The 450,776-nt window shown below is 65.8% G+C and carries 410 protein-coding genes, 1 tRNA gene and 6 pseudogenes (2 of these 417 only partly in view); 177 read left to right on the plus strand and 240 right to left on the minus strand.

Annotation, left to right across the window (positions count from 1 at the left end):
* On the plus strand, nt 1-182 hold the final stretch of the coding sequence (locus ACYKG1_RS10380; protein ID WP_478472623.1) for a Rossmann-fold NAD(P)-binding domain-containing protein. It extends 520 nt beyond the left edge of the window; only the last 182 of its 702 coding nucleotides appear in the window; its start codon lies off the left edge, out of view; it ends in the stop codon at nt 180-182.
* Nucleotides 183-184: 2 nt separating this feature from the next.
* Here ACYKG1_RS10380 and ACYKG1_RS10385 read toward each other — a convergent pair whose 3' ends face one another.
* The 3 genes from ACYKG1_RS10385 to ACYKG1_RS10395 are packed head-to-tail and all read right to left on the minus strand — an operon-like array spanning nt 185 to nt 5,278.
* Nucleotides 185-2,584 (minus strand): response regulator, encoded by a 2,400-nt coding sequence (locus ACYKG1_RS10385; protein WP_478472625.1) that lies wholly within the window; start codon nt 2,582-2,584, stop codon nt 185-187.
* On the minus strand, nt 2,577-3,044 hold the full coding sequence (locus tag ACYKG1_RS10390) for a response regulator (RefSeq protein ID WP_049422003.1): 468 nt from the start codon (nt 3,042-3,044) through the stop codon (nt 2,577-2,579). The genes ACYKG1_RS10385 and ACYKG1_RS10390 overlap by 8 nt, the downstream gene beginning before the upstream one ends.
* Complete coding sequence (locus ACYKG1_RS10395; RefSeq protein WP_478472626.1) at nt 3,041-5,278, minus strand: ATP-binding protein; 2,238 nt, start codon at nt 5,276-5,278, stop codon at nt 3,041-3,043. The genes ACYKG1_RS10390 and ACYKG1_RS10395 overlap by 4 nt, the downstream gene beginning before the upstream one ends.
* A 250-nt stretch (nt 5,279-5,528) precedes the next feature.
* On the opposite strand from ACYKG1_RS10395, the gene ACYKG1_RS10400 reads away from it, so the two are divergent.
* Nucleotides 5,529-5,822 carry a hypothetical protein gene (locus ACYKG1_RS10400; RefSeq protein ID WP_478472628.1) on the plus strand — a complete coding sequence of 98 codons (294 nt, stop codon included), beginning with the start codon at nt 5,529-5,531 and terminating at the stop codon, nt 5,820-5,822.
* Between the two features lie 16 nt (nt 5,823-5,838).
* Here ACYKG1_RS10400 and ACYKG1_RS10405 read toward each other — a convergent pair whose 3' ends face one another.
* The gene (locus ACYKG1_RS10405) at nt 5,839-6,324 is read right to left on the minus strand and encodes a TspO/MBR family protein (protein ID WP_100472279.1); all 486 of its coding nucleotides are present in this window, start codon (nt 6,322-6,324) and stop codon (nt 5,839-5,841) included.
* Nucleotides 6,325-6,396: 72 nt separating this feature from the next.
* On the minus strand, nt 6,397-8,592 hold the full coding sequence (locus ACYKG1_RS10410) for an AsmA family protein (protein ID WP_478472629.1): 2,196 nt from the start codon (nt 8,590-8,592) through the stop codon (nt 6,397-6,399).
* 133 nt (nt 8,593-8,725) lie between these two features.
* Here ACYKG1_RS10410 and ACYKG1_RS10415 point away from each other — a divergent pair, with 133 nt between their 5' ends.
* Nucleotides 8,726-9,205 carry an N-acetyltransferase family protein gene (locus ACYKG1_RS10415; RefSeq protein ID WP_478472630.1) on the plus strand — a complete coding sequence of 160 codons (480 nt, stop codon included), beginning with the start codon at nt 8,726-8,728 and terminating at the stop codon, nt 9,203-9,205.
* Between the two features lie 19 nt (nt 9,206-9,224).
* On the opposite strand, the gene ACYKG1_RS10420 is transcribed toward ACYKG1_RS10415, so the two are convergent.
* Nucleotides 9,225-10,073, minus strand: coding sequence for a helix-turn-helix domain-containing protein (locus ACYKG1_RS10420; RefSeq protein WP_478472631.1), 849 nt, complete (start codon nt 10,071-10,073; stop codon nt 9,225-9,227).
* A 90-nt stretch (nt 10,074-10,163) separates the two neighbouring features.
* On the opposite strand from ACYKG1_RS10420, the gene ACYKG1_RS10425 reads away from it, so the two are divergent.
* From ACYKG1_RS10425 to ACYKG1_RS10435, 3 genes are all read left to right on the plus strand, one after another.
* On the plus strand, nt 10,164-10,625 hold the full coding sequence (locus ACYKG1_RS10425) for a DUF6265 family protein (protein WP_478472633.1): 462 nt from the start codon (nt 10,164-10,166) through the stop codon (nt 10,623-10,625).
* Nucleotides 10,626-11,060: 435 nt separating this feature from the next.
* Nucleotides 11,061-11,210, plus strand: coding sequence for a hypothetical protein (locus ACYKG1_RS10430; protein ID WP_324615445.1), 150 nt, complete (start codon nt 11,061-11,063; stop codon nt 11,208-11,210).
* Nucleotides 11,211-11,463: 253 nt separating this feature from the next.
* Complete coding sequence (locus ACYKG1_RS10435; RefSeq protein ID WP_323162603.1) at nt 11,464-11,790, plus strand: HNH endonuclease; 327 nt, start codon at nt 11,464-11,466, stop codon at nt 11,788-11,790.
* On the opposite strand, the gene ACYKG1_RS10440 is transcribed toward ACYKG1_RS10435, so the two are convergent.
* Nucleotides 11,787-12,563, minus strand: a complete 777-nt coding sequence (locus ACYKG1_RS10440; protein ID WP_032966761.1) for a hypothetical protein — start codon at nt 12,561-12,563, stop codon at nt 11,787-11,789. The two genes, ACYKG1_RS10435 and ACYKG1_RS10440, sit on opposite strands and share 4 nt — an antisense overlap.
* A 2,453-nt stretch (nt 12,564-15,016) precedes the next feature.
* Nucleotides 15,017-15,451: an Hg(II)-responsive transcriptional regulator gene (gene merR, locus ACYKG1_RS10445; RefSeq protein WP_005413387.1), complete on the minus strand. Its 435-nt coding sequence runs from the start codon at nt 15,449-15,451 to the stop codon at nt 15,017-15,019.
* A gap of 71 nt (nt 15,452-15,522) precedes the next feature.
* Here merR and merT point away from each other — a divergent pair, with 71 nt between their 5' ends.
* The 8 genes from merT (at nt 15,523) to ACYKG1_RS10485 (ending at nt 23,226) form a co-directional block, all read left to right on the plus strand.
* The gene (merT, locus tag ACYKG1_RS10450) at nt 15,523-15,873 is read left to right on the plus strand and encodes a mercuric ion transporter MerT (protein ID WP_478472635.1); all 351 of its coding nucleotides are present in this window, start codon (nt 15,523-15,525) and stop codon (nt 15,871-15,873) included.
* A gap of 12 nt (nt 15,874-15,885) precedes the next feature.
* Nucleotides 15,886-16,161, plus strand: a complete 276-nt coding sequence (merP, locus tag ACYKG1_RS10455; protein WP_003131987.1) for a mercury resistance system periplasmic binding protein MerP — start codon at nt 15,886-15,888, stop codon at nt 16,159-16,161.
* A 71-nt stretch (nt 16,162-16,232) separates the two neighbouring features.
* Nucleotides 16,233-17,918, plus strand: a complete 1,686-nt coding sequence (gene merA, locus ACYKG1_RS10460) for a mercury(II) reductase (RefSeq protein ID WP_003156770.1) — start codon at nt 16,233-16,235, stop codon at nt 17,916-17,918.
* Nucleotides 17,919-17,935: 17 nt separating this feature from the next.
* Nucleotides 17,936-18,301, plus strand: coding sequence for a mercury resistance co-regulator MerD (gene merD / locus ACYKG1_RS10465; RefSeq protein ID WP_000995360.1), 366 nt, complete (start codon nt 17,936-17,938; stop codon nt 18,299-18,301).
* Nucleotides 18,298-18,534: a broad-spectrum mercury transporter MerE gene (gene merE, locus ACYKG1_RS10470; protein ID WP_003132004.1), complete on the plus strand. Its 237-nt coding sequence runs from the start codon at nt 18,298-18,300 to the stop codon at nt 18,532-18,534. The genes merD and merE overlap by 4 nt, the downstream gene beginning before the upstream one ends.
* Nucleotides 18,531-19,520 (plus strand): DUF3330 domain-containing protein, encoded by a 990-nt coding sequence (locus ACYKG1_RS10475; protein WP_003132006.1) that lies wholly within the window; start codon nt 18,531-18,533, stop codon nt 19,518-19,520. Before merE ends, ACYKG1_RS10475 begins: the two co-directional genes overlap by 4 nt.
* Before the next feature lie 175 nt (nt 19,521-19,695).
* Nucleotides 19,696-20,256, plus strand: coding sequence for a recombinase family protein (locus ACYKG1_RS10480; RefSeq protein ID WP_010921730.1), 561 nt, complete (start codon nt 19,696-19,698; stop codon nt 20,254-20,256).
* A 3-nt stretch (nt 20,257-20,259) separates the two neighbouring features.
* Complete coding sequence (locus ACYKG1_RS10485) at nt 20,260-23,226, plus strand: Tn3-like element TnAs1 family transposase (protein WP_005413400.1); 2,967 nt, start codon at nt 20,260-20,262, stop codon at nt 23,224-23,226.
* Here the strand turns inward: ACYKG1_RS10485 and ACYKG1_RS10490 are convergent.
* Nucleotides 23,223-23,423 (minus strand): hypothetical protein, encoded by a 201-nt coding sequence (locus tag ACYKG1_RS10490; RefSeq protein WP_032966765.1) that lies wholly within the window; start codon nt 23,421-23,423, stop codon nt 23,223-23,225. The genes ACYKG1_RS10485 and ACYKG1_RS10490 overlap by 4 nt on opposite strands.
* A gap of 61 nt (nt 23,424-23,484) precedes the next feature.
* Between ACYKG1_RS10490 and ACYKG1_RS10495 the strand changes: the two genes are divergently transcribed.
* The 3 genes from ACYKG1_RS10495 (at nt 23,485) to ACYKG1_RS10505 (ending at nt 25,386) form a co-directional block, all read left to right on the plus strand.
* On the plus strand, nt 23,485-23,745 hold the full coding sequence (locus ACYKG1_RS10495; RefSeq protein WP_049401600.1) for a hypothetical protein: 261 nt from the start codon (nt 23,485-23,487) through the stop codon (nt 23,743-23,745).
* A 436-nt stretch (nt 23,746-24,181) separates the two neighbouring features.
* Nucleotides 24,182-24,709: a DUF6988 family protein gene (locus ACYKG1_RS10500; RefSeq protein ID WP_395760189.1), complete on the plus strand. Its 528-nt coding sequence runs from the start codon at nt 24,182-24,184 to the stop codon at nt 24,707-24,709.
* Between the two features lie 242 nt (nt 24,710-24,951).
* A complete protein-coding gene (locus ACYKG1_RS10505) occupies nt 24,952-25,386 on the plus strand; it encodes a helix-turn-helix domain-containing protein (RefSeq protein WP_021201829.1) in 435 nt (144 codons plus the stop codon).
* 421 nt (nt 25,387-25,807) lie between these two features.
* Here ACYKG1_RS10505 and ACYKG1_RS10510 read toward each other — a convergent pair whose 3' ends face one another.
* Together ACYKG1_RS10510 and ACYKG1_RS10515 are read right to left on the minus strand one after the other, a co-directional pair.
* Entirely contained in the window at nt 25,808-28,801 is a 2,994-nt protein-coding gene (locus ACYKG1_RS10510) for a Tn3 family transposase (RefSeq protein ID WP_478472637.1), read from the minus strand.
* 24 nt (nt 28,802-28,825) lie between these two features.
* The gene (locus ACYKG1_RS10515; RefSeq protein ID WP_478472639.1) at nt 28,826-30,097 is read right to left on the minus strand and encodes a site-specific integrase; all 1,272 of its coding nucleotides are present in this window, start codon (nt 30,095-30,097) and stop codon (nt 28,826-28,828) included.
* 257 nt (nt 30,098-30,354) lie between these two features.
* Between ACYKG1_RS10515 and ACYKG1_RS10520 the strand changes: the two genes are divergently transcribed.
* The 7 genes from ACYKG1_RS10520 (at nt 30,355) to nudE (ending at nt 39,031) form a co-directional block, all read left to right on the plus strand.
* Nucleotides 30,355-31,839 carry a SulP family inorganic anion transporter gene (locus ACYKG1_RS10520; protein ID WP_478472641.1) on the plus strand — a complete coding sequence of 495 codons (1,485 nt, stop codon included), beginning with the start codon at nt 30,355-30,357 and terminating at the stop codon, nt 31,837-31,839.
* A gap of 10 nt (nt 31,840-31,849) precedes the next feature.
* Nucleotides 31,850-32,740, plus strand: coding sequence for a universal stress protein (locus tag ACYKG1_RS10525; protein WP_046272807.1), 891 nt, complete (start codon nt 31,850-31,852; stop codon nt 32,738-32,740).
* Nucleotides 32,741-32,764: 24 nt separating this feature from the next.
* Nucleotides 32,765-33,931 (plus strand): cyclopropane fatty acyl phospholipid synthase, encoded by a 1,167-nt coding sequence (cfa, locus tag ACYKG1_RS10530; RefSeq protein WP_005413430.1) that lies wholly within the window; start codon nt 32,765-32,767, stop codon nt 33,929-33,931.
* A gap of 266 nt (nt 33,932-34,197) precedes the next feature.
* A complete protein-coding gene (locus ACYKG1_RS10535; protein ID WP_046272806.1) occupies nt 34,198-34,587 on the plus strand; it encodes a TraR/DksA family transcriptional regulator in 390 nt (129 codons plus the stop codon).
* Nucleotides 34,588-34,656: 69 nt separating this feature from the next.
* On the plus strand, nt 34,657-36,861 hold the full coding sequence (gene pnp / locus ACYKG1_RS10540) for a polyribonucleotide nucleotidyltransferase (RefSeq protein ID WP_478472642.1): 2,205 nt from the start codon (nt 34,657-34,659) through the stop codon (nt 36,859-36,861).
* On the plus strand, nt 36,858-38,465 hold the full coding sequence (gene groL, locus ACYKG1_RS10545) for a chaperonin GroEL (RefSeq protein WP_478472644.1): 1,608 nt from the start codon (nt 36,858-36,860) through the stop codon (nt 38,463-38,465). The genes pnp and groL overlap by 4 nt, the downstream gene beginning before the upstream one ends.
* Nucleotides 38,465-39,031, plus strand: coding sequence for an ADP compounds hydrolase NudE (nudE, locus tag ACYKG1_RS10550; protein ID WP_032966771.1), 567 nt, complete (start codon nt 38,465-38,467; stop codon nt 39,029-39,031). The genes groL and nudE overlap by 1 nt, the downstream gene beginning before the upstream one ends.
* Before the next feature lie 134 nt (nt 39,032-39,165).
* Here the strand turns inward: nudE and ACYKG1_RS10555 are convergent.
* Both ACYKG1_RS10555 and ACYKG1_RS10560 read right to left on the minus strand, forming a co-directional pair.
* Nucleotides 39,166-39,306, minus strand: a pseudogene (locus tag ACYKG1_RS10555) (ISL3 family transposase); the annotation flags it as partial.
* A 100-nt stretch (nt 39,307-39,406) separates the two neighbouring features.
* Nucleotides 39,407-40,270, minus strand: a pseudogene (locus ACYKG1_RS10560) (peptide chain release factor 3); the annotation flags it as partial.
* On the opposite strand from ACYKG1_RS10560, the pseudogene ACYKG1_RS10565 reads away from it, so the two are divergent.
* Nucleotides 40,267-40,908 (plus strand): annotated as a pseudogene (locus ACYKG1_RS10565) (DNA-binding protein); the annotation flags it as partial. The pseudogenes ACYKG1_RS10560 and ACYKG1_RS10565 overlap by 4 nt on opposite strands.
* Before the next feature lie 44 nt (nt 40,909-40,952).
* Nucleotides 40,953-41,579, plus strand: coding sequence for an SEC-C domain-containing protein (locus ACYKG1_RS10570; protein WP_180844807.1), 627 nt, complete (start codon nt 40,953-40,955; stop codon nt 41,577-41,579).
* 3 nt (nt 41,580-41,582) lie between these two features.
* Here the strand turns inward: ACYKG1_RS10570 and ACYKG1_RS10575 are convergent.
* The 12 genes from ACYKG1_RS10575 to ACYKG1_RS10630 form a co-directional block, all read right to left on the minus strand.
* Nucleotides 41,583-41,685 (minus strand) — tRNA-Ile (locus ACYKG1_RS10575).
* A gap of 204 nt (nt 41,686-41,889) precedes the next feature.
* The gene (gene phoU, locus ACYKG1_RS10580; RefSeq protein ID WP_019184709.1) at nt 41,890-42,615 is read right to left on the minus strand and encodes a phosphate signaling complex protein PhoU; all 726 of its coding nucleotides are present in this window, start codon (nt 42,613-42,615) and stop codon (nt 41,890-41,892) included.
* A 12-nt stretch (nt 42,616-42,627) separates the two neighbouring features.
* The gene (gene pstB / locus ACYKG1_RS10585; RefSeq protein WP_074038423.1) at nt 42,628-43,455 is read right to left on the minus strand and encodes a phosphate ABC transporter ATP-binding protein PstB; all 828 of its coding nucleotides are present in this window, start codon (nt 43,453-43,455) and stop codon (nt 42,628-42,630) included.
* 14 nt (nt 43,456-43,469) lie between these two features.
* Complete coding sequence (gene pstA / locus ACYKG1_RS10590; protein ID WP_082332067.1) at nt 43,470-44,399, minus strand: phosphate ABC transporter permease PstA; 930 nt, start codon at nt 44,397-44,399, stop codon at nt 43,470-43,472.
* Entirely contained in the window at nt 44,399-45,343 is a 945-nt protein-coding gene (gene pstC / locus ACYKG1_RS10595; protein ID WP_478472647.1) for a phosphate ABC transporter permease subunit PstC, read from the minus strand. The genes pstA and pstC overlap by 1 nt, the downstream gene beginning before the upstream one ends.
* Nucleotides 45,344-45,393: 50 nt before the next feature.
* Entirely contained in the window at nt 45,394-46,446 is a 1,053-nt protein-coding gene (locus tag ACYKG1_RS10600) for a PstS family phosphate ABC transporter substrate-binding protein (RefSeq protein ID WP_478472649.1), read from the minus strand.
* A gap of 78 nt (nt 46,447-46,524) precedes the next feature.
* Entirely contained in the window at nt 46,525-46,959 is a 435-nt protein-coding gene (locus tag ACYKG1_RS10605) for an ArsR/SmtB family transcription factor (RefSeq protein WP_089153137.1), read from the minus strand.
* Between the two features lie 188 nt (nt 46,960-47,147).
* The gene (locus tag ACYKG1_RS10610) at nt 47,148-48,218 is read right to left on the minus strand and encodes an ArsO family NAD(P)H-dependent flavin-containing monooxygenase (RefSeq protein ID WP_478472651.1); all 1,071 of its coding nucleotides are present in this window, start codon (nt 48,216-48,218) and stop codon (nt 47,148-47,150) included.
* 24 nt (nt 48,219-48,242) lie between these two features.
* Entirely contained in the window at nt 48,243-49,226 is a 984-nt protein-coding gene (gene trxB / locus ACYKG1_RS10615) for a thioredoxin-disulfide reductase (protein ID WP_054658158.1), read from the minus strand.
* A gap of 3 nt (nt 49,227-49,229) precedes the next feature.
* Complete coding sequence (arsB, locus tag ACYKG1_RS10620) at nt 49,230-50,288, minus strand: ACR3 family arsenite efflux transporter (RefSeq protein WP_054658160.1); 1,059 nt, start codon at nt 50,286-50,288, stop codon at nt 49,230-49,232.
* Between the two features lie 20 nt (nt 50,289-50,308).
* On the minus strand, nt 50,309-50,800 hold the full coding sequence (locus ACYKG1_RS10625; RefSeq protein ID WP_057506594.1) for an arsenate reductase ArsC: 492 nt from the start codon (nt 50,798-50,800) through the stop codon (nt 50,309-50,311).
* A 26-nt stretch (nt 50,801-50,826) separates the two neighbouring features.
* On the minus strand, nt 50,827-51,141 hold the full coding sequence (locus ACYKG1_RS10630; protein WP_054658162.1) for an ArsR/SmtB family transcription factor: 315 nt from the start codon (nt 51,139-51,141) through the stop codon (nt 50,827-50,829).
* A gap of 40 nt (nt 51,142-51,181) precedes the next feature.
* On the opposite strand from ACYKG1_RS10630, the gene arsH reads away from it, so the two are divergent.
* The 3 genes from arsH (at nt 51,182) to ACYKG1_RS10645 (ending at nt 54,084) form a co-directional block, all read left to right on the plus strand.
* Nucleotides 51,182-51,922 carry an arsenical resistance protein ArsH gene (gene arsH / locus ACYKG1_RS10635; RefSeq protein ID WP_057506595.1) on the plus strand — a complete coding sequence of 247 codons (741 nt, stop codon included), beginning with the start codon at nt 51,182-51,184 and terminating at the stop codon, nt 51,920-51,922.
* On the plus strand, nt 51,919-52,338 hold the full coding sequence (gene arsC, locus ACYKG1_RS10640; protein WP_054658164.1) for an arsenate reductase (glutaredoxin): 420 nt from the start codon (nt 51,919-51,921) through the stop codon (nt 52,336-52,338). The genes arsH and arsC overlap by 4 nt, the downstream gene beginning before the upstream one ends.
* Before the next feature lie 267 nt (nt 52,339-52,605).
* Nucleotides 52,606-54,084 carry a SulP family inorganic anion transporter gene (locus ACYKG1_RS10645; protein ID WP_062167456.1) on the plus strand — a complete coding sequence of 493 codons (1,479 nt, stop codon included), beginning with the start codon at nt 52,606-52,608 and terminating at the stop codon, nt 54,082-54,084.
* Nucleotides 54,085-54,477: 393 nt separating this feature from the next.
* Here ACYKG1_RS10645 and ACYKG1_RS10650 read toward each other — a convergent pair whose 3' ends face one another.
* The 5 genes from ACYKG1_RS10650 to ACYKG1_RS10670 form a co-directional block, all read right to left on the minus strand.
* A complete protein-coding gene (locus ACYKG1_RS10650; RefSeq protein ID WP_306341171.1) occupies nt 54,478-55,107 on the minus strand; it encodes a cyclin-dependent kinase inhibitor 3 family protein in 630 nt (209 codons plus the stop codon).
* A 1,098-nt stretch (nt 55,108-56,205) separates the two neighbouring features.
* Complete coding sequence (locus ACYKG1_RS10655; protein ID WP_031269101.1) at nt 56,206-56,637, minus strand: NIF family HAD-type phosphatase; 432 nt, start codon at nt 56,635-56,637, stop codon at nt 56,206-56,208.
* A gap of 88 nt (nt 56,638-56,725) precedes the next feature.
* Entirely contained in the window at nt 56,726-57,358 is a 633-nt protein-coding gene (locus tag ACYKG1_RS10660) for a hypothetical protein (protein ID WP_021201832.1), read from the minus strand.
* A 172-nt stretch (nt 57,359-57,530) separates the two neighbouring features.
* Nucleotides 57,531-58,472, minus strand: a complete 942-nt coding sequence (locus tag ACYKG1_RS10665; RefSeq protein ID WP_049401588.1) for an SseB family protein — start codon at nt 58,470-58,472, stop codon at nt 57,531-57,533.
* A gap of 2 nt (nt 58,473-58,474) precedes the next feature.
* Nucleotides 58,475-58,747, minus strand: a complete 273-nt coding sequence (locus ACYKG1_RS10670) for a BPSL0761 family protein (protein ID WP_019184714.1) — start codon at nt 58,745-58,747, stop codon at nt 58,475-58,477.
* Between the two features lie 336 nt (nt 58,748-59,083).
* Between ACYKG1_RS10670 and ACYKG1_RS10675 the strand changes: the two genes are divergently transcribed.
* The 5 genes from ACYKG1_RS10675 to ACYKG1_RS10695 all read left to right on the plus strand — a co-directional run bounded on the left by ACYKG1_RS10675 (nt 59,084) and on the right by ACYKG1_RS10695 (nt 65,885).
* On the plus strand, nt 59,084-59,326 hold the full coding sequence (locus tag ACYKG1_RS10675) for a heavy-metal-associated domain-containing protein (RefSeq protein WP_224482004.1): 243 nt from the start codon (nt 59,084-59,086) through the stop codon (nt 59,324-59,326).
* Between the two features lie 137 nt (nt 59,327-59,463).
* On the plus strand, nt 59,464-59,859 hold the full coding sequence (locus tag ACYKG1_RS10680) for a hypothetical protein (RefSeq protein WP_005413404.1): 396 nt from the start codon (nt 59,464-59,466) through the stop codon (nt 59,857-59,859).
* 73 nt (nt 59,860-59,932) lie between these two features.
* Nucleotides 59,933-61,237, plus strand: a complete 1,305-nt coding sequence (locus ACYKG1_RS10685) for a TolC family protein (protein WP_170935783.1) — start codon at nt 59,933-59,935, stop codon at nt 61,235-61,237.
* Nucleotides 61,234-62,748, plus strand: coding sequence for an efflux RND transporter periplasmic adaptor subunit (locus tag ACYKG1_RS10690; RefSeq protein ID WP_005413406.1), 1,515 nt, complete (start codon nt 61,234-61,236; stop codon nt 62,746-62,748). The genes ACYKG1_RS10685 and ACYKG1_RS10690 overlap by 4 nt, the downstream gene beginning before the upstream one ends.
* Nucleotides 62,745-65,885: an efflux RND transporter permease subunit gene (locus ACYKG1_RS10695; RefSeq protein WP_021201836.1), complete on the plus strand. Its 3,141-nt coding sequence runs from the start codon at nt 62,745-62,747 to the stop codon at nt 65,883-65,885. Before ACYKG1_RS10690 ends, ACYKG1_RS10695 begins: the two co-directional genes overlap by 4 nt.
* A 104-nt stretch (nt 65,886-65,989) precedes the next feature.
* Here ACYKG1_RS10695 and ACYKG1_RS10700 read toward each other — a convergent pair whose 3' ends face one another.
* Nucleotides 65,990-66,820 carry a DUF4198 domain-containing protein gene (locus tag ACYKG1_RS10700; RefSeq protein WP_005413408.1) on the minus strand — a complete coding sequence of 277 codons (831 nt, stop codon included), beginning with the start codon at nt 66,818-66,820 and terminating at the stop codon, nt 65,990-65,992.
* Nucleotides 66,821-66,846: 26 nt separating this feature from the next.
* Nucleotides 66,847-67,149 (minus strand): TonB-dependent receptor, encoded by a 303-nt coding sequence (locus ACYKG1_RS10705; protein ID WP_223224793.1) that lies wholly within the window; start codon nt 67,147-67,149, stop codon nt 66,847-66,849.
* Between the two features lie 73 nt (nt 67,150-67,222).
* Between ACYKG1_RS10705 and ACYKG1_RS10710 the strand changes: the two genes are divergently transcribed.
* Entirely contained in the window at nt 67,223-67,411 is a 189-nt protein-coding gene (locus ACYKG1_RS10710; RefSeq protein ID WP_187756563.1) for an arginase family protein, read from the plus strand.
* A 29-nt stretch (nt 67,412-67,440) separates the two neighbouring features.
* Here the strand turns inward: ACYKG1_RS10710 and ACYKG1_RS10715 are convergent, their stop codons facing one another.
* The 13 genes from ACYKG1_RS10715 to ACYKG1_RS10775 all read right to left on the minus strand — a co-directional run bounded on the left by ACYKG1_RS10715 (nt 67,441) and on the right by ACYKG1_RS10775 (nt 78,719).
* Complete coding sequence (locus tag ACYKG1_RS10715; RefSeq protein WP_031269107.1) at nt 67,441-67,992, minus strand: DUF305 domain-containing protein; 552 nt, start codon at nt 67,990-67,992, stop codon at nt 67,441-67,443.
* 74 nt (nt 67,993-68,066) lie between these two features.
* Nucleotides 68,067-68,342 (minus strand): hypothetical protein, encoded by a 276-nt coding sequence (locus ACYKG1_RS10720; protein ID WP_005413412.1) that lies wholly within the window; start codon nt 68,340-68,342, stop codon nt 68,067-68,069.
* 28 nt (nt 68,343-68,370) lie between these two features.
* Nucleotides 68,371-70,506 carry a copper-transporting P-type ATPase gene (locus ACYKG1_RS10725; protein ID WP_478472732.1) on the minus strand — a complete coding sequence of 712 codons (2,136 nt, stop codon included), beginning with the start codon at nt 70,504-70,506 and terminating at the stop codon, nt 68,371-68,373.
* 247 nt (nt 70,507-70,753) lie between these two features.
* Entirely contained in the window at nt 70,754-71,683 is a 930-nt protein-coding gene (gene copD / locus ACYKG1_RS10730; RefSeq protein WP_017354978.1) for a copper homeostasis membrane protein CopD, read from the minus strand.
* A 10-nt stretch (nt 71,684-71,693) separates the two neighbouring features.
* Nucleotides 71,694-72,077 carry a copper homeostasis periplasmic binding protein CopC gene (copC, locus tag ACYKG1_RS10735; RefSeq protein WP_005413416.1) on the minus strand — a complete coding sequence of 128 codons (384 nt, stop codon included), beginning with the start codon at nt 72,075-72,077 and terminating at the stop codon, nt 71,694-71,696.
* Between the two features lie 178 nt (nt 72,078-72,255).
* Nucleotides 72,256-72,606: a four-helix bundle copper-binding protein gene (locus tag ACYKG1_RS10740; protein WP_012480213.1), complete on the minus strand. Its 351-nt coding sequence runs from the start codon at nt 72,604-72,606 to the stop codon at nt 72,256-72,258.
* A 70-nt stretch (nt 72,607-72,676) separates the two neighbouring features.
* Nucleotides 72,677-73,201 (minus strand): DUF411 domain-containing protein, encoded by a 525-nt coding sequence (locus tag ACYKG1_RS10745; RefSeq protein WP_012480214.1) that lies wholly within the window; start codon nt 73,199-73,201, stop codon nt 72,677-72,679.
* Nucleotides 73,202-73,215: 14 nt separating this feature from the next.
* Nucleotides 73,216-73,761, minus strand: a complete 546-nt coding sequence (locus ACYKG1_RS10750; protein WP_478472655.1) for a nuclear transport factor 2 family protein — start codon at nt 73,759-73,761, stop codon at nt 73,216-73,218.
* Nucleotides 73,745-74,515, minus strand: a complete 771-nt coding sequence (locus ACYKG1_RS10755) for a c-type cytochrome (protein WP_005413420.1) — start codon at nt 74,513-74,515, stop codon at nt 73,745-73,747. The genes ACYKG1_RS10750 and ACYKG1_RS10755 overlap by 17 nt, the downstream gene beginning before the upstream one ends.
* Nucleotides 74,516-74,527: 12 nt before the next feature.
* Nucleotides 74,528-75,796 (minus strand): copper-binding protein CopB, encoded by a 1,269-nt coding sequence (locus ACYKG1_RS10760; protein WP_005413421.1) that lies wholly within the window; start codon nt 75,794-75,796, stop codon nt 74,528-74,530.
* Nucleotides 75,793-77,661, minus strand: a complete 1,869-nt coding sequence (locus tag ACYKG1_RS10765; protein WP_012480217.1) for a copper resistance system multicopper oxidase — start codon at nt 77,659-77,661, stop codon at nt 75,793-75,795. The genes ACYKG1_RS10760 and ACYKG1_RS10765 overlap by 4 nt, the downstream gene beginning before the upstream one ends.
* Before the next feature lie 113 nt (nt 77,662-77,774).
* The gene (gene copL, locus ACYKG1_RS10770) at nt 77,775-78,194 is read right to left on the minus strand and encodes a transcriptional regulator CopL (RefSeq protein ID WP_012480218.1); all 420 of its coding nucleotides are present in this window, start codon (nt 78,192-78,194) and stop codon (nt 77,775-77,777) included.
* A gap of 174 nt (nt 78,195-78,368) precedes the next feature.
* Complete coding sequence (locus ACYKG1_RS10775; protein ID WP_043033515.1) at nt 78,369-78,719, minus strand: helix-turn-helix domain-containing protein; 351 nt, start codon at nt 78,717-78,719, stop codon at nt 78,369-78,371.
* A gap of 123 nt (nt 78,720-78,842) precedes the next feature.
* Here ACYKG1_RS10775 and ACYKG1_RS10780 point away from each other — a divergent pair, with 123 nt between their 5' ends.
* Nucleotides 78,843-79,601 (plus strand): hypothetical protein, encoded by a 759-nt coding sequence (locus tag ACYKG1_RS10780; protein WP_223224790.1) that lies wholly within the window; start codon nt 78,843-78,845, stop codon nt 79,599-79,601.
* A gap of 20 nt (nt 79,602-79,621) precedes the next feature.
* On the opposite strand, the gene ACYKG1_RS10785 is transcribed toward ACYKG1_RS10780, so the two are convergent.
* Nucleotides 79,622-80,674: a DNA-binding protein gene (locus ACYKG1_RS10785; RefSeq protein ID WP_021201903.1), complete on the minus strand. Its 1,053-nt coding sequence runs from the start codon at nt 80,672-80,674 to the stop codon at nt 79,622-79,624.
* Nucleotides 80,675-80,948: 274 nt separating this feature from the next.
* Between ACYKG1_RS10785 and ACYKG1_RS10790 the strand changes: the two genes are divergently transcribed.
* Together ACYKG1_RS10790 and ACYKG1_RS10795 are read left to right on the plus strand one after the other, a co-directional pair.
* The gene (locus tag ACYKG1_RS10790; protein WP_026070029.1) at nt 80,949-82,529 is read left to right on the plus strand and encodes an ATP-dependent nuclease; all 1,581 of its coding nucleotides are present in this window, start codon (nt 80,949-80,951) and stop codon (nt 82,527-82,529) included.
* Nucleotides 82,507-83,604: a UvrD-helicase domain-containing protein gene (locus ACYKG1_RS10795; protein ID WP_043033512.1), complete on the plus strand. Its 1,098-nt coding sequence runs from the start codon at nt 82,507-82,509 to the stop codon at nt 83,602-83,604. The genes ACYKG1_RS10790 and ACYKG1_RS10795 overlap by 23 nt, the downstream gene beginning before the upstream one ends.
* Nucleotides 83,605-83,619: 15 nt before the next feature.
* Here ACYKG1_RS10795 and ACYKG1_RS10800 read toward each other — a convergent pair whose 3' ends face one another.
* Genes ACYKG1_RS10800 through ACYKG1_RS10830 form a run of 7 tightly spaced genes read right to left on the minus strand, consistent with a single transcriptional unit; the run spans nt 83,620 to nt 92,325 of the window.
* On the minus strand, nt 83,620-83,895 hold the full coding sequence (locus ACYKG1_RS10800; RefSeq protein ID WP_019184735.1) for a hypothetical protein: 276 nt from the start codon (nt 83,893-83,895) through the stop codon (nt 83,620-83,622).
* Complete coding sequence (locus ACYKG1_RS10805) at nt 83,892-87,083, minus strand: efflux RND transporter permease subunit (protein ID WP_049402758.1); 3,192 nt, start codon at nt 87,081-87,083, stop codon at nt 83,892-83,894. Before ACYKG1_RS10805 ends, ACYKG1_RS10800 begins: the two co-directional genes overlap by 4 nt.
* 8 nt (nt 87,084-87,091) lie before the next feature.
* Nucleotides 87,092-88,042 (minus strand): efflux RND transporter periplasmic adaptor subunit, encoded by a 951-nt coding sequence (locus tag ACYKG1_RS10810; protein ID WP_021201906.1) that lies wholly within the window; start codon nt 88,040-88,042, stop codon nt 87,092-87,094.
* Nucleotides 88,039-89,316 carry a TolC family protein gene (locus ACYKG1_RS10815; protein ID WP_043033510.1) on the minus strand — a complete coding sequence of 426 codons (1,278 nt, stop codon included), beginning with the start codon at nt 89,314-89,316 and terminating at the stop codon, nt 88,039-88,041. Before ACYKG1_RS10815 ends, ACYKG1_RS10810 begins: the two co-directional genes overlap by 4 nt.
* A 55-nt stretch (nt 89,317-89,371) precedes the next feature.
* Entirely contained in the window at nt 89,372-89,728 is a 357-nt protein-coding gene (locus tag ACYKG1_RS10820) for a hypothetical protein (protein ID WP_012480228.1), read from the minus strand.
* The gene (locus tag ACYKG1_RS10825) at nt 89,725-90,342 is read right to left on the minus strand and encodes a cation efflux transmembrane domain-containing protein (protein ID WP_005413376.1); all 618 of its coding nucleotides are present in this window, start codon (nt 90,340-90,342) and stop codon (nt 89,725-89,727) included. Before ACYKG1_RS10825 ends, ACYKG1_RS10820 begins: the two co-directional genes overlap by 4 nt.
* Nucleotides 90,343-90,366: 24 nt before the next feature.
* Nucleotides 90,367-92,325, minus strand: a complete 1,959-nt coding sequence (locus ACYKG1_RS10830; protein WP_043033508.1) for a cytochrome c/FTR1 family iron permease — start codon at nt 92,323-92,325, stop codon at nt 90,367-90,369.
* A 90-nt stretch (nt 92,326-92,415) separates the two neighbouring features.
* Between ACYKG1_RS10830 and ACYKG1_RS10835 the strand changes: the two genes are divergently transcribed.
* The 5 genes from ACYKG1_RS10835 (at nt 92,416) to ACYKG1_RS10855 (ending at nt 100,054) form a co-directional block, all read left to right on the plus strand.
* Nucleotides 92,416-92,829, plus strand: a complete 414-nt coding sequence (locus tag ACYKG1_RS10835; protein WP_012480230.1) for a MerR family transcriptional regulator — start codon at nt 92,416-92,418, stop codon at nt 92,827-92,829.
* Complete coding sequence (locus ACYKG1_RS10840) at nt 92,826-94,097, plus strand: site-specific integrase (protein WP_005413373.1); 1,272 nt, start codon at nt 92,826-92,828, stop codon at nt 94,095-94,097. The genes ACYKG1_RS10835 and ACYKG1_RS10840 overlap by 4 nt, the downstream gene beginning before the upstream one ends.
* A 24-nt stretch (nt 94,098-94,121) precedes the next feature.
* Nucleotides 94,122-97,115 (plus strand): Tn3 family transposase, encoded by a 2,994-nt coding sequence (locus ACYKG1_RS10845; protein WP_043033507.1) that lies wholly within the window; start codon nt 94,122-94,124, stop codon nt 97,113-97,115.
* A gap of 166 nt (nt 97,116-97,281) precedes the next feature.
* Entirely contained in the window at nt 97,282-98,742 is a 1,461-nt protein-coding gene (locus ACYKG1_RS10850) for a UvrD-helicase domain-containing protein (protein ID WP_478472734.1), read from the plus strand.
* A 220-nt stretch (nt 98,743-98,962) separates the two neighbouring features.
* The gene (locus ACYKG1_RS10855) at nt 98,963-100,054 is read left to right on the plus strand and encodes a hypothetical protein (RefSeq protein WP_478472657.1); all 1,092 of its coding nucleotides are present in this window, start codon (nt 98,963-98,965) and stop codon (nt 100,052-100,054) included.
* Between the two features lie 674 nt (nt 100,055-100,728).
* Here ACYKG1_RS10855 and ACYKG1_RS10860 read toward each other — a convergent pair.
* Complete coding sequence (locus tag ACYKG1_RS10860; RefSeq protein WP_478472658.1) at nt 100,729-101,850, minus strand: PIN domain-containing protein; 1,122 nt, start codon at nt 101,848-101,850, stop codon at nt 100,729-100,731.
* A 191-nt stretch (nt 101,851-102,041) separates the two neighbouring features.
* Between ACYKG1_RS10860 and ACYKG1_RS10865 the strand changes: the two genes are divergently transcribed.
* Nucleotides 102,042-102,872 (plus strand): hypothetical protein, encoded by an 831-nt coding sequence (locus tag ACYKG1_RS10865; RefSeq protein WP_478472660.1) that lies wholly within the window; start codon nt 102,042-102,044, stop codon nt 102,870-102,872.
* Nucleotides 102,873-103,171: 299 nt separating this feature from the next.
* On the opposite strand, the gene ACYKG1_RS10870 is transcribed toward ACYKG1_RS10865, so the two are convergent.
* Nucleotides 103,172-103,609, minus strand: a complete 438-nt coding sequence (locus tag ACYKG1_RS10870) for a hypothetical protein (RefSeq protein WP_478472662.1) — start codon at nt 103,607-103,609, stop codon at nt 103,172-103,174.
* Nucleotides 103,610-103,736: 127 nt separating this feature from the next.
* Nucleotides 103,737-104,018: a hypothetical protein gene (locus tag ACYKG1_RS10875; protein WP_478472664.1), complete on the minus strand. Its 282-nt coding sequence runs from the start codon at nt 104,016-104,018 to the stop codon at nt 103,737-103,739.
* 36 nt (nt 104,019-104,054) lie between these two features.
* On the opposite strand from ACYKG1_RS10875, the pseudogene ACYKG1_RS10880 reads away from it, so the two are divergent.
* Nucleotides 104,055-104,381: pseudogene (locus ACYKG1_RS10880) on the plus strand (transposase); the annotation flags it as partial.
* A gap of 34 nt (nt 104,382-104,415) precedes the next feature.
* Here the strand turns inward: ACYKG1_RS10880 and ACYKG1_RS10885 are convergent.
* Complete coding sequence (locus ACYKG1_RS10885) at nt 104,416-104,466, minus strand: SEC-C metal-binding domain-containing protein (RefSeq protein WP_088100322.1); 51 nt, start codon at nt 104,464-104,466, stop codon at nt 104,416-104,418.
* Nucleotides 104,467-104,557: 91 nt separating this feature from the next.
* Nucleotides 104,558-105,268, minus strand: coding sequence for a hypothetical protein (locus ACYKG1_RS10890; RefSeq protein WP_478472666.1), 711 nt, complete (start codon nt 105,266-105,268; stop codon nt 104,558-104,560).
* 165 nt (nt 105,269-105,433) lie between these two features.
* On the opposite strand from ACYKG1_RS10890, the gene ACYKG1_RS10895 reads away from it, so the two are divergent.
* The 3 genes from ACYKG1_RS10895 (at nt 105,434) to ACYKG1_RS10905 (ending at nt 107,472) form a co-directional block, all read left to right on the plus strand.
* Nucleotides 105,434-106,189: a tetratricopeptide repeat protein gene (locus tag ACYKG1_RS10895; protein WP_478472667.1), complete on the plus strand. Its 756-nt coding sequence runs from the start codon at nt 105,434-105,436 to the stop codon at nt 106,187-106,189.
* A 455-nt stretch (nt 106,190-106,644) separates the two neighbouring features.
* Nucleotides 106,645-107,001, plus strand: a complete 357-nt coding sequence (locus ACYKG1_RS10900) for a hypothetical protein (RefSeq protein ID WP_478472668.1) — start codon at nt 106,645-106,647, stop codon at nt 106,999-107,001.
* Nucleotides 107,002-107,472 (plus strand): hypothetical protein, encoded by a 471-nt coding sequence (locus tag ACYKG1_RS10905; RefSeq protein WP_478472670.1) that lies wholly within the window; start codon nt 107,002-107,004, stop codon nt 107,470-107,472.
* A 90-nt stretch (nt 107,473-107,562) separates the two neighbouring features.
* Here ACYKG1_RS10905 and ACYKG1_RS10910 read toward each other — a convergent pair whose 3' ends face one another.
* The 13 genes from ACYKG1_RS10910 to ACYKG1_RS10970 all read right to left on the minus strand — a co-directional run bounded on the left by ACYKG1_RS10910 (nt 107,563) and on the right by ACYKG1_RS10970 (nt 122,737).
* Entirely contained in the window at nt 107,563-108,189 is a 627-nt protein-coding gene (locus ACYKG1_RS10910) for a nucleotidyltransferase family protein (RefSeq protein WP_478472672.1), read from the minus strand.
* Entirely contained in the window at nt 108,165-109,226 is a 1,062-nt protein-coding gene (locus tag ACYKG1_RS10915) for an XdhC family protein (RefSeq protein ID WP_478472674.1), read from the minus strand. Before ACYKG1_RS10915 ends, ACYKG1_RS10910 begins: the two co-directional genes overlap by 25 nt.
* Before the next feature lie 9 nt (nt 109,227-109,235).
* Nucleotides 109,236-111,440: an aldehyde oxidoreductase molybdenum-binding subunit PaoC gene (gene paoC / locus ACYKG1_RS10920; RefSeq protein WP_478472675.1), complete on the minus strand. Its 2,205-nt coding sequence runs from the start codon at nt 111,438-111,440 to the stop codon at nt 109,236-109,238.
* On the minus strand, nt 111,440-112,390 hold the full coding sequence (locus ACYKG1_RS10925; protein ID WP_478472677.1) for an FAD binding domain-containing protein: 951 nt from the start codon (nt 112,388-112,390) through the stop codon (nt 111,440-111,442). The genes paoC and ACYKG1_RS10925 overlap by 1 nt, the downstream gene beginning before the upstream one ends.
* Nucleotides 112,387-113,034, minus strand: a complete 648-nt coding sequence (gene paoA, locus ACYKG1_RS10930) for an aldehyde dehydrogenase iron-sulfur subunit PaoA (protein WP_106468041.1) — start codon at nt 113,032-113,034, stop codon at nt 112,387-112,389. Before paoA ends, ACYKG1_RS10925 begins: the two co-directional genes overlap by 4 nt.
* A gap of 654 nt (nt 113,035-113,688) precedes the next feature.
* Nucleotides 113,689-115,086 (minus strand): CehA/McbA family metallohydrolase domain-containing protein, encoded by a 1,398-nt coding sequence (locus tag ACYKG1_RS10935; protein WP_478472679.1) that lies wholly within the window; start codon nt 115,084-115,086, stop codon nt 113,689-113,691.
* 78 nt (nt 115,087-115,164) lie between these two features.
* Entirely contained in the window at nt 115,165-118,233 is a 3,069-nt protein-coding gene (locus ACYKG1_RS10940; RefSeq protein WP_478472680.1) for a TonB-dependent receptor, read from the minus strand.
* A 113-nt stretch (nt 118,234-118,346) separates the two neighbouring features.
* Nucleotides 118,347-119,396, minus strand: a complete 1,050-nt coding sequence (locus tag ACYKG1_RS10945) for a FecR family protein (protein WP_478472681.1) — start codon at nt 119,394-119,396, stop codon at nt 118,347-118,349.
* On the minus strand, nt 119,393-119,884 hold the full coding sequence (locus ACYKG1_RS10950) for an RNA polymerase sigma factor (protein ID WP_100472341.1): 492 nt from the start codon (nt 119,882-119,884) through the stop codon (nt 119,393-119,395). The genes ACYKG1_RS10945 and ACYKG1_RS10950 overlap by 4 nt, the downstream gene beginning before the upstream one ends.
* 110 nt (nt 119,885-119,994) lie before the next feature.
* Nucleotides 119,995-120,975, minus strand: coding sequence for a CHAD domain-containing protein (locus tag ACYKG1_RS10955; RefSeq protein ID WP_478472682.1), 981 nt, complete (start codon nt 120,973-120,975; stop codon nt 119,995-119,997).
* A 96-nt stretch (nt 120,976-121,071) separates the two neighbouring features.
* Entirely contained in the window at nt 121,072-121,512 is a 441-nt protein-coding gene (locus ACYKG1_RS10960) for a hypothetical protein (protein WP_478470417.1), read from the minus strand.
* 117 nt (nt 121,513-121,629) lie between these two features.
* On the minus strand, nt 121,630-122,106 hold the full coding sequence (locus ACYKG1_RS10965) for a nuclear transport factor 2 family protein (RefSeq protein ID WP_478470419.1): 477 nt from the start codon (nt 122,104-122,106) through the stop codon (nt 121,630-121,632).
* A 61-nt stretch (nt 122,107-122,167) separates the two neighbouring features.
* Nucleotides 122,168-122,737: a TetR/AcrR family transcriptional regulator gene (locus tag ACYKG1_RS10970; RefSeq protein WP_478470420.1), complete on the minus strand. Its 570-nt coding sequence runs from the start codon at nt 122,735-122,737 to the stop codon at nt 122,168-122,170.
* Between the two features lie 169 nt (nt 122,738-122,906).
* Between ACYKG1_RS10970 and ACYKG1_RS10975 the strand changes: the two genes are divergently transcribed.
* Nucleotides 122,907-123,860 (plus strand): alpha/beta fold hydrolase, encoded by a 954-nt coding sequence (locus ACYKG1_RS10975; protein WP_478470421.1) that lies wholly within the window; start codon nt 122,907-122,909, stop codon nt 123,858-123,860.
* Between the two features lie 99 nt (nt 123,861-123,959).
* Here the strand turns inward: ACYKG1_RS10975 and ACYKG1_RS10980 are convergent, their stop codons facing one another.
* Genes ACYKG1_RS10980 through ACYKG1_RS10990 form a run of 3 tightly spaced genes read right to left on the minus strand, consistent with a single transcriptional unit; the run spans nt 123,960 to nt 126,660 of the window.
* The gene (locus ACYKG1_RS10980) at nt 123,960-124,490 is read right to left on the minus strand and encodes a cyclophilin-like fold protein (RefSeq protein ID WP_478470423.1); all 531 of its coding nucleotides are present in this window, start codon (nt 124,488-124,490) and stop codon (nt 123,960-123,962) included.
* Entirely contained in the window at nt 124,487-125,695 is a 1,209-nt protein-coding gene (locus ACYKG1_RS10985; protein WP_478472735.1) for an MFS transporter, read from the minus strand. The genes ACYKG1_RS10980 and ACYKG1_RS10985 overlap by 4 nt, the downstream gene beginning before the upstream one ends.
* Nucleotides 125,696-125,697: 2 nt before the next feature.
* The gene (locus tag ACYKG1_RS10990) at nt 125,698-126,660 is read right to left on the minus strand and encodes an alpha/beta hydrolase (protein ID WP_478470424.1); all 963 of its coding nucleotides are present in this window, start codon (nt 126,658-126,660) and stop codon (nt 125,698-125,700) included.
* Between the two features lie 225 nt (nt 126,661-126,885).
* Between ACYKG1_RS10990 and ACYKG1_RS10995 the strand changes: the two genes are divergently transcribed.
* Nucleotides 126,886-127,773, plus strand: a complete 888-nt coding sequence (locus ACYKG1_RS10995) for a LysR family transcriptional regulator (RefSeq protein WP_100472358.1) — start codon at nt 126,886-126,888, stop codon at nt 127,771-127,773.
* Nucleotides 127,774-127,993: 220 nt separating this feature from the next.
* Here the strand turns inward: ACYKG1_RS10995 and ACYKG1_RS11000 are convergent, their stop codons facing one another.
* Entirely contained in the window at nt 127,994-130,642 is a 2,649-nt protein-coding gene (locus tag ACYKG1_RS11000; RefSeq protein ID WP_478470425.1) for an excinuclease ABC subunit UvrA, read from the minus strand.
* Between the two features lie 178 nt (nt 130,643-130,820).
* Between ACYKG1_RS11000 and ACYKG1_RS11005 the strand changes: the two genes are divergently transcribed.
* Entirely contained in the window at nt 130,821-131,099 is a 279-nt protein-coding gene (locus tag ACYKG1_RS11005; protein WP_154263546.1) for a hypothetical protein, read from the plus strand.
* Nucleotides 131,100-131,425: 326 nt separating this feature from the next.
* Nucleotides 131,426-131,923: a YciE/YciF ferroxidase family protein gene (locus ACYKG1_RS11010; RefSeq protein ID WP_180834663.1), complete on the plus strand. Its 498-nt coding sequence runs from the start codon at nt 131,426-131,428 to the stop codon at nt 131,921-131,923.
* 39 nt (nt 131,924-131,962) lie between these two features.
* On the opposite strand, the gene ACYKG1_RS11015 is transcribed toward ACYKG1_RS11010, so the two are convergent.
* The 4 genes from ACYKG1_RS11015 to ACYKG1_RS11030 all read right to left on the minus strand — a co-directional run bounded on the left by ACYKG1_RS11015 (nt 131,963) and on the right by ACYKG1_RS11030 (nt 134,240).
* Entirely contained in the window at nt 131,963-132,697 is a 735-nt protein-coding gene (locus ACYKG1_RS11015) for a DNA-formamidopyrimidine glycosylase family protein (RefSeq protein ID WP_478472737.1), read from the minus strand.
* Nucleotides 132,690-133,457 (minus strand): DUF72 domain-containing protein, encoded by a 768-nt coding sequence (locus tag ACYKG1_RS11020; RefSeq protein ID WP_478470427.1) that lies wholly within the window; start codon nt 133,455-133,457, stop codon nt 132,690-132,692. The genes ACYKG1_RS11015 and ACYKG1_RS11020 overlap by 8 nt, the downstream gene beginning before the upstream one ends.
* Nucleotides 133,454-133,921, minus strand: a complete 468-nt coding sequence (locus ACYKG1_RS11025) for a BLUF domain-containing protein (RefSeq protein WP_478470428.1) — start codon at nt 133,919-133,921, stop codon at nt 133,454-133,456. The genes ACYKG1_RS11020 and ACYKG1_RS11025 overlap by 4 nt, the downstream gene beginning before the upstream one ends.
* Before the next feature lie 100 nt (nt 133,922-134,021).
* A complete protein-coding gene (locus ACYKG1_RS11030; RefSeq protein WP_262082675.1) occupies nt 134,022-134,240 on the minus strand; it encodes a hypothetical protein in 219 nt (72 codons plus the stop codon).
* Between the two features lie 319 nt (nt 134,241-134,559).
* Here ACYKG1_RS11030 and ACYKG1_RS11035 point away from each other — a divergent pair, with 319 nt between their 5' ends.
* Nucleotides 134,560-134,952 carry a response regulator gene (locus ACYKG1_RS11035; RefSeq protein ID WP_100472367.1) on the plus strand — a complete coding sequence of 131 codons (393 nt, stop codon included), beginning with the start codon at nt 134,560-134,562 and terminating at the stop codon, nt 134,950-134,952.
* Between the two features lie 231 nt (nt 134,953-135,183).
* On the opposite strand, the gene ACYKG1_RS11040 is transcribed toward ACYKG1_RS11035, so the two are convergent.
* The 6 genes from ACYKG1_RS11040 to ACYKG1_RS11065 all read right to left on the minus strand — a co-directional run bounded on the left by ACYKG1_RS11040 (nt 135,184) and on the right by ACYKG1_RS11065 (nt 139,927).
* Nucleotides 135,184-135,876, minus strand: coding sequence for a glycosyltransferase family 2 protein (locus ACYKG1_RS11040; protein WP_478470429.1), 693 nt, complete (start codon nt 135,874-135,876; stop codon nt 135,184-135,186).
* Nucleotides 135,873-136,460, minus strand: coding sequence for a class I SAM-dependent DNA methyltransferase (locus ACYKG1_RS11045; protein ID WP_100472372.1), 588 nt, complete (start codon nt 136,458-136,460; stop codon nt 135,873-135,875). The genes ACYKG1_RS11040 and ACYKG1_RS11045 overlap by 4 nt, the downstream gene beginning before the upstream one ends.
* Complete coding sequence (locus ACYKG1_RS11050) at nt 136,457-137,215, minus strand: PIG-L deacetylase family protein (RefSeq protein ID WP_478470431.1); 759 nt, start codon at nt 137,213-137,215, stop codon at nt 136,457-136,459. Before ACYKG1_RS11050 ends, ACYKG1_RS11045 begins: the two co-directional genes overlap by 4 nt.
* On the minus strand, nt 137,203-138,144 hold the full coding sequence (locus ACYKG1_RS11055; protein WP_478470433.1) for an acyl-CoA dehydrogenase: 942 nt from the start codon (nt 138,142-138,144) through the stop codon (nt 137,203-137,205). The genes ACYKG1_RS11050 and ACYKG1_RS11055 overlap by 13 nt, the downstream gene beginning before the upstream one ends.
* A gap of 102 nt (nt 138,145-138,246) precedes the next feature.
* Complete coding sequence (locus ACYKG1_RS11060; RefSeq protein ID WP_100472378.1) at nt 138,247-138,753, minus strand: hypothetical protein; 507 nt, start codon at nt 138,751-138,753, stop codon at nt 138,247-138,249.
* Nucleotides 138,754-138,763: 10 nt separating this feature from the next.
* Complete coding sequence (locus ACYKG1_RS11065) at nt 138,764-139,927, minus strand: zinc-dependent alcohol dehydrogenase (protein WP_478472739.1); 1,164 nt, start codon at nt 139,925-139,927, stop codon at nt 138,764-138,766.
* Nucleotides 139,928-140,075: 148 nt separating this feature from the next.
* Here ACYKG1_RS11065 and ACYKG1_RS11070 point away from each other — a divergent pair, with 148 nt between their 5' ends.
* The 3 genes from ACYKG1_RS11070 to ACYKG1_RS11080 all read left to right on the plus strand — a co-directional run bounded on the left by ACYKG1_RS11070 (nt 140,076) and on the right by ACYKG1_RS11080 (nt 141,575).
* Nucleotides 140,076-140,264: a hypothetical protein gene (locus ACYKG1_RS11070; RefSeq protein WP_005409707.1), complete on the plus strand. Its 189-nt coding sequence runs from the start codon at nt 140,076-140,078 to the stop codon at nt 140,262-140,264.
* A gap of 99 nt (nt 140,265-140,363) precedes the next feature.
* Entirely contained in the window at nt 140,364-141,002 is a 639-nt protein-coding gene (locus ACYKG1_RS11075) for a DUF6766 family protein (RefSeq protein ID WP_478470435.1), read from the plus strand.
* Between the two features lie 3 nt (nt 141,003-141,005).
* Nucleotides 141,006-141,575: a cysteine hydrolase family protein gene (locus ACYKG1_RS11080; RefSeq protein ID WP_478470437.1), complete on the plus strand. Its 570-nt coding sequence runs from the start codon at nt 141,006-141,008 to the stop codon at nt 141,573-141,575.
* Between the two features lie 6 nt (nt 141,576-141,581).
* Here the strand turns inward: ACYKG1_RS11080 and ACYKG1_RS11085 are convergent, their stop codons facing one another.
* From ACYKG1_RS11085 to ACYKG1_RS11135, 11 genes are all read right to left on the minus strand, one after another.
* Nucleotides 141,582-141,815 (minus strand): hypothetical protein, encoded by a 234-nt coding sequence (locus ACYKG1_RS11085; protein ID WP_049422290.1) that lies wholly within the window; start codon nt 141,813-141,815, stop codon nt 141,582-141,584.
* A 244-nt stretch (nt 141,816-142,059) separates the two neighbouring features.
* Entirely contained in the window at nt 142,060-143,670 is a 1,611-nt protein-coding gene (locus ACYKG1_RS11090; RefSeq protein WP_478470438.1) for a PepSY-associated TM helix domain-containing protein, read from the minus strand.
* 11 nt (nt 143,671-143,681) lie between these two features.
* Entirely contained in the window at nt 143,682-143,981 is a 300-nt protein-coding gene (locus tag ACYKG1_RS11095; protein WP_071227836.1) for a hypothetical protein, read from the minus strand.
* On the minus strand, nt 143,968-144,261 hold the full coding sequence (locus ACYKG1_RS11100; RefSeq protein WP_478470439.1) for a hypothetical protein: 294 nt from the start codon (nt 144,259-144,261) through the stop codon (nt 143,968-143,970). Before ACYKG1_RS11100 ends, ACYKG1_RS11095 begins: the two co-directional genes overlap by 14 nt.
* Before the next feature lie 58 nt (nt 144,262-144,319).
* Nucleotides 144,320-146,515: a TonB-dependent siderophore receptor gene (locus ACYKG1_RS11105; RefSeq protein ID WP_478470441.1), complete on the minus strand. Its 2,196-nt coding sequence runs from the start codon at nt 146,513-146,515 to the stop codon at nt 144,320-144,322.
* Between the two features lie 169 nt (nt 146,516-146,684).
* Entirely contained in the window at nt 146,685-148,568 is a 1,884-nt protein-coding gene (locus ACYKG1_RS11110) for a PepSY-associated TM helix domain-containing protein (RefSeq protein ID WP_478470443.1), read from the minus strand.
* Nucleotides 148,569-148,614: 46 nt separating this feature from the next.
* Entirely contained in the window at nt 148,615-151,071 is a 2,457-nt protein-coding gene (locus ACYKG1_RS11115) for a TonB-dependent siderophore receptor (RefSeq protein ID WP_478470445.1), read from the minus strand.
* Between the two features lie 108 nt (nt 151,072-151,179).
* Entirely contained in the window at nt 151,180-152,223 is a 1,044-nt protein-coding gene (locus ACYKG1_RS11120) for a FecR family protein (RefSeq protein WP_478470446.1), read from the minus strand.
* Nucleotides 152,220-152,939, minus strand: coding sequence for an RNA polymerase sigma factor (locus ACYKG1_RS11125; RefSeq protein WP_478472740.1), 720 nt, complete (start codon nt 152,937-152,939; stop codon nt 152,220-152,222). Before ACYKG1_RS11125 ends, ACYKG1_RS11120 begins: the two co-directional genes overlap by 4 nt.
* Before the next feature lie 526 nt (nt 152,940-153,465).
* Nucleotides 153,466-153,954 carry a hypothetical protein gene (locus tag ACYKG1_RS11130; protein ID WP_478470448.1) on the minus strand — a complete coding sequence of 163 codons (489 nt, stop codon included), beginning with the start codon at nt 153,952-153,954 and terminating at the stop codon, nt 153,466-153,468.
* 130 nt (nt 153,955-154,084) lie between these two features.
* Entirely contained in the window at nt 154,085-154,612 is a 528-nt protein-coding gene (locus ACYKG1_RS11135; RefSeq protein ID WP_100472407.1) for a DUF6622 family protein, read from the minus strand.
* Between the two features lie 238 nt (nt 154,613-154,850).
* Between ACYKG1_RS11135 and ACYKG1_RS11140 the strand changes: the two genes are divergently transcribed.
* Nucleotides 154,851-155,957, plus strand: a complete 1,107-nt coding sequence (locus tag ACYKG1_RS11140; RefSeq protein ID WP_478470450.1) for a serine hydrolase domain-containing protein — start codon at nt 154,851-154,853, stop codon at nt 155,955-155,957.
* On the opposite strand, the gene ACYKG1_RS11145 is transcribed toward ACYKG1_RS11140, so the two are convergent.
* Both ACYKG1_RS11145 and ACYKG1_RS11150 read right to left on the minus strand, forming a co-directional pair.
* Nucleotides 155,939-156,808, minus strand: coding sequence for a methylenetetrahydrofolate reductase (locus ACYKG1_RS11145; protein WP_478470451.1), 870 nt, complete (start codon nt 156,806-156,808; stop codon nt 155,939-155,941). The genes ACYKG1_RS11140 and ACYKG1_RS11145 overlap by 19 nt on opposite strands.
* Nucleotides 156,808-157,722 carry a LysR family transcriptional regulator gene (locus ACYKG1_RS11150; RefSeq protein WP_262082540.1) on the minus strand — a complete coding sequence of 305 codons (915 nt, stop codon included), beginning with the start codon at nt 157,720-157,722 and terminating at the stop codon, nt 156,808-156,810. Before ACYKG1_RS11150 ends, ACYKG1_RS11145 begins: the two co-directional genes overlap by 1 nt.
* Nucleotides 157,723-157,897: 175 nt before the next feature.
* On the opposite strand from ACYKG1_RS11150, the gene msuE reads away from it, so the two are divergent.
* From msuE to ACYKG1_RS11165, 3 genes are read left to right on the plus strand one after another with little or no spacing between them, the layout of a single operon-like run.
* A complete protein-coding gene (gene msuE, locus ACYKG1_RS11155) occupies nt 157,898-158,479 on the plus strand; it encodes an FMN reductase (RefSeq protein ID WP_100472419.1) in 582 nt (193 codons plus the stop codon).
* 56 nt (nt 158,480-158,535) lie between these two features.
* Nucleotides 158,536-159,513 (plus strand): DUF1852 domain-containing protein, encoded by a 978-nt coding sequence (locus ACYKG1_RS11160; RefSeq protein ID WP_100472422.1) that lies wholly within the window; start codon nt 158,536-158,538, stop codon nt 159,511-159,513.
* Nucleotides 159,514-159,552: 39 nt separating this feature from the next.
* Nucleotides 159,553-160,587 (plus strand): methionine synthase, encoded by a 1,035-nt coding sequence (locus tag ACYKG1_RS11165; protein ID WP_478470452.1) that lies wholly within the window; start codon nt 159,553-159,555, stop codon nt 160,585-160,587.
* Here ACYKG1_RS11165 and ACYKG1_RS11170 read toward each other — a convergent pair.
* Nucleotides 160,544-161,113, minus strand: a complete 570-nt coding sequence (locus ACYKG1_RS11170) for a hypothetical protein (protein ID WP_262082537.1) — start codon at nt 161,111-161,113, stop codon at nt 160,544-160,546. The two genes, ACYKG1_RS11165 and ACYKG1_RS11170, sit on opposite strands and share 44 nt — an antisense overlap.
* A 125-nt stretch (nt 161,114-161,238) precedes the next feature.
* Complete coding sequence (locus tag ACYKG1_RS11175) at nt 161,239-162,054, minus strand: S1 family peptidase (protein WP_262226603.1); 816 nt, start codon at nt 162,052-162,054, stop codon at nt 161,239-161,241.
* 274 nt (nt 162,055-162,328) lie between these two features.
* Here ACYKG1_RS11175 and ACYKG1_RS11180 point away from each other — a divergent pair, with 274 nt between their 5' ends.
* Nucleotides 162,329-162,883 carry a hypothetical protein gene (locus tag ACYKG1_RS11180; RefSeq protein WP_478470453.1) on the plus strand — a complete coding sequence of 185 codons (555 nt, stop codon included), beginning with the start codon at nt 162,329-162,331 and terminating at the stop codon, nt 162,881-162,883.
* A 46-nt stretch (nt 162,884-162,929) separates the two neighbouring features.
* Here the strand turns inward: ACYKG1_RS11180 and ACYKG1_RS11185 are convergent, their stop codons facing one another.
* Together ACYKG1_RS11185 and ACYKG1_RS11190 are read right to left on the minus strand one after the other, a co-directional pair.
* A complete protein-coding gene (locus tag ACYKG1_RS11185; protein ID WP_262226605.1) occupies nt 162,930-163,286 on the minus strand; it encodes an excalibur calcium-binding domain-containing protein in 357 nt (118 codons plus the stop codon).
* 89 nt (nt 163,287-163,375) lie between these two features.
* Nucleotides 163,376-164,380: an extracellular catalytic domain type 1 short-chain-length polyhydroxyalkanoate depolymerase gene (locus tag ACYKG1_RS11190; protein ID WP_478470455.1), complete on the minus strand. Its 1,005-nt coding sequence runs from the start codon at nt 164,378-164,380 to the stop codon at nt 163,376-163,378.
* 197 nt (nt 164,381-164,577) lie between these two features.
* Here ACYKG1_RS11190 and ACYKG1_RS11195 point away from each other — a divergent pair, with 197 nt between their 5' ends.
* Genes ACYKG1_RS11195 through ACYKG1_RS11210 form a run of 4 tightly spaced genes read left to right on the plus strand, consistent with a single transcriptional unit; the run spans nt 164,578 to nt 171,540 of the window.
* Complete coding sequence (locus ACYKG1_RS11195; RefSeq protein WP_478470456.1) at nt 164,578-166,776, plus strand: TonB-dependent receptor; 2,199 nt, start codon at nt 164,578-164,580, stop codon at nt 166,774-166,776.
* A gap of 32 nt (nt 166,777-166,808) precedes the next feature.
* Entirely contained in the window at nt 166,809-167,687 is an 879-nt protein-coding gene (locus ACYKG1_RS11200; RefSeq protein WP_262226609.1) for an alpha/beta fold hydrolase, read from the plus strand.
* Nucleotides 167,684-168,169: a MaoC family dehydratase gene (locus tag ACYKG1_RS11205; protein ID WP_478470458.1), complete on the plus strand. Its 486-nt coding sequence runs from the start codon at nt 167,684-167,686 to the stop codon at nt 168,167-168,169. Before ACYKG1_RS11200 ends, ACYKG1_RS11205 begins: the two co-directional genes overlap by 4 nt.
* Before the next feature lie 35 nt (nt 168,170-168,204).
* On the plus strand, nt 168,205-171,540 hold the full coding sequence (locus tag ACYKG1_RS11210; protein ID WP_478470459.1) for a hybrid sensor histidine kinase/response regulator: 3,336 nt from the start codon (nt 168,205-168,207) through the stop codon (nt 171,538-171,540).
* Between the two features lie 4 nt (nt 171,541-171,544).
* Here ACYKG1_RS11210 and ACYKG1_RS11215 read toward each other — a convergent pair whose 3' ends face one another.
* Entirely contained in the window at nt 171,545-172,219 is a 675-nt protein-coding gene (locus tag ACYKG1_RS11215; protein ID WP_478470461.1) for a response regulator transcription factor, read from the minus strand.
* Nucleotides 172,220-172,346: 127 nt separating this feature from the next.
* Between ACYKG1_RS11215 and ACYKG1_RS11220 the strand changes: the two genes are divergently transcribed.
* The 3 genes from ACYKG1_RS11220 (at nt 172,347) to ACYKG1_RS11230 (ending at nt 177,176) form a co-directional block, all read left to right on the plus strand.
* A complete protein-coding gene (locus ACYKG1_RS11220) occupies nt 172,347-173,987 on the plus strand; it encodes a fatty acid--CoA ligase (RefSeq protein ID WP_478470463.1) in 1,641 nt (546 codons plus the stop codon).
* A 290-nt stretch (nt 173,988-174,277) separates the two neighbouring features.
* A complete protein-coding gene (locus tag ACYKG1_RS11225; protein WP_478470464.1) occupies nt 174,278-175,279 on the plus strand; it encodes an NUDIX domain-containing protein in 1,002 nt (333 codons plus the stop codon).
* A 49-nt stretch (nt 175,280-175,328) separates the two neighbouring features.
* Nucleotides 175,329-177,176, plus strand: coding sequence for a hypothetical protein (locus tag ACYKG1_RS11230; RefSeq protein WP_478470465.1), 1,848 nt, complete (start codon nt 175,329-175,331; stop codon nt 177,174-177,176).
* Between the two features lie 208 nt (nt 177,177-177,384).
* Here ACYKG1_RS11230 and ACYKG1_RS11235 read toward each other — a convergent pair whose 3' ends face one another.
* Nucleotides 177,385-178,959: a S15 peptidase family protein gene (locus ACYKG1_RS11235; RefSeq protein ID WP_478470466.1), complete on the minus strand. Its 1,575-nt coding sequence runs from the start codon at nt 178,957-178,959 to the stop codon at nt 177,385-177,387.
* 160 nt (nt 178,960-179,119) lie between these two features.
* Here ACYKG1_RS11235 and ACYKG1_RS11240 point away from each other — a divergent pair, with 160 nt between their 5' ends.
* Both ACYKG1_RS11240 and ACYKG1_RS11245 read left to right on the plus strand, forming a co-directional pair.
* Nucleotides 179,120-180,133 (plus strand): hypothetical protein, encoded by a 1,014-nt coding sequence (locus ACYKG1_RS11240; RefSeq protein WP_478470468.1) that lies wholly within the window; start codon nt 179,120-179,122, stop codon nt 180,131-180,133.
* A 309-nt stretch (nt 180,134-180,442) separates the two neighbouring features.
* Entirely contained in the window at nt 180,443-181,183 is a 741-nt protein-coding gene (locus ACYKG1_RS11245; RefSeq protein ID WP_478470469.1) for a DNA/RNA non-specific endonuclease, read from the plus strand.
* An 18-nt stretch (nt 181,184-181,201) separates the two neighbouring features.
* Here ACYKG1_RS11245 and ACYKG1_RS11250 read toward each other — a convergent pair whose 3' ends face one another.
* Complete coding sequence (locus ACYKG1_RS11250) at nt 181,202-181,891, minus strand: hypothetical protein (protein WP_478472742.1); 690 nt, start codon at nt 181,889-181,891, stop codon at nt 181,202-181,204.
* Between the two features lie 357 nt (nt 181,892-182,248).
* Here ACYKG1_RS11250 and ACYKG1_RS11255 point away from each other — a divergent pair, with 357 nt between their 5' ends.
* The gene (locus ACYKG1_RS11255) at nt 182,249-182,944 is read left to right on the plus strand and encodes an HAD family hydrolase (RefSeq protein ID WP_262082522.1); all 696 of its coding nucleotides are present in this window, start codon (nt 182,249-182,251) and stop codon (nt 182,942-182,944) included.
* Nucleotides 182,945-182,951: 7 nt separating this feature from the next.
* On the opposite strand, the gene ACYKG1_RS11260 is transcribed toward ACYKG1_RS11255, so the two are convergent.
* Nucleotides 182,952-183,182, minus strand: coding sequence for a hypothetical protein (locus ACYKG1_RS11260; protein WP_100472457.1), 231 nt, complete (start codon nt 183,180-183,182; stop codon nt 182,952-182,954).
* Nucleotides 183,179-183,604 carry a VOC family protein gene (locus tag ACYKG1_RS11265; protein ID WP_478470471.1) on the minus strand — a complete coding sequence of 142 codons (426 nt, stop codon included), beginning with the start codon at nt 183,602-183,604 and terminating at the stop codon, nt 183,179-183,181. The genes ACYKG1_RS11260 and ACYKG1_RS11265 overlap by 4 nt, the downstream gene beginning before the upstream one ends.
* Before the next feature lie 244 nt (nt 183,605-183,848).
* Here ACYKG1_RS11265 and ACYKG1_RS11270 point away from each other — a divergent pair, with 244 nt between their 5' ends.
* A complete protein-coding gene (locus ACYKG1_RS11270) occupies nt 183,849-186,326 on the plus strand; it encodes an aminotransferase class V-fold PLP-dependent enzyme (RefSeq protein WP_478470473.1) in 2,478 nt (825 codons plus the stop codon).
* Nucleotides 186,327-186,368: 42 nt separating this feature from the next.
* Here ACYKG1_RS11270 and ACYKG1_RS11275 read toward each other — a convergent pair whose 3' ends face one another.
* Nucleotides 186,369-186,830 (minus strand): helix-turn-helix domain-containing protein, encoded by a 462-nt coding sequence (locus tag ACYKG1_RS11275; protein WP_478470474.1) that lies wholly within the window; start codon nt 186,828-186,830, stop codon nt 186,369-186,371.
* Nucleotides 186,827-187,753 carry a LysR substrate-binding domain-containing protein gene (locus tag ACYKG1_RS11280; protein ID WP_478470475.1) on the minus strand — a complete coding sequence of 309 codons (927 nt, stop codon included), beginning with the start codon at nt 187,751-187,753 and terminating at the stop codon, nt 186,827-186,829. The genes ACYKG1_RS11275 and ACYKG1_RS11280 overlap by 4 nt, the downstream gene beginning before the upstream one ends.
* A gap of 91 nt (nt 187,754-187,844) precedes the next feature.
* On the opposite strand from ACYKG1_RS11280, the gene ACYKG1_RS11285 reads away from it, so the two are divergent.
* The 3 genes from ACYKG1_RS11285 to ACYKG1_RS11295 all read left to right on the plus strand — a co-directional run bounded on the left by ACYKG1_RS11285 (nt 187,845) and on the right by ACYKG1_RS11295 (nt 190,368).
* Nucleotides 187,845-188,885, plus strand: coding sequence for a hypothetical protein (locus ACYKG1_RS11285; RefSeq protein ID WP_478470477.1), 1,041 nt, complete (start codon nt 187,845-187,847; stop codon nt 188,883-188,885).
* Nucleotides 188,882-189,763 (plus strand): TolB family protein, encoded by an 882-nt coding sequence (locus ACYKG1_RS11290; protein WP_478470478.1) that lies wholly within the window; start codon nt 188,882-188,884, stop codon nt 189,761-189,763. Before ACYKG1_RS11285 ends, ACYKG1_RS11290 begins: the two co-directional genes overlap by 4 nt.
* Nucleotides 189,764-189,825: 62 nt before the next feature.
* Nucleotides 189,826-190,368 carry a GFA family protein gene (locus ACYKG1_RS11295; protein ID WP_478470480.1) on the plus strand — a complete coding sequence of 181 codons (543 nt, stop codon included), beginning with the start codon at nt 189,826-189,828 and terminating at the stop codon, nt 190,366-190,368.
* Between the two features lie 19 nt (nt 190,369-190,387).
* Here ACYKG1_RS11295 and ACYKG1_RS11300 read toward each other — a convergent pair whose 3' ends face one another.
* On the minus strand, nt 190,388-191,743 hold the full coding sequence (locus ACYKG1_RS11300) for a sigma-54 interaction domain-containing protein (RefSeq protein ID WP_478470482.1): 1,356 nt from the start codon (nt 191,741-191,743) through the stop codon (nt 190,388-190,390).
* A 396-nt stretch (nt 191,744-192,139) separates the two neighbouring features.
* Here ACYKG1_RS11300 and ACYKG1_RS11305 point away from each other — a divergent pair, with 396 nt between their 5' ends.
* From ACYKG1_RS11305 to ACYKG1_RS11375, 15 genes are all read left to right on the plus strand, one after another.
* Nucleotides 192,140-192,670, plus strand: coding sequence for a hypothetical protein (locus ACYKG1_RS11305; protein WP_100472477.1), 531 nt, complete (start codon nt 192,140-192,142; stop codon nt 192,668-192,670).
* A gap of 41 nt (nt 192,671-192,711) precedes the next feature.
* Nucleotides 192,712-193,281, plus strand: a complete 570-nt coding sequence (locus tag ACYKG1_RS11310) for a hypothetical protein (RefSeq protein WP_478472743.1) — start codon at nt 192,712-192,714, stop codon at nt 193,279-193,281.
* Between the two features lie 43 nt (nt 193,282-193,324).
* Nucleotides 193,325-194,641, plus strand: coding sequence for an adhesin (locus ACYKG1_RS11315; RefSeq protein WP_478470484.1), 1,317 nt, complete (start codon nt 193,325-193,327; stop codon nt 194,639-194,641).
* A 99-nt stretch (nt 194,642-194,740) separates the two neighbouring features.
* Nucleotides 194,741-195,445, plus strand: coding sequence for a C39 family peptidase (locus ACYKG1_RS11320; RefSeq protein ID WP_100472481.1), 705 nt, complete (start codon nt 194,741-194,743; stop codon nt 195,443-195,445).
* A gap of 13 nt (nt 195,446-195,458) precedes the next feature.
* Nucleotides 195,459-196,208, plus strand: coding sequence for a hypothetical protein (locus ACYKG1_RS11325; RefSeq protein ID WP_100472484.1), 750 nt, complete (start codon nt 195,459-195,461; stop codon nt 196,206-196,208).
* A 49-nt stretch (nt 196,209-196,257) separates the two neighbouring features.
* Nucleotides 196,258-197,550 carry a transporter gene (locus ACYKG1_RS11330; protein ID WP_478470486.1) on the plus strand — a complete coding sequence of 431 codons (1,293 nt, stop codon included), beginning with the start codon at nt 196,258-196,260 and terminating at the stop codon, nt 197,548-197,550.
* A gap of 299 nt (nt 197,551-197,849) precedes the next feature.
* Nucleotides 197,850-198,140 carry a RebB family R body protein gene (locus ACYKG1_RS11335; protein ID WP_005416648.1) on the plus strand — a complete coding sequence of 97 codons (291 nt, stop codon included), beginning with the start codon at nt 197,850-197,852 and terminating at the stop codon, nt 198,138-198,140.
* Between the two features lie 43 nt (nt 198,141-198,183).
* The gene (locus ACYKG1_RS11340; RefSeq protein WP_005416649.1) at nt 198,184-198,453 is read left to right on the plus strand and encodes a RebB family R body protein; all 270 of its coding nucleotides are present in this window, start codon (nt 198,184-198,186) and stop codon (nt 198,451-198,453) included.
* Between the two features lie 26 nt (nt 198,454-198,479).
* Nucleotides 198,480-198,746: a RebB family R body protein gene (locus tag ACYKG1_RS11345; protein ID WP_100472488.1), complete on the plus strand. Its 267-nt coding sequence runs from the start codon at nt 198,480-198,482 to the stop codon at nt 198,744-198,746.
* 60 nt (nt 198,747-198,806) lie between these two features.
* Entirely contained in the window at nt 198,807-199,079 is a 273-nt protein-coding gene (locus ACYKG1_RS11350) for a RebB family R body protein (protein WP_005416651.1), read from the plus strand.
* Between the two features lie 70 nt (nt 199,080-199,149).
* A complete protein-coding gene (locus ACYKG1_RS11355; protein ID WP_100472490.1) occupies nt 199,150-199,386 on the plus strand; it encodes a RebB family R body protein in 237 nt (78 codons plus the stop codon).
* Nucleotides 199,383-199,970, plus strand: a complete 588-nt coding sequence (locus ACYKG1_RS11360; protein ID WP_100472493.1) for a RebB family R body protein — start codon at nt 199,383-199,385, stop codon at nt 199,968-199,970. The genes ACYKG1_RS11355 and ACYKG1_RS11360 overlap by 4 nt, the downstream gene beginning before the upstream one ends.
* A gap of 47 nt (nt 199,971-200,017) precedes the next feature.
* The gene (locus ACYKG1_RS11365) at nt 200,018-200,365 is read left to right on the plus strand and encodes a hypothetical protein (RefSeq protein WP_100472496.1); all 348 of its coding nucleotides are present in this window, start codon (nt 200,018-200,020) and stop codon (nt 200,363-200,365) included.
* A gap of 20 nt (nt 200,366-200,385) precedes the next feature.
* Nucleotides 200,386-201,465 carry a hypothetical protein gene (locus ACYKG1_RS11370; protein ID WP_478470488.1) on the plus strand — a complete coding sequence of 360 codons (1,080 nt, stop codon included), beginning with the start codon at nt 200,386-200,388 and terminating at the stop codon, nt 201,463-201,465.
* A 29-nt stretch (nt 201,466-201,494) separates the two neighbouring features.
* Nucleotides 201,495-201,908 carry a hypothetical protein gene (locus ACYKG1_RS11375; protein ID WP_238381571.1) on the plus strand — a complete coding sequence of 138 codons (414 nt, stop codon included), beginning with the start codon at nt 201,495-201,497 and terminating at the stop codon, nt 201,906-201,908.
* Nucleotides 201,909-201,969: 61 nt separating this feature from the next.
* Here ACYKG1_RS11375 and ACYKG1_RS11380 read toward each other — a convergent pair whose 3' ends face one another.
* Nucleotides 201,970-203,463 carry a helix-turn-helix domain-containing protein gene (locus ACYKG1_RS11380; protein ID WP_478470489.1) on the minus strand — a complete coding sequence of 498 codons (1,494 nt, stop codon included), beginning with the start codon at nt 203,461-203,463 and terminating at the stop codon, nt 201,970-201,972.
* Between the two features lie 747 nt (nt 203,464-204,210).
* Here ACYKG1_RS11380 and ACYKG1_RS11385 point away from each other — a divergent pair.
* Genes ACYKG1_RS11385 through ACYKG1_RS11395 form a run of 3 tightly spaced genes read left to right on the plus strand, consistent with a single transcriptional unit; the run spans nt 204,211 to nt 206,977 of the window.
* Nucleotides 204,211-205,350 (plus strand): SPFH domain-containing protein, encoded by a 1,140-nt coding sequence (locus ACYKG1_RS11385; protein ID WP_100472506.1) that lies wholly within the window; start codon nt 204,211-204,213, stop codon nt 205,348-205,350.
* 20 nt (nt 205,351-205,370) lie between these two features.
* The gene (locus tag ACYKG1_RS11390; RefSeq protein WP_478470490.1) at nt 205,371-206,723 is read left to right on the plus strand and encodes a TFIIB-type zinc ribbon-containing protein; all 1,353 of its coding nucleotides are present in this window, start codon (nt 205,371-205,373) and stop codon (nt 206,721-206,723) included.
* On the plus strand, nt 206,720-206,977 hold the full coding sequence (locus ACYKG1_RS11395) for a hypothetical protein (protein WP_046983345.1): 258 nt from the start codon (nt 206,720-206,722) through the stop codon (nt 206,975-206,977). The genes ACYKG1_RS11390 and ACYKG1_RS11395 overlap by 4 nt, the downstream gene beginning before the upstream one ends.
* A 100-nt stretch (nt 206,978-207,077) precedes the next feature.
* Here ACYKG1_RS11395 and ACYKG1_RS11400 read toward each other — a convergent pair whose 3' ends face one another.
* On the minus strand, nt 207,078-207,986 hold the full coding sequence (locus ACYKG1_RS11400) for a tyrosine-protein phosphatase (RefSeq protein WP_478470492.1): 909 nt from the start codon (nt 207,984-207,986) through the stop codon (nt 207,078-207,080).
* A gap of 17 nt (nt 207,987-208,003) precedes the next feature.
* Complete coding sequence (locus ACYKG1_RS11405; RefSeq protein ID WP_478470493.1) at nt 208,004-210,292, minus strand: TonB-dependent receptor; 2,289 nt, start codon at nt 210,290-210,292, stop codon at nt 208,004-208,006.
* Between the two features lie 123 nt (nt 210,293-210,415).
* Here ACYKG1_RS11405 and ACYKG1_RS11410 point away from each other — a divergent pair, with 123 nt between their 5' ends.
* Both ACYKG1_RS11410 and ACYKG1_RS11415 read left to right on the plus strand, forming a co-directional pair.
* Nucleotides 210,416-211,060, plus strand: coding sequence for a TetR/AcrR family transcriptional regulator (locus ACYKG1_RS11410; RefSeq protein ID WP_478470494.1), 645 nt, complete (start codon nt 210,416-210,418; stop codon nt 211,058-211,060).
* A 132-nt stretch (nt 211,061-211,192) separates the two neighbouring features.
* Nucleotides 211,193-213,847 (plus strand): hypothetical protein, encoded by a 2,655-nt coding sequence (locus tag ACYKG1_RS11415; protein ID WP_478470495.1) that lies wholly within the window; start codon nt 211,193-211,195, stop codon nt 213,845-213,847.
* 49 nt (nt 213,848-213,896) lie between these two features.
* Here ACYKG1_RS11415 and ACYKG1_RS11420 read toward each other — a convergent pair whose 3' ends face one another.
* The gene (locus ACYKG1_RS11420) at nt 213,897-214,265 is read right to left on the minus strand and encodes a hypothetical protein (protein ID WP_478470496.1); all 369 of its coding nucleotides are present in this window, start codon (nt 214,263-214,265) and stop codon (nt 213,897-213,899) included.
* Nucleotides 214,266-214,535: 270 nt separating this feature from the next.
* On the opposite strand from ACYKG1_RS11420, the gene ACYKG1_RS11425 reads away from it, so the two are divergent.
* Together ACYKG1_RS11425 and ACYKG1_RS11430 are read left to right on the plus strand one after the other, a co-directional pair.
* Nucleotides 214,536-216,245 carry a sensor domain-containing diguanylate cyclase gene (locus ACYKG1_RS11425; protein ID WP_262082504.1) on the plus strand — a complete coding sequence of 570 codons (1,710 nt, stop codon included), beginning with the start codon at nt 214,536-214,538 and terminating at the stop codon, nt 216,243-216,245.
* A gap of 486 nt (nt 216,246-216,731) precedes the next feature.
* Nucleotides 216,732-217,133 (plus strand): hypothetical protein, encoded by a 402-nt coding sequence (locus ACYKG1_RS11430; RefSeq protein WP_087922672.1) that lies wholly within the window; start codon nt 216,732-216,734, stop codon nt 217,131-217,133.
* 49 nt (nt 217,134-217,182) lie between these two features.
* On the opposite strand, the gene ACYKG1_RS11435 is transcribed toward ACYKG1_RS11430, so the two are convergent.
* Together ACYKG1_RS11435 and ACYKG1_RS11440 are read right to left on the minus strand one after the other, a co-directional pair.
* Nucleotides 217,183-219,126, minus strand: a complete 1,944-nt coding sequence (locus ACYKG1_RS11435) for a MacB family efflux pump subunit (RefSeq protein WP_478470499.1) — start codon at nt 219,124-219,126, stop codon at nt 217,183-217,185.
* Nucleotides 219,127-219,128: 2 nt separating this feature from the next.
* Nucleotides 219,129-220,310, minus strand: coding sequence for an efflux RND transporter periplasmic adaptor subunit (locus ACYKG1_RS11440; protein ID WP_262082502.1), 1,182 nt, complete (start codon nt 220,308-220,310; stop codon nt 219,129-219,131).
* A 276-nt stretch (nt 220,311-220,586) separates the two neighbouring features.
* Between ACYKG1_RS11440 and ACYKG1_RS11445 the strand changes: the two genes are divergently transcribed.
* The 3 genes from ACYKG1_RS11445 (at nt 220,587) to ACYKG1_RS11455 (ending at nt 223,510) form a co-directional block, all read left to right on the plus strand.
* Nucleotides 220,587-221,303 (plus strand): response regulator, encoded by a 717-nt coding sequence (locus ACYKG1_RS11445; protein ID WP_262082501.1) that lies wholly within the window; start codon nt 220,587-220,589, stop codon nt 221,301-221,303.
* A 3-nt stretch (nt 221,304-221,306) separates the two neighbouring features.
* The gene (locus ACYKG1_RS11450; protein WP_478470501.1) at nt 221,307-222,383 is read left to right on the plus strand and encodes an ATP-binding protein; all 1,077 of its coding nucleotides are present in this window, start codon (nt 221,307-221,309) and stop codon (nt 222,381-222,383) included.
* Nucleotides 222,384-222,583: 200 nt separating this feature from the next.
* A complete protein-coding gene (locus ACYKG1_RS11455) occupies nt 222,584-223,510 on the plus strand; it encodes an ABC transporter six-transmembrane domain-containing protein (protein ID WP_100472544.1) in 927 nt (308 codons plus the stop codon).
* Nucleotides 223,511-223,569: 59 nt separating this feature from the next.
* Here ACYKG1_RS11455 and ACYKG1_RS11460 read toward each other — a convergent pair whose 3' ends face one another.
* Nucleotides 223,570-224,178: a TetR/AcrR family transcriptional regulator gene (locus tag ACYKG1_RS11460; protein WP_478470503.1), complete on the minus strand. Its 609-nt coding sequence runs from the start codon at nt 224,176-224,178 to the stop codon at nt 223,570-223,572.
* Nucleotides 224,179-224,346: 168 nt separating this feature from the next.
* Here ACYKG1_RS11460 and ACYKG1_RS11465 point away from each other — a divergent pair, with 168 nt between their 5' ends.
* The 5 genes from ACYKG1_RS11465 (at nt 224,347) to ACYKG1_RS11485 (ending at nt 229,790) form a co-directional block, all read left to right on the plus strand.
* Entirely contained in the window at nt 224,347-225,183 is an 837-nt protein-coding gene (locus ACYKG1_RS11465; protein WP_478470504.1) for a siderophore-interacting protein, read from the plus strand.
* Nucleotides 225,184-225,378: 195 nt separating this feature from the next.
* Nucleotides 225,379-227,556: a TonB-dependent receptor gene (locus tag ACYKG1_RS11470; protein ID WP_478470505.1), complete on the plus strand. Its 2,178-nt coding sequence runs from the start codon at nt 225,379-225,381 to the stop codon at nt 227,554-227,556.
* Nucleotides 227,557-227,608: 52 nt separating this feature from the next.
* Nucleotides 227,609-227,908, plus strand: coding sequence for a DUF3649 domain-containing protein (locus tag ACYKG1_RS11475; RefSeq protein WP_478470507.1), 300 nt, complete (start codon nt 227,609-227,611; stop codon nt 227,906-227,908).
* Nucleotides 227,905-229,515: a PepSY-associated TM helix domain-containing protein gene (locus ACYKG1_RS11480; RefSeq protein ID WP_478470509.1), complete on the plus strand. Its 1,611-nt coding sequence runs from the start codon at nt 227,905-227,907 to the stop codon at nt 229,513-229,515. The genes ACYKG1_RS11475 and ACYKG1_RS11480 overlap by 4 nt, the downstream gene beginning before the upstream one ends.
* Nucleotides 229,512-229,790, plus strand: a complete 279-nt coding sequence (locus ACYKG1_RS11485; protein WP_100472556.1) for a DUF3325 domain-containing protein — start codon at nt 229,512-229,514, stop codon at nt 229,788-229,790. The genes ACYKG1_RS11480 and ACYKG1_RS11485 overlap by 4 nt, the downstream gene beginning before the upstream one ends.
* Nucleotides 229,791-229,962: 172 nt before the next feature.
* On the opposite strand, the gene ACYKG1_RS11490 is transcribed toward ACYKG1_RS11485, so the two are convergent.
* Together ACYKG1_RS11490 and ACYKG1_RS11495 are read right to left on the minus strand one after the other, a co-directional pair.
* Nucleotides 229,963-231,051 (minus strand): DNA glycosylase AlkZ-like family protein, encoded by a 1,089-nt coding sequence (locus ACYKG1_RS11490; protein WP_478470510.1) that lies wholly within the window; start codon nt 231,049-231,051, stop codon nt 229,963-229,965.
* A 77-nt stretch (nt 231,052-231,128) separates the two neighbouring features.
* A complete protein-coding gene (locus tag ACYKG1_RS11495; RefSeq protein WP_262082494.1) occupies nt 231,129-231,728 on the minus strand; it encodes a TetR/AcrR family transcriptional regulator in 600 nt (199 codons plus the stop codon).
* Between the two features lie 239 nt (nt 231,729-231,967).
* On the opposite strand from ACYKG1_RS11495, the gene ACYKG1_RS11500 reads away from it, so the two are divergent.
* Nucleotides 231,968-234,166 carry a TonB-dependent receptor gene (locus tag ACYKG1_RS11500; RefSeq protein WP_478470512.1) on the plus strand — a complete coding sequence of 733 codons (2,199 nt, stop codon included), beginning with the start codon at nt 231,968-231,970 and terminating at the stop codon, nt 234,164-234,166.
* A 121-nt stretch (nt 234,167-234,287) separates the two neighbouring features.
* Here ACYKG1_RS11500 and ACYKG1_RS11505 read toward each other — a convergent pair whose 3' ends face one another.
* The 13 genes from ACYKG1_RS11505 to ACYKG1_RS11565 form a co-directional block, all read right to left on the minus strand.
* On the minus strand, nt 234,288-235,913 hold the full coding sequence (locus ACYKG1_RS11505) for a hypothetical protein (protein WP_478470513.1): 1,626 nt from the start codon (nt 235,911-235,913) through the stop codon (nt 234,288-234,290).
* Between the two features lie 371 nt (nt 235,914-236,284).
* Nucleotides 236,285-236,650 (minus strand): hypothetical protein, encoded by a 366-nt coding sequence (locus ACYKG1_RS11510; protein ID WP_478470514.1) that lies wholly within the window; start codon nt 236,648-236,650, stop codon nt 236,285-236,287.
* 547 nt (nt 236,651-237,197) lie between these two features.
* Nucleotides 237,198-238,178, minus strand: coding sequence for a fimbrial protein (locus ACYKG1_RS11515; RefSeq protein ID WP_478470515.1), 981 nt, complete (start codon nt 238,176-238,178; stop codon nt 237,198-237,200).
* Nucleotides 238,179-238,331: 153 nt separating this feature from the next.
* Complete coding sequence (locus ACYKG1_RS11520) at nt 238,332-239,108, minus strand: fimbrial biogenesis chaperone (RefSeq protein ID WP_478470517.1); 777 nt, start codon at nt 239,106-239,108, stop codon at nt 238,332-238,334.
* Between the two features lie 178 nt (nt 239,109-239,286).
* Complete coding sequence (locus ACYKG1_RS11525; protein ID WP_478470518.1) at nt 239,287-240,309, minus strand: fimbrial protein; 1,023 nt, start codon at nt 240,307-240,309, stop codon at nt 239,287-239,289.
* A gap of 63 nt (nt 240,310-240,372) precedes the next feature.
* Nucleotides 240,373-242,928: a fimbria/pilus outer membrane usher protein gene (locus tag ACYKG1_RS11530; protein WP_478470519.1), complete on the minus strand. Its 2,556-nt coding sequence runs from the start codon at nt 242,926-242,928 to the stop codon at nt 240,373-240,375.
* Nucleotides 242,929-243,009: 81 nt separating this feature from the next.
* Nucleotides 243,010-243,762 carry a fimbrial biogenesis chaperone gene (locus ACYKG1_RS11535; protein ID WP_478470520.1) on the minus strand — a complete coding sequence of 251 codons (753 nt, stop codon included), beginning with the start codon at nt 243,760-243,762 and terminating at the stop codon, nt 243,010-243,012.
* A 64-nt stretch (nt 243,763-243,826) separates the two neighbouring features.
* Nucleotides 243,827-244,375, minus strand: coding sequence for a fimbrial protein (locus ACYKG1_RS11540; RefSeq protein ID WP_478470521.1), 549 nt, complete (start codon nt 244,373-244,375; stop codon nt 243,827-243,829).
* Between the two features lie 165 nt (nt 244,376-244,540).
* Complete coding sequence (locus ACYKG1_RS11545) at nt 244,541-245,224, minus strand: outer membrane protein (protein ID WP_478470523.1); 684 nt, start codon at nt 245,222-245,224, stop codon at nt 244,541-244,543.
* A gap of 76 nt (nt 245,225-245,300) precedes the next feature.
* Entirely contained in the window at nt 245,301-246,203 is a 903-nt protein-coding gene (locus tag ACYKG1_RS11550) for a hypothetical protein (protein ID WP_478470525.1), read from the minus strand.
* A 249-nt stretch (nt 246,204-246,452) separates the two neighbouring features.
* Nucleotides 246,453-246,680 (minus strand): hypothetical protein, encoded by a 228-nt coding sequence (locus ACYKG1_RS11555; RefSeq protein ID WP_478470526.1) that lies wholly within the window; start codon nt 246,678-246,680, stop codon nt 246,453-246,455.
* A gap of 308 nt (nt 246,681-246,988) precedes the next feature.
* Nucleotides 246,989-247,309 (minus strand): hypothetical protein, encoded by a 321-nt coding sequence (locus tag ACYKG1_RS11560; protein ID WP_478470527.1) that lies wholly within the window; start codon nt 247,307-247,309, stop codon nt 246,989-246,991.
* Complete coding sequence (locus tag ACYKG1_RS11565) at nt 247,302-247,967, minus strand: response regulator (RefSeq protein ID WP_100472590.1); 666 nt, start codon at nt 247,965-247,967, stop codon at nt 247,302-247,304. Before ACYKG1_RS11565 ends, ACYKG1_RS11560 begins: the two co-directional genes overlap by 8 nt.
* An 89-nt stretch (nt 247,968-248,056) precedes the next feature.
* Between ACYKG1_RS11565 and ACYKG1_RS11570 the strand changes: the two genes are divergently transcribed.
* Entirely contained in the window at nt 248,057-248,710 is a 654-nt protein-coding gene (locus ACYKG1_RS11570; protein ID WP_100472594.1) for a response regulator, read from the plus strand.
* A 23-nt stretch (nt 248,711-248,733) separates the two neighbouring features.
* On the opposite strand, the gene ACYKG1_RS11575 is transcribed toward ACYKG1_RS11570, so the two are convergent.
* Together ACYKG1_RS11575 and ACYKG1_RS11580 are read right to left on the minus strand one after the other, a co-directional pair.
* Entirely contained in the window at nt 248,734-252,117 is a 3,384-nt protein-coding gene (locus ACYKG1_RS11575; RefSeq protein ID WP_478470529.1) for a response regulator, read from the minus strand.
* A gap of 32 nt (nt 252,118-252,149) precedes the next feature.
* Entirely contained in the window at nt 252,150-254,819 is a 2,670-nt protein-coding gene (locus tag ACYKG1_RS11580) for a sensor histidine kinase (RefSeq protein WP_478470530.1), read from the minus strand.
* A gap of 378 nt (nt 254,820-255,197) precedes the next feature.
* Here ACYKG1_RS11580 and ACYKG1_RS11585 point away from each other — a divergent pair, with 378 nt between their 5' ends.
* On the plus strand, nt 255,198-255,890 hold the full coding sequence (locus ACYKG1_RS11585) for a hypothetical protein (RefSeq protein ID WP_478470531.1): 693 nt from the start codon (nt 255,198-255,200) through the stop codon (nt 255,888-255,890).
* 46 nt (nt 255,891-255,936) lie between these two features.
* Here the strand turns inward: ACYKG1_RS11585 and ACYKG1_RS11590 are convergent, their stop codons facing one another.
* The gene (locus tag ACYKG1_RS11590) at nt 255,937-256,362 is read right to left on the minus strand and encodes an organic hydroperoxide resistance protein (protein WP_262082479.1); all 426 of its coding nucleotides are present in this window, start codon (nt 256,360-256,362) and stop codon (nt 255,937-255,939) included.
* 123 nt (nt 256,363-256,485) lie between these two features.
* A complete protein-coding gene (locus tag ACYKG1_RS11595; RefSeq protein WP_478470532.1) occupies nt 256,486-257,151 on the minus strand; it encodes a TraX family protein in 666 nt (221 codons plus the stop codon).
* A 114-nt stretch (nt 257,152-257,265) separates the two neighbouring features.
* On the opposite strand from ACYKG1_RS11595, the gene pip reads away from it, so the two are divergent.
* Complete coding sequence (gene pip, locus ACYKG1_RS11600) at nt 257,266-258,213, plus strand: prolyl aminopeptidase (RefSeq protein ID WP_478470534.1); 948 nt, start codon at nt 257,266-257,268, stop codon at nt 258,211-258,213.
* Nucleotides 258,214-258,371: 158 nt separating this feature from the next.
* On the opposite strand, the pseudogene ACYKG1_RS11605 reads toward pip, so the two are convergent.
* A pseudogene (locus ACYKG1_RS11605) lies at nt 258,372-258,731 on the minus strand (autotransporter outer membrane beta-barrel domain-containing protein); the annotation flags it as partial.
* Between the two features lie 402 nt (nt 258,732-259,133).
* Here ACYKG1_RS11605 and ACYKG1_RS11610 point away from each other — a divergent pair.
* The 8 genes from ACYKG1_RS11610 to ACYKG1_RS11645 all read left to right on the plus strand — a co-directional run bounded on the left by ACYKG1_RS11610 (nt 259,134) and on the right by ACYKG1_RS11645 (nt 269,311).
* Nucleotides 259,134-259,433 carry a hypothetical protein gene (locus ACYKG1_RS11610; RefSeq protein WP_006447714.1) on the plus strand — a complete coding sequence of 100 codons (300 nt, stop codon included), beginning with the start codon at nt 259,134-259,136 and terminating at the stop codon, nt 259,431-259,433.
* Between the two features lie 63 nt (nt 259,434-259,496).
* Nucleotides 259,497-262,256 (plus strand): magnesium-translocating P-type ATPase, encoded by a 2,760-nt coding sequence (gene mgtA / locus ACYKG1_RS11615; protein ID WP_478470536.1) that lies wholly within the window; start codon nt 259,497-259,499, stop codon nt 262,254-262,256.
* Nucleotides 262,257-262,286: 30 nt separating this feature from the next.
* On the plus strand, nt 262,287-263,027 hold the full coding sequence (locus ACYKG1_RS11620) for an MgtC/SapB family protein (protein WP_100472614.1): 741 nt from the start codon (nt 262,287-262,289) through the stop codon (nt 263,025-263,027).
* 111 nt (nt 263,028-263,138) lie between these two features.
* Entirely contained in the window at nt 263,139-264,194 is a 1,056-nt protein-coding gene (locus tag ACYKG1_RS11625; RefSeq protein ID WP_262082473.1) for a sensor histidine kinase, read from the plus strand.
* Nucleotides 264,187-264,828 (plus strand): response regulator transcription factor, encoded by a 642-nt coding sequence (locus ACYKG1_RS11630; protein WP_478470538.1) that lies wholly within the window; start codon nt 264,187-264,189, stop codon nt 264,826-264,828. Before ACYKG1_RS11625 ends, ACYKG1_RS11630 begins: the two co-directional genes overlap by 8 nt.
* A 323-nt stretch (nt 264,829-265,151) precedes the next feature.
* A complete protein-coding gene (locus tag ACYKG1_RS11635; RefSeq protein ID WP_478470540.1) occupies nt 265,152-266,348 on the plus strand; it encodes a cell surface protein in 1,197 nt (398 codons plus the stop codon).
* 13 nt (nt 266,349-266,361) lie between these two features.
* Complete coding sequence (locus tag ACYKG1_RS11640; protein WP_478470542.1) at nt 266,362-267,849, plus strand: DUF6384 family protein; 1,488 nt, start codon at nt 266,362-266,364, stop codon at nt 267,847-267,849.
* Between the two features lie 16 nt (nt 267,850-267,865).
* Nucleotides 267,866-269,311, plus strand: a complete 1,446-nt coding sequence (locus ACYKG1_RS11645) for a hypothetical protein (RefSeq protein WP_478470543.1) — start codon at nt 267,866-267,868, stop codon at nt 269,309-269,311.
* On the opposite strand, the gene ACYKG1_RS11650 is transcribed toward ACYKG1_RS11645, so the two are convergent.
* Both ACYKG1_RS11650 and ACYKG1_RS11655 read right to left on the minus strand, forming a co-directional pair.
* Entirely contained in the window at nt 269,308-270,486 is a 1,179-nt protein-coding gene (locus ACYKG1_RS11650; protein WP_262082468.1) for a low temperature requirement protein A, read from the minus strand. The two genes, ACYKG1_RS11645 and ACYKG1_RS11650, sit on opposite strands and share 4 nt — an antisense overlap.
* Nucleotides 270,487-270,494: 8 nt before the next feature.
* Nucleotides 270,495-270,761 carry a hypothetical protein gene (locus ACYKG1_RS11655; protein WP_100472636.1) on the minus strand — a complete coding sequence of 89 codons (267 nt, stop codon included), beginning with the start codon at nt 270,759-270,761 and terminating at the stop codon, nt 270,495-270,497.
* A gap of 205 nt (nt 270,762-270,966) precedes the next feature.
* Between ACYKG1_RS11655 and ACYKG1_RS11660 the strand changes: the two genes are divergently transcribed.
* The 4 genes from ACYKG1_RS11660 to blaL1 all read left to right on the plus strand — a co-directional run bounded on the left by ACYKG1_RS11660 (nt 270,967) and on the right by blaL1 (nt 275,799).
* Nucleotides 270,967-271,491, plus strand: a complete 525-nt coding sequence (locus ACYKG1_RS11660) for an RNA polymerase sigma factor (protein WP_262082466.1) — start codon at nt 270,967-270,969, stop codon at nt 271,489-271,491.
* The gene (locus ACYKG1_RS11665) at nt 271,488-272,333 is read left to right on the plus strand and encodes a FecR family protein (protein ID WP_478470546.1); all 846 of its coding nucleotides are present in this window, start codon (nt 271,488-271,490) and stop codon (nt 272,331-272,333) included. The genes ACYKG1_RS11660 and ACYKG1_RS11665 overlap by 4 nt, the downstream gene beginning before the upstream one ends.
* Before the next feature lie 71 nt (nt 272,334-272,404).
* The gene (locus ACYKG1_RS11670; protein WP_478470548.1) at nt 272,405-274,831 is read left to right on the plus strand and encodes a TonB-dependent receptor; all 2,427 of its coding nucleotides are present in this window, start codon (nt 272,405-272,407) and stop codon (nt 274,829-274,831) included.
* 95 nt (nt 274,832-274,926) lie between these two features.
* Complete coding sequence (blaL1, locus tag ACYKG1_RS11675; protein ID WP_478470550.1) at nt 274,927-275,799, plus strand: L1 family subclass B3 metallo-beta-lactamase; 873 nt, start codon at nt 274,927-274,929, stop codon at nt 275,797-275,799.
* A gap of 50 nt (nt 275,800-275,849) precedes the next feature.
* On the opposite strand, the gene ACYKG1_RS11680 is transcribed toward blaL1, so the two are convergent.
* The 3 genes from ACYKG1_RS11680 to ACYKG1_RS11690 all read right to left on the minus strand — a co-directional run bounded on the left by ACYKG1_RS11680 (nt 275,850) and on the right by ACYKG1_RS11690 (nt 279,152).
* Nucleotides 275,850-276,389, minus strand: coding sequence for a DUF411 domain-containing protein (locus ACYKG1_RS11680; RefSeq protein ID WP_478470552.1), 540 nt, complete (start codon nt 276,387-276,389; stop codon nt 275,850-275,852).
* Between the two features lie 116 nt (nt 276,390-276,505).
* A complete protein-coding gene (locus ACYKG1_RS11685) occupies nt 276,506-276,874 on the minus strand; it encodes a hypothetical protein (RefSeq protein WP_238381575.1) in 369 nt (122 codons plus the stop codon).
* On the minus strand, nt 276,867-279,152 hold the full coding sequence (locus ACYKG1_RS11690) for an FdhF/YdeP family oxidoreductase (RefSeq protein WP_262226708.1): 2,286 nt from the start codon (nt 279,150-279,152) through the stop codon (nt 276,867-276,869). Before ACYKG1_RS11690 ends, ACYKG1_RS11685 begins: the two co-directional genes overlap by 8 nt.
* 243 nt (nt 279,153-279,395) lie before the next feature.
* On the opposite strand from ACYKG1_RS11690, the gene fdhD reads away from it, so the two are divergent.
* Nucleotides 279,396-280,244 (plus strand): formate dehydrogenase accessory sulfurtransferase FdhD, encoded by an 849-nt coding sequence (gene fdhD / locus ACYKG1_RS11695; RefSeq protein WP_478470554.1) that lies wholly within the window; start codon nt 279,396-279,398, stop codon nt 280,242-280,244.
* Between the two features lie 38 nt (nt 280,245-280,282).
* Here the strand turns inward: fdhD and ACYKG1_RS11700 are convergent, their stop codons facing one another.
* Nucleotides 280,283-280,819 (minus strand): carboxymuconolactone decarboxylase family protein, encoded by a 537-nt coding sequence (locus tag ACYKG1_RS11700; RefSeq protein WP_478470556.1) that lies wholly within the window; start codon nt 280,817-280,819, stop codon nt 280,283-280,285.
* A 106-nt stretch (nt 280,820-280,925) separates the two neighbouring features.
* On the opposite strand from ACYKG1_RS11700, the gene ACYKG1_RS11705 reads away from it, so the two are divergent.
* Nucleotides 280,926-281,807, plus strand: coding sequence for an AraC family transcriptional regulator (locus tag ACYKG1_RS11705; protein WP_100472659.1), 882 nt, complete (start codon nt 280,926-280,928; stop codon nt 281,805-281,807).
* A 102-nt stretch (nt 281,808-281,909) separates the two neighbouring features.
* Here the strand turns inward: ACYKG1_RS11705 and ACYKG1_RS11710 are convergent, their stop codons facing one another.
* The 8 genes from ACYKG1_RS11710 to ACYKG1_RS11745 all read right to left on the minus strand — a co-directional run bounded on the left by ACYKG1_RS11710 (nt 281,910) and on the right by ACYKG1_RS11745 (nt 288,542).
* Nucleotides 281,910-282,467, minus strand: coding sequence for a TetR/AcrR family transcriptional regulator (locus tag ACYKG1_RS11710; RefSeq protein ID WP_478470558.1), 558 nt, complete (start codon nt 282,465-282,467; stop codon nt 281,910-281,912).
* 4 nt (nt 282,468-282,471) lie between these two features.
* Nucleotides 282,472-284,004 carry an MFS transporter gene (locus tag ACYKG1_RS11715; RefSeq protein WP_478470560.1) on the minus strand — a complete coding sequence of 511 codons (1,533 nt, stop codon included), beginning with the start codon at nt 284,002-284,004 and terminating at the stop codon, nt 282,472-282,474.
* A gap of 150 nt (nt 284,005-284,154) precedes the next feature.
* Complete coding sequence (locus ACYKG1_RS11720) at nt 284,155-284,901, minus strand: hypothetical protein (protein WP_262226710.1); 747 nt, start codon at nt 284,899-284,901, stop codon at nt 284,155-284,157.
* Complete coding sequence (locus ACYKG1_RS11725) at nt 284,901-285,527, minus strand: DUF3299 domain-containing protein (RefSeq protein WP_262226711.1); 627 nt, start codon at nt 285,525-285,527, stop codon at nt 284,901-284,903. Before ACYKG1_RS11725 ends, ACYKG1_RS11720 begins: the two co-directional genes overlap by 1 nt.
* Nucleotides 285,517-286,068 (minus strand): DUF3299 domain-containing protein, encoded by a 552-nt coding sequence (locus ACYKG1_RS11730; protein WP_262226713.1) that lies wholly within the window; start codon nt 286,066-286,068, stop codon nt 285,517-285,519. Before ACYKG1_RS11730 ends, ACYKG1_RS11725 begins: the two co-directional genes overlap by 11 nt.
* A 2-nt stretch (nt 286,069-286,070) precedes the next feature.
* On the minus strand, nt 286,071-287,324 hold the full coding sequence (locus ACYKG1_RS11735; RefSeq protein WP_478470563.1) for an ABC transporter permease: 1,254 nt from the start codon (nt 287,322-287,324) through the stop codon (nt 286,071-286,073).
* The gene (locus ACYKG1_RS11740) at nt 287,317-288,012 is read right to left on the minus strand and encodes an ATP-binding cassette domain-containing protein (RefSeq protein WP_478470564.1); all 696 of its coding nucleotides are present in this window, start codon (nt 288,010-288,012) and stop codon (nt 287,317-287,319) included. The genes ACYKG1_RS11735 and ACYKG1_RS11740 overlap by 8 nt, the downstream gene beginning before the upstream one ends.
* Nucleotides 288,009-288,542: a ZrgA family zinc uptake protein gene (locus ACYKG1_RS11745; protein ID WP_100472669.1), complete on the minus strand. Its 534-nt coding sequence runs from the start codon at nt 288,540-288,542 to the stop codon at nt 288,009-288,011. The genes ACYKG1_RS11740 and ACYKG1_RS11745 overlap by 4 nt, the downstream gene beginning before the upstream one ends.
* Before the next feature lie 32 nt (nt 288,543-288,574).
* On the opposite strand from ACYKG1_RS11745, the gene ACYKG1_RS11750 reads away from it, so the two are divergent.
* Complete coding sequence (locus ACYKG1_RS11750; protein ID WP_478470566.1) at nt 288,575-289,093, plus strand: MerC domain-containing protein; 519 nt, start codon at nt 288,575-288,577, stop codon at nt 289,091-289,093.
* On the opposite strand, the gene ACYKG1_RS11755 is transcribed toward ACYKG1_RS11750, so the two are convergent.
* Entirely contained in the window at nt 289,081-291,213 is a 2,133-nt protein-coding gene (locus ACYKG1_RS11755; protein ID WP_478470567.1) for a TonB-dependent receptor, read from the minus strand. The genes ACYKG1_RS11750 and ACYKG1_RS11755 overlap by 13 nt on opposite strands.
* A gap of 187 nt (nt 291,214-291,400) precedes the next feature.
* On the opposite strand from ACYKG1_RS11755, the gene ACYKG1_RS11760 reads away from it, so the two are divergent.
* Complete coding sequence (locus ACYKG1_RS11760; RefSeq protein ID WP_262082447.1) at nt 291,401-292,273, plus strand: helix-turn-helix domain-containing protein; 873 nt, start codon at nt 291,401-291,403, stop codon at nt 292,271-292,273.
* 30 nt (nt 292,274-292,303) lie between these two features.
* Here ACYKG1_RS11760 and ACYKG1_RS11765 read toward each other — a convergent pair whose 3' ends face one another.
* Nucleotides 292,304-293,206 (minus strand): LysR family transcriptional regulator, encoded by a 903-nt coding sequence (locus ACYKG1_RS11765; protein ID WP_100472672.1) that lies wholly within the window; start codon nt 293,204-293,206, stop codon nt 292,304-292,306.
* A 118-nt stretch (nt 293,207-293,324) separates the two neighbouring features.
* On the opposite strand from ACYKG1_RS11765, the gene dkgB reads away from it, so the two are divergent.
* From dkgB to ACYKG1_RS11785, 4 genes are read left to right on the plus strand one after another with little or no spacing between them, the layout of a single operon-like run.
* A complete protein-coding gene (gene dkgB / locus ACYKG1_RS11770; protein WP_262226724.1) occupies nt 293,325-294,128 on the plus strand; it encodes a 2,5-didehydrogluconate reductase DkgB in 804 nt (267 codons plus the stop codon).
* Between the two features lie 11 nt (nt 294,129-294,139).
* Nucleotides 294,140-295,114, plus strand: a complete 975-nt coding sequence (locus tag ACYKG1_RS11775) for a TIGR03571 family LLM class oxidoreductase (RefSeq protein WP_478470568.1) — start codon at nt 294,140-294,142, stop codon at nt 295,112-295,114.
* Between the two features lie 19 nt (nt 295,115-295,133).
* Nucleotides 295,134-296,072 (plus strand): cyclase family protein, encoded by a 939-nt coding sequence (locus ACYKG1_RS11780; RefSeq protein ID WP_478470570.1) that lies wholly within the window; start codon nt 295,134-295,136, stop codon nt 296,070-296,072.
* On the plus strand, nt 296,069-296,392 hold the full coding sequence (locus tag ACYKG1_RS11785) for a MoaF-related domain-containing protein (RefSeq protein WP_262226728.1): 324 nt from the start codon (nt 296,069-296,071) through the stop codon (nt 296,390-296,392). Before ACYKG1_RS11780 ends, ACYKG1_RS11785 begins: the two co-directional genes overlap by 4 nt.
* Nucleotides 296,393-296,424: 32 nt before the next feature.
* On the opposite strand, the gene ACYKG1_RS11790 is transcribed toward ACYKG1_RS11785, so the two are convergent.
* Entirely contained in the window at nt 296,425-297,324 is a 900-nt protein-coding gene (locus ACYKG1_RS11790) for a LysR family transcriptional regulator (RefSeq protein ID WP_478470572.1), read from the minus strand.
* A 106-nt stretch (nt 297,325-297,430) separates the two neighbouring features.
* Between ACYKG1_RS11790 and ACYKG1_RS11795 the strand changes: the two genes are divergently transcribed.
* Nucleotides 297,431-298,174, plus strand: a complete 744-nt coding sequence (locus ACYKG1_RS11795; RefSeq protein ID WP_478470574.1) for an SDR family oxidoreductase — start codon at nt 297,431-297,433, stop codon at nt 298,172-298,174.
* A 38-nt stretch (nt 298,175-298,212) separates the two neighbouring features.
* Here ACYKG1_RS11795 and ACYKG1_RS11800 read toward each other — a convergent pair whose 3' ends face one another.
* Genes ACYKG1_RS11800 through ACYKG1_RS11810 form a run of 3 tightly spaced genes read right to left on the minus strand, consistent with a single transcriptional unit; the run spans nt 298,213 to nt 303,703 of the window.
* On the minus strand, nt 298,213-301,290 hold the full coding sequence (locus ACYKG1_RS11800; RefSeq protein ID WP_478470575.1) for an efflux RND transporter permease subunit: 3,078 nt from the start codon (nt 301,288-301,290) through the stop codon (nt 298,213-298,215).
* Nucleotides 301,287-302,459: an efflux RND transporter periplasmic adaptor subunit gene (locus ACYKG1_RS11805; protein WP_478470577.1), complete on the minus strand. Its 1,173-nt coding sequence runs from the start codon at nt 302,457-302,459 to the stop codon at nt 301,287-301,289. The genes ACYKG1_RS11800 and ACYKG1_RS11805 overlap by 4 nt, the downstream gene beginning before the upstream one ends.
* Nucleotides 302,456-303,703: a TolC family protein gene (locus tag ACYKG1_RS11810; protein ID WP_478470579.1), complete on the minus strand. Its 1,248-nt coding sequence runs from the start codon at nt 303,701-303,703 to the stop codon at nt 302,456-302,458. The genes ACYKG1_RS11805 and ACYKG1_RS11810 overlap by 4 nt, the downstream gene beginning before the upstream one ends.
* Nucleotides 303,704-303,765: 62 nt before the next feature.
* Here ACYKG1_RS11810 and ACYKG1_RS11815 point away from each other — a divergent pair, with 62 nt between their 5' ends.
* Nucleotides 303,766-304,440, plus strand: a complete 675-nt coding sequence (locus ACYKG1_RS11815) for a response regulator (protein ID WP_100472690.1) — start codon at nt 303,766-303,768, stop codon at nt 304,438-304,440.
* Nucleotides 304,433-305,815, plus strand: coding sequence for a sensor histidine kinase (locus tag ACYKG1_RS11820; RefSeq protein ID WP_478470581.1), 1,383 nt, complete (start codon nt 304,433-304,435; stop codon nt 305,813-305,815). The genes ACYKG1_RS11815 and ACYKG1_RS11820 overlap by 8 nt, the downstream gene beginning before the upstream one ends.
* A gap of 75 nt (nt 305,816-305,890) precedes the next feature.
* On the opposite strand, the gene ACYKG1_RS11825 is transcribed toward ACYKG1_RS11820, so the two are convergent.
* Nucleotides 305,891-308,242 carry a GH92 family glycosyl hydrolase gene (locus tag ACYKG1_RS11825; RefSeq protein WP_478470583.1) on the minus strand — a complete coding sequence of 784 codons (2,352 nt, stop codon included), beginning with the start codon at nt 308,240-308,242 and terminating at the stop codon, nt 305,891-305,893.
* Between ACYKG1_RS11825 and ACYKG1_RS11830 the strand changes: the two genes are divergently transcribed.
* Nucleotides 308,243-310,915: an autotransporter family protein gene (locus ACYKG1_RS11830; RefSeq protein WP_478470584.1), complete on the plus strand. Its 2,673-nt coding sequence runs from the start codon at nt 308,243-308,245 to the stop codon at nt 310,913-310,915.
* Between the two features lie 205 nt (nt 310,916-311,120).
* Here the strand turns inward: ACYKG1_RS11830 and ACYKG1_RS11835 are convergent, their stop codons facing one another.
* Both ACYKG1_RS11835 and ACYKG1_RS11840 read right to left on the minus strand, forming a co-directional pair.
* Nucleotides 311,121-311,444, minus strand: coding sequence for a thioredoxin family protein (locus tag ACYKG1_RS11835; RefSeq protein ID WP_100472701.1), 324 nt, complete (start codon nt 311,442-311,444; stop codon nt 311,121-311,123).
* 5 nt (nt 311,445-311,449) lie between these two features.
* Entirely contained in the window at nt 311,450-311,866 is a 417-nt protein-coding gene (locus ACYKG1_RS11840; RefSeq protein WP_100472704.1) for a host attachment family protein, read from the minus strand.
* Between the two features lie 182 nt (nt 311,867-312,048).
* Between ACYKG1_RS11840 and ACYKG1_RS11845 the strand changes: the two genes are divergently transcribed.
* Entirely contained in the window at nt 312,049-312,177 is a 129-nt protein-coding gene (locus tag ACYKG1_RS11845) for a hypothetical protein (RefSeq protein WP_256202341.1), read from the plus strand.
* A gap of 260 nt (nt 312,178-312,437) precedes the next feature.
* Nucleotides 312,438-313,925, plus strand: coding sequence for a glycine betaine/L-proline transporter ProP (gene proP / locus ACYKG1_RS11850; protein ID WP_478470587.1), 1,488 nt, complete (start codon nt 312,438-312,440; stop codon nt 313,923-313,925).
* Nucleotides 313,926-314,010: 85 nt separating this feature from the next.
* Here the strand turns inward: proP and ACYKG1_RS11855 are convergent, their stop codons facing one another.
* The 10 genes from ACYKG1_RS11855 to ACYKG1_RS11900 all read right to left on the minus strand — a co-directional run bounded on the left by ACYKG1_RS11855 (nt 314,011) and on the right by ACYKG1_RS11900 (nt 324,627).
* Entirely contained in the window at nt 314,011-314,226 is a 216-nt protein-coding gene (locus ACYKG1_RS11855) for a hypothetical protein (RefSeq protein WP_478470589.1), read from the minus strand.
* Between the two features lie 9 nt (nt 314,227-314,235).
* Nucleotides 314,236-314,862, minus strand: a complete 627-nt coding sequence (locus tag ACYKG1_RS11860; protein WP_478470590.1) for an ATPase — start codon at nt 314,860-314,862, stop codon at nt 314,236-314,238.
* A 3-nt stretch (nt 314,863-314,865) separates the two neighbouring features.
* The gene (locus ACYKG1_RS11865; protein ID WP_043033329.1) at nt 314,866-315,207 is read right to left on the minus strand and encodes a type II toxin-antitoxin system prevent-host-death family antitoxin; all 342 of its coding nucleotides are present in this window, start codon (nt 315,205-315,207) and stop codon (nt 314,866-314,868) included.
* Nucleotides 315,208-315,277: 70 nt separating this feature from the next.
* Nucleotides 315,278-316,864 (minus strand): sensor histidine kinase, encoded by a 1,587-nt coding sequence (locus ACYKG1_RS11870; protein WP_100472715.1) that lies wholly within the window; start codon nt 316,862-316,864, stop codon nt 315,278-315,280.
* Nucleotides 316,865-316,873: 9 nt separating this feature from the next.
* Entirely contained in the window at nt 316,874-317,278 is a 405-nt protein-coding gene (locus tag ACYKG1_RS11875) for a response regulator (protein WP_100472717.1), read from the minus strand.
* Between the two features lie 136 nt (nt 317,279-317,414).
* A complete protein-coding gene (locus ACYKG1_RS11880) occupies nt 317,415-318,869 on the minus strand; it encodes a surface lipoprotein assembly modifier (RefSeq protein WP_478470592.1) in 1,455 nt (484 codons plus the stop codon).
* A 90-nt stretch (nt 318,870-318,959) separates the two neighbouring features.
* Complete coding sequence (locus ACYKG1_RS11885) at nt 318,960-319,724, minus strand: Slam-dependent surface lipoprotein (protein ID WP_049422975.1); 765 nt, start codon at nt 319,722-319,724, stop codon at nt 318,960-318,962.
* 54 nt (nt 319,725-319,778) lie between these two features.
* Nucleotides 319,779-322,901: a TonB-dependent receptor gene (locus ACYKG1_RS11890; protein WP_478470594.1), complete on the minus strand. Its 3,123-nt coding sequence runs from the start codon at nt 322,899-322,901 to the stop codon at nt 319,779-319,781.
* 183 nt (nt 322,902-323,084) lie between these two features.
* Entirely contained in the window at nt 323,085-324,041 is a 957-nt protein-coding gene (locus ACYKG1_RS11895) for a FecR family protein (RefSeq protein ID WP_478470596.1), read from the minus strand.
* Nucleotides 324,042-324,123: 82 nt separating this feature from the next.
* Entirely contained in the window at nt 324,124-324,627 is a 504-nt protein-coding gene (locus ACYKG1_RS11900; protein WP_478470598.1) for an RNA polymerase sigma factor, read from the minus strand.
* 185 nt (nt 324,628-324,812) lie between these two features.
* On the opposite strand from ACYKG1_RS11900, the gene ACYKG1_RS11905 reads away from it, so the two are divergent.
* From ACYKG1_RS11905 to ACYKG1_RS11920, 4 genes are read left to right on the plus strand one after another with little or no spacing between them, the layout of a single operon-like run.
* Nucleotides 324,813-326,756 (plus strand): TonB-dependent receptor domain-containing protein, encoded by a 1,944-nt coding sequence (locus ACYKG1_RS11905; RefSeq protein ID WP_478470600.1) that lies wholly within the window; start codon nt 324,813-324,815, stop codon nt 326,754-326,756.
* A 41-nt stretch (nt 326,757-326,797) separates the two neighbouring features.
* Nucleotides 326,798-330,664 (plus strand): cobaltochelatase subunit CobN, encoded by a 3,867-nt coding sequence (gene cobN, locus ACYKG1_RS11910; RefSeq protein ID WP_478470602.1) that lies wholly within the window; start codon nt 326,798-326,800, stop codon nt 330,662-330,664.
* Nucleotides 330,661-331,137: a MotA/TolQ/ExbB proton channel family protein gene (locus tag ACYKG1_RS11915; protein ID WP_100472736.1), complete on the plus strand. Its 477-nt coding sequence runs from the start codon at nt 330,661-330,663 to the stop codon at nt 331,135-331,137. Before cobN ends, ACYKG1_RS11915 begins: the two co-directional genes overlap by 4 nt.
* On the plus strand, nt 331,137-331,460 hold the full coding sequence (locus ACYKG1_RS11920) for a DUF2149 domain-containing protein (protein ID WP_100472739.1): 324 nt from the start codon (nt 331,137-331,139) through the stop codon (nt 331,458-331,460). The genes ACYKG1_RS11915 and ACYKG1_RS11920 overlap by 1 nt, the downstream gene beginning before the upstream one ends.
* Nucleotides 331,461-331,513: 53 nt before the next feature.
* On the opposite strand, the gene ACYKG1_RS11925 is transcribed toward ACYKG1_RS11920, so the two are convergent.
* Nucleotides 331,514-332,440, minus strand: a complete 927-nt coding sequence (locus ACYKG1_RS11925) for a LysR family transcriptional regulator (RefSeq protein ID WP_478470603.1) — start codon at nt 332,438-332,440, stop codon at nt 331,514-331,516.
* 151 nt (nt 332,441-332,591) lie between these two features.
* On the opposite strand from ACYKG1_RS11925, the gene ACYKG1_RS11930 reads away from it, so the two are divergent.
* The 4 genes from ACYKG1_RS11930 to ACYKG1_RS11945 all read left to right on the plus strand — a co-directional run bounded on the left by ACYKG1_RS11930 (nt 332,592) and on the right by ACYKG1_RS11945 (nt 335,390).
* Nucleotides 332,592-333,458: a pirin family protein gene (locus ACYKG1_RS11930; protein ID WP_478470604.1), complete on the plus strand. Its 867-nt coding sequence runs from the start codon at nt 332,592-332,594 to the stop codon at nt 333,456-333,458.
* A 71-nt stretch (nt 333,459-333,529) separates the two neighbouring features.
* Entirely contained in the window at nt 333,530-334,210 is a 681-nt protein-coding gene (locus ACYKG1_RS11935; protein ID WP_478470605.1) for a hydrolase, read from the plus strand.
* A gap of 55 nt (nt 334,211-334,265) precedes the next feature.
* Nucleotides 334,266-334,907: a hydrolase gene (locus ACYKG1_RS11940; protein WP_005409869.1), complete on the plus strand. Its 642-nt coding sequence runs from the start codon at nt 334,266-334,268 to the stop codon at nt 334,905-334,907.
* Nucleotides 334,908-334,991: 84 nt separating this feature from the next.
* Nucleotides 334,992-335,390, plus strand: a complete 399-nt coding sequence (locus ACYKG1_RS11945; RefSeq protein ID WP_100472751.1) for an OsmC family protein — start codon at nt 334,992-334,994, stop codon at nt 335,388-335,390.
* Nucleotides 335,391-335,418: 28 nt separating this feature from the next.
* Here ACYKG1_RS11945 and ACYKG1_RS11950 read toward each other — a convergent pair whose 3' ends face one another.
* The 6 genes from ACYKG1_RS11950 to ACYKG1_RS11975 all read right to left on the minus strand — a co-directional run bounded on the left by ACYKG1_RS11950 (nt 335,419) and on the right by ACYKG1_RS11975 (nt 342,203).
* The gene (locus ACYKG1_RS11950; RefSeq protein WP_049409507.1) at nt 335,419-335,748 is read right to left on the minus strand and encodes a hypothetical protein; all 330 of its coding nucleotides are present in this window, start codon (nt 335,746-335,748) and stop codon (nt 335,419-335,421) included.
* Between the two features lie 98 nt (nt 335,749-335,846).
* Nucleotides 335,847-337,592, minus strand: coding sequence for a putative porin (locus ACYKG1_RS11955; protein ID WP_478470606.1), 1,746 nt, complete (start codon nt 337,590-337,592; stop codon nt 335,847-335,849).
* A gap of 42 nt (nt 337,593-337,634) precedes the next feature.
* Nucleotides 337,635-338,300 carry a cell envelope integrity protein TolA gene (gene tolA / locus ACYKG1_RS11960; protein ID WP_478470607.1) on the minus strand — a complete coding sequence of 222 codons (666 nt, stop codon included), beginning with the start codon at nt 338,298-338,300 and terminating at the stop codon, nt 337,635-337,637.
* A 39-nt stretch (nt 338,301-338,339) separates the two neighbouring features.
* Nucleotides 338,340-338,753 carry an ExbD/TolR family protein gene (locus ACYKG1_RS11965; protein ID WP_005409874.1) on the minus strand — a complete coding sequence of 138 codons (414 nt, stop codon included), beginning with the start codon at nt 338,751-338,753 and terminating at the stop codon, nt 338,340-338,342.
* A gap of 10 nt (nt 338,754-338,763) precedes the next feature.
* Complete coding sequence (locus ACYKG1_RS11970) at nt 338,764-340,548, minus strand: DUF2341 domain-containing protein (protein ID WP_478470608.1); 1,785 nt, start codon at nt 340,546-340,548, stop codon at nt 338,764-338,766.
* A gap of 38 nt (nt 340,549-340,586) precedes the next feature.
* The gene (locus tag ACYKG1_RS11975) at nt 340,587-342,203 is read right to left on the minus strand and encodes a ShlB/FhaC/HecB family hemolysin secretion/activation protein (protein ID WP_478470609.1); all 1,617 of its coding nucleotides are present in this window, start codon (nt 342,201-342,203) and stop codon (nt 340,587-340,589) included.
* 201 nt (nt 342,204-342,404) lie between these two features.
* Here ACYKG1_RS11975 and ACYKG1_RS11980 point away from each other — a divergent pair, with 201 nt between their 5' ends.
* Nucleotides 342,405-342,740, plus strand: a complete 336-nt coding sequence (locus ACYKG1_RS11980) for a hypothetical protein (protein ID WP_478470610.1) — start codon at nt 342,405-342,407, stop codon at nt 342,738-342,740.
* Nucleotides 342,741-342,830: 90 nt separating this feature from the next.
* Here the strand turns inward: ACYKG1_RS11980 and ACYKG1_RS11985 are convergent, their stop codons facing one another.
* A complete protein-coding gene (locus ACYKG1_RS11985; RefSeq protein ID WP_049423092.1) occupies nt 342,831-343,295 on the minus strand; it encodes a general secretion pathway protein in 465 nt (154 codons plus the stop codon).
* Nucleotides 343,296-343,410: 115 nt separating this feature from the next.
* On the opposite strand from ACYKG1_RS11985, the gene gspH reads away from it, so the two are divergent.
* The 3 genes from gspH to ACYKG1_RS12000 are packed head-to-tail and all read left to right on the plus strand — an operon-like array spanning nt 343,411 to nt 344,827.
* Nucleotides 343,411-343,857 carry a type II secretion system minor pseudopilin GspH gene (gene gspH / locus ACYKG1_RS11990; RefSeq protein ID WP_329891186.1) on the plus strand — a complete coding sequence of 149 codons (447 nt, stop codon included), beginning with the start codon at nt 343,411-343,413 and terminating at the stop codon, nt 343,855-343,857.
* An 8-nt stretch (nt 343,858-343,865) separates the two neighbouring features.
* A complete protein-coding gene (gspI, locus tag ACYKG1_RS11995) occupies nt 343,866-344,216 on the plus strand; it encodes a type II secretion system minor pseudopilin GspI (RefSeq protein WP_193391262.1) in 351 nt (116 codons plus the stop codon).
* Nucleotides 344,213-344,827 carry a prepilin-type N-terminal cleavage/methylation domain-containing protein gene (locus tag ACYKG1_RS12000; RefSeq protein ID WP_478472745.1) on the plus strand — a complete coding sequence of 205 codons (615 nt, stop codon included), beginning with the start codon at nt 344,213-344,215 and terminating at the stop codon, nt 344,825-344,827. The genes gspI and ACYKG1_RS12000 overlap by 4 nt, the downstream gene beginning before the upstream one ends.
* 359 nt (nt 344,828-345,186) lie before the next feature.
* On the opposite strand, the gene ACYKG1_RS12005 is transcribed toward ACYKG1_RS12000, so the two are convergent.
* From ACYKG1_RS12005 to ACYKG1_RS12075, 15 genes are all read right to left on the minus strand, one after another.
* Entirely contained in the window at nt 345,187-357,570 is a 12,384-nt protein-coding gene (locus ACYKG1_RS12005) for a filamentous haemagglutinin family protein (protein ID WP_478470611.1), read from the minus strand.
* 200 nt (nt 357,571-357,770) lie between these two features.
* Nucleotides 357,771-358,946 (minus strand): substrate-binding domain-containing protein, encoded by a 1,176-nt coding sequence (locus ACYKG1_RS12010; protein ID WP_478470612.1) that lies wholly within the window; start codon nt 358,944-358,946, stop codon nt 357,771-357,773.
* A gap of 311 nt (nt 358,947-359,257) precedes the next feature.
* The gene (gene gspF / locus ACYKG1_RS12015) at nt 359,258-360,457 is read right to left on the minus strand and encodes a type II secretion system inner membrane protein GspF (protein WP_262082411.1); all 1,200 of its coding nucleotides are present in this window, start codon (nt 360,455-360,457) and stop codon (nt 359,258-359,260) included.
* Between the two features lie 7 nt (nt 360,458-360,464).
* Entirely contained in the window at nt 360,465-361,847 is a 1,383-nt protein-coding gene (gspE, locus tag ACYKG1_RS12020; RefSeq protein WP_478472746.1) for a type II secretion system ATPase GspE, read from the minus strand.
* Nucleotides 361,848-361,891: 44 nt separating this feature from the next.
* Complete coding sequence (gspD, locus tag ACYKG1_RS12025) at nt 361,892-364,273, minus strand: type II secretion system secretin GspD (protein WP_478470613.1); 2,382 nt, start codon at nt 364,271-364,273, stop codon at nt 361,892-361,894.
* The gene (gene gspM, locus ACYKG1_RS12030; protein ID WP_478470614.1) at nt 364,270-364,797 is read right to left on the minus strand and encodes a type II secretion system protein GspM; all 528 of its coding nucleotides are present in this window, start codon (nt 364,795-364,797) and stop codon (nt 364,270-364,272) included. Before gspM ends, gspD begins: the two co-directional genes overlap by 4 nt.
* Nucleotides 364,794-365,957, minus strand: a complete 1,164-nt coding sequence (gspL, locus tag ACYKG1_RS12035) for a type II secretion system protein GspL (protein ID WP_478470615.1) — start codon at nt 365,955-365,957, stop codon at nt 364,794-364,796. The genes gspM and gspL overlap by 4 nt, the downstream gene beginning before the upstream one ends.
* Nucleotides 365,954-366,859, minus strand: a complete 906-nt coding sequence (gene gspK / locus ACYKG1_RS12040; protein ID WP_478470616.1) for a type II secretion system minor pseudopilin GspK — start codon at nt 366,857-366,859, stop codon at nt 365,954-365,956. The genes gspL and gspK overlap by 4 nt, the downstream gene beginning before the upstream one ends.
* 9 nt (nt 366,860-366,868) lie before the next feature.
* Nucleotides 366,869-367,306, minus strand: a complete 438-nt coding sequence (gspG, locus tag ACYKG1_RS12045) for a type II secretion system major pseudopilin GspG (RefSeq protein ID WP_262226763.1) — start codon at nt 367,304-367,306, stop codon at nt 366,869-366,871.
* Between the two features lie 57 nt (nt 367,307-367,363).
* Nucleotides 367,364-367,921 (minus strand): hypothetical protein, encoded by a 558-nt coding sequence (locus ACYKG1_RS12050; RefSeq protein WP_238381579.1) that lies wholly within the window; start codon nt 367,919-367,921, stop codon nt 367,364-367,366.
* A gap of 144 nt (nt 367,922-368,065) precedes the next feature.
* Entirely contained in the window at nt 368,066-368,617 is a 552-nt protein-coding gene (locus ACYKG1_RS12055) for a hypothetical protein (protein ID WP_100472796.1), read from the minus strand.
* Between the two features lie 58 nt (nt 368,618-368,675).
* Complete coding sequence (locus ACYKG1_RS12060; protein ID WP_478470617.1) at nt 368,676-369,656, minus strand: FecR family protein; 981 nt, start codon at nt 369,654-369,656, stop codon at nt 368,676-368,678.
* Nucleotides 369,657-369,725: 69 nt separating this feature from the next.
* Complete coding sequence (locus ACYKG1_RS12065; RefSeq protein ID WP_094001013.1) at nt 369,726-370,256, minus strand: RNA polymerase sigma factor; 531 nt, start codon at nt 370,254-370,256, stop codon at nt 369,726-369,728.
* A gap of 16 nt (nt 370,257-370,272) precedes the next feature.
* Nucleotides 370,273-370,953, minus strand: a complete 681-nt coding sequence (locus ACYKG1_RS12070; protein ID WP_100472802.1) for a TonB C-terminal domain-containing protein — start codon at nt 370,951-370,953, stop codon at nt 370,273-370,275.
* 397 nt (nt 370,954-371,350) lie between these two features.
* Nucleotides 371,351-371,815 (minus strand): Lrp/AsnC family transcriptional regulator, encoded by a 465-nt coding sequence (locus ACYKG1_RS12075; protein WP_005409896.1) that lies wholly within the window; start codon nt 371,813-371,815, stop codon nt 371,351-371,353.
* Nucleotides 371,816-371,942: 127 nt separating this feature from the next.
* On the opposite strand from ACYKG1_RS12075, the gene ACYKG1_RS12080 reads away from it, so the two are divergent.
* From ACYKG1_RS12080 to ACYKG1_RS12095, 4 genes are all read left to right on the plus strand, one after another.
* Nucleotides 371,943-372,674: an AzlC family ABC transporter permease gene (locus ACYKG1_RS12080; protein ID WP_262226766.1), complete on the plus strand. Its 732-nt coding sequence runs from the start codon at nt 371,943-371,945 to the stop codon at nt 372,672-372,674.
* The gene (locus tag ACYKG1_RS12085) at nt 372,671-372,985 is read left to right on the plus strand and encodes an AzlD family protein (RefSeq protein ID WP_005409898.1); all 315 of its coding nucleotides are present in this window, start codon (nt 372,671-372,673) and stop codon (nt 372,983-372,985) included. Before ACYKG1_RS12080 ends, ACYKG1_RS12085 begins: the two co-directional genes overlap by 4 nt.
* Before the next feature lie 206 nt (nt 372,986-373,191).
* Entirely contained in the window at nt 373,192-373,620 is a 429-nt protein-coding gene (locus ACYKG1_RS12090; RefSeq protein WP_005409905.1) for a PAS domain-containing protein, read from the plus strand.
* A complete protein-coding gene (locus tag ACYKG1_RS12095) occupies nt 373,617-375,146 on the plus strand; it encodes a diflavin oxidoreductase (protein WP_262226767.1) in 1,530 nt (509 codons plus the stop codon). The genes ACYKG1_RS12090 and ACYKG1_RS12095 overlap by 4 nt, the downstream gene beginning before the upstream one ends.
* A 106-nt stretch (nt 375,147-375,252) precedes the next feature.
* On the opposite strand, the gene ACYKG1_RS12100 is transcribed toward ACYKG1_RS12095, so the two are convergent.
* The 19 genes from ACYKG1_RS12100 to moaA all read right to left on the minus strand — a co-directional run bounded on the left by ACYKG1_RS12100 (nt 375,253) and on the right by moaA (nt 394,969).
* On the minus strand, nt 375,253-375,921 hold the full coding sequence (locus tag ACYKG1_RS12100; RefSeq protein WP_100472814.1) for a sulfate/molybdate ABC transporter ATP-binding protein: 669 nt from the start codon (nt 375,919-375,921) through the stop codon (nt 375,253-375,255).
* Complete coding sequence (modB, locus tag ACYKG1_RS12105) at nt 375,911-376,594, minus strand: molybdate ABC transporter permease subunit (protein ID WP_201116384.1); 684 nt, start codon at nt 376,592-376,594, stop codon at nt 375,911-375,913. Before modB ends, ACYKG1_RS12100 begins: the two co-directional genes overlap by 11 nt.
* Nucleotides 376,595-376,597: 3 nt before the next feature.
* On the minus strand, nt 376,598-377,341 hold the full coding sequence (modA, locus tag ACYKG1_RS12110) for a molybdate ABC transporter substrate-binding protein (protein ID WP_100475207.1): 744 nt from the start codon (nt 377,339-377,341) through the stop codon (nt 376,598-376,600).
* A 19-nt stretch (nt 377,342-377,360) separates the two neighbouring features.
* Nucleotides 377,361-378,137 (minus strand): helix-turn-helix domain-containing protein, encoded by a 777-nt coding sequence (locus tag ACYKG1_RS12115; RefSeq protein WP_100472820.1) that lies wholly within the window; start codon nt 378,135-378,137, stop codon nt 377,361-377,363.
* Nucleotides 378,138-378,148: 11 nt separating this feature from the next.
* Nucleotides 378,149-379,363, minus strand: coding sequence for an oxygen-independent coproporphyrinogen III oxidase (locus ACYKG1_RS12120; protein WP_100472822.1), 1,215 nt, complete (start codon nt 379,361-379,363; stop codon nt 378,149-378,151).
* A 97-nt stretch (nt 379,364-379,460) separates the two neighbouring features.
* Nucleotides 379,461-380,792: an MFS transporter gene (locus ACYKG1_RS12125; protein WP_100472825.1), complete on the minus strand. Its 1,332-nt coding sequence runs from the start codon at nt 380,790-380,792 to the stop codon at nt 379,461-379,463.
* A 23-nt stretch (nt 380,793-380,815) separates the two neighbouring features.
* Nucleotides 380,816-381,715: a peptidylprolyl isomerase gene (locus ACYKG1_RS12130; RefSeq protein WP_262226768.1), complete on the minus strand. Its 900-nt coding sequence runs from the start codon at nt 381,713-381,715 to the stop codon at nt 380,816-380,818.
* A 3-nt stretch (nt 381,716-381,718) separates the two neighbouring features.
* Nucleotides 381,719-382,426 (minus strand): respiratory nitrate reductase subunit gamma, encoded by a 708-nt coding sequence (gene narI, locus ACYKG1_RS12135; protein ID WP_100472831.1) that lies wholly within the window; start codon nt 382,424-382,426, stop codon nt 381,719-381,721.
* Nucleotides 382,423-383,103 (minus strand): nitrate reductase molybdenum cofactor assembly chaperone, encoded by a 681-nt coding sequence (narJ, locus tag ACYKG1_RS12140; RefSeq protein WP_065723459.1) that lies wholly within the window; start codon nt 383,101-383,103, stop codon nt 382,423-382,425. The genes narI and narJ overlap by 4 nt, the downstream gene beginning before the upstream one ends.
* The gene (gene narH / locus ACYKG1_RS12145; RefSeq protein WP_012511273.1) at nt 383,103-384,647 is read right to left on the minus strand and encodes a nitrate reductase subunit beta; all 1,545 of its coding nucleotides are present in this window, start codon (nt 384,645-384,647) and stop codon (nt 383,103-383,105) included. Before narH ends, narJ begins: the two co-directional genes overlap by 1 nt.
* On the minus strand, nt 384,647-388,390 hold the full coding sequence (locus ACYKG1_RS12150) for a nitrate reductase subunit alpha (RefSeq protein ID WP_478470618.1): 3,744 nt from the start codon (nt 388,388-388,390) through the stop codon (nt 384,647-384,649). The genes narH and ACYKG1_RS12150 overlap by 1 nt, the downstream gene beginning before the upstream one ends.
* Nucleotides 388,391-388,462: 72 nt before the next feature.
* Entirely contained in the window at nt 388,463-389,881 is a 1,419-nt protein-coding gene (locus tag ACYKG1_RS12155; protein ID WP_100472837.1) for a NarK family nitrate/nitrite MFS transporter, read from the minus strand.
* Between the two features lie 145 nt (nt 389,882-390,026).
* Nucleotides 390,027-390,392: a DUF7009 family protein gene (locus tag ACYKG1_RS12160; RefSeq protein WP_049439036.1), complete on the minus strand. Its 366-nt coding sequence runs from the start codon at nt 390,390-390,392 to the stop codon at nt 390,027-390,029.
* On the minus strand, nt 390,389-390,931 hold the full coding sequence (gene mobA / locus ACYKG1_RS12165) for a molybdenum cofactor guanylyltransferase (RefSeq protein WP_049439037.1): 543 nt from the start codon (nt 390,929-390,931) through the stop codon (nt 390,389-390,391). The genes ACYKG1_RS12160 and mobA overlap by 4 nt, the downstream gene beginning before the upstream one ends.
* A 36-nt stretch (nt 390,932-390,967) precedes the next feature.
* Nucleotides 390,968-391,468 (minus strand): molybdenum cofactor biosynthesis protein MoaE, encoded by a 501-nt coding sequence (locus ACYKG1_RS12170; RefSeq protein ID WP_049439038.1) that lies wholly within the window; start codon nt 391,466-391,468, stop codon nt 390,968-390,970.
* 3 nt (nt 391,469-391,471) lie between these two features.
* A complete protein-coding gene (locus ACYKG1_RS12175) occupies nt 391,472-391,732 on the minus strand; it encodes a MoaD/ThiS family protein (RefSeq protein WP_049423015.1) in 261 nt (86 codons plus the stop codon).
* On the minus strand, nt 391,732-392,985 hold the full coding sequence (locus ACYKG1_RS12180; RefSeq protein ID WP_478470619.1) for a molybdopterin molybdotransferase MoeA: 1,254 nt from the start codon (nt 392,983-392,985) through the stop codon (nt 391,732-391,734). Before ACYKG1_RS12180 ends, ACYKG1_RS12175 begins: the two co-directional genes overlap by 1 nt.
* Nucleotides 392,985-393,980: a bifunctional molybdenum cofactor biosynthesis protein MoaC/MoaB gene (gene moaCB, locus ACYKG1_RS12185; RefSeq protein ID WP_100472846.1), complete on the minus strand. Its 996-nt coding sequence runs from the start codon at nt 393,978-393,980 to the stop codon at nt 392,985-392,987. The genes ACYKG1_RS12180 and moaCB overlap by 1 nt, the downstream gene beginning before the upstream one ends.
* Before the next feature lie 8 nt (nt 393,981-393,988).
* Nucleotides 393,989-394,969 carry a GTP 3',8-cyclase MoaA gene (moaA, locus tag ACYKG1_RS12190; RefSeq protein WP_329890911.1) on the minus strand — a complete coding sequence of 327 codons (981 nt, stop codon included), beginning with the start codon at nt 394,967-394,969 and terminating at the stop codon, nt 393,989-393,991.
* Between the two features lie 194 nt (nt 394,970-395,163).
* Here moaA and ACYKG1_RS12195 point away from each other — a divergent pair, with 194 nt between their 5' ends.
* Nucleotides 395,164-395,568, plus strand: coding sequence for a ribonucleotide reductase subunit alpha (locus tag ACYKG1_RS12195; protein WP_075677990.1), 405 nt, complete (start codon nt 395,164-395,166; stop codon nt 395,566-395,568).
* Here ACYKG1_RS12195 and ACYKG1_RS12200 read toward each other — a convergent pair.
* Entirely contained in the window at nt 395,562-395,891 is a 330-nt protein-coding gene (locus tag ACYKG1_RS12200) for a hypothetical protein (RefSeq protein WP_005416862.1), read from the minus strand. The two genes, ACYKG1_RS12195 and ACYKG1_RS12200, sit on opposite strands and share 7 nt — an antisense overlap.
* Nucleotides 395,892-396,460: 569 nt before the next feature.
* Here ACYKG1_RS12200 and ACYKG1_RS12205 point away from each other — a divergent pair.
* Nucleotides 396,461-396,835 (plus strand): hypothetical protein, encoded by a 375-nt coding sequence (locus ACYKG1_RS12205; RefSeq protein ID WP_262082397.1) that lies wholly within the window; start codon nt 396,461-396,463, stop codon nt 396,833-396,835.
* Between the two features lie 45 nt (nt 396,836-396,880).
* On the opposite strand, the gene ACYKG1_RS12210 is transcribed toward ACYKG1_RS12205, so the two are convergent.
* The 3 genes and pseudogenes from ACYKG1_RS12210 to ACYKG1_RS12220 form a co-directional block, all read right to left on the minus strand.
* Complete coding sequence (locus ACYKG1_RS12210; RefSeq protein WP_478470620.1) at nt 396,881-397,216, minus strand: DUF6984 family protein; 336 nt, start codon at nt 397,214-397,216, stop codon at nt 396,881-396,883.
* Nucleotides 397,217-397,424: 208 nt separating this feature from the next.
* Nucleotides 397,425-397,802, minus strand: a complete 378-nt coding sequence (locus ACYKG1_RS12215) for a hypothetical protein (protein ID WP_157804622.1) — start codon at nt 397,800-397,802, stop codon at nt 397,425-397,427.
* A 440-nt stretch (nt 397,803-398,242) separates the two neighbouring features.
* Nucleotides 398,243-399,520 (minus strand): annotated as a pseudogene (locus ACYKG1_RS12220) (RHS repeat-associated core domain-containing protein); the annotation flags it as partial.
* Between ACYKG1_RS12220 and ACYKG1_RS12225 the strand changes: the two are divergent.
* Together ACYKG1_RS12225 and ACYKG1_RS12230 are read left to right on the plus strand one after the other, a co-directional pair.
* A complete protein-coding gene (locus ACYKG1_RS12225) occupies nt 399,496-399,954 on the plus strand; it encodes a hypothetical protein (protein WP_478472784.1) in 459 nt (152 codons plus the stop codon). The pseudogene ACYKG1_RS12220 and the gene ACYKG1_RS12225 overlap by 25 nt on opposite strands.
* An 82-nt stretch (nt 399,955-400,036) precedes the next feature.
* Nucleotides 400,037-400,429 (plus strand): diacylglycerol kinase, encoded by a 393-nt coding sequence (locus ACYKG1_RS12230; protein WP_088026224.1) that lies wholly within the window; start codon nt 400,037-400,039, stop codon nt 400,427-400,429.
* 50 nt (nt 400,430-400,479) lie between these two features.
* On the opposite strand, the gene ACYKG1_RS12235 is transcribed toward ACYKG1_RS12230, so the two are convergent.
* Complete coding sequence (locus ACYKG1_RS12235; RefSeq protein ID WP_478470621.1) at nt 400,480-401,400, minus strand: M14 family metallopeptidase; 921 nt, start codon at nt 401,398-401,400, stop codon at nt 400,480-400,482.
* Nucleotides 401,401-401,545: 145 nt separating this feature from the next.
* Between ACYKG1_RS12235 and ACYKG1_RS12240 the strand changes: the two genes are divergently transcribed.
* Genes ACYKG1_RS12240 through ACYKG1_RS12255 form a run of 4 tightly spaced genes read left to right on the plus strand, consistent with a single transcriptional unit; the run spans nt 401,546 to nt 405,467 of the window.
* The gene (locus ACYKG1_RS12240; protein ID WP_478470622.1) at nt 401,546-402,199 is read left to right on the plus strand and encodes a DUF3348 family protein; all 654 of its coding nucleotides are present in this window, start codon (nt 401,546-401,548) and stop codon (nt 402,197-402,199) included.
* 10 nt (nt 402,200-402,209) lie between these two features.
* Entirely contained in the window at nt 402,210-404,474 is a 2,265-nt protein-coding gene (locus tag ACYKG1_RS12245) for a DUF802 domain-containing protein (RefSeq protein WP_478470623.1), read from the plus strand.
* Complete coding sequence (locus ACYKG1_RS12250) at nt 404,471-405,109, plus strand: OmpA family protein (protein ID WP_032129979.1); 639 nt, start codon at nt 404,471-404,473, stop codon at nt 405,107-405,109. The genes ACYKG1_RS12245 and ACYKG1_RS12250 overlap by 4 nt, the downstream gene beginning before the upstream one ends.
* Entirely contained in the window at nt 405,027-405,467 is a 441-nt protein-coding gene (locus ACYKG1_RS12255) for a DUF2894 domain-containing protein (protein WP_329809544.1), read from the plus strand. The genes ACYKG1_RS12250 and ACYKG1_RS12255 overlap by 83 nt, the downstream gene beginning before the upstream one ends.
* Nucleotides 405,468-405,762: 295 nt before the next feature.
* Here the strand turns inward: ACYKG1_RS12255 and ACYKG1_RS12260 are convergent, their stop codons facing one another.
* The 9 genes from ACYKG1_RS12260 to ACYKG1_RS12300 all read right to left on the minus strand — a co-directional run bounded on the left by ACYKG1_RS12260 (nt 405,763) and on the right by ACYKG1_RS12300 (nt 416,835).
* Entirely contained in the window at nt 405,763-406,521 is a 759-nt protein-coding gene (locus ACYKG1_RS12260) for a 2,3-dihydro-2,3-dihydroxybenzoate dehydrogenase (protein ID WP_478470624.1), read from the minus strand.
* On the minus strand, nt 406,512-410,402 hold the full coding sequence (locus tag ACYKG1_RS12265; protein WP_478470625.1) for an amino acid adenylation domain-containing protein: 3,891 nt from the start codon (nt 410,400-410,402) through the stop codon (nt 406,512-406,514). The genes ACYKG1_RS12260 and ACYKG1_RS12265 overlap by 10 nt, the downstream gene beginning before the upstream one ends.
* Nucleotides 410,399-410,656: a phosphopantetheine-binding protein gene (locus ACYKG1_RS12270; RefSeq protein WP_100472890.1), complete on the minus strand. Its 258-nt coding sequence runs from the start codon at nt 410,654-410,656 to the stop codon at nt 410,399-410,401. Before ACYKG1_RS12270 ends, ACYKG1_RS12265 begins: the two co-directional genes overlap by 4 nt.
* Complete coding sequence (locus ACYKG1_RS12275) at nt 410,656-411,288, minus strand: isochorismatase family protein (protein ID WP_262082385.1); 633 nt, start codon at nt 411,286-411,288, stop codon at nt 410,656-410,658. Before ACYKG1_RS12275 ends, ACYKG1_RS12270 begins: the two co-directional genes overlap by 1 nt.
* Nucleotides 411,288-412,940, minus strand: a complete 1,653-nt coding sequence (locus tag ACYKG1_RS12280) for a (2,3-dihydroxybenzoyl)adenylate synthase (protein ID WP_478470626.1) — start codon at nt 412,938-412,940, stop codon at nt 411,288-411,290. The genes ACYKG1_RS12275 and ACYKG1_RS12280 overlap by 1 nt, the downstream gene beginning before the upstream one ends.
* On the minus strand, nt 412,937-414,130 hold the full coding sequence (locus ACYKG1_RS12285; protein ID WP_478470627.1) for an isochorismate synthase: 1,194 nt from the start codon (nt 414,128-414,130) through the stop codon (nt 412,937-412,939). The genes ACYKG1_RS12280 and ACYKG1_RS12285 overlap by 4 nt, the downstream gene beginning before the upstream one ends.
* Entirely contained in the window at nt 414,127-415,323 is a 1,197-nt protein-coding gene (locus ACYKG1_RS12290) for an MFS transporter (RefSeq protein WP_100472902.1), read from the minus strand. The genes ACYKG1_RS12285 and ACYKG1_RS12290 overlap by 4 nt, the downstream gene beginning before the upstream one ends.
* A 151-nt stretch (nt 415,324-415,474) precedes the next feature.
* Nucleotides 415,475-415,786, minus strand: coding sequence for a DUF3817 domain-containing protein (locus ACYKG1_RS12295; RefSeq protein ID WP_032129991.1), 312 nt, complete (start codon nt 415,784-415,786; stop codon nt 415,475-415,477).
* Between the two features lie 113 nt (nt 415,787-415,899).
* Nucleotides 415,900-416,835: a TIGR03571 family LLM class oxidoreductase gene (locus tag ACYKG1_RS12300; protein ID WP_478470628.1), complete on the minus strand. Its 936-nt coding sequence runs from the start codon at nt 416,833-416,835 to the stop codon at nt 415,900-415,902.
* Nucleotides 416,836-416,901: 66 nt separating this feature from the next.
* Between ACYKG1_RS12300 and ACYKG1_RS12305 the strand changes: the two genes are divergently transcribed.
* From ACYKG1_RS12305 to ACYKG1_RS12325, 5 genes are all read left to right on the plus strand, one after another.
* Entirely contained in the window at nt 416,902-417,351 is a 450-nt protein-coding gene (locus ACYKG1_RS12305; protein WP_478470629.1) for a GNAT family N-acetyltransferase, read from the plus strand.
* A 119-nt stretch (nt 417,352-417,470) separates the two neighbouring features.
* Nucleotides 417,471-418,991, plus strand: a complete 1,521-nt coding sequence (locus tag ACYKG1_RS12310) for a thioredoxin family protein (protein ID WP_478470630.1) — start codon at nt 417,471-417,473, stop codon at nt 418,989-418,991.
* 172 nt (nt 418,992-419,163) lie between these two features.
* Nucleotides 419,164-419,793, plus strand: coding sequence for a superoxide dismutase (locus ACYKG1_RS12315; protein ID WP_478470631.1), 630 nt, complete (start codon nt 419,164-419,166; stop codon nt 419,791-419,793).
* The gene (locus ACYKG1_RS12320) at nt 419,790-420,368 is read left to right on the plus strand and encodes a flavin reductase family protein (protein WP_100472917.1); all 579 of its coding nucleotides are present in this window, start codon (nt 419,790-419,792) and stop codon (nt 420,366-420,368) included. Before ACYKG1_RS12315 ends, ACYKG1_RS12320 begins: the two co-directional genes overlap by 4 nt.
* Nucleotides 420,365-420,700: a tetratricopeptide repeat protein gene (locus ACYKG1_RS12325; protein ID WP_478470632.1), complete on the plus strand. Its 336-nt coding sequence runs from the start codon at nt 420,365-420,367 to the stop codon at nt 420,698-420,700. Before ACYKG1_RS12320 ends, ACYKG1_RS12325 begins: the two co-directional genes overlap by 4 nt.
* A gap of 5 nt (nt 420,701-420,705) precedes the next feature.
* On the opposite strand, the gene ACYKG1_RS12330 is transcribed toward ACYKG1_RS12325, so the two are convergent.
* Nucleotides 420,706-421,854 (minus strand): fatty acid desaturase family protein, encoded by a 1,149-nt coding sequence (locus tag ACYKG1_RS12330; protein ID WP_075677930.1) that lies wholly within the window; start codon nt 421,852-421,854, stop codon nt 420,706-420,708.
* A gap of 11 nt (nt 421,855-421,865) precedes the next feature.
* On the minus strand, nt 421,866-422,936 hold the full coding sequence (locus tag ACYKG1_RS12335; protein WP_262083261.1) for a ferredoxin reductase: 1,071 nt from the start codon (nt 422,934-422,936) through the stop codon (nt 421,866-421,868).
* Between the two features lie 92 nt (nt 422,937-423,028).
* On the opposite strand from ACYKG1_RS12335, the gene fabR reads away from it, so the two are divergent.
* The 3 genes from fabR (at nt 423,029) to ACYKG1_RS12350 (ending at nt 426,665) form a co-directional block, all read left to right on the plus strand.
* Nucleotides 423,029-423,685, plus strand: coding sequence for an HTH-type transcriptional repressor FabR (gene fabR, locus ACYKG1_RS12340; RefSeq protein WP_100472925.1), 657 nt, complete (start codon nt 423,029-423,031; stop codon nt 423,683-423,685).
* 276 nt (nt 423,686-423,961) lie between these two features.
* Complete coding sequence (locus tag ACYKG1_RS12345) at nt 423,962-426,115, plus strand: TonB-dependent receptor plug domain-containing protein (protein ID WP_478470633.1); 2,154 nt, start codon at nt 423,962-423,964, stop codon at nt 426,113-426,115.
* Nucleotides 426,105-426,665: a thioredoxin-like domain-containing protein gene (locus ACYKG1_RS12350; protein ID WP_100472931.1), complete on the plus strand. Its 561-nt coding sequence runs from the start codon at nt 426,105-426,107 to the stop codon at nt 426,663-426,665. The genes ACYKG1_RS12345 and ACYKG1_RS12350 overlap by 11 nt, the downstream gene beginning before the upstream one ends.
* Nucleotides 426,666-426,733: 68 nt before the next feature.
* Here ACYKG1_RS12350 and mntR read toward each other — a convergent pair whose 3' ends face one another.
* Nucleotides 426,734-427,204, minus strand: coding sequence for a manganese-binding transcriptional regulator MntR (gene mntR / locus ACYKG1_RS12355; protein ID WP_014037494.1), 471 nt, complete (start codon nt 427,202-427,204; stop codon nt 426,734-426,736).
* 117 nt (nt 427,205-427,321) lie between these two features.
* On the opposite strand from mntR, the gene ACYKG1_RS12360 reads away from it, so the two are divergent.
* Nucleotides 427,322-428,653 carry an Nramp family divalent metal transporter gene (locus ACYKG1_RS12360; protein ID WP_478470634.1) on the plus strand — a complete coding sequence of 444 codons (1,332 nt, stop codon included), beginning with the start codon at nt 427,322-427,324 and terminating at the stop codon, nt 428,651-428,653.
* A 117-nt stretch (nt 428,654-428,770) separates the two neighbouring features.
* Here the strand turns inward: ACYKG1_RS12360 and ACYKG1_RS12365 are convergent, their stop codons facing one another.
* From ACYKG1_RS12365 to ACYKG1_RS12380, 4 genes are all read right to left on the minus strand, one after another.
* Entirely contained in the window at nt 428,771-429,097 is a 327-nt protein-coding gene (locus tag ACYKG1_RS12365) for a thioredoxin family protein (protein ID WP_005409967.1), read from the minus strand.
* Nucleotides 429,069-429,536, minus strand: coding sequence for a flavodoxin (locus ACYKG1_RS12370; RefSeq protein ID WP_083797426.1), 468 nt, complete (start codon nt 429,534-429,536; stop codon nt 429,069-429,071). Before ACYKG1_RS12370 ends, ACYKG1_RS12365 begins: the two co-directional genes overlap by 29 nt.
* A gap of 25 nt (nt 429,537-429,561) precedes the next feature.
* The gene (locus ACYKG1_RS12375; RefSeq protein ID WP_100472937.1) at nt 429,562-430,602 is read right to left on the minus strand and encodes a ribonucleotide-diphosphate reductase subunit beta; all 1,041 of its coding nucleotides are present in this window, start codon (nt 430,600-430,602) and stop codon (nt 429,562-429,564) included.
* Between the two features lie 71 nt (nt 430,603-430,673).
* Nucleotides 430,674-433,037 carry a ribonucleoside-diphosphate reductase subunit alpha gene (locus tag ACYKG1_RS12380; protein WP_478470635.1) on the minus strand — a complete coding sequence of 788 codons (2,364 nt, stop codon included), beginning with the start codon at nt 433,035-433,037 and terminating at the stop codon, nt 430,674-430,676.
* Between the two features lie 431 nt (nt 433,038-433,468).
* Between ACYKG1_RS12380 and ACYKG1_RS12385 the strand changes: the two genes are divergently transcribed.
* Nucleotides 433,469-434,446, plus strand: coding sequence for a zinc-binding dehydrogenase (locus tag ACYKG1_RS12385; RefSeq protein ID WP_478470636.1), 978 nt, complete (start codon nt 433,469-433,471; stop codon nt 434,444-434,446).
* Nucleotides 434,447-434,534: 88 nt separating this feature from the next.
* Here the strand turns inward: ACYKG1_RS12385 and betT are convergent, their stop codons facing one another.
* Both betT and ACYKG1_RS12395 read right to left on the minus strand, forming a co-directional pair.
* Nucleotides 434,535-436,514, minus strand: a complete 1,980-nt coding sequence (gene betT, locus ACYKG1_RS12390) for a choline BCCT transporter BetT (protein WP_100472946.1) — start codon at nt 436,512-436,514, stop codon at nt 434,535-434,537.
* Nucleotides 436,515-436,707: 193 nt separating this feature from the next.
* Nucleotides 436,708-437,088 (minus strand): VOC family protein, encoded by a 381-nt coding sequence (locus tag ACYKG1_RS12395; RefSeq protein ID WP_478470637.1) that lies wholly within the window; start codon nt 437,086-437,088, stop codon nt 436,708-436,710.
* Between the two features lie 150 nt (nt 437,089-437,238).
* Here ACYKG1_RS12395 and ACYKG1_RS12400 point away from each other — a divergent pair, with 150 nt between their 5' ends.
* The 3 genes from ACYKG1_RS12400 (at nt 437,239) to ACYKG1_RS12410 (ending at nt 441,716) form a co-directional block, all read left to right on the plus strand.
* Nucleotides 437,239-437,757, plus strand: coding sequence for a sigma-70 family RNA polymerase sigma factor (locus ACYKG1_RS12400; RefSeq protein WP_478470638.1), 519 nt, complete (start codon nt 437,239-437,241; stop codon nt 437,755-437,757).
* The gene (locus ACYKG1_RS12405) at nt 437,754-438,698 is read left to right on the plus strand and encodes a FecR family protein (protein ID WP_478470639.1); all 945 of its coding nucleotides are present in this window, start codon (nt 437,754-437,756) and stop codon (nt 438,696-438,698) included. The genes ACYKG1_RS12400 and ACYKG1_RS12405 overlap by 4 nt, the downstream gene beginning before the upstream one ends.
* A 69-nt stretch (nt 438,699-438,767) precedes the next feature.
* Nucleotides 438,768-441,716, plus strand: a complete 2,949-nt coding sequence (locus ACYKG1_RS12410) for a TonB-dependent receptor (RefSeq protein ID WP_478470640.1) — start codon at nt 438,768-438,770, stop codon at nt 441,714-441,716.
* A 103-nt stretch (nt 441,717-441,819) separates the two neighbouring features.
* Here the strand turns inward: ACYKG1_RS12410 and ACYKG1_RS12415 are convergent, their stop codons facing one another.
* Both ACYKG1_RS12415 and ACYKG1_RS12420 read right to left on the minus strand, forming a co-directional pair.
* Complete coding sequence (locus ACYKG1_RS12415) at nt 441,820-442,143, minus strand: DMT family transporter (protein ID WP_049423063.1); 324 nt, start codon at nt 442,141-442,143, stop codon at nt 441,820-441,822.
* On the minus strand, nt 442,143-442,496 hold the full coding sequence (locus tag ACYKG1_RS12420) for an SMR family transporter (RefSeq protein ID WP_010485170.1): 354 nt from the start codon (nt 442,494-442,496) through the stop codon (nt 442,143-442,145). Before ACYKG1_RS12420 ends, ACYKG1_RS12415 begins: the two co-directional genes overlap by 1 nt.
* Nucleotides 442,497-442,655: 159 nt before the next feature.
* On the opposite strand from ACYKG1_RS12420, the gene ACYKG1_RS12425 reads away from it, so the two are divergent.
* Nucleotides 442,656-443,507: a LysR family transcriptional regulator gene (locus tag ACYKG1_RS12425; protein ID WP_478470641.1), complete on the plus strand. Its 852-nt coding sequence runs from the start codon at nt 442,656-442,658 to the stop codon at nt 443,505-443,507.
* 85 nt (nt 443,508-443,592) lie between these two features.
* Here the strand turns inward: ACYKG1_RS12425 and ACYKG1_RS12430 are convergent, their stop codons facing one another.
* Nucleotides 443,593-444,513, minus strand: a complete 921-nt coding sequence (locus tag ACYKG1_RS12430; protein WP_100472965.1) for a M14 family metallopeptidase — start codon at nt 444,511-444,513, stop codon at nt 443,593-443,595.
* A gap of 131 nt (nt 444,514-444,644) precedes the next feature.
* Here ACYKG1_RS12430 and ACYKG1_RS12435 point away from each other — a divergent pair, with 131 nt between their 5' ends.
* The 3 genes from ACYKG1_RS12435 to ACYKG1_RS12445 all read left to right on the plus strand — a co-directional run bounded on the left by ACYKG1_RS12435 (nt 444,645) and on the right by ACYKG1_RS12445 (nt 449,380).
* Nucleotides 444,645-446,726, plus strand: coding sequence for a TonB-dependent receptor family protein (locus ACYKG1_RS12435; protein WP_478470642.1), 2,082 nt, complete (start codon nt 444,645-444,647; stop codon nt 446,724-446,726).
* Between the two features lie 62 nt (nt 446,727-446,788).
* Nucleotides 446,789-448,561, plus strand: coding sequence for a chloride channel protein (locus tag ACYKG1_RS12440; RefSeq protein ID WP_478470643.1), 1,773 nt, complete (start codon nt 446,789-446,791; stop codon nt 448,559-448,561).
* 102 nt (nt 448,562-448,663) lie between these two features.
* Nucleotides 448,664-449,380: an MgtC/SapB family protein gene (locus tag ACYKG1_RS12445; protein WP_100472975.1), complete on the plus strand. Its 717-nt coding sequence runs from the start codon at nt 448,664-448,666 to the stop codon at nt 449,378-449,380.
* A gap of 15 nt (nt 449,381-449,395) precedes the next feature.
* On the opposite strand, the gene ACYKG1_RS12450 is transcribed toward ACYKG1_RS12445, so the two are convergent.
* A complete protein-coding gene (locus tag ACYKG1_RS12450) occupies nt 449,396-449,803 on the minus strand; it encodes a MerR family transcriptional regulator (protein WP_100472981.1) in 408 nt (135 codons plus the stop codon).
* 63 nt (nt 449,804-449,866) lie between these two features.
* Between ACYKG1_RS12450 and ACYKG1_RS12455 the strand changes: the two genes are divergently transcribed.
* Entirely contained in the window at nt 449,867-450,694 is an 828-nt protein-coding gene (locus ACYKG1_RS12455; RefSeq protein WP_478470644.1) for a class I SAM-dependent methyltransferase, read from the plus strand.
* Between the two features lie 81 nt (nt 450,695-450,775).
* On the opposite strand, the gene ACYKG1_RS12460 is transcribed toward ACYKG1_RS12455, so the two are convergent.
* A protein-coding gene (locus ACYKG1_RS12460; RefSeq protein WP_014037513.1) for a DUF6959 family protein crosses the window boundary here: on the minus strand, nt 450,776 shows a 1-nt sliver of it. The gene runs 290 nt beyond the window's last position; a 1-nt sliver of its 291-nt coding sequence is all that appears in the window; its start codon lies off the right edge, out of view — the gene reads right to left on this strand; the stop codon is cut by the window's right edge — 1 of its three bases falls inside, at nt 450,776.

Below are 450,776 nucleotides of genomic sequence, written 5' to 3' on the forward strand. Positions count from 1 at the left end.
TGTACTGGGGTGGCGCGCCCTTGATGAAACTGGCGGGCGCGATTGCGCCGTCGCTGGTGACCAGCAACCTGGCGCTGGGCCAGGCGATGATTGCGCTGGCCGGCAGGGAGCACCCGCCGGCCACGGTGGAGTGCGCGGACATCAACCGGGTCGCAGCGGACCAGCGCGACCCGGTTGCCTGACCTCAGTGCGTGGCACCCTCCAGCGCGGCACGTACCGCCTGGGCCAGGTCGCTGCGGGTGAACGGCTTGGGCAGCAGGGCGGCTGCCCGGCCTTGGCTGCCGACTGCGTCGTGGTCGCGTGGATAGCCCGAAGTGAACAGCACGGCGACTTCCGGCCAGCGTTCCCGCACTTCGCGCACCAGCTCCCAGCCCGACATGCCGGGCATCACCACGTCCGAAAACAGCAGGTCCACCTTGGTGTCGGGGCGTTCCAGCAGGCGCAGCGCGGAGGGGCCGTCGTGTGCTTCCAGCACGCGATAGCCCAGCAGGCGCAGGGCATCGACGGTGTGCGCACGCACATCATCATTGTCCTCGGCCACCAGGATGGTTTCCTCGCGTGGCGAGTAACCCGCCAGGCCGGTCTGCGGTGCGCTTGCCTCGCAGGGCAGGGCCAGCGTCGAACGCGGGAACATCATGGTGATGCTGGTGCCGCCGCCTTCCACCGAGTCAATCAGCACATGGCCGCCGGACTGCTTGACGAAGCCATGCACCATCGACAGGCCCAGGCCGGTGCCGCGGCCAACCTGCTTGGTGGTGAAGAACGGCTCGAACACGCGCGCGAGGGTGGCCGCATCCATGCCGTGGCCGTTGTCGCGGACCCGCAGCATCACGTATTCGCCAGGGGCTGCATCGGGGAACAGGGCGGCGTAGTCGTGGTCGAGATGGCTGTTGTCGACCTCGATCACCAGCCGGCCGCCATGGGGCATGGCATCGCGGGCATTGACCGCCAGGTTCAGTACGGAGGCCTCCAGCTGGCTGACGTCGATCTCGACGCACCAGACGTCCTCGGCGGCGCGGATTTCCAGCTGCACCAGCTCGCCCAGTGCACGCTGCAGCATGTCATGCATGTCCAGCAGCCGGTCGTTGAGATTGGCGGCCTGGCTGTGCAACGGTTGGCGCCGGGCAAATGCCAGCAGGCGCTGGGTCAGGCTGGCGGCACGGCCCACACCCTTGAGGGCGTTGTCCAGCGCACGGCTGACCATGGCGCCCGGCTCGCCGGCGCGCTCGCTGAGCAGCATGGCGTGTTCAACGTTGCCGGAAATCACGGTCAGGATGTTGTTGAAATCGTGGGCGATGCCGCCGGTGAGCTGGCCCACCGCTTCGATCTTCTGTGACTGGCGCAGTGCATGTTCGGCCTGCAGCCGGGCCGTGGTTTCCACTGCCTCCGACACCACCGCCGTCACTGCGCCTTCGGCATCCAGTAGCGGACGGAACGAAAAATCGTAGCTGCGGAGGCCGGTGGGCAGCTCCAACTCCAGTGCATGCAGCGAGCTTTGCCCCTTCGCGGCAGCGGCAACGGCCTGATCCACCAGGGTGCCGGCGTCGCCGCTGGTGGCGAACCACAACGATTGCCCATAGCGTTGGCCCACAACGTCGGGCTTGTCGGCCAGTACGGCAGCCAACGACGCGACATTGGCGTCGACCACGCGGCCCTCCAGGTCCAGCAGCACCTGATGCTGGAAGCTGGATTCGAAGATGGCCTGCAACCGCCGTTTGCTCGCCCGCAGTTCGGCGGTGCGCGCCTGGACCTGCCGTTCGAGCAGCTGGTTGTCTTCGCGCAGGGCGAGCTCGGCCTGCTTCAGCCCGGAGACGTCGCTGCCCAGGCAGATGTAGCCGACCACGGCGCCGTCGGCGCCTCGCTCCGGCACGCAGTCCATCTGCACGAAGCGTGACTCGCCGCTGCGGTGGACCAGTTCCACCTGGAAGCGGGTGCGCTCACCCTGCAGCACCCGTTCGATGCTGGGCAGTGCATGTTCGAAGGCGGAAATGCCGCTGACATCGCGCGCCGAACGGCCCAGCAGTTCGGCCAGGCTGACGCCGTGCCAGTCCAGGAAGGCCTTGTTGGCGAAGCGGTAGCGATGCTCCTTGTCGAGCTGGGCGATCAATGCCGGTACAGCGTCGGTCACCTGCTGCAGCTGGGCCTGGCTGTCATTCAGTGCGGCCTGCGCGTGGGCCAGCTGGGTGCGCTCGTGCGCTTCCTGGCGGGCGCGGCGGATCGCATCCGGCAGGCGCTGCAGGCGCTGCTTGACCACGTAATCGCGTGCGCCGCGGGTCAGCGCCTGTACCGCCAGCTCCTCGGTGAGCGTACCGGAGACGAAGATGAAGGGCGTCTGCGGGATCCGCTCGCGCGCCAACGCAAGGGCAGCGTCGCCGTCGAATCCGGGCAGCACGTGATCGGCCAGGATGACATCGAAGGCGCGATTCTCGATCGCCTCGATGAAGGCATTGCGGGTCCACAGGCGCTCGGCCTCGAAGTCGAGGCCAGCCCGCCGCAGTTGTGCGCTGATCAACTCCGCATCAAGCGCACTGTCCTCAAGCATGAGGATGCGCAGGCGCTCGCTGCGGCGCGATCCATCACGCATTGTGCTGCCCCGAGCCGTTGGGGCGATGCGGCGGTGGCTGGTTGGTGATGCCCCAGAACATGCCCAGGCCCTGGATGGCGTCGAAGAACTCCTTGAAGTCCACCGGCTTGACCACGAATGCGTTGACGCCCAGTTCGTAACTGCGCACCAGATCCTGCTCTTCGCGGGAGGAGGTCAGCATCACCACCGGCGTGCTGCTCAGGTTCGAATCGCCACGGACCTGCTCCAGCACCTCCAGGCCGTTCACCTTGGGCAGCTTCAGGTCAAGCAGCACCACCACCGGGCCGCCGTGGTTGGTGCCGGCGAATTTGCCTTCGCAGCGCAGGTAATCCAGCGCTTCGGCGCCGTCACGTACATGGATGACATCGTTCAGCAACTGGCAACGCGACAGCGCCGCCAGCGTCAGCTCTGCATCCTTGGGGCTGTCCTCTACCAAGAGGATCGGCCGCAGGTCCCTCATGGGTGATCTCCTGTGGAACGGGGTAGGGTGAAATGGATCGTGGCGCCCTTGCCTGGCTCGCCCTCGGCCCAGGTGCGGCCGCCATGGCGGCCGATGATGCGGCGCACGTTGGCCAGGCCGATGCCGGTGCCTTCGAATTCCTCGACGTGATGCAGGCGCTGGAATACGCCGAACAGCTTGTCGACATAGCGCATGTCGAAGCCGCAGCCGTTGTCGCGTACGAAGAAATGGTCTTCGTCGACGTTGCGCTCGTGACCGATCTCTATCACTGACTGCTCGCGCTCGCGGGTGAACTTGATCGCGTTGGCCAGCAGGTTCTGCCAGACCAGGCGCAGCATCGTCGGGTCGGCCTCGACCTCCGGCAGCGGTGCCAGACTCCACTGTACGTCGCGGCCGCTGTAGTCCAAGGCCAGGCTCCTGCGGACATCTTCGGCCAGTGCGGCCATGTCCAGTCGCACCCGGCCGAGCGTGGAACGGCCCATCTGCGAGAAGCTGAGCAGGTCATCCACCAGCGTTCCGGCAGATTTGGCCGACTCCACGATCGTATCCAGGAAGCGGCGCTCGGTGTCGTTGAGGCGTTCGCCGGCCGAGCTGCCCAGCAGCTCCGAGTAACCGACAATGTGGCGGAAGGGCGCGCGCAGGTCGTGGCTGACCGAATAGGAAAACGCTTCGAGTTCCTTGTTGCTGCGGACCAGCTGCTCGTTGAGTTCGGCCATTTCCTCGGCCTTGCGCAGCACGATGTCGACGATGGCGGTGCGCATCTCGAGGGCGGCATCGCGGTCGGCGTCGTTCCACGGAAGGCTGCGCTGCTGGACGATTTCCTTCCAGGCCTCGAAGGAGCTGCGCGGCGAAAGTGCCACGTCCGGTGCTTCGGTCTTGCGTGGATCGCCGCCCCAGCGCACGGTACGCACCACCTCCGGTCGGAACCACATCAGGTAGCTGTCGTGCAGCTGCGAGATGGACACCGCCAGTACGCCGCTGGCCACGTCGGACAGGCGCGCACCGGGCGCCCAGTCGGCTGCCAGATGGTCACTGCAGTACGTTTCCTGCCCGGCCTGCTGTGCGGCCAGCCAATCGGCCAGGGCCAACACGTCGGTTGCGGGCGGGCACTGGCCCACACGCATGCAGTCGCCCTTGTGCACGATGGCGGCGCCTGCCGCGCCGGTCAGCGACAGCAGGCTGGCTTCATCGTGGCGCAGCGCAGCCATGAAATCCTCGTCGCCGGCCATGCGTGCAAGCAGCTTGACCAGCACCGAGCGGCGCGCCACGCGCTCTTCGATGGCGCGTGCACGCTCCTTCAGCGCGATCTGCAGCGACAGGATCTGGCCCATGAACTCACAGGCGGTGCGCACGTGGTAGGGCAGGCGGCGCGGCTGCACCGTGTGGCAGGACACCAGGCCCCACAGCTGGCCCTCATGCACCAGCGAGACCGACATCGACGCGCCGGTGCCCATGTTGCGCATGTACTGCAGGTGCACCGGCGAAACGCTGCGCAGCACGGCCAGGCTCAGGTCGGTGGCCGGTGCATCGCGATACTCCTCGCTGCGCATCAGTGGGGCAGGGGTGTAGTTGTTGTCCGCGATCAGGCGTACCCGGTTGCGCCGGTACAGCTCGCGGGCCTGGGCCGGGATGTCCGACTCGGGAAAGCGCAGGTCCAGGTAGGACGGCAACAGGCCGTTGCCATCCTCGGCGACCACGATACCGTTCCAGCCGGCATCGAACTGGTAGACCAGGGTGCGATCGAAGCCGGTCAGCCGGCGCATGTGCGCGGCCGCCAGCTGGCACAGATCTTCCACGGTGCTGGCCGATTCGATGCCGGTCATCAGTTCGCGGATCGACGGATACAGTTCTTCAAGCGAACCCGGCTGGCCGGGAACCGGTGCCTCCAACTCGACCAGCAGATCCGTGGCAGAGCGGTGCAGCAGCAATTGATGGCGGCCGTGGCCATCCAGGTGCACGGCGCCGACATGGGCGCTGCTGCCGACCGTGGCCTGCTGGAACAGCGCCTGGAAGGGCGCCAGTACGCCGCCCAGCACCTCGCTGACATGCTGCGACAAGGGTTCGCCGAACTGCCGCAGCAGACCCGGCTGGCTGATCGCGCGCTCGCGCACCCGCAGTGACTGTGGCTCCACTACCAGAAGCACGCCGTATGGCTGGATGGCACCGGGCGTGTGGATCGGTTCGCGCGCACAACGGGACTGGGCGGTGTCGTGCGTGGGCTCGGCAGAAGGCATCAAGGGCTGGACTCATGATTCGTGGATGGCTGGAATGGCCCAGCTGCACCCGGTATCCGTGGATGGTGACGCAAAATCCTGCATTCGCATACCAGTACGCGTGCGTGAAGAGCGCTTCATTCGAAGCTGAATTCTTCATCCAGAGCATCCGGGAGCACCTGCGTGCTTCGCGAAAGGTACATGCGCGCTGCACGCGCGCTCGACACCGACGTGCCTAGGGTGAACGCACATTCCTGAGTGACCACCTCCCGTGAACCTGCAGACCTTGCCTTCAACGCCGTACCGCATGCTTGCCGACAGCTGCCAGTTTGAGCTGCTGGATGTGGATGCCCTGCAGGATCCGGCCAATGGGCGCCTGCTCCACCTGTACTCGCTGGTTGCGCGCTGCCTGTGCTGCGAAACGGTATTCAAGGCAGAGGAAGGGCAGGGCCTGGTCAGCCACACCGCCGCGCGGGTGGTGCGGTGCCCCACAGGCTGTGGCCAGCAGGCGTTCAAACCCGCGTTGCTGCGTACCTGGCAGCCACATCACGTCGCCCAGGCCTGAAAGTGCCGACACCGGGTCACAGTACCCCGGGATTGCCGCGCCAGACCGCGAAGTTCAGCGCAGAGGCGAACGATATCCAGGCCAGGTAAGGCAGCAGCATCACCGCCGCGCCGCGGTGGATGCGTGCGAAGGCAACGATCGTTGCGCACACCAGCGTAATCAGGACCAGGATGTCGACGAAGGCCAGCGCGCCCAGCTTCCAGCCGAAGAACAGCCAGCTCCAGAGCGCATTGACGGCCAACTGCAGCAGATAGAGCATCAGGGCCGGTTGCGCGTTGCGCCAGCCGCGTTCGCGCCAGACCAACCACGCCGCAAGGGCCATCATCGTGTAGAGCAGGGTCCATACCGGGCCAAACACGCTGGCAGGCGGTGCCCAGGCGGGCAGGGCGAGGGCAGCGTAGAAGTTGGCGGCGGATGTGGATGCCCACGCGCCGACTCCCGCCGCCGCAAAAGTGACCACGCCCCATCCCAGAAGACCCAAAGCCTGTGAACGCCGCTTCATTCCGTACCGCTCCGTCATGCCTATACCCGTGCATACGAACAGAAGCGGCACATGGATGCAGGCCGGGTGCAATCAGTCTGAAGTGCCCCCAACGCTGCCACCCTGGCTGGCAGGCAGCAGCGATGGCTGCTGATCGAACCATTCGCGCGCCTTGGCCAGATGCCACTGGCGCTGGTCGCCATTGAGTTCGATGCCGGCGCCCAGCAGCCCCCAGCGCAGGTAGAGATCGCCACGCTTGCGCTGCTCCAGAAGATCCAGCCGCGCACGTACCGTCAGGCGATCATTCTCGGCCTCCAGTCCGTCGATCAGCAGATGGCCCGGGCGCCAGCGCAGCGTGGCCTGTGCATCGACCTGGCCAGAGTCGAGCAGTGACAGCGTCCAGCGCGGATAGTCGGTGCGCTTGGCGAACACGGCCAGCAAGGGACGTGCATCGCTCAGGGTCAGATCGGTGGTAGCGTCCACCTGGAACGGGGACTGCGCGTCGATGCGGCCCCGCTTGAACACGGCACGGCCTTTCCACGCGCTGTTGGAATCGGTGCCCGCCACCTGCACATTGCGCAGCTCCACGGTGGTGCCGGACAGATCGAAATGGCGCTGGTTGAAGTCGCCGCGGCGAAGCGTCGCATTCACGTCGACGTCGCCGCCCAAGTCCAGTCCCGCAACGTTCGCGCTGGCATTGCGGCCCAGCAGCCGCGCGGTGCCGTGGCCGACGCGGCCATCGGTGTCGAGCGTGGCGTCGCCGCTGAGGCTGCCGGTGCCACGCAGCAGGCGCACCTGTTGGGAGCCAAGGTAGCGATTGTAAGCGGCCAGGTCCGGAATGGTCGCTTGGCTGAAGCGCAGCCGCGCACGAACGCCCTTGCGCAGTTCCTGCAGGCGGCCATCGCCGGTGAGGTCCACGGCCAGGTCGCGCCCGTCGAACAGCCGCACGTCCTGGGCATCGCTGGGCCGCGCGGTGAAGCGGGGCAGCCGGATGGCCAGCTGTGCCTGGTTGGGGCTGCCTGCCTTCAGCTCGCCATGCGCGCTGGCGGTACCGGCCAGGCGCACGCCGGCCACTTCGGCCACTGCTGCGGCCGAGGGAATGTCCACGGTGCTGCCTTCGATCAGTTCGCCATTGCGCAGGCGCAGATCCGCCTTCAGCGTGCCACCGCCATCGAGCTGCAGCCATGGCTTGCGCACGAACAGGGCAGGGATCCAGTTGAGCGAGGTGAAGGCCCATTCGCCTCGAACGGTACCGGAGCTGCGCTCCAGCAGCTGGGCAGGGTGCTGGAACGGGATCTCGCGCCCGGTGATGTGCAGGTCGGCATCGATGCCGGCGGCCGAATCCGGGCGTGGCGGCAGGCGGGCCTGCAAGCGCAGGTCGTTGGCCACACTGAGCTGCAGGGCCAGCACGCCGCGATCGGGCGCGCCATCGCCAAGGAAGAGCGGTACCTGCCAGAGTGCGTGGTCACCGGGTTGCAGCTGGCCGTCGATCAAGTGGAGCGCCAGCTGCAGGTGTCCGGCCACGGGCGCGCTGGAGATCTTCGGCGATGTCGCATCCGTATCCATGCGCAGGCCCTGGCTGCGCGCATTCACCTCAAGTTGCGCATGCAGCAGCTTCAGCTTGGCCAGGCCGGGCGCCTGGTCGCGATAGTGGCGCGGATAGCTGAAGCGCGCGGTCAGATCCATGTCGCCCAGCAGCTGCACGCCGTCATAACTGGTGTCTGCTGCGCTGAACGAGACCTCGGAATCGAACAGCTCGGACGGCCCGCCACGCAGTTGCTTGAGGAACCCCACCGTGCCCTGGCCCTTGCCGATGATCAGCAGCTTGCCGAGCCGGGTACTGCGAATACTGTCGCTGTGGATGGCGTCGAAACGCAGGGTCCAGCCCTGGTCGCTGCGCGGGGGCGACGGAATGGCCTCCTCGACGCGGCTGATCTCGGCAGACACGCCAGTGGCCTGCAATCGGGGAACCCGCACTTCGCGGCGGAACAGGGGCAGCACGGCCAATCGGGCGCTGGCACGCTCGGCATGCAGCACGTAGACGGTGTGGTTGACGTGGCCGCGCATGTGCACGTTCCAGGCAATCACATGGCCCGGCAGCAGCGTGATGGCCGGGCCGGTCGTCATCACGAACTTGTGCGGCTTGCGGTTGGTGACCTGGTCGAACAGCGGGGTATTGAGGAAGATGTTGCCGGCCAGCAGGTAGAGAACGTACACGCCCAGCAGGAGGTAACCAGCGACGCGCCATCGGCGGAACCGGTGTGGAGTGCGCGCGGGAGTGGGGGACATGTACTGCTCTAGAGGCCGGAATTTGCTCAACTATTGCGGAACTGATGGCGGTGGCGCGTGAAGCGGGTGCGGGGCACGTGCTGGATTCTGCTAGTGTCCGCCTTGCCCACTATGCCGAACCGCGGGGAATCGCATGGAGATCCGAGCTGCCACCGCCGGTGACTTCGACGCCATGTGGGCGATTTTCAAGGCGGCCATTGCGACGGAGGATTCGCTTCCGTTCGCCGGCACCTTCGAGGCCGGAACCTTTCGGAGCCACTGGTTCGGGGTGCAGCCGGCCTTTGTGGCCGTTCTGGAGGGGCGCGTGGCCGGAATGTACAAGATGGGTGCCAACTTCCCGGACCTGGGCGCGCACGTCGCCAGTGCCACCTACGTGGTCGATCCGCTGGCGCAAGGGCGTGGCATTGGGCGAGCGCTGGTGGCACACAGCCTGGATCGGGCCAGATCGGAGGGGTTCCTGGCCATGCAGTTCAACTACGTGGTCAGCACCAATGCGCCAGCGGTTGAGCTGTACCGGAAGCTTGGCTTCGCCGTGGTCGGGACGCTACCGGCGGCGTTCCGGCATCGGGCGCTGGGGTTGGTTGACGTATATGTGATGCACCGGTTCCTGTAGGTCGACGCAGGGCAGGGGCTCACGGTGAGCGGGCGACACTGCTTCCACGCACGAAGGCCGCTGCCAGCCGCAGTGCATCGTTACTGCCACGATCGCCGCGCAGCGCGTCGGCCAGTCGGCCGGGCGTGACGCCGGTCCAGCGCACCAGGTCATGCGTGGCATGGGCCTGGTCGCTGTAACCGTGGCGCGCCGCAGCGGAGGCGATGCTGGTGGCTTCTCCATCCAGCGTGTGCAACAGAGCCTGCAGCCTGCAAACCCGGGCATATTCTTTCGGGGTCATGCCCACGGCCGCCAGAAAACGCGACTGCAAGCCACGCAGGGACATGCCAAGCCGCCGTGCCAGTTCGGCGATGCGCAGAGCGCCTTCCGCTGCATCCAGTTCCGCAACGGCTAGTTCGATGCGCTCGTCCAGGGCGAAGCCGGCACAACGATCCCGCAGCACCTGCCAGAGGGGCTCGGGCGTACCGCTGGCGGCGCTTGCCCGCGCGGCGGCGCTGAAGGTCTCGGCAAAGATGGCATCCAGCGTGTACAGGTCCGGCGCCTGGTCGCGAAGCCCGGGCAGGCGGACGCCGGCAATCAAGGCGCTCGCGGCCGGCTGCAGGCGCACGCCAATGCAGGAAACTGGGCCGACAGCCTGCAGACGAATCGGGCCGCATTGCTGTGCAGCGAAGCAGAACGGCAGATCGGAGCGGATCCGGCCATCTGCCCCATGAAGATGCAGCGGCACGCCCAGTTCCGCCAGCAACTCGCAGCGGCCATCGGGATAGATGACCTGCACGTCATGGCCGGGGGCTTCGTCCCGCAGCCACCAGAGGCACTGGACATGACGGCGCAGGTCGTCGGGGGCAGGGTGCTCGCGGTAGTCCATGCGGCATCGGACGCCATCCTGCGCATTTTTACAAGCGCCCTTGGCGGCCCTGCCGCTAGCCTGCAGCCAATCCATCCAGGAGGTCTGTACATGTTGAAGTCGAAGGTGGCGGTGCTGGGCGCAGGCCTGGCGTTGGGAAGCGGCGCGGCCATGGCTGCACCGGCCGAGTTCGATTGGCTGGCCGGGCATTGGTGTGGCGGCACCGAGGAGCGCAGGCTTGATGAGGTCTGGCTGCCCGAGGCCGGCGGCGCTTTGCTTGGGATGTCGCGCACGCTGAGCCACGGCGATATGGAGTCATTCGAGTACATGCGCCTGGTGCCTGCAGGCAAAGCGGCTGGCCTGCATGTGCAGCCCAATGGCGTGGCGCCAACCACGTTCGTCATTGCCGAACATGGCGCGAACTGGGTGGTGTTCGAGAACCCGCAGCATGACTTCCCGAAGCGCATCGAGTACCGGCGTGATGGCACTGCGCTGAAGGCGAGCATCTCCGGTCCGGCAGATGATGGGAAGATCCTGCGGATTCCGTTTGACTATCGTCGTTGTGGGGATTGAGTGGGCAAGATGGCCCAGGGTGAGGCTTTGGGATCTGAGGGCTGGGAAGGCTCCGGTCGTTTGGGTGGCGATCCTGCTGTGAACATAATATACATTATGCGAAATGAAACGTAGCCGGCGCAGGCTACGTCGCTGGGCCGCATTCGTCGGTTCTGCTTGGCAATGGCTGCGGCTGTATGACTGACTGCCACAACGGAAACGCCCCAGATCCCACAGCTGTCCGCCCGTATTTCCCCACAAGGACGCCCGCGATTTCCAGATCTCCCCCAAAGATGCCCTTGATTCCTGGATCCGCACCTAAGACGCCCTCGATTTCTGGCTCCACATCCAGCTCGCCCTTGAGTTCCCAACTGCGCACCTGATCGGTCAGAGCTTGTCGCCTGCACTTCCCAGTTCCGCCAGTCGCGACATTGGTCGCAAGAACAATTAGACGAGATCTCGGGCCTGAACGTGCGAACAGTTCAGCGGGTTGAGCAGGACTACAACACCGCGACTTCCCTGGGTGACGCGCCACGCCCCGCTCCACCTGCTCAAGCGCGTCGCTCGCCCCCTGACCAAGCTTTGACCTTAACTGGGCGTCGGTGACTCCCTCCCGTTCTGGTCGGCATCTGGGCCTTGTAGCGGCTCAAGCGCTGAGCTATAACGCCTTAGCCAGTCGCTATAAAGCGCCGGTGTTGTGCCCGCATAGCCAATAGGCTCCGGGTGCCCGAGGTCCACCCAATGGGGGCACGGGAATCCTTCGATTCCGGAGCCATCCATGACCGCCAAACGCCGCAGATCCCTTCGCACTTCTGCCTTCTACGCCCAATCGGGCCGTTGCTTCTATTGCGGCCTGCCGATGTGGCTCACTGCACCCTCAGAGCTCGGGCTGAAGGCCAGTAAGGCCCGAGCCTTTCAATGCACCGCCGAGCACCTGGTGGCCCAACAGGACGGGGGCAGAGACGTGTCCGGGAACGTGGTGGCCGCGCATAGCCGGTGCAACCAGGGCAGGCACCAGCGGAAGGGACCAGCCCCTTCCGCTGAAGCGTTCCGGGCGCTGGTTCAGACGCGGCTGGCAATGGGGAGATGGTGGTCCCGACTGCCATCAGGGATTGCACGTGCTTCCGTATGGCCAATTGAATTGAATCTTTGCAAGGAATCGGCAGCTGCTTGCCTGATTCGCTAGTCCACACTAGTGGCGCCCGGTTGCGGTGCTAGAACGGCGAGTCTGCTGCGAAATGGTCGCGCATTGGGCCTAACAAGGTCTGCGACCCTGTCAACACGTCCGAGAATTCCACCTGTCGCCACCTTCTCGTTCCAATATCGTTCCATCCACTCGGCTTTATCCAGGATCTTACCCGGAGCGCCTAGCAGCCTCTTGGCGATGAAATGCCGGATGAGAGCGGCCTGGCTATCGAGAATCACGACGCCCGCCCTTGGATTAGAGTCATAAGCGCTGTACGAGATCAGATAGTGGACATAGTGGCGGTCTGGCTCTTCGTCATCCCACGTCAACAGGTTGCTTAACCCCGCAGCGCGAGCATCCGATCGCACCTCTTCGCTCACGAGCACCATGGGATTGCGTGCTTCCTTACATTCCATGCGATAGGCGTCCAGCATCGCCGGTCCGAAGATCATCTGAGAATCATGATGAATGCTTCCAACTGTGAGCCCTCCACGTATCAATATATCAACAACTAGCAGGTTCTCGGCCAACATTCTGATGCAGCTCAGGATGTCGGCAAGGCCAGCAGGAGAGCGGCTGCTTGATATGACGATGCAGTCGCTGAAGTAAGTGAACAAAAGTCCTGTTGCTGGGTTGCAGCACGCTGTGTTCTTTAGTCTGTCGATGGCCTCTGCTATTTCATCAAGCTTGCTCATGTCGGCTGCCGACTCTTGGACAAGTGCGGAGAACCCGAGCATGTCGATGAAGGCGACGTACTTATCTTGGTAGAGCATGAAGAACTCCTTAGATGGTCGTGCCCATGGTGCCGAGGGCGGTTCCATTTGACCAGCGGGTGCGGGGCACGTCATAGGCCATGGAGCAATGTCAGCGACCTGGCTCGCGCACTAGTCTCGCAGAGGCTTGTTACGGCGCATCTTCGCATCGGATAGAAGCGAGCGAACGAGAGAGTTGAAGTCCATCCTGGCCCTAAAAGTTTCCTTCACCCTTGGTTAAACGAATGTCCGCTTTCGGTCAGAAGCGGACCAAAGTAGCCGGTGCTCTTCGCAGCCCGTACGCGACTTGGAGTCATATCATCAATCTGTATCAGGGCTCAGACCTAAGTGCCTGATGGTCCAATTCAGCGACACTATCCAGCTTCGGCGTCATCGCACACTTCGGGATACAGCCAGCGCGATCCGCTTATGGAACCAAACCGCACTGTGCCTTACTCTTAAGGAACATTGCCAACGGCAACCTTCGGCAATTGAATTTAGAGAATCCGGGCGGTTCATCCCGCGCGGCCCGTTAATGTCTACAGCTGTGGAGTTGTGAATGGCAGAAGATCAAGGTGGTGAAGAGGTAATTAGGGAGATAGGGAAGGCGCTAGCCCTTGCGTCTGAGCTTGATCCACAAATTGTTAGATCGCTTCGCTCCGCGATTGTTCAGGCGATGTCTGATTACGAGGACGACACGAATGCACAAGCTGCAGCCGCACTTGCGGCGGTTCTCGATTTTAGACCTGTGACGACCCAAGACGCCCTCTCGCAAACCTTGGGTGAGATCGGGAAGCTGGTCCAAGGTCTCACCGGACTGGAGGACGTTCATTACACTGTTGAGACACCAGAAGGTCGCCGAGTTCGCTCAATCCGGTCACATCTACCAACTGTATCACCCCAGCGTTTGACGGATCACGAGCAGGCAGATCTTGAGGCCTATATCGCTCGATATCTGCCACCGGACGACCCTCGCGAGGAACACGCGCCACGAGGACCGCGACTGTGACGATCAGTAAGTTAGCAATCCTCAACGCTGTGAAAGCAGCCATTTCGCGTGCTAAGGCGAGCGGGTCTCCCTACGCGCAAGGAAAGGCTTACGAACTTCGGGTGCTGCTTAGGCTTCTGCGAATCATCGATAGTGCGGGCTACAAGCTCACGTGTACCCCCAAGATGGCAGGCGTCCTGACGTTTGGAGGATCTCCATGCAAAGCAAACCATCCGGATCACGATTACATCAGTGGATCTACGTCTACTGAGAAGCTCGAGATTAGGATTTCAGTGCAGGTCACCACACTAACCCATAGCTGGAAAGGCACGACGGTGGTCAAAGCGGCTGACCGTCACGAGATTGACGTCGGTGTATATCGTCCGATTAAGACCCGTCGCTATCCCGCATTTACGGAGTTACTTCTTGGGGTCTCGTGCAAGACTGGCGGCTGGAACAAGGCGTACGTCCGCGAGGCGCTAGGTATGCGTAGGGAGCTAGGATTCCTCACATCACCTAGGACGAGCTTGACGAGCTCAGCTCCGTGGTTCATCGCAACAGTTCCCTGCGATCCTCCGGTTCCCTTTGCCTTGTACGCGACCAACGCTGGGTCCGCCGTGTATGCGTCGTTGGCAGCTTTGGGGCTCTACGTCGAGCACTACAAGGGGTAGCGGAAACAGGCTTTGGAGTACGGATCAACTCAGGTGTGTCGAGAACGATGCCCGCTTTGGGTCGAAGGCGGATGCCATCACCGGGCCGGTCGCCGCCCAATGTCCGCTTCCGGCCAGAAGCGGACATCCACCCTGCCCTCGATAAACATCCCAAATCCACGGACGACCTTGGTCTGCTTTGGCCTTCTGCCTTAGGGCCAGACCTGAACTTCGATTTCAGCCCCTAGCGTATTTGACTCCCGCGACCTAGATCTCTCCTAGATCCTTGAGCAGGGCTTGCCCCTTCTGCAGAAACCCAACTAGCAGTCGACCTCCTGCTACTTTCCGGCCCAATTGCCCATTGAGGTAGCTGACCTGGAGACGCGCATGGGCCAGCAGATCCACCTGGGCCATGCTAGGGGTCGCGGCCTGGAGCGGTTCGCCCGGCGACGCCATCTGCCCCCCGATCGGCTGGACAACGCAAGGGCGCCGGCTGTCACTCTTCGCATACGCCGTGGCCATCATCCGGCCGTTCTTCAACGACCATCCACCAAGCACCAACTCGGTCCCGAGTTGCTCGATCGGCAATCCCGCTTCGCTAACCGCTTTCTCAAAGTTCGGCCAGAGTTGGTCCACCACCAGCCCTAGCTCGGCAGATAGCTGTTCTATTGTGAAATCTGCGCGGAAGCTGGCCTGCAGTGCAAGCTCGTAGATGCGGAGGAAGGGGGAACCGCAGAATTCGGAAAAAATCGTACGCTAAGCTAACGGTGTTCTCGTGACAGCTCTTTGACTAGGCTTTCTAAGGGGTCGTCTCAGAAAACGGAAAATAAAGCACGCTAAGGCATAGCCGAACCTGCCAAGCTTGCTCCACCCTGTAGTGACGCGATCAGCGGGCAGGAAACGTTCCCCCTTCGCGCATGGCAGGCGCGCACCAACTCAGACAGCACGGCCTCCATGCGCGCCAGGTCAGCCATTTTCTCGCGCACGTCCTTGAGCTTGTGCTCGGCCAGACTGCTGGCTTCCTCGCAATGGGTGCCATCCTCCAGCCGCAGCAGCTCGGCGATCTCATCCAGGCTGAAGCCCAGCCGCTGGGCTGATTTCACGAAGCGCACCCGCGTTACATTCGCCTCGCCATAGCGGCGGATGCTGCCATAGGGCTTGTCAGGCTCCAGCAACAAGCCCTTGCGCTGATAGAAACGGATGGTCTCCACATTGACCCCGGCCGCCTTGGCGAAAACGCCAATGGTCAGGTTCTCCAAATTGTTTTCCATATCGCTTGACTCCGTACATGAGTACGGAAGTAAGGTTACGCTATCCAATTTCAATTCGAAAGGACAAGCGCATGTCTGAACCAAAAACCGGGCGCGGCGCGCTCTTCATTGGAGGGCTTGCCGCCATCCTCGCCTCGGCTTGCTGCCTCGGGCCGTTGGTTCTGATCGCCTTGGGGTTCAGCGGCGCTTGGATCGGCAACTTGGCGGTGTTGGAACCCTATCGCCCCATCTTTATCGGCGTGGCGCTGGTGGCGTTGTTCTTCGCCTGGCGGCGCATCTACCGGCAGGCAGCGGCCTGCAAACCGGGTGAGGTCTGCGCGATTCCCCAAGTGCGAGCTACTTACAAGCTCATTTTCTGGATCGTGGCCGCGCTGGTTCTGGTCGCGCTCGGATTTCCCTACGTCATGCCATTTTTCTACTGATCGGAGTTCACCATGAAGAAACTGTTTGCCTCCCTCGCCCTCGCCGCCGTTGTTGCCCCCGTCTGGGCCGCCACCCAGACCGTCACGCTGTCCGTACCGGGCATGACCTGCTCCGCCTGCCCGATCACTGTCAAGAAGGCGATTTCCAAGGTCGAAGGCGTCAGCAAAGTTGACGTGACTTTCGAGACACGCCAAGCGGTCGTCACCTTCGACGATGCCAAGACCAGCGTGCAGAAGCTGACCAAGGCAACCGCAGACGCGGGCTATCCGTCCAGCGTCAAGCAGTGAGTCACTGAAAACGGCACCGCAGCACAACGGACGTCATTGTCTGGCGCCACAAACGATAAAGGATCTGTTGCATGACCCATCTAAAAATCACCGGCATGACTTGCGACTCGTGCGCGGCGCACGTCAAGGAAGCGCTGGAAAAAGTGCCAGGCGTGCAGTCGGCGCTGGTGTCCTATCCGAAGGGCACAGCGCAACTCGCCATCGTGCCGGGCACATCGCCGGACGCGCTGACTGCCGCCGTGGCCGGACTGGGCTACAAGGCAACGCTAGCCGATGCGCCACTGGCGGACAACCGCGTCGGACTGCTCGACAAGGTGCGGGGATGGATGGCCGCCGCCGAAAAGCACAGTGGCAACGAGCCCCCGGTGCAGGTAGCGGTCATTGGCAGCGGTGGAGCCGCGATGGCGGCGGCGCTGAAGGCCGTCGAGCAAGGCGCGCAGGTCACGCTGATCGAGCGCGGCACCATCGGCGGCACCTGCGTCAATGTCGGCTGTGTGCCGTCCAAGATCATGATCCGCGCCGCCCACATCGCCCATCTGCGCCGGGAAAGCCCGTTCGATGGCGGTATTGCGGCAACTGTGCCTACGATTGACCGCAGTAAGCTGCTGGCCCAGCAGCAGGCCCGCGTCGACGAACTGCGGCACGCCAAGTACGAAGGCATCCTGGGCGGTAATCCGGCCATCACCGTTGTGCACGGTGAGGCGCGCTTCAAGGACGACCAGAGCCTTACCGTCCGTTTGAACGAGGGTGGCGAGCGCGTCGTGATGTTCGACCGCTGCCTGGTCGCCACGGGTGCCAGCCCGGCGGTCCCGCCGATTCCGGGCTTGAAAGAGTCACCCTACTGGACTTCCACCGAGGCCCTGGCGAGCGACACCATTCCCGAACGCCTTGCCGTAATCGGCTCGTCGGTGGTGGCGCTGGAGCTGGCGCAAGCCTTTGCCCGGCTGGGCAGCAAGGTCACGGTCCTGGCGCGCAATACCTTGTTCTTCCGTGAAGACCCGGCCATCGGCGAGGCGGTGACAGCCGCTTTCCGTGCCGAGGGCATCGAGGTGCTGGAGCACACGCAAGCCAGCCAGGTCGCCCATATGGACGGTGAATTCGTGCTGACCACCACGCACGGTGAATTGCGCGCCGACAAACTGCTGGTTGCCACCGGTCGGACACCGAACACGCGCAGCCTCGCGCTGGACGCAGCGGGGGTCACTGTCAATGCGCAAGGTGCCATCGTCATCGACCAAGGCATGCGCACGAGCAACCCGAACATCTACGCGGCCGGCGACTGCACCGACCAGCCGCAGTTCGTCTATGTGGCGGCAGCGGCCGGCACCCGTGCCGCGATCAACATGACCGGCGGCGATGCGGCGCTCGACCTGACCGCAATGCCGGCCGTGGTGTTCACCGATCCGCAAGTGGCGACCGTGGGCTACAGCGAGGCGGAAGCCCACCACGACGGGATCGAGACCGACAGCCGCACCTTGACCTTGGACAACGTGCCGCGTGCGCTCGCCAACTTCGACACACGCGGCTTCATCAAGTTGGTTATCGAGGAAGGCAGCCATCGGCTGATCGGCGTACAGGCGGTCGCGCCGGAAGCGGGTGAACTGATCCAGACGGCGGCTCTGGCCATTCGCAACCGCATGACGGTGCAGGAACTGGCCGACCAGTTGTTCCCCTACCTGACGATGGTCGAGGGGTTGAAGCTCGCGGCGCAGACCTTCAACAAGGATGTGAAGCAGCTTTCCTGCTGCGCCGGGTGAGAAAAAGGAGGTGTTCAATGAACGCCTACACGGTGTCCCGGCTGGCTCTTGATGCCGGGGTGAGCGTGCATATCGTGCGCGACTACCTGCTGCGCGGATTGCTGCGCCCGGTGGCGTGCACACCAGGCGGCTACGGCTTGTTCGATGACGCCGCCTTGCAACGGCTGTGCTTCGTGCGGGCGGCCTTCGAGGCGGGCATCGGCCTCGACGCGCTGGCGCGGCTGTGCCGGGCGCTGGATGCGGCGGACGGCGACGAAGCGGCCGCGCAGCTTGCCCTGCTGCGTCAGTTCGTCGAGCGTCGGCGCGAAGCGTTGGCCGATCTGGAAGTGCAGTTGGCCACCCTGCCGACCGAGCCGGCACAGCACGCGGAGAGTCTGCCATGAACAACCCCGAGCGCTTGCCGTCCGAGACGCACAAACCGATCACCGGCTACCTGTGGGGCGGACTGGCTGTGCTGACTTGCCCCTGCCACCTGCCCATCCTCGCTGTCGTGCTGGCCGGCACAACCGCCGGTGCTTTCCTCGGCGAGCATTGGGTCATCGCGGCGCTCGGTTTGACCGGCCTGTTCCTTCTGTCCCTGTCGCGGGCGTTGCGGGCATTCAGGGAAAGAGAATGAGCGCTTTCCGGCCGGATGGATGGACGACGCCGGAACTGGCCCAAGCGGTCGAGCGCGGGCAGCTTGAACTGCACTACCAGCCCGTCGTCGATCTGCGCAGTGGTGGGATTGTCGGCGCGGAAGCCCTGTTGCGCTGGCGTCATCCGACGCTTGGACTATTGCCACCGGGCCAGTTCCTGCCCGTGGTCGAATCGTCCGGCCTGATGCCTGAAATCGGCGCTTGGGTGCTGGGCGAAGCCTGCCGCCAGATGCGTGACTGGCGAATGCTGGCATGGCGACCGTTCCGGCTGGCCGTCAATGTTTCGGCGAGCCAAGTGGGACCGGACTTCGACGGGTGGGTAAAGGGCGTGCTGGCTGATGCCGAGTTGCCCGCCGAGTATCTCGAAATCGAGCTGACCGAATCGGTCGCGTTTGGTGATCCGGCGATCTTCCCCGCCCTGGACGCCTTGCGGCAGATCGGTGTGCGCTTCGCCGCCGATGACTTCGGGACGGGGTATTCCTGTCTGCAACATCTGAAGTGCTGCCCAATCAGCACGCTCAAGATCGACCAATCGTTTGTCGCCGGGCTCGCCAACGACCGCCGCGACCAAACCATCGTGCACACCGTGATTCAGCTTGCGCACGGGCTGGGCATGGATGTGGTGGCTGAAGGCGTGGAAACATCGGCGAGTCTTGATCTATTGCGACAAGCGGACTGCGACACAGGACAAGGCTTCCTGTTCGCGAAGCCAATGCCGGCGGCGGCATTCGCCGTCTTCGTCAGTCAATGGAGGGGTGCCACCATGAATGCAAGTGACTCGACCACCACCAGTTGCTGCGTGTGCTGCAAGGAAATCCCGCTCGATGCCGCCTTCACCCCGGAAGGCGCGGAATACGTCGAGCACTTCTGCGGGTTGGAGTGTTATCAACGCTTCGAAGCGCGTGCCAAGACAGGGAACGAAACCGATGCCGATCCGAACGCCTGCGACTCGCTACCGTCAGATTGAGGCATACCCTAACTGGATGTCAGGCAGGGCCGCGCCGCTTAGTCAGAATAGAGTCATCTTTCGCATTTTTTGACACATGCCTGCGAAGGTCATAGATTTCAGCCTGACAGAAACGGGGTTTGAGGCACAACGGAACAGAAGGAGCACTTAAGCCGCCTTCAACCAAGGAGACATCGTGCAGGGGCACCGCATCGGCTACGTCCGGGTCAGCAGCTTCGACCAGAACCCGGAACGCCAGCTGGAACAGACACAGGTGAGCAAGGTGTTCACCGACAAGGCATCGGGCAAGGACACCCAGCGCCCCCAGCTCGAAGCGCTGCTGAGCTTCGTCCGCGAAGGCGATACAGTGGTGGTGCACAGCATGGACCGGCTGGCCCGCAACCTCGATGACCTGCGTCGCTTGGTACAGAAGCTGACTCAACGCGGCGTGCGCATCGAGTTCCTGAAGGAGGGCCTGGTGTTCACTGGCGAGGACTCGCCGATGGCCAACCTGATGCTGTCGGTGATGGGGGCCTTCGCTGAGTTCGAGCGCGCCCTGATCCGCGAGCGGCAGCGTGAGGGCATCACCTTGGCCAAGCAGCGTGGCGCGTACCGGGGCCGCAAGAAAGCCCTGTCCGATGAGCAGGCTGCTACCCTGCGGCAGCGAGCGACGGCCGGCGAGCCCAAGGCGCAGCTTGCCCGCGAGTTCAACATCAGCCGGGAAACCCTCTACCAGTACCTCCGCACGGACGACTGACACATGCCGCGTCGCTTGATCCTCTCGGCCACGGAGCGGGGCACCCTGCTCGCGTTGCCAGAAAGCCAGGATGACCTGATCCGCTACTACACCTTCAACGACTCCGACCTGTCGCTGATCCGTCAGCGGCGCGGCGACGCCAACCGCCTCGGCTTCGCCGTGCAACTCTGCCTGCTGCGCTACCCCGGCTATGCGTTGGGCACTGACAGCGAGCTGCCCGAACCGGTCATCCTGTGGGTGGCCAAGCAAGTCCAGACCGATCCGGCGAGTTGGACGAAGTACGGCGAGCGCGATGTGACCCGTCGCGAGCACGCCCAGGAACTGCGCACCTACCTTCAACTGGCCCCGTTCGGCCTGTCCGACTTCCGCGCCCTGGTGCGCGAGCTGACCGAACTGGCCCAGCAGACCGACAAGGGCTTGCTGCTGGCCGGCCAGGCGCTGGAGAGCCTGCGGCAGAAGCGACGCATCCTGCCGGCGTTGAGCGTGATCGACCGGGCTTGCTCGGAGGCCATTGCACGGGCCAATCGGCGGGTCTACCGCGCCCTGGTTGAACCGCTCACGGACTCGCATCGGGCCAAGCTGGACGAGCTGTTGAAGCTCAAGGCCGGCAGCAGCATCACCTGGTTGACCTGGCTGCGCCAGGCACCGCTGAAACCCAACTCTCGGCACATGCTTGAGCACATCGAGCGGCTGAAGACATTTCAGCTGGTGGACTTGCCCGAAGTCCTGGGCCGGCACATCCACCAGAACCGCCTGCTCAAGCTGGCCCGCGAGGGTGGGCAGATGACGCCCAAAGACCTCGGCAAGTTCGAGCCGCAGCGGCGCTATGCGACCCTGGCCGCCGTGGTGCTGGAGAGCACTGCAACCGTGATTGATGAGCTGGTGGATCTGCACGACCGCATCCTAGTCAAGCTGTTCAGCGGCGCGAAGCACAAGCATCAGCAGCAGTTCCAGAAGCAGGGCAAGGCGATCAACGACAAGGTGCGCCTGTACTCCAAGATCGGCCAGGCGCTGCTGGAGGCCAAGGAAGCCGGCAGCGACCCCTATGCCGCCATCGAGGCGGTGATCCCCTGGGACGAGTTCACCGAGAGCGTCAGCGAAGCCGAGCTGCTGGCCCGGCCGGAGGGCTTCGACCACCTGCACCTGGTCGGCGAGAACTTCGCCACCCTGCGCCGCTACACGCCGGCTCTGCTGGAGGTATTGGAGCTGCGCGCCGCCCCGGCCGCGCAGGGCGTGCTGGCAGCCGTGCAGACGCTGCGCGAGATGAACGCCGACAACCTGCGCAAGGTGCCGGCCGATGCTCCCACCGCCTTCATCAAGCCGCGCTGGAAGCCACTGGTGATCACCCCGGAAGGCCTCGACCGGCGCTTCTACGAAATCTGCGCCCTGTCCGAGCTGAAGAACGCCCTGCGCTCCGGCGACATCTGGGTCAAGGGCTCGCGGCAGTTCCGCGACTTCGACGACTACCTGCTGCCGGCCGAGAAGTTCGCCGCGCTCAAGCGGGAACAGGCCCTGCCGCTGGCGATCAACCCGAACAGCGACCAGTATCTGGAAGAGCGCTTGCAGCTGCTGGACGAGCAGTTGGCCACTGTCGCCCGCCTGGCCAAGGACAACGAGCTGCCCGATGCCATCCTCACCGAGTCCGGGTTGAAGATCACCCCGCTGGATGCGGCGGTGCCGGATCGGGCGCAGGCGCTGATCGACCAGACCAGTCAGTTACTGCCGCGCATCAAGATCACCGAACTGCTGATGGACGTGGACGACTGGACGGGCTTCAGCCGCCACTTCACCCACCTGAAGGACGGGGCCGAGGCCAAAGACCGGACGTTGCTGCTGTCCGCGATCCTCGGTGATGCGATCAACCTCGGGCTGACCAAGATGGCCGAGTCGAGCCCCGGTCTGACCTACGCCAAGCTGTCCTGGCTGCAAGCCTGGCACATCCGCGACGAGACCTATTCGGCGGCCCTGGCCGAGCTGGTCAACCACCAGTACCAGCATGCCTTCGCCGCCCACTGGGGCGACGGCACCACCTCATCCTCCGATGGCCAGCGTTTCCGGGCTGGCGGCCGGGGCGAGAGCACCAGACACGTCAACCCGAAGTACGGCAGTGAGCCGGGACGGCTGTTCTACACCCATATCTCCGACCAGTACGCGCCGTTCAGCACCCGCGTGGTGAATGTCGGCGTGCGCGATTCCACCTATGTGCTCGACGGCCTGCTGTACCACGAGTCCGACCTGCGGATCGAGGAGCACTACACCGACACGGCCGGCTTCACCGATCACGTCTTCGCCCTGATGCACCTGCTGGGCTTCCGTTTCGCGCCGCGCATCCGCGACCTCGGCGAAACCAAGCTGTACGTGCCGCAGGGCGTGCAGACCTACCCGACGCTGCGGCCGCTGATCGGCGGCACCCTGAACATCAAGCACGTCCGCGCCCATTGGGACGACATCCTGCGCCTGGCCAGCTCGATCAAACAGGGCACCGTCACTGCCTCGCTGATGCTGCGCAAGCTCGGCAGCTATCCGCGCCAGAACGGCCTGGCCGTGGCCCTGCGCGAGCTGGGCCGGATCGAACGCACGCTGTTCATCCTAGACTGGCTGCAAAGTGTTGAGCTGCGCCGCCGCGTGCATGCCGGCCTGAACAAAGGTGAGGCGCGCAACTCGCTGGCCAGGGCGGTGTTCTTCAACCGCCTTGGGGAAATCAGGGATCGGAGCTTCGAGCAGCAGCGCTACCGGGCCAGCGGCCTCAACCTGGTGACGGCGGCTATCGTGCTGTGGAACACGGTGTACCTGGAGCGCGCCACCCAGGGGTTGGTCGAGGCCGGCAAGCCGGTGGACGGCGAGCTGCTGCAATTCCTGTCGCCGCTGGGCTGGGAGCACATCAACCTCACCGGCGATTACGTCTGGCGGCAGAGCCGCAGACTGGAAGACGGGAAGTTTCGGCCCCTACGGATGCCCGGAAAACCTTAGCGTACGATTTTTTCCGAATTCTGCGAGCCCCCCAGGAAGAATTGCGTAGACCCGCGCGCAGCAAGCACTACGTTGTGCTGAGGGATCAGCAGCAGCTTTGCCCCCGCGGAATACGCCCCTGTGAGAGCATCCTCTGCCAGGGTATCCGCTGCGACGACGAGGTGGTCACGAGTGAGGAGAACGTTGAGGATGCTCATTGCGGGATCGTCTAGACGTTTGCAGACTATCGCCTTCCCCTCCCCTCCTGTCCAGACTGCTATGGCCTCCGCGATCACACAAATTCTTGGTCGCCCCAATGCTTGCGAGAACGCACTTGAGATACGCCGCGGCTACCTCAAGGCGATGGAAGATGCGCTGCGGGTTTCGCTTCTGATCCACCAAGATCCAAGGCTTCTGTTCGACACGTGGGCCAGACTGCTCCCCTTGATCGCTCAAAGCCACGAGAGTGACGGCAGCCAGCCATTTGCGACCGGGATCGTCCGCTCGCGCGATCATGGATCCCGGCGGTTGGCTGGCTGAGCGTATGGTTGCAATATAGGAAGCAATCGCGCGCGGACCAGAACGCTGTTCATCGCAGACATTCTTAGGGTGCCATTGCAGAGATTTCAGCTTTTGAGGAATAAAATTTCAGTGCAAGACGGTCCATTGCAGAAAAATTTGACTTGCGACTGACGCAACGCAGAAATTGCTGATGCACGGATGATGCAATGCAGAGATTACCGGCTAACAGATGCTGCAGCCCAGCCGGCCAACTGAGGGCTTTGCCCGATGGACGAGCCGTTACTCTTGCCTGCAGATCACGATTCTAGGATGACTTGTGCCTCAATCGGCTGACCAGGATCGGGCGTCTGTGCTGGAGGGCTCCTTAGAGCTCTTGGGTGAAATTCGAGCCGCTTGGATGGAGATAGAGCATGGACGTGACCGAAGATCGACGGCGGTGGCGGCACTTTGCCAGATGTCCCTTGATCACGCCGTGGCAGTACAGTCCCTGATCGCTACTCTGCCCCAGTCAGCAATCTCGCTGGTCCGGCCCCAGTATGAGGCCCTCGTGCGTGCAACCTGGGCATGTTATGCAGCTACCGACACCGACATCGAGAAGCTTCTTGCGCCCCTGACTCTGGAGAGTCAGCAAGCGGCAAAGAGGCTCCCTGGCGTTCAGGACATGCTCGTAAAGCTTGAGTCCTCTGGGCCCCGAGGAGCATCACAGTTGTTGGGCAGAGCCAGACAATGCCTTTATGTCGGCTTGAACTCCTATCTCCATGCCGGGATTCACCCCTTGGCAAGGCAGTTAAATGGCTACCCGGGCGCGCTTCTGGCGGGGGTGGCCATGAACAGCAATGCGCTTGCCATGCTAACCCTTCTGAATCTGGCGCACCTGTGGCCAGGCGAACCAGTTCTGGCATGGATGAATGCACTGCATCATCAATTTGGGGGTGTTTTGCCAGAGTTGGAGCCATTGACCCCCCATCAGCCCTCGCCATAGAGCTGTCCCGGATCGCCTGCGCGTCTAGGGTGGGGTCTGTGGTGAGTGACTAGGCAGTTGGGCCTCGCCCCCCTCTGGGGGCACGGGGAGAACATCACGGGCGCATAAGCAGTTGCCCCGGATTTCTCGTTGGGGCAAGTCCTGGCAGTTGATCTGTGTCGGGGGCCTGTCGGGCGACTGTCATGTTTCCAAGTTCGGCACCCTCCTAATCTGGGCTCCCTACCCCTCCGGAGTTATCTTCTATGACCACCAAGACCCCGCCTCGCCTGCTTACCGCTGCTGAGGTTGGCGCCTGCATTCGCCAGTTCCGCCAGTTGCGTCATTGGTCGCAAGAACAATTGGCCGAGATCTCGGGCCTGAACGTGCGAACAGTTCAGCGGGTTGAGCAGGGTGACTCGGCCAGTTTCGACACCCGTCGCGCACTGGCGCGCGCCTTCGATTTCAATGACATCGATGCACTCAACAAGCCTTTCTCGCTGCCGACAGACGAGGAACTGCAGGCGGCGCAAGCGCAGTTTGAGCGCGACTACATCACCCTGGCGGTGTCCCCGCTTGCTGCTGGGCGCGAGCTGGCCAGCCTGATCGTTTCGTGCGACATGGATCTGTCCGAACCGGCTTTCGAGCTGTCGCGCGAGGCGGCGAGCGAGTTTGCTGCACTGGTCGACTACTACCGTTAGTATCGCGACTGCCAAGACCTGTATTCAGAAGTCGACAAGCTAGACATCTACGACGGGCTGCAGCAGCGCATTGAGGTCCTGCGGGAACTGGGAGTATCACTGTCGCACGGTCAGCGTAAGGTCGTCATTCGGATGGGCTCAGGTATGCCGATGGATGCCACGGTCCTGTACGTCGTGGCGTTTCGCCTCGGCCACGAGTGCAGTCAGATCGTAACTCCTAAGGCAGCACGCATCGGCTGAGTCAGCATTCATTAGATCGATAGTGGTGGCGATACATCTGACAGATGTCTATTGATCGCGCCGTCGCAGTACAGTCCCTGGAGGTTGAGGGTCGGCAGGGAATCATTACGTACAGGGCCAGAACTGACCTAAGCGGCTGACGTATAAGGCTGTTTTCTCGTCGCGGGGGTGATCTCCCCATCTATGGGGCCTGTTCGAGGACCTTGGCCGTGTAGCTCAAGGGCGCCACTGCCCTTTCAAGATCCAGGTGGTAATCGCCAAAGCGATTGATGTGACTGGTCCGATAAGGCGACAAACCGGCCAGGATCTCGGGCGTCAGTTCGATCCCCTCCTTCCGCATCTCAGCCAACGTCCGGCTCATGCCCTCCACGTTGTGGAGGATGATCATGTTCGCCACCAACTGGCTGTACTTGATGATCTTGCGCTGTTCGTGTTGGACGTTCTCAGCAATGATCCCTTGGCTGCCAAAGAACACCCACTTCACGAAGCCGTTGTATTCCTCGCTCTTGTTGGTCGCGGCATTGATCGTTTTGCGGATCTCGTTGTCATCAATGTAGCGCAGCAAGAACAGCGTTCTAACGGCCTTGCCTAGCTCCCGGAATGCGAAGTACAGCTTGTTCTTCCGGCTGTAGGTGCCCAGCCGACGCAGGATCGAGGACGCGGTGATCTTGCCCAGTCGGATTGAGATGACCACCCGCAGCATGTCGTGAAGATGGGTGGCGATCAGTTGCCAGTCAATGCTGTCTCCGAACAGTGCCTGGATGTTCTTGTAGGCCCTTCCCGGCTCCGGCCGGAAGAATGTCAGGTCCTTGATGTTTCGGATCCTGGGCATCAGTTGGATCCCCAGCATGTGGGCCAAGCCGAAGACCGGATAGCTTTGGGCCTGCGTGTCGCCATGGACAATCTCAGGCTGGATGTCGGAAGTGTTGGCCAACAGGCCGTCCAGGATGTAGATGCCCTCGTGCACGCCACAAGGAATGAAGTGGCTGAACAGCGCCACGTATTTGTCGGACACGTGGTAGTAGCCGATGCCGCCATAGCCACCGTAGCGGATGTGGTACTCCGACAGGAGGTTGTCTTCGTAGACGCTCCACTTGGTGCCATCTGCTGACGCGCTCTTACCGCTGCCCCAATAGCCAGGCAGGTCAAATTTGTTGTAGGTATTGATGACCTCTACGATGGCCTTCTCAAGCACATCCTCGGTCACGTATTTCAGGTTGAGCCAAGCGACCTGGCGCCGGCTGAAGCCCTTGATCGACCGCGCCGTCTGCGTCGGCCCCAGGTTGCAGCCATAGCAAAATAGCGTGGTGATCACGCGTCGGGGCAGATCTTCGACTTGGCTCTCGGTCCCGGCGATCGGGCGGAAAAAACGGTGCAGGTCCAGCCATTGGCTGGCATCGATCAGGACATCTACGATGCTGGACTCTGGGAGTCGTTCGGCGATGAGGCGATCCACGGTGGTAATCGCGCTGGAGACTTCGGCCCGTTGCCCCTTCCGCAGCACCAGGCGCCCATCCAGGATGTCCGCATGAACGTTCTCCGGGAAACGCGCGTCGACCTCATCGGCCAAAGCCGTCAATTGTGCGCGCAACCCCGCCACGAAAGACTCGGCGTCGGTGGGCAGGCCTGACACCTGGCCATAGGCTTCCAGTTCCTGGGCCAAGGTGGCCTCATCGACCAGCTGCTCGCGGTAATCGTCAAAGCGCTCGCTGCTGGGAATGAAGAGATCGCCGGACTTCAGTTCGTCCTTGACCTGCACCAGCACGGCCAGCTCGAAGTACTTACGGTGCATCCAGCCAGCTCCTGCCGCGCTGGCCCGTTTGCCGAACACGTGCTGACGCCAGAGCTTGGACATCCAGTCGAAGTCCTTTTCCGGGTCCAAACCGAGGAAAGCGACCTCGATCAGCTCACGGCGTTGGTTACGCAGCGAGAGCACGGCTGCGATCAAGGGCTCCATGCCGGCATCGTGGCTGGTCGCCCGCAAGTTCATGAGCTCCAGCCCATTGAACAGCAGCGGCCTGACCGCGCCGTAAGGTTGCAGCATGAAAGGCAGGTAGTTTTTCCCTGCGTAGGCCATATGTTCTTCGCATTCGGCCAGCAAGGTGGACACTTCCGCTTCCAGACTATTGTCGATCGCGTCCACGCGCTGGCTATCGCTGCCGTCGAGCTGGTAGGCCTGCAGGATCTCCTTGAGCTGGCCGATGAGGAAGTCGGCGCGTTTGGCATGTTCGAGCTGATAGGCCAGCAGCTTCTGCTGCGCGGTGTTCTCCAGCCCGCGCACCTGCTTGATGAACAACTCTGCCGCATCGTCTAATGTCTTGGCATGCTGGGCGCGGATGAAGATGGTGGCCAGCGCATAGCGCTTGTCCTCACCCAATTCGGCCAACTCGCTGGCGTCATACGCCCGGGCCATTGCACGGAATTGCTTGAGCTTGGGGACCGGTACATCGATTGGAGGCAGTTGCTCCGCCAACTGCTGCAGCATACGGATGTGCTGCAGATAGAACCGGACCTCTTTGTTGGTCGGCCGGCCAGGCTCGCGCTTGAGCGAATGCCAGCCGGTAAATCTGGATCCTTCCGGTGCGCGCAGTAGCTCATCAATCAGCGTGCGCGTGGCAGGCGTCAGTGCGTGGCTGATACTGCGGTAGTAGCCCAGGTTGACCCGTTCGCGCGCCCCGATAGCGGCCATCTCAAGGGTCCGGAAGCCTGGTAGCTCGTAGCGATGGTGCACCAGCTCTTCGAGCAGGACGTTCACGATGTCCGGGATGGTGTGCTTGGTCTGGGCTGCGGCGGTGGCCACTGTGTCCAGCCAAGACAACCCAGATTTGTCCAACGGGCGTACCCCAATGAACTGCCGAAGCTGCGGCATGTGCCGGCGTTTGCTGCCAGAGCTGTCATAGCGATCGAGCTGGTCAGAGGCCAGCACACGCCCGAGACGGGCGGCCTTGGCGATGTGCTGCCGGATCCGCTCAGGTACCTCCGCCAACAGCGTGAAGTAGCCTAAGCGTTGGAAGAGCTTTAGATGGATCAGTACCGCCAGCTGCGGACCCGGCTGGGTGGTCAGCTGCTTGGCAAATGCAATCTCAGCGGCGCTCGGGGTGTAGATCTCCTCCAGTTCCTTGGCGGTAGGATCAGGCTTCAGTCGCGGGTAGGCGGTCTCGTGAAGGGTAGCCATTGGATCCGGAGGTTATGAGGGGGGTCAATCCCAGTGCCGGCCGTCGTCTGTACTGAGCGACGCTTCCAGGAAGCACTGGTGCGTATCGGCCATGCGGTGCATGTCATCGAGCAACGTGGCCAGGATTTCATCCAGATCCCGGTCGGGATCGGTGGGAACAGTCAACCGGTACTCGCTGCTGGCGGTGTTCAGCCGCACCGCTTGGAACGGGGCCAAGCAGATCTCTTCGATTCTGCCCCGGGCCTTGGCCGCGCCGCGGCCGGCGCGGGCAAACGGGGTCAGCACCATGCGTAGGAGCAGCTGCAGGGCAGATTTGACCTCGGGCGCCGGCAGCGCGATCGCCGGAGCTGGCGCGGTTGGGCTGGGCAGGCTCGCTTCAATGCGATCCCGGGCGAACGGGTCACGCCCGTCCAGGTAACGCATGGCCGACTGAACATCGCGCCAGCCCACGTACTCCATCAACGCCTTCATGTCCCAGCCCTGATCGTTGGCCCAACTAGCAAAGCCGCGGCGCAGCGAATGGCTGCTGTGGAGCCCCGCATCGGCAAAGCCGGCACTGGCCAGCAACTCGCGCAGCAGGCGCACCAAACTGTTGGGATGGAGCCCTTCGGCACTTACGTGGCCCCACTGGTTGATTGCCCGAAACACCGGCCCGTCTTGCACGTTTGCCGCCTGCAGCCACACTTGGGTCGCCTCTACCGGACACAGCCGCGACAACGCCGGCACCTTATGGGTAACGCCGGCCGCTTGGCGATCGCCCTTGCTGCGCGGCAGGAAGCAGGTCATCCCCTGTCCCGGCACCAGCGTGAGATGGGCCACTTCCAGACGCAGCAGTTCATCGCCACGGAAGCCACGCCAGAATCCGAGCAGCACCAACGCGCGATCCCGCTGATGGCGAAGCGCCGCCGCCCCGTCGCCCCGGGCATGGGCCGCAGCAATCGCTGCGGCCAGCCAGTCATCGAGCTCGACCAGCCGCCGGATCTGCAGTGGCGCAGCCTGCTTGACCCGGGTCGGGTGGAGGGTCTGAATCCCTTTAAGTACCTTGCGCACCAGTGGCGAGCGGGTGGGATCCACAAATCCGTGATCCCGATGCCAAAAAGCGATCGCCGCCAGGCGATGCCGCAGCGTGCTGGTGGCCAGGGTCTGCGCGTAGGTGGCCAAGTACCGCGCCACACTGTCTGGGGTGGCCGGAAGGTGTCCTTGCCACTCGACCTCAAAGTGCCGTAACGCCGAAGCGTAGCTGCGCACAGTGTTCTCGCGGGTGGCGGCATCAATGTACTGATCGAGGATAGTCACCTGGCCCAGAACACGCACGTTTCAAAGGTGGCCGGCCAATCGTCCATCATTCGACGCAACTATGCAAATTGTGCTAGGCTCTCCAGCCAGCGGCCGCAAACAACAGCGGACCCAACTCTACTCCCGAGCCAGTGCCCATAGTGATTACGCCGCCCTAAATCCTGTCATCGGATCAAGCCCGCAAGCGGGCTTAGGGTTGTTATTTCGTAAATCACACTGTTGGCCCGACGACCAGTCGGGACTAGGGATATTCTGTTTTGACTACGCTTACTCGACTGCGCCAGGACTGGCTCGGCAATATTCGTGGCGACTTGCTTGCCGGCATAGTTGTTGCGCTCGCTCTAATTCCTGAGGCCATTGCGTTCTCAATTATTGCCGGGCTTGATCCCCAGGTGGGCCTCTACGCCTCATTCTGCATTGCAGTGGTTATCGCCTTTACCGGCGGTCGTCCGGGAATGATCTCGGCAGCTACCGGGGCCATGGCGCTGCTGATGGTTGGCTTGGTGAAGGAGCACGGACTGCAGTATTTGTTGGCAGCGACGCTCCTAACCGGGATGCTGCAGATCTTGGCTGGCACGTTTAGGCTCGGGGCGTTGATGCGTTTCGTCTCGCGCTCGGTCATCACCGGTTTTGTCAATGCGCTGGCGATCCTGATTTTCCTGGCGCAGCTCCCCGAGCTAACCAACGTCCCTTGGACCGTTTATGCGATGGTCGCCGCAGGGTTGGCCATCATCTATCTGTTGCCACGCGTGACCAAGGTCATTCCCTCGCCGCTGGTGGCCATCGTGGTCCTGACGATAGTCGCGCTCCTGCTCAAGCTTGATATCCGCACCGTGGGGGACATGGGCCAACTACCCGACAGCTTGCCGGTGTTCTTGTTGCCTGATGTTCCCTTGAATCTAGAGACACTGAAGATCATTTTCCCGGTTTCCGCCACATTGGCGGTCGTGGGCCTGCTGGAATCGATGATGACTGCAAAGATCGTCGATGATCTGACCGATACGCCGAGCAACAAAAACCGCGAAGCGGTCGGTCAGGGCATAGCCAACATCGCATCCGGCTTTGTTGGCGGCATGGCCGGTTGCGCCATGATTGGCCAGTCTGTCATCAACGTTAAGTCCGGCGGTCGTGGTCGCCTCTCATCACTGGCCGCGGGCGTATTCCTATTGTTGATGGTGGTATTTGCAGGCCCTTGGGTAAAGCTGATTCCCATGGCGGCGCTGGTCGCTGTAATGATCATGGTCTCCATTGGCACTTTCAACTGGGGTTCACTGGCGGCACTTAAGGCAAATCCCAAGACTTCTAGTGTGGTGATGATCGCCACAGTTATCGTGACGGTGTCCACCCATGATCTGGCAAAGGGCGTTTTGATCGGCGTACTGCTCTCGGGGCTGTTCTTTGCTCGCAAGGTAGGCCAGGTGCTTCATATCGGCTCCACTTCTGAAGAAGGTGGGCGTCTGCGGTGCTACACCGTGACCGGGCAGGTTTTCTTTGCCTCGGCTGACCAGTTCATTGCTAGCTTCGATTTCCGCGAGGCTTTGGAGCGCGTTCAAATTGACGTGGGCCGTGCCCACTTCTGGGATCTCAGCGCGGTGGGCGCACTGGACACGGTTGTGGTGAAGTTCAGGCGTGAAGGTACTGAGGTCGAAATCCTAGGAATGAACGAAGCCAGTGCGACGCTGGTGGATCGCTTGGGCGTCCACGACAAGCCCGACGCCGTCGAGCGGCTGATGGGCCACTGAGGAAGCAACCATGACAGACAAGATTGGACACTCCCATATAGATCACAGCGGCAGTGTATTGGCCGCCACCGACGCATCCGCTTACAGCGAGAGCGTGGCGCATTACGCCGCTTGGGCAGCGCACAGACTGGAAGCCCCGCTGGAATACCTTCATGTGCTTGACCGCCATCCGGAAGCGGCCAGTACCGCGGACTTCAGTGGGAACCTCGGAGCGGATGCCCAGCCCAGGTTGCTGGAAGGGCTCGCCTTGCTGGACGAGACCCGCAGCAAGCTGGGCCAAGAACGAGGCCGCCTAGTGCTGCAACAGGCCAAGGGGATTGCGGCCGCTTTCCATGGCATCGAGGCGGAGACGCGGATGCGGCATGGGTCCTTGGTGGACACCCTCATCGAGTTGGAAGGCGATGCACGCCTGTTTGTCCTTGGCAAGCGTGGCGAGCATGCGGATTTCGCCAAGGGACACCTGGGCAGCCAACTGGAACGCGTGGTACGTGCAGTCCATCGCCCATTGCTGGTGGCGTCGCGCAGCTACACGGAAATCGAACGCGTGCTGATCGCGTTCGATGGGAGCGCCACGACCCGCAAGGGCGTGGAAATGGTGGCGGCCAGCCCGTTGTTCAGTGGACTCGATATCCGTGTGCTCACCGTCGGAGCGACCAATGCCACAAACGAAGCCGCATTGCGCTGGGCGCTGGACACGCTGGCCGCGGCCGGATTGTCTGCGGCCGGCGCGGTGCGACCGGGCGAAGCGGAAGAGGTGATCGGCCATTACATCCGTGACGAGCATGTGGATCTGCTGGTCATGGGGGCCTATGGCCACTCGCGTATCCGCCAGCTGATTGTCGGCAGCACCACCACCACGATGCTGCGCACCTGCCGCGTCCCGGTGCTCCTTCTCCGTTGACGCCAACCACCGGCAGTAAGTCAAATGACCGAAGCATCAACCAAGCATAAATCCACTGAAACAATCAATCGAAACCACCTCCATCGAATGATGGACGAACTGCTGGAGATCGCTGATGTTCGACTGGGCGGTGATCGCCCATGGGATATCCGGTTGCTGGTCGATGGCGTCCCGGAGCGCGTATTTGCACAGGGCAATCTCGGCCTTGGGGAAAGTTACATGAACGGCGCATGGGAGTGCGATCGGCTGGACGAACTGTTCGATCGCATCCTGCGTGCGCGGCTCGATCGCCACGTCAAACCGTTGCGGCTCATGTTTCATTCGCTACGGGCCAAGCTGCTGAATCGGCAGACATCGCGACAGGCCTGGGAAGTCGGCGAGGCCCATTACGACCTCGGGAATGATTTCTACACGGCAATGCTGGACCCGCGCATGACCTACACCTGCGGCTACTGGGCCGATGCGAAGAACCTGGCGGAGGCGCAGGAAGCCAAGCTCGACATGATCTGCCACAAGTTGCGCCTGGAGCCCGGCATGCGGGTGCTCGACATCGGTTGTGGCTGGGGCAGCTTCATGGCGTACGCCGCCGAGCACTACGGCGTTGAGTGCGTGGGGGTGACGGTTTCGAAGGAGCAGACCGCATGGGCGACGGAGCGTTATGCCGACCTGCCACTGGAGTTCCGGCTGCAGGACTACCGCTCCATCAACGAGCGCTTCGATCGCATCGCCAGCGTCGGCATGTTCGAGCATGTGGGTCGCAAGAACCATCGCAGCTACATGGAAGTAGCTCATCGCTGCCTGGCCGATGACGGCCTGTTCCTGCTTCACACCATCGGCAAGAACCGGCGCAAGTCCACTACCGACCCGTGGATCGATCGCTACATTTTCCCGAACGGCGAGTTGCCGTCGATTGGCCAGATCGGTGATGCTTGCGACGAGCTCTTCGTCGTCGAGGATCTGCACAACTTCGGCGCCGACTACGACAACACATTGATGGCGTGGCATGCCAACTTCGAGCAGGCATGGCCTCATTTCGAGGACGAACTGGGGCAACGGTTCCATCGGATGTGGCGCTACTACCTGTTGTCCTGCGCCGGTGCATTCCGCGCCCGCGACCTGCAACTGTGGCAGTGGGTACTGTCCAAGGATGGGGTTCGTGGCGGCTATCAGCGCCCAGAAGGCCCGAGGTAATCCCCCGTCGTTTGACGGGGGACTTGACATGCTATGATTTAGTGAAATTCACGATACAACACCCCTCCGCCTGTCTCGTCGATCTTGAGGATGGCCTCAAGCTCTACTAGGTGATGTGGTTTCCGCACAATGGGGTGCGGTTCAGAGGGTCAAGACGAGGCTCTCTCATGACCACTCCAATCTAACGCTCACTTCTTGGCCGCGGGCGCAATGCCCGCTTCCGGATGCCGCTCCCGGCATACCGCCTACCAAGATGAGGAGTCACCATGTCCGTACACGTTCAAAGTCTGGACGAATTCTTCAGCATGCTCGTAGAGGAGCAGCGGGACATTCGCATCACCCTCGCCGGTTTGGAAGACGCGGGCCAACCCGTCGCCCTCGATCAGACCACGCAAGGCCGCGTCAGCAGGATCGACGCCATCTCCCAGCAGCACATGGCCAAGGCGGGCAGCAGTCGCCTGATGATCCAGTTGGATCGGATCAAGGCGGCGCTGGATCGCTACGAATCGGGGCGCTACGGCATTTGCTGCCGATGTGAACTCGAAATCGGGCATGGCCGTTTGATGGCCGATCCCGCCGCGCCTTTTTGCCTGGAGTGCACCGAGGAACTGGCCGAGGCGAAACAGCACAACATGCGCCGAAACGCCGGTCGCTGAGTCCGCGCGGCACCCATTGGGCCGCCTCTGCGGTGGTCGGCATATCCTTGTTGATGAAAGGAAAACATAATGAATCTGATGACGAATGCACCGGCTAAATTACCGGTCGTGAAGCGCTGCGCCTTCGGGGCGCATGAACTCACCCTCGAAACCGGCGAGATCGCCAAGCAGGCGTCCGGCGCGGTCATAGTCCGCATGGGCGATACGGTGGTGCTGGTAACCGCGGTCGGCAGCAAGCGCGCGAAAGATGGACTCGACTTCTTCCCGCTCACCGTCGAGTACCGGGAGCGCTTCTACGCAGGCGGTCGTATCCCCGGTGGTTTCTTCAAGCGCGAGGGTCGCCCGACCGAAAAGGAAATCCTGACCTCGCGCCTGATCGACCGGCCGGTAAGACCACTGTTTCCCGATCAGTTCCGCCACGAGGTCCAGGTCATTGCGACCGTGCTGTCCGTCGATCCGTTGATCGATCCCGATATTCCAGCCATGGTCGGCGCCTCCGCCGCGCTGCGCTTGTCGGGGTTGCCGTTCAAGGGGCCGATTGGAGCGGTCCGCATCGGCCGCCACGGCGACAGTTTTCTGGTCAACCCGACCACCGAAGAGCTCAAGGCCTCCGACCTCAATCTGGTCGTCGCCGGCACCCGGCACGGCGTGTTGATGGTCGAGTCCGAAGCCAACGTGCTCTCGGAGGAGATCATGCTGGCGGCGGTGTCGCTTGGCCACCACGCCATGCAGCCCGTGATCGAAGCGATCGAGGAACTCGCCCAAGAAGCGAAGGTGACCAAGTGGGAGTGGAGCCATCCACCACGCGACCTGGCCCTGGCCGATACGGTGCGCACACAGATTGGAAACAACCTCAACAGCGCCTTGCTGATCACCGACCGGATCGCACGCAAGAAACGAGTGCAGGCGATCAGAAATGAAGTGTTGATTGCGCTAGCTGCACCGACGACCTCGGCAACGGGTTGGGAGGTCGCCCAAGTCCGCGCGGAGCTGGACGACCTCGAGTACACCGCTGTGCGCCGCATGGTGCTGCAGGATCGGCGTCGGCTGGACGGTCGCGGTCTCGAAGACGTACGTCCGATCTCGATCCAACTCGGCGTGCTGCCGCGCACTCATGGCTCGGCGGTGTTCACACGCGGCGAAACCCAAGCCATCGCGACCACCACGCTCGGCACTACGCGTGACGGCCAGGTCATCGATGCCGTCACCGGCGAGTACAAGGAACACTTCCTTTTCCACTACAACTTCCCGCCTTACTGCGTCGGCGAGACGGGTCCGATGATCGGCCCAAAGCGACGCGAAATCGGCCACGGCCGTCTGGCCAAGCGTGGCGTCGCCGCGATCATGCCGTCGATGGAAGCATTCCCTTACACCATTCGAATAGTGTCGGAGATCACCGAGTCCAATGGTTCTTCCTCGATGGCTTCAGTGTGCGGCAGCTCGCTGGCCCTGATGGCTGCGGGCGTTCCGGTCAAGGGGCCTGTGACAGGCATCGCCATGGGCCTGGTCAAGGAAGGCGATCGGTTCGCGGTGCTGTCCGACATCCTGGGTGACGAGGACCACCTGGGCGATATGGATTTCAAGGTCGCCGGCACTATCGACGGTATCTCGGCCCTGCAGATGGACATCAAGATCGACGGCGTGACCGCCGAGATCATGGAGGTGGCATTGGCGCAGGCGCGAGAAGGGCGACTGCACATCCTTCGGGAGATGGCCAAGGCCATCCAGGCCCCGCGCGAGCAGATGTCGGAGTTCGCACCGCGCCTGCTGACGATCAAGATCCATCCGGACAAGATCCGCGAGGTGATCGGCAAGGGCGGGGCCACCATCCAGGCGCTCACCAAGGAAACTGGCACGCAGATCGATATCCGGGACGACGGCACGATCGTGATCGCTTCGACCAGCGGCGGAGCCGCCGACACGGCGCGCAGGCGTATCGAACAGATCACGGCCGAAATCGAACCGGGTCGGGTCTACGAAGGTAAGGTGGCAAAGGTGCTTGACTTCGGCGCGTTCGTCACCATCGCGCCGGGCAAGGACGGACTGGTGCACGTCTCGCAGATTTCTGACGAGCGAGTGGAAAACCCGAATTCCGTTCTGTCGGAAGGGGATGTGGTGAAGGTCAAGGTCCTGGAAGTGGACATGCAGGGTCGGGTTCGGCTTTCGATGAAGGCGGTGGACGGAACGAAAGTGTTGCTGCCGGAGTCGGCGTATGCCGGGGGTTCTGGCGGCTCCCCTCCGGCATGCGTTTTTATTGCGGAGGAACGGTCATGACGCACAGAGAGATCCTTTTCGATAATGATGCGCGGCTGCGCCTGCTGCGCGGCGTCAACATTCTCGCCAATGCCGTCAAGGCCACCCTGGGCCCGAAGGGCCGCAACGTCGTGCTCGAAAAGAGCTTCGGCGCCCCGACCATCACCAAGGACGGCGTGTCTGTCGCCAAGGAAATCGAACTGGCTGACAAGTTCGAGAACATGGGCGCGCAGATGGTGAAGGAAGTTGCTTCCCGCACCAACGATGACGCCGGCGACGGCACCACCACCGCCACCGTGCTGGCCCAGGCCCTGATCCGCGAAGGCGCCAAGGCCGTTGCTGCCGGCATGAACCCGATGGACCTCAAGCGCGGTATCGACAAGGCCGTGATCGCCGCCGTCGCCGAGCTGAAGAACATCTCCAAGCCGACCACCGACGACAACGCGATCGCCCAGGTCGGTACGATCTCGGCCAACTCCGACGAATCGATCGGCAACATCATCGCCGAAGCGATGCGCCGCGTGACCAAGGAAGGCGTGATCACCGTTGAAGAAGGCTCGGGCCTGGAAAACGAGCTGGACGTCGTCGAAGGCATGCAGTTCGACCGCGGCTACCTGTCCCCGTACTTCATCAACAACCAGCAGTCGCAGACCGCTGACCTGGACGATCCGTACGTGCTGCTGCACGACAAGAAGATCTCCAACGTGCGCGACCTGCTGCCCGTGCTGGAAGGCGTGGCCAAGTCCGGCAAGCCGCTGCTGATCATCGCCGAAGACATCGAAGGCGAAGCGCTGGCGACTCTGGTGGTCAACACCATCCGTGGCATCGTCAAGGTCGTGGCCGTCAAGGCACCGGGCTTCGGCGACCGTCGCAAGGCGATGCTGGAAGACATGGCCGTGCTGACCGGCGGCACCGTGATCTCCGAGGAAATCGGTCTGTCGCTCGAAAAGGCGACGATCAAGGACCTGGGCCGCGCCAAGAAGGTGCAGGTCTCCAAGGAAAACACCACGATCATCGATGGCGCCGGCGAGAAGGCCAACATCGAATCGCGTGTCACCCAGATCAAGACCCAGATCGAAGACACCTCGTCGGATTACGACCGCGAGAAGCTGCAGGAGCGCGTTGCCAAGCTGGCCGGCGGCGTGGCGGTGATCAAGGTCGGTGCGTCGACCGAGATCGAGATGAAGGCAAAGAAGGCCCGCGTCGAAGACGCCCTGCACGCCACGCGTGCGGCGGTGGAAGAAGGCATCGTCCCGGGCGGCGGCGTCGCGCTGCTGCGCGCCAAGGCCGCGATTGCAGGCCTGAAGGGCGCCAACGAAGACCAGAACCACGGCATCCAGATCGCCCTGCGCGCGATGGAAGCACCGCTGCGCGAGATCGTCGCCAACGCCGGTGAAGAGCCATCGGTCGTGGTCAACAAAGTCAAGGAAGGCAGCGGCAATTTCGGCTACAACGCCCAGACCGGCGAATACGGCGACATGGTCGCGTTCGGCATCCTCGATCCGACCAAGGTCACCCGCTTGGCCTTGGAGAATGCGGCCGCTGCTGCCCGCATGTTCCTCAGCAGCGGCGTCGCGATTGCCGAAGCAGAACCGCCGGGCGCGGTGCAATCGGAAGACGGCTGATGTCCCGCCTCAACACGATCCTGCGCCTACCGGTCATCCATCGGGCTGATGCGACCGAGCTCGGCCCGTATTGCCTGGAACAGGTGCATCTCGAATTCGCGAACGGGGAGCGACGGCTCTACGAGCGGCTCCACACCCGCTCACCTGGAAGCGTCATCATCGCCGCGATGCCCGATCCGCACACGGTACTTTTGATTCGCGAGTACGCGGTGGGCACCCATCGATACGAACTTGGCCTGCCCAAGGGACGTATGGACCCCGGCGAGTCGATTCTCGAGGCCGCCAATCGCGAGCTGAAGGAAGAGGTCGGAATGGGCGCCAAGGTTATGCGCTATCTGCGGCCACTGACCTTGGCCCCCACCTACATGAGCAACGCCATCCATCTGGTACTGGCGGAGGACCTGTACCCGGAGCGCTTGCCGGGGGACGAACCCGAAGAGCTCGAGGTGGTCCCTTGGCAGCTCGATCGCCTCCACGAATTGGCCCTGCGCGAGGACTGCTCTGAAGCGTGCTCGATCGCGTCGCTGTTCATCGTGCGCGAGGTGATGCGGGAGCGTGGGGGTTAGACGTCCGGCATCAATGCCTATCGAGCACGCGGTCGACGTCCGCGCCGATCAATTGCCGATTCGACCGGAGGTGAGGGGTTCATGAACGTGATGGTTTCCCCTGCGCTGCACGCGACCCACGGCTTGGGAGTGTCGCAGTGCTCGCAGTACATCGTCCGCGCCGATGGCTTGAGGTAGATCGTGACGGTCCGGCTGTCATCCTCAGGCCACGCCACGCGCTCTACCCGATAGCCTTCCCGGCCATCCAGCTTTTCGATCGTCTTCCGGTCCAGCATGGCTGCATCCTCGAATCTAGGAAATCAGGCCTCAAGGGCACCGTTGGTCAGCCGAGGCTCCACGGTAATCCGCAAAGAACCATTTTTACACGGACAACCCCTAGTCCGCGCGACCCACGGCTTGGGAGTGCTCGCGTGTGGCTGTGAAGCAAATCTTCGGTGCACGTTCCTGCGCCATCTGCAGGTTGACGCGACTGGGTGCCAGGTAGACCAGGGCTCCGGAAGCATCGAGCGCAAGATGGGTTGCCGCCTTCTCACGGAACTCTTCGAGATCGGAATCGCTCTCAGCCTGGATCCAGCGCGCAGTGTGGATCTGGACCGGTTCGAAACTCGCTTCCACGCCGTACTCGTCCTTTAACCGATAGGCCACCACCTCGAACTGCAGGGTTCCGATTGCCCCGAGGATCAGGTCGTTGGACAACAGTGGCCGGAAAAACTGCGTGGCTCCCTCTTCAGACAACTGGGTCAGACCCTTTTGCAAATGCTTGAGACGCAACGGGTCCCGCAGGCGGATGCGCCGGAACAGCTCGGGGGCAAAGCTCGGTATGCCGGTGAACTGCAACGGATCGCCGACGGTGAACGTGTCGGCGATGGCGATCGTGCCGTGGTTATGAATGCCAATGACGTCGCCCGGGTAGGCGTGCTCGGCCAACTCACGCTCGGACGCCATGAACGTCAAGGCATCGCCAAGCCGCATCTCCTTGCCCGTGCGGACATGGAGTGCCTTGATGCCGTGCTGATAGCTGCCGGAGCACACGCGCAGGAAGGCGACGCGGTCGCGATGCAATGGATCCATATTGGCCTGGATCTTGAACACGAAGCCACTGAAAGCCGGCTCCTCTGGCGAAACCTTCCTCAGGGATGCGTCGCGTGGCTTGGGTGCCGGCGCATGCGTGACGAAGAAGTCGAGCAGCAACTGGACACCAAAGTTGTTCACCGCCGAGCCGAAGAATACCGGAGTCTGCAGTGGCCAGCCGTGCCACTGACCTGGCCCAACTGGAGGAGCGCATTGCGGGCCTCACGGCGCGGCTGGCGGAGCACGAAAGCCACGCGCGCTCCTTGGAGCAGAAGCATGAGCATGCCAGGGAATCCCTTGAGCACTACCGCACCTCGGTCAAGGATCAGCGCGAGCAGGAGCAACGCCGGCACGAGCACCAGGTCCAGGAACTGCAGGTCGCCCTGCGCCAGGCCAACGAAGCGTTGACCGCCAAAAACCACGACTTGGTACAGCTCAACCGGGAAAACGGCCAGTGGCTGGAGCGTCACACCCGACTGGAAAAGGAGGTGGCGCAGCTGCGCCAGACCATCCAGACGCAACAGGGCGAGCTCGATACGCTGCGCCTGACTGCGGCCGAACACCAAGCGTTGCAGGTGCGCTGGGGTCAAGATACGCAGAGTTTGGACGCCCTTCGACAAGAGCTTGTGCAAGCCCGGACCGCGTTGGCCCAGGAGCGTGAACGACGCGAGCACGCCGAGGCGGAGACGCTGCGCGCCACAGTGCGCCTGGGCACCTTGGAGCCACTTTTGGCCCAGCTGCAGCCGGCAAGTAACAGCGGTAAAGGCTCCAAGCGGATCTCATCGGAAGAGACGCCGTCGCCATAGCCTAGATAAAGACACTAGGCACAACGATCGCAAGGAGCTTTGGCATGAGCGTAGTAACCACCACACCCCCGGAGATCACCCGCGCCGTGCGGCGCCTGACCGATTCCGTCGTGCGCGGCGCAGAGCCCGTCTATCTGCCTGTGCAGCCGGAAGCCGATGCGATCGTGCATGAGTGCTTTCCCAACGTGCAAGCGAAGATCACGCGGGACGGCGGCCAGATGCGGTGCGGTTGGCAGCTGTGGGAATGGCCGCACGTGCTGGTGGAGGCAGAATTCCATGCCGTGTGGGTCAGCCCCGAGGGTGAAATGGTCGACATCACGCCAAAGCCTGAAGGTGAGACACGCATTCTCTTTGTGCCGGATCCGCGCAGACGCTACGAGGGCCTGGCCATCGACAACGTCCGCATGCCGTTACGCGATGACCTGCTGATCAAGCACTTCATCCAGATGTCTGAAGCGATAGTCCGGGTGATGAACCGCGGCGAGCGAGCATCCCAATATGGAGAGGTGAGCGTTCCCGCCCATGAAATCCAGCCCCTTCTGCACGCTAGGGATTTTTTGGGCCAATCACTCGGTGCGGGACTGCGCGAGCATACGCCGTGCCTGTGTGGCAGCGGCAGCAAGTACAAGCGCTGCCATGGCGCGCAAGTAGAAGCGTTCTTCTGCCGTTGACGGTGGTGCCCCCGGTCGGAATCGAACCGACGTGTACGCGCTTATCTGGCGCGTGCTCTCACCGGAGTATAAGGCCGGCGCTCTGACCAACATGAGCAACAGGGGCGTGATCGATCAATGCGATCACGCCGGTATTCGGTGGTCGAGCTGGCAGATGTGGCTCATGGCGCAAGCATACCCAATCCGCCCAAAGCATCAAAGCACGCAGAGCCTCTATACCCTGAAAGGAAGTAGTCCCGTCGTTACAAAACGCCCCTCCGACCTCGTCGCCATTGGGCGCAGCGGCCACTATGCGGGGATAGTGGGTTTATTAGCTGTTGCCTAGGTTGTCACTTCCCGCCCTAGGCAGGGTGCTCTCATCCATCTTCGGGCGCTTGCCGATAGGTAACGCCCCGCTGACCATGTATACGACGTCCTCGGCTATGTTGGTTGCGTGGTCACCAACCCGCTCGATGTTCTTCACTACGAACAGCAGGTGAGCCAAGTCAAATGCGGAGGCGCGGTCGTCGGCCATGCACTGCACGATATCCTTGAACAAGATCGTGTGCATCGCGTCAATTACTGCATCTTCCTCCCAAACGCGGTAAGCCGAATGAATGTCCATCGTGGCAAAGGACTCCCGCGCTGATTTCAGCTGCAATAGCGTGAGCTCGGCCATACGCTGCATAGGCTCCGCAAGCTCTGCTGGTATCGGAGCCTCGCTCATTGCCATCGAGCGTTTGGCAATGTTGTAAGCAAGATCGCCCACGCGCTCCAGGTTTGAACTAATTCGGATTGCTGCCATCACATGGCGAAGGTCGATCGCTAGCGGCTGTCTACGCGCGATCATGCTCACAGCGTCGCTATCAATCTGCGCCGCAAGCCGGTTCAGTCGCTCCTCACGCTCTGCCACTTCCTTGGCCATTTGCTCGTTGCCACGCCGTAGCGACCAGACGGCATCCGTAAGCTGCTGTTCGGCAAGGATGCCGAGCTCAAGGATGTGTGAAGTAAGCCCCCGCAGCTCGACATCGAAAGACTGGACAATATGGTCGGTCATGACCTTTGCTCCTCAGCCGAAACGGCCGGTGATGTACTCGTGGGTCTTCTGCTCTTTCGGATTAGTAAAAAACTCCGCCGTAGGGCCACTCTCAATGAGCTGTCCCATGTGCATGAATGCCGTCCTGTCCGAGATCCGCGCAGCCTGCTGCATGTTGTGGGTAACAATGACGATGGTGTACTGCGCACGCAACTCGTCGATCAGCTCTTCAATCCGCGCAGTTGCAATGGGATCGAGTGCAGATGTGGGTTCATCAAAGAGAATGATCTCGGGGTTGGGCGCCAGCGCCCTGGCTATGCACAGACGCTGCTGCTGACCGCCGGACAACTCGAATGCTGACTTACCCAGCCTGTCCTTCACCTCATCCCAGAGGGCCGCTCCGCGCAATGCGCGTTCGACATGCTCAGTGACAACTGATTTGTTGCGCACACCGCGAATCATGATCCCTGAGGCCACGTTGTCAAAGATCGATTTCGGGAACGGATTTGGCTTCTGAAAAACCATGCCAATGCGCAGCCTCACGCGCATCGGGTCCACATCCGGCCCTACGATATTCAGGTTCTCCGGCATGAGGGTGATCGCGCCGGAGTACCGGTTGTTCGGATACAGGTCATGCATCCGGTTGAAGCAGCGCAGTAGCGTACTTTTGCCGCAGCCCGAGGGGCCGATCAGCGCAGTGACCTGATTGCTGCCGATCGACAGGTTGATGTCCTTCAGCGCGTGGAACTTGTCGTAATGGAAGTCAAGCCCACGAACCTCAGCACGCACCGTCGCATCGTGCGCGGGGGTTGAGGTGCGTTCGGCCACGGGAACCGGAATTGAGATGGTCGAGTGATTCATGTTGTCTCCGTGGATCACCGCAGGCGGCGGCGAAGGCGGTAACGCAGCCAGATTGCAAAGCCGTTCATCAGCAGGGTCATACCCAGCAGCACCAGCCCGGCGGCAGCTGCATTCACGTGAAAGCCAGCCTGCGGTCGCGACACCCAGTTGAACATCTGGATGGGCATCACGGTGAAGGGGGAGCTGAGCCATTCAAAACTGATGAAGGGAGCAGATGCCTGGATTGGTGATGGCGGCAGGAAGGCAATGAAGGTCAGTGCGCCGATGGTGATGATCGGCGCGGTTTCGCCAATGGCCCGCGACATGCCCACGATGGCGCCAGTCAGGATTCCCGGACGCGCGGCGGGAAGTAGAAAGATGCTGACGGTCTGCCACTGATCTGCCCCCAGCCCGAAAGCAGCTTCGCGGATGTCTTGAGGAATGGCGCGCAGTGACTCGCGGGTCGCGACAATGATGATGGGCAGGATCAGCAGAGCAAGCGTCATGCCCGCGACCAGGATCGTTTGGCCGAGCCCGAACATTTGGACGAAGAGGCCCAGTGCCAGCAGTCCGAAAATGATCGAAGGAACGCCAGCAAGGTTGGTGACATTGACCTCAATAAAGTCGGTGACCCAGTGCTTCGGGGCGTATTCCTCAAGATAGACGCCTGCGGCGACCCCCACCGGCACGGCAAGGACCCCGGTCACCAGCATGACAAGGCAAGTACCGATCCAAGCCGAGAGAATACCGGCAGACTCAGGTCGGCGAGAGGGGAAGTTGGTGAAAAAGTCTGGAGTGAGTCTGGCCGCGCCGTCGACTACGAAGTCGGCTACAAGCGCCATCAGAATGGTCAGGGTCAGGAACAGTACCAGCAGCCCGAGCACGGTGAAGCACAAGTCTGAAACTCGTGCGCGCCGTGTAATTGCAGCATCGTCAAGGCCCATGGGCTCGATGTGGTCGCGCATCAGTAGGCCTCCCGGTAGCGCTTGCGGAGCCAGAAGGCGAAGAGGTTGAAACTGAACGTAAGTGCGAAAAGCGTCAGTCCGGCGGCGAAGATGGTCTGATAGGCAATCGACTCATGTGGAAGATCGCCCATGCTCAACTGCACGATGTATGAGGTGATAGTTGCTGCACCCTCGAGCGGATTGGTCGCTATCCTGGCCTGCTGGCCGGCAGCGATAGCCACTACCATAGTCTCGCCGACCGCGCGCGACATTCCGAGCAGGTAAGCGGCGGTGACGCCCGAGAGCGCAGCTGGCGTCACCACCTTCAATCCGGTCTGAAGGCGGGTGAATCCGAGTGCGTATGCCCCCTCACGCAGCGAATCAGGCACGGCGCGCATAGCGTCTTCGCTCATGGATACGATGTAGGGCAAGATCATGATGCCGATGACCACCCCAGACACGAGCAGGTTGAAGCGTGCCAGACCCGGGATGAAGGATTGAAAGATGGGCGTCAAGAACAGCAGAGCGAAGTACCCGAAAGCGACCGTTGGTACGCCTGCAATGAGCTCAAGGAACGGCTTTACCGCTTCACGGAGCCTGGGCTTGGCGAACTCGCTGAGATACAACGCGAGAATCGTGCCGGCAGGCACGGCAACAACCAGGGCAATGGCCGTGGTCATCAGCGTACCCGACAGTAGTGTCATGATCCCGAAGTGCTTCTCTTCGAAGACGGGCGTCCACTGCGTATCGGTCAGGAAGTCCACGACGGACACCTGGGTGAAGAACTTCAAGCTCTCACTGAGTAGGACGTAGAGGATGCCGAAGGTGACCAGAACTGATAGCGCCGCTGCGACGAACAGTACCAGGCGAATGCCTGTGTCGATGGCATGGCGGCGGCGCAGAAATGCGTCGCTTGGCTGAAGCGGGACAGGACCCACATCGAGGAAGGAACTACTACTTTTCATCAGACGGCCTCAGCCGGCGCGCACATCGCTGTGCGCGCCGACCATGATTGTCAGTAAACCAGCTTCTCTTTCAGCAGCTCGTCGATGGAAACGCCAATCTTCGAGCCAGTGAAGCCGGTGCCAATCTCCCGTTTTGCAAAGCGCTCGCGCATTGCGGCCAACGCGTTCTCCGGTAGCGGTACATAGCCCACCTCCTGCACCAATCCTTCGGAGTGCTTGGAGTCCAGATAGAACTCGACAAAGCGCGCGACTTCGGGCTTGGTTTCGGCGGCCTTCTTGCTTACGTAGATGAAGATCGGGCGCGACAGAGGCTGATACTGGCCAGAGCGTGCGGTTTCCACGCTGGGCGCGACCGCTTGGGCTGCGGCGTTGGTCTTGATGCCTACTGCCTTGAGCTTGCCGGCGTTTTCCTCGTAGTAGGCCAGACCGAAGAACCCCAGTGCATTGGCATCACCCGAGACTCCCTGCACCAGCACGTTGTCGTCCTCGGAGGCCGTGTAATCGCCGCGACTGGAGTGCTCCTTGCCAACGATGGCGGCGGTGAAATAGTCGTAGGTTCCCGAATCGGTACCTGCACCGTAGAGGACCAGCGGCTTGTCCGGGAAGCTCGGACGAATCTGGTTCCAGTTGGTGATCTTGCCCTGTGCTTCAGGCACCCACATGGCCTTCAGTTCGTCGACGGTGAGGTCATTGGCCCAGGTGTTCTGTGGGTTGACCACGACTGTCAAAGCGTCTATCGCGACTGGAAGCTCGATGTACTCCACGCCAGCGGCCTTGCAGGCTTCCTTCTCCTCACCCTTGATCGGGCGCGACGCATTGGAGATGTCGGTTTCACCGCGACAGAACTTCTTGAAGCCGCCACCGGTTCCTGACATGCCGACCGTTACGTTGATGCCGGCATTTTCTTTCTGGAACTCTTCGGCCATCGCTTCGGTGACGGGAAACACGGTCGACGAACCGTCCGTGCTCACCATGCCGCTGATCTCGGCTGTTTTGCCCGCCGCGGAATTGCCGTTCTGCTCCGAAGCGGCCGGCGTATTGGAGGGCGAGCACGCGACGATGGAGAGCGTGGCTGCCGCAAGAAGAGTGAGACGTAGATACATTGAGAATCTCCTATGTTCGGATGTTCTTGGGTGCTATTGGTATTTGCCCACCGAGCTCCCCAGCTGGATGGGGCAGGACTATTTGAAAAGTCTGGGCGGAGCCGGCACCTCCGCCACACAGTCGCAGGCAGGATCGGTCGGGTGCGGCTGAAGGCACAGCTCAGACCGTCCGCCGCAGCAGTCGTCGAGCAGGAATCCCAACAGCCCATGCATTCCGTCCAGGCAGGCGCGGTAGCGCACGAACCGCCCTTCGCGGGTTCCGCAGATCAACCCGCCGCGACTAAGCACTGCTAAGTGGTTGGAAAGCGTGTTGTGGCGCATCCCCATCATGTCGGTCAGGACTCCGGCCGTGAGGCCTTCCGGCTCGTGGTTCACCAGCGTGCGGAAAATCACCAGGCGCGCCCCATTGCTGAGTGCCGAAAGGGCATCCAATGCGTGGTCGATGGACATCGACGCGCTCAAGGAGCGTCGCTCGAAGTAATCGAAGTCCAGAACACGTTGGGGTTGGGCCATGGAGATTCTCCCGTTGCATATGTCGATATGTCGAGATATGTCGACAGATTGAGATGCTCCCCCTTCTGTATGACAACCTGATGACAGGTGGCTATTCAGATGACGATTCAAGAGGCCTCCAAAGCAAAAGTCCCGCCAGAGCGGGACTTTGTTGGGATACTGGCACCCCAGCGGATGTTCTTTGCCGACTAGCCACACGCAGCTGCGCAACAGGCTGTAACTTGTCTCACTACCTCCCGCGCATAACGGGTCACGCCGATCAGCGTGGCTGACGCGGCACCATTCCAGTCGCCATAGCCCAGCAGCCAGACCGATGCCTCTGCGATCGAACGAACCTTGGTGTCATCCACGTCGATCCGACCTTGGGCGTTGACCAGACCCAGTCCTTCCAGGTGCGACAAGGCCGGCCGGAAGCCGGTGCACCAGATCACCGCGTCGAAGTTGCGTTCGCTGCCATCTGCCCACTGCATGCCGGTGGCGGTGAAACGGACGGGTGGCGTCATGGAAACCAGTACACCGCGGCGCCGTGCGTCCACCACCGGCGGCACCATGACGATGTCGCCAAAACCACCCTCTGGAACATCCGGCTCGCGTCCTTCCTGCTGAGCCCTCCACTTCTCGGTTGCGCGTGCGAATAGAACGCGCCCGTCCACATCGTCGGCGAGAAAGGCTGGCTCCCGCTGGGTGATCCAGGTGGTCTCGGCCACCTTGGATACCTCGGCCAGAATCTGTGCGCCTGAGTTGCCGCCACCGATGATGGCCACGCGCGTTCCGACGAAGGGTTCGGGATGGCTGTAGTGGGCCGAGTGCAGCTGCACACCGCCGAATGCGTCCAAACCTTCATAGCCGGGCGTGTAGGGACGCCGCCAGGTACCTGTGGCGCTAATCACTGCGCGTGTGTGCCACTGTCGGCCGTCATCTGCTTCCACCAGCAGCCGTTTCCCCGAACGGCTGATGCGTTCCACCTGCACGGGACGGATGACCGGCAGCGCATATTTGTGCTCGTAGCACGCGAGGTAGTCCAGTACTTCCGCCTGCGACGGGTACGGTTCCCGAGTGGCAGGCATCGGCCAACCGGGAATCGAGCTCCAGCCCGCCGGCGAGAACAGATGCAAGGATTCCCACGCATGCTGCCACGCCCCGCCAGGAGACGTTTCGGCATCAAGAATCACATAGGACAGCCCGCTGCGACGCAGGAAGTAACCGGCCGCCAGCCCGGCCTGACCGCCTCCAATTACCACCACATCGATGCTGTCCATCTGGACTTCCTCGCGCTGCAGCACTCAGGCGGCGTTCTTGTGCTGCTGGTCGGAGATATTGAGTGCATCCAAGTAACGCTCGGCGTCCAGCGCGGCCATGCAGCCGAAGCCGGCCGAGGTGATCGCTTGGCGGTAGTGCTGGTCGGCCACATCGCCGGCGGCGAACACGCCTTCCACCGAGGTCTGGGTCGCATTGCCGCCAAGGCCCGAGCGGATGTCCAGGTAGCCGTTGTTCATCGCCAACTGGCCGTCGAACAGCTGGGTGTTCGGGTGGTGGCCGATGGCCACGAAGAACCCGTGTGCATCGAGGTCGCGGGTACTGCCGTCTAGGGTCGACTTCACGCGCACGCCGGTCACGCCGGCCTCGTTGCCCAGCACTTCCTCCACCTGGTGGTGCCAGACGGTTTCGATCTTGCCGGCTTCAACCTTGGCGAATAGCTTGTCCTGCATGATCTTTTCCGCCTTCAGGGTGTCGCGGCGATGGATCAGGTAGACCTTGCGGGCGATGTTGGACAGGTACAGCGCTTCTTCCACGGCGGTGTTGCCGCCGCCCACCACTACCACGTCCTGGTCACGGTAGAAGAAGCCGTCGCAGGTGGCGCAGGCGGAAACGCCGCGGCCCTTGAATTGATCTTCGGTCGGGATGCCCAGGTACTTGGCGGTGGCGCCAGTGGCGATGATCAGCGCGTCGCAGGTGTACTCGGCGCTGTCGCCGATCAGCCTGAACGGGCGCTGGGACAGGTCGGCAGTGTGGATGTGGTCGAAGATGACCTCGGTCTTGAAGCGCTCGGCATGCGCCTGCATGCGAGTCATCAGGTCCGGGCCCATCAGCCCATGGGCATCACCCGGCCAGTTGTCCACTTCCGTGGTGGTCATCAGCTGCCCCCCCTGTTGCAGGCCGGTGATCACCACCGGCTTGAGGTTGGCGCGGGCGGCGTAGACGGCGGCGGTCCAGCCGGCCGGGCCGGAACCAAGGATCAGCAATGGAATGTGTCGGGTGGTGCTCATGGCTCAGCGGCTCCGTGCATCGGCAGGAAAGTAGCGTTTGCCCAGCCGCAAGGCGACGTGGACCAGCAGGATCAGCACCGGCACTTCCACGAGTGGGCCGATGACAGCGGCGAATGCGACCGGCGAGGCCAGGCCGAAAGCCGCGATGGCCACGGCGATCGCCAGTTCGAAGTTGTTGCCTGCTGCAGTGAACGCGATCGCGGTGGTGCGGGGGTAGTCTTTGGCGATCAGCTTGCCCATGAAGAAGCTGATGACGAACTGGATGATGAAGTACAGCGTCAGCGGAATCGCGATGCGTACTGCGTCCATCGGAATTCGCAGCACGTCGCCGCCCTTCAGACTGAACATCGCCACGATAGTAAACAGCAATGCGGCAAGGGTTATCGGACTGATTGCAGGCAGGAATTTCTCTTCATACCAGCGCACACCCTTACGCGCCTTCAGCCATCGACTGGTGAGGAAACCGGCCAGGAACGGGATGCCAAGGTAGATCAGAACAGCCTCGGCGATGGTCCAGAAACTAACATCGATGACGCTGCCCTGCAGACCGAACACCGGCGGCAACCAAGACAGGAAGAACCACGCGTAGAGGCTGAACAGCGCGATCTGGAAGATCGAGTTGAATGCCACCAGTCCAGCAACATACTGGGCGTCGCCACGGGCGAGTTGGTTCCACACCAGCACCATCGCGATGCAGCGGGCCAGCCCGATCAGGATCAGGCCGGTCATGTATTCGGGGTAGTCGCGCAGGAACAGCACGGCCAGGCCGAACATCAGGAACGGGCCGATGATCCAGTTCTGCAGCAGCGAGAGCATCAACACGCGCTTGTCAGCGAAAACCCGCGGCAGTTCTTCGTACTTCACCTTGGCCAGCGGCGGATACATCATCAGGATCAGGCCGATTGCGATCGGGATGTTGGTCGACCCTATGGAGAGGCTGTTCAACGCGCTGGGCGCGCCCTCGAACAACGCCCCCAGGCCGACGCCCAGCGCCATGGCGGCGAAGATCCAGAGCGTGAGGTACCGGTCCAGGAAGGACAGGCGGGAGGTATCAGTGGTCATGGCATTTTCCGGAAAGACGGTCAGTTGATCTGCGCGATCGGCTCGAGCTGGGCCTTGAGCGCGTCGCGGTCGTCCCATGCGTTGTCGGGGATGTCGAGGAAAGCCTTCAGGCGCGCCTTGATGATCTGATGCGCGCGATCGAAGGCTTCGGCCTTCTGTTCGTCCGAGCCTTCAACACCGGCCGGATCGAACAGGCCCCAATGCACCCGCACAAAGTCGCCAAACACCACCGGGCAAGCCTCGGCCGCCGCGCTGTCGCAGACGGTGACGATCAGATCCATCGGGGCGGCATCAGCTTCGGCGAACTCGTCCCACGACTTGCTGCGCAGGCCGTCCACCGGGAAGCCCTCGCGCTGCAGCTGGGCGATCGCGAACGGGTTGACACGACCGGCTGGTTGGCTGCCCGCGCTGAAGGACTCGTAGCGGCCTTCGCCCCATTTTTTCAGGGTCGATTCGGCCAACACGCTCCGAGCGGAATTACCGGTACACAAGAACAAGACGCGACGGGTCATTTGAGCGATCTCTAAGGTAGGGTTGGTCAGCAGCCAGCGGGGCGTTCGCAGGACTGTTCGTCGGCACAGCAGTTTTCGGTGAGGTAGGCCAGCAGCTCGTTCATCGCCACAAACTCGGCCCGGTAGCAGATGGTCCGGCCACGTTGCTCGGCGCTGATCAGGCCGGCAGCCAGCAGTTCCTTCAGATGGAAGGAAAGTGTGGCGCCAGGCAAGGCGAGCGCTTGGGCGATGTCGCCGGCCAGCTTGCCGCCGCTGCCGGCCTGCACCAGCAGGCGGAAGATCGACAGGCGGGTGGCATGGCCCAGGGCAGCAAGAGCGTGGGTTGCGTTTTTATGTTCCATGATTCTAGAATATTCGAATCGAATTGGCAGGACAACCCCCATGCAGCAGATTCCCAACGTGGTTCCGGGCGCCTTGGACATTCCTACGGCCGCCAAGCTCAGTGATCCGGGCGAGCAGCAGCATCGCCCGCGCATCCTGATCTTGTACGGGTCGCTGCGCCCGCAGTCGTTCAGCCGCAAGCTGGCGCTGGAGGCGCAGCGGCTACTGGAACAGCTCGGAGCGGAAACCCGCTTGTTCGACCCGCATGAGCTGCCGATGCTGGACTCGGTGCCAGCTACCCACCCCAAGGTTCAGGAGCTGCGCCAGGCCTCACTGTGGTCCGAAGGCCACGTGTGGGTCAGCCCCGAACGCCACGGCACCCTTACCGCTGTATTCAAGAACCAGATCGACTGGCTGCCGCTGGAAGAAGGCAGCGTTCGACCCACCCAAGGCCGCACGCTGGCAGTGATGCAGGTCTGCGGCGGCTCGCAGTCCTTCAACGTGGTCAACACGCTGCGCGTGCTCGGCCGCTGGATGCGGATGGTGACGATCCCCAACCAATCGTCGGTCGCCAAAGCCTGGCAGGAGTTCGATGACGACGGGCGTATGAAGCCATCGGCGTACTACGATCGGGTGGTGGACGTGATGGAGGAACTGGTCAAGTTCACTCTGCTGGTGCGCGGGCGCAGCGACTACCTGGTGGATCGCTACAGCGAGCGCAAGGGCGCTGTTGAAGCGGCGGCGCTGGCAGCCGCCGCAGGCGTGCTGGAAGCCGCGTTGAACCAAGAGGAAAGCGCATGAACGCTGTCATTTACCACAATCCGAAGTGCGGCACCTCGCGGAACACTCTCGCCTTGATTCGACACGCCGGGATTGAGCCCGAGGTGATTGATTACCTGACCAACCCGCCTAGCCGAGTGCGTCTTATCGAGCTGATTTCCGGAGCTGGCTTGAAGGTGCGTGATGCGATCCGGCAGAAGGGCACGCCGCATGACGAGCTGGGGCTGGGCGATGCCGCACTCAGCGACGATGCCTTGCTCGATGCCATGCTAGCGCACCCGATACTGATCAATCGCCCATTCGTGCAAACGGAGGCGGGTATCCGTCTTTGCCGGCCATCAGAAGTCGTACTCGACATCCTTCCAGCGGTGGACAGGCCGTTTACCAAGGAAGATGGTGAGGTGGTGATCGATCAGGAGGGAAGGCGCGTGGTCTGACAGTTCACTCGGCGTAACACCTTGGGATCATATGCCGTGCCTGGCGCTAGCGGTAGCAAATATGAGCGAGACGCACACCTTCCTATGCTCTGCTCCGCTCGCCAACACTTCGCTCTAGACTTACAATATCGATTCTCTAACCTGATGATCCACCAGCGATGACTCCACCCTGACGCCTGATTGAAGAGCGATCCAGACAGTAACGTCTGGAAAGGGTGCCTGTTTCCTTCGTTTGGCGCGTACTGCCGTGCGCGGAGATCATTTTCTATGTCTGCAATCTATCCCCTGCGCCAGCAATGGCTCGGCAATATCCGTGGCGACTTACTGTCCGGCATCGTCGTTGCACTGGCCCTGATTCCCGAGGCCATCGCGTTTTCCATCATCGCCGGCGTCGACCCCAAAGTGGGCTTGTATGCCTCGTTCTGCATCGCAGTCATCACCGCCATCGCCGGTGGTCGCCCTGGCATGATCTCGGCCGCGACCGGCGCCATGGCCTTGTTGATGGTCACCCTGGTCAAGGATCATGGCATCCAGTACTTGTTCGCGGCGACGATCTTGGCAGGCGTGCTGCAAATGATTGCCGGTGCTATGCGACTGGGCTCGCTGATGCGCTTTGTATCACGCTCGGTGGTCACCGGCTTTGTCAACGCACTGGCTATCTTGATCTTCCTTGCACAGCTACCCGAGCTGATCGGAATGCCTTGGCCGGTCTACGCGATCTGTGCTGTGGGTTTGGCAATCATCTATCTATTGCCGCTGCTGACCAAGGCGATTCCTTCGCCCTTGGTGGCCATCGTCGTCTTGACAGCTGCCTCCATGTACTTCGGGTTTGAGGTGCGCACCGTCGGCGACATGGGCGAACTGCCGGACAGCCTTCCGGTATTTCTGATCCCCAACGTGCCGCTGACCTGGGAAACGCTGCAGATTCTGCTGCCGGTGTCGGCGACGTTGGCGGTGGTAGGCCTGCTGGAGTCGCTGATGACGGCGCAGATCGTGGAAGACATGACCGAGACGCCGAGCCAGAAGAATCGCGAATGTGCAGGCCAAGGGTTAGCCAACACCGTCACCGGGTTCTTCGGGGGCATGGCTGGCTGCGCCATGATCGGCCAGTCGGTGATCAATATCACATCGGGTGGCCGGGGCCGGCTTTCCTGCCTGGTCGCCGGCGTGGTCCTGCTTTTGCTGGTGGTGTACGGCTCGGGCCTGGTGAGTCAGATTCCGATGGCAGCATTGGTGGCGGTGATGATCATGGTCAGCATCGGTACCTTTAGCTGGCGCTCGCTGCGTGAGTTGGCCATCCATCCGAAGAGCTCGTCAGTGGTGATGATTGGCACCGTGATAGTCACCGTGGCTACACACGACCTGGCCAAGGGCGTCCTGACAGGCGTCGTCCTGTCAGCAGTGTTCTTCACCCGGAAGGTTGGCAAAATGCTCACCATCGAGATGACCCAGGTAGACGCAGAGTCAAGCGTCTATGTGGTCAAGGGACAGGTGTTCTTCGCCTCCGCTGGCCAGTTCGTGAGCAGCTTCAACTATCTAGATGTTCCCAAGGACGTCATCATCGATCTGAAAGATGCGCACTTCTGGGATCTGACCGCCGTGGACGCTCTGGACCGGGTGGTAATGAAGCTGCGTGAGCATGGCGCGATTGTCGAGGTCTATGGTCTCAACGACGCGAGTGAGACGCTGGTCGATCGCTTAGGCAAGCATCGAACGCCGGGCGCCACGCTATCGTCTGGCCATTGACCGGCAAATAGGTGGGTGCCGCTAGGCACCCACCTAGAACCTTGTGAGGCGCGGCGTCAACTTTTAGCAGCGACGACTAAGTCTCCACCTACGTGCCTGCGTAATATCAATGGCTTAGCGCAAATCTGGCCTTGTTCGTAATGATTCCCTGCCGAACCTCAGGTTGCCCTGCCTTAGTCAGCGATAGCGCTGGTCCGGCCCCAGCACAAGACCCTGATTCGTGCGACAGCAAGGTTCTTAGCTTTCGAGGCAGCGAATTTTTGATGTGCCCTGAACCCTCGCGAAGATCCACTATGGAGACGCCGTCGATTTCTGGATCCAGACCTAAGAAGCCCTCGAGTTCTGGATCCACAGGCAACTCGTCCTTGAGTTCCTGACTGCGCACCTGAGTGGTCAAGCTCCGCCCGGGTGAAGGCTCTGCGCCCAGTACTCTAGGAACTCCTCTTGAGCAATCGTTTCGATTGCGCCTGGCCTGGCATGCCGCACCATGTGGATGGCATCCGATGCCCGCTTGGCCTCGCCAGACTGCAGCAAAAGCATGGCAGCGACCGTTCCCGCGCGTCCCAACCCCCCCTTGCAGTGGACCACGATCCTTTGACCGCTCAGCATGTCAGCGACGAGCTCAGCACTTAGCTGTAGCCAATCTTTGAGGAGTCTGTCGTCTGGTGCGGCTCCATCAGTGATTGGCAGTCCATGCCAAGAGATGCCCTTCCCCGCCACTATCGCCGGTAAGCTCTCGATTCGAAGGTCCTTGAGCTCCCAAGGCTCAAGCAAGGTGACTAGGTGAGTGGCACCCCAGTCCTGAATAGCCGAGACGTCCACATCTAGGTCTCTCGCCCATGCTCCAGTCATGGCGACTTCCTGGTACTTGCCTGGCGCAAATGTCACCCCTATGCCGCCTCCATGGGCTCCAACAGGCAACTCTGCAATCAGTAACGGGTGGCTAGCGCTGGTGCGCATCATTTCGGCTCTCCCAACATGCGGTAACGTTCTGCGTCGTGCGCCGGGGCGCTCCCCGCTCATTCGCTGCACGGCTAGGATATCGGATGTTCAGATATCGTTGAACTGGAGAGAACACCTAAGGGTCAATATCGGAAAGTCAGATAGACAGTCTGTGGGCAGGTTGATATCCTGACAACTGGTATCGCGATTTGAGGGCTGTGTGGCCTATGTCGTTAGCCAACCGACCCTCATCGCGCCCTGGCCAGAACTGGACAATTTCGTTCGTTCAATAGGTCCCTTTCTTGCGTGCGCGTGGTGCGCGCTAGAGCGCTCAAGAACGGCTAGTTCGCCGGTAGCTGCTGAGGGGTTGGCCTCGCAGGCACTTGACACGCTTGCGACGCTGCGCGTCCTCCATCGCGAACCAGTCGAATGTTCTCGGCTTGCCGCAAGATCTCTGTATGAGCCCCTGGCTTGGTCCTACAAATCTCCGTGGTCTCGCAGTGACTTGAACCTTGAGTCGGCATTGACCCGGTCGCTCACCCAGTGGGCGGCTGAGTGCACGCCCAGTGCGAGGCGGAATCTCGGAATTTCACTGGCATCCACCGAAGCTCGAGCGTACTTGGCAAACCTTCTGCGGAAGCATCGGTTGGACCCGAAGCTAGGCGACGGGCTTCAGTCGATTGGATCGCCTGAATGGAATGCGCTCAGCTTGGGGCGTAAGCGCTACGTGCTGTGGGCGAGCATGCGAAATTCTGCCTCGGAGTTCATACAAAGCGGTTTGGATGAGCATGCCGCGAGGCGAGCACTTGATCGCGAGATAAAACGCAGATGCATCTGGTTAGCTGGACGCGAGCAAGCTGGAACCCTCGCCCGGAAGGATTTTTGCTTCTTGCCTGGTCAGGGTTGGCGTCAGCCGTTGATCCTGGACGTTGCAATGGAGACTTTCCTGCCGCTGGGCATGGCGTACTGGCTGGAACCTAGCGGCAGTTGGCAGCTTTAGCTTCTAGTCTGAGTAGACCGACCAGCTGCCACGGGTCCATGAGATGGTTTGAGGGGGCTCAGGACTCTATCGCGGTAAACGCCCCCCCAGGTCTATATCGACGGTTCTCCAACGAAGCGCTGGACCTTGGTTGACCGGCGAGCCTGTGGCCCATTGGACGCTGGCCAAGAGATGGCCCTCTAGTACTCGTTCAGTCGCTTACGGATTGCCTCGATGGCATCGTCCAGTCCCGCGTCGTCCTCGGGGTAAGGAGAACAAAACAGTTGAACCGGGACCCAGCAATGTTCCTGTCCCGGTTGTACATAGGGGGCGTAATCATCTAGTAGCCATGCAGAGCCGATGGGCTGGGAAACGTTGGCAAGATCCTTCGTCGGCCCAGTCCAGTCTATGTATGGCAAGCGGGCAAACCAACCCGGGGCCGCTCCTTCGCAAGCCAATAGGTCGGCAATCTCGCGAAATCTAGGCTCCGGAACTGTGGTGAAGATGACTAGACCCTCAAAGAGCGACTTTGCCGACTCCAGAAATTCGTAGAGGCCCGGGCGCGGGATCTGGCTTACAGCGTTGGAAATCAGCGTTCCTTCTAAGTCCAAGGCGAGGATGGACGGGCGCATTGTGTAATGGTCCTCTTTGGCGGGGGTGAACGTCGGTACCGCTACCAAGCCCCGCCGGAGGGTGATCCGCCGGCGGGGCTTGGTAGCATCAGACATCTTCGAACTCGCTCGCTTGCTTGAGTTGGTTCTCAAGGAAATCAATGCGCTTCTGAAGATCGGCACTTAGATAGGCTTTGTCCGTAAAGTCCATTGCTGTCTCAGGGATCATCTCCAGCTCGACGCGTGTGGATGTAGCTTGACGAATTGCCAAGGTGGTCCAGGCCTTATCGCCCTTGACGAATCCGACAGTGAATCGAGCCGTAACATGGTGTTCGGGCTTGAGGCCTTCGATGGAACGGAAATCGCTGCGCACCTTCGACGTGGCTACAGGCTGTACATCGCCATTGATGTACAGCGCCGCATTCCAGCTCGCTTCGCTCAATGGCAGTGTTGAGCGGTTGATGATGCGGGCGGTGATGACTGGCTTGGGCCCAAAGAAGCTGTTTTCCATCCGGAACTCTGGATCAACCGCACTGACCCTCTTTAGCTCGGCGATAGTAGGAAGTTGATCGTTGGCCTCCTGTCGTAGCGCTTCTATCTCCTTGGGATTGCTATCCCTGATGTGCTTAACCTGCCCTCTCACCACCTGCCTTACGGAAGCGTTTGGGTAGGTCTGGTTCAGTTTTTCAAGAAGGTCGGCAGGGATTCGTGAGAAAAACAGCCGAATCGTCTCTAACACCATGATTCAACGAGGAAACACCCCTCGACGTCAGGCAGTTCGTGGATTACAGACCTAGGCTTGATTGAACCAGAAGCCGCGTGACACAGGCATTCCTGGAGTACTGCTCAGGCACGCGTGCCCTTCTTGAATATTGGATTCAAGAGTTTCCACGCTCCTGACCCAACGGAAACCTTCAAGAAGGCTCTGACCGTCGCCTGATCCATTGCAGTAGTTCCTCGTGCGGGATCGTACGTCCAGCGTCGACGTCGGCCATACCCTCGCGGGTCCGCCGTTCCTTCTCTTCCTCGGTCAATCCCGGAAGGAGTGCTAGTAGCTTATCTTCAGGGCTCATAGGCCGATGAGCTGTGCTCAAGTTGGCTTGATTCTCGTGAAAAAATATGGGCAGGATCTGGGGATCATCCAAGCCCGCCGGCAAAGGCAGCGATACGTCGTGGACCGCCAAGTCGATGATGACGTCCAAATCTGAGCATAAGGGCTGTATGGCGGTGGTCACCAGACGAGCCGCCCGCTCGGCGAAAGCCAGGTCCACCACCAGCCAGATCAACAGACCGGGAGGCTGTTCGACGCCCCCTGACGAGTGAGTTTCCAGGAGATAGGCCGACGAGACGAAGTCGGCGTGCTCAAGGCTGCCGCTGATGGCCGGAGCGAGCCAAGCCGGCGCGGCCTGGGCAGGTCTCACCGCGAACTCCGCCGGCGCCAGACGTTCCACCCTGGCCAGAAAGCCCGTATCCAACAATGTCGCAACCTCTTCCGGGTACAGGACAACGCCGCCGTAGTTGGGATTGAGCATCAACGTCGCGCCGCGAGTACCGGTTAGCAGCTCACGGCCTGAAACTCCCAGAATTCTGACAGCAGACGAGCTGGCCGCCTGCGCCTTGTCGAGCGAGGTAAAGAAAGGGATCGCATCGAAACCGTCAGGATGGCGGAACTGGACCAGCCGCAGTGTCTGCGCGTCGTCCGAGATGGGCGCATGCACGTACACGATCGCATCCATCAGTCGCTTGAAGAATGCGCGTTCCTCGGCCGCACTGTCGCGGGCCCGTTCAAAGGAAGCCTCCAGCGCTGTCTCCGCAGACGTAGTCCCTCTTCCACGCGGCCTGCTCGGTTGCTTCATGGTCAGATGCGATGAGGGCCGAGCGGGTACCCGGAGAACCAATCCGCCTCGATCTCGCTGCTCAGGTAGGGTCGTACGAAGGCCGACTGGGTCAGCGCTCGCAGCCGCTCTTCGTGCTCAGCAATCGCCTCGATGTCGCTGACGGTTGGATAGTGCCGCAGCAGTCGATATGCCTCTTGCCGCACCTCTTTAGGCACGGCTTGGCTGGCCGCTAGCTGCCTGAGGAACGCGCCCGCCTGCAGCACATTGCGGGTGCGCTCAGATGGCATCGTCATGACATCAAGAATGACTAGCACTAAGGAATGCTTAGCTTATCGCGTTTGTGGCCGGCCAGGGCACGGTGCAACTACAGACCTTGCGATTCCTGTATTAATGTAATATAATCAATAACTTAATTCGCATAAGTGAGCGTTATGTCCATGGAGTGAGGGCCAATAGGAACGAGCAGGTAGCCTGAGCCTTCCCATGATGGGAAGGTCAACAACGCGGGACGGATTACCACTCAACTTGCCTGTCGTTTGACCTTCCCACCGTGGGAAGGCTCATCGTCACGCCGTCGGCAAACCGCCGATGCTTTTGGAGGGTTGTCCATGAATCTCGTTGTTGAAGGTATGACCTGTGGTCACTGTGTCCGAACGGTCACCCAAGCCATTCAGGCCCTTGACCCCCACGCCCAGGTGGACGTCGATCTGGGCAGTGGCGTGGTCAAGATCGAGGGCCTGCTTGCCGTAGAACAGGCGGTTGAGGCTATCCAGCGGCAAGGCTATGTGATCGCTGCGGTGCTCCCTTCTGAGGCTGGTACGCCGGCCGCCCCGGCCGTCGCATCCTCCTGCTGCGGCGGATGCCACCGCTGAGTCCGCGCGAGGGCTTGATCCTGATCAATGACAGTCGGCCCCAAGAGGGCTAGACTGGCCATCATGAGAGCTCGCACGTCCCCTGCCCTGATCTGCCCAGCGTCCGCAGGCGCTGCTTCGGGCGTGCGGGAGCTGTCATGGTGAGGCTGCTGAGGCGATGGCGGCGACCCCGTTCTCGTGCCCGACTGGCATGGCTGGGACTGTGGGCGCTGCTGCTGCAGCAACTCGCGCTGGTGGCTTACGCCTGTCCGCTGGAATCGGTGGAAGCTGGACAAGCGACCCTGATGGTCGGTTGCGAAGAGATGTCCACGCCGGATCCCGATGCTCCGGCGTTGTGCGACCAGCATTGCCAGCGCGATCACATCGCCACGGCCGATGCGAAGGCCCCTCAAGTGCCTTACCAGCCCGCGCTGGCCGCCTTCGCGCTGGTGCAGGCTCTGTTGCCACCGGTACACGCGCAGTTGTATCGGGATGTTCCGGTGTGCGTGTCCGATCCGCCTCCCCTGCAGCGCTTCTGTAGCCTGCTGATTTAAGCCCCCTCCTGGATTGACCCGTGCTCGTGCTGCATGCGTTGCAGCGCGCTCGTTGTCGTTTCCCGGAGGTCTTATGGAGATGTCTTTCTTCTTGCGTGCAAGGCGCAAGATGGCGTGTGGGTTCGTGTTTGCCCTGGCGCTCAGTGGTCCTGTGCTGGCGGCATCGCCCGCTATCCCGATCAGCTACACAGAAGCCCTACAACGGGCGCTTGCTAACGCCCCAACCCTGCAGGTGCGCCGATCGCAGATCGATGCCAGTACCGAAGAAGCCGCGCGTGCTGGCGCGCTTCCCGACCCACGTTTGATCGTGGGGCTGGCGAACTGGCCCGTCAGCGGACCCGATGCCTTCAGCTTGCGGGCCGATGAGATGACCACCCAGCAAATCGGTCTGATGCAGGAGTTTCCTGCGCGTGCGAAACGACGTGCCGAGCACGCGTTGGCGCAAGCGACGCTGGCGCAAGCGCGCTCACTGTCGATGGCCGAACAGCAGATGGTGGCCCAAGCGGCCGCGCTGGCCTGGATCGAGCTGTGGAGTACGCAGCAAGCCGTAGATGCGTTGGAAGGTCTGCGCGAGCCGGCCCGTATAGCCGAGCGTGCGGCGCGTGCTCGCTTGGCAGGCGGCACGGCCGGGGCCAGTGATGTGCTTGCCGCCCAGGCCGCCCTACTGCAGTTGGACAATCGCCTGGAGCAGGTACATGCGGAGCACGCCGCCGCGCAGGCCGGCCTGGCGCGGTGGTTGGGTATTGCACCAGAGGCGATCTTGGCCAGTGGTGCGGCACCGGATTTTTCGCAGTTGCCATTGGAGCCCACCCAACTGCTGGCCAAACTGGACCAACACACGCCACTACTGGGCTGGGAGGCACGCGAGAGCTTAGCCCAGGCCCAGGTGGATGCGGCCGTGGCCGAAACCCGCCCGGATTGGAGTGTGGAGCTCACCTACGGACGTCGCGAGCGCGCACCCGACGGCATGGCGCGCAGCGACATGCTCATGGTGGAAGTGGGTGTGGGCCTGCCGCTGTTCCAGAAGAACCGCCAAGCACGAGGCATCGCGGCACGGCGGGCCGAGCTGGAGGCGGTGTCCGCAGAGCGCGATGAGGCCCGGCGCATCCAAGCCGAGTCGGTGCAACGCGCGATAGCGCGATGGCGCGGGTTAACCGGCCAGTTGGAGCGCCAGAACACGCAGAGCCTGCCTTTGGCGCGCGATCGTGCACGCACGGCGTTGGCCGCCTACGGCGCCGGTGCCGACCTGCAGCCGTGGCTGGAAGCGCGGCGCGATGAGATCGAATTGCACCTGGAGAACGCCCGTCTGCTGGGCGAACAGGGCCGTGCCTGGGCGGCACTGGCCTATCTGCTACCCCATGAGGAGAACACGCCATGAGCCCGACCAAGACGCGTCTCACACAGCTCGCCGTGGCCCTCGGGTTGCTGGCGCTCGGCTTTGCCGGCGGCTACGCCTGGATGACTCGAACCTCTGATACCACCCCGCCCCCCGGCACGAGCGTCGCAGATCAAGCACGCAAGGTGCTGTACTGGTACGACCCCATGGCGCCGGAGCAGCGATTCGACAAGCCGGGCAAATCTCCGTTCATGGATATGGAGTTGCTGCCCAAATACGCAGATGAGGCCATAGGGGGCGGAACGCAGATCGATCCGCGCCTGCAGCAGAACGTGGGCATACGCACTCAGGAAGTGACGGTAGAGTTACTAGGGACTGCCGTACGCGTGCCGGGCACACTGACGTGGGATCTGACCCAGGAAAGCGTGATCAGTGCGCGCATGGAAGGCTTGATCACCCACGTGCAGGTAAAGGCGCCGTTTACCGAGGTTCGTCGTGGTCAAACGCTGGCCACCGTGCAGGCCCCGGCATGGAACGCGGCCATCGCCGAAGCACATGCCCTGAGCCAAGCTCAGTCCGCGGGCGCGCGTGAGCTGCAGGGTGCGGCGCAACAACGGTTGCGTTCGTTGGGTGTTCCTTCTGGCGCCTCGGCCAGAAGTGGCGTCGTGCTTAGCGCAGACCACAGTGGTGTCGTGACCGAGATCCTGGCACGCGAGGGACAGACGGTGATGCCCGGTACGCCACTGTTCAAGATCAATGGGCTGGACACGTTGTGGCTGGAGGCCTCGGTACCCCAGGCAGCGCTGGGCACCTTGCGGCCGGGGACCTCAGTGCAGGCCACGGTCAGTGCCTGGCCGGCAGAGCGCTTTGCCGGACAGATCCAGGCGTTGCTTCCCCAGGTCGACATGGCTAGTCGCACGCAGCGGGCGCGAATTGTGCTGCGCAACCCGCAGCGTCGGCTGGTGCCGGGCATGTTCGCCGAGGTTCTGGTGCAGCCCGACGCCGAGCAGGCCCTGCCAGTCGTTCCCACGGAGGCGCTGATCGCCACCGGGCGGGACAGCCGGGTCATCGTGCAGGATCCGGACGGGAGCTTCCGGCCAGTGCGGGTGAGTGTGGGACGTAGCGTGCAAGGGCGCACGCAGATCGTGGCAGGCTTGGCCGGTGGTGAACGCGTGGTCGTCTCGGGTCAGTTCTTGCTCGACTCCGAAGCCAGTCTCTCCGGTGCGTTGGAGCGCCTGGGTGCTGCACAACCGACACGCCCTGCCAGCGCATCAGGTGTGCACGAGCGCCATGACGCCGGGCACGAACCACGCACTGTCGTGCCGTCACCGTCCAGACAGCCGGCGCCTGTCGCGCCAGACACCTCCACCTCTACGCCGCCGCGCTGCCCGGTGCAGTACTGGTATGACCCGATGGTGCCGGAGAAGCATTTCGACAAGCCGGGCAAGTCACCGTTCATGGATATGCAGTTGGTACCCAAGTTCGGCCCCGCCGCAGCCGCTGATTGCCAGGCAAGCGAGGTCATGTCCGAAGCGATGGAGGGCACACCATGATCGCGCGCCTGATCCATGCTTGCATCGCCAATCGCGTGCTGGTGCTGGTTGCCGCCGCGCTGCTGGCGGTGGTCGGTATCTGGTCGGTAAAGAACACGCCGCTGGATGCGCTGCCGGACCTGTCCGATACCCAGGTCATCATCCGCACGCAATGGGCGGGGCAAACCCCGCGCATCATCGAAGACCAGGTCACCTACCCGTTGGCCACCACGATGTTGTCCGTGCCGGGCGTGAAGGCGGTACGCGGCTTCTCCTTCTTCGGTGATTCATTCGTCTACATCCTGTTTGACGATGCCACTGATCTTTACTGGGCGCGCTCTCGAGTGCTCGAGTACTTGAGCCAGGTACGCGATCGACTTCCGCCGAATGTGAATCCGGCGCTGGGTCCTGATGCGACAGGACTGGGCTGGATCTACCAGTACGCCTTGGTGGATCGGACAGGTCAACGTGATGTGGGGCAGCTGCGTGCGTTGCAGGACTGGTTTCTTCGTTATGAGCTAAAAACCGTGCCGGACGTGGCTGAAGTAGCCAGTGTGGGCGGTGCGGTGCGCGCTTGGCAGATCCAGCCCGATCCGCAGGCGTTGGCGGCCCGTGGACTGACGGTGGCCGAGCTCATCGAGGCGGTGGATGCGGCCAACGGCGCTACCGGGGGCTCGGTGATCGAACAAGGCGAAGCCGAACTGATGGTGCGCAGCGAAGGCTACCTGCGCACACAGGAGGCGTTCGAACAGGTGCCGGTAACCGGCAACGACGGCATCCCCGTCCTGCTCGGCGAGGTGGCCACGATCAGTCGCGGGCCGGTCTTCCGTCGTGGTATCGCAGAGTTGGATGGTCAAGGTGAGGTGGCCGGCGGCGTGATCGTCCTGCGGACCGGCAAGGATGCCTTGGGGGCCATTTGGAACGTCAAAGCGCGACTGCAGGCGTTGCAATCCAGCTTGCCCGAGGGCGTGGAAGTGGTGCCGGTGTACGACCGCTCCGAGCTGATCCAGGATGCGGTACGCAACCTCACCCACAAGCTTGGCGAAGAGTTTCTGGTCGTAGCGCTGGTATGCCTGCTGTTCCTGTGGCACCTACGCTCGGCGTTGGTGGCCGTCATCACCCTGCCTTTGGGTATCCTGGCGGCCTTCATCGTGATGCACGCCCAGGGGATCTCCGCCAACTTGCTGTCATTAGGCGGCATCGCCATCGCCATTGGTGCGATGGTCGATGCAGCGGTGGTGATGATCGAAAATGCACACAAGCATCTGGAGCACTGGCGGGAGGCGCACGGCCGGGAACCTCAGGGTGAGGAGCGCTGGCAGCTGATGGCCCGCTCGGCGGCCGAGGTCGGACCGGCCCTGTTCGCCAGCTTGCTGGTCATCACCCTGTCTTTCGTGCCGGTTTTTGCCCTGCAGGCGCAGGAAGGGCGATTGTTCTCGCCTCTGGCCTACACCAAGACCTACGCGATGGCCGCCGCAGCAGGGTTGTCGGTGACCTTGATCCCCGTCTTGATGGGCTACCTGATCCGCGGCCGCATCCGCCCGGAACAGCAGAACCCCATCAATCGCATCCTGATCGCTGGCTATCGGCCCATCCTGCTGTGGGTCCTCAAACATCCCGGTGTCACCTTGCTGCTCAGCGGCCTGCTGCTAGTGCTCACCTTGATCCCCTTTAGCCGGTTGGGCAGTGAGTTCATGCCGCCCTTGGAAGAAGGCAGCCTGTTGTACATGCCCACGGCCCTGCCCGGCCTGTCCGCCGACAAGGCCCGTCAGTTGCTCCAGCTCTCGGGCCGGATGATCAAGACCGTACCGGAGGTTGAGCACGTGTTCGGCAAGGCGGGCCGTGCCGAAAGTGCGACCGATCCGGCACCGATCGAAATGTTTGAGACCACCGTGACCTTCAAGCCGCGGGATCAATGGCGCCCGGGCATGACCCCCCAGAAGCTACGCCAGGAGTTGGACGCAGCGGTCAAGATTCCCGGTCTGACCAACCTATGGGTCCCGCCCATTCGCAATCGCATCGATATGTTGGCCACCGGCATCAAGAGCCCGATTGGGATCAAGGTCTCCGGACCCGATGTGGAGCAGATCGAGCGCCTGAGCCAGCAGATCGAGCAGGTGGCCAAGACTGTGCCCGGCGTGAGTTCGGCACTGGCCGAACGCGTCACGGGTGGGCGCTATGTCGATGTACAGGTGCGCCCGGAAATCGCTGCACGTTACGGATTCACTCAAGGCCAACTCCAGCAACTGATTGCCACGGTCGTTGGCGGTGATCCAATCGGGGAAACGATCGAGGGGCGCGAACGCTATCCCATCGTCTTGCGCTACCCCCGTGGCCAGCGTGACTCGTTGCAGGCCTTGCAGGATCTGCCGCTGATCGCGCCAGGCGGTGTGCAACTGACCTTGAGCCAGGTGGCGGAGCTGTCAATCAGCCCAGGCCCGCCGATGCTCAAGAGCGATAACGGCCGGTTGGTGGGCTACATCTACGTGGATGTGGCCGATCGCGACTTGGGATCGGTGGTCCAGGACCTGCAAGCCGCGGTGCAGACCCAGGTGAGTTTGCCTGCCGGCTATGGTCTGGCGTGGTCGGGGCAGTACGAGTATCTGCAACGGGCTTTGGCACGCCTGCAATGGGTGGTGCCCGCGGCGTTGGCGATCATCTTCCTGGTCATCTGGATGGTGTTTCGCCGGCTTAGCGATGTATCCATCATCCTGCTCAGCTTGCCCTTGGCGTTGGTGGGCGGTTTCTGGTTGATCTGGGGGCTGGGCCATGCGATTTCGGTGGCCAGCATGATCGGATTCATCGCCCTGGGCGGCGTTGCGGCTGAGTTCGGCGTCATCATGCTGCTGTACCTGCGTCATGCCTGGGAGCAGCGCTTGGCCAGCGGTGCGCCGGAAGATGTGTCTACCCTGCAAGAGGCTATCTACGAAGGCGCCGTGCAACGGGTGCGCCCGAAGGCGATGACGGTAGCCGTCATCCTGGCCGGGTTGTTTCCGCTTTTCGTCGGTGCCGGTGCCGGCTCGGAGGTCATGCAACGTATCGCCGCGCCGATGCTGGGTGGCATGCTCACCGCACCGGTGCTCTCTATGGTGGTGATTCCCGCAGCGTTCTATCTAGTGCGGCGACGTGGATTGCGCGCGGCGCGGGGCGACCAATGAGAGACAGACTGAGCACTTGAGGTAAGTCCCCACAAAAAGACGCCAGTCATGGAAGAAGTCATGACTGGCGTCAAAGGGGAGAGTACCGCCTACATGCTTACTTATCAGTGCCCGGCGTGCGGGGAAATCTCAAAGCTCAGCGACGCCCGATCCGACACAAAATCCAAACCCTTTTGTGTAGAGGGCACAATGTGATTGGTGTGGATGTACCAGGTCTTGGCGGTGGTCACCTGGAAACTGGCTTGGCCTTGGGCATCGGTGCGCAGGAGCGTAGCGCTACCGTGCCCACCCTTGACCGGTGCGTCAGCACGATGACCGACGTACACGCGTAGGTTGGGCACTGGCGTGCCCTGCTGCAGCACCTGGAACGACAGCTGTTCGCCGACCTTCACGCTTCCAGGATTGCGGGCCAAGCGGATCTCCAGCGGATAGCCCAGCGAGGCAGCGAAATCGTCGGTCAGTTTTGTGCCCACCTGTCCAATGGTACGAGCATGCTTGGTATAGCTATAGGTGACCCCTTTGGGAAACTTGCTCGCATCATAGGTGGCCAGGGTATCGGGCAAGTCTTCCAACTCCAGGTACTTGCCGAACTCGCTGGCCGTACGCGTGCTGGTGGAGGCCATCGTCGAGACCCCCAGCAGATAGGTGCCCTCGCCCGCCGGATGCACGGTGAGCTGGCTCTGCTTGCCGACCTCTTTCCAACTGGCCAAGTCCGGTGCAGCCTTAGCGCCGCCCTGACTCAGCGAAACGTCCTGTAGACGCGCTCGGGTGACTGCACCTGCACTTTCATCGAAGGTGCCATTGTTCACCAACGCTGTGTTCGCCTCGCCCGCTGCGGTGCCAGGCTTGGAGAAAGCGACAAACAGGTCGTGCGCACCGGCACTGCCGGCCACAGCGAACAGCAGTAGTGTGGCGGATAGTTGCGTGTTTCTCATGATGTGTAGCTCCTCGTGATCGTGGCTTACCAGTGGTAACCAAAGCGGACATTCCAGCGACGACCCAGCAAGTCGTACGTCATGGTGTCGGTGTCGGTGTTGGGGTTGTTCTTCACGAACGGCGCCTTCTTATCGAGCACTTTTTCAACGCCGGCGGAGATATCCCACTTCTTCTTGATGCCGTAGCTCAGTTGCAGGCTGTGGTACACCACGCTGGACACATGCGAGCCGATCGTGTCGGGCACGGCGATGATGTCGTCCGCGCTGCCGATGTACTGCGCCGAATAGACGCCGGTCCAACGGTTCTTGCCCATACGCAGTGAGCCCAAGCCACGCCACTGGGTGTAGCTACCCAAGCCGCTGGTGATCTTGCCGGCGTACTCAATGGTGGTGGCCCCGGGCGTGAGCGCCCCCAACCCACGCGGGGTGAGTCTGGAGGTCCTGGAAGCCCTGCTGGATCTGGTCATGGCCTCGGGCAAGGTACGTGTGGTCGACGTGGCGGAACTGTGTCCGCCCCTGGATCCGGATCAAGCCACCGCACGTGTGGCCGCGCGTTTGATCCACCGAATGGTCAGTGCGCAGGCTCAGTGAAGTGATATCGGCTGGCAAAAGGCAGTGAGCTAATGGGAACGCTCAGCCAGCAACTGCTTCATTTGCGCGATCTCCTGTGTCTGCGAGGTAATAATGTCCTGGCAGAGCTTCACCAACTCAGGATCCTTCAGACGATTCTCCTCACACATCAGGATGGCGCCAGCGTGGTGGGGAATCATCGAACGGATGAACTGTTTGTCAGTGACCGCTGCTTGAGTGCGAATGCCCCACCAGCAGAACAGCATGAACGCCACCGTCAGACCAGCCAGAATCAGATTGCGTCGGCGATCGGGGTACATGCTGGACATTAGCCACAGCTCGATCAGCAGCATGGGAGCGGCCATCAGGCCCGCCATGTAGAACTGGTTCACGTTGTTATAGACGTTAGCCCACTGATCGACCATTGCGTACATCAATGCGTACATGGCCACGAAAGACAGGCCCATCATCAACAACAGGCGGCCGTAATGGCCTTGATGCCCTTGTTGTGCCTGGTGGGCAGGTTGGTGTGAGGCGTGCGGTTTTGCGTGCTGGGACTGCGGGTCTTGCGCGTTTTCGTGCGTACCGTGCGAAGAGGACATAACAATCTCCGTGGGAATGGCAGAACGGCGGAAGAACCCGCGAACTGTTGGAACAGCTCCCGGGCTGAGAACACTTACATACCCTTGCCGGCAGCGAATTCCTGCGGGCTCAGCTTGCCATCTTTGTTGCTATCGAGCATGCCAAAGTGCGGCGCCAGCTTGTGCTTGGCCAGTTCTTCCTTGGACAGCGAGCCGTCCTTGTTGGCATCGAGCTTGGTGAAATCGGCATCGGCCGCCGCCGGCTTGTGCTGACCGTGGTCGGTGGTGGGCGTGGTGGTCTGGCCGCCGGCGAAGGCCGCGCCCGCCATCAGGAACAAGGCCATCATCGAGAGGGAGGCATAACGCTTCATTGCAGTACTCCTTGTGGGATATGAGCCATCAGTGACAGGAATGGCCGCGCGCAGGCTCATCGGCGCGGTCAGGGTGGGGGGTGGCAACAACGGTGGAGCCGGACAAACGCAGGGCATTGGTGACCACCGAAACCGAGCTCAGGCTCATGGCCAGGGCCGCCATCATCGGACTGAGCAAAAGGCCGAAGCTGGGATACAGCAAGCCGGCGGCGATAGGCACGCCGATGGCGTTGTAGACGAAGGCGAAGCCCAGGTTCTGCTTCATATTGGCCACCGTCAAAGACGAGATGGCACGGGCTTGCACGATGCGCCTCAAATCACCCTTGACCAGGGTGAGCTGGGCGCTGGACATGGCCACATCCGTGCCCGTCCCCATCGCGATGCCCACATCGGCTGCCGCCAGGGCCGGCGCATCGTTGATGCCATCGCCAGCCATGGCCACGCGACGACCCTGGGCTTTGAGTTGCTGGACCAGGTCGGCCTTGTCCTGCGGCTTGACGCCACCACGCACATCCTCGATGCCCAGCGTGCGCCCCACGGCCTCGGCCGTCGCCTGTGCGTCACCGGAGGCCATCACCACGTGCAGGCCATCGGCACGTAGCAGGTTCAAGGCAGGCAAGGTCGTGGCTTTGATGGGATCAGCCACCGCAATGGCGCCGGCCAACCGACCATTGACCGCCAGGAACATCACGCTAGCGCCTTCTTTCCGAAGACGCTCGGCGCTGCTTTGCAAAGGTGCTACATCGGCGCCAACCGACGCCATCAGGCTTTGGTTGCCGAGCACGACATCCTGATCGGACACGCGCCCGCGGACGCCTTCGCCGGTGAGCGAATCAAAATCTTGGGCGGCCACCAGGTTCAAGCCACGTCGCTGGGCTTCAGCCACGATGGCCTCGGCCAAGGGGTGCTCACTGCCCTGCTCCAAGCTGCCGGCCAAACAAAGGATCTGATCGGCGTCGAAGCCGGCGTTGGAGAGCGTGTCGCGAAAGGCTGGACGCCCCTCGGTCAACGTACCGGTCTTGTCCACGATCAACGTGTCGATCAGACGTAGCTGCTCGATCGCCTGAGCATCGCGGAACAGGACCCCGACCTGCGCAGCGCGGCCAGTGGCGACCATGATCGACATGGGGGTAGCCAAACCCAAGGCACACGGGCAAGCAATGATCAGAACCGATACGGCATTGAGGACGGCAAAGGTCCAGGACGGTTCGGGTCCAAACAGACCCCATCCGAAGAACGTGAGCACCGCCGTGACCAGCACGGCCAGGACAAACCAGTACGCCACCTTGTCCGCCATACGCTGCATCGGCGCGCGGGAGCGCTGGGCTTGGGCTACCAACTGCACAATCTGCGCCAGTACCGTCCCGGATCCGACTTTGTCCGCCCGGATGACTAAGGCGCCCGTCCCGTTGAGCGTGGCGCCTATAACGTGATCACCGACAGCCTTCTCCACCGGAATGGGTTCACCGGTCAGCATCGACTCATCGACACTGGCGCGGCCTTCGATGACTTCCCCATCGACCGGCACCTTCTCGCCCGGTCGTACGCGAAGCAGATCACCCACGTGCACGTGATCCAGCGCAACGTCCTCTTCGCCCCCATCGGGTTTGACGCGGCGAGCCGTCTTGGGCGCCAATCCCAGCAGGGACTTGATGGCCGCCGAGGTTTTGGAACGCGCCCGCAGTTCCAGCAGCTGTCCGAGCAGGGTGAGCGAGACGATGACCGCTGCCGCCTCGAAGTAGACCCCTACCCGTCCATGCTCGCGGAAAGAGTCCGGAAACAGGTCCGGTGCCACGGTGGCCACCACGCTGTAGCCAAACGCGGCGGCCACGCCGATGCCGATCAGCGTCCACATGTTGGGGCTGCGATTGCCGATGGACTGTAGGCAGCGCTCAAAGAAAGGCCACCCCGCCCAGAGCACCACCGGGGCGCTCAGCACGAGCTCAATCCAGGTGCGCGCCTGCGTGGACAAGCCGGGCAGACGGTGTCCCAGCATGGCCAAGACCAGGACGATCAACGTCAAAGGCAACGTCCACCAGAACCTTCGGGTGAAATCGCGTAACTCTGGATTGTCGTCCTCCTCCAGCGAGGGCATCTCCGGCTCCAGCGCCATGCCGCAGATCGGACAGGTGCCGGGACCTGGCTGACGAATCTGCGGATGCATCGGGCAGGTGTAGACCGTGGCGTGGGTACCGCTGGGTTGGGCCACCGCTGCTGGGGCGGTCACTTCAACTTGCTGGGGAGCATCGTCCGTATAGCGGACGGGATTGGTGATGACCCGTCCATCCGCAGCCTCGACAGGGGCTGCGCCTGCAGAATGGTGATGGTCATGGGACGACGGTGAGTTCATGCCGATGCTCGCTTTAGTGGGGATGGACTGCCAAGGCAGTGTGCCATTGCGGGTTACACAGCTATTCGGGGCTGAGCGTCCCGAGCACTGAAACAACAATCAGGATCAAGATGGCCAGCGCGGCCTCAGCCGTAACACTCTGCCGCAAAGCCCGCACCTCCTGCGCGGGATCTCCGCTGGTCAGCGCTCGTTCCAAGCGCGGCACCAGCGTCCATCGGTGCAGCGCTCCCAAACCCAGCATTCCAGCGAACAGGGCCAGTTTGAAAAGCAGCAACTTCCCGTAGGTGCTCTGGAACAGGGCCGAAAACGACCACGCGGTGAGATCCCCGTAGTGCGCGATGCCGGACACGATGAGCGCACCAACGAAGATCGTTCCCAGCGTCGAAAAACCATGCAGAAAGTCATGCGTTGATCGCAGACGCCCGCTGCCGTTCGTCTCTTTGCCGCGCAGCAGCATGGCAAGGAACATCAGGACCGCTGCGATCCAGCCGCCTGCCGCGAGAAGATGGACGATGCCTGCAGCAAGCCGGACCGCGCCTGCCAAGCCCTCGCCAGCGGCGGCGTGGCCGTTCCATGCCAGCGAAGCGAGTGCGCCGCCCGCCAGCATCGCCCCCAGCGGGAAGGCGGTCTCCACCTTCCCGCGGCGACGATGCCATCCGAGCACGAACATCAGGGCGACCAGCAGCGCGCCTCTCGCCATGGCTGCCCGGCCCGCGGACGTCTCGAGCAGATACCAGCCAAGCGATGCGCGATCAACCTCGGCAAGCGGCATTCCCATGATGCCCGCGGTCTTGAAGACGACATCGAGCCCGGTGAGCACGAGACCGGCTACGGCACCCGCCAATAGAACGCCCATGAGTGACCACCCGGCCAAGGCGTCGGCGAGTGCCGATCGACGCGACCCGTACCAACCGAAGAGTGGAACCCCGAAAAGAACCATGATGACAAGGTATTCCAAGAATCTCAGTGCATAAGCCGACAGGTCGAACATTCGCGACTCCTCAGCGCACCGTGAAGCTGAAGCTGCCCGGCATGGGGTGGTTGTCACCACCGACGGCGCGGTATTCCACGGTATAGACGCCCGGAGCCAGCGGTCCAGGCAACTTGGCACGCAGGGTCTTGCCGTTGTTGACGATCTCGGTCGTGAAATTCTCGATCGGCATGGTGGAACTGCCGTGCTTCATGAGCAACTTGAGACGCGACGCCCGCGGAATCAATGTCTCGTTGAACACGAGATCGATCTGGCCTGGCGAGGCCACCACCGCATTTGCCGCCGGTGTGGACTGCTGCAGCGCGGCGTGGGCGTGCGCGACCTGCAGCGAAAACTGCCCGGCCGCGATTGCGAGGACGAGCGCGAAGGAGCGAATGACGTTGGACGACTTCATATGGATAAATCCTCATTGGAATGTGATGCAAAGCCCGTTCGGGAGGGGCCGCGCTGTGTTCGATGCGACAAGCGTTAGATGTCGGACTGTCACTGAAACCACGATTTGTCGGATTTTCTTGATACTTCCGCTTTCGCGAGACGAGGATCCCACCGGCTCAGGCGGGATCCTCGACGCATTACGCTGCCATGGCGCTGCAGCTTTCCGCGCAGCGGCGACAAACTTCGGCGCAGCGCGTCATCTCAGGGTCGTTCATGGCGTCGCATGCATCGGCGCACTGGCGGCAGATCTCCGCGCAGGCACCGCAAACCACGTCGTGAACGCTGGCACCGCGCAGCATCGCGTCGGCACTGGTTGCGCAGGTATCGGCACACGTCGCCAACAGGGCGATGTGCTCCGGGGCCGCGTGAACACCTCCTTTGGTCAGGCAGTAGTTGATGGTCTCCAGGCAGATCGCATGGCATTGCGTGCAGTTGTCGATGCACTCGTTCATGGCCTGGGGCCGGTGTGCTGCGGAATGGTGAGTCATGTAGTTCTCCTTCTTCCTCGCGGGCGAGAATCGGCGCGCCCGCAACACCGTCCCCTGTTGCTGCGACGGATCAGTGCTGTGCGAACGGTTCGGTGGTTCCGTCGCGATGTATCAGCTCGACCGTGAACGGCTGCTGGCGTCCCTCCGGGACCTCCATGCCCGGAGAACCAAGCGGCATCCCTGGGAGGACCAGGCCGCGTGCGTTCGGCTTTTCTTCGAGGAGACGCTTGATGTCCGCGGCCGGAACGTGGCCTTCGATGACGTATCCGCCGATCTCGGCCGTGTGGCAGGAGCCCTTTGCATAGGGGACACCCAACCGCTCCTTGACCAGACCCAGGTCATCCATGTCGTGCACATCCACGGTGAATCCCGCCTTCTGCACGTGGTCGATCCAGACACCGCAGCACCCGCAGGTCGGGGTCTTGTGGACGGTCATGCGTGGCAGGGCTGCTGGAGTCGCGTCGGCTGATTGGACGACAACCTGTGCGGAGGGCGAGGTTGTGGGTTGCGCGGATGAAGCATCCTGGGTGCAAGCACCCAGACCAGCCACGGCAAGGACCACAAAAGTCAGACGGTGCAATGTGAGCGTAGTCATTTCAATCTCTCGACTCAGCGCTTGGTCCGCGAGGACCAGTGGATGTGGACGATCCGCCAGCCGTCCGCGGTCTCCTTCAGCACCATCGTCTCGTCGCTCTGGACGGTCAGTGGCTGGCCGTCCTTCTGGGCATGCAACTCGCTTTCGGTTCCGACCCACGCGAACTCGCCAGCGGCTCGTGCGCGCTGACGGAGCAGCTGGCGATGGGCGCCCTTGAGGAACGCCGCATCGCTGACTGCGTGATGGCCCATGTATTCCTCGCGGCTGCGTTCGGCGCCCCCGGACTCGAGGATGAGAACGTCGGCAGCGAGCAGGGCTTCGACCGTGGCCAGATCGCCGCTAGACAGGGCCCTGTTGAAACGCTCCGCTACGGCGACCGCGGCCTCTGCAGTGACTGGGACGTCGACGTCCGCAGATGCCGCGGCAGTGGGGTGATGTGCGTGCGGCTGTGTCGCCTGCGCCATTGCGGGGGACACGACGGCCAGTGCCAGTGCGAGGGTGAACGAGATTGCTGTTGCGTTCATTGCGTGGGCTCCAAGAAGATCAATGGGGGTGCGCATGGCCGTCATCGGCCACGGGCGTGTGTGGTGCAGGGTGCGACTCCACCTTGCCGTCGGGATGGCCGTGGCTCACCAACCCGACTTCCGTGTCGCTGGGTGTCGGGCCGTGGTGATCGTCGTCCACGCCCGGCGGGTGCGCATGCGGCATGGAGTTGTTGCCCGGCTCGAATAAGGCAGGGTGATCCTCGGCCTTTTCGTCGTCATGGTGGCCTTGCGTCTCGCCGCCGCCATGCGAATGGCCCTCGCTGCTGTCGACAAGTTCCTTGTACGCAGTCGCGTCCAGCGTGGGCAACTTCTGCAGGAAGGCCGACATGTTCCATATGAACTCATCGTCCATGCTGCCGCCCCAAGCGGGCATGCCGCTGGCCTTGATGCCGTGCTTGATCACCCAGAACGCCTCAGCTGGAGCGACCGGCTGTTTGCTTAGGTTCGGTGGCGCGGGGTACAGGCCCTTGCTCATCTCGGTGGCCGCCGCGTCTGGTGAAAGATGGCAGGTCACGCACATGGCGTTGTAGTTGCCCGCACCCTGGCGGATACGCTCAGGATCATCAAGGTTCGTGGGTAGCTGAAGCTTGGCGGCGCGCACCTCAATGGAACGCTCGCGCGCCGTTTCAAGTAGCGCATACACCGGGCGACTATGCGGATCGTCGGCGGCCACGTTGTACACGCCCAGAGAGAGCGTGGCGGTTGCGACCACCGCAACCAATGCCACGCCGGCACCGAGCCATACCCACATCTTTTTGTTGGATTTCATTGTCAGTTCCCCTTAGAACCAGGTACGAAGGCCGATGACCAAGCGCGTGTCTTCAAAGGACTCGCCATGCTCGCGTCGCATGTCTGCGGTATTGCCAAACGCGCGCTCGTACACCACGCCGATGTAGGGAGCGAACTTTCGGGTGAACTCATAGCGAAGTCGTAGCCCCGCCTCAGCGGCACTCAGACCCGAACCTATCCCGCGCAATGGATCGTTCTTGCCATAGGCGGTGACTTCCACCAGCGGCTGCAAGATCAGCCGGTTGGTTAGCAGCAATTCGTACTCGGCCTCGACATTGGCGGCAGTCTGGCCCCCTTCGCCGAGATAGGCTGTGGCGGACACTTCGAACTTCATCGGCGCCAAGCCCTGTACACCGATAGCGGCGAAGTTCTGCGATGCCCCAGGCTTGAAGTCATGACGCACACCGGCCACCACATCCCACCACGTGGAGATACTGCGGCCGTAAAGCACTTCCAGATCAGCCGACTCGGTCTGACCATCCGTGCGTTCGCCTTCACTGCGGAGCCAGACGCGATTGAGGTCCGTACCGATCCAGCCCTGGCCCTCCCAGCCCAGCCCGGTGCCCGGATCGGCATCCCAGGTTTCCAGGCGATTGAGCAGCACGTAGCTCTTGATCGAGTTGTCATGCACCGGATGCGCGTGTTCCGGCGCGATGGCCGCCTTGCGATCCGCGTCCGTCACCGCGGGAATCGGGGTGCGCGGCTGCGTTGGCGCTGCAGGCCCGTGTCCCATCTGACTGTGGTCCATGCCCTCCATCGATTGCATTCCCGCTTCTGGTGTAGCGGGCGCGGGCGAATCATGGCCCATCTGCGAATGGTCCATCCCCTGCATCGCAGGCGTGGCCGTGCCGGAGGTGTCGGCTGCAGCGGGCTGTGCCATCTGACTGTGATCCATGCCCTGCATCGACTGCGCCTGCGCTGTGGGCGCCGCAGGTGTGCTCGCGGGCGAGCCGTGCCCCATCTGCGAATGGTCCATGCCCTGCATGGCAGGCTCGGCTGCGTTAGCCTGCGGCTCGGCGTGGCCCATCGCCGCATGATCGATCGTCGCTTCGCTCGTCTTGGCCGGTGTTGCAGGCTTTTGGGCTGGCGCAGGTTTTGATGTCGGTGCCTGATGTGCAGAGTGATCCTGAGTCTGGGTCTGCGCGCCCTGCTCCATCTGCATGGAGCCGTGCTGCATAGATTGGGCGCTGGCCGCATTGGCCAGGGCCAGCGAGATAGCCGTCAGCGCAGTCAGGGTGGTATCGCGTCTATTGATGTTCATTCGTCGACCCTCACCGTGCGCATCATTCCGGCTTCCATGTGATAAAGCAGGTGGCAATGGAACGCCCAGCTGCCCAACGCATCGGCACGCACGCGATACGTGCGTCGGCTACCTGGCGGCATATCCACCGTGTGCTTGCGCACCATGAAGTTGCCGTTGTCGTCCTCCACGTCACTCCACATGCCGTGCAAATGGATGGGATGGGTCATCATCGTGTCGTTAACCAATACGATGCGCATACGCTCGCCGTAGTTCAGCCGCAGCGGCTCGACATCGGAAAACTTCTGACCGTTGAAGCCCCAGGAGAATTTCTCCATGTGTCCGGTCAGATGCAGCTCGATCTCGCGACCGGGGTCGCGTCCGTCAGGGTCTTCAAAGGTGCTCTTGAGCATGGAATACGTCAGCACATGACGGCCGTTATCGCGCAGGCCATTGCCCGGATCATCCAAGCGCGAACTCACGCTCATGGCTTGGTTGTCCAACAGGGGATTGTTGGTCTCGCTAGCAGGGTGTGATTGCATGCCCCCGTGCTGCATGCCTGCCATGGCACCATCGCCGGCGGCGGGCATCGCATGGCCTGCATGGGCCGAGGTCGCGTTACCGCTGACAGGTGGGGTCATGCCAGGCATGCCCATGGCCGCACCACAGCCGCCTTCCATGCCCTTGCTGCCGCCAGACATATCCATCGACCCATGATCCATGCCCATGTCTGCCATCGTCAGCAGCGGCCGGGGATCCACAGACGGAACGGGCGCGCGTAATCCTTCGCGCACAGCGAGCGTGCCGCTGATGTAGCCGGTGCGACCGGAGTCTTGGGCAAAGATGGTGAATGCGTCCTGCCCGGAGGGCTCCACGATCACATCGAAGGTTTCTGCTACCGCGATGCGGAACTCGTCGACGGAAACCGGATGGACATACAAGCCATCTGCCGCCACCACGGTCATCTTCAGCCCCGGAATACGCACATCGAAGTACGTCATGGCAGAGCCATTGATGAAACGCAGGCGCACCTTCTCGCCACTGCGGAACAAACCGGTCCAGTTGCCCAGTGAGGTCGTGCCGTTCATCAGGTAGGTGTAGGTGTTGGCGTTGACGTCGGACAGGTCCGTGGGCGTCATCCGCATCACGCCCCACATCTTGCGATCTTCCAACGTGGCCGACAGGCCGTTGCGCTTCACATCGCGCGCAAAATCGCCGACCGTGCGCTTGTAGTAATTGTCATGGCCCGGCATCTTCTTCAAACGATCGAACAGGGCCGTCGGGTCCAGGTCTGTCCAATCGCTCAGCATCACGACGTAGTCGCGATCGAAACTGAATGGCTCCGGCTCCAATGGGTCGATGACGATCGGGCCATAGAGCCCGGCTTGTTCCTGGAACCCTGAGTGGCTGTGGTACCAGTAGGTTCCGCCCTGATGCAGGGTGAACCGGTAGTGGTAGGTCTCACCACGTCCGATACCGTCAAAGCTCAGACCCGGCACGCCGTCCATGTTGGCCGGCAAAATGATGCCGTGCCAATGGATGGAGGTGTCCGCGCCATGGATGGAGTTAGCGGGCAATGCATTAGAGACGCGCAAGTTGACCGTGGTGCCTTCCCGCCACCGCAGCAACGGCGCCGGAACGGACCCGTTGACCGTGATCGCGGTGCGGGTCTTGCCGGTGAAGTTCATCGGCGTCTCGCCAATGGTCAGGTCAAACTCAGTGCCCGATAGTACGTTGGGTTGTCCCGGCCCCTTGAGCGCCCAACTGGCTTTGGGCCAGAAACCTAATCCTGCGACTGCGCCTCCCAAGGCCAAGCCTTGGACAAATCGCCGCCGCGAAGGCAGCAGCGGTCCACCGCGTGGACCACGAAAATCATCATGCGACATGAAAATGCTCCAAGCGTCGTGTTGCCACCGGCGGGCGGTGGTACAGAGCGGGCGGCTGGCCTAAACAGGCATGCAAGCCACACCAACGGCGCCATTGCGGCGCCTAGGGACGCTTAGCCGATCGGTGGTCGGATCAGATGAGGCAAGGCAGGTGCCGCATGCCCTAGGGGCAGCGGCATGACATCCAGGCCCAAGGCCAGTTGCACCGAAACATGCAGGCGCGCAGGAAGTGCGCTCGCGCAAGCGTGTACGCAGGCGCACCGGCACGCAGAAGACTTGCAACAGTCGGGACCGGCATGGTCGCCATGCCCAGTGCCAGCCTTTTCAATCGATGTGGCATCGGGATGATGCTCAGCACTGTGATGGGCGAAGCAGTCTTCGTCGACTTGCACCGCGGCAGCCACTTCGCTGGCCTGCTCTTCCATGACCGGGTTCATACTGACGGACGCAAACGCCGACCACGCGCCGTTAAGCACGAGCATGGCGATCAGGAACAGTCGCAGTAGAAGTGAGGAGGCTGACACGGGCGACATGGTATATCACTTTAGACAAGGCGCGTGTGTATCGGTCGTGAACAAAATCTCAAGTAAGCCTGAGATGTCGCGACTTGTCAGTCGCACTAGCCGCGGACACTGCAGCTCCCTCCAGAAGCGCCCAAAGGGCGGGTTGAGGCGAAGAGTTGCCCATAGGGCGAGCGCTTGTTCGGTTTACTTCTCGGGCGTGGCCTCGATCAGCTTCACCAACTCGCGCTTCTGCTGCTTGCTTAGCGAGCCCCAGCGCAGGAGCAACTTGGCCAGCAGATCATCGTCGGTGTAAAGGAAGGCGGCGGGGATCCCCAACGCTTGGGCCAACCGCTCAGCAATCTCCAGCATGGGCTCGTGCTTGCCACGCTCGTACTGGTTGATTCGGGGGCTGGCCACGTGAGGATCCAGACCGGCCCGGATGCCCAACTCCTTCTGCGACAAACCCGTGTGCAGGCGGGCTTGTTTGAGGCGTCGAGCGAAGGTCGGTGTTGAGTCGACGGACAAAGTCACGCGCGCACCCCATGGAGACCCCATAAGGATGGCGGATGTACCCAGCCTTGCATACTAAGATATTCTTAGCTTTGAGGCAACCGGCGACACCGGTAGCGCCGCCCCCCCCCCCAGGAGCCACGCCGCTCCCTCATCCCCGGAAACCGCATGCCCGGAACCTCGTCAATGACGCCATCTGGGGTCGCCAGCATCGAGGAGTTGGGCCTTCGTGGCACCCTTTTCCTAGCCGCACTGTTAGCCGCGCAGCTACGACGCCTACCGGTGGCGCCCACACGCCGCTCCACCTTGCTGGTGCTGGACACGCTGCGAGACTTGGCCTTGATCCAAGTTCCCTGGCCAGCGGATCGATGGCAGATCCGCCCCGATGCCGAGGTCACGCCCATCGAAGATCTGCAATGGGCTTTCGCCTGGTCTACCCACGAGCGCAGGCACCTGCTCCCGGTGCTGGAAGACCAACTCGGCGATATGGCACACGATGTAGACTTGGCGGACGCGAAACTGGAGCTGTGGGATGAACTTGCACTCTGGGAGACCGAGCAGTTTCTGGAGCAGCAATTGCTCAAACATCACTTCGACCCAGGCTGGGCACGTGATGTGGGGTTCGTCTTTCAATCCGGACCGCGGGGCTTGCCGATCGCGCGGTGGCGTTACTGCTGCTGGGCGGCGGTACGCCAAGGTGCCTCGGTGGCGATGCGTCTTGGCGTGCACGACAGCGCCCATGTGCGGGAAGCCATCTTTCAGGAGGTCCAGAAGCGCCTGCGCTACCTGATGACCAGTTCGCCCGAGCAAGGCATGTTCAAGCCCTATCATTTGGCACCGGAGTCCTCAGTAGCCAAACTGTTTGTAGATTGGGTCGTCCCTATGGAATGGGCGTACTGGACAGGTGAGCGCCACCCCAGCCGCTAGCAGACAAACGAGCAGCCTCGTCAGTCGGCTCCCCCATCTTGCGCATGGCCGCGCCGAGTTTTCTTCACCGCATTTTGTGCTGGCGTCAGTTGATTCAGTAGAGGCTCTAGCGCTTCAAGACGTGCATTGGCACGCAACGCATCGGCTTCAGCGCTCTCGCGGCGCTCACGCTCCCGCGCAAGGGTGTCTTGAACTTGAGCTAGCTCGTTGCGCATGGTATCCAAGGTCTTGGCGTCAGTCTTCCAGCGCTCCTGCAGTGCCAAATAGTCCGTCGCGGTCTGGCGCAACGCCACGACCTCGCTGTGTTGGCCTTCGTGGGCCTGTCGTAGCTGGGCAAGCTCACGCTCAATCCGCCCGTGGCGCTCCAGCCATTGACCATTGTCGCGGTTCAGCACCAACAGCTCCTGATTCTTCGCGCCCAAGGCTTCATTGGCCTGACGTAAGGCTACTTGCAGCTCTTGGACCTGATGCTCGTGACGGCGAAGCTCTTGCTCACGCTGCTCTTTGGTTGAAGTGCGGTAGTGCTCAAGCGCTTCCCGGGCATGGGCATGCTTGTCCTCCAGAGAACGCGTATGCGCCTCATGATCAGCCAGCCGCACCGTCATGCCAGCGATGCGCTCGTTCAACTGGGCGATTTCCGCGATCCTGTCACCTAGATTCTGTTGAAGGAGGGCGTGAGCAGCTTGCTCTTGGTGCAGGCTTGCTTCGGTGCGCTGCAGCCGACTGCTCAAGGCGGCAGCCTCCTCTTGGGCACCGGAAAGCGCCTGTTGCCGACTGTGGAGCTCAGCCTGATGGCGCTCACGCTCCTGGGTGAGGATGGCCTCTGCTTCCTCCTGGAGCCGCGAGGCCAAGCGCGCAACCAAGTCCTGCAAAGCATCACTAACGGCTACCGTCCTCGCCGGACCGCCGCCTTCCTCTCCTTCCAGTTCACGCAAGTAGCGGTGGATCGTGGTCTTGGAGCCCGTGTTGCCCAAGGCCACTCGCACCGCGTCGACTGACGGCTTCTTGCGTTGGGCCAGCAGCGCGTCGCGCGCCTTCTGGACGTCACTCTTATAGAGTCCTGCGCGCGCCATCGTGCCACCTCACTTTATTTCGTAATGTATTACATACCATGTAATTACATACTATTAAAGCAGGTAGACGACCGCTCGTCGGCGAAAATAGTTATACGGGATAATATTGAATTATCCCGCGTAAGGCGGATTCTGACCCTTCCCGGCGTCCCAAGCAGTACGAAACCGCCCAGGGCCGGCGATCGCTGGGTAGTATGGCCCAGAGCGGAAAGGAGGCCAGCCAGGGTGCAGGCAGGCTCCGCCACCGAGCCCGTTGGCCATCATAGGACTGTGCATGCCGATCGAACGTATCGTCATCGACAACTTCAAGTCGTTTCGCCATCTGGACCTGCCCCTCAATGCCCACATGAACCTGGTGGTGGGCGACAACGAGGTCGGTAAATCCACCCTGCTGGAGGCCATCCACGCGGTGGTCACCGGCCAGCTGCATGGGCGCAATCTTGCCTACGAGCTCACGCCCTACCTGTTCCACCAGCCCACGGTGCAGGAGTACTTGGGAGCGCTTGCCACGGGCACGCCGGCCTCGCCGCCACGGATCTCCATCGAAGCCTATCTGGGCGCCGACGCCGCGCTGGCGTCGTTACGCGGCACCAACAACTCCCTGCGTCTGGATACCGCCGGCATCCGGCTGCTGGTCGAGCTCAACGACGACTACCGCGAGGAGTTCAACGCCTACCTGCAGCAGCACCAGGGCGCGGTCAGCCTGCCGGTGGAGTACTACACGGTGCGCTGGTACTCCTTCGCCAACAATGGCGTCACCGCCCGTAGTATTCCGTTCGACTCGACCATCATCGACACGCACGGCATCAAGACCTTGTCCGGTGCCGATCGCTATATCGCCGGCATCATCGAGCAGGCACTGACGCCTGCGCAGCGCGTCTCGCTGTCGCTGAGCTTCCGCCGCATGCGGCAGAGCTTTTCCGAAGAAGCGGATGTGGCAGCGATCAATGCCTACTTGACCGAGCACACCGGGGACATCAGCCACAGGGCATTGACGGTAGGCGTGGACACATCGCCGCGCTCAACGTGGGAAACCAGCCTGTCACCCTACCTGGATGAGCTCCCGTTCACCCAGGCCGGCAAGGGCGAGCAAAGCGCGGTGAAGATGAAGCTGGCGATGCACGCGGCCGGCGCGGCTCACGTGCTGCTGATCGAGGAGCCGGAGAACCATCTGTCCTATTCCAGCATGACCCAGCTGATCGACAAGATTGCGGCCCTCTCCACCGCCCAGCAGGTGATCATCGCCACCCACAGCAGCTTCGTGTTGAACAAGCTGGGCGTGGACAACGTGATCCTGTTCAGCGCGCAAGGCCAGATGAAGCTGGACCAGCTGCCCAGCGATACCCACGACTATTTCATGAAGCTGCCGGGCCACGACACGCTGCGGTTGATCCTGGCCAAGCAGGCGATCCTGGTGGAAGGCCCTTCCGACGAACTGATCGTGCAGCGTGCCTACAGTGACCATCACGGCGTGGCGCCGATGGCTCACGGCGTAGACATCATTTCGGTCAAGTCGTTGGCATTCAAACGCTTCTTGCAGATTGCCGATCGACTGAGGATTCAGGCCAAGGTGATCACCGACAACGACGGTGATATCGCAGTTGTGCAAGAGCGCTATGCCGAGCACATCAACGCGATCTATTACGATTCCGACGAGAGCGCCCCTTCGCTGGAAGAGCAGCTGATCAAAGCCAACTCGCTGGCCGAACTCAATACCGTGCTGGGCAAGGCCTTTGCCGATGAGGTGGCGCTGCTCAAGTACATGAAGGGCCATAAGACCGATACGGCCTTGGCGATTTTCAATAGCCCGCACTCGATCAGGTTCCCGGACTATGTCCAGCGTGCCATCACCTAACCGGGTCCTGCTCTCGGCAGCCGGCTCGGGCAAGACCACGTTGCTGGTCCGGCAGGCCTTGGAGCGACCTGAGCGCCGCATCGCGATTGTCACCTACACGCTGGAAAACCTGGAAGAGATCCGGCGCTCGTTTGAGGCCCACGCAGGCGCGGTCCCCGCGCATGTCACCTTGCACAGCTGGTATGGCTTTCTGCTGCGCCAGTGCATTCGCCCGTACCAGGCTGCGCTTTGCCCTGAGCCTCGCATCGAGACCATCCTGTTCGTAGAAGGTGTCACCAACAACCGCGCCCCACGCACCCAGGTGGCGCGCCACTACCTGGCGGGCAACCGGATGTATTCGGACCGAGCGGCCGATTTCGCTGTGCGCTGCGATGAGCTGACCCAAGGCCAGGTCGTGGCGCGATTGGCGGCGATGTACGACGAGCTCTACATCGACGAAGTCCAGGATCTGGCCGGCTTTGATCTGGATCTGGTCGAACGGCTGTTGAAGAGCGAGATTGCCATCACGTTGGTAGGCGATACGCGCCAAGCCACGTATGCGACCAACTATGCGCAAAGGTACAGCCAATACCGTGGTCCGAATCTGGCAGCGCTGTTTCAGATTTGGGAGGCCGACGGCTTATGCCGGCTGGATCACCGCCTCACCAGTCTGCGCTGCGTCCAGGCCCTGTGCGATATGGCTGACACGCTCTATCCGCAGATGCCGCGGACCCAATCAGGCAATGGCGAGGTCACCGGACACGATGGCATCTACCTCGTCGCTCCAGGGGATGTGGCCGCGTACATGCAGGAGTTCGCCCCCACCGTGCTCCGGCATGACCGGCGGCAGGCGTGCGACGGACTGCCGGCGGTGAACTTTGGGCAGTGCAAGGGCCGCACCTACAGTCGGGTCCTCATCTTTCCGAACGGGCCGTTGACGCAGTACCTGCGCACGGCCGATGCAGCGCGTATCACCGCGCCGCCGAAATACTACGTGGCCTTCACCCGGGCGCGGCAAAGCGTGGCCTTTGTGTATGCCGGCGCGTGCGCGTTGCCGGGTCATCAGCTCTATGCGCCTGCCAGCGCAGACGCATAGAGCCAGGGGCTGCGATCACATCTTCTTTAACGGCGCCGCGGTGGGCGGCGGCGGTACCGGGCCCGGGTCGTTGAAACACAGCATGATCTGATCGATGCCGAATTGATCGGCCAGGACCTGGGCAATCACAGCATGCACCAGGTCCAGGTCGACCGAGGGCGCCGCGACCGTGATGGTGGCCGCGATCGCACGGCCATGCTCACCGGCGACCAGGCGCAGGTCGTCCACCGCTTTCACGCCCGGGTCGGTAAACATCGCCGCACGGACCTGTTCCAGGTTGAGCTCGTTCATGGGGACTCCAAAGCAGTGCTACCGGCGCGGGGAGCTCGGTCGCGATGCAGCCAACGATAGAGCACCGGCAGCACCAACAAGGTCAATGCGGTGGATGAGACGATGCCGCCGATGACGACAGTGGCCAGCGGCCGCTGCACTTCCGAGCCAGCACCGACATTCAAGGCCATGGGTAGGAAGCCCAGCGAGGCTACCAGGGCGGTCATCAACACCGGTCGCAGGCGTCCAAGGGCGCCGTCGCGCACAGCGTCGTCTAGCGGATCGCCCTGTTCGCGCAGACGGCGGATGAAGGCGATCATGACCAGCCCGTTGAGTACGGCCACGCCCGACAGCGCGATGAAGCCCACGCCGGCAGAGATCGACAACGGAATCCCGCGCAGAGCCAGTGCCAGCACACCGCCGGTCAGCGCCAGCGGCACGCCACTGAACACAATGGCCGCATCCTTGGCCGAGCCGAAGGCCATGAATAGCAGAGCGAAGATCAACGCCAGTGTCACCGGAACGACCACGCCCAGGCGTTGGGTGGCCGAGATCAGCTGCTCGAAGGTGCCGCCGTAATCGATCCAGTAGCCCTCTGGAAGCGCGACATCCTGGCCGATGCGTGTGCGCAACTCGCCGACGAACCCGCCCAGATCGCGCTCGCGCACGTTGGCGGTGATCACCACGCGGCGCTTGCCGTTCTCGCGGTTGATCTGATTGGGCCCGCGCTCTACCTGGATCTTCGCCACTTCCCGCAGCGGCACCGTGCGAGGCCCCCCATTGGCGCCGGCGGCCAGACGGCTGGACTCATCGACACTGGTGCTTGCCGGCAGCGGAATGGGCAGATCTGCCAGCACAGCGGGGTCTTGGCGCTGCGCTTCGGGCAGGCGCACGACCAGGTCGAAGCGGCGGTCGCCCTCGATCAACTGGCCGGCAACACTGCCCCCAATGGCGGTGGCCACCGTTTCCTGCACATCGCCCGGGTTCAGGCCATACCGTGCCAATGCCGCCGGATCTGGCGTGATGGTCAGCAGCGGCAGGCCGGAGACCTGCTCGGCCTTGACGTCTTCGGCGCCGGGGACGCTACGCATGACCCGCTCGACCCGGCTGGCCAGGCGCGTCAACTGGTCAAGGTTGTCGCCGTAGACCTTGACCGCCACGTCCGAACGGACGCCGGAGATCAACTCGTTGGTGCGCATCTGGATGGGCTGGGTGAACTCGTAGTTGCTGCCCGGGATTTCCTTGGCCGCCGCCTCCAGCTCTTCCACCAGCTCGGCCTTGGGCTTGCGCGGGTCGGGCCACTGGTCGCGGGGCTTGAGCATCAGGAAGGTGTCGGCCATCGACGGCGGCATAGGATCGGTGGCCACCTCGGCGGTGCCGATCTTTGAGAAGATGTTGGCCACCTCCGGGAACTGGGCCAGGCGCTTCTCCAGCGTTTCCTGCATGGCCACCGACTGCTCCAAGCTGGTGCCGGGAATACGCATGGGCTGCAAGGTGATGTCGCCCTCATCCAGGCTCGGCACGAACTCCGAACCCAAGCGGGTGGCCAGCACGCCACAGCCCACCACCAGCACGGCCGCGCCGGCCAGCACCACCACGCGCCGACGCAGGGCCCAATCCAGCAGCGGCGTATAACGGGCACGCGACCAGCGCATCAGGCGGTTGTCGTGCTCAGCCACACGGCCGCGCAGGAAGCTGGCGATCGCCGCCGGCACGAAGGTCAGCGACAACACCATGGCGCCGGTCAGGGCCAGCACCACCGTGATCGCCATCGGGTGGAACATTTTTCCTTCTACCCCGGACAGCGAGAAGATCGGCAGGTAGACCGCGGCGATGATGCCCAGGCCAAACAGGCTGGGACGGATCACCTCGGCGGTGGCCGAGGCGGTCAGGTCATAGCGCTCTTCATCGTTGAGCTGGCGGCCTAGCGCGTGCTGCGCCTCGCCGAACCGGCGCAGACAGTTCTCGATGATGATCACCGCCCCGTCCACGATCAGGCCGAAGTCCAGCGCGCCCAGGCTCATCAGGTTGCCCGACACGCCGCCACGCACCATGCCGATGATGGTGAACAGCATCGCCAACGGGATCACCGCCGCGGTGATCAACGAGGCGCGCACATTGCCCAGCAGCAGGAACAGCACCACCACCACCAGCAGCGCGCCCTCGATCAGGTTCTTGGACACCGTGCCGATGGTGCGATCCACCAGCGCGGTGCGGTCATAGACGGCCTTGGCATGGACGCCGGCAGGCAGGCTGGCGTTGGCGGCATCCAGCTTGGCCGCGGCCGCCTGGGAGACTTCCCGGCTGTTGGCGCCGAACAACATGAAGGCGGTACCGACCACGACCTCGTGGCCATTCTGGGTGGCCGCGCCCGTGCGCAGCTCCTTGCCTTCGCCCACGCTAGCGACGTCGCGCACCCGAATGGGCACGCCATCGCGCCGGTCCAGCACGATGTTGCCGATTGCCTCCAGATTGGCTAGCTGGCCCGGCACGCGCACCAGGAACTGCTGTCCGTTGCGCTCGATGTAGCCGGCGCCGATGTTCTGGTTGTTGCGCATGACCGCGGCGACCACGTCGTTCAACGTGAAGCCCAGCGCCACCAACTGAGCTGGATCGGGAGTGATGTGGATCTGCCGCTCGAAGCCGCCGATGGTGTTGACCTCGGTGACGCCGGGCGTGGTGCGCAGCTGCGGCCGGATCACCCAGTCCTGCAGGGTGCGCAGGTCCGTGGCCGTGTACGGGGTGCCGTCGGGCTTGCGAGCGTTGGGCTCGGCCTCCACGGTGTACATGAAGATCTCGCCCAACCCGGTGGAGATCGGCCCCATTTCCGGGTCCAACCCTTCGGGAAGCTGGGAGGCGATCTGCTGCAGGCGCTCGGCGACCTGCTGGCGGGCAAAGTACAGGTCGGTGCCGTCCTTGAAGACGACGGTGACCTGCGAAAGCCCGTAGCGCGACAGCGAGCGGCTGTAGTCCAGCTTGGGCAGACCGGCCATGGCCGTTTCGATGGCAAAGGTGACCCGTTGTTCGGCCTCCAGCGGCGAGTAACCCGGGGCCTGGGTGTTGATCTGGACCTGGACGTTGGTGATGTCGGGTGTGGCGTCAATGGAAAGGTGACGGTAGCTCCACACGCCCAGCGCAACCAGCGCAGCGGTGAGCACTAGCGTCAGCCAGCGATGGCGGATGGACAGCCCAATGAGGCGTTCGAGCATGGCGGGCCTCATTCTTCTTCCACGGTGGACTTTTCGATGTCGGCCTTGATCAGGAAGCTTTGGGCCACCACCACCTGTTCACCGGCCTTGAGGCCTTCCAGCACTTCGGCGCGTTCGGCGTCGCGGCGCCCCAGCTTCACCGGCCGGGTGTGGTAGGTTTCGCCCTGCTGCACGTAGACCACGTCCTGGTCTTCTGCGGTCTGCAGCGCCGTGATCGGCACCACCAACGCTGCCGATTGGCGATCCACGGTGACCCGCGCCTTGACCGCCGACCCCGGCCGCCACAGGCCATCGGTGTTGGCCACCGTGCCGCGCGCAATGGTGCTTTGGCTGGCGGTGGCGGTGCCGGGCAGGACGCGCTCCAAGGTGGTCTGTGCGGTGACGCCATCGCTCAAGCGGGTAACCGTCACCGGCACGCCAGCACCGATGTGCTGGGCGTCGGCGCCGAAGATGTGCAGGTCCACCCACAGCGTGGACAGGTCGGCGACCTCAAACAGCGGCGCGCCCTCAGCGGCGGCCATGCCTACGGCGGCCGTGCGCGCCATGACCACGCCACTGATCGGCGCGGTGACGGTATAGGTGGTCAGGCTCAGGTTGCTCTCTACCGTGGCCAGTGCCTGGCCGGCCCGTACCTGATCACCCACGCCCGCACGCACGGAGCGGACCGGTCCGGGGAAGCGTGCCGTGACCTGCGCGATGCGACCGTCAATCGGGGTCAACAGCCCTTGCACCTCATGCTCGTCAGCAATCTCACCGGGGCCTGCCGGTGCGACCTGGATACCCGCTGCCTGCGCAGCTTTGGCGGCAATCTTGGTTTCCAGCGGCGCTTCCTCGTGCTCGCCGTGCTCTTCGCCCTCAGCGGCGGCGCCGCCTTCGGACGCTTCGTTGGGGGCCGACGCGTTGCAGGCGGCCAGCATCATCAGGGCCATGCCCAGTGCGGTCCAAGAAAAGCGATTCATGGGGTCTCTCCGGTGGAAGCAGCCGCCGGCGGCGCGACAAGCGCTTGGCCGGTCAGGCGTTGAATTTCGATCAGGGCGCGCTGCGCATCGAGCGCCACGTCCAGCTGCTGCTGGGCCATGGCCGTGCGTTCGGACTGCAGCTGTGCCCATTCCAGGTAGCTGATCGCGCCGGCGCGATAGGCGCGCTCGGCGGCCTTCTCAGCCCGGGCCAACTTCGGCAGCACCTCGCCTTGCAGCCGTGCCACCTCGGCCTGCGCCACGGTGTAGCGACCATGGGCTTCGACCAGCGTGGAATACAGCGACAGGCCCTTGGCCTCGCGCTCGATCGTCAGAACCTCCAGCTCGGCTTCGCCGGCGCGGATCTCCGGCTGCGCGCGGCTGCGGCTGCCCAGTGGCATGGACAGGCTGGCCACCAGCGCGGTGTCGTCAGTCTCCTGCAGGCGGCGCACGCCCAGCTGCCACGACAAGTCCGGCGAGGCCGCCGAACGCGCCAGCTGCAGTCGTGCCTGCGCGATCCGGCGGGCATCGGCAAACTGCGCCAACTCGGGAGTGCGCTCCAATTCCTCGGCCAGCGACTGCATGGACGCGATCGCCGGCAGGGTCATGGGATCCGCCGCGGCCACCTCGAAGCTCGGAGCACGTTCGCCCCAGAGGGCAGCAAGGTGCTGCCGGGCGGCAATGCGCTGCTGCTCGGCCCGATCACGGGTCAACTCTGCTCTCGCCAGTGCTGCTTGTGCGGTGAGCATCACCGATTCGGGAGACGCGCCAGCCTGCAGGCGCTGCCGGGCAGCGGCGACGGTCCGCTGGCGCTGGCCGACATCCATGTTCGTCAGGCTGCGTTGCCGGTCGGCACCGACAACGGCCAAATAGCGCTGCGCCGTCTCGGCGAGCAGGTCCAGCCGCCTGGTCTCGCGCTGCACGGCCAGTGCATCAATCCGGCTTTGGGCCAAGGTGCGGCGGGCGTCGAGCTTGCCGCCGCGCTCCAGGACCGAGCTCAGGCTCAAGGTCAACTCCGCGCTGTCCAGGCCACGGGCCGCGCCCGTGCCCAGCGCATTTTCAACCTCCGCCCCCAACGTCCACGGTGGCCGCTGCACGGCCTGGTCGCGCTCGGCAGCGAGCACCGTGGCTCGCGCATCGACCAGGCGCAGCTCGGGGTGGGTTTGGGCCACGCGTGCAAACGCGTCGTCCAAGGTCATCAGCTCTTCTGCTGTCGCCGGCGTTGCCGCCGCGCTCAACAGTAGCCACGCGGCCAGGGCCGCCAATCGCACATGCATGAAGTACTCCAGAATTTTCGATAGCCAACAGGGATCCGGCGCACGCCGGCGCGCATCACCCTGCGATCGGCGGCCGGAACGGCGCGAGCAGGTGCTCATGCCGATATCTGTCCGCATGGGCTGTCGCCGACGGCCAATGCCGGCCGATATGAGCAATGGCCAACACTATTTCTGGAGCCGGCGCGGCCTGGCTACAGCACAGCACCAGCTGCTGTAGCCGGTGCAGCGCGGCGTCTACGCCACGCTCGGAAGCTGGTGATGCCACTGCCGGGTCATGGTCGGCCGCGGCCAGATGGGTTTGAGCATGGAGCTCGCCAACCACTGCCAGCACCGGCTGCGTCACAAGGCCCACGGCCAAGTGCGCCAGCAGCAGCCAGCGCAGGCCACAGCTCAGCCGGCCAAGCGCTGTCATGCAGGCGTTTTGCGCGCGTCGGCACGCGCCCGGCGAGCATCACCCAAGATCTCGAAAGCCTCCTTGATCACATACAGGCCGATCAGGGCGCCGATCACGAAATCCGGGTAGGGGCTGGCCAGCCACCACACCAACAGGCCGGCCAGAATCACCCCAACGTTGGCCACCACATCGGCGCGGGTAAACAGCCAGGTCGCTCGCAGATGCACTTCGCCAGACTTCAAGGGGGCGAGCATACGGAGCACCTTCAGGTTCACGGCCAGCGAGACCAGAGCGGTACCGATCATCCAACCGCTGACCGGCTCGGCGCCGTACATCACCCGGCGGCCGACTTCGACCAGCACGCCTACGCCCAGCACCAGCAGCACGCTGCCACTGACCCACGCGGCGTTGGCCTTGAAGCGCGCCGTGCGCCCGATAGCGACCAGGCCAATGGCATAGGCGGTGGCGTCAGACAGCATGTCCAGCGCGTCAGCCAGCAGCCCGGTGGAATGGGCAATCCAGCCGGCAATGCCGCCGATCACGGCCATCGCTGCATTCAGGACCAAGGCGATCCAGAGGATGCGTCGCTCCTCCTTGTTCTTGGCTTCGTGGTGGCACCCGCAATCACTCATGTCTTGGTCCTCTGCTGTGTTGTTTCATTGCTTGTTTGCGCCTGGCTGTCTACGCACACCGGAACGGGCATTGGCGAGGAACCCCACGATGGCGGCGGTGCCTACCAATACCTGCGCCAGCAGCGACTGCCAGGTGGGATACAGGCCGATCCACTCGATGCGCGGCAACGCGAGCGGTGTTTGAGAGATCCAGCCCGCTTCCTGCAACGCGGCCACGCCTTTACCGATCAGGATGACCGCCATCACCGCGATGAGAATCGAGCTGATCGAAAAGAACCGGCCAATCGGCAGCCGCCTGCTCATGCGCAGCATCCAGTACGCCACCGCAGCCAACACCGCGATTCCCGCCGCCAGGCCTGCGAGGATGGCGGTGGACGCCTGATCGCTCCACATCGCGATGTAGAACAAGATCGTCTCAAACACCTCGCGGTACACCGCGACAAAGGCCAGCATGAACAGGAAAACAGCCGAGCGCCGTGTCAGCGCAGTCGTCAGCTTGGCGTGCAGGTACTCCTGCCACCGCCCTGCAAGGCTCTTTTGGTGCATCCAGATGCCTACGCTGAGCAGGACAGCGGCAGCGAACAAGGCCGAGACGCCCTCAGTGACTTCCCGGTTCGCACCGCTGATATCAACAAAGTAAGTGGCCACCGCCCAGGTAGCTGCGCCTGCCAACAACGCGCAGATCCAACCCGCATGCACATACGGCAACACATCAGACCGCTCGGCTTTACGCAAGAACGCCACGATACCAATCACGATCAGCAGCGCTTCCAGTCCTTCGCGTACCAAGATGGTAAAGCTGCCTAGAAACGCGGTGCTGGCGCCTATTCGGGTGTCCTGCAGCGCCACGTCCGCGCGATCAAACAGCTGGGCAATTTGCGCTGCCTGCCCGGCAACGTCAGCCGCGGGCGCATGCTGATCCAGCTGCGCGCGGTAGCCTGCCATGGCCGTCTCGATCTCTCGCAGCAATGACGGATTGCGCGTGGCCAGCGTGGGTTCAAGCGGCTCTACACCATCCAGATAGGACGAGAGCGCAAGCTTTTTGGCTTGAGCCAGGTCCTCATCAGCGTAAGCGCGCTGGCTGGCGGCCAGTCGCTGCCGCGCCACCGCAAAGCGATCGGCTCCTGGTACCGCTTCGTTTACTACCTGTGGCTGCGAACGCAGGTAGGCGATGATCGCGTTTGCCTGATCGGCGGGCATCGTGGTGGCAAGATCGGCCTCTCGCGTGCGTGTCAGCGCTTCGAGCGAGGGAATGTGCGTATGGGCCTCGGCACTGGTGCGCCATAACGCCTCACCTTGAGCCTTGGCTTGCGAGGAGTACCCCAAGCTGCCCACATAGAATGCCAACGCCCAGCGATCACTTTCTGACAGCCCAGAGAAGCTGACCATGCCGGTACCCGGCACACCCTGGGAAATGACCTCGTACAACGACAGCGGCGTTCGCTGCGCGGCGCGAGTGGCATCGGTGAACGCGATCGGCGGCGGACTTAACGCTTGCGCGGCGGGGCCATCACCGTGACCTGTGGGGCCGTGACAGGCCGCGCACTGCTGGCTGTAGATGGACGCGGCCTGGGAGGTCTTCGGCGCGCTCGCCGGAACAGCGCCGATCGGGTAGCGGGCCAACAGCGTCGTGCCGAGCCCGCGCGCCAACGTTGCCACTTGCGCCGGGTCGGCCTTCTCTGCCACCGCCTGGACCAGGCGGTCGGCCTGGGCCGTCAGCTCCTGCTGGTTCTGGCCACTGGGCAATGCTGCCAGCTGACTGCGCACGGCGCCGGCAAACTCGCTCATTTCGGCGTATTCGTTGGGGGCAATTACGCGACCGGCCTGGACCGCGCCGGGGTAGTCGACCGCGATGTAATCGAGCATCTGCCAGGTTTGGCGCAGGTCTGCTGCGGCAGGCTCCGCCTGAGCAGAAGCGGGCAGAACCCAGCCGATCAGCAAGGCAATCAGGCAGTAGCGAATCAAGGCGATGGGCAGTGGCATGGTCGTCACATGCAGCGCCGCGGCCGGAGTGGCGGCGGATACGGGTTCAGCGTAAAGTCCGTAGCTACTACGGAGTCAAGCGTACTACGAATGAAAATCAGTGAGGCTGCCGACGCCAGCGGATGCCACTTGGAGACGATTCGCTATTACGAGCGGATCGGGTTGCTGCCGCGCCCGGGGCGCACGGGCAACGGCTACCGGGTCTATGGCCCGGCCGACATCGAGCGGCTGCGCTTCATTGCGCGTGGCCGGGACCTGGGCTTCAGCCTGGAGGAGGTCCGCAGCCTGCTGCAGCTGGCCGGCGATGAGGAGCTTTCGTGCGGGGACGTGGACCGGTTGGCCCGCAGCCATCTGGCCGACGTGCGCGCCCGCATGGCCGACCTGCAGCGCATGGCCAGCGAGCTGGAACGGGTGATTGCCAGTTGCCATGGCGGGCAGCGGGCGGAATGCACCATCCTGTCGACGCTGCGCCAGACGACCTCGGTGGAGGCCACGCGCCAGTGACCGAACTGGACCGCTACCTCGATGCGGCCACGCGCCAGAACACGGTGCGCAGCTATGCGTCGGCGCTGCGGCACTTCGAGGTTGAATGGCAAGGCCACCTCCCAGCGACACCTGACAGCGTGGCCCGGTACCTGGCCGCTTATGCGCAGACCTTGGCGACCAGTACCCTCCGCCAACGTCTGGCGGCCATCGCCTCTTGGCACCGCGACCACGGCTTTGTCGACCCGACCCGATCGCCGCTGGTGCGCAAGGTGCTCAAAGGCATCCAGACCCTGCACCCGGGCCAGGTCAAGCAAGCCGCGCCGCTCCAGATTCGGCGGCTGGTCGAGCTCGATGACTGGCTGGCCGCGGCGATCGCTGCGGCACATGCCCGGGGCGATGGGCCGGCGGCGCTGCGCCATCAACGAGACCGAGCGCTGGTGCTGCTCGGGTTCTGGCGGGGATTCCGTGGCGATGAACTGCTGCGTCTGGACGTGGCCCATCTCACGCTGGTGCCGGGACAGGGGATGACCTGCTTCTTGCCACGCAGCAAGGGTGATCGCCAAGCAGCCGGCGTCACCTACAAGGTGCCGGCGCTGTCGCGGTTATGTCCGGTGGAGGCGACCCAGGCGTGGCTGCAGGCGGCCGACCTGCAAGAAGGGCCGGTGTTTCGGGCAGTCAACCAATGGGGCCAGGTGAGCGCCGAAGGCCTGCATCCCAACAGCTTGGTGCGCCTGCTGCGCGAGTTGCTGACCAGTGCAGGCTTTGCCGATGCGGGGCTCCACAGCAGCCATTCGTTGCGCCGCGGCTTTGCCAGCTGGGCCAACGACCAAGGCTGGGACATGAAGGCCTTGATGGAGTACGTGGGCTGGCGCGATGTGCAGTCGGCCATGCGTTACCTGGACGGGCGTGACCCGTTTGCCCGGGACCGCATTGAAGCAAGCCTGCCCAGTCCAACCGTGCCGGTACCGGCGATGGCACTGCCGGCGCCGGAGGGCAAATCGGCCCTGCAGCTGCGCCTGCGCATGGTGCTGACCCCGTTTGCCCGCACGGGCCGCGGCGCGGCCAAGGCCCGAGGCCGAATTGAAGAGATCTGCTTGGCCCCGTTCCAGGCTGTGCGCCTGAACACCGCCAGCAGCGAGTACCAGTTGACTGCTCCCACCGATCCCGAAAGGGATCTGGATGAAATCCTGGCCACGTTGCTCGATGACATGCACCGCATGGCCGATACGCACCAGTGCTTCCTGGAAGCGTCGCTCAGTACAGACGACGGCCGGCACTGGGACTGATCCCCCTCACACCCTCCGGATCCAATGGCTACCCTTCACGAGACCGCCTACCCGCGACTGAAGCCTGATCCCACCGCCAAGGAACTGGAGGAGATCTATACCCCGACCGCCGCTGAGATTGCATTCGCCAAGCAGCTGACCACCCAGCCGGGTCCGCAGCTGGCGGTACTGATTCATCTCAAGCTCTTCCAACGCTTGGGCTACTTCACGCTGTTGGCCGACGTACCCGAGCGGATCCGGAAGCACATCGCCAAGGCCGCCCGACTCGGGCGCGTATTGGACACCGACCAGCTCGAACGCTACGACGCTTCCGGCAGCCAGCGCCGGCATATGCCGCAGCTTCGGCAATTCATCGGGGTACGTCCCCTGGATAAATCGGGCTTGGCTTGGCTGGACACAGTGGCCACCGGAGCAGCCCAGACCAAGCACACCATCCCGGACATCGTGAACGTCCTGCTCGAAGAGCTGGTGCACCATCGCTACGAACTGCCCGGTTTCCGCACTCTGGAGCTGGCCGCCATCGGCGCCCGTGAGCGGGTCAATCTGGGCTACTACCGCAGCATCAGCCACGCGCTGACGCCTGCCACGCGCACGCTCATCGACGAACTGCTGCGCGCACCGGAAGGGTCCAGGTTCACCGGCTGGCAATCACTCAAGCGCGAGCCCGGCCGGCCCACCAACAAGGAAGTTCGGTTCTACCTGCAGCACATCCGCATGCTGCAGCAGTTGGCCGACCAGCTGCCTCCCATCGATGTGCCGGTGCCCAAGCTCAAGCAGTTCCGTGCAATGGCTCGGGCCTATGACGCCAGCGAGCTGGCCGAACTGGCTCCGGACAAGCGCTATGCGCTGGCCACCATCTTCATTCGCGCCCAGCATGCCAAGACACTGGATGATGCAGCCGAGTTGTTCATCAAGCAGGTGCGCGGGCTGGAGAACACGGCCCAGCAGAAATTGCTGGCCTACCAGCTCGAACATGCCAAACGGGCCGACTTCCTCATCGGCCAGCTCAAGGAAATCCTGCAGGCCTATCAGCTAGACGGCAGCGATAGTCAGCGCGTGGATGCCATCGACAACAGCCTGGAAGCGGAAGTGTCGACCTTGCTGGCCGAATGCGAAGAACATATGGCCTACGCCGGGAAGAACTACCTGCCTTTCATGCTGCAGCCCTATGGCGCGGTCAGGCCGCTGCTGTTCAATGGGCTGGAGCTGATGAAACTTCGGGCGACCAGCCACGACGCCGGCATGGAGCCGCTGATCGCAGCGGTGCTCTCGCTGCGCAACCAGCGCCGTGAGCTGATCGAGGTCGCCTCCCTCGGTTTGGACCCGGAAAAGGACTTTGACTGGATGTCCAAGCTCTGGTGTCAGCACGTGTTCGGCAAGCGGGCCAGTGCAGCCGGCGCCGGCTGGATGCACCGTAAGTACTTCGAGCTGGCCGTGCTGGTGCAGGTCAAGGACGAACTGAAGTCCGGAGATCTCTTCATTCCCAGCAGCGAACGGTTTGATGACTACCGTGAGCAGCTGGTCGATGAAGCCACCTTGGCCCAGGAACTGGAAGCCTACGGCCAGGTGTCAGGCCTGCCCACCGACGCCGAGTCTTTCGTGGCGGGATTACGTGCACAACTGACCTCCCTGGCCGATGAGGTCGACGCGCGTTTCCCGGAGAACGTACATGCGGACATCCTGGATGGGCGCCTGGTGCTGCGGAAGGGGCAACGCGCCGAAGTCTCCAGCGCGATTACCACGGTGGATCGCCTCATCGCCGAACGGCTTCCAGAATCCAGCATCGTCGATGTCCTGATCGATGCCAGCCAATGGCTGGATCTGCACCGTTTCTTCCGCCCGATCGCCGGCACCGAGAGCCAGGTCGAAGATCTGCCCCGACGTGTGATCACCACGCTATTCTGCTATGGCTGCAACCTGGGGCCGACGCAGACGGCGCGGTCGATCAAGGGCTTCAGCCGGCGCCAAGTCGCTTGGCTCAACCTGAAATACGTGACCGAGGATGTGCTTGAGAAGGCCATCGTGGAGGTCATCAATACCTACAACAGATTCGACCTGCCTGGCTATTGGGGCAGCGGCAAGAGCGCATCAGCTGATGGCACGAAGTGGAGCGTCTACGAGGACAACCTGCTGTCGGAGTATCACATCCGCTACGGCGGCTACGGTGGCATCGGCTACTGCCACGTGTCCGACAAATACGTAGCGCCGTTCAGCCACTTCATTCCCTGTGGCGTGCACGAGGGCATCTACATCCTCGACGGTCTGTTGGCCAACACTTCCGACATCCAGCCTGAGATCGTCCATGGCGACACGCAGGCCCAAAGCTATCCGGTCTTCGGCCTGGCCCACATGCTGGGCATCCAGCTGATGCCCCGGATCCGGAACATCAAGGACCTGACATTCTTTCGGCCCGAACCGGGTAGGGCTTATAAGAACATCCAGGCACTGTTCGGGGACAGCATCGACTGGCAACTGATCGCCACCCATCTCCACGACATGCTGCGGGTGGTGATCTCAATCCGATTGGGCAAGATCACCGCGTCCTCGATCCTGCGCCGGCTGGGCACCTACAGCCGGAAGAACAAGCTGTACTTCGCCTTCCGGGAACTTGGCAAGGCCGTTCGAACGCTGTTCTTGCTGCGCTACATTGATGACAATGAGATCCGCAAAACGATCCATGCTGCCACCAACAAGAGCGAGGAATACAATGGCTTCGTGAAATGGGTGTTCTTTGGCAGCCAGGGGATCATTGCTGAGAACGTCCAACACGAGCAGCGCAAGATCATCAAGTACAGCCAGCTGGTGGCCAACATGATCATCCTCCACAACGTGGAAGGCATGAGCCGGACCTTGGCCGAGATGAGGAAGGAGGGGATTGAACTGACGCCCGAGATCCTGGCCGGCCTGTCGCCTTATCGGACCAGCCACATCAATCGCTTCGGCGACTACCACCTGGATCTTGAAAGGGAAGTGGCGCCGCTGAGCTACACAGCCAAGGTGCTTGAACAGACCCCATAGATGGGGAGAACCTGATCGAGAGACGAGCAATCAACTTTGAAATTCAGTCGCTTAGGCAGCTTTTGGCCCTGTACGTAATGATTCCCTGCCGACCCTCTTCCTCACCAACTTCATCTTGCGCCCTCACGGGTCTCGCGTTATGAATTGCCATCGGACCCCGTACTTGGTGCTCGGCACCGAGCCCTTTCTCTCCAACTACCGCTTCGGTGACCCGAAGAACCCAATCGGACTTGATGAGCTTGCGTTCGACCTGGATAACGAAGATGTCGTAGTCCACCGTAAATTCAAGAATGGCGGCGCCCAGCGCCTCGACGGCGCCCTTGCCAAGGCCGCTAAGCAAAAGGTCGCGGCGCTAGCGATGAAAGGTGCCTACACGTACGGATCTGGGCGCGTCTGGGCTCTGGTCCTCCTTAAGAAAGAGCCTCAGATCACCAAGGCGCTCGCCCGAAGGTTTCCTCACATCCTGGTGGATGAGGCTCAAGACATCGGACCGTTTGAAGGTGCATTGCTCGAGAGACTGAGTAGTGCGGGAAGCGTCGTCTCTCTCGTTGGCGATTTTCATCAGAGCATCTACGGATTTAACTTCGCATCAGGTGAGTATCTCCGCGAGTTTACTGGCAGGACGGATGTCCTCAGGCTACCGATCACGCAGAACCGTCGTTCGGTGGAATCCATAGTAAAGGCTGCAGATTTGCTCGCTGGGACGCGTTCGAGCCATTTTCGGACACCACCCGCGCGACTGAGCGGGGCGTACTTCTGGCGTTACGACCTGAAGACTCTCCCGGAGTTTATGTCGTCGTGCGTGTCGGCCATGAATGCTGCTGGCTACGGCATCGGCGACGCTGCCATCCTATGCCGCGGCAGTAGCATGCTTACAAAACTTTCGACTGAAACAGCCAAGATTGGCCGGTCGGCGGTCAAGCACTTTGCGGCCGCAGCCATTGAGCGTGAGCAAGCCACTGACATCTCGACGGTTTTTGACCACTGCGCAAAAGGCGTGCATGCCATTGTGGCAGGCCTCCCAGATAGCTTCATTTCCGATCTCAAGAACATGCGCGGCGGCGCCGATGTGAAGGCGATGCGTCGTCTCATATGGTCTCTCATTAGGACGCCCGCAACTGGCATTCCCCTTGCAACGCTCGCAGCCAGAACGTCCTGGCTGACCAGCCTGAAGGCAAACCTAAATGAGTGGCTGACGCTGGTTGAGCTGAAGACCGCATTCAAGCGTGAACTGACTTGGAACAGTCGGGTGACTGCCGCGGAACTTCCCAAGTCGGGGCCGCTCATCGGCGTTGACATTGACCAACACGATTGGCTGGCCCTCCGACGTGGGACGGTTCACTCTGCGAAGGGTGAAGGCATCCCAGCAGTCATATACCTGACCAACAAGGGTGACTTGGACGCACTTGTGGGGGGCACTGGCGATGAGGAGGGCCGCATCGGCTTCGTGGCAGTTACACGAGGTCGTGATTTGCTCGTGGTTGCCATTCCCTCGGGAACGTCCGATGAGACCGTCGAGAAGCTGAAAGCGTGCGGTTTTACGGAGTCAGAGCCAGCGCAACTAGCAGCTGCAGCCACTGCATTGGCCGAGTCGGCGGTCCTCGACGCTGCTATGGCCGTTGCCTGATCAGAGCTGCGCTCCTGCTCGGTATGAAACCAAGCGCGCGAGAGACGGGGTGCTCAGCGGCCAACGAAAGTCTGCTCTGGGTCGGAGCTCAATCGCCCTACCCCCGATAAATCTTTCTTTCCCGGCACGCTTTCGGCCTTGAGTTCAACCGATTGAATTTCGGTACTACAATTTTTCGCACGTCACCAGTCAACCAACAACCCAAAGAATAAAAATCGTTATGGACATATTCGAAACCCACAAAGGACTTGGAAATAGGAAGCTCCATGACAAGTTCCTTCTGCTGAAAAATGAAATCCTCCTCGGTAGAGAGAGGCAGGTACTTCAAGAATGGGCTGACGGATTCGAAGATCGCGACAACAAGATGCGTATCGAATTCCAAACCACATTCCACTCGACCCTCTGGGAACTCTATCTATTCCAGGCACTTAAGAGCCTAAATTTGAAAGTGGACTGGACAAAAAATCGCCCGGACTTCGTTGTAACCGAACCCTGCGAATTTTACGTGGAAGCTGTTGTTTCAGAAATCAAAAAGGATGGGCGCGCGGAGTCCAGCCGGAACCTCGATGACATTTATAGCATGGTGACGGCACCATGGGAGGATCCCGATCACGATGAAATTATGCGGGAGGCCATCACCAGATATTCGAACTCTATAAGCACAAAAAAGAGAAAGTACATCAATGAGTACTCGGGCCTGGATTGGGTTAAGCCAGGCGCACCATATGTAATTGCGATTTCCTCCTACGCGCAAGTCAGGTATGGGAAAGAGTACCACTACCCAATGCTGGCGCTTCTCTATGGAATGTACTTTGACAGCGAAATAAAGACTTACCGGGAGCGGGGTGAAATCGTAAAGCCAGGGACCGATTCGAGCATCCCGATCAGAATATTTGACGATGAAGATATGCGCTGCGTGTCAGCCGTAGTTTTTTCCTGCACTGTGACACTAGGCAAATTGACGTCGCTGGCAATTTCAAAGAACGATATCGCGCACCCAACAAACTCAGTGTTCCTGGTAAGAGAGGATAATGAGCATCCGAAGTTTAAAATCCAGATAGTCTCTGCTGATAGTCCAGAGGACCACTTTGATGGCTTGTTTGTATTTCATAACCCAAACGCCACCAACCCTCTCCCGCTGAGTCTTTTCGAGGGGACCTCCGCAATTCAGGTCACGCACGATGGACGCGGAGTAGCATTCCAAGGTGGCAATTTACCTCTCGTGGCGAGGCTCAATATGTCAAAACTGGTTGCTCCGGAAGCAGTCATGCAGCTTCTCATGAAGGAAGCATTCGAAAGCTTCAATAGATAGGGACAGGAGACCTATGGCCAAGGCCGCGCGATTGGTACGTGACGTCAGGAGTGGGCGCTTTCGGTCGGTGGCCAATCGCCGCGGGGTCAATCGCCATTAGGGGACGTCCGCTCACATCCCACTTGGAAGCGATCCGACCAAAATCGGCCAAATTTAATGATGTGGATGCCGCACTTCCTGCCTAGCGCGGAGGTTCAGGCGATCTTATTCTGCTGAAAGTGCGCATTCTTTCTTGTCTTGGTCGTTACGTCGATCGGCTGAATCCAAGATCGGACGCTGCCCTCCCCTACTCGCGATAAATCAATTCTAACCCTTTCCCTTCCGATAACGCTCCGACGTCCCACCTCTTCCGTCGCCCTTGGGGTGATCGCGTCGGTCCGGCCCTGGCGCCCAAGGCCCTGGACGTGGGCGCGATCGTGCAGTGGCGAGCGGTGCAAGCGGAACTTCTGGGGATTTTTGTGGGCACGGCCTGCGCTCGGGTTTCATCAACGAGGGCGGGCGGCAAGGGATTGCCCTGCCCGCACGACCGAGCATCGCTCGGTCGTGCGGGCGCTCGGATATTTCCAGGCTGGCGAAGCAGCCCATAATCCGACGGCGCCTCCTCTGGAGCGTGAGCTGTGACGTGGGCGAGTTCATAAAAGGACTGGGGCGCTGCGGCGCTTAGGTGTGAGATGTTAGTCTTGGTCTTCGACAAGACACGGCTCATCCACTGAATCGATACTCATCTCCTCGATGACGTCCTCAAGATCATCTTCTGGCGTGTACCTGTCAGAAACCTTGATGCGTAGCATTCCAGTCACCCACAGTTCGGCCTCCTCGTCCGCTTCAACTACATAGTCGTTGTGGTAGCGGTAGCTGCCCCCGCGGCTCTCGATCTCGTGCACGTCCCACTTGGGTACGAAGTAGTTGATGTTGAAGATCCCTTCCGCACCGAAGGGCACAACAAAGACCAAGTCGCCGTGATAAGTGGCGCCGCCCCAATCAAACTCGATGTCGTACAGACTGCCAAACATATAGATGTAGGCCTCGCGATCATCACCGGGAATGCTGCGTGAACTGAACCGGGTGCCTGCCAATTGCTCCCCGCCGTGGTCGGAAACAAATTCGGTGAGCAAATTCGGCACGATGGCAGTAAAGTCTTTCAGACGCTGCAGTAGATTGGCGGCATTGTTCGCCGCCTCTTGCTGAGCAATGATGGCTTGGACCTCAGCTGAGGCAATGAATCCATTCAGATCTGGGTAGTGAGTAACGTTCGCGATGTTGACAACAGCCTTCGTCAGCTTCTTATCCTTGCATACGACGACGACAGGACCATCCGCCGCAACCTTGAGGATGTCCTGGTAGATCATGGCGTCTGGAATGTCCTCGCGATTCTTCGCCAACTGGAAAGGCGGACCCGCAGTGAAGTAGTTCTCCATTGCTGCCGCAGCATGCACGCCATCAAACGCGAGGTCGTGCACGGCATGATCGTGCCGCCAGGCATCAAAGTGCACACGGTGGGATTGAACGATTTCTTGCTTTCGCGCTTTGAACTTTGCGATCAGAGCATCGAGCTCCGTACGGAGATCAGCAGGAATGGGGCCGCCGACCGTCCTTTTGCTGAACTTCTCGAAGCCCGCCATGATTTCGGCGGCATTTGTATCAAGCTGCGTCTCAAATTCGCGCTTCACGATATAGGGCAGCATCACCTCGACGTGTCCGTTCTGACACAAACCCCCGAGGGTCTTGAAATCCTGCCCTAGCCGGAACTTATCACTGCTGTAGACATTGGTATCGAGCACAACTTTGAGTGGCACGGGAGCGACTTCCGAATGTAGGCGGCCTATAATAATACGAAGCCTTGGGGCGTACTACCCGGCGGGGCCCCTGACGCGACCCGATCAGCCTGCCGCGCGTTGTGCACGCCAAGATTTAGCGCGCGTCGATCGGGCAATCCACGCAAGGCAGCTCCGGTTGTCTGCGACTATTCCAATTGCGAGAGAAGAATATGAGCCTGCGTTTCAATGCGGAAATCGCTGGGGCAATCGTCCAGGCAGATTGCCGCGGCGCTCCCGACGAAGAAATGCGTAACCTCTACATTCAGAGAAATGTGTTTGAGGTAGGCTTGGATACCCCTGTGTATCGCATCATAGAGCTTCAGTATTTTCGTGAGGATCTAAGCGAAAAGCGCCTTACCTACACCAGAATCGACAAGTCAAACTGGGGTGATTCCTCGGAAAATCCACTGCTCGATCGAACGTTCACGGATGTCGCCGGTGACGTACTAACGCTCAATGGGGTGGTCGCCAGAGCCTATGGGTCATGCTGGTCATCCACTGCACTCGACACGCAAGCGGAATGGGCAATTTTCTCCCGTCGCAAGCCTTCCGTGCGTGTGCAGTCAACGCCACGAAAACTGCTGGACGCGGCGATGAGCAGAGGCAACAGGTTCTATATGCTGCAACACTGCATCGGCAAGATGCAGTACGCGACGGATGCCGAGATTGAGGCGTACTTTTCCGACCCAAACTGGGAGAAACATCTCGACAGCCTTGGACAAGGAATTGCGGCCTCCTTCCTTCGTCTAGACAAGAATCTTTCGAGCGAAGATGAGGTCAGACTGATCTACAACCATTCAAGCGAAGCTTGGTCAACGGCCAATGTTCGTCTGGTGGATCGTTTTGCAAAGGTTCCATTCAACTGGGCAGTCGCCGTTGACGATGTTGTGGTAGGTCCCTTCGCGCCCGATGGCGAAGAAGCAAAGATTCGTAGCGAGCTGCCGGGTTTCGATATCAATTGCACGGTGTCGAGCAGCCGGATCCGAACTTGCATCGGCTAAGATCACAGCAGTCGGCGCAGAAGGAAAAAGCACGTTACCAGTCGTCCAGCAAGTCCATGGGCTCATCCACCCAGAAGCCATCGTGGACATGGAAATCCTGGCCGATGCGACTGGGCTGCGTGATGCCGAACAGCTGCTGGTGAAACTGAGTTGGGAGTTGTAGTGCTGGGCCCTACCCCCGATTAATCTTCCTAATCCCCTGCCCTTGTGGGATGCCGCTTCCGGCCAGGGGCGGCCGTTCAACGGCTAATTCAAGCCGCGCCGCGAAGCGGCGTCAGCTTGAATGAGATTGGTAGGCATCATCTTGCCTGGGACTTCAGGGCTCCGACGAGCTCTTTGATAGGCTCACCAAATCCGAGGAGCTCCAGCAGGCTGTCCAAAAGCACCTCTAGCAATTCTGTAAATTTTTCCATGGCGCGACGCTTTCCACCCAAGGCGCGGACTGCAAGATACCGCAGCAGATCAAGTTTGTATCTCAGCTGTTCGCCCCAAAGCCCGACCTGGATCAGCGCCTCTTCACGGGTTTCACGCAGGGCGCCGATGAAACGCTCAAGAGGATTTGTCTCTTGGAATTCCATCCATGCGTTAGCTGCTTGGGTTCTGACAAATCTGAACGGTCGTATCGTCAGCCAGTCGGCCCGAGGGGAAAACTGATGGTCGTTGTGCGAATCTCCGACCCAGTAATAGATGCTCTCCATCAGATCAATGAGAGACTCGCGATCTTCTCGAAATGTCATGTGACCTCCTTGTTATGTCTAACAACTGAGTCAAGTCGCGCCGGGAAGCGGTATCTGCCTGGACGAACTGTCGATATTGCTCGATGCTTAGTAACAGCTCGGAAGCCTTTGCTGCCAGCTCCAACTACTATCTGTCTGCTTCTTCTTGCGTGATGCTGAAATCCAGAAGATGTTTCGCTTGGTTGCGCAAATTGCTCAGCTGCTCGATCAGCGCAGCGCTGCCCTGTGCGAGTTTACCCAAACAAGCCAGCTCATCCAAGAAGAGAGATGGATTTGCGCGCGGCACGCTAGCGCCTGGGACGAAGCCGGATTTGGCCGCGGCCTCTTCTACCAATACCCACGCCTCAAGAAGTGTTGGCTCAAGGCGCGACGTAAGTTCTGAGGCTCCCGCCCCCGTTTTCACGGACACTTACAAGAAGCCCGAACTAGGCCATGAGGAGTGTTCATGTCAAAGCGTAGGAAGTTCAGTGCCGAGTTCAAGAGTGGTGCGGTTGAGCAGGCAAGCCAGCCCGGTGTCAGTTGTGCCCAGGTGACGCGGGAGCTGGGACTTCGGGACACCCTGCTGACCCGCTGGAAGCGGGAAGCACAGAACCCGGGAGCTGCAGCTTTCGGCGGCAGCGGGACGCCACGGGACGAGGAGCTGGCTCACCTTAAGCGTGAGTTGCGGTCGGTTAGAAGGAGCGGAGTTTTTGCGAGAAGCGGCGACGCTCTTTCCAAAGGAATCATGAGGTACCAGGTGACCGAACGTTGCCGCGATGAGTTTCCGATTCGGCGGAATGGTCTCGATCAACAGTCCTGGCGCGCTCTTAACGGCCATAACACCTTTTGAATTTTGCTCCACTGCCGCACGGACACAGCCGTCCCTACCCTCGATAAACATCCCTTATCGCTACTCCCCGTACTGAAGTGCACTGCCACTTTCAGCTTGGCGCTCGCCGAGATCCAGCCCTATGGGGCTGCCGAAACAGGAATCACACTCTTTCGCAGAATCTCCAACCTCCCAACATCGCCAACAGGCACAAGCACTGTAGCCTTCCGCGCCGGGTCCCACAGTGCATAGCTGTCACCAAGACGACCAATCAGGCTTAGGTCGCCCTGCACCTTTCCATCAACAGTCACAGCCGTCACGTGCTTGCCGCCGCCATAGGAAATCTTCTCGGCACGCTGGGAGCCAAGCATGCTTGAAGCTATCGAGACGTAGACCAGCATCACCAAGGCGTAGATCAGCCATGGGGAATCTTTCACTGCGGTGGGCACCACCGGCGAAAGATGCACGATCAACGCACAGATGACCGTCAGAAGAATCCCTATCAGAAGAGGCCACGTGTTCGACCACCAAAGCAGCAGCCCTAGGGCAGTGAAGAAAAGCACTGGAAACAGCCATGCGAACAGCTTGCTTTTGGAGCTGCCGCTCGTGACCTTCATTTCCACCCAGCCGCCTAACAGCGAGGCCAGCAGTATGAGAAATAACACCATGCCCATCCCTGCAAGCCCTGCCAGCGCAAGCTCGCTCACCGCAACAAACTGAAATGGGTCCAGGCCGAAGTGGCCCCAATACGCCTTCAGATAGAAGGCTCCTTGAATCAAACCGAACGTGACAAGTGCCGAACCCCATCCGGCAACATCAGCCATCGTCAGTGTCTTTTTCGTACGCTCCATGTATCCCCTTCCATCAAGGCAACCCCGCCACATAGTGGCATGCAGCGCTCCGCCCTGCAGAACTCACCCCATTAACGTGACGCGTCACGCCCAATCACCCCGCCCATTGGCGCCCCACCCCTCCCCCACTATAGTTCCACCCCTCACAAGGACGAGGCGGTACAAATGCCCTATATCGGAATCGGACTCCACGTACTGGCGGCCATCTACTTCGCGGTGCACGCCATCCGCTCGGGCCAGAGCCTCTACTGGCTCATCCTGCTCTTCTCGTTCCCGCTGCTCGGCAGCGTCGTCTACTTCCTGGCGATCTACCTCCCGGAAGCCCGTCACTCGCGCGGCGCCCGGCAGGTCGTCCGTTCTGCCAAGCAGCTCATGGACCCGGGCCAGGACCTGCGCAACGCCCGCGCCGAGCTGGCGCGCACGCCCACCGTGCAGAATCGGGTTCGCCTGGGCATGACGCTACTGGATGCTGGCCAGGCAGAGGAAGCCAGAACCCTGCTTGAGCAGGCGGCAAGCTCGCCACTGGGCGACGATCCCTACATCCTTACCGGCCTAGCCCGTGCCCGCCTCGAATCCGGGCACGCCGCGCTTGCAGTCGAAGCGCTCGACGGCCTGTTCGCCCGCCATCCGGATGTGCGCCGCAAGCCAGAACAGACCCTGCTCTATGCGCAGGCATTGGCAGCCACCCAGTCGCCCGACGCCCGCGCCGCGTTCGAGCGTGCTGTGGAGTGCGGAAACGATGCGGCCGCCCGCTGCCTGTACGCCGAGTGGCTGATGGCACAGCCGCAGCCCGCCGACCGTGAGCAGGCCCGTAGCCTGTTCGCCAGCATCATTGACGATGCCCAGCACTGGTCGCGCCACGCGCGCAGCCACAATGCCGCATGGCTGGAGCGGACCAAGGCCGCGTTGAAGGGCTACTGACGCCTGGCGGCCTTTGGCAATCCTGTCGCATCCGCCTCGCTCACGGCTCCACCGGGCGGATGCCGACACTTGTCAGGCTTGCACCGCCGACATCGACAACAGCCTTGCGGCGCAAGGCTCCGGCCTCATTGAGCCGTATGCAAAGATTCTGAAAATGTTGAATGTGGTGACGGCATCGGCCTTACTGCATTGGCATCGCGCACAGCCGGGCGTATTTCTCTCCGTGCCACCGAATACAGGTGGCCGGGATTCGAAACCCCGGTAGTTCGCTGAAGTAAACGCTTGCCAGCCGGCATCACCCTGTGTGGTGCCGGCTGGCAATCCGTCGGCCGGCTATGGCGGGCGGTGCGTGGAGGCCTTGTGCCTGCCGGTTTAGCGAACACCGGGTTTCGAACCTCGCACCGTCCGCCACCTTTATCGGTGGCGGCTTCTGCATGCACGCAAGGAGCCCAGCCATGACCCAGCCCCACTCCCCTGCCCCGCATCCGATCCACGACGCGCTCGCCAACGGTCCCGCGCTGGATCCGAACACGCTCATCGCCCTGCTGCACAGCATCGGCTCGGGTGCCGCCTCCGATGGCCTGCCCTGGCCAGAGCGCCACCAAATGCCGGGCCGACGCATCGCCCTGGCGGACACCGATTGCTCGCTAGCCGGCCTTCGCGTGGTGCTGGAAATCCTGTTGGCCGCGCAGCGCGCCCGCGAAAACGGAGAGTTGGAGCAATACGTCGGCCCGCGCGTCATGGAAGGCCTGATCATGGCCGGGCTGGGCCTCGTGGCGCACGCCAGCACACGGGTACGCCCGGACGGCTGAGTGACGCGGCATCGCTGGGCGGCCACCGCGCTCTGTCTCGTCGCGGTGGTTGCGGCACAGGCGCAGTGGCCGGCGCCACCGGTGCCTTCGCCTGTCGGGTTCCAAAGCATCAACGACGATCGATTCTCACAACTACGCCGCCAGGCGATCCAGTTCGTGGAGTCTCGGCCACGACAGGGCTTCCAGTTCGTCGAGCGGCATCGAGATGCCGAGTTCCAGGTTCATTGCCGAGGTATACCGGTACTGTGGTTGGAAAGGCGCTCGCAATATTTGCTGTTGCAGGTCTCGCTGGACGCGGAGCAGCGGGCGCCCGCCGTTCTGCAGCTTCGTGCGTTGCTTCAATGGCAGCTGCAGCCGTTGGGCCATTTGGAGCAGGTACTGGCAGGCGTGCCGGAACCTGTTCTGTTGGATCGGGTGCTGCAGATGTTCGCGGGCGAGGTGCATGAGGGGGTGCGATGTGGCATGCCGTAGTCGAGCCTGGCTCGACTCTAGAGAGCCGCGGCTACGAGGGTTCAGGGCTAGTCACCTGCGCGACGGGCATTGGTCCAGTGATCACGCGACTCACCGCTCGGCATCGATCCAGCCCGCAAGGCGCGCACGCGCGAGATCTTCTGGCGTGTCGATGTCCAGGCCCAGCTCCGGCGCTTGAAGGGCATGCACGGCGTCGATGGGAAGCTGCCTCAAGCGCGCTCCGAAGCCGCGGTCAGCGGTTGCACCCGCAGCGTTGAACCATGCACGCGGCACTACGGCAGGAATGCCAAGCGCGTTTCCGTGACAAGTGCCCGCGCACCCGGATGCCGAGGCGCGGGCACCCGAAAGCAACGCATGCAGATGGGCGTGCTCGATCGCGGGCTGGTCGCATGCCACGACCATCACGGCGGCCACCGCGGGCAGCAGGTGTGTGCCTGCAACCTGCAGGCTGCTGGCCAGGCCGCTTTCCCAGTGGTGGTTGGTTACCGGGGTGGCATCCAGCCCGGCAATGCTGGATGTCACGGCCTGTGCGCTCCCGCCCACCACCACCAACACCTGCGATGGCGCGAGCTCCAAGGCCAACCGCACTACGCGATGTACAAGGGTCTCGCCCTGCCGGGTCAGAAGCTGCTTGGGCTGGCCAAGCCGGGTGCTCCCGCCCGCCGCAAGCACGACGACCGCATGCGCTGCCGTCACCTGCCGGCGGTGCTTCGCCATTGCTGCAGCTGCGCGGCAATGCTGAGCGAGATTGCCTCCGGTCCCCGCCCGCCGATGTTCAGGCCGATGGGCGATCGAAGTCTGGAAGACAGGCGGTGGCGCTGATCCGGTGTCAGCAGCTTGAACAGGTCCTCGCGCCTTCGCCGGGGGCCCAGCAGCCCAATGAAGGCAACCTCGGTATCGGCCAGGGCCACCAGCGCCTCGCGGTCCAGCTCGAAGTCGTGGTGCATCACCAGCACCGCGTCGCACGGGTCGGCATGGAGGGCCTCGGCCGGGCTCACCTGGAGCTGTGCATCCGCGCCCTGCCCCGCTGAGGACCAGCGCGCTCGTCGTTCGGCTACGCTGACCCGCCATCCCAGTCCCCGCAGCAACGGAACCAGGAAGGGCGTTTCGGGACCGCCGCCCAACACCAGGGCCCGTGGAAGCCGGGGCAAGGGCAAACGCCACGCTGCTTCTCCAAAGGGCTGCGCCCCGTCCATCGGGTTCAGCTGCCATGCCTGCTCGCGATGGCCGGTGCGGAAAACGATCTGCCCCGATGCGCGAAGCTCGCGCTGGAGTGACACGCCCTCGCGGAGCCATGCCTCGATCACGGCGTCGACGCCGGTCATGGCACGCAATGGCAGAAGCGCAATCCGAAGCCGGCCGCGGCACCCGAGCGCGGACCCACTCAACAGGTCGTCGTCACTGCGGGTGTCGATCTCGATCCAGTCGACCTGCCCTGCCGCGCTCACCTGCTCCGCGCGTCGCGCGAGCTCGGGCTCCAGGCATCCGCCGCTCAGCCAGCCGACCTGGCTGCCGTTGCAGAACAGCACCATGTCGCCGGCACCGGCGTAGGTGGAGCCATCGGTTTCCAGCACCAGCGCGAGCACGGCCTGCTCGCCCGCGCGCACGCGCGTCAAGGCCGTCTCGAGCACGCCGCGCGGGTTGCCTTCGGCGAGGAAGCCCGGCGCTGCGGACAGGTGCCCGGCAGCATCCCTGGGGTCCACTCCCTCTTCCGCAGAGGCCTCCAGGGCGGGTGAGGCCACGGGTCGGTCCATGCGCAAGGGTCAGCCCACATCGGGCAAGCCGGGCAACAGCTTGTCCAGGGTGATGGGATAGTTGCGCACGCGCACACCGGTGGCGTTGTAGACCGCATTGGCGATCGCGGCGCCGACCCCACAGATGCCCAGCTCACCCACGCCCTTGGCTTTCATCGGCGAGATCACCGGATCCAGCGTGTCGAGGAAGACCACTTCCTGGTACGGAATGTCGGCGTGCACGGGAACCTCGTAGCCCGCAAGGTCGTGGTTGATGAACAAGCCAAGCCGCTTGTCGACCACCAGTTCCTCCATCAGGGTCGCGCCCGCACCCATCACCATCCCGCCGATGACCTGACTGCGTGCGGACAGCGGATTGAGGATCCGGCCGCCATCGCATACGGCAAGCATCCTGCGGATGCGCGTCTCTCCGGTGTAGGCATGCACGGCGACCTCGCAGAAATGCGCTGCATAGGTGCCGACGTCGTACCCCTGCTTGAACTTGCCGAAGGCAATGCCGTCCTCTGCCGAAAGTGTGCCTGCTTCGGCCAGGTCGATGGTCCGCCCACCCGCTTGGATGTGGCCATTGGCGAAGTTTGCGGTGTCGCCGTCGAAGCCCAGTTTCTCGCCCACCTTGCGGCGCAGGCTGACGCACGCCGCGTACACGCCTGCGGTGGAGCTTGCCGCGCCCCACTGGCCGCCGGAACCGGCGGAGGCCGGATGGCGGGAGTCGCCGAGGGTGACCTGGACCCGGTCCAGCGGCACGCCCATGGTCTCGGCCGCCGTCTGCGCGATGATGGTGTAGGAGCCGGTGCCGATGTCGGTCATGTCGGTTTCCACGATCACCCCACCCTGGCCGTCAAGCCGGACCCGCGCCGCCGACTTCATCGTCGGTGCACCGCGATAGCCCGCGGATACGCCCATGCCGACCAGCCAGTGCCCGTCCCGTACCTGCGCCGGCTTGGCGCTGCGCTTGTTCCAGTTGAAGCGTTCCGCGCCCTCGCGCAGGCAGCGCACCAGGTTGCGGTCGGAGAACTTCTTGGACGGATCGCCGGGCACGACCTCGGGCTCGTTGAGGATGCGGAACGCGATCGGGTCGAGGCCCAGCTTCTCGGCCATTTCGTCCATCGCCACTTCCAGCGCCATGTGGCCCGGTGCTTCGCCCGGCGCGCGCATCGCATTGCCTTCGGGCATGTCGAGCGTGGCGATGTAGTTGGCGACCAGGCGGTTGGCGCCTGCATAGAGCTTGGGCGTCTGCAGGGTGCCGTTCTCGCCGTCCTCGCCGTTGATGTTGCCCGACCAGTTCTCATGGGCGATGGCGGAGATACGGCCGTCTTTCGCGCAACCGATCCGGACGCGTTGGATGGTCGCGTGCCGGTGCGTGGTGTTGTTGGGCATCAACGGGCGTTGCAGCGCGATCTTCACCGGCCGCCCGACCTGCTTGGCCGCCAGCGCGGCCAGCACTGCATCGGCGCGGATGAATAGCTTGCCGCCGAAGCCGCCGCCGATATAGGGCGAGTCCACGCGCACCTTGCCAGCATCGATACCGAGGATCGCGGCCATGCCCTGCCTGGCCCAGTCGATCATCTGGTTCGAGGTCCACAGCGTGAGCGTGTCGCCCTCCCAGGCGGCGATGGTGGCGTGCGGCTCCATCATCGAATGACTTTCGTCGGAGGTGTGGTACGTCTCGTCGAGCTTGAGCGCGGCGCCTGCATAGGCGCTGTCGAAATCGCCCAGCGCCTGCCGGTCGGGCTTGCCGTCGCGCCCCTTTGCCAGCGGCGCGGACGGCGCCAGCGCCGGGAAATCGAAGCGCCCCTTGCCGCGCTCATAGCGGGTGCGGATCAACGCCGCAGCGGCGCGGGCCTGCTCGAAGGTCTCGGCCACCACGCAGGCGATGGCCTGGTGGTAATGGGCGACCTCGGACCCGCCGAACAGCGGCGCGTTGTTCCAGTTCGATTTGCCGACTGGCTTGGTTTCCGGTGCGGTGATGACCGCCAGCACGCCGGGAGCGGCACGTGCGCGGGAGGCATCCATCGAAATGATGCGCCCCTTGCCGATGCCCGCGCCGACGATGTAGCCGTAGACCTGGTTCGGCGCCACGTCATGGCGCTCGTAGGCATAGGGGGCGGTGCCGGTGGTCTTGCGGGGGCCGTCGATGCGTGGCGTCGACTTGCCGACCACCTTGGCCTTGTCGAACAGGTTGTCACCGGCGGGGGCGTTGAATTCAAGGGCCATCAGCGCTCTCCTTCGGCCAGCACGGCGGCGAGGGTGCGCTCGGCGAGCGCGATCTTGAACGCGTTCTCCCGCGTTGGACGGGCACCGGCGAACACCTGTTGGGTCGCGGCCTTCACGCCGTCGCGCAGCAGGGGTTCGGCTGCCTCGATGCGCCACGGCTTCGGCGCGACCCCACCGAAGGCGAACCGCGCCGAGCCGTCACGCTGCACGACCGCGGCGACCGACACCAGTGCGAACGCATAGGACGCGCGGTCACGTACCTTGTGGTACACGTGCCGGCCGCCCAGCGGTTCCGGCAGCGTGACGTGGGTGATCAGCTCACCGCGCTGCAGCACATTGTCCTGCTGTGGCTTGTCGCCCGGGGAACGATGGAAATCGGCAATCGGGATGCTGCGCGTGCTGCCGTCACCCTTGACGGTCTGGACCGTGGCGTCCAGCACCCGCAGGGCCACCGCCATGTCGCCCGGATAGGTCGCGATGCAGCTGTCCGAGGTACCGATCACGCCCATCTGCCGGGAAAACCCTTCGAGCGCGCCGCAGCCTGATCCGGGCAGGCGCTTGTTGCAGGGCAGATGGGGGTCGTAGAAGTACGGACAGCGGGTGCGCTGCAGCAGGTTGCCGCCGGTGGTGGCCTTGTTGCGCAGCTGCCCGGACGCGCCTGCCACGATCGCGCGGGTCAACACCGCATAGTCGCGGCGCACGCGCTCATGCGAGGCCAGCGCGGTATTGCTGACCAGCGCGCCGATGCGCAGGCCGCCGTCGTCGGTGGGTTCGATCCTGTCCAGGCCGATGTCCTGCACGTCGACCAGGTGCGCGGGCGTCTCGACCTCCAGCTTCATCAGGTCGAGCAGATTGGTTCCTCCCGCCAGGAACTTCGCGCCCTCGGTGCCGGCGACGGCCCTGGCGGCCTCGGCCGGGGATTTCGCGCGTTCGTAACTGAAGGCCCTCATGAGCGCCTCCCTGCAGAGGTCACGCCAGCGACCTCTTCCATCGCCTCGGCAATGTTGGAATAGGCCCCGCAGCGGCAGAGGTTGCCGCTCATGCGTTCGCGCATTTCCATGTTGGTGGCCCGGGGCCGTGCGCTGACGTCCGCCTGCACATGGCTGGGGACACCCCGCTTGATCTCATCCAGCACCGCCACCGCCGAGCAGATCTGCCCCGGCGTGCAGTACCCGCACTGGTAGCCGTCATGCTTGATGAAGGCGGCCTGCATCGGATGCAGGTCATCAGGGGTTCCGAGGCCTTCGATGGTGGTGATGGCATCGCCCTGGTGCTGCACTGCCAGGCTGAGGCAGGCATTGATGCGCTCACCGTTGACCAGCACGGTACAGGCCCCGCATTGACCGTGGTCGCAGCCCTTCTTGGTCCCGGTCAGCTTCAGATGTTCGCGCAGGGCGTCGAGCAGCGTGGTCCGCGTGTCGAGCTCAAGCTCCCGGCGCGCGCCGTTGACGGTCAACGCCACCGTGCTGATGACCGGCGGCCTGGGCGGCGGGGACGCCGCCAGTTCGGCGGCGAGCGATGACGCCCCCGGTGCGGCGGACATCGCCACGGTCGTGGCGCCGCCGGCGATCACCTGGCGACGCGTCAACTTCATTCCTTCGTCCCAACTTGGCACAGTGACCTCCTGGCGTTCGGGGAAACCCCGTGGCTGGATGGACGCGCTCAGACTACCCAAGGGGCACTATGCCCGGCTGGGTAGTACAGATCTGTGAAGCCTGTCCAGGGTGTGCCGGCATCGTCGGCCGAGCCTACTGGCCGCTCATCTTCAACGCCGCCTCTGGCAAACGTGCGCCTGGTGGACAGCGTATTGATGCCCAGGTAAAGCCGCCCAGATAGGCCCACGGCGCGCCGTGGGCTGGTCTGCGGAACTGCGCCATGCGGCGCTCGGATACGGTGCCGCGTCAGAGGGGTACCCCAGATTGGGATCGAACGGGCCGAGCATCCAGCCGAGGCTCTTGAGGTAGTCACGTGCGAGAAAGTACAGGAAGACAAACATCCCCGTGAGTACGCTCGCCAGCAGCAGGTACCCGCCGTTGTGCATGCGCCACTGCCCGGCGATGCCTCGCCAGTCTGACCATCGGGATACCGCAGGCACCGGCGCGGCCAGCCATCGGGCAAGATCCTGGCGGCACATGCGAAGGCTGAGCATGGCTGAATAGGGTTCTGACACGGTGATCCTTCCTCCGGTCTGCGTCTGCAGATGGGCTTGTAGCAGACAACCTGCATCACGCCAACAGACGGTCCGAGGTCACCGCTGCGGCGGGATGACGCTGCCGGCAATCGTGACGAAGACCGGGTTGGAGTAGAACCACAGATCCTGCCACGGGTCTTCGCCGGGCGCGTCCGCCAGTGCATCGACCGCACCGGTGCTGTTGCCCCGCACCCGCACGAAGCCGCCGCGCGGCGGTGCCGGCAGTGACCCGCGCGCCACGATCCAGTCACCCTCCCGCACCCAGGTTGCCGCGTCGAAGCCGCGCCGTTGCATCTGCAGCCTGCCCTCCCCGTCCCTGCCGCCGATGATCAGCTCGATGCGCTTCAGCGCCGGGTGCTGCCCGTTCGCGTTGGCGCCGGCCGGCTGCCGTACCCGCACCTCCACCTGCATCGTCTGCGCTGGCCGCAGCACCAGCGTATCGCCCATTCCGCCGCTGGAGTCGCCAGCGGTCACGCGCAATTCCAAGGCATCGATCAGGTCACCGGTGACGGTGAACATGCGCCCCTTGCGCAGCGCATCCAGGATGTCTTCCGCATCCGGGCGCGCCCAGGCATAGGTCTTGCTGTACTCACCCGGGTCGTAGTCGCGCCCACCGTCGCGCAGGTTCACATGCGAGTCGGAGTTGGCGGTGATCCAGAAGCGGATGCCATCGGCCAGCATCTGGTCCCACACACCTCCCACCTGCGCGGTCATCTGGTCATAGCCGCCTACGGTTGGGGCGGCCGCGTTGCGGTACAGCCCGCGTTCGCTGCGGATCGCCTGGTGCCCGGGCGCACCCTCCATGCCTACCAGCACATTGGGTGCGGCCGCATGCCAGCCGCGCAGCTCGCCCGGGGTCACCTCGCCCCACTGCCCCATCGCCGTCGCGGTGCGCGAGGGATGGTTGATGAACATCAGCGGTGCCGGGCGCAGGCCCCCCAGGTAGGCCAGTGCGGCCTGCATCTGCTGTTCGCTGTCGCGGCTATCGTGCAGCGGTTCGCTGCGGCTGAAATCCCGCTCGGCGGTGACCAGTTGGTCCCGTTCCTGCGGGCCCGGCGCGATGATCAGGGAGGCGTGCTCGCCCGCGGGCACGTCGAATTCCATGCCATTGAACTGGATCACCTCGGGAACGTCGGTGCGTGCTTGCAGCAGCGCGGGATACGCCTGGTCGCGGGTGACCGCGGAGTGGCCGGGGCCACCGTGGTCGGTGTGGACCATCCAGCGCAGGCCGAACGCTCTGGCCTGGGCGGCGTTGCGGCTGCGGCTGTAGGGCGAGTCACCACCGCGGACCGGTGTGGGCGGCGTGGTGCTGCGGTCCCAGTCCACGCTCCATTCGCTGTGCACGTGGTGGTCGCCGGCCAGCCATTGGCGGCCGGCATCGGCCGCTGTCGTGGCCGTGGCCGAAAATGCCGGGGCCGCTGCGGCGAGCAGCGCCAGCATCAGAGGGGTCTTCATGAGTCTTTTCCTGAGAAAGCGCACGGACGACGCACGGACCCTCTCCGGTCCGCACGCCGCCCGTGCGGGAACGCTTGCCTAGAAGTCCGCGCGCAGGCCCAGGCTGATGCGACGGCCAGAGGTCTCATCCATGGTCGGGAAGGACGGGTCCATGGTGTAGCCGCTGGTCCGCTCGTTGGTGAGGTTGATGCCCTTCAGGCTGATCTTGATGTTGTCGGTGATGCGGTAACCGATCGATACGTCCATCTGGCCATAGGCATCGCGCCAGATCGGGTACAGGTTGTAGCCGATCGATTCGACGTACTCGTCCTTGTGGTTGTAGGACACGCGCGCGTCGAAACGTTCATTCTCGTAGTACGCGGTGAAGTTCCAGGTCTTCTCCGACAACCCCGGCATCGGGGTGCGGATGCCCAGGTCGGACTCGCCGGCCAGCGAGCTGTCCAGCATCGTGTAGTTGGCGTTGATGCCGAACCCGTCCAGCCACGGCGTGAACATGTTCAACGGCAGCTGCGCCACCAGTTCGATGCCGTCGACCTCGTAGGCACCCTTGGCATTGACCGGCTGGTACACGTCGAAATCGTAGATGCCATTGAGGCTGCCGTTGGCGTTGTACACCGCCACATCCTGGACCACGCCGGTCAGCGAGTTGATCACCACACCGTCGATGTTCTTGCGGAAGTAGCTGGCGGCGAACAGCGCGCCGTTGTCCAGGTACTTCTCCAGGCCGATTTCCCACTGCTTGGCGTAGGTCGGCTTCAGTTCGGGATTGCCGTCGGTGAAACGGTAGGAACTCCAACTGGCGGTGCGCTTGTAGGCGATGTCGGTCAGCGCCGGGCGCATCATTACCTTGGACGCGGCCGCACGCAGCAGCAGGCCATGCGCGAGCTCGGCGGTCATGTTGAAGCTGGGCAGCAGATCGTCGTAGCTGCCATCCTTGGACACCGGCGTATCGGTGTAGCCGGTGCTGCCGTTGGGCAGCTGGATCGGGTGGTAGCCGAACGAATCGACCTTCGTATCCACGTAGCGTGCGCCGGCGTTGACAGTGAAAGGCACGCTGCCGATATCGAAGGCGAAGTCGGCCATCGCGTAGAAGCTCATCACCTTCTCATCGACCTGGTAGAACTGCCCCGAGTCGAACGGGGTCTGGAAGCCCGCGTAACGGAATGCGCTGCGGGCGTAGTCGTTGGAGATCTGCTGCCAGGCCAGCCCCTTGTTGGAGTAGCTGCCGCCGGGGACGATGTCGTCGATGTACTGCAGCGGGCTGTCGGCCATCGTGCGGGTGTTGACCCAGGCCGCGCTGCCAGCGCTCGGCCCGGTGATCTTCAGTTCGCCATACTGGCGCTCCTTGGATCGGTCGGTGTAGCGCGCGCCGAACCGGACCGTGTGCAGCGCGGGCAGGAAGGCCATGTCCAGCAGGCGGGTGACATTGACCTGGGCGGCGTACTTGTCATCCTTCACCTTCTCCAGCGTGGTCTCGTAGGCCTCGAACAGATAGCGGCGCGGATCGTTGTACATGTCGAAGCTGCCGGCGGCGCCGGTGGGAAGGGTTTCACCACTGGCGCCGGTCCAGCGGGTACGCGACGGCGCATAGGCCACGTGCTTGAGGTTGGAGAAATCCGAAGTCTTCTCCGCGCCCGAATACCCTACCAGCGCATCCACGTACCAGCGGTCACCCTTCCAGTCCATGGCCAGGCTGTACTGGCTGTAGTCGGTCTTGTTGATCCGCTCCTTGCTCAGCATCTCGTGCTGGGTGGCGGTGTAGGACACATCACGCAGCACCACCATGCCGTACTCGGACAGGGTGCTGGCGTCGTACGAATGGATGGTGTCGAAGGTGCTGCGGCTGGAGGCGGAATAGGCGGCCGCGTCGTACTCGTCCTCGGTGCTGTCATAGCCACCGACCATCGCATCGAAGGTCAGGCTGAAATTGTTGCTCGGCTTGTACTGCAGCGATCCAGTCGCGCCCCACTTGTCCTGCTCGTTGAGGTAGACGCGGTCGCCGACCTTGTCCTGGAACACGACCCGGTTGGTCTGCTCGGCATCATTGCGGTTGGTGATGTTGACGCCTGCGTCGCGGCGCAGCACCGACTGCGCCTGGGTGCCGCGGGTACCCGAGGCCGTGAGGAAGCGCGACGACGGGCGGAAGTTGATGCCCGAGGTGGAGTCGGTCCGGTTGGTGCGCTTGGACTGCGAGTACGACACCAGTGCGCCCCAGTCCCCCCACGTGTCGGCGGCGAGGAAGGCAAAGCGCGGGTCCACTTCCTCCGAGATGCTGTTGTGCGCGCCCTCGGCGGAGAACACCAGCTTGCGTTCGTTGTAGTCGAACGGGCGCGCGGTGGAAATCTTCACCGAGCCGGCAATGCCCCCCTCCTCGTCCGCGGCCGTGGGCGACTTCTGCACGGTCACCTGCTGGATGATCTCCGAGGCGAACATGTCGAATTCCACGTCGCGCCCGCCGCTGCCCGACGCGGTGGCCAGGTCGTTGATCGAAACGTGGGTGTACTCCGAAGGCAGGCCGCGCACGTTGACCTTGGTGCCCAGGCCCTTGTTGCGTTCGATGGTCACGCCCGGCATGCGCTGCAGCGCTTCTGCGAGATTCTGTTCGGGAAAGTCGGCCACGTCGGTGGCAACGATCGAGTCAGAGAAGCCCACGGTGGCGCGCTTGATGTCCACCGCCTGCTCCAGGCTGCGGCTGTAGCTGCCGGTGACCTGGATGGTTTCCAGGTTGGCCGCCTGCGCGCTGGGCGCCGCCGCCCCTGCCTGCGCCGATGCCGCGACCGCGCCGCCCACGGGGCCTGGCGTTGCCAGCGCCGAGGTGGATGCCGGTGCAGCCGCATCCTGCGTTTCGATGGTGACGGTGGTGGCGTTGAGATAGCGGTAGCGCAGGCCGGTCCCGGCCAGCAGGCGGCTGAGCGCCGCGTCCGCGCTCAGCCCGGCCGGTACGCCCGCGGTACGCGGATTGCCGGCAGTCTGCGCGTTGTAGACGAACTGCAGGCCGGTCTGGCGCGACAGCGCGTTGAGCGCCCCATCCAATGGCTGCGAGGCGATCGCCTCGCTGGCGATGCGGGCCGGTTCTGCGGCGTGGGCGCCGGCCGTGGCGGTGACCTGCAGTGCAAGGGCGATGGAAAGGAACAGTGTGCGGCGCATCGTGGGATCCAGTGAGGGAATGGCGGTGGTCGCGGAACGGATGTGTTCCTGCTTTCCCCAACTACGAGGGCGCAGCGCGCTGATCGGGCACCGCTTTTTCGATGAATTTTTTCTTACAGCGCCGGCGGCGACCCGGCACGCAGCCGCACGTGGATCCCGTCCGCATCGGCCTGCGTGACCAGCGTCGGCTGCTGGTCAAGAAACGCACGCAGCGATGCCACGTCATCGGCGCGCAGGTTACCGGTCAGGCGCAGCGCGCCGGCGTCGTCGCTGACATGCAGGCGCAGCGCGTTGCGCCGGTTGAAGCGGTCGGCCACGTCGCGCAGTGCTTCGTCGCGGAAGATCACCCGCCCTGACCACCACGCAGTCATGCTGGCGGCGTCCTCATCGCGGATGCGCACGCGCTGGTCACGGTAATCGACCTGCGCGGCCTGCCCTGCGCCAAGGTCGGCGAGCATGCGGCCGCGACCACCATCGCCACGCACATGCACGCGGCCCTCGCTCACCCCGATGCGCGCCTGCTCGCGCAGCAGCGAGACATCGAACGTGGTGCCGATATCGGTGACCTGTAGGCCTGCGGCGTGCACCGCGAAGGGGCGCCGGTCCTTGGCCACGGCGAAGCTGGCCTGGCCACGTTCGAGCTCGACGCGCCGCCCAAGCAGGGTCATGCGCACCGATATCTCGCTTTCCGCATCCAGGCGCACGACGGTGCTGTCGGACAGGGTGATCTGGCGTGGCGTGCAATGTGCGGCCACGTAGTGCCCGGTGCGCGGCCAGGCAACGGTGGTGCCCACCCCGACGGCCAGCATCAGCACCGCCGCCACCGCGATGCGGGGCAGCCCGCGTACCGGCCGCGCCGCGCGTTCCCGGGCTGCAACGGCGGGCCGTGGCGACAACCGCACTACATTGTCGACGTCGTTGCGGGTTGGCGCAGGCGCGCTCAACAGCGCGTCCAGGTCATCGGGCATGCCGCGCAGCGTCTCGGCCAGTGCCCCGGCCACCTCGCTGATGGCCATGTACTCACGCAGATGGTCGGGGGACACCAGCAGCCACTGCATGAAAGCGCGCTGCTGCGATGGGCTGAGGTCACCTTCGCGCTGCAGCGCATGCCAGTGCGCGGCGGCCCGGGTCAGCGCCGACGGGTGTTCAATGGCCACGCTCACGACCTCCCCGCCGGTTCGGCCATCGCCCGGCGGCATACCGACAGCCCGCGTACCACGTGCTTCTTCACCATGTGCGGTGAAACACCCATGCGTTCGGCGATCTGCTTGTAGCTCAATCCATCGCGGTACTGCATGACCAGCACCGCCCGGGTGTGCTCGGGAAGGGTTCCCAGTGCCGCCTGCAGGCGTTGACGGCGCTGTTCGCGTTCGGCGGCATCTTCCACGCATTCCCCGCTGGCCAGGCTTTGGCCCGGGCCTTCGATCTCTTCGATGGACAGCGTCGACCAGCGCCGGCGCGCGGCCTGCTCGCGGGCCAGATTCTGCGCGACAGTGAACAGGTACGCTTCCGGGTTGGCGATCGGCTCGCCCTTGCCTTCATGCGCACGCAGCAGGCGCAGATAGGTTTCCTGCACCAGGTCCTCGGCATCCTGCCGCGCGCCGCGCCGCACGAAAAAGCCGCGCAGCAGCGGCGCGTGGTCCTCGAACATGCGCGCCAGGCGCCGTCTTGCCTGCTCGGCCACCTGCGTCGCCTTTACCCCCTGAAGTGCGCCGCAAGGTAAGCGTGCCGTATGACGCGTTCATGACGGCCGCCTCGCCGTCAGGCGCCGGTCCCTGCGTCGGCGTCGACGGGCAGCGGGTGGCGCGCTGCGTCGATCAGCTGCAGCACCACCGCTTTGCCGCTGCAGGCGGGCATCGCCCGCACCAGATTGCGCAGGAGCCGCAGATCCTGCATGTCGCCCAGTCGATCGCTGAGCTGATGCAGCGATCGGGCGGCCTTGCCGTGTTCCGGCCCTTCGCGGGAGCGTCCAGGGCGCAGCTTCATGTCCTTGAGCAGTTCCAGCTGCATGCGCAGCCGCCGCGCGCGCCGGCGCCAGCGGTGGACGCCTTCGACGTCGTTGGTGCCGCCATGGGTCGCGCGGGTTGCGGCCTTGCGGACCCGGCGTCGGGTCCGCTCCAGCCCGGCGCGGACGTCCCGACGGCGCAGTGCGTGCCAGGGCTGGTCCTGCAGCTGCCGGGCGACGCGCCGAAGCGTCATGGCCCTGCGCTGCAGCCCGGGATCCCGCCGCAGCAGCTGCTCGAGAATGCGGGCACGCCTGGCCGAGAGCACATCGATCACCGCTGCCCAGCCCGGTGCCGGATGAAGCTGCTGCAGCCGCTGCGCCGCTTCCACCACGACATGCGCATCGCGTGCATCGGACAGGCTGACGCCCAGGCGGCGCAGCGTGGCATCCAGGTCCTGCAGATCGAACGCTGGATTGCGCACCAGCGCCAGCAGCGAACGCAGTTTCCTGATGTGCTTGCGGACGGAATGGATCGCGGCATGCGGATCGGCGAGCAGCGAAAGCTGCTGGAGTGCCTCCTGGCACTCACGCTGCGCGCGCTTGCTGATGATCGGCCCTGCACCGACGGCTGGCATGGGGTTGTCCATCGCATGGGTCGGCCCGAGTGTACCCGCCGGTCGCGAACAGACCAACGACGAGTCCTTGGGGGGGGGTGTGCTGCATCGCCGTATCACCACCGTCGCAATGGGCGACGGACGGAGCCACCTCTGCCGGACAACCGATACAGTGATCGACATCGTCCAGCGCATCTGCGCCAGAGCGGCTACGGCACCCACGAGGCTTGGGCAGCATCGCGTGGCAGCGGAAACAGCTCCGAATGACGATGGTGCAGTTCAGCGCGCAGTTGGGCGCGATTTGGCCCGGAGATAAGCGAGCACCAAAGCCGCAACGGGTATCGCCAGCAATGCCGCTGCCAACGCGGGATCAGGAAGCACGAACGCCGTATAGAAGACATCCGCGCAATCGAGGCTGGCCAGCATCAGCGAGAAGCCTACAAAGCCCACGCAAATATAGAAAAGCCAGACCTCATAAACCCCAACGGGACAAAGCAGGCGAATGACTCGCAGCACCAGTGGCAGCACAAAGACGACAAATGCCATGATCATTACATCATCATCGCCGCCCGAGCTTAAAAGCTCTTTGCAGAAGAATGGGCCGGGTGCTGCAAAGCCACCGGGCGACCACTTCTGCCAGATCCAGGGGGTAGACGCCAGCAGCGCAAGAAGCATGATATAGGCAAGCAACAGTCCTGCACGCACGTTTCGTTGGGTCAAGCTGGATACCTCTTACGACGGGCACGTTTTTATGGCGATCCTGCCAGGAACCCCCTGAATGATGCCGACCGCCTCATCCTGGCCGAGGCGCACCTCCGGTGGCGCCACTGCGGTCGCTCACATGCCCAGGTCAGACAGCCCCGGATGATCATCCGGCCGACGCCCCAGTGGCCAGTGGAACCTGCGATCGCTTTCCTTGATCGGCATGTCGTTGATACTCGAGAAGCGGCGCTGCATCAGGCCATCGGCGCCGAATTCCCAGTTCTCGTTTCCATAGGAGCGGAACCAGTTGCCGGAGTCGTCGTGCCACTCATAGGCGTAGCGCACGGCAATGCGGTTGTCGGTGAAGGCCCATAGCTCCTTGATCAGGCGGTACTCAAGCTCCTTGTTCCACTTGCGGGCCAGGAACTGCCGGGCTTCCTCGCGCCCATGGGTGAACTCGGCACGGTTGCGCCACTCGGTGTCCAGCGAATAGGCCAGCGAAACCTTGTCGGCATCGCGGGAGTTCCAGCCATCCTCGGCAAGGCGCACTTTCTCGATGGCCGATTCACGGGTGAACGCGGGGAGTGGCGGACGGGGTGCTTCAGTGGACACGGTGGGACCTCCAATCAAGTGGATGAACGGGGTGCTTTGACGGGTTTTGATGACTCAGGCGTCAGCGCCTGGCCTGCTCCAACAACACCGCTGCAACATCCCTTGCAGTGTCTGCGGCGTTGTAGTCGCCCATCACGCGCGAGACGGTGATGGCGCCTTCCATGAGAACCAGCAGCTGCCGCGCCAAGGCAGCCGGCTGCTCGATATCCAGCTGTGCGGTCAGTTCCAGCGTGTAATCCAGCAGCTTCTGCTTGTGATGTCTTGCGATGTGGCGAATCGGATCGTCGGGGTCGCCGACCTCGCCTGCGGTGTTGATGAAGGCACACCCGCGATAGCCCTCGGACTGGAACCAGTCCTTGAGCACGGTGAACATGCCGAGGATGCGCGCCTCCGGGGTGTCGGCCTTGTCGCACTCCCGCTGGAACCACTGAAGCCAACGAACGTCGCGCGCGCTCAGTGCCGCAGCGGCTACCTGGTCCTTGTTTTCAAAGTGACGGTAGATGCTCTTCCGGGCAACGCCGGAAGTTTTCACCAGCAGGTCCATGCCGGTGGCATGGATCCCGTTCTGGTAGATCAGCGCCTCGGCCGTAGCCAGGATCTTCTGTTGGGTGTCGGTGCCAGCCTTGCTCATGGCCACAAGGTAGAACGCTCGTTCTACCCATGTCAACAAGCGATGGCGGGCGGTTCGTACGCGCACAACCGTGCAAGACGATCCATCAAGAAATCCGGACAGTTCATCACCCAGGCGCCTGCTTGCAGGCGCAAAGTACGCCTCACCACCCACCCATGAGAGTTTCCGCATGAACACCTTCGCCCGCACCCTGGCCATTGCCACCCTCGCCCTGTCGGTCCAGGCCGGCCTGTCCGCGCAAGCCGCCGAACCGGCCAAGCCGGCGGCAGTCACCAGCATCGCGCGCACCGCCAGCTACATCACCACCGCCGATGGCGTGCAGCTCTACTACAAGGACTGGGGCCCGAAGGACGGCCCGGTGGTTACCTTCAGCCACGGCTGGCCGCTGAACTCGGACAGCTGGGAATCGCAGATGATCTTCCTCGCCAACCACGGCTACCGCGTCATCGCGCATGACCGTCGCGGCCACGGTCGTTCCAGCCAGCCCTGGGATGGCAACGACATGGATCACTACGCCGATGACCTGGCCACGGTGATCAACACGCTGGACCTGCACGACGTCACCCTGGTGGGCTTCTCCACAGGTGGTGGCGAGGTGGCGCGCTACATCGGTCGCCATGGCACCGGCCGGGTGAAGAAGGCGGTGCTGATCAGCTCGGTGCCGCCGCTCATGCTGAAGACCGCCGACAACCCCAACGGGCTGCCGATTGAAGTGTTCGATGGCATCCGCAAGGCGCAGATGGACAACCGCGCACAGCTGTACAAGGACATCCCGTCCGGCCCGTTCTACGGCTTCAACCGCCCGGGCGCGAAGGTGTCGCAGGGCCTGATCGATACCTGGTGGGCGCAGGGCATGCAGGGTGGCCACAAGAACACGTACGATTCGATTGCTGCATTCTCGGCCACCGACTTCCGCGCCGACCTGAAGAAGTTCGACGTGCCGACGCTGGTGATCCACGGTGACGACGATCAGATCGTGCCGATCGACATCTCTGGCCGCCAGTCGGCGAAGCTGATCAAGGGCGCCAGGCTGATTGTGTACCCGGGTGCGCCGCATGGCCTGACCGATACCCACAAGGACAAGGTCAACCAGGATCTGCTGACGTTCCTGCAGGAGAAGTGAGCAGCACGGGCTCCGGCACCGCGCCGGAGCCCGACCTGGACCGCAGAGTGTCATTACGGCGCTCTACCTTGGCGTGCTTCCGCCCTCGGCCAGAAGCGGTCATTGCGAAAAAGTCACCTGTACACTGCCTTGACCGAGCTCCTGACCCAGGCCAACAGGATCATCCACGCGCGCCAGCGGGGTGTAGGCGTAAGACGAGCGGAAGGTTCTGTAGAAGACGACGACCGTACTCGATCCATAGAGCATCAGGTCGCCGCTGTGGATCGTCCCGGGGCGACTGGCATCGGCCGGAAGCGCTTGCGAGAGTTCAGCGTGCTTTTCGTTGCCGTTGAGCTCGGCCATGTCCAGCGTTAATGGGCATCGCGTGGCGAAAGTCCTTGCGGTTTCGTTGTTGGCCAAGGTGATGGCGAAGCGGCGTTCGCCGATGGTCATCCACATTCGGGACTCCTCCTGCCTGGTGGATGCCGTAACGGCATCCTGGGCGACGGCTACGGACGCCTCTGGCTGGCTGGCCTTGCACCCACCCATGACCGACAGGCCGAGCACTACGCCAAGCGCGCGCAGAGCCTTCTTCTCCGACGGTCCAAGGGTGGGGCGAGAGTAATTCGAGGTCATGGTCGTGCCGCTCATGCAACGCCCCGCGGCGCTTGTGAGCGCGATGCCAGCAGGGTCAGGAAGGCACCCAAAAGGAGGACGGCTGCACTCACCACGAAGGTGCCTTGATAGCCGCTGCCGTCGAACAGCATCCCGCCAATGGTGGAGCCCAAGGCAATCGCCAACTGGATCACCGCTACCATCAATCCACCGCCGGCTTCGGCATCCCCCGGCAAGGCCTGCGCGATCCAGCTCCACCAGCCCACTGGCGCCGCCGTAGCGAGCAGGCCCCACATTGCCAGGAGGGCGGCCGAGGTGCCGAGCCCGGTGCCGAAGGGGATCAGGGCCAGGGCGATGGCCGCCATCAGGACGGGAATGACAATCAGGGTTCGATACAGACCTTGTTTGAGGAATGTCCCGATGATTGCGGTGCCGATGACGCCGGCCACACCAATCCCCAGCAGGATGAGCGACAGCGTGGATACGTTCACGCGCACCACTGTTTCCAGGAACGGTCGCACATAGGTGAACAAGGCGAACTGCCCCAGGAAGAACGCACCACAGGCAGCCATGCCCAATGCGACCGATCGGCGCTTGAACAGACGGAACACGTTCGCCGGCTTGCTTGCCGGCTCCATGGCCATGTCTGGCAAGCTGATCCACTGCCAGACGAGCGCCATCGCCGCCACCGGCACCAGGCAGAAGAAGGCCCCGCGCCAGCCGATGACCGAACCCAGGTAGCTGCCCAAGGGCGCGGCAATGACCGTGGCCAGGGCGTTGCCGCCATTGAAGATGGCCAAGGCGCGCGGCACCTGGTCCGGCGGCACCAGGCGCATCGCGGTGGCCGCCGACATCGACCAGAAGCCGCCGATCACCACGCCGATCAGCGCACGTCCGGCCATATAGACAAAATAGTTCGTCGCCAGCGCGACCACGGTGCCTGACAATGCCATCAGGCCGGTCAGTGCCAGCAGCACGGTCTTGCGGTTCATGCTGCCGGCCAGCGTGGAGATGGACAGGCTCGTGAGCACGGCGAACGCCCCGGAAATGGCAATGCCGTAACCCGCCCAACCTTCGCTGACGCGAAGGTCGGCGGCCATCGGCGTCAGTAGGCTCACGGGCATGAACTCGGACGCGATCAGCGCGAACACGCACAGGGTCATGGCGAAGACCCCGCCCCAATGTGCAGGTTGCGCCGCCCCCTCGCCTTGGCCGACGACCGCCGGCATATCCACCGGCATGCTCATTTCGCCGCCAGGTTCTGATTGAAGAAGTCCGCCATCCTGTCGAACGGAATCTTGTCCATCTGGTCGTACAGGTCGACGTGGTTGGCGCCCGGTACGATCACCAGTTCCTTCGGCTGCGCCGCAGCGGCGTACGCGGTTTCGCTGAAGTAGCGGGAGTGGGCGTTTTCACCGTGGATGAACAGGATCGGGCGCGGCGAAATCTCCTTGATGTAGGTCAGGATCGGCATGTTCATGAAGGACAGCGGCGTCGTGATCGTCCAGGCGTTGCCGGAATTGACCGAGCGTGCGTGATACCCGCGCTTCGTGCGGTAGTACTCGTGGTACTCGACCAGGAACTGCGCCTCGCCACCCTTCAGTTCGTTGTAGGGTGGCTGGTAGGCGGGCTTGCCGGCCTCCGCATCCTTCCAGCGCTGCCGACTCAGTTGCTCCAGCGTCTGCGTGCGCTGCTGCGGCGTCACGCGGTCGTTGTAGCCCTTGGACATGACGCGCGTCATGTCGTACATGGTGCTGGCCACGACGGCCTTGACCCGCTTGTCAACGGCGGTGGCATTCAAGGCCATTCCGCCCCAGCCGCAGATGCCGATGATGCCGATGCGCTCGCGATCGACGTTGGGTTGCAGGCCGAGGAAATCGACGGCGGCGCTGAAATCCTCGGTATTGATGTCTGGCGAGGCGACATTGCGCGGCTCGCCACCGCTTTCGCCTGTATAGGACGGGTCGAACGCCAGAGTGACGAAACCGCGCTCGGCCATCGTTTGCGCATACAGGCCGGACGACTGTTCCTTCACCGCGCCGAACGGGCCGCCGACGGCGATCGCCGCCAGTGTGCCGCTGGCATTTTTCGGCCGATACAGGTCGGCCGCCAAGGTGATGCCATAGCGGTTCTTGAACATCACCTTGCGGTGATCGACCTTGTCGCTTTTCGGGAACACCTTGTCCCAGGTCTGCGTCAGTGTCATGGCATATCCTCCTGATGTCGGGGCGTCCTGGGCGCTGCCAGCGACAGGCACCAGGGCCAATAGCAGCGCGGCGGACAGAGCAAGGGCTTTCATATGGCTCTCCTGGGGGTCGGGCGACCACCATTGCCGGTGCAGTCTGGTCCCAGGACGCTTCTGCGACTAGGTACTAACTAGTGAATGCGTCTATTAGTGCTTCTAATTAATGTGCATGGCACACTGGGCCCCATGGCCAGGAGCAACCTCAACGATCTGCTTGCATTCATCGCGGTAGCGCGCGAGGGCAGCTTCACGCGCGCAGCCGCCCAATTGGGAGTCACCCAATCGGCGGTCAGCCAGGCGGTCAGCGGCTTGGAGGCGCGGATGCAGATCCGCCTGCTCACCCGAACCACGCGCAGCGTGGCGCCGACACCTGCCGGCGAGCGCCTGATGCGGGCCATCGGGCATCGCTTCGACGAGATCGAAGCCGAACTCGACGCCATCACCGAACTGCGGGATAAGCCTGCCGGAACGGTGCGCATCACCAGCGGCGACCACGTGCTGCGCACGACGCTGTTGCCCAAGCTCACGCCGTTGATGCACCAGTACCCTGACATCCATATCGAGTTCGACGTCTCCTATGGCCTGCGGGACATCGTGGCGGATCGTTTCGACGCTGGCGTGCGGATGGGCGAAGAGATCGACAGGGACATGATCGCCGTGCCCATCGGGCCGCAGTTGCGCATGGCGGCAGTGGCTTCACCTGCGTACTGGGAAAAGCATCCGCCGCCCAAGGCGCCGCGTGATCTGGTCGGCCATCGCTGCATCAACATCCGGTTCCCGACCCATGGCGGCCTTTACGTTTGGGAATTCGAGCGAGCCGGGCGAGAGCAGAACGTGCGCGTCGAAGGGCAAGTCATCTTCAATGCCAGTCACCATATCGTTGCTGCGGCGCTGGAGGGCCTGGGTGTCGCCTTCCTGCCCGAAGATGAGTTCGCGCCCCACATCGAAACGGGCGAACTGGTGCGGGTGCTGGCACGCTGGTGTCCGCCATTTCCCGGATACCACCTGTATTACCCCAGCCGACGGCAGTCATCGCCAGCATTCCGGTTGGTGGTCGATGCGCTGCGCGTCTAGGCCTGCCCAGGATCGATCGGGGGCTCCAGCACTCTTGGCCGGGTTGTCTGGCGCCGGCACCTCCGACTTCGGCCAGCCGCGGACACTCTCGGTCAAGTCGAGATCTGGAAGCGCGGCCTCGATGTTGTCCTTCCGGTGCCATGGCTGGACTGGAGTTCGCAGCACCCGCTACTTGGGAGGCTCGATGCGGCGGAAATCGACAGCCGAGCATGGCTCGGCGCTACGCGGAAGCCAGCTCCCGCGCCAGGAACGGCGCCGTCCTGCTGCCCTTGGCCCGAGCCACCTGTTGCGGCGTGCCCTTCGCCACGATGGTGCCCCCTGCCCCGCCTGCGCCAGGCCCGACATCAATTACCCAGTCCGCCTGCGCAACCGCGCGCATGTCATGCTCGATCATCACCACCGTATTGCCCGCGTCCACCAGCCGCTGCAGCTGCACCAGCAGCCTGTCCGCGTCCGACGCATGCAGGCCGGTGGTGGGCTCGTCCAGCACGTACAGCGTGCGCCCGCGCTGGCTGCGCTGCAGCTCTGTGGCCAGCTTGATGCGCTGCGCTTCGCCGCCTGAAAGTTCCGTGGCCGGCTGGCCCAGCCTCAGATAGCCCAGGCCGATCTCCTGCAGCAACTGCAGCGGCCGGGCAATGACCTCTTCCTCGCTGAAGAACGCATGCGCCTGGTCGACTGTCATCTGCAGGACCTCGGCGATGTTGCGGCCGTTCCACTGCACTTTCAGCGTCGCTTCGTTGTATCGCGCACCGTGGCAGGTGGGGCACGGCGCGTAGACGCTGGGCATGAACAGCAGTTCGACGCTGACGAAACCCTCGCCTTCGCAGGTCTCGCACCGGCCCTTGGCCACGTTGAACGAGAAGCGCCCCGCATCGAAACGGCGGCGGCGCGCGGCGGGTGTCGCGGCGAACAGCTTGCGCACGTGATCGAACAAGCCGGTGTAGGTGGCCAGGTTGGAGCGTGGCGTGCGTCCGATGGGCTTCTGGTCGACCTGCACCACCCGCTGGATGGCATCCACATCGCCGGCCAAGGTGCCCCGCGTCGTTTCAATCACGGTTGGCCCGTCAGAGGGTGCGCTGTCGGCACTGTCGTCCGCGGGCTCATGCCCGAGGTGCAGCAGCAACAGCTCGGGCAGCGCCTGCGCCATCAGACTGGACTTGCCCGAACCGGAAATGCCGGTCACTGCGGTCAACAGCCCCAATGGCACCTGTGCGTCCACGCCCCGCAGGTTGTGGCGGTGGATGCCCTTCAGTTCCAGCCAGCTGCTGGCGTTGCGCTGCCGGCTGGCGGGTGCGGGCACCTGGTCGAACAGGTACTGCGCCGTGCGCGACCCCTGGATCTGGCGCAGGCCGTCGGGCTCGCCACTGTAAAGGACCTGGCCACCGTGCTCGCCTGCTTCCGGTCCAACATCCACCAGCCACTGCGCGCGGCGCATCAGCTCCAGATCGTGTTCAACAACGAACACCGAGTTTCCGCCGTCGCGCAAGCGCTCCAGCGCGTCGTACAACGCCTGGCTGTCGGCCGGGTGCAGGCCGGCCGAGGGTTCATCAAGCACGTACAGCACGCCAAACAGCAGCGAGCTGAGCTGCGTGGCCAGCCGCAGGCGCTGCAGTTCGCCGGCCGACAGGGTTGGCGTCGCCCGGTCCAGCGAGAGGTACCCCAGGCCCAGGTCACGCAATTGCCGTACACGGGCCATGACCCCGCCTGCCAGTCGTTGTGCTGCCAGGCGCTTCTCTTCCGACAGGGCGGAGGTCAGCCGCACGTCGGGGGCACCCTCGTGGGTCGCCTGGCCACTCGCGGCCCGACGGGCGCGATCGCGGGGTGTCGCGCTCCTGCTGGTACGCGCGCCGGTGCTGTGGGCACTGAAGTCGCCTTGCGCGATGGGCCCCAGCAGCGCCGCCAGTTGATCCAGCGGCAGCCGCATGAACTCGCCGATATCCACGCCGGCAAAGGTGACCGAGAGCGCCTCCGGTTTCAGGCGTTTTCCGTGACAGGCCGGGCACAACCGGCCTTCCATGTAGCGCGAAACGCGCTTGCGCATCAGCGCGCTCTGGGTGTTGGCAAAGGTGTGCAGCACGTAGCGGCGTGCGCCGGTATAGGTGCCCATGTAGCTGGGCTCCTGCTTGCGCTTGAGTGCGGCACGGGTCTCGGCGGGCGTGAACCCGGCATAGACGGGCACGCTGGGCGCTTCCTCGGTGAACAGGATCCAGTCGCGGTCCTTCTTCGGCAGCTTCTTCCACGGCACGTCGATGTCGTAGCCCAGCGTGACCAGGATGTCGCGCAGGTTCTGGCCATGCCAGGCCGGCGGCCAGGAGGCGATGGCGCGCTCGCGGATGCTCAGCGAGGGGTCCGGAACCATCAGCGCTTCGGTCACTTCGTAGACATGCCCCAGCCCATGGCAGGTGCTGCAGGCGCCCTGCGGCGTGTTGGGTGAGAAGTCCTCGGCATACAGCATGGGTTGGTTGGCCGGGTACGCCCCCGCACGCGAGTACATCATGCGCACCAGGCTGGACAGCGTGGTCACGCTGCCCACCGATGAGCGCGCATTGCTGGCGCCGCGCTGCTGCTGCAGGGCCACTGCCGGCGGCAGGCCATCGATGGCGTCCACATCGGGCACGCCCGCCTGATCGATCAGGCGGCGTGCATAGGGCGCAACGGACTCGAAGTAACGCCGCTGCGCTTCAGCGAAGACGGTACCGAAAGCCAACGATGACTTGCCGGACCCTGATACGCCGGAGAACACCACCAGTGCATTGCGCGGGATGGAGACATCGACATTCTTGAGGTTGTGCTCGCGTGCACCACGCACCTCGACGCAACCGCTGGCGGCGGCAGCGCATGACGATTCACCAAAGGGGGTGTTGGACATCTCAGCATTCCTGCAGTCGGTGGGCGCGACGTGCATGGGCACGCCGATGCGACATTCTCGCCGCTGCGGGGTGAATGGTGTGAGGGCGCCGGAGGCGGAATGCTGCCTTCACGTCCCCTTCCTACGCCGTTGCCCGGCCAAGGGCTAGCGTGAGCAATCTGGACGATGGGAGGCAATCATGCACCCCGATGTACTTGGCTGGGTCGCCACGGCGGTCCTGATGGCGACGTTGATCCGGCAGATGGTAAAACAGTGGCAGTCGCCGAACCCCGAGGCGGTATCGAAATGGCTGTTCGTGGGCCAGATGACCGCGTCCGCGCTGTTTACGGTGTACAGCGCGATGCTGGGCAGCACCGTCTTCGTGGTGACCAACGCGATGTTGCTGTTGACGGCGGTGGTTGGCCAGGTGATGGCCTGGCGCCGTCGCGGCCGACCCCGAACACCCCCACCCTGCTGATGGTGGTGAAAGTTTGACGCCGCGTTGCTTCGCCGTTGATCTCGTCGGGCATTGCCCTGCCCTTCAACCCCTCACCCAGCCTGTAGACGAACGTCATCGTGCCTGCGGCTGGCGTTGTGCCGCTGCATCACGAATATGACCCGTTGCCGTTGCGGCAGCGCAAAGGCCGGTTCCATCACGGGCCAGCCGAAAAGCGGCAGGCACCCCATTCGTGAAGACTGTGCGTAGGGTCCCGCAGGAGCTCACATGCCGTCTTCACTTGCCACGCGCCTGATCGCAACCGGGTTGGACCTATTTTCAGTGCTCCATCCACCACGGAGCTCACTATGGCTATCAAGACGGCGGAAGACTTGTTCATCCACGAACTCTCGGACATCTACAGCGCCGAGAAGCAGCTGACCAAGGCTCTCCCACGCCTGGCCCGTGCGGCCGACAACCCGGATCTGGCGGCGGCCTTCGAAACGCACCTGGAAGAAACCCAAGGCCAGATCGAGCGCATCGACCAGGTGGTGGAGGTACTTGGGATCCGCCTGAAGCGCATCAAATGCGCCGCGATGGAGGGACTGGTGGAAGAAGGCAAGGAAGTGATCGACAGCATCGACAAGGGCCCTGTGCGTGATGCCGCACTGATCGGTGGCGCACAGAAGGTCGAGCACTACGAGATTGCGTCCTACGGCACCATCGCCGCGCTGGCCAAACAGCTGGGCTACAAGGATGCCCTCCCCTTGCTGCTGGAGACGCTGGAGGAAGAGAAGGCGACCGATGAAAAGCTGACCCTGCTGGCCAAGGGTGGCGGCAATGCCAAGGCGGCGCAGGCTGCCTGAGCCACGTTGCTGGCAAACCGGCCGCCAAGGAAGGCGGCCTCAGGGTTCGTACAGCACCTGGTCGTTCGGGCAGAAGAAGGTGCGCCGCCGGGTGGTCCCCATGTAAAGCTTGCTGACCGGGCCGCCGCACGACGGGCAGATCCTGCGTGTGTGTACCTGCCAGTGCTTTTTCAACTCGAAGCGGCGCTTCCACTCCAGGAAATCGAAACTGTAGGCGCGTGCCTGCGTGATCAAGGCGGTGAGCTTGCGTGGCGGCAGGTTACCCAGGCGGGTGGCCGGATGCACGCCTATGCGGAACAGCACCTCGTTCTTGATGATGTTGCCCACGCCGGCGAAGACGGTCTGGTCCAGAAGCGCGTCGCAGACCAGGACATCCGGCATTGCCTTCAGCTTGCGCCGGGCCAGCTTCGGATCCCAGGCATCGTTCATCACGTCCGCGCGCCAGTCGTAGACGTCGTCCAGTGGCTCGCCGATGAGCTTTACGGAACAGGCATAGAAGTTCAGCTCCCCATTGTCGAGCACCAGGGATACCCGCGCCGGGGTTGGCTTCCGTTCGTCGATGCGCCAGCTGCCGAACATCATCAGATGGATGCGCAGGGTCTGGCGGCTGAACTCCAGCAGGAAGTGCTTGCCCCAACTGCGGACAGCCTTGACCCTGCGGCCCTGCAGCGATGACAGGTCGATCCGGCTGTTCCCCGATACGGCGCGTACCACGTGCCCCCTGAAGTGAGCCGCAGCCTCCCGAAGCAGGACGATGGACGGGCCCTCAGGCATGCGCAGGCTCACGCAACAGGGCCTGCAGGCGCAGGGCGTTGCCGGAGGCGTGTCCCAGCGCGGTATTGTCCAGCACGAACCAGATGGGACGTTGTGCATCGGATTCACGCTGCAGCTGCTGTGCCAGGCCCTCAAGCACCTGCTCACTGTAAGCGCTCCGATAGATCTGCGGTTGCCCGTGCCAGCGCCAGTAGCTCCACGTGCGGTCTCCGCCGGGAATCGCCGCCGCTGGCACCCGTGCAGGGTCTGCCGCAACCCGGGCGACACCATGGTCACTCAGCAGGGCGTCCACTTCCGGGGTGAACCAACTGGGATGGCGTGGCTCACAGGCGACATCACGCGTGGTGCGTACACGCAGGCCCTGCAGGAACTGCGCCACTGTCGCTGGGTCGTATTCCAGGCTGGGCGGTAGCTGAAGCAACAGCGGACCCAGCTTGTCACCCAGCGCCATCACGCCGCCGAGGAACTGCTCCAGCGGCTGCATCGCGTTGCGCAGCCGGCGTTCATGACTGATCGTGCGTGGCAGCTTCACAGCGAAGCGGAAACCGCCTGGCACGCTCGCGGCCCACCGCGCATACGTTCCGGCCTGATGGGGACGGTAGAAGGAAGAGTTGATCTCCACCATGGGCAAGCGGGTGGCATAGCGCTGCAGGACGCTGGCGCCTGCGCCGAAGGCTGCCTGCCCAGCCCGCGACAACGACCAGCCGGCGCAGCCGATGCGTATCAGGCCTGGCGCATCCGGGGAAGGCACTGCGTTCATCGCGCCGTCGGGCCGTCCGGTTCCAGCAACCTGCCGCCCCCGCCTTCCGAAGGCGACTGCGCCACCCACTGCAGCCGATCGAGCGCGCTGGTCCCAGGGGCGAGCATCGACGCGCCGCGCACGAAACCCGTCCAGTCGGAAATGGCGATTTTTCCAAGGGCCAGCTCATCCACCCTCACGCAGTTCATCCGCCAGTGCGGAAACTGTCGCCGTCCCAGCCTGCCCCGGTTGAGTTCGACCATCCCGCTGTGGCTGCTGGCCACCAGAATGCGCGCGTATGCCGCATTGACCCCGGACTCCGGGCCCTCCAGATACTGCAGGAAGCGCGAGCCATCGAACAACAGCGTGCCGGTGACATCGACAGATTCATTGAACAGCACTGCCTCCGCCACAAGCTGCTGCAGCCGCTCTGCGGTCAGGTTGCGGGAGGCTTCACTCACATAGGCAATCGCACGAAGGGGCATGACACCACCGGTTGCTGCAGACAGCGCTACCTTAGCTACGCGGATCGTACGCGCGGTGAGATCCGTGTGGAGGCTGCGTTGAGCTGTGGCCTGGCCGCACTCAGGCGGTCACCGAACCGGAGAGTGCCGCACCCGGGAAACCCTTGAGCCTGGCCGGGTCCCGCCCCGGTTCCGCCGACACCAGCGCCTGCACCACGCGATGCTGGACGCGATGCCCGCTCTCTTCCATGCCCACGACGTACACGAAGCGGCCATCAAACTTGGCCTGCGCGCCGTCCAGAACGTTGTCAGCCTGAAGGGCTCGCTTCAACGACTTCATCCACGCCCGTTCAGGTGTACGGTCCAGCTCTGCAACCACGGCGGCACCGCCGCAGTCCAGTGACATGCTCTCAACACGGAGCACACGTGGCGAAGCAGGATCAGGGCGATGCATGTCAGAAGCTCCATTGCCGAAGTTGGCGGCAGTAATCCATGGCCCCTGCCAAAACGCCGTCAAGAAACGCCGGGCCTCTTTCCACGCCACATCGACGGCAGCAGTGCCACCTGCGTGGCTTCGCACCGGGCTGACATTCCACACTCGCGGCGTTGATGCTGCGCAGCACACACTGCAGCTCCCCAGGCAAGACAGGCATTCATGCATGCAACGCGATACGAACCAGCACCGATGCAACCTGCTGCTGGTGGAAGACCAGTTCGACCTGGCCGCGCTGATGGAGCAGGCGCTGGAAGACGGCGGTGGCCAGGTGACCCATGCCTACAGCGTGTTTGATGCGATGGGTCTGCTGGAAACACAGACGTTTGATGGCGCCGTTCTGGATGTGGAGCTTCGTGACGGTGTGGTCTTTCCCGTTGCCGATCGGCTGGCCGAGCTCGGCATCCCCTTCCTGTTTGTCTCTGCGGTGTATGACCAGCTGGTCCCACAGCGCCACCGGCGTGCGGCCTTTGTGGCCAAGCCGTTCCACATCGACCAGTTGCAGCAAGCCGTTCAACATGTGGTGGGTAACACCTGCACCTCTTCGGCCACGCACTGACTGTGCTGCCTGGACACCCGGCTGTTCCAGTGTCCGGGCGCTTGGGTGGGAAGATGCGACCGGTCCTGGCAACAGGAACCGGGTGACCCCGCTGATCGATTCCAATCCAAGGGCGGTGCGGTTGAGAGACCGCAAACGCCAAACGTGAACTGGGCACACTTTGCCCGGTGAGCTGGGGACGTCACCGCATTTCCGCTGTTGCCTGCCACGGCGCGCCAGAACGGCCGATCGTCAGGCCAGCACGATTGGCCGGCCTGCCGCCGAGGCGGATCCCGCCACTCCCGTCTCCGCCAGGTAGGCTGAAAACCCTCCTGCCGCGCGGCCTGCCAGGCGCGCACTGGTCATGACCACGGGCGCACCGGCCCATCGCACATCAGCGCCGAGGCGCTGCAGCGTCTCCACCAACTGGACGTCTTCTGCGCAATGCAGCGCCGCGAAGCCGCCTGCCGCCAGATAGGCCTGGGAGGAAACCCCAAGGTTCGCACCATGGATACGTCCATGATCGTCTCCCCATTTCTGCCGTCCCTGAAAGGCCTTGCGCAGGCGCTCTTCGGCCCTACAGGTCGTTGCAATGTCCACCAGCCCACAGAAAGCGTCCCAGCGCCCCTCAAGCTGTGCAACCAACCACTCCGCGGGCACCTCGCTGTCTGCGTCCGTGCTCGCCAGCCACCTCGCACCCCGCCCCAGCAGTTCAGCGGCGGCCGCGGCCCGGGCGATGCCGACGCAGCGTGCATCCAACCGCAGCGTATCGACCCGCTGTTGGCCGCAGATGAATTCCGTAGCGTCCGAGCAGTCGTCCAGCGCAACAATCACCTCCACCGCTTCACCGCCCAGGCCAGGATTCAGGGCCGCCCTCCTGATCGACTGCAGGCACCGCTCGATGCTGGCTGCCTCGTTGTGGGCCGGAACCAGCACGCCTATCACCGCAGGCCCTCCAGGCGGGCCAACGACATCGCGCCGCGCGTCCACCCCTGCAGTACGAAGTCTGCGTCGCGATAGTGGAAGGCTTCCTGCAGGCCTTCACCCAGGTATCGATGCACGACTTCGGTGCGGCTCGCGCGTCCCGGGAACGAAGGCAGCCAATGGCAGGCCACCAGCAGCCCGTCATCGCGAAGTGCTTCCCCGATACCGGCGCGCAGCTCACGCAGTGCGCCGGCTCCCAGGTAGTAGCCCATCTCGCCGCAGACGATCAGATCGAAGCGGCCCGGCGGCCATTGCTCAGGATGGCTGGCGCAGTGGACCTGCACGTGTGGCAGGTGGGCCAGGTTGCGGCGGGCCTGGAATGCCGCTCGCGGGCTGATGTCGGTCGCCAGCAAGCGCTCGCAGCGGGTGGCCAGGGCCTCGGTCAGCACGCCATTGGAGCAACCCAGCTCCCAGCCACGGTTGAAATGACGCTGGCTCAGGCTTGCCAGCAGCAGTGCACGCTTGCGCTCTTCATACCAGCGGCTGCGGTAGCCGAAGGGGTCCTCCTGCTCATGCAGTTCATCAAAGTACGGCTGTGCGCTCATGCAAGGAATACCTCGTAGGTTCGGAAAAACCGGGCCAGTACATGCGCGGGCAGCACCGGAGGGCTGTTCAGCTCCGGCACTTCGCCCGTCTGCGTCCGGAACTGGGCGATCGCGTTTCGTTTCGCGGCCGCTACGGCTGAGATGTCGACCAGCCTGGGGACCTCCCACGCCATATGTGCGCAGGCCGGATCCAGCCAGTGCCATCCCCATACCGGGTACTCCAGCCGGCGGCAACCCACTGCCCGCGCAGCGCTGCAGGCAGCACGCCCTGCCGCTTCATGGTCGGGGTGGCCATCAAACCGCCAAGGCGCGAGGACCAGGTCGCGCGGCTGCAGATGCTGTTGCAGCCAGCCTTCCAGGCCCTGTTCGTGCGCGCTGACCGCGCCGTCGGAGATGCCCAGATGAAACACCGAGCCCGCCCCGATGCCGAGTTCGCGAAGTGCCGCGGCAAGCTCCGCCCGTCGTGCCGACCGCAGGCGCTCTGGCGTCCACCACGGCTCGCCCGGATAGCATGCTTCGCCATCCGTCACTGCAACGACGCTCACCTCCATGCCCTGCCCCACTGCGTGATGGAGCAGCCCGCCGCAACCGAGGATCTCGTCGTCCGGATGCGGCGCGACCACTACCAGGCGGTCATGCCCGGTGCACAGTGCGGTTGCCGTTGTGATCGGCTGCTGCCGGAGCCAATGGCAGCGCAGCCATGCCTGCTCGTGAGTTCCTTCGCCTTGCAGCGGTGCCCTGCCTACAGCGCCCATGCCGCCTCCTGGGCCGCCCGCTGCCCGCCCAGCCATTCCCAATCGCGATCGGCGTGGCACTGGCGAAGGAACACGGTCAGGTCAGCGCAGCGGTGGGCATGGGCGTCTTCCAGGCACATGGGGGCCGGGCCCAACGCCCGGCCCGCCAGATCCAGCACGCGGGTGGCCGCACGCTCGACCACGCAACGTACCCGCACCACGTCCTCGCGATGCGCCGATTCGGGCTCGGCATCGATGCGTGCCGCCAGCTCGCGAAGCAGCGCCGCGGCCGGCGCCAATGCGAGGTCCACTTCACCCAGTAGTCGTGCACGATTTCCCTCGGCGCAGGCGGATCGCATGCGCTCGGCCAGCGCGGCCGCTGCGCCAAACCAGACCGCCGCAATACCCGCGCCTCCATGCCAGAAGCCCGGCCGCTGCAGATAGTCATCGCGCGCGCCCAGGATCACCATCGGTGCAGCGTCAAACCGCACCGTGGTGGATGGGATTCCGGCCATGCCAACGGCGGCCCATGGCTCGCCTGCAAGTGTGCGCCAATGCTCTGCCGCCACATGGCAGAGCCATACGCCCTGGGCGTTGCGGACCGTGACCAGCGCCGCATCCACCCACGCGCTGCCGGAACACCAGGGCTTGTCACCGTGGAGACTACCGCCGGCATCGATGCGAAGGGTGTTGGCCGGGCCCTCCGCAGCCCAGACGGCCAGCAACTGGTCCTCTGCAACGGCAGGCGCTTTCAGCTCGGCAATGATCGCCTGGGCGTCATAGTGGGCCTCCAGCACCTTGGCCAGGCAGAGATCCTCTGCCCCCCAGGCCGCCAGCGCCTGCCAACGCTGCAGCGTCTGGCCGCTTCCGGGCAAAGGCAGTACAGGCTGCTGGACCAGCACCTGGCGTGCGTGGTTGAACAACGGAGAAGGCGGCGTCACATCCTGCATGGGCGGGTCTGCAATGGAGATACGCCATGAACGTAGGCGGCAGGCAGTCATACGACTGTCTTGGAGGTGTGGCGGGCACATGAATGCCCCGCGCAACGATCCTCACGCGCCCACCTGCCGCCGCTGTTCCCGTGCACGGAAACACTGCAGCAGCTCCCACAACCATGGCAGCACCACCAGGCCCAGCGCCGGCAGCAGTATCAGGCACCAGATTTCCGGTGCTGCAGCCTTCACGTTGAGCGACCACCGCGACGGGGCCTGCCAGCCGATCCAGCCCAGCAGCACCCATGGTGCAGCATCGAGCACGCTGTGCACATGCTGTTCCGCTGGACTAATGCGCCTGCGGCCGTCCGCGCTGACGGTGTCGAAGTAGCCGGCGACCGCGTGTGCGATGACCAGCAGTGTCAGGAACGTGACGAGGGACAACGTGTTTTCCAGCGCCAGCCACGCAAGCACCCCGCTGCCGATCAGCAGAAGCTGTACCCCATGCAGGAGGCTTTCGCGCATCGCGGAAGTGTGCGGCAGGTCGGTTCGCCGGTGAAAATGGAAGTCCAGCGAGCCGGCGGCCAGCCACAGCGCGTAGACACAGGCCATGACAATCGCGCTCATGGTGGCCTGCTCATGGAGTCAATACGATCTTGCGGCAGTCGTCCTGCTTGGCATCAAACATCGCGTAGCCCTGCGCTGCATCGGCCAGGCGCATCCGGTGCGAGATGATGTCACCCGGGTCCAGCTTTCCTTCCATGATTGCGTCGAGCAGTTCCGGCATCAGTCCCTGCACATGGGTCTGCCCCATCTTGAATGTCAGCCCCTTGTCGAACGCGTCGCCCAACAGGAATCCATGGATGAAGCCGGCGTAGACACCTGGAATACTGACCACGCCACCGCGGCGTGCGGCTGCAATACATTGCCGGATCGCCACGCCGCTGCTGCCTTCCAGCTTTACAGCGGTCAACGCTGACTCCAGCGCACTGCCCTCGGCCTCGAAACCTACCGCCTCGATGCACGCATCCACGCCCCGCCCACTGGTTTGGGCAAGAATGAAATCGGCCGGATCGTCAATCTCGTTGAAATCAATGGGGGTCACCCCGTAGGCCCTGCGCGCATAGTCAAGGCGGTACCGAAGATGATCAATCATGAAGATTGTCTCGGCCCCCAGCAGGCGGCAGCAGGCCGCGCTCATCAGCCCGACCGGGCCCGCACCGAAGATGGCCACCGTTGAGCCCGGCTTCACCCCTGCGTTCAGCGCGGCCTGGTAGCCGGTGGGGAGGATGTCAGACAGGAACAGGACCTGCTCGTCGGCAACGCCTTCCGGAATACGTAGCGGGCCCACATTCGCCTTGGGCACGCGCACGAACTCCGCTTGGCCACCGGCAACTCCGCCATACAGATGGCTGTATCCGAACAGCGCGGCCGGCGGCAGAAGCCCCTTCTGATTCAGCGCGGCGCCCTTGCCCGGGTTGGTGGTTTCGCAGGCGGCATACTCGGCCAGCCGACAGTGGAAGCACTCACCACAGGCGATCACGAAGGGAATGACAACACGATCACCTGGCTTCACCTGGGTCACCCCGCTGCCGACCTCCTCCACGATGCCCATGAACTCGTGGCCCAGCACATCGCCGTCGTGCAGATCGGGAATCTTGCCGCGATACAGATGCAGGTCGGAGCCGCAGATGGCGGTAGCGGTGACACGCAGGATCAGGTCGTCGTCTGCGGCCAGTACCGGGTCCGGCACGGTCTCGACACGTACATCCTTGCGGCCGTGGTAGGTCAATGCCTGCATCGTGCGTCTCCAGGAGTTCGGATCTCCAGCATCGCAAGGCCGCCATCCCGCCGCGGTGACATCCCGGTGTGCGCGGCGTTCATTCTGCGGCGTCGTGGCGTTAACCCAGCCCGGTGCAAGGTGCAGGTTTCCGCCGCAGGAGCCCTCCGTGAACGACAAGCTTCCTTTCAACCCGACCACGGATGTGGACGATCAGTCGAAGGCACATACGCCGGACAAGCGGCGCAATGACCGGGCCAAGTGGAAGGAGCACGACATGCCTGACGACGGCGATGGCCCCAAGGCCGTACCCGAGGATTACGAGCGCCCTGATCCCGATCCAACAGGCAAGCGTTGAGTTCGCCTCACATCCTGGATGCGCCGGGTTCACAGCTCATGGCCCGCTGGCGGCGCAAGCTTCATCACGGCCATTGGAACAGCCTGAACGAGGTGTTGCATGTGGAAACGCAACGGTCTCTCGCTGGTGCTGCTCGTGCTCACCATCGTATTCATCGGTGGGCAGGCCGTTGCGGGACATCACGTGCACAACCAGGAGCTGATGCAGCACGGACGCGCGCCGATCGATCTCTGGCATTACCTGGCGACCGGGCACTTTGTCAGCGCCACATTCGAGAACTGGGAGAGCGAATTCCTGCAGATGGGGATGTATGTTCTTCTGACAGTGAGCCTGCGCCAGCGCGGTTCGGCCGAATCGCGGCCCTTGGACCCTGCGCAGGAACAGAATCGCGTCGAGCCGGGGCCCACGCCCTGGCCGGTCAGGCGCGGCGGCGTGTGGAAGGCCCTGTACGGCCATTCGCTTGCGATCGCCTTCGGCCTGTTGTTCCTGACCAGCTTTACGCTGCATGCATTGGGCAGCTGGCGAGCCGAGCAGGCCGAGCAGCAGCTGCAGGGCCTGCCAGTGCCGGGCTTTCTCGAGCACCTGGCCAGCAGCACGTTCTGGTTCGAATCGATGCAGAACTGGCAAAGTGAGTTTCTGGCCGTGCTGTCTCTGGTTGTGCTGACCATCTTCCTGCGCCAGAAGGACTCGCCACAGTCCAAGCCGGTCGAAGCGCCGCATGCCCAGACAGGAGATTGAGGCATGGTACGCCCCCCTTCTACCGCCCTGCTGATCATCGACATGTTCAGTCGTTTCGACTTCCCGGGTGCCGACGCGCTGGCGCCAGCGGCAGAAAAGGCGGCCCGGCAGATCCGGCGCCTGAGGGATCACTTCGATGACCAGGGATGGCCAGTCATCTATGCCAATGACAACTTCTCGGATTGGAAGCGGGATTTCCGCCAGCAAGTGGAGCAGTGCCAGCAGGACGGGGGGCCGGCTGCCCGAATTGCCACAGCCCTCTCCCCCCTGCCCGGCCACTATTTCGTGCTCAAGCCCAAGCACTCGGCGTTCCTCGCCAGTCCCTTGCCGATCCTGCTGGCCAAGTTGGGAGTGCACCGACTTTGGCTCACTGGCATGACGGCCGACTCGTGTGTCCTGGCCACGGCGCTGGACGCCAACGCCCGGGAGTTCGAGGTCGTGGTGGCATTGGAAGCCGTGGCGGCGTTGCCCTCCCAGAAACGGCGTGCACTGGCCGTGCTCACCGACTCGGGCGCAGCCCGGGTCGCCCGACTTTCATCGCTGATCTCCAAGCAATCTGCAGCAAGGAAATGAGGCGGCTCAGGCCCGGTCCGCTACACCTTGTACACCGGCGTGACCGGCGCAATGTGCACAGCAGAAGATCTGGCCCTTTCCTTCGACGCCATGCCCGATTACCGCGCAGTCGCAATGTGCGCAGCGTGGCGCGAATGCATGGATCGCGCACTCGAACGAATCGAAGGTTCCGCTGCGCCCGCCCTGCTGCAGGGTGAAGCTCTTGTCGTAGTTGTTGCCGCAGACATCACAGGTGGCCATGTCTCACCCCTTCGTGTGTAAGGAAGGGGGAGTGTGGTGAGCGCGGGTGTCGGTGGCCGTGAATGCGGCGTACCTGGTACGTGCAAAGTACCCATGACGCGTGCCTCGCCGAACTGAAGAGCGGGCCGTTCAGGCCTGTTCATGGCCGGGTCGAAATCTTGCCGCGTCCAAGGTGCCTTGGGCAACGGCTGTTTTTCCATTCAATGCCTACCTGCCCGCCTCGGCAATCGTTTCAGGGGCGGATCTACTCCCCGGCCGCCTGGGTGTGCACTGCCCTTGTGGTTGCCTTTCCGTCGATGGCCCAAACACTGTCCATGTGACCCGCGTTTGCGCGCTTCCTGGAACGCCTCGCCAGCTGCCAGAGAATGAGAGCGGCGATCATTGCGGTCGCGTCCACAGCCACGCCGGCCCTTGAATGGTTCCAGGTGCCTGGCACGCCGACCAATGCTGCAAGGCTGCCGACCGGAATCAGTGCCGTCATCATGGCGCCAGCGTACAGCAGCTCGTAAGCGGAGCGCGCGGCCCCACGCAGGAATGCCCAGGCGACTGCCAGCAGGAAGGCCGCATAGTAGATGCCTTCGTGCCATGCCGAAACATTGGCCACCAGCCCAGGGAGCCACTTGGTGGCGGCCAGTGTCGCCGAGATGCCGGTTACGCAGCCCAGGGACACGCCGATGGTCAAGGATCCCAGCACGCGAGTGGACCGCTTCTGCGCCGGCAGGTTGGCATCGCGCTGCTTCCTGCGTCGTGATTCGATCCACAGCAGGTTGCCGGTGTAGAACACGATTGCGCCGCCGAGTCCAAGCAACAGGTACATCCAGCGCACCGGGTTTCCGCCGAAGCTGCCGAAATGAAGCATGAAGAAGGCATTGACCGCCGTATCCCAGCCATCCATGTGCCCGGGCAGATCATGCGTGTCCACCACGCCGGTGTAGGGATCGAGATGGGTGCTCATGTACGTGCGGGCACGCGTCCCGTAACGGATATCCAGGCCGGTCACACGCCCCTCGACCACACTCCCCTTCTGCTGGAAGCCCAGGCTGTAGACCTCAAAGCCCGGCAGCTGTGCCTTTACCTTTTCCAGCAGTGCAGGAGCAGGCAGAGGCTGGGCGCCCGGAGCGGGCCTGGCATCGTGCTCTTCGCCCCATTGGATGCCGTTGGGATAGACCACCTTGTCCTGGATGTCGTAGATCTGATCGTGGAACGCGAATACCACGCAGGTCACGGCCATGATCAGGTGGAACGGCAGGCTGACAATGCCCAGCGCGTTGTGCACATCCAGCCACATGCGCTTGATGTTCCTGCCTACCCTCACGGCGAAGAAGTCTTTCACCAGCGTCGGTAGCAGCACGATGACGCCGGAGATCAGTGCCACGGCATACATCAGCGCAATGATGCCCATGACGGGGCGCGAAACCGCATCCGGGAACGGCAGGCCGACGAACTGATGCAAGGTGTCGACAAGCTGCGCCACTGGTGCCTTGCGCAGCTGCTCCACCTGGAGGTGGCCCTTCTCGTCAAAGCTTGCGCCAAACTCAGTGAACTGCCGTGGCTTGTCGCCACGTACGCGCCAGATCACGCGGGCAGGCGCTTCAGGTGATGTCTGCACCATCACGCTGTAGTTTTTCGCGGCTTCCGGATGCTTCTTGAGCACCGCCGCCAGCAGGTCAGGTGCACGTTCCATCGGGACCGGCGCAGACAGCGCAGACGGCGGCGTTGCCCATCGTTCCAGCGGCTTCTCGAACATGGTGATCGAGCCGGCATAGAAGGCAATGAACAGCATCAGGCCGGCAAAGATGCCGACCCAGATGTGCACGTCCTTGTAGACCTTGATGATGTCGTTGCGGATCTTCATGCGGGGTCCAATCAGCCCAGCTGGCTTCGCGCCAGCCAGAGTGCGCCAAAGGCGACCAGGTTGGCAGCACCCAGCCACAGCCAGGCGCTTGCGCTGCTACGGAAAAGGAAGACGAATGACAGGAGGGGCGCCCACAGCAGCGCGACCAGCCACATGTTGAACTGGGCCTTGCCGCCCCCACCATCGATGCCGCCGGGGCCGAACCACGCGAACAGGCCGGACAAGGCCAGGGAGAGCCCGAAGCCCAGGAGTACGCCTGCGCACATCTTTCCGAACCAGTGGCGGCTCTGCAGCTTGTCAGGCTTGGCCATGCGGGCCTGCGCCTCGACGGCCACGCCAGACGCCCAGGAACGGCGCCACTGACCAGACCAGCATCAGAATCGTCAACCAGGTGAAGAAGGCCGCACCACTTCCCATCAAAGACAGGAACAAGGCAAGCGAGACCAGCGACAAGATGCTGCCGGGAATCCATTTCCCACGGACAGGCCAAGGTCCGGCGCGCCGCCACTGCTGTTTCGGTGACGCCAGGTAGAACAGCCACGCCCCTACCACACCCGTGGCTGAGGCCAGCAACGCCATCACAACTGACATTCTGGAAGTCTCATACGAAAGTCCCGTGACCTGGCTGGCCGGTCACGGGGCAAAAGGGTTACCAGGTGAACCGGGCGGTGGCCGTGACCGTGCGTCCCGTGCCGAAGAAGCACGAGGAGACACCGCTGCACGTGGTCACGAAACGCTTGTCCGTCAGGTTGCTGACGTTGAGCGCGAATTGCGTGCCCACACGCCCGATCGCGCCCACGTCGTAGCGGATCGCCGCATCCCACATCGTGTAGGACGGAATCAGGTAGACGTTGGCGCTGTCACCGTAGCTTTCGCCGTTGTAGCGGACGCCTGCGGCAAGGCTCAGGCCCGCGAGTGCCCCGCCCTGGAAGGTGTAGTCACCCCACAGTGCAGCGGTCCAGTCCGGAACCATCGCCAACTGCTTGCCCTGATATCCGCTGTTGCTCTTGGTTACTTCCGAGTCCATCCACGATGCGGCACCGATCACGCTGAAGCCGTCGAGCGGGGTGACGCGGCCTTCCAGTTCTACGCCACGTACGCGGCCTTCGCCATCCTGGACCTGGCACTGGCTGGACCCAGTCGTGCCGCAGGTGTTGTGGCTGGGGTCAGGGTCGTTGGTCAGGATGTTCTGCTGGCGCAGATCGTAGGCCGAAAGCGTGATCAGGCCATCGAATCCAGACGGCTGATACTTCACGCCCACTTCCCACTGCTTGCCGGTGATCGGGTCGAACGGCGTCCGGTCGAAAGACTGGGTCGCCGTGCTGCCTGCCGGCTGGAAGGACTCCGCATAGCTCAGATACGGGGTCAGGCCGTTGTCAGCCACGAACAGGATGCCAGCGTTGCCGCTGAAGGCTTCGTTCTTGATGCGGCTCGGCGCGCGTGCGCCGTAGCGATTCGTAGCCACGGTGTACGACTGCGTCCAGGTGTCGTCCTTGGTCCAGTCGTAACGGCCACCCACGGTGAAGCGCCACTTGTCGAGCGCGATCTGATCCTGCAGGTAGGCACCCGTCTGGCGGTTGACGCCTCCCGAGTAGCTGATGCTGTTGGTGACCGGAACATAGCCGGTGTAGACCGGATTGAAGATGTCGATCGGCGCCGGATCACGCATCGCACCGCGTGCCGCGTCCCAATCGGCCTTCTGCCAGTCCACGCCCACCAGCAGCGTGTGTTCAGCCGAGCCGGTCTGGAACTTGCCGGTCACACGGGTGTCGATGGTGTCGCCCTGGGAGTCCCCCTCGCCCCAGGTGGCACGTCGCTTCTGCGTGCGGCCATCCGGGTTCAGGCCACCATTGGTCACCACGGTGCGGAAGGTCGATTCCACGTTGGTGCGGCGAGCCCCCTGGCTCAGGGTCCAGTTCTCGTTGAAGGCATGCTCGAACAGCCAGCCGGCCGTCCAGATCGTGCGGTCGTAGGTGTTCCAGTTCGGTTCGCCAATGAAGGTCGTGTTCTTCATGCGCCCATAGGGGGTGGCCTTGAGCGTGCCGTCCATCGGCAGGAACTGGTAGGTCGAGCCACCGTCGTCGCGCTGGTAAAGGCCCAGCACCGTCAGGCGCGTGCGCTCGGCCATCTGGAAGGTATAGCTGGGCGCCAGGAACCAGTGCTCCTGCTGGGTGTGCTTGATCTGCGTGTCACCGTCGCGATACAGGCCCACCAGGCGGCCCAGATGGCGCTTGTCGTCCGATGCCGCGCCCAGGTCGAATGCGCTGCTGTACTGGCCGTTCCCATCCAGACCCAACTGCAGCACCTGCTGCTGGTCAGGCGTCGGGGTCTTGCTGACCTGGTTGACCATGCCACCCGGAGCCACCTGGCCATACATGACGGCCGACGGTCCCTTCAGCACTTCGACACGGTCCAGGTTCCAGCTGTCCACCATGGTCCGGTTCCACTGGCCACCCTGCGGCGCCCGCATGCCGTCGATGGTGACGTTATTGCTCCAGCTGCCGGCATCGAAGCCACGGATGCGGAAGTCATCGACGCGGTTGTCGATGCCGCCGCTCTCCAGGACGACGCCCGCCACGTAGCGCATCGCCTCGTTGAGGTTCTGCACACCGCGGGCATCGAGCTCCTCGCGGGCAATGACCGAGACCGACTTGGCCATCTCTGCAATCGGCGTGTCGGTCTTGGTCGCGCCGGAGGTGTGGGTGGTGGTGCGATAGGCGTTGACCCGCACCGCATCCAGGGTGGTGGCGCTGCCATCGGGCGATTCTGCCGAAGCCTCCTCGGCATGCCCCACCAGTGGCAAGGCCAGCATCAGCGCAACGGACGTGGACAACAGGGTGCGCATGGGAGCGCGGGAAGCAAGGATCATTTTGGACATTGGGGGGCCTACGGTAGGAAGTGCGCCCTAGGCGGCAGCTGCGGCGGCGTTAATTTCACGTTAAATTGTATCAAACGCAAATCATTCGCACTAGCATCTCCGCACCCTCCGTGCTTTTTCGGGAGTGCCCCTGCCCTCAGCCTGCCCTCAGCATCGCCATCAGCAACCCCATCAGGGCACTCCCCGCCGCCAGACTCAGCCATACCCTCCCAACACTGCGGGCGCTGAAGACGCCCACAGCGATGGCAATGAACAGCACGAACCCCAGCAGTGAACTGGTCAGGACCGAAACGGACGTCCTTACCCCCACCAGCGCGGGCAACAACAACGCCAGCGCCGTAGCGGTAACCGCGGTGAACACGTAGCCGCCCAGCGAGGCGGCCAGCACACGGCTCGCCACCTGCCAGCGATGGGCTGCTCCCCGCCCGGCCGGAGGCTTGGCCGGGCGCGCCGCCTCCTGCGCCCGTGGCCACCGGCGCTGCAGCATCAGGGCCATTCTTGCCAGCATCAACCCGAATGCCAGTGCGACCAGCTCCACGCCGGCCTGCTGCCATGCACCCCGCTGCAGATACATCAGCACGCCCTGCCCGGTGGTTACCATGTTCACCAGCGGCAGTGCCAGGCACAGTGCTGCGGCCAGCCACAACTGCTCGATCCAGGCCAGGCGCGGTGGGCGCCATAGCGCGTGCGCCACCGAGGCCGCGCAGGCAGCAAGAAAAATGCGTATTTCCCATGCGCTGCGATCGCTCATTTCCAGTGGCAGCAACCGATTGCCGTGCAGGTAGACGAAGCTTGCCAGTGCCACCCCGGCCAGCGATGCGACGTTGAACGCTTCCACGCAGCGATAGATGCCCGCCGTGGCCGCGCCGAACTCATGCTCGCTGCGCTTGCGCCGCTTGATGGAGAACAGCAGCGTGCCGATGGCGATCATCGCCGTGCCGAGCAGACCGCTGATGAAGTACAGCCACTTCATCGGCCAGCCGCCGTAATCGGCCTTGTGCAGTGCTTCGATGGTTTCGTGCACCTGTACGGCGCCAATGGCATGCGGACGTGCGCCATGCTGTTGCAACAGCGTGCCGCTGGCAGCATCGAACGTCACCCGGCTGGCTTCGGTCAGCAGATGCCTGTCCGCGCCCCCCTCGGGCTTGCGGCCGATCACCTCCACCACGCTGTGCACGGTGCCGGGCGCCTGGATCACGACCAGTGCCGGTGGCTGCCCGCTGATGGCGTGCGCGCGTGCCAGCAGTTGCGGCAGGTCCGGCAGTTGCGCGGTGGATACCAGGATGCCGGGCGGAGCCAACGGTGCAGGCGCCAGCTCGGCTTCGTAGCGCGCATAGGCGCCATCCGCATCGCCATAGGCGGCGTGCACCGGCCACGGCAGATAGCTGCTGTAGAAGAAGGTCAGCCCCGTGTAGCCGATCATGAACAGGAATGGCAGGGTCAGCACGGCACTCAGGTTGTGCGCATCCAGCCAACTGCGCTGTCCCTTGCCCGGGCGGAAGGTGAAGAAGTCCTTGAAGATGCGTTTATGCACTACCACGCCGGACACCAGCGCCAGCAGCATGCAGGCGGTGATCCAGCCGACCAGCCAGTAGCCGGCCATGCCACCGTGCAGGGTGTAATGGAAGGACATGAAGTGGCGCCCGCCTTCGGTTTCCCGAAGACGAGGTGGAGGCTGTGGCATGCCTGTACTGGCATCCACCCAGCGTTCGTGCGCGTTGCCGTCGCCATCCTCCCATGACAGCTCCAGCGGCCAGCCGTGCTGCGCAGGCCAACGGATCTGCCATGCCCGTGCATCGGTGGTGTTTGCGGCCAGCCAGTGCTGCGCACGCACCGCCTGCGTTGCGGTGTCCACCGCCGGCAAGGAGGCCGGCACGGGGCCGGCCTCCATCCATCGCGTGATCGGCTCGCGGAACACGCTGAGCGTGCCGGTCAGGAAGATCGCGCACAGCAGCCAGCCGCAGGTAAGGCCGCACCACGTGTGCAGCCACGACATGCTCTGCCGGAAGCCTGCCTTCATGCCTGCCCCGTGACGGGCAGGCCGTTGCCCCGCCGGTTGCGGAAGATCACAGCGAGCCGCGCAGCGTCAGCATTACATTGCGCGGTTCGCCGAAGAAGTTGCCGCGGCGGATCTGGCTGATCATCGCGTAATAGCGCGTGTCGAACAGGTTGGCCACGTTGAGGCCCACGCTCCAGCGCGGATTGATCCGGTAGCCGGCACGCAGGTCCCACACAGCACGTCCTGCTGCACCCATGCGCCAGTCCGGGTCGTCGTAGGCCGGATAGGAGTAGCTGCTCTGTGCCGATACACCACCACCCACGGAGAACGCGTTCCACTTGCCGGGCAGCTGGTAGGACGTCGACAGGCGCAACAGGTGGCGAGGTGTCTCGGCGCTGATGGTCGCGCCCTCATCGTCGCGGCTGGTGACGTGGGTATAGCCCGCCATCATCTGCCAGCCCGGTGCCAGTTCGCCGCTGGCTTCCAATTCAAAGCCCTTGCTGCGCAGCTTGCCGCCATTGCGGTAGCAATCGGACGACGCCAGCGAGCCACGGCAGCTGCCCGGGTCGGATTCGTCCACCACGGCGTTGCCGGTTTTGCGGATGGAAAACACCGCAGCGGAAAGGTTCAAGCGCCCATCGTTCAATTCCCCCTTCACGCCCAGCTCGTAGTTGGCGCCGATGGCCGGATCCAGCACCGAGCCGGACGCGGTGACGTACGAGCTCTGCGGCTGGAAGGTGTCGGCGTAGCTGGCGTAGACCGACCATTGTGGACCCAGGTCGTAGACAAGGCCGGCATACGGGGTGAATTCGTGTTTCTGTTCGTAGTCACGGCTCTTGGCGCCAGTGAAGCCATCGCTGGACTGGTACTTCACCCAGCTCAGCCGGCCACCCAGCGTGAGGTGCAGCGGCTCTGCCAGCTGCAGGCGCAGATTGCTGTACACGCCGCTCTGCTGGGCGCGGGCGTTTTCTGACCAGTCCCAGGCTGGCTGGAGCGGCTGCGCAATGGCGCTGTGGTCGGGTGCATAGACATTGATCGGCACGTCGATGGCCAGGTCCGCCGAGCTCTGGCGGGTACGCTGGCGCGACCACATGGCGCCCAGCAGCACCTGATGGCTGCGGCCGAAGGCTTCAAAACTGCCGGTGGTGTGCAGGTCGATGCCATCGCTGCGCACGCGCGAGCGGTTGAAATAGATGTCATAGAAGCGCGAACCGATGCCGGTGGCGCGGTCCACCCCGCCCAGCGGAACCGCGACACGCTGGTCCAGGTCCGATTCGGTGCGGTTCACCGACAGGCGCGCCTTCCAGCGTTCGTTGAAGCGGTGCTCCGCTTCTGCGAAGGCTTCTTCAACGGAGCCCTCCTGCCGGTTCCAGTCCTGGATGAGCGAGGTGGAACGCTTGATGTCCAGCGCACCGCCATCGGTGTAGCGCGGCAGGCCGAACAGCCAGTAGCCGTCGGTGTCACTGGCCTGGTGGCGCAGGCCGAAGGTCAGCGTGGTGTCCGCACCCAGGTCGGCGTCGATCACCCCATAGGCCACTGGTGTCTTCGATGAGGTTCCCCGCTGGAAGTAATCGCGGTCCTGGTAGGCGGCGATCAGTCGGCCGCGCACGCTGCCGGCGGCATTGAGCGGGCCGCCGCCATCAACCTCGACGCGGTAGTTGTCCCACGAACCCACAGTTGCCGCCAGATCGAGATGGGCCTGGTCGCGCGGGCGCCTGCGCACCATGTTGATCGCCCCGCTGGGGTCGGCCGCACCCAGCATCATGCCACCGGCACCGCGCAGCACTTCAACCCGCTCCAGCACCGCGGTGTCGATCGGCAGCCAACCCACCGGGGCATAGACGATGCCGGCCACGCCATCGACCAGATAGTTGCTGTCGTCCACGGTGAAGCTGCGGATCGAGAACTTGTGGTTGCCGAAGTTGCGGGCGGTCTTGGTCACACCCGTGGTCTGCGCCAGCGCCTCGTCCAGCGTGGTGAGGTTGCGGTCGTCCAGCTGCTGGCGGGTGATCACGCTGACCGACTGCGGGGTCTGGCGGATGCTCTGCCCCAGCTTGCCCAGGCTCAGCTCACGTGCTGTGTAGGCGCCATCACTTGGCGCGTTGGCGGTCACGTTCACCGTCTGCAGGGTGGTCTGGGCCTCCTTGCTGCGCGTAGGTGTTGCTGCTTCCTGCGCCAGGGTGAACACGCCCGGACGGGTGGCATTGACACGCACGCCACTGCCCTCCAGCAGGCGCGCCAGTGCTTCCTGCGGTGTGTAGCTGCCGGTCAAGGCCGGGGCGCGACGGCCCGCCACCGCCGATTCGCTGAACAGCACCTGCTGCCGGGACTGCTCGGAAAAGCGGCGCAGCGCGGCATCAAGCGGTTGCGCCGGAATATTGAACGGCACGCGCGCAGCCGGCTGCGCCTGTGCGATGGCCGGCGCTGCCAGCGCGCTGGAAATGCACAGTGCCAGCAACGGCAGCCGCTTGGCGTGTGCCCCCGTAGAGAACGCGCCAGCAACAAGTGCGCGCTTGATCTTCATGTACCCCATTACCGCTCCATCATGCTTGGCCGCTACTGGCCTCACTGGGGTAAACGGAAAACGGCGGTGGGGTGGGAACCCGCCCCGGTAGAAATTTTCGTTCCGGGGTCAGCGGGCAACAGGCCGTTCGTCGATGCGATAGCCGCCCTGGGCAGTGCGGGTCACCTGCACGGGCAACAGATCCGGCAGCGCCTCCAGGAAGGTGGCTGGGGCATCGGTGGCTGCGTAGCCGGAGACCGGCAGGAACTTCAGCCTTGGCTGGCCCAGCGTGACGGGATGGCCCAGATACTGCCCGACCTCCTGCGCCACTTCGTCCAGCGGGGTGCGCCGGAACACCAGGCGCCCGTTGCGCCAGCCGCCAATGCTGTCTGCGCTGGCGGCAATGGAGCGGTAGGCGGCTGTAAGCGTGGTAACGGCCAGGCCTTGTTCGGCGTGCAGGCTGACCGGCGAGGAACCTTCTGCGCGATCCGGCTGTACCCGCACGTGCCCATGCAGCACCTTGACCACGACTTCGCCCGGGCCATTGCGCACATTGAAGGCCGTGCCGACCACCGTCACCCGGCTACGCTGGGCATCGACGGTGAAGGGCCGGTCGGCCGCCGGGGCGACCTCGAAGTACGCCTCGCCCTGGCTGAGTACCACTTCACGACGGGATCGATAGAAATGCACCGCCAGCGTGCTGCGTGCATTGAGTGAAATCCGTGAGCCGTCCGGCAATTGAAGATCACGTATCTCGCCCGCACCGGTGACCACGTCCTGTACGTAGCTGGGCGCGGTGTACCAACCGTAGCCGACGTACCCCAAGGCGAGCATCGCCACGGCCGCAGCCGCCGCAACGCGTGGCAGGCGCCACGACCGTGCACGCCGCGCCGCCCTGCCCCGGCGTGGAGCGGCAGGTGCAGGTACTGCTGGGGCGATCACCGCACGCGCGTCCGAGGCCAGCACGGGGCGCGGCAACTGGCCCAGGTCGTGCCAGGTTCTGGCCACGTCGGCGAACGCCTGTCGGTGCGCTTCGCTCTCGGCCAGCCAGTGCTGCAGGGCTACCTCTTCTTCCGGTTGCCAGTCCGCATCCTGCCGCCGCACCATCCACGCGGCGGCCGCCTCATGCAGGGCAAACGGGTCGGAACCTGCGGCAGAAGGGAGATCGGTCATCGGCAGGGAAAATCAGCATCGATGGCAGGCGCCAACGCCTCGCCCGCCTTGATCGGGCGATGCAGTTCCTGCATCTGTGCCAGAGACGCATAGCGTACCCGCACTTCGCAGTAGGCAACCGCTCGCGACAGGTGCTTGACCACCATGCGGCGGGAGATCTGCATGCGAGCAGCCACGTCTTCCTGGGTCAGCCCATCGAAGCGGCAGAGCACAAAAGCCTCGCGTTGGCGCTCCGGCAGCTCGGCCAGTGCTTCTCGCAGGCGCTCCAGGCGCTGCCGCTGGGCGCTGAGCTGCAACGGGCACTGTGATTCATCGCTGGCGATGGCCTGGCCCGCATCCTCTGCATCTGCCAGCGGCAGCGTCTGGAGACGGCGGCCTGCGGTGTGCTCACGATATTCATCGGCCACGGTGTTCATCACCGTTCGCCGGAAATAGGCACCTTGCTGGTCGCACGACGCCAGTGCAGGATTTGCCGCCAGCCACTTGACTGCACCGTCGTGCAGGGCATCCTCACCGTCCGCACCCCTGACACGCGCAAGGCTGCGTAGAATGGGCCCGCGCCAACGGGCATAGGCTTTCGCAAGGAGGTTCCCGCCCGTTGGCGAGGCATCTTCCGGAATGCCCGGCTCCGTGGGAGAGGCCCGTTCCGCGTTGCTGCCCGTGCCCCGGCCTAGCGTGGACACATCACCCTCGGGGCAAATGCCTGCGGTCTGCACAGGTGGGGCGGGGAATTCACGTTGGGAGCCGGAGTTCTGACCGCCATAGGCGGCGGAAGGGGTGGGATGCCGCAAGTGTAGTGAGAGTCATTTGCGATTGGAACTCCCCTGACCCGCTCTTGCCGTGATGCGAAAGCGAATTCAGGCCGTGCGGGGAGATCAACTCGTCCAGCGCACGCTGATATCCGTTGCCGCCCGCTAGCAGGCGTACTGTCCGGTCGCTGGGATTCAGCCCACTGCGCCGAGTACACGGACCGAAGACGCGCCATCGCCAGCGTGGAGCAACCAGGCCATCCTGGATGTCATCCTGAAGAGCGACAGTGATGGCGAGCCCGGACTTTGCAGCTGATCGCAGGCCCTGCTGGCTCACCGAGGCAAAGGTTTCGATACACACGTCCCGGTGCGTGCACGGGCTGGATGCGAGTGCGAGCGGCGCAGCCCGTGCTGCTGATCAGCTGGGCAGGCAGAAGCAATCGATGGATCCTGCGGCGCCCTTCACTGCTGCAGGCGATCCCCGGTAGCGCTATCACCCCCCATCAATCGGGCCGCCTGCATGGACCATTCTTCCAGAAGCCGTTGCGCGCCTGACAAGCGTCCGTTCCAGATCGCGCCGTGCAATGGAAATCGATCTCAGACCAAGCGATTGAGTGACCTCGCACTGCGAGAAGAAGGCGTCATAGCTATCCATCAACTCGGCGTGAAACAGTTGCTTGGGGGCATTCCCGATCACCCTGAAGAGGTCAGTCATGAAATTCCATGCATCCACGACCTTCCCGGGGTCAACCTCCCTCCCTGAATCTACAGACGAGACCAGCGAGTCGAGGTCAATGATGGATTCTCCTTCCCAGTCCAGGGCTCGGCCGCGAGCGGCGACCTGACCCTCGAGCCCTTCTTTGCTGTTATCGCAGACAGGCCTTCCATTGCTGGACATCACTCGATCATGGTCACCTGATACCCAGGCGAACCAGATGATCCGCTTTCCCCCTACAACGCCGACCGGATACATCGCTTCCATTATCGATTCCTGTTCAGATGGTTCCATCCATCCCGGGCTCTCACCGGAGGTGCAGCCGCTGCGATGGTAGCGCCGAACTCGATTGCCTGTGACGTGAGGAGCCGGCCAGCGGCCGGCGCTACCAGATCCATCAGCGTGCGGTTTCGAGCCCCTTGCCTGCCGCATCAACCCGCAGCGAGGCCAGGTACCGGCAGTACTTGCCAATGAACAGGCCGGTGAATCCACCCGCAAGCAGCAGGTAGGCGGCACTGAAGCCAGCATTGGCGGTCAGCGACGGCGACACCGCAAACGCGACTTCGAAGCCGTACTTCACCAGGAAGGTGATCAGCAGCAGCGGCAGCAGGCTGAAGTCCGCGTTGCGCCAGAGCTTGCCGGTGCTGCGGTCCATCGTCAGCTTCAGCCGATCCAGCAGCAGCCAGCCCAGCGCGGCACCCGTGCCGATGCCGGCGAGCCATTCACCCCAGGCGCTCAGCGACGTGCCGAAACGATGGCTGATCGACCACGCACCCCATGCGGTGAACAGCGCAGGCACGATCGCCAGCTTCTGCAGCGAGGTTTCCCCCGGCTTCATGGCGGCGATGCCACGGGTGACGAGGAAGGCCAGGAGCAGCCAGACCCAGATCGGCGTCTGCGAGGTGAGTTGCTGGAGCATGTTCATGAGCGGTCCCCTTGGTGAGTGGTGGCTGAGTGGTGGCGAGGCGCTCTCGCCTTGGCGCTCACTATTCGCGTCCGCCCGGGTCGCAGCCAGTGACAGCTGTCAGCCTTCGTGGGTGATGTGTCGGCACGCCACGCTGCCAGAAGCCGCAGGGCAGACCCACCCGGGACACCCGCCTCATCCGCTCGGCCTGCTCGACCCGCGATACCATTGCCACAATGCCGCTGCGAGCTGATACGCCATGCGCAACGATCCTGTCCGGCGCCACCTGTGTGCAGCACTACTGGCTGCCGGCTGCGGCCTGCCTGCCCGGTCTGCACTGGCGAGCCGGAGTACTCCAGGCAGCTGCAGTTCGCTGGACACGCTGCTGCAGGCCGAGCAACAGCCTGGCCTGGCGGCCGTTGTGGTAGATCATGGGCGCATCGCCGCACTATCCGCAGCGGGCCGACGCACTGACACCCGGCCCTCACCGATTGATCGCCATACGGTGTTCGAGCTGGGATCGATCACCAAGGTGTTCACGGCGCTGCTGGTGTTCCGGCTCCAGCAGCGGCAGTTGCTCGACGTAGCGGCGCCCATCGGCCTGTATGTGGAGGGACTGCCTTCAGCCTGGGCATCCATTTCGCTGCTGCGGCTGCTGAGCCATACCTCCGGCATTCCCAATTATTTGAATGAAGCCAACTTCCTGCGATTGATGCCGACGAGTCCGCGCCCTCGTGAACTGCTGGCAGGGGTGGAGCAGATGCCGCTGGAGTTTGCGCCCGGTACGCGGCATGCCTATTCCAATACGAACTACATTCTGCTCGGCCTGGCCATCGAACATGCAACCCGCATGGATTACTGGAACGTCCTCCAGGAAGAGATCCTGTCGCCGCTGGGCATGCGCGACGCGGGGCCGCGCCGCTCAGAGGATCGGCGCCGGATTGCCCAGGGGCATCTATTCCAGGATGGCCAGTGGCACGACCCACCGCCCACTGCTCCGGGTTCGGCGTGGGCGGCCGGCAGCCTGCTGGCGAGCATCGATGACATGGCACGCCTTGCTGTGGCGTTGGACCAGGGTCGGCTGCTACCCGATGCCGCGCTGAGGCACATGTGGTGCGACACGGTTCTTTCCAACGGAAGCAAGGCGGGCTGGGGGGCCGGCTGGCAGGTTGCCGATGACGGCAATGTAGTCGGTCACGGGGGCGGAACCGCAGGCTTTACCGGATATTTTCGGCACGTTCCCGCGCAGCGAAGAACGGTCGTCGTCCTGATCAATCGCGCCGGAGACATCAATCCCCAGCGCATTGCAGAGCGCCTCGATCTTGGGACGAGCAGCTGCCCTGATTTTCAGCCGCCGCTGCTGTAAACACTCCGCCGGTACTGCGCTACCCACTCCAGCGACGGCGCAATGCCGCCAAACGGGAAGAAATGGGGGCTGACCGGACCATGGGCGTCCGTCAGCCCTTTCACCAGCCGATCGACGAACACCTCCGGCCCCGCCGTGCCGAGCAGCCGGCCGATCGAGATGCCGTACCGCGCCAGCATCGATGCACTGGCACCCACGCCGCACATCGCAGCGTAGCGGGCGAGCCGCGCAATGCTGGCCGGGCCCGGCAGGCCCACGAGTACCGGAACCGTGATGCCACGGGCGCGCAGCGCATCCAGCCAGGCCAGCACGATATCGGCATCGAAGGCGAACTGGGTGATGATCAGCGGTGCCATGCCTCTCGCCTCGATGGCCTGGCACTTACGCTCCAGCACGCGCCACCGATCCTCGGCGGTCATCACCGGGTGGCCTTCCGGATGCCCGCCGATGGCAACAACCTTGATGCCGTAACGCTCAAGAAGGCCGGTCTCGATGATCGAGGTACTGTCGGCATACGGCCCTGCGGGCGCGGAAAGATCACCGGCGATCAGCAGGCACTTCTCCACCCCCGCTTCGCTGGCGGCGCGTTCCAGGAACCGCTCAAGCGCCGCACGCGACCCGATGCGCCGGGCAGAGAGATGCGGCATCGGCTCGAAACCGAGCGCGCGCACCGTGCGTGCGGCGGCCAGGCGTGCATCGTCGTCCTCGCTGGCCAGCCAGGGAATGGAGATGACCGTGCCTCGCGGTATGCGGGCCGCCTCGGCACGCAGTGCCGGCATGGCCTTTGCGCTGACTTCCAGTGAAAAGGCGTTGATGAAGGCGTCCGCCTGCGATGAAGTACCTGCCGGCATCAACGCGCTCCACGCGCATTGCCGGCAAGCGGCGAACTGTTACGGGCCAGTTCGATGAAGGCCTGCAGGTAGTCGATGCCGGTATCGGCCTCGCGCGCCCCCAGGTAGATCTGCTTGGGGATGCCCTTGGCGCCGAGGCGCACGGGCACCACGTCCATGCGCGCGGCGTACTCCTCCACCAGCCAGCGCGGCATGGCGGCAACGCCACGGCCGCTGGCCACCATCTGCATCATGATGTCGGTGGTTTCGATGGTCTTGTGCCGCCGCGGCGTGATGCCGGCCGGCAGCAGGAACTGGTTGTAGATGTCCAGGCGCTCGAACGGCACCGGGTAGCTGATCAGCACTTCCTGGCCGAGCTGGCGCGGCTTTACGTGGTCCACCTTGGCCAGGGCGTGGTTGCTGGCCACCACCAGCACCTGCTCGTAGTCGAACACGGGGATGAACTTCAGGCCCGGCTTCAGCAGCGGATCGGGCGTGACCAGCAGGTCGATCTCGTAGCCGAACAGTGCGCCGATGCCGCCGAACTGGAACTTCTGCTTGACGTCCACATCCACGTCCGGCCACGCGGCCAGGTACGGCGAGACGATCTTCAGCAACCACTGGTAGCAGGGATGGCACTCCATGCCGATGCGCAGTGCACCGCGCTCGCCCTGCGCGAACTGGCCCAGCCGTTCCTCGGCCAGGTCCAGCTGCGGCAGCACCCGGTTGGCGACCGCCAGCAGGTACTGTCCGGCCTGGGTCAGGCGCAGGCTGCGGCCTTCGCGCAGCCAGACATCGGTGCCGAGCTGCTGCTCCAGCTTCTTCATGCTGTGGCTGAGCGCCGACTGGGTCAGGTTGAGCACGCCGGCGGCCGCAGTCAGCGAGCCCTGCTGCTCGACCTGCTGCACGATGCTGAGGTGGATCCGCTCCAGCATGACGATGAATCCCGCTCATGGATTGGTGAAGTAATACCATTTTACGTCATGGAAGGGCGTGACTAGCATCGGGTCATGCCTTCGGTTGCCTGCCAGCCCGGTCACCTCGCCGGCCTGCAGGACTGCGCCCCCGCAGATCGCCCGAAGGAGCCCCTCCCCTGCTGAAAGCGAACAGATGACCCGTCCACTCCGTATCGTCGCCGTTTCCGGCGGGCTGCAGCGCCCCTCCCGTGCTGCGACCCTGGCCGAGCACCTGCTGGGCCTGATCGGCGAAGACGTACTTTGCGAGCCGCACCTGATCGAACTGGGTGAACTGGCGCCTCAACTGGCCGGTGCACTGTGGCGCTCGCAGTTGCCCGAGGCGGTGGAGCGGCAACTGGCGGCCGTTGAACAGGCCGACGTTCTGGTGGTGGCCACGCCGGTCTACCGCGGTTCGTATACCGGCCTGTTCAAGCACTTCTTCGACTTCATCGACCAGGATGCACTGGTCGATACCCCGATCCTGCTGGCCGCTACCGGTGGCAGCGAGCGCCACGCGCTGGTGATCGACCACCAGCTGCGTCCGCTTTTCAGCTTCTTCCAGGCCCGCACCCTGCCGCTGGGGGTCTACGCCACCGACCGTGATTTCGCCGATGGCCGCGTGCACAACGACGCCCTGATCCAGCGCGCACGGCTGGCGGTGCAGCGGGCGATGCCCCTGCTGGCACTGTCCCATCGCGCAGCGCCTGCCACTGCCGAGGCCGCTGCAGTCCTTTGAATACCGAATGCCCGCACCTGCATTCGGATGTCACCCCGCAACCCGGAACGCCGCCCATGACGACCGACACCTTCACCTTCAGCATCACGCGCATCCCCTTCAACGAGGATTACCAGCCGGCCGAGGGCACGCGCATCACCACCAATTTCGCCAACCTGGCCCGTGGCGCGTCGCGGCAGGAGAACCTGCGCAACACGATCAGCATGATCAACAACCGCTTCAACGACCTGGCGCACTGGGACAACCCGAACGCGGACCGCTATGCCGTCGAGCTGGACATCATCTCGGTGGAAATGCACATCGACGGTGCCGACGGCAGCGATCCGTTCCCGTTGATCGAAGTGCTGCGGCCGACCATCGTCGACACGCAGACCGGCGTGCGCACCGAAGGCATCGTCGGCAACAACTTCTCGTCCTACGTGCGCGACTACGACTTCAGCGTGGTGCTGCCGGCCAGCAACGAGGGCAAGGCCACCTTCGGCATTCCCGAAGGCTTTGGCGACCTGCACGGCAAGCTGTTCCAGCACTTCCTGGGCTCGGACGCCTACCGTGCCAACTTCAGCAAGGGGCCGGTGATCTGCATCAGCGTTTCCAGCAGCAAGACCTACCACCGCACCGAGAACCATCACCCCATCCTGGGCGTGGAGTACCGCCAGGGCGAGTTTTCCCCCACCGACCAGTACTTCGACAAGATGGGCCTGCAGGTGCGCTACTTCATGCCGCCGGGCAGCGTCGCGCCGCTGGCGTTCTACTTCCAGGGTGACCTCCTGGGCGATTACTCGAACCTGGAACTGATCGGCACCATCAGCACCATGGAGGCCTTCCAGAAGATCTACCGCCCGGAGATCTACAACGCCAATTCCGTGGCCGGCAAGGTCTACCAGCCCAGCCTGAAGCACCAGGACTACTCCTCTACCCGCATCGTCTACGACCGCGAAGAGCGCAGCCAGCTGGCGGTCAAGCAGGGCCGATTCACCGAAGAGCACTTCATCAAGCCGTACCGCGCCGTGCTTGAGCGCTGGGCCGCCCGCTGACCCATCGATTTTCCATCCGCCCCCAGGACACACGACACAATGCCGACGAACACGTTGCTCCCCACCTCCACCGCAGGCAGCCTGCCCAAACCCTCCTGGCTGGCAGAGCCCGAGAAGCTCTGGTCGCCCTGGAAGCTGCAGGACGAAGGCCTGGTCGAGGGCAAGCAGGACGCCCTGCGCCTGTCCCTGCAGGAACAGCAGCATGCCGGTATCGATATCGTCAGCGACGGCGAGCAGACCCGCCAGCATTTCGTCACTACCTTCATCGAGCATCTCAGCGGCGTCGACTTCGAGAAGCGCGAAACCGTGCGCATCCGCAACCGCTACGATGCCAGCGTGCCGACCGTGGTCGGCGCCGTGAGCCGCCCCAGGCCGGTGTTCGTCGAGGATGCGAAGTTCCTGCGCCGGCAGACCACGCAGCCGATCAAGTGGGCGCTGCCCGGTCCGATGACCATGATCGACACCCTGTACGACGCGCACTACAAGAGCCGCGAAAAGCTGGCCTGGGAATTCGCGAAGATCCTCAACGAGGAAGCGAAGGAGCTGGAGGCCGCCGGCGTGGACATCATCCAGTTCGACGAGCCCGCCTTCAATGTGTTCTTCGATGAGGTGAACGACTGGGGCGTGGCCGCCCTGGAACGTGCAATCGAAGGGCTGAAGTGCGAGACCGCGGTGCACATCTGCTATGGCTACGGCATCAAGGCCAACACCGACTGGAAGCAGACACTGGGCTCGGAATGGCGCCAGTACGAAGAGTCGTTCCCGAAGCTGCAGACCTCCAACCTCGACATCATCTCGCTGGAATGCCACAACTCGCACGTGCCGATCGACCTGATCGAGCTGGTGCGCGGCAAGAAGGTGATGGTGGGCGCCATCGACGTGGCCTCCAGCACGGTGGAGACGGCTGATGAGGTGGCCAACACCCTGCGCAAGGCGCTGCAGTTCGTGGAAGCCGACAAGCTCTACCCGAGCACCAACTGTGGCATGGCGCCGCTGGCCCGTGACGTGGCACGGGGCAAGCTGCGTGCGCTCAGCGAAGGAGCCAGGATCGTGCGCGAGGAGCTCTCGGCATAACCCCGGCAGGGGAGGCATTGCCGTTCGAATGGCGGCTTGACGGCGCCTGGCCGGGTATCGACCAGGCTCCACCTCGCCCCTGCAGCTCCGGCCTGGCCTTCGTCGCGGGCGGTCGCGGTGCCAGCGCCTGCTTGATCCGTGCCACCTCCCCTGCCCCGGCCTCGGCCAGGCGGCGGGCCTGCTGCTGTTGCTCCGCCGAAAGTGCGGGCGACGGCGCAGCGCTCGCTTCCGGCGCTACGTCCACCAGGCGCGCCACTGCCTCGCGCAGCCGCAGCTGCGGGCAGAGCCGCGCGGCACACCAGCGCTCTGCGTAGCGCCTGGCCTGACGCACATTCGTGGCGGCCACCACCTTGGTCTGGGACATCTTGCGTGCGTCCAGGTACACCCGGAAGCCAAGCACGGCATGCGGCACGATGTTGGCCACCGAGCGCCCGTTCCACCACAGGTCCCAGCGCTCGCCGCTCTGCACCCAGCCGGAGGGCCGGGTGACTTTCATGAAATCTGGAAGATCGAATGGGGAACTCATGGCGGGAAGGATACGAGCGCCCGTCGCAACGGCTGAGATCCGAGCCATGCGGTTGTCCGGGACCATGAATCGTTTAGGCGTGCTTCCGTCTGCTGCGCCCGCTCCGTACAGTCGCGCCGCGGGCATTAATGTGACGCGTCACGCCCCATGGTGCTTTCGATCCAGTCAAGGTAGCGGGACACGCGGACGTTGTAGACAACCTGGCCATAGAAGCCCGCCTCAAGGGCATGCTCGGGAACGGCGCTGATCCATGAGCCGAGCCCCACCAGCCGTGGCGTTCCGTGATCTTCGATGACCAACGGTCCACCACTGTCACCGTTGCCGAGAACGCCCTCCAGCGACAGGGCCTGCGGAGGCGGATCGAACCGGTACCAGAGATACCGGTCGTTGCCGCCGGTAAGTGCGTTGTATGCCCGCCGCAGGGTCGTGCGATGCGGGCCGCCTGGCACCAGCCCCACGGCGCCGTTGCCGGTGGCGCCCTTGCCGATCAAGGCGGCGATCTGGGTGACCTCGGCGCTGCCACGATAGAGCGCCACCGGCTGCACGTCGCTCACTGGTGTCGCAAGTCTGATCAGCGCAATGTCATCCGACGCCGCCAGAAACGCGTGGATTTTCGACGCACTCCCCGTTGCCATCGCTTCCTTGCCCAGGGCCTCGGGCATCCTCCGGTAGCCGGGGTGCAGGAAAACACGCTCGACGCCGTAGCCCTTCCCATCGAGGGTGATGGTGGCGCCCATGCCCTCCATCGGTGCGGCATGTGCTGCGGTCAGCACCCAGCGCGGCGCGATCAGGACGCCGTGCCCCTCGCCCGGCATGTCCGCCAGTGCCGGGAACACCGATGCATCGATCTGATACCTGGCGTCGTCGACATCATCGCGGATGACCACGGCGCCGGCGGCGAACGGGAGCGCAGCAAGTGCGAGGAAAAGCCAGCGGTTCATGGGGTCATCATCCCTGTGGTCAGTCATTGCAGACTAGCCGAACATATCGGCCCGATGGAAAACCGGCGACCAACGCTGGCGTGGGGCGACAAAGGCTGGAAATTCAACCGCCAAGTCAATCAGCACTACCCATGGGGATCGAGCAGTCTCTGGCCGTTCCAACCGAAGCCAGCATTCTGCGCTGAGGATGAGCATAATTGGGCAACGCCAAATCCGTGCCGAGGCACGCAGTCTCTGGCCACCGCAGTTCATGCCTCTACGTCGGGAGTTCAAGGTGTCAGTGCAGGATGATGAAACGAGGTCCCGTCTTGTCGATATGGGGTGGCTTCTCAATGATCTTGTGGGCGACATCAGGACGCCCGTGGATCTTGCCTTTCAGCTGAAACCGGCAATGGAGGCAAGCAACGAGAACTACCTGTCCATCAATCGCCTGTGCCTGACCGGAGTATTGATTGGCCTGTGCAAGCTCAACGAGATATTTGAGCACTACGGCACCGAGATAAAGAATTTCCCTGTCGAACTGCGTGAAAAAATCCGCGCCGTGAAGAGAGAGATTGAGGACAGAGGAATGTACGCCTACCGAAGCAAGTATCTGGCTCATTCCTTCTCCAAGCAGAAAGGCTGCAAGCCAAGGCCACTATCCCTGCGCGAGAGCGTACAGGCCTTGATGAAGATCATCGATTACGGACTGGACCCTGTGCGCGCCAATGTGTTTGAGTTCTACAAGTGGGCCTACGAAAAGGACAACGAGAACTCGGTTGTCAATGTCATCTACAGCTGCGTGAAGCACATCGATCACATCGTTGGGGGTCTCGGCAAGCGGACGTGAGGAACGGCAGGAATTGACCGGCACCGAAGCAACGGCTCCGCAGCGCCTACCTGCGGCCCCGATAGGGTTCGCAGCCCACGCCGTCATTGTCACGATCGAGGTGCGGGCCATACCCCGGATCACCACGCCGTACCGGCGCAGCCCCGGCGGCGCGGGCCTCCGCGCAGTTGGCAAATGCCCCGGACCTGCGCGCAGAACCGGGGGCGAAACTGCTGCGCGGGGTATCGACGTAGCGAGGTGCGGCTGGGGCGCCTCGATGGCAGTGATAGTCACCCGTTTTTCGGTTGGTGTGGCAACCCTGCTTGTCGAGGCCGCCCGGATGCGCGAGCGCATTGGCAGACAGCGCCAGTGCGAGCATGCCGGATGCAGCCAATACGATGGAATCGCGGCGTCGGGTATCCATGCCTTCCCCCTGTCAGGCAATCCTGCCAAGGGGAAGGCTAGCATGGCGTTTCAACCGTCAATCAGGCCCGATGCTGCGGCGGCCGCCACTCAGCGCTGGTAGTCCTTCAGGAACAACCAGGTGATCAGCGTGGCATCGGGCCCCTTCGGATCGGTGAACGGCAGGCCGGACTGGCTGCCACTCCACGCATGCCCCATTCCCTGCACCACATAGTGCTGCACCAGCGTCCTGCCACCGTAGGCGTAGGTGTCCACCGTATACGCGCGTCCGCCCGGCACCTGGCCGTGATAGGTACTGGTCGGCACGTACTTCACCGAATCGTTGTCCAGGCCATCGTCAGCCAGGTCGTTGGTCTGCAGGAACTGGCGCACCGCCTGCTCACCGTTCACCGGGTTGACGGTGAGGTCGGCGCTGCCATGGAACACCAGCACCGGCAGCGGCCGCGGCGAAGGCGAACCCGAGCACTGCCAGGCCAGCCGACCGTTGCTGTCCGGTGAGTAGATGCTGCCGGCCAACAACGCGTAGGCACTGCCGGAAATGGTGGTCGCGCCCTTGTACATGCCGCCGGAGTGGATGGCGCCGGCAGCGAACACATCCGAGTAGCAGGCCAGCATGATCGAGGTCATCGCGCCGCCGGCAGAAATGCCGGTGACATAGACCCGGTGCGGATCGATGCTGTAGCTGGCTTTCACCTTGTCCACGATGCCGGCCAGAAGTGATGGCTCGCCACTGTCGCGCGCCTGATTGATCGGCAGCTGCCAGTTCCAGCAACGCGCAGGATTGGAGGTGACGTTCTGGCGCGGATACACCACGATGAAGCCCTCGCTGTCGGCGACCTCGTTGAAGCCTGAAGCCTCGCCCATCAGGTTCGGGCCGGTCACGCAGCCGTGCAGCACCAGCAGCAGGGGCAGTGGCTGGGCCGCGTCGTAGCCGGCCGGCACCCAGACCTGGTATTCGCGGGCGCCGAACAGGTTGCCGTACAGGCCGATATCCCAATGCCCTGCCGGGCTGGCTGCAAGCGCGCTGCCCGCCGTTGCCAGCCAGGTGCACAGCACCAGCGCCATCGCTTTGATCGAATCGATTCCGGATTTCATGACCAGATCCTCAGGGGTGAGTCGTGGATGAAGGAGTACCGGGAACGCGTCCGGCTGGGGGCGAGCCCAGTATCCGCATCCGGCGGCCGCTGCCGACTGGACCTAGGTCCACTCGCTGCTGGCCGATGACACCGCTAGCCTTGGCTGCAGGGGTGGCATCGGGCCATCTGCAATGGACATGCCCTGGGGAGGAATGAATGAAACGGAATTGTCTGAGCCTGATGATCGGCGCGCTGCTGGCGTCTGGCCCGGTACTGGCACAGGATGCGGCGCAGGGGGCGGCGCCCGTGGCCAGGAGCGCCTCACCCACCAATCTGGACAGCATCAAGGTCACCGCGCGCAAGCGCGAGGAAACCCTGCAGGAAGTGCCGGTGGCAGTCACCGCTTTCACCTCCGAGGTGCTGGACCGGATGAATGTCCAGGACATCAGCGACCTGGATGGGCAGGTGCCCAACCTGACCATCTACGCCGCACGCGGCGCCAGCAGCACGGTGACCGCCTACATCCGTGGCGTCGGCCAGTCCGATCCCACCTGGGGCGCGGACCCAGGCGTCGGCATCTACCTGGATGACGTCTACATCGCACGTCCGCAGGGCGCGCTGCTGGATGTGTTCGACGTCTCGCGCATCGAGGTGCTGCGCGGCCCGCAGGGCACGCTGTACGGCAAGAACACCATCGGCGGTGCGATCAAGTACATCTCGCGCGGCCTGCCCACCCAGACCGAGGGCTTCGCCCAGATCACCGTGGGCAACTACAGCCAGCTCGATGCCAAGGCGGCGATCGGCGGCCCGATCGGTGGCGCCGACAGCGGCCTGCGTGCACGCGTGGCGGTGGCCAGCATGAACCACGATGGCTTCGGCGAGAACACCTTCAACGGCCAGCCGGTCAGCGACAAGCAGGTCAACGCGGCGCGCCTCAACCTTGGGGCGTATGCGGGCGATGATTTCGATGTGCAGTTCGCACTGGACTGGAGCGATGACCAGTCGGGCATGCGCGGCTCGAAGATGCTCGCGCCCAATCCGTTCCTGCGCGCCTACCCGCCGATGGACAGCCGCTACGACATCCGCTCGGGCATGCGCAACCTCAACAACGTGGAAACCAAGGGCGCTTCGGCCACGGCGAACTGGCGGCCGAACGAGGATGTCGCGGTGAAGTACGTGGTGGCCAAGCGTGAATCGGACAGTGAAGCCAACATCGACTTCGACACCACGCCGGTCAAGCTGGCCGATGTGGGGGGCACCTACCACGATGACCAGGTCAGCAACGAGGTGCAGCTGAACTACGATGCCGGTGGACGCGTGCGCGGCGTGGTGGGCCTGTACCAGTTCAGTGGCGAGGCCGGTGGGCAGATCCAGAACAACTACTTCAGCGCGCAGTTCGCCGACAACCAGGGCAAGGTACTGACCGACAGCATCGCGCTGTATGCGGATTGGACCTTCGACCTGACCAGCAGGCTCAAGCTGGATGTGGGCGCCCGCTACACCGACGAGGACAAGCGCGCGATCGTGCTGAACCGCCTCTACGCCGACCCGGGCTTCAGCCGGCCGGTGGCGGTAACCGCGGACTTCGACAAGAAGACCAACTTCAAGAACGTCTCACCCAAGGTCTCCCTGGACTACCAGGTCACCCCGGACATCATGGTCTACGGGCTGGCAACGCGCGGCTTCAAATCCGGCGGCTACAACATCCGTGCAAACGCGGTGGCGGTGCCGCGCTCGGCCGAGCCGTTCGATGACGAGACCGTGGACAGCTACGAGGTCGGCAGCAAGATGGCCTTCCTCGACCAGCGCCTGTTCCTGAATCTGTCGGCCTTCTACAACAAGTACAAGGACATCCAGCTGTCGGTGTTCACCGGCCTGGATACCAATGGCGACGGCATCGATGATTCCTTCTTCGGCGACTTCACCAATGCCGGCGCGGGTACCGTCAAGGGCGTGGAGGTCGAGTACCAGTATCTGCCCAGCCAGCACTGGCTGATTTCCGGCAACCTGGCCTGGCTGGACACCAGGTACGACGAGTACATCGATCGTGGCATGAACGTGGCCCGGCAGATGAAGTTCACCAATGCGCCGGAGTTCTCGGGCGCGTTGAACGTGGAGTACCGCACCGACCTGGCCAACGGCGGCAACCTGTCGGCACGGGTGAGCTACAGCTACCAGAGCGAGGTGTGGCCGACCACCGACCTGAGCCCGGTGATCAAGCAGGATGGCTACAGCCTGGTCAATGCCGGTGTGATCTGGCGGCTGGATGACGCGTGGACGTTCTCCCTGCAGGGCACCAACCTGGCCGACAAGGAATACCGCACCACTGGCTACAACATTCCTGCAGTCGGCACGCTGATTGGCTTCTATGGCCCGCCACGCCAATATAGCCTCAGCGTCCGTTACGATTTCTAGCGCATCCGTTACGATTTCCAGGAAGCCCCTGCATGATGCAGTCTTACGTAGATCTGTACTGGAACAGCGACGATGGCCTGCGCCTGCATGCGCGTGACCATGCACCGGACGCCGGGCAGGCGCTCCGCGGCACCGTGGTGTGCATTCCCGGCCTGACCCGCAATGCCGCCGATTTCGATGCACTGGCCGACGTGCTCACCGGCATGGGCTGGCGCGTGATCGCCGTCGACCTGCGTGGCCGTGCCGGGTCGGAACGTGCACAGGATCCATCCAGTTACAACCCGCGCACCTATTCGGACGACATGGTCGCACTGCTGCGCTCGCAGAACATCGACAAGGCCGTGTTCGTCGGCACCTCGCTGGGCGTGCTGGTGACCATCACCCTGGCCTCGCGCGCACCGCAATGGATTGCTGCGGCGGTATTGAACGATGCCGGCCCCAAAGTGCCGCGCGAGGCGCTGGCACGGATCGGCAAGTACGCCGGCAAGCCCGTGCCGCCGATGGATCTGCAGCAGGCCGCCGCCTACATGGGCACCATCGGCAAGGCGGCATTCCCGCGCTACACCGTGGAGGACTGGCGGGCCATGGCCCTGCGTACGTTCCGCCAGCGCGAAGACGGGCTGCTGGAACTGGACTACGACCCGGCGGTGATCCGCACCACCCGCCCGTGGCTGCTGTGGCTGCTGCGCCCGGTGCTGTGGCGCGCGGTTCGCGGGTTGACCGCGCGCGTGCCGGTACTGGTGGTGCGCGGCGCCCTGTCCGACATCCTGCCTGCCGATGTCGCCCGGCAGATGGCCGCGACATCGCCACGCGCACGCCTGGTTGAAGTGCCGGACGTGGGCCATGCGCCGATGTTGAACGAGCCGGAAGCACGCGATGCCATCCTGGCCCTGCTGGACGACGTGCGGTGAGCACAGCCGCCTCCACCGAGGCATTGCCGGCCGCCCTGCGCCCTCTCCAGCAATGGGCGGCCGGCGAGCGGCTGGGCAGCATCACCCAGGTTTCGCAGGCGCGGATCAACGCCTTCGCCGACGCCACCGGTGACCACAACTGGATCCACGTCGACCCGGTGCGCGCACAGGCGCAGCTGCCGGGTGGGCGCACCATCGCCCACGGCTTCCTGCTGCTGTCACTGACGGTGGAAGAGGATGTGGCCGCCTTGGCCGGCTTTCCCGGCATCGCGCATGTGCTCAATTACGGCCTGAACAAGGTGCGCTTCCTGGCGCCGGTACCCAGCGGCTCGCACGTACGGGTGCGTTCGCAGCTGGTGTCCCTCCAGCCGCGCCAACCGGGGCAGTGGCTGCTGACCCAGCGCAAGACCGTGGAGCTGGCTGCCGATGGCGAGGTTGCAGTGGTCGCCGAGCAGTTGTCACTGATCGTGGTGCCTGCCTAGCGCCGCCCTGCCCCGCTTCTCTCTACACTGGAGCGATGTTGACGCCCTCCATCGTCCTGTTCGCCTGCATCGCGTGGACCGTCCTGCTGTTTGGCGTGGCCCTGTGGGGCGAGCGCCGGGGGCATCGCCTGGCACGGATCTGGCCGGTCATCTATGCGCTGTCGCTGGCCGTGCACTGCACGGCCTGGACGTACTACGGGGCGGCCTCGCAGGGCGTGCAATGGGGCTTCCCGATTCCGCCGACGCTGGTCGGCATGGCACTGATCTTTGCCTTCGGCCTTCCGTTCCTGGCGCGGCTGGCGCGGTTGGCCAAGCAGCACAACAGCGCCACCATCGCCGACCTGGTGGTCGCGCGGCTGCACGCAGACCAGGGCCTGGGCATCACCATCACCCTGGTCGCGCTGTTCGGCATCATTCCCTACATCGCGCTGCAGCTCAAAGCGGTCAGCCAGGGCCTGGGCGCCCTGCTGGGCGATCGCTTCGCACCTGCCGGCTGGCAACTGGACATGTCGTTCTGGTTCGCGCTGACGATGGCGGCGTTCACCCTGCTGTTCGGTGCACGCAAGGCCTCGGCGACCGAACACAACCGCGGCATCGTGGTGGCACTGGGCCTGGAATCGGTACTGAAGCTGGTGGCACTGCTGGCGATCGGCCTGTATGCCGGGCTGGCGGTGCACCGCGCCGGCACGCCCCTGCTGGAAAAGATGGCCCACCTGCCGCCGCCCGCGGTCATTCCGGACTACCTGACGATGGTGGCGCTGGGCGCGATCTCCGCCTTTACCCTGCCCCACCAGTTCCACGTGGGCGTGGTCGAGCTGCGCGAACCCTCCGACCTGAAGACAGCACGCTGGCTGTTCCCGGTGTACCTGCTGTTGATCGGCCTGCCGTCGGTACCGATGGCGCTGTACGGTGCCGCCCAGTTGCCGGCATCGGTGTCGCCGGATCTGTATGTGCTGGCCCTGCCGCAGGTCGGCGGCCACCACCTGCTGGCGCTGGTGGCGTACCTGGGCAGCCTGAGCGCGGCCACCGGCATGATGATCCTGTCCGGGCTGACACTGTCCATCATGCTCGGCAACCACGGCGTGGGCTCGCGACTGCTGGGTGGCATCGATGGCAGCCCTGCCGCCGGCGACCTGCGCCCGCGCGTGCTGGCCCTGCGCCGCGCCGGCATCCTCGCCGTGTTCCTGATGGCGTGGCTGTACAGCAGGGCGATGAGCGATACCGAGGCGCTCAGCGATTTCGGCCTGATGTCCTTCACCGCCCTCTCGCAGCTGGCGCCGGCCGTGCTGCTGGCGGTGTACCGGCCACGCACACCCTCGCCGGCGATCATTGCCGGCATCGTGGTCGGCTCGCTGGTCTGGCTGTGGCTGGTGTTGCTGCCCATGATCGTGCCCCCTGCAACGCCGTCGCTCCGTCCCGACGGGCTGCACTGGCTGTCCCTGCTGTCGCTGCGCCTGCAACCGGGGCATATCGCCATCAGCATGGGCGCCAGCCTGGCGGCGAACCTGGTTGCCGTGGTGCTGGTGTCGCGCGCGGTGCGCCCGTCGCTGCCACGCCAGCGCGATGCGGTGGCCACGGCATCGCTGCGCAAGACCGCCGGCCGTTTCCTCGGCCAGGAAAGGGCCCGACAGCTGCTCGACGGGCATGCAGGAAACATGCTGGATGACGATCGGGTCATCGCCGTGGAACGCGAGCTGACGGCGGTGGTCGGCGCAGGCATGGCCCGGCTGCTGGTGGAGGCCGCGCGCGAGGGTGGCGCCGCGCCATTGGAGGCGGTCACCCGCGCGGTCGGTGAAGCCACCCAGGTGCTGCGCTTCAACCAGCGCCTGCTCGAAGCCGCGCTGGAGAACATGAGCCAGGGCATCAGCGTGGTGGATGCGCAATTGCAGCTGGTGGCCTGGAACAGCCGCTATGCGGCCTTGTTCAAGTTCCCGCCGGAGCTGCTGCAGGTGGGGCAACCGGTGGTCAATCTTACTGCGTGGGCCCTGGGCCAGCTGGGTATCGGCGCTGCCGTTGGCGACTCGCCCGAAAAAGCGCTGCAGCGCCGCGTCGCCCACATGCGGCGCGGCACGCCGCACCTGTCCGAGCGGATCTTCCCTGACGACACCATCGTGGAAATCCGCGGCAACCCGATGCCAGGCGGCGGCTATGTGGCCACGTTCACCGATGTCACCGCGTTCCGCCGCGCGGAAGTTGCCCTCAGGCGCAGCAATGAAACGCTGGAGCGCCGCGTACAGGACCGCACGGCCCGGTTGGAACAGGCGGTGCACGACGCCGAGCGCGCCAACGTGGCCAAGACGCGGTTCCTGACTGCGGTCGGCCACGACCTGATCCAGCCGCTGCATGCGGCCCAGCTGCTGGCCGATGCGATGTCCCAGCACATCGAGTCCGAGTTCCTGGCGAGCTTCCTGCGCCAGATCCGCGGCGCGCTGGATTCCACCGATGACCTGCTGTCGGGCCTGCTCGACATGTCGCGGCTGGACGCTGGCGGCTGGGTGGCCGACCCGCGCCCGTTCGCGCTGTCCACCGTACTGGACCCGCTTGCGCAGGAATTCGCCGTGCTGGCGGCGGCACGTGGCCTGCAGTTCGGCTATGTGCCGACCCGCGCCTGGGTGCACAGCGACCCGCTGCTGCTGCGCCGGGTGCTGCAGAACTTCCTGGCCAACGCCATCCGCTACACCCGTCGTGGAGGCGTACTGCTGGGCGTGCGCCGCCAAGGCACCTCACTGGCGATCGGCGTGCATGACAGCGGCCCTGGCATCGCGCCGGAGCAGCAGGCAATCGTGTTCGAGGAATTCCATCGCGGCGACCGCAGCAATGGCCAGGGGCTGGGCCTGGGGCTGGCCATTGCGCACCGCGTCGCCAGCCTGCTGGACGCGCCACTGCAGCTGCGGAGCATGCCCGGGCGCGGCTCGGCATTCTCCATCCGGGTACCACGGGCTGCTCAGCCAGCCGCACCGTGCGCTCTGCCGACGGTTGCAGGTAGCAGCACGCTGAAAGGCATCCACGTGCTGGTCGTCGACAACGACCTGGAGGCGCGGGCGGCGATGCAGCAACTGCTGGCGTCCTGGGGCTGCGATATCACCGCAGTGGGTGATGCCGCATCGATCGGGCCGGCAGCGGGTGAGGCGGCACTGTGGCTGTTCGACTATCACCTCGATGGAGGTGATACGGGCGTGGCGGCATGGAAGCGGCTGAGCGCCGTGCATGGTGCGCGACCCACGGTGATCCTCAGCGCCGACATTGGCAGCGATACCCGCGAAGCGGTACGTGAAGCCGGGCTTTCGCTGCTGAACAAGCCGTTCAAGCCGCTGGCACTGCGTTGGGCGATCAACCATCTGTTGGCTACGCAGGGTGCGGCCGCAACCTGAAGTTTCAGGCGTCCCGGGGGGCTTCGAGCTGCCGGGATGGATCGGCCAACCCCATCTCGTGCAGTACGCGGATGGCCTGCGCTCGATTGCGCACCCCCAACCGTTCCATGATGCGCGTCATATGCGCTTTGACCGTGCGCAGCTGCACGCCCAGACGGTCCGCGATCTGCTTGTTGAGCAGGCCTTCGGCCACCAGGCTCAGTACCTTGTACTGATGCGCCGACAGGCTGGCCAGGCGCGCGGCGAGATCCGCATCCCTGCTGAAAGGCGCAGCCCTCGCCACGGGCTCGCGCAGCAGTGCCGGAATCCAGCGCTCGCCCTCCAGCACGGAATGCAGCGCGGACTGCAGCTCGCTCAACCCCGAACTCTTCGGCAGATAGCCGGCGGCGCCCAGGTCGATGGCACGGCGGATCACCTGCGGCTCTTCATTGGCCGAGACGATGATGATCGCCAGGCCCGGCTGCAATGCGCGCAGGGTCGCCAATCCGGCAAGCCCGTGATTGCCTGGCATGTGCAGGTCCAGCAGCATCAGGTCGACCGGCTGGCGCTCGATCGTTTCCAGCACGCTGTCCAGCGAATCGGCCTCGCAGATCTGAAGGTCGGCGACGGCCTCCTCGGCCGCGCGATGCAGCGCCGCACGGAACAGGGGATGGTCATCGGCGATAAGCAGGCTTGGCATGTCGAGGCGAGATTAGCAAATCGCACCGGCAAGGACAGGGGACCTAGGTACGCTGGCGTGGTCCGCGAGGATGGCTAGTGTGGGCAGTGACGACCGGCGATCGTTACGCCGCCCACAAGGAACCCCCATGTCATTCCCCCCTGCCGCCGATACCTGCCCGCTGCTGATCAAGCAGTTGCTGCTCACGCCGCTGGCGACACATCCAGGGCAGGAGATCGTCTACGGCGACAAGGTCCGCTTCGACTACCGCACGCTGCAGGCACGCATCGGCCAGCTGGCCGGACTGCTGGCATCGCTTGGGGTTCGGCAGGGCGACACCGTGGCGGTGATGGACTGGGACAGCAACCGCTACCTGGAAGCCTACTTCGCCGTGCCGATGATCGGTGCGGTGTTGATGATGGTGAACATCCGTCTGGCGCCGGAACAGATTGCCTACACGTTGAACCACAGCGGCGCGCGGGTGATCCTGGTCAACCGCGAGTTCCTGCCGCTGCTGGAGGGCCTGGCGGCACAACTGCCAGACCTGCACGCCCGGGTACTGCTGGACGACGCGGAAGGACCACTGCCATCGGGCTTCGTGACGGAATATGAAACCGGGCTGCGCACGGCCACGCCCATCGAGCACTTCCCGGACTTCGACGAGAACACCCGCGCCACGGTGTTCTATACGACCGGCACCACCGGCCTGCCCAAAGGGGTGTACTTCAGCCATCGGCAGCTGGTGCTGCATTCCCTGGCGGCGATGGCCGCCCTGGGCAGCGCATCGAGCCAAGGGCGGCTGCACCGCGGCGACGTCTACATGCCCATCACGCCCATGTTCCATGTGCACGCCTGGGGCGTCCCCTACGTGGCGACGCTACTCGGCATCAAGCAGGTCTATCCGGGCCGCTACCTGCCGGGAAACCTGCTGGCGCTGATCGCCCGCGAAAAGGTGACTTTCTCGCACTGCGTGCCGACCATCCTGCACATGCTGCTCGACCACCCCGACGCCGCACAGACCGACCTGCGCAACTGGAAAGTGATCATCGGCGGTGCGGCCCTGCCACGAGCGCTGGCGCAGCGGGCACTTGCACGTGGCATCGATATCTTCGGTGGCTACGGCATGTCCGAAACCTGCCCGCTGCTCACCCTGGCACAGATTGATGCCGATGCATTGGCCGGGTCGGACGAGGCGCTGTCACTGCGGACCAAGGCGGGCATTCCGGTGCCGCTGGTGGACCTGCGCATCGTCGACCCGGAGATGAGGGATGTCGCCCACGACGGGGTGGCTACCGGCGAGGTGGTGGTGCGCGCGCCCTGGCTCACCCAGGGCTACCTGCATGATCCGGATGCATCGGCGGCGTTGTGGGCAGGTGGCTACCTGCACACCGGGGACATCGGCAACATCGATGCGAATGGGTATCTGCGGGTGACCGACCGCATCAAGGACGTGATCAAGACCGGTGGCGAGTGGATCTCCTCGCTTGCGCTGGAAGACATCATCGCCCTGCATCCTGCTGTGAACGAAGTCGCGGTGATCGGCATCGCCGATGCGAAATGGGGAGAGCGGCCGTTGCCGCTGGTAGTCAGGCAGCCTGGCAGTGACGTGACCGAAGACGAGATCATCGCGCTGGTCGCAGCGCGCAGCCGATCGGGGGATATCTCGCGCTACGCCATCCCGGACCGCGTTCGGTTCGTCGATGCGATCGAGCGCACCAGCGTTGGCAAGATCAACAAGAAGAAACTGCGCGGCCTGCACGACCCGGAGATGGGCGCCGGCAGCCGCTGACGCCTGCGCGGCCACGGGCTTCGCGCCAATGCGGGGGAATCAACGGCCCTGCTCTCCTGTTCCGTCGGTTCCACCGCATAGATCGTCGCTGGCGCCGATCTTCCCTCGCCCCCCGCTCCTACAGTGGATCCACGGTGCCGCACTGCCTGCAACCCGATGGCAACGCGACCAAGCCCCCCCACTCTTTCGAGCCCACAGGAGCGAGACATGGCATGCCTTTCCCGGACTACCGCTGGCACAGCGGCAATGCGCCCAGCCCCCTCCACGCAGGTTGAACGGGGGGTTGCACCATGAGCCAGGTCTACGTCGCAGTCTGGGATGGAGCTCACTATCTGGTCGTCCGTAAACGTGTGCTCAACAGCTGGTGGGGCAGCAATTCCGTTGTCGTACTTTCTGCCGAAGCGTTGGCCGCTGTGCTGGCCATCCGCAACGCGTCCGGCGGTGGCACAGAGCAGGATTGGGATCTGCTGAGGAAGCTGCTTTCCGGCGCCTGGCGCGCCGCGGGGTCAGTCGCCTACCGCGGCGAACGCACGCTGCCCCGCACGATGGACGCACTGGACCGAGCGCTTGAAAGCGCCGAACGCACGCATCCGCAAACCGATGACGTCGCCATGGAGACGCTGGCCGCTCTGCAGAGCCTGTTCCGCGAGGACGCAAGAACCCCTCCCCCGTTCAGTGCTGCGCGTGCAACCTTGCGGGAGCTCGCCATCGCATTGCCGCCGTCCACCCGGGGCACTCCGAACTGGGCCGCTGCGTTGATGCTCGCACAACGCCTGGTGGCGGAAGTCGGTGCGTGGTCGGATGGCCTGCCCCCGGCGCTGGTGAACCAGGCGGGCCAATGGGCCCTGCCCGGCGGTGGGCGGTTAAACAACGAACGCAAGGAGCGCGCCGCGCGCCGCGAGTTCGAAGAGGAGCTTGGCATCTGGCTTGGGCAGGGACGCGCCGCATGCGATCTGCGTGCTCGACTGTTTCCGGATGGGGGAGGCAGCTTCTCCCTGGTTCGCTTCCGCACAACGGCCGAGGAGCTTCTGCGGATGGCGCAGGAGGCCGAGAACAATGTCCAGGCCAGTGCCAGCAGCCCTGCGCGCCCCCAGTCCTGCCTGGTGACCGACTGGGAGGTGGCGAGCGTCGGACGGGTGCCGGTGGCCAATCTGCGTAATGTCCTGGGGGTAAGGGTGGAGGTTCCAGGCGAAGGAACACTGGAGGTTGACGAGGCCCTGGCCAGCGCCCGGCCAGGTAGCCAGGAGATCAGCTGGTACCGGGAGATCGCCGCTCTGCTGTCACCCGCCTGAGCGTCCAGCGCGCACCCGTGTGATCCCCTGCCCCCCCGCGAGGCCCACCATGAAAGAGAGCACGCCCGAGCGCGAGGCCCGGCGCCACATCAGCAAGCAGCTCACCGCGCAGATCAACAACGCCCAGCTGTATCCCGACGTCCGCTCGGTCGTGGTCAAGGCACTGTCGGACATCAAGGACCAGCTGCGCAGCCTGTCCAGCAAGGTGCGGCGGGACTACAGCCTGAAGCCCGGTGAGCCATTGATGTTCTTCTACGTCAAGGGCGGCAACGCACTGGACGCGCTGCTGGAACGCCCGGCCGACCCGCCGCCGACGCTGTTCGATTTCGGCAGGTCCGACTGGGATACGCAGGTGGTGATCAACCCCTGGATCCCGATCCCGGCACAGGACGCCCTGCACGGCGGTGTCGAAGACATCGTGATCGAGGTGATGCTCCGTGCCGGCCTCAACATCGCGCTGGAGATCAGCGTGTGCGCGCCCGCCCAGAGCCCCCTGGCTGGCCAGGTCGTGGACCTTTCAACGGTGGACATCCACGTGCCACCCGGCCAGCAGTGCCTGGTGACATGTGACAATCCGCAGACGTTCCGGAAGGTGTACGAGCGTGACCGTGCGGGCCTGCATCTGTTCACCAGCAAGCCGCTGGAGGGCATTGGCACGTCGGCGCCGGTGACGAACCCGTCGGTGCTGCCGCAGCCGCCGACGCCGCAGCCCGTGCAGCCGCCGCCTACCCCTCCACCGCCACCCGGCATCATCCTCAACGACGGCATCAAACCCTTCGTGCTGTACCGCATGGGCTACACCTGGCACGCGCGCTGGGTGAAGGATCCGAAGGCGCCTGCCGGTGATGACCCGGTGACGCCGCGGCCGATCCTGATGGAACTGATCGATGTGACCACGCCGCGCCGCGATACCGTGGAGGCCGTGACAGTGTGGTCGGACATCATCCGCAACCATCTGGTGATTGCCGAGGATGCCGGCGCGGAGGAGCGCTGGCGGCTGCCGCTGCCCAGCATGGAGTACCACCTGTGGGAAGGCCTGACCATGCTGTGCGAGATCGCTGCCTATCCCGGCTGGCCGGGTGCGGACAAGCTGGACAAGCGCCGCCGCAACGTGAAGCGCATTTACGACTGGTACCGCGACCAGCAGGGCGACCTGGCGACGTTCGGCCGGGTGATCGATGGCATCTCGGCGGCCCCGGTGTTCGCCGATGACACGGACTGCATGCAGCAGGTCGATACCTGCATGCGGGTGGTCAAGGCGCGCATGCAGGCGTCATCCTCGGGATTCGATCACGGCGCCCTGTCGGCCACCCACACGCATCGTCTGCAGCTTGGGCGGCAGTGGGGTGCGCAGCGGATCGCAACGCTGCTGCAACGCCTGGGTACATCTACCGCATCCTGCGGCTACAGCGACGATCTCGCGTTGGTCGGGACACTGGCACAGAACCCGTACCTGGATGTCACCCAGGTGCCGATCTCCGGCGTCGACTGCGCGATGATCATCCGCACCGACCCTGCAACGTTGCGCAAGGCGACGGCGGCCAACTGCTTCATTGCACTTGCCCGGGACCTCGGCGCGAACATGACCATCGAGGATTCCCTGCACTCAACCGTGCGTTCGACGGGTATCAGCTATGAGCGAACGCTGGTGATCTTCGATGCGCCGCACTCGCCGGCGGCGCGCGTGGCCGTGGCGATCCTGACATTCACCACTGCAGGCCCGGTCGGTTGCCCGTTCCGTGACAGCCCCGAGGGTTCCGGGCAGGCCATCGCACCGTTGCTGGACATGGACAACCAGCGCAAGGTGGCGGCCTCGATCATCCAGGGTTTCGTGCAACGGGCGAACCTGTCCAGGCAGCACGAGATGATCAGCGCCCTGCTGCCGCAGGGCATGTGAATGCGATCTGGAACCACCGGAGCAGGTAGACGCACCGGCCTGGCCGGCGCATCAGCCGGCTCGCGCCACAGCGGCCATCCCTGCTGTCGACCTGGGGCGCACGGGACCGTGCATGGGTGATGGATCCCTTCCCGTTCTGGATCGCTCCCCAGTCCCGCAACGTGCTGTCACCCTGCGCCACGCCCGCCGCAACGGGCGCGGCGCCCCATCAATGCAGCGGCACCTTCAGCACCGAAGGCGCGTTGGCCGGTGAGCTGAAGGTCACCGCACCGCCCAGCTGGCTGATGCCCGCATAGCGCAGGTCCACGGTATCGACCACCAGGGTCAGGCGGCTGCCGGCTGGAAGGTTCCAGCTGCTGGCTTCCAACCGAAGATCGATTGTTTTTGGCTGGCCGGGCGTGGCTCCGCGCAGCGTGTACGGCTTGTGGCTGATCAGCTGGCCGTTGCCCAGCACGTCTTCGGCATACAGGTACGCATACAGCGTGGTGTTGGCCCGGCTGGGCGTCACCGTCATCCGCACTTCCGGTGCGCCATCCAGGCGGCGTGCGCTCCAGTAGACCGGGCCCTGCCAGACACCTGCAGCGGCGCGGCCAACGAACGGCACATAGGCGCCCGGCGGCAGGTTGAACATCTGCAGCGCGCCGGACGCCATCGCCACGCCGGAGTTGGCGGCAGTCAGCAGCCCGCTGCCGATGCGGTAGTCCCAGCCGGTGCGGCCACCGTTCTCCGCCAGCCCGCCGGTAGGCAGCAACAACCCGGTCGGCGCGGTCAGCCCGTAGCTGACGGCGCCCGCATTGGTGGCCTGCCAGTCCGGGTAGCGGCTCCAGCTGCCCTTCTGCGACTTCAGCTGCACCGACGCCTGGCGGTCGATGCCATTGGCCACGCCCTTCAGGTAGTGGTCGAACCAGTTGCCCACGGCGGCATAGACCTCGTTGGGAATGCCGAGCGCGCCGAAGGCTTCGTTGAGGGCGTGGTCGCCATGGCGCAGCTGCAGCTGCTTGGGCCCCTTCAGGCGGTTGAAGAAGTCGACCAGCTGGCCCGGCGGGAACAGGCTGTCGTTGAAGGCGTTGGCGAGGAACACCGCCGGCTGGTTGGCATTGATCTCGTCCAGGCTGCTGGCTGGGCTGCGCTGTGCCGCTACCGGCAGCAGCGAGTCCACCGCCCCCTGGTAATTGCCGGCCAGCACATTGCGGTTGATGGTGGCCAGCTCCGCGCCGGGGCGGCCGGTGGCCAGGCCCGCAGCCACCAGCAGGGCGATGCCCTGGGCGCTGGGCGTGTCATGGCTGTACAGCGACGCCTGCAGGTCGGCCCAACCGCTCAGTGCGGCAACGGCCTTGATGCGTGGGTCGCGTGCCGCCGCCAGCAGGCTGGTACCGGCACCGTAGGAGATGCCCGAGACACCGATCCTTGCCGGGTCGGCGCGGGTATTGTCCAGCGCCCAGTCGATCAGCGCGCTGACATCCTCGACCGTGGCGGGCCCGGCAATGTCGATACTGCCGCCCGACTCCCAGAAGCCGCGCGAGCTGTAGCTGATCACCACATAGCCGCGCTGCGCCAGCGACTGTGCCACCCCCACGTATTCCACGCTGGGCACCGCCCAGCTGCTGGGCATCACCAGCAGCGGGTAGCGGCCACTGCCGGCGTCCTGGGGTTCGATGACGAAAGCCCCCAGGGGCGTTCCATCCCAACCGGGGATGGTGCGATGGGTGGTCTTGACCGTAGCCGCCCAGGCGGTGGGCGCCAGCCCGGTCAGCAGGATCAACAGCAGCAGAACCTTGCGCATCGTTGTCTCTCCCCGTCGGTGATGGTGCAACGGGTCGGACCGTACCAGTGCGAATGGTAGCTGGCACCTTGCGACGCAGCATGGCGCAAATCGCACCTTGCTATGCTTCCCGGCGCTGCGGGCCCTCCGCAGGCTCCCATCAATGCAAGGATGCCCCCCGATGCGCAGGACGCTCTTCGTCGGCACGCTCTTCAGCGTGGCCAGTCTGTTCGCCCCTTCCGTCATGGCGGCCCAGGACGCCGACGTCACGGATGACTGCAGCGAAATCGCGCAGTTGATGTCCAACGACGACTTTGCGGCCCTGGACGCGATGGCCGCGCGCTTCCGCACGGGCGAGCTCAACGCCGCAGGCGAATCCCGGCTGGGCCGTTTCTACCTCTGCATGTCGCGTGCGATCGGCACGGCGCGGCAGGAGGTGGAGGCCTGGAACCACTGGTCGGCGTGGGCGGCGCGCTGGGTCCAGCACGCGCCGAAGTCGCCGGCGGCCCATCTGATGACTGCACGGATTCCGCTCAACCTGGCCTGGAGCTACCGCGGCAACGGATACTCCAATACCGTCAAGGCCGAAGACTGGGCCCAGTTCCATGAGTACAACGCGGTTTCGCAGGCCTACCTGCAATCGCATGAGGGCATTGCCGGCGGCGACCCGTTCTGGCACGAGATGACCGTCCTCATCGCGCAGCGCGAAAGCGCGGATGACGAAGAATTACTGAAGCTTGTCGACCGTGCCGCCAAGGCCTTCCCCGACTACGAGCCACTGCACTTCATTGCCATGCAGCACTTCACGCCGGCCTGGGGTGGCAGCGCACAGAAGATGGAAGCCTTCGCGCGGCACTCGATGGCCAGTGCCCCGAAGAAAAAGCGGGCCATGCGCTATGCACGACTGTACTGGTCGGCCACCGCGTACTCGGCCGATCACTTCCGCGCGGCGACGCCCGATTGGCCGCTGATGCGCCAGGGCCTGGACGAAATCGCGCAGCGTTACCCGACCATCGACAACCTGGAGACCATTACCCGCTTCGCCTGCTGGGCGCGCGACGGCGACGCCCTGGACCGGTGGAATCGCCTGTGGTTGAGCCGCAGTGGTTTCGGCGAAGCGGTCATTGCCGATTCCAGCGAGCAAAGCAAGGCCGCCTGCCTGGCGCCGGACGAAGAGCAGGAAGCTTCCTTGTAGTGCCCGCCACCGCAGGTTCAGGCACGCAGGTGGCACTGCCAGGTGCCTAGCACGCGCGCGTGTCATCCACGCGCCGTGTGATCTGACATATCACCAGTGCTTGCGCAGGGTCACAGCTTCGTCCTTTCGTCATTGACCACAAGGCGACAGCTTGTGACGCTTACGCCACCGCGTGGCTGATGGCCCAACAGCGCGGCCAGGTCCCACCGCAACCCGCAGCACCCGTCTCCGCAGCATCCCCCGCATGTCCTCGCCCCGGCCAGGTCGTGACGGACGGCTGCGTCCCGAATCCTCTGCTGGAGAATAGAAATGCGCCTTGCAAGCTTGTTCTTCGCGTTCGTCCTCAGTGCCTTCGCCGGCGCCGCCCAGGCCCAGGTGGTCACCCTCAACAAGGGCGGCTTCGTGCTCACCTACGACTGCAGCATCCACAGTGCCACCCGCTACGAGTACACGCTCACCGCCGATACCGGTTCCGCCGCGCGCCCGTCCAGCTTCTACAAGGACCCGGACCTGCCGGCCGGTTGCCTCGGCCAGGCCAGCACCGCGTCCTACGCCAGCATCAAGTCCGGTTATGACCGTGGCCATCTGGTCACGTCCAACCACATGGACTACAACGCCACCTACATCCGCCGCGCCAACTACATGACCAACATCGTGCCGCAGGTATCCGGCTTCAACCAGGGCATCTGGGTGAAGGCCGAGAACGTGGCCGAGTGCTACCGCGACATCGCACCGGTGGATGTCTACGGCGGCGTGGTCTACGGCGATGCCGCCAACGATTACTTCCTGGCCAGCCATGGCATTCCGACGCCGGAGTTCTTCTGGAAGACGATCATCACCCGTGATCCGAACACCGGAACCGCCAAGGCGATCAGCTGGATCATTCCCAACGAGGCCAACCTGGGCAGCCTGGACAACTACCTGGTGACGATTGCCGATCTGGAGGAACTGCTGGGCGCCAGCTATGTGGCGATCAACGCACCGGTCTCGCTGAAGAACATGCTGCCAGCCACCACCTGGCCGCAGCCGGCCGGGTGTGACCTGGGCTGACCGGCGGGCAGAGGAACGTCACGATGCCGGTACGCGCAGCCATCGTGACGCCGGCACTTTGGCAAACAGGAACTGCACTGCGGCGCCGACGACGGTGGCAACGACAAGCCCGCGCCCTATCGTCGGCGCCCCAGCGGACAGCGTTCGCAGCAGGTACGCCATGCTGGCCAGGATGATCAGCAGCGTCGTGGCAAGCAGGATCAGCGATACCACCATCGTGCGCGCCGTCGATGCGGGTTCCGGCGACGGCGCGCTGGCCCATAGGCCGGCAAACGTGGCCAGCGCGCAGGCCACCAGCAGGATCAGGCTCGCAAACTGCAGCTGCGCGGCGCCGCCGGCAACGGGCATGATGAACTCACCTGGCGAGAATCCCACAGGCAGCTGCAACACCAAAATGGGGACCACGGAGCTGCCAGCCATCAGCGTCAGGGCGCCGGCCATGCTGGCACTGATGAGGTGATGGTGCCTGCCCTCGGCACGTGCGCGTCGCTGCATCAGCAGCGCTGGCACCAATGCCAGCAGCGTGAGGAGCAGTGCATGCGCAAGCAGGCCCAGACTGATGGCGGCGGCGCTGTGGACGGCAAACGGCGCCTGCGCCAGTGGAATGCGCATCGCGCGATCCAGCATGATCAGCAACCCGAAAAAGGCGATCGAAGCAATCAGCGGGTGCCGGATCTGCAGCGCACCCCGACGCCCGAACAGCAGCATCGACACCAGTACCGCCGCTCCGGCGAAGAGACTCAGCCTGAAGCCGAGCTCCGCCAGCGCGTAGCCGATTTCTCCTGAGGCCTCGGGCGGCCCCAGGCGGTGCCCGGACTTGACCAGGCGGTGGGCAACGGGCAGATACAGGCAGATACAGGCAGAGCACGTAAAGCTTGGCGGCCATCGCGAACTGGATGGGGTACGCACTGAAGAATGATCGCAATCGGTTCAAGGCGTGTTCCCGTGCAGGCGCTGGGCGGGGTGGCCCGGCAGTCTAGCGTTCCTGTGGCCAGCGTGCCCTGCCCGTCCCGCTATGGGAAAATGGCGGGCACGTTGCCCCTTTGGCTGTTCCCGGAGTAGTAGATGTCCCGCTTCCCCTTCGATGCCGTGCTGTTCGACTGCGACGGCGTGCTGGTCGATTCCGAGCCGCTGGTGGCCCGTGTGCTCTCGGAAATGCTGACCGCACGCGGCTGGCCGCTGACCCCGGCGCAGGCGGGCGAAGTCTTTCTCGGCCAATCCGTGGCCCATCTGGCCGGGCTGATCGCAGAGCGCACCGGCAAGCCGTTCACCGAGGAATGGCTGGAAGCATTCCGCCAGCAGCGGAACCGTGCGCTGGAACAGGACCTTGAGGCGATCCAGGGGGCACCCGAGGCCGTGCGTGCGATCGCCGCGGCGACCGGTGGCCGCATTGCCTGCGCGTCCGGTGCCGACCTGTTCAAGGTGAAACTGCAGCTGGGCAAGGTCGGCATCCTCGATGCCTTCGGCAACCACGTTTTCAGTGGCCAGGACATGCCGCGCACAAAACCCCACCCGGACGTGTACTTGGCCGCCGCTGCTGCGCTGGGTGTGGACCCGGCCCGCTGTGCGGTGATCGAAGACACCGTGACCGGCGCGACCGCCGGCGTCGCGGCGGGTGCGACCGTATTTGGTTTCAGCGAGGGCGGCCCGCACCACAGCACGCCGGAGGCCCTGCGCGCTGCCGGTGCGAAGGTCATCTTCCAGCGCATGGACCAGCTGCCGGCACTGCTTGCTGCCTACGCGGCCAGCGCGGTCGCCTGACGCCGCTTCAGCCCGCAGCGTCCGGCGCGGCGCGGCGGCGTTTCCCGGCGTAGTGCAGCACGAACAGGTACAGCCCAGTGAACAGCTGCAGGAACAGGGGTGGCAACGGCGAATAGGTGATCCACGCCGCAGGCTCGCCCTGCCCCAGGCCACGGACGGCGAAGTTGGCGATCACCGCCAGGGTGAACACGATCGAGGTCCAGCGATGCACGGGCCGCGCCCAGCTACCCCGGCTCATTGCTGGCGCCTCGCTTCGGAGCGGGCTTCGATCATCTTCCAACCATTGCCGGACGGGTCACGGAAGCCGGCATCGACCGCGCCGTAGCGTTCGACCGGCTCCTGGGTGAACTCGACGCCCTGCGCCCGCCATTGCGTATAGCGTGCCTGGCAGTCATCGACGGCCAGCACCAGCGGCGGCATCGCGCCCTTGGCCACGAGCTGCTGCAGTGCCTGCGCGGTGGCCGCGTCATGAGTGGGCGGGCCCGGCATGAACAGCCCCAGCTGAAAGCCGTCCTGGCCGGGGCTCCGGACCGTCAGCCAACGGTAGCTGCCATTGCGCACGTCGGTGTGCACTTCGAAGCCGAGCGTGCCGACGTAGAACGCAAGCGCTTCATCCTGGTCGCGCACATACAGGCCAACCGTGTTCACAGTGTTTGTCATGGGACCTCCCTCAGGTGGGGCCACGATAGCAATCACCCGGCGGTGGCGCTTCTCCAAAACTGCGATGTTGGCCGCCGAGCGCATCCATGAATGCGGGAATGCGTGACGAGGCGCATTTACTGGAATTATTAAGTGCACATTATGTGATATCAATCACTCAAAGCATTTCGACAAGCATGCGATAACGGCCGCGATTAACCACCCCACCGCACCTCTGCACCTCTGCACCTCCCTGGAGCGCGCCATGCAGGATGTCTCGCCGCACCGATGCAAGGTGGTATCCGAACGCAACTGGTCACTCAGCACTTTCATGGAATTCTATGAGCGCGTGCTGAGCCCACGAATATTCAGTCCCTACGGAAAACTGCTGGCGCGGGAGATCGCTGCGGATATCCGCGCAGCACCCGGTGCCACCGACATCCTGGAAGTCGCCTGTGGAACAGGGGTGATAACGGCCAACCTGTACCAGGACCTGGCCAAGCCGCTGGGCCTCCGCCTGGTCGCCACGGACCTGTCGGCGATCGCGGTGGACGTGGCCCGGAGCGTATTGAGCGCCGAGCTCCAACGCGACGTCCCACTGATTCCCGACGTCGACATGGCCGAGCTGCCCTTCGCGGACAACAGCTTCGACATCATCGTGTGTGGTTTCGGCTTGATGTTCCCTCCCGACAAAGCCCGGGTTGCCCGCGAGTTCCGGCGCGTGCTTCGCCCGCGGGGCCGGGTCTACGCGACGGCGTTCCACTACAACCAGTTGTTTGAACTGGCTCGCCAGCAGTCACAGAATCACTTCGGCATGCCATCGCGACTGATGGATGCGGCCCTGAGCCTGACCGATCCCTCCCCCATCACGCGCGCCTTCGCGATCGAGGGGCTGGACCGCGGCGAAGGTGCATCCGCCGCGCTGCATCCGCTCGCGTTCTCGCTTGGCGAAGCAGATGCCCGCGAGTTCCTCTTCAACGCCTGCATCCTGCTGGAGGAGTTCAATCAGTGCGATACCGCCAGCCGGGAACGCTACCTCGATGCGATGATGGACGCGTTGCGTGAGCAGGTGCCCGATCAGCGCTACCGCGTGGAGGCTTGGCTGATACGCGGCGTGGCGGACGCAACGGGCACGGCACTGCCAACGGTCGTTCCGCCCGCGGACTTCCGTCCATTGCTCGAGTTCCGCAACCTCTCGCGACTGCCCTCGCCGCCGTGCCCTGCTGGCTCGCCGGCCCCATCCTGCGCGCGGGCCATGTCAGCCTTCCACGATGCAAAGGCGCAGTTCCTCGCCGACCATCCCGGGTATCCCGAGCACCTGGTCGAGGCAATGCGCCAGCATGAGTACGCGCGGCTGGATGAGCAGCAGGTGACGTACCTGGATCATGTGGGGGGAACGCTGCCACCTGACAGCCTGCTCGAGCAGGACTACCAGGCGCTCAAGCGCACGATTCTCGGCAACCCGCACAGTGGATCGAAGGCCTCCCATGCTGCCTTCAAGAAGGCCTGCGATGAGATCTACGCCTTCTTCGGATGCACCCCGGAGGAGTACGAGATCATCTTTACCGCCAATGCCAGCAGCGCGATCCGGCTGGTGGCCGAGTCATTCCCCTTCCAGCAGGGTTCGCAGCTGTTACTGACCAAGGACAACCACACATCAGTGCACGGCTTGCGGGAGTACGCCACATCGAAGGGCGCAACGGTAAAGTACATTCCCCTGGACGATGATCTGCGGCTGCACGACGGACTGATGGAGCGTGCGTTGCAACGGCTGCAGCCCGGTGCAACGCATCTGCTGGCATTCCCGGCGCAATCCAATGCGACCGGCGTCCGCCATGATCTGGGGTGGATCGCGCGAACCCAGCAGCACGGCGCATGGGTGCTGTGCGATGCGGCGGCCTGGGTACCGCAATCGCGGCTGGACTGCACGATCCATCGTCCCGATTTTGTCGTAGCGTCCTTCTACAAGATCTTCGGCTACCCCACCGGCGCAGGCTGCCTGCTCGCTCGGCGGGCCGCCCTCGACATGCTCAAGCCGACCTCCTTCGCGGGCGGCGGCGTGTGCTACTACTCCGGGCCGTGGTCGCCCACCGACCGCCTGCTCTACCGCGACGCCGGCCAGCGTTTCGAAGTCGGCACGCCCAATTATGCGGCATTCCCGGCGATCGCCAGAGGCTTCGAATTCATCGCCGCGATGGGTGGCGTGGAAGCGCTGGCCCGGCGCTCAAGCGCCCTCGCGGCGTGGACAGACGCACGACTGTCATCCCTTCGCCACCGCATCAAGGGCGACCGGCCGCTGTGCCGGGTCTATGGCCCCCCTCCCGCACTCAGGGGCGCAACACTGATGCTGAACTTCTTCGACTGCTATGGTTCGATCATGCCGCACGCGCGCATCAAGCGCGCCGCGGACCGTTTCGGCATAACCCTGCGCAACGGCTGTTTCTGCAACCTCGGCGCCGTGCAGCAGGCGACCTACGCCACAGCAGGCGCCGAACACTGTGAACTGGACAAGACCGGGAAGATCCTCGACTGCAAGACGTTCGACGAGAAGATCCTTGAAAAGGGAGATTGCGGTGCGGTCAGGATTTCATTCGGCCTCGGATCCAATTTCGCCGATGCTTACTGCTTCTACCTGTTCGCCAGCTGCCTGCTGGATACGGATGTTTCCGGGCTGGAGGACCTGGCAGGGGACACGCCAGCGGCAATGGCGGACACGCTGACCACCGGTACCGTGCCAGCCTGATTCTCCGCCAGGAGCGCCCTCGACCGCATCACGGGAGGTTGCTTACGCGGCACCTTCGCCGGCAACCGCGGCGCGGCGGCGCTTTTCCAGCACCGCGATGTTCAGGTCCGGTCGCTGCGCGGCACGTGCGTGGCATTCCGGCACGCTGGCCGGCGTCATCTGGCCGGCGCGCTCACGCTCGCGCACATTGCCCGGGCTGTCGCCGGTGATGTCACGGAAGATGCGCCCGAAGGTGCCCAGGCTGCTCCAGCCGGTCTGCGCGGCGATCTCGGTGACCGGCAGGTCGGTGTCACGCAACATCGCCACGGCCCGTTCGATGCGCCGGCTCAGCAGGTAGCGGTGCGGTGGCAGGCCGAATGCCTGCTTGAACGCACGCGCGAAATGCGCAGATGACACGGCACTCACCTCGGCCAGGCGGGCCACCGGCCAGTCTTCGTGGCTGGCGTGGTCCATCCGGTCCTTGGCACGCAGCAGGCGCCGCAGCAGTTCGGGGCTCTGGTTCACGGCATCACCGCGTGTGCCAGGTGATGCCGTGCTGCGTGCCGTGCCTCAGCTGCCTGCTCGCCAAGCCAGTCACCGAATGCGACGACCTTGGCGCTGCGGCTGCGCGCAGTGGGGGCCACGAACCAGAAACTGCGGCCGTCACCGGCCACGCCTGGATGCGCCTGTACCAGTCGCCCACTGTCCAGCTCCGCCCGGAACAGGATCGGCGAACCGATGGCGATCCCCTGCCCCGCAATCGCGGCACCGACGTCCAGATGCTCCGCAGCAAACGGCGCAACGAAACTGTCCAGTGCCGGCGGTGGAACCTGCCCATGCGCGCAGAACCACAATGCCCACCAGTCTGGCCGCCCGAGCAGCGCGACATCCAGCCCGCAACGGCCCAGGTCACGTGCGGCGGGCAGCAGCGACGGTGCGCACAGCGGTGTGAATACACTGGGAAACAAGGGCGTGGCCTGCAGGCCGGGCCAGTGGCCATGCCCGTTGCGGATGGCCGCGTCGAAACGCCCCGCTGCCAGGTCCTGCGGCTCCGCCGACAGGTCCAGTTCCAGCACGATGTCCCGATGGCGCGCACGGAAGCTGCCCAGGCGCGGCGTCAGCCAACTGGTGCCCAGTGTTGGCAGTACAGACAGACGCAGTCGCGAGGCATCCATATCCGCGGCGCGCATGAAACTGGCACGAAGCGCGTCGAAGGCCCGGGTGGCCTCCTGCGCGACGCTGGCTCCGGCATCCGTCAGTTCCACATGCTGCGCGTGGCGCAGGAACAGGCAGGTGCCGGTCTGCGCCTCCAGCCGCCGCACGTGGTAACTCACCGATGCCGCGCTGGTGTCCAGCTCCTCGGCGGCACGGGCGAAACTGCCCAGCCGCGCCGCCGCCTCGAAGGCGCGGATGGCGGCAAGCGATGGCAGCTGGCGTTGGGTGACCATAAGTGTGGCTTAGCCTGAGCCGCGATATCTGCGTGGTCAATCCCCCCTTTTCCCGCAACGATGGCGGCACCTCCGGCATGGGATCACGCACATGGATCGACGGCAGTTCCTGGCCACCCTGGCCGCCGCGGCAGCATCCGCCGCCGTGCCCGCCGGATGGGCCCTGGCCAGCCACAACGAAGACTGGAAATGGTTGCAGGGCAACTGGCAGGTCCGGCACCAGCGCCTCAAGGAGCGCCTGGTGGGAGACACCCGCTGGGAGTCCTTCACCGGCTCCAGCGCGGTCTGGCTGACCCTGGGCGGGCTCGGCACCATCGATGACAACCTGATGGCGCTGCCTTCGGGCCCCTACAGGGGATTGGGTGTGCGTGCGTTCGATCCGGTGTCGTCCCAGTGGTCGATCTGGTGGATCGACGGTCGCACCCCAGGCCGTATCGAGCCGCCGGTGCGTGGGGGCTTCAACAACACTGCCGGCAGCTTCCGCGGCCGCGACCGGATCGACGGACGCCCGATCGACGTGTGGTTCCGCTGGCATGACATCCATGGCGAGGAACCATGGTGGGAACAGGCGTTCTCTGCCGATGCGGGCGAGCACTGGGAGGTCAACTGGCGCAACTGGTTCCGTCGCACCGCTGCGGTCCCCTCGCCGCTTCCGAAGCTGGCCGATGCACCGCGCGATTTTGATTTCCTGGTGGGCCATTGGAGCGTTCGCCACCGTCGCCTGCGCGCGCGGCTGGCTGGCAGCGATGCCTGGGACGCGTTCAACGGCACCCTGCACAACTGGCCGGTACTGGGAGGATTCGGCAACGTGGGCGACAACCTGATGGACGTGCCTGGAGCGCCGCTGCGCGGCATGGGCATCCGCGCCTGGAATGCAACGGAGCGGCACTGGCTGAGCTGGTGGCTGGATGGCCGGGAGCCGACCCGGATCGGCGCGCCTCTGCGTGGTGGTTTCGACGCCGGTGTCGGCCGCTTCTTCGGCGACGACCAGCACGACGGACGAGCGATCCAGACGCGGGTGATCTGGTCACGCATCACCCCGCGTTCGGCGCGCTGGGAACAGGCGGCCTCGGCCGATGGCGGACGCAGCTGGGAGACCAACTGGGTCAGCGACTTCGAGCGACAGGCATGAAGGCGCTGCTGGCGGTGATGCTGCTGGTCTCTGCATCGTCTCTCGCTTCGCCCTCAGAACGCCTGCAGATCGTCGGCCCCGCCGAACGCTTTGCCCCCGGCATTGCATCCACGCAACATGACGAGATTCGACTGACCCTGAGCCCGGACGGAAAGACCGCGCTGTGGTTCAGCCGCAACCGGCCAGGCGGTCCGGGCGGGTATGACATCTGGATCTCGCGCCACGATGGGCGGCGCTGGCGGCCGGCGGCGCCGGTTTCGTTCAATACACCGGGCCGTGACTTCGATCCAGCGTTTTCCGCGGATGGACGGGTGGTGTATTTCTGTTCGGATCGTGCCGGTGGCTATGGCGGTGACGATCTGTATCGGGTCAGCATGGGGGGCGACGGTCAATTCGGCACGCCGGTCAATCTTGGCCCCGCAGTGAACAGCGCGGCCGATGAGTTCGCGCCGATGCTCTCGCCGGACGCAGGCACGCTGCTGTATTCCAGCGATCGTGCCGGCGGTGCGGGTGGCCATGACCTCTACGTGGCGGTGATGCTCGGTGGCGTGGCGCAGCCCGCGCGGCCGCTGGCGGGGGACCTCAATACCGCAGCGCAGGAGTTCGATGCCACCTTCCTGGGCGATGGCCGCACGGTGGTGTTTGCCCGTGCCCTGGACTTCGGAAGTGCCCCGGTCCGCCAGTTCATCGCCTACGAGCGTGGAGGCCACTATGACGCGGGCCATGCATTGCCCTCGCCCATGAACGAGCCCGGCGGCGACAGCTACGGCGCGATGCTGGATGGTTCGCGCCGCGATACGTTGACCTACTCAGCGCGCCGCATAGGCGGCGAGGGATTGGACCTGTACCGCGTCCGCTACCGGATGACGCGGCCCTGAAGGCAGGCGGTGTCGATTTCCAGAGCCCGGGTTCGTCGAGAGGATGAATGCCCCAGGAGAAAATGCAGATGCCCTCCCATCAGCCCCTCGCCTGCGCCTGCGGCCAGGTCCGCCTGACCATCATCGGTCGCCCCATCGCCACCGTCGAATGCTGCTGCGACAGCTGCCGCAGGGCCGGCGCCCAGCTGCAGTCGATGCCTGGAGCGCCGCAGGTACTTGGACCACACGGCCAGACGCATTTCGTAATGCAGCGCAAGGATCGCGTCCGCTTCGACGCAGGGCAATCCCTGCTGCACGCATTGCGGTTGTCGAGCAGGCGCGGCAGTCGCCGCGTCCTGGCGGGCTGCTGCAATACGCCACTCTTCCTGGAGTTCAGCGGTGGCCATTGGCTGAGCCTGTATGGCCTGCTGTGGCCGGCATCGGCAAGACCCGCCGTGGAGATGCGGACGATGGTCAGTGATCTTCCAGATGCGTCTGTCCTTCCGGACGATGTGCCGAACCTGGAGACCCGGTCGCTGCGGTTCTATGCACGGCTGATGACGGCCTGGATCGCCATGAGCTTCCGCAGCCCACGCATCGACGTCGCGGGAGATACCCATGCCTGAGCATGTCGCGGCCGGGTGATCAGCGCTGCGCCGGCAGTTCCAGCCGGTGCTTGCGGCACAACCGGTACACGGTCACCCGCGAGATCTGCATCTGCCGCGCGCACTCGGAGACGTTGTAGCCGGTCTGGCGCAGCGTCTGCAGCAGCACATCGCGCTCGGCCTGGCCGCGGGCATCGTGCAGCATCGGGCTCGGCAGCGCCTGCGCGGGTTCGCCCAGTTCCAGATCGCGTTCACTGATCAGCTCGCCTTCGGCCATGATCGCTGCCCGTTGCACGCGATTGAGCAGCTCGCGCACGTTGCCGGGCCAGCCGTATCGACGCAGCGCCTGCAGCGCCGCCGGTGCGAAACCGCGCGCACGCACGCTGTGGCGCAGCCGGAAGCAGCGCAGGAAGTGTTCGGCCAGCAGCTGCACATCAGCACCGCGCTCGCGCAGCGGCGGCATCAGCAGGCGCAGTACGTTGAGCCGGTAGTAGAGATCACTGCGGAACCGCCCCTGCGCCACCGCGTGTTCCAGTTCGATGTGGGTGGCCGCCAATACCCGCACATCCGCGCGCAACGGCTGGCTGCTGCCAACGCGCTCGAAGGTGCCCTCCTGCAGCACGCGCAGCAGGCTGGTCTGCGCCTCGGGCGGCAGGTCGCCCACCTCGTCGAGGAACACGGTGCCACCGTGCGCCGATTCGAACACGCCGATCTGGCGCTTGTCGGCGCCGGTGAACGAGCCGCGCTCGTGGCCAAACAGTTCGGACTGCACCAGATTGGCTGGAATGGCACCACAGTTGACCGCGATGAACGGTTTGCCCGCGCGTCCCGAAAGGGCGTGCAGCGCATGCGCTGCCAGCTCTTTGCCGGTGCCGGTTTCGCCAGTGACCAGCACCGGAAGGTCCACCGGTGCGAACTTGTGCAGCACCGTGCGCACCGCATGCAGCGCCGGGCTTTCGCCAATCAGTGCACGTGGCCCTTGCCCGCCACAGGCGTCGCCGGCCCCAGGATCATCTGCATCGAACTGCTGGCGCATGGCGCAGACCAGGTCCTGCAGCCCGAACGGCAGGGTGAACCGCGCAAGGCAGCGCTGAAGCAGGGGCAACCAGGCCGCAGGCGTGGGCCCCGCGCCGGGTGGCAGTACCGCCAGCCAGGGCAGATGCAGGTGCTGCTCCATCCAGGAACTGAGCAGCTGCAAGGCCGCTGCGTCCAGATAGCGCAGATCCAGAACGGCGAGCAGGCGATCGCGCCCACGCAGGCCGATCGCCATCGCAGGATCAGGTTGAATGCTGCGTACATACCAACCCGCGGCTGCCATCGCGCTGCGCTCGTTCGCCAGCGGCTGGCCAAACCAGAGGACGCAACGCGACGCAGAAGCTTCCGGGACCGCTGCCATGCTTCCCCCAGCATCCGGACACCGTCGGCGGGCTATGAGCCAATCGCCGGCGTGCCGCCCTCCGCCGGGACCCCTACGGCCACCACGGCGGCCTTTGCTGGGCGGATCCTAGCGCTTTGCTAAACAGCGGCGCAATGGGCGGCGCGTCAAGAAAACACTGGCTGAAGCGGCGTCGTTTCAGTCCGCGGCGCCGCCTGTAACATCCCTGCGACAGTCGGGCGCCCGCCTTGCCCTGTGGCGCTTGGCGCTGCGCAATCCCAACATTTTTCCCTCGCCGCTGTAACAGCCCGGCAGCAGCGGCCCACCCCGCCGAGCGGCTGCCGGCAGGGCGCACAGGCCTTTCAGGGTTGGCACGGTTGATGCGTGGTTCCGCCGCACCCATCGCGGGAGATCGGCATGGACGGCACCATCCTGTTTCGCGGTCTGGCCGCAGCGCTGGCAGTGACCCTGCTGGCGGTTGGCGCGGACGCCGCTGCATCCGGCGCCCGTCAGGGCGTGAAGCCGCAACCGGGCGAAATCGTCCTGTTGCGGGACGTGTCCGCACGCCCGGCCTATCGCATGGCGCCCCCCGGCATGGCGCTGATCGCCGACCCGAAACCACAGCGCGAGATTGCCAGCGCATTGGGCGCGGGGGGCCCGTCGACCGGCATGGACGAACTGAGCGATGAGGACTATGCCGGCATGGGGGCCGGCCAGGCGGCCTCCGTCGCCTCGCCGCGTGGCACCACCGTTGAACGGGTCACCCAGCAGGCCCTCGGTGGCACGCTGGGGCGCAGCAGTGACGGCATGGTTGGCAGCAACCTCGGCAGCGCGCTGGGCGGCCCACTCGGCGCGGTCGGCAACAGCACCCGCGGCATCGGCGATACCGTGCGCGGCGCACTCGCCCAGTTCCCGTTGCAGGGCCCGGCCCCGGCAGGTGGCAAGTGAAGCGGGCACGTTGGCTGCTGGTCCTGTTCGCCGCGCCGTTGATGGCGCAGGCCGACGACTACAGCGGCATGCTCGTCTACCTCGACGTCGCCCGCATCGACGGCCGCGCCCTGGCGGGTGCAAACGGCGCCATCGCGGTGAACCAGGCCGCCGGCGACCTCAACCTGCAGGCCAACCTGCGCGGCATCGCCACGGGCGAACGTGCCAACGTGTCGATCGCCAACCGGCAGCTGCAAGGCGGCAACCGCGTGCTCGGCGCAGCACTGCACGCCACCGCCGTCGTCGACGGCAGCGCGCTGGCAGGTGCCAGTGGCATCGCATCCATCAACCAGGCCAGTGGCATCGCCAACACGACGCTCAACGTCGTCAGCGCGACGCTGGCCGGACAGGGCATACGCGAAACCGACGATGCGGCGCTGGCCGCCGAAGGTTCCGCGTTGGCAGGGGGGCGGGACGGCACCGGTCACGGCGTCGCGACGGGCACCCGCAGCGCTGGTGTCACCAGCACTGCGCTGCGGGGATTCGACGGGGTCCTGCAACTCAATCAGATCGCGGGCAGCGGCAACGACACGGCCAATGTGCTGGGCCTGGTCGTGCAGGACCGCCCGTGACAACCACCCAACCGATGCACCACCTGATGAGAGAGAGGGCACCATGAAAGCGACCGTCAAACGGACCATGCTCGCCATAGCGATTGCCACTGCCTCGACCGCCGCCGCGGCCAATGGCTGGGACAACCAGAACGCCAACGCGAACATCAACCACAACCACACCGTCAGCGAAACCCGCAACGACACGCACAACCACACTGACAACGACGTGCGCAACCGCACCGTCAACGCCAATGTGCAGAAGCACAGCAACATCCAGGCCGACGAACGCAAGGAAAAGAACAACCACGGCGTCGACGTGAACCTGGAGAAGGACCTGCGCCTCAGCACCGACGTCGATTTCTCCGGCGACCCCAACATCACCGGCGACATCGATCTCGACTCTGCGGCCATCGCGGTGATCGACAACCGCCAGTCGATCAGCAACAACGCTACCAGCAACAGCCTGGTCACCAACAGCGCCTCCATCGGTGACAGCGTGGGTGCAGGTGCATCGGGCAACCTGGGCTTCAACGTGGTCTCCGGTGACAACAACGCACAGGACAATGCCGCATCGCTGTCCGCTGCCGACGCCTCCTTCAGCTTCGGCATGGCCGACGCCGAGGTGTTCGTCAACCAGGCCGGCTTCGGCAACGCCACCCTGAACTCCGGCGTCACCAATGCCGCAGGCCTCGGTGGCAATGCCTTCGGCGGTGCGTCCGGCAACATCGGCGTGAACATCGCCTCGGGCAACAACAACGAGCAGAAGAACGCGCTCGCCGCCTCGGTAGCGACCACCGCAGTGGCCCAGTCGAGCATCAGCTCCAACCAGGTCTCCACCGGCAACACGGTCAGCAATGCCGGCTTCGTGCAGTCCTACACGGATACCGTGCAGGTGGGCATGCGTGGTGGCGTCAGCGGCCTGACCCTGGCCTATGGCGCGGGCACCTACCGCGGCTCCGGCAACGCCTACCAGATGGCCAACTACTACCTGGATACCTGGAATGGCGAGCTGCCGCACCCGGACGGCAACAGCACCGGCCACATCGATCTGGACAACGAGATCCAGAACGCCACGATGAACCCCAACCGGCCGGGGGTGGGCGGCCTGGGCTTCGATACTCGTGAGAGTGGCACCAGCCAGTTCGTCGAACTGGGCGTGGCCGACCTGTACGCCAGCCTCAGCGGCACGGTCAGCACCACGCGCTGGGTGAACGTCAACGCGACCAATACCTCGGCGTTGTCCGGCAGTGCCTTCTCCGGCGCCTCCGGCAACATCGGCGTGAACGTTGCGGCCGGCACCGGCAACCTGCAGGCCAACAGCCTGGCCCTGGCAGTCGCCCAGCCCAGCACCGGCGGCGGTGGCGGCAGCGGCGAGTAAGCGCACTACCCCGGCCGTCCGCCAATGGCCGGGTTCCCGGGAGCCCCTGTTCCTCCTCCCCCTTGGGACAGGGGCTCCCTCCTGCAGCTGGAGAGCACGATGAGACGCTACCGCCTTTCGACCTGCCTGCTGGCCTGCCTGTTGCTGCTGGGCACGGCATCGGCGTGGGCGGGCGAGGTCCGTTTCTCCGGCGTGCTGCCCAATGGCGCATTGCTGCAGCAGAACGTGGAAAGCATGCAGGAACGGCGCTACCGCAACGTGGTGCGGCAGCACACTGATTACAGCTGCGGCGCCGCGGCCCTGGCAACCATCCTGCGCCATGCCTACCACCTGGATACCGACGAGGCGACGGTGATCGAAGGGATGATGGGGGTCTCCGATCCGGCGCTGGTGGCCGAGCGCGGATTTTCGCTGCTCGACATCAAGCGCTACGTGGAATCGCTGGGCATGCGCGGGCGCGGGTATCGCATCGACGAGGCCCGCCTGCGCACCCTGCGCGTTCCCGGCCTTGTCCTGATGGACGTGCGCGGCTTCCGCCACTTCGTGGTGCTCAAGCAGGTGCGCGACGGTGTGGCCGAGGTGGCTGATCCCATCCTTGGCAACCGCAGCCTGGCATTGCCCGAGTTCCTGGCAGCCTGGCCATCACGTGCGGTATTCGTGGTGATCGGAAGCGATTTCGATCGCAACACGGTCCTGCTGCAACCCAGCGAACGGCCCAGTGCCCGCGCCCTCTACGCGCGGCAGGGGCCGATCACCGATGCCGAACTGGTCGACTTCGGCTTCAGCCACGCCGACCTGTTCTGAAGGAGGCTCCGCCATGTTCCGCCACCCTCTGCTGATGGTCCTGCTGCTGGTGAGCCCCGCCCTGCCCCTGCAGGCGGCCGAGGCTGCGCCCGGCCGCGGCCTGCAGGAAATCCCGGATCCCGAACTGAACCTGATGCGCGGCCGCTACACCATGGGCGGCAATGCCGTGGCCTGGTTCGGCGTAACGATGGCCTCGCAGTGGCAGGCCGGCAACGGAAGTGTGCTGCAGGGTGCGCTGACCCTGGGCATGGACTTCCGCGGCGCCGACGGCCCGAAACTGAGCTTCCAGCCCAGCGTGCACGTGACCGCTGCGGACGCGCCGCTGCCACAGGCGCAGGGCCGCCACATCGACAGCAGTGGCCTGGCCAATGCCAGCGGCCTGGTGCAGAGCGTGCAGGTGGCCGGCGATGGCAACGTCGCACGCAATGCGACCACGCTGGTGGTCCGCGATGGCGCGGTGCCGGCCCTGCCGGGTGACGGCACGCATTCGCTCAGTGCGCAGCAGGCGGGCATGTCAGCCTCTGCAGTGCTCGACGGCAACCAGGCTCGCCTGCAGCTGCAGGTGGATGGCCAGGGCCTGGTCCAGCAATGGATCCGCAACGGCAGCGTCGGCCAGGGCATCGCCCTGAGCGGTGACGGCCAGATCGCCAGCAACCAGCTGCGGCTGGAGCTGGTGCGTGACACCGCGGGCGGCAACCTGCCGTTGAGCCAGAACGTGGCCCAGGCGATTGCAATGAACCGCGGCATGGGGCCGGGCCGGTAGCACCACGGCACGGCGTTGGGGGAAGCGCTCCACAACGCAGGACACGAACATGCACACCCTGATGAGGATCACCCCGTTGGCGCTGGCGGCGCTGGCGGGCACCGCCTTCGCTGCGCCACCGGCGGCGGACGAAGGCGCCGATGTACAGGCGCTGGCCAACCAGCTGGCGCAGCTGAAAGCCAACTACGCACAGGAAGTGCGGCGGCTGCGCGAGCTGGACATGCAGGTGCAGGCGATGCAGGCCCGCTTGGCGGGCCGGGCCGGCCCGGATGCGGTCGCTCCCGCAGCGCCCCTGGCACAGGCCGCGGCCGCAGCCGTTCCTCCCGGCAACGAAGGCTACGCCAGCAGCGCCGCCGAAGCGCAGCAGGCAAAGCAGGAGGCACGGCGCAGCGTGGACGACGTGAAGCAACAGCAATCGGCGCTGTTCTCGCGCCGGTTCACCATCGAAAACAGCCTCACCTACGCCCGTTACGACCGCAAGCAGCTCACCCTCAACGGCTTCCTGGCACTGGACGCGATCTTTCTCGGCAACATCGCCATCGAGAACGTCGAATCCGATTCGCTCACCTACAACCTGGCCGCCCGTTGGGGTGTCAGCCCGAACCTGACGCTCAACCTGGACGTGCCTTACCTGGCGCGGCGCACGGTCTACCAGAAGGGCGGTGCCGGCGGTGCGGCGGCCGCGATCGCGCAGGAAGAAACCAATGGCAACGGGCTGGGCGATATCGGCCTGAGCGCGAACTACCGGCTGTCCGGCGAACGCGGCTGGCGCCCGGAGACCGTGCTCACCGCCGGCGTGACCGCCCCCACCGGGCGCGCGCCTTACGGCCTGGACTGGAAGGTGATCGAGCGCGACGACGATGACTACATCCGCTTCGCCGTGCCCAGGGAGCAACCCACCGGCAATGGCGTGTGGCAGGCCAACGTCGGCCTGTCGATGGTCAAGACCGCCGATCCGGCGATCCTGTTCGCCAACCTCGGCTACGTGCATTCGTTCCCGCGTGGCTTCAGTGACATCGACAGCAATCCCGACACGGTCAACCCGGGTGACGTGAAGCTGGGCGGCTCGGTCTACTTCGGCGCCGGCGTGGCCTTTGCGTTCAACGAGCGCACCAGCCTCAGCCTGTCCTTCAGCGACCGCATCAGCACCCGCGCTTCCACCCGTTTCCAGGGCGGCAAGTGGATGAGGGTGATCGGCAGCGACGCCAACGCTGCGTCACTGAATCTGGGGGTGACCTATGCACTCAACCAGCACACCACGCTGGTGACCCTGCTGGGCATCGGGCTGACCCCGGATGCACCTGACTTCACCTTGGCATTCAAGATTCCCTACATGCTCTGACCCGCCCGATCCGGCGACGACGTGGCCGCTGCCCGTCGCCGCCGAATCGCGGCAGCCGCGGCTGGCCCAGTGTGTCCTCCCGGGCAGCGCGCCCGCGCTGGCGATGACGGCGTTGATCATCAGTTCCGCCGTATTCACGCCACGCCTTCACGGTGATCCGCCCGCATTCTCCGTCGATTCCGCCAATCCGGCGGCGACGCCATTTCCTACTCTGGCCCCACGGTGAAGCCCAGGCCGCTGCAGGCGACGCACCGTGAGACTGGATACCTCGCACTTCCACCCTTTCGCAGGAGCAGGACATGGCATTTCCAACCGCGGTAAACGACCAGATCACCGATTCGGTCACCCAGGCCAACACCAAGGTGCTGGGCGACGCGCCCGCCGTGGCGGTGGGCAACCTGTACCAGGCCACTGCACAGGCCCTGGCCAACGCTGCCCACAACGCCACCAACGCGCAGCAGCAGTCCTATGTGACCGCGCAGTCGGCCACCACCATGGGCGTGGCCACGCTGTACTCGATCGATACCGCGACCACCGCCGTGGCAAGCAAGGAAATCCTGAGTACCCGCGTTCGCGGCCTGGGTTCCTGATCCGTCGTTCCGTAGTTGACCCGCCAACCCCAAGGAGATCGACATGGCATTCCCGACCGCTGTAAACGACCAGATCACCGATTCGGTCACCCAGGCCAACACCAAGGTGCTGGGCGACGCGCCCGCCGTGGCCATGGGCAACCTGTACCAGGCCACCGCGCAGGCGCTGGCCAACGCCGCCCACAACGCCACCAATGCGCAGCAGCAGTCCTATGTGACGGCGCAGGCGGCCACCACCATGGGGGTGGCCACGTTGTACTCGATCGACACGGCCACCACCGGCGTGGCCACCAAGCAGATCCTCGGCGCGTGATGCGCCGGCAGGCAAGGAGCTGAGCCATGGCATTTCCCACGGCCGTCAACGACCAGATCACCGACGCGGTCAGCCAGGCCAACCTGCAGGTGCTGGGCGTGGCGCCTGCCACGGCAATGGGCACGCTGTACCAGGCCACCGCGCAGGCGCTGGCCAATGCCGCCCACAACGCGACGCTCGCCCAGCAGCAGATGTATGTCACGGCACAGGCCGCGACCACGATGGGTGTCGCGCTGCTCTACGCCGTCGATACCGGCGCCACCGGCGCCGCCACCCGGAAGATTCTCGGCTGAATCCATTGAGTGCCGGCAATCTCCGTTCCTGTAGTGCTGTCCACCCTAGGAGCTTCCACCATGGCATTTCCCACCGCCGTCAACAGCCAGATCACCGATTCGGTCTCGCAGGTCAACACCAAGGTGCTTGGTGATGCGCCGGCCATCGCAATGGGCAACCTGTTCGTGGCCACCAGCCAGGCGTTGTCCAACGCCGCGCACAACGCCACCAACAACCAGCAGCAGTCCTACGTGACCATGCAGGCGTCGACCACCCAGGGCGTGTCCACGCTGTATGCGATCGACACCGCCTCCAACGGCGTGGCCACCCGCGAAATCCTGGGCCTGCGCTGACGTGTCGGCCCGGCGTGACGCCAACCACTGCGCCCCCGCTCAGGGCGGCGTCACGCCGGGCCCCTGATCGATGGCCGCATCGCCCGCCACCGGCTACCTGCTGGCCGCAACCAGCACCGGTTCCGGGGTGGCGATCGCCCTCGCCCCCTCGTTCGCGATGTCCGCCACGTACCTGGCGATGGCCGACAGCCTCGGCCTTGCCATGCAGAACGCGGTGGCCAACCAGCAACGCGGCCAGGTGACCGCCGGCGCAAGCCTGGCCCAGGTCCTGGCCCTGATCATCCAGAAGGGAACCGTTCCGTCATGAACAGTGAGAACACCGTCAACAGCCAGATCGTCGACAGCGTCACCGCTGCGTCGACCCTGCTGGTGGCCCAGGGGCCGGCGCAGTCCTTCAGCATGCTGGACATGGTGATGCTGGAAACGCTGGGCACGGCCATGCACAACGCCGTCGCGCGCCAGCAGGGGGCGGGCATGGTCAGCAACGCAGCGGTGACCGCCACCTGCGCGAAGATGATCAATGCCCCCTGGCCGGTGCCGCCGCCCGCACCGGAACCGCCTCCGCCGCCACCGCCGCAGGTCATCCCCCTGCCCGGCCCGGTGCCGGCACCCCCTTCGCCTGCGGCAGTGATCGCCGCAGCCACCGCAGAAGGAAAGACCGCCATCAGCGTCCTGCAGGCACAGACCCATGGTGCCACTGCCGACGCTGCGGCCGCTACCAGCAGCCTGCATGCACTGCAAACGCTTGCAGGCAATGCGGCAGCGCCCGCGCCCGGTGCTGCGCCCGACCCCACGTCCGGTCCGGATCCGGCCGCGGGTCCCGCCCAGGATCCCGCGCCAGACTCCCCTTCCCCTTCCCCGGCCACAGGCGACGCTGACGCCGGGGCCTGACACCGCGCAGGCCGCCTGCGGCCGCACCCGCCCATCAAGGAGCCCGTATGGACCCGAGCTACGTCAACGCCCAGGTCATCGATGTGATCAACCATGTGCAAACGGCCACCATGTCCGCGTCCGTGGTGAAGACGAGTGGCGCCGGCAAGGCCTACCAGTCGGTGGCCCAGTCCGCGGCGATCGCCGTGCAGGATGCCGCCGATGCCCTGCGCAACGTCTCAACCATCGCGACCACCGCAGCCGGTGTGGCCATGGCCCAGTATCTGGCAACGGGGGATGAGAAGTATGCGAGGGTGCTCACGCAGGCGCAGACCATGATGCAGGGAGCCACCAACGACTTCAGCCGGGTCGGCAGTGCCGCCGCGACCGTCCTCAAGGATTTTCCGGCCCAGTGAGGCCGCCAGGAGAACCACGCATGAGCGTTTTCATTGCCGGTCGTTCCATTCCCCAGGCCAACCTGCTCAGCCAATCGTGCCGGCGGGTCCTTCAGTTCATCGACGGTGGCGAGCACTGGTTGAGGTGGGCCATTGAATCCCATGAACACCGTTACGCCTTCTCCGACGAGGGCACGATGCTTGATGGGGTGCAACAGGGCCTGCATGGTTCGCGCATGACCTGGTTGCCGCGCATCGGCCTGCAGATCGGTCCGATCAAGCTGCTCAGCCTCACTGCCAGCGACCTCGATGCCCTGCGCAGCATCGAACTGGGCGAAGAGACACGCCTGTCGCACAGCGAGGCACAGGATGTACTGGCAAGGCACCGGCTGCTGACCAACAACGAACTCGGTGCCTTCCGGCCCTTCCTCGCCTCGATTGGCGCAGCCGATGCTCCGCTGCTGCAGCAACTGGATTTTCGTGAATCGGTGGCGCTCCACCAGCTGGCCGGTGAAGTGGGAATGACCACCGCAGGGCGCGATGATCTGGCCGACGCCGCCCGCTTCGCGCTGCTGCACGCGCGCCGGCCCATCGAGTTTGCCGACTATTTCCGTTTCTACCAGCACGTGAGCGCAGGGGGCGGAAGCAGCGAGCATCGAATGAGTCGTGCCACCGGCGCGTTGCAGCAGCTGCTGCCGATGCTGTTCGACTTCCTGGACGGGCCGCAGCTGCCACAGCTGCCGTCGCCGGAGCAGGTGCGCGAGGCGATTGGCGCAAGCCTGGCCGCGAACCGGCAGATCGGTTATGCACGCATCTCACTGGCCGCCCAGCAGATGGCATTGTGCTTCGACAACAGCCCCGACCTGCTGCGCGATGACCACAGTCTGCGCGAAGCCGCGCAGTGGCAGCTGAGTGATGCGCAGGAATTCCTCAACGAACACCCGGTCTCCCGTGGCCAGCTCGGGCAGGATGGTGCCAGCGTGCAGTTCGCGATCGATGGCTCCAGAGGGCAGGCGCTGATACAGGTGGAGGACAATGTGATCACCCTGCAGGACTACCGCCGCACCCGTCACTACCTGGGCGATGAAGCACAGGTGGGCTACCGCGCGGGTACGGTGTGAACCCGCCTCCGGCGCCGGAACGCGATGGCGTGCAGGCGGCGACGGAGGCCCTCGCCACGGCAGCCGGCGCGGCCGTTGCCGCCGGACGCATGGCGGCCCGGCAACAGGCGCAGAAGATCCTGGCCGATGCCCAGTCCGCATTGCGCCATATCCTGGGGGAACGTGACGACGGTGTTCCCCCCTCATCCCCAGCAGGAGCACCGACGATGACCTTCCCGACCCCGCTTCCCGGCATGCCCACCCCCGCCTATCCGGCGGGAAAAACCCCGATGGAAATCGCCCAGGAACTCGCGGATGCCGCCATGGCCGCCAGTGAAAAGGGCATCTGCGCCGCGATGGAGGCTTCGCAACGCGCGGTCGAGGCCGCCAACGTGGCCGCCCGCCGTGCGGATGAAGCCGCCGAGCTGGCCGTCCAGCGCGCTGCTGAAGCGAACGCGCGCTAACGCCTGATGTTCCATCCCAGCGCCCCGGGGCAGGCCCAGGCCTGCACCGGGGCGTATCCGTTTACTGATCCGCCGTTCGCCGGTAGCTGCGCGGACTGACCCCGACCGCGCGCCGGAAGCTCTTTTCGAAGTGGCTCAGGTCGCCGAAGCCGACCTGCAGCGCCACATCGGTGATGCGCAGGCGCTGGCCATCGCGCAGCAGCTGCTTGGCGTGCTCGATGCGCAACTGCTGCAGGAGCAGCTTGAAGGTCGTGCCCAGTTCGCTGCGGAACAGGAAGCCCAGGTGTGATTGGCTGACATGCGCCTGTCGAGCGAGGTCGCCCAGTGTGAGCGGCTCCGCAGCATGGTCCTTCAGATAGGCCAGGGCGCGTTTCAGGCCATCGTGCAGGCCTTCATGCGCGGCCCGCGGCATCTCCTCCCGGCCGGGCCCAGGCGCGGCCGCCGGCTCCACCCCGGGCGGCAGTTGCTGCACGCGCCCGGCATCGCTGGTGGCGCTGGCTGCTGCCAGATCCGGCGCGTGCCGTACCAGGTCCTCGCGACGGATGCAGCGGCCACCGGTCATCACCGCCAGCCGCACCACCACCCGCTCCATCTCCAGCAGGTTGCCAGGCCAGTCATGCGCGCACAGTGCTTCCAGCACATCCTCACCCAGCACATGCGGATTGAACCCATGCAGCTCCAGCGAACGTGCCGCCAGCGCGGCGATGTCCTCCACCCGTTCGCGCAATGGCGGGATATCCACGGTGAGGAACTCCAGGCCCGCCAGCAGTGCGCGCGAGAACTGCTTCTCCCGCACCCGCTGCTCCAGGTCCGCGCTGGTCGAGGCGATCACCCGTATCGAACCGGCCGCCTGTGCCTCGGCATGTGCAGCCGGCAGCCCACGCATCCGGTGTGACAGCTGGCCCTGCAGGGGCACCGGCAACTCGTCGACTTCATGGAAATAGAGCGTTCCGCCCTGTGCATGCGCGAACCAGTCGCAGGCTTCGCCCTGCGGGTGGACACAGTTCACCTCGACGAACGGTCCCTGCCGGTATGGGCCGCCACTGTGCAGGGCGGCGGCCAGCTCCATCTTCTCGGTCCCGAACTCACCGCGCAGCAGTACCGGCAGCGGGCTGGCCGCCGCGCGCTCGACGAATTCGTCCATCTGCTTCAGCGCCTCGCCGGCGCCGACCAGCAGCAGCGGCCGGCTCAGTGCCTGTTCGGCCCAGTCTTTGGCTTCGTAGCGCTTGATCAGGTGCGCGCATCGCTGTGCAAACTGCTCCCCCAACGCCAGGGCACTGCCATCCAGGCGGCCCGCTTCACCTTCCAGATGCAGCTCACCCAATACCTCGCCCCCATAGCGGATGGGAACCCGCTGCAAGGAACCCGCTCCCCTGTCCCCGGCGGCCGTCGACAGCGCGGCCGTTGCCCCTGCCACCGCGCTGCGCAGCCGCACCTGTCCGCCACGCATCACCTTGTGCTCGGACAGCTCCTTGACGAACGCACCCAGCAGCTCGGGCAACGACGGATAGGGCCGATAAGCGCGCTGCAGCATCTCACTGACTTGCCTGTGCATCGAAACTCCCCTTTGGAATGGCAACCCGATGCAACTGCACCGGGCGATCTCGCGATGCAGGCCGTCCGGCGTCATCGCGGGATGCTGCGACGTCCACGCCGCACGCCGTGCCCGCAGGTCGCACCGCTGTTGCCGTGCACGCTGCCCGCTCCCGATGTACCGGGAACTGCCTTCGCTGCTGGAGGCCGGCAAAGCGGACGTCGTCCAGGCCTGGGTCGTGTACCACCGGGCGGCACTGACCGTGGCGCGCCTCTCCCTGTGTTGCGCCCATCGCGCCCCTGGATTATGGGAAACGAGTTTCCAGAAAATAAGCATGATAATGACGTGAATATCCGCGCCGGATATTTGGCGCGCACCTGCCGCTGCGCCGCTTTCCCGAAAGTGGGTAAAGGCGAAGCGCCTCATCCCGCCCAGGCGGATAATCAGCATGAAAGCCCGCACCGCACGCACACGCACCTGCGTCGTAATGACAGCGACTCCACCGGTTCGACCCTGCAGCCGCGCTTCAACCGCCCGACGATTCCAAGGCAGCAGTCGGGATCACGTCCTTCTTCACCCTCCCGCTGTGCCGGGCACTGTTGATCGGCCTTGCCCTGATCAAGCGCAGCATGGCCTGGTCCTCCTGCCCTCGTCGCACCATGATGAATGGGAGGCGCGTGCGACGGTGGCGGCGGCCCATCCCGCTCCTCTATAGTCAGTCCAGCTCGGCAGGCATGGTGCCTGCCCTCGAATCACAGGGAGTTGGACATGGGTCTGGTACAGGCGGTGAAGGGTGCGGTCGGTGGTGTGCTGGCCGACCAATGGAAGGACTTCTACACCGTGCCCACAGGCCTGCCCTCGACGGCAGCCCTGTTCGCGGCGGTGCCGCGTGGCACCAATGCCGGCCGCGGCTCCAACACCAGCGGCTCGTCCAACATCATCACCAACGGCTCGAAGATCATCGTGCCGGAGGGCTACGGCCTGCTGCTGTTCCAGGACGGCGCGATCACCGCCTTCGTCGCCGAACCGGGCGGCTACGAGTGGCGCTCGGACGACCTGAACTCGCAGTCGATCTTCGCCGGTGACGGCCTGGTCAGCACCTTCATCAAGCAGAGCTGGGAACGCTTCAAGTTCGGCGGCCAGCCGGGCTCGCAGCAGGCGGCCTATTTCGTATCGCTGAAGGAACTGCCGGACAACCGCTTCGGTACCCAGTCGGAAATCTACTGGGACGACGGCTTCCTCAACACCCAGGTGGGCGCGGTCACGCGTGGTTCGTACACGCTGAAGATCGTCGACCCGATCCTGTTCGTGAAGAACTTCGTGCCGGCCAGCTACCTGCAGCCGGGCCAGGTGTTCGACTTCACCGACCTGGACAACGCCGCCGCCAGCCAGCTGTTCAATGAAGTGGTCGGTTCGCTGGCTCCCGCCTTCAGCCTGTATACGAACGATCCCAGCAAGGGCAACCGCATCACCAAGCTGCAGCAGGATTCGCTGGGCTTCGCGCAGAGCCTGTCGGCAGCAGTTGAGCAGGGTTACCAGTGGAAGTCCGATCGCGGCCTGGCCATTGTCAAGACCGCCATCGTCTCCATCGAGTACGACGCCACTACCCGCGAACTGCTGAAGACCGTGCAGCGCGCCGATGCGCTGTCCGGTTCGCGCGGCAATTCCAACCTGCAGGCCAGTGTCGCCCAGGGCATCCAATCGGCCGGCGAGAACGGCGGCGCGGCCGGCCTGGTCGGTGTCGGCATGGCCTCGGGCATGTTCGGTGTCGGTGGCATGCAGCAGCCGGTCACCCCGGCCGCAGACGATCCGGTCGCCAAGCTGAAGAAGGCCAAGGAAATGCTCGATCTGGGCCTGATCACCCAGGGCGACTATGACGCCCTGAAGGCCAAGGCACTGGGCCTGTAACGGCAGGACGCACACCCAACATGTCCGATCCCCGAAACGGCCCACCGCCGCTGCCCGGATCCGCGCCCGCGACGCCGCCGCCCTTGCCGGCGGCGTCGTTGGATGGGCCCGGTTCGCCGCAGGACGTCCCGCCCCCGTCTGGCAGCTTCCCGCTGGACACCTCGACACTGCCGCAGGCCATCCGCGATGAAGTGGAAGCGCCCGATCCCGTGGCCATCGACACCTCGGCAAGCGAGCTGAAGGACGGCCTCAACCGCTGCCCGAAGTGCGGCGCCACCGACATCCGGCCCAAGGCCGGCACCGACATCCTGGTCTGCCTGTACTGCCGTCACGAATGGCATGGCGCGCGGGTCGAGGAAGAATTCGGCCTGGGCGAAGCCATCGACCAGCTGCGCGGCACCGTCATCGCCTCCGGCGCACGCGACATCGACGCCGACACCTCAGCGCTGATGACGTTCAAATGCACCGGTTGTGGTGCAGAGGTGACGGTCAATACCGAAAGCACGATGACGGCGCGCTGCCATTGGTGCCGCCACGTATTCGGCGTCAACGAGCAGATCGCCAATGGCGCGGTGCCCGATGCGGTGCTGCCCTTCCACATCAGGAAGGACGACGCCGTCGCGCGCATCCGCCAGTTCGTCGACAAGCGCCGCATGTTCGCGCTGAAGGCGTTCAAGCAGCAGTTCACCCCGGAAAACGTGGTGGGCGTGTTCCTGCCCTACATGATCGTCGACAGCAATGTCAGCGCGGCGGTGGCCGGCAAAGGCGAGATCCAGACCCGGCAGTACACGGTGGGCAGCGAGAAGAACAAGCGCACCCTGTACGACGCCGATGTCTACCAGATCGAACGCCAGGTGGACTTCACCGTCGATGACCTGCCGCTGGAATCCTCGGCAGAACGCGGCAACCTGGATAGCCGCGCCAACACCAACAACATCATCAACACCATCCTGCCCTTCGATACCAAGAACGCAGTGAAGTGGAACGCCTCGTACCTGGCCGGCTTCACCTCTGAAAAGCGCAACCTGGACGTGGAAAAGCTGCGGCCGCGGCTCGAAGACCAGCTGCTGTCGATCGCACGCGCGCAGGTGGAAGGAACGGTGAAGCGCTACAACCGTGGCGTACGCTGGGAACAGGAGCAGCTGGAGGTGCATGGCACGCGCTGGGTGTCGATGTACCTGCCGGTGTGGCTGTATTCGTACCACCAGCCCGGCAGGAACGGCGGCATGCTGCACTACATTGCCGTGAACGGCCGTACCGGCGAAACCATGGGCAGCGTGCCCGTGCAGCAATGGAAGATGCTGCTGGCGGCGCTGGCCACCGGCACCATCATTGAAGCCCTCGCAATTGCCTTCCTGGTGGCATCGACATGAGTGATGACAGTGGCCTCTGGCTGTTGGCGGCAGGTCCGGCCGGCGCAACCGCGCTGTACTGGGCGCTGTACCGCTATTACCGCAATACCGACAAATCGCATTCCTTCGAACACGAAACCGAGATCGAGGCCCAGCCGGTGACCGGCTCGGACCAGCAGGTGGGCCGGGTCACCGGCACCGAGGAAAAGCGCATCCGCGGTGACAATGTGTACGAGTACCGGAAACGGGTGGTGCGGGTAAAGCCCGACCAGTAGAGCCAGACCATGCCTGGCTGCGGGGAGCGCCGGCCGCTGGCCGGCATTCCCTCGGTCTCTGGACATCAAAGAGGAGCCGGCCAGCGGCCGGCACTACCTGTCAGCCCGCCTGCCCCAGCCGTACCTTCAGCTGCTGGATCTCCTGCTCGCTCACGCCGATCGACTTCAGGTACCCTTCCGCACCGCCGTACTGGCTGTGCAGCGCCGCCAGGAACTGCTCCATGTTGTCCGGCGCGGTACCGGACATGCCGGCCATCTTGCGGGCGATCCCGGGGTTCTGCTTGATCAGCGCCATGATCTGCGCGTTCATCGCGCTGTCCTTCGGCTGCCCTTCCAGATAGTGCGCGGAGATCGCGTAGTTATGCACGATCTCGGCCTTCGGCACGCCGGCCAGGTCCAGCAGCAGGCCGGCGATGATGCCGGTACGGTCCTTGCCGGCCGTGCAATGGAACAGCACCGCACCGTCCTGCTGCGCGGCAATGCGCTGGAACACCTGCTTGAACTGCGGCTGGCTGTGGCCCAGCCACTGCACATAGGCTTCGCCCAGCGAATCCGGGAAGCTGGTCATCATTTTCTGCAGGTCCATCTTCTCGGTACCCATCAGCGAGATGCGCTGGTAGTCGAAGCGATCATCCTTGGCCAGCAGGTCTGGTGACTGCGCTTCCTCATCGGCGGTGCGCAGGTCGATGTCCAGCTTCACGCCGGCAGCGGCCAGGGCATCCCGGTCCGCATCGGTGAGGCGGCCGAGGTCGGCGGTGCGCACGAACGCATCGGCCGGAATCGGACCATGGCGACCCTGCAGGCCGGCAAAGGTACGCACGTTCCAGGCGCCCTGCAGCGGGATCACGCGCTGCGCGTCGGCAGCGACCGGCTGTACATTGGCCGTGGCCGTGGCCGTGGTCGTCGGCTTCGCGGCGAGGGCCTGCGGTGCGTCGGCGGCAACCGCGGTCACGGCCAGCGGCAGGCTGAGCATCAGGGCCAGGGCGAGTTCGGTAGAGCGGTGCTTCATGGGGTTCTCCGTACGAATCAGAAGTTGACGGCCACGTCCAGGCCGAAGGTGCGCGGGTCGTTGAAGATGCCGGTCTGGCCCAGCGCCGCGCTGTTGAGCTTGTAGAACAGGTGCTGCTCATCCAGCAGGTTGCGTGCCCACAGCGAGAACGACATCGTGGTGCCGGTGCTGTTGACCGGCACATCCACCAGCGCCACCCGTGCGTTCACCACGAACGAACTGTCGGTGAGCATCTGGTCGTATTCGCTGGTGTAGTAGCCATCGGACCAGTTGCCGTCCACGTGGAATTTCAGTGCCGAGAAGTTGGCGAACGGCACCAGGTAGTCCAGCGACAGGCTGCCGGCATTCTTCGGGGCCAGCAGCGGCTGCACCGTCACCTGCACGCCAGCGCCGAACGGGTCGGTGGCTGTCTGCGCATCGATCTTCGTGTAGGCGTAGTTGAGGCCGAGGGTGAGGTTGTCCACCGGCATCACGTTGAATTCCAGCTCCGCACCCCGCGACTTGCCATCGCTCAGGGCGTTGGTGGTGACCATGGTGGTGCGGGTTTCGCCGCTGTTCGGGTCGAACGGCAGCGAGAAGTCCATCTGCTTGTGCGTGATGGTCGAGTCGAACACGGCCAGGTTCAGGCGCGCACGGTTGTCCCAGAACTGCGACTTGAAGCCCAGCTCGTACGCTGTCACCTCTTCCGGACCGAAGGCGCTGTAGTTGGTCGAACGCGAGTTGGCACCGCCGGCCTTGAAGCCGGTGCTGTACTTGGCATAGACCATCGCGTGCTCGCCAAGGTCGTAGGCGATGTTGACCATCGGGTCGAAGCGGCTCCAGCGGTCCTTGAAGGCCAGGTTCGTCGCCGCCCCGTTGACGATGTACAGGCTGCCCTTCTTGTCATCGCGGGTGTAGCGGCCGCCAGCGGTCAGGTGCATGCGCTGCAGCGCTTCCGGCGTCCACGTGGCCTGGCCGAACACACCCAGGCTGTCGGTCCACGCCTTGCTGGCGCGGTCGATGCGCACCCGGGAAAGGTCCAGCGGATTGGTTGCCGGGTTCAGCGCATAGCTGTTGCCGCCCGGCCCCCAGACCAGCATGTTCGGGGTCTGCGCATTGTCACCGGCGGTCTCGTGGTAGTAGAACGCACCGCCGAGGAACTGCACCTGCGAGGTATTGCCGATCAGCTGGAATTCCTGGCTGTACTGGTGCTGGTAGACCTGGGCCAGGCTGTAACGCCCGAACGGCGTGCCGGCGCCACCATAGGCCGAAATTGCATCGACCAGGCCCATGTCGAACTGGCCTTGGGTGAGTTCACGGTAAGAACTGATCGACTTCAGCTCCAGGTTGTCATTCAACACCCACGACAGGTTCAACAGATGGCCACTGGTGCGGCCGATGTTGTCTTCCTGCGGACCGCCGAGGATGGCGCTGTCGCGGCGATCCAGGCTGGCACCGGCCTTCTGCAGCGGGCTGAGGTAGGCGCCCGGCACCAGCACCTGGGTGTGGTACGGCGTGGTGGCGTCATAGGAGCGATCGAACGCGTACAACAAAGAGAAGTCATCGCTCGGCTGCCACAGCGCACTCAGGCGAGCGCCTCGCTTGTCGTAGCTGTTGAAGTCCCGCTCCCCGCGCATCGGATTGTCGGTGGTGCCGCCGCGCTTGGCCTGCACGGCATCGATCTTGAAGCTGACGTCCCCCACCTTGGGCAGGTCCAGGTGCAGCGCACTGTTGTAGCCGCTGAAATTGGACACGCCGGCGCTGACGCTGCCGCCGAATTCACCGGTGGGCGCCTTGGTCACGATGCTCACCGCGCCGCCTTCGGTGTTGCGGCCGAACAGCGTGCCCTGCGGGCCCTTCAGCACTTCGATGCGTTCCACGTCGTAGAGCATGCTGCCCAGGCCCTGTGCGCGGCCCATGAACACCCCATCGACGTAGATGCCGACGCCGGCATCGCGGGCCGGCTGGTTGGCGTCGCCGGAGGCGCCGATGCCACGGATGCCGATGTTCAACGCCGAGCTGCGGGTAGCGAACGGCGTGACCCGCAACGATGGGATGGAGCCATCGGACAGGCTGCCCAGCGAGATCGCGCTGCGGTCCTTCAGCGCTTCGGCATCGACCACCGATACCGAGATCGGGGTTTCCTGCAGGTTGGTGGCGCGCTTCTGCGCGGTCACCACCACCTGGTCAAGGGCAACAACACTGCGCGCGGTATCGGCGGTTGTGGCAGCGTCGGCGCTGGGCGCGTCTTCGGCATGGGCCAGCGCCGGTAGAGCGGCGGCGATGGCGAGGGTGAGCAACGGGCGGTGCAGCGGAACGTGGCGCATCGGACTCATTCGCGGAAGGAGGAGGCCGGCGCAGTCTGGGAGGCGCGAATTACAAATGAATGACCGTTCATTCACACCTTTTGTGGCGTACTATCCCGCCACTGGACGCCCCTACCTCTCGCAATGACGCCAAAAACCGCTGCAGCCCTATCCGCCGACGCCCCTGCCGCCGCCCACGCCGAAGCCCAGCGCCGACGCATCCTCGATGCTGCCCAGAAGTGCTTCATCACCCGCGGTTTCCATGCCGGTTCCATCGGCGATATCGCCGCCGAGGCCGAGATCAGCCAGGGGTTGATGTACCGCTACTTCGCCAACAAGCGTGCGCTGATCCTGGCCCTGATCGAGCGCCAGCTGCGCCACGACCAGGCGTCGATCAGCGAGATGCCGGCCGCCTCGGATCTGGTCGATGGCCTGCTCGCGTGCTACCAGCAATGGGCGCGCGGCGAGGTACTGCCGATCCATGGAAATGCCATTGCCAGCGTGGCGCTGTATGCGGAAATCAACGCCGAGGCGCATCGCGACCCGGTGCTGGCCGAGGTGCTGCGCACCCATGACAAGCAGACCAGCGGCGCCATCCATGCCTGGCTGCGCCAGCGCGATGCGAGTGCGGGCCGGCACGTTGACGAGGAAGGCATTGCCAGGCGCACCCTGCTGCTGCGGCTGCTGGTGGAAGGCCTGGCCATGCGCGCCGTGCGCGACCCGGACCTGCCGCCGGAACGGGTGCGGGCCCTGCTGGCCGATGCCATTGGGCGGGTGATGGCCGATTGAGTGCGTATGCCTCTACAGGCCGCGGGCCAGCCGGTGGATCCAGCCTAACCGTACCTGTCCTATGGAACCGTTACGCCCTCGACTCAGACGATACGCGCTCAACTCCATAACGCGCGTGTCCCGCTGAATGTCATGAAATCACCTGCCCCTTCGCAACGCCCCCTGGCCCTGATGATCTCCCTGGCCCTGCTGTCACCGCTTCCTGCGGCTGCCGCAGGCGCCCCCTCGACCGAGTGCGACGCCACGACCGAGCAGTGCAGTGAATCCCCCCGGAAAAGCCGCGCCTGGCTGTGGGGCGGTCTTGCCGCGCTGGGCCTCGGCGCTGCTGCCGGTGGTGGCGGTGGCGGTGGCGGCGGTGGCAGCAGTGTTGGTGGTGGTAGCGGTAGCGGCGGCGGTGGCGGCGGCGGCCCGACGCCGGGCGCCGAAGGCGGCAGCTTTGGCGCGGGCGGCATCCTCGCCAGTGCCGGAGCACGCACCGAGTGGAACCAGCCGGTGGTCACCCGCGTCAACGGTGACGCCCGCAATGAGGGTGAGCTCCGGCTGGTCAATGGTTCGCTGCACGTCACCCGCGACGGCGAGCTGCGCAACAACGGCAGCCTGAACATCGGACAGGCCACAACGCTGCGCCTGGACGGCGATGGCGACCTGGAAAACTTCGGCGCGCTGCATGTGCAGGGCGCGCTCAGCCTGGAAGGCGAAGGCAGCCTGGAAAACCACAGCAACGCCAGTTTTACCGCCGCATCCGTCTCGCTCGGCCATGAGGCCGAGGTCGACAATCACGCTCGCATGACCCTGGAGGGCGGCCAATGGGCGCTCAATGGCGATTCGAATTTCGACAACAACCGCGGCGGTACGCTGGCCATCACCGGTACCGCCTTCCAGCTGCGCGGGCGTGCCCAGATCGAGAACAGCGGCACCCTCACCGCCGCCGGCAGCTTCGCGCAGGGCGTGCTGTTCGACGCCGTCACCAGCCAGTATGGCAACGATCGTGATGCCATCACCGTGCTCGACAACCGTGGGCATATCAACATGCAGGGCGACGCCGGCGTGCTGCGCATGGTGGCCGACACCTTCGCCAGCAACGCCATCAACCGCAGCGGTGCAACCGTGCAGAGCAGCGCATTGCGCAGCAATCTGCTGCACGCTGAGGGTGCGCAGGCCACCCTGCTCAACCAGGGCACGCTGACTGTCACCGGCGACAGCGCAGTGGCCATGTCCGGTGCCCGCGGCGCCACGCTCATCAACGACGGCGTCATCAACCTGGGCACGGCGACCGACGCTGCGGGCCGAGGCCTGGTGGCGATGAAGTCCGATGGCAGCGCCACCCTGAACAATCGCCGCAACGGCACCATCAACATCCACGCGGCCGATTCGTACGCCTTCCAGGCCGGCACCGGCAGCGGGCGGCTGGTCAACAATGGCAAGGTCAACGTCTACGGCGCGGGCAGCGGCATGTATGCCGACGCGACCACCGCCGCCGCAGGCGCCATCGGCGGTGCCGACGTCGGCTGGCAGGCACCGCGCTCCATCTCCAACTACACGGTGGGTACCAATGAAGACGGCTCGGCCGGCCAGTTGAACCTGCATGGCGGCGGTACGCTGGAAGATGTGGCTGTGGATACCGGTTTCACCCGCGGTACCGATGCCTCCAGCATCACCCTGCACGATGTGATCATCGGGGCCGACGGTGGCGCCGCGAACGTGCGCAGTGCCACTGTCGTCTGGAAGGCCGACGCCCGGCAGCAGGCCGACGGCAGCATTGATGTGACGATGCAGCGCAAGGACTACCGCAGCCTGGCAGGCCAGGACCAGGCGGCAATCGCCGCCGCGCTGGAAGAGAGCTATCGCAACGAAGCACTGTTCCACAGCCTGGAGGTTGCCGACCAGGCGACGTTCCAGAATGCACTGCACCAGCTGTCGGGTGCCGATCTGGCCGCGCGCAGCATGCGCGGTGCCAGCAACGGCGATGCGCTGTGGGCGCAACTGGCGGCATTGCCCGCACAGCGCTCGAGCGTGGTCGCCTTTGGGGGTGGCACGACCAATGCCTTTGGCATCCAGGGCACAGGCTCCGCTGCGCAGGTTGCCGTTGCCCTCAAGGGCGGCCACTCGCTGCAACTGATGAGTGGTGCGTTGAAGGCTGAACTCGGCAGCGGCCAGGACCGCGGTCATTCGCGCTTCGCCGGCGTAGGCCTGGCCAGCCACTGGGGCAGCGTCCACCTGCGCCACCAGTTCGGTTTCGAACGGCACGACCTGCAGGGCCAGCGCAGCCTGGCATGGGGCCAGACCCGCGAAGTGGCCGGCAGCCAGCGGCGGATGCAGCGCATGCTGTTGGCCAGCACGATCAGCCATGACGCCCGCGTGGGCAACCTGCATTGGCAGCCGCGCCTGAAGGCCAGTGCGTTCCAGCTGCGCGAGGCGGCCTTCAGCGAAAACGGCGCCGGCGGCTTCGGCCTGCAGGTGGCCGCTGGCCAGACCCGCGGCCTGCGCATGGAAGTGGGCAGCCAGTTCCACTACGCGCTGGCCTCGAACCTGAGCCTGCGCGCTGACGCCTCGGTCACCCGTTCGATTGCCGTACGCGGCGACGCCCGCGAAGCGTCGCTGCTCGGCGCGTCGTCGAACGCGTTCCTGCTGCCGGGTGTTCGCGCCGATGGGCTGGACCATCAGCTGGCGCTGGGCGTGGACTATCGCCGTGATCGCCTGTCGATGGGCGGCCAGGTGCTGCAGCAGCGCCTGTGGGGGCAGAACGATGCCCGCGCCGAGCTGCAGCTGGGTTACCGCTTCCGCTGATACGCCGCAGGATGCGGGCGCCACGCCCGCGTCCTGCGTTCACGGTGGCTCAGGCCGCCCACAGCAGCATCGCGCCCAGCCCAACCAGCAGGCCAGACACGGGCAGCACGCACCAGGGCCACGTCGACCGGCGTGTGGTGTCCTGCGGCGTGCCCGGCAGGCGGCTTCGCACCTGTTCCCGGCGCGACTGCCTCCAGGAGAGACCCCGTTGCGACGGGCGCAGGGCGTCCGGCTTGGCAGGCCCCGATTCACCTCCGCGCCGAGGGGCGCGCTTGACGCCTGCAAGCGCTGCCAGATCGGGGGCGTCTCCCGCTGCCGGAAGCGCCATGGCCTGGCGTTCAGCGTGGCCGCGGGAAGGCGATGCATCAAGGGCGAAATACAGCGCATCCGCCCACGCCAGCACGCCCAGCACGGTCAACGCCAGCTTGCTGGCTCGAGAGGGATCAAGGCCAGTCATGCCGGCGCAGACGCGTGAGTGCACATGGCATGCACCCTAGGAACAGTGCACCGTGCAAACCATAGGACAGGTACCAGATCACACTTCAGGCCCAGCGCGTCCCGGCGCGTCCACGGATGTTGACATGGGCACTGCGCAGCCTTCACCACCTGCGGGACAGACTGGCGCCGTGGGTTCCTGCACCGCCCGGCTGCCCGCTTTCCCCGGCATTGCCCTCGCCTCGTAGACACCATGGACGAAACCGAACGGCTGCTCGAAATCGAAAGGCTTCACCTTCTCGATACGCCCCCGGAGCCGGTGTTCGACGCGATCGTCGCCGCCGCCCGCGCCGCCACCGGCATGACCATGGGGCTGATCTCGGTGGTCGCCGAGGAACGCCAGTGGTTCAAGGCCAACATCGGGCTGGAAGGCGTCAGCGAAACCGCACGCGAGATCTCCTTCTGCACGCATGCCATCCAGCAGGACACGCTGTTCGAGGTTGCGGACGCGCGCCAGGACCCGCGCTTCGCCACCAATCCGCTGGTCACCGGCGGCCCGCGCATCCGCCACTACGCCGGCATCTCGCTGGGCTCGGCGCATGGCGCACGTATTGGAACACTGTGCCTGCTCGACCCGATGCCGGGCGTGCTGTCTCCCTCGCAGCGCGAATTGATGGTGCACCTGGCACGGGTCACCACCCAGGTGCTGGAACAGCGCAGCACGCTGATGGCCCAGGTCGGCCAGGCCAAGGCCCTGCATCGTGAGCTGAAGCGCAGCGAGGACTTCCTGGAACGCACCAACCGCGCGGCGCGGGTGGGTGGTTGGGAGATGGACCTGGCCAGCAACGAAGTGCGCTGGACCCGCGAGACCAAGCTGATCCACGGCGTGCGCAGCAACTTCGAACCGACGCTCGACACCGCACTGTCGTTCTATCGCGAGGACAGCCGCAACATCATCCAGGCTGCGGTACAGCGCTGCATCGACGAAGGAACATCCTGGGAAGTGCAGCTGCCGATGACCACCGCTGACGGCCGCGCGATCTGGACCCGCGTGGTTGGAAGCCGGCAGCAGGTGGATGGCCGGCCGCGGCTGGTCGGCGCCATCCAGGACATCACCGAGGAACGTGCCGCGCTGGATGCATTGGAGGCCAGCGAAACCCGCTACCGGCGGCTGTTTCACTACAGCCTCGGCCTGATCTGCACGCACACGCTCGATGGCGTGCTGACGTCGGTGAACCCGGCGGCCGTGCAGTCGCTGGGCTTCGATGAGAGCTACATGATCGGGCGCAGCCTTTGCGACCTGATGCCGCCGGAGAAACAGGCCGCATTCAAGGCCTATCTCGATCGCATCGCAGTCAACCACACCGATGCCGGCGTCATCGAACTGATCGCCGCCGATGGCACCCGGCATTTCTGGGCCTACCACAACGTGCTCGACAGCGAGGCCCATCCGCCCTACGTGCTGGGCCATGCACAGGACGTTACGGCACTGCGGATGCAGGAGCAGCAGCTGCGCGAGATGTCCTTCAAGGACCCGCTCACCCAGAGCTACAACCGCCGCTTCCTGCCACGCCTGGACGAACTGGTCGACCAGCCCTGGGCCTGCCTGATGTTCGATCTGGATCATTTCAAGCAGATCAACGACACCCAGGGCCATGCGCGGGGTGACACGGTGCTGGTCGAGTTTGCCGCCTTCCTGCGCGCGCCACTGGCTGCGGCCGAGCACGTGGTGCGCATGGGCGGCGACGAATTCATGGTGGTGCTGACCGCGCCAGAACCGGGACGGCTGGCCGCACTGGAGCAGTGGTATGTGCAGCAGGCGGGGCAGTCACCCACGCCGTTCTCGCTCGGTTCGACCCACCACACCCCGGGCGAATCGGTGGCCGATACCCTGCAGCGTGCCGACAGCCGCCTGTATCGCGAGCGCGCGCGCGTGCGCCAGCATCCCCGCCCCGCATCCTGAGACCGCAGCTGCAGAACCGAGCCCATGAAATGCTCGGCGTGCTGCGCGCAGCGCAGGGTTCATCGTGGCCTCGCCGGAGAGCAGCCGGCCATCGGCTCGGCGCCACTGGAAATGTCGCGATTGGCATGCCTGATCCCGCTCTCGCGCCCCGGCGCTGGATTTCCAATAATTTCGAACTTTCCAATTATTCTCATTGGCAGCCATGGTGCTGCATGCAAATCATGTCGGGCCACCGACAACGGGTGGCACGGGCTTGCAATCCCGTTTGATGATTCATGCTGTTTACGCTTGCCTGCCGGCGTCGCTCATTCCTTGTGGAGCGGCGTCGGCAGGCATTCTGTCCGCGCACCTATGGCGGGCGGTGCGTGGGGGCCCCGTGCCCGCCGGCGTTTCGCATGAATTGTCACCGGTATTGCAACCACGCACTGTCCGCCACCTTGCTGTTAAGCCGGGTGGCACCTTCGTCATCTACATGAGGAAGCCGCCATGAGCGCCAACCGCTACCCGTACCTGTTCGCCACGCTGGGCGATGCCGCCCGCCAGCTGCCCGACGACATTGCCCGGCCGCTGGAAACCACCCTTGCCGCCAACCCCGCGGCCAACGGCATTACCTTGCTGGCGTGCCTGCAACGCATCCGCGAAGTGGACGCGGCCGACGGCCAGCCGCTGCAGCGCAAGGGGCGCGCGCCGGGCCAGTGCACCGCGCTGGCGCGCATCAACCGGGCCAACGCGGGCCTGACGGTGCTGCTGGAACTGCTGCATGCCAGCGAGCGCGTGCGCGTGGATGGCGACGAAGCGCAGCAGGTGGGCAATGACGTGCGCGAGGGCCTGCTGCTGGCCTGCAGAGGGCTTTCGGAGTACGTGGACACGCAGGTCTACGCGGCCTGACCGATCGCGCCGGGCATTGCCCGGCGCTACCCCATGGGTGGACAGGCCGTCACTCCGCCGCCAGCGCCTGGATCGGGTCCAGCTGCGCCGCGCTGCGTGCCGGGAAGTAGCCGAACCCGAGCCCGATGGCCGAAGAGCACGCCAATGCCACCAGCACCGGGCCCGCGGTGAACAGGAACGGCACACCCAACGACAGCAGGCTGGACAACGCGCCCACCCCGAACGCCAACAGCACGCCCAGCACGCCACCGAACAGGCAGATCAGCACGGCCTCGATCAGGAACTGGCGCAGGATGTCGCCCTGCCGCGCGCCCACTGCCAGCCGCACGCCGATCTCGCGCACGCGCTCCTTCACCGAGACCAGCATGATGTTCATCACCCCTACCCCGCCCACCACCAGCGCCACGGCGGCAATGGCGGAGACCAGCGCGGCCAGGGTCTGGCTGGACTTCATCACCGCCTTGCGGATCTGGTCGGCGTTGTAGATGAAGAAATCGCGTCGGCCATGCAGGCGTTCCAGCTCGGCCCCGAGCGAGGCCTCGGCGGCATTGGTGGGTACGTGGTCGCGTACGCGCACGGTAATGCTCTCCAGGCGCTGGCTGCCCAGCAGACGCGAGGCCGCCGAAGTGTACGGCACGTAGACCGTGGGGGTTGCACCACCGGCGAACGCAGTGGCCCCCACCACACCGATCACCTCCACCGGCATGCCGCCCAGCAGCACCGTGCTGCCGATCGGGTTGCCGGTGAACAACGCCTTGGCGGCCTTCTGGTCGACCACGCCCACTGCACGGTGCGCCTCCACTTCGGCGTCGGTGAAGAAGCGGCCGGCCTTCAGCCGCAGCCCACGTACGCGCGGCATGTCGGCTCCCACGCCCAGCACCTGGGTGTTGGCGCGCCGGTTGCCCTGCAGCGCGGCCACCGATCCGCTCAGGTTCGGGCTGACGCTGTCCACGTAACTCAACGCTGCAAGGTGGTCCGCGTCGCCCACCACCAGCGTCTCGATCTCCGCCGAGCGCGGGTCACCGAAGTCGGCGCCCGGGAAGATCTCCAGCGTGCTGGCGCCCAGTTCGTTGATCTGCGATTCGACCTGTGCCTGTGCACCCTTGCCCAGCGCAACCACGGTCACCACCGCCGCGACACCGATGATGATGCCGAGCATGGTCAGCAGCGTGCGCAGGCGATGGGCCAGCATCGAGCGCACGGCCATGCGTGCCGCTTCGCGAACCGCATCCGTGCGTGCGCGGCGCTCGGTGGCCGGCGAAGGTCCGCGTTCGGGCGCGATTCCTGCAGCGGCAGCTCGCGCGCCACGCCCCCCGCGGTCGGCCACCACCCGGCCGTCAGCAATCTCGATCACCCGTGCCGCGTTGGCGGCGATCGCCGCATCGTGCGTCACCAGGATCACCGTGTGGCCCTGCGCGTGCAGGCGCTTCAGCTCGGCCATCACCTGCTGGCCACTGGCGTGGTCGAGCGCGCCGGTCGGTTCGTCGGCCAGCACGATCGCGCCGCCGTTCATCAGCGAACGGGCAATGGACACGCGCTGCTGCTGGCCACCGGACAGCTGGCTTGGCCGGTTCGCGGTGCGTTCGCCCAACCCCAGTGTCTCCAGCAGGCTGCGCGCGCGCGCGGCGCGCGCATCGGCATCCACGCCGGCATAGACCGCCGGCAGTGCCACGTTCTCGGTGGCACTCAGGTTCTCCATCAGGTTGTAGCGCTGGAAGATGAAACCGAAATGCTCGCGGCGCAGCCGCGCCAGCGCATCCGGCGCCATCTGCTCGGTGGCCTCGCCGTTCACGCGGTAGCTGCCCTCGGTCGGCCGGTCCAGGCAACCCAGTATGTTCATCAGCGTTGACTTGCCCGAGCCCGAGGGGCCGATGATGGCGATGAACTCGCCGGCATCGATGCGCAGCGATACGTCCTTCAGCACCACCACCTCGCCGGCGGCCGAGCGATAGGCGCGTGATACGCCCTGTAGTTCCAGCAGTGCATCGGCCATGCTCACATCCCCAGCAGGCTGGTCGGTTCGGCATCGCCGCCGCTGGGCGCCTGGCCGACCACCACGTTCTCACCCTCGCGCAGGCCGGACAGGATCTGCACGGCGGTGGCGGTGCGCAGGCCGGTGGTGACCGCACGTTGCTGGGGGCGACCCTTGGCATCGACCACGCGCACGGTGGCGCGATTGCCGTCCTTGCCCTCCGGCTCGGCCAGCGCCGTCAATGGCACCTGCAACGCGTTGGCGACCCGCGCCAGCTGCACGGTCACCTTCACCGTCATCGAAGGCTTCAGCTTCAGGCCGGGATTGGCCACGTCGAACAGGCCGGCGTAGTACACCGCTTTCGGTGTCTGCGCAGCGCCGCCCGCATTGCCGGAAGCAGCGTCGGCAATCGAGGATGGCGCCGGCTCCAACTGCTGCAGGTGGGATTCATAGCGGCGGCCGCCCGGCCCCAGTGTCGAGAACCACAGCGCCTGTCCCGGCGCCACCAGCTCGACATCGGCCTCGGCGATCTCGGCACGCACGGTCATCGTATCCATCTGCGCCAGCATCACGATGGTCGGCGTGGTCTGCATCGAGTTCAACGTCTGCCCCGCCTTGGTGACGATAGCCACGATGTAGCCGTCGCTGGGCGACACGATGCGGGTATAGCCCAGGTTGATCCGTGCGGTTTCGACCTGGGTCACGGCCTGGTCGATCTGCGCCTGCAGCGCGGCCACCTCCGAACGTGCCGCATCGCGTGCCACGCGTGCGCCTTCGAAGCCTTCCTGTGACACCAGGCGCGACGCCACCAGTTGCGACTGCCGCTCGTAGGCACGGCTGGCCTGCGCGTAGCGGGCCTGGCTGGCCGCATGCTGGGCACGCAGCGTATTGGTGGCCGCCTCGGCGCTGCGCAGCGCGATACGCTGCGGCTGCGAATCGACCTCGGCAATCAGGTCCCCGGCCTGCACGCGCTGGCCCAGCACCACATGCAGGCGCTTGACCTGGCCGGACACCTGCGCACCCACCGCCACCAGCTCCTTCGGATGGACCCGGCCAACCGCCTGTACGGTCTTCTCCAGATCCGCCACCCGTGCCGGTGCGGTGATCAGCGCGGCATCATCGCCGCCGGCAAACGCCCACCATCCAGCGCCCCCGGCCAACGTGGCCACGGCGGCGGCGATCATCCAGGTCCTGCGGTTGCTCATCGAAACGCCCGGCTGCATGCAGTCGCCCAGTGCGACCGCCGAAACCGCAGTGTGGAAGCCCCTGATGGACGTTCCTTGTAGCCAGCGTGGAGATTGCATGGAGGCGCGGCGGCCGTTCAGGCAGCAGCCCCGGGCCTGAACGCGGCGGCGCGTCCACGCAATCTCGACACAATCTCGACCAACTCTCCATCAACGGCCGCTAGCCTCGTCGGCCCCGCCGACTGCCCGCCTACGGCACCGCCCTTGCCCGCCCCAGCCTCGAAACCGCAGCACGCAATGAAGCACGATCGCCATAACCGACCGGCACCCTTGGTGCTGATTGCCGAAGATGAGGGCGAAATCGCCGATATCCTCGGCGCCTACCTGGCCCGTTCCGGCCTGCGCACTACACGTGCCGCCGACGGCGAGGCAGCGCTGGCCCGCCACCGCCAACTGCGCCCGGACCTGGTGCTGCTGGACGTGCAGATGCCCAAGCTGGACGGCTGGCAGGTATTGAGCGAACTACGACGGCGCGGCAACACCCCGGTGATCATGCTCACTGCGCTCGACCAGGACGTGGACAAGCTGACCGGGCTGCGCGTGGGCGCCGACGATTACGTGGCCAAGCCGTTCAATCCGGCCGAGATCGTCGCCCGGATCCAGGCCGTGCTGCGCCGCAGTAGCCGCGCCGTCGTCGAAGAACCCAACGGGCTGATCCGCCAAGGACCCTTCGAGATCGACCTGCGCAGCCACGAGGTGACGGTGCGCCATGGCCAGCAGGTGCATGCACTGAACGTCACCCTCACCGAATTCCGGCTGCTGGTGCACATGGCGCGCGCACCGCGGCAGGTGCATGCGCGGGTGGATCTTCTGCATGCCTGCCTGCCCGAAGGCGATGCGCAGGAGCGCACCGTCGACAGCCATGTCAGCAAACTGCGGCGCAAGCTGGAGGATGTGGGCGTGGTCGGCATCCCCGCCACCCTCCGCGGCGTCGGCTACCGCTTCCTGGACTGAATGATGAACCCCAAAGGCAAGAGCATCGGCGGCCAGATCACGCTGTCCATCACGGTGGCCTCGCTGTGTTCGACGGTGTTGTCGATCAGCGGCTTCTACCTGTTCTATTACCTGATGGAAGTGTTCTACCCGCGCTGGTATGACGAGCCGGAAACAATCATGCCGTCCGGGCTGGAATGGCTGTGGATCTGCTTGACCGCCACCGTGGTCGTCATCTTCGCCACGCTCGTTGCCTCGCGCCTGACCCGGCGCATCATCACGCCGTTGAACTCGGTGGCCGAGAGCCTGCGCCGGGTCGCCAGCGGCGATCTGGACGCGCGTGCGCGCGGTGGTGACACCACGATGGTCGAAGCGGCCACGCTGGTCAGCGATTTCAACTCCATGGCAGAGCGGCTCAGCCGCATGTCCGAGAACCGGGTGTTCTGGAACGCGGCGATCGCACATGAACTGCGCACGCCGATGACCATCCTGCGCGGCCGCCTGCAGGGCATCGCCGAAGGCGTGTTCGAACCGGGGCCGGAGCAGTTCAACAGCATGCTCACCCAGCTGGAGGGCCTCACCCGCATCATCGAGGACCTGCGCGTGGTCAGCCTGGCCGAGAGCGGCCATCTGGATCTGCGCCTGCAGCGCAGCGATGTCCGCGTGCAGGTGGCCGCGGTGGTGGAAGCGATGTCCGAGGCACTCACCGAAAGCGGGTTCTCGGTCACGCTGGACGCGCGTCCAGCGCTGGCGGATTGCGATCCCGCACGCATCCGCCAGGCAGTACTGGCACTGTTGGAGAATGCACGACGCCATGCCATTCCCTGCCCGTTGCGGGTGCGCGTCACGCTGGCGCAGGGCCATTGCACGGTGGCGGTGGAGGACGGCGGCCCCGGCGTGCCGGACGAGCTGCGCGACAGCATCTTCGAGGCGTTCCAGCGCACCGATGTCTCGCGTTCGCGGCAGAGCGGTGGCTCCGGGCTTGGCCTGGCGGTCGTGCGTGCGATTGCCGTTGCCCATCACGGAACAGCACAGTGCCGGGCCACCGAACGTGGTGGCAGTTCGTTCGAGATCCGCTGGCCAGTGCATGCGCGTCGTTGAGGGGGCGACGTTGCGGCAGACGCTGCTCTGGTAGCGGCCCACCTTGGTGGGCATTCGCATCGCTGAACGGCGCCGGTTTCTCCACGCAATCTCCATCGTCCCTCCATGCCCGCTCCAAAGGGCTGCAGATACTGGGCGCGAGCAGGGAGGCGGCAGGTATCCAGCCCCCTGCCCCGTCTCCACCCTGCCCAGGCATCCCCATGAAACACCCGCACGATCCGGCGGCCGCCGCCGGCAGCATCGGCCAGCAGAATGCGGCCGCCACCCTCAAGGCCATCCTGCGCACCTACCCGTGGCAGCTCACCGGCACGTTCTCGCTGGTGGCGCTGGAAAATGCGTTGCTGCTGGCGTATCCGCTGTTTGCCGGCTTCGCGGTGGACGCGATCATCCGCGGCGACATCGGCCACGCCATCTCCTACGCCGGCGTGGTGCTGCTGTTCTGGCTGGTCGGTGCTGCCCGCCGTGCGGTCGATACCCGTACCTTCACCCGCATCTATGCCGACCTGGCGGTGAACGTGGTGCAGGCGCAGCGCAGGCTGGGCCAGGCCACCTCCACCTCGGCCGCACGCGTGGTGCTGGCCCGTGAGTTCGTCGACTTCTTCGAGAAGCACGTACCGATCATCGCCACCGCGCTGGTATCGATGTTCGGTGCGGCGGTGATGCTGCTGGTGATCGAACCACTGGTGGGCGCCGCGAGCCTGATCGCACTGCTTGGCGCAGTGTTGCTGATGCCGTCGTTCGCACGCCGCAACGAGCAACTGCATGGCCGCCTGAACAACCGGCTGGAACATGAAATCCGCCTGGTCGACCGGGTCAGTCCGTCGGTGCTGCGTCGCCACTACACAACGCTGTCGCGGCTGCGCATCCTGCTCTCGGACCGGGAAGCTGGGGCCTTCGTTGTGGTGGGCGCGGCGGCAGCGGTGCTGTTCGCGTTGACCATCGGCCGTCTCGCCACTACCGACGGTGTGACGCCGGGCCATGTGTACGCGGTGATGACCTATCTGTGGACGTTCGTCGGCAGCCTGGATGATGCACCGTCGATGGTGGATCAGCTGGCGCGGTTGAAGGACATCGGTCGCCGCGTCAGCCCTGGCATGGAAGATGCGGAGCGCAAGGATGCCGCGTGACCGGTAGATGCCCACCTTGCTGGGCAACGATGTATCGCGGCGCCAACCAAGGTTGGCGACTACGTTGCCGTGCGCCCGCACATCGCCAACGCACCGATGATCAACGCTTCCATGCTGCGGTCGAACTCGGCCTCCTGCGCCTTCCGATCCAACGGGCGTCGCGTGGTATCTACCACTGCGTGCCGCGAATACACGGTGTCAGCCAAGGCCACGGCGTGATAGGCCACGGTGGACAACAGCCACGCCGCCTGCTCCAGCGGCAGGCCATGCACGCGGCTGAATTCGGCATGGTGGCGCTGGATGCGCGCCAGCATCTCCGGTGTCTTCGCGCCGTGGCTGACCAGGAATGGCGCCAGGCCCGGATTGGCATCCACCAGCGCCCGCAGTGAACGTTGGAATGCGCGCAGGTCCACTTCGATGGAAACATCGGCGTCGGCATCCAGCGGCGGTGCCTGCCAACGCTCGAAGATCACCTCAGCCACCAGTTCGCGTAGCGCCGCCAGATTCGCCACATGCTTGTACAGCGCGATGTGGCTGACCCCCAGCGCTGCTGCGACGCCCACGAAGCTCAGCCCCGGCAGCGTCATCGCGATGCCGGCGTCGGCGATGCGCTCGCGGGTGATGCTGGGCGGCCGCCCACGGGCAGCGGTCTTTTTCGGTGCAGCCATGCGGTAACGGTTCCTGCGCGGTGCGCGGGCAAGGGCTGTCATGGTGGTGCGCAGCGACGCCGTGGTCAACGCATCCGCGCCCGCTGGACAGGCCCGGGTTGCAGCGCAATCAATTTAGTTTACTATGATGTAACTAATTCGCATCTGCAGTGTCCAGGATCGTCGTCGATGTCCGCGTCCCCCACTTCCATCACCCCGGCCGGGCCGCTGCGTGGCGCCGACCACGATCGCGGCCTGCAGGCGCTGCAGGTCCAGGTGGTCGCGGTTGCGCAGCCGTGCGCCAGCCTGCTGCGCCTCGTGGTCCAGCTGCCGGAACATGCAGGACTCGCGCCCTGGCAGCGTGCCAACACCGCTGTGCGCATCCAGTTGGGTGCCGCCTTCGGCGATGTGTCACGGATCTACACCGTGCGCAGCCTCGATCCCAACACCCGCCAGTTCACCCTGGACGTGGTGCTGCACGAGGCGCCGGGGCCGATGCTGGCCTGGGTACGTGCACTGCGTCCCGGTGATGCCTTCGATCTGACCGGGCCGCGCCCTCATCTGCAGGTGCCGCAGCGCGAAGGCACCTGCGCCCTGCTGTTCGCCGACCAAAGCGCCATCCCGGCCCTGTTTGCGCTGCTGCAGCAGTGGCCCACCGGCCTGCACGCGCAGGCCTGGATCGCCTCGGATGATGCGTTCCCGGTAGACGAACTGCCCGCCATCGAAGGCGTCTGCGTACACCGCCTCGCCACCGGTGACGCGCCGTTGCTGCAACAGGCGCGCCAACTGCAGCCGGAACCCGGCAGCACGGTCTGGGCGGCAGGCGAGCGCGAGGAAATGCGCGCCCTGCGCCGCCATTTTATCGACACGGTCGGCCTGCCGCGCACCGATGTTGCCGTGGCCGGCTACTGGAAGCGTGGCGAGACCACCACCGAGACCGACCAGCGACGCCGCCGCAATTACGAGCGCGTGCTGGCACGCGGCGATGGCCTGCAGGACCTCGACGACCTCGCCGACGATATCTGATCCACCCCGCAGCATCCGCGCTCCGCGCTTCGTTCCAGCCAGCCACAGATCGCCCGCGCACCTCGCGTGCAGCACTGCCACAGCGGCAGCGCCGTGCCCTCTGCCAGCCATTCCACAGCTCGCGTCGTCCTGCCCGTGCAGGTCACCGACGGCGCCGTGCTGGCCGATCGCACGACCCACCACACGAGAACCGCCATGTCCCTCCCCCTGCGAACCCTGCCCCTCCCACACCGCTCGGCGCTGTCCCTGGCCGCCCGTGCAGCGTTGCTGCCCACCCTGCTGATCGCCACCGCCGCCCACGCCAGCGACGCACTCGATGGCGCCCGCCAGTTGCCCACGGTGAACGTGCGCGCCGACAAGACCATGCCTGCCGATGCCTATGCCGGCGGCCAGGTCACGCGCGGCAGCCGCGTCGGCCTGCTCGGCGAGCTCGACTTCATGGACACGCCGTTCAACACCACCCGCTACACCGCCGACTTCATCGACAACATCCAGGCGCCGGACCTGGTGCGGGTCATCGCGCTGACAGATCCCAGCGTCTACAGCAGCGGCTCCAGCGGTGGCATCACCGACTACTTCAACATCCGCGGCTTCGGTGTCGCCTCGTCGGATATCGGCTTTGGTGGCCTGTACGGGCTGATCCCCTACTACCGCGTCACCCCGGAACTGGCAGAGAGCATCGAGGTGCTGAAGGGCCCGTCCGCGCTGCTCAACGGCATGCCGCCCGGTGGCTCGGTGGGCGGCGCGGTGAACCTGGTACCCAAGCGTGCCGGCGACACGCCGTTGACCCGCTTCACCGCCAGCTACGGCAGCGACGCGCAGTTCGGTGGCCACCTGGATATCGGCCGCCGCTTCGGCGCGGACAAGCAGTTCGGCGTGCGCTTCAATGCCGTGCATCGCGACGGTGACACCGCCACCGACCACCAGCAGCACAAGGCACAGCTCGCATCGCTCGGCCTGGACTGGCGCGGTATGCGCTCGCAGGTGTCGCTGGACCTGTTCAGCAGCCGCGACCATGTGGACGGCCTCAATCGAGGTGTATCGCTGGCGCCCGGCCTGGCCGTGCCTCGCCCGCCGAAAGCCAGCACCCTGTTCGCACCGGACTGGACCTTCAGCACCGTCAAGGACTCGGCCGCCGCGCTGCGCTGGTCGTTCGAGATCAATGACCACCTGCAGGCGCATGCCAGCTACGGCCACGGCCATACCGATTTCGATTCCATCGCCAGCGCCACCACGCTGATCACCAACACCGCCGGCGACTTCCGCAACAACTTCGCCCACCAGCGATTCATCTACAGCAAGGACACCGCCGAAGCCGGATTGTCGGCGCGTTTCCGCACCGGCGCGGTCGATCACGCGCTGGCCATCAGTGCAGCCTGGTATCAACACGACCAGAAATTCGGCTTCAAGCGCAACCTGCTGGCCCGCGACTGGGTAACCAATATCTACAACCCGCAGTGGGGCCCGGCCATCGACCGCAGCTTCAGTGATGCGTCGCTGCCAAAGACTGCGGAAGTGCGCACCACCAGCTTCGGCATCGCCGATACGCTGTCCTTCATCGATGATCGCGTGCAGCTGACTCTGGGCATTCGTCAACAGACCGTGCTCAGCGATACCTTCGATGGCGGCACGGGCAAGCGCACCGCACGCTACGACGCCAGCGCCAACACACCGGCCGGTGCACTGCTGTTCAAGGCCAGCGACCGCCTGTCACTGTATGCCAACTACATCGAAGGCCTGAGCCAGGGCAGCACCGCCCCGGCCACCGCCGCCAACGCGGGCGACGTGTTCCCGCCGTTCAAGACCCGCCAGCGCGAGGTCGGTGCCAAGTTCGACTTCGGCCGCTTGGCCAGCACATTGAGCGTGTACGAGATCGAGAAGCCCAGCTCCTATACCGACCCGGCGACCAATGTGTTCTCGTTCGGCGGCCAGCAACGCAACCGGGGCGTGGAATGGACCGTGTTCGGCCAGGCCACCGAACAGCTTCGCGTGCTCGGTGGCATCGGCTGGCTGCAGCCGAAGCTGACCCGTACCCAGGGCGGCATCAACGAAGGCCGGCTGGCGACGGCCACACCGCAGTGGCAGGGCAAGCTGGGCGTGGAATGGGACGTGCCGGCCGTGGCCGGCCTCACCCTCACCGGCAATGCGGTCAGTATGTCCAAGGGCTATATCAACGCCGACAACAGCCAATGGGTGGCCGGCCGCACCGTGTTCGACCTCGGTGCCCGCTATGCACTGCAGACCGCCGGTCACCCGTTGGTGCTGCGCGCCACCGTGCAGAACCTGACCAACAAGGCGTACTGGGCGGGCAGCCTCGGCTCCGGGCTGGGTACGCCACGCACCGCCCTGCTGTCGGCCACCGTCGACTTCTGATCCTCGTTTCAAGGGCACCACGCCATTGCGCGTGGTGTCCTGGAGAAGTGCTTTGACCGTTTCCCGTACCACCCCCGTGCTGACCTGGCTGCCCCTGATCTCACGCATCATCGCCGCGTTGTTCGGCGGCTATGTGCTGGCCGCACTGTGCAGCATCGCCGCACTGGCGCTGCCCATCGATGGTCGCCAGGCCGTGTTCACCGGCATGCTGGCCAGCTTCCTGCTGTATGCCGGTGCCGTGGTCTGGGTGTTCGCGGTGCGCTCGGCGTGGCGCGCATGGCTGGGCCTGATCATCGCCGCGCTTCCGCTGTGGTTGATCGCACAGACGGTCGGCAACGGAGGCGCTGCATGAGCAAGGTCGATCGCACCCCCAAGCCACGCGGCATCCGCCAGACCATGTCCGACCTGCATATCTGGGTCGGGCTGCTGGCCGGCTGGATCCTGTACGCGATGTTCCTCACTGGCACTGCCAGCTACTTCCGCGACGAACTCTCGCGCTACACCCGCCCGGAAATCGCCACACCGTCCACGTTGCCGGACGCCGCCACGGTCGCGCAGCGTACCGTCACGGCGATCATGGCCGACACGCCTGCGGCCAGCCAGATCAACCTGGGCCTGCCGAGCACGCGCATGCCGTGGGTGTCGGCGATGTGGGCCAGCCCGGGTGGAAGAGGCCGACATGGTTTCGACTCGGGCCTGTTCGACGCCAGCACCGGCGCGCCGCTGCAGGCACGCGAGACCGGCGGCGGCGACTTCTTCTACGCCTTCCACTTCAACCTGCACTACATGCCGGCGATGTGGGGCCGCTGGATCGTCGGCCTGTGCGCGATGTTCATGCTGGTGGCCATCGTCAGCGGCGTGATCACCCACAAGAAGATCTTCGCCGACTTCTTCACCTTCCGCTGGGGCAAGGGCCAGCGCTCATGGCTGGATGGGCACGCGGCGCTGTCGGTGCTCGGGCTGCCTTTCCATTTCATGATCACTTGGAGCGGGCTGGTGATGCTGGCGGTGCTGTACATGCCGTGGGGCCTGGCCAAACTGCCGGACAAGCGCCAGCAGGCCGAGGTGGTCAGCGAGATGCGCCTGTTCCTGCCACCGGAGAAGGCCGCCGGCCACCCTGCTCCGCTCACCAATGTCGGTGCGCTGGTGCAACAGGCCGAGCGGCGTTGGGGAGCCGGCGCTGTAGGCAGCGTGCAGGTGCAGAATCCCGGCGACGAGAACGCACGCGTGGCCGTAGTGCGTGCGCAGTCCAGCCGTGTTTCAACCACCCCGAACTATCTGCTGTTCGACGGCAGCGGTGGGCAGCTGCTGCAGATCAAGGAACACTCGGGCGTAGCCGCCGATACCCAGGGCGTGCTGTATGGCCTGCACCTGGGACGCTTTGCCGACGCTGCGCTGCGCTGGCTGTACTTCATCGTCAGCCTGGCCGGCACGGCCATGGTCGGCACTGGGCTGGTGCTGTGGACGGTGAAGCGCCGTGCGCAGCTGCCCGATCCGCAGCGACCCTACTTCGGCTTCCGTCTGGTCGAGCGGCTCAACATCGCCACCGTCGCCGGCCTGTCGGTGGCGATGACCGCCTACCTATGGGCGAACCGCCTGCTACCGACTGCCATGGACGGGCGCGCGGCGTGGGAGGTGCATGTGTTCTTCCTGGTCTGGGCGGCCATGTTCGTGCACGCCACGCTGCGCACACCGAAGCGTGCATGGATCGAACAGTTCCTGCTGGCGGCATTGCTGCTGGCGCTGCTGCCGGTGCTGACCGCGGTGACCACGCTGCATCCGCTGTGGCGCACGCTGGCCGCGGGCGATTGGGCGTTTGCCGGCACCGACCTGACCCTGCTGGCATTGGCCGCCCTGCACATGCTACTGGCCTGGCGCACCTGGCGGCATGCGCCGAAGGTGAAACGCGCGCGGCCGTCTGCCGCGTCACGCACTGCGGCACCGGAGGCCAGCGCATGATCCACGTCATTCTGTTCGTGTTGTCGCTGGTCGCGTTCGCCTGCCTGGCACTGGCGATGGAACGTCATCAGCGCGATGTGTTGCATCGCGTGTTGAGCGTGCACGCCGTTCAACAACTGCGCGCAGTCGGTTGGGCGCTATTGGTGTTCAGCGCCGTGTTTGCCGTGCGCGGGTTGGGCGTGGGCTTTGGCTTGGCCGCATTGTCTGGACACACCAGCGTTGCCGCGGGCGTGGTGGTGCTGGCGATGGTGGCGCATGGGCGATGGAATCGGTAGATGCCCACCTTGGTGGGCAACGATTGAAGCGAGCGCCAACCAAGGTTGGCGACTACCGGGCCTGAGCGGCGTTGCTTTGGTAGCTGCCCACCTTGGTGGGCACCGATGCATCGCGGCGCCAACCAAGGTTGGCGGCTACCTGGACCTGCAGGCACCCATGCGCCGCTCGACTCTACAGAAAAGCTGCCATGCGCTGCAGTTCGTCTTCCAACGCGCCACGAAACACCTTGTCGCGGGCCAGTGACTTGCCGGCGTAGCCCACGCTGGACGCCAGTTCACCGTCGCGCACGCTGAGATTGGCCCAGCCCACCACCTGGTCGTGCCACAAAACCGGCAGCGCGTAGTAGCCATACTGGCGCTTCGGCGCAGGCGTGTAGGCCTCGAACTTGTAGACCCAGCCCCACAGCAGCTCGAAGCGGCGGCGGTCCCACACCACCGGGTCGAACGGCGCCAGCAGGCGCACCTGTTCGTCCGGCGCATGCCGGCGCGAGCGCGGGTTCTCGTCGGCCGGCCAGTACCAGGTGGTTCCGTCCAGCGTGCAGCTGGCCAGCTGTTGCTTGGCCAGCTTCAACGCCTGCCGGGTCTGCTCGGCCAGATGCGGTGCGCCGTAGCCCAGCAGGCGTACCAGATAGGTCAGGCTGGCCGATGGCAGCGGCGCGTACTTGCGTACCACCAGGTCGATCAGGGCGGCGGCACGTTCGATCTGCGCCTGCTCGCTGGCATCGGATTCCGCGTGCTCGGCCACGGCGTAGATGCGGGTGCCGCTGTCGCGCCGCTGCACGCGCAGCAGGCCACGGTAGTGCATGCCATCCAGCAGGTGCGTGCTGGCATTGCTGGTGCCGCCCCAGTAGTTGGTCACCCGGCCATGCGCGAACGCCTGGTCAACCTCGCGCGGATGCACGCTGCCGCGCTCGCGCACGAAGGCCAGTACGTCCGCCGCGCGGCGTTGGGTCTCGGCGTCCCACGCGCGCCTGGACACGCGCGGATGCATCAGCGCCAGATGTTCGCGCGGCAGGAACCCGTAGTTCACCAGGCAATCTTCTTCCACCGGCAGGCGCGTGTAGCGCCGCTCCAGGTCACCGGCGCGGTAGTCCTTCACCCGATGGCGCAGGGTCAGGTCCTGCGCGCGTGCCGGTGCCCGGATCGGGTCGGCCTGCACGAAGCCCAGGCGCCGGATCGCGGTCAGCAACGTGGTGGGTTTGAACAGCGTGCGCGCCACCGCATAGCGGCGCAGATCATCGAGAGTGGGCGTGGCAGGCATGGCCGCATTGTAGATCCACGCCCTGCGTGGAAGGGGCCATGGCGAACCGTGCAACGGCATCCTCGCAGGGCGTGCATCTACCGAAGCCGCGATACTTCCAGCGAACCGATTACCAGCGCCCGCATGCCCTGCTTGAACTCGGTGATCACCTGTCCCTCTTCGTCGTCCGCGATGGCGTAGATGGTGTCGGCACCGGCGATGCAGTAGAAGGCGATCGTGGCCAGCAGCCAGCGCGCCTTGTCCACCGGCAGGCCAAACACCTCGGCCACGTGCGCCTGATGCGAGGCGATCTTCTCCAGCATCGGCGCGGTCGCCACCGTGCGCCGCAGCAGGTACGGGGGCAGCCCGGGATGCGCCTTCACCACCTCGCACAGGGACTCCACGAACCCCATCAGGTAAGCCTCCAGCCCGCCCGGTGCGTCGACCGACGCGCGCGGAATCTGCCAGCGTTGGAACACCGCCTCCGCCACCAGGCGCTTCAATGCCTCCAGGTTGGCCACGCGCTTGTACAGCGCCGCCTGGGTCACCGCCAGTTCGGCGGCCACGTTGGCCATGGTCAGGTTGGGCAGGCCCAGGCGGATGCCGATGTCGGCCAAGCGCTCCGGGGTGATGGTGGGCGGGCGGCCACGGGTCGGCGCCGTTGGATCGGGGTACGTGCTCTTGCGGGGTGTGTTCATACCCTGCTGAGGGTGCCAGCAAAGGGACCCTCTTGTCCGCTTCCATTGATTTAGTTTACTTTACTCAACTAATTAGGAATGCGCCGGGTTCGCAACCCCGCCGCCGTCCGCAATCGAGCCGATGGCTCGCTTCCCGCCAGGTCCCCACCCAGCCGACAACCCTGCGCTGCGCCCTCCCCCGTGCTTGCCGTCGGCAGCGCGCCAGGCGCGTTCGCACCTGCGATTCACAGGAACCTGGCATGACCGCGTACGACCTTCCCTCCCCGTTGCAGCGCGCCGCTGCCGGCACGACCCGCGTGCTGAACCATCCGCCCGGCATGGCCCGGCGCTACCGCGTGTCTTCGCTGGCACTGGGGCTGCTGGCGTCGTGTGCCGCCTTGGCCGAACCGGCTCCGTCCACCCTGCCCTCGGTACAGGTGCAGGAACAGCGCCGGGTGACCGGCGACTATGCCGGCGGCCAGGTGGCCTCCGGCAGCCGGGTCGGCCTGCTCGGCGACAAGGACTTCATGGACACGCCGTTCAGTACCGTCAGCTACACCGAAGCCTTCATCCGCGACCGCCAGGCCAAGGACCTCACCGACGTCATCGCCGCCACCGACCCTACGGTGTTCAGCAACGGCGTGACCGGCGCCTGGAGCGAAAACTACGCCATCCGCGGCTTTGCTTCCAGCACCAGTGATACCACCTTCAACGGCCTCAGCGGCATGGCGCCGTACTACCGCACCTCGCCGGAGATGTTCGAGCGCATCGAGGTCTTGAAGGGTCCGTCCGCGCTGCTCAACGGCATGCCACCGGGCGGCTCGGTTGGTGGCAGTGTCAACCTGGTGCCCAAGCGTGCGGGTGACCAGCCATTGCTGCGGGTCAGCGCCAACTTCGCCTCCGATGCGCAGTTCGGCACCCATGTGGATATGGGCCGTCGCCTGGGCACAGACAAGCAGTTCGGCATCCGCTTCAACGGCGCTTACCGTGATGGCGACGGTCCTGTCGGTAAGCAGAGCAAGAAGGTGCAACTGGGTTCATTGGCACTGGACTGGCGCGGCGAGCGCGCCCGCCTGTCGGCCGATCTGTACAGCGCCGACGACCGCGTGGACGGTCCGGCCCGTGGCGTCGGCCTGGCACCGGGCGTCGCCATTCCACGGCCACCGCGCGGCGACACGCTGATCAATCCGGACTGGGCCTACGTGGACAGCCGGGACAAGGGCGCGATGCTGCGCGGTGAACTGGACATCAACGATCACCTGATGGCCTACCTGGCCTATGGCACCAGCAAGACCGACTACCGCTACAACGGCTCGATCAGTGCGCAGATCCTCAACCCGGCCGGTGACTTCACCACGGTGATGGGCCAGCTGGCCTTCGACATCAAGAAGCAGTCCGGTGATGCCGGCCTGCGCGGCAGTTTCCGTACCGGCAGCGTCGGCCACCAGTGGGCTGCCAACGTGACCCACTACCAGCACACCCAGAACGACTATGGCCGCCGCAGCGTGCCGGGCTGGGACTGGACCACCAACCTGTACAACCCGGTGTGGGGCCCGGCCGCACCCTTCGTTGCACCGCATATCTCGCACACCGAGCTGCGGCTGGACAGCCTCGGCGTCGCCGATACCCTGGCCTTTGCCGATGACCGCGTGCAGCTGACACTGGGCGTGCGCCGCCAGCAGGTGGTCAGCGAGACCTTCAACGTGGCCAGCGGCGCACGCACCTCGCGCTATGACGAGAGCGCCACCACCCCGGCGGCCGCGCTGCTGGTGAAGGCCACCGACACGCTCTCGGTCTACACCAACTACATCGAAGGCCTCAGCCAGGGCGCCACCGCGCCAATGACCGCCGCCAATGCCGGCGATGTGTTCGCACCCTTTCGCACCAAGCAGAAGGAGTTGGGCTTGAAGCTGGACCTGGGCGGCTTCGCGCACACCTTCAGCGTGTACGAGATCAAACGCCCGAGCAGCTACACCGACCCGGTCACGAACATCTTCTCGTTCGGTGGCGAGCAACGAAACCGTGGCCTGGAATGGGGCTTCTTCGGCGCGCCTTTGGACGGCGTGCGCCTGCTGGGCGGCGTGGCCTACGTGCAACCGAAGCTGACCCGCACGGCCGGCGGCGTGAATGAAGGCCGCATCGCCACGGCGGTTGCGCAGCGACAGGCCAAGATGGGTGTGGAATGGGATGTGCCTGCGCTGGAAGGCGTGACCCTGACCGGCAATGCCACGGCGATGTCGAAGCAGTACATCAGTGCCGATAACCGCCTGTCGGTGCCGGGGCGCACGCTGTTTGATGTGGGGGCGCGCTACAGCACGACGGTGGCGGGCCGACCGCTTGCCCTGAGAGCGAGCGTGAACAACGTGACCAACAAGGCGTATTGGGGCATGCCGTTGTTGTCGAGCTTGGCGCTGGGGGCACCGAGAACGGTGCTGTTGTCGGCCACGATGGATTTCTGAGAGGCATCCACGCATGGCGTGGATCTACTGCACCACCTGTAGGCAAAAAGCGCCCGAAGCCGATGATGCTTCGGGCGCCCTTGCTTCACGTGTGAAGCGTCAGCCTGCCCTCAAGGAGTGCTCACCATTTATCAGAGAACCGGCCAATGTACTCCGCCCTTGAGTTCATGTTCTCGAGCACCTTCTCCTGCCCTGGATTGAAGGCCCAGCGGCCGTCCGGCAGCATCCGGTGCGGTGTCGGGTAGAACGGGAACTGGTCTCCGGAGCCAATGACCTGCACGGGCTTCGGCGTCGTATTGTTGGGAACGCCCAGTTCGAAGCCTGCCCGGCGGCGGAACGCAGATGTGGGACACGTGAGCGCCGTGGCAATGACGAAGCTCTTCTCGGTGTACGAAGAATGGCTCCAATCGCAAACCTCGGTATTCCAGCGGTTGCTGCCGCCATAGTAGATACCGTCTGCACGATGTTTCTTGACCAGCGCCTGCACGTTGGAATCGCGAGCCAGATCGGCCGGTACCCGCTTGAGGTCCACGCCGGGGTATGTGAAGCCTTCGATCGGGTTGCCGACCAGCCTGTACCGGAACGTGGCGCCTGAGTTCTCCAGTGCCTCGTTGGCCAGCCGGATGTTCTCGTCCATGAGCATCAACGCATCCCATCTGCGCGGGACTTCCCCGGAGCTCATATCGAGTACACGCACCAGGTCGATGGTCGTGGTTTCACGCTCCCAAAGGCCACGATCGTTCACGCGGAACGCGATCTTTTCGTAGTTGAGCACGGGCACATCGAGATTGTCGGCGACGATGTTCATCGTGTTCGCAGGATGACCTACGGCAATCACGCGAAGCCCCTGCCGTGGCTTGGGAAGGATGACCCTGGGCGTGATCGTGCCGCTCACCGGCGCGGTCACTTCGATCACGCCATAGCCCTCATCCTGCAGCCGGACTTCCCTCTGGTAGGTTGTATCAACCTTGCGAACGGGTTGACGCAGTTGATGCCAACGGTCCTTCTCGGCAACGAAAACATACTCGTACTCGTCGCCACGGCGCAGGGGGAGATCCTCGTTGTTGACCCTGGTCTTCGAGTCCCAGGTTGCGTTCGAGCGCAGAATGATCCGGTCCCGGTCATAGGGCTTGCGCGGGGGGACCAATGGAGACGCCCAATCACCATCCTGGAGCTCCACGACAGTACGGGACGCAATGCGGAGGTCGTGGTCTTTTACGGGTTTCTTTTTGTAGGGCGCATGTACCCACATCCATTGACGGGCGACGGGATCGAATTCGACGCGGACCGATTCCCACGGCTCAACATCCATGCGCTGACCGGGGAATGGCGTATTTGCTCCCAGTACCTGGGTCGGCAACGTTGCTTCGTTAATGACGGTGATCGAGTCGAATGCCTTGCCATCAGGGGGCAGGGTCAGTTCAGCGGCATGCTTCCCATCAGCCAGCACAATGAGGGAAATCAGCTCGCTGCTGGATGGAATCTGCCATCGCGGCACGTTGGCACTGAACGTCGTCTCGTTCTTCGCGGGAGACGTGAGCCCGTCGCCCGTGCGCGAAGAAAATATAACGGAACGACCGGCAGCCAGCTTGAACGGTTGGCCGGGAACTCTCCAGATGGGGCCATGAATCTCCAGCGTCTTTTCGCTGGCGGTTGCATTGTTGACGATGTCCAGGAACCTGAGTTCCGAGGGAAGATACACCCTGTCCATCCAGCTCCTGTCATTGACAGCGAACTCCGTGATCATGCAGTCAACGTTTGGAGGATGGTAGACATTTGGCAACTGTTCCTTGAAACCAATTTCTTCCGGCGTCAAGTAACGGGTTTCGCAATGGGGATGCGCCGCAGCTGCGGACGTTGATGCCAGGCATAGAGCCAGACCAAGCGTAGTGCGTGAGTGTTTCAAGCAAACCTCATGGGAAGCATGGAGAAGTACGGCCCTTGGCGAACATCAAACCGCCATAAGGAACCTGGAAGCGTCGCCACTGGCAGACGCTTCTTCCATAGGACTGCGATGAAAGGTTGCCGGATTGAACGTTTGCAGATGCTGCGGCGCCATGGTGATCTGCCGAAAGCATCCACGCATGGCATGGTTCTACGGATCCTCGGCCGCCCATTTCATTCCGGGTGCAGGCGGTAGATGGCGTGGTTCGTCAACGCCAACGCCGCCAGTTTCAGCCCTTCCATCACGCGGTCGCCTACGTACTGCTCGGGGCCGCCATTCTGCCGGGCGCGTTCGGCCGCCAGCGAAATTTCCTGCACGACGCGCAGGCCCGCCAACGCACCATCGGCATCGGCCAGCGCCAGGCATCGGCCGGGCAGTTGATGGCGCTCTGGCCAGGGCTGGCCGTCAGCCGCTACGCCACGGCCAATCTGGTGCAGCAACGCGATGAGGTTGTTGGGATCAGGTGGTGCCGCGCCACCCTCTTCGGCATTGGCCGGGGCGTACCGGGCGCGCAGATGGGGAATATCCGATGCGTTCATGGCAGGTCTCCGTACAAGGCATAAGGAGCCAGCCGCCTTAACAAAGGCGGCGGGACGGCGCATGGCTGGAAACCGGAGGACTGTAGTCATTGCCGGCGGGCGCGCTTGCACGCACCCCCACGCACCGCCCCGCCATAACGCGCAGACGGATTGCCAGCCGGCGCCGCACAAGGCGACGCCGGCTGGCAAGCGTATTCCTACAGTCACTACGGGTTTCCAGGCCCGGCCACCCTTTTTCGGTGGCACCCCATCATGTACAAGACTGCTTGGCAGAAGCAAAGCCAGCGCGAGATTCAGACGGAGACATCGTTGCAGCGGGCGGCATTGTCGCACACTGCCGAAGCCGCGAATACGCCTTGTTTTCAAGGCCCAGAACGCGTCGGACTCGCCTGCTCGCGACACCGCCGGTCATCCCGGCTCCAGGTGAAAGGCGCGGCGCTGTGTGCCAACCACGACAGTCCTCAGAACAGAACCTGCGGCCCCGATTGATGGCGCTCCCGCTCTTCCCCTGGTTCGCCCCCAGGATTGATCACGTTTCCGACGTGCGTCAGGGATAGGTAAAGACAAACGTCAGCATTGCATTGGCTTCGCCAGCTTCCACGTGCCCCCCTGTCTGGCGGTATCGCGCCTGAAACATTCGGCTGGTCTCGCCAAGTCGCGCGTCTCCAAAAGTGTGCGTTCGATAGAAGGACATCGGTGCACTTTTATCATCGAGGAACTGGATACCAACCCCCAACGCGCCTCCGGACACCTCTGCGATGCCTTCTGCTTCGTCCATCACCGGCGTGACGGAGCTGATCTGATAGTCCACCCGGCCAACGCTTGCGTCACAGTTCAGAGTCACCGTGTAGGGAACCGGAGGCAACGATGAACCCAGACCCTTGAATCGCCCGACCGAGATCTCGCCCATATAGACCGACTGGCTGTTCACGTAGCACGCCGGCTCATCCTGGATGGCCAGCGACGCCTGCTCAAGAAAGGCGGGCTTATAGGCGAATCGCGTGCCTGAGTACCTGGCGTAGAAGCGGCCGATCTGGAATCTCATCAACTGGCCACCAGACAGCGAACCAGCAAGCCGTACAAATTTCACCTGCACCACCGTCAGCAGATTTCCGGTGATGCCAGTTCCAACCAGCAGCGACTGAAGACTTCCAGACTCGAATCCACCCGATCGGCCTGCATGGGAAATCGGGCGAGCGCGGATCACAATCCCCACTCCTGCCGCGCCGGTGGAGTAGACGCTGTAGGGAATACCGGCTTCGCTGTAGGATCCCACCGCGCCAGCCTGGCCCTCCACTCCGAACTCGACGTTGTCGCTCGGGCTGTCGCACACCAGGTCGGACACTGGCGAATAGATGCGGTCCGTATCCAGCCATGGCGACAGCGCAGCCCCCACTGCGATTCCCCGCGGCGCCAACCGTACAGGCCCGCTGATCTGGAATTCAGACCGTCCATAGGCATCGCGAAAGCAAGCCGCCATGGTTGGCACTGACAGGAAGCATCCGGCCAGGATGGCAATGATCGACACTGGAGGAAGCCGTACCCAGCTCTCACGATGACCGCGCATGACTGCCCCTTCAGGTGCTCTGCGAACGTCCCTATGTTCCGTAAATCGCTACAAATCCTCCAGCCTCAGTGTTGCCTCCCATCCGCGGGCAGGCCCGAGCCTCCCTGCCGCAACTCAGCGCCCAATAGACCGGGCGCCTGGGTGAAGCCGACCTTCATCGTCGATCCAGTGGAACTGGACCTCCAATGGCGGTTCAACGCGGGAAGGCAGTTCAACGTCAACACCTGCCATCGGCAGCACGTGGGGATTATCCAATTCCATGCTGCGCCCATCGTGCACTACTGTCAACGTACCAAGGTTCGCTACGTACGCAGAGCGATTGGCAATATGTAATCGTCGACCCTCCCCGTCAGACTTCAGGCTGAAGTCCCACTCCCCCGTCCGGTCCAACCCGGGCGCCGGAAGGCCCTTTGGTCGATACAGCACTTTGTAGCGGCTGCGAATCGCCAGTTCCAGAACGCCCTGTGTTGCATCTGCTACGCGAGGCGGAATGGCCAGAATGTTCAACCAGTAGAGGTGCTCGACGTTGTCGTTGGGGGCAACGCCTTCAATGCCACGGATGCGAAGGTGGTTGTCCTTTCCGGCGTCAAGACGCACTACAGGTGGCGCAAGCACAAACGGGGCCTTCGACGCTTCCGGCGGCTGGTCTGGATCGCCATCCGAAATCCAGGCCTGCACCAGCACTGGAGCGTCGCCCATATTTCTGATCGGAACGACCACTTCTTTCTGCGGGGCAGCATAGACCACGCGCGTTGAGGGAATGGCAATCTGCGCCTGCACGGTGGCAATTCCCGCAATGGAAGCGCCGATCAATAGAGCGCAGGCACAGATCCGCCGAATGCCCGAATTGAAAGGCAATGTACTCAGTTCTCGGAACAATCTGCTCTTCATGGGCCGCTCGGTTCAGTTACATGTTGTGAGCGCCAGCAGAGGGGCCCACTTGCGGCAAGACCCCAGCTGGCTCGAGTACATTACAGGCTGCCTGGCGAAGGTCAAACTAATGCTCGGAGCCATCCGCTCTCCGGGGACGGCACGCTTCTGCGACTAACAGCCTGGCGGGCAACAACCCTCACGGATAATCAATGCGGTAGCGAATCCTGGCGTTGGCCGGCCCGGTTTCAAGATCGTCCGTTCTGCCCGCGGTACGAATGTAGCGTGCGCGGAATGTCTCACTGCGCACTCCGTCCGCTGTGCTGCTGCCAAATGGGTACGCAGGCCCGATTGCTACTGGAACGTCATGTTCGTCCAACAGCTGCAGGCCGATGCCCTTCGCACCACCCTCGACCTCCAGAATTCCGCGAGTGCGGTCGTACACCTCCACAGAGCTCGGTTCCAGATAGTAATTGACCCGACCGGCGCCGGCCTCGCAATCGATCTCAACCGAATAGGGACGGCTCGGAGCCGCCGCCCCCTGAGTCTTGAACTGATCAAGGTTTGCCAACCCCATATAGACGGTCTTGCTCTGCACGTGGCACAGCGGCACATGCACCACCTCAATATTGAACGGCTCCAGCAAATGCTGCTGCTCGAATCGCTTGGTCGACGCCGGCTGATAGTGCTTGAGGGTAAATGCCGGGAACCCCGCCACGGAGTAGGAACCTTCCTGGGTATCACCTACCTTTATGAAGCGGATCGCTATCGCACCACCAACCGATTCACTGTCCGTCAAGTACTGCAGCCCTGATTCAGACCCTCCTCGTACTGGAACAAAATGGCTTACGCCTCCAGTTCGAACATCCGCTGCCAGGATGAAGGCAACGCCCGGAATGGATGTCGCGAATACCCCATAGGTTGACGACCCGATGGTATGCGTCCCAACTTCAGCCGGAAGCCCTGTATAGGAATTCGACTGAATATACGAACCCATGGTTCCGCAGATCATGGTATTGACTCGGTTGGAATAGAACCAGGGCGAGATCGCCTCATCGGCTTCCGCTGAGTTCCCTACCAATCGCACATCGGGGATGGTGAAACTGAAGGCTGAGCCATAGTTAGTGCACACCGCATGGGCGGTGCCAGCGAAGCACATTGCAAACACCGATCCTGCAAGAAGCTTGATAACCCGGCGTAGACGGTTGGATTTATTTTTCACGGATGAGTTCCTCTCAGAGGTGGGGCGCTGATCAACGGCAACCCCACGGATGCTGGCAATTGTTTACTGCGTCGCACACATGCTGTTGAGCACATCCCCAGGCGCCGTGGCTGTGAGGTCATAGTTGATGCGGCACTGCTGTCCGTCCTCCATTCCGTAACGGACAAACAGCTCACCCTGCTCATCGATGCCACGCACCCACAACCGGCTCCCCTGCCCAACCACACCAACGATCCTGCCGTCGGCCGTGGTCACGTCTGTACCAAACGGCAGCGGTGCGCCATCCGGCAGCAATGCTTCAATCAAAGCGTTGCGGCCACTCTCGGTCGGCAGCACCATCTTCACGATGGCACCTGCATTCGGAATCGCCGAAACCGACGCGGCACTCAGTTCTACATCCATCGAAAGGCCGGTCGGGTCGACACTCAACTCATTGCGACGGAACGGACTCAGATAGGGCACCACCGCATAGCCACGCGAGTTGGTCTTTACGTTGGTCATCTGTCCGACGCCTACCCCCGCTGCATCGGGAACATGTACCAGCCCCATGGTCTCGCCCATGCGCTGGGCCAGGGTCAAGCCGCCGCTGTGCAACATCAGGCCGCCAGACGCGCCAAGGGCCAGCTGGCTGGACGACGTGGTCCGGTTGTAGGACCCGGTCAGGTTCACCGTCGGCAACTGGTAGTTCGCCCCGATACCGAAACTGGTGCGACCATCATCCCTGGCCAACGAGGCGTTGTAGCTGCCTTGCCACTGGTCACCAATCGCCCCCGTCACGCCCAGGCGTTGGCCGCTGCGGCCATCGCTGTCGCGACTCAGGCTGGCGCTCACCCGTGGCGCAGCCGGCGGCGTTCCCAGCGGCATGCTGAAGCTGAGATACACACTGTTGCTGGCCTTTGCCTTACCCGTTGAGAACAAGGACGACTCCAGCGTGCGCCTGGCACTGATAGAATAGCTGCCACGGCCAAGCCGGTTGCTATACCCCAGCGAGTAGTTGGTCTGGCGGCGGTTGTCGCTCCAGTAATCCGTGGTGCTGCCGTTGAAGTACAGGCTGCCCCTGCCCTCGCTCAGGCGCTGGTTCACCGTCAGATCCAGGCGGCTTCGCTGCCGGCCGGTCAGGTCATAGTCTTCAGTGCGCGGCTGCGCACGCAGGCGCATCGCATCATTCAGCGACAGGTACTCGCTGGTCGAGTAGCGGTAGGCCGCCAGCGTGATGTTGGTGCTGTCACCAAACAGCGCCTTGTTGAAGGCAACGCGGTACGACTGGCCACGTCGGCGTTCGCTCGAAACCGAATCGTTGCCAGGCAGTCGGGCATCGCTGAAGGTGACGTCACCCGAGAGTGAACCGACCGGCGTGTTCCAGGCGCCGCCCAGCACCAATGCGCTGTAGCCTGGCGCTGCCGTGCCACCGGCATAGCCGGTGAACTGATTGCTCAGACCCCGGCGCAGCGTGGCCTCGACGAAGCCCGGATCGTCGCCAAAGGCCTCGTCGCGCAGCTGGCCAGCCGTCAGGCTGTAGCGCAGCTGGCCGGGCCGCAGCAGCTGCGGCATTGCCGTGTACGGGACGATGAATCGCTCCACACGGCCGTCAGCCTCAGTGATCTCCACTTCCAGATCGCCACTGGAGCCGGTGCCATAGAGATCGTCAATCTCGAAGGGCCCCGGCGCAACGGTGGTTTCATAGATGACATGGTCACGCTGACGGACCGTAACTCGCGCATTTGTCTGCGCCACGCCGCGCACAACCGGCGCAAACTCGCGCTGCGATTCCGGCAGCATGCGCGCATCCGAACTAATGTTGATGCCGCGATAGTTGACCGACTGCAGCATGTCGCCCTGGGTGGACGAATCGCCCAGGCGCAGCTGGGCCCCCAGCTTCGGCAGGTTGCGCTGCACATAGGTATTGCCGGCCGAGTAGTTCGTTCCTTCGGCGGTATGCTGCAGATAGCCACTGTGGCGAAGGCGCCACTGGCCCATGTTCAGACCGGCATCCACGGTCATGCTGGTGTGCACGCGCTCCTGGCCACCGCTTTGCTGGCGGCTGTGGCTGATGCTGTAACCCAGTGTTGCGGCGGTGATTCCATGTTCCCACAGCGCCGGGTCGACCCAGCCGCGCGGATTGCGGCTCAGGTACAGTTGCGGAATGGTCAGCCGCAGGGTCTGCTCGGCCACGTCGAACTCGCTGCTCGCACCCGGCACATAGGCCGAAAGCGGACGGCACGTAGCCTCTTCGGGCAACGGAAGCAGGGTGCTACCTTCGGCGGCACCGGATTCACGCAAGGCATCCAGGCGGGCTCGATTCAGCCCCATCTGCTCGAACAATGCGGGATCAAGGCAAATGCGGACCTCATCGAGCTCATTCAATCGGGCCACCAGATCCTGACGCCCAACAAGAGCATCATTGATCATGATGTCAGCGTTGTACGTGCCAGGCAGCAGGTCGCCTCGTTCGAAACGAGCCAGATCCAACCCTGCACTCCCGCCAAACAGCATATCGGCATTGAACTCAACCTTGGGCGCAGCCACTGCAGACATGGGCAGCAGCGCAGCCACGACTGCCACCGCCAGAGGGGCGCGGCAAGGAGCTAGATGCAGGCGATGTCGATTCATGACAGTCATCCAAAGATTGGGTAAAGCTCGCCCCTGCCAGCCGGGGCCAGCACGTGGTTCGAGCGGATTTGAGCGAAGTTCGACGGCCGATTAATCGACCTGGAGATCTGCGGTGCGCTCGATGACCGAGCCGTACTCGGAGATGAACTTGAACTTGACCAATGCGCCGTGATGCTGCAAAGAACCGCCAGCAAGGGGGAAATCTTTGCTGGACTTCGGCGCAATCATGCTGACGTCCGCAACCTCGATGCTGCGATCACCTGCAACGACGGTGGCCGCCACCGCACTGATGTGGAACGGACTTTCGTTGCGGGCCCGCAGCACCCAAGCGTTGCCACTGCGGGCAATGCTCCAATGCAGGCTGTCGATCGCCGTCGTTGGGTTGATCTTGCTTATCGCCTGCGGCCTATAGAACAGCTTGATTCGATTGCGGACCGCGATGTTCAGCATCGATCCGCCCTCGCGTGCTGCTTCACCACGCGCCGGAACGTCCAATACATTCAGGGAATAAACACTCTCTCGATCCTGCGGAAGGCCGGCACCTGTAAAACGGATGCGCAACACCTGCTGCTTCCCGGCATCCACACGGACCACCGGCGGAAGAAGCACGAAGGGGGCCTTCGAGGTAGCCGGATTTCCCTTGGCCCCGTACTCATCCACCCAGGCCTGAACCAGCGAAGGCGCACTGCCCGCATTCTCAATTCGAACGCTGGCCTCCTTCGCTCCTTCAGGGTAGATCACGCGTGTCGACTCGATAGCGATTCGTGCGTCTGCCTGCGGCGAGACGATGGCCGCCGACGTACACAGCGCGAGCCATAGAGCATTGCGAGCGATCATGTTCATGAGGAAGTTCCCAATGGGTGAAGTGGCTGATGGGGGCGGATTACCGCCCCCAACATGAGGAGGCTCAGTAGTTCTCGACGTCGAAGACCAGCTTGCCTTCGAAGTCACCTTCAACGAAATCACCACCAGTCTTGGTCTTCTTATAGCGGGCGAGGAACGAGTACTTGAACTCGCCACTGCTCTTAGCTTGGTCCAGCTCATCGGTGATGCTGCCGAGGTTCAACAGCTTTTCGGAGCCGCCATCAGTGCGATACAGCGCCACAGCGATGGTTGCACCATCGGTGTGCGTATTCTCGATATATCCGCTCGAATCCAGATCACTGGCGGCGGTATCGATGTGCAGCTTGGCGTTATCCTTCGAGCACGTTGCGCTGGAACCGCTCGCACCGGCCTTCAGGGTCACGTCGAAGGCGCGATTACCAGCATCTGCGTTGCTGTCGAGGTTGCCCGAGCTGATCTGGCCCAGAGCAATCGTGGTGCCTTCTGAGTAGTCAATGGCGCAAGTAGCGGCAACGATACGACCAGTGAAAGTGATGGTGCCATCCGCGGCATTGGCCGAAGCAGCAGCGCCCAGCGACAGCGCGGCGGACAGAGCAATTGCAAGCTTGTTCATGTTGTTGAATTCCTGTTTAGGGTTTGTGGTTTTGCGTTCAAGCCGCGCGTTCGTGGGCTTGAGCGAAGGGCATTCCCTTCGAGAGGAAATGCTACGGATGCCGTGTGTGGGCAGGCATAGGACAACGACGAGTTATGTCGCACCTGCCCATGCACGGCAGGCCGTTCAGAACGCCAGGCGAGCGCCCAGGTGGAACTCGCTGGAGGTCAGGTCCAGGCGCATCTTTTCGTCCTGCAGGCCGCGGGCATTGCCGAAGGTGTTCCACCCGCTTTCGGTCGTGCCCATGTCCACGTAGCGGTAGCCCAGGTCGACCGTCATGCGGTCGGAGGCGGCCACCGAAACACCGGTGCCGACCGACCACGCCAAGCCGGTGCGGGTGGTGGTGTCGTAGCGGCGGCTGGTGTTGCCCTGCCAGCCACCGGACTTCAGCTGGGCCAGGCCGGCACCGGCGCTGCCGTATACCGACCACGCATCGTTGATGGCGAAATCGCGATACGCATTGAGCATCAGCCGCTGCGAGCTGACTTCATGGTTGTTGAAGCTGGTGGCGAACAGGCTGGAGCCGCTGGTATAGGTATCGTTGCGGCGCAGCGTGTATTCGCCTTCGGTGCGCCAGCCATTGCCATGCGCATGACCGAAGCCGATGGCGCCGGTGACGAAACGCTGGTGCTCGTCGCCCGCAACAAAACGGCCGATGCCCGGGCGGGCGCTGGCATCCATGTTGTTGGCACGGTGGTCGGCATCGATGATGCGGGCGGTGGCGTAGTAACCGTTGGGGGTTTCAGCGCTGGCCAACTGCGGCAGGCAGCAGGCCGCCATGACCGGAAGGGTCAACAGGCGAATTTTCATGGGGGATCCTTGCGGAATAGAAACGGCCAGCAAGCCGGGCGCTGATGCGCCCGGCCTGGGTACGATTCAAGGGAACTCAGGGCTTCTGGTAAATCCAGCGACCGGCCTGGGAGCTGTAGCGGTAGGTCCGCGGCTGCGAGCTCAGATAGGAGGTCGCATTATTGACGGTATAGAACCGCGAATTGGACGGATCGGTCAGCTGGATGATGTCTCCCTCGACAGCCGAGGTCGGCAGCACCATGTGCTGCGGCGTCGTGACATCCTCGGCCGGGCTGCCGGTGACGATGTCGGTCCAGCGCTGCTCCATCTTCGGCAGTTGCGAAGTGGTCGGCTGGTAATGTGCTCGGCCGCGGCGAGCGTGCCAGCGGCCATCCGCAGCGTCGAACACAAAGCCACAGGTCGTGGACTGCAGGCAGACCGAAGCGCCGCCGGCCAGGCCAGTGATGGTGACGTCCTGGCCGTTGAAGCTATGCACGCCGGCCACCGCGCCGGCCGGTGCCGAGGCCGGCAGCTGGACAGTCTTTACGTTGCCGCCCACATTGATGTCGGTCATGAGCTTTTCCGTCATCGGTGCAACGCCGTGCTCACCACTCGTGAGGACCACGCGGCCGGCGCTCAGGCCACCCGCCGCGCCCCATCCGGCGTAGGTGGTCTTGATCAGTTCGAAGTTGCTGAGCGAGTCGACCGGGATGTAGACAAGGTCTTCCACCGACGTACCCTTGGCATTCAGACGGCTATTGCGATCGGCCAGGGTGCTGAGGATGACCCTGTCATGGTCACGGGGATTGGCTGGCAGCGCCAGTTCGGCAGCGAAGTCATTCGAGGCCAGCTCGAAGTACAGCTTCGTGTAGCCCGACGGCATGTTACCGCTGCCGTTGTTGGTGGACGGGGTCAGGTAGCCTTCCGCGGCCGAAGCGGCGGCCGGGGCCAGGCACACCAGCAGGGCGGCGAGCAGGTTATTGCGACGCGAATTCTTCATCAGAACAGTTCTCTCGATACGGGATAGGCCGGCACTCTGCGACGCAGCGCGTGCAGCAGTGCACAGCCCGGCCACGATGGCCGAATCCCTCCCTTCAAGCTGTCTGACTCGTCCGAATTTTCACTCGATCTTCACTGCATGCGGGCGAGGCCAGGAACAACCACGCCTGCGCGCGCCGACGCCCCTACTTCGGCTGAAGCATCCAGATTTTCCTGCGGGCATCGAAATGGAAGGCGTGGATTCCGCTGCTCACTCGCGGCACTGCCGACGACCCGCCGCGTCACTGCCGTCTCGAAGCTCGATGTCGTTGCGCTGGGTGCCGCCGGGCGAAGGCTGTGTGCCGGCGGGTGCCTGCACCGGCAGCCTGAGCACCGTGTGCGCCCACCCCTTGTCGTGCAGTTGGATGAGGGGGAGGCCGCGCCCCTGGAGGGTCGCGTCATGCTCGTCGGGTGCCGGCGTCAGCGGGCGCGAGGTCATTTCCTCCAGCGCCGGGAGCGTTGAGTCCGCGGCATCCAGGCACGCCGGTGCGGGCGCACGGGAGGCGCCACTGCCGTCCTTGCTTGCAGGCGTCAGATGGACGTCTGCAGCCCCAGGCCAGCCCTGGGGCAGGCTTGCCAGCCACGCGACAGCCAGGCCAGTGCAACGTGTTCTCTTCATCAAGACGGCTCCATCGAGAGGACACCGGCCGCCAGATACCGCTACGCATCTGTGCTGCCACCGGCATCGCCAACGTGCGCGGAATCATCCAATGAAGCTATCTGACCTGTCCCATTCCCAATCTGCGTTCACGCCTTGTGCCGCGCGTGCAATGGCATCGGGTGTGGTTCATGCCCACAGGTACACGGCGCCGCCAGTTCGGTTTCCCATTCTCCCCGCATCTGCCTGCGCTTCACCGGCGAGGCATACAGATAATCGTTGAGAAGCTCCATGAAGCGCTTCTGCCTGCTCGGAGTCAGCTGGGCAAAGCTCCACATCAGCGACGCGATATGGGCATCAAGTAGTGACGGCACGGCGACTCCACGCAGGTCGGCAATCGATGCGTCCACCGTAGCGCCCTCATCCTGCGATTCCATCGGACAATGTCGGGTTGCGAGGTGCTCATCCATCATCGCTGCCCTCGGGAAGGCCACGCGCCACCTGCGAGGCCGAGACCATGCCCTGGTCCAGCGCGTAGTCGAAGATCTCGCTGGTACGCTTCAGCCCCAGCTTGCGCATGGCCGAGTGCTTCTGCGTGCTGACGGTCTGCCTGCTGCGCTTGAGCTGTTCGGCAATCTCCTTCTGGCTCATGCCATGGGCGATCATGCGCAGCACTTCGATTTCGCGCTTGGTCAACGCGACGTCCTGCAACTGCTCCAGCTGCTGCACGATACTGGCGGACAGATAGCCGTCGCGTCGGAAGGCGGCACGGATGGCCAGCGCCAGGTCCGCTGCGGGATCCAGCTTGCCGACAATGCAATCCACGCCCGCCTTGCCGATGCTGGCCAGCACCTGCACGCCGGAGATGCTGGTCAGCACCACCAGGGGCAGCTTCGGGAAGCGCCGCCGCAGGAAGCCCAGCATCGCCACGCCGTCGCCATACTCGCCGCCCGGCATCGAGAAGTCGGTCACGACCACATCCACGCCATGCTTGCTCAGGGCCTCGACCAATGCCGTAGAATCGCCGGCAGTGGCGACGATGTCGATTCCAGGCTCCTGGGCCAGCGATTCACGCACCCCGGCAAGAATGACGGGATGGTCATCGGCGATGACAATGCGGATGTTCATGACATGATGTCCTTGCGGTTCTTCACTGTTCTGTCGGTGCCGGTAGCCGGCACGCCGTTCCTTCCTGCTTCCATCGGATACCCGCCTTGATGAACTCGCTGGCCATTCGCGTTGCCGTTGCTGACGATCACCCGGTGATCCGCCTGGGAGTGCGGAGGACCCTTGAGGAAGCGCCGGCCATCCAATGCATCGGTGCGGTGGCCGACTCGACCGAGCTGGTCGCTCTGCTCGAGCGCGAGCCCTGCGATGTGCTGGTGACCGACTACGCGATGCCCGGCGGTGCGTTCGGCGATGGGCTGGAACTGCTGGGCTACCTGACGCTGCACTTCCCTTCCCTGCGCATTGTGGTGATGACCGGGTTGGATCAACCCGGGTTGATCCACCGGCTTGATGACAGCGGTGTGGCTGGCATCCTCAGCAAGTCCGACGACCCCTCTCAGATAAAGGCAGCGGTGATGGCGGCCTATGCGCATCGCCGCTATTACTCCCCGTCCGTGATGGACATGATGCGGCACAGGGAGCAGCGCCGGGTAACCACGCTTTCGCCGAAGGAACTGGAGGTTGTGGCCTTGTTCCTGGACGGATTGACCGTCACCGAGATCGCGCAACGCCTGAAACGCAAGAAGCAGACCGTCAGCACGCAGAAAGTCAACGCCATGCGCAAGCTCGGCATCGTGAAGGATTCTGAGATCTTCTCGTTCGCTGCCGATCTTGGATTGAAGGAGACGGACCCGAAGCGCTGAGCGTACGTTCTTTCCTGGGCAGGTCACGATTCCTGCTCCAGTTCGTGCCGGTAGTCATCCAGGCATGCCTGCAACGCCGCCTGCAATGCATCCAGCTGCGATGGCGGTACTGCCAGGCCGTCGCGCAGCGCCTGTTCCACCTCGCCGCAGTGTTCGCCCAGCACCTGCTCACCCAGCATCTGCAGTACCCCTTTGAAGGCGTGCACGCGATCGAGCAGGCGTTGCATGTCGTTGCCCGCACGCGCTTCGGTCATGGCCTGCAGATCCTTGTCGCCGGTTTCCACGAACAGGCGGCGGATGGCCGCCGATACCCTGCTGGATGCACGACGCGTAGGCGCGGGGGAAACCGGCGCAACCGCCGCCTTGCTGGCCTTGCCCAGCCCGGCTTCCAGCCGATCCAGATTGAGCGGTTTCAGCAGCAGGTCGTCAATGCCCGCCGCCAGGCAGCGCTCACGTTCGCTGGCCAGTGCGGTGGCGGTGATGGCCAGGATCGGCAGCGACTGCCCGCGCTGGCGCAGCGCGCGCGCCAGCGCATAGCCGTCCATCACCGGCATGTTGATATCGGTGAGGACCGCCACGTAGGCGTCGTTGCGCCACACCGCCAGTGCGGCGGCACCGTCTTCGGCGGCATCCACGTCGTAGCCGAGTTCTTCCAGCTGCTGTTGGATCAGTTCGCGATTGACGGCGTTGTCTTCCACCAGCAGCACGCGCCCGCGCGAGCGTGGTGCTGGCGCCTGCTCGACTGGCGGGAGCGAGGATGCACTGTGCGGTTCCGTGCCGATGGCGGCCAGCAAGGCGTCGCTGGCATAGCAGGTCACTTCGGTACGGTCGCCGCGCACTTCGGGGGTCAACGGCCCCTGTGCATGGGCGAACACCACGTGGCGATGGGACGCGGACAGGTGCTGTTCCTCCTCGCGGGTCCACGGCCGGTGGTCGCCCACGATCAGCAGCACGTCACCCGTCGCGTCGGCCTGCGGGGCGTCCAGCAGCACGGGCTCGGTGCCCCACTCCGTCAGCAGCCGCCCGATCTCGTTGCGCCACTCCGGCGTGGACGACAGCACGGTGATGCGCTGCCCACGCAGCGGCTGCGACGCCGGGTTTGCGGCGGGCTGCAGGCGCACCGGCAACAGCAGGCTGAAGCTGCTGCCCACGCCCTCGGTACTTTCCACCGCCACCTGCCCGCCCATCGCCTGCGCCAGCTGCTGGCACAACGCCAGGCCCAGGCCGCTGCCGCCGTAGCGGCGCGAGACGCTGGCATCGGCCTGCTGGAACGGCTGGAACAGCTGCCCGGCCTGTTGCGGGCTCATGCCGATGCCGGAGTCCACCACCTGCACGCGCAGCAGCGTGCCCTTGCCGTCCACATTCTGCACTTCGGCCCGCAGGATGATGCGACCGGATTCGGTGAACTTGACCGCGTTGCTGACCAGGTTGTTGAGGATCTGGCGGATGCGGTGTGCGTCGCCAATGCAGTCCTGCCCGGCCGGCGCGTCCACCGCAAAGAACAGGCGCACGCCCTTGCGCAGGGCATCGGGCGCATACAGCAGTGCGACGCCTTCGATCAGCGGGCGCAGGGCGAACGGTGCCGGCTCCACATCGAGCTGCCCTGCTTCGATCTTGGAGAAATCCAGCACGTCGCTGATGATCCGCATCAGTGCGTCGGCCGAGAAGCGGATGCGGTCCAGCCGTTCGCGCTGGCCCGGCTGCAGGGGCGAACGGGCCAGCAGTTCCAGGTGGCCCAGCACGCCGTTGAGCGGGGTACGGATCTCATGGCTCATCGTGGCGACGAAGGCGGACTTGGCACGCGTGGCCGCTTCGGCGGCCTGGCGAGCAGCCTCGGCATCCTCGCGGGCACGGCGCAGCGTGTCTTCCAGCTCCACCTGGGCGGTCACGTCGCGCAGGGCACAGACCCATACGGCCTGGTGGTGGTAGGTAGCCAGCGCCATGCTGATCTGCAGCTGGGTGCCGGCGCCCTCTTCCTCGGGTGACCACTGCAGTTCCAACGCCTCCTCGCCGTGGCTGCTGCGCCCCAGCTCGGCCAACCGCGCATACAGCGTTGCGATTGCGTTGCCTTCTTCATCGGCCTGGTCGCCCACCAGCTGCCGTGCAGTTTCGTTCTGCAGCAGCGGCATGCCTGTGTCGCGGGCAATCAGCGCCAGCCCGATCGGCGCGGTGCCGATGATGGCGCGGCTCAGCGCCTCGCTCTCATACACACGTGATGCGTCGGCAAGGGCGGGCTTGAACACGCGGCGGTCGATGCGCAGCAGCAGCCACCACAGCAGGCCGATGATCACCAGGGCACTGAGGCTGCGCGCCAGAAGATAAGGGCCCTGCGCTTTCCAGATGTCCGACCAGTCGTAAACGTGGCTGAGCGTCCAGTCCACGCCCGGCAGGCTGCAACTGAGGATGAAGCGCCCCTGCGCATGCTGTCGTGCGGGCTTGGTCGCCGCTGCGCCGGGCAGCGCCCCCAACAGCAGCGCCTGCTCCTGGAGCGTCAAGCCGCCACTGCTGAGCACCACCTGCCGGTTGCCGGCCATCACCAGGTAGCGCCCTTCTTCGCGCGCCTCCAGCCGGGCCTTGATGGTGTCGATCGACTCGAACACCACGCGCCGGAAGTACGGCGTGGTGCCTTCGGCCATGGTCACCACACCGACCAGCGACCGCTGGCCGTTGAGCGGGTTGACTGCAAAGCGCGACAGCAACCGCCCCTCGCGCGAGGCCGAGCGGATCGGGCCCGGGCGTGGCAGCAGCTTGCGTACCTCGGGCTCGTCACGCAGCAACCGCGCGAAGGCCTGCTGGCGGGTGGCCACGCCCAGCGTCTGCAGCAGCTGGGCCTCGTCGCGGATGTTGGACACGGCCAGCAGCCGCCCCTGCGGCTCGTAGGCGAACATGGCCACCGGCCCGGGCGCATCCTGCGAGGTGATCGAATCGGCGGTGTAGGCCGAGTAGATGTCGATCATGCCGAGGTAGGCCTTCAGCTCCTCGGGCGGCAACGGATTGTCACGGGCGCCCAGCACCAGCCATGGCACGGCGGTACGCCCTTCGGCCCGCACCACCACTTCCGCGCCCTGGGCGTGGAAGCGCTCGGCCAGGGGGGTTCCGACCGCGGTCAGCGCGGGGCGCTGGTCGCGCCACAGCACGTCGTTGCCATTGACCGAGGTGGCGTAGGCGCGGTCGCGCTGGTAGAGGAAGTAGTCCAGCGCCGCGCGGGCCTCCAGGAAGGACTGCCGTTCGCGGGCATGGAACTCTTCCACATCGGCAATGGAACTGACGATGGCGGCCAACAGTACCAGCACCGTGATCAGGGCACCGCCGCCGAACAGCAGGCGGCGGCGCAACCGCCGCAGGTCGTCCAGGCGCGCGGCAACCGCCGGACCGCCAGGGCGCTGCGCGGCTTCAGTACCTGCCATAAACGTGATCCTGAGGTGGGTGCCCATGCAATTTATCCGATTGCGTCAGTAGCTGGCGTATCTGACTCGTTTCGGCGCAGCGCCTGCAGCAGTGCCTGGCGCAGGGCTTCACTGGCATAGCAGGACACCGTCCAGCCACCGTGCGCTGGCTGCGGGCGCAAGGGCCCCTCGCGGCAGACCCGGACCCACGGCTGCCCGCTGCGCCGCACCCAGCGTGCGTCTTCGTCCGGCGCCTCGAACAGCAACCACGCCGCCGCCGGCGCCGCATCCGCCGCAGGGCCGTGTATGGGATGCACGTATGCGCCCCAGCTGCGCAGCCGCCTTTCCAGCTCCCCACGCCATGGCCCGGGCGCGGCCAGCAGATTGATCCGCTGCCCGGCCAGCGGCAGCGGCACCGGAATGGCAATCGACGTCAACAACGGCACCTCGACCACGAACCGGCTGCCCACCCCTGCCGTGCTTTCCACCCAGATCCGCCCGCCCATGCGCTCGCACAGCTGCTGGCACAGCGCCAACCCCAGGCCGGAGCCGCCGAAGCGCGACACGATATCCGGCCCGGCCTGCACGAAGGGCTGGAACAACCGCTCCCGCTCGGCGGCGCTCAGGCCGATACCGGAATCGGTGGCCTCAAGGCAGAGGTACTGGCCTTGCCCGCTCTGCTGGTGGGACACGCGAAGCTGTACCCGCCCGGAGGCGGTGAACTTCAGCGCGTTGCTGGCCAGATTGCGCAGTACCCGCTCGATGGCCGCCATCGGTGCGACCGCGGCAGCGGGTACATCAGCGTCCACCACGCAATCCAGCTGCAGGCCCTTGGCCTGTGCCACCGGGGCGTACAGCACGGCGACGCGCTCCACCAGCGCCGATGGCGAGAAGCGCTCAGGGGTAAGCGTCCACTGGCCCGACTCGATACGCGATAGATCAAGCACGTCGGTGATGACGTCCATCAGCGAATCGGCAGACTGGCGCAGGCGCAACACGCGTTCGGCGGGCTCGGCCTGCAACGGGCTGCGTGCGAGCAGCTCCAGGTGGCCGATGATGCCGTGCAGCGGCGTGCGGATCTCGTGGCTCATCGCCGCCACGAAATTCGATTTGGCGCGGCTGCAGGCTTCTGCTTCTGCGGTCCGCTTCTGCTCCGCGTGCAGCTCACGCCTGTCGTGGCTGATGTCCTCTACCATCAGCAGCACGCCACCCGGCCAGGCGTCCCCTCCGGAGTGGATGTGAGTGCGGTGCGACAGCCGTTGCTGCGGATCGTTGGCCAGCGGCAGCTCGCCCTCCACCTTCACCGCACCGTGGCGGACGTCGGCCTGCATCATCGCCTCACGCAGCTGCGGCATCAGCCGCCCACCGGCGGCCCGGTCCATGCGCTGCAGCGGTCCATTCCAATCCTGCACATGGCCGGTACCCGCCTCCAGCAGCGCCACGCCCACCGGCACGTGCTCCAGCAGCAGGCGCAGCCGGCGGTCGCGGGCGTAGATGGCTTTCACCTGGCGGAACGCCGGGGTATACATGCGCCGGTGCAGCCCCAGCAGCAGGAACCACAGCAGTGCCAGCGCGGCCACCAGGCAGGCGACGCCGGTAAGCAGCATCGACGCGATGTCACGCAGGATGTCGCCCCAGCGGTAGGTCTCCACCAGCGTCCACGGCGTACCGGTGACCGGCAACGCCAGGGTGAAACGACCGTTGTGGAAGCGCGCACGGGTGGCATCGCCCAGCAGCACCCAGTCAGTATCCGCCCGATGGCCAGGCGCGCCGCCCACGTCATCGGAGGCCAGCACCCGCAGCCCATCGCGATCCAGCAGCGCGATATGGCCCTGGCTGTTCCGGCGCAGCAGCGCCTGCAGGCGGGCCATCGGTTCGTAGGCCACGAAGGTTGCGATGGGCGCAGCAGCAACGCTGGCCTGGAACACCGACACCAGCGACGGCTCGCCGGTGATCGGGTGGCGGCCGAACGTTCTGCGCGGGCTGTCGCTGCGTTCGACACTCTCCAGCAGGGGCACCTGGTCGTGCCCGGAGGCCGGAGCCAGCAGCTGGGCGGGTGCACGCAGGTGCTCGAACACTTCGCGGCGCGAAGTGGCCGCCAGCGCGCTGATCAGGCTGCGCTCGGTCAGGCCCTTGTCCAGCGAGAGGTACTGGCCGCTGGGATCGAAGAAATAGGAGGCGCTGGCTGGCTCACCTTCACCACTGGTGGCGGTCAGGCGCTGGATGAGTGACACCGCCGTGGTGAGCTGCAGGTAGCGCTCCAGCTCCCGGGGGCGCCATTGTGCGGTGTCCAGGCCCAGCGCCATCTGCGGGCGGCTGCTGTCATCGGCCACCACCACCAGCCGTTGCCCACCCTGCAGATAGGCACGGCGCAGATCGTCGGCGCTGGCGTCACCGAGCTGGATGTTGCGGTCCCAGGCGTACTCGGCCATGTTCGCCAGGCGGGCGTAGCTGGCGTCCTGGCGCGCCAGCTGGATCTGCAGCGCAGTGTGGGCGCGGCGGAATTCGGCAATGCGCCGGGCCTCGTACCCATTGACCTGGACCACGATGAGGGTGATCAGCACGCTCAGCGACAGCAGGCTCAACACCGCGCCGCAGGCCAGCATCAGCCGGCGCGGATACTGCTTCAGCGCCTGCAGCTCACCGGCGTCCACGGCGCCCGGCCCTGCACGGGTGTGCAGGCGGCGCAGGGAATCTGCAGGGGACGGCGACGCAGAGGGCATGGCATCGAGCGACGGGAAGCGCGCGGCGGGAAGAATGGAGCGCCAGCATGCGCGGCAGGGCTGGCAGCCGATGTAGGACAAGATCCAAAAACGCGCCAATGCATGACGCATTCATCCCACCAGAGGGCGCTGCCCACATTTCGAACTTGTCCTGTTCCTGTGAGGGCCGGGACTGGGGACGCTGATGCTCCCCCCGTTGTCGAGGACATCGCGATGAAGTCTGCATGGAACCGCGAACGCCTTTGGGCAGTGCGCCTGATGGCTGGCCATGCCTGTCACCGTGCAAGCCTGCGGGTGGGCGCGGCCCTGCTTCCCTGCCTGCCGCCCCGGATGCAGAACCGCATGGCGGAAGAGGCCTTCGCTTGGATCGGGCCCCGATTGCAACCGCATCGCCACACTCGCGCCCTCGGTGCGCTGCAGCAGCTGGGCCACAAATCCTCCGCAGCAACCCGGCTGGCCGCGCGTTTCCTGGCCACCAGCTGGATCCGCCAGACCAGGTTCCATCGCCTGCGGCATCTGCCGTTCCCTGCCCAGCAGGACGTGCTGCGTGCGATGAGGTGGCACGACCCGCTCGCGCTGTGGGCCGCCGCCGCCGGCCGGCGACGGGTCATCTGCATACTGCCCAGCGGCGACATGGAACTGGCCATGGCGGCGCTGCTGGATCGCCCGGGCGCGCCGTCACACTACTTCATCAGCACCTACCACCGGCAGGGGTCACCTCGCCATCGCGTGCTGGCGGCGCTGCAGCGGCAGGGCCATCGCCTGGATATCGGGCAATCAGGGCAGTCCGGCCAGGCCTGGCGCCATCTTCGACGCGGCGCCTCGGTGGTGACCAAACTCGACCCCTGGAGCGGAGATGGCCGCGAGCCTGGGCCATTGCGGCTTGCCCGCCTGGCGCAGGTGCCCGTGTTGCTGCTGGGCCACCGCTGTGATGACAGCGAGGCCGGGACACTGCACGTGCTGGGCGAATTCGGCGCCGAGTCGATGGCCGGCGACGCCGCCTCGCTCCGGGCTGCGGCGCTTGCCTTTCTTGCCACTGCCCCGCATGACTGGGCTGACCTGGACAGGTAGCCGCCGCAACTGGCCGCAGCACGTTTCCGTGCTGCGGCGGGCTTCATCACGCAATGATCAGCGATACGTTGATGTTGTTGCGGGTGGCATGCGAGTACGGGCAGACGACGTGTGCCTTTCGCACGAGGTCCTCGGCCTGCACGGTGGGCACGCCCGGCAGCGAGATGGTCAGCGCAACGTCAATGGCGAAGCCGGTGCTGACCGCACCGATGCCGACGCGGCCGGTCACGGATGCATCATCGCCGATGGCAATGCTCTCCTGGCCCGCCACGTACTTGAGCGCGCCGAGGAAGCAGGCCGAGTAGCCGGCAGCGAACAGCTGTTCCGGGTTGGTGCCGGTGCCGCCGGTGCCGCCCAGTTCGGCGGGGGTGGACAGGGCGATGTCCAGCATCTTGTCGGACGAAGTGGCGCGGCCCTCGCGCCCGCCGACGGCGGTGGCCTGGGCTGAGTACAGGATCGATTCGATGCTCATGCAATGCTCCGGTGGGTTGAGTGGACAGGTGGCGGTCTGTCCCGCCACCGTTCCATCCTCTACCCCGGCACGCAGGCCTTCCATCGGACAGCGACGATAGCGTTGCAGCCGCCACGCACGCACTCAACCGTGCAGATGCACGTACACGGCCAGCAGCGCCAGATGCCCGACGTAATACCCATAGAACGCCCAGCGCCAGCGCGGCAGCCGCCATTGCACGCGCGCCACCGCCAACGCAACCGGGATGGCCAGCAGCGCCCAGCCATTGTGGTTGACCCGGCACACTGCCGCCCAGCCGACCAGCAACAGCCACCACGCGCGATGCCGGAACGCCAGCCAGCCCAGCAGCACGAAGCCAACGCCGGCCCACTGGTAATCCACCAGCATCGGCGCCATGCCAGCAGCAAGCAGCAACAGCAGTGGGCGGTTACTGGCCAGCGCATGCACGGCCACCGCAGCCAGCGCGAAGGTAAGCAGGATGTTGAGCGGCAACCAGTAACCGAAGGCCAGTGCATGCAACGGCTGCGCGATCACGCCCCATGCGGCCAAACGGCTGATCGACTTGCGCAGGTCCGCACCCGGCTGGGCCAGGTTGCAGGCCATCACCAGCGCAAACAGCGGGAACGCGATGCGCCCCAGTTCGCTCACGACCGGCAGGTAGCCACCGTAGACCACTTTTGCCACGTGGTCGCCGGTCATGGCCAGCAGCGCGAGCCACTTCAGCAGCTCGCGGCCGCCGCTGCTGAGCGTGGGTCTGAGCGTGGACGTCCCTGTCGTGGTCGCTTGCATCGCGGAAGCTTATGCGCATCGGCCAGCGCATTTCCAGCGCCGGGAAGGCGCACGCCACTGCAGGCCGCAGGCGGCGGCGCTATGCTGGCGGCCTCTGTTTGTGAGATGCCCGCCATGCGCACGCTGTACCCCGTCATCGAACCCTACCGCCAGTTCACCCTGCCGGTGAGCGATCTGCACACCCTGCATATCGAAGAGTGCGGCACGCCGGAGGGCATTCCGGTGGTGTACCTGCACGGCGGTCCGGGTGCGGGCATTTCGCCCACCCACCGCCGCTTCTTCGATCCGGCGCGCTACCGCATCGTGCTGATCGACCAGCGTGGCAGCGGCCGCTCCACGCCGTTCGGCGAGCTGCGCGACAACACCACGCAGGACCTGGTGGCCGACATCGAGAAGGTGCGCGGGCACCTGGGCATCGAACGTTGGCTGGTCTACGGCGGCTCCTGGGGCTCGACCCTGTCGCTGGCCTACGCCCAGGCCCATCCCGAGCGCGCCACCGGCCTGATCGTGCGCGGCGTGTTCCTCGGCCGCGAGATGGAGAACCGCTGGTTCGCGGAAACCAGCGGTGGCGCGCGCTGGATCTTCCCGGAGCGCTGGGACCGCTATGAGGCTTACATCCCGGAGCAGGAGCGCAGCGACATGATTGCGGCCTACTGGACGCGCCTGGACAGCGCCGATGAGGCCACCCGCATCGCCGCCGCGCAGGCCTGGCTGGGCTGGGAGGACAACGCCGCCACCCTGCAGCATGACGTGGATGCGGTGTCCACCGATGATCCGCTGGACACGTTGGCCAAGGCCCGCATGGAAGCGCACTACTTCCGTAACGGCATCTTCCTGGAACCGGACCAGCTGCTGCGCGACATCGATCGCATCCGCCACCTGCCCGGCGTGATCGTGCAGGGCCGCTACGACATCATCTGCCCGCCGCGCAGCGCGTGGGACCTGGCCAAGGCCTGGCCGGAAGCCAGGCTGGAGATGGTGACCTCCGGCCACAGCGCGAATGAACCGGCGACGGTGGATGCACTGGTGCGCGCGACGGATGCGTTTGCTGACCGCTTCTGATGCCGACTTGGTAGCGTCGACTGCCAGTCGACTGCTCCTGGCAGGCACGGCGGCCTTTCCGCCACCCTGCCCCGTGTCGCCTTACCACGCGACCCTGTACCGGCCTGCGCGATGACATTGCAGTAGTTCTGGCCGCCGCGCTGCAGGCTCATTCCGCCCCAGGCGCCGACGCGTCCACCCAGCTCCAGCTCGGCGCCGCCCTGCACTTCATAGCGGTCGCGCGAATTGCCGGCGGCCAGGGTCTGGCCATTGAAATCCAGCGCGTTGGTGGCTGCACCGCGCAACCAGTTCACGCCCAGATAGGGCTGCACGCGGTTGCCCAGTGCCGTTGAGTGGCCGAATACGCGCGCGCCGATGCGCCCGCCCAGACCACCCGCCTCGGCATTGCCGACCGTCGTGCCATGTCGTTCCACATGCTGCCCGGCCTGGAACCGGGTGTAGATGAGCTGTACCTGCGGCTGCACGAACAGCGTTGCCGACGCTCCCCGCCAGACCGGCGCAATACAGCCGCCGTCCACGGTATTCTCCGCCGCCTCAGGGGTCGTGAGGGCAACAAGGCCGTCGCTTACCTGCAGCTCGCCAGCGGCATGCTTCCATCAGACCGGTTCGAAACAGGAGCGCGCCATGCGCTCCGGCAATGGGCCGGCGCAAGCGCTGCCCCCATACCTATACCAACGTATAGCCGGGCTAACCCACGAGCCTCTAGGACTGCCCCATTCAGAGGCGGACAATAGCGCCACTGGCCTGGGCAACCCTGGCCGGCACTCCCACCTCATGGAGACGCAGATGGACCCCGACCCGGCCGGGCGCACCGCGCCCCGGATGCCCGCTTGTTGCCTGTTCCTGGCGCCTGCCCGCCGGTCCCTGCCTGCCTGAGTGACGGGGGATCGCCAGGTGCCGCTTGCCTGGAGATCACCCCCATGTCCTACAAGATCCTCTACATCACCCTGCGTCGCCTGATCGGTGAGCGCGATGTTGCCGCCCTGCGCAGCCAGCTGCTGCAGCACGGCCCGGTCATGTTCGCCCGTTCCCTGTCGCTCGGCTCGCCTCGCGTGGTGGCCGACGCGCTGTCACTGCTGCCGATCAGCGAGCGCATCAATGTGCTGCGCCACCTGCCCTACCCGCTGCGCGATGCGATGAAGCCGCTGTGCATCGGCGGCAGCCAGCGCCTGCACATGCAGCCGTGGTCGCCCGCGGTGCTGGCGATGCGCCACGCCTGACCTGTTCTGTCCGTTCCGTTCGTGTTCCGGCCCCGGCCGGCTCTGACATTCGAGGAGAGTCCCATGAGCCTGCTCAACGCCTGGTTCAACGCCTTCCTGCGCAGCCGTCGCGCAGGCAACCTGTTCCGCCGCCGCGCGATGCCCGAAGCCGGCTTCGGCCCGGGCAGCGCCGAGGCCGCGCCGTTCGCGCTCACCACCGGGCTGGTCACCCTTGCCCAGCAGGATGAAACCCAGCTGCTGGCCACGCTGGAATCGCATGCCGATGGCCTCAGCCCGCACGAGGCCGAGCAGCGGCTGGCCACGCTCGGCCCCAACGAGGTGGATCACGAAAAGCCGCTGCCGTGGTGGCGGCACCTGTGGCAGTGCTACCGCAACCCGTTCAACCTGCTGCTGACCGTGCTGGCGGCGGTGTCCTGGCTGACCGAGGACCTCAAGGCAACGATCGTGATCGGCGCGATGGTGCTGCTGTCCACGCTGATCCGCTTCGTGCAGGAAGGCCGCTCCAACCGCGCCGCCGAGCGCTTGAAAGCGCTGGTCGGCAACACCGCGCGCGTGCTGCGCCGCAGTCCCGGTACCGAAGCGGCCGATGTGGCCGACCAGTACTTCGGCGCACACCTGCACAGCCGTCGCCCGGCACGCCTGCTGGACCTGCCGATCCGTGAGCTGGTGCCCGGTGACCACATCGTGCTGTCGGCCGGCGACATGATTCCGGCCGATTGCCGCGTGCTGACCGCCAAGGACCTGTTCGTGGCGCAGGCGGCGATGACCGGCGAGTCGCTGCCGGTGGAGAAGTTCGCGCACCCGGGCGATGGCCTGGCCGGCCTGCTGGAGCAGCACAACCTGCTGTTCATGGGCACCAACGTGGTGTCCGGCACCGCCACCGCCGTGGTGCTGGCCACCGGCAACCGCAGCTACTTCGGCACCCTGGCCCAGCGCAGCACCGCCACCGACCGTGCGCCCACCGCCTTCCAGGCCGGCGTCAACAGTGTCAGCTGGCTGCTGATCCGCTTCGCGCTGGTGATGGTCCCGTTCGTGCTGCTGATCAACGGCTGGACCAAGGGTGACTGGACCGAGGCGTTCCTGTTCGCGCTGTCGGTGGCGGTGGGCCTGACCCCGGAAATGCTGCCGATGATCGTCACCTCCACCCTGGCCAAGGGCGCGGTGCTGCTGTCGCGGCGCAAGGTGATCGTCAAGCGCCTGGACGCCATCCAGAACTTCGGCGCGATGGAAGTGCTGTGCACCGACAAGACCGGCACCCTCACCCAGGACAAGATCGCACTGGAGCGCCACACCGATGTGTTCGGCCACGATTCGGAGGACGTGCTGACGTTCGCCTACCTCAACAGCCACTTCCAGACCGGCCTGATCAACCTGCTGGACCGCGCGGTGCTCGAACACGTGGAACTGCAGAGTTCGCTGCGGCTGTCGCAGGACTACCACAAGGTGGATGAGATTCCGTTCGACTTCGAGCGCCGCCGCATGTCGGTGGTGGTGTCCGAGCGCGAGGACCACCACGAGCTGATCTGCAAGGGCGCGGTGGAGGAGATGCTGGCTGTGTGCAGCACGGTGCGCGAGAACGGCCAGGACATGCCCCTGGACGAGCGCCGCCTGGCGCGCGTGCGGCAGACCACCGAGGAACTGAACGAACAGGGCCTGCGCGTGGTGGCGGTAGCGATGAAGGAAACCGCCGCCAACCAGACGACCTATTCGCAGGCGGACGAGTGCGGGTTGACCCTGGTCGGCTACGTGGCCTTCCTGGACCCGCCGAAGGAGTCGGCTGCACAGGCGCTGCAGGCGCTGGCCGCGCATGGCGTGGAGGTGAAGGTCTTCACCGGCGACAACGAGCTGGTGACCGCCCGCGTCTGTGCGCAGGTGGGGCTTGAGGCCGACACCATCCTGACCGGCCCGCAGATCGAGCGCATGGATGACGGCGCGCTGTCGCGGGCGCTGCACCATCACCGCGTGTTTGCCCGCCTGACGCCGTTGCACAAGGAGCGCCTGGTACGCGAGCTGCGCGCGCAGGGCAAGGTAGTCGGCTTCCTCGGCGACGGCATCAACGATGCACCGGCGCTGCGCGCGGCCGACATCGGCATCAGCGTGGACAGCGCGGTGGACATCGCCAAGGAAGCCGCCGACATCATCCTGCTGGAAAAGAACCTGATGGTGCTGGAGGAAGGCGTCGTGCAGGGGCGGCGCACGTTCAACAACATGCTGAAGTACATCCGCATGACCGCCAGCTCCAACTTCGGCAACGTGTTCTCGGTACTGGTGGCCTCGGCCTTCCTGCCGTTCCTGCCGATGCTGCCGCTGCAGCTGCTGGTGCAGAACCTGCTGTACGACATCTCGCAGATCGCCATTCCGTTCGACAACGTGGACGAGGAGCTGGTGCGCAGGCCGTTGAAGTGGAACCCGGCGGACATCGGCCGTTTCATGGTGTTCTTCGGGCCGATCAGCTCGATCTTCGACCTCAGCTGCTTCGCACTGATGTGGTACGTGTTCGATGCACGCACGCCGGCCGACCAGGGCCTGTTCCAGTCCGGCTGGTTCGTGGTGGGCCTCCTGACCCAGACCCTGATCGTGCACATGATCCGTACGCCGAAGGTGCCGTTCCTGCAGAGCATCGCCGCGCCGCCGCTGCTGGTGATGACCGGCCTGATCATGGCCATCGGCGTGGCCCTGCCGATGAGCCCACTGGCCGGCTACTTCAAGCTGCAGGCCCTGCCGACCGGCTACTGGCCGTTCCTGGTGGCGATCCTGTTCGGCTATGCAGTGCTGACCACCGCACTGAAGAAATTCTACATCCGTCGCTACGGCTGGCAGTAAGCGCCCGCCGCCTTGTCCAGGGAGAAATGGATGCTCGACATCAATCCGAACCTGCCGGCGTTCAACGCCGGCGCAACCCTGAGCTCGCTGATCAGCCTGTCGGTGGCGTTCGTGCTGGGCACGGTCATCGGCCTGGAACGGCAGCTGCGCCAACGCACCGCCGGCCTGCGTACCAATACGCTGGTGGCGGTGGGTGCAGCGGTGTTCGTCGACCTGGCCGTGCGCTTCCATGACCTGTACGGCGGGCCGCCCTCGCCGCTGCATGTGGTGGCCTATGTAATTTCCGGCGTCGGCTTCCTTGGCGCGGGCGCGATCATGAAGGACGGCGCGCAGGTATCCGGCCTGAACACCGCCGCCACGCTGTGGGGCTCGGCGGCGGTGGGTGCCTGCGCGGGTATCAAGCTGCTGCCGGAGGCGGTGCTGGCGGCGGTGTTCGTGCTGGCCGCCAACACCCTGCTGCGGCCGGTGGTGAACCGCATCCAGCGGCAACCGCTGCCGGAGGCGTTCAGCGAGGCGACCTATGCGATCAACGTGGTCTGCCAGCGTGAGCAGCAGGCCGAAGTGCTGGACCGGCTGTTGCTGCTGCTGGAACAGGCGCACTACCCGGTGCGCGCGGTGGACCAGCGCCCGTTCGGCGAGCGCGACGTGGAGATCGAAGCGGTGTTGTATGCCACCACCGTCGATGCCGGTGAACTGGATGCCGTGCTGGCCACGCTGGCGACCACGCCCGGGGTATTGCAGGGGTTCTGGAACGCCAGCCTGGAGGAGTAGCGTGGTGGGCTATCCGAGGTTGTGCCGACCAACGGTCGGCACCCACCAGGAGCCGGCATCCGCCCAAGGCGGCTTTGCTATCCTTTCCACCCACGCCCGGGAGCCGTTCCGATGCCATCGCTGTCGCCCCGTCGCCCGCTGGTGCTGCTGGCCCTGATCGTCGTGATGGCGGCGATCTTCCTGATCGACACCGTCACCGATTACGCCGTCGCCGCTGCCTGCTTCTACGCAGCGGTCATCCTCGCGGCATCGCGCGTGCTGAGCGGGCGCGGGCTGATCACGCTGGCCATCGCCTGCATCGCGCTGACCGGGCTGAGCTTCTTCCTGACCCGCTTCGGCACCTATCGCATCGGCCTGGTCAACTCGGTGATCGGCATGCTGGTGATCGGCATCACCACCTACCTCGCCCTGAACATGGAAGCGGCCAAGGCAGCCGTGCAGGAAGCGCAGGCCCGCCTGCTGCGCGTGGCGCGCGCCTCCACCGTGGGCGAGCTCACCACCTCCATCGCCCATGAGGTGAACCAGCCGCTGGCGGCCATCGCCAGCAGCGCCGAGGCCTGCCAGCGCTGGCTGGCACAGGACCCGCCGAACGTGGACAAGGCGCGGCAGACCGTGGCCCGCATCCTGGCCGATGCGCATCGTGCCGGTGACGTGATCGCCCGTATTCGTGGCCTGACCCAGGGTGCTGCACCGGAACGACGCGCGTTTGACCTGAACCAGGCCGTGGAGGAAATGCTGGCGCTATCGCGCAGCGAGCTGGACCAGCATGGCGTGGCCGTAGCCCTGCTGCTCGATGCCGATCTGCCGCTGGTGCAGGCCGATCGGGTGCAGGTGCAGCAGGTGATCGGCAACCTGATCCTCAATGCGGTGGACGCGATGGAAGCAGTGCCGCCTGCCGACCGCCGCCTGTCGCTGGTGACCCAACGCGACGGACAGCGGATCAGCCTCAGCGTGCGCGACCGCGGTGTCGGCCTGCCCGCCGACCATCCCGAGCGCGTGTTCGATGCGTTCTGGACCACCAAGTCACACGGCCTGGGCCTCGGGCTCAGCCTGAGCCGTTCAATGATCGAGGCCAATGACGGCCAGATCCGCGCTGAGCGACCGGCAGGTGGCGGCGCCTGCTTTGTGTTCGACCTGCCCATCGCCACGGATTCTCCCCATGCGTAAGCCCGCTGCACCCATCGCCGACCCGGCACCCATCGTTTACGTGATCGACGACGATCCGTCGGTGCGCGCGGCGCTGGAAGACCTGCTGGCCTCGATGGGCCTGCAGGTACGGGCCTTCGCCTCCACCCAGGCGTTCCTCGAACACGAACTGGAGGACGCACCGGCCTGCCTGGTGCTGGACGTGCGCATGCCCGGCCAGAGCGGCCTGGAGTTCCACCGGACGATGGGCAGCCACGGCCTGCAGCTGCCGGTGGTGTTCATCACCGGCCACGGCGACATTGCGATGGGCGTCAACGCGATCAAGGACGGTGCCATCGAGTTCCTGACCAAGCCGTTCCGTGACCAGGAACTGCTGGATGCGATCCACAAAGGCATCGAGATCGACCGCCAGCGCCGTCGCGACGGCGAGGCGCTCGATGCCCTGCAGCAGCGCTGGAACACGCTCAGCGCGGGCGAGCGCGAGGTGGTCGATGGCGTGGTGCGCGGCCGCCTCAACAAGCAGATCGCCGGCGACCTCGGGGTCAGCGAGATCACGGTGAAGGTGCGCCGCGCGCAGGTGATGCGCAAGATGGGCGCACGCACCCTGGTCGACCTGGTACGCATGTACGACCGGCTGCAGGCGGGCACGCCATGAACATCCACGCCGCGATGCTGCGCGCAGTCGACGTCGGCGGCACCGGCCTGCGCACCAACGCTGCTCCCCCCTGCCATCGGTAGGGCTTCACCTGCCCGCCGCCACCGCTACAATGGGCGCGGAATCGCCAGGGGGGCGATCTGCAGGGAATGCACCATGCTTGAACAGGACGCCATCCTCGCCCTTGCCGGGCCTGCCGCCCTCGCCCGGGCTGCCGTGCCGTGCAGCGCACGGCCGCCGCGCCCCTTCCCCTTCGTTTCGCAGCAATCTGCCCGTTCCGCGCGGCAGGTTCTTCATCGCTTGCCCTGACCGGAGCCGTCGAAATGCCCGAGAACACTCTTCTTGCCACGCCGGCCGCTACCGCGCCGATCAAGTACCTCGACCGCGCCATGGCCACGCTGCGCAGCTTGGGCCTGGCTGCCCCGCAGGACAACAACGCACCGGCCATCGCCCTGGTCTCGCAGCTGTCCACCCTCGACCAGGGCCGCGTGGTGGCCATCGCCCGCGTGCTGCAGCAGTCCGGCCATTTCAATGCCGTGATGCGTGATGAAATCAGCTCGGCCAAGGTGTCCGATCGCTATACCGAGATCATCCGCGCCTTCGACAGCATCCGCGACGACGCCAGCGCCATGGTCGAACAGGTGCGCGACGGCAGGATCGACATGGGCGAACGCCTGCAGAACCTGTGGATGAAGGTCACCCGCGGTGACATCCCGAGCCGGTTCGAGAAGATCCACCGTACGTTCCTGGAGGTCAGCCGCGATTCTGCCGAGCAGCTGCAGCGCGAATCGCGCGTGCTGGAGATGTACGGCGACTTCCGCCTGTCGATCAAGGATGCCGAGATCCAGGCGCATGAACTGCTGAAGCTGCAGGAGCAGGTGCTGGCCGATGCGCGCGAGGCGCTGAAGCAGGCGCAGCAGCGCGTGGAATCGGCCGATCCGGCCGCCGATGCCGCCGATACCGGCCGCCTGGTGATGGCCCGCGATGAGGCCCTGCGCAACCACCAGGCCGAGGAATCGCGCTACCAGCTGGCCAAGGACCTGTCCGAGAACCTGCAGGTGAACTACGCCACGTCCGAGGCGATCATGCTGCGCGTGCACCAGTCGCACGAGGTGAAGCGCCGCGTCAACGAGCGCTCGGTGGTGTTCTTCTCCACCAATGAAACCAGCTTCACCGCCTTGAACCTGGCCTTCACCACGCAGATGGGCCTGCACGAGTCCACGCAGGCGCTCAATGCGATGACCGAGGGCACCTCCAAGGGCCTGGAAGCGGTGGCCAACATCGGCGATGACATACTGCACGAGGGCCTGAAGGCTGGTTACGGCGCTACCATCGGTGTCGATTCGGTGCGCAAGCTGGTTGATGCGGTGGTGCGCTTCCAGGAGACCTCGCTGCAGGAAATCGAGCAGCTGCGCAGCCACGCCACCCGTGATTCGGCCGAGATCGCCGAGTATGTCGAACAGGGCAAGCAGCGTTTCGCCGCACTGCTGCAGGCACCGCCGAGCCCGGAGTCGCGCTGAGGTGAGTGCGACGATGGCTCCTGCCGAGCTGCAGGATGCGCTGCTGACCATGGATGTGGTCGACCAGCTGCGCTACCGCAATGCCGAGATGAAGGCGCTGGCCGACAGCGGCCATGACAAGGCGACGCTGAAGCAGCGCCTGCTTGAGCTGTACCGTTCGCAGGGCATCGAGGTCTCCGACGAGATCCTCGAGGCCGGCATCCAGGCCCAGCGTGAGCAGCGCTACCTCTATGCCGCGCCGCGTGGCTGGAAGGCCTGGCTGGCGCGGCGTTGGATCGATCGGGCCCGCCTGTTGAAGTGGGCGCTGCTGGCGGCCCTGGTACTGCTGGTGCTCGGCATGCTGCTGGTGATGGCGCGCAGCTTGGGCGCGTTCGTGCACGAGAGCAACGTGCAGAAGAACGTGCAGGTGCTGAACGACAAGGTAGCCGCGCAGCAACAGGAGGCTGCTGCAGCGCGCGCCCTGCTGGCCGCACAGGAACAGGCCCTGCAGGGGCTGCTGCCCCGTGCCACCGCCAGCGGTGAGCGCCTGCAGCCGCTGACCGAAGGCGCACAGGCCGCGCTGGCCGAAGCACAGCGTCGCTTTGCCGGCGTGCCCGCCGCCATGGCGGACCTGCCCACCCTGATCCGCAAGGACAAGCTCACGCGTATCAGCAGCGGCGGCAGCGCCACCGGCGAACAGGCAGCCGCGCAGGTGGAGCAGCACCGGCAGGCCGCCGCGCACCTGCTGGCGCAGGCCAGGGAAACCCTGCCCACGCTGACCGCGCGCGTGACCACACTCGGCCAGGCCATCGATGCCAGCGAACTGCTGGACACCACCAACGCGGCCGCAAAAGCAGCACGCCTCGCGCCGGACGCCGAGAAGGTACGCGCACGTGCCTACACCGGCGGCGACGTCGCACTTCGCGCCGGCGACATGGCCGTTGCCGGCCAGGCGGTGGCCATCCTGAAGGACCTGATCGGCAGTGCCGACAAACTGGCCGCGCTGAACGAGCGACTGGCCCAGCTCAAGGCCGATGGCCTCGCCACCGGTGTCGGCGGGGAAGACCGCAAGCGCTTCGAGCGTGCGCTGGACCAGGCTGCCCGGCTGGTCCGCGTCGAGACGCTGGCCGAGGCAGGGCCGGCGATGGACGAAGTCGCCCAGCTGGTGGCATTGCTGTCGCAGACCCTGGTCTACCGCATCGTCAACCGCGACGATGAGCGCACCGGCGTCTGGCGCTACAACGAAAAGGCCAACGGTGGCCGCAACTACTACCTGGTGACCGAAGCGCTGGACGAGGCCGGCAAGGCCACCGAACTGCTGATCCGCAATGAGGAAACCGGCAAGGACGAATGGGCCTCGCTGTTCGCCGTACGAGTGCCGGAGGCAACCTACAACCGGGTTGCCGAGGACAAGCAGGACAACGGCATCATCGAAGACGACCAGATCGGCAGCAAGCCGCGCGGCAGCCTGTCGCCGCGTTTCCGCATGCCCGCCACCGGCGGCTACATCACCGAATGGTGATGGGCAAGGAACTGACATGAGAGATCTGAACGATGCGATTGCCGATGTCGAAACCGATATCGGCCAGGTGCAGGCACAACTGGCCGCGCGTGGCGACCAGTGCCGGGAGCTGATCAAGGAACAGGAAGCGTTGCACGGCCGGGTCCGCGAAGACTTCAATGCACTGGCCCGGCTGCAGGCCGAAGCCGCCACTGATTCGCCGCCGGTGGTGGCCAGGGACCTGCTGCAGCAGTCCAGCGCCGACCTGCAACGCCGCGATCGCAAAGCGGCGGTGCTGGCCGACGAGCTGCAGGCGCTGCTGGACATCGAACATTCGCTGCAGCAGCGCTCGCAGGAGGCCGTTGCCGCACGCGACGCCGCCGGCGGACAGTGGCAGGCCCTGCAGGACCAGGTGGACACCACGCTGGCAGCGGAACCCACCTACAGGGTGCTGCAGGACGAGCTGCAGCTGGCCGAGGCGCGCGCCGGCACCGTGGAGCGCATGGCCGCCTCTGCGCAGTCGGAGCATGATGCCAAGGCCGGCGCCTACCAGGCCGACCCGATCTTCATGTACCTGCACCGACGCAGCTTCGGTAGCGCGGCCTATCGGGGCTGGCCGCTGGTGCGCACCGTCGATGGCTGGCTGGCCGAGCTGTGCGGCTTCGACCGCGCCCACCGCGAGTACGCCACGCTGGTCGAGCTTCCGCCCTATCTGCAGGAACATGCCGAACGGGCCCGTGCCGACGTCGAGACCGCCCGCCAGCCGGTACAGCAGGCCCGCGACGCCGCCCTCGCCCACGCCGGTGGCGACCGGCTGCGCCAGCAGCTGCAGGCGGCGCAGAGCGCCGTGGCGCAGGCACTGTTGGCCGAGCAACTGCATCGGCAGACCGTGGATGCCAAGCAGGCACAGATCGATGGTTTCCGCAGCTGGACCGATGCCGAAGGCAGCGCCCTGCTGACCGCGCTGGCGCGCACGCTGTCGGCCAAGAGCATGGACGACCTGTACCGCCGCGTTGCCGCCACCGCCTCCGGCGACGACGATGCCGTGCTCGAACGCATCCATGGCAGTCGCCTGCGCCTGGGCGAGATCGACGGCCTGGTGGTTGAGCACACCCGCGAAATGGCGACACTGAAGAAACGCCTGGACAGCCTGCAGGCTGCGCGCAGGAGCTACCAGGCCGCTGCGGATATCGAACGCCAGGCCTACGAGGCGCCGAGCTACCGCGCCGCCGCCCCCGCCACCGTCGCCGCGTCCTTCTTCAGCACCCCCAGCAGCCGAAGCGTCCCCCGCTCCTCTGGCAGCCTGTTCGACCTGCTTGCGGGCGGATCCAGCAGTTCTAGCTCTCGTTCGGGCTCACGTTCAAGTTCCAGCTCGAGATCGAGTTCCAGTTCCAGTTCCAGTTCCAGTTCCAGCGGCAGCAGCTTCCACAGCGGCGGCGGCATCAGCGGTGGCGGTGGCTTCAAGACCGGCGGCGGGTTCTAGCCCTGCACCTGCCGGGTGCGCCGCTTCAGCCTCGTATCCAGCAGTCCCACGCCCAGCAGCACCAGGCTGGTCAGCCATCCGGCGGCCAGCAGGTGCATCCATGGCAACAGCGGGCACAGCACCAGCAGCGCGGCGGCGCCCAGCAGGTGCGAGCGCGGCGCGTGCCCATAGACCACGCGCTTGTACAGCGCGCTGCCCAGCAGATAGATCAGCGGGCCCGCCACCATCACGGTGGCGTACACCGGGGTGACGGCCGCCGCCGGATGGTCCATGACCAGATCGTTGCCCACCGCCGTGGCGATGATGCCGGCGATCAGCAGCGCGTGCACGTAGTGGAAGTTGGCCCCCATCCGCCCGGGGTCTTCGGCATGGGTGATGGCCTCGGTGGCATCGCGGCTGGAGATGCCGAAGTACAGCCACCACATGGCAATCGTGCCAGCGAAGGTGGCAAGCACCGCGGAGACCACCTGCAGGCTCCAGTGCTCGACCTCGCTCAGCACGCCACCGGTGGCCAGCAACGTCTCGCCCAGTGCGACGATGACGAACAGCTGGCAACGTTCGGCCAGGTGGCCGCCCTCGATGGTCCAGTCGCGGGTGCGCGAACGCCCCATGCCCGGGAACGCGAAGCCGAACATCGGCGAGATGTACTCGCAGGCCACGGCTACCGCCCACAGTGCCAGCCGCAGATTGCCTTCTGCCGCGGCACCCGCCAGCCAGAAGCAGGCCGAGACGCTGACCCAGGCCAGCATGCGGCGGAAGTTCGGCGCCAGTGGATGGTTGCCACCGACCTCGAACAGCACGAACGCGGTTCGCCCCACCTGCATCGTGGCGTAGGCCCCGGCGAACATCCAGGCGCGATCGGCGAACGCCTCGGGAATGGACGAGGACATCAGCAGTGCCAGCAGCATGGTGGCGAACAGCAGCCCGCGGATGCGCGGTGCCTGTGGGTCGAACCAGTTGCTGACCCAGCAGGCGTATTGCCAGCCCAGCCAGACCGCGAACCACAGCACCAGCGCCTGCATCACGCCGGCCATGTCCAGGTGGTGCAGCAGGTGATGGCTGAGCTGGGTGACCGCGAACACGTAGACCAGATCGAAGAACAGTTCTTCGTAGGTCACGCGGGCATGATGGCCATCGCGGTGGCGCAGCGCGGGCAGGCGCAGTCGGGGACTCATGGAACTCCTTAGCGCGCCAGGCGCCAGTACAGGAAACCGGCCAGCAGCGCCGGTACGGCGAACACCAGCAGCAGGATCGGCAGCTCCTCGCGTACTGCATAACCGGCCTTGCTGACCCCTACCCACATGTTGGCCACGGCCACCAGCAGCCAGGTGGCAATGAATGCGATCAGCGCCGTGGGCAGTTGCGAGGTGCCCACGCTCCAGAGATGGCCGAACAGCAGGAACACCCCCAGCAGCAGGACGCCTGCGGTGATCACCAGCATCACATGCATCTATCGCTCTCCTTGTACCCGCAGGCAGGCTAGCCCGGGCCGATTCTGCGCTCCAGCCGATGATCGTGGTTTCACCTTCCAGCCGCAGCGAACAATCGGCCGGGCCAGCGGCACATGGCAAACGCGAACGGTTCCCATTAGTATTGTGTCATCGTGCAGGGGAGACCCTCCCTGTGCTCACCCTTCGCCTTTGCCGCCCGTCCGGATGCCCCAGCCACCCTCGCCCCACCCGCCCGCGCTGTCGCTGGTGTCTTCGCTGGTGCGCCACTACGAGGAGCTGGTGGATTACCTGCATCACCGCTTCCGCTCACCCGGGCTGGCCCGCGAGGTGGTCCACGATGTCTGCGTGCGCCTGCTGGAGCGTCCGCTCGTGCACGACCCACGGCAACCGATCGCGCTGCTGCGCCGGATCGCACACGACGCGGCGGTGGACCGCTGCCGCGCTGAAGACCTGCGCCGGCACTGGGTCGAGGCGCGCGCTGAACTGCCCGAGGGCGCGTGCCCGCGCCCCGGACCCGAGCAGCAGGCGCAGGGCATGCGCGCGCTTGAGCAGTTGAGCGTCACCATCGAGCGGATGCCCTGCCGGCGCCAGCAGGTGTTCATCCTGCACAAGATCCATGAACTGCCACAGGCAGAGGTTGCGCAGCGCATGGGCATCGGCCTGAAGGCGGTGGAGCGCCACCTGCGCCTGGCGATGGCCGACTGCCGCCTGCACGCGGGGCTGCAGTGAGCCGCACGCCCGCCCCTTCCGAACCCGCGCCGCCACCCGCCTCCGCCGAGCAGGTGCTGGAGCGGCACCGCGATGCATTGAAGCAACGCTTCCCGCTGCCGAGCCCTGGGGCACTGCAGCGCCGGCGCGGCGCTGGCCCCGCGAAGGGCGCGCTGGCCTTGCTGCTGGTGGCCGCCGGCGCCTTGCTGGCCGCCGACCCGGCCTGGCAGGTACGCGATTACCAGACCGCCGTCGGCGAACGCCGCAACGTCACCCTGCCCGACGGCAGCCAGGTACTGCTCGATGCCGGCACCCGCGTGCAGGTACGCCGTCATCTGCGCTCGCGGCAGGTGCTGCTGGTGCGCGGCCAGGCGCGCTTCGAGGTGCAGCACTCGGCCTGGCGCCGCTTCCAGGTCGATGCTGGCCCGGTGCATGTACGCAACTACGGCACCGTGTTCGACGTGGACCGCCAGGGTGACCTGAGCGAGGTGACCCTGTGGCGCGGCGCGGTGGGCGTGCGGGTCGACGGCAGCGAGGCCGAGCAACGGCTGAAGCCGGGCCAGCGCCTGCTGGCCCAGGCAGGATCGCTGTCGCCCCCCGAAGCCGTCAGCCCGGACCGGGCCGACTGGACCCACGGGCGGCTGCAGTTCGATCGGCTGCCGCTGTCGGAGGTGCTGCGCATCCTGCAGCGCTACCACGACCGCCCGATCGTGCTGGATGACCCGGCGCTGGGCCCGCTGCTGGTCTCGGGCGTGTTCGACGCCGACCGCGCTGAGACCGCCGTGGCACTGCTGCCGGACATCCTGCCGGTGCAGCTGCAGACCGCCGCCGATGGCAGCCTGCACCTGCGCGCCCGCGATTGATCGCCGTCGCGAGGGTGGGTTGTGCGCCCTCCCATCCGGCAGGTGTCTGAACCCCTCCGAAGGACCTCCGCATGACCCGCCCTGTTCCGCCTGCCGCGCTGCGCCGGTTGGCCCCCACCCTGCTTGCCGCCTGCCTGTGCGCGGCACTGCCGGCTGCCGCCCAGACGTCCGCGCCGGCCGCGGTGGAATTGCACCTGCCCGCTGGCTCCCTGCAGGCCTCGCTCACCGCGCTGGCCCGGCAGAGTGGCATCCAGCTGCTGTTCGCCGCGGAAAGCGTAGGCGGGCGCAACGCACCGGCGCTGGACGGCCGTTACACCCCGCGCGAAGCGCTGCAGCGCCTGCTGGCCGGCCAGGGCCTGGCACTGCAGGAGCGCTCGCCGGGCGTCTTCGTGCTGAGCGCGGCGGCCACTGCACCGGCACCGGCCAAGGCCAACCCGCCGGCGCGCCCCGCGCCGCAGGCCGCGGCCATCTCACTGGCCCGCGTCACGGTATCGGCATCCACCGCACGCATGCCGCAGGGCGAGACCGCCATGCCCAACACCATCACCGTGCTGACCCGCGAGGACATCGCGCAGCAGCTGGCGCTGGGCTCGGATGTCTCGCGCGTGCTGTCGTCACAGATTCCGGCCTTTGCGCCCGCCCGCGAGAAGATGTCCAACTACGGCGAAACCATGCGTGGCCGCGGCATCCTGTACATGGTCGACGGCGTGCCGCAGTCGACGCCGCTGCGCGATGGCTCGCGTGATTCGCACACCATCGATGCGGCGATGATCGAACGCATCGAAGTCATCCACGGTGCCAACGCCCTGCAGGGCATCGGCGGTACCGGCGGCATCGTCAACATCATCACCCGCAGCGCGCCCAGCGAACCCGGGGCGTTCCTGTTCGACAGCAACCTCAGCTACAGCGCCGCCCTGCCTCGCCGCCACGACGACAGCGGCCCGCGCGCGTCGGCGCTGGTGGGCATGCGCGGCGAGCAGTTCGACCTGGTGGCCGGCCTGGCCTATGAGCGCCAGGGCCTGTTCCATGACGGCGAAGGGCGCTCGATCGGTACCAACGCGCAGGGCGAACTGATGGATTCGACGTCGTCGAACGTGTTCGCCAAGCTCGGCTGGAACATTGCCGAGGGCCAGCGCCTGCAGCTGATGGTCAACCGCTACGAACTGCGCGGGCTGGACAACTACCTGGCGGTGAACGGCGATTACCGCAGCGGCCGCCCGACCCTTTCGGTGCCCGGTGACACGCCGCTGGACCCGCCGATGAACCGCTCGCGTTCGTTGACGCTGGACTACAGCGCCGCCGACCTGCTGGGTGGCCGCTTCCAGGCGCAGGCGTTCGCGGTGGACTTCGAAGGCCGCTATGGCGCCAGCCAATGGGACCCGTGGGGCAACACCGGCGCCAATGCTGCGTGGGACCAGACCCAGAATGAATCGGACAAGCGCGGCTTCAAGCTCACCCAGAGCTGGAGCCGCATCGCCAATACCACGCTGGACGTGACCCTGGGCCTGGACGGCCTGCGTGACCGCACCCACCAGGTCCTGCTGGCCAGCGGCATGAACTGGGTGCCGTTGACCACCTACCAGAGCCTGTCGCCGCTGCTGCAGCTGCACTGGTGGCCGACCGACCACCTGATGCTGTCCGGCGGCCTGCGCTACGAGAAGGGCGAGCTGGAGGTGGGCGACTACACCACCCTGCCCCGTTATGGCGCGCGCAAGGTGGCCGGCGGCAAGCCGACCATGAGCGAGACCCTGCCCAACTTCGGTGCGGTCTGGTACATCAACGATCGCCTCAACGCCTATGCCTCGTACTCGGAGGGTTACACCGTGGCCGATGTCGGCCGCGTGCTGCGCGCGATCAACCGTGACGGGCAGCGCGTGGACAGCCTGGTGGACCTGTCGCCGGTGGTGTCGGACAACCGAGAGATCGGCCTGGAGTATGACGATGGCCGCTTCAGCGGCGATATCGCCTACTACACGTCCGAATCGAAGCTCGGCTCGGTGCTGGTCTACGACGCGGGAATCGATGCTTACAACGTGCAGCGCCAGGCCACCCGCGTGGAAGGCTTCGAAACCAACCTGCGCCTGCGCTTGGGTGACAGCCGCCTTGGCCTGGGCTATGCGCGCGCCAACGGCCGCTACGACGCCAATATTGATGGCCGGCTGGACAGCGACCTGGCCGGCGTCAACATCGCACCGAACCGGCTGACCGCGTTCTGGGAACAGAACTGGACGCCGCAGCTGAGCACCCGCCTGCAGGCCAGCCACGCCTTCGACCGCGACTTCGACCTGCAGGGGGCGCGCGTGGCCGAGTTCAAGGGCTACACCACCGTGGATCTGGTCGCGCGCTATGCGCTGGACAAGCACGCGTTCACGCTGGGCGTGCAGAACCTGGCCAACACGCAGTACATCAGCTACTACTCGCAGACAACGCCGTCGAACCCGAGTTACTTCTCCGGACGCGGCCGGGTGCTGACGCTGGGGTGGCAGTACCGGTATTGAGTCACGGCCCCCTTATGGGAGCCATGAAATCTATGCGCACCGTGATGGAGGAGGCCCATGCTAGTTTCTGGGCCTCCTTCAAACGGATGTGGATCATGCGCTGTTCCCTGCTCGCCTTCGCCCTTGCCGCTGCGCTTCCGGCCGCGCACGCCCGCGCCGCCGAGGCACCACTGCCGCAGTTGCAGGCGTACACCGTCGATGCGTCCTGGCTGCAGCCGATGGCACCGCTGCAGATCGCCGACCACACCTGGCAGATCGGCACGCAGGACCTGACCGCGCTGCTGGTGCAGACCGCCGACGGCGCGGTACTGCTCGACGGCGGCATGCCGCAGATGGCCAGCCACCTCATCAGCAACATGAAGGTGCGCGGCGTGGCACCGGAGGATCTGCGGCTGATTCTGCTCAGCCACGCACACGCCGACCATGCCGGGCCGGTGGCGGAGCTGAAGCGCCGTACCGGTGCGAAAGTGGCGACCAACGCTGAATCCGCGGTGCTGCTCGCGCGCGGTGGCAGCGACGACCTGCACTTCGGTGATGACATCACCTATCCGCCGGCCAGCGTCGACCGCATCCTCATGGATGGCGAAGTGGTCACGGTAGGCGGCATCGCGTTCACCGCGCACTTCATGCCGGGACATACCCCGGGCAGCACCGCCTGGACGTGGACCGATACCCGCAACGGCAAGCCGGTGCGCATCGCCTACGCCGACAGCCTGAGTGCCCCGGGCTACCAGTTGCAGGGCAATGTGCGCTATCCGCGCCTGGTAGAGGATTACAAACGCAGCTTCGCGACGGTGCGGGCGTTGCCGTGCGACGTGTTGCTGACCCCGCACCCGGGCGCCAGCCACTGGGACTATGCCGCGGGTGCCACGGCCGGCGCCAAGGCACTGACCTGCAAGGCCTACGCTGATTCGGCAGAACAGAAGTTCGACGCGCAGTTGGCCAAGGAAACAGCCGGCGCCCTTTGATTTTGTAGCGCCGAAGGGTGCCGGCCAACATGGCCGGCACCCGCTGCCTGTCAGCCACCCTGCCCGTGCTGGGCGAACGGTTCGGTGGTGCCATCGTTGCGCACCAGTTCGACGGTGTACGGCTGCACGTAGCCGTCCGGCATTTCCATGCCCGGCGAGCCGGCCGGCATGCCGGGCAGTACCAGCCCGCGCGCTGCCGGGCGTTCGGCCAGCAGGCGCTTGATGTCCCCGGCCGGGATATGGCCTTCGACCACGTAGCCGCCAATCTCGGCGGTATGGCAGGAGCCCTTGCCGACCGGCACACCCAGACGAACCTTGATCGGGTTCATGTCATCGGTATCACGTACGTCCACCTGGAAGCCTTCGGCCTTCAGATGATCGACCCATATGCCGCAGCAGCCACAGCTGGCGGTCTTGTGCACGATGGCGATGGGCAGTGCCGGGTCCAGTCTGGCCGGGCTGGCCTTGATGGGCGCCGCCGGTGCCTCGCTGGCGACCGGTGCGGCAGCGGATTCTTCGGCAGCACGTGCGCAGGCGGCCGTGGCCAGCACGCTGCCCAGCAGCAGGCCGAGGGAGAGAGAACGGTTCATGGTGTTGATTCCTTTGCAGATGCGGGCCATGCGGCCCGCCGCCCGCGTATCGAAGGCGCAGGCAGGGTCATGGGTAAGACAAGCAACTACGGCAGGCGCTTGAGGCCTGCAGGGAATCAACCGATGGGCGGCCGCAACGGGTACGGCATTGGCGGCGATGCGCGTTGCTGGGCGCTGGCCGCCAGAGGTGCCTCACGCCAGGGCGACGCAGGGGTTCCACTCAGGGCAGCCGGCATGCCGAGACAGGCCGGCGGGCATTCGCACTCACCACTCTGGCAGACCGTTGATGTTGCCTCGTCGCAGCATCCGGGCATGGCAGCGGAATGCGGTGCGGCGCAGTGATCCGCATCGGCCGCCATGGTGTACGGCGATGAGGCAAGCGCCAGCGCCGGTGCGTTCAGCACCAGGGCAACGAGCAGCATCCATCGCAGCAGCAGGCCAGACAGGTTCACCCGGCGATGATAGCCGATGCGCGCGTCACGCAATCGCGGCTGCCATTGCCCGCATCCGCACCGGAATCGACTTGGCTGCCGGCGTGCCACTGATCCGGTCGTAGTAGTCCAGTGGCAGCAACGGGTTCAGTTCGGGGTAGTAGCCGGCCAGCGCACCGCGCGGCATCGGGTAATCCAGCACGGTCAGGCCTTCGATGCGCCGCTGCACGCCATCGTCACTGATGGTCTCCAGGCTGACCCGCGCTTCCTTCTCCAGCCCGCGCGCCAGCCGGTCCTCGATGTTCATGAACAGCACCATGCGATCGTTGTACACGCCACGATAGCGGTCGTTGTAGCTGTAGATGGTCGTGTTGTACTGGTCGTGCGAACGCACCGTGGCCAGCCGCAGCATGTCCGGGTCGTGCACCGGATCGTCCACGTCCAGGCCGGGCATCACCAGGATGTTGGCCTTGCCGTTGGGCGTGGGCCACACCCGGCGGCGCGGCGGAATGTCCAGATGGAAGCCGTGCGGCTGCTGGATGCGCTCGTTGAAGCCGGTGTAGATCTCCGGGTACACGGCGGCGATCAGCTCGCGGATGGGGGTGTAGTCATGCATGCAGCCTGCCCAGTCGACCCTGCTGTGCGGCAACGTGGCCATCGCCATGCGGCAGACGATCTCGACCTCGGGCAATACCTCGGCACTGACCGGTTCCAGCACACCGCGCGATGCGGTGACGTTCGACATCGCGTCTTCGATGGTGACGAACTGCTCGCCGGCCGGCGTGACGATGCGCTCCGAGCGCGCCACCACCGGCAGGATCAAGGCATCGCGGCCATGCACCAGGTGACCCCGATTGAGCTTGGTGGCGATGCCGACGGTCAGCTCCAGGCTACGCATGGCCTCGTACGCGCGCGGCGTATCGGGCACGGCGTGGATGAAGTTGCCGCCCAGGCCGATGAACACTTTGGCGCTGCCATCCAGCATCGCCTCGATCGACTCGACCACGTGATGGCCGTGCTCGCGCGGCGGATCGAAGCCGAACACCTGCTGCACGCGGTCCAGGTAGGCCGGTTTGGGCTTCTCGTCGATGCCGACGGTGCGGTCGCCCTGCACATTGGAATGCCCGCGGATCGGCCCGATGCCGGCGCCGGGCTTGCCAAAATTGCCGCGCAGCATCAGCAGGTTGGCCACCTGCTGCAGCAGGCGCGAGCCGTACTGGTGCTGGGTCAGGCCCATGCCGTAGCAGATCACGGTGGCCTTGGAACGGATGTAGATCTCCGCACACCGACGGATCTGCGCCTGCGAAATGCCGGACACCTGCACGATCTGGCCCCAGTCCTGCGCCAGCACGTCCTCGCGCAGCGCCTCCAGGCCCACGGTGTGTTCGGCCAGGAAGTCGTGGTCGAGCACGCGCTCGCCCTGCGCTTCGCGCTCGAACATCACCTTCATCATGCCCTTGATCAGGGCCAGGTCGCCGCCGATGCGGATGTGCACGAACTCGCTGGTGATCTCGGTCGAACCGAACGTGGCCATCTGCACCACGTCCTGCGGCTCGGCGAAGCGGATCAATGCGCGCTCGGGCATCGGGTTCACCGCCACGATCGGAATGCCGCGTTTGCGCGCTTCAACCAGGTTGCTCATCATCCGCGGCGAATTGGTGCCGGTGTTCTGGCCGATCACGAAGATCGCCTCGGCATGCTCGAAATCCTGCAGCACGATGGTGCCCTTGCCCACCCCGATGGCCGGCGGCAGGCCACGGCTGGTCGGTTCGTGGCACATGTTCGAGCAGTCCGGGAAGTTGTTGGTGCCGAACTCGCGCACGAAGATCGAGTACAGGAACGCGGCTTCGTTGGGCGTGCGACCGGAGGTGTAGAACTCTGCCTGGTGTGGGCTGTCCAGCGCCTGCAGGTGGCGGCCGATCAGCGCGAAGGCATCGTCCCAGCTGCACGGCACGTAATGGTCGGTCGCCGCGTCGTAGCGCATCGGCTCGGTCAGCCGGCCCTGCATCTCCAGCCAGTAGTCGGTCTGCGCCATCAGTTCGGTGACCGTGTGCCGGGCAAACAGCTCGCGGCCGGCACGGAACTGGGTGGCTTCCCAGGCCAGTGCCTTTGCGCCGTTCTCGCAGAACTCCAGCTTCCTTCGTTCGTCAGCATCGGGGAACGCGCAGCTGGGGCACTTGAAGCCGCCGGGCTGGTTCATTGCCAGCAACGCCTTCGACCCCTTGCCGATCACGCTCTGCTGCAGCAGCACCTTGGCGGTGGCGCCGGCGGCACCCCAGCCACCGGCCGGCTGGTTGTAGGGCTTGTAACGCGGCGGTTTCTGCTCGGGCATGTTCGGGAACCTGGCGGGAGGAACGCAGCAACGATCGCAACAACGCAGTCCGGCGGCGCTTTCGATCGCGCGGCCAGCCCCACAGTCAAGCACGGCCTATGCGGCTTCGCCAGTGCGTCAACGCCTTTTCAACGCAGCCTGCCATGACAACGGTTACACCTGCGTCAGCGCGTGGCCACTGCGCTATTCTCGAGGCCGTGGGTGGTCCACCACCTGCGTATTTCCCTTGCCCGGACGCGCTGCATGCCTGATTCGACCCCACCGCACACCCCGCCTGCCGGCACGGCCCAGCGCCCGTTGCTGCGCTGGCGCAGCGAGGGGCACCAGCCGCAGGTCGACGTGGTGGCCGAAGAAGTGCCGGTGGCGCTGCGTTACAACGGCGCTGCCTTCGCGGTGATGATGGCCACCCCGTGTGACCTGGAAGATTTCGCACTCGGTTTTTCACTCAGCGAAGGGCTGATCGACACTCCCTCGCAGCTGCTGTCGATCGACATCCGTCCGCAGCTGGAAGGCATCGAACTACAGATGACCGTGGCCGACGAGGCGCCCGGCGCCGACCTGGACCCGGCCAATGGGCGCCTGCTGCCTGGCCGTGGTGGCTGTGGTCTGTGTGGCACGCGCCAGCTGGAAGAAGTACTGCGCCCATTGCCGCAGATCCGCGAGCGACGCAGTTACCCGCCCGCCGCCTTGCTGCGGGCGTTGGCCACCTTGGCGCAGCACCAGCCGATGAATGCGGTGAGCGGCTCCACCCACGCCGCGGCCTGGGCCGATGCCAGCGGGCGGATCGGCTGGGTGCGCGAGGACGTCGGTCGCCACAATGCGCTGGACAAGCTGATCGGCGCGCTGCACCACAACGAACATGCCATTGAAGGCGGCCTGCTGGTGATTTCCAGCCGCGCCAGCTACGAAATGGTCAGCAAGGCGGTGCGCGCCGGCGCCAGCGTGCTGGCTGCTGTCTCGGCACCGACCGCGCTGGCGATCGACCTGGCCCGCAGTGCAGGCCTGTGCCTGGTCGGGTTCGCGCGCGAAAGCGGGTTCAATGTGTATACCCATCCCGAACGGCTTCGGCCGGACGACAGCCACGACAGCTGAGAACGGCCGGGAGCAACGCGCCCCCGGCCTGATGCACCTCAGCGCAGCGCCACCTTCGGGAAATCCACCGGCACGTCGAACGCGACGTTGACGTAGTTGGTGAACAGGTTGAGCGCCACATGGGCGAGGATCTCCACGATCTGCTCATCGTCGAAGCCGGCTGCACGCAGCGCCTGCACATCGCCGTCGGTGATCTGTGCACGCTGCTCGACCACCTTCAGCGCAAAGTCCAGGGCTGCCGAGGTGGCCGGATCGCTGGACTGGCCGATCTGCGCGGCGGCCATCTGCTCGCCGCTGGCACCGGCCTTGCGGCCCAGAGCAGTGTGCGCGGCCAGGCAATACTCGCAGGCATTGCGGTTGGCGATGGCCACGGCGATCTGCTCGCCCAGCAGCGGCGACAGGCGACCGCCGCCCAGCGCGCCGAACGAACCCCACATGCTCTGCAGCGCGGCCGGCGAGTTGGCCACGGCGCGGAACATGGCCGGGGTGGCGCCGAACGCGGCGTGGACCTGGCCCAGCAAGGCCTGGCGGTCGGCGGTGGTGGTGGCGGCATCGATGAGGGGGACACGGGACATGGTGGATCTCCTTGGGAAAGCGCCCGGGATTGGACGACCCGCTCATCCTAGGTAGACTTTCTGGACGCATCAGGAACAATCAACCGCACCTATTGTCCATTCGTCCATGAGCATTCCCCTCGACGCTCCCGCGCCCGATCGTCTCTCCGCCCTGCTGGAACGCTTCCGGGTGCAGGCCGCGCTGTTCCACAGCGGTCCGCTGTGCGGGCGCCATGTCTTCGAGCCGCAGCCCGGTCGTGCGTTCCTGCACATCCTGCGCCAGGGTGAAATGGAAGTCCGTCATCCCGACGGCGATATCGCGCTGCCCCGGTTGAAGATCGACACACCCAGCCTGCTGCTGTATCCGCAACCGTTGCACCATGTGTTCTTCAATGCACCACTGGATGGCCCGGATTTCACCTGCGCCACCCTGGACTTCGATGGTGGCGCGCGCAACCCGATCGTGCAGTCGCTGCCGCCGGTGATGGTGGTGCCGCTGGCCGCGATCAGCGAGCTGGATGACACCCTGCATCTGCTGTTCACCGAGGCCGACCGCCAGCGCTGCGGTTCGCGGCTGCTGACCAACCGCCTGTTCGAGGTGGCGCTGATCCAGATCCTGCGCTGGGTGGTCGACCATCCGGATGCGGCGGGCGTCAGCCATGGGCTGATGCGTGGGCTGTCCGACGCGCGGCTGGCACGCACGCTGGTGGCAATCCACCACGCGCCGCAGGACGAATGGACGCTGCCACGCATGGCGTCGACTGCGGGCATGTCGCGCAGTGCCTTCGCGGCGGTGTTCAAGGAAGTGATGCAGGCTACGCCGGCCAGCTATCTGCTGGATTGGCGGTTGAGCCTGGCCTGCGCGCAGCTGCGTGCGGGCGTGGCGGTCAAGCAGGTGGCGATCGAGGTCGGGTTTGCCGATACCGCATCGTTGTCGAAGGCGTTCCGCAAGCGGTTGGGTGCTTCGCCGCGAGCGTGGTTGGCAGCGACCGCAGCGCAGGCCGGGTAGAGCCGACCGCGGGTCGACTCTCGCGCGATGCGTGGGATTTTCGTTAGCAGCCGACCCGCGGTCGGCTCTACCAAGAGCGATATCCGTGCGTCGGTCGACGGCTCAGTTGGATGCCCCATCGGGCTTCGCCAGCAGCCCGGCGATCCGTTCGGCCACCTGGCCGCGCACGCTTTCATCCAGCTGCCCTTCGTACATCGCCTCGTAGATCCACAGGCCATCGGCGGCCAGCCGCGCCACGAAATTGTCGAGCGCGGCCGGGTCATCCTGCCCGGCCGACGGCGGCAAGGGTGCCCAGCGTCGCACTGCCGGACCCCACGGGCGCTCGTCGGCATCCGGGTCGGCCGATTCCAGCATGAACATCAGTTCGGCGCGCGTGGCGCTCTGCGCGGATACGCGCACGAAGGTCTGGTAGCGCTCCAGTGCCGAGGCTTCCTCCGCCCGCTTGCCCAGCAGCGATTCCATCGACGCCTCCCAGGCCTGCACCAGGTGCTCGTCGATACCGCGCAGCAGCGCCTCGCGCGACGGGAAGTGGTACAGCAGGCCGCCGCGGGTCAGCTTGGCCTCGGCCGCCACCGACTCGAAGGTCACCGCGCGCACGCCGTCACGATTGATCACGTTGACGGCGGCGTCGAGGATCCGGTCGCGCTTGCTGGTTCTCATGGCGTCATTTTACGCGATCGGCCGCGCCCTCGCGGCTGCCGACGCGGCCACGCAGCAGGCGCGCGATGATCGTCGCGCCGACCACCAGCATCACCGTGATCACCAGCAGCACGATCTGGTAGCCGCGGTCATACGCGGCCGTGGCCAGGGCGAACCACTCGCCCTGCCCGCTTTCGCGTGCCACGTGCAGCGCCTGGGTGAAGCCTTCGCGGGCACGCTCGGGCATGTCGGCCGAGACCGGCAGGAAGGCGCCATACATCGCCGCGCTCAAGCTGCCCAGCATCGCCACCGCCAGCAGGCCACCGAATTCGTACGACACCTCTTCCACCGACGAGGCCATGCCCGCGCGGTGCGCCGGTACGTTGTTGAGGATGGCGGTGGAGGCCACCGAGATGGCCGAGCCCATGCCGAACCCGGTGACAGCCATGCCCGCCACCACCCAGCCAAGGCCGTGCGGGAAACCGAACGCCACCACGCCGACACCCAGCGCACCTGCGGCCAGGCCGCCGCAGATCAACGGGCGCAGGCCGACCCGGTGCAGGATGCTGCCGCCCAGCAGCGCACTGGGCAGGCTGCCCAGCGCCGCCACCGACACCAGCAGGCCCGCCTGCAGCGGGGTAAAGCCCGCCACCAGCTGGAAGCGCTGGGTGGTGACCAGCTGCAGCCCGGCCATGGCGAACAGGGTGAACACCGCCGACAGCGTGCCGGCCAGGAACGCCGGATTGCGGAAGATCGCAAAGTCCAGCAGCGGGTACGGCAGCTGTCGCTGGCGGCGTGCGAACGCCACACCCGCAATGACCGCCAACAGCAGCGCGCCCGCGCCCAGTGCATACGACGGCGGCGTGGCGATCAGCGACTTGATTGCCAGCACCAGGCCGGACAGTGCGGCCAGTGCCAGCAGCGAGGACACCATGTCCCAGGGGCGCGAGGTGTCGCGCTGGCCCTCCGGGGCCAGCAGCAGCGTGGCGACGAAGGCCACCACCACCACCGGCACGTTGACCAGGAACACCGAGCCCCACCAGAAGTGCTGCAGCAGCCAGCCGCCGATGATCGGGCCCAGTGCCGCACCGACGATGGCCACCGAACCCCAGATCGCAATGGCGATGTTGCGCTCGCGCTCTTCGTGGAAGCTCAGGCCGATCAACGCCAGCGTCGCCGGCATCATCGCCGCCGCACCGACTGCCAGGAACGCACGTGCGGCGATCAGCTGCGCCGCTGTACCGGCGAACGCCGCTGCCAGCGAGGCGATACCGAACACCACCAGTCCGATCAGGAACATGCGGCGGTGGCCGATGCGGTCGCCGAGCGTGCCGGCACCGAGCAGCAGGCCGGCCATCACCAGCGGATAGGCGTTGATGATCCACAGCGCCTGCCCGGCACTGGCCGAGAGTTCCTCGGTCAGGGTGGGCAGTGCGGTGTAGAGCACGGAGTTGTCGAGCGTGACCAGCAGCAGGCCGGCGGCGACGGTGAACAACAGCGCCCAGCGACGGGCACGCGACAGGGCCGGAGCACCGGCCAAAGGCTGGGACAAAGCCATGGGGGAACCTGGTGGGGATGAAGTACGGCCATAACTATACAGGATGTCCTGTATAGTTATGGGACAGCACCACCCGTTCAGATTGGGGCCCGGGCAATGTTCATGTTGCCGTGCCCCTCACGCCGGGTCGTGGCCGGCATCAGGGGATCATCACCGGCAGTCTTCCGGCAGCGCGGCAATCGCCGACACCACCGCACTCTGCATGCCCTGCCCCACGGCCATGTCCAGTTCCCCGCCCGTTCCCCCATGCTGGCGCCGCAGTTCGTCCTCGCACAATCTGCGCACCCGCGAGCGCGCGTTCGCGCGCAGGCTGCTGCAACGCCAATCGGTGCCGCCCAACGGCAGCACCGAATACACCACGCTGTTGCAGGCGTTGCTGGCACGCTGCTGCAGCGACAGGCCGCCGAAGTCCCGCGGCTCGCTGCTGCGCTGCGGGTCGAAGTAACTGTCCGGGAAGGTGCGCGCGTACTGCTCGATGTCCACCTGCATGCTGCGCCCACCGGCCAACGGCATCTGCAGCGGCTGGCCGCAGCGCGTGGCATCGGCGCGATGCTGGATGTACTGGTAGATCGGCCGGTCCAGTGATGGATCCTGCTGGGTCACCGCGCTGACCGCCGCCAGCACCGGCAGCGATGCACGATTGGCCATGCGCGCCAGCAGCCCCGCCTGCGCCGGCTGGCAGCGGTCGCGCAGGGTCGCCGCCAGCAGGAACAGCACGTCGTTGCGAAAGGGATGGTCATCGGCCAGGCGCTGTTCGATGCGCTGGCGGGCATCGGCCGCAGGTGCCGGAAATGCGATGGCGGGTGGCGCGATGGGTGCAGCTTGCCGCTGCCACCACACCAGCAGCGTCACAGCCAACAGCAAGGCTGCTGCAACGATGATCCAGCGCGCACGCATCAGTTGTGGAGCGCCGTCAGTGTCGCCGCTGCGGCATCGTAGGATGCGCTGGCGATATCCGCATCGAAGCGCTTCACCTGCAGGCGGCCGGCAAGCCGGTACGGATCCCAGAGGTCGCCCAGTGCGATCGGCGTGGCCAGGGTCACATGGATGATCTGGTTCGGTGGTGGCGGCGGCACATGGATGCACGCGCCGTAGAACGGCACGAACAGCAGCTCATCGACCAGGCCGGCATCGTTGGTGCCCAGCGGCACCACGTAACCATCCAGATCCACTGCACGACCGTCGACAGCGTCGACCACGCGCGAGGAGCCGAACTGCTTGGCGCGGTCCGGGCTGGAGTGGTCGATCTCCTGCCCCGGTGGCGTGCCCGAGCCGGTGTCGTCGATCAGCCCGCCCACCCCGTCCATGCCGTTGCGTAAGAGGCCGATCTGCGGTGGCGGGCGCTGATAGGTCACTTCATCGGGCCGCAGCGCATCCCAACGGTCGATGGGTGCTTCAGCCGTGACGGGTTGTGCCGGCGCGGGGGCCGGTGCAGCGGCGACGGTCGTGGCGTCCCCGCCTGCCTGCGTGCACCCCAGCAAGCCCAGGCAGCACGCCACTCCCATCAGGACATTACGGTTCATACGGCCTCAGCTGAGCATCGCGCATGGTGTAGGCCGAACCGGCCAGGTCGTCATCCAACCGTTCGGCGCGCAGGGTGCCGGCCAGGAAGAACGGCGAATACATGTCCGGCATCGCGATCGGGCGCGGCAGCACCACGTGCACGATCTGGTTCGGCGGCGGTGGTGGCACGTGGATGCAGGCGCCGTAGTACGGCACGAACAGGAATTCGGTCAGGCGCCCGTCCTGCGCGTTGGCCAGTGGTACCACGTAGCCCGGCAGGCGCACCGGCCGCTGCAGTACCGTGTCCACCGTGCGGAAGGTGCCGAACTGCGGCATGCGCCGGTTGCCGTTGTGTTCTACCTCCGGGCCCTCGCCCCGCTCCAGCGCGACCAGCTCGTCCTTCGGCATCATCTGCAGCCAATCCAGCTCCTGCTCTGTGGCGCCTGCAGGGCTATCGGGTTCAACCACCGGCGATGGCGGCAGGGCCTGCACGCCGGTATCCACCGGCCGCTCGCAGGCGGCCAGGACCATAAGCATCGGCAACATCGGCAGCCAGCGCATGCTCAGCCTCCCGGTGAAAGGCCATCGGCCAAGGTGCGCCGGTAAGCAAGCAACGCCGGCACCAGCCCGGCCGCCGCGCTGATCGCCAGCACGCCCGCCACCCACGCCAGTTCGCGGCCATCCGGCCACACATGGGTGATCGACAGACCGAAGGTCGCCAGCACCCATCCACGCCCGGCCACGCTGGCGGCCACCAGCAGCGCCAGTGCCAGCAGGCAGGCCACGGCACTGGTCGCCACCGCTTCCACCACCAGCAGGCCGGCGATGTAACCCGGCCGCGCGCCGGTCGCACGCAGGATTGCCATCTCGCGCCGCCGCTCCTGCAACGTCGAGACCAGCAGCGCCACCAGCGAAACCATGCCCAGCAGCACCACCATCGCGCTGATCAGCTGCAGTGCCCGCTCGGCCGTGCCCAGTGACTGCCACAGCTGCTGCAGGGTCACGCCGGGCAGGATCGCCAGCATCGCCTCCTCGGGATACTCGTTGATCCTGCGCTGCACCGAGAAGGTGGCGATGCGCGAGTTCAGGCCGAGCATGAACGCGGTGATGCTGGTCGGGGTCAGATCGAGGTGGCGCGCCTGCTCGGCACTGACGCTCTGGCTGCGCAGCTGCACGCCCGATCGCCAGTCGACATGGATCGCCTCGATGGCCGGCAGCGAGACCAGCAGCGACGAATCCACCGGCGTACCGGTGCGCTGCAGGATGCCCGCAACGCGGAACGGCTTGTCGGCATGCGTGGCGAGCGTGACCGCGCCGGTGCCGTGCGCCAGCACGATCTCGTCACCGAGGGCGACCTTCTGCGCACGTGCCACCTCTGCGCCGATCACCACGTCGTACAGATCGTCGAACGGCCGCCCCTGTGCAAAGGCCAGCTCGTGGCCGGAACCATAGCGATAGTGTTCGAAGTAGCCGCCAGTGGTACCCACTACCCGGTAGCCGCGCCAGGAATCGCCCAGCGACAACGGCACCGCCCACTTCACCTGCGGCAAAGCGGACAGCGCCTGGTAGGACTGCCAGGACACGTTGTTGGTCGGGTCGCCGATATGGAACACCGAGTACAGCAGCAGGTTCACCGGTCCCGAGCGCGCACCGACAATCAGGTCGGTACCCGATACGGTGCTGGCGAACCCCTCGTGCGCCTGCGTGCGCACGCGTTCAACACCCAGCAGCAGGACCATGCTGAGGGTAATCACCAGTACGGTGAGGCTGACGCTCAACGCGCGGCTGCGCAGGCTGGCCCAGGCAAGCTCAAGCATGGCCGGCACCTGCCTGGTTGATCTCGGACAGTGAAATGGTGCGATCGAACAACGGCTGCAGGCTGTCGTCATGGCTGACCACCAGTACCGCGGTGCCGGCCGCCTCGCACTGCGTGGACATCAGCTTGAGGAAGGCGGTCGCTGCTTCGCGATCGAGCGCCGAGGTGGGCTCATCGGCCAGCAGCAACGCCGGACGGCCGATCAGGGCGCGTGCTGCCGCCACGCGTTGTTGCTGGCCAACACTGAGCGTACCCGCGCGCCGCGACATCAGCTCGGGATTGAGCTGCAGGGCCTGCAGCAGGCGGGCGATCTCGGCATCCAGCGGCCCACTGATGCGCGCGCTGCGCAGGCGCGAAAAGCGCAGGCCCAGCGCGATGTTGTCGCGCACGCTGAGGAACGGCAGCAGATTGAACTGCTGGAAGATCACGCCCAGGTGGTCGGCACGGAATCGATCCCGTGCGGCCCCGCGCATTGCCTGCAGCGCGTGGCCGGCGACCTCGACACGGCCCTTGCCGGGCAGCAGCACACCGGCCAACAGGCCCAGCAGCGTACTTTTGCCACCGCCGCTGATTCCGCGCAGCAACACGCTGCTGCCCTGCTCGACCCACAACCGCGGGATATCCAGCACCAGCTGCATGCCGTATCCGAACTGCACGTCTTCCAGCGAGATCACCGGTGCCGCGCTCACGGTGCCAGCACCACGCGCAGATTGTTGGGCGTGAGCACGCTGCGATCCTGGCCGTTGGCGGTTGCACTGTTGACGATGACTTCGTGCAGGCCCGGGAACAGTATGGGCAGGCGCACGACGATGGCGCGCAGCTCAGCCGGTTTCGCGCAGTGGTACTGCAGCGTTGCGCTGAAACCTGCGTGCCGGTGCTGTCCCGGCGGCGGCGCGGCGGCCGTCGCGTCGAAGCCCTCTGCATCGGCTTTACCGGTGGCCAGACGGCACCCTGCAGCGGTGGGCAAGGTGACCCAGCTGCCGCCCTTCAGCAACGAGGTCGCCCGTGCCAGCGCGGCCTGCTCGGCTGCATTGGCCGGCGGTCGCTCGTAATCAAGGATGCCGATGCCGGGGGCCTGAAGGGCGAATTCCAGCGTTTGCTGGTCCAGTGCAACGTCCACGGTCGCCTGGCCATGAACGTGCGGTGCGTGCTGGCGCATGTCATGGGCCTGTGCGGTGCTGGCAGCCAGCAGCAGGAAAAGAGCAGCAGGACGCTTCATGGGGGAGTCTCCAATTGTTACTATGTAACATTATGGACCACATCCCCACGACGCCCGCAAGGGCCCCGGCCCAGCCGCCAACTTCGGCACGCTGGCACCCCCGTTTCGATCTTGCCGGTGCCTGGTTGTCCCTGGCCTGCGCCGCCCATTGCATCGCCCTGCCCCTGCTGCTGGCGTTCGTGCCGGCAGCGATGATGGCGCTGCGCTCGTTCCAGCACCCCGGCCATGGCGCGATGACGTTGCTGTTGATGATGTCGCGCTGGGAATGGCTGTTCGCGCTGCTGGCCTCGTCGCTGGCATTGGCGAGTACCTCGGCCGGGGTGCACCGGCATGGGCGCTGGCGGCCCGTGCAGTTGGCCTGCGCCGGCGCGATCCTGCTGCTGTCCGCCTCGCTCTACCTGCCGCTGAAGGACTCGCTGCTCTGGCACGGTGCAGCGACGGCCAGTGGTGGCGTGCTGCTGGCCTGTGCGCACATCGGCAACCGGCGCGCATTGCGCCGGCGCCCCACGATGCCGGCCAGTGGCCGGCACGGCGTTGGTCAGAAGCGATAGCCCACTTCCGCCCCGAAAATCCGCGGGCTGTCGACCGGGCCGTAGTAGTTGCCGTCGCGACCGAATGCCAGGTTGTCGAAGATCAGGCCATTGATGCGACGCCTGTTGGTGAGGTTCTGCACGAACACCCGCGCGCTCCACGGCCCGGCCTCATAACCCAGCTGCGCACCCAGCACGGCGACGGCCGGCTGGAAGGCACGGTTGCGTTCATCCAGCGCGCTGGAGCCGGTGAACTGCGATTCCAGCCGTGCGTAAAGTCCAGACTCGAACTGGTAGCGTGCGGCCAGGTAGCCGGTGTAATGCGGGGTCAGCTTGACCCGCTTGCCATCCAGATTCTGGTCCACGCTGACCCACAGCTTGGTGTACTTCGCATCGACGTAGCCCACATTCGCCATCAGCGTGAAGCCAGGCACTACTTCGAACACACCCTCCAGTTCTGCACCCCGTGACCGGATCGAGGCGTCCGATCCCACGTAGTCCGACGAAATCGGGCGACCGTTGCCATCGGTGGCCACCTGGATCTCCTGCCAGTTGTCCGAGGTGATGTGGAACACCGCCCCACCGATATGACCACGGCCGCCGCCCAGATTCATCTTGAAGCCAAGCTCGTGGCTCCACATACGTTCGGATTCGTAGCGCAGCACCTTGTCGTTGACCACATCGCTCTGCGCTGCGGCCAGATTGAAGCCGCCCGGGATGTAGCCCTTGGCTGAAGCGGCATAGAAGGACAGGTCGTCGGTGGCGTCGTAGCGCAGCGACACCCGCGGCAGCGTGGCCGTGAAGGTATGCGCCAGCGCGGCGTCGCGGTACAGCACGCGGCCACCGGCGCCCAGGTCCAGCGCACCGGCACGCTGCTCGGTGGAACGCCGCGCCTGCTCATGGCGCAGGCCGGCGCTGGCGGTCAGCCTGGGCAGCGCGGGGAAGGTGTAGCTGGCGGTGGCGAACACGCTGTAGTCCTCGCCCTTGGAGGTCTGCCGCGGTGCCAGGTTGTAGCTGTCCAGCCCATGCAGCGCAGGGCCGACGAACGTCCCCAGGATCGAATCCTTGCTGTTGCGATAGGTGGACACACCGGCCATCCAGGCCAGGGCCTGGTCACTGGGCGAACTGAAGCGCGCCTCGGCCGTCCATTCCTTCTTCCTGTCGTAGATGCGGCCTGCCAGGGCCGGGCTTTGGGTCATGTCGAAGTCATAGCCGGCGGAGGTCACTTCCTCGCCGCGCCAGGAGGCGGCCACGTCCAGCGTGCCGGCCTGCAACTGCCACTGCGCGCTCAGGCCCGCAACCGACTCATCCTTTTCGGTGCGCTTCGGTGCGTCATTGATGTAGGTGAAGTCACCGGCACGACGGCCGCCATTGAGCGAGGTACCGTAGGTGCGGTTGTAGAGGCTGGTATCCAGCGGCAGGTATTCATACTCGAACATGCCGGGCGCGCGTGTGCGCAGGTGGTAGGCGAGCGCGTTCACCGAGACATAGTCGCTTGGCCGCCAGCGCAGCTTGCCCTGCAGATAGCCTTCGCCCACCCTGCCGCGTGCACCGGAGGGCGTGAGGTTCTTCAGGTATGCATCTTCGTCCGAGCCCATGAACGCCACCGAGCCGGACAGGCTGCCCGCCGTGTCCAGCGGACCTGCCAGGAAACCATCAAGAGCGGTGCCATTACCGTTGCCAAACCAGGTGCTGCGCACATTGAGCTCGCCCTCGCGCACATCGGCCGGGCCGCGTGTGCGCACCAGCACCAGCCCCGACTCGCTGTTGGCACCGTACAGCGTGCCCTGCGGCCCGCGCAGCACTTCCACCGACTCGACCTGGTTGAGCACGGCGTTGCTCAACTCCCGGAACGGGATGCCATCGATGTAGACCGAGGCGCGGTTGACCAGGAAGGGATTGGACTCGATGCCGCGGATCGAGATGAACATGTTGCTGAGCTGCCCCATCGCATTGAACTTCACGTTGGGCGCAAGCTTGTCCAGGTCACGGAATTCGGTGACGCCGGCCTCCTTCAGCGCTTGCCGGTCGAGCACCGTCACCGACAGATCGCTCTTCAGGTACGGGGTATCGCGCTTGGAACCGGTGACCCGGACGCCGTCGAGCGTGGCCGGGTCAGCCTGCTGGGCGAGAGCGGGCATGGCAGGGATGATCAGGGATGCCGCGACAAGCGCGGCGACAGGCGTGGACGGCTTCAACGGATGAACCTCAATGGTGAAATGGCAGGCGCGCAGGCGGCGGCAGCGCGGGACAAGAGTGTTATCCTGTAACATTCACGCAGTGCCGCCACTCCATTCCTGGCAGCACTGCTCCATTTCCGGATCCGTGATGCGTGCTTTCCTGATGCGAGCCCTCGCCGACCAGCTGCTGCAGGAAACCGGACCGCAACCGCCCGCGATGGTGGCCAGCGACGATGGTGCGGTGGTGTTGCTGCGTCATCGCTTCGGGCCAAGCGAAGGCTGCATGGGCCATCCCCACCAGCTGCGCCTGGGCATGGCCATCGGTGGCGGCGGGCGTCTGCAGCAACGCAGCCATAGCGGCCTGCTGCAGGGCGTCTGGCAGCCTGGCCAGTTCAATGTGGTCCTGCCCGGTGACATCGGTACCTATGCCAGCCCCGCAGTGGACGTGCTGGGCCTGGCCATCGACACCGGCCTCCTGCAGCAGGAGGCGCACCGGCTGCATGACCTGCAACCGCTGGCGGTGCGCCTGCAGCGCGACCCGGTGGTCACCTCGGTGCTGCAGGCGTTGTGGTGCAGCGCGCAGGCCGATGCCTGCCTTCCCGGATTTCTCGAGCACGGCGCACGCGTGCTGCTGCACCGCCTGCGACAGCTTGCCGGGCTCGGGCACGCGACGCCGCCGAGGGCCACTGCGCTGTCCGTGCGGCAACTCCAGTACCTGCAGGAGTACATCGACGCGCAGTACGGCCAGCCGCTGGCGGTTGCGCAGCTGGCGGCAGCGCTGCAGATGGACCCATCGACGTTCAGCCGTGCGCTGCGTGCCACCACCGGGCTGCCACCCTATGCGTTCCTGACCCGGCGCCGCATGCAGTGGGCGTGCGCGCAGCTTGCGCAGGGACGCAGCGTCACCGACGTCGCACTGGCCTGCGGCTACGCCAACCCCAGCAAGTTCAGCGCGGCCTTCCGGCGTGTAGCCGGCTGCTCACCGTCCGCGTGGGCCGCGCAGCACCGCAGCCCGCGGTAGCGCCGGCCCTGCCCGTCCAGCGCTGGCGACTCACTCGTCGAACGGGCGCTGCCCCAGCGTCTGCGTCACGTGGTCGACGAAACAGGTAATGCGCGCGGCCAACGCGGTGTTGCGGTAGTACACCGCGTTGATCGGCTGTCGGACGTCCTGCGTCTGCCTGGCGAACAGCTGCACCAGGCGACCGTCACGCCGGTCCTGGCGGGTCAGGAAATCGGACAGGCAGGCGATGCCCAGCCCGGCCACCGCCATCTGCCGCAGCGTCTCACCGCTGGACGAAGCGATGGCCGGCTCGATCACGAACGGCCCGCCATCGTCATCGTGCAGCGGCCACTCGTTCAATGAACTGGGCTGGGTGAAGCCGAGCAGGTCATGCGTGCGCAGCTGCTCCACGCGCGTGGGCGTGCCGTGCCGGCGCAGGTACTCGGGGCTGGCCACCACGCGGATGCGGCTGTGGCCGATCGGCCGCGCATGCAGGGTGGAATCGCGCAGCACGCCGATGCGGAACGCCACGTCGGTGCGCTTCTCGATCAGGTCGGTGATGCCCTCGTTGGAATTCAGCTCCAGCTCCACCTGCGGGTAGCGCGCGCGGAAGCCTTCCAGCAGCGGCACGATCACGTGCAGCATGAACGGCGTAGCCGCATCCACGCGCAGGCGCCCGACCGGTTGCAGGCGGCGCGCGGCCATCTGTTCCTCGGCCTCGTCGACCGTGGCCAGGATCGTGCGCGCGTACTCCAGGAACGCGGCGCCTTCCTCGGTCAGTTCCAGCCGTCGCGTGGTCCGCCGCAGCAGCGTGGTCTGCAGCTTGTCCTCCAGCCGCGCCAGGGTGCGGCTGGTGGCCGAGATGGTCAGCTCCAGCCCTTCGGCCGCTGCAGTGATCGAGCCACTGTCGACCACCGCCACGAAAGCCTTCAACTCATCCAGGGTGGTTTTCATTGTTTACCTCGGCGCAAAAGCATTTCCCGTATACACAGCTTAATCAACAAATGTAAAGCGCCCACACTTCGCCCAGTCCCGAGCCCACCGGCTCCCAACGAAGTCCCTGGAGTCCACCATGAGCGTTCCTTCCTTTGGCGTCGGCACTTTCCGCCTGACCGGCCAGACCGTCATCGACTCGGTACGCAACGCCCTCGAGGTCGGCTACCGTGCGATCGACACCGCGCAGATCTACGGCAACGAAGCCGAGGTCGGCCAGGCCATCGCCGAATCCGGCGTGCCGCGCGACCAGCTGTTCCTGACCACCAAGATCTGGGTGGACAACCATGCCGCCGGCAAGCTGATTCCGAGCCTGCGCGACAGCCTGGCCAAGCTGCGCACCGACCATGTGGACCTGTTGCTGATCCACTGGCCGGCGCCGGGCAATGGCGTTGAACTGCGCGAATACATGACCGCGCTGGCCGAAGCCAAGGCGCAGGGCCTGACCCGCCAGATCGGTGTGTCCAACTTCAATATCGCGCTGACCCGACAGGCCATCGAGGTGGTTGGTGCCGGTCAGATCGCCACCAACCAGATCGAACTGAGCCCCTACCTGCAGAACCCGGCACTGACCGCTTTCCTGCACGACCAGGGCATCACCGTCACCTCCTACATGACCCTGGCCTACGGCAAGGTGCTGAAGGACCCGGTGCTGGCCGCCATCGCCGGCAAGCACCAGGCCACCGTGGCCCAGGTCGCGCTGGCATGGGCGCTGCAGCGCGGTTACTCGGTCATTCCGTCGTCGACCAAGCGCGAGAACCTGGCCAGCAACCTGCTTGCCCAGGACCTGCGCCTGGATGCCGATGACATGGCCGCGATCGCCGCGCTTGAGCGCAACGGCCGCGAAGTCGATCCGCCGGGCCTGGCCCCGGCCTGGGACTGAGGCGCAACGCCATGGTCAGTGCGTTGGCGCGGCTGCAGGCCGGTGGTTTCAGCATCGGCATCGAAGCACCGCTGGACAATGACTGGACGCCGATGGGCGAACAGGCACGACGCGCCGCGCGGCGCCTGCCCGGCGAACCGGACCTGCAACGCCATGCGGAACTGGCACGGTTGGCCGACCGCCTGGGCTTCCGTGCGCTGTGGGTACGCGACGTGCCGGTGTACGACCCGGCCTTCGGCGATGCGGCGCAGGTATTCGAGGTATTCAGTTACCTCGGCTACCTGGCTGGTATCACCGAGCACATCCTGCTGGGTACCGGTGCGGTGGTGCTGCCGATCCGCGAGCCGTTGCTGACCTTGAAGTCGGCGCGCAGCGTGCAGCGGCTGAGCGGTGACCGCCTGCTGCTGGGCGTGGCCAGTGGCGACCGCCCGGTGGAGTACCCGTTGTTCGGCCGCGACTTCGACAGCCGTGGCAGCCGCTTCCGCGAGCAGGTCGCACTGCTGCGCGAAGGCGCCGCCGCGCACCTGCCGCAGGGCTTGGACGTGCTGCCTGCGGACGGCCCGGCCGTGCCGCTGTTCGTGGCCGGCCTGGCCCAGCAGCAACCGGCGTGGATCGGCCAGCACATGGACGGCTGCCTGGCCTACCCGGGCACGCCGCAGGACCATGCACAACGCGTGGCGGCCTGGCGCGCCGTGGCCGGCAACAAGCCGTATGCCAGCTTCATCCACCTGGACCTGGTGGCCGATGCCGATGCCCCCCTGCAGCGCTGGCGCTTCGGTCTGCGCGGCGGCCGCAACGCCCTGCTGGCCGAGCTGCACGCCATGCGGGCGGCCGGTGTCGACCACATCGGCCTGCAGTTCCGCCGCAACGAACGGCCGTTGGCCGAGACCTTCCACGAAATCGCCGAGTACGTGCTGCCGCACTTCCCGGCCCATGCCGGCGCGGCCGCGTCGCATGCCCCGCTTGCCGCCCCCGCGACGGCCTGACAGTTACCGGAGCTTTGCCATGAAAATGAAGACCCTGGCCGCGCTTGCGCTGGCCACCCTGCCGCTGTCCTTCCAGGCCACCGCCGAGGACTGGTATCCCTCGGCCTACGGTGCCAATGACGAGATCGGCGCGGCCAACCTGCTGACCGCAGACGTGGTCAAGCACGCAGTTTCGCTGGTCAGGACCGGCAAGACCTATCCGCTGGCGGTGCCGGTGGACAAGAACCTGCCCGCGTTCCGCCACCGCAGCTTCCGCCTGCACAACGTGCAGGTCGGCCAGCAGGCCGGCAAGTCGCTGGGCCCCAACAGGTTCACCTTCAACGATGAACTGGTGAACGCTTGGACCGGCGTTGGCACCCAGCTCAACGGCATCGGCCATATCGGCATCGACAACGTCTACTACAACGGCAACAAGGCCGCCGACTTCGTCACCGTGGACGGTGTGCGCAAGCTCGGCGTCGAGAAAGTGCCGCCGATGGTCACCCGCGGCGTCGTGCTGGACATGATCGCGTACTACGGCAAGGCGATCGTGCCCGGCGGTACCGAGTTCACCGTGGCCGACATCCAGGCCGTGCTGAAGAAGCAGGGCCTGAGCCTGCGCAAGGGCGACGTGGTGCTGTTCAACACCGGTTGGCTGGAACTGATCGGCAAGGACGACAAACAGTTCCTGGAAGTGGAACCGGGCATCGGCATGGAGGCCGCGAAGTGGCTGGCCGACCAGGGCATCGTCGCCTTCGGTGGCGACACCTGGGCCTCGGAGGTCTACCCGAACCCGAACGGTGCCGAAGAGTTCCCGATCAACCAGTACATGCTGGCCAAGCGCGGCATCTACAACCTGGAGCTGATCGACAGCCGCGCGCTGGTGCGCGACAAGGCCTGGGAGTTCCTGTTCGTGCTCGGCCAGCCGCTGTACGTCGGCTCGACCCAGGTGAACATCAACCCGGTGGCGATCCGATGACCACGACCGCTGACCTTCCCGAATTCGCCGGCCGCCGCTTCCGCGTCAGCTATGACGGACTGGCCGCCGACAATGTCTACAGCGCCGATGGCCGCCACGTGCAGTACGCCATCGTCTCCGGCGCCTACGCCGGTGCGCGGGGTGAAGCCGCCTGTGAGTGGCACAGGATCAGCGACGGGGTCTATGCCATTTCGTGGCAGGAAGCCGATGGCGCTACGGTCGTGCATGTCGATGATTTCGTCGGCGGGCGTTCGCTGGCCTGGTTCACCGCCACCGATGGCAGCTTCCATCGCATGCAGGGGCCGCTGGCAGCGCTGTGATGCCGGCCGGCACCACCAGCCCATGCGGCGTCTCAGGAACGTCGTTCCTGGTCGAACACCCCGGCCACCCAGTCGATGAACACCCGTAACCGTGGCGATGGGGTGCGGTTGCGTGGGTAGACCAGGCTCAACGGGCTTGGCGTCGGCGGCGCCTCAGGCAACAGCTCAACCAGCTGCCCGCGCGCGATGTACGGGTCCATCCGGTAGCGCGGCGCCTGGATGATGCCCAGGCCCGCCAGCGCGGCCCCGAGGAACGCATCCGCGCCGGAGACACGCACCCGCGCCGGCAGCGGCAGGTAATGCACCTGCCCACCCTGCTGGAACTCCAGCGGAATCAGCTGGCCGGTTGCGCTGGAGCGGTAGCCGACCATCTGGTGGCCGTCCTGCAGGGCATCGATGCTGCCCGGCACGCCCTTGGCCTGCAGGTAATCCGGCGAGGCCACCGTCACCTCGCGCAGCAGGGTCAGCCGTCGCGCCGCCAGATCGCTGTCGGCCAGCGTCCCCACCCTCAGCGCTGCATCCACGCCTTCGCGCAGCAGGTCGACATAGCGGTCGCCCTCGCTGACCTCCAGGTCGATCTCCGGGTAGCGCTGCAGGAAGTCCGGCAGGTGCGGAAACAGCAGGTGCCGGCCCAGCGTGCCATGCACTTCAATGCGCAATGGGCCGCGCGGCGGCACGTCACGGAACGCGGCCTCTGCATCGTCCATGTCGGCGATCAGGCGCAGGCAACGGCCATAGAAGGCCTCGCCTTCCAGCGTCGGCACCACCAGACGCGTGGTCCGGTGCAGCAGTCGCACGCCCAGCCGCTGTTCCAGCGCCTTGATTGCGTCGGTCACCGTGGCCCGCGGCAGGCCCAGGTCCTCGGAGGCACGGGTGAAGCTGCGGCGCTCGACGATACGGACGAAGGCGCGCATGGCCGTGAAGCGGTCCATTGTTCGGCTATCCGGATGATGTTGGCGGATTATGCAGGATTATCCGAAAGGACAATGTCGCGAAGATGGCCCTGCGCCACTCCGGCGTGCCCCACTGGACGCCAGCATGACCCCCTCCCCCACCTCCTCTGTCGCCCTGGTCACCGGTGGCTCCCGTGGCATCGGCGCCGCCATCTCCCGCCGGCTCGCCGCCGATGGCCACGCAGTCGCCATCAACTATGCGGGGCGCCGCGACGACGCCGAAGCGTTGGCGGCCGAACTCAACGCAGCCGGTGCGCAGGCCATCGCGTTGCAGGCCGATGTGGCAGACCCGCAGGCGGTGCGCCAGCTGTTCGAGGCCATCGAGGCCCGTTTCGGTGGTCTCGACGTGGTGGTCAACAGTGCTGGCGTGCTGCAACTGGCGTCGCTGGCCGACACCGACGACGCCCTGTTCGACAGGGTGATCGGCATCAACCTCAAGGGCGCGTTCAATGTGCTGCGCGAAAGTGCACGGCGGGTCCGCGACGGTGGCCGCCTGATCACCCTGTCCACCAGCGTGGTCGGCATCCGGCTGGAGAACTACAGCGTGTACGCGGCCAGCAAGGCGGCCGTGGAGACAATGGGCGCGATCCTCAGCAAGGAGCTGCGTGGGCGCAACATCACCGTGAACGCGGTGGCACCAGGCCCCACCGCCACCGACCTGTTCCTGGATGGCAAATCGCCCGAGCTGATCGAGCGCTTGGCGAAGTTGAACCCTCTGGAACGCCTGGGTACGCCGGATGACATCGCCGGTGCGGTAGCGTTCCTGGCCGGTGCTGACGGTGCGTGGATCAACGGCCAGGTGCTCCGCGCCAACGGCGGGATGGTGTAGATCGCGCATCCACGCATGGCCTGGATCCACCGCGCCGGTCAGCCGCCGCGGGCCTCGCGGCGGCGATGCACCCAGTAGTACAGCGTCGGCAGTACCAGCAGGGTCAGCAGCATCGCCGACAGCAGGCCGCCGATCACCACCACCGCCAGCGGCTTCTGGGTCTCTGCACCGATCGCATGCGAGGTCGCCATCGGCAGCAGCCCGAACATCGCCAGCAAAGCGGTCATCAGTACTGTACGCAGGCGCTGCAGCGAACCCTGTACCACCGATTGCAGCAGGTCCATGCCCTGCTCGCGCAGCTGGGCGAAGCGACTGAGCATCACCACCCCGTTCAGCACCGCTTGCCCGAACAATGCAATGAAGCCGATCGCCGCCGACACCGACAGCGGAATGCCGGTCAGCCACAGGGCCAGGATGCCGCCGATCATCGCCAGTGGCACGTTGGCCAGGATCAGTGCCGCACTGCTGATGTCCTTGAAGGCATCGAACAGCAGCACGAAGATGATCAGCACCGACAGCGGAATCACCCAGCCCAGCCGCTTCATGGCACGCTGCTGGTTCTCGAACTCGCCGGACCACTCCAGCCGGTAGCCTTCCGGCAGCTGCACGCTGGCGTCCACGCGCTTGCGCATGTCGGCCACCACGCTGCCCATGTCGCGCCCGGCGATGAAGATGCTCACCGCCTTCACCCGCTGTGCGTTCTCGCGCGAGATGTTGATCGCGCCGCTGGCCATTCGGAAGTCGGCCACGTCGGACAGCGTCACGGCGTGGCCATCGCCGATGCCCACCGGCACCGTGCGCAGCCGCTGCAGGTCACGATCGGCATCGTCCAGGCGCAGGGTGATCGGGAACTTGCGGTCGCCCTCCCACAGCTCGCCGACCTGGCGCCCGCCCAGTGCGGTCTCGATCACCTCGTCGATGTCGCGCACGTTCAGCCCATAGCGTGCGGCGCGGTCACGGTCGATCTCGATCTGTAGTTGCGGCAACGACCCGTCGCGATCAATGAAGGCGCTCTCCACGCCCTCCACCCCGCGAACCTGGCCCAGAATCGCCTGCGCCTGCTGGTTCAGCACGCCCAGATCCGAGCCACTGACCTTGATCACCACCTGGCCCTTGATCTGCGAGATGCTCTCCAGGATGTTGTCGCGCACCGGCTGCGAGATCGAGAACTCCGGCCCCGGAATGCGCTGCTCCAGCGTGCGCTGCAGGTCGCTCACCAGCTGCCGCTTGTCCACGCCCTTCGGCCACTCCTTCTCCGGCTTCAACGCCACCAGTGCTTCGATCTGGTTGGCGCCCTTGGCATCGGAGCCATCTTCCGGGCGCCCCAGCTTGGCCACCACCGTCGACACCTGCGGGAAGGTGCCGACCAGTTCGCGGATACGCCGCGACTGCTGCTGCGCTTCGGCCAGGCTGGTGCTGGGATCGAGCGTGGCGGTCAGCCAGATCGATCCTTCGTCCAGCTCCGGCAGGAACTCCGAACCCAGGCGGCTACCCAGTGCCAGCGTGCCGACCAGCAGCGCAACCGCGGTCAGCACCACCGCGCGCGGGCGGGCCAGCGCGTGCTCCAGGATCGGCCGGTACCAGCCGGTCAGGCGGTCCATCAGCGGGTTGCCGTCGCGCATGCGGTCACGCCGCAGCCACCAGTAGCAGAACAGCGGCACCACGGTCAGCGCCAGGATCAACGCCCCGATCAACGCCGAGGTCACCGAATAGGCCATCGGCGCGAACATGCGGCCTTCCTGGCGCTGCAGGGTGAAGATCGGAATATGCGCGGCGATGATGATCAGCATCGAGAAGAACGTTGGCCGCCCCACCTCCGATGCTGCCGACAGAATGGTCGAGAAGCGCGTCTTCCTGTCTGCCGTGGGTGGCAGCTTGGTCAGCCGCGAAACGATGTGCTCGGTGACGATCACCGCACCATCGATGATGATGCCGAAGTCCATCGCGCCCAACGAAAGCAGGTTGGCCGGCACGCCCCACAGATGCAGGCCGAGGAAGGTCGACAGCAACGCCAGCGGCATCATCGCCGCCACGATCAGCGCGGCGCGGGCGTTGTACAGGAACAGCCACAGCACCAGGAACACCAGCACCGCGCCTTCCAGAAGATTGCGGAAGACGGTTTTCAGCGTGGTCGATACCAGCCACGAGCGGTCGTAGAACGGCTCGATGCTGACCCCGGCCGGCAACTGGTTCGCCTGGATCTCGGCAATGCGCGCATGCAGGGCGTCGAGCACGTCGGACGGATTCTCGCCCTTGCGCATCAGCACCATGCCGAACACCGCATCGTCATTGTCATCCTGGCCGACCAGGCCCTGCCGGGGCAGGCCGCTATCGGCGATGCCAGCCAGGTCACGCACCAGGATCGGCGTGCCCCCGCGCTGCGCCACCACCACGTTGCCGATGTCGGCCGGCGAACGCATCAGGCCCACGCCGCGGATCAGGAACTGCTGCTGGCCGCGCTCCACGTAGCCACCACCGGCATTGGCGCTGCCCTTCTCCAGCGCCTCGGCGAATTCACCGAGGCTGATGCCGCGGTCACGCAGCTTGTCCAGGTCCGGCTTGACCTGGAAGGTGCGCGCGAAGCCGCCGAAGCTGATCACATCGGCCACGCCCGGCACGGTGCGCAGGCTGCGCTCCATCGTCCATTCCTGCACGGTGCGCAGCTGGGTCGGCGTCATGTGCGGGCCCTTGAGCACGTAGCGGTAGATCTCGCCCACCGCCGAGCTCATCGCCTCCAGCTCCGGGGTCACCCCTTCCGGCAGCGCCACGCCCTGTAGGCGCTCCAGCACCTGCTGGCGCGCGAAATAGTCATCGGCCTTGTCGTCGAAGGTCAGGATGATCATCGACAGGCCGAACTGCGTATGCGAGAACACCCGCACCGAATGCGGAATGCCGGACAGCGCCACTTCCAGCGGCATCGTCACTTCGCGTTCCACCTCTTCGGCGGCACGGCCCGGGTGCAGCGACACCACTGTCACCTGGGTGTCGGACACATCCGGGAAGGCTTCCACCGGCAGCACGCGGAACGCGGCGATGCCGGCACCGATGAACAGCAGCAGTGCCAGCATCACCATCAGCGGCTGGCGGAGGCAATAGGCAATCAGGCGATCGATCATGGGGCGGCATGCCCCGTGCCGGTGCTGGCGCCCGGTCCCGCACTGTCGACCAGCTGCTGCAGCAGCAGGCCACCTTCGACCACCACCTTGCTGCCCATCGGCAGGCCCTCTCGCACCCACAGCCGCCCGTCACCCTGCTCTTCGGCGTGCACGGCATGGCGCACGAAGCGGCCCTTGCCCTCCTCCACGAACACCACCTGTGTACCGTCGATCAGCAACACCGCGGCATCGGGCAGCGAGACACCGCCCTCGGCCGGCAACGCAACCTGAGCACGCACGTACTGGCCGGCCTTGAAGGCACGTGCATGGTTGTCCAGCTCGGCGCGCGCCTGCACCACGCGGCGCTCGCTGTCGACGAAGTCATCCACGTGCTGCAGGGTCGCCTGCAATGGCTGGCCATCGGCACCGGGCACGCTCACCTGCATGCCCGCCTTGAGGCGTCCCGCCAGGCTCTCGGGAACATCGAGCAGCAACCACAGGCGGTCCGGATCGCCGATCACCGCCAACGGCTGTTCGCTGTCGGGGCTGACCGACATGCCCGGGCTCATCCGCCGCTCCACCAGCACGCCATCGATGGGCGCGCGCAGTGGCAGGCGCTGGTCGACGTGCTGGCCGTTGCCATAGGCCCTGGCGAAGGCAGTCGCACGCGCGTGATCGGCCTGGCTGCCGGCGAAGTTGGTCTCGGCCTCGTCCAGCTCGCGGCCCGACGCCACCCCCGCCGCGTGCAGTTCGCGGGTGCGCTCCAGTTCCCTGCGCGCCTGCTGCAGCTCGGCCCGGCCTCGCACGCCCTCCGCCTGCGCCTGGCCGAACTCGGGCGAGGTGATCCAGGCGATCACCTGGCCGGCCTTCACTTTCTGCCCCGGCTGTGCCTCGATGCGCGCCACCTGCCCCGGCAGCGGCGTGTGCAGTGCGCTGGAGCGCGTCTCGTCCCAGACCACCCGGCCCGGCAGCTGCAGGCTGGCGCTGGCGCCGGCACTCACCGCTTCGGTGCGCAGCACGTCCAGCTGGCGGCTGCCGGCGGGAAACTGGATCTGGCCGGCGCTGACCTGCGGTGCATCCTCGGTATACGACGCCGGTTCGCGCCCGCAGCCGCCCAGCAGGGCCAGCGCCAGCAGGGCGGGCAGCATGGCGTGCCGCGCCCGCGGGCGATGGGCGACGATCGACTTCATCGGGATTCTCCTTCAGCAACGGATGTGGCCGCTTCCCAGCGCGCCAGGGCAATGGCATGGTCGGCACGCGCTTCGATCAGCGCGGCCTCGAAGTCGCGCCAGCTGCGGCGTGCATCCAGCAGATCGGTCAGGCTGGCGGCGCCACGGCGATAGGCCAGTTCGATGCCCTCCACCGCCTTGCGGGCAGCGTCGGACTGCAGCCCCTCGTAGTCGCTGCGGCGCTGTGCGGCGGACTGCACGCTGGCCTGCAGCTGGTCCAGCTCGGCGCGAGCTTCGCGCTGGAGTACCTGCAGCTCCAGCGCGGCGCTGTCCCGGTCGGCCTCGGCACGCTGGATCGCGCCGCGTGCGCGCGACGGCCCGCCCAGCGGAATGGTCAATGACACGCCCCAGGTAACACCGCTGATGTCGGTCGGCTCACGTTCGGCCTCCACGCCCAGCTGGATATCGCGACGACGCTCGCTGCGCGCCAGTGCCACGCCTGCGTCGGCCGCGGCCAGCCGCGAACGCGCGGCACGCAGGTCGGCGCGCTGCGTCGGATCGAACGCGCGCACGTCGGCCACGCTGCTGGCATCCGGCCAGGGGTCATCGGCACTGAGGTCGCGGCTGTCATCGCTGCCGAGCAGCAGGCCCAGCGCATGCCGCGCATCGCGCAGATCGAGCGCCGCCTCGCGCGCCGCGTCAGCCACCGCCAGATCGTCCACCGCCAGCCGCGCGCGATCCACCGGCGCCATCGCCCCGGTCGCCACCTGCTTGTCGGCCGCCGCCATCTGCTCGGCCGAACTCTGGCGGTTGGCATCGGCAATCCGCGCCCGCTCCTGCGCGCCCTTCAGGCCGAAATAGGCTTCATGCAGCGCCACCTGTTGGCGGCGCCGGGCATCGAGCATGTCCAGTCCGGCCACTTCCAGCAGCGCGTCCGCCTGGCGGATGCGCAACGCGCGCTTGCCACCGCGTTCCCAGGTCCAGCCCAGGCCCAGCGTGCTGTCCACGCGCTTGTCCTGCCAGCGCCCTGGGCCGATGCCGTGCCTGGGGCTGACCTTGCTGGTGCCGATCGACAGCTCGGTGGCCGGGCGCAGTGCCGCGGTCTGCGCATCGCCCTGCACCCCGCGCAACTCCAGTGCCGCCGCACGCAGGTCCGGATTGTGTGCGTCCATTGCACGCTGCGCTTCTGCCAGGGACAGCGCCGAAGCCGCAGGCGCGCACGAAAGGGCAGCCAGCAGGGCCGCAAGACGGTGGGCGAAATTCATGCACGTCACGGTAAGGTGACGCACTTGCGCCAGACTTGCCCCAACCTTGCACGAAGCTTGCAATGCGAATCCTGCTGATCGAAGACGACGCCGCCCTGGCCGATGGACTGATCCGCGCCCTGCAGGGCGCCGGCCATCTGTGCGACCACCTCTCGCGCGGGCTGCACGCGCCGGCTGCACTGGCCAGCGCGCCGTATGACGTGATGGTGCTTGACCTTTCATTGCCCGACGTCGATGGCCTCGACCTGCTCTCGCGCCTGCGCAACGATGGTGTGACCCTGCCGGTGCTGATCCTGACTGCACGCGATGGCGTGGAGGACCGCATCCTCGGCCTCGACCGTGGCGGCGATGATTACCTGGCCAAGCCTTTCGCCCTGGGTGAACTGGAGGCGCGCCTGCGCGCGCTGTCACGCCGCCGCAGTGATGCACCGGCGCAGAAACGTCTGGGCCGGTTGTGCTTCGACAGCATCCGCAACGAAGTGCAGGTCGAAGGCCAGCGCATCGAGCTGACCGCGCGCGAACTGTCGCTGGTCGAAACGCTGATGCAGCATCCCGGCCGCACCGTCACCAAGCAGCGCCTGTTCGACGCGCTGTACAGCTGGGACCACGAGGCCAACCTGTCGGTGATTGAAGTGCATGTCAGCCGCCTGCGCCGCAAACTGGAGCAGGCCCGCGCCGGCGTCGGCATCCGCATGCTGCGCGGCCTGGGTTATCGGCTGGAGGCCATGGGTGACTGAGCGCGTGCTCAGCCTGCGCGGCCTGCTGCTGCGCCGCCTGTGGCTGCCGCTGCTGGTACTGCTGCTGTGCAGCGCGGTTGGATCGTTCGCATTGGCCCGCTTCTATGCCGGCCAGGTCTACGACCGCTGGCTGCTGGACTCGGCGATGTCATTGTCCGAGCTGGTGAAGGTGCAGGACGGGCGTGCCTCGATCGAGATCACCCCGGCGGTGTCGCGCATGTTCACCTGGGACACCGCCGACGAAGTGCATGGCGAAGTGGTGGATGCCGATGGCGGGCGCCTGTATGGCGACCTGCCCGAAGCCCTGCCACGCCCCGCAATCGCGGCTGGAAATGATGACGATGCCGTCTACTACGATGCACGTGTGCGTGGGCAGCCGGTGCGCATGGTGGAGGTGGTGGTCAGCGCCGGGCCGGGCCACGATATCCGGCTGCGCGTCGCCGAGACGCTGCGCAAGCGCCATCGCCTGGAGCGCAAGCTGCTGCTGACCAGCATCCCGTTCCAGGCCGCGATCCTGGCGCTGGCCGCATGGTTGGCCTGGTCCAGTACCGGTGCTGCCGCACGGCATGCCAATCAAGTGGCGCGGAAGCTCGCCAGCCCGCGGCCGGATCCGTTGGCGCCGCTGGAGCCCGCGCAGGAAGCCCCCCGCGAACTATGGCCAGCCGTGGAGGCGTACAACGCGCTGCTGCAGCGACTTGACGCCATGCAGGCTGCGCAGCGCCGCTTCGTCAGCAACGCCGCACACCAGTTGCGCACGCCGCTGGCGGCGATGCAGGTGGAGTTGGAGAGTTCGCTGCGCCAGCATGATCCGCAGGCGCAGCAGCTGGCGCTGTCCGGCACGCTGGCCGGGCTGGCGCGGCTGCAGCACCTGGTCAACCAGCTGCTGATGCTCAGCCGCTCCGAGGATCCGCATGGCAGCGCACTGCCGCTGCAACCGCTGGACCTGGCCGCGCTGGCGCGTGGCGTGGTGGAGCGCTACGCCGATCGTGCGTTGGCGGCGGGCGTGGACCTGGGCTACGAGGGGCCCGATGACGGCGTGCAGGTACAGGGTGCCCCCCAGCTGCTGCGCGAGGCGCTGGGCAACCTGCTGGACAATGCGCTGCGCTACGGTGCCGTGCCCGGTGTGATCACCCTGGGACTACAGCAGGATGCCGAGGGCGTGCAGGTATGGGTGGACGATGACGGCGCCGGCATCGCCGAAACCGAACGCACGCGCGTCACGGAACGTTTCTATCGGGCCAGCAGCGAAGGCGACGGCTGCGGACTGGGCCTGGCGATCGTGGCCGAGATCGCGCAGCGGCATGGTGCGATGCTGGTGATCGCCACCGCCCCCATCGGTGGCGCGCGCGTGGGGTTGCGGTTTCGTTCCCGCTGACGTGCCGCGTGCCAACCAAGGTTGGCACCTACCAGGTGCGGGGCAATGGCGGCGGCAGGACGGCGCCGCTCCGCATCACCGGCTCATCGAATACGGCGCCTGCGCACCCTGCCCCGGCCAGTCCTTGTTCGGCTCGGCCTGCATGCTGAAACGCAGCTCGCCGCCGGCCAGGATTTCGTCGTGGCGCAGGAAGGCGCGCTGCAGCGGCTTGCCGTTGAGGCTCACGCTGCCCACATAGGTGTGCTTGTCGTCCAGGCCATCGGCCACGATGGTGAACGTCTTGCCGTTGGGCAGGCGCATCGCGGTCTTCGGCAGGAACGGACGACCCAGGATGTACTCGCCCGAGCCCGGTGCCACCGGGTAGAAGCCCAGCGCGGTGAACACGTACCACGCCGACATCTGGCCGACGTCATCATTGCCGGCCAGGCCATCGGGGCGGTCGGCGTACTGGCTGTCCATGATCTGCTTCAGGCGCGCCTGCGTTCGCCACGGCTGGCCGGCATGCGAATACAGATAGGCCACATGATGGCTGGGCTCGTTGCCATGCGCATACCAGCCGATCAGGCCGGTGATATCTTCCATGTGCTCGAAGATGGACGGATCGACCTTGGCGTTGAACACCTCATCGAGGCGCGCGAGCAGCTTGTCGCTGCCGCCGTGCGCGGCGGCCAGGCCGGCCACGTCCTGCGGCACGTACCATGAATACTGCCAGGCATTGCCTTCGGTATAGTCGGTGCCGTAGCCGCTGGCGCTGGGGTCGAACGGCGTGCGGAAGCTGCCATCGCGCTTGCGCGCTCGCATGAAGCCGGTGTCCTTGTCGAACGCGTTGCGCCAGTTGCCAGCACGCTTGTCGAAGGTGGCCGCGATATCGGCCTTGCCCATCGCCTGCGCCATGCGCGCGATGGTCCAGTCATCGAAGGCATATTCCAGCGTCTTGCTGGCCGCTTCGCCTTCCTCGTCGATCGGCACATAGCCCAGCTCGCGGTACTGCGCGATGCCGTCATAGGGGCCGTAGTTCGCGGTCTCGACCATCGCCTTCAACGCCTTGTCGGCGTCGAAGCCACGGATGCCCTTCACGTACGCATCGGCGATCACCGGCACGGCGTGGTAGCCGATCATGCACCAGTCTTCCAGGCCGTGGAACGACCACACCGGCAGCATGCCGTACGGGCTGTGCTCATGGTGGGCCAGCATCGAATTGACGAAGTCGCTGTTGCGCTTCTCCGGCTGCACCAGCGTCAGCAACGGATGCAGCGCGCGATAGGTATCCCACAGCGAGAACGTGGAGTAATTGGTATAGCCCTCGGCCTTGTGCACGGCGTTGTCCGGGCCGCGGTACTGGCCATCGGCATCCATGAACAGGGTCGGCCCCAACAGGGTGTGGTACAGCGCGGTATAGGCGCTGCGTCGCGCATGTTCCGGCGCATCGATATCGAGCACCGACAGCGCCTGCGTCCATTCCTGCTTTGCCTGCGCGCGAACGTGGTCAAAATCGAAGTCGGCCACTTCCGCGTCGAGGTTGGCGATGGCACCGGCTTCGCTGACCGGTGAAATGGCCACCTTGACCACCAATGGTGCGTCCAGCTTGCCGAACGCGAACGTACCGACCAGCTGCCGCCCTTCGATCTGCGCACGCTGCGCTGGGTCCTTCTCACCCGGTGGCGGGAAGCCCTTGTAGACGATGTCCTGTTCGGTGTTGTGCAGCTCGTGCCCGGCCAGCGGTCGCGAGAAACGCATCGCGAAGTACAGCTGGCGGCCCGGCGCCCAGCCACGCGTCTCGCGGAAGCCGGTCACCGTGCCGTCGGCACGCACCCGCACCCGCGACCACAGCACCTTGCCCGGGTAGTCGTACATGCTGGTACGCATGTCCAGCAGCACCTTGGCGTCGGTGCCCTTGGGGAAGGCATAGCGGTGCACGCCCACGCGCGCACTGGTGGTCAGCTCGGCGCGCACCTTGTAGTCGTCCAAGGTGACCGCGTAGTAGCCCGGCTCGGCCTTCTCGTCGTCATGGCGGAAGCGCGAGGCATAGCCGCTGCGAGGCTTCTGCGGATCGCCGCGCTCGAGGCCCGGCTCGCCGGTGAACGGCATCAGCAGGATGTCGCCCAGGTCGGAGTGACCGGTGCCAGAGAAATGCGTGTGCGAGAAGCCGACGATGCTGCTGTCGTCGTAGCGGTAGCCAGCTGCCCAGCCGTAGGCCTTTTCGCGCGGCTGGATGCGCGTGTCCGGGCTGAGCTGGACCATGCCGAACGGCACCGTGGCACCCGGGTAGGTGTGGCCTTCGCCGCCGGTACCAATGAACGGGTCAACCGAGGCATAGGCCTTGTCGGCGACCGATCTGGCAGGAGTAGCAGAAGCCAGGCCGGAAGCGAACATCGCCGTGGCGGCGACAGCGATCAGGAGACGACGGTCCAGCGTGGGCATCGGCATTTGGATCGATTCAGGTGGTGGTCAGATCCTAGCACTCACGTATCGGCGCCGCATGTTGCGCTGCGGCTGAACGATTCCACTGGCGCAGCCTATGGCAAGCAGAGATTGCAATTAATTGCATGGATCGATCCAGACACGCTTGCCACACTGTCCCCAAGCCTGGCACAGCGGTGCAAAGCCTGTGGCGGCATTCGCAGTACTCATGCGCCCCTCCCCCACTTTGCAGCCACGGGCTGGCAAAGGCACCGAAATCACTTCGCCCCCGCGTCATCCCGGCCTTTTGTTCACAGCGACGAAGGGAATGCGATCCCTTTCCTGAAGTTCGATTCCTACAGGAGTTCCACGATGAAGATCGCAGTTCGTCATTCCCTTGCACTGGCCATCGCCGCCGGCATCGCCCTCGCGCACACGGCGCAGGCCGGCAGTCTTGGACCTGGTCAGGGCGCCGAGGTCAACCCGGGCGACACGCCCGAAACATGGGTCCTGAACGGCGCAGGGTTGAATGCCAAGCCAGGCGCCCGTCTTCTGGGGATCAATGCAACCAACAGATCCGACATCATCGCAATTGGTACATCCATTGAGGGGCGGGTCAACCTGACCAACAGCTCAATTACGCTGATCCAGGGCACCCTACACAACACCGCTGGCCCCGCCCTGAGCCTGACCACCTCCGGTGGCGGTGCCGGCTGGTCGATCGCATTCATCGAGCGCAGCACAGTGTTCGGTGCCGGCTTCGGCGGCAGTGCCACACAGGGGGCTGCCCTGACGCTGGACGCAAGCCGGCTTGAGGGTACGTTCAACTCCAGCGGTACCTTTGACCGCGGCATTGGATTCCTGCTGGCCGACCCGGCCCACCTGCTTGCCCGGAATGGAAGCACCCTCATTGGTGACGACGCTGGCATTACGGCAACGTATCAACTGGCCGCGCCCGGTGATCGAGGCAATGTGGAAATAGACGCCTCCCGCGTCGAAGGTCGAAACGGCGCGGGTATACACGTCGTGCGCCTTGGCAGCGGGCCTTCTGTCGTCGCGACGTTCAATTTCCGCAACGGCAGCGAGTTGATCGGCGGCAGCGGAACCGCACTCCTGGTTGAGGATGCGGGCGCAGTGATCGACCTGAATCTGGATGCCTCGCGCGCGACCGGCGGCATTGTCAACGCAGCCGGTGGCACGGTTGACGTCGCACTGTCCAACGGCGCGAGCATCACCGGCGTCATGACCAGCGTCACCAGCGCCACGCTGGACTCGGCCACCTGGAACATGACCGGAAACTCCACGGTCGGTGCTCTCAGCCTCGGCAATGGCACCATCTCCCTGGGCGACGGCTCCGCCTTCCACACGCTCAACGTGGCTGGCAACTTCAGCGGCGCGGATGGCACGATCGTGTTCAACACCGTGCTGGCTGGCGATGATGCGGCCACCGACAGGCTCGTCATCGGCGGCGACACCAGCGGCACGGCCAACGTGCGCGTCAACAACGTAGGGGGTGCCGGTGCACAGACCCACCAAGGGATCCAGTTGATCCAGGTCGGCGGTGCCTCCAATGGCCAGTTCAACCTGGCCGGCCGCGCGGTGGGCGGTCAGTACGAGTACTTCCTGCACAAGGGCACTGGCACCGACGGCAACTGGTACCTGCGCTCGCAGCTGCCGACCGTGCCGGACCCGTGTGTTGTCGATCCCCGCCTACCGCAATGCCGACCGGTCGATCCCGTGGATCCCGTGGATCCCGTGGATCCGATTGAACCGGAACCGGTGCTGCGCCCGGAACCGGGTGCCTACCTGGCCAATCTGCAGGCCGCGCAGAACATGTTCCGCCTCGGCTATCACGACCGGCATGCCGGCCAGAACAGCGGCCGCGCCTGGGCGCGCGTGGATGGTTCGCGCAATGGCTTCGATGCGGTCAGCAAGCAACTGGATATCCGAGGCAACAGCCAGGCGCTGACTGTCGGTGCCGATCTATGGCGTCACGATTCGGGTAGCAGCGCGGGTGTAATGCTGTCCAGCGGTAATGCCACCAGCACCTCCACCAATGAACTGACTGGCTACTACGCCCGCGGCAAGGTGAAGGGCGAGGCGCTGGGCCTCTACGGCACCTGGCGCGGCGGCAATGGCGCCGATCCGTATGCCGGCTTCTATGTGGATGGCTCGCTGCAGCGGGCGCAGTTCCGCAACCGCGTGGAAGGCATCGGCCTGGCTGCCGAGCGCTACGACAGCCGCGCCTGGCGGGGTGCGGTGGAAACCGGCTACGCGTTCCGTGTAGGCGGCGCCCGCAATGGCGGCCTCTATCTGGAGCCGCAGCTGCAGGTGGGCTACAACCGCTGGCACAGCAACCGCCACACCGAAGCCAACGGCACGGTGGTGGGCGCGGAGAACGCCAACGGCCTGTTCGGTCGCGCGGGCCTTCGTCTGTCCGGCGTGACCCGCTGGGGCAGCGGGTCCACCGAGGTGCAGCCGTACCTGGCCGCCCACTGGCTGCATACCCGTGCCGAATCGCAGATCCGCATGGATGACGAGGTGGTGGATGCCCGCATTCCGCGCAGCCGTGGCGAGTTCAGTGCCGGTGCGTCGCTGAAGTTCAGCAACGGCATCGGCGCCTGGGGTGGGCTGTCGCTGCAACACGCCAGTGGCTATCACCAGACCAGTGCGCAGGTGGGCATGAGCTACAACTGGTAAGGCGTTTCGGGCCTGGAGAAGGCAGCTCCGGCGCAGGCCCGGGCCGCCCTTTGCTGTTGGGCGGCATGAAGGGTTGCACGACGCGCGGGCCACGTTGAATTGAACCCTGCGGCACAATCGGGCACGGCTTTGCTGGACCTCCGTGGAGCTTGGCTCCACGGCAATCAGTTGAGCGTGGCGCGACGCCGCATAAGGCGGGTGCCGATCAATCGGGTAGCGCGCTCTCCAAGGTTGCCAGATCTGCGCGTTCCACCGGCCGCACCACCCGCGCCACTTCCTGGCCGTCACGCAGCAGGACCACGGTTGGCCACAGCTTCACCTGGAACGAGCGACCCAGCGGCTTGCCCTTGCCATCCTCGATCTTCCAGTGCGGCAGGTCGTGCGCATCCACGACTGCCTGCAGCGCCGGTTGCGCAGCCTGGCAGTGGCCACACCACGGCGCGCCGAACTCCAGCAGCAGCCAACCGGCCTGCGCATCAACATCGGCGCGGGCCGGTTCGGCGGCAACATGGTCACGCATGAATGGCATGCGTGCTACGCCGCCAGCGCTTTCTGGATGTCTTCCAGCGGCGCGTTGGTCAGGTCCTTGGCGATATCACCCAGCAGGCGCGCCTGGACCTCCTTGTGCAGCAGCGGCCGGATGCGCCCCAGCGTGGTCGGGTCGGCCACCAGTACCAGGTGCGCATAGCGGTTGTTCAGTGCATCCTCGTTGAGCTGCTCGGCGACCTGCTTGGCGAACGTCGCTTCGTTGAGCTGGGAGATGGACATGTCCTTTGGCACCGCCCCGGCCGGGCCCTGCCCGGATACACCCTGCTCGCTGATGTCCTGCAGCCGCAGCTCGCCTTCCTGCTTCAGGGCCAGCTGATGCTCGCTGCCAACGTTGGTGAACACGCGGGCCGAACCACCATCGGCGACGATGATCAGCGTACCTTCGGGAATGCGACGGGTCATGCGATGCTCCTTCTCGATTGCGTTCACCCCCACCGTAGACAGCACGGTGTGAGCGCTGCGGCCAGAGTTCGTTCAACACATGTCATTGCGTTGCATTCGCGCATGAACAGGCGCGATGGAACACAGCGTGCAGATCAGCCCGCTTCGCTGCATGCTCACGCCAATGCCGTTATGATGAACGGATGATCGACACGACCCACTACGTGACGGGCGCACCTGTTACGTGGGAAGCACTGCCGACCGGCGCTTCGCTTGCCACGAATGCTCCCGCCCTGCATTTCCATCGCCTCGCGCTGGATCCCGGCGGATGACGCCCGCAGGCCCGTTGCCTGCACTCCCTACGCTGATGTGACTCCCGGCCGCTGACTGCGCGGCCGCTGTGATTGCGTTGCTGCGTTTCCGCCATGGCAGCGGTGCTTTGCCGTGCGCGGCGCGTTGCGCCTGCACACATTGCCCGGCCCCCACGCCACTCACCGATGCCCCTGCGCCACCTGCGCCTGCATCGCCGTTTCCGATTTCCGGGACCTGTCTCACCGCTCATTTCCCCTCTTCTACCTACAAGGGAGCCCCCATGCAGGACACCCCCGATGCACATGCCCATTTCGGCTGGTTCAAGCGCCGCCGCCACCTGAAGGTCGATGAGATCACCGTCGTCGACAAGCCCATGCTCAAGCGCGCCGTCGGCGCCGCCGCCCTCGGCAATGCCATGGAGTGGTTCGACTTTGGTGTCTACGGCTATCTGGCCGTCACCATCGGCCAGGTGTTCTTCCCGTCCAGCAATCCCACCGCACAGGTGATCGCCGCGTTCGCCACCTTCACCGTGGCGTTCCTGGTGCGCCCCCTGGGCGGCCTGGTATTCGGCCCGCTGGGTGATCGCTACGGCCGCCAGAAAGTGCTGGCGTTCACCATGATCCTGATGGCGCTAGGCACCTTTGCGATCGGCCTGATTCCCGCCTACGAGCGCATCGGCATCTGGGCGCCGGTGCTGTTGCTGCTGGCACGCGTGGTACAGGGCTTCTCCACCGGTGGCGAGTATGGCGGCGCGGCCACCTTCATCGCCGAGTACTCCACCGACCGCAACCGCGGCCTGATGGGTAGCTGGCTGGAGTTCGGCACGCTGGGCGGCTATATCGCCGGCGCCGGTACCGTAACGGCACTGCACATGCTGTTGAGCAGCGAACAGATGCTGGACTGGGGCTGGCGCATTCCGTTCCTGGTGGCCGGCCCGCTGGGCCTGCTCGGCCTGTACATGCGCATGAGGCTGGAGGAAACCCCGGCATTCCGCGCTTTTGCCGAAGAAGCCGAAAAGCGCGAGCACGACCGGCCCGGGCTGGGCGCGCTGTTGCAGGTACATGGCCGCCAGCTGCTGGTCTGCATGGGCCTGGTGCTGGTGTTCAACGTGACCGATTACATGCTGCTGACCTACATGCCCAGCTACCTCAGCGTCACCATGGGCTACGCCGAGAGCAAGGGCCTGCTGCTGATCATCATCGTGATGCTGGCGATGATGCCGCTGAACATCGTCGGCGGGTTGTTCAGTGACAAGCTGGGCCGCCGCCCGATGATCATCGGCGCCTGCATCGCGTTGCTGGTGCTGGCGGTGCCGTGCCTGCTGCTGGTCGGCAGCGGCAATGATGGGCTGATCTTCCTCGGGCTGATGCTGCTGGGGCTGGCGCTGGTGTGCTTCACCAGTTCGATGCCATCCACGCTGCCGGCACTGTTCTATACCCCGGTGCGCTACAGCGCGCTGTCGATCGCCTTCAACGTGTCGGTGTCGCTGTTCGGTGGCACCACGCCGCTGGTGACCGCGTGGCTGGTGGAACGCACCGGCGACCCGCTGGTACCGGCCTACTACCTGATGGGCGCGGCGGTGATCGGCCTGGTGACCATGCTGTTCGTGAAGGAGACCGCCGGCCTGCCGCTGCGCGGTTCGCCGCCGGCCGTCGGCTGCAGGAAGGAAGCCGCTGCGCTGTTGAAGAGCGATGTACCCGTGACGGTGGATCCGAACCTGCCACCGCTACCGGACGTTGCGGAACCCGAGCAGGTGAAGCCGGCCTGAGGCTGGGCGCAGAACGCGATCCTCGCTTGGCGTGGATCCCAGGGGACACTGGCGCCGGGTGCATACACCCGGCGCTACGTTGGCGTTACTTCTTGATGCGGGCCAGCTTCCCCGGCGTCCAGCGCAGCATCCAGGTGTAGTGACCCTCCGGCGGGCAGACGTGGCGGTTCGGGCTCTTCCATTCACAGACTGTTGCCCCGGCAGTGACTGTGAAATCGACAATGATGCGATCACCCTGGTTGCGGATGGCGCGGATGGCGCCAGGAATCTGTCCAGCCGTGCAGCCCAGGCATCCACGCATGGCGTGGATCTACGGCGGGGTGTCCAACTCCATCGCACGCATTACGATGGGTTTGGCCCAGTCCGGCGTATGCAGCAGTTCGGCCACCGACACCGGATACTGCAATTGGCCATGCGCCATCGCCAGCACCGGCAGCGGTTCGACGCAGCCCTCGGCGTCGGCCGGGGCGCTGTTGTCGTAGACATGCAGCTCGGCCAGGTGTGGCAGCAGTTCCAGCAGGTTCTCGCGCGCCGAATCAAAGCGCGCGTGGATCTTCTCCACCGGGATGTCATGGCCGCCGGCAGCCACCCGTGCCGCAACGCGGGCGATATGCAGCTCGACCGTGGCCAGGCCACAGAACCAGATCGCCACCTGATGCCGTTCGCAGGCCTCACGCAGCAGGCGTGGAATGGTGTTGCCGCCCAGCGTGGTCTCGAAGGCGAAGTCCGTGCCATCGGCCATGGCCTGGCGCAGGCGGCGGGTGCCTTCCTGCCAGGCCTCGGCGTTGGCCTCCGGCAACGGCCCGCCGGCCTCCACCAGGCGGCGGGTGAACGAATCGGGGTTGAACCAGCCCAGCCCTTCGGCTTCCAGCCAGGTACCCAACAGCGAACTCTTGCCGGCGCCGTTGACGCCGGCCAGCACCAGGATGCGCCCCATCGGTCAGAGCGGACGGCCGAGGGTGACCTTGCGGCCGCGGCGGATCGGCTGGCCCAGTACCTTGCCCAGCCCCTCACCGCGCTGCAGGCCGGCCAGGGTCTGGTCGAACTCACCGCGCAGGCGCAGCAGTTCTTCACTGCGCTCACCGGCGTCACCGCCGGCGGCCTTGGCCAGCAGCTCCTGGTACGTGCGGATGTCCACGATCACCGCTTCCGGATGATTGTGGTTGGTGATGACCAGCGCCTGCTTCTCGCGCACGGTGCGCATCAGGCTCGGCCAGCCCCGGGTCTTCACGGACGAAGCCGGGGCCTTCTCGAGGCCAGGCAGGTCCAGCGGCAGGGTCATGGCATGGCTCCAGGCAGGGGTGATGAGAGCCACTATACCCAATTTGGCCAAATTGGAGATAAATTCCCTTTTACCCGTTGGGCCGGGTATCCGGGGCGTCAGTCTGCAGCAGGCTGTCGCGCTCGCGCAGCGGGAAGCGGATCCAGGCGTCCAGGCCTTGCGGGCCAAAGCGCAGCTCGCCGCTGCCGGCCAGCTCGTACGGCACGCGCTGCTCGATCAGCGCCCGGCCAAGGCCACGCTGGCGGGGCAGCTCCCAGTCCTCCACCTCGGCATGGCGCTCGCACCAATGCAGGCCCAGCCATGGCTGGCCGGCCTGAACCTGCAGATCCCAGGCCACCTCGATCCGGCCATCCTCATGGGTCAGTGCGCCATGCCGCAGGGCATTGGTCGCCAGCTCGTGGATCGCCAGGGACAGCACTTCGGCTGCTTTCGGCGGCAGCAGCACGTCCTCGCCCTGCAGGCGGTAGGCCGCCGCTGCCGGTGTCTGTGCCGCGATCTCTTCGTCGAGCATGCCGCGCAGGCAGACCCCCGCGTTGGCACCACGGGTCAGCAGGCTCTGCGTGCGCGCCAGCGACATCAGCCGCCCGCACAGGCGTTCGGCGTACTCATCCACGCTGCCAACCGACTCGCGGGTCCGCCAGGCAATGGCATGGATGGTCGACATGATGTTGCGCACCCGGTGCTGCAGTTCGGCCAGCAACACCGACTGGCGCTCGGTGGCGCGCTTGAGATCGTCGATGTCCACGGCGATGGCGAACACGCCGGTTACTTCGCCGTCTGCATCGCGCAGTGGCGCGGCGGCGACGCGTGTCCAGCGTGCGCGCCCGTCATCATGGGTGAACTGGAACTCCAGGCCCGGAACCACCGTCTCGCCCCGCAACGCCCGGGCGATGGCGAAGTCCTCGGGGCCGATGGCCGAACCGTCTGCATGCCAGCCGCGCCAGCGATGCTGGTTCTCTGCATCGGTCGAGGGCACCTTGCCACTGGGCAGGTACGCACGCATCTGATCATTGGACAGCTGCAGGCGGCCTTCGGCGTCGACAATGCAGACACCCACCGGCAGCACCTTGAATGCCAGCGCCAACCGGCGATCGCTTTCCCGCCGCTTGCGCTCCTCGCGCTCGCGGGCCGCCTGCGCAACGTGCGCCGCGGTGGTCTCGAACATGGTCACCAGCACGCCGTTGATGCGGCCTTCCTCTCCGCAGATGGGGCTGTAGGTGATGGTGAACCAGACATCCTCCAACCGCCCCCGCCGCGCCAGCGGATAGAGCTTGTCCTCAAAGGTGATGGTCTCGCCCTGCCAGACCCGCTGGTAGATCGGCCCGTTGATGTGCCAGACCTCGGGCCAGCACTCGCGGGTCGGCTGGCCGAGTCCGCCAGGATGCTTGTCGGCGAGGATCTCGGCATAGCCGTCGTTGTAGAGCTGCACCAACTGTTCGCCCCACAGCACGATCATCGGGAAGCCGTGGGCCAGCATCAGGTCGACGGTGGCGCGCAGGTGGGGCGGCCACTGCTCACAGGCGCCCAATGGCGTGGACGACCAGTCGTGGCGCGCGATGCGCGCGGCCATGCCATCGTGGCGCGCCTGCAGGCGCGGGGCCGGCAGCATTCCGCCCCTCGGGCCGGCGGCCTGGAGGCCTTCGATGCGGCGCGACATGCCGCGCAATCAGGCGACGCCCGCAGGGGCCTGCGGCGTCGCCACCAGGCCCGCCAACTGCTGGACCAGGGCCTCGATGTGATAAGGCTTGGTGCAGCGGGGCGCGCTGGCGAAGCGGCTGGGCAGGTTGTCGTCGTAGCCGGAGGTCAGCATGAACGGCGTGCCCGCTTCGGCCAGGCGATCGGCCAACGGGTACACCTGCTCGCCGCCCAGGTTGATGTCCAGCAGGGCCACATCGATGGGGTTGTCATCCACCAGCCGCCCCAGCGCCTGCAGGTCTCCGGCCGGCCCTACCACCTGCGCGCCCTTCAGCTCCAGGTAGTCCACCAGGAACATCGCGATGGCGAATTCATCCTCCGCCACCAGCACTCTCAGCCCTTTCAGGCCCTCTGGTTTGTTGCCCGCTTCCAGCACGACCGGCGCTCCTCGATACACGCGGCCCACCTCTGCCGCAACGCCCGCAGGATGCGCGAACCGGGCTACAAGGGCGCGTGATGATCGATGAAGAGCACCGCCACGGCGCATTCACTCCGGCATTGCAGCGGCGCGTTCAGAACGCACGCTCCCATTTCAGGCTGAGCAGGCTGCGGTCGTGGCTGTACAGCCAGCCGACGTTGCTGTCGATGCGGGCGTAGCGCAGGCTCAGGCTGGGCACCAGCCCGGCCACGGCCAGCCGCTCGCTGCGTACGATGGCGATCAGGTTCTGCTCGTCGTCCTTCCTGCGCGCCTCCAGCAGCGGACTCCAGGCATCGTAATCGCGATGGCGCAGCGACACGAACACCGTGGCCGTGGTGCCACTCCACTGCCGTGCCGCGCCCAGCCGCAGGCCGCGCTGGCGGTAGCCGTTGGCCGGGTCGGCTGCGCTGCTGCCGGTGACATCCAGCCCGGCGAACACCGTCCAGCGCGGATTGAACGCGCGGAACCAGGTGGCATACAACGATGCCAGCTCGCCGTCGTAGTTGCTGGCCAGGCCCTGCTGGCGATACCGCTGGCGCTTCCAGTCGGCCTCCAGCTTGAGCAGGCTGCGCGCATCCAGAGCGTACTGCCATTCCCCGTGCACGCCGCTGCCGCCCTGCAGCGCATGGTTGCCCAGGCCCTGGTAGTCATAGCTGGGGGCCAGCATCACGGTCTGCCGTGCGCTACGCCAGCTGTAACCCGCCTGCACGTTGGCATTGAGCTCGTTGTAGGCACTGTGTCCGCGCCATGCCTGACCGAAGGCGAGACCGCGCACGTACAGCCCATGATGCCCGCTGAGCACCCAGCGCCGTTCCAGGCTGGCGTCGTAGTCGAGGCCCGCCGCGCGCTGGGCGTCGGGCAGTTTCCGTTCGATGATGCAGGCGTCGCCCACGCCGAACAGGCAGGTGCGACTGGCCGAGCTGCGGTTGATGTTGTCACTCCACGCCGGGCCGGCGGACAGCGCGCCTTTCCAGCGCTGGCGCGCCTGCAGGGCACCCAGGTAGCCGTCCACGCGGGCACGGACGCCGGCCGTGGCTGGATCATCGGCATTGATGCCTGCAGCGATGGCCGTGAACAGCGCAACCGCATCGCGATCGCGCTGGTCTTCCGCATAGACACGCGCCAGCTCGAGGCGGGCTGGCAGGAAATCCGGCTGCGCCGCCAGCAGCAGTTCGTACTCCTTCGCCGCGCGGCGATGGTCGCCGGCCACCCGCGCCAGCGCCCCCTGCGCATAGTGGCGCAGCAGAGGGTCATGCCCCGGCAGTTCGATGTACTCCTCGAGGAACGCAGCGGCGGCCTGCCATTGCTGATGCTGCAGCGACAGGTAGAGCGCCTGGCCGAGATCGTCGACGGTGCGCTCCACGCGCAGCGTCTGGCCGTCGATGGTGATGGTCGGCCGCGCCGACTCGGCCTGCTGCAGGCGCTGCTGGTCCTGCTGCTGGTGGCGCAGGTCGGTGCCCTGTTCAAGCACGCGTCGAAGATCGTCCTGCTGGGCGCACACATCGGTGGCAACCAACAGCAGTACGACAAGGAAGATGGAGTGGCGCATGGTCGATCCGTGGTGGTGCATGCAGCGGGCCGAAGCAGGGACTGGCGGATCGCGGCTTGTCCCTGCCCTGCCCCGTCAGGGGCGTGGCGATCAGTTCTTGCTGCCGCCGAAGGCGGTGTCGTACTGGCTGTTGCCGGCGAACGTGGCGATACCGGCCAGGGTGGCGGCGTTGGCGCCGAAGAACTGGCCCTGGGTGGCACCGGCAACGGTGCCGTTGGCGGTGGCGGTACCCGCGAACGAGGCGTTGGCGGCGTTGATGTTGGCGTTGACGTTGATCGCCAGGCCGCCACCGGTCAGGCCGCCGAGCAGCTTGCCGCTGCCGAAGTCCGCACGGAAGGTACCGGACAGCAGGTTGCTGCCGTTGAACTTGTTCAGGCCCGCGACGCTGTAGGTGGCTACGCCGGCCGGCAGCGTGGTGCCGGCACGGTCACCGACGAAGTACACCTGGCGGTTGTTGAAGCCACCGGCGGCGCCATCCTTGGACCATTCGCCGAACCACACATCGCCGCTGCCGACCTTGACGAAGTTGAAGTGGCCCATGCCGGCATGGCTGCCTGGTGCGCCGGTGATCGGCATGGCCAGGGTGCGCACGGCGGTGCCATTGACGGTGGTGGTGCCCGAGTACAGGCTCAGGCCCTGGAAATCGACAGGCTTTGCGTTGGACACGGTGCCGACGCCGATACCGGCCTTGCCTGCCTGGTGCGGGCCACCGTTGACCTGCGATTCGCCGACGGCGACGTACAGCTCGGCGTCGGTCACCGGGCTGGCCGCACCGACGATGTCAGCGGCATGCGCGGCGCCGGCCAGGGCAAAGGTGGCAGCAACGGCGAGCACCGAGCGGGAGATCATCTTCATGGTATTGCTCCTTGGGTTGTGGGAACTACGGGTACAACGCTTGAAAGCCGGAGGTCAGAAGCGCGCGGTGATGCCGAGCTTGAGGGTGCGGCCCGGCGCCGGCAGCGTGGAGCGCGTGGCCGGGTCGACGTAGTAGCGGTTGCCGAGGTTGCTGCCCACCAGCTCGACGCTGGCGTGCTCGTTGAAGCGCCAGCGCGCGTATGCATCGACGGTGGTGATGTTGCCCCAGGTGAACGGCACGTTCTGCCACAGCAGGCTGCTGCCACCGGCCAGCAACCGGTCGCGGTAGGCCTGCAGGTCGGGGTTTTCGTGGCGCTGGTAGTGCACGATGCGGCTGCCCAGTTCCAACCGTTCATCGAACAGGCGCGTACCGAGCGACAGGTTCACCGACAACTTCGGAATCGCCTGGGTCAGCAGGTAGCCACTGACGAAGCCGTCCTGCACGCAGTTCGGCACCAGGCCACGGTTGGCGTCCAGCAGCACTGCCGTGCTTTCGTCGCACACCTCGTTTTCCAGCGTGCGCGAAATACCCAGGTCGGTGAAGAACCGCCGGTTGTCGAAGCGTGCCTGCAGCTCGATGCCGCGGATGGTCTGCTTGTCGATGTTGTCGAACAGGAAGTAGGCGTCGCGCTCGATCACGTTGCGGGTCTTGTGCACGTAATAGGCCAGCTTGACGTCGGCATCGGCGGTGTTGCCGAACAGGCCCGACAGGTTGTGCACGTAGCCCAGCTCGTAGTTGTAGGCATGCTCGGGCTTGAGCGTGTACAGCGGATTGAGGCTGCTGGAGAAAGCGATGGTGCTTTCGAACATGCTGGGGAAGCGCACTGCTTCGCTGTAGCGCAGGTAGACGCGCGCGGCGCTGGACAGGTTCACCGTGGCCGAGAAAGTGGGCAACCACGCGTGATCGCGGCGGCGGTCATTGCGCCCGTCCACCGGCCGCGACTGCATGGTGTTGCCGATATTGCAGACCAGGTCGCTGCCGGGGTAGATCGGCAGCACGCCGGGTATCGCCGCCACCTTGCCGTTGAGACAGGGGTTGGTCGCACGGGCATAGTTGCCGTTGGCATCGGGCAACCACGGAAGCCGATGTTCCACCGCCTGCGGCGTCTCGTAGTACGCCAGCAGACCATGCAGTGCATCGTCAATCACCGAACCCATGCCGATGCTCTCCCAGAACTCGCGTTCGGCCTCCAGTGCATCGATCTCCGCTTGGAGGCTGGCCGGCCGCTCGGGCAGCTCATTCGTCCGGTAGGTCGCCTCCTTGCTGCCCACGCCCTTGGTCAGCAGCTCCGGATGCGCCTGCAGGAAATCATCGAAGGCCCAGTAGCGGCTGTAGCGCACGCCGGCGTTGAGGGTCAGGAAGTCGACCGGACGCCATTCGAGGTTGAGATAGCCTTCGCCCTCCTGGCGCCGGCCAGCACGTGGAAACATGCGCCATCCATCGGTCGTGCCGAAGTAGGGGTCGCGCGAACCCAGCTTCTCGTACTGCCAGTTGCCGCCCACGGTCAGGTCCAGGGTGGAATGCAGCGCAAAGCGGTTGCTCAGGGTCAGGCCGGTGCGGTCATTGCGCGCATTTGCCAGTGCGGTGTTGCGCAGGATCGGGCTGACCCCGGGATTCCACGCCGGATTGCCCGGCGCGAAATTGGGAAACCCACCGGCGGTGTAGGTATCGCTGTCTGTCTCGGTGCGCCACAGGTTGGCGTACAGATCAAGCCAACGACTGTCGGCGGGCTGGAAACGGTACTCGAGGTTCCACGCATCGGACTCGACCCGGCTGAGCGGCCACTGGATGCGACCATAATCCGGCGCCGACAGGATGCGCGACGGCATGATCTCGCCGTAGTGCGACAGCGTGCGCCGCCATGTCGCCTTCAACTGCTGGTCATCGTTGATCTGCCAGCTGCCCTTGACCAGCCAGGACTCCTGTTCGCTGGAAGTATTGGGCACTTCATCGCCCGGCTTGAAGTAGCGCGCCAGCGTCGTGATGTAGTCGATGCCCTGGTACTCGTATTGCTCGCGCCGGTCCTGGTCGTAGTACGCGCTTCCCTTGCTGCCGGAGAAGTAGTTGCCGCGCTTGCGCCAGGCGTAGGCGGCCATCAGGTCGACGTTGTCGCCACGCACGCCCAGCGCCAGGCGCCAGGCCTGGTCCTCGCCATCGAAGGGGTTGTTGCCACTGCGCGACTTCACCGGCACCACCAGGGTGCGGTCGTCATAGGGCGAGTTCGGCGAGCCCTGCGGGAAGCCCGGTACGTTTCGGTAGTCCTCGCCGGTGTGCAGGCGAGGCAGGCGTGGGGCCACCGCATTGCTGCTGCCTTCGATCTTCAGCTCCCCGCCGAAGCGCTCGCCGGCAGCAACAATGTCGTCAACGTCGATGGTCTTGATCACCAGCGCACCACCGATCCCGCTGTGCACATCGCGCACCAGCCCTGGCCCCTTGATGACCTGGATGCCACCAATCAGGTTGGGATCGATGTAGTTGCGGTTGCTGACGCCGTTGTAGCCGCGCCAGACCGTGAGCGCCTGTTCGCCACCGTCGATGCTGACCGGCACCCGCCCCGGCCCCTGGATGCCGCGGATGTTGATGTCCAGCGCGCCGCTGTTGCGCGCATCGCCACTGAACACGCCGACCAGATCCTTGACCACGTCGGCCGGGTTGGAGCCGCGGTAGCGCTCCACCCGGTCGCGCCCCGAATACGCCGTGGTCAGGTCCAGCGCGAACACATCATCGTAGCCGCGCCGATCGCGCGCCTCACCCCCTTCCGACTGAAGGCGACCGGCCACGTCCAGTGTCTCGGTCACCCGCACCCCTTCCCCTTCACCCGCCTCCGCTGCGGCCCGCAGGCTCCAGGTGCCGTCCATGCCGCGCTGCGCGCGCACGCCGCTGCCGCGCAACAGCTGCTGCAGGGCCTGCATCTGGCTGTACTCGCCACTCACCGCGCTGGAGCGACGGCCTTCCACCAGGTCGCTGCGGAACACCACCTGCACATCGGCCTGGCGGCCAAAGGCACGCACGGCATCAGCAAGGGGTTGTTCCGGAATGGTGTACTGGCGCAGCGGCGCGACGATCGCCGGTTGCGCCTGCACGGCCGGCACCCAGGCCAGCGGCAGCAATACGGTGGAGATGGCCAGGGCCAGGACAGTGGCGCGGCGATGACAGGCGGATGCCGTGGACGGCATGGACAGGAACTCCTCAAGCGGGGCGGGACCACCGGCACATCCGGTGCCGGTGGCGTGTCTGGCTTGAGGAAAAACGGTGTTTCGCTCTGGCTATACCTCTATAGACAGCGGGGCACAGCGAGTGCCCACGGTTTTTTCATGTTTTTTTTCATGCCGCGGTTTCCGCCAGGAAACGGCGGCACCTCACCACACCACCAGCGCGCCGCCGGGCAAGCGCTGCACGCGCAGTCCTGCCTGCGCGGCCACCGCGTCGATGGCGGTCTCCGGTTGCTGCAGGTGGAACAGGCCACTGACCCGTACGCGTGCGCCCTGCCCGCCCAGCACCCAGACCGGGGCACGACGGTAGCGTGCCAGATCGGCGATGGCCTGCGTGGCCGGCTGATCGTCGATCACGACCTCTCCCCGCCGCCACGGTGCCATGGACCCGGGATCTTCCCGCTGCACCGGCTGCAGCCAGCGCCCGTCACGGAACACACGTGCCTGCCCGGCGTGCAGGCGCTGCACGCTGCCATCGCCCGGGCGCACATCGACCACGCCCTCGCTGACTTCGGTGGTTATGGTGGCGCCCTGCATCGACACGCTGAACGCCGTGCCGATATCGCGGATCTGGCCACCGCCGGCCTCGACCTGGAACGGTCGCTGCTCATGCGCCACCTGGAACCAGGCCTTCCCGCGCAGCAGGCGCACGCGCCGCTGCTCGCCGTCGAACGCGAGTGCCAGCGCGGTGCCGGCATCGAGTACCGCCGTGCTGCCGTCCTCCAGCTGCACCACGCGCGGTGCATCGCTGCTGCGCAGGTCACTACGTGCCAGCAGCAGCGCGTGCGGCGCAGCGGCAACCATCAGCACCACCGCGGCAGCACTGGCCAGCAGCCACGGCAGGCGGCGGCGCGGCGCGATCGGACGCAGCCCTTGGCGATCCGCCGTCAACTCGGGCAGCGCGGCCAGCACGTCGGGCCCGGCGGCATCCAGCCCCTGCCAGAAGGCCTGCTGCCGACGCCAGGCCAGCGCGTGGCGGGGATCGGCCTGCAGCCAGCGCTGCAGGGTTCGTTGCTGGCGTTCCGGCAGCGGGCCTGCACTGCACCGGATCACCCAGCGCAACGCCTGCCTGGCCTGACGCGGCGAGGGTTCGGACGTGGTCATGGTTGTGGCCTGCCGCACCACGAACGGGTGCGCTTTCCTGTTGTGACAACGGCGGGCGCGATCTGCCCACGGCAATCGCCGCTCATCGATGCATTCCCTGCTGGTGCTGCTGGATCAGCAACGCAGCGCGCAGCACATGCTTGCCGACCAGGCTCTTGGAAATGCCGAGCCGGGCGGCGATCTCGCGCTCGCTCAGGCCCAGGTAGCGGTTGAGCACGAAGCATTCGCGTACCTGCGCTGGCAACGCGAGGATGGCCTGGGTGATCTCGCGCAGTTGTGCCTGGTCCAGCGCCTGGGCCTCGCCGTCGTGGCCCACCTCCGCCATGTCGGTGGCGTACTCGGCCATCGCACGCCGCTCGCGGGCGTCGGCCTGGCTGCGGTTGAGCGCGTGGTGGTAGGCCATCCGGTACAGATAGCCGCGCGGCTCCAGGATGGGCGGGTCGCCGGGCACGCTGCTGGCCTTCAGGTACAGGTTCTGCAGGGTGTCCTCGGTACTGGCCGGGTCGAGGTAGCGCGCAATGAAGCGAGACAACGCACGGCGCTCGCGGATCAGCAGCTCGACCAGCGCCAGGGCATTGGGAGACATAGGTGCCAAGGCCGGACCGGGGAATGATGGGCGTGATGGCGACGGTCCGAGCGGGGATTGTAGGCGTCCGGCCGCCATACCGCACCCCCGTTCAGCGACGTCGCCACAGGCAGGACCTTCGGCCTATGAAGATTTCGTGAAGATAATGCTATGTTATATCGTCACATCCGTAGCGACCCCTTCCCATGTCCCGTTCCGTCCCCGCCCGCCGACTGTCCGGCGCGATCCTCCTTGCCCTGGCCCCCGTACTGGCAGCGGCGGCAGAGGCACCTTCGCAGCTGGATCCGATCGTGGTGACCGCCACTGCCACCGATCGCCTGGCCAGCGACGCGCCCGCCTCCATCAGCGTGATCACCCGTGAGCAGATCCAGCTGCGGCCGGTGCTGGATCTGGCCGACGCACTGCGCGGCAGTCCGGGCGTCACCGTGGCCGGCGTCGGCTTCGGGCGTCGTGGCATCCGCATCCGCGGCATGGACCCTGGCTACACACTGGTGCTGCTGGACGGCCAGCGCGTAAGCGCGTCGGCCGATGCCATCGCCCACTCGGATTTCGACCTGGGCTGGCTGCCGGCTGCGGCGATTGAACGCATTGAGGTGGTACGCGGCCCGATGTCCTCGCTGTATGGCTCGGAGGCACTGGGCGGCGTGGTCAACGTGATCAGCCGCCGCGCCACCGACGACTGGCAGGGCAACCTGGTCTACAACGCTGGCGTGGTGGGCGGCGACCGCGGCGGCAACACCGCGCAGGCCGGCGTCTATGCGGGTGGCGCACTGCTGCCCGGCACGCTGGGCCTGAGCGTATTTGCCGAACACCGGCAGAAGGACGCCACCCGCGACCCAACCGACGACCGCCTGGACGAGCAGGAGGGACGCCGCGCCAACACCGGCCGCGCGGTACTGACCTGGACCCCGGACGCACACCAGCGCATCGACCTGTCGCACCTGCTGGGCCGCGAGGAACGCCGCCGCCATGCGCTGCAGGCCGGTGCCGCACCCTATGTGTACGAGACCATCGACGACATTCGTCGCCGCCAGACCACGCTGAGCCATCAGGGCGACTGGGACTGGGGCCAGACCCGGGTCAGTGCCTACCGAGCGACGCTGGACCGCGACAACCGTCGCGACCGCGGCGAGGCCTCGCGGCCGCAGCAGCTGACCGACCAGATCGTCGATGCGCGCGCCACCGTTGCGCTGGGTGCACGCCACCGCGTCAGCGTCGGCGGCGAATGGCGGCGGCAGGAACTGGACGATGCGGCGGGCGCACGCAGTGGTCACCTGCAGTCCAACCAGAGCGCGCTGTTCGTGCAGGACGAGATCCAGGTGAGCGACGCGCTCTCGCTGGTGTTCGGCAGCCGCGGTGATCGCCATCCCGAGTTCGGCTGGCACCACAGCCCCCGTGCGTATGCGGTGTGGCATGCCACCGACGCGCTGACGATCAAGGGCGGCATCGGCAGCGGCTTCAAGGCCCCGAGCCTGAAACAGCTTTCGCCGGAGTACTCCGCCGTGGGCGGCGGTGGGCGTTTCACCATTGTCGGCAACCCACAGTTGAAGCCGGAACAGAACACCAGCGCCGAGCTGTCAGTGGCCTGGCAGCAGCAGCACTGGTCGTTGCAGGCCACTGCCTTCCAGAATGACCTGAAGGACCTGATCCAGACCACCTGCGTGCGTGCCTGCGGCGTGCGCGGCCGCGAACTGCGCAACTACACCAACGTGGCCCGTGCACGCATCCGTGGCCTCGAGCTGGCCGGTACCGCGCCGATCAGCGAGCATCTGTCCTTCGAGGCGAACTGGAGCTGGCTGGACCCACGCGACCGTCAGGCCGACCAATGGCTGCCGGAACGTCCGCGCCGTAGCGGTGCAACCGCGCTGAACTGGCAGCGCGGCCCCCTGCAGGCCGCCGTGCGCGGCGAGTACATCGGCCCACAGCAGCAGGTGGCCGGCAGCAGCCAGGTGACCCTGCCCGACTACTGGCTGTGGTCGCTGGACGCGCGCTGGCGCGTGAGCACGGCGGTGAGCGTGGTGGCCGGCATCGACAACCTGGCCGACACGCGGCTGGATGAAACCGGTGCGCTGTACCCGTACCCGGAAACCGGCCGCTACGTGCATGCCGGCATCGAACTGGCCTTCTGACCATGCGCAGCGGGTGGACATGGCTGCTGCTCGGGTGGCTGATGCTTGGCACATCGGCCCGTGCCGAGCCCGCCCCCTTGCGGGTGGAGGTGGTCAGCAGCAGCTTCGTGCTGCCCGGCAGGATCGCCCGCCTGGACGCGCTGGGTGCGCCTGCAGGGGTGCGCTTCCAGCAGCGCGTGGTCGACCCGGCGGCGGCGCTGCCCGCTGGCTGGCCAGCGGGCGCCGACCTGGTGCTGCTGGACACGCCGCGACCGACGGATGTCGAAGAGGTCATGGCGGTGGTCGGTGGCCCCTTGCAGAACGGCAAGCTACCCTGGCTGCGCGTGGGTGGCGGCGCACCTGCCTCCGGGCAGCTTCCCGCCGAGGCGGCGCGCAGGATCGCCGGCTACTACGGCAACGGTGGCGAGGCCAACATCCGCACGCTGGCGGCATACCTGCAGGCCTGGCGCAGCGGTGCCGGGACCGACGGACTGCCGCTGCCGCAGGTGCTGCCGGCCACCGGCTACAGCACGGGCGGCAGCCACTGGCTGGACAGCCCACATGCATTGCAGGCGCAGTGGCAGCGCGACAATCAGGTGACATGGCCGAAGGTGGCGGTGCTGATTTCCGGCAGCGTGCTCAGCGGCATGCAGACCCAGGTGCTGGACGCACTGATCGAGGCAGGACGCGTGCGCAAGGTTGCGCTGTTCGGCGTCTGGTTCGATGCCGCCGCCGAGGACGGCCTGCAGCAGGCGCTGCGCGGCATCGAAGTGGATGCGCTGGTCAACCTGACCCATCTGCAGAACGGCAGCGCGCGTGCCGCCGAATTTTCCGCACTGGACGTGCCGGTGCTGCAGGCACTGAACCACCGGCAAGGCGACGCGGATGACTGGCGCGCGGCGACCACCGGCATCCCGATGGCGACCCTGGCAACCTTCGTCGCCGTGCCCGAAGCCTGGGGCGCCAGTGATCCGATCGTGGTCTCGGCCAATGCGCGCGGCGAACTGCAGCCGATTCCCGAACAGATCGATGCACTGGCCGCCAAGCTGCAGCGGCTGGCCGCGCTGCGCCACACCGCCGCGGCCGACAAACGCGTGGCGCTGCTGTTCTGGAATGCGCCGGACGGCGAACGCAACCTGTCCGCGTCGCATCTCAACGTGCCGCGCAGCATCGAGGCGCTGCTGCCACGCCTGGCACAGGCCGGGTATTCGACGCAGCCGGTGGATGAAAGGACCCTGATCGAGCAGCTGCAGGCGCTGCTGGGAGGCTACTACCATCCCGAGCGGTTGGACGCGCTGCTCGATGCTGGGCTGGCCGATACCCTGCCGGTGGCCGACTACCGCCGCTGGCTGGCCACCCTGCCCGCTTCGCGCCGCGACGAACTGCGCAGACAGTGGGGCGATCCTGCACACCACCCCGCGGTACGCCAGCGGCACGGACAGGCCATGTTCGTGCTGCCGCGCCTGCGCCTGGGCAACCTGCTGCTGATGCCGCAGCCCCCGCGCGCGGGCCGAGTCGGCGAGGCCACCCACGATATGGCATCGGTGCCGAGCCATTACTACCTGGCGGCGTACCTGTACCTGCGCCAGCAGTGGAGGGCCGATGCGCTGATCCACTTCGGCACCCACGGCACGCAGGAATGGACGCCGGGCAAGGACCGCGGCCTGTGGATTGCCGATTATCCGTGGCTGGCGGTGGGCGAGCTGCCGGTGTTCTACCCGTACATCCAGGACAACGTCGGCGAGGCGATCCAGGCCAAGCGCCGTGGCCGTGCGGTGGTGGTCAGCCACCAGACCCCGCCGTTCGCGCCGTCCGGCCTGTACGACGAGCTGCGCGACCTGCACGCGGTGGTGCACGAACTGCAGCAGCTGGACCAGGGGCCGGTGCGTGATGCCACCGCCGCACGCCTGCGCACCCTGGCCACCGACAGTGGCATCGCCGCCGACCTGGGCTGGAGCGCGGTGGACATGCAGGCCCGCTTCGAGAGCTTTCTGCCGGTGCTGCACGACCACCTGCACGAACTTGCCCGGCGCAACCTGCCACTGGGGCTGCATACCTTCGGCGAACCGGCTTCGCCCGAGCACCGCCTGCTGATGGTGATGCAGCAGCTGGGGCCGGGCTATCTGAAAGCGCTGGGCGAGGATCCGATGGAGGCCACTGCGGTTGACTACCGGCAGATCCAGCAGGGCCTCGGCTATCGCACGCTGCTGCACCACCTGCGCGAAGGTGCGCCGATCGGCAGCGTCGCCACCCCTGACCTGCGCGCAGCGCTGCAGCATGCCGTGCAACTGGATACAGCTCTGGCCGATACACAGGAGATCGAATCGCTGCTGCATGGCCTCGGGGGTGGCTTCGTACTGCCCGGCGCCGGTGGCGACCCGATACGCACGCCGGAACTGCGCAGTGGCCGCAACCTGTTCGCGTTCGAACCCGACCGCATTCCCACCCGCGCAGCGTTCGACACCGGCGAGCTCGCCCTGCAGCAGCTGCTGCAGGCCTATCGTGATGATCACGATGGGCAGCTACCACGCAAACTCGCCATCAGCCTATGGTCGAGCGAGGCCATCCGCCACCTTGGCGTGCTGGAGGCGCAGGTGCTGCACGCACTGGGCCTGCGCCCGCGCTGGGAAAGTGGTGGCAAGGTGATCGCCCTGGACATCGTGCCCGATGCAGAACTGCAACGCCCACGTATCGACGTGGTGATCCAGGCCACCAGCGTCTACCGCGACCAGTTCGATCCGTTCCTGCGACTGCTGGCTGGCGCCATCGAGCAACTGGCGGCGATGCCGGCCTCGCCCGGCAACCCGATTGCCGCCAATGCACTGGCGTTGCGACAGCGCCTGCAGCGTGACGGCGTCCCTGCGGACCAGGCGCAGCGCTTGTCGCGCCTGCGCATCTTCAGCAATGCGCCCGGCGAGTATGGCAGCGGCCTGAACCATGCCGTGCTGGCGCGCGGCAGCGCGGCGGGCAAGGACGATGCGGCGCTGGCCCGCGGCTTCCTGGATCGCCTGCAGCACGGCTACGGCAGCGATGGCCAGGCGACCACCCTGCCCGGCGGCAACCTGTTCGCCGAACAGCTGCGCGGCGTGCAGGCGGCGGTGCTGTCGCGCTCCTCCAACACCCATGGGCTGCTCAGCACCGACCATCCTTTCGAGTACCTGGGCGGGCTGGCGCTGGCCGTGCGCCACCTCGATGGCACCAGCCCGGCACTGTACGTCTCCGACCTGCGCGAACCGGCACCGCGCACGCGCAGCACCGCACGCTTCCTCGCCGATGAGCTGCGCGCGCAGACACTGAACCCGCAGTGGATCGGTGCGATGCAGGCCGAGGGCTATGCCGGCACGCTGGAAGTACTGAAGAACGTCGACAACCTGTTCGGCTGGCAGGTGACCGCGCCAGCTACCGTCCGCGCCGACCAGTGGCAGGCGGTGCATGACACCTTCGTGCGCGACAGCCGGCAGCTGGGCCTGGCGCAGTGGTTCGAGCAGCACAACGCCAGCGCGCAGGTGCAGATGATCCAGCGCCTGCAGGAGGCGATCACGCGCGGCTACTGGCAACCCGATGACCACACCCGCGCGGAACCGCAGGCACGCCTGCAGCAGCTGCAGGCTTCGCCAGCGCCGGGGCCGGCACCAACGCAGGCACGTCCGGGCTATGGGCTCGGCCGCGCCGCCGCCACACCGGCAACCCCCGCTGCGGCCTCCGCGGCTCAACAACCCGCCACCGTCGAAGCGGCCGCCGCTCCTTCGCCGAAGGTGCGAGGCCAGGTGATGCGGCAGGTGCCGCCGCCGGCTGCGCACTCGCCTGCCACGCGCTGGGCGCCCGGTGTGCTGCTGGCCCTGCTCGGTGCAGGTGCCGTGCTGCAGTCACGGCGCAACGCACGGCGCGCCGGTCCTTCCCGTTCCCCTTCCAACACGGCTTCCGCATGAACGCGCTTGAATCCACGCTCTACGATCTCTCCCACCTGTTCCTCGTTCCGGTCCTGCTGCTGATCCTGCTGTCGCTGGCCTATGCCTTCCTCAGCTTCGGTGCCTTCCTGTGGGAAGGGCTGCAGCGCCGCCGCGGCCGCCACCGGCCCGAGCTGCTGGCCTGGCAGGCCCGCCACGGCGGCTGCAGCGACGATCTGGAACTGCATATCCTCAAACGCCTGGAAGGCCTGCGCATCGTCTCGCGCACCGCACCGATGCTGGGCCTGGTCGCAACCATGATCCCGATGGGCCCGGCACTGCTGGCGCTGACCCGCAGCGACGCGCAAGGCGTGGGCGAGAACATGGTGGTGGCTTTCTCGTCGGTGATCCTGGCCCTGGTTGCCGCCAGCCTGACCTATCTGGTGCTGACCGTGCGCCGGCGCTGGCTGCTGCAGGAACTGCGCCTGTTCGAACGCCAGCAGGAGGCGCACTGATGCGCTTCCTGGATGACGACGAAGCCGACGACCCGATCCTGTCGGTGGTGAACCTGATCGACCTGTTCCTGGTGGTCACCGGCATCCTGATGATCGTGATCGTGCGCAATCCGCTCAATCCGTTCGCCAGCCAGGACGTCACCGTGATCGAGAACCCCGGCCAGGCCGACATGCGCATCACCGTGAAGCAGGGCGAGGAGCTGACCCGCTACGAGTCCACCGGCGAGATCGGCGAAGGCGGCGGGGTCAAGGCCGGCGTGACCTATCGGCTGCCGGACGGACGCATGGTGTATGTGCCGGAGGGGACCACCCCGGCCCGGTAGATCCAGGCCTTGCGGGGTGGGCCTGCGCGGGCCACCTCCACGCTCGCCGCAACCTACGGTTCGTCCAACGCCTCGAAACGCTCGGCGAGGTAATCGATCAACGCACGCACCGCAGGCAACAGGCCGCGTCGCGACGGGAACACCGCGTGCACGATGCCGTGCCTGGGCACCCACTCCGGCAGCACCGGCACCAGCGCCCCGCTCTCCAGCTCATCGGTGATCATCATCCGCGGCAGCATCAACAACCCGACCCCGGCCACCGCGGCGGCGCGCAGCGCGATCATGTCGTCACTGACGAGGCGCGGGCGGTGATGCACGCTGGCCTGCACGTCGTCCGGCCCGGTGTATTCCCAGGCATGCTGCTGGCTGGGCGATGCCAGATCGACGGTCGGCATCATCGCCAGGTCGGCCGGCACCAGCGGCGTGCCGAACCGTTCCAGCAGGGCCGGGCTGGCACTGGTGCACCAGACCCGGCGCGCCAGCACGCGCACCACCAGGTCGCTGTCCTCCAGCGGCGGCGGCCGCACCCTTATCGCCACATCCACGCCCTCGCCCACCACGTCCACGCGGCGGTTGGTGGCATCCAGCTGCACCGTGACCTGCGGGTACAGGGCCAGGAAGTCGGCCAGCATGGGCCCGATGCGCGCGTGCAGGATCGCGATCGGGCACGCCAGGCGGATCGTGCCGCGCGGCTCGGCGCGCGACATCGCGATGGCTTCTTCGGCTGCTTCGGCCTCGACCAGCATCGCCTTGCAGTGGCGGTAGTAGTCCTGGCCGACTTCGGTGACTGAAAAGCGCCGCGTCGAACGCTGGATCAGGCGCACGCCCAGGCGCTCCTCCAGCAGCGCGATGCGCCGGCTCAGCTTCGACTTGGGCATGGCCAGCGCCCGGCCAGCCTGCGAAAAGCCGCCGTGCTCGACCACCATGGCGAAGTAGAACAGGTCGTTGAGGTCACAACGGCGGATATCTGCGATGAACACGGGCGATCTCCTATGGCGGCGCAATGCCTGCACCATTGTTCACCTGATAGGACTATGACGGCAAATATTGGCGTCTACCGGCCCCATTGTCGCGGCGATACCTTCTTTGCAACGAAGAACAGCGGCCGGCAGCCCCGGCCAGGAGATCGCCATGAAGCGTGTCACCGGTATCTACAGCGCCCCTCGCCCGCATTGGGTTGGCGACGGATTCCCCGCCCGCTCGATGTTTTCCTACAACACCCATGGCCAGCACCTGAGCCCGTTCCTGCTGCTGGACTATGCCGGTCCGTACACCTTCGCCCCCAGCGATACCCCACGTGGGGTCGGCCAGCATCCGCACCGCGGTTTCGAGACGGTCACCATCGTCTATGAGGGCGAGGTCGCCCACCGCGATTCGACCGGGGCCGGCGGCACCATCGGCCCGGGTGACGTGCAGTGGATGACGGCTGCCTCCGGCATCCTCCACGAGGAATTCCACACGCCGGCATTCAGCAAGCGCGGCGGCACGCTGGACATGGTGCAGCTGTGGGTCAACCTGCCGGCGCGGGACAAAATGGGCGCACCGGGCTACCAGACCCTGCTCGACGCAGAGATCCCCTCGGTGGATCTACCCGATGGCGCCGGCCGCGTGCGTGTCATCGCGGGCCGCTTCGACGGCCACGCCGGTCCGGCACGTACCCACACGCCGATGGATGTCTGGGACATCCGCCTGCAGCAGGGCCATCACGCCGAACTGCCGGTGGCCGATGGCCGCACGCTGGCGGTGGTGGTGCTGAAGGGCACGGTCCGGATCAACGGCGGCCAACCGGTCGGCGAAGCACAGCTGATCACCTTCGACCGCAACGGCGAGGACGTGTTTGTCGATGCCGACAGCGACGCCACCCTGCTGCTGCTCAGCGGCGAGCCGATCGACGAGCCGGTGGTGGGCTACGGCCCGTTCGTGATGAACAGCCAGACCGAGATCGCACAGGCGGTCAACGACTTCAACAGCGGCCGTTTCGGCCAGATCGCGCACTGAGCGCTTCCGCGCGGCGGGCGATGACCCGCCGCGCCAATGGGCCATCGCCCACCTTCCCCAGGAGACTGACCATGAGTACCCCCGCCAACTTCAACGGTGTCCGCCCGGTGATCGACCCGGACAACGCCGCGATGCTGCTGATCGACCACCAGAGCGGCCTGTTCCAGACCATCGGTGACATGCCGTTCACCAGCGTGCGCGCCCACGCCACGGCGCTGGCGGAGATGGCCACGCTGGCCAGGATGCCGGTGATCACCACCGCCTCGGTCCCACAGGGTCCGAACGGGCCGCTGATTCCGGAGATTCACGAGGCTGCACCGCATGCGCAGTACGTGGCACGCAAGGGCGAGATCAACGCCTGGGACAACCCGGAATTCGTTGCCGCAGTGAAGGCTACTGGCCGCAAGCAGCTGATCATCGCCGGCACCATCACCAGCGTGTGCATGGCATTTCCGTCGATCGCCGCCGTGGCCGACGGCTACCAGGTGTTCGCGGTGATCGATGCCTCGGGCACCTATTCGAAGATGGCCGAAGAGATCACCCTGGCCCGCGTGGTGCAGGCCGGCGTGGTGCCGATGGACACCGCCGCGGTGGCCTCGGAGATCCAGCGCAGCTGGAACCGCGACGATGCCCAGCAATGGGCCGAGGTCTACACGAAGATCTTCCCGAACTACCAGCTGCTGATCGAAAGCTACCTGAAGGCGCAGGACGTGCAGAAGAACCACGAGCAGCTGGATTCGCAGCGCAGCTGAGCTGCCCCCGGGGTGCCGGCCCGCTGCCGGCACTCCTCCCAACCAGAGACCCATCATGTCCAGTGAACCGATCCGCGACCCGGCCAGCGACCACCTGCTGACCCCGCAGAATTCCGCCTTCATCATCATCGACTACCAGCCGGTGCAGGTGAACTCCATCGCCTCGATGGACCGCCAGCTGCTGGTCAACAACATCGTCGGCACCGCCAAGGCCGCTGTGGCTTACGGTCTGCCGATCGTGCATTCGACGGTGAACGTCAAGACCGGCCTGAACAAGCCGCCGATTCCGCAACTGCGCAAGGTGCTGGGCGACTACCCCACCTACGACCGCACCACCATCAACTCCTGGGAAGACGTCGAGTTCCGCAAGGCGGTGGAGGCCACCGGCCGCCGCAAGCTGATCATGACCGCACTGTGGACCGAGGCCTGCCTGACTTTCCCGGCCCTGGATGCGTTGAAGGAAGGCTATGAGGTGTATGTGGTGGTCGACGCCGTTGGTGGCACTTCGCTGGCGGCGCATGATGCCGCGTTGCGCCGCATCGAACAGGCCGGGGGCCAGCTGATCAGCGTGCCGCAGCTGTTCTGCGAGCTGCAGCGCGACTGGGCCCGCTCGGAAACGGTGCCGGCTTTCATGAACCTCTTCATTGAAACCGGTGGTACGGCAGGCATCCAGTTCTCGTACGATCGTACCGAGTGATTGGGTTGCGGCGCCGGTTCTGGCTGGCGCCGCCTTTTGGAGCAGTCGAGCATGGCTCGACGCTATAGACAGATGGAGACTTCGATGGCCTACGCGCGCATTGTTTCGACCGGCGACAACTACCTGCACCACGTCAGCAATGGCAGCTTTGATGTGGATGCGGACGAGCCTGCATCGCTGGGCGGCCAGGGCAAGGGCTTCGCGCCCTTCGATCTGTACCTGGCCTCGCTGGCCGCCTGCACCGCCATCACCCTGCGCATGTATGCGCAGCGCAAGGGCTGGGAACTGGGTGAGTTCCATGCCGAGCTGCGTTCGGAACGCGACGCGGATGGACGCTTCCATGTGCACCGCGTGCTGCATGCCAGCGCCGAATTGAGCGATGCGCAATGGCAGCGCCTGCTGGAAGTGGTGGAGAAGACTCCAGTGACCCTGGTGATGCGCGAGGGCGCGCGCATCACCAGCGAACGCGGGGTGGCGGCGTAACCCCATGCACGCAGGGCGTGGATCTACATCAGCGCCGCGAGTGCAGCACGGTGCGCTGGCGCATCGCGTTGAATTCCTGCTCCACCTGCTGGATGTCTTCTGCCTGAAAACCGGCCGCATCCAGCAGCTGGTCGGCGGCGGCGGCGGCCAGCGGATCATCGTCACGCTGACGCCAGCAGCGCGCCGGCAGGAAATAGCCCACTTCGCTGCGCCCGCGCATGATCACCACCGGCCGGCCCGCATACAGCAGGAACTCGGCCAGGTGCTGGCGCAGCCCCTCCACCGAGACGTAGGCCGGCCCGATGCCCAGCGACTGGCTGGACGGTTCGGGACTCTCGAACAGCTTGCGACGGCTCATCCACTCCTCCTTTTGAACAACGCGTGGTCTCCTTTCCTTAGACGGGCGCATCGCTGCGCCCCCGCCACGCGCTACGTGAACCGAATCACGCCCGCCACTCAGAAGCCGGTGTTGAACTCCAGCTGGAACACGTCGATCGACAGCGGTGCCCCCGATACTTCCTTGGCCGCCATCCATTTGCCGCTGATCCAGCTGCGCGCATCCAGCGCATAGGCGCCGCCCACGTAATAGCCACGGGCGTTGGTGCCGCCCAGGTGGAAGTTCGAATCGTTGTAGGCGTCGGGCAACGCGTCGGCCTCGATGTGCTTGTAGCCCAGCAGCGCCTGCCATTGGCCCTTCTCCTTCAGCTCGGTGGCGCCGAAGGTGGCCTGCAGCATCCAGGCGGTGTCGCCGCTGCGGAAGGTATCGATGCTGGCGGTGCCGCCGGCGCCGTAGTTGTTGACGATGCCGCCGTTGGCGCGGTTGAACATGGCCTGCTTGTCGTAGGCCAGGTTGCGGATGTAGTCGCCATCCAGGCGCAGACCGACGCCCTGCGCCAGCTGCGTATCCCAGCGCAGGTTGAGCGTGGCCAGGCGGAATGCCGAGGCCAGGCCGACATACTGCGGGGTTGGCGTGTTGGCCGGATCCAGCGGATTGGGCGCGATGTCGCGGATCAGCATCAGGGTGTTGCCCTTCTGCATGAACGCCGGGCGCGACCAATCGGTGTCGCAGCCATCGACGCCCGAGAACAACGCGCACGGCGACGACAGCCGACCACTGATGTTCTTGAAGTCGTAGTAGCCCAGCGCTGCGCGCAGCGAATTTTCGTCGTTGAAGCGCCAGTTCACGCCCACCTGCGCACCGGAAAGCCACTTGTTTTCGTTGGGCGTCTTGACCTGGTTGCGGTTCGGCGAATTGTCGGAGGTGTACTCCAGCGGCACCACCGCGAGGTTGCCGAACAGATCAACGTCGCCACCGTCGAAGTCATGCTTCAGGTTGGCGGCAAGGCCGTCGAAGTTGAGGTCGTTGGAGAACAGCGTATCGCTGGTCCAGAACGGATTGCCGAAGCGGCCACCGCGCACCGTCACCCAGCCGGCCGGAGCATAGGCAAGCCAGGCCTGGTCCAGCCACACGTCCTTCTTGCTCAGGCCACCGCCCAGCTGCTCGGTGGTCGACACCGGGCCATTGCTGCTGCCGCTGGCCAGGCGCACGCCGGCCGTGGTGTGCTGTCCGATCATCGCCTCGATGCCGAGGCGGGCGCGGATGCGCCACAGGTTGCGGCGGTCCTGGCGGGCGTTCAACAAGGGCGGCAACTGCAGGTTGGTGTTGCTGTTCGTATCGAAGCCGCTGCCGGAGTTGATCGACGCCCAGTTGCTCACGATATCGCTGTTGCGCTCGGAGTAGAAGCGCGACTCGCTGCGCACGCGCACATCACCGGTGACCTTGATGCGCTTGGTCCACTCGGCCACTTCGTTGGGTGCCGCCCAGCCTTCGGACTTCGCCTGCGCCATCACGTCCTGGCGCACCTCGTCACGGATGCCGTCACGCACGCTCTGCGGCACGTAGGGCACGCGCACGTCGCCGGCTTCCAGGGCCACGCCACCACTGGCGGCCGCGCTGCCAGTGGCTGCAGTGCGCTGTGCGGCCGCGGCCTCGGCTTCGGCCTGCACCAGCAGTGCCTGGCCATCTTCGGGTTTCAGTGCACCGCTGGCGATCAGGCCCTTGATCAGCTTGACCATGGTGGTTTCGGCGGCCATCGCACCGGCCGGGGCAGCCAGGCTGAGCAGCACGGCACAGCACAGCAGCGCCCGTCGGGCCGGCCGCGGGCGGCGGGAGTCGGTTCGTGCGCGGACGTGGTCGTTCATCACGGTTCTCATCGAAAGAAGGGAAATCACGGAGGTCGGGAATCAGGCCCCGGGCCGGCGGCCCTGGATCAGCACGCGGGCGGGGAAATCGAGCGACGGCGGCGGTGCCTGGTCGACCTTGCCGATGCGGCGCAGGGCGTCGAGCACGGCCGCGTCGGCCTCCTCGTTGCCACTGCCGCGCACCAGCTCGACCTTCTCCAGGCGGCCGTCATTGGCCAGCCACACGTTCACCTGCAGCTGGAACGCCAGGCGCTTGACCTTGTCGTCGCGCGAGATCGCCTGCTGCATCAGGTAGCCGAGGTAGCGCCCATAGGTGGCATTGCCGGCGCCACCACGGCCAACGCCGGACGATCCGCCACCGCTGCCGGACTGGATGCCGAAGTTGTCACCGCCGGCCTGCGCATCGGCGTTCATCGTCACCGGATCGGCGTTGTCCGGCGTCGGCGTCGGCTCTTCGGCCGGCGTCGGCTGATCCAGCGGCTCCGGTTCGGGCATCGCTTCTTCCGGCGGCGTCTCCGGCTCCGGTGGTTTTTCCGGGGGCGGCGGCGGCGGCGGAGGGGGCGGTGGCAGCGCCAGCATCGGCGGCTGCACCACCGGCCGGCGGGTACTGGCAGTGTCCTTGAACAGCAGCCACCACACCGCGATGCCGAGCACCAGCAACGCAGCCAGCACCAGCGCGACGGTCACCAGCAACTGGCGGCCGCGCATGCCGGGCTCGGGCCGGGGGGGTTGATGGGCCGTCATGCCTCAGCCCTGTGCCTTGCCGGTGACCAGGCCCACCTGGGCCAGCTCCAGCCGCCGCAGCAGGTCCAGCACCTCGACCACGCGCGCGTACTGCACCTGCGCATCCCCGCGCACGATCACCGGGAAGTCCGGCGTGGTCGCGCGCTCGGTGCGCAGGCGATCCTCCAGCTCGGCCATGGTCACCGGATACGCATCCAGGAACACCTGGCCGCTGGGGTCGATGGTGATTGCCTTGGTCTTCGGCTTCTCCAATGCGACGCTGTTGCTGGCCTTCGGCAGGTTGACCTCGATGCCGGGGATGGAGGCGTTGCTGGTCAGGATGAAGATCACCAGCACCACCAGCAGCACATCGACGAAGGGCGTCACGTTGATGCCCTTCTCGCGCTTCTTGATGCCGAACTTCGCCTTCTGGCCCATGGCGCGCCCCTCAGCCCTGGACCGCGGCCGGGCCGCGCCCGTCCTGCTCTTCGGCCAGGCGCGCGGCGAACTCGTCGATGAACACCGCCATGTCCGCGCCGATCGCTTCGGCACGCGCGCCCAGGTAGTTGTAACCGAACAGTGCCGGGATCGCGACGCCGAGGCCGGCGGCGGTACACAGCAGCGCCGCGGCCATGCCCGGCGCCACCGAGTTGATGTCCACCGCGCCGGCCATCGCCGCCACCACGAACACCAGCATGATGCCGATCACGGTGCCGAACAGGCCCACGTACGGCGCACCCTCGATGGTGGTCGACAGCCAGTTCATGCGCCGCGCCATCGCTTCCTGCTCGCGCACCATCACTGCATCCATCGAGGCACGGATCGCGGCGATGGTGGCGCCACTCAGGTAACCGCTGTTGCCGTCGCGCTGGTGGCGCTGCTGCATTTCATCGATGGCCACCTGGTAGATGCGCCACAACGAGCCATCGTGCATGGCGGTCGGTGCCTTGCCCTGGCGATCCATGTCCGACAGGGTGCGCAACGGCACGCCGGACAGCTTGCCGAAGCTCTCGGTGAATACCGCATTGGCCTTGCTGGTACGGCCGAAGTGGCGGCTCTTGGCGATCATGATCGCCCACGACAGCAGCATCATCAGGCCCAGGATGGCGACCACCACCCACGCATCGAACGGCATCGCCTTGAGGATGAAGGCGAAGTGGCTCTGGCCGGCCGACTGCTCATCGGCACCGTAGCTGATCAGGCGCGAATCGGCACCCTGCGCGGTGGCGTCGGCCAGCAGCAGCGCCGCCGGGCGTGCCACACGCGAGACGCGCAGCTCATCCAGCGCCCCCTCGAAGTTGGCCAGTGGCTGCGCCGCGCCGGGGGCGTCGGCACCGACCACCGGCGCGCTACCCAGCGCCGGCAGCTCGCCGCTCAGCTGGGCCACCACGCGACCGTTGAGGTACAGCTGCAACGCGCCCTTCTCCGCGGTCAGCGCCACATGCGCCCACTGCCCTTCCGGAATCGGCTGCGCCGGCGTGCTGCGCTGGCCATTGAGCTGCACGAACGGCACCCGGTTCTCGATGCCCAGCACCAGTTCCGAAGCGCCGTCGCGACGGGCGTAGATCGCCTGTGCGGCGTTGTTGCTGCCCGGCTTGATCCAGGCTGAAACGGTGAGCGGCGCGCCGGCTTCCTGCGCCAGCGACGCGCTGGCAGGCAGTGGCAGCGGGCCCGCACCCAGCTGCACGCCACGGCCGATCACCGAGCCTTCGGACGGCGGCACGACGGCCCCGGCATTGTTGCCGTAGGCCGTGGTGTCGCGCGCCGGCGCATTGGCTTCGGCGAAGTGGTAGACCAGCGTGTAGTCCGGGTCGAATACCTGCTGGCCATTGCCGCTGGCCGGTGCCTTCTCATTGCCGTAGTACATCCAGATCGTCTGCGGCGCGACTGCGCTGACTGCCGGCACGTCCACCCAGACCAGGGCCAGGCCCAGCTTGGGGTCGAACTGTTCGATCTGGTGGGCCAGCACGGTGCGGCCATCGCCCGACACGAAACGCAGGTCGTTGCCCGCATCCTGGGTACCGTCGAAACCGAAGTTGCCGGTATGCAGGCGCAGCAGCAGCGGCGTGCGGCCCGGGTCGCCGGCCAGGCCCGCGCCCTGCGGGCCGGCGTCGACGGTGATCGGCTTGCGGTACTTCCATTCGGCCTGCCACCAATTGGCATCGGCCGCAGCAGCAGGCAACGCAACCAGCGCGGCCAGCAGCAGCAACACTCGGGAAAGCAAACGGTCCATGCGAAGGGTCTCCGGAGAACGCATGTTCAAGGGAAGGGTCAGTAACTGGTGCTGATGTTGAAATGCAGGCGCGGGTCGTCCTTGCGCGTGACCGGGCCATCGGCATAGGGCCAGGCGTAGTCCAGGCGCAGTTGCAGGTGTTCGCCCAGGCGCAGCTGCGCGCCCAGGCCGACCGAGGCCAGGTTGTACTTGTCACGCTGTTCGGGCAGTGGTTGGCGCAGGCGCAGATAGGCCGCGTCGGCAAAGCTGTAGACGCGCAGATCGGTGCCGCTCCACAGCGACCACGCCGGGGTGTGCCATTCCAGGCTGGCCAGGCCGCCGTAGTCGCCGATCGCCTCGGCCGACAGATAGCCACGTACGGTATACATGCCACCGGCGGCGAACTGTTCGGCCGACACCAGCGGCGCGTCGGTCACCTGCAGCGAGCCGCGCGCGTACCACTGCCAGTCGCTACCAAAGGTATGGGTGTTGGCGACATCGGCCTTGAACGCCACGAAGCTCGGGTCGGCCCAGTAGCGCTTCTGGCCGAAGGCGGTGGCGTCGCTGCCGTAACCGAACAGGCGGCGGGTGCCGGCCACCAGCTGGGTGTTGATGCTCAGCTGATCGTGCTCGCCCTGGCGCACGCCGACGAAGGCCAGCGTGATCGGCGCATATTTCAGCGGCGTCTTCAGGCTGTCCCCGCCCATCTGCGTGTCTTCCTCGGTGTCCTTGAAATCCACACCAAGGCTGAGCTGGCGCCACCACTGGCTGCTGCCGGCAAGGCGGTAGTTGAGCTTGAGGCCGATCGAGTGACCGTTGCCGATCACATTGGTTCCGGTGCCGGTACCGACCTGTCCGCCCGCGTTCAGCACGCGGCTGTCGGACGTGTAGCCGGACGCTTCCAGGCTCCACGGCGTGCCCTCGAACGGCATCATGTACGAGGCCGAAAACACCTTGGCCTGCTTGGTATCTTCCGGCGCCAGGTACACGCCGATGGTGGCGCTGTGCCCGCTCTTCCACAGGTTGTCGTAGGCCAGCGACGCACTCAGGCGCAGCTTCTCGGTGTCGGCACTGTGGTCGTTGTTGAGCGCCGCGCTGGCGCGCCACGGCGACTTCTCCTCGACCTGCAGGTCCACATCCATCGTGCCCGGCACCTGGCCTTCGCGCACCAAGGGCATCACCTGGCGACGTCCACCTTCATTGAGCGCGGTCAGTTCCTTCTGCGCCTGGTCGAAATCCGGCACCTTGCCCTCGGCCAGCGCCGGCACGCGTTCGCGGATGCGTTCGGGCGATTCGTGCTTCGTTCCCACGACCCGCAGCTGGCCGATCGGTGTCTGCTGTACCTTCAGCAGTACCACGCCTCCACTGACCTGCTGCTCGGGCAGTTCCACATAGACCGACTGGTAGCCCGCCTGCTGGTACAGCGCATTGACTGCATCGCGCGCCTTCTCGACATCGGCCAGGGTCTTGCCCGGGCCGAGGAACGGCTCCACCGCGCGTTCGATCTGGCGCGGATCGAGCACGGTGTTGCCGCGCACGATGTATTCATTGATGTTCACGCTGGGCGCAGGTGCAGCCGCCTGCGCGAACAACGGCAGCGGCATCGCGGCCAGGGCCAGCACCAGCGGATGCAGGCGCAGCGGAAGGCGGACGGCTCGGCACGGAACAGGAGTCATCGAAGGCATCGCGTCGTATCGAAGGGAGTGGCCAGGGAGCGGCGCGTGGGTCTACCAACAGGACGTGCACGTCGCGTCAAAACCGCCAATAGTTTTGTGACAGCACTGTCATCTTTTGACCCGGCCGAAACGGTCGCGGGCGGAGACTGCCTTCGCCACACGTCTTCCTTGCAGAACGCCGGTTGCCGCGCGAGATTGGAAATGAGTGCACTATCGATAGCGGGCATCTGCCCTGCCCTGGCGCTGGCATTGCTGCTGGCGTTGCCATCGCTCCGTGCCGAGGAGGCGAAGAAGCGGGAAGAGGCCGTGCCGTGCATTGAAGTGCAGGTCAACGGCGAGCGGATTCCGGCGTGGGACTGCCTGCAGCGCAAGCTGGCGCCGGCGGCGAAGCCAGCCAAGTCACCGGCGCTGCCTGAAGCCGAACGCCTGATGCGGCAGCCCGGCAACCAGCTGATGCAGTACAACCTGGAAGGCACGCGGCAGCGCATGGGCGATGCCTTCGGCCGCTCGGTGGTGCCGCAGCGCCCGGCGCGCTGAGCCTGCGCAGCTGTAGAACCGGGCCCACGCCCGGCTGCTCCAGCGCGCCCTTCAACGTTCATGCAGAAGCCGCCGGGCGTGGACCCGGCTCTACAGTGAGCCACCGTTCGAGGGCGCAGGCACGATGCCATCGGTCGGCACCGGCGGCAGCTCGGGCACCGGCACGCTGCGCGACTGGCCGGCCTGATTCAGTTCCACTGCACTGGCACTGATGCTGGCCAGCACCGTGCAAGGCCCCAGCCGCTGCCCGGGTGCGTACGCTTGCGCAGGACGACCATCCACCGACAGCAGCGCCAGTGGCGCGTGCTCGCCGGCCATCACGCCGAGCACGACCACCTCGGTCCGTACCGCACCGGGGGACAGCAGCCGCACCAGCGGCAGGCTGGCCATCGCATCGAACAGGGGCCGTACCGGCGCCTCGGCCTGCGCTTCACCGGCCGCCACCGCTGGCGCCACCGCAGACAGGGTGACACTCCAATAGGCCACTACGGCCAGCAGCAGCATCGCTGCCAGCAGGGTCAGCATGCGATTGCGATCCCAGCGCCTGCCATCCATGTTCCGCACCATCGCCACGTTCGTGTCCGCCTACGCTAGCAGCTGCGGCTGACGCTTTTGTTTCATCGTACAGGCCTATGCTGGCGCGTATCGGCAAGGACCGGAGGCAATGTCGGTGCAACGCATCCCGCGCGGTTTTACCCTGCTGGAGCTGATGGTGGTATTGGTGATCATCGGCATCTGCACTGCCGGTATCGGCCTTGGCCTGGGCAGCCTGCTCGATCCGGCCCGGCAACTGCGCCAGGAAGCCGAGCGGTTGGCGCAGCGGCTGCAGGTGGCACGCGACGAAGCCCGAATCGATGGCCGGCCCCTGCGCTGGCAGTCCGATGCCAAGGGCTATCGTTTCAGCCGCCGCGAAGGCGGCCGCTGGGTGACCGTGGAACGCGATGACCTGTTGCGGCCGCAGCAATGGCAGGCCGCTGGCATTGCGGTAGCGCCCGCCAGCGCCATCGAACTGAGCCCGGAATGGATCGGCACTGCCTGGGAGCTGGGGCTGTCGCTGGAGGGCCGCACACTGCGTCTTCGTGATGATGGCAGCGGACAATTGCAGGTCGTGCAGTGAAGCAGGCGATGCGAGGATTCACCCTGATCGAAGTGCTGATCGCGCTGGCGATCGTATCGATTGCGTTGGCGGCGGTGATGCGTTCGGTGGCGGTGGCGACCGACGATCAATCGCGGCTGCGCGATCGCCGCCTGGCGCTGATGTGCGCGCAGGACCGCTGGCAGGAACTGCGCCTGACCGGACAGGCAGCGCAGGATGGCCGCCAGCGCTGCGTGCAGGGACGCGGCAGTTTCCTGGTGCTGCAGCATCTTGGCACGGGCAGCGACGGCCAGCCGCAGCTGGAACTGAGCGTGGTGGCCGAGGACGCACCGCGGCGACCGCTGGCGCGGATGCAGCTGCCGTGGACGCTCGCACCGTGAAGCGCGCCGTGCGCGGCTTCACCCTGATCGAGGTGATGATCGCGATCACCATCATGGGCGTGCTGGCGCTGATCTGCTGGCGTACGCTCGACAGCGTGGCCAGCAGCGACCAACGCCTGCGCCAGGCCGATGCCGAGACCACCACGGCGCTGCGCGTGCTGCAGCAGTTCCAGCGTGATATCGACATGCGCGCAGACGACGCGCTGATGAATGGCGCCGTGCGCCCGGCGGACCAGCCGCAGCGACTGCTGCCACCTTCGCTGGTAAGCGAACGGCACCCGGATGGAAGCTTCGCGCTGGAGATCACCCGCAGCGTCGGCAGCGACGGGCTGCGCTGGCAGCGGGTGCGCTGGTGGCAACAGGGCAACACGCTGTGGCGGGCCAGTGGCGAGGCGACCGACCGGTATCCGCTGCCAGCGCCTGAGCAATCCAGAGGCATCGCGGTGGCCCAAGGTGTGCAGCGGTTCGAGGTGCGGGCCTGGCAGCCCGGTGCCGGTTGGGCGGTGCTGCCGAGCGAGGGCGAGGTTTTGCCGGCGACGGGGCTGGAGCTGCGGCTGGGCCTTCGCGATGGGCGTGGGCCGCTGAGCTACCGGCGGGTGCTGGAGTTGTAGGGTTCGTTCGTGGCGCCGCATCCACGCATGGCGTGGATCTACTGCTGAGGCTGCTCTGGTGATGGCGGGGATCTACCCCCGAGCCTGCTCTGGTGGGTGCCGACCGTTGGTCGGCACTGATGCTGGCCCAGGCATCCACGCATCGCGTGGATCTCCTGCCCTCCTGCCGCCGGGTGCTCTCCTGCACCCGACGGCGCTGTGTCGGTGGTCCTCACCGCTGATGGCCGCTCCCTGCCCTCGGTGCCGTCCTGGCTGGGGCCGCCACCGTTCCGTGGCGGCTGGCCCGATGCTGCAGCCCGATGCGCTGCACCGGGCAATGCGTGCCGACCAAGGTCGGCACCTGCCGGGGCGTGGAATGCCTAGCGGCGCTCGGTGCCTTCGTCGCGGCTGGCCTGCGGGAACTGGAAGGCGCTGTTGGCGTCGTAGCCACTGCCGGCGGTCGTGCCACGCGCAGGCGGAGCGATGCTGCTTGTACCACTGCCAAAGCCCAGAATCTGCACGCTGATCACCGATGGCTGGTTGCGCCGTGCATCGTCCTGGCTCTTGCGCATCACATCCTGTGCGGCCTGGCTGGCACTGTTCGCCGCCGCACTGGCCGAGGCCAGCGCATTGACGTTCACCGTGGCCAGCACCGGCAGGCCCTTGCTCTCGCCCTGTACCTGGATATTGGCGGCGTTGAGCACCTGCAGCGCCGCCAGATTGATGTTGCCCGAGACGCGGATACCGGCCTCGCCCGCATCGATGGTGCCCAGCGGCGCGATCAGGTCGACGTCGCCCGGCGGCACTTCGGCGATGGGGTTCAAGGTCGCAATGCCTGCGCCACTGGCGGGAGCCTGCGGCGACAGGATCACATTGCCCCAGCCGTCATAGAGGCGACGCGGTGGCGTGTACAGCAGCGTCGTCTGCGAACCGCGACCGGCATTGATGTCACCCTGCTCCGACCAGGCCAGGATGTCGCCGCCGAACGTGGTCATCACCCGCGACAGGCCCAGCAGCACGCTGTCCTGGCTGAACAGGCGGATATCGCCCTGCCCCTGGGTGACGAGGCCGGCGGTGGCAGGCGGCACCACGCCCTGTACGCCGACCACGATCTGTCCGCCCGGTGCCATCAGTTCGATGTTGCCGCCCGCCTCGGTGCGCACGCCGGAACCGCCGTACATCACGATATCGCCGGTACGGTCGATCGTCGCACCGGCCGCATTCCTGTCCGGCATCAGCGTGGCGATGGCTTCGCGCCCGCGCAGGTAGGAGCCGAAGCGGGGCCCTTCTGCATCGGTGTACTCACGCCCACCTTCGCGCAGTTCGGCGTAGTACACCTGGCGCAGGAAGATGCGCTGCTGTTCCTGCGGCAGTGCGTCGAATGCAGCCAGCGCCCCGTCGCCGTCGGCAGCCACGCCGAAGCGCTGCTGCAGCCACTGCTTCAGCTCCTGGTTGTAGACCTTGACGGCCTTGCCCGGCTGCGACGCGAGCGATTGCGCGGGATCGGCCAGATTCGCAGGATCCAGATAGCGGGCACGCAGGGCCGCGAAATCGATCTGCTGGTTGCCGGCCGTCAGCGCGATGCTGGCGCCGGGACGGGTATCGCCCTGCACGATGCCACCGAGGCTGACGATGCTGCCCGCATCCTCCTGGCGCAGCTGGCGGCCGGCACTGATCTCGGTGTTGCCGGGGCCGGCGATGATCGCGTTCAGATGCACGATGTCGCGGCCCGCCGCCACCACCGTGAAGTCGGTGGACGCGGTGTTCAGCGCGGTCATCGACACCCCGAGGATGTCCCGGCCTGCCCGCAGTTGCACGGCGCCGGCGGCCTCGAACCAGTTCAGCTGCGTGCGCTGCCCCCCGTTGGGAGTCAGCGTGCGTTGGGCGCCGGTGGCCAGACCGATGATGTCGCCCTGCACCGCGTAGAAGCGGCTCGGCGCCAGGGCCGCAGACACGGTGGACAGCGGAGTATTCGGACCGAACGCAAACAGCGGAAGCGACGCCTGCGGCGATGCAATGTTGCCGTCGACCGACAGGTTGTGACGCGAGCGGGTCACATTGCCGCTGGAATCCCCCTGCTCGGCCATGAATGCAGGGTCGAAGGGTCCCGGCAGGCGCGCGTCGCTGGCGGAGCGCGCGATCTGGGTCGCGCCACGCTGGGCGAAGATGCCGCCACCGGCCAGGACGTCCAGCCGTCCTGTCGCCGAGGGTGCCAGCAGGATCACATCCTGCGTCCCCGGCGTGGTGCTGATCCGGTCCAGCTTGACGTCGCCCTGCGCAGCAACGGCGCTGAAGCGCGAAGGATAGAGCCAGTAGTTCAGCAGCTCCTCCCGGCTGCCCGGTGCCAGCGCAACCTGCTCGGGCCACAGATTGCTGCCGGTCACGTTCTCCGGCCCGGCCAGGCCCGGCGCCAGGTCGCCACCGGCACTGAACAGGTCCACGGCGGTCGTGTCGGTCCACAGGGAGAACCAGGTGCTGCCCGCAGCGCGGCTGCCGTTGTCCTGCACCACCGCGCTGTAGTTGGCCAGTGGAACCCGACCGGCATCGGCGACGCCGCCGAGCACGACGTCACCCCGCGCCTGCAGCTGCGCGACCGCATCGCCCAGCACCAGCACCGGCCCGCCCATCGGGCGAGCGGCGTCGGCGGCGAACAGATCGGCCGCACGCAGCTGGCCCAGCGTCGCGTAGCTTTCCAGGGTGACGCCCATTGCACCGATGCGTCCCGCATCCAGCTGCAGGCTGCCACGCAGATTGCTGAAGGTACCGTTGAGGTCGAGATTCTGTCCCGCCCTGGAGGCATTGAGGCTGGAGAACGTCGCCCGCAGATTCGGATTCAGTGCGCCACCGATACGCAGTTGCAGGTCGCCGCCGCCGGTCAGGTGCAGCTGGCCATCGCTGACCCGGCCGGTCGATCCCACCGCCGCGATGATCGCACCTGAGCGCGGTGCGATCGTCGAGTCCAGCGCGTCACCTATCGCATCGCGCACGCCGGCGTCACGCCCGGCCTCCAGCGTCAAGTTGCCGCCGCCCAATGTACCGAAGCCGGTGAAGCCGACCATCCGCGGAGAGGCGCCAGCAGCAGCGGACACGTTGGTGTAGGCGCCAAAGTTCACCCACCAGCTGGTCGGCACCGGCTCCACGCCGGTGGTGCTGCCGGTTCCCTGCCGCCACAGCCAGTTGCCGACCGCGGCACTGGAGTACAGCGCCCAGTCACGCTCGCTGGTGCCCGACTCTGCGCGCCCGGTCCAGACGTCACCGACGATATCTCGCCCGGCTTCGACGCGCAGGTTGCCGCCATGATCGGGATACCAGGCCTGGTAGCCGGCCAACGCGGCATCATAGCTGCCCGGCACCAGGTTCGGACCCAGCAGTGCGGTGTTCCTGGGGGCTGCTGCACGGGGCGAATTGAAGGCAGCGTCGCGGCCCTCGCCCAGCGTGGTGGGAGTGCCCGCCGTGTACACACCGAAGCCGGACTTCATCACGACATCACCGGCAGCGAGCAGTTCCAGGTCCCCCTTGCCGGTGCGCAGCACGCTCCAGGCCGGCGTGCCCGCGCGCTTGCCGTAGGTGGTCACTTCGGTCTGCGTGCCACCGCCGGCGCAGTAGCTGGGTGCGGTGCTGCAGAACTCGTCTTCGGTCATGCCGAACATCGCCGCGAAGTCCTTCGCAGGGGTGCCCACGTAGGACTCATCGCCCCAGTAATCCAGCGAGCCCTGCGCGGCCACCTGGCGGGGGGCCGGGCCGCAGTAGTCAGCCGACATCGCACAGAACTCATCTTCGGTGAAGCCGTACATGTCGGCCAGCTCCGCGATCGGACGGCCCGCATAGGAGGTGTCGCCGATCCAGTCCAGCGATGCCCGCTCAGTCAACACACGATCACCCACCCAGATGATTTCGGTCTTGACCGTACCGATTGAGCCCTGGTGGGTATCGGCCAGCACCACGCTGCCTTCGGCGCCCCAGCGCCGGCTGCGTGGATCGGCCGCCCCGGAATCGGCACCGGCAACCACGGTCAGGTCCCAGGAGGTGGTGCCCTCGGCCAGCATCGGCGCCAGCGCCCAGTTGCGCCCCTGGTTGCCGTTGGCATCGGCCGGCCGCAGATTCACCGGCCCGTTGCCGGGCAGCTCCACCTTGGTCAACGATGGGATGTAGGCGCCCACCTTGAGCTCGACTTCGCGTGCCAGGCGCAGCGCAACCGGCAGCACCGCGCCGGCGGGCCACTCCTGTGCCGCCATCTGTACGGCGCTGCGCAGGCGGAAGCCGGCCCCCAGGCGCGCACCGGCCGCCAGCACCAGCGGCTCCTGCAGCACGGTGCCCGCCGCCAGCGTCTGCCCGGAGTCGGTGGTCACCGCCGCACCCAGCACCGTGCCCGCAGGCAGGCGCAGGGTCTGCGAGATCACCATCGGCGCGGGCAGCACGGTACCGACCGGAAGCGTTACCGATTCGACCGGCACGTCATAGTTCAGGCGGGTGCCGGCCTGGAACTCGGTGCCGGGCTGCAGCTTCACTCCGTCCACCGGCACCACCAGGTCGCCACCGAAGGGGGTGTGCCCGGCGCTGCCATTGCGAGCCTCATACAACTGCCAACCGCCCTCGTCCGGCGTGGACGGCGGCGGTGCGAAACCATCGTTGATGCTGCCATAGACGTTGATGTTGCCTTCGGCGCGCAGTACCAGCGAAGCCGATTCACCGAAGCCACGCCGCGATGGATCGGCGCGGTTGGCTTCGGGCCCGTAGCGGTAGCCGGACAGATCGATGTCGCCGGCAATGGTCAGGTCGCCCTCGGGATTGGCCTCGCTGCGCCGCGCCACCACCTGCACGCCGGGACGCAGGCGGACGTCGCCCAGCGCGGCGGTGCGCTGCTGCAGATCCGGATTGCCCAGCGCGCCATCGATCCAGGCCACGCTGTGCGGATCGACCACCTGGTCCAGCCACTGCTGGGTGACCAGCTGCGCGCGGTTGCCGCGCACATCAGCGGTGGTGGCCAGGGGCGCATCGTCGTAGCGACGGACACCATTGAGCTGGATGTCGGCCGCGCCATCGATGCGCAGGCCGCTGGCCGCAGCAATCGCCGCGTCGTTGCTGCCCAGCCGCGGCACATCGATCTTCAGCGAGCCCCGCGCCATGCCGTCGTTCTGTCCAGGGCCGTCACCGAGGGCAACGTCGCTGCCTGCACGCATGTCCAGGTGCGCCGCGCTGCCCAGACCAACGGCGCCTTCGGCGCTGCCCAGCGTGATGGTGGCCCGGTTCGGACTGTCGATGATCTTGCCATGGCTGTCCACGCGCAGGCCGGTACCGTGCGCGTCCAGCGTGCCGTCCACCTGCAACTGATCACGGGCGTACAGGCGGATGCTGCCGACCTGCTCGCCGCTGGCATCGATGCGGCCGGCCACGGTCATGCTGCCCGCGTCGACACTGATGTCGACCCGGCGCGCCTTCACTTCGTCGCCGATCCGCAGATCGCCTTCGCCGATCTGGAAGCTGCGACCACCGACGACGCCGCCGGCGGTCAGTCGCTGGTTGAGGCCGGTGAAGTCCTGCAACTGGCGTGCCCGCACCACAAGTTCACCACCGTCGTAGGGCACCAGCGTGCCACCGGCATCGTAGCGGCCACTGGCGGTGCCCTGCAGATCACCCGCCAGATCGGCTCGGCCGGCCATTGCGGTGACCGTCATGCGCCCGCCGCGGTTGTTGCGGGCGGAAACATCGATGCGGGAGGCCGCATCGGTGCGGATGTCCCCCGTGTCGCTGGACAGCAGGACATCACCGCCCCAGCTGAACTTGTCCACGTCGTACAGCGAGACCTTGCGCCCGGCAAGGTCCAGCGCCGCCCGGCTGCCAAGCGTGATGCCCTCGCGCGCGTTCGCAGACAGCCGTCCTGACGCCAGCGCGATCGTGCTGTCCAGCGTGATCCGGTTGGCGTCGATGCTCAGCTCACTGCCCAGTGCATCGCCACCCGCCTTACCGGTGCCCCCCTGCAGGCGGAAGTCGCCGCCGGTGCGCACGCGCAGCTGCGCGGCGGGATCGGCGGTCAACAGCGGTGTATCGATACCCAGGCTGCCTCCGCTGTACTGCCAGCCCTTGTCGGCCAGATAGTCGCCGCGCTGCTGGAACACGTCCAGCGTGCCCTGCGCGGAGAACGACAGCTGCTCCGAAGCACTCAGGTTCAGCGCACTGAATCCGAGTACCTGACGGTTGGCAGGCACCTCGGAGCTGGGACGGCTGAACGGGGCGCGCGCCAGCTGCAGGTTGCGGGTGACGATGTCCAGCTGCCCGGCGCCGAGCCGGTCCACCATCGGATCGGCCGGCGGCACCGACGCATCGCTGCCCGGCCCCTGCGTCGCCGCCAGCGAACCGTCCCAGACCAGTGTGTCCACCAGGATGCGCGCACGGTCGCTCGCCGCACCATAGCCATGGATGGCCTGCGCGCCCAGTACCAGCGTCTGCAGGCCACCGCGGCCGGTGGCACTGTCGCGCGCATCCAGGTCGACGCTGCCGAAGACGTTGACCGAATCCCGTGCGACCAGGCTCAGCGTATCCAGCGCCGGTGCGCCGGTGGCATCATTGCCGCGCAGCAGCTGCTGCAGCACGGACTGGTTCATGGTCATGCCACTGGGCAGCGCCCCTGCCGCAGCGGCCTGCGCGATCGCTTCGGCACTGCCGAGATTCAGCGCCGCCATGCTCAGGCCGAGCTGACGGGTGCCATAGCTGGCCGAGTCGCGCATCTGCAGCGTGCCATCGGTCGCTACCGCGATACTGCCATCGGAAACCAGCCGGGTCTGGCCGTCGCACGCCGTCTGGCACCCCCCGATGTCGATTGCCACCGGACCGGCCTCCACGCCGGTGGTGCCGGTGATCAGGTTCAGGCGCTGGTTGGACACCGCCAGCAGACCGCCGGAGACCTGGTAAGGCAGCGTCGCCCTGGCATCCGCGTTGGCGGATGCGAACGGCAGTGTATCGAGGGTCGCACCGGCCTCGACCAGCACGCCGCTGCCACCGGAGGCCGCTGCCACCAGCACTTCCGGTGCGTTCAGGGTGACTCCGGAACGGATCGCCACGCTGCGTGCCTGGCCGGTCACCGCCACCTGCGAAGTCACCTGGTTGAACTGCCCGCCGATCATCATCCGCACAGGCAGGAAGGCATTGAGCGCGTCGTCGCTGAAGGTGGCACCGCGATCACGCGCCTGCGATTGCGCACCGCCATCGACGATCTCCAGTGAACCGACCGCCGGGCTGGCCAACGTGGCTGTCAGCGTGCCGCCGCGCCCGTTGTCGGTGGCGGCGCCGAACCGCGCGGTGCCGGCGAAGCGGATGGCAGGCGTGTCTGCACGACCTGCGCCTTCGCCCAGCGCCAGGGTCAACCCGAGCGCATCGATGGTCTGCCAGCCGCGCGACTCGCCGCGGCGGTCGGCCACCGATTGCGCGAAGCTGTTGTAGGAGGTTTCGTTGTAGCCCGAGTGCCGGCGTACCACCGCGGCGGGGGTCAGCAGGATGTCGGTGAGCAACGGCGAGATTGCCGCGCCCAGCGCCGCGCGCTGCTGCCCGGACACACGCCAGGTGCCGGTGCCGGTCGCGATGGGTTGCGCGATGCCCGAGGTACCGGTGGCGCCCAGCTCCACCCGGAAGGCACCGGGCTGCAGCGCATAGCTGGCCGGCATCAGCGTGTAGGTGCCTGCCACCAGGCCGGGCACGCCCGTCGGCACGGTGATCTGCTGACCCACCGCCGGTGCGGCGAATCCTTCCTCGCCGCTGGGGGCGAATGTCCCGGCGCGTCCCGGCACGATTGCATACACCGGGTTGCCCGACGCACTGAATTCATAGCGCGGATTGGCGTCGGCCAACGCCGTGCGCAGCACGTCGACAGAGCCGCCGCGCCCGGACACGAAGGCCGCACCCGTCAACTCACCACCGCCGGACATGTCCAGCAGTGCCCCCGGCGCCACCTCGACCTCGTTGGCCTTCAGGGTCACCCCCATCGAGGAGATGCCGGCCGGCGTCAGCGAACTCACGCTGCGCGTGCCGACCCGCCAGTCGACACCATCGACGGTGCCACCATAGGGCAGCGACAGGCCGGCACCGCTGGTGGAGGTAACGCTGCCCGGGAGCAGTTCCACCCGGCTGCCGACGGTTCCGTTCTGGATCAGGCCGCCCAGCTGCAGCGTGCCCATCGGCACCTGTACGTTGCCGCCCTGCTGCACCGTGGCGGCCACCAGGCGAAGCGTGCCCCGCGCCGATTCCGGCGCCGGCTGCGTACCCGCACCGATGCCGTGGATGCGCAGCACGGCATCTGGATCAGCCCAGTAATCAGCGGTCTGCACGGTCTGCGCAGAAGCGCCGGCCACCAGCGTGCCGGCCGCACCCGTGGTGGGGTACAGGCGGGCAGCGGTCACATCCATCGAACCGGCCGTCATCAACGCGCTGGTGTTGCCATTGCTGGCAATGCTGTTGGTCAGGCGCACATCACTGCGGCTTTCCAGCGCCACGTGTTCGAACCCGGGCAGCCAGGTGACGTCGCGGATGTCGATCAGCTCGGCCTGCACCGCCAGCGCATGCTGGTCCGGCGCCGCCGAGGCAACATCGGCCGTGACCAGCAGGTTCTCGCCCGGCAGCTGGCGCCAGCGTGCCTGCGCCAGGCGGACGTAGGGCGCACTCAGTCGCAGCCCCGAGGACGGCCCGGCACCCACGGCCATGCCCAGGCTCGACGTTCCCTGGCCGTGGAAGCGCAGGCTCTGGGCCAGGCGCAGGTCGACATCGCCGGCGGCGCGGATGTCACCGAACACGGACAGGCTACCGAAGCCGCCGGCCTGCAGCTGCTCGACCGACAACGCGGCGTGGCCATATTCCAATGCGGCCGGCAGTGGCTGCGCCGGTGCGTTGTGCTGGCTGAGGCTGATCGCACGCGCCCGCAGTACCTCATCGCTGGCGCCACGTGCATGGATGCTGCCGCCAAAGGCCAGGCCAAGCGTGCCGCCGCGTGCGCCGGCACCACCGGCGGCCGCGTCCATCCCGCCGTCCAGGTACAGCGCATTGGCAGAGCGCAGCACGATCTGCCCGCCGTCGCTGTCCACGCGCACACGGCCCCGGCCGTCGATGTCCAGTTCGGCCGACGCGCCCCGCGCCTGCAGGCGCGCACCGCGTTCGACCACCACGAAGGCTTCCGGTGGACGGTTGTCGACGAATGCTGTGCTCTCCCAGTCCAGCGCCCCACCAATCTCGATGCGTCCGCCCGCGCGCACCTGCCCGCGCAGGCGGCCGCTGGCATCGGGCAGCGAAATCGCGTCGGCATCGGCATCCAGCAGCGCGCCTTCGGCGAAACGCCAGGTGCGCTCGGTGCGCTGCCCGGCGTACAGCGCGTTTTCCGGTCGCACATCGTCGATCAGGATGCGGCCGCCCTTGGCGCGCAGCGTGCCTTCAACATCGATGTTGCCTGCACCAAGCAGCGAGATCGTCTGCCCTGGATCGACCGCCACCAGTGCATCCGTGCCGACCCGCAGGTCACCGCCCACGCTGTTGCGGTCCGAACGCAGGCTGATGCTCGCGCCTGCGCGCTGGCTGACGCGCCCGCTCGACGGATCGGCGCTGTACAGCGGCGCATCCCACGCCGCCAGCGCGCTCGCCCGATCAGTTGCCATCCGAGCGCCCTGGGTCAGCTGCAGGCCCGGCAGGGCAGCGACCAGCTGCGCGCCATCGGTCACCTCCAGGCCCTGGTGGCCATTGATGTCGTACTGCGCAAAGCCACTGCCGAACAGGCCGGGGTCCAGTCGCAGCGACGCGCCCGCCGGGTCCGCATCGCCCACCCGAACGTGGCCACCGGTTCCCAGCGAGAAGGAACCACTGCCCTGTCCTCGGCCACTGAACCGGCTCCCCTCGCCCAGCTGCACCCGTCCACTGCCGTCGGTCGCAACCGTGCTGCTGTTCGCCTGCAGGCTGACGCTGCCCCCTTTGCCGATGCGGCCCTTGCCGCGCAGGTCCAACGCGGCGCCGGCCTCCACGTCAACCGATGCCTCGGCGCCCACGACCACGTCATGACTGTTGCTCAGGCTCAGGCGACCGCCATCCGTCCAGGCACCGCTGGCGTCGAGCGGCATCGCCAGTGACGCATTGCTCCATTCACCGGAGAGATCGATCCGCGTGCCGTCGGCAATGGCGGTGCGGGCGCGGCCATCGTGCAGCAGCGCCGTCGGCCGGCCCTGGACATCCAGCAGGTTGCCCGCCGACAGCTGGCCGCCGGCAATGCCGATGTCGCCTGCCAGTTCCACCTCGCTGCCGGTCAGATTGAGCTGTCCGCCTGCCTGAAGGCGAAGGCTGCCATCGATGCGGATGCGATCGGCGGTCGCCAGGTCGATCCGTCCCCACTGCTGGGCACTCAGCTCTGCGGTATCCAGCCACACTGTGTCACGCCGCTCCTCGTTGACCGGCGCCAGCAGCGACCACGCCGCCTTCGTCGGAGCCTTGTCATCCAGGCGCACCTCCGAGCCGAACACACCGCTGCGGCCCTGGCCGTCGTAGCGCCCCAGGTACAGCTGCGCGTTGCGTGCGGCCGCCGTCTGCGCCTGCGCATAACCCTCCAGCGCGGAATCCGGCCTGCGGTTCTGCTGCGCGCCCTGGAAGGTGGCAGTCTCAACCTGCCCATCCAGCACCGCGGTCGGTGCGGAGACGATCAGGCGTCCTGCGTCGCGGCCGACCGTGTACCCGTTATCGACACGCTGCGCCGCGAATACGATCGGATCACGGAAGGTCTCGGTGATGCCCCAGCGCTCCTGCTTTACTTCATGGCCTCTGTACAACCCATCGAACAGCATCTCCGCCGGCGCATCATCGAGGCGGTAGACCTGGCCATCGACGCCGCGCACCCAGCTCTGCCGGATCACGCCGCTCTGCACATCCAGACTGCCACCGGCAAGGTTGATGCGTGAGCCGCCATGCGTGATCACTTCCCTGCCGCCCAGCAGGACGGTGCCTCCCTGCGCGGCCCATTCGCCGATCGAGTGCCCCTGGTTGTCGAGGTAGCCGCCCACTTCCAGCAGGCCACCCGCCGCGTACCAGCGCTCACCCTCGTAGCCCCCGGTACCGGCCGGAACGTGGACCAGCCGGCGGCGGTCGACCCAGACCTCGCTGCTGGTCAGCTTGCCGCTGTCGCGGTTGTCCAGGGCATCGCGCAGTTCGTTGCCCTGCACCTTGACCTGGACATTGTTGCTCTCCATCGACACCTGTACGCCCACTGCACCGGAAACATCCACGCGTGCCGCGTCGTCTACGTAGCTGCGGGCCGCCGCATCGGCAATGATCTGGCCGCCCGTGGCAACCGTCAGCGAATCCGCACTGAAATGGATGTTGCCACCTGAGACGATCTCCACCCGCGACTGGTCCCGGCGATCATTGTGCTGGGACAGATTGTCGAAGGTTGCCGAGCGCGCGCCGGCGCGGATCGCGTCCTGCTCTGCCGATTCCTTGATGAGGCTGTCGCGCTGCGTATTCAGCACCGTGGCCTTGCCATCGTCCTCGATCAGCACCGCCGTGGTGGCTCCATCGGCAAGCGTGACGCTGCTGCCGGCATCACTGGCCGAAGCCAGAAGATGCACGGTGCCGCGCTGCGCAAGCGTGGTGCTGGCCACGGCCACACCGGCCTGCTCGACGCTGCGCCCGGCCAGGGTCACGTCACCCTCGCGGGCGCGCAGCAGGCCGGTGTTGCGCACGCTGCCAGCCGTGCTGCCAGCGATGAAGCGCGGCGCGATTTCATTGCCGCGGGTGGTGGAGCTGGTATTGGTCGCCGTACCCACGCCGCGCCGGATCACGAAACTGTCACCGGCAGCGAGCTGCACCTGGCCCTTGCGCGCCTCGATATGTCCTGCATTCTCCACGCTGTGCCCGGCCAGCAGCACGTAACCACCGCCGCGCGTCGCACTGGTCGGCTCATGGGTCGCGATGCGGGCGCCCTGCTCCACCATCACCTTGCCGAATGCATCGCTGAGCGCGCTGCTGCTGGCGTCGGGGCTGTACAGGCCGTTGTCGCGGAACTGCGCATCGCTGATCCGTGCTGCGGCTGCCAGCAGGTTACGTACATTGACCTGGCTGTTGTTGCCGAACACCACGCCATTGCGGTTGGCCACGAACACCGTGCCATTGGCGTTGAGCTGCCCCAGGATCTGGCTGGGCCGCGCACCCGGGTCATTGACCCGGTTCAGCACGGCCCAGTCAGGGTTCTGCAGGAAGTTCAGCGTGGTGTTACCGCCGATGTTGAAGGTCTCCCAGTTCAGGATCGCCTTGTCCGCGGTCTGCTCGACCGTGACCTGCACCCGCCCGTCGCTGCCCTGCGACTGGACCGCGTCGCGCGCGTTGAGCCAGCCACGGGTCAGCGGGTTCTGGTCGACGCTCAGGCCGTCCTTGCCGAGGCCATCGGCAACGATGAAGCCAGCCTCGCGGCGCGCCTGCCGCGCCTGTTCCTGCAAGCGCTGCTGCAGGGCAATCGCCTGCGCCGCGGTGCCGAGATTGTCGATCGACTGCTGCAGCTTCTGCCGTGCTGCATCCTGCTGCTGGGCCGGCAACTGGAACTGGATCGGCACGCCGTTGGGCATGCGGCCACTCTGTGCCGCGCTGCCCTGGGCCGCGCCGCGTTCGGCGAACCAGCCCGGACTGAATGCCTGCTGCGCCTGGCTGGCCGGGGCCACCATGCTGCCCAGGGCGACCGCGATGGCCCACGCCATCGGATGATTGCGGCGCATCGGCGCGGCCGGATGAACAGCGGACGGGAGCGGGTGCGACATCGGAACCTCATCAACCTGGTGGGCCGCGGCTGCGGCGACGATCGGGGAGGCACGCGCAACGCATGCCCTGCCCCTGATAGACGGTTCACGTGACACGAAGCCGACAGCGAAACACTGCAGTGGCGGCACCGTCGCGGAAATGGCGACGCCGGCCCAGGAGGCCGGCGTCGGGTCAAGCAGGACTCAACCAGTGCTGCGGATTACAGCGGACGACCGATGCCCGAGCAGGTGCTGGGGTTGTTCAGGCCGGCAGCGCTGCTGGCCAGCACGAAGCGGTTGCGGATCGCATCGCGCCAGGCCTTGGTCAGCGGGATGAAGCCGTGGTCGGTGATCGACTTCTCATACGCGACGGTGTAGGTCGCCGGATAGTGGCGGGCCAGGAAGCCGCGCAGGCTGGTGGCGACGCTCGAATCCTTGTAGCACTGGCCGATCACCAGGTTGGTGTAGCCGGCGATCGGATAGCCGGCCGACGGGTTGCCGAACACCGGCACCCAGTTGGCGGGGTCCTCGGCTGCGACGCCGGTCGGCGGAGCGACGGTGTCCAGGGTAGCCTGCACGCTCACCTGGTCCGGCGAGAAGCCCTTGACCTTGGCGACCTTGGTCGCATCGGTCAGGCTCGGGATCACGTCCGGGCCGACGTAGCCGATACGGCCGTCAGCAGCGTAGACAGCGTTGTACAGCGAGGTGCCACCGGTGGCCGGGGCGGCCACCAGGAACGCCGGCAAGGCGCCGTTGTCATCGCGCTTGTACAGGTCGGCGAAGGTCGACTTGATGGCGAACTTGCCACCCACCAGCTTCGAGGTTTCAGCGTTCTCAGCGGCACAGGCGGCGGTCAGGAAGCGGCTGAACATTTCGCTGGTACCGCTGCTTTCCGGGCGGTACACCACCTGGATCGGGCCGCTGCGGTTGGCATCGATGGTCGACCAGTCGCTGATCGCGCCCGAGAACACGCCGCAGATCTGCGCCACGCTCAGGTCCACCGCCGAACCGGCCTTGTTGAACGGAATGGTGACCGAGGTGGCCACCGACGGCACCTGGATCAGCGCGCCGTAGCGGTTGGCATTGGTCGGCTGGTTGAAGTTGGTGGTGTAGGTGTTCAGCTCGGTGCTGCTCAGCACCGAATCGCTGCCGGCGAAATGCACGGTGCCGGTGGTCGAGAACAGCGCCGAGTTGTTTTCCAGGAACGCCTTCTTGCCGGTGCCCGAACCGGTCACGGCGTAGGTGAAGTTCGCCGGCAGGATGCTGTCGGCCGAACCCTTGTAGAGGTCGGCCGGCAGCGATGCACCGCCGCCGGTAACGGTCTGCGCCGACGCGGCGCCCACGGTAGCGAGCAGCGCGGTGGCAACCAGCGCGGCCAGGGTCTTGTACTTGGTCATGATCTTCTCCTGAAGGGTTTACTGCGAAGGGAAACGCCAAGGGAGGAACGGTCACTGCACGCCTGCTGTCGCCAGGGGCCTCCCAGCCCGCTCTGCGACGACGTGGCTATGCTGGTCCGTGCCGATGACAGACCGCTTAAGAAACCTGTGGAAGATCGAAAAAAGGTGTGGAGGATTGTGTGGAGAATCGAAGACGCCCACCGGGTAGAGTCGACTGTTAGTCGACTGGCACGCGAAGCGCTGGACTTGTCGAAGTGCGTTTGAGAAGCAGTCGACTAACAGTCGACTCTACCCGTGATGCGCGTTGCGCATCACTGCACCAGCTGGTTCATTTCCATGATCGGCATCAGCACGGCCAGCACGATGGTCAGCACCACGCCGCCCATCACCAGGATCATGGTCGGCTCCAGCAACGCGGTCAGTGCCATCGCGCGGCGCTCGATCTCGCGCGAGATCGTCTGTGCCGCGCGATCCAGCAGTGGTGCCAATGCGCCGGTCTTTTCGCCGCTGGCCACCAGGTGCACCAGGATCGGCGGATACACCTTCTGCACCTTCAACGCAGCACCCAGCGCGGCACCTTCGCGTACGCGCGCGGACACGTCATCAGCGCAACGCGCCAGCAGTGCATTGCCAAGCGTCTGCCGCGCCGCTTCCAGTGCACGCAGCAGCGGCACGCCGGCATCCAGCAGGATCGCCAGGGTCGAGGCAAAGCGCGCACTGTTCACACCCAGTACGAAACGCCCGACCATCGGCACCCGCAGCAGCATCGCGTCCCAGCGCAGGCGCAGCTCGGGCTTGCGCAGAGCCAACCGCCATGCCACCACCAACGCAGCGATGCCGAGCCCCGCCCACACTCCCCAGCTGCGAACGAATGCACTGGCCGCCAGCATCACCTGGGTCAGCATCGGCAGCGTCTGCCGTGCCTGCACGAACGCGGTCACCACCTGCGGCACCACATAGCTGAGCAGGAAGACCACGATCGCCACCGACACCAGGCTGATCGCCGCCGGATAGATGAAAGCCGTCAGCACCTTGGCCTGCAGCGCATTGCGCTCTTCGATGTAGTCAGCCAGGCGCTCCATCACCCGTGCCAGGTCGCCGGAGTCTTCACCGGCGCCCACCAGCGCCCGGTAGATCGGCGGAAAATCACGTGGCCGCGCAGCCAATGCCACGGTCAGGCGCTGTCCAGCACGTACGTCGGCGCGCACCGCGGTGAGTGCCTGGGCCACATGCGGGCGCTCGGCCTGTTCGATCACCGCACTCAATGCACCTTCCAACGGCAGGCTGGCGGCCAGCAGGCTGGCCAGCTGGCGGGTTGCCCAGGCCAACTCGCTGGCGGACAGCCGGCGCGTGCCCCAGCCACTGCCGGCGTTGCGCGCCGCGCTCACCTGCACCGGCGTCAACCCACGGCCGCGCAGCAGCTGGCGCGCGCCGCGCGGGCTGTCCGCGTCCAGCTGGCCCTTCTCGATGCGGCCCTGCGCGTTGGCGGCCTGGTAGTCGAACAGCGCCATGCAGGCCTCAGTCGTCGCCCGTGACGCGCAGGATTTCTTCCAGCGTGGTCACCCCGCTGTCGACCCAACGCTGGCCGTCCTGGCGCAGCGTGCGCATGCCGGCATGCCGCGCCGCTTCGCGCAGCGCGGGCTCACCCTGCCCTTCATGGATCAGCGCACGCACGCGATCGTCCACCACGAAAAGCTCATGGATGCCGGTGCGCCCCCGATAGCCGCTGTTGGCACAGGCCGCGCAGCCCACCGCACGCCACACGGTGCGGCCTTCGCCATCCACCTCGGCACGCCTGCATTGCGTGCAGAGCCGCCGCACCAACCGCTGCGCCAGCACACCGCGCAGCGACGAGGCGAGCAGGAACGGCTCCACCCCCATGTCGGCCAGACGGGTTACCGCTGAGATCGCGTCATTGGTGTGCAGGGAGGCCAGCACGCCATGCCCGGTCAGCGACGACTGCACCGCAATCTGCGCGGTTTCCAGATCGCGGATCTCGCCAATCATGATGGTGTCCGGGTCCTGGCGCAGGATCGCGCGCAACGCGGTGCCGAAGCTCATGCCGATACGCGCGTTGACCTGGATCTGGCCGATGCCGGCGAAGTCGTACTCCACCGGGTCTTCCACGGTGAGGATGTTGCTGGTGCTGCTGTCGAGCTGGCCCAGCGCGGCGTACAGCGAAGTGGTCTTGCCGCTGCCGGTCGGCCCGGTGACCAGCACGATGCCATGCGGCTGCCGGATCAATCCGGTGAATGTGGCCAGTGTGTCATCGGCCATGCCCAGGCGCTGCAGCTGCAGGCGGCCGGCATCCTTCTCCAGCAGTCGCAGCACGGCGCGCTCGCCATGCCCGGTCGGCACCGTGGAGACACGGATATCCAGCGGACGTCCACCCACGCGGATCGCGATGCGCCCGTCCTGCGGCAAGCGCTTCTCGGCGATGTCCAGGTGCGCCATGATCTTGATGCGCGACACCAGCGCCGCGTGCAGTGCGCGCCGCGGCTGCACCATGTCGCGCAGGGTGCCGTCCACCCGGTAACGCACCACCGAGTGGGTCTCGAACGGCTCGATGTGCAGATCGCTGGCGCCATCGCGTGCGGCCTGTGCCAGCAGCGCGTTGATCATGCGGATCACCGGCGCATCGTCCTGTGCATCCAGCAGATCGGTGACCTCCGGCATATCCTGCATCAGCCGGTCCAGATCCACTTCACTTTCAGCAGCCCCGACCACAGCAGCGGCATCGCCGCCGTCACGGTACTGTTCACCCAGCCGCTGTTGCCAGGTCGCCGCATCCAGCGCCTGGAACGGCAGCGGGCCATGCCGGCGCCGCAGTTCGGCCACGGCCCACGCGGCAGTTTCGGCGGTGCCCAGCAGTACGGGTTCGCCGCCGGCCTCGGACAGCATCACGCCATGGCTGCGCACCCAGGCGTACGGCAGCGGCGCGGCGCTCACGGCCCGATCACCAGCTCGGGGGTGTAGCCCAGCCCGCGCAGTTGCTGCAGTGCCGGGTCCAGCGTCGCCGGATCGCGCGGCAATCGCACGCGCAGGCGTTGCCCGCTCTCGCCCGGCGTGGCTTCGGCATAGGCCTGCAGGCCCAGCGCACGCACCTGCGCCACGCCCTGGCTGGCACGCGCCGGGTCCAGCCCCTGCGCGAACTGCACCAGCTGCGCGTCGCCCTCACCGGCCGGATACAACGCCGCCAGGCTGGTGTTCTGCAGCGGCTGGCCCTGGCCGTCGGGGGCATTGCCCTGGCCCAGCACGGACAGATCCTGCGGCGGCAGCTGCGGTGCGGACAGCGCCGGCAATGCCCAGCTCTGCGCCGGCTGCGCACCCGCCTGCGCGTTGCGCATGTAGTCGTAGCGATCGCGGGTCAGGCGCTGGCCGGCGGCGGGGTCACGCACCACGTGCGGGCGCAGGAACACCATCAGGTTGGTCTTGGCGCGCTTGCGCGTGTCGCTGCGGAACAAGGCGCCCAGCACCGGGATCCTGCCCAGCCCCGGAACCGCATCACGGCCATGACTGACGCTGTCTTCCAGCAGGCCACCCAGCACCATGATCTGGCCATCGTCCAGCAGCACGCTGGTATCCAGGGCGCGCTTGTTGGTGATGATGCCGGCCGTACTGTTCGCGCTCTGCGCGTCGATGCTGCTGACTTCCTGGTAAATGTCCAGCTTCACCGTGCCGCCCTCGGAGATCTGCGGGCGCACCCGCAGCTTCAGGCCCACGTCCTCGCGCACGATGGTCTGGAACGGGTTGTTGCTGCCGCCACCACCGTCGGTCACGTAGCGGCCGCTGACAAACGGTACGGTCTGGCCGACCATGATGCTGGCCGCTTCGTTGTCCAGCGTCATCAGGTTCGGCGTGGACAGGATGTTGGCGCCACCCTTGCTCTGCAGCGCGTTGGCCAGCGCCTTCATGTTGAGGATCTGACCGACGCCGGGCAGGTTGATGGTGCCGTCGATCACACCGATCTTCAGGCCATCCTTTGGCAGCACGTCCAAGGTAGTGCGTGCACCGGTATTGAGCCCACTGCCGCCGGTGGCGCCACCAAAGTGGGTGCCGCCGAAGGTGCGGCCATTGCCCAGCATCCACTGCACGCCCAGCTCGGCCGCATCGGTCTGGTTGACCTCCACGATCAGGCTTTCCACCAGCACCTGCGCACGGCGCTGGTCAAGCTGGTCGATCACCCGGCGCAGGTTGCGGTACACAGGCTCGGGGGCCGAAATCAGCAGCGTGTTGGTGGCCACGTCCGCCTGCACCGAAATGCCGTTCTGGCTGAAGCCGGTGCTTCCGGCGTCGATCGGGTCGCGGCGGTTCGGGTCCAGCCGCTGTGATTCCAGCGCATTGCCACCGGCCTTGGCCTGCTGCGGCTGCGACGGCTGCGCCGGTGTGGAACCGTTGGCATCGCCGGGCAGTGGCGTGATGCCCTCGTTGCTGCCCATTGCCGGTGCATCGCTCTGTCCGGCCACCACGCCGCGCAGCACACCAGCGAGCTGGTTGGCCTGGGCATTGCGCAGGTAGACCACATGCAGGTTGCCGGATTCATCCTGGGCGCGGTCCAGCTTCTCCACCAGCTGCCGTGCCAGGCGGGTACGCCCGGGGCTGCTGGAACGCAGCAGCACGCTGTTGCTGCGCGGGTCGGCCATCACCACCACCTTCTGGCTGGGCTCGGCGCCCTGCGCATCCAGCAGCGGCGCGACCATTGCCGCCACGTCAACGGCAATGCCCTGCTGCAGCTTCACCACATCGGTGTCCATGCCAGCCGGCGTGTCGACGCTGGCGATCACCCGTGCGATGCGCTCCAGGTTGTCGGCATAGTCGGTGATCACCAGGGTGTTGTTGCCTGGGTTGGCAGTGATCGGATTGTCCGGGCTGATCATCGGCCGCAGCACTGCCACCAGCGCGGCCGCGTTCTCGTAGCGCAGCGCGAAGGTGCGCGTGGCGATCTCGCCCCCTGCACCGCCGCTGCCCACCCGGCCACCGAGCAGCTTGGCGTCGGCCTGCGGCACCACCCGGCTGACGCCGCCGTTCTCGACCACGGCGAAGCCGCGCATGCGCAGCGCGCCCAGCAGCAGCTGGTAGGCCTGGGTACGGCTGACCGGGCCATCGGAGACCACCGTCATCTTGCCGGTCACCCGCGGGTCGACCAGGAACTGGCGGCCGGTGAACCGTGCCGCCATGCGCAGCACGCCGCCGATATCGGTATCCACCAGGTTCAGCTGCACCGGTTCATCGCGGGTGTCCTGCGCCAGCACGGGCGCCGGCACGTAGCCCATGCCCACGATCAGCGCCAATGCAGTACTGCAGGCAAGGCTGCGCATCGCCCTCATGGATGGCCACCCACGGTGGGTGCCATCACGATGTTTCCGGAAATCCGTGCCGCCGGCATGTTCGCATCCCCTGTGCGTGTCAGTTGCAGCTGCTGCAGCTCGATGGCCGGGTCGGCCAGCAGCGGCAGCAGCCAGTTCCATAGCGCATCGGCGGGCACCGCCTGCACCTGCAGGTGCCAGCGCCCGTCGCGCGCTTCGATATGCAGGCCGTCGGCGAGGCCGGCGGATCTGATTCCGTCCCGCAGCCTGGCCAGCGTCGGGCGCTGGCCCTGGGCCTGCTGCTGGCGCTCCCGGGCCCGCAGCAGCGGCGCCAGCGCGCGGGACTGCGCCTGCAGCCGTGGGAGTTCGGCCTGCCAGTACGCGTGCTGCTTCAGCAGGGGGTCCAGCCACAACGACCACAGGCCTGCCGCCAGCAGCGCCACCACCATCACCCACAGCATCAGCCGGTCGCGCGCTGGCAGGCGCTGCCAGCGCTGCCGGAGGCCGGCCAGTCCCTCGCCCAAGCGCAGGGTGCGGGTCGTCACTGTCCGGCTCCGCTCACCCGCAGTTGTCCATCGGAACCACGTGCCAGCTGCAGGCCCTGCGCCTGCACCGCCTGCTGCCAGCGCTCGAGCCGCTGCGGATCATCGGCCAATGCCTGGGCATCGGCGTCCAACGCCATGTCCAGCTGGCCCGGCTGGTAATGCAGGCTGTGAACCTGCCCCGCCAACTCCGGGACCGCCTGCAGCGTGCTGGCCACCTGGCGTTGTAGTGGCGGCAACGGCGGCGCCGGCAATGGCACCGCCAATGCCCGCCTTGCCTGCAGCACCGGGTCCACCACATCGGTGATCTCCGGGAAGCGTGCATTGAACTGCCGCGTCATGCCCTGTTGCAGCACCTCGCCCTCACTTCGCCACCGCGAGACCTGCAGCTGCAGGCCGAGCGCGGCCAGCAGCACCGCCGCCAACGCCAGGCCGATCGCCAGCCGGGGCGCCCGCTGGCCAGTACCAGCCAGCGGCAACGACCATGCCGGCACGGGGCCGCAGGCCTGCCGCTCATGCGTAACGGCGGTGGCAGGCAGGCTCGCCGGCCACGTCGGGGGCACGCTGTCGATCCACTGCACGGCGTGCGCGCCGGCCTGTTGCAGGCGCACTGCCAGGGCCTGCATCACTGCGGACGCGTCACGTCCGCCACACCATTGGACGAAGCCCCGATCGCGCCCGCTGCGCACAAGCAGGTGCTCGCCGCTGACCTGCAGCGTGGCCTGGCCCTCCTGCCAGGGCAGCAGCAATGGCGTGGGATACAGTGCCTGCAGCTGCAGTGCGCACGAGGCCAGCAGCTGCTGCGCCTGCAGGACTGCCTGCTGGCCGAGCCAGGCCACCGGAACCGTGCCGTCCGCCGCCTGCGCACCGTGGGCCAACGCCACCTCCTGCAGGTCGTCCAGCAGCATCGCCTCCACTTCACCCTGCAACGCCGACTGCAGGCGGCGCCCGGACAACGGCGGCAGCTGCAGTTCCAGCAGGATCAGGTCGTGCGGATCAAGGCAGGCGCGCACCGCCGCATTCGGATGACGCAGGCCCAGCGCCGCCAGTGTGTCGCGGCCGTGTGCCAGCACCTCGCCCTTGTGCAGCTGCACCCAGTCCACTGCGCTGTCGGCGCGCAGGTGCTCCAGCGGCGGCAGGCGCACCCGTAGCTGCACGCTCATGCACCGATCCTCGTCCACACTCGCTGCACACGTGCCCCATCGTCACGGTACTCGCGCCAGAGCAACGCACGGAACTCGACCGCACTGCCATCGGCCTGCACCTGGCCGATCGCAAGGAACCACTCGCTATGGATGCCCAAGGGAAGCATGGCCATCTGTTCGTTGCTCAGTTGCAGCCGATTGGCGATGTCGCCGCGGTTGAGCAGCCAACGGCCACCGTCGCGCTCACCGAGCAGCGCCTGCAGCCGCGCCGGCTCGACCGCAGGCGTCACTGCCTGCAGAACGCTCAGGTCGCTGGTGTTGGCGTTGACCAGGGTCTGCGCCGGCAGTACGACTGTGCGTCGCGCCAGCGCCTGCAGTGCCACCGGATCGGCACCGGCCAGTGCCTGCGTGATCAGCGATTCGCGCGGTAGCGGGGCCTGCGCCTGCATGCCGCCGTCGCGCAGGCGCGCCTGGATGTGGTCCGCTGCGGATGCGCAGGCGCCCAGGCCCAGCCCCTGCCCGGCACACAACGCGATGAACGCGCGTCGCGCCTCGGGGTCCGGCCGGCCATGCGCCAGCAGGTTGCGCAGGTTGAACATCGACTGCGCGTCGACCAGCTGCAACTGCACCGGCAACGGCGCCTGCAGCGTCAGCGGACGCGCCCAGCGACCGCTGCGTACCGTGGTCAACTGCTCGCGCACATCCTCGCGCAGCTGCTGCGCCGCACGCTCCAGCGTGGCGTCGACCGCCATGCGCACCTGCGCACGCAACTGGTCGCTACGCAGCGCGCGCAGCTGCGCCGACTGCCGGGTCAGCAGCGCGGTGGCAATCACCGCCACCAGTGCCACCACCAGCAGCGCAACGATCACCGCCATGCCACGCTGGCGGGTGCACGGGACCGCACGTGTCCGGGTTGCCATCAGCGCGCCTCACAGCTGCCAGGAGCCGATATCCGCGTTCCCGGCGTCGCCACCTGGCTTGCTGTCCGCACCCAGCGAGAACACGTCGATGTCGCCATGGGTTCCGGGACTCTGGTACTGGTACGGATGGCCCCACGGGTCATTCGGCAGGCGATCCAGATACGGCGTCACCGGCATCGAACCGCTGCCCTGCGGCGGCTTCACCAGTGCCTGCAGGCCCTGCTCGGCACTCGGATAACGCCCATTGTCCAGCCTGAACAGTTTCAGCGCCTGCATCAATGCCGCGATATCCTGCCGCGCCGCGACCACGCGCGCCTGGTCAGGGCGGTCCATCAGGCGCGGCACGATCAATGCGGCGAGGATGCCGATGATCACCACCACCACCATGATTTCGATCAGGCTGAACCCCTGCTGCCGAGCCCTGCGACCACGAACCTGCCTTGCCATTGTTCCGCCCTCGTCATCCTGGAAGAGACCGCTGCGCCATGGTCAGCGGTGCATGTGTCAGTACGATAAACATCCGCCGGCAATTCGCTGCGCATGTGCCTGTGCGGGCGCAGGGGCCGCCTGCGCGCGTGCCGCGTCGAACAGGTGTTGCGGCACGCTGGCCAGCGTTTCGTCGATGCAGCCGCGCACCAGCGGATGCGCGCACGCCTGCAGCAGGCGCACGCACTGCATCGGCGACCACGCGGTGCCGTGGTCGAGGCCGATGAACATCCGGTAGGCCTGGTGGTAGCGCAGGTCGTCATAGACGCGCTGCGCACTGTTGAGGTCACGCACGACCAGCAGCAGGGCCGCGCGTTGCAGCAGCCGCGCATCGCCCGCCTCAAGCGGCAGCGCGTTCATGGCCGCTTCCGGCCAAGGCCGCAGCTGCAGATCGAGCGCGCTTCGCAGCGCGGCCAGCGGATGCGCGCTGCTGTCCAGCGCCGCCCAGCGCGCCGCTTCCGCCCAGGCATCACTGGACAGCACCCATACCCAGGAATGCCCGTAACGTTGCACGTTCAAGGGCGTGTGCCGCGCCTGCTCCAGTGACTGGCTCAGGTGGCGATCCAGCTCCAGCATGCTGATCCTGCGACTGTCTGCCATCTGCGTCGCCCGCGCTCCGCGACGCGTGGTGCGTCGTACTCTGGAGAAGACGTCAGCAAGGCAGGTGAAGCGACAGCGCGAATGCAACTCTGTGCGCTGGGTGGTGCTTCATCGGCAACGTCATCGCAGCGTCATCCGCCTGCAGGCTTCGCGCAGCAGGCGCGGTGCGTCGCCGCCGCAGCGCCGGGCCAATACCGCTACGTCGCTGCGCGTGGCGAACGCAGCCAGCGCACCCGTCATCTCCACGTCATCGCACCATGACGCCATCGCAATGCGTAGCGCCGGCAGCTGCCAGCCGTCCATCACGCCGCGGGTGCCCGCCACGAACCAGTGCCACAGCCGGTGGTGCAGCACCTGCTCGTGCAACTGCGCCAGATCGTCGATGCCATGCATGCCCATCAGCAGCAGTGCGCGTGCAAGCGCCGCAGGCGGCAACGCGCCGGTTTCAGCCAGCGGCAGCACCTGCTGCTGCAGGCGCAGCAGCATCGCCAGCGGGTGCGACTGCGGATCAAAGTCCAGCAGCACAGCCTGTTGCTGCCACTGTGCGTCAGACACCACGCACACCCATGGCGAGCCGTAGCGGTGCACCATCAAAGGCCGTCGCTGGGTGGTTTCCAGCAACGCCGACAGATTGCGGCGCAGATCCAGCACACCGATGGTCTCGTTGCGCATCCTTGGCTTCTCCGTGCTTGCAACAGCCCCGCGCGGCGCGCGCAGCCAGCGTCTTCACCTAACCAAGGACGGCAATGCCACCCGGAAAGCGACGCAGATCCAGCGACATCGTCAGTCGCAGCTGCTCCAGCGCGGCGTCCGGATCATCGATGCGGAAGCGGCCACTGACCGGGGCACGCGCCAACGCCGATTCGCCCAGCAGTACCTTGCCGCGGCGGTATCGGTTGATCTCATCCACCACCTCGCGCAGCGGTGCGCGGCGGAATACCAGCATGCCCTCGGTCCAGGCGCCCACCTCCGAAGCCACGGCCTCGGCCACCACACCACTGAGGCGCTCGTCGTACTGGGTCTGCTGGCCCGCCTGCAGCTGCAGGCGGCCCTGTGGGTGCTCGATGCGAGCACTGCCCTGCAGGCAGGTCACCCGTACCTGTCCATGGGTATTGCGCACGTCCAGGCGCACCGCACCTTCCTCGGCAATCACGCAGCCTGGCCCCGCGAACAAGGCCAGGCGCAGGCCAGCCTCGGTTTCGATCGCGGCCTGGCCCTGCACCAGCTCGAAGCCTTCGCCCTGCGCGTCCGCACGGCGGCGCAGGCTGCTCTGCGTATCCAGTTCGATCTTCAACTGCGGCAGGGGCGCGATCCGCAGCCGTTCGCCGGTGCCGGTGTGGAAATCGGCCGCCATGGCCGTCACCGACGGCCACAGCCCCAGCGGTGGGCGGATCGCCGCCACCACCACCAGGCTGGCTGGCGCAGCAATCGCGGCGCCCAGGAAGGCGCGCCGGCTCCAGCGCTGGGCCGGCGTCGGCGCGACAGGCTGCCGTGCTGCGGCGGGCAGCTGCTCGCCGGCCAGCCGTACCTGTTCCCATTGCCGGCGCGCCCGGCCGAACGCTTCGCGATGATGGGGGTCGGCCTCGCACCACGCACGAAACCTGCGTGCATCAGCGGCAGTGGCTTCGCCCGAGGTCAGCCGCACCACCCACGCGTGGGCCTGACGCTCGACGGCATCCAGCGGGCGTTGCGGGCGATCGTCAGGATCCATGGGGACTCATGCCGGACCCGCACGCTGCGGGGTTCTGCTCGGCGTCAAAGTGTAGACGGATGCCGCCGCTCAGAACCGCACCTGGCGCCCCTGCCCGCTGCGCTCGGCCAGATAGTCCTGGGCCGCCTTCAGCTCACGCTGCACCAGCCGCAGCGACACGCCCAGGTGATCGGCGACATCGCGCTGCTGCAGGCCGTCGACGCGGATCGCCAGCAGGATGCGGCGACGACGCTCGGGCATGCGCTGCAGCAGGCCGACCATGTCTTCCAGCGCGAAGTCCAGCTCAGCCACCTGCGCCGGGCCCGGTGCCGGGTCGGCCATGTCCATCAGCGTATCCACCTCTTCCAGGCTCAGCAGGCGGTGGTCGGCACGTTGGCGGTCGATCACGGTGTTCATCGCCATGCGCAGCAGGTAGGCCGCGGGATTCTGCACGGCATCCAGACGGTCACGGCGCGCACTCAGGCGCATCCAGGTGTCCTGCAGCGCGTCGCCGGCCAGCTCTTCCGAGCCCAGCTTGCGCACCAAGCGGCGCTTCAGCTCGTCGTAGGCCCCCAGAAGGTGGTCCATCAGGTCAACTGCCCCAGCCGTACCGTTGCTCATGTTCGGATCCTTGAAGTCATGGAAGGGGCGCGCGCCGGCCACAGTCGTGGTCGGTGCCGGAAGGACGGATCTGCAGCGTCACCGGCTGCGGCAGCGCAGCGGCATCGGGCGCCAGCACCAGGCCCTGCAGCGCCTGCAGCAGGCGCGCATCGCGGCGGGCACTGCCACTACCGGACAGCAGTTCGGGCTGCTGCACCTGGCCCTCGGCGTCGACGCGGAAGCGCAGGGTTGCGGCATAGCGGCCGGGCGCGATCTCAGGGTCGTCACAGAACGCCGCGCGCAGGCGCTGCTGCAGGCCGCCATAGCGGCGGCGACGTTCGGCCTCGGGAAGATCGACGCCAACACCGGGTTCGGCGGCCGAGGACGTTCCCCGGCGCAGCACCACGCGCTGCTCGCCGATCACCTCGGCCTCGATGCCGGTGTCCTGTAGCAGCATCTGCAACGCAGGCAGCGGCATCAGGCTGGCGCGCAGCGCATGGCTGCTGCGGCCCGCGGCGAGGTCGCCCGGGTACATCACCGACCACCCGCTGATGACACTGAAGCGCTCGACCGCCTGTTCCAGCGGCTGCGCAGGGATATCGTAGGCATGAACACCGTCCTGCGCGGCAGCGGCAGAGGACAGCAGCAGCCATGCGGCGATGGCCACCTTCCAAGTTCTGACCGCATGGTGTCCATTCAGCCCCCTGACGTAGAACACATGACCCTCGGCAGCGACAGCAGCTGCAGTGGACGCGCCCACGACCGGAACCCGGCCCGCGCGCGACCAGCAAGCGGGCTCAAACCGTACCGGGGTCACATGTCATTGCGATGACCGCCACCCACGGCTGGCGGCGTGACTGGCGCCATGAAGCCAGTCACGCATCGGGCATCAATGAATCGAACAGACCACGTCACGCCTGGGGTCAGAACCCGTTGCGCAACAACGGGATCTGACCCCGTGCCGACCAAATCGTGTCGACCAAGGTCGACACCCACCAAGAGCAGCTCATGCCCCCTGCAACCGGACCTACCCCGCCGTCCCACGGAATGCACGCTGTTGCTCCGGCCGTTGCCTCTGCGGGTGCCGGGTGCAACCCGGCCACAACCCCCATCCCTCAAAGCGGCAACTGGGTCGTCTGCTTGATCCGCTGCATCGGGATCTCGGTCTTGGTGTTCTGCACCCCGGCAATCCGGTTCAGGTGCTGCATCTGGAACTGCCGGTAGGCATCCAGATCCGCCACCGCCACCCGCAGCAGAAAATCGCAGTCCCCCGCCATCAGATGGCATTCAAGTACTTCCGGGAAAGACTTGATGCTGTTGATGAAGTGATTGGTCGTGTCCTCGTCCTGCCCGCGCAGCCACACCCGCACGAACACCGTGAAGCCACGTCCCACCTTGGCCTCATTCAGCAGGGCAACATAGCGGTCGATGTAGCCGCCCTCCTCCAGCAGCCGCACCCGCCGCAGGCAGGCCGAGGGCGAAAGGCCGACCTGCCGGGCCAGCTCCAGGTTCTGCAGGCGTCCGTCACGCTGCAGGGCGTCGAGGATGCGCCGATCAAGGTTGTCGAGCTGGTACTGCATGGAATTTCACCTTTGGCGCCATTGGCCGCATGGAATCTCAATATTCCCGAATCAAATGGCATCAACGCAACCCGATTTCGCGATCGGACCGATAGCATGGGCCACCCCCACCATGTTGTGCCGTTCCATGGACGCCCGTACCACCCTCCCCCTGCCCGACACCTGCGATACCGCGCCGCGTGCCGAATTCCTGCGCGGCCTGCGCGCCGCCGTGCCGGTGATGATCGGCTTCATTCCCTTCGCCCTGGTGCTCGGCGCCCAGGCCGCCCAGAAAGGCCTCAGCGCCCTGGAAGTCCCGCTGATGACCGGCCTCAACTTCGCCGGCGGCTCGGAGTTCGCCGCCGTCGAACTGTGGACCTCGCCGCCGCACATCGCGCTGATCGTCGCGATCACCGCGCTGGTCAACAGCCGCCACCTGCTGATGGGCGCCAGCCTGGCCCCAGTGCTGCAGCATCTGCCGCGCCGCCGGGTGCTGCCGGCACTGTTCTTCATGTGCGACGAAAGCTGGGCCATGGGCGTGGCCGATGCACGGCGCCGTGCGCTCGGCTTCAGCCTGGCCTATTACCTGGGCGTGTCGGCAGGCCTGTACACGGTCTGGGTCGCCTGCACCGCGCTGGGCGCGATCGTTGGGCCGATGCTGGGCGACATCCACCCCTACGGTTTCGACATGGCCTTCCCCGCCGTGTTCCTGGTGCTGCTGCGTGGCATGTGGCAGGGCATGAAGGCCGCGCGGCCTTGGCTGGTCAGCCTGGTGGTGGCCGCTGCCACCTACCTGCTGGTGCCGGGTGCGTGGTACGTGGCCAGCGGCGCACTGGCGGGCCTGGCCGCGGCCTGGCTGCTGGCGGAGGACGCAGCATGATCTTCAACGGCCTGATCCACTGGACCTCGGTGCTGACCATCGTGCTGATGGCCGCCGCCACCTACCTGACCCGCATCGTCGGCTTCCTCGCCCTGCGCAACCGCACGCTGAGCAAGCGCGCGGTAACGGTGATGGAAGCCGCGCCGGGCTGCGTGCTGATCTCGGTGATCGCGCCCGACTTCGTCGCCGACAAGCCCGCCGACCTGGCCGCGCTGGCGATCACCCTGCTGGCCGCCACGCGGTTGTCGATGCTGCCGACGGTGCTGATCGGCGTGGTCTCGGCCGGCGTGCTGCGCTATCTGATGGGCTGATACCTCTTCGCCGGGCATGGCCCGGCGCTACACTTGTACCGCCACCTTGATAGCGCCGGGCCATGCCCGGCGCCCCCCCCTGCGACACCTGGTCGCAGTCGATCCCGCCACCTACTTGACCAATGTCAAACCGCCCGCCACCGCGCGGGCGTATCTCTATGCAGGAACCCAATACGCCGGCGTTACCGGCATCCAAAGGACCTGCGATGAGCTACACCCCCGACAACGCCCAGCTGCTGAATGCCATGCAGAACGTCATGGTGATCTCCACCACCGACCTGCAGGGCAACATCACCTACGCCAACGACCTGTTCTGCACGCTTACCGGCTTCGCCCGCGAGGAACTGATCGGCCAGCCGCACAGCATCGTGCGCCATCCGGATGTGCCCAAGGCGGTCTACAAGGACATGTGGGACACCATCAAGGCCGGCAAGACCTGGACCGGCATCGTGCCCAACCTTGGCAAGGGTGGCGTGCTCTACGTGGTCGACACCACCGTGCAGCCGCTGTTCGACGCCGACGGCAACATCACCTCGTACATCAGCATCCGCCGCGTGGTGAACGACCTGATGCAGAACTACGACCTGGTCGAGTTCAGCAAGGAAAAGTTCGACGACTTCTACGAGGCCGCGTGAACGCCCTCCCGACCAGTACGCCCTTCAGCCGCCTGCTGGTGGGTTTCGCGTCCGAGTCGGGCAATGCCCGCGCCCTGGCCCAGCGCCTGGGCGCGGACCTGCAGCCGCACGCGCCGCAGGTGCTCCCCTTCAATGACATCGACGTGGCCAGCCTCGGCCAGGGCGATGTGCTGCTGGCGATTTCCAGCTCGTTTGGCGATGGCGAACCGCCGGCCAACGGCGAGCAGTTCTTCGAAACACTGCGCCAGACTCCGACGCTGAGCGGCCTGCGCTATGCGGTGTTCGGCCTTGGTGACACCGGCTACCCCAGCTTCTGTGGCTTCACCAAGGCGCTGGATGCGGCGCTGAGCGAGCGCCAGGCGCAGCCGCTGCTGCACCGCGTGGATGCCGACCTGGGCTACGAGCAGTTCTTCCAGCAATGGCAGCCGGTCCTCGGCCAGGTGCTGGATGGCGACCTCAGTGCTGGCCAGGACCTGCGCCTGCAGGTCACCGCCTATGGCGAAGACAACGCCTTTGCCGCCCCCATTCTCGAACGCCGCCGCCTGAACAGCAGCGACCCGGCCGCCTGGCACCTGCAGCTGGATATTGCCGGTAGCGGCATGGCCTACCGCGCGGGCGACACCCTGCACGTGGTACCGGAGAACGACCCTGCCCTGCTGCAGGCATTGGCCACCTGGTACGGCGACACCGCCGCCGTGGCCGCCCTGCATGACCGCGAGCTGCGCCTGCTGAGCAAGGGCGTGCTGCGCGAACTGGCCAAGCTCGGCGGCAGCGAGGTGCTGAAGGGCCTGTTGAAGGTCAGCCAGAAGCGCGAGCTCGAAGCCTACCTGCACGGGCTGGACGTGCTGGACGTGCTGCAGGACCACGCCACGCCGGACAGCGTGCCGCTGGCCCGGCTGCGCGAACTACTGTCACCGCGACTGCCGCGCGCCTATTCCATCGCCTCGCACCCCTGCAACGACCAGCTGAGCCTGTGCGTGCGCGAAGTACGCTACACCCTGCGCGGCCGCGAGCGCTTCGGCACTGCCACCGGCAGCCTGCTGCACGGCGGCGACCATGCCCGTGTGTACTGCCGCTCCAATCCCGGCTTCCATCTGCCCGATACCGGCGAAGCTCCCCTTCTGCTGGTCGGCACCGGCACCGGCATCGCGCCGCTGATGGGCCTGATGCAGGAACTGCAGGCCACCGCCTGCCAACGCGAAGTGCACCTGGTGTTCGGCGAGAAGCACAGCCAGCACGATTACCTGTATCGCGACCAGCTGCAGGACTGGCACACGCGTGGTGTGCTGGCCGGCCTGCATACCGCGTTCTCGCGCGATGGCGCTGAAAAGGTCTATGTGCAGCATGTACTGCAGCAGCGCGCCGCCGAAGTGCGCGATGTAGTGGCCCGCGGCGGGCATCTTTACCTGTGCGGCAACAAGAGCCACCTGGAAGGCGCGGTGCGCGAGGCCATCGATGCCATCGTTGGCGAAGGGCACTGGGACACATTGCGTAGTGAAGGCCGCACTCACTGCGAGCTGTATTGATCCATCACCACTGGACCGCACGAACCCTGGATCAGTAGAGCCGGCCGCTGGCCGGCTGCCCCGGATTCCACGGTTGCCGGCCAGCGACCGGCACTACCATCACGGATCAACCGCCGACGATACGGCCGTCCACCATGCGCGCCACCTGCTGGCCGAACATCGCCACATCCTGCGGATCGTGGCTGATCAACAGCAGCGGGATGCCGGTGGTGTCCAGCACAGTCTCCAGCTCCTGGCGCAGGTGCTGGCGCAAGTCATGGTCCAGCGCGGAGAACGGCTCATCCAGCAGCAGCGCCTGCGGCTGCGTCACCAGGGCACGCGCCAGGGCGGTACGCTGACGCTGTCCCCCGGAGACCTGCGAGGGCAGCAGATCGCCCACGGTGTCGATACGGAATGCATGCAACCACTGCTCCACCGCCTCGAAGCGCTGGCCGGCGCGCGGATTGAGCCAGCCCTTCTCCAGCCCAAACGCCACGTTCTGGCGCACGCTCAGGTGCGGGAACAACGCATAGTCCTGGAACACATAACCCAGCCGCCGACGCTGCGGCGGCAGGTCCACGCCTGCCGCCCCGTCAAACAACGTCTGCCCCTGCAGGCGCACATGGCCCTGGCCTGGCCTCAGCAACCCGGCCACTGCCTTCAGGGTCAGGCTCTTGCCCGCGCCGGAGGGTCCGAACAGCACCACCTGCCGCTGCGTGCACTGCAACGCCACGTCCAGCACGAAACTCTGGCCGGCCGCCTGCAGTCGGCGCTGTACCTGCAGGTCAAGCCACATCACGCAGCTCCCGGCGACGCCTGCCCACCAGCCGCGCGGCCAGCAGCAGGATCACGATGCACACCACCGAGGTCAGGATCACCAGCGCATTGGCCTTGCCGTCCTGACCGGCCTGCACCGCTTCGTAGATGGCGATCGACAGCGTCTGCGTGCGGCCCGGAATGCTGCCGGCCACCATCAGCGTGGCGCCGAACTCGCCCATCGCGCGTGCAAACGCCAGCAACAGGCCGGCAAGGATGCCGCGCCAGGCCAGTGGCAACGTGATGCGGAAGAATACCGCCGCTTCGGACACACCGAGCGTGCGTGCGGCCTGCTCCAGCTGACCGTCCACTTCCTCGAACGCCGCGCGCGCCGGTTTGAACACCAGCGGCAGCGAAGCCACCGCCGCAGCAATCACCGCCGCCTGCCAGGTGAACACCAGGTTGATGCCGAACCACGACTGCAGCCATGCACCGATCGGTCCGTTGCGGCCGATCAGCACCAGCAGGTAATAACCCAGCACGGTCGGCGGCAGCACCATCGGCAGGGTCAACACCGAATCCAGCAGCTCGCGACCGGGAAAGCGACGGCGCGCCAGCAGCGCGCCCAGACCAACGCCCAGCACCAGATTGATCGCAGTGGCCCAGCCGGCCACCTTCAGCGACAACCCCAGTGCGCTCCAGTCGAGATCCATGCCTCAGGGCTTGCCGAACCCATGCCTGGCCAGGATCGCCTGGCCCTGCGCCGAACGCACGAACGTGGCAAACCGCTTGGCCTCGGCCGGCTGCGCACTGGCCTTGGTCACCGCCAGCGGATAGGCAATGCGCCCCGACACCGGCACCACGAAGGCGCGGCGCACCCGGTCGGGCATCGCCTGCGCATCGGTGGCATAGACGAAGCCGGCATCCACTTCACCGCGCGCCACGTAATCCAGTGATTGGCGCACGTTCTGCGTGGTGATGATCCTGCCCTGCACCGACGGCCACAGACCGGCTGCCTGCAGCGCGCCCTTGGCATAGCGGCCGACCGGCACGCTGTCCGGGTTGCCCAGTGCGATGCGCTGCACGCCGGCACCGGCCAGGTCCTTCAAGCTACGCGGCGCGGCCTTGGCCTGCGGCGGCACCACCACCCACAGCGCGTTCACCGCGAACACCTCGCGGGTGCCAACCGCCAGCAGATCCTGCTGTTGGGCCTGGTCCATCGTGGTTTCATCGGCCGACGCGAACACGTCCACCGGCGCGCCACGGCTGATCTGCTGCAGCAGCACGCCAGAGGCGGCGAAGTTGAAATCGACCTTGGTACCCGGGTGCGCCTTCTCATAGGCAGCGCCCAGTTCGCGGAAGCTCTCGGTCAGGCTGGAGGCCGCCGACACCGTCAGCTCGGCCGCCCAGGCCGGCAGCGTGGCCAGCAGTCCCAGCAACAACAGTCCAGCGCGCTTCATCATCGGCTCCCGGCCAGGTTCAGTTCGGATCAGATTCGTCGGCCACCGCCAGCGCCGCCAGACGCTCGGGCTGCAGCAGCAGGATCTCACGCTGCTTCACCGCGATGATCCCATCATCGCTCAGGCGGCGCAGCACGCGGCTGGCGGTTTCCGGCGCCATCCGCAGATAATTGGCGATCTCGGTACGTGCCATCGTCAGGTTGAAACGCGTGGCGGAAAAACCGCGCCGCGCGTAACGCTCGGACATGTCCAGCAGGAACGCAGCCATGCGCTCTTCGGTACGGTGGTTGGCGGCCAGCGTGGCGACCTTGCCGATCTCCGCACTGAGCAGGCTGAACAGCTTGGCCTGCAGCCCCGGCATGCGCGTGGCCAGCAGGCTCAACTTGGGGAACGAGATGCGGCACAGGTGCACGGTGTCCAGCGCCACCGCATTGCAGGGGAAGCGCGAACCGTGAATTGCGTTGAGGCCGATCACTTCGCCCGGCAGGCTGAAGCCCAGCACCTGCTCGTTGCCCTGGCTGTCATCGACGAAGGTCTTGACCATGCCGGCGCGCACCGCAGCAATCGAATCGAACGATTCGCCGGCGCGGAAGATGTAGTCACCCGCATGGAACGGACCGACGTGGTCGACCAGCACGTGCAGGTCGCCCAGCGCGGTCTTGTCGTACCCCTGCGACATGCAGGCATCAGAAAATGCACAGGTACTGCAGAAATGCAGCGCGTCGCCGTCATCGGCGGCAGCGGGATTCGGCGTGGCCCGGCCGAGGCGGCCCTGGGTAGGCGGAGTTGAAGACATCGAGGCAGGACTCAAGCGATGGCGGCCGCCGGCCGGAAGCATGCGGCCATCATACGCCACAGCAGGCGCCCTTCTTCGGCCAGCCGCAGCACGCGTGCATCCCAGTGTGCCCAGCCGCGCGCCAGCAGCGGCGACAGCGCGGGCAGCTGCTCGGCGAAGCATTCCTCGAACGGTTCTTCGTTGCGCCATTCGAAGGCCGCGGCATCGAGGGCATGGTCGCAGGCGATGCTCTGCGCCACTTCAGCCACCAAGCGCTCGTCCTCGGACAGAATCAGCCCGGCAGCCACACCCATGTGACCCGCTTGCAAACGCGCACGCCATTCACCCAGTTCGTCCTCCAGCCGGTAGAACACCTCGCCGATCTGGCTGCAGGCAGACAGGCCGAGGCCGATGAAATCACTGCGGTCGCGACGCGGCACGCCGGCTAGGTCGCAATGGCGCTGGCCGTCACCCGGCCCGTGCGGGTTCGGCAGGTCGCCCCGCTGGTAATGATCGCCACCGATCGCCTCGTAGCCGGCTGCGCGCAGCAGCCGCCAGCTCTGCAGCCATCGTGCGGCCGAGGCATGCTCTGGCAGCGCACACGGCGCCGGCAGCAGAATACGCTCGGGTGCTTCAGCCAGAACTTCATGCAGCCGTTCGATGAAGCCGGCGTCCTCGCAGCTGGGCACGCGCAGCTGGTAGTAGCGCGCAGTGAAGCCGACCTGCCGCGCCTGTGCCAGCAGGGTCGGCCCCGGCGCATCGGCACGATCGATCACGTTCAGGCGGGTGCAGCCCACCGCGCGCAGCTGCGCCGGCGCCAGCGCGCTGCCGGCGTCCAGCCGCACCTCCACCTGTGGCCGCGCCACCGTGCGCAGGTGCTGCGGCACCGCGTCCAGCAGCTGGCCCAGCTGGGGCGGCGGCAGCGTCTCGGCCAATCCCAGCTGCAACACCATCGCCACCACTTCGCGATCCTCGGCCAGAGCGTCGGCCTGCAGCCGCAACGCCAGCATCAGGGTATCCAGATACGCCTGCGGTGGCGCATCGCGTCCGCCACGACCGGCCTGGAAGCCGAGCGTCAAGCCGCGCGGTATCAGGTGCTCGTTGCTGGCGCGTACGGCGGCGCGCCACCCGCTTTCGCCAAAGCCGGTGCTGAACTGGTCAGCCGGTGGAAACAGCACGTGCCGGGGCTGCCGCAGCAGTGCCGCCTGCAGCGCAGTGTCCTCACTCTCATCGACGTGGAAGCTCATGGCACACATCTTCGGGCGTTCCTCTTCGCGTAGCCCTGATTGAAATCAAGCGTGGCGCATCTGCGCGTTCATGCTGGCCAGGGGCCGGCACGCGCCTTCACCCAGCGCGCACCCGCTCGGCGGCGGCCGCATCAATGGCTTCGGGCAGATCGGTTTCGCGGTCGATCTGCGGGAAGTGGCGGCGTTCCATGCGACGGATCGCGAAGTGCATCCACGCCAGTGCGGCCGCCACCAGCACGAACAGCAGCATGAAACAGCTGCTCCAGATGCCGACCGCATCGTTCAACGCGCCGAACACGATCGGCAGGATGAACCCACCCAGGCCACCGATCATGCCGACCACGCCGCCTACCGCACCCACGTGCTGCGGGTAATACACCGGAATGTGCTTGTAGACGGCCGCCTTGCCCAGCGACATGAAGAAGCCCAGCACGAACACCAGCACGGTGAACATCACCACGCCGATGGCCAGATGGAAGTGGATCGGGCCATGGATGCCCTGCACCACATACTCGGTATCCGGATAGGCCAGCAGGAAGGTGCAGATGGCCGATACGCCGAAGGTCCAGTACATCACCCGCCGCGCGCCCATCCGGTCCGACATCCAGCCACCGACCACGCGGAACAGGCTGGCCGGGATCGAATAGCACGCCGCCAGCATGCCGGCGTGGCCCACGTCCATGCCATAGGCGCCCACCAGGTAGTGCGGCAGCCACAGCGCCAGCGCCACGAAGCCGCCGAACACGAAGAAGTAGTACAGCGAGAACCGCCACACCTGCAGGTTCTTCAGCGGCGCCATCTGCTCCGCGAACGGGACCGGCTTCACGCCTTCGCGGCGGCGCTGCTCCAGCGACGGGTCTTCCTTGCTGAAGAGGAAGAACAGTACCGCGGTGACGGCCAGCGCTACCGCCCATACCTTGGCAACCATGGTCCATCCGGCGGCCACCATCACCAGCGGCGCCAGCAGCTTGGTCACCGCCGAGCCGATGTTGCCTGCACCGAAGATGCCCAGCGCAGTGCCCTGCTTGCTGGCCGGGAACCACTTCGACACATAGGCCACGCCTACCGAGAAGTTGCCACCGGCGATGCCCACGCACAGCGCGGCGATCAGGAACTGGGTGTAGGTCTGCGCGTAGGTCAGCATCCAGGTGGCCACAGCGCCACACAGCATCACCAGCACCATCACCTTGCGGCCACCGAACTGGTCGGACCAGATGCCGAGGAAGACCCGGCTGACCGAACCGGTCAGCACCGGCGTGGCGATCAACAGGCCGAACTGGGTGTCATTCAACCCGAGCTGCTGGCTGATCTGGATACCGATGATCGAAAAGATCATCCACACCGCGAAGCACACGGTGAAGGCGAACGTGCTCAGCCACAGCGCACGCTGCTGCTGCCCGGCACTGGCGGGGGCAAGGGCCTGGTTCATGGGATTTCCTCGTTCAATGGGGGTCAGCCGATATCCGCTTCGGCTTCGATCTCGTCCAGCCCGCGCACCGGGTAGCGTTCCTGCAGCTGCAGCAGGTAAGCCTGCACCTCGCGCTGGCGCACCTGCAGTTCAAGATAGTCACGCAGCTGCGGCAGCACCGCCTCGAATGGCTGCGGCTGGCCCTCCTCGCGGGCATCGACGCAGACCACGTGGTAGCCCCAGCGCGATTCCACCGGGAACCCGGCCAGGCCTTCGCGCAGGCGGAACACCTGGCGGTCGAACTCCGGCGTGGTCTGCCCGCGCTGCAGCCAGCCCAGGTCACCACCTTCGCTGCTGGACGGGCAGCGCGAATGGCGCAGGGCGAAATCGGCGAACAGGTGCGGCGATTCCTTCAGCAACCCGACCAGCCGCTCGCCTTCGGTGCGAGCGGCGAAGCGCCCGGCCACATCGTCGGCCGGCGCGGCCAGCAGGATATGGCGCAGGCGCACGCGATCGGGCGAGCGGAAGCGCTCGGGGTTCTGCTCAAAGTAGCGGCGGCAGTCCGCGTCGGTCGGCACCCGATCCTCGATCGCGTCTTCCAGCAGCTGCTGGATCAGCACCTCTTCATCGCTGACCCGGCCGCCCTCCGGCGCCTGCAGGCCCAGCCGCTGCGCTTCCAGTCGCAGCAGCTCGCGCACCACCAGTGCACGCGCCGCTTCGGCGCGTGACTGTTCCGGGCGCATCGCCCGGTGGTGCTGCATTTCACGGGCGATATCGGCCTCGCTGATCGCGGTCTCGTCCACGAACAGCCGGCACGGCGCCGGCTGCCCGAGCGAGCGCGGCCCCTGCGCTGCCGCGTCGTGGTGATGCGAATGCGCCTCGGCAGGAACCGGTGCGGCGGAGTCGATCACGGTGATCGGCAGGAATTTCGGCAGGCTGCCCATGGTTTACTCCCGCGGACCGTAGCGCAGCGTGGCCTGGCGGCGGCGCACCACCTGGTACGGCCTCCACAGGTAGCTGATCGGAATGCTCCACACGTGCACCAGGCGAGTGAACGGTGCGATCAGGAACAGGGTCAGGCCCAGGAAGATATGCATCTTGTAGACCCAGCTGACGCCCTCGATGTAATCGGCGGCACCGGCGCGGAAGGTCACGATGTGCTGCGCCCATTCGGCCAACTGCACCATCACCCCACCATCAAGGTGGCCGGACGAGATGCGGATGCTGTACAGGCCCAGGCACAGCTGGGCGAACAGCAGCACCAGCACCAGGGTATCGCCGAAGCTGCCGGTGGCCCGTACGCGCGCATTGAACAGGCGGCGTACCAGCAGGATGCTGATGCCGATGAAGCACAGCGCGCCGAACAGACCACCCACAACCATCGCCAGCATCTGCTTCTGCGACGAGGTGATGAAGTGCTCGTACACCGCGTGCGGGGTCAGCAGGCCGACCAGATGGCCACCGAGGATGGCCAGGATGCCGATGTGGAAGCAGTTGCTGCCGATACGCATGCCCTTGTCCGACAGCATCTGGCTGGAGCCGGTGCGCCAGGTGTACATGGCCTTGTCATAGCGCGCCCAGCTGCCGATCAGCAGCACCGCCACGGCGATGTACGGGTAGTACTGGAAGGCGAATTGATGCAGGGAGTAACTCATGGCTGGACCTCTCGATGCGAAGGACGGGCCGGCGAACGCACGGGCGGCTTGCAGTCTTCAGCGGGGGCTTCGGCACCGAAGCGCACCGCCTCCTCCTCCCACAAGCGGTCCATGGCCTCGGCGGTATCGTCGCGGACTTCCTCGCTGGCACGCTGGCGCAGCGCCTGCAGATCGGCCTTGCCGTCGCCGGCTTCGACCAGGATCTCGAACAGCACCCGGTGCGGCAGCTCGCGCTCGGCCGCACGCGCCGCCAGCATCCCGGCGATATGGCCGATGTGGTGCAACCACTCGCGGGCCTCGCTGCCGGGGCGATGGGCCAGGAACTCCAGCAGCAGCGGCAGGTAGTCCGGCAGCTCGCGTGCATCCAGCTCGAAGCCGTTGCGGCGGTAGGTCTCGACCAGATCGACCATCGCCTGGCCACGGTCGCGCGACTCGCCATGGATGTGCTCGAACAGCAGCAGGCTCATCGAGCGGCCACGGTCGAAACTGGCCAGCCACGCCGCCTGCGCATCCAGCGCATCGGTGGCCAGCAGCTGCTGCACGAAGCTGCGCAGCTGCTGGCGGCGGGCGGCGCCAAGTGCCGGATCGTCGCAGGCGGCGAGCAGTTCCTCGCCGTGCTGCCACAGTTCTTCACGGGGGTAGTCCAGCAACACCCCGACCAGCTTGAGCACGCTCATCACACCACCTCCTTGCGGCGGTGGTTCGGCCCCTTGTCCACCACGAAGGTGGTGCTCTTGCGTTGACCGAACAGGTCGGCCGGGCTGTCACCATTGCAGCCGTTCCCAAAGGTGAAGCCGCAGCCGCCGCGCTCGCCGAAGGCATCGTTGGCGTATTCGCGGTGGCCGGTGGGAATCACGAAACGGTCCTCATAGTTGGCGATGGCCAGGTAGCGGTACATCTCTTCCACCTGGGCGATGCTCAACCCGGTCTGTTCCAGCACGGCGGTGTCTTCCACGCCGTCCACGTTCTTGGCCCGGCGCCAGGCACGCATGGCCATCAGCCGTTCCAGCGCACGCACCACCGGCGCCTCGTCACCGGCCGTCAGCAGGTTGGCCAGGTAGCGCATCGGAATGCGCAGCGACGCCACGTCCGGCAGTTCGCCGCTCATGCCCACGCGGCCACGCTCGGCGGCGGACTGGATCGGCGACAACGGCGGCACGTACCAGACCATCGGCAGCGTGCGGTATTCCGGGTGCAGCGGCAGCGCCAGCTTCCAGTCGATCGCCAGCTTGTACACCGGCGACTGCTTGGCCGCGTCCAGCCAGCTGTCCGGGATGCCTTCCTTGCGCGCGGCGGCGATCACCGCCGGGTCGTTAGGGTCCAGGAAGATGTCCAGGTGGGCCTGGTAAAGGTCCTTCTCGGCGGCCACCGAAGCGGCCTCGGCGATGCGGTCGGCGTCGTACAGCATCACGCCCAGGTAGCGGATGCGGCCCACGCAGGTCTCCGAGCACACCGTCGGCTCACCCATCTCGATGCGCGGGTAGCAGAAGATGCACTTCTCGGACTTGCCGCTCTTCCAGTTGTAGTAGATCTTCTTGTACGGGCAGGCCGACACGCACATGCGCCAGCCGCGGCACTTGTCCTGGTCGATCAGCACGATGCCATCTTCTTCGCGCTTGTAGATCGCACCCGAGGGGCACGCCGACACGCACGCCGGGTTCAGGCAGTGCTCGCACAGGCGCGGCAGGTACATCATGAAAGTCTTCTCGAACGCGCCGTAGATCTCCTTCTGCACCTGGTCGAAGTTGTAGTCGCGCGAGCGCTTGCTGAACTCCGAGCCCAGGATCTCCTCCCAATTCGGGCCCCACTCGATCTTCTGCATGCGCTCGCCACTGATCAGCGAACGCGGCCGCGCGGTGGGCTGGTGCTGGCTGTCCTTGGCGGTGTGCAGGTTCTGGTAGTCGAAATCGAACGGCTCGTAGTAGTCGTCGATCTGCGGCAGGTCCGGGTTGGCGAAGATCTTGGCCAGCATGCGCCAGCGGCCACCGGCACGCGGCACCAGCTTGCCGGCGCGGGTGCGCACCCAGCCGCCGTTCCACTTGTCCTGGTTCTCCCATTCCTTCGGGTAGCCGATGCCCGGCTTGGTTTCCACGTTGTTGAACCAGGCGTACTCGACGCCCTCGCGCGAGGTCCAGACGTTCTTGCAGGTGATCGAGCAGGTATGGCAGCCGATGCACTTGTCCAGGTTCAGCACCATCGCGATCTGTGCACGGACCTTCATCACACCACCTCCTTGGCGGCGGCCGGTACGGCCTCGCCATCAAGCCAATCGATCTTGTCCATCTTGCGTACGATCACGAATTCGTCGCGGTTGGTGCCGCAGGTACCGTAGTAGTTGAAGCCGTAGGCCAGCTGCGCGTAGCCGCCGATCATGTGGGTGGGCTTGAGCACGATCCGGGTCACCGAGTTGTGGATGCCACCGCGGGTCCCGGAAATCTCCGAGCCCGGCACGTTGATGATGCGTTCCTGGGCGTGGTACATCATCGCCATGCCCGGCATCACGCGCTGGCTGACCACCGCACGCGCGGCAATCGCACCGTTCACGTTGAACAGCTCGATCCAGTCGTTGTCGACGATGCCAGCGCTGCGCGCGTCGTCCTCGCTGATCCACACGATGGGTCCGCCGCGCGACAGCGTCTGCATGATCAGGTTGTCGCTGTAGGTGCTGTGGATGCCCCACTTCTGGTGCGGGGTGATCCAGTTCAGCACGATCTCCTTGTTGCCGTTCGGGCGCTGGTTCAGCAGCGGCTCCACCGTGCGCGTGTTGACCGGCGGCCGGTAGCCCATGAAGGCCTCGCCGAAGTCGATCATCCACTCGTGGTCCTGGTAGAACTGCTGGCGGCCGGTCACCGTGCGCCACGGAATCAGTTCGTGCACGTTGGTATAGCCCGCGTTGTAGCTGACGTTGTCGTCTTCCAGGCCCGACCAGATCGGCGAGGAGATGATCTTGCGCGGCTGCGCCTGGATGTCACGGAAGCGGATCGCCTCGTGCTCCTTGCCCACCGCCAGGTGGGTGTGCTCGCGGCCGGTAAAGGTGCCCAGCGACTCCCACGCCTTCACTGCGACGTGGCCATTGGTTTCCGGTGCCAGGTGCAGGATCACCTCGGCCGCGTCGATCGCGGTCGAAATGGCCGGACGCCCCTGGCTGACACCTTCGTCGTGCACGGTGTGGTTGAGCTTGCCGAGGAATTCGACCTCGTGCTTGGTGTCCCAGCTCATGCCCTTGCCGCCGTTGCCCAGCTTGTCCAGCAGCGGGCCCAGCGAGGTGAACTTGCGGTACAGGTTCGGGTAGTCGCGCTCCACCACCGTCATCGACGGCATGGTCTGGCCCGGGATGGCCTCGCACTCGCCCTTCTTCCAGTCGGCCACGCCGAACGGCATGCCCAGTTCGTTGGGGGTGTCGTGCAGGGTCGGCACCAGCACCAGATCCTTCTCCACGCCCAGCACGCCCGGCGCCATCTCGCTCACTGTGCGGGCGACCTCCTTGAAGATCTCCCAGTCGCTGCGCGATTCCCACGCCGGATCCACCGCCTTCGACAGCGGGTGGATGAACGGGTGCATGTCCGAGGTATTGAGGTCGTCCTTCTCGTACCAGGTCGCGGTCGGCAGCACGATGTCCGAGTACAGCGCGGTGGTGCACATGCGGAAGTCGAGCGTGACCAGCAGGTCCAGCTTGCCTTCCGGTGCCTCGTCACGCCACCTCACTTCCTCCGGCTTGATCGCCCCCATCTCGCCCAGGTCCTTGCCCTGCAGCCCGTGGCGCGTCCCCAGCAGATGCCGCAGCATGTACTCGTGGCCCTTGCCCGAGGAACCGAGCAGGTTCGAGCGCCAGATGAACATCATGCGAGGGTGGTTCTGGCTGGCGTCCGGGTCGGCGAAGGCGAAGTCCAGCGAACCGTCCTTGAACTTGCCCAGCGCATAGTCGGCCGGGGCCACGCCGGCCGCTTCGGCCTCGCGTGCCAACTGCAGCGGGTTGCGGTCCAGCTGCGGGGCACACGGCAGCCAGCCCATGCGCACCGCGCGCAGGTTCAGGTCGGCCAGGCTGCCGCTGTACTTGCTGGCATCTGCCAGCGGCGAGAGCAGCTCATCCACCTGCAGCTTCTCGTAGCGCCACTGCCCGGTGTTGAAGTAGAAGAACGACGTGCCGTTCATGTGGCGCGGCGGGCGGCTCCAGTCCAGGCCGAACGCCAGCGGCTGCCAGCCGGTCTGCGGGCGCAGCTTCTCCTGGCCCACGTAGTGCGCCCAGCCGCCACCGGTCTGGCCCACGCAACCGCACATGATCAGCATGTTGATCAGGCCGCGGTAGTTCATGTCGTTGTGGAACCAGTGGTTCATGCCCGCGCCGACGATGATCATCGAGCGGCCATGGGTCTTGTCGGCGGTACGCGCGAACTCGCGGGCGATCTCGATCACCTCGGCACGCGGCACGCCGGTGATGCGCTCCTGCCAGGCCGGGGTGCCCGGCACCATGTCGTCGAAGCTCGATGCCACGTTGCCGCCGCCAAAGCCACGGTCCACGCCGTACTGGGCCAGCAGCAGGTCGTAGACCGTGGCCACCAGGGTCTGGCCACCGTCGGCCAGCGCCAGGCGACGCACCGGGATGTGGCGCTCAAGCACGTCGTCGGCCGGCGCGGCAGTCCAGCCGTCGGTCTCGATGCCACCAAAGTACGGGAAGCTCACCGCCTCGATGCCCTCATGGCCATCGGCCAGGCTCAGGCGCAGGCGTGTCTCGGCGCCCTTGCTTTCCTTCTCCTCGATGTTCCACTTGCCCTTCTCGCCCCAGCGGAAGCCGATCGAGCCGTTGGGCACCACGATCTGGCCGCTGGTCTCGTCATAGGCCAGCGTCTTCCAGTCCGGGTTGTTGGCTTCGCCCAGCCCGCCCAGTTCACTGGCACGCAGGAAACGGCCCGGCACCAGGCGGCCATCGTCGCGGCGTTCCAGGCGCACCAGCATCGGCATGTCCGAGTACTGGCGGCAGTAGTCCTGGAAGTACTGCGAGGGCGAATCGACGTGGAACTCGCGCAGGATCACATGGCCGAAGGCGAAGGCCAGTGCCGCGTCGGTGCCCTGCTTGGGGTGCAGCCAATGGTCGGTCAGCTTGGCCAGCTCGGAATAGTCCGGGCAGATCGCCACCGTCTTGGTGCCGTTGTAGCGCGCCTCGGTGAAGAAGTGCGCATCGGGCGTGCGCGTCTGCGGCACGTTCGAGCCCCAGGCGATGATGTAGCGGCTGTTGTACCAGTCGGCCGATTCGGGCACGTCGGTCTGCTCGCCCCAGATCTGCGGCGAGGCCGGCGGCAGGTCGCAGTACCAGTCATAGAAGGACAGGCAGGCGCCGCCCAGCAGCGACAGGTAGCGCGCGCCGGCGGCGTAGGACACCATCGACATCGCCGGAATCGGCGAGAAGCCGACCACGCGGTCCGGGCCATACTGCTTCACCGTGTACAGGTTGGAGGCGGCGATGATCTCGTTGGCCTCTTCCCACTGCAGGCGCACGAAGCCGCCCATGCCGCGGCGGGTCTTGTACGAGCGCGCCTTCTCCTTGTCCTCCACGATGCTGGCCCAGGCGTCGACCGGGCCCTTGCTACTGCGCGCTTCGCGCCACAGGCGCAGCAGCGTGCCGCGGATCAGCGGGTACTTCAGCCGGTTGGCGCTGTACAGGTACCAGGAATAGCTGGCGCCACGCGGGCAGCCACGCGGTTCATGGTTGGGCAGGTCCGGGCGCGTGCGCGGGTAGTCGGTCTGCTGGGTTTCCCAGGTGACCAGGCCGTTCTTGACGTAGATCTTCCAGCTGCACGAACCCGTGCAGTTCACGCCGTGGGTGGAACGCACGATCTTGTCGTACTGCCAGCGGGCGCGGTAGCTGTTTTCCCAGTCACGGCCTTCGCTCTTGGCGAATCCGTGGCCATCGGCAAAGGTCTGGGGGTCACGCTTGAAGAACTGCAAGCGATCAAGGAAATAACTCATCGGGGGTCTCCCTTTGCGGACATCGGCATCGTGGCTGTGTGTGTCATCTGGCTGCGGTGCGTTTTCATGTCGTCAGCAGGGTGTCTCGGCACCGCGCCGGTAGTACCACCACCAGGTCACGGCCAGGCAGGTGACGTAGAAAACAACGAATCCGTACAGCGCCATGTCGGGGCTGCCGGTCAAGGTGATGGATGAGCCGTAGCTCTTGGGAATGAAGAAGCCGCCGTAGGCACCGATCGCACCGGAGAAGCCGACCACCGCGGCCGATTCGATGCTGGCCTGGTGGGCAGCAGCCACCTTGCCCTCGGCGTTGTCGTTGGCCGACCAGCGCTCGTGCAGGGTGCGGAAGATCACCGGGATCATGCGGAAGGTGGTGCCGTTGCCGATGCCACTGAGCACGAACAACGCCATGAAGCTGAGCAGGAAGCCATGGAAGTTGCCGCCCTGGCCATCACTGGGCAGGAAGTGCAGCACGCCGAACACCGCCGCGATCATCAGCGCGAACACCCAGAAAGTCAGGCGTGCGCCGCCCCAGCGGTCGGCCATGCTCCCACCCACCGAACGCATCAACGCACCCAGCAGCGGGCCGATGAAGGCGTAGGCCAGCGGGTTCACGTCCGGGAACTGGCTCTTCACCAGCATCGGGAAGCCGGCCGAAAAGCCGATGTAGGAACCGAAGGTGCCGATGTACAACCAGCACATCAGCCAGTTGTGCTTGCGGCGGAAGATCACCGCCTGTTCGGAGAACGACGAGCGGGCGCTGGTCAGGTCGTTCATGCCGAACCAGGCCGCGATGGCGCACAGCGCGATGGCCGGCACCCAGATGAAGCCGGCGTTCTGCAGGAACAGCGGCGCCCCACCCTCCACCGTGGGCTGCGGCGCACCACCCAGCGCACCGAACACGCCCACGGTGATGACCAGCGGAATCACCGCCTGCGCCACCGACACGCCCACGTTGCCCAGGCCGGCGTTCAGGCCCAGCGCCAGGCCCTGCTTCTGCTTGGGGTAGAAGAAGGAGATGTTGGACATCGACGACGAGAAGTTCGCGCCACCGAAGCCACACAGGATCGCGATGGCCACGAACACCCAGTAGGGCGTGGCCGGGTCCTGCACCGCAAAGCCGAGCCAGAGCGTCGGCGCCAGCAACGACGCGGTCGACAGCGCGGTCCAGCGGCGGCCGCCGAAGATCGGAATCACGAATGAATAGAAGATGCGCAGGGTGGCGCCGGACAGGCTGGGCAGCGCTACCAGCCAGAACAGCTGGTCGGTACTGAAGTTGAAGCCGATCTTCGGCAGGCTGATCGACACCGCCGAGAACAGCACCCAGACCGAGAAGGCCAGCAGCAGCGAGGGGATCGAGATGACCAGGTTGCGGGTGGCGACCCGCTTGCCGGTGCGCTCCCAGTAGCCGGGGTCCTCCGGCGTCCAGTCGCTGATGACGCGACCCGGACGGGCAGTGCTGCGGACAACAGGATCGCTACCGACGGTCATACATGGCTCCAAGGCTGTGGAATGACGTGGGTACTGCGTTTCAAGTTGTGACCCGTCGTCATGCAGCCATTAGGCCGTGCAGCACGGACGACGGGGTTGATCTGGATCAATCAGGGGCCGGTTTCCAGCCTGCCCCTGACAAATGTCAAACCGATGAAGCGGTGTTGCGGCGGGTCACCCCGCGCTGGCGCACGCTGTCACGCACGTCCACATCGAACTGCAGCTGAAGCTGGCCGCCATCTTCCAGGGCAATGTCGAACGGCAGGCCATCACGGCACGGCAGCCGCGCCGCCAAGGCCTCAACGGCCGAACGTGGCAGCACCAGGCGGCAGAAGGTGCCACCGTCCAGCAGCACGGGCTGCTCGCCGCCATGCAGCGAGACCGCCATGCCCCAGCCTTCGATACCGCCGAAGCGGGTCATGTTCTCGACCGATTCGCCGGCCAGCAGGCGCGCCAGTTCGGCCTCATCCAGGCGAAGCCGTACCGATTGGTCCTGCAACTGCACTTTCATGACGCAACATCCTCCCATTGTTCGGGGGTATTGCAGTTGACCAGGCAGGCTTCGTCAACGCTTTCCAGCGCCAGCACGTGCATCTGCAGGCGACGCTGGAAGGCCTGTACCGAGCGCTGCCCCTGCGCATCATCCAGCATCGCGGCCAGCACGCTACGAGTGGCATTGTCCACATTCAGCAGCATGGGAAAGGGATGCCCGTCAAAGATCGTGCATGCCCCCTGCCGCTCTGCCGCCAGCCGTTGCAGCAGCTGCGGCGCCAGCAACGGCGTGTCCACCGGCACCACCCACGCCGGGCCATCGGGCATGCGCATCGCCACGCTGTAGAGCCCACCCAGCGGCCCGCAACGTGCCACTCGGTCCGGCACGGCGCCGAACGCCGGGTAATTGCCGCTGACCCAGACCTCGCGCGCGCCCGCCTGCATCAACAGGCCCCGCATGTGTTCCAGCAGCGTGCGCCCCTGCCACGGCAGCAGCGCCTTGTCGCGCCCCATCCGGCTGGACAGGCCCCCGGCCAGCACGATGCCGTTGATGCTCATCGCAGTGGAGCCACGCCATGCGTGGCTGCGGCGGCATCAATGCCGGTGATCGTGCGCGTGGTCATGGCCGTGTGCGGGTTCGTTGTCCGCGTGGCACAGGCTGCAGCCCTCGCTCCACTCGCTGTCGCCGTCCTCGTAATGTTCCTGCTTCCAGATCGGGCACTGGTGCTTCACCACCTCGATCAACTGCCGGCAGGCACGGAACGCCTCGTCACGGTGCGGGCTGCCTGCGGCCACCACCACCGCCACATCGCCAATGCCGAGCCGGCCCCTGGCGTGCGCCACGTACAGCTTCAGCTTCGGCCCGAACGTGGCCTCGACCTCCGCCGCCAGTCGCTTGAACTCGTTCAACACCAACGGTTCGAACAGATCGTAGGTGATCCCGGTCACAGGCCGGCCGATGTTGACGTCGCGCACCTTGCCGATGAACACATCGATGCCACCGAAACCCGCATCAGACACCGCCGCGATGCCCTCGGCCGGATCGATCGCTGCCTGCGCGCGGTCCACCACCTTGGCGATGATCTTCTCGCTCATCGCTCAGCCCCCGCTTACCGGCGGCAGGATCGCCACCCGGCCATCGTCGGGCAGCGCCTCGTGGTCACGCAGCACGCGTTGCTGGTCGGCGAACGCCGAATAATCCAGCAGGCCGGCACGGAAGTCCGGCCAACGCACCGGCAGCAGCTCGCGCAGCGCCTGGCGCAGGTCGGCCACGGTGCCACCGGCCACCTCCACCGCGATCTCGCGGCTGGCATCCAGATCGGAAAACGCACCGAACAACTGCAGATTCACCTGTTTCATCATGACTCCTGGCTCGCCAGCTGCACCGGGTCATGGTGACCCCAGCCCTGTACCCGCACCGGCGTGCCAGCGGTGGCCAGGTCGCCCTCGGCCTCCAGCACCACCCAGGCGTTGGCCTGCAGCATGGACATCAAACGGAATGACTCCTGCCCGGACAGCACGCGCGCACTCAGGCGCCCCTGACCGTCCACTTCCACTCGCGCCCGCGCATGGAAGCGCAGGCCCGGCGGCGTGCGCACGTCGGCCTGCAGCGGCAGCTGCAACACGGGTTCCGGTGCCAGCCCCAGCAGGCGGCGCAGCACCGGCTCCACGAAGAAGCGCTGGCCCACGGCGGCCGAGACCGGGTTGCCGGGCAGGCCGAAATACAGCGCGCCATTGGGCAGCACCGCGAACAGCAGCGGCTTGCCCGGGCGGATTGCCACCTTGTGGAACACGATGCGAGCGCCACGACCACGCAGCGCATCGGGAACGAAATCGTAGCGGCCGGCCGACACAGCGCCGGTACTGATCAGCAGCTGCGCGCCGGCAGCCAGCGCGTCATCCAGCACCGCATTGAACGCGGCCACGTCATCGCCCACGGTGCCCTGCCAGACCACTTCGGCACCGGCGGCCTGCAGGCGGCCGACCAGGTACGGTCGGTTGCTGTCACGGATCTGGCCGGATTCCAGCGTCTGCGCCGCCTCGGTCACCAGCTCCTTGCCGGTGGCGATCACCGCCGCCTTCGGCCGCGCCACCACCGCCACCTCGCCCACGCCAATGGCATGCAGCAGGGTGCGCGCGTTGATGTCCAGTACCTGCCCGGCCTGCAGCACGCGCTCGCCGTCGCTCACATCCTGGCCGCGCAGCCGCACGTTCTGGCCCGCCTTCACCGTGCTCTTCAGGGCGATGCGGGTCGGACGTCCATCTTCGCTGGCGAGGATCTCCACGTTCTCGACCGGCACCACCGTATCCAGCCCAACCGGCATGCGCGCGCCGGTCATGATTTCCCAGGCACCCTCGCCGCCTTCGGCACTGGCATCGCCGGCCGCCTGCCAGCCCTGCACCGCGAATTCGGTACCAGCTTCGAACGTCGCGCCGGCGGCGCGCAGCGCGAAGCCGTCCATCGCCGAATTGTCGAACGGCGGCAGCGACTGCGCACTGTGGATGTCACTGGCCAGGGTACGGCCTGCAGCCGCATGCAACGGCAGGTGCTCGGCCGGCAGCGGCGTGGCCGCGTCCAGCAGGTGCTGCAGGGCTTCGCTGTAGGCAATCATCAGTGGCCACCACCATCGACCATCGCCAGGGCGTGGCCCAGTACCGGCGCCAGGATGTCCAGGCACTGCGCCGCCGCCTTCGGGCTGCCGGGCATTGCGAACACCAGCATATTGCCCAGCTGCACCACTTCGGCGCGGCTCAGCCAGGCCATCGGCGTGTGCTGTGCGCTCAGTGCCCGCACCATCTGCGCCAGGCCATGCACCGGCCGTGCGTTCAAGGAACGCAGCGCCTCCGGGGTCAGGTCACGCGGGCCCAGCCCGGTACCGCCGGTGCACAGGCACAGGCGCACGCCATCGGCGGCCAACGCCTGCAGGCGGCCCGCCAATGGCTCGATGCCATCGGGCAACACCTCCGCGGCCACGACCTCACCACCCAGCTTCTTCACGCCGCTCACCAGGGTCGGGCCAGACACATCTTCATAGGTGCCCTCGCTGGCGCGATCGCTCAGCGTGATCACCGCACAGGCCGCGCCCGCCAGGCCCTTCGGCGCACGCGGCTTGAAGCGCGCGCGCTCGGCATCGTCCATGCCGTCCGGGTGCAGCCATACACCGCGCTTGCCGCCTTCCTTGAACAGCAGGCGGATGCCTTCGATGCGCAGGGCCGGTTCCACCGGCTTGCTCAGGTCGTACAGGGTCAGCAGCGCCGCGTTGACGCCAGCCAGCGCCTCCATCTCCACGCCGGTGCGCGCCTCGCTGGCGCACTCGCACCACACGCGGATCGCCTGCCGTTCCGGTACCGGCGCGCAGAACACCTGCACCAGTTCCAGCGGCAGCGGGTGGCACAGCGGCATCAGCATCGAGGCCATCTTGGCGCCCTGCAGGCCGGCAATTTCGGCCATCACCAGCGCATCGCCCTTGGGCAGGCGGCGCTCGACGATCAGCGGATAGGCCACCGGGCCGGCATGCAGCTCGCCCACCGCCACCGCACGGCGGCGGGTGATGCGCTTGTCGCGGACATCGGCCATGTGGAAGGCCGCATTCAATTCCCCACTCATCGTGTTGCTCATCCTCCGATGGAGGCCAGGTGCGGGGTCAGCCCGGTCTGGCCCTGGTGCAGTCCATGCCCGGCCGCTTTCAGGCCAAGCTGTGTGGTGATGCGTGCCAGCAGCGCGTCGTGGTCGTCGTCGCGCTGCAGCAGCGGGCGCAGCGGCACGCCGAACTCGCCGAACAGGCACAGCCGAAGATCGCCCTTGGCGGTTACCCGCAGGCGGTTGCAGCCCTTGCAGAAGTCACGCGAATACGGGGCGATGATGCCGATGCTGCCGCGATGGTCAGGGTGGCCGAACTCCCGCGCTGGGCCGGCATCGGCCGCGCGCGGACGCTCGTGCCAGCCGGCGGCCAGCAGCTGCTCGATCACCAGGTCGGCGCGCAGGTGGTGGCGCTGGAAATAGGCTTCGTTGTCGCCGGTGCGCATCAGTTCGATGAAGCGCACGCTGAAGGGACGGTCGCGCAAGTAGTCCATCCACTGCGGCAACTCGTCGTCGTTCAGGCCGCGCAGCAGCACCGCGTTGAGCTTGATCGCCGGCAGGCCCAACGCCTGTGCCAAGGCCAGGCCCTGTTCGATCTCCGGCAGGCGGTCATGCCCGGTGATGGTCCTGAAGCGTTCGCGCTGCAGGCTGTCCATGCTCACGTTCAGCGCAGTCAGGCCGGCGCGGTGCCAGCCCGGCAGGCGCCGCGGCAGCAGGGTGCCGTTGGTGGTGATGGCCACCTTGCGGATGCCCGGCACTGCCGCCACGGTGGCGATGATCTCGTCCAGGTCCTTGCGCAGGCTGGGCTCGCCACCGGTCAGGCGGATCTTGCTCATGCCCAGCGCGGCAAACGCACGCACCAGGCGCGCGATTTCATCCACCTGCAGGAAGCGCGGGCGGCCATCGGCCTGGTAACCGTCGGGCAGGCAGTAACTGCAACGGAAGTTGCAGGCTTCGGTCAACGACAGGCGCAGGTACGGAAAGCTGCGTCCGAAACCGTCGGTGAGTTGGCTCATGGCTGGTCCACCTTGTTGCTCCACCGTCTTGCCTGTGCCCGGAACGGCCCGGAAACCCTCGTCTGCTGGAACGATTGCCAGAGTACGCGGCCGTCAGTTCCATGGGCATGACTTAAATCAATCGTCTTCGGCCCCGCGCGGCAGGCGTTGTGGCAGCATGCGGCTTTCCGTGCAGCGGGCGTGTGACAACCCTCATGATGATGAACGATTTCCAGCAGCTGCTGCACGCCGCAGGCCAGCAGGCTGAACCGCAACGCTTGCTGTTCGTATTCGTGCGCGCCGAGCTGCCCGAATCGCCCACCAGCGACCAGCGCGACCGGCATGACCGCCGCGAGGGTGGCACCCTGTCGCCGGTGCTGTGCGTGGACAAGCTCCCGGCCGAGGTGCCCAGCTTCCAGGCGCTGGCCACCGAATCGACCACCACCGGCATCGACTGGGACCTGGTCTTCGTGGCGGCGCTGGACGGCCGCGCCGGTTTCGCGCCCAACAGCGACGAAGCCGCGCGCCCGCTGCAGCTGATGGTCAACGCCATCCATGACGGTCAGATCGGCCGCTTCGCCGCCTTCGACCGTGGCGGCGAGCCCGTTCAGTTCTATTGAGCCACCAGCTGCAGGGTCAGGAAGAAGATCACCAGCACGGTGTTCAGCCCCCAGGCGACGGTCAGCCCACGCGCGGCTACGCCCAGGTTGGGGTTGTGCGCGGTGGGCGCCGCCCGCCATACCGCCGGGATGATCCAGCCGGTATAGAGCAGCAGCACGGCAAATACCCCCAGCAGCAGCGTGGTGCGCTGGTTGGCCAGGGCCCAGAGGGCTACCGCCCACAGAATGTTGCTGGGAATGACGCCCTGCAGCCAGAACACACTCCACAGGCGCGAACGGCCTTGGGTGTCGGGGGTTGGGTGCAGCGAAGCGGTCGCGGTCATAAGTCTCCTTCTGGTTAGGAAACGTGCTGAACAAGCCTGCGCTTGGTGGCTGGGAACGTCAACCCGAGTCGCACGTCACGCTTTGGCGCTGCTGGGGCCCGGCCAGGCTCGACTCAGCCTCGCGCGGAACCTGTCGCCATCGCCCCTCCCCACTCGCTCCCTCCCGCTTCCCAACCTCGACACCTGTCGCAGATTGCACGGTGCAGGCGGATCACCGCGCCAGCCCGCGCTGGCGGTGCTTAACAGCGTGGGAGAATGCCGAAAGCGTCTCCAATCGAACGATGTTTGCAACTCTTCTGATTGGCATTGCACAGCGCCAGGGGCTCAGATGGCGTGCCACCGGAAAAGGGTGGCCGGGCTTCGAACACCCGAGTTGATGTTGATGTATGCGCTTGCCAGCCGGCGTCACCTTAGCGTGGCGCCGGCTGGCAATCCGTCTGCCGGCTATGGCGGGCGGTGCGTGGGGGCCTTCGGGCCCGCCGGACTGACATCAACCCGGTGTTCGAACCACGTACCGTCCGCCGCTTTTATGAGTGGCGGCTACCGATTGCCCTGCACGGAGCCTTGCCATGAACGAATCGGACTTCCCGCATCTGCACGCCTACCGCAGCACCGCCCACGACGACGGTTCGCCACAGGCTGTGCCCGCAGTGGACAGGAACACCTTCATTGCCAACCTCCATCGCATCGGCGTCGGTGCGGCGGCCGATGGCCAACCCTGGCGGGAGCGGCATCAGCTGCCCGGGCGCTGCCTGGCCCTGGCCGATGCCGATTGCGCGTTGAGCGGGTTGCGGGTAGTGCTGGAACTGCTGCTGGCGGCGGAGCGCACCCGCCAGAACGGCGAACCCGAGCAGTACGTGGGCGACCGGGTGATGGAGGGATTGGTCATGGCCTGTCAGTCGTTGTGCGCGCAGGCGGCGGGGCGGTTGCAGCCCGACGGGTGAACGCCAGGCGCAACGGCCTTCAGCGAGGAACGCTTTCAACAGGCGTCAATGCTCCCTGAAAGCGCTTCTCAGATCGACGCCGATGATCGGCGAGAAGTCCACCTTGCACAGTTCCAGCTCGAAGAGCTGATCGTGATTATCCAGGCACAGGGTGACTCTCACCGGCACGCCATCGGCATCGGCAAGCATTGCAGTGGCGATGTCACTGCCGAAGACCTGGGTCGTACTGGACAGGAACACCACGCCCTCGAATCCGACGACACCCACATCCTCCACCTGAGCGAGCGCCAGATCCTTCAACAACCGTTCGGACAGCTCGGTCGTCTCAGGCAGCAGCCTGTGGATGAGAGAAACCTCGTCGGGGGTGAGGAATCTGGGCACGGGATGTCCTTCAGGGCACTGCACCCGCCATCGGCAGATGCTCGATCCGCCATGTCCTGGCGTAGATGAGAATGACGCTTCCAGTCGAGCTGGTCTCGAGACGGAAAAACTGCAGGTGACCGGTCGAAGCGGTCAGGGCAGTCCTGGGTGCTGCCTTTGGAGTGCGGCACTTGCCCGAGGCGCCCCTTGGCAGAAGCGTCGGACCACATCACTTTATGCATGAAACTGCCAAAGCAGTCTTCACGTCAGAATCGCCGATATTGGACGATGCCAGCTGATCGACAAGGCCGCAAGGAATCTTAGCCTCCCCATGCTCGGGAACCGTCAGAAGATCTCCGTTATGCTTCCTGGAGTTTAGTGCAACCCACACTCTTTTTTGTGGCCCCACTGAAAATCCGGCCAGCAGATGCCCCCCAGTCTCGTCATAAATCAGGCCCGGTCCCGGCTTGCCTCTGAATTGCAGCTCCGCCGCTTGTAGAGAGGCATAAACAGGTTTATCTGCGAGCTCGCCTCTGGAAAGCCCCCTAAAGAACCAGATCGCGACGCCCACGAGAATCGCAAATATTAATATATAAATGAATTTCACGGCCCATTCTTTCCGTCGAAGTTCTGAAGTTCCGGGGGGATCTCGCCACCCCGAAGAATGAGGGAAGTGCCGATTCGCAATGGACTAGCCAACGCGTGTGCATAGACAAATCCCGGATGGATATGGCCGCTCGATATAGCCACTCCGGCAGCCTCCAAAGAACTGTCCACTGCTGTCGCGCAGTTATTGGAAATAACAGAATAGTTGCCCGGATTATGCTTCCTCATCTCTGCTGCGATCGCAGCCTCTTGCTGGGGCGTAGTACGAAGTCTAACAATCTGAACAAATCTATCTTTCACTTGGGACTTCAAGTATTCGTAGGTACTCCCTCCGTAGGGATGGACAGTACCGTAGCTGAACACGCCTCCGCTTGATGTAGCTATGGCTATGTGGCCAAAAGGATTGCCATCAACCGCTCCGGAGTCGATGACCAGCGTATCAAGTCCCAGCGGATCAAGTGCGGCTACTGGGTACCCACGCGCATACGCGTAAGTGCTCACACCGCCCATCAACCCAATCGGATCACTCTGAGAATACCGCCCCACCGCCGGGTCGTACTCGCGCTGGTAGTTGTAGAACAACCCACTCGCATCCGTCGCCTGCTGGCCCGGGAAGCGCAGCGCCAGCTCGAACGCCACACCATCGCCGTCCGGGTCGGCACTCGGAATCTGGTTGCCGAACACCTCGCTCTTGTTGCTCCACTCCCAGATCGAGACATTCCGTACCGGATCGATCACCACGCGCGGCGTGCCCAGATGATCCGGCTGCACGTAGGCCAGTTCAGGCACGCCGGTAGCCGGCACATTGATCAGCGCTACCGGATAGTTGTCCAGCCAGATGGCCTGCTGCTGCGCCTGGCCTGTGGCCGAGTAGTTGCCCAGCCACTGCCCCGCCTCGTCATACAAGGTGATCTGTGCAGCGCCACCGGCCGGGCTGCGCAGCATGCGCTCGCCGCGATGGTTGTAGGCGTAGCTTTCCAGTACGGAATTGCCCTGCTTCACCGCGTTCATGCGGTTGGCATCGCTGTAGGTGAACGTCTTGCCGCCGATGCTGGTGGTGTTGCCCACCGCGTCATGGTTGCGCGCGTCGCCATCCACTGCGGTCAGCCGGTGGCTGGTTGCGGGATAGGTGTAGCTGGCGGTGCCTGCCGAGGTAGTCAGCGAAGTGCGATTGCCGGTGGTGTCGTAGGCATAGGTTTCGATCGGCGTGCCGGTCGTACCGTCCTGGGTCTGGGTCAGGCGGCCCAGCGTGTCGTAAGCGTACTTGGCCAGCACCGTCGAGCCTGTGCCGTTCTTCAGCTCGGTGATCGAACCGACCGGATCATAGCCGTAGCCCAGCGACAGGCCGCCCGCGGCCGGGTCGTGCACCGCTTGCGGTCGATAGTCCAGGTCCAACGGACGCTGCAGCTGGCGGCCATTGCCGTAGGTCCAGCCGGTCGCCGGACCGAAGGCTGCATAGGTCACGTTGTTCACCACGATCTGGCGCGCCTGGCCGGGCCGGGTCAGGCCGATCTGGCTGATGCGGCCCTGGATATCACGCACGTAGTCGGCCACGCTGCCGTCGGGGTAGGTCAACGCGGTCAGGCGACCCGACTTGCTGTAGGCATAGCGCAGTGTGCTGGCCACACCATTGACGGTCTGCACCTTGCGGGTGACCTGGCCGAAGCGGTCATGGCAGTACTGGGTGCTGCCATTTGCATGCAGCACCTGCCCCAGGCGCCACGCTGGAGCACGCCCTGTCCGGTGCCGTTCCACTGAATGGCGATGCGCGCCGGATGCTGGATGACCTGCGCTTCCTCGACATCTGGTCGTGGGGCTTCTCCCGCCATAACTCGGGAGAGACGAACCTCAGTGGCGAAGCGTTCAAGAACCGCGAGGATTTCGTGTTCGATGGCCCGGCCTATGCGGCCTTCCTCAACACGGTCACCGAGCCGGCCGGTTCGTTGCAGGGCGCCTTCCAGGCCGCGGTCCGCATCTGCGGGTTGATGTCCGGCCTGCTGCGTCATGCGGAGAAGGACAATCCTGCCTTCGATGATGTACTGCGATCCTCCGACTTCGTGGAGACCGAGGCGTACCCGGCATGGCTGGCCTCGCCGACGGATGATCTGGATGCCCTCGACCAGGCCATCCAGGCGCAGCGCCAGGCCGGCTGAAGGAAAATCCAACGGGCGTCCGACGCTTTCCCGACGCCCGCCTGCACATCCTGTCGTGAGGTCAATTCATGGCAGGAGCGGCATGCAGCCACCTCACCCCAGGGACAGCGGCAAGTACCCGCACGGCAAGACCGGGCTTGCCCGCATCTTCCATACGCTGATCCATTCGCGCGATGGCTTCATCGCCACGTTCCGTGGCGAAGCGGCCTTCCGGCAGCTGTTGCTGCTGCATGCGCTGCTGATCGCCACCGCCTTCCTGCTGGACATCAGCCGCGTCGAACGTGCTGTGGTGCTGGCGGTCTGCTTCATCAGCCTGCTGGTGGAGCTGCTCAATTCGGCCATCGAAGCGGTGGTCGACCGCATCTCGCTTGACCACCACCCACTGTCCAAGAACGCCAAGGACATGGGCAGCGCCGCACAGACCACCGCACTGCTGATGGTCGGCACGGTGTGGGGCGTGATCCTGCTGGGCTAGCTCACGCCCGAGCCGCCGGGCAGGGCCCGGCGCTACCTCGTGTTGCTGCGTTACTGCGCCGCCAGGGCGAAATCCAGGCCCGCGCACACCGCCGCCACCTGGGCGTCGTTGCATTCCTGCGGGTTGGTGCGCGGGCTGTCCGGGTAGACCTCGGTGGTGGTGGCAAAGCGCGCATCGGTGAAGCCGGCGCAGGCGCCGATCGAGCGCGATTCGCCCCAGACCACGCCCGGCGACTGCAGCGGCAGGCCGACCAGGTTGCCTTCGGCGTCGGCCGGAGCGATGTGGGTGACCGGGGCAACGGCGGAGATCAATGCCTTCTGGAACTCGGCCTGCGGGTCTTCGCTGTTGCCGATCACGTAGAAGCCATCCGGAATGGTATCGCGCTCGAACGGCTTGCCGTCGCGGGCGCAGCGCGCCGGATCGAACTCGTGCAGGTCGCTGTCGGTGGTCTCGTGCAGGTCCAGGTGCACCAGCAGGTTCGGCTTGCGCTCGGCCACCCAGCGCATCAGCGCGGCGGCTTCCTCGATCTGGCCGCCGTCACGGAAGCTGCGGTTCGGGTCGATGGCATCCGGGTTCCAGCGCTGGATGCGCTCGTAGCCCCACGGGCTGACGCACGGTGCCACGATCAGGTTCAACCGGCCCAGGTAACGCTCGGCCTGCTGCTCCAGGAACTGCAGGGCGCCATGCACGCCGCTGGTCTCGTAGCCATGCACGCCGCCGGTGATCAGCGCGGTCGGCAGCGCCGGGTTCCAGTCGTGGTTGACCACGGCGAACAGCGGGTAATGGTCCGGCGCATAGTCCAGCTGGCCGTACTGGATCACATCGAAGCTGTCGTCCAGGCGTTCAAGCGCGGCCACTACATCGTCGTGGTAGCTGCGCTGGCGCTGCTGGCGGGCCCGCCACTGTGCGCGTTCCGCGTCGCCCCAGGGCTGTCCGGGGGTGCCGATCGGGTAGAACTGCGCAACAGTCATTGGGTACTCCAGGGGTCGAACGGATGGGTGCAGCCGGACATTCTAAGCCCTGTCGCGCCTGCGGGTGCCCTCCCCCCGGCCCCGCCTTCATCCAGGCCGGGTCATCTGGTTGTAAAATCAGCGGTTTTTGGCCCCTCACACCTTGATGGCGAAAGCAGCGCAGCCGGTCCTGGGTGGACCGGAATTCCTCCGCCTGCTCGCCCGTCTCAGCGACGGCGCGATGCCGGCCAGCAGTCCCGCCCTGACCGATCGCCTCGGCCAGTGGGTGGACTGGAGCCGTGCCGTGGCCCTGTCCGGCGCGCTCGGCGGACGCCTGCCCGAGCCGGGTCAGGCCGCCGAAGCGGCCGAGGATGTGCTGGACGACTGCGCGCAGGCTCATGCCAGCCTGCTGGCCTCGATCCGTGAAGATGCCGAGGCCGAACGCCTGCTCGACTTGGCCGAAGCCGCCGCCGCACCCAATTTCGCCTCGCTGCGCCAGCGCTACCGGGTGCTGCAGCAGGCCATCCAGACCGCCACCGGGCGCCTGCGCGGCCGCCTGCGCGACCAGCTGGTGCAGGTTTCACCCGAGCTGGCACGGCTGGCCGAGGTCGACGCAGTGATGGAGCAGACCCTCACCCCGCGCGAGCACAGCCTGCTGGCCACTGCGCCGGCGGTGCTCGGCGCCCGTTTTGAACGCGTGCACGGCCAGCCCGGCTGGCGCGCGGCCTTCCGCCATGACATGCGCACACTGCTGCTCGCCGAGCTGCAGCTGCGCTTCCACCCGATCGAAGGGCTGCAAGACGCCCTGCGCTCCCACTGACCGGAACACCATGTCCAGAACTGCTTTCCATGTCGTTGTCTTCCTTGTCGGCCTGCTGGCCGTGTGCTGGATAGGCATTGGCTACGTTTCGGTGCATCCGCTGGGTGCAGCGGTGGCGGCGATCATCGCGGCCTGCTACATCGCCGGTGGCGTGGAGCTGTACCGCTACCGCCAGGCCAGCAACGGCCTGCGCAGCGCACTGAGTGACCTGTCCAGCGCGAAGGAGAGCCTTGCCCCCTGGCTGGAACGCGTGCCGGTGGGCCTGCGCAACGCGGTGCGCCTGCGCGTGGAAGGCGAGCGCACCGCCCTGCCCGCGCCGGTGCTGACCCCGTACCTGGTTGGCCTGTTGGTGCTGCTGGGCATGCTCGGCACCCTGCTGGGCATGATGGACACCCTGCGTGGCACCGGCCTGGCCCTGCAGAGCGCGACCGACATGGCCGCCATCCGCGGCTCGCTGGCGTCGCCGGTCCAAGGCCTGGCGGTGGCATTCGGCACCTCGATCGCCGGTGTGGCCAGCTCGGCCATGCTCGGCCTGCTGGCCGCGCTGCTGCGCCGTGACCGCCTGCAGGCCGTGCAGCAGCTGGACCGTGCCATTGCCGGCGACCTGCACCCGTACTCCCAGGCGTGGCAGCGCGCTGAATCGCTGCGCCTGCTGCAGGCACAGTCCGCCGCGCTGCCGGCGCTGGTCGACCGCCTGCAGGCGATGACCAGCACCTTCGAACAGCACAGTGCGGTCGCCAATGAGCGCCTGCTGGCCGGCCAGGCCGAGTTCCTGGCCCAGAGCCAGGCGCTGCAGGAACGCCTGGCCGTCTCGCTGCAGCAGTCGCTGCGCGAAGGTGCCGAGGCCAGCGCCGCTGCCATCGGTGGCGCGCTGCAGCCGATGGCCGAAACCACCCTGGCTGGCCTGGCCCGTCACGGCGAAGCACTGCACACCCGTGTCGAGCAGGCGGTGCAGCAGCAGTTGTCTGGACTGAGCGACGGTTTCGAGCGCAGCCGCGTCGCCACCGAGGCCAGCTGGGCCAAGGTGGTGAGCGAGCAGACCCAGGCACAACAGGCGCTGGTGAGTGATCTGCGCCAGCACCTGCAGGCCTTCAGCGATGGCCAGGGCACGCACGCCGAAGCACTGGTCGCGCGCATCGGCGAGCGCCTGCAGGCCGATGCCAGCGGCAATGCCGAGGCCTGGCGCGCCGCCGCCGAACAGCAGCAGGCACTGAATACCGCGCTGGTCGAACGCCAGCAGCAGGCGTTGCTGGCCGCCAGCGAGCATCTGGACGCGCGTGCGCAGGCGCTGCTGCAGGCACTGGAACAACACCACGGCGCCAGGCAGGCGTTGCTGCAGGATCACGAACTGCAGCGTTCGCAGCAGTGGCAGGCCGCGCAGGCCGCCGCCGCGACCGCGCACGCCGAACTGCAGGCCAGCCTGGACAGCCGCGAGCAGCAGCGCCAGGCGCGCTGGGACGCGGTCAGTGCCGAACTGCAGCAGGCCCACGCCGCGCTGCAGGCCCAGCTGCAGGCCAGCGACGAGCAGCGCCTGCAGCGCTGGAGCGATGCCCTGCAGCACGTTTCCACCGATCTGGCCGAGCGCCTGCAGGCCAACGGCGAACGCCTGGCCGCGCAGCAGCAGCAGGTCTGCGACACGCTGGCGGCAACCGCGCAGCAGATCGGCGAGAACGGTCGCGCCCAGGCCAGCGCCACGCTGGCCGAAGTGTCCACCCTGCTGCAGACGGCCGCCGCTGCGCCGAAGGCCGCCGCCGACGTCATCAACGAGCTGCGCAGCACGCTGTCCGAGAGCCTGGTGCGCGACAACGCGATGCTGGAAGAGCGCGGCCGCCTGCTGGCCACCGTGCAGACCCTGCTGGATGCAATCAACCACGCTTCGCACGAGCAGCGCACCGCGGTGGACGCCCTGGTCGGCGGTTCGGCTGAGCTGCTGGAACGCGTCGGCAATCGCTTCACCGACCATATCGCCGCCGAGACCGGCAAGCTGGATGGCATTGCCGCAGCGCTCAGCGGCAGCGCCGGCGACGTCGGCCAGCTGGCTGGCGCCTTCGGTGAGGCGGTCGCGCAATTCGGCAGCGCCTCCACCGAACTGTCCAGCCGCCTGGAACAGATCGGCGGCGCGCTGGATGCCTCGCTGGCCCGCAGCGACGAACAGCTGGCCTACTACGTGGCACAGGCGCGCGAGGTGGTCGACCTCAGCCTGCTGTCGCAGAAGCAGGTGATGGAAGAACTGCAGCAGCTGGCTGCGCGCCGCGCCAAGGCCGGCAGCGCATGAGCGACGAGTTGGAGGTCGATGGCGGTTCGCACGCCCCGATCTGGGCCGCCTTCGGCGACCTGATGTCGGTGCTGCTGGGTGCGTTCGTGCTGATACTGGTCGGTGTGGTCGCCGTGCAGCTGGAGCTGTCGCAGCGGCTGGACCAGGAAGTGAAGCAGCGCCAGGCCGAGGCCAAGCGCCTGCAGACCCTGGAACAGGCGCTGGCTGGCCCGTTGGCCGCCGGTCGCGTGACCCTGGTCGACGGCCGCATCGGCATCAGTGGCAGCGTGTTGTTCGCGCTGAACTCCGACCAGCTGCAGCCGGAAGGCCAGGAGCTGCTGCGCAGCCTGGCCGCACCGCTGGCCGCCTACCTGGGCACGCGCGAAGAGATCCTGATGGTCAGCGGCTTCACCGATGACGCACCGGTGCGCGAAGGCAACCGCCGCTTCGCCGACAACTGGGAGCTGTCCGCGCAGCGTTCGCTGACCGTGACCCGCACCCTGATCGCCGACGGCGTGCCGGCCGACGCAGTATTTGCCGCCGCGTTCGGCAGCGAGCAGCCGGTCAGCTCCAATGCCAGCGAAGACGGCCGTGCACGCAACCGGCGCGTGGAAATCGCACCGATTCCCAAGCCCAAGGCCACCGATGCCAAGTAAGCCGCCCGCGCTGGAGGGCCTGCGCGCACTGGTGCGCGACCTCGATGCGGGGTCGCGCTCGCTGCCGCACTATCCCCAAGTGCCGATGCTGCAGCAGGTGCAGCGCGAGTGGTCGGAACTGCGCAGCGAACTGCAGGTGCGCCGCTCGTTGCGCACCGAAGCGCCCGCCGACGGCGGCCCGCTGAACTCGGCGGTGCTTGTGCAGCGCATGCTGGACACGATGCAGGCGACCAGCCCCGGCTACCTGCGCCACTTCATCGACTATGTGGACACTCTGTCCTGGCTGCAGGCGCTGCAGGATGGTGCGGCCAGCGGCGGCGATGCCACGAAGCCGAAGCGCACGCGCAAGCCGCGCTGAACACCGATGGGTAGTGCCGGCCGCTGGAAGGTGGGCTGCACGCAGCTCGAACATCCAGTGAACATGATCCGGCATGACAACCCACGCGAGTGACTGCACCAGCCCCCGGCGTTCGATGTAATTGAACGGGTCGATTACACATGCCACTGCAGCTTCGCTTTCAAAGAGCCGGCGGCGCAGACATGTGGTCGTAGACCTGACCGGCAATGGAACGCCGGACCAGGCGGAGGCGATGGCCAACGACCAACGGCCGGCACTACCAGCACCATGGGTTGCCTCCCGGCATTGGCAGACCTCAGCCGCGCAGGGTAGCGCCGCCGTCCACGTACAGGTCGCTCATCGCCACGTGCCCGGCCTGCTCGGAGAGCAGGAACATCACCGAGTGCGCGACATCCTCCGGGGTGGCCAGCTTGCGCAGCGGGATGCCGGCCTTGTAGGTCTCCGGGCTGCCGGCGATCACCCGCTCTGCCCCATGCTCGTCCTGCCACATGCCGGTCTGCATCGGGGTCAGCGTTGAACCCGGGGCGACGATGTTGCAGCGAATGCCGAGTGGCGCCAGTTCCAGCCCGAGGCAGCGGGTGAACATCGTGGCGGCGGCCTTGGACGCGGCATAGGCCGCCATGCCGTGCCGTGGCACGCCGGCCGCATTCGAACTGACGGTGACGATCGCGCCGTGCCGTCGTGGTGACATGACCCGCGCCAGCGCACGCCCGACATGGAACACGCCATCGGCGTTGACCGCGAACACCTGGCGCCAATCGGCATCGGTGGTGCCGGCCACCTCGCCCACGTGCAGCACCCCGGCCACGCTGGCGGCGAGGCCGATCGGCCCGATGCTGGCTTCTACACGATCCACCAGCGCGTCCACCGCCACGCTGTCGGTCACATCGAGCGCAAACGCCTGCACACGTGCATCTGCTACCACGGGCGCCTCGCGATCGGCCGCCACCACCGTGCAGCCAGCCTCGGCCAGCAAGCGAACCAGCGCCTCGCCGATACCGCCGGCAGCGCCGGTCACCAGTGCCACGCGACCCTCAAAGCCGGTCAACTGCATGTTGCGATCTCCTGTTGCTCATCCCAGTGGCGCAGGCGCGCCGACAACCACGGCGCCAGTTGCGCCACCGCATCGCGGCCGGTCAGCTCGGCGTGCAGGAACGGTAGTTCCAGTGCCTGCACCCTGAGTGCGTGTGCGCGCCACAACGCCGATTGCAGCTGCGGCCGCGCCTGATGGTCGCGACCCGCGCGCACATGCACCAACGTGCCGTCGAACGGCCGATGATGATGCTCCCGGATCAAGCGATTGGTACCGGTCACTGCACGCACCACCCCATCCAGCACGACATCGGGCAGGCTGCCGAGCGCACTGCCGCCACGGCGCAGGAAGGCGAGGATGCGCTCACGGCTGTCCAGCTCCGGATGTGCGTCGGGGTCATGCCCGGCAATCGCCAGAAGGGCGCGCAGTGCTGCGATAGGATCGGGTTCCGGCTCGGCGCGCCACACTTCGCTGGGGTAGGCATCCAGCAGCACCAGTTCACCGACCTCACGACCAATCTCATGCAGGCGCACCGCCATCGCCTGGGCGAGGATGCCGCCCACCGACCAGCCCAGCAGGTGCACCGGTCCCTTCGGCTGCAATGCGACCACGCGCTGCACGTAGTCGTTGGCCATGGCTTCGATGCTGGGCGGCAACGGCTGCTTCGGATCCAGCGCGGGCGACTGCAGGCCGTACACCGCGCGCGTCGGCTGCAGGGCGCGCGCCAGACTGCGATAGTTCCAGGCAATGCCGCCAGCCGGGTGCAGTACGAACAAGGGCGCCAGCTCGGCCGCATCGGTCGCGGCCAACGAGATCACCGGTCCCAACGCGTGATCGGCCAGCGCCGGTGGTTCGGCGATGCGCGTCGCCAGTGCGGCCACGGTCGGCTGTGCGAACAAGGCGCCCAGGCCCAGATCGCAGCGCCAGCGCTGTTCGATGGCCAGCAGCAGGTGCACTGCCGACAGCGAGTCGCCGCCGAGGTTGAAGAAGTCCGCATCCACCGCCACCGGTGATTCGCGGCCCAGCGCCTGTGCGAACAGCACGGCCAGTTCCTGTTCGAGCGGCGTGCGCGGCGCCAGCCCAGCAAGCTCGTTCTGCGGCGGCTTCGGCAAGGCGTTGCGGTCGAGCTTGCCGTTGGCGGTCACCGGCCAATGATCCACGGCAACGAACGCCGACGGCATCATGTAGTCCGGCACGCGTGTGGCCAGATGGCTGCGCAGCACGCTGGCGTCTGCCAGCGCGGACGGCACATAGGCGACCAGCCGGGCATCACCGGGTGCGTCCTGGCGCAGCAGCACTTCCACCCGCTCCATGCCCGGCAGCTCACGCAGCGCCGCCTCGATCTCCCCCAGTTCGATGCGCAGGCCACGCAGCTTTACCTGGTGATCGCTGCGGCCCAGGTATTCGACTGCGCCATCGCTGCGCCAACGCGCTACGTCGCCAGTGCGGTAGATGCGCTCACCCGGCAGGAACGGATCGGCCAGAAAGCGTTCGGCGGTCAGGTCATCGCGACCCAGGTAGCCACGCGCCAACTGCACGCCCCCAAGGTAGAGGTCGCCAGCCACGCCCACCGGCAGCGGCTGCATCCGCGCGTCCAGTACGTACAGGCGGGTATTCCAGACCGGGAAACCGATCGGTACCGGCCGTGCGCGATCCTGCGCCGAGGCCGGCCAGTAGCTCACGTCTACTGCTGCTTCGGTCGGGCCATACAGGTTGTGCAGCTCGGCGTGCACGCGCCCGTGGAAACGATCGCGCAGCGATGCGTCCAGCGCCTCACCACTGGTGAACACGCGCCGCAGCTGCAGGCCTTCGGAGGCCGGTGCAGAGAGGAAGGCATCCAGCATCGACGGCACGAAGTGCGCCGTGGTGATGCGATGGGCCTGGATCAGTCGCGCCAGCTCTGTGGGATCCCGATGTGCATCCGGCCCGGCGATCACCAGCGTGGCTCCGCACAGCAGCGGCAGGAAGAATTCCCAGACCGAGACATCGAAGGTCGCCGGTGTCTTCTGCAACACCCGGTCGTCGGCACGGATGCCGTAGTGCTCACGCATCCACAGCAGGCGGTTGACGATGGCGCGGTGCTCGATGACCACGCCCTTTGGCTCCCCGGTGGAACCGGAGGTATAGATCACATAGGCTGCATCGCTGGGCGCCGGATCGGCCCATGGTGCCGCGAAACTCAGCGCGGTCCACTGCTTGGGTGCGAGCACCGGCACACCGGCCATGCGCTTCGACACGTCCGCCGCTGCCAGCACGCAGGCCGGTCGTGCCGAGGCAAGGATGCGGGCCAGGCGTTCGTCAGGATGGGCCAGATCCAGCGGCAGGTAGGCGGCGCCGGCACGCAGCACCGCCACCAGCGCGATCACCAGTTCCAGCGAGCGCGGCAGCGCCACCGCCACCACACTGCCCGGGCCGACGCCCATCGCGCGCAGCTGCGCGGCAAGTGCGAAGCTGCGCGCTTCCAGCGTTGCGTGATCCAACGCGGCGTCGCCGAACACCAGCGCGGGTGCCTGTGGATCGCGGTCCATGCCCTGTTGCAGCAGCTCGACCAGCGTGGTCTGCGGCAGTGCATGCGCGGTGGCATTGAAACCGTGCACCACCTGCTGCGCTTCTTCAACGGTGGCCAGCGGCACCGCCGCGATGTCTTCAGCCTCAAGCGCCGCCGACACGAAATGCAGCAGCCGCGCCGCGTGCGCCTGCACATCCTGGCGGCTGTAGAGCGCGGGATTGGCTTCAATCTCCAGGTCCAGCAGGCGCTGGCCGTCACCACGGAAGCCCAGCGTCAGATCGTCAACCGGCCCGGTGCACAGCACCTCCAGCGTGGCCTGCACCCCCGGCAAGGCCAGCGGCGTGTAGAACGGCTGCACGTTCACCAGCGGCCCATGCAGCCGTTGCTGCGCGCCCACCAGGCCCAGGTCACGGCGCAACTGCTCCCCACGATAGCGGCCGTGCTTGCGGCCCTGGCTGAGTTGCCGGCCCAATGCCCGGGTAAACGCCTCGACACTGCCCTCGCCGGCCGCCACCCGCAGCGGCAGCACGTTCATCACCATTGCCGGAACGCGCGCCGATGCGTTGCCGAGCCGGCCCATATAGGGCACGCCCAGCACCACTTCATCGGTGGCGCTCATTCGTCGCAGATACTCGGCAGACAGTGCGGCCAGTACATCCGGCCACGGTTGCAACCAACGCACCGAGGCCTGCAGCAGCCGTTCACGGAACCCGGCATCCAGCGGCTGTACCCAGCGCAGCGCATCGTCGCTGGCCGCCATGGTGCCCGCCAGGCCCACGCCTGCCGGCGCCCCCTGCAACTGTTCGCGCCACCAGTGCCCGGCCTGCGCACGGCGCGGATCGGCACGGTACGCGGCATCATCGGCGAGCACTCCTGCCAAGGCCGGCAGCGCCTCACCGCCACGCCCTGCGTACAACGCGCAGACGCGATCGGTGAACAGTGCCATGCCATAGCCATCGGCGGCCAGGTGATGCACGCGCAGATACCAGACCCAGCGCTGCCCGCCCAGATCGAACAACACCTGCTGGCTGATACGGTCGCGGGTTGGATCGACCGCGCTGAGCCGGTCGGCCTGCATCAGGGCGCGCGCCGCCGACGCCGGGTCGGCCTCGCTGGATAGATCACGTAGCGACAGCAGCGGCACATGCGCCGGATCACGCCACTGCAGCGGCTGACCGTCGGCTCCCTCGGCAAAGCGCAGTGCGAAAGCCTGGGCTTCGCCCGCCGCCTGGTCTGCCGCGGCAGCGAACGCGGCCACATCCAGCGGGCCGTCGATCCACACCGCATGCGCGGTATTGAACGATGGATTGCCCGGTGCCAGCCGCTGCGCGAACCACAGTCCGGCCTGGGCCTCGGTCAATGCCACCGGCGTGGCCAGCGCGGCGGCGTTCATGCGTTCTGCGCGGCCTGCAGCTTCTGTACCACACCCCACCACTGGCGCAGCGTGGTGTGCTCGGCCAGCTGCGAGAACTCCAGCGGCAGACCGGTGTTGCCCCAGGCCAGGACCAGGCCGAGCATGCGCATCGAATCCAGATCCAGGTCGATCAGGTTGTCGTCGTCACCGATCTCGGCCGGCGTGCACTCCAGCACCCGCGCCACGTCGGCACGCATCCGCTCCAGATCCAGCACCTCAGCCGTGGCCGCCATCACAGCACCTCCAGCAGCTGATCCGTGGTCATCGGCACGCCACAGGTGCGTGCGATCCAGTGCAGCGCCTGATCGTGGTCGGCGCGGGAGAAATCCGCCACCGCGTCAGCTGCGATGAACGCCTCGATGTCACGCTGGAAGGCTTCGACCACGGTGGCAGTGCAGCCGATATGCGCGTAAACGCCGGTCACCAGCAGCTGGTCGCGGCCACGCACCCGCATCAGTGTTTCCAGGTTGCTGCGCTGGAACGCGCTGTAGCGGTGCTTCACCAGCACATGCTCGCCAGGTTGCGGTGCCAGCGCCTCGATGATCGGCTCATGATCGGCACTGCGGCGCATGCCCGGCCCCCACAGGTCGGCCTGCAGGCCACGGTCGCGGCGATCCTGGTCGCCCTGCTGGGCGGTGTAGAACACCGGAATGGCGTGTGCGCGGCAATGCGCCAGCAGGCGCGCGATGTTGTCCACCGCGGGCCGCAGCGGCGCGTTCCCGGCGTCGAATGCGGCCAGGAAGTAGCGCTGCATGTCATGCACCAGCAGTGCGACACGATCGCGCTGCGGGCGCCACGGGCCGCGCGCCTGCGGCAGTTCGGCAGCGGTCGGCAAGGGATAGTGGGTGATGCGGGGCAGCGCCATCAGCGCGTTCCTCCTGTCTGTTGCAGATGACGCGCACGCAGCTGCGCGCGCAGTTCGCGGCGGCTGATCTTGCCGACCGCGGTGGTATCGAAACTTTCGACGAACACGACCTGGTCCGGCACCTTGAAGGCGGCCAGGCCGCGCGTGCGCATCCAGGCCTTCAGTGCAGGTGCCTTGATCGGCTCACCCTGCTGGATCACGAACGCGCAGCTGCGCTCACCGAGATACTCGTCGGGAATGGAGACCACGGCGGCGTCGAACACGCCCGGGTGCGCCAGCAGATGGTCTTCGATCTCCTCGGCGGAAATCTTCTCGCCCGCCCGGTTGATATGGTCACCGGCGCGGCCCTGCACCACCAGGTAGCCACCGGGCAACTGCTGCACACGGTCGCCGGTGCGGTAGAAGCCGTCGTTGGTGAACGAACGCGCATTGGCCACCGCATCGTTGTGGTAGCCACGGATGGTGTACGGGCCGCGGGTCAGCAGATGGCCTACTTCACCTTCGCGCACCGGCTGATCGTGGTCATCGACCACGCGTACCTCGTCATCCGGGCTGATCGGCCGGCCCTGGCAGGCCACGATCAGTTCCTCCGGATCGTCCAGGCGAGTGTAGTTGACCAGCCCCTCGGCCATGCCGAACACCTGCTGCAAGGTGCAGCGCAGGCCGTCGATCACGCGCCGTGCCGCTTCCGGCACCAGTTTGGCACCGCCCACCTGCAGCACCTGCAGGCTGGACAGATCGTGTGGGGTGGTCGCCGCCGCCTGTGCCCACAACAGCGCCAAGGGCGGCACCAGGCCACAGCAGGTCACCTTCTCGCGGGCGATCAGCGGGAAGGCCGCATCCGGTCCGGGGCCGGGGCTTAGCACTACGCGGGCGCCGGCATACAGCGCACCGAAGAAGCCGGGCGAACTCATCGGGAAGTTGTGCGCGGCCGGCAGCGCGACCAGGTACACGCTGTCGCGGTCGATGCCGCAGAGGTCATTGCTGGCACGGAACGAATAGATGTAGTCGTCGTGGGTGCGTGGGATCAGCTTGGACAGCCCGGTGCTGCCACCGGAGATCTGCAGGAACGCCACCGACTGCGGATCCGGATCGGCCGGCAGCTCGCTGCGGTCGCCCTGCAGCGACTCCAGCGCGATGAATTCCGCGGCACCGCCATCAATCACCACATGGCGAACCGACGGCACCTCCGCCTGCAGCGCCCGCGCCAGCCCGCGATGATCGAAGCCATCGTGCAGGTCGGTAGTGATGTAGGCACTGGCCTCGGCCTTGTTGGCGAAGTGCACCAGCTCGGTGATGCGGTGCGCAGGCAGCGCATACACCGGCACCAGCCCGGCACGGAACAGCCCGCATACCGTGGTGATGAACCCGGCGGTGTTGCCCAGCTGCACCAGCACCCGGTCGCCTGGCTGCAGGCCGAGCGCCAGCAGGCCGGCGCCGATGCGACCGGCTTCGTGCCACAGCTGCGCATAGCTCAGGCGTACATCGCCGGCGACCACTGCGATGTCATCGGCGTAGCATTCCGCGCGTTGGCGCAGGAATGCCGGGAAGGTTTCGCCACGCCAATGACCGGCCTCGCGATAGCGCGCCACCAGCTCATCAGGCCATACCTGCTGCAGTGGCAAGCGGGAAGTATCAGCGGAGGTATTCATACGGCAGGCTCGATGGCGGGCGCGGCGTCATGGACGCCCAGCGCGTTCAACAGGGCAGCGAACTTCGCTGCGGTTTCGGCGACCTCGGCCTCGGGCGCTGAGTCGGCGACGATGCCGGCGCCGGCGTACAGGCGCAGCTGCGTGCCCTGCAGCCGTGCGCAGCGGATCGCCACGTACCAGTCGCCATCACCCTGTGCATCCAGCCAGCCGACCGCGCCAGCGTAGAAACCACGCGGCACCGGCTCCAGCTCACGGATGCGCTGCAGTGCCGCCAAGCGCGGTGTCCCGCAGACCGCCGGTGTGGGATGCAGTTGCGCCAGCAGCTCGGCCGCCGTTGTCTGCGGATCCTTCAGGGTCGCGTGGATGCGGGTACCCAGGTGCCACATGCTGGCAGTCGCATGCAGCGCCGGCCGCGCCTGTGCATCGATGTGGCTGCAGTACGGCGCCAGGCCTTCGACGATGGCTTCGACCACGTGGCGATGCTCGTCATGGTCCTTGCGCGAGGCCAGCAGCGCCTGCGCGGCACGCTCGTCTTCGACGGCATCGGCGCTGCGGCGCGCGGACCCGGCCAGCGGGTGCGACAGCAGCTGCACGCCACGCTTGCGCAGCAGCAGCTCCGGCGTTGCCCCGACCAGCCAGGCCGGCGCCTGCCCCAGTTCGACCGGCAACGGCACCGCATAGGTGGCCACCGAGGGATCCGCACCCAACCGTGCCAGCAGCACCTCCGGTGAAAGCGCCTGCCGGGTGCGGGCCAGCAGGCTGCGTGCCAGCACCACCTTGTGCAGGTCCTGTTCGGGCGCGCGCAGCGCGCTCACGGCTGCGGCAACCGCGCCGGCATAGTCCTGCGCTGCGGGCTCGGCCTGCAGCGCCCCCTCCAGCGGCGGCGCCGCCTGTGGCTGCAGCGGCAACGCCGGCAGCAGCCGCTCGGGCTGGTACAGCGCGTCGTCGGCACGCGGCTCGAACGGCACCGCGCCCACCAGCAGGCCCGGGCCGCCACGCTGCTGGGCGAAGAACTCCGCAACCCGCTCGGCCAGGGTTGCCAGTGCGCCACCGGGCAGCGTCGCCCGGCAACCACGTGCGTGCACATGCTGGCCAGCATGCTGCAGCAGGAACAGCGACGCATCGTCGGTGTTCTCCAGCGCCGCCGGCGCAGCCTCCGGCCACGCCGCCTGCATCAGGGAATCGTTCATGGGGTCTCCTTCATGCGATGCACTGCGGCCAGCGCGCACAGCAACAGCAGCAGCGTGCCGACCAGCAGGTATGGCAGGCTGGGCCCGCCGCGATACAACAGCGTGCCGAGCATCGGCCCGGCCACCATGCCCAGGCCCTGCGCGGCAGCAACGGTGCCCGCAGCCGCACCCTGCTCGTGCGCTTCCACCGCGTCCGCGGCCAGCGCCTGGAACGAGGGGAATACGAAGCCCATGCCGAACGCGGCCAGCGCGTACGCCGCCGGCAACTGCCAGCCCTGCTGCACGCCCGCTACCGAAGCAAAGCCGATTCCGGAAACGAGGGCGCCGAGCACGATCCAGCGGCGTGGATGCACGTCCAGTTTCATCACCAGCGCCTGCGCCAGGATCAGTCCGACGCCAACCGCGGTAAGTGCGATGCCGGCCATGCGTGCACCCGCAGCTGCATCCAGGCCAAGGCGATCAATCGCGAAAAAACCCACCGTCACCTGTGCGATGGTCACCGAGATCATGGCAATGAATGCAGCCAACTGTGGCAGGCGCAAGCGTGGGTCGAGACGGCGCATCGGCGCGCGCCGCTGCGTTCCGCCGCCGGCCACTGGTGGCGTGGCCGGCAGCCGCCAGGCCAGCAATGCCAGCGCCAGCAGCGGCAGCACGGCGGCCACATACAGCGCCAATGACAGGTTCGTATAGGCCAGCCAACCCGCGGCAGCCGGCCCCAGCACCATGCCCAATGCGTTGGCACTACCCAGCCGGGCGAGGAAATTGGCACGCTGTCCGGTCGGCGCCTTGTCGGCAATCAGCGCGGCAGCAGTGGGCGGCACCGCCGCGTAGAACAGGCCAATCAGGCCACGCGCACCGACCAGCACCAGCACCGATACCAGTACCGGCGGCACCGCCTGCAGGGCGACGTCGATGAACACCGCCAGCGCGATGTAGACCACGGTGTACGCGCTCATCGCCAACATCAGCACGCGCTTGCGACCGATGCGGTCGCTGAGCTGGCCCCACGGACGGGCCGCCAGCATCCACAGCACGCCGGCGGCGGTGACCGACAGGCCGGCATGCCACTCGGACAGACCGAGCATGCGGACCACCGGGCCGATCACAGCGACGAAGGACATCATCGCCATGGTGCCGATCAGGGCAGCCAACACCAGCGCCGGCAAGCCGGGAACGACGGGACGTGCGTGCATGGAACACCAGCCGTAACAGGAAAGGATGGCCGGGCGCACCTGCGCCCCGCCCGGCACCGGCCCTGTTCAGGACTGGATGCCGCCCTTAAATGATAACGGCTCGTATTTGCATTTGATACCCATTCTCTTGAATGGGCGTGCAACAGTGGGTTCAGCGCATTGCACGCAGGCCCAGCAGGCCGCGGCGCTTGAACCACCATTCCAGCGGCAGCGTCACCAGCGGCGGGATGGCCGCCAGCAGGGCCAGCGCGCTCGCCCACCACGGCCAGCGCAGACGCACCGCCGCGAACAGGGTGACCGCCACGTAGACCAGGAAGGCCACGCCGTGCAGCGGGCCGAACAGCTTCACCAACGCCACGTTGGCCATGGGGCCGTACTTCATCCACATGCCGATGAGCAGGCCGGCCCAGGTCACGGCCTCGATGAAAGCGACCGCCGCGAACAGGCGTCCGGTCGGGTGCATGGGGGAACGTTGGGTCACGCGGGGCTCCGGCATCGGGATATCAAATGCGAATGATACGCAGATGCGAACGTTCCGGACACCGCCGGGTAGCGCCGGGCCACCAAGGTGGACACCTACCGGAGCATATGCGGCAGCACCTGCTCCCCGATCTCGCGCAGCACCGCGTCCATCGGCCGCCCGTTGTCGACCAGGTTGAACATCACATGCGCCACGCCCTGCGCATGCACGCGCATCAGATAGGCGCGCAGACCGTCGCGGCCGACCTTCAGGCCCAGCGGCAACGGCTCGGCTGGCGCCTGCGGATCCGCCTGCAGGTCCAGCAGCATCGACTGCACGAACGGCTTGCCTGGCCCATTGCGCTGCCCCAGCGCCTGCTGCCACAGGCCGATGCGCCCTTCCTGTGCGGCCTCCTCGCGGTGATACGTGGCCCAGCCCTCGGCTTCGCGCGCGATCCACTGCAGGCTCTGCCGCGCGGTACCCACCACCAGCATCGGGATGCGCGTGGCCGGCGCCGGCAGCACATCAAAGCCACCGGTCGCCTGCAGCACTGTTGCCCGTTCCCCGGCATCGGGTGACAGTGCGGCGCGCAGCAGCGACCAGCGCTCGCGGAACGTGGCCGCCCTCCCCTCCAGATCCTCGCCGAACGCAGCGAACTCCTCCAGGCGGTCACCCGAACCCAGGCCCAGTACGAAGCGCCCGTCACTGATCCGGTCCAGGCTCAAGGCCGACTTCGCCACCTGCAGCGGTTGCCGCAGCGGCAGCACAATGGCCGCGCTGCCGACCACGATGCGCTCGGTCGCGGCGGCCAGCATGCCCAGCCACAGGAACGGGTCATCCAGTGCGCTCGCTGTCGCATCCGGGCCCTGCGGTACCATCAACGGCACGTCGCGCGTCCACAACGCGGCAAAGCCCAGGTCATCGGCCAGCCGTGCAATGCGCCGCGCCTCGCGCGGATCGGCCAGCCCATGCGCCGCAACGGGCGTCATCAGGCCCAGGCTCAGTCCTTGTTGCGGAAACAACGAAGCGTAGGCGGGATTGAATTCACTCATGCCGCCAGCTTAGCGTGCAGGTACCTGGCGACGATGACACGCCACACACCACAGGAAGAACGCTGCATGCCGAAGATCCGTCCCGCTCATGCCGATGACCTGCCTGCGATCAGTACGCTGTGCCTGGCCGCGTTCAACGAGGCAGTGGCGCCGACGCTCGGCGCTGCCGGCATTGCCACGTTCGGCAGTGTCGCTGCAGCGGATGCGTTCGCTGTGCGCCTGCAGGGTGACAACCACATCCTGGTGGCCGAGCAGGACGGCCTCATCGTCGGCGTGATCGAACTGAAGGAAGGCCGGCACCTGGCGATGCTGTTCGTCGATCCCGCCTGCCAGGGCCAGGGCATCGGCCATGCGCTGTTCGAGGCGGTGCTGCCGCAGGTGCGCGAACCGGTGCTGACCGTGCGCGCATCCCTCAATGCGGTGCCGACCTACCTCCGCTATGGCTTCGTGCTGGATGGTGATGTAAGCGAGTTCAATGGTCTGGTGTATCAGCAGATGGTGCGGGCAACGGCCTGAAGGCAACTGCCCTGCAATGCGCGCCGGCCGTCATGCCCTGCAGCACGCCCGTCATAAGCAAACTGAATCAGCGCCTGCGCCGGCCGTTCCTACAATGGCCTTTCACCCCGCCCTTCGAGATGCTGCCGATGCGCGTCGCGCTTTCCGTGTTGCTGCTGGCTTCGGCGCTGAGCGCCTGCACCCCGGCCCCGGTTTCCACCGCCAACTCCGCCGAGGCGCCCGCACCGGCCAAGGGAATCGCCTGGCGCCAGGGCGACGTCGATGATGCCTTCGCCGAGGCCGCCGACAGCGGCAAGCCGGTGCTGCTGTACTGGGGCGCCGTCTGGTGCCCACCGTGCAACCAGCTCAAGGCCGGCCTGTTCAAGGACCCGGCGTTCATCGCGCTGACCAGCAAGTTCGTGCCGGTCTACCTGGATGGCGACGAGGAAGGTGCGCAGGCCTGGGGCGAGCGCTTCGGCGTGCGCGGCTACCCGACGCTGATCGTGCTGGACCCGCAGCGCAACGAAATCACCCGTGTGGCCGGTGGCAATGACGCCGCCGAACTGACCCGGGCCCTGACCGTGGCTGCAGGCCGCCGCAGTGCTGTTGCTGCCACCCTGGCTACCGCATTGGCTACACCGGGCCGGCTGGCCGCCGAAGACTGGCAGGTGCTGGGCGACTATGGCTGGGAAGTAGACGCCAACCGCCTGGCCGGCGAGCGCCGGAGCCAGGACGTGCTGCGCCAGCTGTCCAAGGCCGCACCCGGCGCCGCCCTGCAGCGCCGTTTCGCCCTTCTTGCCCTGGCTACAGCCGAAAAGCCCGATGCCGCGCCCACCGAAGTGCGCGAACTGCTGCAGGCCGTGCTGGCGCAACCTGCGGAGGTGCGTCGCAACCGCGAGCTGCTGGGCTATGCCGGCGCCAAACTCGTGAAGCAGGCCAGCGCAGGCCCGGCCACGTCCAATACACTGGGCCAGCAGCTGCTGGTCGCACTGGAGCGCGCCGATGCCGAACGCGGCGACCGCGCCGACGATGCGTTGTCGCGTGCGTTGACCGAAGTATCGCTGGCCCGCCAGCAGCAGCCAAAGGGCGCGTTGCCGGCCGCGCTGGTGGAACGGGTGAAGCAACGCGTGGCCGCTGCCGATGCCGCCGCTACCGATGCGCATGCACGCCAGGCCACCATCGGCAGTGCGGTCTATGCCCTGCGCGAGGTCGGCGACGACACGGGGGCAGAGGCGCTGTTGCTGGCCGAGCTGAAGCGCAGCGAACAGCCGTACTACTACATGCCCGAACTGGCCGAACTGGCCGAGCAGCGCGGCGACACCGCCGGTGCGCTGGCGTGGCTGAAGCGCGCCTACGATGGCGCGCAGGGCCCGGCCACCCGCGTGCAGTGGGGCGTGCTCTACGTGGAAGGCCTGCTCAAGCTGGCGCCGGACGATGCACCGCGCATCGAGCAGGCCACCGCCTCGTTGATTACCGAGCTGGAGGCACAACCGTCGGGCTACCACCAGCGTACCCGCCAGCGTTTCGAGCGCCTGGCCGGGCAGCTGAAGGCGTGGAGCAGCAAGCACCGGGGCGCAGAGACGCTGGCGCGCTTGCAACAGCGGATGCAGCAGGCGTGCGGTGAACAGGTGGATGGTGCGTGCAAGGATTGGTTGAGTTGAGATTCGGTAGTGCCAGCCCATGGCTGGCAGCTCGAGGTGCATGAAGCTGCCAGCCATGGGCTGGCACTACTGAATCTTCTCCTGCTTCTGCTCTTGACCTCAACCAATGTTGAGGTGCGATAACGATCTCCCCACGGCCGGTCCGCTGGCCTTCCCCACGGAGATTGCTTCGATGCCTTACTCGCTTCCCCCGCTCCCTTACGCCTATGACGCTCTTGAGCCGCACTTCGATGCGCGCACGATGGAGATCCATCACAGCAAGCACCACCAGACCTACGTCAACAACCTCAATGCCGCCATCGAGCAGGCCGGCCTGGCTGCGCAACCGGTCGAGGCGCTGATCGCCAACCTCGATGCCGTGCCCGAAGCGCAGCGCGGCGCGGTCCGCAACAACGGCGGTGGCCACGCCAACCACAGCCTGTTCTGGACCGTGCTCGGCGCCAACGGCGGCACGCCCGATGATGAGCTGGCCGCCGCCATCGACCGCGACCTCGGCAGCTTCGATGCCTTCAAGGACGCCTTCACCAAGGCCGCACAGACCCGCTTCGGCAGCGGCTGGGCCTGGCTGACCAGCGATCGCGCTGGCCGCCTGCAGGTTGAAAGCAGCGCCAACCAGGACAGCCCACTGATGGGCGCAGCGGTCGGGCTGTCCGGCAATGCCCCGATCCTGGCACTGGACGTCTGGGAACACGCCTACTACCTGCACTACCAGAACCGTCGCCCGGACTACATCGGTGCGTTCTTCAACATCATCAACTGGGCCGAGGTTGGCCGGCGCTACCGCCAGGCCAGGGCCTCATGAGCGGTGAGACACTGCCGTACGCCGGGCCGTGGGCGGGGGTCTTCCCCGCCCCGGCCCCGGTGCCGTCGGTCGAGATGCCGCCGCGTGCCCTGCGGCGCCTGCTCGGCCACTTTCCTACCGGCGTGGCCATCGTCTGCGCACGCGATGCGCAGGGAAAACCGGTCGGCCTGACCATCAATTCGTTCGTACCGGTGTCGCTGCAGCCGCCACTGGTGCTGTGGAACCTGGCGTTGCACGCACAGAGCCTGTCCACCTTCCAGCGTGCCACCCGCTTTGCGATCAGCGTGCTGGCAGCCGATCAGGAGGGGCTGGCACGGCGCTTCGCCGATCCGCAGGTACGCAACCGCTTCGACGACCTGCCACTGCTGGACGACGACGAAGAGGCACCGCCGCGCATTGCCGGTGCGGTGGCCCATCTCACCTGCACCCGCCACGCGCAGTGGCCGGTGGGCGATCACCTGTTGCTGGCCGGCCGCATCATCGAGGTCAACGAGAACGGCGGCGCGCCGCTGCTGTTCCATCGTGGCCGCTTCCAGCCCGGCCCGGCCGAGCTGCTTGTGGAGGTGCGCGGATGAACATCGAGGCTCTGGAAGGCATGCTGGCCAGCGGCAAGGACGGCGCGCTGCTGCGCTTCGGCCTGGGCAAGGGCTGGCTGGATGCCGGCAACCCGGTGCGCGCGGCCACCCATCTGGGCCGCTGCGTGGTGCTTGATCCACAGTACTCGGCCGCGTGGAAGCTGCTGGGCAAAGCCTGGCTGGCCGGCGGCCAGCCGCAGGCGGCACGCGAGGCCTGGCAACGCGGCCTGAGCGTGGCCGGCAGCAAGGGCGACCAGCAGGCACGCAAGGAAATGCAGGTGTTCCTGCGACGCCTGGACCGCGATCAAGCGGCCCTGGCGAAAGCGGGCTGAGCCGATCAGCCCGCGTTGGCCGATGCCGGTGCGGACATGATGTCCGACATCGGCAGGCGGCGTGGCTTGCTCGGGAACGCGTGGCGCAGGATTCGCCAGACCACCTGGCCGAACTGGCGCGGCAGCGAGCCGTTGTTGTAGTGCTGGCCGTAGCGGCGGCAGATGTCCTTCACTTCCTTGGCAATGGCCGCATAGCGGTTGGCCGGCAGGTCCGGGTAGAAGTGGTGCTCGATCTGGTGGCTGAGGTTGCCCGACAGCACGTTGATCAGGAAGCCACCACTGATGTTGGACGAACCGCGCAGCTGGCGCAGGTACCAGTGTCCACGCGATTCATTGCGCAGGCACTCCTTCGGGAAGGTCTCCGATTCGGCGGTGAAGTGGCCGCAGAAGATGATCACGTAGGTCCAGATGTTGCGCAGGCCATTGGCCACCAGGTTGCCCAGCATCACGGTGAGGAAGAACGGGCCGGCCAGCAGCGGGAAGAACACGTAGTCCTTCAGCACCTGGCGCAGCATCTTGCGCGCCACCGGGCGGGTCTGCAGCCACATCGCACGCGCACTCATGCGGCCCTTCAGCCAGCGGCCCAGGCGCAGGTCCTGCGCAGCCACGCCCCACTGGAACAGCAGTGCGAAGATCGGCGCGATGATCGGCTGCAGCAGGTAGAACGGCTTCCAGCGCTGTTCCGGGAAGATCCGCAGCAGGCCGTAGCCGATGTCATCGTCCATGCCACGCACGTTGGTGTAGGTGTGGTGGCGGAAATTGTGGGTCTTGCGCCAGTTGTCGGCAGTGGCAACGATGTCCCACTCGTAGGTGTTGCCGTTGAGCTTGGGGTCGCCGGTCCAGTCGAACTGGCCGTGCATCACGTTGTGGCCCAGCTCCATGTTCTCCAGGATCTTCGACAGCGCCAGCAGCAGCGTGCCGGTGATCGCGGCCGGCCACAGCAGCGGCATCCAGAACAGTGGCGAGAACGCCGCCAGGAACAACAGGCCACGGCCACCCACGCCGAACCAGCGCACGGCGGCGGCCACGCGGCGGATGTAACGGGTATCGGAGGCACCGAGGCTGCCGATCACACGGTCGCGGATCGCGTCGAGTTCCTCACCGAAGGCATGCATCTCGGCAGTACTCAGGGCACGGTCGGTAGCGCGGGTCATGGCAGGCGTCCTCAGAGATCCAGGGTCAGGTCGGTGGTCGGTGCGCTCACGCAGATCCGCACCGGCTGCGCCGATCCGGATTGCAGGTCGCCGGTGCGCAGGTGGCGGGTGGCGCCACTGACGCGGTCACAGCTGCAGGTGTTGCAGATGCCCATGCGGCAGCCGTGCCTGGGCTTGATGCCATGGGCTTCCAGGCTTTCCAGCAACGAGCTGCCGCGCGGCACGCTCAGCTGGCGGCCACTGCGGGCCAACGTCAGCACCACCTCGCCTTCGCTGCTGGCGTCGTTCAGGGGCGCTGGCGGAGTGAACGCTTCTGCCTGGAAACCCGCGACCTGGTGCGCCAGGCGTTCGCGCGCAGCGGCAACGAATCCATTCGGGCCACAGGCCAGTACATGGCGCTGCGCCAGCGGCGTGTCATCGCCGGTTACCTGCAGGTCGTGGGTATCGATGCGTGCGGCGGGTACATCGCCTTCGCGGGTGGTCAACAGGTGCACGCGCAGGTTCGGCTGGCTCGCGGCCAGCGCCTGCAGTTCATCACGGAACTGCAGGTGGGCGGAACTGCGCTCCCAGTAGAAAAGATCCACGGGCGCGGCCAGCGGGCGCTGGCAAGCCTCGCGCAGCAGGCTGCGCATCGGCGTGATGCCACTGCCGGCGGCCAACAACAGCGCCGGCGCCGCCGCCGGCAACTGGAATTCACCGAACGCAGCCCCCAGGCGGAACAACTCGCCCGGCTGCGCATGGTGGACCAGATGCTGGCTGACCCGGCCGCCATCGACCGCCTTGACGGTGAGCGCCAGCTCGCGCCGCCCCAACGCGGTGGGGCTGTAGCTGCGCTGCCACAGGCGTCCTTCAATCTCTACACCCAGGGTGACGTGCTGGCCGGCGCGCATGCCGGCCCAGTGCCGGTTGGTGCGCAGGACCAGGGTCGACGCGCCGTCGCCGGCCGGCTCACGCCGGACCAGGCGGGCCACCGGCTCATGCAGGGTCCACAGGGGATTGAGCTGGCCCGCCCAGAAATCGAACAGCGACGGCGAGACCCAGCGGTACGGAGAGAACAGGGACGGACGGACGACAGCGCTCATGGGCGAACTATACGGGCGCACATACACCTGTGTATACATGTGTATATTGAACCGGATTGGGTATGATTCAGCCTCGCCCCACCGGAACCCCCATGGCCGCCGCCACCGCCTTGTCGACGCCCGAAGATGCCAACAGCCCGGCCCGCCGTACGGTGAGCCGCGAGGATCTGCTGGCCGCCGCCCTGAAACTGATCGGGCCGCACCGCAGCCTGTCCACGCTCAGCCTGCGCGAAGTGGCACGTGAGGCCGGCATCGCGCCGAACAGCTTCTACCGGCAGTTCCGCGACATGGACGAACTGGCCGTGGCGCTGATCGATGCCGCCGGCCGCTCGCTGCGCACCATCATCGGCGAGGCCCGCCAGCGCGCCACCTCTACCGCCAGCAGCGTCGTGCGGGTCTCGGTGGAGACCTTCATGGAACAGTTGCGCGCCGACGACAAGCTGCTGCACGTGCTGCTGCGCGAGGGCGCGGTCGGCTCGGACGACTTCAAGCACGCGGTCGAACGCGAGCTGCACTATTTCGAGGAAGAGCTGCAGCACGACCTCGTGCGCCTGGCCGCACTGGATGGCGCCGTGCTGCATGCCCCGGAACTGGTGGCCAAGGCCATCACCCGGCTGGTGTTCGCGATGGGCGCCACTGCCATGGACCTGCCGCCTGAGAAGGATCCGGAGCTGGTCGAGCAGATCTCCACGATGATCCGCATGATCATCGTCGGCGCGCGCACCCCCGCCGCATTCCGCCGCGGCTGACAATCCGCTCCCAGGGTCGGATCCCTTTCCAAAGGAAAGGGCTCTGACCCCGTCCCCCTGCACCACACGGCAACGCCATCCTCCGTGCATGACCACCGGCAGGGTTGCGGCTGTCGTATGTAATGTTATAACACCCGCATGATCCACCTGGATGGGTGCTCCTCACCAAATTGCCGCAGCTTCGTTATATAGCACTTGCTATATTCATAAGCCACTGCTTTCATATGCACCAGCCAGGTCGCCCTCGCCGCCCTCCCTCCCCAAGGACGACGCCTCATGCCCGTTTCCCTCCTTCGCCGCCTGCCACTGGCTACCGCCATTGCCCTCACCCTGCCACTGCCCGCATTGGCGGCCGCCCCGAAACCCACCGAACTGGACAGGGTGCAGGTGAAAGTCAGCACCGCCACCCGCAGCGAACGCCTGCTGTCGGACGTGCCGATCCGCACCGAGGTGCTGCGCAAGGAAGACATCGCGCTGCGTGCGGCCACCGACTTCTCGCGTGCCGCCGAGCTGATCAACGGCCTGCGCGTGGAGAGCAACTGCCAGAACTGCAACACCAGCGAGGTGCAGCTGCTGGGCCTGCCGGGCGCCTACAACCAGCCGCTGTTCGATGGCATTCCGCTGCTGTCCACGCTGGGCAGCGTGTACGGCCTGGAACAGATTCCGGCCGGCTTCGTCGACCGCATCGAAGTGGTCAAGGGCGGCGGCTCGGCGCTGTATGGCCCGGGTGCGGTGGCCGGTGTGATCAACCTGATCCCGCCGCTGCCGGCGCGTAGTGGCGGCCATGTGCAGGCCGGCGTGGACGTGCTGAAGGGCACACCGCAGAAGAACGCCGACGTGCGACTGGATCTGGTCGCCAAGGACGCAGACGCCGGGCTGTCGGTGATCGCCCAGCGCAACTGGAACAGCGGCATCGACTACAACGGTGACGGCTACACCGAAATCACCCGCAAGAACCTCAAGGTCGGCGGGCTGCAGGCCTGGTATGCGCCCACGCCGGGCGCGCGGCTGCGCCTGGACCTGCAGGTGACCGATGAAACCCGCCGCGGCGGCAACCGCCTGGACCAGCCCGAGTACCTGGCCAACATCGCCGAATCGCTGGATACGAAGTACCGGCGCGGCAGCGTGTCGTGGGACCAGGAGATCAATGCCGACGTCGACTTCCGCCTGGCCTACGCCTTCGCCGACATCGACCGTGACAGCTTCTATGGCGGCCTGGGTGACGTGGTCACCGATCCCTCTGCCCCTGGCTATGACCCGTCACAGTTGGACCCGAACGTGGCTGGCAGCGCGGCCTCGCGCTCGTGGCGCCAGTACGGCCGTACCCACAACCCGCTGCACTACATCGACAGCCAGTTGAACTGGCGGCTGGGCGCGCACGCGCTCGCCTTCGGCGTGCAGTACAAGCACGAGGCGCTGCGCGACGACAACCGCACCGGTGACGGCCAGCGTCTTGCCGTGCTGGAGGATGCAACCTTCCACAACCTGGGCGCCTTCATCCAGGACGAATGGAGCCTGCGCGACGACGTCGACCTGGTGCTGGGCGCACGCGTGGACAAGAGCTCGGAGCTGGACAACGCGGTGTTCTCGCCGCGCATCGCGCTGGCCTGGCAGGCCACCCCGAACCTGAAGTGGCGCGCGGGCATCGCCACCGGCTTCCGCGCCCCGGAGATCTTCGTCGAGGACGTGCATGTCGATACCTTGGGTGGCGAACAGGTGCGCGTGCGAAACGCCGACGGCCTGAAGGAAGAGCGCGCATTGACCACCCTGTTCGGCTTCGACTGGCGTTCGGACCCGGCCAATCCGGTCTGGAGCTGGGATGCCACCGCCTCGTATGCGCGCATCCGCGATACCTTCGCGCTGGGCGAGATCCAGCGCGGTGATGACGGCCAGCTCAGCCAGCTGCGCTACAACGCCTCCGGCTCGAATGTGCTGGGCGCAGAGACCAACCTCGGCTGGCAGCCGTCGCCACAGTGGCGCCTGACCGCCGGTGCCTCCTGGTACCGCTCGCGCTTCCGCGAACCGCAACGCATCTTCGACGACACCGGCGACGGTGGCGACACGGTCATCGAGAGCCGCGACTACCTGAAGACGCCACGCTGGACCGGCCTGGCCCAGCTCAGCTGGATGCCGGCCGAGCCGTGGGAAACTTTCGTGGCGCTGCGCCACACCGGACCGATGTCGGTGCTGAACAACCGGCTGGGCGAACTGCACCGCACGCGTTCATTCCTGGTGACCGACCTCGGTGCGCGTTGGCACCGTCACCTGGGCGCGCAGGCACAGCAGGAAGTATCGGTGGCCGCAGGCGTCAAGAACGTGTTCGACCAGCGCCAGAAGGACCTGGAAGTGGGCGCGCTGCGTGACAGCGACTATGTCTACGGGCCGCGTTTCGCGCGCTCGTGGTACGTAAACCTGCGCTATGCGTTCTGAAGCCCTGCGAACGCTGTTGCTGACGTGTGCCTTGCTGCTGGCTGCACCGGCGACGGGCGCGGACCTGCATGCGCAGGTTTCCGCCTCGCTGATGCGGCCCGAGCAGCGCTCGCTGCGGCCGATGCAGTGGTCGCCGCCACCGAAACTGGTGGCGCTGTACTTCGGCGCCGACTGGTGCGCGCCGTGCCATGCCTTCGTACCCACACTGCGCAGCGTGCGCGACGCGCTGCGCGAGGCCGGCGCCGACACCGAAGTGGTGTATGTCAGCCTCGATGAGAGCGAGGCTGCGCTGCGCCGCTACATGCACGCGCAGGACATGCCGTGGCCCGTGCTGGACCCGCGCCGCGCCGCGCGCATGCCTGCACTGCAGGCCCTGGCCGGTTTGGGACCACCGAACCTGGTGCTGATCGATGCCGACGGTGCAGTGCTGGCCAATGGCTGGCAAGGCCGGCGCTACGAAGGACTGCAACCTGTATTGAAGGAATGGACGAAACGGGCGTGCGCGCAGCAGCAGGCCCATTGTCCCAACGCCGGCATCCAATCACGGTAGCGCCGGGCCATGCCCGGCGAAATGCGTGACGCCACACTACGGCCGCCGGGCATGGCCCGGCGCTACCGCTACGGCGCCCCGCCCTCGGCCTTGCGCACGAACGCTTCGAACAACGCCAACGTCTGCTCGCTCACGTGATGCTCGATACCTTCGGCATCACGCCGTGCGGTATCCGGGTCAACGCCCAGCGCCAGCAGGAAACGCTCCACGGTCTGGTGGCGCTGGCGGCTGGCATGGGCCAGCGCCTCGCCTTCGGGAGTGAGGAACACGCCGCGATACGGCCTTTGCACCACCCAACCATCACGGGCCAGCCGCCGCAGCATCTTCGCCACGGTGGGCTGGGCCACGCCCAGGCGGGTGGCGATGTCGACCTGGCGGGCCTCGCCGCCATCGGCCAGCAGGTCCGAGATCAGCTCGACATAGTCCTCCACCAGCTCCATCCGGTGCGCCTCGCGTACCTGCCGGAAGCTCTCGACCTGGCGCTCGGCCTCGATCAAGGGGGTGCTTTTCAGCGATGTCGAATCGTCGGTCTTGCCCACGCCTGCGCCTGTCCTTCCGGTGTGCTCCGGTGTTGAACCTGAATTCTGGACCAGTAACGCGATAAAGACGATTGTTTCACGTTGCTAATGACTATAGCATGGGCTATATTCGAGTCCATGAACACTCTGGCGCCCGGCAACCCTCCGGCCTCTACTCCGGCCAGCCTGGGCGCGCTCAACGCCTCGGTGGCGGTGCCCGACAAGGGCCACTGGTGGTTCCGCCTGCTGGCCTTCCTCGGCCCGGGCTACATGATCTCGGTCGGCTACATGGACCCGGGCAACTGGGCAACCGACCTCGCCGGCGGTTCGCGCTTCGGCTACCTGCTGCTGTCGGTCATCCTCATTTCCAACCTGATGGCGGTGATCCTGCAGGCGCTGTCGGCCCGGCTCGGCATCGCCACCGGCATGGACCTGGCCCAGGCCTGCCGCGCGCGTTACCCGAAGCCGGTGAACCTGGCGCTGTGGGCGTTGTGCGAGGCCGCGATCATCGCCTGCGACCTGGCCGAGGTGATCGGCACTGCCATCGCGCTGAAGCTGCTGTTCGACCTGCCGCTGCTGTGGGGTGCGGTGATCACCGCACTGGACACGCTGCTGGTACTGCTGCTGATGAACCGCGGCTTCCGTGCGCTGGAAGCCTTCGTGATCGCGCTGCTGATGGTGATCTTCGCCTGCTTCGTGGTGCAGATCGCGATGGCCGCACCACCGGTGATGGCGGTGCTGGGTGGGTTCATTCCGCGCGCACAGGTGGTGACCGATCCGCAAGCGCTGTACATCGCGATCGGCATCATTGGCGCCACGGTGATGCCGCACAACCTGTACCTGCACTCGTCGATCGTGCAGACCCGCGCCTATCCGCGTACCGACGAAGGCCGTCGCAGTGCGCTGCGCTGGGCGGTCACTGACAGCACCATAGCGCTGACCCTGGCGTTGTTCATCAACGCCAGCATCCTGATCCTGGCGGCGGCGGTCTTCCATGCCAATGGCCGGTTCGACGTGGAAGACATCGAGCAGGCACATCAACTGCTGGCGCCGATGCTGGGCGTGGGTGCAGCGGCCACGCTGTTTGCGATTGCCCTGCTGGCATCCGGCCTGAATTCGACAGTGACCGCGACGCTGGCCGGCCAGATCGTGATGGAAGGCTTCCTGCACCTGCGCCTGCCGCCATGGCTGCGGCGTCTTGCCACCCGCGCACTGGCGATCATTCCGGTGGTGGTGGTGATCATGCTGTTCGGCGACCAGGGCGCAGTGAAGCTGCTGGTGCTGAGCCAGGTGGTGCTGTCGATGCAGCTGCCGTTCGCGATCATCCCGCTGGTGCGGATCGTGACTGACAAGGTGACGATGGGCGCGCTGGTGGCGCCACGCTGGCTGGGCGGCATCGCGTGGGCAATCGCACTGGTGATCGTGGTGTTGAACGTGAAGCTGCTGGTGGACACCTTCACCGGCGGGTGACGCCAATGCCGGGATCGGTCCTGCCCCAGTAGATCCACGCCATGCGTGAATGCCTTTACGCGGTGTGGGGTCAGAGCCCTTGCCTCTGGCAAGGGATCCGACCCCGCCATCTCCACGCTACAGATGCAACGCGATCGCGGCCTCGATCTGCTGCGGCGACTGGAACCCGGCCAGGCGGGTACGTTCGTCGCCGTCACGGAACAGCGACAGCGTCGGCGTCTGCCGCAGCCCCAGTTCCCTGAAGAACGCCTCGCCCAGCACCTCCAGCTGCACGCGCAGCAACGTGGTGCCCTGCCCCGCCACGCTGTTGGCCACACGGTGCAGCGACATCTCCAGCATCCGGCACCCTGGGCACTGGTCCTTGTGGAAGTCCACCAGCACCCTCGGGTGTTCGGCCAGCAACTGCTGGAACTGCTCAGGCGTGGTGGCGTCGATGATCTGCATCGGTGTTGCTCCAGTAATGGGCCAGGACCGCATCGGTCCAGGCCTCGATGGCCGCGGCATGGCGTTCGCCATGCGGCATCTGTTCGATCTCCAGCGGCGGGTAGTCGCTGCGGAAGTAGCGGATCAGGCGGTGCACGGCACCGCAGTAGTACTCCTGCCCCCACTGCGTCTCGCCGGTGCCGAACACCGCCAGCTGCCGTGGCCGCTCGCCGCGCTCGGCGATGCCGGCCACCCACGCCTTCATTTCTGCCGGCGTGCGGCCGGCGTTGTCGGTCCAGCAGCCCAGCAGCACCAGGTCGGCCTCATCGGCCGCCAGCGGCGGTGCCTGCCGCAGGTCGTCGGCCTCCTGCCAGTGCACGGCATGCCCCGCAGCGCGGCAACGCTCGGCAATCTGCCGGCCGAGCTCGCGGGTATTGCCACTCAGCGAAGCCACCACCAGCAGGATGCTCAGCGCCGCGCCGGGCTCAGAGGTCGTCGAAGCCGTTGTCGACGTTGGTCTTCTTGTAACTTGCATTGCGCATCTCGAAGAAGTCGGTCTTGGTCTCGGTGAAGTTGTCGGCGTAGGCCTTGATCCACGGCATCACGTTGTCGGTGGTGTCGCTGTACAGGCGCTCGATGCCGAGCATGCCGGCCATCTTGTTGGCGCGGTACTTCACGTAGCGTGTCATTTCCTCCACATCGATGCCGTCGATGCCGTCCAGCACTTCCGATGACCACTCGGTCTCCAGTTCGATGGCGTGCTCGAACGCCTGGTGCACATAGGCGGTCAGCTCGTTGGTCTGCAGCTCCGGGTTCTCGCCGATGATGGCGCGGATCAGCTCGCTGATGAACTTGGTATGGGCCAGCTCGTCGCGGTTGATGAAGCTGATGATCTTGCCGGTGCCGGTCATGCGGTTCTGCCGCACCATGTTGTAGAAGTACGCAAACCCGGAATAGAAGTTGATGCCCTCCAGGATCGAGGACTGGATAAGCGACTTCAGCAGGGTCTCGGCGGTCTTCTCGCGCATGAAGTCGTCATACGCGCCCATGATCGGTGCGTTGCGTTTGATGATGGTCGGATGGGTGCGCGCCAGTTCAAACACCCGGTTCTGGTTCGGCAGGTCGGTGATCGAGGCCAGCACGTAGCTGTAGCTTTCGTTGTGGATCACTTCCTGCTGGCCGATGATCGCCGCGTTGGCATGCGCGGCCGGGTCGGTGATGTACTCCGCCACGTTGTAGATGAACCGCGTCTGCGGCGAATCGAGCGTGGCGAGCAGGCCGATGATCGAGTCGTACGCGTTCTTTTCGCGCGCGTTGAGCTCGCCGTACTGGCGGGCATCAAGCTTCATGTCGACCTCGTCGGGAATCCAGAAGTTGGTCGACAGCTCCTTGTAGGCCCGATAGAACGACGGGTATGGGATGTCGTTCCAGTTGAGGATGCCGCTGGTGCGGCCGTTGATGATGCCGGTGCTGCGGTTGGGATGGCGCGGTTCGAGGATCTTGATGCGGTCGAGGGGGGTTGCCATGGGTTTCTGCCTTCGTTCTCTTTCTATCGTGTTGCCGGCCAGCGGCCGGCGCTACCGTGGGTCAGCGGTGGTCAGCTGGAGCACCACTCGCATTCGCTGATGTCGATGTCGTTGGAGCGCACGTAGTAGGTGGTCTTCAGGCCCTCGCGCCAAGCGCTCAGGTGCAGCTCCAGCAGCGTGCTGGCGCGGATCGTGCTGGGCACGTACAGGTTGAAGCTGATCGACTGGTCGACGTGGCGCTGGCGGCGGGCGTTCTGGCGCACGCTGGCGAACTGGTCGACCTTGTAGGCGCCCTTCTCGTAGTACGGCCAGGTTTCCAGCGACAGGCCCGGCGCCGCCACTGGTCGCCGGAAGTCCTTCTTTTCCTCGTAGTAGAACGCGCTGTAGATCGGGTCGATCGAGGCAGTGGAACCGGCAATCTGCGCGGTGCTCATGTTCGGCGCGACCGCCAGCAGCCAACCGTTGCGCAGGCCGTGCGTGGCGACCTCGCGGGCCAGGCTCTCCCAGGCCGCGCCGCTGTAGTCGCGATCACTGAAGTAGCGCCCGCTGTGCCAATCGCTGCCGGCGAACATCGGGTAGCTCCCTTTCTCCTTCGCCAGCTGCGCGCTGGCCTGGATGGTCAGGAAATTGATGCGCTCGTACAGGCGGTCGGCCAGCTGTTCGGCATCCGGCGATTCCCACTGGATCGCCTGCTGCGCCAGCAGGTGGTGCCAGCCGAAGGTGCCCAGGCCGATGGCGCGGTACTTGCGGTTGGTGATCGTGGCCTGCGGCACCGGCAGTGCATTGAGGTCGATCACGTTGTCGAGCATGCGCACCTGGATCGGGATCAGGCGCTCCAGCACGTCGGTGGCCAGCAGGTCATCCGGTGCACTGATCGCCCGGCCGAGATTGATCGAGGACAGGTTGCAGACCACGAAGTCACCGGCGCGGCGCGTAGTAACGATCTGGTCGCCGCTGACGATCTCCTGGATCATCCGCGTCGGGCTCATGTTCTGCAGGATCTCGGTGCACAGGTTGCTGGAATAGATCATGCCCGCGTGCTTGTTCGGGTTCCGCCGGTTGACCTCGTCGCGGTAGAACAGGAACGGGTTGCCGGTCTCCAGCTGGCTGAGCATGATCCGCTTGAACAGATCGATGGCCTTCACCGTGCGTCGGCTGATGCGCTCGTCGGCCACCAGCTCGGCATAGCGGTCGCGGAAGCTGCCCGAACCACGCTTCTCGTCGTAGAAGTCCTGCAGGTACCAGCCCTTGGCCTGCTTCACCTCGTGCGGATCGAACAGGTACCAGTCGGCACGGCGCTCGACCGCTTCCATGAACAGGTCCGGCACGCACACCGAGGTGAACACATCGTGCGCGCGCAGGCGCTGGTCACCGTTGTTGAGGCGCAGGTCCATGAAGGCCTCGATGTCGCGATGCCAGATGTCCAGGTACACCGCCACCGCGCCCTTGCGCTGGCCGAGCTGGTCGACCGATACCGCGGTGTTGTTGAGCTGCTTGATCCACGGCACCACGCCACCGGAGGAATTGGGCACGCCACGGATCGGCGCGCCGCTGCTGCGCACGTAACCGAGGTAGGCCCCGACGCCGCCGCCGTGCTTGGACACGCGGGCGATATCGGTATTGGAGTCGTAGATACCCTGCAGGCTGTCATCCACCGTGTCGATGAAGCAGCTGGACAACTGGCCGCCGACCTTGCCCGCATTGGCCAGGGTGGGCGTGGCCACGGTCATGTACAGGTTGGACAGCGCCCAGTAGGCTTCGCCGACCAGCTGCATGCGCCGCTCGCGCGGCTTTTCCTCCTGCATCAGGTACAGCGCGATGGTCAGCCAGCGCTCCTGCGGCAGTTCGTAGACCTCGCGGCTGCGGTCGCTGGCCAGGTAGCGCGTGGCCAGCAGGTACAGGCCGTTGTAGGCGAACAGGCGGTCACGATCCGGATCAATCATCTCACCGGCCTGCTGCAGCTCTTCCTTGGAATAGCAGCGCAGGATGTCGTTGCTGTAGATGCCGCGGTCAGCCAGGCTTTCCTGCAGGCCCACGTAGGAGCCGTACTTCAGGCTCACATCGTAGAAACGGTTGCGGCTGGCACGCTTGTACAGGCGGCGCAGGTAGATGCGCGCGGCAAACTGCTCCCACTCCGGCGCGACCAGGTCCACGCGTGATTCGGCCTCACGGATCAGCAGATCGACCAGGTCGTCGGCGCTGATGCTCGGCTTGCGCTCGACCATCGCCTGCACCACGCGGCGGTAGTCGCTCACATCCAGCTGCGGGAACTCGGCATGCACCGCATCGATGCTGCGCTGCAGGCGCTCGGCGTCGAACGGCAGGCGGCGGTTGCCGGCTTCCTTGGTGATCCAGGTCGGCACGCGCTCGCCACCAGCGCGCAAAGCGTCGCCGGCGCCGGCCAGATCGGCCGCGCGGTAGGTGTTGTCGGTCATGGTCCTGCGTCTCCAGGCTCGCACGCACGGTGCGTGGATGCCGTGGCAGCCCTGCACGCGATACCGGCGCACGGGGCGATCGGGGTGGGATGCCAAAGCGCGGGAACACCAGGTCGTCGGCATGCGCCTGCGCCTGCGGCCGGTATCCGGGCCGTGGGGGCGACCTGTGTCCGCACGATGGCGGCCGCGTCGACACGGCAAGCCTTCAGGGGCGGGCCGCGGGACGTTTGCTGCATGTCCGGCGGCGGCGGCTGACCGGGAGTGACGGCCACAACATAGTGGGGATATTCCGAGCCGTCAACACAAGATGCGGTAATCACGACATGCCGCGACGATCCGTCGCAGGATGCCGTGTTGCAGCGGCGACGCCTTGTCGACATCCCCTGCGTCCCCAGTTCGATACAACTTCAACTTTCATCGGAACACCGCCCATGCGCGCTGCCCAGTACTCCTCCTTCGGCAACCCGGCCGACGTCCTTGCGATTGCCGATGCCGCCCTGCCCGAGCCCGGCCCCGGTGAGGTGCGCATCCGCACCGTGCTGGCCTCGATCCACAACCACGATCTGCTGACCGTGCGCGGCCTGTATGGCTACAAGCCGACGCTGCCGGCGATCGGTGGCAGTGAAGCACTGGGCGTGGTCGATGCACTCGGCGACGGCGTCGACGGCCTGCAGGTTGGCCAGCGGGTGGCCGCCGCCTCGGTGCATGGCACCTGGGCCGAAGCTTTCATTGCACCGGCACGCATGGTGATTCCGATGCCGGAGGCGATCCCCGACGAAATGGCCGCACAGCTGATCGCGATGCCGCTGAGCGCGTTGATGCTGCTGGAGTTCCTGCGTGTCGAAGCGGGCCAGTGGATCGTGCAGAACACCGCCAACGGTGCCGTCGGCAAGTCGCTGGCGATGCTGGCGCGGGCGCGCGGCGTGCACGTGGCCAACCTGGTGCGCAACGCCGATGCCGTCGCGCAGCTGCAGGCACTGGGCATCGATCACGTGTTCGATACCTCGGTGGACGGCTGGAAGGATCGCGTGCGCGCCGCCACTGGCGAAGCGCAGGCGGCGGCCGCAGTGGATTCGATCGGCGGTGATGCCAGTGCTGATCTGGTCGACCTGCTCGGTCACCACGGCACCCTGGTGTCGTTCGGGGTGATGAGCGGCGAGCCGATGCGCATTCCCGCCGGCGGCCTGATCTACAAGGAAGCCACGGTGAAAGGCTTCTGGGGCAGCAAGGTCAGCCAGGCGATGGCGGTGGAGGACAAGCGCCGGCTGGTCGGCGAGCTGCTCAAGCGTGCGGCCGGTGGTGAACTGACACTGCCGGTGGAGCAGGTCTTTGCACTGGACGACATCGCCCAGGCGGTGAAGGCTGGTGCCGGATCGGGCCGCAACGGCAAGGTGTTGCTGCGGCCGTGATGGCCGGGCAACCGGGGTCAGATCCCTTTGCGTTGGAAAGGAGCTGACCCCCGGGAGGAGTGCGGACCAACGGTCCGCACCCACCGAATCAGCGGCTCAGGTGCAGGAACTGCAGGTGCCGTTCGTACTGGCTGATGATGTCGTTGATGATCTGCTTGCGGCTGTAGCCCACCAGATCGTAGTCCTGGCTGCCTTCGTACAGATGCACTTCGGCGCGGTAGTAGCGCTGGTTGCGCAGCTGCTGTGCGGCGAACGACGGGGTCAGATAGCCACTGAGGATTACCCGGTACTGGAAATCCTGCTGCTCGCCGTGATTCACCGACAGCTCCATGTCACCGGCTTCAAAGCGCGTCGCCACATCCCAACCCTGCCCTCGCAGCTGCTCGGCCACCGCCTCCATCGCCGGCTTCACGGTGTCGTCCATGAAGCGGTAGACCTGGTCGCGCACCGGGAAGTGCATGGCCTGGCTCAGGCGCTGGCGCCAGCCCTGGTGGTGGCGGTCATCGCCGATCAGCGGCGAAGGCCGGTATTGCTGCGCGCGTTTGCGATGCGACTCATCGCTGAAGGCGCGGGTCAGGCCCCACATCATCAGCAACAGCACCGCCGAGAACGGCAGCGACGCCAGCACCACTGCCGATTTCAATGCATCGATGCTGCCGGCCAGCAGCAGACCAGCGGTCAGCACCGCGATCACCGTGCCCCAGAACACACGCAGCCAGCGCGGGCCATCGTCCTCCGGCGCACCGCCGTGCGAGGACAGCGTGGACAACACCACCGCCCCCGAATCCGCCGACGTCACGAAGAAGATGAAGCTGACCAGCACCGTCACCGCGATCACCGTGCGGCTCCACGGATAACCATCCAGCAGTGCATACAGCACGGTCGGTGGGTCATCCACCGCCAGCTGCGCCAATTGCTGCTGGCCGTGGTGCAGCACCTGGTCCAGCGCGCTGTTGCCGAAGATCGACAACCACGCCAGGGTGAAGCCGAGCGGGATCAGCAGCACGCCGAACACGAACTCGCGGATGGTGCGGCCACGCGAAATGCGCGCGATGAACAGGCCGACGAACGGCGCCCAGCCGATCCACCAGGCCCAGTAGAACACCGTCCAGCCACCCAGCCATTCCGGCCGGCCGCCATAGGCATACACGTCGAAACTCTTGCCGACCACGCTGCCCAGGTAGTCGCCCAGGTTCTGCATCAGCGTGCTCAGCAGGTACTGGGTCGGCCCTGCGCAGAGCATGAACAGCACCAGCGCGATCGCCAGCAGCATGTTGATGTTGGCCATCCAGCGCACGCCCTTCTCCACCCCGGAGACGGCCACGGCCACCGCCGCGCCCATCATGCTGACCACTAGGATGATCTGCACCAGGTTGGAGTGCGGGATGTTGAACAGGTGCGACAAGCCGGCGTTGAGGTGCAGCACGCCGAAGCCCATGTCGGCGCCGATGCCGAACACGGTGGCGACAATGCCCAGCGCGTCCACGGTGTAGCCGATCGGGCCATTGATGCGCTTGCCGATCAGCGGGTACAGCGCCGAGCGCAGCGCCAGCGGCAGGTTGTGGCGGTAGGCGAAGTAGGCCATCGCCATCGCCGCCAGCGCGAACACCCCCCAGCCATGCAGGCCCCAGTGCAGGAACAGCAGCTGCATGGCCTGGCGCGCACCGGCTTCACCGGCCGCCGGATCGCCCTGCGGCGGCTGCAGGTAATGGGTCAGCGGTTCGGAGACGCAGAAGAAGAACAGCGTAATGCTGATGCCTGCGGCGAACAGCATGCCGGCCCAGGAAAGGTAGCTGAACTCCGGCTCGTCATGGTCGGCACCAAGCTTGATGCCACCGTACTTGGACAGCGCCACGCCGACCACGAACACCAGGTACAGGGTCATCGCCAGCAGGTAGTACCAGCCGACATTGAGGGCGGCCCAGTCCTGCGCCTTGACCAGAAGGCGGCCCGCACCGAGCGGGAACAGGCTGACGAACAGCGCGAACGCCACGACAATGATCGCCGCGAAGGCGAACACAGGCCGAAGGGTGCGCACCGGGGATTGTTGCGGCTCCAATGCTTCCATGGGGCGGCGTTCTCCGGCAGATCAAAGGGTTAGCCGACCGATTCTGGCTGAACCGCAGTGGACAGAGCATGAAGTTGCGGCCTGCGGTCGCAGGCCGCACTGGTGGTTCCGTGTTATCACGCGCGCGCCGGAGCGTGCCTGCGAGCACAGCCGCGCGGGCCGCGTGTGTCGCGGCCACGCGCGTACTGGCCAATCACGACATTACGTGCACCGCGCACAGCTTGTTGCCATCCGGATCGCGCAGGTAGGCCAGGAACAGCTGGCGCCCGGCCATGGTGCGGATGCCGGCCGGGTCTTCGATGGCGGTGCCGCCATGGGCCACGCCCGCATCCTGCCAGCCACGCACGGCCTCGGCGCTGTCGAGGGTGAAGCCGATGGTGCCACCGTTGGCATGGCACGCCGGCTGCCCATCGATCGGTGCAGTGACGATGAACATGCGGCCATCCTTGAAGTACACCAGCCGACCCTTGTCATCGAAGACACCCGCACGGGCGCCCAGAGCTGTGAACAGGGCATCGTAGAAGCGATGCGCGGCGTCCATGTCGTTGGTTCCAACAGTGATGTGGCTGAACATGCGGGCACTCCTTGTGGAAAGCCGCAGTGTCGGCGAGCGCGGCGGGCATCGCAAATGCACGCCTTCGGCCCGCTGCTGCGTGCGCAGGGTTTGTCGCGCGCCGCTCGATCACCCTATAATGGGAATCATTCTCATTAATGATCGATGCCGATGGCCGTGCCCGCCGCCTCCAGCACTGCGCTGGCGGGGTTCTACCGCGAACACCATGGCTGGCTGCTCGGCTGGCTGCGCCGACGTACCCACAATGCCGACTGCGCCGCCGACCTGACCCAGGACACCTTCCTGCGATTGCTCAGCCGTCGCGTCGATCCGTCCGAACTGCGCCTGCCGCGTGCCTATCTCAGCACCATCGCGCACGCCCTGCTGGTCAACCACTGGCAGCGCGCGGACCTGGAGCGCGCCTACCTGGCCGCACTGGCTGCGCAACCGGAGCCGGTGCACCCGTCCGCGGAGAAGCGCACGCAGGCGCTGCAGCTGCTGCATGCCATCGCCGACATGCTGTCCGGCCTGGCCGAACGCCCACGCCGTGCGTTCCTGCTGGCACGACTGTCCGGCCTGGGCTATGCGGAGATCGGCCAACAGCTGGGCGTGTCCGAGCGCATGGTCAAGAAGTACATGGCGCAGGCGATGCTGCATTGCCTGCGCCTGTCCGGCGACGCCCCGGCATGAATGCCGCACTGGCCAGCCCCGCGCTGGAGCAGGCGGCAGAGTGGTTCGCGCTGCGCCAGCAGGGCTGGAGTGACGGCGACCAGCAGCGCTGGCGCGCATGGCTGCAGGCCGATACCCGTCATGCCGATGCGTGGCGCCGGGTCGAGACGGTCTGGCAGTCTTTTGCTCCCCTCTCTGCACCGGCGGCAGCAACGGCGCTCGATGCTGCCGGCCGTCGCCGCCGTCGCGCGCTTCGCAGTCTCGGTGGCGCCCTCGGCATCGGTGCGGTCTCCCTGCTCGGCCTGCACGGGCTGCGCGAACAACGCGGCCTGCAGACACAGCGCACCGCTGCCGGGCATACCGGGCGCTGGACATTGGCCGATGGCAGCCAGCTGTGGCTCAACGCCGACAGTGAAGTCACGATCGACATCGGCAGCGGCCGCCGCGCCCTGCACCTGCTGCGTGGCGAACTGCTGCTGCAGACCGGCCACCACCCCGCCTTCGCCGACATGCCCTTGAGCGTGCATGTGCCGGGCGCACGCCTGCAGCCGATCGGCACCCGCTTCGCGGTCGGCCGCGAGGCGCAGGGCAGCCGCCTGGACGTGTTCGACGGTGTGGTGCGCTGCCTGCCGCTGTTCGGCGCATCGTTGGACGTGCCCGCCGGCCGTGCGGTGCAGATCGGCCCGATGGGCGGACTCTCCCCGGTGGCTGCGGATCCGCTGCGTGGCGACTGGCAGGACGGCCGACTGCAGGTGCAGGACGCGCCCCTGATCAGCGTCATCGACGAACTGGCGCGCCACCACCAGGGCTATCTGGGCTGTGATCCGGCGCTCGCCGCATTGAATGTCACTGCCGTACTGCCGCGCCTGGACAGCCTGCAGGCGCTGCAACTGCTGGCCCGCGCCCTGCCGATCCGCATCGAGCAGCGCTGGCCGTGGTGGACCGTCGTGCGTCCGCTTTGACATCGCGGTTCCCTTTCTGTGCGCTCACCGGGCACTACAAGGGAACCCATTGCGGATGTTGCCGCCCCCATGAAACTGCCCTGCCCCTCCCCTCGCCCCCTGGCCATCGCGCTGTGCCTGGCCGTGGCCTCCCCGTGCCTGCTGCCGGCCGCCGCCAATGCACAGGACACTGCGGCCGCCATTCGCTGGCAGATCCCGGCTGGCCCGCTCGACCAGGCCCTGACCGCGTTCGGCCAGCAATCGGGCCTGTCCATCGCCGCCGACGCGCACCTGACCCGCGGCCGCCACAGCAACGGCGTGCAGGCCACGCTCGGCACGGATGCCGCATTGGCACAGCTGCTGGCCGGTACCGGCCTGGCGTTCCAGCGTGATGCCAGCGGCGTGGTGCTGCAGGCGGCACCGAACGCCGAAGCCGGCGTGCGCCAGATCGGCACCCTGCGCGTGGCCGGCGAGGCCAGCGAAGGCGCTTCGCCGTGGGGGCTCGCCGATGCCGATGCGGTCTACCGTGACAGCGGCTCGCGCGTGCACCTGGACCACCAGCAACTGGAACGCTTCCGCGGCCAGTCGATCGGCGACGTGCTGGCCGGTGCGGTGGGCGTGCATACCGCAGACGTGCGCAATGGCGGCGCACTCGACGTCAACATCCGCGGCCTGCAGGGCCAGAACCGGGTGCCGGTGATCATCGACGGTGGCCAGCAGGCCATCGACGTGTACCGCGGCTATGCCGGCGTGCAGCAGCGCAGCTATCTGGACCCGGACCTGATCAGCGCAGTCAGCATCGAGAAGGGGCCGAGCCTGGCCGCCAACGCGGCCAGCGCGATCGGCGGCGTGGTCTACATGGAAACACTGAATGTCGATGACATCCTCGACGACGGCCAGGCCTGGGGCCTGCGCGTGCGCGGCGGCGTGGCCGACAACAGCATCGACCGCACGCGCGTGTTCAAGCAGGTGGCGCGTGGCAGCGAGAACCGCAACAGCCTGCGCGACCCGCGTGACTGGAATGGCAGCGTGGCCTTCGCCCAGCGCGGCGAAGACTGGCAGCTGGTGGCCGCTTACGCACGCCGACGCCAGGGCAACTACTTCGCCGGCAGCAACGGTGCGCATCGCTACGACGACCAGCACCTGTCCAGCGGCGGCACGGGCATGTCCAGCCAGGCGGTCTCGGACATGTACCACCCGGGCGATGAAGTGCTCAACACGCACACCGACAACGAATCGGCGCTGCTGAAATTCACCTGGACACCCAACCCGGACCAGCGCCTGGAGCTGAGCCACCGCTACTTCAATTCCAGCTTCGGCGAGATCATGCCGTCGGCGATCGGTCGCGTGGGCGAGTCCAACGAATGGGTGACCTACGTGGACAAGGCCAACACCATGGTCCAGTTCGAGCCAGGGAAAATGCGGGTCAACGCCACCTCGCTGCGCCACCGCTACCGACCCGAGGCGTATCCATGGCTGGACCTGAGCAGCACCCTGTGGTTCACCACCGCCACCAGCCGCATGTTCAACAGCAACATCGCCAACACGCCGCTGTTCAAGGAAATGGCGTCCGACCAGATGCCCGACACGCTGGGCGAGACCTACGGCCCCGGCCTGCAGTCGGACGTGAAGACCCGGCGCTGGGGCGTGGACAGCAGCAACACCACGCGCTTCACCAACGGCCTGGGCGACTGGACGCTGCGCTATGGCGCCGCCTTCCAGCATGAAGACACCGCACCCAACTCGCCGGTGCTGCCGGTGGACTACAACAACAACCGCTACCTGCGCTCGGGCACGCGCCGCGAGGCCAGTGTGGTGGCATCGCTGCAATGGCAGCCGTGGGACTGGCTGTCGCTGACCGCTGGCGGCCGCTTCATCGACTACCGCACCCGTGACCGCAACCGCGTGGCCTTCGTCAGCGAATCGCGCGACCTGCGCTACACCTTCGCGCGCCTGAGCAAGGGTGGCCAGCTGCTGCCGGGCTGGTACAAGGAGTGGTACCCGGATGCACAGGGCAACTACACCTATGACTCGCTGCGTGCCACGCCCTATGGCGACAGCACGCTGGGCCAGGCCTATGACTTCGATGGCTTCATTCCCGATCCGCGCGGCGCCAACGGCTTCTACACCAAGCAGATTCCCACCGCCTGGGGCTACAAGCCGGCGATCCGCCGCTCGGGCCACGGCTTTGCGCCGTATGCCGAGGCGCGCTTCAACCTGGACGCGGACATCTTCTTCTACGTGAAATACGCGCAGGGCTGGAAGATGCCCAGCCTGTTCGAGTCGACGCTGGGCAACAGCACCTCGGCACCGGTGGCTGACCTGAAGCCGGAGAAGAACCGTTCCTGGGACATCGGCTTCAGCCTGCTCAAGCAGGACCTGTGGCGCGACGGCGACCGCCTGGCGTTCAAGGTGGCCTGGTTCAAGAACGATATCGACAACGCCATCACCCGTCGCTTCGATTCCAGCAACTGGGCGTTCTACGTCGACAACGTCGACAACTACACGGTGTCCGGCTACGAGCTGCAGTCCGGCTATGACGCCGGCATTGCCTACCTGGACCTGTCGGCCAGCTACTACCAGCGCGCACGCACCTGCGATGCGGCCACCGCCAAGCGCCTGCGCGAAGACCCGTATGCGAAGTGGAGCAAGCTGGACACTACGCCGGACTGCGTGGACGGTGGCTTCGGCACCTCGTTCGTCAACGCACAGAACCCGCCGAAGTACTCGATCCACAGCACACTGGGCTTCCGCCTGTTCGACAAGCGGCTGGATACCGGCATCCGCCGCACCTACAACAGCGGCCCCACCCACGAACTGGACAAGCCGTGGAACACCACCGGTTCGACCGGCCTGCAGAACATCTACCTGCCGACCGCGATCTATGACTTCTACGCACGCTGGCAGTTCACCCCACGCAGCGAAGTGGAGCTGGTGGTCAGCAACCTGCGCAACACCTACTACATGGACACGCTGGCGATGAGCCTGATGCCCGGCCCGGGCCGCACCACGCGGCTGAACTTCACCGCACGCTTCTGAGTGCTGCAGAAACCGCAACGCCCCGGGGAGATCATCCCCGGGGCGTTGGCTTGCGGCGGCTCACGCTCTGGTAGGTGCCAACCTTGGTTGGCACAGCGACGCGTTACTGCGCGGTACTGAGCAGCAGTACCGCGGTGGTGACCAGTGCGATACCGACCCAGCCGATCGGACGCAGGCGGTTGCCGAACAACAGGCGGCCGCAGGTGGCGGTACCGATCACGCCGATCGCACCCCACATCGCATAGGCAGTGGCCAGATCCATGTAACGCACGGCCTGGCCCAGCAGGGCGAAGGCGATCCAGACCATGACGATCGCAGCGACGCCCCAGCGCCAGCGACGGAAGCCTTCCGACTTGGCCACCATCATGTTGGCGGCAACGTCGATCAGCGCAGAACAGATCACGAAAAACAGGGCCAGGGTATTCATCAGTGCGCCTCCCCGAGGGTGACGCAGACGATGCCGACCACCGCCAGCACCAGGCCGGCCAGCTGCTGCAGCGACAGGCTTTCACCGAAGACGGTGAGGCCGACCACGGTCAGCAGGGTCAGGCCCAGGCCTTCCCACACTGCGTAGGCCACGCCCACGGCGATGCGGCGCACCGACTGCGCCAGGAAGAAGTAGGACAGCGCCAGCGCGCCGGCCATGATCAGATAGCCGGTCCAGCCGCCATCGCGGGCGGCATGGGCCATGAACGAGGTGCCGACCACTTCGGCGACGATCGCCACGGTCAGACAGGCCCAGGCGACCAGCGCGCCACGGGCAGGAACAGTACGGGACATGTGAAGCTCCTTGCAGGGCGGGGACCGCGCCGCCTTTCAGTCGAGCCACGCCGTGCGTGGAGGGTCCGGAACGCCCCGCAGACGGGGGCGACGGAAGCCAGTATCATCGCCTTTTACGGTGGTACCAAAATGGATTCCATCGACAGGAGCGATGGATCAATGCCGTATTCCCCTGAATCTTTGCAGGCCTTCGTGGAAGCCGCGGCGCTGGGCTCCTTCTCGGCGGCGGCACGTCGCCTGCGCAAGACGCAGTCGACGGTCAGCACCGCCATCGCCCACCTGGAAGCTGACCTGGGCGTGAGCCTGTTCGACCGCAGCGGGCGCTATCCGCAATTGACCGAGGCCGGCCGGCAGGTGCTGGGCCACGCGCAGGAGATCCTTGCCGCCGATGCCCGTCTGCAGCAGCTGAGCGTGCGCCTGGCTGCGCCGGTCGAGTCGCGCCTGACCGTGGTGTTCTCCGATGTCTACCAGCTGGATCCGGAGCAGCGGATCCTGCAGCGGTTCGCCGAGGCATTCCCGGAGATCGAGCTGGAATGGCTGGATGCCGAAGGCCAGGACGTACTTGAACTGGTGAGCAGCGGCCGCGCCGCGCTGGGCCTGCTGCCGCGCCAGGAGCGCTATCCGGATGAACTGATGGCACGGCCGCTGGCGCACCACAGCGAACTGGCGGTGTATGTGGCGCGCGAACATCCGCTGGCCAGCGCCGGCCGTCGCGCTGCCGCGCAGCTGGCGCGGCACCGGCAGGTGCGCTTGAGCGCCGAGGTCGACCACGCGCGCGTGGTCACCGGCCTGGCCTGGACCGCCACCGATTACCTGATGGTGATGGAGATGGCTGAGGACGGCATCGGCTGGGCCGAATTGCCGCGGGCGTTGGTGCAGCGCTACGACCGCGGGCGGCTGCTGGAACTGGTGCTGCCCGGCTGGCCGCGGCGCATCCACAGCGACCTGCTGTGGCGCCGCGACACACCGCCGGGACCGGCCGCACTCTGGTGGGCCGACGCGCTGGGGTGAAAAAGGGGACGGAGGGGATTAAGTCGTTTGTGCCCCGGCGGTACTGGGCACAAACGACTTAATCCCCTCCGTCCCCTTTTATCTGTCAGCGATGCGCCAGCGCGTAATCCAGCGCCGAGCACACCGCCGCCACCTGGGCGTCGTTGCACTGCTGCGGGGTCGCCCGCGGGCTGTCCGGATAGACCTCGGTGGTGGTGGTGTACTTCGCACCGGTAATGCCGGCGCATAGCGCCAGCTTCACCAGCGGGTACTCGATCACGCCATGCGCCACCACCGGCGAACCGATGATCTCGCCCTTGTCGTCAGCCGGCGCGATGTGGGTGACCTTCTCCACCGCAGCGATCACTGCCTGCTGGAAGGCTGCCTGCGGGTTCTCGCTGTCGTCCACCAGGTAGAAGCCATCGGGAATGAGGCCCGGCTCGAACGGCTTGCCATCACGCGCGGCCAGCGCCGGGCGGAACTCGCTCTCGTCACTATCGGTGGTCTCGTGCAGGTCGATGTGCAGCACGAACTGGTCCTTGATCGGTGCAACCAGTTCGATCAACGCGGTCGACTCGCGGGCCGGGCCATCGGCGCGGAAGTTGCGGTTCGGGTCGATCGCATCGAAGTTCCAGCGGTTGATGCGCTCGAAGCCCCACGGGTTCACGCACGGCGCCACCAGCAGGTTGGCCCTGCCGGCATAGTCGGCCGCGTGCTTCTCGAGGAACTCCAGCGCGCCCATCACGCCGCTGGTCTCGTAGCCATGCACGCCACCGGTGACCAGCGCGGCCGGCAGCGCCGGGTTCCAGTCGCGGCTGCGCAGAGCGAACAGCGTGTAGGTCTCGCCGGCATAGTCGAGCTGGCCATAGGCCACCTTGTCGAAGCGCGAGGCCAGCGCCTCGATGCGCGGCAGCACCTCCTCGTCATAGCGACGCAGGCGCTGCTGGCGGCCACGCCACGCCTCCCGTTCCGCCGCTCCCCACGGCTGGCCAGGGGTTCCGACGGGGTAGAAAGCGGCTTGGGACATGGCAGATCTCAGCGAGTCAGGAAGCAATCGCCCACTCTACCACCGGCCCATCGGCATGAACCGGCGGCGCATTCCAATGGCGAATGGAATCAGCAATAATTCTCATTTACCACCTTCCACGACCCGCGCCAATGCCCATCCACGCCCTGCAACCGGCCCGCCTGCCCCTGGCTGCCGCCCTCGCCCTGTGCCTGCTCCCGGCCACCAGTGCCTTCGCCCAGGACGGCGCCACCACGCTGGACAGCATCCAGGTCTCCGGCAGCTGGCTGGGCACCGGCCTGCATGACAGCGTCAAGCGCTTTGCCGGCGCACGCACGGTGGTCGACCGCCAGCGCATCGAGGCCAGTGGCGCGGCCAGCATCGGCGATGCCATGCGCCGCATCCCGGGCGTGCAGGTCACCGATAACTCCGGCACCGCTGGCAGCTCGGTGTCGCTGAACATCGGCGTGCGCGGCCTGACCGGGCGCTACTCGCCGCGCTCGACCGTGCTGCTCGATGGGGTGCCGCTGGCAGTGGCGCCGTATGGCCAGCCGCAGCTGTCGTTCGCGCCGACCAGCCTGTCCAACATCGAATCGATCGACGTGGTGCGTGGCGGCGGCGCGGTGCGCTATGGGCCGCAGAACGTGGGCGGCATCATCAACTTCAGCACCCGCGCCATTCCCACCGAAGCCGGCCTGCACGGCGAAGCCGGCGTGCGCCATACCGCCTACGACCATGGCGGCGGAGACAGCACGCAATACAACGCCTTCCTGGGCGGCACCGGCGGCAATGGCCTGGGCGCGGCCCTGCTTTACTCCGGCCAGGATGGCCGCGGCTGGCGCCAGGGCAGCGATGACCGCTTCAACGACCTGGCGCTGAAGTTCGCCTACGCCATCGACGCCCAGCAGGAACTGCGTGCCAAGCTGTCCTACTACGATGTGCGCTCGCTGACCCCGGGCGGCCTGACCCGTGCGCAGTACGAGGCCGACCCGTTCCAGAACACCCGTCCCACCGATTTCTGGAAGGGCCACCGCACCGGCATCGACCTGGGCTACACCAACACGCTGTCGGACAACAGCGAGTTCGAGGTGCTGGCCTATTACAACGAGAGCACCCGTGCCAGCTCGCTGATCAACGCCACCAGTACGCAGGTGACCGTGCAGCCGCGCGACTACCGTGTGCTCGGCATCGAGCCGCGCTACACCCAGCGCCTGCACTGGGGCGCCAGCGTGCACGACATCACCGCCGGCTACCGTTTCCTGCGCGAGCGTGGCAACGACCGCAGCTACACCGTCACCCGCCGCACCGGCGTGGCAAGCGCCACCAACCGCTTCGACAACGCCACCGACGCGCACGCGGTCTACATCGACGACCGCATCGCGATCGGCCAGTGGCGGATCACCCCGGGCGTCCGCATGGAATGGATCGACATGGACCGCCGCCAGGCCGATGGCGCGGCGACCTTCAGCAGCCGCAACGACAAGGCCCTGCCCTCGCTCAACATCGCCTACCTGCTGACCCCGCAGCTGACCGTGTTCGGCAACTACACCACCTCGTTCGGGCCGGTGCAGAACATCCAGCTGAATTCGCAGAGCGCCAGCAACCCGCTGAACCCGGAAATCGCCAGGACCACCGAACTGGGTGCGCGCTGGCAGGACGGTGCACTGCGCGCGGAAGTCACCGTGTTCAAGATGCGCTTCGACAACCAGATCCTGCAGGTACCGGGCATCACCCCGCCGACCTTCCAGAACATCGGCGCCACCGACCACAAGGGTGTGGAAAGCGCGCTGGAGTACCGCTTCGCCGAGGACAGCGCGCTGGCCGGGCTGGAGCTGTACGCCAACTACACCTGGACCAAGGCGATCCAGCAGTCCGGTGACAACCGCGGCCTGGACGTGCCGTTCTACTCGCGCGACACCGACAGCGTCGGCGCCCGCTACGCGCTGGCCGGCTGGACCTTCAATGTCTCCAGCACCCACCAGAGCGGCCAGTTCTCCGATGCCGCCAACACCTGGCAAGAAACCGCCGATGCGCGCGTGGGCCGCGTGCCCGGCGTGCGCCTGTGGAATGCACAGGTGGCCTGGCAGGTGCCGGGACTGGGTGACAGCGAGATCGCGCTGGGCGTGAACAACCTGGCCGACAAACGCTGGTATACCCGCAACGTCGATGGCAATGCCGGCCGCATGGTGGCTGCGCCGCGCACCTTCTACGTGCAGGGCCGCTACCGGTTCTGAGGCGATAGCCGCCCGATACAGTGACGGCGGTGCTCACGGTGGCGGCGTATCATGCCGCCACCATGTCATTGCCTGTTTCGCCATCGCGCCTGCACCTGGCCTTCCAGGGCCTGCGCCTGCGCCTGCGTGGCAGTGACCTGTGGTTCATCGCGCTTGCCCTGCTGGTCGGCCTGATCGCCGGCTACCTGACATTGCTGCAGTCGGGCATCGCACGCTGGCTGCAGGGCACCCTGTACGGGCTGGACGACGGCATGCGCCTGAGCTCCCTGCCCTCGCTGACCTGGACCGCGCTGCTGGTGCTGCCACTGGGTGGCCTGCTGGTCGGCCTGGTCAGCCTGGCCGCGACCCGGCTCAAGCGGCCCCTGCTCGATGCGGTCGAAGCCAATGCGCTGCACGGCGGCCGCATGTCAATGCGCGACAACCTGATCGTGCTGACCCAGACCCTGCTGTCCAATGGTTGCGGCGCCTCGGTCGGCCTGGAGGCTTCGTATACGCAGATGGGCGCGGGCAGCGGCTCGCAGCTGGGCCGGGTGATGCGCCTGCGTCGCAACGACGTACGCATCCTGGTCGGCGCTGGTGCCGCCGGTGCAATTGCCGCCGCCTTCGGTGCGCCGCTGGCCGGTGCGTTCTATGCGTTCGAGATCGTCATCGGCGCCTACACCCCGGCCGCGCTGGCGCCGGTGGCGGTGGCCGCGTTGGCCGGCGCGTTCGTGGCCGACCAAGCCGGCATCGAGGCCTACCTGCTGCCTGCCGCCTCAACCATCGACGTGCGAGCCGCCGACTACGCCATCTACGGCCTGCTCGGCTGCTGCTGCGCGATGGTCGGCATCGCCATCATGCGCCTGATCGCCTCGATTGAAGGCACCGTCAAACGCAGCCCTCTGCCGGCCTGGGGACGGCCGGTGGTGGGTGGACTGCTGCTGATTCCACTGGCACTGGCCAGCCCGCAGGTGCTGTCGTCCGGCCACGGCGCCCTGCACCTGGACCTGACCACGCACCTGCCGCTGATCTGGATCGGCGGCCTGCTGGCCCTGAAGTGCCTGGCCTCGGGCATCTCGCTGGGCTTCGGCTTCCGCGGTGGCCTGTTCTTCGCCTCATTGTTCATGGGCACCCTGGTCGGCGCCCTGTTCGCCGGCCTGTTGGCGATGGCCACCGGCGTGCCGGTGATCGACGCCACCTCGGCTGCGCTGGCCGGCATGGCCGCGCTGGCCGCCGCCGTGGTCGGCGCACCGATGACCATGGCCATGCTGGTGCTGGAAGGCACCCACGACTTCCTGTTGACGAGCGTGGTGATGAGCGCGGTGCTGGTGTCCAGCACGCTGGTGCGGCAGTGGTTCGGCTATTCGTTCTCGACCTGGCGCATGCACCTGCGCGGTGAAACCATCAAGAGCGCCCGCGATGTCGGCTGGGTGCAGAACCTCAATGCCGGTCGGCTGATGCGCAAGGGCGTGGCCACCGCCCCGGCCGACCTCGATGCCGCTGCTTTCCGCCAGCGTTTCCCGCTGGGCTCCGGCACCCGGGTGATCCTGATCGACAGCGAGGGACACTACGCCGGCATCGTGCAGATCCCGCGCGTCTACGCTGACGGCGTGAAGCCGGAGACCGCGATCGGCGAGCTGGCCGAGAACCGTGACGTATCGCTGTCGCCGGCCGCTGACGTGGTCAGCGTGATGCAGCGCTTCGACCAGACCCAGGCCGACGAACTGGCGGTAGTCGCCGCCGACGGACAGGTGCTGGGCGTGGTCTCCGAAGCCTTCGTCCGCAAGCGCTACGCCGAGGAGCTGGACAAGCGCCAGCGCGAGCTGATGGGCGAGCGCGTCGAGGACACCGACTGACCTGCTAAAAGGGGACGGAGGGGATTAAGTCGTTTCTGGCACATCTGGATATCCATGCGTCGGCGTGGATCGACTGTCACTTCGGCGGGGTAGACTCCAGCCATGCGCTTCATTGAAACCTTCCAGGCCGGCCCCTTCGCCGACACCGTGGTCAGCCTGCTGGCCGCCTTCGTGCTGGGCACGCTGATCGGCGCCGAACGCCAGTACCGGCAACGCACCGCCGGCCTGCGCACCAACGTGCTGGTGGCCGTCGGCGCCGCCGCCTTCGTCGACCTGGGCATGCGCATCGCCGGTAGCGCCGAGGCGGTGCGGGTGATCTCCTACGTGGTCTCCGGAGTCGGTTTCCTCGGCGCCGGCGTGATCATGAAGGAAGGCATGAACGTGCGCGGCCTGAACACCGCCGCCACCCTGTGGTGCTCGGCGGCGGTCGGCAGCTGCACCGGTGCGGACATGCTGGCCGAGGGCGTGCTGCTGACCGTGCTGATCATTGCCGGCAACACCCTGCTGCGGCCGCTGGTCAATGCGATAAACCGCATTCCGATCAACGAGACCGCCACCGAAGCGACCTACGAGGTGCGCCTGAGCGTGGATGCCGAAGCCGTGCCGCGGGTGCGCGAACGCCTGGTCGATGCGCTGGAGGCTGCGCAGTATCCGGTCGGTGATGTACAGGTGGTCGAGCATGCCGACGCGCCCACTGATGTGATCGCGGTGCTGGTCAGCACGGCCGTCAGTGCCGACGAACTGGACGTGGTGCTGGCGCGGATGGAAGACGTGCCCGGCGTGCTGCACGCCACCTGGGAAGTCAGTACCCGCGATTGAATGGGCGTGGATGGTTCACCCACCCGCCCTGCGCTGCTGCGCCCGGAGCAGCTTTCGGAATGAACCGCACTGGCGTGCATCCTGCGCTTCCGGGCAAGCCGCCGCCCGCTGCAGGTGACGGCGTATCCGCTGCAGCTGGGTGATCTGTTGCTGCAGCACATCGGCCTGCGCCAGCAGGGCCTCACGATCCAGCGTGAGGCATCCGCGTTGAGGTGGCAGCGATGCCCCGATCTGCTGCAGCGACAGCCCTGCCGCCTGGCCGAGGCCGATCAGCGCCAGCCGTTCCAGCACCTGCTCGTCGTACTGCCGGCGCAGGCCGCGACGGCCCAGGGCCTGCAACAACCCCAACTGCTCGTAGTAGCGCAGGGTCGAGGCCGGCACGCCACTGCGCTTCACCACCTCGCCGATGTCCAGTTCACGCACGGGCTTGACCTCAAGTCGCCTTCAAGCATCAACCTATGGCCAACTTCCCGGAAGGACAAGGCCATGGCCAGTACATCCCCCGTTGATCAGAATGCGCTCTGGAATGGCCCCGGCGGCCAGATCTGGGTCGCCCAGCAGGCCATCCTCGATGGCCTGTTCCAGCCGATGGCCGACCTGCTGGTGGCCGAACTTCCGGAGACCGTCACGCAACTGCTCGACATCGGCTGCGGTACCGGCGCCAGTCTGCTGGCCGCAGCGGCCACGCGCCCGGCGGCACACTGCACCGGCCTGGACATCTCCGCGCCGATGCTGGCGCTGGCCCGCCAGCGCGCCGAGGCGGCAGGACTGAACGCGGACTTCATCGTGGCCGACGCGCAGCGGCATCCGCTGCCGTCCGTGCACTTCGACTGGATCCAGTCGCGGCTGGGGGTGATGTTCTTCGAGGATACGGAGGCCGCCTTCAGCAACCTGCACCGCGCGGCGCAACCAGGCGCGGGGCTGCGTTTCATCGCCTGGCGCAGTGCCGACGAGAACCCATTCATGACCACCGCCGAGCGCGCCATTGGTGGTGAACTCGATCTACCACCCCGTGCGCCAGGAGCACCCGGCCAGTTTGCCCTTGCCGATGGCGAGCGCGTGCGGCGCCTGCTGCAGGCCGCTGGCTGGAAAGATGTGGAGGTGATTGCAGTGGACCTCCCCTGCTCCATCGCCCGCGACGAGCTGCCGACCTACGTCGGCCAGCTGGGCCCGTTGGGCCTGGCGCTGCGCGCGATGCCGGAAGACCGTGCCGCCGTGCTTCGCAACAGGGCACTGGCTGCATTCGCGCCGTTCATCGAAGGCGACCGCGTTCGCGTGGATGCCGCCTGTTGGCTGGTCCGCGCCTGGGCGTAGGAAAAGGGGACGGAGGGGATTAAGTCGTACTTGCCCCAGGTGTGCCGGAAGCGACTTAATTCCCCCCGTCCCCTTTTTCTTT

The sequence above is a fragment of the Stenotrophomonas sp. 85239_Sma genome (genome assembly GCF_056481725.1).

Excerpts from the sequence above, each read along its gene's own strand:
- ACYKG1_RS10385 (WP_478472625.1), bottom strand. The coding sequence starts at position 2,584 with ATGCGTGATGGATCGCGCCGCAGCGAGCGCCTGCGCATCCTCATGCTT.
- ACYKG1_RS10390 (WP_049422003.1), bottom strand. The coding sequence starts at position 3,044 with ATGAGGGACCTGCGGCCGATCCTCTTGGTAGAGGACAGCCCCAAGGAT.
- ACYKG1_RS10395 (WP_478472626.1), bottom strand. The coding sequence starts at position 5,278 with ATGCCTTCTGCCGAGCCCACGCACGACACCGCCCAGTCCCGTTGTGCG.
- ACYKG1_RS10405 (WP_100472279.1), bottom strand. The coding sequence starts at position 6,324 with ATGAAGCGGCGTTCACAGGCTTTGGGTCTTCTGGGATGGGGCGTGGTC.
- ACYKG1_RS10410 (WP_478472629.1), bottom strand. The coding sequence starts at position 8,592 with ATGTCCCCCACTCCCGCGCGCACTCCACACCGGTTCCGCCGATGGCGC.
- ACYKG1_RS10415 (WP_478472630.1), top strand. The coding sequence starts at position 8,726 with ATGGAGATCCGAGCTGCCACCGCCGGTGACTTCGACGCCATGTGGGCG.
- ACYKG1_RS10420 (WP_478472631.1), bottom strand. The coding sequence starts at position 10,073 with ATGGACTACCGCGAGCACCCTGCCCCCGACGACCTGCGCCGTCATGTC.
- ACYKG1_RS10425 (WP_478472633.1), top strand. The coding sequence starts at position 10,164 with ATGTTGAAGTCGAAGGTGGCGGTGCTGGGCGCAGGCCTGGCGTTGGGA.
- ACYKG1_RS10435 (WP_323162603.1), top strand. The coding sequence starts at position 11,464 with ATGTGGCTCACTGCACCCTCAGAGCTCGGGCTGAAGGCCAGTAAGGCC.
- ACYKG1_RS10440 (WP_032966761.1), bottom strand. The coding sequence starts at position 12,563 with ATGCTCTACCAAGATAAGTACGTCGCCTTCATCGACATGCTCGGGTTC.
- merR (WP_005413387.1), bottom strand. The coding sequence starts at position 15,451 with ATGGAAAACAATTTGGAGAACCTGACCATTGGCGTTTTCGCCAAGGCG.
- merT (WP_478472635.1), top strand. The coding sequence starts at position 15,523 with ATGTCTGAACCAAAAACCGGGCGCGGCGCGCTCTTCATTGGAGGGCTT.
- merP (WP_003131987.1), top strand. The coding sequence starts at position 15,886 with ATGAAGAAACTGTTTGCCTCCCTCGCCCTCGCCGCCGTTGTTGCCCCC.
- merA (WP_003156770.1), top strand. The coding sequence starts at position 16,233 with ATGACCCATCTAAAAATCACCGGCATGACTTGCGACTCGTGCGCGGCG.
- merD (WP_000995360.1), top strand. The coding sequence starts at position 17,936 with ATGAACGCCTACACGGTGTCCCGGCTGGCTCTTGATGCCGGGGTGAGC.
- merE (WP_003132004.1), top strand. The coding sequence starts at position 18,298 with ATGAACAACCCCGAGCGCTTGCCGTCCGAGACGCACAAACCGATCACC.
- ACYKG1_RS10475 (WP_003132006.1), top strand. The coding sequence starts at position 18,531 with ATGAGCGCTTTCCGGCCGGATGGATGGACGACGCCGGAACTGGCCCAA.
- ACYKG1_RS10485 (WP_005413400.1), top strand. The coding sequence starts at position 20,260 with ATGCCGCGTCGCTTGATCCTCTCGGCCACGGAGCGGGGCACCCTGCTC.
- ACYKG1_RS10490 (WP_032966765.1), bottom strand. The coding sequence starts at position 23,423 with ATGAGCATCCTCAACGTTCTCCTCACTCGTGACCACCTCGTCGTCGCA.
- ACYKG1_RS10495 (WP_049401600.1), top strand. The coding sequence starts at position 23,485 with ATGGCCTCCGCGATCACACAAATTCTTGGTCGCCCCAATGCTTGCGAG.
- ACYKG1_RS10500 (WP_395760189.1), top strand. The coding sequence starts at position 24,182 with ATGTCCCTTGATCACGCCGTGGCAGTACAGTCCCTGATCGCTACTCTG.
- ACYKG1_RS10505 (WP_021201829.1), top strand. The coding sequence starts at position 24,952 with ATGACCACCAAGACCCCGCCTCGCCTGCTTACCGCTGCTGAGGTTGGC.
- ACYKG1_RS10510 (WP_478472637.1), bottom strand. The coding sequence starts at position 28,801 with ATGGCTACCCTTCACGAGACCGCCTACCCGCGACTGAAGCCTGATCCT.
- ACYKG1_RS10525 (WP_046272807.1), top strand. The coding sequence starts at position 31,850 with ATGACAGACAAGATTGGACACTCCCATATAGATCACAGCGGCAGTGTA.
- cfa (WP_005413430.1), top strand. The coding sequence starts at position 32,765 with ATGACCGAAGCATCAACCAAGCATAAATCCACTGAAACAATCAATCGA.
- ACYKG1_RS10535 (WP_046272806.1), top strand. The coding sequence starts at position 34,198 with ATGTCCGTACACGTTCAAAGTCTGGACGAATTCTTCAGCATGCTCGTA.
- pnp (WP_478472642.1), top strand. The coding sequence starts at position 34,657 with ATGAATCTGATGACGAATGCACCGGCTAAATTACCGGTCGTGAAGCGC.
- groL (WP_478472644.1), top strand. The coding sequence starts at position 36,858 with ATGACGCACAGAGAGATCCTTTTCGATAATGATGCGCGGCTGCGCCTG.
- nudE (WP_032966771.1), top strand. The coding sequence starts at position 38,465 with ATGTCCCGCCTCAACACGATCCTGCGCCTACCGGTCATCCATCGGGCT.
- ACYKG1_RS10570 (WP_180844807.1), top strand. The coding sequence starts at position 40,953 with ATGAGCGTAGTAACCACCACACCCCCGGAGATCACCCGCGCCGTGCGG.
- phoU (WP_019184709.1), bottom strand. The coding sequence starts at position 42,615 with ATGACCGACCATATTGTCCAGTCTTTCGATGTCGAGCTGCGGGGGCTT.
- pstB (WP_074038423.1), bottom strand. The coding sequence starts at position 43,455 with ATGAATCACTCGACCATCTCAATTCCGGTTCCCGTGGCCGAACGCACC.
- pstA (WP_082332067.1), bottom strand. The coding sequence starts at position 44,399 with ATGCGCGACCACATCGAGCCCATGGGCCTTGACGATGCTGCAATTACA.
- pstC (WP_478472647.1), bottom strand. The coding sequence starts at position 45,343 with ATGAAAAGTAGTAGTTCCTTCCTCGATGTGGGTCCTGTCCCGCTTCAG.
- ACYKG1_RS10600 (WP_478472649.1), bottom strand. The coding sequence starts at position 46,446 with ATGTATCTACGTCTCACTCTTCTTGCGGCAGCCACGCTCTCCATCGTC.
- ACYKG1_RS10605 (WP_089153137.1), bottom strand. The coding sequence starts at position 46,959 with ATGGCCCAACCCCAACGTGTTCTGGACTTCGATTACTTCGAGCGACGC.
- ACYKG1_RS10610 (WP_478472651.1), bottom strand. The coding sequence starts at position 48,218 with ATGGACAGCATCGATGTGGTGGTAATTGGAGGCGGTCAGGCCGGGCTG.
- trxB (WP_054658158.1), bottom strand. The coding sequence starts at position 49,226 with ATGAGCACCACCCGACACATTCCATTGCTGATCCTTGGTTCCGGCCCG.
- arsB (WP_054658160.1), bottom strand. The coding sequence starts at position 50,288 with ATGACCACTGATACCTCCCGCCTGTCCTTCCTGGACCGGTACCTCACG.
- ACYKG1_RS10625 (WP_057506594.1), bottom strand. The coding sequence starts at position 50,800 with ATGACCCGTCGCGTCTTGTTCTTGTGTACCGGTAATTCCGCTCGGAGC.
- ACYKG1_RS10630 (WP_054658162.1), bottom strand. The coding sequence starts at position 51,141 with ATGGAACATAAAAACGCAACCCACGCTCTTGCTGCCCTGGGCCATGCC.
- arsH (WP_057506595.1), top strand. The coding sequence starts at position 51,182 with ATGCAGCAGATTCCCAACGTGGTTCCGGGCGCCTTGGACATTCCTACG.
- arsC (WP_054658164.1), top strand. The coding sequence starts at position 51,919 with ATGAACGCTGTCATTTACCACAATCCGAAGTGCGGCACCTCGCGGAAC.
- ACYKG1_RS10645 (WP_062167456.1), top strand. The coding sequence starts at position 52,606 with ATGTCTGCAATCTATCCCCTGCGCCAGCAATGGCTCGGCAATATCCGT.
- ACYKG1_RS10650 (WP_306341171.1), bottom strand. The coding sequence starts at position 55,107 with ATGAGCGGGGAGCGCCCCGGCGCACGACGCAGAACGTTACCGCATGTT.
- ACYKG1_RS10655 (WP_031269101.1), bottom strand. The coding sequence starts at position 56,637 with ATGCGCCCGTCCATCCTCGCCTTGGACTTAGAAGGAACGCTGATTTCC.
- ACYKG1_RS10660 (WP_021201832.1), bottom strand. The coding sequence starts at position 57,358 with ATGGTGTTAGAGACGATTCGGCTGTTTTTCTCACGAATCCCTGCCGAC.
- ACYKG1_RS10665 (WP_049401588.1), bottom strand. The coding sequence starts at position 58,472 with ATGAAGCAACCGAGCAGGCCGCGTGGAAGAGGGACTACGTCTGCGGAG.
- ACYKG1_RS10670 (WP_019184714.1), bottom strand. The coding sequence starts at position 58,747 with ATGACGATGCCATCTGAGCGCACCCGCAATGTGCTGCAGGCGGGCGCG.
- ACYKG1_RS10675 (WP_224482004.1), top strand. The coding sequence starts at position 59,084 with ATGACCTGTGGTCACTGTGTCCGAACGGTCACCCAAGCCATTCAGGCC.
- ACYKG1_RS10680 (WP_005413404.1), top strand. The coding sequence starts at position 59,464 with ATGGTGAGGCTGCTGAGGCGATGGCGGCGACCCCGTTCTCGTGCCCGA.
- ACYKG1_RS10685 (WP_170935783.1), top strand. The coding sequence starts at position 59,933 with ATGGAGATGTCTTTCTTCTTGCGTGCAAGGCGCAAGATGGCGTGTGGG.
- ACYKG1_RS10690 (WP_005413406.1), top strand. The coding sequence starts at position 61,234 with ATGAGCCCGACCAAGACGCGTCTCACACAGCTCGCCGTGGCCCTCGGG.
- ACYKG1_RS10695 (WP_021201836.1), top strand. The coding sequence starts at position 62,745 with ATGATCGCGCGCCTGATCCATGCTTGCATCGCCAATCGCGTGCTGGTG.
- ACYKG1_RS10700 (WP_005413408.1), bottom strand. The coding sequence starts at position 66,820 with ATGAGAAACACGCAACTATCCGCCACACTACTGCTGTTCGCTGTGGCC.
- ACYKG1_RS10715 (WP_031269107.1), bottom strand. The coding sequence starts at position 67,992 with ATGTCCTCTTCGCACGGTACGCACGAAAACGCGCAAGACCCGCAGTCC.
- ACYKG1_RS10720 (WP_005413412.1), bottom strand. The coding sequence starts at position 68,342 with ATGAAGCGTTATGCCTCCCTCTCGATGATGGCCTTGTTCCTGATGGCG.
- ACYKG1_RS10725 (WP_478472732.1), bottom strand. The coding sequence starts at position 70,506 with ATGCATCCGCAGATTCGTCAGCCAGGTCCCGGCACCTGTCCGATCTGC.
- copD (WP_017354978.1), bottom strand. The coding sequence starts at position 71,683 with ATGTTCGACCTGTCGGCTTATGCACTGAGATTCTTGGAATACCTTGTC.
- copC (WP_005413416.1), bottom strand. The coding sequence starts at position 72,077 with ATGAAGTCGTCCAACGTCATTCGCTCCTTCGCGCTCGTCCTCGCAATC.
- ACYKG1_RS10740 (WP_012480213.1), bottom strand. The coding sequence starts at position 72,606 with ATGACTCACCATTCCGCAGCACACCGGCCCCAGGCCATGAACGAGTGC.
- ACYKG1_RS10745 (WP_012480214.1), bottom strand. The coding sequence starts at position 73,201 with ATGACTACGCTCACATTGCACCGTCTGACTTTTGTGGTCCTTGCCGTG.
- ACYKG1_RS10750 (WP_478472655.1), bottom strand. The coding sequence starts at position 73,761 with ATGCGCACCCCCATTGATCTTCTTGGAGCCCACGCAATGAACGCAACA.
- ACYKG1_RS10755 (WP_005413420.1), bottom strand. The coding sequence starts at position 74,515 with ATGAAATCCAACAAAAAGATGTGGGTATGGCTCGGTGCCGGCGTGGCA.
- ACYKG1_RS10760 (WP_005413421.1), bottom strand. The coding sequence starts at position 75,796 with ATGAACATCAATAGACGCGATACCACCCTGACTGCGCTGACGGCTATC.
- ACYKG1_RS10765 (WP_012480217.1), bottom strand. The coding sequence starts at position 77,661 with ATGTCGCATGATGATTTTCGTGGTCCACGCGGTGGACCGCTGCTGCCT.
- copL (WP_012480218.1), bottom strand. The coding sequence starts at position 78,194 with ATGTCGCCCGTGTCAGCCTCCTCACTTCTACTGCGACTGTTCCTGATC.
- ACYKG1_RS10775 (WP_043033515.1), bottom strand. The coding sequence starts at position 78,719 with ATGGGGTCTCCATGGGGTGCGCGCGTGACTTTGTCCGTCGACTCAACA.
- ACYKG1_RS10780 (WP_223224790.1), top strand. The coding sequence starts at position 78,843 with ATGCCCGGAACCTCGTCAATGACGCCATCTGGGGTCGCCAGCATCGAG.
- ACYKG1_RS10785 (WP_021201903.1), bottom strand. The coding sequence starts at position 80,674 with ATGGCGCGCGCAGGACTCTATAAGAGTGACGTCCAGAAGGCGCGCGAC.
- ACYKG1_RS10790 (WP_026070029.1), top strand. The coding sequence starts at position 80,949 with ATGCCGATCGAACGTATCGTCATCGACAACTTCAAGTCGTTTCGCCAT.
- ACYKG1_RS10795 (WP_043033512.1), top strand. The coding sequence starts at position 82,507 with ATGTCCAGCGTGCCATCACCTAACCGGGTCCTGCTCTCGGCAGCCGGC.
- ACYKG1_RS10800 (WP_019184735.1), bottom strand. The coding sequence starts at position 83,895 with ATGAACGAGCTCAACCTGGAACAGGTCCGTGCGGCGATGTTTACCGAC.
- ACYKG1_RS10805 (WP_049402758.1), bottom strand. The coding sequence starts at position 87,083 with ATGCTCGAACGCCTCATTGGGCTGTCCATCCGCCATCGCTGGCTGACG.
- ACYKG1_RS10810 (WP_021201906.1), bottom strand. The coding sequence starts at position 88,042 with ATGAATCGCTTTTCTTGGACCGCACTGGGCATGGCCCTGATGATGCTG.
- ACYKG1_RS10815 (WP_043033510.1), bottom strand. The coding sequence starts at position 89,316 with ATGCATGTGCGATTGGCGGCCCTGGCCGCGTGGCTACTGTTGAGCGCG.
- ACYKG1_RS10820 (WP_012480228.1), bottom strand. The coding sequence starts at position 89,728 with ATGACAGCGCTTGGCCGGCTGAGCTGTGGCCTGCGCTGGCTGCTGCTG.
- ACYKG1_RS10825 (WP_005413376.1), bottom strand. The coding sequence starts at position 90,342 with ATGAGTGATTGCGGGTGCCACCACGAAGCCAAGAACAAGGAGGAGCGA.
- ACYKG1_RS10830 (WP_043033508.1), bottom strand. The coding sequence starts at position 92,325 with ATGCCACTGCCCATCGCCTTGATTCGCTACTGCCTGATTGCCTTGCTG.
- ACYKG1_RS10835 (WP_012480230.1), top strand. The coding sequence starts at position 92,416 with ATGAAAATCAGTGAGGCTGCCGACGCCAGCGGATGCCACTTGGAGACG.
- ACYKG1_RS10845 (WP_043033507.1), top strand. The coding sequence starts at position 94,122 with ATGGCTACCCTTCACGAGACCGCCTACCCGCGACTGAAGCCTGATCCC.
- ACYKG1_RS10855 (WP_478472657.1), top strand. The coding sequence starts at position 98,963 with ATGGACATATTCGAAACCCACAAAGGACTTGGAAATAGGAAGCTCCAT.
- ACYKG1_RS10865 (WP_478472660.1), top strand. The coding sequence starts at position 102,042 with ATGAGCCTGCGTTTCAATGCGGAAATCGCTGGGGCAATCGTCCAGGCA.
- ACYKG1_RS10870 (WP_478472662.1), bottom strand. The coding sequence starts at position 103,609 with ATGACATTTCGAGAAGATCGCGAGTCTCTCATTGATCTGATGGAGAGC.
- ACYKG1_RS10890 (WP_478472666.1), bottom strand. The coding sequence starts at position 105,268 with ATGGAGCGTACGAAAAAGACACTGACGATGGCTGATGTTGCCGGATGG.
- ACYKG1_RS10895 (WP_478472667.1), top strand. The coding sequence starts at position 105,434 with ATGCCCTATATCGGAATCGGACTCCACGTACTGGCGGCCATCTACTTC.
- ACYKG1_RS10900 (WP_478472668.1), top strand. The coding sequence starts at position 106,645 with ATGACCCAGCCCCACTCCCCTGCCCCGCATCCGATCCACGACGCGCTC.
- ACYKG1_RS10910 (WP_478472672.1), bottom strand. The coding sequence starts at position 108,189 with ATGGCGAAGCACCGCCGGCAGGTGACGGCAGCGCATGCGGTCGTCGTG.
- ACYKG1_RS10915 (WP_478472674.1), bottom strand. The coding sequence starts at position 109,226 with ATGGACCGACCCGTGGCCTCACCCGCCCTGGAGGCCTCTGCGGAAGAG.
- paoC (WP_478472675.1), bottom strand. The coding sequence starts at position 111,440 with ATGGCCCTTGAATTCAACGCCCCCGCCGGTGACAACCTGTTCGACAAG.
- ACYKG1_RS10925 (WP_478472677.1), bottom strand. The coding sequence starts at position 112,390 with ATGAGGGCCTTCAGTTACGAACGCGCGAAATCCCCGGCCGAGGCCGCC.
- paoA (WP_106468041.1), bottom strand. The coding sequence starts at position 113,034 with ATGAAGTTGACGCGTCGCCAGGTGATCGCCGGCGGCGCCACGACCGTG.
- ACYKG1_RS10935 (WP_478472679.1), bottom strand. The coding sequence starts at position 115,086 with ATGAAGACCCCTCTGATGCTGGCGCTGCTCGCCGCAGCGGCCCCGGCA.
- ACYKG1_RS10940 (WP_478472680.1), bottom strand. The coding sequence starts at position 118,233 with ATGCGCCGCACACTGTTCCTTTCCATCGCCCTTGCACTGCAGGTCACC.
- ACYKG1_RS10950 (WP_100472341.1), bottom strand. The coding sequence starts at position 119,884 with ATGTTCGAGGACCACGCGCCGCTGCTGCGCGGCTTTTTCGTGCGGCGC.
- ACYKG1_RS10955 (WP_478472682.1), bottom strand. The coding sequence starts at position 120,975 with ATGTCGATCACTGTATCGGTTGTCCGGCAGAGGTGGCTCCGTCCGTCG.
- ACYKG1_RS10970 (WP_478470420.1), bottom strand. The coding sequence starts at position 122,737 with ATGAGCAAGGCTGGCACCGACACCCAACAGAAGATCCTGGCTACGGCC.
- ACYKG1_RS10975 (WP_478470421.1), top strand. The coding sequence starts at position 122,907 with ATGAACACCTTCGCCCGCACCCTGGCCATTGCCACCCTCGCCCTGTCG.
- ACYKG1_RS10980 (WP_478470423.1), bottom strand. The coding sequence starts at position 124,490 with ATGAGCGGCACGACCATGACCTCGAATTACTCTCGCCCCACCCTTGGA.
- ACYKG1_RS10985 (WP_478472735.1), bottom strand. The coding sequence starts at position 125,695 with ATGCCGGTGGATATGCCGGCGGTCGTCGGCCAAGGCGAGGGGGCGGCG.
- ACYKG1_RS10990 (WP_478470424.1), bottom strand. The coding sequence starts at position 126,660 with ATGACACTGACGCAGACCTGGGACAAGGTGTTCCCGAAAAGCGACAAG.
- ACYKG1_RS10995 (WP_100472358.1), top strand. The coding sequence starts at position 126,886 with ATGGCCAGGAGCAACCTCAACGATCTGCTTGCATTCATCGCGGTAGCG.
- ACYKG1_RS11000 (WP_478470425.1), bottom strand. The coding sequence starts at position 130,642 with ATGTCCAACACCCCCTTTGGTGAATCGTCATGCGCTGCCGCCGCCAGC.
- ACYKG1_RS11005 (WP_154263546.1), top strand. The coding sequence starts at position 130,821 with ATGCACCCCGATGTACTTGGCTGGGTCGCCACGGCGGTCCTGATGGCG.
- ACYKG1_RS11010 (WP_180834663.1), top strand. The coding sequence starts at position 131,426 with ATGGCTATCAAGACGGCGGAAGACTTGTTCATCCACGAACTCTCGGAC.
- ACYKG1_RS11015 (WP_478472737.1), bottom strand. The coding sequence starts at position 132,697 with ATGCCTGAGGGCCCGTCCATCGTCCTGCTTCGGGAGGCTGCGGCTCAC.
- ACYKG1_RS11020 (WP_478470427.1), bottom strand. The coding sequence starts at position 133,457 with ATGAACGCAGTGCCTTCCCCGGATGCGCCAGGCCTGATACGCATCGGC.
- ACYKG1_RS11025 (WP_478470428.1), bottom strand. The coding sequence starts at position 133,921 with ATGCCCCTTCGTGCGATTGCCTATGTGAGTGAAGCCTCCCGCAACCTG.
- ACYKG1_RS11030 (WP_262082675.1), bottom strand. The coding sequence starts at position 134,240 with ATGAAGTCGTTGAAGCGAGCCCTTCAGGCTGACAACGTTCTGGACGGC.
- ACYKG1_RS11035 (WP_100472367.1), top strand. The coding sequence starts at position 134,560 with ATGCAACGCGATACGAACCAGCACCGATGCAACCTGCTGCTGGTGGAA.
- ACYKG1_RS11045 (WP_100472372.1), bottom strand. The coding sequence starts at position 136,460 with ATGAGCGCACAGCCGTACTTTGATGAACTGCATGAGCAGGAGGACCCC.
- ACYKG1_RS11050 (WP_478470431.1), bottom strand. The coding sequence starts at position 137,215 with ATGGGCGCTGTAGGCAGGGCACCGCTGCAAGGCGAAGGAACTCACGAG.
- ACYKG1_RS11055 (WP_478470433.1), bottom strand. The coding sequence starts at position 138,144 with ATGCAGGATGTGACGCCGCCTTCTCCGTTGTTCAACCACGCACGCCAG.
- ACYKG1_RS11060 (WP_100472378.1), bottom strand. The coding sequence starts at position 138,753 with ATGAGCGCGATTGTCATGGCCTGTGTCTACGCGCTGTGGCTGGCCGCC.
- ACYKG1_RS11065 (WP_478472739.1), bottom strand. The coding sequence starts at position 139,927 with ATGCAGGCATTGACCTACCACGGCCGCAAGGATGTACGTGTCGAGACC.
- ACYKG1_RS11075 (WP_478470435.1), top strand. The coding sequence starts at position 140,364 with ATGTGGAAACGCAACGGTCTCTCGCTGGTGCTGCTCGTGCTCACCATC.
- ACYKG1_RS11080 (WP_478470437.1), top strand. The coding sequence starts at position 141,006 with ATGGTACGCCCCCCTTCTACCGCCCTGCTGATCATCGACATGTTCAGT.
- ACYKG1_RS11085 (WP_049422290.1), bottom strand. The coding sequence starts at position 141,815 with ATGGCCACCTGTGATGTCTGCGGCAACAACTACGACAAGAGCTTCACC.
- ACYKG1_RS11090 (WP_478470438.1), bottom strand. The coding sequence starts at position 143,670 with ATGAAGATCCGCAACGACATCATCAAGGTCTACAAGGACGTGCACATC.
- ACYKG1_RS11095 (WP_071227836.1), bottom strand. The coding sequence starts at position 143,981 with ATGGCCAAGCCTGACAAGCTGCAGAGCCGCCACTGGTTCGGAAAGATG.
- ACYKG1_RS11100 (WP_478470439.1), bottom strand. The coding sequence starts at position 144,261 with ATGTCAGTTGTGATGGCGTTGCTGGCCTCAGCCACGGGTGTGGTAGGG.
- ACYKG1_RS11105 (WP_478470441.1), bottom strand. The coding sequence starts at position 146,515 with ATGCGCACCCTGTTGTCCACGTCCGTTGCGCTGATGCTGGCCTTGCCA.
- ACYKG1_RS11110 (WP_478470443.1), bottom strand. The coding sequence starts at position 148,568 with ATGAAGGCAGGCTTCCGGCAGAGCATGTCGTGGCTGCACACGTGGTGC.
- ACYKG1_RS11115 (WP_478470445.1), bottom strand. The coding sequence starts at position 151,071 with ATGAAGATCAAGCGCGCACTTGTTGCTGGCGCGTTCTCTACGGGGGCA.
- ACYKG1_RS11120 (WP_478470446.1), bottom strand. The coding sequence starts at position 152,223 with ATGACCGATCTCCCTTCTGCCGCAGGTTCCGACCCGTTTGCCCTGCAT.
- ACYKG1_RS11130 (WP_478470448.1), bottom strand. The coding sequence starts at position 153,954 with ATGGAAGCGATGTATCCGGTCGGCGTTGTAGGGGGAAAGCGGATCATC.
- ACYKG1_RS11135 (WP_100472407.1), bottom strand. The coding sequence starts at position 154,612 with ATGAACATGCTCCAGCAACTCACCTCGCAGACGCCGATCTGGGTCTGG.
- ACYKG1_RS11140 (WP_478470450.1), top strand. The coding sequence starts at position 154,851 with ATGCGCAACGATCCTGTCCGGCGCCACCTGTGTGCAGCACTACTGGCT.
- ACYKG1_RS11145 (WP_478470451.1), bottom strand. The coding sequence starts at position 156,808 with ATGCCGGCAGGTACTTCATCGCAGGCGGACGCCTTCATCAACGCCTTT.
- ACYKG1_RS11150 (WP_262082540.1), bottom strand. The coding sequence starts at position 157,722 with ATGCTGGAGCGGATCCACCTCAGCATCGTGCAGCAGGTCGAGCAGCAG.
- msuE (WP_100472419.1), top strand. The coding sequence starts at position 157,898 with ATGACCCGTCCACTCCGTATCGTCGCCGTTTCCGGCGGGCTGCAGCGC.
- ACYKG1_RS11160 (WP_100472422.1), top strand. The coding sequence starts at position 158,536 with ATGACGACCGACACCTTCACCTTCAGCATCACGCGCATCCCCTTCAAC.
- ACYKG1_RS11165 (WP_478470452.1), top strand. The coding sequence starts at position 159,553 with ATGCCGACGAACACGTTGCTCCCCACCTCCACCGCAGGCAGCCTGCCC.
- ACYKG1_RS11170 (WP_262082537.1), bottom strand. The coding sequence starts at position 161,113 with ATGAGTTCCCCATTCGATCTTCCAGATTTCATGAAAGTCACCCGGCCC.
- ACYKG1_RS11175 (WP_262226603.1), bottom strand. The coding sequence starts at position 162,054 with ATGAACCGCTGGCTTTTCCTCGCACTTGCTGCGCTCCCGTTCGCCGCC.
- ACYKG1_RS11185 (WP_262226605.1), bottom strand. The coding sequence starts at position 163,286 with ATGGATACCCGACGCCGCGATTCCATCGTATTGGCTGCATCCGGCATG.
- ACYKG1_RS11190 (WP_478470455.1), bottom strand. The coding sequence starts at position 164,380 with ATGAAATCCGGAATCGATTCGATCAAAGCGATGGCGCTGGTGCTGTGC.
- ACYKG1_RS11195 (WP_478470456.1), top strand. The coding sequence starts at position 164,578 with ATGAAACGGAATTGTCTGAGCCTGATGATCGGCGCGCTGCTGGCGTCT.
- ACYKG1_RS11200 (WP_262226609.1), top strand. The coding sequence starts at position 166,809 with ATGATGCAGTCTTACGTAGATCTGTACTGGAACAGCGACGATGGCCTG.
- ACYKG1_RS11210 (WP_478470459.1), top strand. The coding sequence starts at position 168,205 with ATGTTGACGCCCTCCATCGTCCTGTTCGCCTGCATCGCGTGGACCGTC.
- ACYKG1_RS11215 (WP_478470461.1), bottom strand. The coding sequence starts at position 172,219 with ATGCCAAGCCTGCTTATCGCCGATGACCATCCCCTGTTCCGTGCGGCG.
- ACYKG1_RS11220 (WP_478470463.1), top strand. The coding sequence starts at position 172,347 with ATGTCATTCCCCCCTGCCGCCGATACCTGCCCGCTGCTGATCAAGCAG.
- ACYKG1_RS11225 (WP_478470464.1), top strand. The coding sequence starts at position 174,278 with ATGAGCCAGGTCTACGTCGCAGTCTGGGATGGAGCTCACTATCTGGTC.
- ACYKG1_RS11230 (WP_478470465.1), top strand. The coding sequence starts at position 175,329 with ATGAAAGAGAGCACGCCCGAGCGCGAGGCCCGGCGCCACATCAGCAAG.
- ACYKG1_RS11235 (WP_478470466.1), bottom strand. The coding sequence starts at position 178,959 with ATGCGCAAGGTTCTGCTGCTGTTGATCCTGCTGACCGGGCTGGCGCCC.
- ACYKG1_RS11240 (WP_478470468.1), top strand. The coding sequence starts at position 179,120 with ATGCGCAGGACGCTCTTCGTCGGCACGCTCTTCAGCGTGGCCAGTCTG.
- ACYKG1_RS11245 (WP_478470469.1), top strand. The coding sequence starts at position 180,443 with ATGCGCCTTGCAAGCTTGTTCTTCGCGTTCGTCCTCAGTGCCTTCGCC.
- ACYKG1_RS11250 (WP_478472742.1), bottom strand. The coding sequence starts at position 181,891 with ATGCTGCTGTTCGGGCGTCGGGGTGCGCTGCAGATCCGGCACCCGCTG.
- ACYKG1_RS11255 (WP_262082522.1), top strand. The coding sequence starts at position 182,249 with ATGTCCCGCTTCCCCTTCGATGCCGTGCTGTTCGACTGCGACGGCGTG.
- ACYKG1_RS11260 (WP_100472457.1), bottom strand. The coding sequence starts at position 183,182 with ATGAGCCGGGGTAGCTGGGCGCGGCCCGTGCATCGCTGGACCTCGATC.
- ACYKG1_RS11265 (WP_478470471.1), bottom strand. The coding sequence starts at position 183,604 with ATGACAAACACTGTGAACACGGTTGGCCTGTATGTGCGCGACCAGGAT.
- ACYKG1_RS11270 (WP_478470473.1), top strand. The coding sequence starts at position 183,849 with ATGCAGGATGTCTCGCCGCACCGATGCAAGGTGGTATCCGAACGCAAC.
- ACYKG1_RS11280 (WP_478470475.1), bottom strand. The coding sequence starts at position 187,753 with ATGGTCACCCAACGCCAGCTGCCATCGCTTGCCGCCATCCGCGCCTTC.
- ACYKG1_RS11285 (WP_478470477.1), top strand. The coding sequence starts at position 187,845 with ATGGATCGACGGCAGTTCCTGGCCACCCTGGCCGCCGCGGCAGCATCC.
- ACYKG1_RS11290 (WP_478470478.1), top strand. The coding sequence starts at position 188,882 with ATGAAGGCGCTGCTGGCGGTGATGCTGCTGGTCTCTGCATCGTCTCTC.
- ACYKG1_RS11295 (WP_478470480.1), top strand. The coding sequence starts at position 189,826 with ATGCAGATGCCCTCCCATCAGCCCCTCGCCTGCGCCTGCGGCCAGGTC.
- ACYKG1_RS11300 (WP_478470482.1), bottom strand. The coding sequence starts at position 191,743 with ATGGCAGCGGTCCCGGAAGCTTCTGCGTCGCGTTGCGTCCTCTGGTTT.
- ACYKG1_RS11305 (WP_100472477.1), top strand. The coding sequence starts at position 192,140 with ATGGACGGCACCATCCTGTTTCGCGGTCTGGCCGCAGCGCTGGCAGTG.
- ACYKG1_RS11310 (WP_478472743.1), top strand. The coding sequence starts at position 192,712 with ATGGCGCAGGCCGACGACTACAGCGGCATGCTCGTCTACCTCGACGTC.
- ACYKG1_RS11315 (WP_478470484.1), top strand. The coding sequence starts at position 193,325 with ATGAAAGCGACCGTCAAACGGACCATGCTCGCCATAGCGATTGCCACT.
- ACYKG1_RS11320 (WP_100472481.1), top strand. The coding sequence starts at position 194,741 with ATGAGACGCTACCGCCTTTCGACCTGCCTGCTGGCCTGCCTGTTGCTG.
- ACYKG1_RS11325 (WP_100472484.1), top strand. The coding sequence starts at position 195,459 with ATGTTCCGCCACCCTCTGCTGATGGTCCTGCTGCTGGTGAGCCCCGCC.
- ACYKG1_RS11330 (WP_478470486.1), top strand. The coding sequence starts at position 196,258 with ATGCACACCCTGATGAGGATCACCCCGTTGGCGCTGGCGGCGCTGGCG.
- ACYKG1_RS11335 (WP_005416648.1), top strand. The coding sequence starts at position 197,850 with ATGGCATTTCCAACCGCGGTAAACGACCAGATCACCGATTCGGTCACC.
- ACYKG1_RS11340 (WP_005416649.1), top strand. The coding sequence starts at position 198,184 with ATGGCATTCCCGACCGCTGTAAACGACCAGATCACCGATTCGGTCACC.
- ACYKG1_RS11345 (WP_100472488.1), top strand. The coding sequence starts at position 198,480 with ATGGCATTTCCCACGGCCGTCAACGACCAGATCACCGACGCGGTCAGC.
- ACYKG1_RS11350 (WP_005416651.1), top strand. The coding sequence starts at position 198,807 with ATGGCATTTCCCACCGCCGTCAACAGCCAGATCACCGATTCGGTCTCG.
- ACYKG1_RS11355 (WP_100472490.1), top strand. The coding sequence starts at position 199,150 with ATGGCCGCATCGCCCGCCACCGGCTACCTGCTGGCCGCAACCAGCACC.
- ACYKG1_RS11360 (WP_100472493.1), top strand. The coding sequence starts at position 199,383 with ATGAACAGTGAGAACACCGTCAACAGCCAGATCGTCGACAGCGTCACC.
- ACYKG1_RS11365 (WP_100472496.1), top strand. The coding sequence starts at position 200,018 with ATGGACCCGAGCTACGTCAACGCCCAGGTCATCGATGTGATCAACCAT.
- ACYKG1_RS11370 (WP_478470488.1), top strand. The coding sequence starts at position 200,386 with ATGAGCGTTTTCATTGCCGGTCGTTCCATTCCCCAGGCCAACCTGCTC.
- ACYKG1_RS11380 (WP_478470489.1), bottom strand. The coding sequence starts at position 203,463 with ATGCACAGGCAAGTCAGTGAGATGCTGCAGCGCGCTTATCGGCCCTAT.
- ACYKG1_RS11385 (WP_100472506.1), top strand. The coding sequence starts at position 204,211 with ATGGGTCTGGTACAGGCGGTGAAGGGTGCGGTCGGTGGTGTGCTGGCC.
- ACYKG1_RS11390 (WP_478470490.1), top strand. The coding sequence starts at position 205,371 with ATGTCCGATCCCCGAAACGGCCCACCGCCGCTGCCCGGATCCGCGCCC.
- ACYKG1_RS11395 (WP_046983345.1), top strand. The coding sequence starts at position 206,720 with ATGAGTGATGACAGTGGCCTCTGGCTGTTGGCGGCAGGTCCGGCCGGC.
- ACYKG1_RS11400 (WP_478470492.1), bottom strand. The coding sequence starts at position 207,986 with ATGAAGCACCGCTCTACCGAACTCGCCCTGGCCCTGATGCTCAGCCTG.
- ACYKG1_RS11405 (WP_478470493.1), bottom strand. The coding sequence starts at position 210,292 with ATGCGCCACGTTCCGCTGCACCGCCCGTTGCTCACCCTCGCCATCGCC.
- ACYKG1_RS11410 (WP_478470494.1), top strand. The coding sequence starts at position 210,416 with ATGACGCCAAAAACCGCTGCAGCCCTATCCGCCGACGCCCCTGCCGCC.
- ACYKG1_RS11415 (WP_478470495.1), top strand. The coding sequence starts at position 211,193 with ATGAAATCACCTGCCCCTTCGCAACGCCCCCTGGCCCTGATGATCTCC.
- ACYKG1_RS11425 (WP_262082504.1), top strand. The coding sequence starts at position 214,536 with ATGGACGAAACCGAACGGCTGCTCGAAATCGAAAGGCTTCACCTTCTC.
- ACYKG1_RS11430 (WP_087922672.1), top strand. The coding sequence starts at position 216,732 with ATGAGCGCCAACCGCTACCCGTACCTGTTCGCCACGCTGGGCGATGCC.
- ACYKG1_RS11435 (WP_478470499.1), bottom strand. The coding sequence starts at position 219,126 with ATGGCCGATGCACTGCTGGAACTACAGGGCGTATCACGCGCCTATCGC.
- ACYKG1_RS11440 (WP_262082502.1), bottom strand. The coding sequence starts at position 220,310 with ATGAGCAACCGCAGGACCTGGATGATCGCCGCCGCCGTGGCCACGTTG.
- ACYKG1_RS11445 (WP_262082501.1), top strand. The coding sequence starts at position 220,587 with ATGAAGCACGATCGCCATAACCGACCGGCACCCTTGGTGCTGATTGCC.
- ACYKG1_RS11450 (WP_478470501.1), top strand. The coding sequence starts at position 221,307 with ATGAACCCCAAAGGCAAGAGCATCGGCGGCCAGATCACGCTGTCCATC.
- ACYKG1_RS11455 (WP_100472544.1), top strand. The coding sequence starts at position 222,584 with ATGAAACACCCGCACGATCCGGCGGCCGCCGCCGGCAGCATCGGCCAG.
- ACYKG1_RS11460 (WP_478470503.1), bottom strand. The coding sequence starts at position 224,178 with ATGGCTGCACCGAAAAAGACCGCTGCCCGTGGGCGGCCGCCCAGCATC.
- ACYKG1_RS11465 (WP_478470504.1), top strand. The coding sequence starts at position 224,347 with ATGTCCGCGTCCCCCACTTCCATCACCCCGGCCGGGCCGCTGCGTGGC.
- ACYKG1_RS11470 (WP_478470505.1), top strand. The coding sequence starts at position 225,379 with ATGTCCCTCCCCCTGCGAACCCTGCCCCTCCCACACCGCTCGGCGCTG.
- ACYKG1_RS11480 (WP_478470509.1), top strand. The coding sequence starts at position 227,905 with ATGAGCAAGGTCGATCGCACCCCCAAGCCACGCGGCATCCGCCAGACC.
- ACYKG1_RS11485 (WP_100472556.1), top strand. The coding sequence starts at position 229,512 with ATGATCCACGTCATTCTGTTCGTGTTGTCGCTGGTCGCGTTCGCCTGC.
- ACYKG1_RS11490 (WP_478470510.1), bottom strand. The coding sequence starts at position 231,051 with ATGCCTGCCACGCCCACTCTCGATGATCTGCGCCGCTATGCGGTGGCG.
- ACYKG1_RS11495 (WP_262082494.1), bottom strand. The coding sequence starts at position 231,728 with ATGAACACACCCCGCAAGAGCACGTACCCCGATCCAACGGCGCCGACC.
- ACYKG1_RS11500 (WP_478470512.1), top strand. The coding sequence starts at position 231,968 with ATGACCGCGTACGACCTTCCCTCCCCGTTGCAGCGCGCCGCTGCCGGC.
- ACYKG1_RS11505 (WP_478470513.1), bottom strand. The coding sequence starts at position 235,913 with ATGATCACGGAGTTCGCTGTCAATGACAGGAGCTGGATGGACAGGGTG.
- ACYKG1_RS11510 (WP_478470514.1), bottom strand. The coding sequence starts at position 236,650 with ATGAACGCATCGGATATTCCCCATCTGCGCGCCCGGTACGCCCCGGCC.
- ACYKG1_RS11520 (WP_478470517.1), bottom strand. The coding sequence starts at position 239,108 with ATGAAGAGCAGATTGTTCCGAGAACTGAGTACATTGCCTTTCAATTCG.
- ACYKG1_RS11530 (WP_478470519.1), bottom strand. The coding sequence starts at position 242,928 with ATGACTGTCATGAATCGACATCGCCTGCATCTAGCTCCTTGCCGCGCC.
- ACYKG1_RS11535 (WP_478470520.1), bottom strand. The coding sequence starts at position 243,762 with ATGAACATGATCGCTCGCAATGCTCTATGGCTCGCGCTGTGTACGTCG.
- ACYKG1_RS11540 (WP_478470521.1), bottom strand. The coding sequence starts at position 244,375 with ATGAACAAGCTTGCAATTGCTCTGTCCGCCGCGCTGTCGCTGGGCGCT.
- ACYKG1_RS11545 (WP_478470523.1), bottom strand. The coding sequence starts at position 245,224 with ATGAAAATTCGCCTGTTGACCCTTCCGGTCATGGCGGCCTGCTGCCTG.
- ACYKG1_RS11550 (WP_478470525.1), bottom strand. The coding sequence starts at position 246,203 with ATGAAGAATTCGCGTCGCAATAACCTGCTCGCCGCCCTGCTGGTGTGC.
- ACYKG1_RS11555 (WP_478470526.1), bottom strand. The coding sequence starts at position 246,680 with ATGACCTCGCGCCCGCTGACGCCGGCACCCGACGAGCATGACGCGACC.
- ACYKG1_RS11560 (WP_478470527.1), bottom strand. The coding sequence starts at position 247,309 with ATGGATGAGCACCTCGCAACCCGACATTGTCCGATGGAATCGCAGGAT.
- ACYKG1_RS11565 (WP_100472590.1), bottom strand. The coding sequence starts at position 247,967 with ATGAACATCCGCATTGTCATCGCCGATGACCATCCCGTCATTCTTGCC.
- ACYKG1_RS11570 (WP_100472594.1), top strand. The coding sequence starts at position 248,057 with ATGAACTCGCTGGCCATTCGCGTTGCCGTTGCTGACGATCACCCGGTG.
- ACYKG1_RS11575 (WP_478470529.1), bottom strand. The coding sequence starts at position 252,117 with ATGGCAGGTACTGAAGCCGCGCAGCGCCCTGGCGGTCCGGCGGTTGCC.
- ACYKG1_RS11580 (WP_478470530.1), bottom strand. The coding sequence starts at position 254,819 with ATGCCCTCTGCGTCGCCGTCCCCTGCAGATTCCCTGCGCCGCCTGCAC.
- ACYKG1_RS11590 (WP_262082479.1), bottom strand. The coding sequence starts at position 256,362 with ATGAGCATCGAATCGATCCTGTACTCAGCCCAGGCCACCGCCGTCGGC.
- ACYKG1_RS11595 (WP_478470532.1), bottom strand. The coding sequence starts at position 257,151 with ATGCAAGCGACCACGACAGGGACGTCCACGCTCAGACCCACGCTCAGC.
- pip (WP_478470534.1), top strand. The coding sequence starts at position 257,266 with ATGCGCACGCTGTACCCCGTCATCGAACCCTACCGCCAGTTCACCCTG.
- ACYKG1_RS11610 (WP_006447714.1), top strand. The coding sequence starts at position 259,134 with ATGTCCTACAAGATCCTCTACATCACCCTGCGTCGCCTGATCGGTGAG.
- mgtA (WP_478470536.1), top strand. The coding sequence starts at position 259,497 with ATGAGCCTGCTCAACGCCTGGTTCAACGCCTTCCTGCGCAGCCGTCGC.
- ACYKG1_RS11620 (WP_100472614.1), top strand. The coding sequence starts at position 262,287 with ATGCTCGACATCAATCCGAACCTGCCGGCGTTCAACGCCGGCGCAACC.
- ACYKG1_RS11625 (WP_262082473.1), top strand. The coding sequence starts at position 263,139 with ATGCCATCGCTGTCGCCCCGTCGCCCGCTGGTGCTGCTGGCCCTGATC.
- ACYKG1_RS11630 (WP_478470538.1), top strand. The coding sequence starts at position 264,187 with ATGCGTAAGCCCGCTGCACCCATCGCCGACCCGGCACCCATCGTTTAC.
- ACYKG1_RS11635 (WP_478470540.1), top strand. The coding sequence starts at position 265,152 with ATGCCCGAGAACACTCTTCTTGCCACGCCGGCCGCTACCGCGCCGATC.
- ACYKG1_RS11640 (WP_478470542.1), top strand. The coding sequence starts at position 266,362 with ATGGCTCCTGCCGAGCTGCAGGATGCGCTGCTGACCATGGATGTGGTC.
- ACYKG1_RS11645 (WP_478470543.1), top strand. The coding sequence starts at position 267,866 with ATGAGAGATCTGAACGATGCGATTGCCGATGTCGAAACCGATATCGGC.
- ACYKG1_RS11650 (WP_262082468.1), bottom strand. The coding sequence starts at position 270,486 with ATGAGTCCCCGACTGCGCCTGCCCGCGCTGCGCCACCGCGATGGCCAT.
- ACYKG1_RS11655 (WP_100472636.1), bottom strand. The coding sequence starts at position 270,761 with ATGCATGTGATGCTGGTGATCACCGCAGGCGTCCTGCTGCTGGGGGTG.
- ACYKG1_RS11660 (WP_262082466.1), top strand. The coding sequence starts at position 270,967 with ATGCCCCAGCCACCCTCGCCCCACCCGCCCGCGCTGTCGCTGGTGTCT.
- ACYKG1_RS11670 (WP_478470548.1), top strand. The coding sequence starts at position 272,405 with ATGACCCGCCCTGTTCCGCCTGCCGCGCTGCGCCGGTTGGCCCCCACC.
- blaL1 (WP_478470550.1), top strand. The coding sequence starts at position 274,927 with ATGCGCTGTTCCCTGCTCGCCTTCGCCCTTGCCGCTGCGCTTCCGGCC.
- ACYKG1_RS11680 (WP_478470552.1), bottom strand. The coding sequence starts at position 276,389 with ATGAACCGTTCTCTCTCCCTCGGCCTGCTGCTGGGCAGCGTGCTGGCC.
- ACYKG1_RS11690 (WP_262226708.1), bottom strand. The coding sequence starts at position 279,152 with ATGCCCGAGCAGAAACCGCCGCGTTACAAGCCCTACAACCAGCCGGCC.
- fdhD (WP_478470554.1), top strand. The coding sequence starts at position 279,396 with ATGCCTGATTCGACCCCACCGCACACCCCGCCTGCCGGCACGGCCCAG.
- ACYKG1_RS11700 (WP_478470556.1), bottom strand. The coding sequence starts at position 280,819 with ATGTCCCGTGTCCCCCTCATCGATGCCGCCACCACCACCGCCGACCGC.
- ACYKG1_RS11705 (WP_100472659.1), top strand. The coding sequence starts at position 280,926 with ATGAGCATTCCCCTCGACGCTCCCGCGCCCGATCGTCTCTCCGCCCTG.
- ACYKG1_RS11710 (WP_478470558.1), bottom strand. The coding sequence starts at position 282,467 with ATGAGAACCAGCAAGCGCGACCGGATCCTCGACGCCGCCGTCAACGTG.
- ACYKG1_RS11715 (WP_478470560.1), bottom strand. The coding sequence starts at position 284,004 with ATGGCTTTGTCCCAGCCTTTGGCCGGTGCTCCGGCCCTGTCGCGTGCC.
- ACYKG1_RS11720 (WP_262226710.1), bottom strand. The coding sequence starts at position 284,901 with ATGCGTGCGCGCTGGATCATCGTTGCAGCAGCCTTGCTGTTGGCTGTG.
- ACYKG1_RS11725 (WP_262226711.1), bottom strand. The coding sequence starts at position 285,527 with ATGAACCGTAATGTCCTGATGGGAGTGGCGTGCTGCCTGGGCTTGCTG.
- ACYKG1_RS11730 (WP_262226713.1), bottom strand. The coding sequence starts at position 286,068 with ATGCGCTGGCTGCCGATGTTGCCGATGCTTATGGTCCTGGCCGCCTGC.
- ACYKG1_RS11735 (WP_478470563.1), bottom strand. The coding sequence starts at position 287,324 with ATGCTTGAGCTTGCCTGGGCCAGCCTGCGCAGCCGCGCGTTGAGCGTC.
- ACYKG1_RS11745 (WP_100472669.1), bottom strand. The coding sequence starts at position 288,542 with ATGAAGCGTCCTGCTGCTCTTTTCCTGCTGCTGGCTGCCAGCACCGCA.
- ACYKG1_RS11750 (WP_478470566.1), top strand. The coding sequence starts at position 288,575 with ATGGACCACATCCCCACGACGCCCGCAAGGGCCCCGGCCCAGCCGCCA.
- ACYKG1_RS11755 (WP_478470567.1), bottom strand. The coding sequence starts at position 291,213 with ATGCCCGCTCTCGCCCAGCAGGCTGACCCGGCCACGCTCGACGGCGTC.
- ACYKG1_RS11760 (WP_262082447.1), top strand. The coding sequence starts at position 291,401 with ATGCGTGCTTTCCTGATGCGAGCCCTCGCCGACCAGCTGCTGCAGGAA.
- ACYKG1_RS11765 (WP_100472672.1), bottom strand. The coding sequence starts at position 293,206 with ATGAAAACCACCCTGGATGAGTTGAAGGCTTTCGTGGCGGTGGTCGAC.
- dkgB (WP_262226724.1), top strand. The coding sequence starts at position 293,325 with ATGAGCGTTCCTTCCTTTGGCGTCGGCACTTTCCGCCTGACCGGCCAG.
- ACYKG1_RS11775 (WP_478470568.1), top strand. The coding sequence starts at position 294,140 with ATGGTCAGTGCGTTGGCGCGGCTGCAGGCCGGTGGTTTCAGCATCGGC.
- ACYKG1_RS11780 (WP_478470570.1), top strand. The coding sequence starts at position 295,134 with ATGAAAATGAAGACCCTGGCCGCGCTTGCGCTGGCCACCCTGCCGCTG.
- ACYKG1_RS11785 (WP_262226728.1), top strand. The coding sequence starts at position 296,069 with ATGACCACGACCGCTGACCTTCCCGAATTCGCCGGCCGCCGCTTCCGC.
- ACYKG1_RS11790 (WP_478470572.1), bottom strand. The coding sequence starts at position 297,324 with ATGGACCGCTTCACGGCCATGCGCGCCTTCGTCCGTATCGTCGAGCGC.
- ACYKG1_RS11795 (WP_478470574.1), top strand. The coding sequence starts at position 297,431 with ATGACCCCCTCCCCCACCTCCTCTGTCGCCCTGGTCACCGGTGGCTCC.
- ACYKG1_RS11800 (WP_478470575.1), bottom strand. The coding sequence starts at position 301,290 with ATGATCGATCGCCTGATTGCCTATTGCCTCCGCCAGCCGCTGATGGTG.
- ACYKG1_RS11805 (WP_478470577.1), bottom strand. The coding sequence starts at position 302,459 with ATGAAGTCGATCGTCGCCCATCGCCCGCGGGCGCGGCACGCCATGCTG.
- ACYKG1_RS11810 (WP_478470579.1), bottom strand. The coding sequence starts at position 303,703 with ATGAATTTCGCCCACCGTCTTGCGGCCCTGCTGGCTGCCCTTTCGTGC.
- ACYKG1_RS11815 (WP_100472690.1), top strand. The coding sequence starts at position 303,766 with ATGCGAATCCTGCTGATCGAAGACGACGCCGCCCTGGCCGATGGACTG.
- ACYKG1_RS11825 (WP_478470583.1), bottom strand. The coding sequence starts at position 308,242 with ATGCCGATGCCCACGCTGGACCGTCGTCTCCTGATCGCTGTCGCCGCC.
- ACYKG1_RS11835 (WP_100472701.1), bottom strand. The coding sequence starts at position 311,444 with ATGCCATTCATGCGTGACCATGTTGCCGCCGAACCGGCCCGCGCCGAT.
- ACYKG1_RS11840 (WP_100472704.1), bottom strand. The coding sequence starts at position 311,866 with ATGACCCGTCGCATTCCCGAAGGTACGCTGATCATCGTCGCCGATGGT.
- ACYKG1_RS11845 (WP_256202341.1), top strand. The coding sequence starts at position 312,049 with ATGATCGACACGACCCACTACGTGACGGGCGCACCTGTTACGTGGGAA.
- proP (WP_478470587.1), top strand. The coding sequence starts at position 312,438 with ATGCAGGACACCCCCGATGCACATGCCCATTTCGGCTGGTTCAAGCGC.
- ACYKG1_RS11855 (WP_478470589.1), bottom strand. The coding sequence starts at position 314,226 with ATGCGTGGATGCCTGGGCTGCACGGCTGGACAGATTCCTGGCGCCATC.
- ACYKG1_RS11860 (WP_478470590.1), bottom strand. The coding sequence starts at position 314,862 with ATGGGGCGCATCCTGGTGCTGGCCGGCGTCAACGGCGCCGGCAAGAGT.
- ACYKG1_RS11865 (WP_043033329.1), bottom strand. The coding sequence starts at position 315,207 with ATGACCCTGCCGCTGGACCTGCCTGGCCTCGAGAAGGCCCCGGCTTCG.
- ACYKG1_RS11870 (WP_100472715.1), bottom strand. The coding sequence starts at position 316,864 with ATGTCGCGCCGCATCGAAGGCCTCCAGGCCGCCGGCCCGAGGGGCGGA.
- ACYKG1_RS11880 (WP_478470592.1), bottom strand. The coding sequence starts at position 318,869 with ATGCGCCACTCCATCTTCCTTGTCGTACTGCTGTTGGTTGCCACCGAT.
- ACYKG1_RS11885 (WP_049422975.1), bottom strand. The coding sequence starts at position 319,724 with ATGAAGATGATCTCCCGCTCGGTGCTCGCCGTTGCTGCCACCTTTGCC.
- ACYKG1_RS11890 (WP_478470594.1), bottom strand. The coding sequence starts at position 322,901 with ATGCCGTCCACGGCATCCGCCTGTCATCGCCGCGCCACTGTCCTGGCC.
- ACYKG1_RS11895 (WP_478470596.1), bottom strand. The coding sequence starts at position 324,041 with ATGACCACGTCCGAACCCTCGCCGCGTCAGGCCAGGCAGGCGTTGCGC.
- ACYKG1_RS11900 (WP_478470598.1), bottom strand. The coding sequence starts at position 324,627 with ATGTCTCCCAATGCCCTGGCGCTGGTCGAGCTGCTGATCCGCGAGCGC.
- ACYKG1_RS11905 (WP_478470600.1), top strand. The coding sequence starts at position 324,813 with ATGTCCCGTTCCGTCCCCGCCCGCCGACTGTCCGGCGCGATCCTCCTT.
- cobN (WP_478470602.1), top strand. The coding sequence starts at position 326,798 with ATGCTTGGCACATCGGCCCGTGCCGAGCCCGCCCCCTTGCGGGTGGAG.
- ACYKG1_RS11915 (WP_100472736.1), top strand. The coding sequence starts at position 330,661 with ATGAACGCGCTTGAATCCACGCTCTACGATCTCTCCCACCTGTTCCTC.
- ACYKG1_RS11920 (WP_100472739.1), top strand. The coding sequence starts at position 331,137 with ATGCGCTTCCTGGATGACGACGAAGCCGACGACCCGATCCTGTCGGTG.
- ACYKG1_RS11930 (WP_478470604.1), top strand. The coding sequence starts at position 332,592 with ATGAAGCGTGTCACCGGTATCTACAGCGCCCCTCGCCCGCATTGGGTT.
- ACYKG1_RS11935 (WP_478470605.1), top strand. The coding sequence starts at position 333,530 with ATGAGTACCCCCGCCAACTTCAACGGTGTCCGCCCGGTGATCGACCCG.
- ACYKG1_RS11940 (WP_005409869.1), top strand. The coding sequence starts at position 334,266 with ATGTCCAGTGAACCGATCCGCGACCCGGCCAGCGACCACCTGCTGACC.
- ACYKG1_RS11945 (WP_100472751.1), top strand. The coding sequence starts at position 334,992 with ATGGCCTACGCGCGCATTGTTTCGACCGGCGACAACTACCTGCACCAC.
- ACYKG1_RS11950 (WP_049409507.1), bottom strand. The coding sequence starts at position 335,748 with ATGAGCCGTCGCAAGCTGTTCGAGAGTCCCGAACCGTCCAGCCAGTCG.
- ACYKG1_RS11955 (WP_478470606.1), bottom strand. The coding sequence starts at position 337,592 with ATGAACGACCACGTCCGCGCACGAACCGACTCCCGCCGCCCGCGGCCG.
- tolA (WP_478470607.1), bottom strand. The coding sequence starts at position 338,300 with ATGCGCGGCCGCCAGTTGCTGGTGACCGTCGCGCTGGTGCTGGCTGCG.
- ACYKG1_RS11965 (WP_005409874.1), bottom strand. The coding sequence starts at position 338,753 with ATGGGCCAGAAGGCGAAGTTCGGCATCAAGAAGCGCGAGAAGGGCATC.
- ACYKG1_RS11970 (WP_478470608.1), bottom strand. The coding sequence starts at position 340,548 with ATGGACCGTTTGCTTTCCCGAGTGTTGCTGCTGCTGGCCGCGCTGGTT.
- ACYKG1_RS11975 (WP_478470609.1), bottom strand. The coding sequence starts at position 342,203 with ATGACTCCTGTTCCGTGCCGAGCCGTCCGCCTTCCGCTGCGCCTGCAT.
- ACYKG1_RS11980 (WP_478470610.1), top strand. The coding sequence starts at position 342,405 with ATGAGTGCACTATCGATAGCGGGCATCTGCCCTGCCCTGGCGCTGGCA.
- ACYKG1_RS11985 (WP_049423092.1), bottom strand. The coding sequence starts at position 343,295 with ATGGATGGCAGGCGCTGGGATCGCAATCGCATGCTGACCCTGCTGGCA.
- gspI (WP_193391262.1), top strand. The coding sequence starts at position 343,866 with ATGCGAGGATTCACCCTGATCGAAGTGCTGATCGCGCTGGCGATCGTA.
- ACYKG1_RS12005 (WP_478470611.1), bottom strand. The coding sequence starts at position 357,570 with ATGTCGCACCCGCTCCCGTCCGCTGTTCATCCGGCCGCGCCGATGCGC.
- ACYKG1_RS12010 (WP_478470612.1), bottom strand. The coding sequence starts at position 358,946 with ATGACCAAGTACAAGACCCTGGCCGCGCTGGTTGCCACCGCGCTGCTC.
- gspF (WP_262082411.1), bottom strand. The coding sequence starts at position 360,457 with ATGGCGCTGTTCGACTACCAGGCCGCCAACGCGCAGGGCCGCATCGAG.
- gspE (WP_478472746.1), bottom strand. The coding sequence starts at position 361,847 with ATGCTGTCCGAGGCCGGCGGCGAACCCGTACTGCTGGGCACCGCCGAA.
- gspD (WP_478470613.1), bottom strand. The coding sequence starts at position 364,273 with ATGAGGGCGATGCGCAGCCTTGCCTGCAGTACTGCATTGGCGCTGATC.
- gspL (WP_478470615.1), bottom strand. The coding sequence starts at position 365,957 with ATGAGCGTGCAGCTACGGGTGCGCCTGCCGCCGCTGGAGCACCTGCGC.
- gspK (WP_478470616.1), bottom strand. The coding sequence starts at position 366,859 with ATGGCAACCCGGACACGTGCGGTCCCGTGCACCCGCCAGCGTGGCATG.
- gspG (WP_262226763.1), bottom strand. The coding sequence starts at position 367,306 with ATGGCAAGGCAGGTTCGTGGTCGCAGGGCTCGGCAGCAGGGGTTCAGC.
- ACYKG1_RS12050 (WP_238381579.1), bottom strand. The coding sequence starts at position 367,921 with ATGCTGGAGCTGGATCGCCACCTGAGCCAGTCACTGGAGCAGGCGCGG.
- ACYKG1_RS12055 (WP_100472796.1), bottom strand. The coding sequence starts at position 368,617 with ATGCGCAACGAGACCATCGGTGTGCTGGATCTGCGCCGCAATCTGTCG.
- ACYKG1_RS12060 (WP_478470617.1), bottom strand. The coding sequence starts at position 369,656 with ATGGATCCTGACGATCGCCCGCAACGCCCGCTGGATGCCGTCGAGCGT.
- ACYKG1_RS12065 (WP_094001013.1), bottom strand. The coding sequence starts at position 370,256 with ATGAGCAACGGTACGGCTGGGGCAGTTGACCTGATGGACCACCTTCTG.
- ACYKG1_RS12075 (WP_005409896.1), bottom strand. The coding sequence starts at position 371,815 with ATGCAGTACCAGCTCGACAACCTTGATCGGCGCATCCTCGACGCCCTG.
- ACYKG1_RS12080 (WP_262226766.1), top strand. The coding sequence starts at position 371,943 with ATGGACGCCCGTACCACCCTCCCCCTGCCCGACACCTGCGATACCGCG.
- ACYKG1_RS12085 (WP_005409898.1), top strand. The coding sequence starts at position 372,671 with ATGATCTTCAACGGCCTGATCCACTGGACCTCGGTGCTGACCATCGTG.
- ACYKG1_RS12090 (WP_005409905.1), top strand. The coding sequence starts at position 373,192 with ATGAGCTACACCCCCGACAACGCCCAGCTGCTGAATGCCATGCAGAAC.
- ACYKG1_RS12100 (WP_100472814.1), bottom strand. The coding sequence starts at position 375,921 with ATGTGGCTTGACCTGCAGGTACAGCGCCGACTGCAGGCGGCCGGCCAG.
- modB (WP_201116384.1), bottom strand. The coding sequence starts at position 376,594 with ATGGATCTCGACTGGAGCGCACTGGGGTTGTCGCTGAAGGTGGCCGGC.
- modA (WP_100475207.1), bottom strand. The coding sequence starts at position 377,341 with ATGAAGCGCGCTGGACTGTTGTTGCTGGGACTGCTGGCCACGCTGCCG.
- ACYKG1_RS12115 (WP_100472820.1), bottom strand. The coding sequence starts at position 378,137 with ATGTCTTCAACTCCGCCTACCCAGGGCCGCCTCGGCCGGGCCACGCCG.
- ACYKG1_RS12120 (WP_100472822.1), bottom strand. The coding sequence starts at position 379,363 with ATGAGCTTCCACGTCGATGAGAGTGAGGACACTGCGCTGCAGGCGGCA.
- ACYKG1_RS12125 (WP_100472825.1), bottom strand. The coding sequence starts at position 380,792 with ATGAACCAGGCCCTTGCCCCCGCCAGTGCCGGGCAGCAGCAGCGTGCG.
- ACYKG1_RS12130 (WP_262226768.1), bottom strand. The coding sequence starts at position 381,715 with ATGGGCAGCCTGCCGAAATTCCTGCCGATCACCGTGATCGACTCCGCC.
- narI (WP_100472831.1), bottom strand. The coding sequence starts at position 382,426 with ATGAGTTACTCCCTGCATCAATTCGCCTTCCAGTACTACCCGTACATC.
- narJ (WP_065723459.1), bottom strand. The coding sequence starts at position 383,103 with ATGAGCGTGCTCAAGCTGGTCGGGGTGTTGCTGGACTACCCCCGTGAA.
- narH (WP_012511273.1), bottom strand. The coding sequence starts at position 384,647 with ATGAAGGTCCGTGCACAGATCGCGATGGTGCTGAACCTGGACAAGTGC.
- ACYKG1_RS12150 (WP_478470618.1), bottom strand. The coding sequence starts at position 388,390 with ATGAGTTATTTCCTTGATCGCTTGCAGTTCTTCAAGCGTGACCCCCAG.
- ACYKG1_RS12155 (WP_100472837.1), bottom strand. The coding sequence starts at position 389,881 with ATGACCGTCGGTAGCGATCCTGTTGTCCGCAGCACTGCCCGTCCGGGT.
- ACYKG1_RS12160 (WP_049439036.1), bottom strand. The coding sequence starts at position 390,392 with ATGAAAGTGCAGTTGCAGGACCAATCGGTACGGCTTCGCCTGGATGAG.
- mobA (WP_049439037.1), bottom strand. The coding sequence starts at position 390,931 with ATGAGCATCAACGGCATCGTGCTGGCCGGGGGCCTGTCCAGCCGGATG.
- ACYKG1_RS12170 (WP_049439038.1), bottom strand. The coding sequence starts at position 391,468 with ATGAGCGAGAAGATCATCGCCAAGGTGGTGGACCGCGCGCAGGCAGCG.
- ACYKG1_RS12175 (WP_049423015.1), bottom strand. The coding sequence starts at position 391,732 with ATGAAACAGGTGAATCTGCAGTTGTTCGGTGCGTTTTCCGATCTGGAT.
- ACYKG1_RS12180 (WP_478470619.1), bottom strand. The coding sequence starts at position 392,985 with ATGATTGCCTACAGCGAAGCCCTGCAGCACCTGCTGGACGCGGCCACG.
- moaCB (WP_100472846.1), bottom strand. The coding sequence starts at position 393,980 with ATGAGTGGGGAATTGAATGCGGCCTTCCACATGGCCGATGTCCGCGAC.
- moaA (WP_329890911.1), bottom strand. The coding sequence starts at position 394,969 with ATGAGCCAACTCACCGACGGTTTCGGACGCAGCTTTCCGTACCTGCGC.
- ACYKG1_RS12195 (WP_075677990.1), top strand. The coding sequence starts at position 395,164 with ATGATGATGAACGATTTCCAGCAGCTGCTGCACGCCGCAGGCCAGCAG.
- ACYKG1_RS12200 (WP_005416862.1), bottom strand. The coding sequence starts at position 395,891 with ATGACCGCGACCGCTTCGCTGCACCCAACCCCCGACACCCAAGGCCGT.
- ACYKG1_RS12205 (WP_262082397.1), top strand. The coding sequence starts at position 396,461 with ATGAACGAATCGGACTTCCCGCATCTGCACGCCTACCGCAGCACCGCC.
- ACYKG1_RS12230 (WP_088026224.1), top strand. The coding sequence starts at position 400,037 with ATGCAGCCACCTCACCCCAGGGACAGCGGCAAGTACCCGCACGGCAAG.
- ACYKG1_RS12235 (WP_478470621.1), bottom strand. The coding sequence starts at position 401,400 with ATGACTGTTGCGCAGTTCTACCCGATCGGCACCCCCGGACAGCCCTGG.
- ACYKG1_RS12240 (WP_478470622.1), top strand. The coding sequence starts at position 401,546 with ATGGCGAAAGCAGCGCAGCCGGTCCTGGGTGGACCGGAATTCCTCCGC.
- ACYKG1_RS12245 (WP_478470623.1), top strand. The coding sequence starts at position 402,210 with ATGTCCAGAACTGCTTTCCATGTCGTTGTCTTCCTTGTCGGCCTGCTG.
- ACYKG1_RS12250 (WP_032129979.1), top strand. The coding sequence starts at position 404,471 with ATGAGCGACGAGTTGGAGGTCGATGGCGGTTCGCACGCCCCGATCTGG.
- ACYKG1_RS12255 (WP_329809544.1), top strand. The coding sequence starts at position 405,027 with ATGCCAGCGAAGACGGCCGTGCACGCAACCGGCGCGTGGAAATCGCAC.
- ACYKG1_RS12260 (WP_478470624.1), bottom strand. The coding sequence starts at position 406,521 with ATGCAGTTGACCGGCTTTGAGGGTCGCGTGGCACTGGTGACCGGCGCT.
- ACYKG1_RS12265 (WP_478470625.1), bottom strand. The coding sequence starts at position 410,402 with ATGAACGCCGCCGCGCTGGCCACGCCGGTGGCATTGACCGAGGCCCAG.
- ACYKG1_RS12270 (WP_100472890.1), bottom strand. The coding sequence starts at position 410,656 with ATGGCGGCCACGGCTGAGGTGCTGGATCTGGAGCGGATGCGTGCCGAC.
- ACYKG1_RS12275 (WP_262082385.1), bottom strand. The coding sequence starts at position 411,288 with ATGGCGCTGCCCCGCATCACCCACTATCCCTTGCCGACCGCTGCCGAA.
- ACYKG1_RS12280 (WP_478470626.1), bottom strand. The coding sequence starts at position 412,940 with ATGAATACCTCCGCTGATACTTCCCGCTTGCCACTGCAGCAGGTATGG.
- ACYKG1_RS12285 (WP_478470627.1), bottom strand. The coding sequence starts at position 414,130 with ATGAACGATTCCCTGATGCAGGCGGCGTGGCCGGAGGCTGCGCCGGCG.
- ACYKG1_RS12290 (WP_100472902.1), bottom strand. The coding sequence starts at position 415,323 with ATGCACGCACGTCCCGTCGTTCCCGGCTTGCCGGCGCTGGTGTTGGCT.
- ACYKG1_RS12295 (WP_032129991.1), bottom strand. The coding sequence starts at position 415,786 with ATGCACCCGACCGGACGCCTGTTCGCGGCGGTCGCTTTCATCGAGGCC.
- ACYKG1_RS12300 (WP_478470628.1), bottom strand. The coding sequence starts at position 416,835 with ATGAGTGAATTCAATCCCGCCTACGCTTCGTTGTTTCCGCAACAAGGA.
- ACYKG1_RS12305 (WP_478470629.1), top strand. The coding sequence starts at position 416,902 with ATGCCGAAGATCCGTCCCGCTCATGCCGATGACCTGCCTGCGATCAGT.
- ACYKG1_RS12310 (WP_478470630.1), top strand. The coding sequence starts at position 417,471 with ATGCTGCCGATGCGCGTCGCGCTTTCCGTGTTGCTGCTGGCTTCGGCG.
- ACYKG1_RS12315 (WP_478470631.1), top strand. The coding sequence starts at position 419,164 with ATGCCTTACTCGCTTCCCCCGCTCCCTTACGCCTATGACGCTCTTGAG.
- ACYKG1_RS12320 (WP_100472917.1), top strand. The coding sequence starts at position 419,790 with ATGAGCGGTGAGACACTGCCGTACGCCGGGCCGTGGGCGGGGGTCTTC.
- ACYKG1_RS12325 (WP_478470632.1), top strand. The coding sequence starts at position 420,365 with ATGAACATCGAGGCTCTGGAAGGCATGCTGGCCAGCGGCAAGGACGGC.
- ACYKG1_RS12330 (WP_075677930.1), bottom strand. The coding sequence starts at position 421,854 with ATGACCCGCGCTACCGACCGTGCCCTGAGTACTGCCGAGATGCATGCC.
- ACYKG1_RS12335 (WP_262083261.1), bottom strand. The coding sequence starts at position 422,936 with ATGAGCGCTGTCGTCCGTCCGTCCCTGTTCTCTCCGTACCGCTGGGTC.
- fabR (WP_100472925.1), top strand. The coding sequence starts at position 423,029 with ATGGCCGCCGCCACCGCCTTGTCGACGCCCGAAGATGCCAACAGCCCG.
- ACYKG1_RS12345 (WP_478470633.1), top strand. The coding sequence starts at position 423,962 with ATGCCCGTTTCCCTCCTTCGCCGCCTGCCACTGGCTACCGCCATTGCC.
- ACYKG1_RS12350 (WP_100472931.1), top strand. The coding sequence starts at position 426,105 with ATGCGTTCTGAAGCCCTGCGAACGCTGTTGCTGACGTGTGCCTTGCTG.
- ACYKG1_RS12360 (WP_478470634.1), top strand. The coding sequence starts at position 427,322 with ATGAACACTCTGGCGCCCGGCAACCCTCCGGCCTCTACTCCGGCCAGC.
- ACYKG1_RS12365 (WP_005409967.1), bottom strand. The coding sequence starts at position 429,097 with ATGCAGATCATCGACGCCACCACGCCTGAGCAGTTCCAGCAGTTGCTG.
- ACYKG1_RS12375 (WP_100472937.1), bottom strand. The coding sequence starts at position 430,602 with ATGGCAACCCCCCTCGACCGCATCAAGATCCTCGAACCGCGCCATCCC.
- ACYKG1_RS12380 (WP_478470635.1), bottom strand. The coding sequence starts at position 433,037 with ATGACCGACAACACCTACCGCGCGGCCGATCTGGCCGGCGCCGGCGAC.
- ACYKG1_RS12385 (WP_478470636.1), top strand. The coding sequence starts at position 433,469 with ATGCGCGCTGCCCAGTACTCCTCCTTCGGCAACCCGGCCGACGTCCTT.
- betT (WP_100472946.1), bottom strand. The coding sequence starts at position 436,514 with ATGGAAGCATTGGAGCCGCAACAATCCCCGGTGCGCACCCTTCGGCCT.
- ACYKG1_RS12395 (WP_478470637.1), bottom strand. The coding sequence starts at position 437,088 with ATGTTCAGCCACATCACTGTTGGAACCAACGACATGGACGCCGCGCAT.
- ACYKG1_RS12400 (WP_478470638.1), top strand. The coding sequence starts at position 437,239 with ATGGCCGTGCCCGCCGCCTCCAGCACTGCGCTGGCGGGGTTCTACCGC.
- ACYKG1_RS12405 (WP_478470639.1), top strand. The coding sequence starts at position 437,754 with ATGAATGCCGCACTGGCCAGCCCCGCGCTGGAGCAGGCGGCAGAGTGG.
- ACYKG1_RS12410 (WP_478470640.1), top strand. The coding sequence starts at position 438,768 with ATGAAACTGCCCTGCCCCTCCCCTCGCCCCCTGGCCATCGCGCTGTGC.
- ACYKG1_RS12415 (WP_049423063.1), bottom strand. The coding sequence starts at position 442,143 with ATGAATACCCTGGCCCTGTTTTTCGTGATCTGTTCTGCGCTGATCGAC.
- ACYKG1_RS12420 (WP_010485170.1), bottom strand. The coding sequence starts at position 442,496 with ATGTCCCGTACTGTTCCTGCCCGTGGCGCGCTGGTCGCCTGGGCCTGT.
- ACYKG1_RS12425 (WP_478470641.1), top strand. The coding sequence starts at position 442,656 with ATGCCGTATTCCCCTGAATCTTTGCAGGCCTTCGTGGAAGCCGCGGCG.
- ACYKG1_RS12430 (WP_100472965.1), bottom strand. The coding sequence starts at position 444,513 with ATGTCCCAAGCCGCTTTCTACCCCGTCGGAACCCCTGGCCAGCCGTGG.
- ACYKG1_RS12435 (WP_478470642.1), top strand. The coding sequence starts at position 444,645 with ATGCCCATCCACGCCCTGCAACCGGCCCGCCTGCCCCTGGCTGCCGCC.
- ACYKG1_RS12440 (WP_478470643.1), top strand. The coding sequence starts at position 446,789 with ATGTCATTGCCTGTTTCGCCATCGCGCCTGCACCTGGCCTTCCAGGGC.
- ACYKG1_RS12445 (WP_100472975.1), top strand. The coding sequence starts at position 448,664 with ATGCGCTTCATTGAAACCTTCCAGGCCGGCCCCTTCGCCGACACCGTG.
- ACYKG1_RS12455 (WP_478470644.1), top strand. The coding sequence starts at position 449,867 with ATGGCCAGTACATCCCCCGTTGATCAGAATGCGCTCTGGAATGGCCCC.